General features: G+C 47.3%; 468 protein-coding genes, 12 tRNA genes, 7 pseudogenes and 3 CRISPR repeat arrays (2 of these 490 cut by a window edge). Of the genes and pseudogenes, 255 read left to right on the top strand and 232 right to left on the bottom strand.

What is annotated here, in order from left to right; genetic code table 11:
- The 3 genes and pseudogenes from K0C01_RS06210 to ahaH all read right to left on the bottom strand — a co-directional run.
- Nucleotides 1-387 carry the 5' portion of a V-type ATP synthase subunit I gene (locus K0C01_RS06210; protein ID WP_255568419.1) on the bottom strand. It extends 1,098 nt beyond the left edge of the window, so 387 of the gene's 1,485 nt are visible here — the first part of the coding sequence; its start codon is at nt 385-387; its stop codon lies beyond the left edge, outside the window.
- 32 nt (nt 388-419) lie between these two features.
- Nucleotides 420-770: a hypothetical protein gene (locus tag K0C01_RS12760; RefSeq protein ID WP_255568420.1), complete on the bottom strand. Its 351-nt coding sequence runs from the start codon at nt 768-770 to the stop codon at nt 420-422.
- A 4-nt stretch (nt 771-774) separates the two neighbouring features.
- Nucleotides 775-1,107: pseudogene (gene ahaH, locus K0C01_RS12925) on the bottom strand (ATP synthase archaeal subunit H).
- Between the two features lie 199 nt (nt 1,108-1,306).
- Here ahaH and K0C01_RS06220 point away from each other — a divergent pair.
- The 5 genes from K0C01_RS06220 to cruF all read left to right on the top strand — a co-directional run bounded on the left by K0C01_RS06220 (nt 1,307) and on the right by cruF (nt 6,500).
- Nucleotides 1,307-1,939, top strand: coding sequence for a methyltransferase domain-containing protein (locus tag K0C01_RS06220; RefSeq protein ID WP_221171147.1), 633 nt, complete (start codon nt 1,307-1,309; stop codon nt 1,937-1,939).
- A 109-nt stretch (nt 1,940-2,048) separates the two neighbouring features.
- Nucleotides 2,049-2,891, top strand: coding sequence for a polyprenyl synthetase family protein (locus K0C01_RS06225; protein ID WP_221168868.1), 843 nt, complete (start codon nt 2,049-2,051; stop codon nt 2,889-2,891).
- A 109-nt stretch (nt 2,892-3,000) separates the two neighbouring features.
- A complete protein-coding gene (locus K0C01_RS06230; RefSeq protein WP_221168869.1) occupies nt 3,001-4,596 on the top strand; it encodes a phytoene desaturase family protein in 1,596 nt (531 codons plus the stop codon).
- Nucleotides 4,597-4,600: 4 nt separating this feature from the next.
- A complete protein-coding gene (locus tag K0C01_RS06235) occupies nt 4,601-5,446 on the top strand; it encodes a prenyltransferase (RefSeq protein ID WP_221168870.1) in 846 nt (281 codons plus the stop codon).
- A gap of 166 nt (nt 5,447-5,612) precedes the next feature.
- Nucleotides 5,613-6,500 carry a bisanhydrobacterioruberin hydratase gene (gene cruF / locus K0C01_RS06240; protein WP_221168871.1) on the top strand — a complete coding sequence of 296 codons (888 nt, stop codon included), beginning with the start codon at nt 5,613-5,615 and terminating at the stop codon, nt 6,498-6,500.
- Nucleotides 6,501-7,091: 591 nt separating this feature from the next.
- On the opposite strand, the gene K0C01_RS06245 is transcribed toward cruF, so the two are convergent.
- From K0C01_RS06245 to K0C01_RS06260, 4 genes are all read right to left on the bottom strand, one after another.
- A complete protein-coding gene (locus K0C01_RS06245; protein WP_221168872.1) occupies nt 7,092-8,057 on the bottom strand; it encodes a phytoene/squalene synthase family protein in 966 nt (321 codons plus the stop codon).
- Nucleotides 8,058-8,161: 104 nt separating this feature from the next.
- Nucleotides 8,162-9,214: a Brp/Blh family beta-carotene 15,15'-dioxygenase gene (locus tag K0C01_RS06250; RefSeq protein WP_221168873.1), complete on the bottom strand. Its 1,053-nt coding sequence runs from the start codon at nt 9,212-9,214 to the stop codon at nt 8,162-8,164.
- A gap of 96 nt (nt 9,215-9,310) precedes the next feature.
- Nucleotides 9,311-10,396 carry a DUF373 family protein gene (locus tag K0C01_RS06255; protein ID WP_221168874.1) on the bottom strand — a complete coding sequence of 362 codons (1,086 nt, stop codon included), beginning with the start codon at nt 10,394-10,396 and terminating at the stop codon, nt 9,311-9,313.
- 42 nt (nt 10,397-10,438) lie between these two features.
- Nucleotides 10,439-11,209 carry a DUF6517 family protein gene (locus K0C01_RS06260; RefSeq protein WP_221168875.1) on the bottom strand — a complete coding sequence of 257 codons (771 nt, stop codon included), beginning with the start codon at nt 11,207-11,209 and terminating at the stop codon, nt 10,439-10,441.
- Nucleotides 11,210-12,047: 838 nt separating this feature from the next.
- On the opposite strand from K0C01_RS06260, the gene K0C01_RS06265 reads away from it, so the two are divergent.
- The 6 genes from K0C01_RS06265 (at nt 12,048) to K0C01_RS06290 (ending at nt 20,540) form a co-directional block, all read left to right on the top strand.
- Nucleotides 12,048-13,046 (top strand): radical SAM protein, encoded by a 999-nt coding sequence (locus tag K0C01_RS06265; RefSeq protein ID WP_221168876.1) that lies wholly within the window; start codon nt 12,048-12,050, stop codon nt 13,044-13,046.
- A gap of 199 nt (nt 13,047-13,245) precedes the next feature.
- A complete protein-coding gene (trpD, locus tag K0C01_RS06270; protein WP_221168877.1) occupies nt 13,246-14,244 on the top strand; it encodes an anthranilate phosphoribosyltransferase in 999 nt (332 codons plus the stop codon).
- Nucleotides 14,241-14,900 (top strand): phosphoribosylanthranilate isomerase, encoded by a 660-nt coding sequence (locus K0C01_RS06275; protein WP_221168878.1) that lies wholly within the window; start codon nt 14,241-14,243, stop codon nt 14,898-14,900. Before trpD ends, K0C01_RS06275 begins: the two co-directional genes overlap by 4 nt.
- Nucleotides 14,897-16,489: an anthranilate synthase component I gene (gene trpE, locus K0C01_RS06280; protein WP_221168879.1), complete on the top strand. Its 1,593-nt coding sequence runs from the start codon at nt 14,897-14,899 to the stop codon at nt 16,487-16,489. Before K0C01_RS06275 ends, trpE begins: the two co-directional genes overlap by 4 nt.
- Nucleotides 16,486-17,109: an anthranilate synthase component II gene (gene trpG / locus K0C01_RS06285; protein ID WP_221168880.1), complete on the top strand. Its 624-nt coding sequence runs from the start codon at nt 16,486-16,488 to the stop codon at nt 17,107-17,109. The genes trpE and trpG overlap by 4 nt, the downstream gene beginning before the upstream one ends.
- Nucleotides 17,110-17,372: 263 nt before the next feature.
- The gene (locus K0C01_RS06290; RefSeq protein ID WP_221168881.1) at nt 17,373-20,540 is read left to right on the top strand and encodes an adenosylcobalamin-dependent ribonucleoside-diphosphate reductase; all 3,168 of its coding nucleotides are present in this window, start codon (nt 17,373-17,375) and stop codon (nt 20,538-20,540) included.
- 198 nt (nt 20,541-20,738) lie between these two features.
- Here the strand turns inward: K0C01_RS06290 and bioD are convergent, their stop codons facing one another.
- The 3 genes from bioD to K0C01_RS06305 are packed head-to-tail and all read right to left on the bottom strand — an operon-like array spanning nt 20,739 to nt 23,782.
- A complete protein-coding gene (gene bioD / locus K0C01_RS06295; protein WP_221168882.1) occupies nt 20,739-21,440 on the bottom strand; it encodes a dethiobiotin synthase in 702 nt (233 codons plus the stop codon).
- Nucleotides 21,437-22,645, bottom strand: coding sequence for an aminotransferase class I/II-fold pyridoxal phosphate-dependent enzyme (locus K0C01_RS06300; protein ID WP_221168883.1), 1,209 nt, complete (start codon nt 22,643-22,645; stop codon nt 21,437-21,439). The genes bioD and K0C01_RS06300 overlap by 4 nt, the downstream gene beginning before the upstream one ends.
- A gap of 51 nt (nt 22,646-22,696) precedes the next feature.
- Nucleotides 22,697-23,782, bottom strand: a complete 1,086-nt coding sequence (locus K0C01_RS06305) for a (S)-8-amino-7-oxononanoate synthase BioU (protein ID WP_221168884.1) — start codon at nt 23,780-23,782, stop codon at nt 22,697-22,699.
- A gap of 238 nt (nt 23,783-24,020) precedes the next feature.
- Here K0C01_RS06305 and K0C01_RS06310 point away from each other — a divergent pair, with 238 nt between their 5' ends.
- On the top strand, nt 24,021-24,452 hold the full coding sequence (locus K0C01_RS06310; protein ID WP_221168885.1) for a DUF7112 family protein: 432 nt from the start codon (nt 24,021-24,023) through the stop codon (nt 24,450-24,452).
- A gap of 63 nt (nt 24,453-24,515) precedes the next feature.
- Nucleotides 24,516-24,932: a DUF5807 family protein gene (locus K0C01_RS06315; RefSeq protein ID WP_221168886.1), complete on the top strand. Its 417-nt coding sequence runs from the start codon at nt 24,516-24,518 to the stop codon at nt 24,930-24,932.
- An 11-nt stretch (nt 24,933-24,943) separates the two neighbouring features.
- On the opposite strand, the gene K0C01_RS06320 is transcribed toward K0C01_RS06315, so the two are convergent.
- The gene (locus tag K0C01_RS06320; RefSeq protein WP_221168887.1) at nt 24,944-26,023 is read right to left on the bottom strand and encodes a DHH family phosphoesterase; all 1,080 of its coding nucleotides are present in this window, start codon (nt 26,021-26,023) and stop codon (nt 24,944-24,946) included.
- Nucleotides 26,024-26,690: 667 nt separating this feature from the next.
- Nucleotides 26,691-27,479, bottom strand: a complete 789-nt coding sequence (locus K0C01_RS06325) for a PspA/IM30 family protein (protein ID WP_221168888.1) — start codon at nt 27,477-27,479, stop codon at nt 26,691-26,693.
- A 53-nt stretch (nt 27,480-27,532) separates the two neighbouring features.
- Between K0C01_RS06325 and K0C01_RS06330 the strand changes: the two genes are divergently transcribed.
- Entirely contained in the window at nt 27,533-28,120 is a 588-nt protein-coding gene (locus K0C01_RS06330) for an alpha/beta hydrolase (RefSeq protein ID WP_221168889.1), read from the top strand.
- 14 nt (nt 28,121-28,134) lie between these two features.
- Here K0C01_RS06330 and K0C01_RS06335 read toward each other — a convergent pair whose 3' ends face one another.
- Complete coding sequence (locus K0C01_RS06335) at nt 28,135-29,574, bottom strand: MATE family efflux transporter (RefSeq protein WP_255568437.1); 1,440 nt, start codon at nt 29,572-29,574, stop codon at nt 28,135-28,137.
- Nucleotides 29,575-29,822: 248 nt separating this feature from the next.
- Here K0C01_RS06335 and pyrG point away from each other — a divergent pair, with 248 nt between their 5' ends.
- The 3 genes from pyrG to K0C01_RS06350 all read left to right on the top strand — a co-directional run bounded on the left by pyrG (nt 29,823) and on the right by K0C01_RS06350 (nt 33,240).
- Complete coding sequence (gene pyrG, locus K0C01_RS06340; RefSeq protein WP_221168890.1) at nt 29,823-31,469, top strand: glutamine hydrolyzing CTP synthase; 1,647 nt, start codon at nt 29,823-29,825, stop codon at nt 31,467-31,469.
- 524 nt (nt 31,470-31,993) lie between these two features.
- Nucleotides 31,994-32,911: a glutamine-hydrolyzing GMP synthase gene (gene guaA, locus K0C01_RS06345; protein ID WP_221168891.1), complete on the top strand. Its 918-nt coding sequence runs from the start codon at nt 31,994-31,996 to the stop codon at nt 32,909-32,911.
- Nucleotides 32,911-33,240, top strand: coding sequence for a DUF7126 family protein (locus tag K0C01_RS06350; RefSeq protein WP_221168892.1), 330 nt, complete (start codon nt 32,911-32,913; stop codon nt 33,238-33,240). The genes guaA and K0C01_RS06350 overlap by 1 nt, the downstream gene beginning before the upstream one ends.
- Nucleotides 33,241-33,306: 66 nt before the next feature.
- Here the strand turns inward: K0C01_RS06350 and K0C01_RS06355 are convergent, their stop codons facing one another.
- From K0C01_RS06355 to K0C01_RS06360, 3 genes are all read right to left on the bottom strand, one after another.
- Nucleotides 33,307-34,776 carry a sodium/proline symporter gene (locus tag K0C01_RS06355; protein ID WP_221168893.1) on the bottom strand — a complete coding sequence of 490 codons (1,470 nt, stop codon included), beginning with the start codon at nt 34,774-34,776 and terminating at the stop codon, nt 33,307-33,309.
- A gap of 2 nt (nt 34,777-34,778) precedes the next feature.
- Nucleotides 34,779-34,910: a hypothetical protein gene (locus K0C01_RS12770; protein ID WP_255568221.1), complete on the bottom strand. Its 132-nt coding sequence runs from the start codon at nt 34,908-34,910 to the stop codon at nt 34,779-34,781.
- 279 nt (nt 34,911-35,189) lie between these two features.
- Nucleotides 35,190-35,585, bottom strand: a complete 396-nt coding sequence (locus K0C01_RS06360) for a 30S ribosomal protein S6e (RefSeq protein ID WP_221168894.1) — start codon at nt 35,583-35,585, stop codon at nt 35,190-35,192.
- A 90-nt stretch (nt 35,586-35,675) separates the two neighbouring features.
- Between K0C01_RS06360 and K0C01_RS06365 the strand changes: the two genes are divergently transcribed.
- A complete protein-coding gene (locus tag K0C01_RS06365; RefSeq protein ID WP_255568222.1) occupies nt 35,676-35,966 on the top strand; it encodes a WNWW family protein in 291 nt (96 codons plus the stop codon).
- Entirely contained in the window at nt 35,963-37,198 is a 1,236-nt protein-coding gene (locus K0C01_RS06370; protein ID WP_221168895.1) for an MBL fold metallo-hydrolase, read from the top strand. Before K0C01_RS06365 ends, K0C01_RS06370 begins: the two co-directional genes overlap by 4 nt.
- Nucleotides 37,199-37,201: 3 nt before the next feature.
- Here K0C01_RS06370 and K0C01_RS06375 read toward each other — a convergent pair whose 3' ends face one another.
- A complete protein-coding gene (locus tag K0C01_RS06375; protein ID WP_221168896.1) occupies nt 37,202-38,305 on the bottom strand; it encodes a glutamate-cysteine ligase family protein in 1,104 nt (367 codons plus the stop codon).
- 287 nt (nt 38,306-38,592) lie between these two features.
- On the opposite strand from K0C01_RS06375, the gene K0C01_RS06380 reads away from it, so the two are divergent.
- The gene (locus tag K0C01_RS06380) at nt 38,593-39,396 is read left to right on the top strand and encodes a class I SAM-dependent methyltransferase (protein ID WP_221168897.1); all 804 of its coding nucleotides are present in this window, start codon (nt 38,593-38,595) and stop codon (nt 39,394-39,396) included.
- 116 nt (nt 39,397-39,512) lie between these two features.
- Here the strand turns inward: K0C01_RS06380 and flaJ are convergent, their stop codons facing one another.
- From flaJ to K0C01_RS06460, 16 genes are all read right to left on the bottom strand, one after another.
- On the bottom strand, nt 39,513-41,255 hold the full coding sequence (gene flaJ, locus K0C01_RS06385; RefSeq protein WP_221168898.1) for an archaellar assembly protein ArlJ/FlaJ: 1,743 nt from the start codon (nt 41,253-41,255) through the stop codon (nt 39,513-39,515).
- Nucleotides 41,255-42,928, bottom strand: a complete 1,674-nt coding sequence (locus K0C01_RS06390) for an archaellum flagellar ATPase motor FlaI (RefSeq protein ID WP_221168899.1) — start codon at nt 42,926-42,928, stop codon at nt 41,255-41,257. The genes flaJ and K0C01_RS06390 overlap by 1 nt, the downstream gene beginning before the upstream one ends.
- An 11-nt stretch (nt 42,929-42,939) precedes the next feature.
- Entirely contained in the window at nt 42,940-43,704 is a 765-nt protein-coding gene (locus K0C01_RS06395) for an archaellum protein ArlH (RefSeq protein WP_221168900.1), read from the bottom strand.
- A complete protein-coding gene (locus tag K0C01_RS06400; RefSeq protein WP_221168901.1) occupies nt 43,704-44,192 on the bottom strand; it encodes an archaellum stator protein ArlG in 489 nt (162 codons plus the stop codon). The genes K0C01_RS06395 and K0C01_RS06400 overlap by 1 nt, the downstream gene beginning before the upstream one ends.
- Complete coding sequence (locus K0C01_RS06405) at nt 44,193-44,606, bottom strand: archaellum stator protein ArlF (protein ID WP_221168902.1); 414 nt, start codon at nt 44,604-44,606, stop codon at nt 44,193-44,195.
- A complete protein-coding gene (gene grpE, locus K0C01_RS06410; RefSeq protein WP_221168903.1) occupies nt 44,596-45,666 on the bottom strand; it encodes a nucleotide exchange factor GrpE in 1,071 nt (356 codons plus the stop codon). The genes K0C01_RS06405 and grpE overlap by 11 nt, the downstream gene beginning before the upstream one ends.
- A 123-nt stretch (nt 45,667-45,789) precedes the next feature.
- Complete coding sequence (locus tag K0C01_RS06415; protein ID WP_221168904.1) at nt 45,790-46,377, bottom strand: DUF7500 family protein; 588 nt, start codon at nt 46,375-46,377, stop codon at nt 45,790-45,792.
- Nucleotides 46,378-46,471: 94 nt separating this feature from the next.
- A complete protein-coding gene (locus K0C01_RS06420) occupies nt 46,472-46,831 on the bottom strand; it encodes a winged helix-turn-helix domain-containing protein (protein ID WP_221168905.1) in 360 nt (119 codons plus the stop codon).
- Nucleotides 46,832-46,924: 93 nt separating this feature from the next.
- Entirely contained in the window at nt 46,925-47,491 is a 567-nt protein-coding gene (locus K0C01_RS06425; RefSeq protein WP_221168906.1) for a DUF8054 family protein, read from the bottom strand.
- Nucleotides 47,488-48,261, bottom strand: a complete 774-nt coding sequence (locus K0C01_RS06430) for a nucleotide-binding protein (protein WP_221168907.1) — start codon at nt 48,259-48,261, stop codon at nt 47,488-47,490. The genes K0C01_RS06425 and K0C01_RS06430 overlap by 4 nt, the downstream gene beginning before the upstream one ends.
- A gap of 168 nt (nt 48,262-48,429) precedes the next feature.
- Complete coding sequence (locus K0C01_RS06435; protein ID WP_221168908.1) at nt 48,430-49,035, bottom strand: NTP transferase domain-containing protein; 606 nt, start codon at nt 49,033-49,035, stop codon at nt 48,430-48,432.
- Between the two features lie 87 nt (nt 49,036-49,122).
- Nucleotides 49,123-49,884 (bottom strand): adenosylcobinamide-GDP ribazoletransferase, encoded by a 762-nt coding sequence (gene cobS / locus K0C01_RS06440; RefSeq protein ID WP_221168909.1) that lies wholly within the window; start codon nt 49,882-49,884, stop codon nt 49,123-49,125.
- Nucleotides 49,875-50,792: an adenosylcobinamide-phosphate synthase CbiB gene (gene cbiB, locus K0C01_RS06445; protein WP_221168910.1), complete on the bottom strand. Its 918-nt coding sequence runs from the start codon at nt 50,790-50,792 to the stop codon at nt 49,875-49,877. Before cbiB ends, cobS begins: the two co-directional genes overlap by 10 nt.
- A complete protein-coding gene (locus tag K0C01_RS06450) occupies nt 50,785-51,402 on the bottom strand; it encodes an HAD family hydrolase (protein WP_221168911.1) in 618 nt (205 codons plus the stop codon). The genes cbiB and K0C01_RS06450 overlap by 8 nt, the downstream gene beginning before the upstream one ends.
- 77 nt (nt 51,403-51,479) lie before the next feature.
- Nucleotides 51,480-52,055 (bottom strand): diadenylate cyclase, encoded by a 576-nt coding sequence (locus K0C01_RS06455; RefSeq protein WP_221168912.1) that lies wholly within the window; start codon nt 52,053-52,055, stop codon nt 51,480-51,482.
- Between the two features lie 79 nt (nt 52,056-52,134).
- Nucleotides 52,135-53,745, bottom strand: a complete 1,611-nt coding sequence (locus K0C01_RS06460; RefSeq protein WP_221168913.1) for a long-chain-fatty-acid--CoA ligase — start codon at nt 53,743-53,745, stop codon at nt 52,135-52,137.
- Between the two features lie 218 nt (nt 53,746-53,963).
- Between K0C01_RS06460 and K0C01_RS06465 the strand changes: the two genes are divergently transcribed.
- Nucleotides 53,964-55,823: a cation:proton antiporter domain-containing protein gene (locus K0C01_RS06465; protein WP_221171214.1), complete on the top strand. Its 1,860-nt coding sequence runs from the start codon at nt 53,964-53,966 to the stop codon at nt 55,821-55,823.
- A gap of 168 nt (nt 55,824-55,991) precedes the next feature.
- Here the strand turns inward: K0C01_RS06465 and K0C01_RS06470 are convergent.
- A tRNA-Tyr gene (locus K0C01_RS06470) sits at nt 55,992-56,065 on the bottom strand.
- Nucleotides 56,066-56,214: 149 nt separating this feature from the next.
- Between K0C01_RS06470 and K0C01_RS06475 the strand changes: the two genes are divergently transcribed.
- The 3 genes from K0C01_RS06475 (at nt 56,215) to ftsZ (K0C01_RS06485) (ending at nt 58,270) form a co-directional block, all read left to right on the top strand.
- On the top strand, nt 56,215-56,754 hold the full coding sequence (locus tag K0C01_RS06475) for a double zinc ribbon domain-containing protein (RefSeq protein ID WP_221168914.1): 540 nt from the start codon (nt 56,215-56,217) through the stop codon (nt 56,752-56,754).
- Between the two features lie 169 nt (nt 56,755-56,923).
- Nucleotides 56,924-57,103: a transcriptional regulator CdrS gene (locus tag K0C01_RS06480; RefSeq protein ID WP_221168915.1), complete on the top strand. Its 180-nt coding sequence runs from the start codon at nt 56,924-56,926 to the stop codon at nt 57,101-57,103.
- A gap of 3 nt (nt 57,104-57,106) precedes the next feature.
- Entirely contained in the window at nt 57,107-58,270 is a 1,164-nt protein-coding gene (ftsZ, locus tag K0C01_RS06485) for a cell division protein FtsZ (protein ID WP_221168916.1), read from the top strand.
- Nucleotides 58,271-58,273: 3 nt separating this feature from the next.
- On the opposite strand, the gene K0C01_RS06490 is transcribed toward ftsZ (K0C01_RS06485), so the two are convergent.
- From K0C01_RS06490 to K0C01_RS06540, 11 genes are all read right to left on the bottom strand, one after another.
- Nucleotides 58,274-59,269 (bottom strand): tRNA 2-thiolation protein NcsA, encoded by a 996-nt coding sequence (locus K0C01_RS06490; protein ID WP_221168917.1) that lies wholly within the window; start codon nt 59,267-59,269, stop codon nt 58,274-58,276.
- 77 nt (nt 59,270-59,346) lie between these two features.
- Nucleotides 59,347-59,886, bottom strand: a complete 540-nt coding sequence (locus K0C01_RS06495; protein ID WP_255568224.1) for a hypothetical protein — start codon at nt 59,884-59,886, stop codon at nt 59,347-59,349.
- Nucleotides 59,883-60,344, bottom strand: a complete 462-nt coding sequence (locus tag K0C01_RS06500) for a hypothetical protein (RefSeq protein ID WP_221168918.1) — start codon at nt 60,342-60,344, stop codon at nt 59,883-59,885. The genes K0C01_RS06495 and K0C01_RS06500 overlap by 4 nt, the downstream gene beginning before the upstream one ends.
- A 214-nt stretch (nt 60,345-60,558) precedes the next feature.
- A complete protein-coding gene (locus K0C01_RS06505; protein ID WP_221168919.1) occupies nt 60,559-60,702 on the bottom strand; it encodes a hypothetical protein in 144 nt (47 codons plus the stop codon).
- 361 nt (nt 60,703-61,063) lie between these two features.
- A complete protein-coding gene (locus K0C01_RS06510) occupies nt 61,064-61,564 on the bottom strand; it encodes a DUF7261 family protein (protein WP_221168920.1) in 501 nt (166 codons plus the stop codon).
- Nucleotides 61,557-61,955 (bottom strand): DUF7262 family protein, encoded by a 399-nt coding sequence (locus K0C01_RS06515; protein ID WP_221168921.1) that lies wholly within the window; start codon nt 61,953-61,955, stop codon nt 61,557-61,559. The genes K0C01_RS06510 and K0C01_RS06515 overlap by 8 nt, the downstream gene beginning before the upstream one ends.
- The gene (locus tag K0C01_RS06520; RefSeq protein WP_221168922.1) at nt 61,952-62,560 is read right to left on the bottom strand and encodes a DUF7263 family protein; all 609 of its coding nucleotides are present in this window, start codon (nt 62,558-62,560) and stop codon (nt 61,952-61,954) included. Before K0C01_RS06520 ends, K0C01_RS06515 begins: the two co-directional genes overlap by 4 nt.
- A complete protein-coding gene (locus K0C01_RS06525; RefSeq protein WP_221168923.1) occupies nt 62,550-63,011 on the bottom strand; it encodes a DUF7266 family protein in 462 nt (153 codons plus the stop codon). Before K0C01_RS06525 ends, K0C01_RS06520 begins: the two co-directional genes overlap by 11 nt.
- Complete coding sequence (locus K0C01_RS06530; protein ID WP_221168924.1) at nt 63,008-63,739, bottom strand: DUF7289 family protein; 732 nt, start codon at nt 63,737-63,739, stop codon at nt 63,008-63,010. Before K0C01_RS06530 ends, K0C01_RS06525 begins: the two co-directional genes overlap by 4 nt.
- A complete protein-coding gene (locus tag K0C01_RS06535; RefSeq protein ID WP_221168925.1) occupies nt 63,736-65,529 on the bottom strand; it encodes a type II secretion system F family protein in 1,794 nt (597 codons plus the stop codon). Before K0C01_RS06535 ends, K0C01_RS06530 begins: the two co-directional genes overlap by 4 nt.
- Nucleotides 65,526-67,787, bottom strand: coding sequence for a type II/IV secretion system ATPase subunit (locus K0C01_RS06540; protein ID WP_221168926.1), 2,262 nt, complete (start codon nt 67,785-67,787; stop codon nt 65,526-65,528). Before K0C01_RS06540 ends, K0C01_RS06535 begins: the two co-directional genes overlap by 4 nt.
- Nucleotides 67,788-68,328: 541 nt before the next feature.
- Here K0C01_RS06540 and K0C01_RS06545 point away from each other — a divergent pair.
- The 3 genes from K0C01_RS06545 (at nt 68,329) to ppcA (ending at nt 70,570) form a co-directional block, all read left to right on the top strand.
- Nucleotides 68,329-68,413, top strand: a tRNA-Ser gene (locus K0C01_RS06545).
- Between the two features lie 319 nt (nt 68,414-68,732).
- On the top strand, nt 68,733-69,002 hold the full coding sequence (locus tag K0C01_RS06550) for a DUF7521 family protein (RefSeq protein WP_221168927.1): 270 nt from the start codon (nt 68,733-68,735) through the stop codon (nt 69,000-69,002).
- Between the two features lie 89 nt (nt 69,003-69,091).
- On the top strand, nt 69,092-70,570 hold the full coding sequence (ppcA, locus tag K0C01_RS06555; RefSeq protein ID WP_310736324.1) for a phosphoenolpyruvate carboxylase: 1,479 nt from the start codon (nt 69,092-69,094) through the stop codon (nt 70,568-70,570).
- A gap of 54 nt (nt 70,571-70,624) precedes the next feature.
- Here the strand turns inward: ppcA and K0C01_RS06560 are convergent, their stop codons facing one another.
- The 3 genes from K0C01_RS06560 to K0C01_RS13070 form a co-directional block, all read right to left on the bottom strand.
- Nucleotides 70,625-72,187, bottom strand: a complete 1,563-nt coding sequence (locus K0C01_RS06560; protein WP_221168929.1) for a 2-isopropylmalate synthase — start codon at nt 72,185-72,187, stop codon at nt 70,625-70,627.
- Between the two features lie 196 nt (nt 72,188-72,383).
- Nucleotides 72,384-72,734, bottom strand: a complete 351-nt coding sequence (locus tag K0C01_RS06565) for a DUF192 domain-containing protein (RefSeq protein ID WP_221168930.1) — start codon at nt 72,732-72,734, stop codon at nt 72,384-72,386.
- Nucleotides 72,735-73,095: 361 nt separating this feature from the next.
- On the bottom strand, nt 73,096-73,272 hold the full coding sequence (locus K0C01_RS13070; RefSeq protein ID WP_221168931.1) for a zinc ribbon domain-containing protein: 177 nt from the start codon (nt 73,270-73,272) through the stop codon (nt 73,096-73,098).
- 62 nt (nt 73,273-73,334) lie between these two features.
- On the opposite strand from K0C01_RS13070, the gene K0C01_RS06575 reads away from it, so the two are divergent.
- Nucleotides 73,335-73,838: a DUF7097 family protein gene (locus tag K0C01_RS06575; RefSeq protein ID WP_221168932.1), complete on the top strand. Its 504-nt coding sequence runs from the start codon at nt 73,335-73,337 to the stop codon at nt 73,836-73,838.
- 65 nt (nt 73,839-73,903) lie between these two features.
- Here the strand turns inward: K0C01_RS06575 and K0C01_RS06580 are convergent, their stop codons facing one another.
- Nucleotides 73,904-74,104 (bottom strand): DUF5800 family protein, encoded by a 201-nt coding sequence (locus tag K0C01_RS06580; RefSeq protein WP_221168933.1) that lies wholly within the window; start codon nt 74,102-74,104, stop codon nt 73,904-73,906.
- Nucleotides 74,105-74,194: 90 nt separating this feature from the next.
- Here K0C01_RS06580 and K0C01_RS06585 point away from each other — a divergent pair, with 90 nt between their 5' ends.
- A complete protein-coding gene (locus K0C01_RS06585; RefSeq protein WP_221168934.1) occupies nt 74,195-75,373 on the top strand; it encodes a redox-regulated ATPase YchF in 1,179 nt (392 codons plus the stop codon).
- Here the strand turns inward: K0C01_RS06585 and K0C01_RS06590 are convergent, their stop codons facing one another.
- On the bottom strand, nt 75,374-75,553 hold the full coding sequence (locus K0C01_RS06590) for a hypothetical protein (protein ID WP_221168935.1): 180 nt from the start codon (nt 75,551-75,553) through the stop codon (nt 75,374-75,376).
- A 337-nt stretch (nt 75,554-75,890) separates the two neighbouring features.
- Entirely contained in the window at nt 75,891-77,012 is a 1,122-nt protein-coding gene (locus tag K0C01_RS06595) for a pyridoxal phosphate-dependent aminotransferase (RefSeq protein ID WP_221168936.1), read from the bottom strand.
- A 162-nt stretch (nt 77,013-77,174) separates the two neighbouring features.
- Between K0C01_RS06595 and K0C01_RS06600 the strand changes: the two genes are divergently transcribed.
- From K0C01_RS06600 to secY, 25 genes are read left to right on the top strand one after another with little or no spacing between them, the layout of a single operon-like run.
- Complete coding sequence (locus tag K0C01_RS06600; RefSeq protein ID WP_221168937.1) at nt 77,175-78,008, top strand: putative RNA uridine N3 methyltransferase; 834 nt, start codon at nt 77,175-77,177, stop codon at nt 78,006-78,008.
- A 4-nt stretch (nt 78,009-78,012) separates the two neighbouring features.
- Nucleotides 78,013-79,032, top strand: a complete 1,020-nt coding sequence (locus K0C01_RS06605) for a 50S ribosomal protein L3 (protein WP_221168938.1) — start codon at nt 78,013-78,015, stop codon at nt 79,030-79,032.
- Between the two features lie 3 nt (nt 79,033-79,035).
- Nucleotides 79,036-79,788, top strand: a complete 753-nt coding sequence (gene rpl4p / locus K0C01_RS06610; RefSeq protein ID WP_221168939.1) for a 50S ribosomal protein L4 — start codon at nt 79,036-79,038, stop codon at nt 79,786-79,788.
- Entirely contained in the window at nt 79,785-80,042 is a 258-nt protein-coding gene (locus tag K0C01_RS06615; RefSeq protein WP_221168940.1) for a 50S ribosomal protein L23, read from the top strand. Before rpl4p ends, K0C01_RS06615 begins: the two co-directional genes overlap by 4 nt.
- 2 nt (nt 80,043-80,044) lie before the next feature.
- A complete protein-coding gene (locus K0C01_RS06620; protein ID WP_221168941.1) occupies nt 80,045-80,767 on the top strand; it encodes a 50S ribosomal protein L2 in 723 nt (240 codons plus the stop codon).
- Nucleotides 80,764-81,189, top strand: coding sequence for a 30S ribosomal protein S19 (locus tag K0C01_RS06625; RefSeq protein WP_221168942.1), 426 nt, complete (start codon nt 80,764-80,766; stop codon nt 81,187-81,189). The genes K0C01_RS06620 and K0C01_RS06625 overlap by 4 nt, the downstream gene beginning before the upstream one ends.
- Before the next feature lie 11 nt (nt 81,190-81,200).
- Nucleotides 81,201-81,686, top strand: a complete 486-nt coding sequence (locus K0C01_RS06630) for a 50S ribosomal protein L22 (RefSeq protein ID WP_221168943.1) — start codon at nt 81,201-81,203, stop codon at nt 81,684-81,686.
- Nucleotides 81,686-82,591, top strand: a complete 906-nt coding sequence (locus K0C01_RS06635; RefSeq protein ID WP_221168944.1) for a 30S ribosomal protein S3 — start codon at nt 81,686-81,688, stop codon at nt 82,589-82,591. The genes K0C01_RS06630 and K0C01_RS06635 overlap by 1 nt, the downstream gene beginning before the upstream one ends.
- The gene (gene rpmC, locus K0C01_RS06640) at nt 82,588-82,794 is read left to right on the top strand and encodes a 50S ribosomal protein L29 (RefSeq protein ID WP_221168945.1); all 207 of its coding nucleotides are present in this window, start codon (nt 82,588-82,590) and stop codon (nt 82,792-82,794) included. Before K0C01_RS06635 ends, rpmC begins: the two co-directional genes overlap by 4 nt.
- Entirely contained in the window at nt 82,794-83,144 is a 351-nt protein-coding gene (locus K0C01_RS06645; protein WP_221168946.1) for a ribonuclease P protein component 1, read from the top strand. Before rpmC ends, K0C01_RS06645 begins: the two co-directional genes overlap by 1 nt.
- On the top strand, nt 83,129-83,491 hold the full coding sequence (locus K0C01_RS06650; RefSeq protein WP_221168947.1) for a 30S ribosomal protein S17: 363 nt from the start codon (nt 83,129-83,131) through the stop codon (nt 83,489-83,491). Before K0C01_RS06645 ends, K0C01_RS06650 begins: the two co-directional genes overlap by 16 nt.
- On the top strand, nt 83,491-83,889 hold the full coding sequence (locus K0C01_RS06655; protein ID WP_221168948.1) for a 50S ribosomal protein L14: 399 nt from the start codon (nt 83,491-83,493) through the stop codon (nt 83,887-83,889). The genes K0C01_RS06650 and K0C01_RS06655 overlap by 1 nt, the downstream gene beginning before the upstream one ends.
- On the top strand, nt 83,886-84,254 hold the full coding sequence (gene rplX / locus K0C01_RS06660) for a 50S ribosomal protein L24 (protein ID WP_221168949.1): 369 nt from the start codon (nt 83,886-83,888) through the stop codon (nt 84,252-84,254). The genes K0C01_RS06655 and rplX overlap by 4 nt, the downstream gene beginning before the upstream one ends.
- Complete coding sequence (locus K0C01_RS06665; RefSeq protein ID WP_221168950.1) at nt 84,251-84,958, top strand: 30S ribosomal protein S4e; 708 nt, start codon at nt 84,251-84,253, stop codon at nt 84,956-84,958. The genes rplX and K0C01_RS06665 overlap by 4 nt, the downstream gene beginning before the upstream one ends.
- Nucleotides 84,955-85,476 (top strand): 50S ribosomal protein L5, encoded by a 522-nt coding sequence (locus K0C01_RS06670; RefSeq protein ID WP_221168951.1) that lies wholly within the window; start codon nt 84,955-84,957, stop codon nt 85,474-85,476. Before K0C01_RS06665 ends, K0C01_RS06670 begins: the two co-directional genes overlap by 4 nt.
- A complete protein-coding gene (locus tag K0C01_RS06675; protein WP_221168952.1) occupies nt 85,469-85,639 on the top strand; it encodes a 30S ribosomal protein S14 in 171 nt (56 codons plus the stop codon). Before K0C01_RS06670 ends, K0C01_RS06675 begins: the two co-directional genes overlap by 8 nt.
- Before the next feature lie 2 nt (nt 85,640-85,641).
- Nucleotides 85,642-86,034 (top strand): 30S ribosomal protein S8, encoded by a 393-nt coding sequence (locus tag K0C01_RS06680; protein WP_221168953.1) that lies wholly within the window; start codon nt 85,642-85,644, stop codon nt 86,032-86,034.
- Nucleotides 86,035-86,038: 4 nt separating this feature from the next.
- Nucleotides 86,039-86,578 carry a 50S ribosomal protein L6 gene (locus tag K0C01_RS06685; protein ID WP_259372352.1) on the top strand — a complete coding sequence of 180 codons (540 nt, stop codon included), beginning with the start codon at nt 86,039-86,041 and terminating at the stop codon, nt 86,576-86,578.
- Nucleotides 86,579-87,286 carry a 50S ribosomal protein L32e gene (locus tag K0C01_RS06690; RefSeq protein WP_221168954.1) on the top strand — a complete coding sequence of 236 codons (708 nt, stop codon included), beginning with the start codon at nt 86,579-86,581 and terminating at the stop codon, nt 87,284-87,286.
- Nucleotides 87,283-87,762, top strand: a complete 480-nt coding sequence (locus K0C01_RS06695) for a 50S ribosomal protein L19e (RefSeq protein WP_221168955.1) — start codon at nt 87,283-87,285, stop codon at nt 87,760-87,762. The genes K0C01_RS06690 and K0C01_RS06695 overlap by 4 nt, the downstream gene beginning before the upstream one ends.
- On the top strand, nt 87,762-88,313 hold the full coding sequence (locus K0C01_RS06700) for a 50S ribosomal protein L18 (RefSeq protein ID WP_221168956.1): 552 nt from the start codon (nt 87,762-87,764) through the stop codon (nt 88,311-88,313). Before K0C01_RS06695 ends, K0C01_RS06700 begins: the two co-directional genes overlap by 1 nt.
- On the top strand, nt 88,310-88,951 hold the full coding sequence (locus tag K0C01_RS06705) for a 30S ribosomal protein S5 (protein ID WP_221168957.1): 642 nt from the start codon (nt 88,310-88,312) through the stop codon (nt 88,949-88,951). Before K0C01_RS06700 ends, K0C01_RS06705 begins: the two co-directional genes overlap by 4 nt.
- Complete coding sequence (gene rpmD / locus K0C01_RS06710) at nt 88,951-89,415, top strand: 50S ribosomal protein L30 (protein ID WP_221168958.1); 465 nt, start codon at nt 88,951-88,953, stop codon at nt 89,413-89,415. The genes K0C01_RS06705 and rpmD overlap by 1 nt, the downstream gene beginning before the upstream one ends.
- 2 nt (nt 89,416-89,417) lie before the next feature.
- A complete protein-coding gene (locus K0C01_RS06715) occupies nt 89,418-89,903 on the top strand; it encodes an uL15m family ribosomal protein (RefSeq protein WP_221168959.1) in 486 nt (161 codons plus the stop codon).
- A 3-nt stretch (nt 89,904-89,906) separates the two neighbouring features.
- Complete coding sequence (secY, locus tag K0C01_RS06720) at nt 89,907-91,349, top strand: preprotein translocase subunit SecY (protein WP_221168960.1); 1,443 nt, start codon at nt 89,907-89,909, stop codon at nt 91,347-91,349.
- Nucleotides 91,350-91,406: 57 nt separating this feature from the next.
- On the opposite strand, the gene K0C01_RS06725 is transcribed toward secY, so the two are convergent.
- On the bottom strand, nt 91,407-91,796 hold the full coding sequence (locus tag K0C01_RS06725; protein ID WP_221168961.1) for a DUF7975 family protein: 390 nt from the start codon (nt 91,794-91,796) through the stop codon (nt 91,407-91,409).
- A 78-nt stretch (nt 91,797-91,874) separates the two neighbouring features.
- On the opposite strand from K0C01_RS06725, the gene K0C01_RS06730 reads away from it, so the two are divergent.
- The 5 genes from K0C01_RS06730 (at nt 91,875) to K0C01_RS06750 (ending at nt 95,264) form a co-directional block, all read left to right on the top strand.
- Nucleotides 91,875-92,507, top strand: a complete 633-nt coding sequence (locus K0C01_RS06730) for an adenylate kinase (RefSeq protein ID WP_221168962.1) — start codon at nt 91,875-91,877, stop codon at nt 92,505-92,507.
- A 120-nt stretch (nt 92,508-92,627) separates the two neighbouring features.
- A complete protein-coding gene (locus tag K0C01_RS06735; RefSeq protein WP_221168963.1) occupies nt 92,628-93,533 on the top strand; it encodes a DUF106 domain-containing protein in 906 nt (301 codons plus the stop codon).
- Between the two features lie 94 nt (nt 93,534-93,627).
- Nucleotides 93,628-94,104 (top strand): PUA domain-containing protein, encoded by a 477-nt coding sequence (locus K0C01_RS06740; protein WP_221168964.1) that lies wholly within the window; start codon nt 93,628-93,630, stop codon nt 94,102-94,104.
- A 67-nt stretch (nt 94,105-94,171) separates the two neighbouring features.
- A complete protein-coding gene (locus tag K0C01_RS06745; protein ID WP_221168965.1) occupies nt 94,172-94,540 on the top strand; it encodes a nascent polypeptide-associated complex protein in 369 nt (122 codons plus the stop codon).
- Nucleotide 94,541: 1 nt separating this feature from the next.
- Complete coding sequence (locus K0C01_RS06750; protein WP_259372353.1) at nt 94,542-95,264, top strand: tRNA (adenine-N1)-methyltransferase; 723 nt, start codon at nt 94,542-94,544, stop codon at nt 95,262-95,264.
- A 31-nt stretch (nt 95,265-95,295) separates the two neighbouring features.
- On the opposite strand, the gene K0C01_RS06755 is transcribed toward K0C01_RS06750, so the two are convergent.
- Genes K0C01_RS06755 through K0C01_RS06770 form a run of 4 tightly spaced genes read right to left on the bottom strand, consistent with a single transcriptional unit; the run spans nt 95,296 to nt 97,764 of the window.
- Nucleotides 95,296-95,850: a DUF6517 family protein gene (locus tag K0C01_RS06755; RefSeq protein WP_221168966.1), complete on the bottom strand. Its 555-nt coding sequence runs from the start codon at nt 95,848-95,850 to the stop codon at nt 95,296-95,298.
- A gap of 43 nt (nt 95,851-95,893) precedes the next feature.
- The gene (locus K0C01_RS06760) at nt 95,894-96,205 is read right to left on the bottom strand and encodes a transcription factor S (RefSeq protein WP_221168967.1); all 312 of its coding nucleotides are present in this window, start codon (nt 96,203-96,205) and stop codon (nt 95,894-95,896) included.
- 51 nt (nt 96,206-96,256) lie between these two features.
- On the bottom strand, nt 96,257-97,339 hold the full coding sequence (locus K0C01_RS06765; protein ID WP_221168968.1) for a DUF5787 family protein: 1,083 nt from the start codon (nt 97,337-97,339) through the stop codon (nt 96,257-96,259).
- Nucleotides 97,339-97,764, bottom strand: a complete 426-nt coding sequence (locus K0C01_RS06770; protein ID WP_221168969.1) for a bis(5'-nucleosyl)-tetraphosphatase — start codon at nt 97,762-97,764, stop codon at nt 97,339-97,341. Before K0C01_RS06770 ends, K0C01_RS06765 begins: the two co-directional genes overlap by 1 nt.
- A gap of 306 nt (nt 97,765-98,070) precedes the next feature.
- Between K0C01_RS06770 and K0C01_RS06775 the strand changes: the two genes are divergently transcribed.
- The 3 genes from K0C01_RS06775 to thiD all read left to right on the top strand — a co-directional run bounded on the left by K0C01_RS06775 (nt 98,071) and on the right by thiD (nt 101,497).
- Nucleotides 98,071-98,994, top strand: coding sequence for a serine/threonine-protein kinase RIO2 (locus tag K0C01_RS06775; RefSeq protein ID WP_221168970.1), 924 nt, complete (start codon nt 98,071-98,073; stop codon nt 98,992-98,994).
- 530 nt (nt 98,995-99,524) lie between these two features.
- A complete protein-coding gene (locus tag K0C01_RS06780; protein WP_221168971.1) occupies nt 99,525-100,094 on the top strand; it encodes a 50S ribosomal protein L15e in 570 nt (189 codons plus the stop codon).
- 62 nt (nt 100,095-100,156) lie between these two features.
- Nucleotides 100,157-101,497, top strand: coding sequence for a bifunctional hydroxymethylpyrimidine kinase/phosphomethylpyrimidine kinase (gene thiD / locus K0C01_RS06785; RefSeq protein ID WP_221168972.1), 1,341 nt, complete (start codon nt 100,157-100,159; stop codon nt 101,495-101,497).
- Between the two features lie 550 nt (nt 101,498-102,047).
- Here thiD and K0C01_RS06790 read toward each other — a convergent pair.
- Nucleotides 102,048-102,626, bottom strand: coding sequence for a uracil-DNA glycosylase (locus tag K0C01_RS06790; RefSeq protein WP_221168973.1), 579 nt, complete (start codon nt 102,624-102,626; stop codon nt 102,048-102,050).
- A 223-nt stretch (nt 102,627-102,849) separates the two neighbouring features.
- Between K0C01_RS06790 and K0C01_RS06795 the strand changes: the two genes are divergently transcribed.
- Nucleotides 102,850-104,100 carry an RNA-guided endonuclease InsQ/TnpB family protein gene (locus tag K0C01_RS06795; protein ID WP_221171218.1) on the top strand — a complete coding sequence of 417 codons (1,251 nt, stop codon included), beginning with the start codon at nt 102,850-102,852 and terminating at the stop codon, nt 104,098-104,100.
- A 72-nt stretch (nt 104,101-104,172) separates the two neighbouring features.
- Here the strand turns inward: K0C01_RS06795 and K0C01_RS06800 are convergent, their stop codons facing one another.
- Both K0C01_RS06800 and K0C01_RS06805 read right to left on the bottom strand, forming a co-directional pair.
- Nucleotides 104,173-104,730 (bottom strand): endonuclease dU, encoded by a 558-nt coding sequence (locus K0C01_RS06800; protein ID WP_221168974.1) that lies wholly within the window; start codon nt 104,728-104,730, stop codon nt 104,173-104,175.
- Nucleotides 104,731-104,736: 6 nt separating this feature from the next.
- Nucleotides 104,737-104,916: a DUF5786 family protein gene (locus K0C01_RS06805; protein ID WP_221168975.1), complete on the bottom strand. Its 180-nt coding sequence runs from the start codon at nt 104,914-104,916 to the stop codon at nt 104,737-104,739.
- 95 nt (nt 104,917-105,011) lie between these two features.
- Between K0C01_RS06805 and K0C01_RS06810 the strand changes: the two genes are divergently transcribed.
- Nucleotides 105,012-105,623: an MBL fold metallo-hydrolase gene (locus K0C01_RS06810; protein ID WP_221168976.1), complete on the top strand. Its 612-nt coding sequence runs from the start codon at nt 105,012-105,014 to the stop codon at nt 105,621-105,623.
- Here K0C01_RS06810 and K0C01_RS06815 read toward each other — a convergent pair.
- Both K0C01_RS06815 and K0C01_RS06820 read right to left on the bottom strand, forming a co-directional pair.
- Nucleotides 105,620-105,769: a 50S ribosomal protein L40e gene (locus tag K0C01_RS06815; protein WP_221168977.1), complete on the bottom strand. Its 150-nt coding sequence runs from the start codon at nt 105,767-105,769 to the stop codon at nt 105,620-105,622. The two genes, K0C01_RS06810 and K0C01_RS06815, sit on opposite strands and share 4 nt — an antisense overlap.
- Before the next feature lie 123 nt (nt 105,770-105,892).
- Entirely contained in the window at nt 105,893-106,717 is an 825-nt protein-coding gene (locus tag K0C01_RS06820; RefSeq protein WP_221168978.1) for a lipoate--protein ligase family protein, read from the bottom strand.
- Nucleotides 106,718-107,042: 325 nt separating this feature from the next.
- On the opposite strand from K0C01_RS06820, the gene K0C01_RS06825 reads away from it, so the two are divergent.
- The 4 genes from K0C01_RS06825 (at nt 107,043) to K0C01_RS06840 (ending at nt 110,899) form a co-directional block, all read left to right on the top strand.
- Nucleotides 107,043-108,170, top strand: a complete 1,128-nt coding sequence (locus K0C01_RS06825; RefSeq protein WP_255568225.1) for a radical SAM protein — start codon at nt 107,043-107,045, stop codon at nt 108,168-108,170.
- Nucleotides 108,171-108,320: 150 nt separating this feature from the next.
- Entirely contained in the window at nt 108,321-108,491 is a 171-nt protein-coding gene (locus tag K0C01_RS06830) for a hypothetical protein (protein WP_221168979.1), read from the top strand.
- 2 nt (nt 108,492-108,493) lie between these two features.
- Complete coding sequence (locus tag K0C01_RS06835; protein ID WP_255568226.1) at nt 108,494-110,224, top strand: RNA-guided endonuclease InsQ/TnpB family protein; 1,731 nt, start codon at nt 108,494-108,496, stop codon at nt 110,222-110,224.
- 165 nt (nt 110,225-110,389) lie between these two features.
- On the top strand, nt 110,390-110,899 hold the full coding sequence (locus K0C01_RS06840; RefSeq protein ID WP_221168981.1) for a hypothetical protein: 510 nt from the start codon (nt 110,390-110,392) through the stop codon (nt 110,897-110,899).
- A gap of 94 nt (nt 110,900-110,993) precedes the next feature.
- On the opposite strand, the gene cysK is transcribed toward K0C01_RS06840, so the two are convergent.
- Nucleotides 110,994-111,902: a cysteine synthase A gene (cysK, locus tag K0C01_RS06845; RefSeq protein ID WP_221168982.1), complete on the bottom strand. Its 909-nt coding sequence runs from the start codon at nt 111,900-111,902 to the stop codon at nt 110,994-110,996.
- Between the two features lie 51 nt (nt 111,903-111,953).
- Between cysK and K0C01_RS12775 the strand changes: the two genes are divergently transcribed.
- The 5 genes from K0C01_RS12775 (at nt 111,954) to K0C01_RS06860 (ending at nt 115,132) form a co-directional block, all read left to right on the top strand.
- Nucleotides 111,954-112,148 (top strand): hypothetical protein, encoded by a 195-nt coding sequence (locus tag K0C01_RS12775; RefSeq protein WP_255568227.1) that lies wholly within the window; start codon nt 111,954-111,956, stop codon nt 112,146-112,148.
- Between the two features lie 273 nt (nt 112,149-112,421).
- Entirely contained in the window at nt 112,422-113,045 is a 624-nt protein-coding gene (locus K0C01_RS12780) for an IS200/IS605 family accessory protein TnpB-related protein (protein WP_255568228.1), read from the top strand.
- Between the two features lie 13 nt (nt 113,046-113,058).
- The gene (locus tag K0C01_RS12785; RefSeq protein ID WP_255568229.1) at nt 113,059-113,523 is read left to right on the top strand and encodes a zinc ribbon domain-containing protein; all 465 of its coding nucleotides are present in this window, start codon (nt 113,059-113,061) and stop codon (nt 113,521-113,523) included.
- A gap of 296 nt (nt 113,524-113,819) precedes the next feature.
- Entirely contained in the window at nt 113,820-114,017 is a 198-nt protein-coding gene (locus K0C01_RS06855; protein ID WP_221171220.1) for a SymE family type I addiction module toxin, read from the top strand.
- Between the two features lie 56 nt (nt 114,018-114,073).
- A complete protein-coding gene (locus tag K0C01_RS06860) occupies nt 114,074-115,132 on the top strand; it encodes a quinone-dependent dihydroorotate dehydrogenase (protein ID WP_221168983.1) in 1,059 nt (352 codons plus the stop codon).
- Between the two features lie 149 nt (nt 115,133-115,281).
- Here K0C01_RS06860 and pheT read toward each other — a convergent pair whose 3' ends face one another.
- A complete protein-coding gene (pheT, locus tag K0C01_RS06865) occupies nt 115,282-117,108 on the bottom strand; it encodes a phenylalanine--tRNA ligase subunit beta (protein WP_221168984.1) in 1,827 nt (608 codons plus the stop codon).
- Nucleotides 117,108-118,610 (bottom strand): phenylalanine--tRNA ligase subunit alpha, encoded by a 1,503-nt coding sequence (locus K0C01_RS06870; protein ID WP_221168985.1) that lies wholly within the window; start codon nt 118,608-118,610, stop codon nt 117,108-117,110. The genes pheT and K0C01_RS06870 overlap by 1 nt, the downstream gene beginning before the upstream one ends.
- Nucleotides 118,611-118,994: 384 nt before the next feature.
- Between K0C01_RS06870 and thyA the strand changes: the two genes are divergently transcribed.
- Both thyA and K0C01_RS06880 read left to right on the top strand, forming a co-directional pair.
- Complete coding sequence (thyA, locus tag K0C01_RS06875) at nt 118,995-120,011, top strand: thymidylate synthase (protein WP_221168986.1); 1,017 nt, start codon at nt 118,995-118,997, stop codon at nt 120,009-120,011.
- A 2-nt stretch (nt 120,012-120,013) separates the two neighbouring features.
- The gene (locus tag K0C01_RS06880; protein WP_221168987.1) at nt 120,014-120,511 is read left to right on the top strand and encodes a dihydrofolate reductase; all 498 of its coding nucleotides are present in this window, start codon (nt 120,014-120,016) and stop codon (nt 120,509-120,511) included.
- 32 nt (nt 120,512-120,543) lie between these two features.
- Here the strand turns inward: K0C01_RS06880 and K0C01_RS06885 are convergent, their stop codons facing one another.
- A complete protein-coding gene (locus K0C01_RS06885; protein ID WP_221168988.1) occupies nt 120,544-121,572 on the bottom strand; it encodes an AAA family ATPase in 1,029 nt (342 codons plus the stop codon).
- Nucleotides 121,573-121,825: 253 nt separating this feature from the next.
- Here K0C01_RS06885 and K0C01_RS06890 point away from each other — a divergent pair, with 253 nt between their 5' ends.
- Nucleotides 121,826-122,413 (top strand): DUF7474 family protein, encoded by a 588-nt coding sequence (locus K0C01_RS06890; protein ID WP_221168989.1) that lies wholly within the window; start codon nt 121,826-121,828, stop codon nt 122,411-122,413.
- A 28-nt stretch (nt 122,414-122,441) separates the two neighbouring features.
- On the opposite strand, the gene K0C01_RS06895 is transcribed toward K0C01_RS06890, so the two are convergent.
- From K0C01_RS06895 to larB, 4 genes are all read right to left on the bottom strand, one after another.
- Nucleotides 122,442-123,185: a DNA polymerase sliding clamp gene (locus K0C01_RS06895; RefSeq protein WP_221168990.1), complete on the bottom strand. Its 744-nt coding sequence runs from the start codon at nt 123,183-123,185 to the stop codon at nt 122,442-122,444.
- Between the two features lie 734 nt (nt 123,186-123,919).
- Entirely contained in the window at nt 123,920-125,260 is a 1,341-nt protein-coding gene (locus K0C01_RS06900) for a glutamate-1-semialdehyde 2,1-aminomutase (protein WP_221168991.1), read from the bottom strand.
- A gap of 106 nt (nt 125,261-125,366) precedes the next feature.
- On the bottom strand, nt 125,367-125,519 hold the full coding sequence (locus K0C01_RS06905) for a DUF7563 family protein (protein ID WP_221168992.1): 153 nt from the start codon (nt 125,517-125,519) through the stop codon (nt 125,367-125,369).
- Nucleotides 125,520-125,632: 113 nt separating this feature from the next.
- Nucleotides 125,633-126,388 (bottom strand): nickel pincer cofactor biosynthesis protein LarB, encoded by a 756-nt coding sequence (gene larB, locus K0C01_RS06910; RefSeq protein WP_221168993.1) that lies wholly within the window; start codon nt 126,386-126,388, stop codon nt 125,633-125,635.
- A 213-nt stretch (nt 126,389-126,601) separates the two neighbouring features.
- Here larB and K0C01_RS06915 point away from each other — a divergent pair, with 213 nt between their 5' ends.
- Nucleotides 126,602-126,769 carry a DUF1931 domain-containing protein gene (locus K0C01_RS06915; protein ID WP_221168994.1) on the top strand — a complete coding sequence of 56 codons (168 nt, stop codon included), beginning with the start codon at nt 126,602-126,604 and terminating at the stop codon, nt 126,767-126,769.
- A gap of 157 nt (nt 126,770-126,926) precedes the next feature.
- On the opposite strand, the gene K0C01_RS06920 is transcribed toward K0C01_RS06915, so the two are convergent.
- Nucleotides 126,927-127,145, bottom strand: coding sequence for a hypothetical protein (locus tag K0C01_RS06920; protein WP_221168995.1), 219 nt, complete (start codon nt 127,143-127,145; stop codon nt 126,927-126,929).
- Between the two features lie 105 nt (nt 127,146-127,250).
- Here K0C01_RS06920 and K0C01_RS06925 point away from each other — a divergent pair, with 105 nt between their 5' ends.
- A complete protein-coding gene (locus K0C01_RS06925) occupies nt 127,251-127,670 on the top strand; it encodes an iron-sulfur cluster assembly scaffold protein (protein WP_221168996.1) in 420 nt (139 codons plus the stop codon).
- Between the two features lie 74 nt (nt 127,671-127,744).
- Here the strand turns inward: K0C01_RS06925 and K0C01_RS06930 are convergent, their stop codons facing one another.
- Complete coding sequence (locus K0C01_RS06930) at nt 127,745-128,107, bottom strand: hypothetical protein (RefSeq protein ID WP_255568230.1); 363 nt, start codon at nt 128,105-128,107, stop codon at nt 127,745-127,747.
- An 80-nt stretch (nt 128,108-128,187) separates the two neighbouring features.
- Between K0C01_RS06930 and K0C01_RS06935 the strand changes: the two genes are divergently transcribed.
- The 5 genes from K0C01_RS06935 to K0C01_RS06955 all read left to right on the top strand — a co-directional run bounded on the left by K0C01_RS06935 (nt 128,188) and on the right by K0C01_RS06955 (nt 132,907).
- A complete protein-coding gene (locus K0C01_RS06935; RefSeq protein WP_221168997.1) occupies nt 128,188-129,297 on the top strand; it encodes a tRNA (guanine(26)-N(2))-dimethyltransferase in 1,110 nt (369 codons plus the stop codon).
- A gap of 30 nt (nt 129,298-129,327) precedes the next feature.
- On the top strand, nt 129,328-130,611 hold the full coding sequence (locus tag K0C01_RS06940) for an amidohydrolase (RefSeq protein WP_221168998.1): 1,284 nt from the start codon (nt 129,328-129,330) through the stop codon (nt 130,609-130,611).
- A gap of 50 nt (nt 130,612-130,661) precedes the next feature.
- Nucleotides 130,662-131,945, top strand: coding sequence for an adenosylhomocysteinase (locus K0C01_RS06945; protein ID WP_221168999.1), 1,284 nt, complete (start codon nt 130,662-130,664; stop codon nt 131,943-131,945).
- Nucleotides 131,946-132,072: 127 nt separating this feature from the next.
- The gene (gene hjc, locus K0C01_RS06950; protein ID WP_221169000.1) at nt 132,073-132,582 is read left to right on the top strand and encodes a Holliday junction resolvase Hjc; all 510 of its coding nucleotides are present in this window, start codon (nt 132,073-132,075) and stop codon (nt 132,580-132,582) included.
- Nucleotides 132,583-132,655: 73 nt separating this feature from the next.
- Entirely contained in the window at nt 132,656-132,907 is a 252-nt protein-coding gene (locus tag K0C01_RS06955; protein ID WP_221169001.1) for a DUF7472 family protein, read from the top strand.
- A 150-nt stretch (nt 132,908-133,057) separates the two neighbouring features.
- Here K0C01_RS06955 and K0C01_RS06960 read toward each other — a convergent pair whose 3' ends face one another.
- The gene (locus K0C01_RS06960) at nt 133,058-134,065 is read right to left on the bottom strand and encodes a DNA primase regulatory subunit PriL (protein WP_221169002.1); all 1,008 of its coding nucleotides are present in this window, start codon (nt 134,063-134,065) and stop codon (nt 133,058-133,060) included.
- A 218-nt stretch (nt 134,066-134,283) separates the two neighbouring features.
- Here K0C01_RS06960 and K0C01_RS06965 point away from each other — a divergent pair, with 218 nt between their 5' ends.
- On the top strand, nt 134,284-135,177 hold the full coding sequence (locus K0C01_RS06965) for a PLP-dependent cysteine synthase family protein (RefSeq protein WP_221169003.1): 894 nt from the start codon (nt 134,284-134,286) through the stop codon (nt 135,175-135,177).
- A 127-nt stretch (nt 135,178-135,304) separates the two neighbouring features.
- A complete protein-coding gene (locus K0C01_RS06970) occupies nt 135,305-136,624 on the top strand; it encodes an RNA-guided endonuclease InsQ/TnpB family protein (protein WP_255568231.1) in 1,320 nt (439 codons plus the stop codon).
- Between the two features lie 6 nt (nt 136,625-136,630).
- Here K0C01_RS06970 and K0C01_RS06975 read toward each other — a convergent pair whose 3' ends face one another.
- Nucleotides 136,631-137,101 (bottom strand): DUF5804 family protein, encoded by a 471-nt coding sequence (locus K0C01_RS06975; protein ID WP_221169004.1) that lies wholly within the window; start codon nt 137,099-137,101, stop codon nt 136,631-136,633.
- A gap of 103 nt (nt 137,102-137,204) precedes the next feature.
- Between K0C01_RS06975 and ftsZ (K0C01_RS06980) the strand changes: the two genes are divergently transcribed.
- From ftsZ (K0C01_RS06980) to K0C01_RS06990, 3 genes are read left to right on the top strand one after another with little or no spacing between them, the layout of a single operon-like run.
- Nucleotides 137,205-138,386: a cell division protein FtsZ gene (ftsZ, locus tag K0C01_RS06980; RefSeq protein ID WP_221169005.1), complete on the top strand. Its 1,182-nt coding sequence runs from the start codon at nt 137,205-137,207 to the stop codon at nt 138,384-138,386.
- Nucleotides 138,387-138,440: 54 nt separating this feature from the next.
- Nucleotides 138,441-138,608: a protein translocase SEC61 complex subunit gamma gene (locus tag K0C01_RS06985; protein WP_221169006.1), complete on the top strand. Its 168-nt coding sequence runs from the start codon at nt 138,441-138,443 to the stop codon at nt 138,606-138,608.
- A 4-nt stretch (nt 138,609-138,612) separates the two neighbouring features.
- A complete protein-coding gene (locus K0C01_RS06990) occupies nt 138,613-139,050 on the top strand; it encodes a transcription elongation factor Spt5 (protein ID WP_221169007.1) in 438 nt (145 codons plus the stop codon).
- A 56-nt stretch (nt 139,051-139,106) separates the two neighbouring features.
- Here the strand turns inward: K0C01_RS06990 and K0C01_RS06995 are convergent, their stop codons facing one another.
- On the bottom strand, nt 139,107-139,913 hold the full coding sequence (locus K0C01_RS06995) for a DUF7839 domain-containing protein (protein WP_221169008.1): 807 nt from the start codon (nt 139,911-139,913) through the stop codon (nt 139,107-139,109).
- Between the two features lie 379 nt (nt 139,914-140,292).
- Here K0C01_RS06995 and artA point away from each other — a divergent pair, with 379 nt between their 5' ends.
- The gene (artA, locus tag K0C01_RS07000) at nt 140,293-141,225 is read left to right on the top strand and encodes an archaeosortase A (RefSeq protein ID WP_221169009.1); all 933 of its coding nucleotides are present in this window, start codon (nt 140,293-140,295) and stop codon (nt 141,223-141,225) included.
- Nucleotides 141,185-141,904 carry a metallophosphoesterase gene (locus K0C01_RS07005; RefSeq protein ID WP_221169010.1) on the top strand — a complete coding sequence of 240 codons (720 nt, stop codon included), beginning with the start codon at nt 141,185-141,187 and terminating at the stop codon, nt 141,902-141,904. Before artA ends, K0C01_RS07005 begins: the two co-directional genes overlap by 41 nt.
- Nucleotides 141,905-141,952: 48 nt before the next feature.
- Here the strand turns inward: K0C01_RS07005 and K0C01_RS07010 are convergent, their stop codons facing one another.
- Entirely contained in the window at nt 141,953-143,236 is a 1,284-nt protein-coding gene (locus K0C01_RS07010; protein ID WP_221169011.1) for an NAD(P)/FAD-dependent oxidoreductase, read from the bottom strand.
- Nucleotides 143,237-143,325: 89 nt separating this feature from the next.
- Here K0C01_RS07010 and K0C01_RS07015 point away from each other — a divergent pair, with 89 nt between their 5' ends.
- Together K0C01_RS07015 and K0C01_RS07020 are read left to right on the top strand one after the other, a co-directional pair.
- Nucleotides 143,326-144,537 carry a pyridoxal-phosphate dependent enzyme gene (locus K0C01_RS07015; protein ID WP_221169012.1) on the top strand — a complete coding sequence of 404 codons (1,212 nt, stop codon included), beginning with the start codon at nt 143,326-143,328 and terminating at the stop codon, nt 144,535-144,537.
- Complete coding sequence (locus K0C01_RS07020) at nt 144,534-145,208, top strand: LysE family translocator (RefSeq protein WP_221169013.1); 675 nt, start codon at nt 144,534-144,536, stop codon at nt 145,206-145,208. Before K0C01_RS07015 ends, K0C01_RS07020 begins: the two co-directional genes overlap by 4 nt.
- A gap of 17 nt (nt 145,209-145,225) precedes the next feature.
- On the opposite strand, the gene K0C01_RS07025 is transcribed toward K0C01_RS07020, so the two are convergent.
- From K0C01_RS07025 to K0C01_RS07070, 10 genes are all read right to left on the bottom strand, one after another.
- Nucleotides 145,226-145,927: an HD domain-containing protein gene (locus tag K0C01_RS07025; RefSeq protein ID WP_221169014.1), complete on the bottom strand. Its 702-nt coding sequence runs from the start codon at nt 145,925-145,927 to the stop codon at nt 145,226-145,228.
- A 142-nt stretch (nt 145,928-146,069) separates the two neighbouring features.
- Nucleotides 146,070-146,142: transfer RNA gene (locus K0C01_RS07030), tRNA-Gln, on the bottom strand.
- Nucleotides 146,143-146,185: 43 nt separating this feature from the next.
- The gene (locus K0C01_RS07035; protein WP_221169015.1) at nt 146,186-146,602 is read right to left on the bottom strand and encodes a metal-dependent transcriptional regulator; all 417 of its coding nucleotides are present in this window, start codon (nt 146,600-146,602) and stop codon (nt 146,186-146,188) included.
- Entirely contained in the window at nt 146,599-147,081 is a 483-nt protein-coding gene (locus tag K0C01_RS07040) for a ferritin-like domain-containing protein (protein ID WP_221169016.1), read from the bottom strand. Before K0C01_RS07040 ends, K0C01_RS07035 begins: the two co-directional genes overlap by 4 nt.
- A gap of 57 nt (nt 147,082-147,138) precedes the next feature.
- Entirely contained in the window at nt 147,139-148,347 is a 1,209-nt protein-coding gene (gene sufD / locus K0C01_RS07045; RefSeq protein ID WP_221169017.1) for a Fe-S cluster assembly protein SufD, read from the bottom strand.
- Complete coding sequence (gene sufB, locus K0C01_RS07050) at nt 148,347-149,774, bottom strand: Fe-S cluster assembly protein SufB (RefSeq protein ID WP_221169018.1); 1,428 nt, start codon at nt 149,772-149,774, stop codon at nt 148,347-148,349. The genes sufD and sufB overlap by 1 nt, the downstream gene beginning before the upstream one ends.
- 15 nt (nt 149,775-149,789) lie before the next feature.
- The gene (locus tag K0C01_RS07055) at nt 149,790-150,707 is read right to left on the bottom strand and encodes an ABC transporter ATP-binding protein (RefSeq protein WP_221169019.1); all 918 of its coding nucleotides are present in this window, start codon (nt 150,705-150,707) and stop codon (nt 149,790-149,792) included.
- 327 nt (nt 150,708-151,034) lie between these two features.
- Nucleotides 151,035-155,927, bottom strand: a complete 4,893-nt coding sequence (locus K0C01_RS07060) for a DNA polymerase domain-containing protein (protein ID WP_221169020.1) — start codon at nt 155,925-155,927, stop codon at nt 151,035-151,037.
- Nucleotides 155,928-155,985: 58 nt separating this feature from the next.
- Nucleotides 155,986-156,615, bottom strand: coding sequence for a fibrillarin-like rRNA/tRNA 2'-O-methyltransferase (locus K0C01_RS07065; RefSeq protein WP_221169021.1), 630 nt, complete (start codon nt 156,613-156,615; stop codon nt 155,986-155,988).
- Nucleotides 156,615-157,451, bottom strand: a complete 837-nt coding sequence (locus tag K0C01_RS07070) for an NOP5/NOP56 family protein (protein WP_221169022.1) — start codon at nt 157,449-157,451, stop codon at nt 156,615-156,617. The genes K0C01_RS07065 and K0C01_RS07070 overlap by 1 nt, the downstream gene beginning before the upstream one ends.
- A gap of 82 nt (nt 157,452-157,533) precedes the next feature.
- On the opposite strand from K0C01_RS07070, the gene K0C01_RS07075 reads away from it, so the two are divergent.
- Entirely contained in the window at nt 157,534-157,887 is a 354-nt protein-coding gene (locus K0C01_RS07075) for a DUF7113 family protein (protein ID WP_221169023.1), read from the top strand.
- On the opposite strand, the gene K0C01_RS07080 is transcribed toward K0C01_RS07075, so the two are convergent.
- The 5 genes from K0C01_RS07080 to K0C01_RS07100 all read right to left on the bottom strand — a co-directional run bounded on the left by K0C01_RS07080 (nt 157,884) and on the right by K0C01_RS07100 (nt 162,342).
- Complete coding sequence (locus K0C01_RS07080; protein WP_221169024.1) at nt 157,884-159,188, bottom strand: DNA double-strand break repair nuclease NurA; 1,305 nt, start codon at nt 159,186-159,188, stop codon at nt 157,884-157,886. The two genes, K0C01_RS07075 and K0C01_RS07080, sit on opposite strands and share 4 nt — an antisense overlap.
- A gap of 167 nt (nt 159,189-159,355) precedes the next feature.
- A complete protein-coding gene (locus tag K0C01_RS07085; protein WP_221169025.1) occupies nt 159,356-160,267 on the bottom strand; it encodes a hypothetical protein in 912 nt (303 codons plus the stop codon).
- Nucleotides 160,264-161,004 (bottom strand): DUF8168 family protein, encoded by a 741-nt coding sequence (locus tag K0C01_RS07090; protein WP_221169026.1) that lies wholly within the window; start codon nt 161,002-161,004, stop codon nt 160,264-160,266. Before K0C01_RS07090 ends, K0C01_RS07085 begins: the two co-directional genes overlap by 4 nt.
- Nucleotides 161,001-161,861, bottom strand: a complete 861-nt coding sequence (locus K0C01_RS07095) for a hypothetical protein (protein WP_259372355.1) — start codon at nt 161,859-161,861, stop codon at nt 161,001-161,003. Before K0C01_RS07095 ends, K0C01_RS07090 begins: the two co-directional genes overlap by 4 nt.
- A gap of 10 nt (nt 161,862-161,871) precedes the next feature.
- A complete protein-coding gene (locus tag K0C01_RS07100) occupies nt 161,872-162,342 on the bottom strand; it encodes a hypothetical protein (protein ID WP_221169028.1) in 471 nt (156 codons plus the stop codon).
- A 181-nt stretch (nt 162,343-162,523) separates the two neighbouring features.
- On the opposite strand from K0C01_RS07100, the gene K0C01_RS07105 reads away from it, so the two are divergent.
- Nucleotides 162,524-162,778: an HTH domain-containing protein gene (locus K0C01_RS07105; protein WP_255568233.1), complete on the top strand. Its 255-nt coding sequence runs from the start codon at nt 162,524-162,526 to the stop codon at nt 162,776-162,778.
- Nucleotides 162,779-162,802: 24 nt separating this feature from the next.
- On the opposite strand, the gene cca is transcribed toward K0C01_RS07105, so the two are convergent.
- A complete protein-coding gene (gene cca / locus K0C01_RS07110) occupies nt 162,803-164,161 on the bottom strand; it encodes a CCA tRNA nucleotidyltransferase (protein WP_221169029.1) in 1,359 nt (452 codons plus the stop codon).
- A 122-nt stretch (nt 164,162-164,283) separates the two neighbouring features.
- On the opposite strand from cca, the gene K0C01_RS07115 reads away from it, so the two are divergent.
- Nucleotides 164,284-164,356: transfer RNA gene (locus K0C01_RS07115), tRNA-Asn, on the top strand.
- Between the two features lies 1 nt (nt 164,357).
- Here K0C01_RS07115 and K0C01_RS07120 read toward each other — a convergent pair.
- Nucleotides 164,358-165,008 (bottom strand): helix-turn-helix domain-containing protein, encoded by a 651-nt coding sequence (locus K0C01_RS07120; RefSeq protein ID WP_221169030.1) that lies wholly within the window; start codon nt 165,006-165,008, stop codon nt 164,358-164,360.
- A 232-nt stretch (nt 165,009-165,240) separates the two neighbouring features.
- On the opposite strand from K0C01_RS07120, the gene K0C01_RS07125 reads away from it, so the two are divergent.
- From K0C01_RS07125 to K0C01_RS07135, 3 genes are read left to right on the top strand one after another with little or no spacing between them, the layout of a single operon-like run.
- The gene (locus K0C01_RS07125; protein WP_221169031.1) at nt 165,241-166,347 is read left to right on the top strand and encodes a Brp/Blh family beta-carotene 15,15'-dioxygenase; all 1,107 of its coding nucleotides are present in this window, start codon (nt 165,241-165,243) and stop codon (nt 166,345-166,347) included.
- 55 nt (nt 166,348-166,402) lie between these two features.
- Nucleotides 166,403-167,572 carry an MFS transporter gene (locus K0C01_RS07130; protein WP_221169032.1) on the top strand — a complete coding sequence of 390 codons (1,170 nt, stop codon included), beginning with the start codon at nt 166,403-166,405 and terminating at the stop codon, nt 167,570-167,572.
- A 60-nt stretch (nt 167,573-167,632) separates the two neighbouring features.
- The gene (locus K0C01_RS07135) at nt 167,633-168,034 is read left to right on the top strand and encodes a molybdopterin-dependent oxidoreductase (RefSeq protein ID WP_221169033.1); all 402 of its coding nucleotides are present in this window, start codon (nt 167,633-167,635) and stop codon (nt 168,032-168,034) included.
- 29 nt (nt 168,035-168,063) lie between these two features.
- Here K0C01_RS07135 and K0C01_RS07140 read toward each other — a convergent pair whose 3' ends face one another.
- Nucleotides 168,064-169,083, bottom strand: coding sequence for a glutathione S-transferase family protein (locus K0C01_RS07140; protein WP_221169034.1), 1,020 nt, complete (start codon nt 169,081-169,083; stop codon nt 168,064-168,066).
- Nucleotides 169,084-169,199: 116 nt separating this feature from the next.
- On the opposite strand from K0C01_RS07140, the gene K0C01_RS07145 reads away from it, so the two are divergent.
- Nucleotides 169,200-169,694 (top strand): hypothetical protein, encoded by a 495-nt coding sequence (locus K0C01_RS07145; protein ID WP_221169035.1) that lies wholly within the window; start codon nt 169,200-169,202, stop codon nt 169,692-169,694.
- A gap of 41 nt (nt 169,695-169,735) precedes the next feature.
- Entirely contained in the window at nt 169,736-170,461 is a 726-nt protein-coding gene (nucS, locus tag K0C01_RS07150; RefSeq protein ID WP_397541124.1) for an endonuclease NucS, read from the top strand.
- Here the strand turns inward: nucS and mutS are convergent.
- Nucleotides 170,445-173,102: a DNA mismatch repair protein MutS gene (gene mutS / locus K0C01_RS07155; protein WP_255568234.1), complete on the bottom strand. Its 2,658-nt coding sequence runs from the start codon at nt 173,100-173,102 to the stop codon at nt 170,445-170,447. The genes nucS and mutS overlap by 17 nt on opposite strands.
- Nucleotides 173,103-173,212: 110 nt before the next feature.
- Between mutS and K0C01_RS07160 the strand changes: the two genes are divergently transcribed.
- On the top strand, nt 173,213-173,710 hold the full coding sequence (locus K0C01_RS07160) for a DUF367 family protein (protein ID WP_221169036.1): 498 nt from the start codon (nt 173,213-173,215) through the stop codon (nt 173,708-173,710).
- A gap of 21 nt (nt 173,711-173,731) precedes the next feature.
- On the opposite strand, the gene K0C01_RS07165 is transcribed toward K0C01_RS07160, so the two are convergent.
- From K0C01_RS07165 to K0C01_RS07175, 3 genes are all read right to left on the bottom strand, one after another.
- A complete protein-coding gene (locus K0C01_RS07165) occupies nt 173,732-174,739 on the bottom strand; it encodes a histone deacetylase family protein (protein ID WP_221169037.1) in 1,008 nt (335 codons plus the stop codon).
- Between the two features lies 1 nt (nt 174,740).
- The gene (locus tag K0C01_RS12970; RefSeq protein WP_221169038.1) at nt 174,741-175,178 is read right to left on the bottom strand and encodes a histone family protein; all 438 of its coding nucleotides are present in this window, start codon (nt 175,176-175,178) and stop codon (nt 174,741-174,743) included.
- 69 nt (nt 175,179-175,247) lie between these two features.
- Nucleotides 175,248-176,693 carry a single-stranded DNA binding protein gene (locus K0C01_RS07175; protein WP_221169039.1) on the bottom strand — a complete coding sequence of 482 codons (1,446 nt, stop codon included), beginning with the start codon at nt 176,691-176,693 and terminating at the stop codon, nt 175,248-175,250.
- Between the two features lie 145 nt (nt 176,694-176,838).
- Here K0C01_RS07175 and K0C01_RS07180 point away from each other — a divergent pair.
- Nucleotides 176,839-176,911 (top strand) — tRNA-Arg (locus K0C01_RS07180).
- Between the two features lie 26 nt (nt 176,912-176,937).
- Here the strand turns inward: K0C01_RS07180 and K0C01_RS07185 are convergent.
- Nucleotides 176,938-177,306 (bottom strand): hypothetical protein, encoded by a 369-nt coding sequence (locus K0C01_RS07185; protein ID WP_221169040.1) that lies wholly within the window; start codon nt 177,304-177,306, stop codon nt 176,938-176,940.
- A gap of 85 nt (nt 177,307-177,391) precedes the next feature.
- Nucleotides 177,392-178,258: a DUF8155 domain-containing protein gene (locus K0C01_RS07190; RefSeq protein ID WP_255568235.1), complete on the bottom strand. Its 867-nt coding sequence runs from the start codon at nt 178,256-178,258 to the stop codon at nt 177,392-177,394.
- Nucleotides 178,259-178,489: 231 nt separating this feature from the next.
- On the opposite strand from K0C01_RS07190, the gene K0C01_RS07195 reads away from it, so the two are divergent.
- The 3 genes from K0C01_RS07195 (at nt 178,490) to K0C01_RS07205 (ending at nt 182,505) form a co-directional block, all read left to right on the top strand.
- Nucleotides 178,490-179,821, top strand: a complete 1,332-nt coding sequence (locus K0C01_RS07195; RefSeq protein ID WP_221169042.1) for a dihydroorotase — start codon at nt 178,490-178,492, stop codon at nt 179,819-179,821.
- A 124-nt stretch (nt 179,822-179,945) separates the two neighbouring features.
- On the top strand, nt 179,946-180,425 hold the full coding sequence (locus K0C01_RS07200) for a DUF8526 domain-containing protein (protein ID WP_221169043.1): 480 nt from the start codon (nt 179,946-179,948) through the stop codon (nt 180,423-180,425).
- Nucleotides 180,426-180,576: 151 nt separating this feature from the next.
- Nucleotides 180,577-182,505, top strand: coding sequence for an aldehyde ferredoxin oxidoreductase family protein (locus K0C01_RS07205; protein WP_221169044.1), 1,929 nt, complete (start codon nt 180,577-180,579; stop codon nt 182,503-182,505).
- Between the two features lie 340 nt (nt 182,506-182,845).
- Here K0C01_RS07205 and K0C01_RS13075 read toward each other — a convergent pair.
- From K0C01_RS13075 to gpmI, 3 genes and pseudogenes are all read right to left on the bottom strand, one after another.
- A pseudogene (locus K0C01_RS13075) lies at nt 182,846-183,133 on the bottom strand (ubiquitin-like small modifier protein 1); the annotation flags it as partial.
- A gap of 61 nt (nt 183,134-183,194) precedes the next feature.
- Nucleotides 183,195-183,584, bottom strand: coding sequence for a DUF7971 family protein (locus K0C01_RS07220; protein ID WP_221169045.1), 390 nt, complete (start codon nt 183,582-183,584; stop codon nt 183,195-183,197).
- Between the two features lie 63 nt (nt 183,585-183,647).
- Entirely contained in the window at nt 183,648-185,168 is a 1,521-nt protein-coding gene (gene gpmI / locus K0C01_RS07225; RefSeq protein ID WP_221169046.1) for a 2,3-bisphosphoglycerate-independent phosphoglycerate mutase, read from the bottom strand.
- A gap of 247 nt (nt 185,169-185,415) precedes the next feature.
- On the opposite strand from gpmI, the gene K0C01_RS07230 reads away from it, so the two are divergent.
- The 3 genes from K0C01_RS07230 (at nt 185,416) to K0C01_RS07240 (ending at nt 188,083) form a co-directional block, all read left to right on the top strand.
- The gene (locus K0C01_RS07230) at nt 185,416-185,760 is read left to right on the top strand and encodes a hypothetical protein (RefSeq protein ID WP_221169047.1); all 345 of its coding nucleotides are present in this window, start codon (nt 185,416-185,418) and stop codon (nt 185,758-185,760) included.
- 911 nt (nt 185,761-186,671) lie between these two features.
- Nucleotides 186,672-187,283: a stage II sporulation protein M gene (locus tag K0C01_RS07235; RefSeq protein ID WP_221169048.1), complete on the top strand. Its 612-nt coding sequence runs from the start codon at nt 186,672-186,674 to the stop codon at nt 187,281-187,283.
- Nucleotides 187,283-188,083, top strand: coding sequence for an alpha/beta fold hydrolase (locus K0C01_RS07240; protein ID WP_221169049.1), 801 nt, complete (start codon nt 187,283-187,285; stop codon nt 188,081-188,083). The genes K0C01_RS07235 and K0C01_RS07240 overlap by 1 nt, the downstream gene beginning before the upstream one ends.
- A gap of 128 nt (nt 188,084-188,211) precedes the next feature.
- Here the strand turns inward: K0C01_RS07240 and K0C01_RS07245 are convergent, their stop codons facing one another.
- The 3 genes and pseudogenes from K0C01_RS07245 to K0C01_RS07250 form a co-directional block, all read right to left on the bottom strand.
- Nucleotides 188,212-188,376 (bottom strand): DUF6757 family protein, encoded by a 165-nt coding sequence (locus K0C01_RS07245; protein WP_221169050.1) that lies wholly within the window; start codon nt 188,374-188,376, stop codon nt 188,212-188,214.
- A gap of 106 nt (nt 188,377-188,482) precedes the next feature.
- Nucleotides 188,483-188,680: pseudogene (locus K0C01_RS12800) on the bottom strand (RNA-guided endonuclease TnpB family protein); the annotation flags it as partial.
- A 302-nt stretch (nt 188,681-188,982) separates the two neighbouring features.
- The gene (locus K0C01_RS07250; RefSeq protein ID WP_221169051.1) at nt 188,983-189,774 is read right to left on the bottom strand and encodes a PHP domain-containing protein; all 792 of its coding nucleotides are present in this window, start codon (nt 189,772-189,774) and stop codon (nt 188,983-188,985) included.
- Nucleotides 189,775-189,905: 131 nt separating this feature from the next.
- Between K0C01_RS07250 and K0C01_RS07255 the strand changes: the two genes are divergently transcribed.
- The 8 genes from K0C01_RS07255 to K0C01_RS07290 all read left to right on the top strand — a co-directional run bounded on the left by K0C01_RS07255 (nt 189,906) and on the right by K0C01_RS07290 (nt 193,976).
- The gene (locus tag K0C01_RS07255) at nt 189,906-190,193 is read left to right on the top strand and encodes a DUF5789 family protein (RefSeq protein ID WP_221169052.1); all 288 of its coding nucleotides are present in this window, start codon (nt 189,906-189,908) and stop codon (nt 190,191-190,193) included.
- Between the two features lie 102 nt (nt 190,194-190,295).
- The gene (locus tag K0C01_RS07260) at nt 190,296-190,469 is read left to right on the top strand and encodes a DUF5786 family protein (RefSeq protein ID WP_221169053.1); all 174 of its coding nucleotides are present in this window, start codon (nt 190,296-190,298) and stop codon (nt 190,467-190,469) included.
- Nucleotides 190,470-190,541: 72 nt separating this feature from the next.
- Entirely contained in the window at nt 190,542-190,946 is a 405-nt protein-coding gene (locus K0C01_RS12975; protein ID WP_221169054.1) for a DUF7561 family protein, read from the top strand.
- Nucleotides 190,947-191,065: 119 nt separating this feature from the next.
- Nucleotides 191,066-191,725, top strand: a complete 660-nt coding sequence (locus K0C01_RS07270) for an ArsR/SmtB family transcription factor (RefSeq protein WP_221169055.1) — start codon at nt 191,066-191,068, stop codon at nt 191,723-191,725.
- A gap of 136 nt (nt 191,726-191,861) precedes the next feature.
- Nucleotides 191,862-192,641, top strand: coding sequence for an NAD+ synthase (locus K0C01_RS07275; protein WP_221169056.1), 780 nt, complete (start codon nt 191,862-191,864; stop codon nt 192,639-192,641).
- 94 nt (nt 192,642-192,735) lie between these two features.
- The gene (locus tag K0C01_RS07280) at nt 192,736-193,371 is read left to right on the top strand and encodes a DUF7114 family protein (RefSeq protein ID WP_221169057.1); all 636 of its coding nucleotides are present in this window, start codon (nt 192,736-192,738) and stop codon (nt 193,369-193,371) included.
- A 60-nt stretch (nt 193,372-193,431) separates the two neighbouring features.
- Nucleotides 193,432-193,503: transfer RNA gene (locus K0C01_RS07285), tRNA-Thr, on the top strand.
- Nucleotides 193,504-193,622: 119 nt separating this feature from the next.
- Nucleotides 193,623-193,976: a hypothetical protein gene (locus K0C01_RS07290; protein ID WP_221169058.1), complete on the top strand. Its 354-nt coding sequence runs from the start codon at nt 193,623-193,625 to the stop codon at nt 193,974-193,976.
- Nucleotides 193,977-194,016: 40 nt separating this feature from the next.
- On the opposite strand, the gene K0C01_RS07295 is transcribed toward K0C01_RS07290, so the two are convergent.
- Entirely contained in the window at nt 194,017-196,101 is a 2,085-nt protein-coding gene (locus tag K0C01_RS07295; protein WP_221169059.1) for a DUF262 domain-containing protein, read from the bottom strand.
- 33 nt (nt 196,102-196,134) lie between these two features.
- Between K0C01_RS07295 and K0C01_RS07300 the strand changes: the two genes are divergently transcribed.
- Nucleotides 196,135-197,088, top strand: a complete 954-nt coding sequence (locus tag K0C01_RS07300) for a DUF8148 domain-containing protein (RefSeq protein WP_221169060.1) — start codon at nt 196,135-196,137, stop codon at nt 197,086-197,088.
- Nucleotides 197,089-197,097: 9 nt separating this feature from the next.
- On the opposite strand, the gene K0C01_RS07305 is transcribed toward K0C01_RS07300, so the two are convergent.
- From K0C01_RS07305 to K0C01_RS07310, 3 genes are all read right to left on the bottom strand, one after another.
- Nucleotides 197,098-197,310, bottom strand: coding sequence for a hypothetical protein (locus tag K0C01_RS07305; RefSeq protein WP_221169061.1), 213 nt, complete (start codon nt 197,308-197,310; stop codon nt 197,098-197,100).
- 280 nt (nt 197,311-197,590) lie between these two features.
- A complete protein-coding gene (locus K0C01_RS12805) occupies nt 197,591-197,713 on the bottom strand; it encodes a hypothetical protein (RefSeq protein WP_255568236.1) in 123 nt (40 codons plus the stop codon).
- 37 nt (nt 197,714-197,750) lie between these two features.
- Nucleotides 197,751-197,900 carry a hypothetical protein gene (locus K0C01_RS07310; protein WP_221169062.1) on the bottom strand — a complete coding sequence of 50 codons (150 nt, stop codon included), beginning with the start codon at nt 197,898-197,900 and terminating at the stop codon, nt 197,751-197,753.
- 137 nt (nt 197,901-198,037) lie between these two features.
- Here K0C01_RS07310 and K0C01_RS07315 point away from each other — a divergent pair, with 137 nt between their 5' ends.
- Nucleotides 198,038-198,502: a TspO/MBR family protein gene (locus K0C01_RS07315; RefSeq protein ID WP_221169063.1), complete on the top strand. Its 465-nt coding sequence runs from the start codon at nt 198,038-198,040 to the stop codon at nt 198,500-198,502.
- A 247-nt stretch (nt 198,503-198,749) separates the two neighbouring features.
- Here K0C01_RS07315 and K0C01_RS07320 read toward each other — a convergent pair whose 3' ends face one another.
- Complete coding sequence (locus K0C01_RS07320; protein ID WP_221169064.1) at nt 198,750-199,907, bottom strand: cobalamin-independent methionine synthase II family protein; 1,158 nt, start codon at nt 199,905-199,907, stop codon at nt 198,750-198,752.
- Between the two features lie 737 nt (nt 199,908-200,644).
- On the opposite strand from K0C01_RS07320, the gene K0C01_RS07325 reads away from it, so the two are divergent.
- Nucleotides 200,645-201,532: a coiled-coil domain-containing protein gene (locus tag K0C01_RS07325; RefSeq protein ID WP_221169065.1), complete on the top strand. Its 888-nt coding sequence runs from the start codon at nt 200,645-200,647 to the stop codon at nt 201,530-201,532.
- A 280-nt stretch (nt 201,533-201,812) separates the two neighbouring features.
- A complete protein-coding gene (locus K0C01_RS07330) occupies nt 201,813-203,234 on the top strand; it encodes an amidohydrolase family protein (RefSeq protein ID WP_221169066.1) in 1,422 nt (473 codons plus the stop codon).
- A 33-nt stretch (nt 203,235-203,267) separates the two neighbouring features.
- On the opposite strand, the gene K0C01_RS07335 is transcribed toward K0C01_RS07330, so the two are convergent.
- The 7 genes from K0C01_RS07335 to K0C01_RS07365 form a co-directional block, all read right to left on the bottom strand.
- Nucleotides 203,268-205,457, bottom strand: a complete 2,190-nt coding sequence (locus tag K0C01_RS07335) for a heavy metal translocating P-type ATPase (RefSeq protein WP_221169067.1) — start codon at nt 205,455-205,457, stop codon at nt 203,268-203,270.
- Nucleotides 205,458-205,845: 388 nt separating this feature from the next.
- Nucleotides 205,846-206,025, bottom strand: a complete 180-nt coding sequence (locus tag K0C01_RS07340) for a hypothetical protein (RefSeq protein ID WP_221169068.1) — start codon at nt 206,023-206,025, stop codon at nt 205,846-205,848.
- 372 nt (nt 206,026-206,397) lie between these two features.
- On the bottom strand, nt 206,398-206,985 hold the full coding sequence (rdgB, locus tag K0C01_RS07345; RefSeq protein ID WP_221169069.1) for an RdgB/HAM1 family non-canonical purine NTP pyrophosphatase: 588 nt from the start codon (nt 206,983-206,985) through the stop codon (nt 206,398-206,400).
- Entirely contained in the window at nt 206,982-207,269 is a 288-nt protein-coding gene (locus K0C01_RS07350; RefSeq protein WP_221169070.1) for a DUF5808 domain-containing protein, read from the bottom strand. The genes rdgB and K0C01_RS07350 overlap by 4 nt, the downstream gene beginning before the upstream one ends.
- 117 nt (nt 207,270-207,386) lie before the next feature.
- A complete protein-coding gene (locus K0C01_RS07355; RefSeq protein ID WP_221169071.1) occupies nt 207,387-208,082 on the bottom strand; it encodes a hypothetical protein in 696 nt (231 codons plus the stop codon).
- A gap of 127 nt (nt 208,083-208,209) precedes the next feature.
- Complete coding sequence (locus K0C01_RS07360) at nt 208,210-209,583, bottom strand: methyl-accepting chemotaxis protein (RefSeq protein ID WP_221169072.1); 1,374 nt, start codon at nt 209,581-209,583, stop codon at nt 208,210-208,212.
- Nucleotides 209,584-209,840: 257 nt separating this feature from the next.
- Nucleotides 209,841-210,161, bottom strand: coding sequence for a hypothetical protein (locus tag K0C01_RS07365; RefSeq protein ID WP_221169073.1), 321 nt, complete (start codon nt 210,159-210,161; stop codon nt 209,841-209,843).
- 394 nt (nt 210,162-210,555) lie between these two features.
- On the opposite strand from K0C01_RS07365, the gene K0C01_RS07370 reads away from it, so the two are divergent.
- Both K0C01_RS07370 and K0C01_RS07375 read left to right on the top strand, forming a co-directional pair.
- Nucleotides 210,556-210,825, top strand: coding sequence for a thioredoxin family protein (locus K0C01_RS07370; RefSeq protein ID WP_221169074.1), 270 nt, complete (start codon nt 210,556-210,558; stop codon nt 210,823-210,825).
- Between the two features lie 69 nt (nt 210,826-210,894).
- Entirely contained in the window at nt 210,895-211,584 is a 690-nt protein-coding gene (locus tag K0C01_RS07375) for an adenosylcobinamide amidohydrolase (protein WP_221169075.1), read from the top strand.
- Between the two features lie 84 nt (nt 211,585-211,668).
- On the opposite strand, the gene K0C01_RS07380 is transcribed toward K0C01_RS07375, so the two are convergent.
- From K0C01_RS07380 to K0C01_RS07390, 3 genes are all read right to left on the bottom strand, one after another.
- On the bottom strand, nt 211,669-211,821 hold the full coding sequence (locus tag K0C01_RS07380) for a hypothetical protein (protein ID WP_221169076.1): 153 nt from the start codon (nt 211,819-211,821) through the stop codon (nt 211,669-211,671).
- Nucleotides 211,822-212,059: 238 nt separating this feature from the next.
- On the bottom strand, nt 212,060-213,589 hold the full coding sequence (locus K0C01_RS07385) for a sensor histidine kinase (protein WP_221169077.1): 1,530 nt from the start codon (nt 213,587-213,589) through the stop codon (nt 212,060-212,062).
- Between the two features lie 54 nt (nt 213,590-213,643).
- The gene (locus tag K0C01_RS07390) at nt 213,644-215,134 is read right to left on the bottom strand and encodes a DUF7125 family protein (protein WP_221169078.1); all 1,491 of its coding nucleotides are present in this window, start codon (nt 215,132-215,134) and stop codon (nt 213,644-213,646) included.
- A gap of 128 nt (nt 215,135-215,262) precedes the next feature.
- Here K0C01_RS07390 and K0C01_RS07395 point away from each other — a divergent pair, with 128 nt between their 5' ends.
- On the top strand, nt 215,263-215,472 hold the full coding sequence (locus K0C01_RS07395; RefSeq protein ID WP_221169079.1) for a hypothetical protein: 210 nt from the start codon (nt 215,263-215,265) through the stop codon (nt 215,470-215,472).
- A gap of 4 nt (nt 215,473-215,476) precedes the next feature.
- On the opposite strand, the gene K0C01_RS07400 is transcribed toward K0C01_RS07395, so the two are convergent.
- Together K0C01_RS07400 and K0C01_RS07405 are read right to left on the bottom strand one after the other, a co-directional pair.
- Nucleotides 215,477-215,550, bottom strand: a tRNA-Lys gene (locus tag K0C01_RS07400).
- A gap of 70 nt (nt 215,551-215,620) precedes the next feature.
- Nucleotides 215,621-216,334 (bottom strand): DUF7119 family protein, encoded by a 714-nt coding sequence (locus K0C01_RS07405; protein ID WP_221169080.1) that lies wholly within the window; start codon nt 216,332-216,334, stop codon nt 215,621-215,623.
- 232 nt (nt 216,335-216,566) lie between these two features.
- On the opposite strand from K0C01_RS07405, the gene hmgB reads away from it, so the two are divergent.
- From hmgB to K0C01_RS07425, 4 genes are all read left to right on the top strand, one after another.
- The gene (hmgB, locus tag K0C01_RS07410) at nt 216,567-217,904 is read left to right on the top strand and encodes a hydroxymethylglutaryl-CoA synthase (protein ID WP_221169081.1); all 1,338 of its coding nucleotides are present in this window, start codon (nt 216,567-216,569) and stop codon (nt 217,902-217,904) included.
- A gap of 170 nt (nt 217,905-218,074) precedes the next feature.
- Nucleotides 218,075-218,845, top strand: a complete 771-nt coding sequence (locus tag K0C01_RS07415; RefSeq protein WP_221169082.1) for a GTP cyclohydrolase IIa — start codon at nt 218,075-218,077, stop codon at nt 218,843-218,845.
- 53 nt (nt 218,846-218,898) lie between these two features.
- The gene (locus tag K0C01_RS07420; protein ID WP_221169083.1) at nt 218,899-219,429 is read left to right on the top strand and encodes a 50S ribosomal protein L16; all 531 of its coding nucleotides are present in this window, start codon (nt 218,899-218,901) and stop codon (nt 219,427-219,429) included.
- Nucleotides 219,430-220,287: an ATP-grasp domain-containing protein gene (locus K0C01_RS07425; protein WP_221169084.1), complete on the top strand. Its 858-nt coding sequence runs from the start codon at nt 219,430-219,432 to the stop codon at nt 220,285-220,287.
- 28 nt (nt 220,288-220,315) lie between these two features.
- Here the strand turns inward: K0C01_RS07425 and K0C01_RS07430 are convergent, their stop codons facing one another.
- Nucleotides 220,316-220,690 (bottom strand): Hsp20/alpha crystallin family protein, encoded by a 375-nt coding sequence (locus K0C01_RS07430; RefSeq protein WP_259372357.1) that lies wholly within the window; start codon nt 220,688-220,690, stop codon nt 220,316-220,318.
- A gap of 106 nt (nt 220,691-220,796) precedes the next feature.
- On the opposite strand from K0C01_RS07430, the gene K0C01_RS07435 reads away from it, so the two are divergent.
- From K0C01_RS07435 to purQ, 9 genes and pseudogenes are all read left to right on the top strand, one after another.
- Entirely contained in the window at nt 220,797-222,098 is a 1,302-nt protein-coding gene (locus tag K0C01_RS07435) for an RNB domain-containing ribonuclease (RefSeq protein WP_221169085.1), read from the top strand.
- A 12-nt stretch (nt 222,099-222,110) separates the two neighbouring features.
- Nucleotides 222,111-222,554: a hypothetical protein gene (locus K0C01_RS07440; RefSeq protein ID WP_221169086.1), complete on the top strand. Its 444-nt coding sequence runs from the start codon at nt 222,111-222,113 to the stop codon at nt 222,552-222,554.
- 45 nt (nt 222,555-222,599) lie between these two features.
- A complete protein-coding gene (locus K0C01_RS07445) occupies nt 222,600-222,755 on the top strand; it encodes a DUF2080 family transposase-associated protein (RefSeq protein ID WP_221169087.1) in 156 nt (51 codons plus the stop codon).
- Nucleotides 222,752-224,028 (top strand): annotated as a pseudogene (locus K0C01_RS07450) (RNA-guided endonuclease TnpB family protein). Before K0C01_RS07445 ends, K0C01_RS07450 begins: the two are co-directional and overlap by 4 nt.
- Nucleotides 224,003-224,407, top strand: coding sequence for a hypothetical protein (locus K0C01_RS07455; RefSeq protein ID WP_221169088.1), 405 nt, complete (start codon nt 224,003-224,005; stop codon nt 224,405-224,407). Before K0C01_RS07450 ends, K0C01_RS07455 begins: the two are co-directional and overlap by 26 nt.
- A gap of 42 nt (nt 224,408-224,449) precedes the next feature.
- Nucleotides 224,450-225,265 (top strand): SAMP-activating enzyme E1, encoded by an 816-nt coding sequence (locus tag K0C01_RS07460; RefSeq protein ID WP_221169089.1) that lies wholly within the window; start codon nt 224,450-224,452, stop codon nt 225,263-225,265.
- A gap of 436 nt (nt 225,266-225,701) precedes the next feature.
- Entirely contained in the window at nt 225,702-226,685 is a 984-nt protein-coding gene (locus tag K0C01_RS07465; protein WP_221169090.1) for a succinylglutamate desuccinylase/aspartoacylase family protein, read from the top strand.
- Between the two features lie 95 nt (nt 226,686-226,780).
- Nucleotides 226,781-227,032 carry a phosphoribosylformylglycinamidine synthase subunit PurS gene (gene purS, locus K0C01_RS07470; protein WP_221169091.1) on the top strand — a complete coding sequence of 84 codons (252 nt, stop codon included), beginning with the start codon at nt 226,781-226,783 and terminating at the stop codon, nt 227,030-227,032.
- Entirely contained in the window at nt 227,029-227,706 is a 678-nt protein-coding gene (purQ, locus tag K0C01_RS07475; protein ID WP_221169092.1) for a phosphoribosylformylglycinamidine synthase I, read from the top strand. The genes purS and purQ overlap by 4 nt, the downstream gene beginning before the upstream one ends.
- On the opposite strand, the gene K0C01_RS07480 is transcribed toward purQ, so the two are convergent.
- The 6 genes from K0C01_RS07480 to K0C01_RS07505 form a co-directional block, all read right to left on the bottom strand.
- A complete protein-coding gene (locus tag K0C01_RS07480; protein WP_221169093.1) occupies nt 227,707-228,771 on the bottom strand; it encodes an archaeosine biosynthesis radical SAM protein RaSEA in 1,065 nt (354 codons plus the stop codon). It abuts the gene before it with no gap.
- An 82-nt stretch (nt 228,772-228,853) separates the two neighbouring features.
- Entirely contained in the window at nt 228,854-230,602 is a 1,749-nt protein-coding gene (gene arcS, locus K0C01_RS07485; RefSeq protein WP_221169094.1) for an archaeosine synthase subunit alpha, read from the bottom strand.
- 270 nt (nt 230,603-230,872) lie between these two features.
- Nucleotides 230,873-232,360 (bottom strand): tRNA guanosine(15) transglycosylase TgtA, encoded by a 1,488-nt coding sequence (tgtA, locus tag K0C01_RS07490; RefSeq protein ID WP_221169095.1) that lies wholly within the window; start codon nt 232,358-232,360, stop codon nt 230,873-230,875.
- A 64-nt stretch (nt 232,361-232,424) separates the two neighbouring features.
- On the bottom strand, nt 232,425-232,976 hold the full coding sequence (locus K0C01_RS07495) for an NUDIX hydrolase (RefSeq protein ID WP_221169096.1): 552 nt from the start codon (nt 232,974-232,976) through the stop codon (nt 232,425-232,427).
- 643 nt (nt 232,977-233,619) lie between these two features.
- Nucleotides 233,620-234,180, bottom strand: coding sequence for a response regulator (locus tag K0C01_RS07500; protein WP_221169097.1), 561 nt, complete (start codon nt 234,178-234,180; stop codon nt 233,620-233,622).
- The gene (locus tag K0C01_RS07505) at nt 234,177-234,539 is read right to left on the bottom strand and encodes a thioredoxin family protein (RefSeq protein WP_221169098.1); all 363 of its coding nucleotides are present in this window, start codon (nt 234,537-234,539) and stop codon (nt 234,177-234,179) included. Before K0C01_RS07505 ends, K0C01_RS07500 begins: the two co-directional genes overlap by 4 nt.
- A 134-nt stretch (nt 234,540-234,673) precedes the next feature.
- Here K0C01_RS07505 and K0C01_RS07510 point away from each other — a divergent pair, with 134 nt between their 5' ends.
- Nucleotides 234,674-234,856, top strand: coding sequence for a hypothetical protein (locus K0C01_RS07510; protein ID WP_221169099.1), 183 nt, complete (start codon nt 234,674-234,676; stop codon nt 234,854-234,856).
- On the opposite strand, the gene K0C01_RS07515 is transcribed toward K0C01_RS07510, so the two are convergent.
- Nucleotides 234,841-235,071, bottom strand: coding sequence for a hypothetical protein (locus K0C01_RS07515; protein ID WP_221169100.1), 231 nt, complete (start codon nt 235,069-235,071; stop codon nt 234,841-234,843). The genes K0C01_RS07510 and K0C01_RS07515 overlap by 16 nt on opposite strands.
- A gap of 126 nt (nt 235,072-235,197) precedes the next feature.
- Between K0C01_RS07515 and K0C01_RS07520 the strand changes: the two genes are divergently transcribed.
- Nucleotides 235,198-235,809 carry a metal-dependent hydrolase gene (locus K0C01_RS07520; protein ID WP_221169101.1) on the top strand — a complete coding sequence of 204 codons (612 nt, stop codon included), beginning with the start codon at nt 235,198-235,200 and terminating at the stop codon, nt 235,807-235,809.
- A 29-nt stretch (nt 235,810-235,838) separates the two neighbouring features.
- On the opposite strand, the gene K0C01_RS07525 is transcribed toward K0C01_RS07520, so the two are convergent.
- The 7 genes from K0C01_RS07525 to K0C01_RS07555 all read right to left on the bottom strand — a co-directional run bounded on the left by K0C01_RS07525 (nt 235,839) and on the right by K0C01_RS07555 (nt 243,047).
- Nucleotides 235,839-236,504 (bottom strand): DUF2238 domain-containing protein, encoded by a 666-nt coding sequence (locus K0C01_RS07525; protein ID WP_255568238.1) that lies wholly within the window; start codon nt 236,502-236,504, stop codon nt 235,839-235,841.
- On the bottom strand, nt 236,501-237,103 hold the full coding sequence (locus K0C01_RS07530) for a hypothetical protein (RefSeq protein WP_221169102.1): 603 nt from the start codon (nt 237,101-237,103) through the stop codon (nt 236,501-236,503). The genes K0C01_RS07525 and K0C01_RS07530 overlap by 4 nt, the downstream gene beginning before the upstream one ends.
- A gap of 176 nt (nt 237,104-237,279) precedes the next feature.
- Nucleotides 237,280-237,879 carry a TorD/DmsD family molecular chaperone gene (locus K0C01_RS07535; RefSeq protein ID WP_221169103.1) on the bottom strand — a complete coding sequence of 200 codons (600 nt, stop codon included), beginning with the start codon at nt 237,877-237,879 and terminating at the stop codon, nt 237,280-237,282.
- Nucleotides 237,880-237,890: 11 nt separating this feature from the next.
- The gene (locus K0C01_RS07540) at nt 237,891-238,085 is read right to left on the bottom strand and encodes a hypothetical protein (RefSeq protein ID WP_221169104.1); all 195 of its coding nucleotides are present in this window, start codon (nt 238,083-238,085) and stop codon (nt 237,891-237,893) included.
- Nucleotides 238,082-239,413 carry an NrfD/PsrC family molybdoenzyme membrane anchor subunit gene (gene nrfD / locus K0C01_RS07545; protein WP_221169105.1) on the bottom strand — a complete coding sequence of 444 codons (1,332 nt, stop codon included), beginning with the start codon at nt 239,411-239,413 and terminating at the stop codon, nt 238,082-238,084. The genes K0C01_RS07540 and nrfD overlap by 4 nt, the downstream gene beginning before the upstream one ends.
- On the bottom strand, nt 239,410-240,216 hold the full coding sequence (locus tag K0C01_RS07550; protein WP_221169106.1) for a 4Fe-4S dicluster domain-containing protein: 807 nt from the start codon (nt 240,214-240,216) through the stop codon (nt 239,410-239,412). Before K0C01_RS07550 ends, nrfD begins: the two co-directional genes overlap by 4 nt.
- Nucleotides 240,213-243,047, bottom strand: a complete 2,835-nt coding sequence (locus K0C01_RS07555; RefSeq protein ID WP_221169107.1) for a molybdopterin-containing oxidoreductase family protein — start codon at nt 243,045-243,047, stop codon at nt 240,213-240,215. Before K0C01_RS07555 ends, K0C01_RS07550 begins: the two co-directional genes overlap by 4 nt.
- A 264-nt stretch (nt 243,048-243,311) precedes the next feature.
- Between K0C01_RS07555 and arsA the strand changes: the two genes are divergently transcribed.
- Nucleotides 243,312-245,198: an arsenical pump-driving ATPase gene (gene arsA, locus K0C01_RS07560; RefSeq protein WP_221169108.1), complete on the top strand. Its 1,887-nt coding sequence runs from the start codon at nt 243,312-243,314 to the stop codon at nt 245,196-245,198.
- A gap of 231 nt (nt 245,199-245,429) precedes the next feature.
- Here arsA and K0C01_RS07565 read toward each other — a convergent pair whose 3' ends face one another.
- The gene (locus K0C01_RS07565) at nt 245,430-246,365 is read right to left on the bottom strand and encodes a GDP-mannose 4,6-dehydratase (RefSeq protein WP_221169109.1); all 936 of its coding nucleotides are present in this window, start codon (nt 246,363-246,365) and stop codon (nt 245,430-245,432) included.
- A 126-nt stretch (nt 246,366-246,491) separates the two neighbouring features.
- Between K0C01_RS07565 and K0C01_RS07570 the strand changes: the two genes are divergently transcribed.
- A complete protein-coding gene (locus K0C01_RS07570) occupies nt 246,492-248,363 on the top strand; it encodes a heme-binding protein (RefSeq protein WP_221169110.1) in 1,872 nt (623 codons plus the stop codon).
- A gap of 610 nt (nt 248,364-248,973) precedes the next feature.
- On the opposite strand, the gene K0C01_RS13080 is transcribed toward K0C01_RS07570, so the two are convergent.
- From K0C01_RS13080 to ggt, 3 genes are read right to left on the bottom strand one after another with little or no spacing between them, the layout of a single operon-like run.
- Nucleotides 248,974-249,351: a CHY zinc finger protein gene (locus K0C01_RS13080; protein WP_221169111.1), complete on the bottom strand. Its 378-nt coding sequence runs from the start codon at nt 249,349-249,351 to the stop codon at nt 248,974-248,976.
- On the bottom strand, nt 249,348-249,947 hold the full coding sequence (trmY, locus tag K0C01_RS07580; RefSeq protein ID WP_221169112.1) for a tRNA (pseudouridine(54)-N(1))-methyltransferase TrmY: 600 nt from the start codon (nt 249,945-249,947) through the stop codon (nt 249,348-249,350). Before trmY ends, K0C01_RS13080 begins: the two co-directional genes overlap by 4 nt.
- A 40-nt stretch (nt 249,948-249,987) precedes the next feature.
- Nucleotides 249,988-251,592 carry a gamma-glutamyltransferase gene (gene ggt, locus K0C01_RS07585; protein ID WP_221169113.1) on the bottom strand — a complete coding sequence of 535 codons (1,605 nt, stop codon included), beginning with the start codon at nt 251,590-251,592 and terminating at the stop codon, nt 249,988-249,990.
- 80 nt (nt 251,593-251,672) lie between these two features.
- Between ggt and K0C01_RS07590 the strand changes: the two genes are divergently transcribed.
- From K0C01_RS07590 to K0C01_RS07600, 3 genes are read left to right on the top strand one after another with little or no spacing between them, the layout of a single operon-like run.
- Complete coding sequence (locus K0C01_RS07590) at nt 251,673-252,737, top strand: THUMP domain-containing protein (RefSeq protein WP_221169114.1); 1,065 nt, start codon at nt 251,673-251,675, stop codon at nt 252,735-252,737.
- Nucleotides 252,738-252,779: 42 nt separating this feature from the next.
- Nucleotides 252,780-252,980, top strand: a complete 201-nt coding sequence (locus K0C01_RS07595; protein ID WP_221169115.1) for a ubiquitin-like small modifier protein SAMP2 — start codon at nt 252,780-252,782, stop codon at nt 252,978-252,980.
- Nucleotides 252,977-253,348 (top strand): GNAT family N-acetyltransferase, encoded by a 372-nt coding sequence (locus K0C01_RS07600; RefSeq protein WP_221169116.1) that lies wholly within the window; start codon nt 252,977-252,979, stop codon nt 253,346-253,348. Before K0C01_RS07595 ends, K0C01_RS07600 begins: the two co-directional genes overlap by 4 nt.
- On the opposite strand, the gene K0C01_RS07605 is transcribed toward K0C01_RS07600, so the two are convergent.
- The 3 genes from K0C01_RS07605 to K0C01_RS07615 form a co-directional block, all read right to left on the bottom strand.
- Nucleotides 253,333-254,721, bottom strand: a complete 1,389-nt coding sequence (locus tag K0C01_RS07605; protein ID WP_221169117.1) for a phosphohexomutase domain-containing protein — start codon at nt 254,719-254,721, stop codon at nt 253,333-253,335. The genes K0C01_RS07600 and K0C01_RS07605 overlap by 16 nt on opposite strands.
- A gap of 38 nt (nt 254,722-254,759) precedes the next feature.
- Nucleotides 254,760-255,023, bottom strand: a complete 264-nt coding sequence (locus K0C01_RS07610) for a GIY-YIG nuclease family protein (RefSeq protein WP_221169118.1) — start codon at nt 255,021-255,023, stop codon at nt 254,760-254,762.
- A 129-nt stretch (nt 255,024-255,152) separates the two neighbouring features.
- Complete coding sequence (locus K0C01_RS07615; protein WP_221169119.1) at nt 255,153-255,347, bottom strand: 30S ribosomal protein S17e; 195 nt, start codon at nt 255,345-255,347, stop codon at nt 255,153-255,155.
- A gap of 240 nt (nt 255,348-255,587) precedes the next feature.
- On the opposite strand from K0C01_RS07615, the gene panB reads away from it, so the two are divergent.
- On the top strand, nt 255,588-256,373 hold the full coding sequence (gene panB / locus K0C01_RS07620) for a 3-methyl-2-oxobutanoate hydroxymethyltransferase (RefSeq protein WP_221169120.1): 786 nt from the start codon (nt 255,588-255,590) through the stop codon (nt 256,371-256,373).
- 10 nt (nt 256,374-256,383) lie between these two features.
- Here panB and K0C01_RS07625 read toward each other — a convergent pair whose 3' ends face one another.
- Nucleotides 256,384-257,163: an alpha/beta fold hydrolase gene (locus K0C01_RS07625; protein ID WP_221169121.1), complete on the bottom strand. Its 780-nt coding sequence runs from the start codon at nt 257,161-257,163 to the stop codon at nt 256,384-256,386.
- Between the two features lie 606 nt (nt 257,164-257,769).
- Here K0C01_RS07625 and K0C01_RS07630 point away from each other — a divergent pair.
- On the top strand, nt 257,770-258,003 hold the full coding sequence (locus tag K0C01_RS07630; RefSeq protein WP_221169122.1) for a DUF7127 family protein: 234 nt from the start codon (nt 257,770-257,772) through the stop codon (nt 258,001-258,003).
- Between the two features lie 3 nt (nt 258,004-258,006).
- Entirely contained in the window at nt 258,007-260,262 is a 2,256-nt protein-coding gene (locus K0C01_RS07635; RefSeq protein ID WP_221169123.1) for a CDC48 family AAA ATPase, read from the top strand.
- Between the two features lie 35 nt (nt 260,263-260,297).
- Here the strand turns inward: K0C01_RS07635 and K0C01_RS07640 are convergent, their stop codons facing one another.
- Genes K0C01_RS07640 through K0C01_RS07650 form a run of 3 tightly spaced genes read right to left on the bottom strand, consistent with a single transcriptional unit; the run spans nt 260,298 to nt 262,871 of the window.
- Nucleotides 260,298-261,152, bottom strand: coding sequence for a hypothetical protein (locus K0C01_RS07640; protein ID WP_221169124.1), 855 nt, complete (start codon nt 261,150-261,152; stop codon nt 260,298-260,300).
- Nucleotides 261,149-262,357: a DNA primase small subunit PriS gene (gene priS / locus K0C01_RS07645; RefSeq protein ID WP_221169125.1), complete on the bottom strand. Its 1,209-nt coding sequence runs from the start codon at nt 262,355-262,357 to the stop codon at nt 261,149-261,151. Before priS ends, K0C01_RS07640 begins: the two co-directional genes overlap by 4 nt.
- 40 nt (nt 262,358-262,397) lie before the next feature.
- Entirely contained in the window at nt 262,398-262,871 is a 474-nt protein-coding gene (locus K0C01_RS07650) for a GNAT family N-acetyltransferase (protein WP_221169126.1), read from the bottom strand.
- Between the two features lie 365 nt (nt 262,872-263,236).
- On the opposite strand from K0C01_RS07650, the gene K0C01_RS07655 reads away from it, so the two are divergent.
- The 3 genes from K0C01_RS07655 to K0C01_RS07665 all read left to right on the top strand — a co-directional run bounded on the left by K0C01_RS07655 (nt 263,237) and on the right by K0C01_RS07665 (nt 265,774).
- Nucleotides 263,237-263,647, top strand: a complete 411-nt coding sequence (locus K0C01_RS07655) for an archease (protein ID WP_221169127.1) — start codon at nt 263,237-263,239, stop codon at nt 263,645-263,647.
- Nucleotides 263,648-263,702: 55 nt separating this feature from the next.
- Nucleotides 263,703-264,170 carry a PH domain-containing protein gene (locus K0C01_RS07660; protein WP_221169128.1) on the top strand — a complete coding sequence of 156 codons (468 nt, stop codon included), beginning with the start codon at nt 263,703-263,705 and terminating at the stop codon, nt 264,168-264,170.
- A gap of 143 nt (nt 264,171-264,313) precedes the next feature.
- The gene (locus K0C01_RS07665; protein WP_221169129.1) at nt 264,314-265,774 is read left to right on the top strand and encodes an RtcB family protein; all 1,461 of its coding nucleotides are present in this window, start codon (nt 264,314-264,316) and stop codon (nt 265,772-265,774) included.
- Nucleotides 265,775-265,845: 71 nt separating this feature from the next.
- On the opposite strand, the gene K0C01_RS07670 is transcribed toward K0C01_RS07665, so the two are convergent.
- On the bottom strand, nt 265,846-266,226 hold the full coding sequence (locus K0C01_RS07670) for a DUF7969 family protein (protein WP_221169130.1): 381 nt from the start codon (nt 266,224-266,226) through the stop codon (nt 265,846-265,848).
- A 68-nt stretch (nt 266,227-266,294) separates the two neighbouring features.
- Here K0C01_RS07670 and K0C01_RS07675 point away from each other — a divergent pair, with 68 nt between their 5' ends.
- A complete protein-coding gene (locus K0C01_RS07675; protein WP_221169131.1) occupies nt 266,295-267,146 on the top strand; it encodes an eIF2B alpha/beta/delta subunit family protein in 852 nt (283 codons plus the stop codon).
- A 16-nt stretch (nt 267,147-267,162) separates the two neighbouring features.
- The gene (locus K0C01_RS07680) at nt 267,163-267,363 is read left to right on the top strand and encodes a DUF8149 family protein (protein WP_221169132.1); all 201 of its coding nucleotides are present in this window, start codon (nt 267,163-267,165) and stop codon (nt 267,361-267,363) included.
- Between the two features lie 81 nt (nt 267,364-267,444).
- Here K0C01_RS07680 and K0C01_RS07685 read toward each other — a convergent pair whose 3' ends face one another.
- The gene (locus K0C01_RS07685) at nt 267,445-268,194 is read right to left on the bottom strand and encodes an MBL fold metallo-hydrolase (protein ID WP_221169133.1); all 750 of its coding nucleotides are present in this window, start codon (nt 268,192-268,194) and stop codon (nt 267,445-267,447) included.
- Between the two features lie 216 nt (nt 268,195-268,410).
- Here K0C01_RS07685 and K0C01_RS07690 point away from each other — a divergent pair, with 216 nt between their 5' ends.
- A complete protein-coding gene (locus tag K0C01_RS07690; RefSeq protein WP_221169134.1) occupies nt 268,411-271,152 on the top strand; it encodes an ATP-dependent helicase in 2,742 nt (913 codons plus the stop codon).
- A 9-nt stretch (nt 271,153-271,161) separates the two neighbouring features.
- On the opposite strand, the gene K0C01_RS07695 is transcribed toward K0C01_RS07690, so the two are convergent.
- The 4 genes from K0C01_RS07695 to K0C01_RS07710 form a co-directional block, all read right to left on the bottom strand.
- Complete coding sequence (locus K0C01_RS07695) at nt 271,162-272,385, bottom strand: lactate racemase domain-containing protein (RefSeq protein WP_221169135.1); 1,224 nt, start codon at nt 272,383-272,385, stop codon at nt 271,162-271,164.
- Nucleotides 272,386-272,460: 75 nt separating this feature from the next.
- Nucleotides 272,461-272,838: a hypothetical protein gene (locus K0C01_RS07700; RefSeq protein ID WP_221169136.1), complete on the bottom strand. Its 378-nt coding sequence runs from the start codon at nt 272,836-272,838 to the stop codon at nt 272,461-272,463.
- 35 nt (nt 272,839-272,873) lie between these two features.
- Nucleotides 272,874-273,692: an Nmad3 family putative nucleotide modification protein gene (locus K0C01_RS07705; RefSeq protein ID WP_221169137.1), complete on the bottom strand. Its 819-nt coding sequence runs from the start codon at nt 273,690-273,692 to the stop codon at nt 272,874-272,876.
- Between the two features lie 11 nt (nt 273,693-273,703).
- Nucleotides 273,704-274,423 carry a fumarylacetoacetate hydrolase family protein gene (locus tag K0C01_RS07710; protein WP_221169138.1) on the bottom strand — a complete coding sequence of 240 codons (720 nt, stop codon included), beginning with the start codon at nt 274,421-274,423 and terminating at the stop codon, nt 273,704-273,706.
- A gap of 95 nt (nt 274,424-274,518) precedes the next feature.
- Between K0C01_RS07710 and K0C01_RS07715 the strand changes: the two genes are divergently transcribed.
- Entirely contained in the window at nt 274,519-275,445 is a 927-nt protein-coding gene (locus tag K0C01_RS07715) for an SDR family NAD(P)-dependent oxidoreductase (RefSeq protein ID WP_255568239.1), read from the top strand.
- 15 nt (nt 275,446-275,460) lie between these two features.
- Here the strand turns inward: K0C01_RS07715 and K0C01_RS07720 are convergent, their stop codons facing one another.
- Entirely contained in the window at nt 275,461-276,372 is a 912-nt protein-coding gene (locus tag K0C01_RS07720; RefSeq protein WP_221169140.1) for a cation diffusion facilitator family transporter, read from the bottom strand.
- 461 nt (nt 276,373-276,833) lie between these two features.
- Here K0C01_RS07720 and K0C01_RS07725 point away from each other — a divergent pair, with 461 nt between their 5' ends.
- A complete protein-coding gene (locus K0C01_RS07725; protein WP_221169141.1) occupies nt 276,834-277,067 on the top strand; it encodes an Lrp/AsnC ligand binding domain-containing protein in 234 nt (77 codons plus the stop codon).
- Nucleotides 277,068-277,151: 84 nt separating this feature from the next.
- On the opposite strand, the gene K0C01_RS07730 is transcribed toward K0C01_RS07725, so the two are convergent.
- From K0C01_RS07730 to K0C01_RS07750, 5 genes are all read right to left on the bottom strand, one after another.
- Nucleotides 277,152-278,165 carry a deoxyhypusine synthase gene (locus K0C01_RS07730; RefSeq protein ID WP_221169142.1) on the bottom strand — a complete coding sequence of 338 codons (1,014 nt, stop codon included), beginning with the start codon at nt 278,163-278,165 and terminating at the stop codon, nt 277,152-277,154.
- 152 nt (nt 278,166-278,317) lie between these two features.
- Nucleotides 278,318-279,082 carry a Nif3-like dinuclear metal center hexameric protein gene (locus tag K0C01_RS07735; protein ID WP_221169143.1) on the bottom strand — a complete coding sequence of 255 codons (765 nt, stop codon included), beginning with the start codon at nt 279,080-279,082 and terminating at the stop codon, nt 278,318-278,320.
- A gap of 42 nt (nt 279,083-279,124) precedes the next feature.
- Complete coding sequence (gene speB, locus K0C01_RS07740) at nt 279,125-279,937, bottom strand: agmatinase (protein WP_221169144.1); 813 nt, start codon at nt 279,935-279,937, stop codon at nt 279,125-279,127.
- Nucleotides 279,934-280,317, bottom strand: coding sequence for a translation initiation factor IF-5A (locus K0C01_RS07745; RefSeq protein WP_221169145.1), 384 nt, complete (start codon nt 280,315-280,317; stop codon nt 279,934-279,936). Before K0C01_RS07745 ends, speB begins: the two co-directional genes overlap by 4 nt.
- 139 nt (nt 280,318-280,456) lie before the next feature.
- Nucleotides 280,457-282,202 (bottom strand): ABC1 kinase family protein, encoded by a 1,746-nt coding sequence (locus K0C01_RS07750; RefSeq protein WP_255568240.1) that lies wholly within the window; start codon nt 282,200-282,202, stop codon nt 280,457-280,459.
- Between the two features lie 443 nt (nt 282,203-282,645).
- Here K0C01_RS07750 and glp point away from each other — a divergent pair, with 443 nt between their 5' ends.
- Nucleotides 282,646-283,869, top strand: a complete 1,224-nt coding sequence (glp, locus tag K0C01_RS07755) for a molybdopterin molybdotransferase MoeA (protein ID WP_221169146.1) — start codon at nt 282,646-282,648, stop codon at nt 283,867-283,869.
- A complete protein-coding gene (locus tag K0C01_RS07760) occupies nt 283,866-285,716 on the top strand; it encodes a molybdopterin biosynthesis protein (RefSeq protein ID WP_221169147.1) in 1,851 nt (616 codons plus the stop codon). The genes glp and K0C01_RS07760 overlap by 4 nt, the downstream gene beginning before the upstream one ends.
- On the opposite strand, the gene K0C01_RS07765 is transcribed toward K0C01_RS07760, so the two are convergent.
- From K0C01_RS07765 to proS, 3 genes are all read right to left on the bottom strand, one after another.
- Nucleotides 285,713-286,366, bottom strand: coding sequence for an HAD family hydrolase (locus tag K0C01_RS07765; RefSeq protein WP_221169148.1), 654 nt, complete (start codon nt 286,364-286,366; stop codon nt 285,713-285,715). The genes K0C01_RS07760 and K0C01_RS07765 overlap by 4 nt on opposite strands.
- Before the next feature lie 155 nt (nt 286,367-286,521).
- Nucleotides 286,522-287,583 carry an NAD(P)-dependent glycerol-1-phosphate dehydrogenase gene (locus K0C01_RS07770; protein ID WP_221169149.1) on the bottom strand — a complete coding sequence of 354 codons (1,062 nt, stop codon included), beginning with the start codon at nt 287,581-287,583 and terminating at the stop codon, nt 286,522-286,524.
- A 156-nt stretch (nt 287,584-287,739) separates the two neighbouring features.
- On the bottom strand, nt 287,740-289,194 hold the full coding sequence (gene proS, locus K0C01_RS07775; RefSeq protein ID WP_221169150.1) for a proline--tRNA ligase: 1,455 nt from the start codon (nt 289,192-289,194) through the stop codon (nt 287,740-287,742).
- 228 nt (nt 289,195-289,422) lie between these two features.
- On the opposite strand from proS, the gene K0C01_RS07780 reads away from it, so the two are divergent.
- A complete protein-coding gene (locus K0C01_RS07780) occupies nt 289,423-291,351 on the top strand; it encodes a beta-CASP ribonuclease aCPSF1 (RefSeq protein WP_221169151.1) in 1,929 nt (642 codons plus the stop codon).
- Between the two features lie 219 nt (nt 291,352-291,570).
- Here K0C01_RS07780 and K0C01_RS07785 read toward each other — a convergent pair whose 3' ends face one another.
- Entirely contained in the window at nt 291,571-291,984 is a 414-nt protein-coding gene (locus K0C01_RS07785; RefSeq protein WP_221169152.1) for a DUF371 domain-containing protein, read from the bottom strand.
- 515 nt (nt 291,985-292,499) lie between these two features.
- Between K0C01_RS07785 and K0C01_RS07790 the strand changes: the two genes are divergently transcribed.
- From K0C01_RS07790 to K0C01_RS07805, 4 genes are all read left to right on the top strand, one after another.
- Nucleotides 292,500-293,399, top strand: coding sequence for a coiled-coil protein (locus tag K0C01_RS07790; RefSeq protein ID WP_221169153.1), 900 nt, complete (start codon nt 292,500-292,502; stop codon nt 293,397-293,399).
- Nucleotides 293,400-293,514: 115 nt separating this feature from the next.
- Nucleotides 293,515-294,504, top strand: a complete 990-nt coding sequence (gene sppA, locus K0C01_RS07795; RefSeq protein ID WP_221169154.1) for a signal peptide peptidase SppA — start codon at nt 293,515-293,517, stop codon at nt 294,502-294,504.
- A 56-nt stretch (nt 294,505-294,560) separates the two neighbouring features.
- Nucleotides 294,561-295,715, top strand: a complete 1,155-nt coding sequence (locus K0C01_RS07800; protein WP_221169155.1) for a DUF373 family protein — start codon at nt 294,561-294,563, stop codon at nt 295,713-295,715.
- A gap of 42 nt (nt 295,716-295,757) precedes the next feature.
- Nucleotides 295,758-296,486 (top strand): diphthine--ammonia ligase, encoded by a 729-nt coding sequence (locus tag K0C01_RS07805; protein WP_221169156.1) that lies wholly within the window; start codon nt 295,758-295,760, stop codon nt 296,484-296,486.
- Here the strand turns inward: K0C01_RS07805 and K0C01_RS07810 are convergent.
- Both K0C01_RS07810 and upp read right to left on the bottom strand, forming a co-directional pair.
- Nucleotides 296,483-297,451 (bottom strand): nucleotidyltransferase family protein, encoded by a 969-nt coding sequence (locus K0C01_RS07810; RefSeq protein ID WP_221169157.1) that lies wholly within the window; start codon nt 297,449-297,451, stop codon nt 296,483-296,485. The genes K0C01_RS07805 and K0C01_RS07810 overlap by 4 nt on opposite strands.
- 53 nt (nt 297,452-297,504) lie before the next feature.
- Nucleotides 297,505-298,189: pseudogene (gene upp, locus K0C01_RS07815) on the bottom strand (uracil phosphoribosyltransferase).
- 291 nt (nt 298,190-298,480) lie between these two features.
- Here upp and K0C01_RS07820 point away from each other — a divergent pair.
- The 25 genes from K0C01_RS07820 (at nt 298,481) to K0C01_RS07940 (ending at nt 320,860) form a co-directional block, all read left to right on the top strand.
- Nucleotides 298,481-298,885, top strand: coding sequence for a helix-turn-helix domain-containing protein (locus tag K0C01_RS07820; protein WP_221169159.1), 405 nt, complete (start codon nt 298,481-298,483; stop codon nt 298,883-298,885).
- Between the two features lie 209 nt (nt 298,886-299,094).
- Nucleotides 299,095-299,520 carry a thioredoxin gene (trxA, locus tag K0C01_RS07825; protein WP_221169160.1) on the top strand — a complete coding sequence of 142 codons (426 nt, stop codon included), beginning with the start codon at nt 299,095-299,097 and terminating at the stop codon, nt 299,518-299,520.
- A 23-nt stretch (nt 299,521-299,543) separates the two neighbouring features.
- The gene (locus K0C01_RS07830) at nt 299,544-300,515 is read left to right on the top strand and encodes an NAD(P)/FAD-dependent oxidoreductase (RefSeq protein ID WP_221169161.1); all 972 of its coding nucleotides are present in this window, start codon (nt 299,544-299,546) and stop codon (nt 300,513-300,515) included.
- Nucleotides 300,516-300,578: 63 nt separating this feature from the next.
- Nucleotides 300,579-300,779 carry a DUF7835 family putative zinc beta-ribbon protein gene (locus tag K0C01_RS07835; protein ID WP_221169162.1) on the top strand — a complete coding sequence of 67 codons (201 nt, stop codon included), beginning with the start codon at nt 300,579-300,581 and terminating at the stop codon, nt 300,777-300,779.
- A 158-nt stretch (nt 300,780-300,937) separates the two neighbouring features.
- On the top strand, nt 300,938-301,870 hold the full coding sequence (mch, locus tag K0C01_RS07840) for a methenyltetrahydromethanopterin cyclohydrolase (protein WP_221169163.1): 933 nt from the start codon (nt 300,938-300,940) through the stop codon (nt 301,868-301,870).
- Nucleotides 301,871-302,116: 246 nt separating this feature from the next.
- The gene (locus K0C01_RS07845) at nt 302,117-302,575 is read left to right on the top strand and encodes a type IV pilin N-terminal domain-containing protein (RefSeq protein WP_221169164.1); all 459 of its coding nucleotides are present in this window, start codon (nt 302,117-302,119) and stop codon (nt 302,573-302,575) included.
- 113 nt (nt 302,576-302,688) lie between these two features.
- On the top strand, nt 302,689-303,852 hold the full coding sequence (gene purK, locus K0C01_RS07850; RefSeq protein WP_221169165.1) for a 5-(carboxyamino)imidazole ribonucleotide synthase: 1,164 nt from the start codon (nt 302,689-302,691) through the stop codon (nt 303,850-303,852).
- Between the two features lie 46 nt (nt 303,853-303,898).
- The gene (purE, locus tag K0C01_RS07855) at nt 303,899-304,537 is read left to right on the top strand and encodes a 5-(carboxyamino)imidazole ribonucleotide mutase (protein ID WP_221169166.1); all 639 of its coding nucleotides are present in this window, start codon (nt 303,899-303,901) and stop codon (nt 304,535-304,537) included.
- A 220-nt stretch (nt 304,538-304,757) separates the two neighbouring features.
- Nucleotides 304,758-305,168, top strand: a complete 411-nt coding sequence (locus tag K0C01_RS07860) for an NADH-quinone oxidoreductase subunit A (protein ID WP_221169167.1) — start codon at nt 304,758-304,760, stop codon at nt 305,166-305,168.
- The gene (locus K0C01_RS07865; RefSeq protein ID WP_221169168.1) at nt 305,165-305,869 is read left to right on the top strand and encodes an NADH-quinone oxidoreductase subunit B; all 705 of its coding nucleotides are present in this window, start codon (nt 305,165-305,167) and stop codon (nt 305,867-305,869) included. The genes K0C01_RS07860 and K0C01_RS07865 overlap by 4 nt, the downstream gene beginning before the upstream one ends.
- The gene (locus tag K0C01_RS07870) at nt 305,866-307,521 is read left to right on the top strand and encodes an NADH-quinone oxidoreductase subunit D (protein WP_221169169.1); all 1,656 of its coding nucleotides are present in this window, start codon (nt 305,866-305,868) and stop codon (nt 307,519-307,521) included. The genes K0C01_RS07865 and K0C01_RS07870 overlap by 4 nt, the downstream gene beginning before the upstream one ends.
- Nucleotides 307,521-308,606: a complex I subunit 1/NuoH family protein gene (locus tag K0C01_RS07875; RefSeq protein WP_221169170.1), complete on the top strand. Its 1,086-nt coding sequence runs from the start codon at nt 307,521-307,523 to the stop codon at nt 308,604-308,606. Before K0C01_RS07870 ends, K0C01_RS07875 begins: the two co-directional genes overlap by 1 nt.
- On the top strand, nt 308,603-309,064 hold the full coding sequence (locus K0C01_RS07880) for a NuoI/complex I 23 kDa subunit family protein (RefSeq protein WP_221169171.1): 462 nt from the start codon (nt 308,603-308,605) through the stop codon (nt 309,062-309,064). The genes K0C01_RS07875 and K0C01_RS07880 overlap by 4 nt, the downstream gene beginning before the upstream one ends.
- A 203-nt stretch (nt 309,065-309,267) precedes the next feature.
- Nucleotides 309,268-309,531 (top strand): NADH-quinone oxidoreductase subunit J, encoded by a 264-nt coding sequence (locus K0C01_RS07885; protein ID WP_221169172.1) that lies wholly within the window; start codon nt 309,268-309,270, stop codon nt 309,529-309,531.
- Nucleotides 309,531-309,812, top strand: a complete 282-nt coding sequence (locus tag K0C01_RS07890) for a hypothetical protein (RefSeq protein WP_221169173.1) — start codon at nt 309,531-309,533, stop codon at nt 309,810-309,812. The genes K0C01_RS07885 and K0C01_RS07890 overlap by 1 nt, the downstream gene beginning before the upstream one ends.
- A complete protein-coding gene (nuoK, locus tag K0C01_RS07895; protein WP_221169174.1) occupies nt 309,809-310,114 on the top strand; it encodes an NADH-quinone oxidoreductase subunit NuoK in 306 nt (101 codons plus the stop codon). Before K0C01_RS07890 ends, nuoK begins: the two co-directional genes overlap by 4 nt.
- A 2-nt stretch (nt 310,115-310,116) precedes the next feature.
- Nucleotides 310,117-312,141, top strand: coding sequence for an NADH-quinone oxidoreductase subunit L (gene nuoL / locus K0C01_RS07900; protein WP_221169175.1), 2,025 nt, complete (start codon nt 310,117-310,119; stop codon nt 312,139-312,141).
- Nucleotides 312,142-312,149: 8 nt separating this feature from the next.
- Complete coding sequence (locus K0C01_RS07905; RefSeq protein ID WP_221171229.1) at nt 312,150-313,703, top strand: complex I subunit 4 family protein; 1,554 nt, start codon at nt 312,150-312,152, stop codon at nt 313,701-313,703.
- On the top strand, nt 313,703-315,259 hold the full coding sequence (locus tag K0C01_RS07910) for an NADH-quinone oxidoreductase subunit N (protein ID WP_221169176.1): 1,557 nt from the start codon (nt 313,703-313,705) through the stop codon (nt 315,257-315,259). Before K0C01_RS07905 ends, K0C01_RS07910 begins: the two co-directional genes overlap by 1 nt.
- 81 nt (nt 315,260-315,340) lie before the next feature.
- Entirely contained in the window at nt 315,341-316,837 is a 1,497-nt protein-coding gene (locus K0C01_RS07915) for a DHH family phosphoesterase (RefSeq protein WP_221169177.1), read from the top strand.
- A gap of 532 nt (nt 316,838-317,369) precedes the next feature.
- Nucleotides 317,370-318,167 carry a CBS domain-containing protein gene (locus tag K0C01_RS07920; protein WP_221169178.1) on the top strand — a complete coding sequence of 266 codons (798 nt, stop codon included), beginning with the start codon at nt 317,370-317,372 and terminating at the stop codon, nt 318,165-318,167.
- Between the two features lie 273 nt (nt 318,168-318,440).
- A complete protein-coding gene (locus tag K0C01_RS07925) occupies nt 318,441-319,022 on the top strand; it encodes a DUF2589 domain-containing protein (RefSeq protein ID WP_221169179.1) in 582 nt (193 codons plus the stop codon).
- Nucleotides 319,023-319,048: 26 nt separating this feature from the next.
- Nucleotides 319,049-319,672 carry a DUF2589 domain-containing protein gene (locus tag K0C01_RS07930; RefSeq protein WP_221169180.1) on the top strand — a complete coding sequence of 208 codons (624 nt, stop codon included), beginning with the start codon at nt 319,049-319,051 and terminating at the stop codon, nt 319,670-319,672.
- Entirely contained in the window at nt 319,665-320,546 is an 882-nt protein-coding gene (locus K0C01_RS07935) for a hypothetical protein (RefSeq protein WP_221169181.1), read from the top strand. Before K0C01_RS07930 ends, K0C01_RS07935 begins: the two co-directional genes overlap by 8 nt.
- 2 nt (nt 320,547-320,548) lie before the next feature.
- Nucleotides 320,549-320,860, top strand: a complete 312-nt coding sequence (locus K0C01_RS07940; RefSeq protein ID WP_221169182.1) for a hypothetical protein — start codon at nt 320,549-320,551, stop codon at nt 320,858-320,860.
- A 27-nt stretch (nt 320,861-320,887) separates the two neighbouring features.
- Here the strand turns inward: K0C01_RS07940 and K0C01_RS07945 are convergent, their stop codons facing one another.
- On the bottom strand, nt 320,888-322,414 hold the full coding sequence (locus K0C01_RS07945; protein ID WP_259372358.1) for an ABC transporter permease: 1,527 nt from the start codon (nt 322,412-322,414) through the stop codon (nt 320,888-320,890).
- A gap of 128 nt (nt 322,415-322,542) precedes the next feature.
- Nucleotides 322,543-323,697 carry an extracellular solute-binding protein gene (locus K0C01_RS07950; protein WP_221169183.1) on the bottom strand — a complete coding sequence of 385 codons (1,155 nt, stop codon included), beginning with the start codon at nt 323,695-323,697 and terminating at the stop codon, nt 322,543-322,545.
- A 192-nt stretch (nt 323,698-323,889) separates the two neighbouring features.
- Here K0C01_RS07950 and K0C01_RS07955 point away from each other — a divergent pair, with 192 nt between their 5' ends.
- On the top strand, nt 323,890-325,038 hold the full coding sequence (locus K0C01_RS07955) for an ABC transporter ATP-binding protein (RefSeq protein ID WP_221169184.1): 1,149 nt from the start codon (nt 323,890-323,892) through the stop codon (nt 325,036-325,038).
- A gap of 113 nt (nt 325,039-325,151) precedes the next feature.
- On the opposite strand, the gene K0C01_RS07960 is transcribed toward K0C01_RS07955, so the two are convergent.
- A tRNA-Leu gene (locus K0C01_RS07960) sits at nt 325,152-325,236 on the bottom strand.
- A gap of 200 nt (nt 325,237-325,436) precedes the next feature.
- Between K0C01_RS07960 and K0C01_RS07965 the strand changes: the two genes are divergently transcribed.
- Together K0C01_RS07965 and K0C01_RS07970 are read left to right on the top strand one after the other, a co-directional pair.
- Nucleotides 325,437-326,462, top strand: coding sequence for a lysylphosphatidylglycerol synthase transmembrane domain-containing protein (locus K0C01_RS07965; RefSeq protein ID WP_221169185.1), 1,026 nt, complete (start codon nt 325,437-325,439; stop codon nt 326,460-326,462).
- 204 nt (nt 326,463-326,666) lie between these two features.
- Nucleotides 326,667-327,173: a helix-turn-helix domain-containing protein gene (locus K0C01_RS07970; RefSeq protein WP_221169186.1), complete on the top strand. Its 507-nt coding sequence runs from the start codon at nt 326,667-326,669 to the stop codon at nt 327,171-327,173.
- Nucleotides 327,174-327,372: 199 nt separating this feature from the next.
- Here K0C01_RS07970 and K0C01_RS07975 read toward each other — a convergent pair whose 3' ends face one another.
- The gene (locus K0C01_RS07975; RefSeq protein WP_221169187.1) at nt 327,373-327,654 is read right to left on the bottom strand and encodes a PadR family transcriptional regulator; all 282 of its coding nucleotides are present in this window, start codon (nt 327,652-327,654) and stop codon (nt 327,373-327,375) included.
- Between the two features lie 247 nt (nt 327,655-327,901).
- Between K0C01_RS07975 and K0C01_RS07980 the strand changes: the two genes are divergently transcribed.
- The 3 genes from K0C01_RS07980 to K0C01_RS07990 all read left to right on the top strand — a co-directional run bounded on the left by K0C01_RS07980 (nt 327,902) and on the right by K0C01_RS07990 (nt 330,249).
- A complete protein-coding gene (locus tag K0C01_RS07980; protein ID WP_221169188.1) occupies nt 327,902-328,261 on the top strand; it encodes a hypothetical protein in 360 nt (119 codons plus the stop codon).
- Nucleotides 328,262-328,475: 214 nt separating this feature from the next.
- Nucleotides 328,476-329,516: an NAD(P)/FAD-dependent oxidoreductase gene (locus tag K0C01_RS07985; protein ID WP_221169189.1), complete on the top strand. Its 1,041-nt coding sequence runs from the start codon at nt 328,476-328,478 to the stop codon at nt 329,514-329,516.
- A 136-nt stretch (nt 329,517-329,652) separates the two neighbouring features.
- Nucleotides 329,653-330,249, top strand: coding sequence for a flavin reductase family protein (locus tag K0C01_RS07990; RefSeq protein WP_221169190.1), 597 nt, complete (start codon nt 329,653-329,655; stop codon nt 330,247-330,249).
- A 151-nt stretch (nt 330,250-330,400) separates the two neighbouring features.
- On the opposite strand, the gene K0C01_RS07995 is transcribed toward K0C01_RS07990, so the two are convergent.
- The 4 genes from K0C01_RS07995 to K0C01_RS08010 form a co-directional block, all read right to left on the bottom strand.
- A complete protein-coding gene (locus tag K0C01_RS07995) occupies nt 330,401-332,140 on the bottom strand; it encodes a ferrous iron transporter B (RefSeq protein ID WP_221169191.1) in 1,740 nt (579 codons plus the stop codon).
- Complete coding sequence (locus K0C01_RS08000) at nt 332,137-333,117, bottom strand: nicotianamine synthase family protein (RefSeq protein WP_221169192.1); 981 nt, start codon at nt 333,115-333,117, stop codon at nt 332,137-332,139. The genes K0C01_RS07995 and K0C01_RS08000 overlap by 4 nt, the downstream gene beginning before the upstream one ends.
- A gap of 127 nt (nt 333,118-333,244) precedes the next feature.
- Nucleotides 333,245-334,243 carry a lysylphosphatidylglycerol synthase transmembrane domain-containing protein gene (locus K0C01_RS08005; protein WP_221169193.1) on the bottom strand — a complete coding sequence of 333 codons (999 nt, stop codon included), beginning with the start codon at nt 334,241-334,243 and terminating at the stop codon, nt 333,245-333,247.
- Entirely contained in the window at nt 334,240-334,806 is a 567-nt protein-coding gene (locus K0C01_RS08010; protein WP_221169194.1) for a class I SAM-dependent methyltransferase, read from the bottom strand. Before K0C01_RS08010 ends, K0C01_RS08005 begins: the two co-directional genes overlap by 4 nt.
- A gap of 157 nt (nt 334,807-334,963) precedes the next feature.
- Here K0C01_RS08010 and K0C01_RS08015 point away from each other — a divergent pair, with 157 nt between their 5' ends.
- The 5 genes from K0C01_RS08015 to K0C01_RS08035 all read left to right on the top strand — a co-directional run bounded on the left by K0C01_RS08015 (nt 334,964) and on the right by K0C01_RS08035 (nt 340,010).
- Nucleotides 334,964-336,010, top strand: a complete 1,047-nt coding sequence (locus K0C01_RS08015) for a DNA-methyltransferase (RefSeq protein ID WP_221169195.1) — start codon at nt 334,964-334,966, stop codon at nt 336,008-336,010.
- Nucleotides 336,011-336,179: 169 nt separating this feature from the next.
- Entirely contained in the window at nt 336,180-337,391 is a 1,212-nt protein-coding gene (locus K0C01_RS08020) for an MFS transporter (RefSeq protein ID WP_221171231.1), read from the top strand.
- A gap of 146 nt (nt 337,392-337,537) precedes the next feature.
- Nucleotides 337,538-338,638, top strand: coding sequence for a putative sulfate/molybdate transporter (locus K0C01_RS08025; protein WP_221169196.1), 1,101 nt, complete (start codon nt 337,538-337,540; stop codon nt 338,636-338,638).
- Nucleotides 338,639-338,772: 134 nt separating this feature from the next.
- Nucleotides 338,773-339,234, top strand: a complete 462-nt coding sequence (locus K0C01_RS08030) for a 6-pyruvoyl trahydropterin synthase family protein (RefSeq protein ID WP_221169197.1) — start codon at nt 338,773-338,775, stop codon at nt 339,232-339,234.
- The gene (locus tag K0C01_RS08035; protein ID WP_221169198.1) at nt 339,234-340,010 is read left to right on the top strand and encodes a 7-carboxy-7-deazaguanine synthase QueE; all 777 of its coding nucleotides are present in this window, start codon (nt 339,234-339,236) and stop codon (nt 340,008-340,010) included. Before K0C01_RS08030 ends, K0C01_RS08035 begins: the two co-directional genes overlap by 1 nt.
- 63 nt (nt 340,011-340,073) lie before the next feature.
- Here K0C01_RS08035 and K0C01_RS08040 read toward each other — a convergent pair whose 3' ends face one another.
- The 5 genes from K0C01_RS08040 to K0C01_RS08060 all read right to left on the bottom strand — a co-directional run bounded on the left by K0C01_RS08040 (nt 340,074) and on the right by K0C01_RS08060 (nt 344,447).
- On the bottom strand, nt 340,074-340,757 hold the full coding sequence (locus K0C01_RS08040) for a 7-cyano-7-deazaguanine synthase (RefSeq protein WP_221169199.1): 684 nt from the start codon (nt 340,755-340,757) through the stop codon (nt 340,074-340,076).
- 114 nt (nt 340,758-340,871) lie between these two features.
- On the bottom strand, nt 340,872-341,651 hold the full coding sequence (locus tag K0C01_RS08045; RefSeq protein WP_221169200.1) for a phosphate ABC transporter ATP-binding protein: 780 nt from the start codon (nt 341,649-341,651) through the stop codon (nt 340,872-340,874).
- On the bottom strand, nt 341,648-342,508 hold the full coding sequence (locus tag K0C01_RS08050) for a PstA family ABC transporter permease (protein ID WP_221169201.1): 861 nt from the start codon (nt 342,506-342,508) through the stop codon (nt 341,648-341,650). The genes K0C01_RS08045 and K0C01_RS08050 overlap by 4 nt, the downstream gene beginning before the upstream one ends.
- Entirely contained in the window at nt 342,508-343,434 is a 927-nt protein-coding gene (pstC, locus tag K0C01_RS08055) for a phosphate ABC transporter permease subunit PstC (RefSeq protein WP_221169202.1), read from the bottom strand. Before pstC ends, K0C01_RS08050 begins: the two co-directional genes overlap by 1 nt.
- Complete coding sequence (locus K0C01_RS08060) at nt 343,431-344,447, bottom strand: PstS family phosphate ABC transporter substrate-binding protein (protein ID WP_255568242.1); 1,017 nt, start codon at nt 344,445-344,447, stop codon at nt 343,431-343,433. Before K0C01_RS08060 ends, pstC begins: the two co-directional genes overlap by 4 nt.
- A gap of 733 nt (nt 344,448-345,180) precedes the next feature.
- Here K0C01_RS08060 and K0C01_RS08065 point away from each other — a divergent pair.
- Entirely contained in the window at nt 345,181-345,987 is an 807-nt protein-coding gene (locus K0C01_RS08065) for a hypothetical protein (protein ID WP_221169203.1), read from the top strand.
- A 46-nt stretch (nt 345,988-346,033) separates the two neighbouring features.
- Nucleotides 346,034-346,330, top strand: coding sequence for a transcriptional regulator (locus K0C01_RS08070; RefSeq protein WP_221169204.1), 297 nt, complete (start codon nt 346,034-346,036; stop codon nt 346,328-346,330).
- 83 nt (nt 346,331-346,413) lie between these two features.
- Here the strand turns inward: K0C01_RS08070 and K0C01_RS08075 are convergent, their stop codons facing one another.
- From K0C01_RS08075 to K0C01_RS08085, 3 genes are read right to left on the bottom strand one after another with little or no spacing between them, the layout of a single operon-like run.
- Nucleotides 346,414-347,277: an aminotransferase class IV gene (locus K0C01_RS08075; protein ID WP_221169205.1), complete on the bottom strand. Its 864-nt coding sequence runs from the start codon at nt 347,275-347,277 to the stop codon at nt 346,414-346,416.
- Entirely contained in the window at nt 347,270-347,911 is a 642-nt protein-coding gene (locus K0C01_RS08080) for an anthranilate synthase component II (protein WP_221169206.1), read from the bottom strand. The genes K0C01_RS08075 and K0C01_RS08080 overlap by 8 nt, the downstream gene beginning before the upstream one ends.
- Nucleotides 347,904-349,457 (bottom strand): anthranilate synthase component I family protein, encoded by a 1,554-nt coding sequence (locus K0C01_RS08085; protein ID WP_221169207.1) that lies wholly within the window; start codon nt 349,455-349,457, stop codon nt 347,904-347,906. Before K0C01_RS08085 ends, K0C01_RS08080 begins: the two co-directional genes overlap by 8 nt.
- Nucleotides 349,458-349,639: 182 nt before the next feature.
- Between K0C01_RS08085 and K0C01_RS08090 the strand changes: the two genes are divergently transcribed.
- The gene (locus K0C01_RS08090; RefSeq protein ID WP_221169208.1) at nt 349,640-349,954 is read left to right on the top strand and encodes a helix-hairpin-helix domain-containing protein; all 315 of its coding nucleotides are present in this window, start codon (nt 349,640-349,642) and stop codon (nt 349,952-349,954) included.
- A 501-nt stretch (nt 349,955-350,455) separates the two neighbouring features.
- On the opposite strand, the gene K0C01_RS08095 is transcribed toward K0C01_RS08090, so the two are convergent.
- Complete coding sequence (locus K0C01_RS08095; RefSeq protein WP_221169209.1) at nt 350,456-351,259, bottom strand: shikimate dehydrogenase; 804 nt, start codon at nt 351,257-351,259, stop codon at nt 350,456-350,458.
- 94 nt (nt 351,260-351,353) lie between these two features.
- On the opposite strand from K0C01_RS08095, the gene K0C01_RS08100 reads away from it, so the two are divergent.
- The 5 genes from K0C01_RS08100 to K0C01_RS08120 all read left to right on the top strand — a co-directional run bounded on the left by K0C01_RS08100 (nt 351,354) and on the right by K0C01_RS08120 (nt 356,018).
- Complete coding sequence (locus K0C01_RS08100; RefSeq protein WP_221169210.1) at nt 351,354-352,706, top strand: D-aminoacyl-tRNA deacylase; 1,353 nt, start codon at nt 351,354-351,356, stop codon at nt 352,704-352,706.
- A 234-nt stretch (nt 352,707-352,940) separates the two neighbouring features.
- On the top strand, nt 352,941-353,681 hold the full coding sequence (psmB, locus tag K0C01_RS08105; protein ID WP_221169211.1) for an archaeal proteasome endopeptidase complex subunit beta: 741 nt from the start codon (nt 352,941-352,943) through the stop codon (nt 353,679-353,681).
- 222 nt (nt 353,682-353,903) lie between these two features.
- Nucleotides 353,904-354,173 (top strand): hypothetical protein, encoded by a 270-nt coding sequence (locus tag K0C01_RS08110; RefSeq protein WP_221169212.1) that lies wholly within the window; start codon nt 353,904-353,906, stop codon nt 354,171-354,173.
- Nucleotides 354,174-354,355: 182 nt separating this feature from the next.
- Nucleotides 354,356-354,565: a hypothetical protein gene (locus tag K0C01_RS08115; RefSeq protein WP_221169213.1), complete on the top strand. Its 210-nt coding sequence runs from the start codon at nt 354,356-354,358 to the stop codon at nt 354,563-354,565.
- Nucleotides 354,566-354,797: 232 nt separating this feature from the next.
- Nucleotides 354,798-356,018, top strand: coding sequence for an HD domain-containing protein (locus K0C01_RS08120; protein WP_221169214.1), 1,221 nt, complete (start codon nt 354,798-354,800; stop codon nt 356,016-356,018).
- Here the strand turns inward: K0C01_RS08120 and K0C01_RS08125 are convergent, their stop codons facing one another.
- Complete coding sequence (locus tag K0C01_RS08125; protein WP_221169215.1) at nt 356,019-356,945, bottom strand: biotin--[acetyl-CoA-carboxylase] ligase; 927 nt, start codon at nt 356,943-356,945, stop codon at nt 356,019-356,021. It lies immediately after the preceding gene.
- 88 nt (nt 356,946-357,033) lie between these two features.
- On the opposite strand from K0C01_RS08125, the gene K0C01_RS08130 reads away from it, so the two are divergent.
- From K0C01_RS08130 to K0C01_RS12810, 3 genes are all read left to right on the top strand, one after another.
- Nucleotides 357,034-358,032, top strand: coding sequence for a tyrosine--tRNA ligase (locus tag K0C01_RS08130; RefSeq protein ID WP_221169216.1), 999 nt, complete (start codon nt 357,034-357,036; stop codon nt 358,030-358,032).
- A 695-nt stretch (nt 358,033-358,727) separates the two neighbouring features.
- Nucleotides 358,728-360,281 (top strand): cryptochrome/photolyase family protein, encoded by a 1,554-nt coding sequence (locus K0C01_RS08135; protein WP_221169217.1) that lies wholly within the window; start codon nt 358,728-358,730, stop codon nt 360,279-360,281.
- A gap of 484 nt (nt 360,282-360,765) precedes the next feature.
- The gene (locus K0C01_RS12810; RefSeq protein ID WP_255568243.1) at nt 360,766-360,891 is read left to right on the top strand and encodes a hypothetical protein; all 126 of its coding nucleotides are present in this window, start codon (nt 360,766-360,768) and stop codon (nt 360,889-360,891) included.
- Here the strand turns inward: K0C01_RS12810 and K0C01_RS08140 are convergent.
- Both K0C01_RS08140 and K0C01_RS08145 read right to left on the bottom strand, forming a co-directional pair.
- Nucleotides 360,888-361,286 carry a PIN domain-containing protein gene (locus tag K0C01_RS08140; protein WP_221169218.1) on the bottom strand — a complete coding sequence of 133 codons (399 nt, stop codon included), beginning with the start codon at nt 361,284-361,286 and terminating at the stop codon, nt 360,888-360,890. The two genes, K0C01_RS12810 and K0C01_RS08140, sit on opposite strands and share 4 nt — an antisense overlap.
- Nucleotides 361,283-361,528: an antitoxin VapB family protein gene (locus K0C01_RS08145; RefSeq protein ID WP_221169219.1), complete on the bottom strand. Its 246-nt coding sequence runs from the start codon at nt 361,526-361,528 to the stop codon at nt 361,283-361,285. The genes K0C01_RS08140 and K0C01_RS08145 overlap by 4 nt, the downstream gene beginning before the upstream one ends.
- A 918-nt stretch (nt 361,529-362,446) precedes the next feature.
- On the opposite strand from K0C01_RS08145, the gene K0C01_RS08150 reads away from it, so the two are divergent.
- The 3 genes and pseudogenes from K0C01_RS08150 (at nt 362,447) to K0C01_RS08160 (ending at nt 364,425) form a co-directional block, all read left to right on the top strand.
- Nucleotides 362,447-363,340 (top strand): hypothetical protein, encoded by an 894-nt coding sequence (locus K0C01_RS08150; protein ID WP_221169220.1) that lies wholly within the window; start codon nt 362,447-362,449, stop codon nt 363,338-363,340.
- Between the two features lie 397 nt (nt 363,341-363,737).
- Nucleotides 363,738-363,989: an AbrB/MazE/SpoVT family DNA-binding domain-containing protein gene (locus K0C01_RS08155; protein ID WP_221169221.1), complete on the top strand. Its 252-nt coding sequence runs from the start codon at nt 363,738-363,740 to the stop codon at nt 363,987-363,989.
- A pseudogene (locus K0C01_RS08160) lies at nt 363,990-364,425 on the top strand (type II toxin-antitoxin system VapC family toxin).
- A gap of 684 nt (nt 364,426-365,109) precedes the next feature.
- Here the strand turns inward: K0C01_RS08160 and K0C01_RS08170 are convergent.
- Both K0C01_RS08170 and K0C01_RS08175 read right to left on the bottom strand, forming a co-directional pair.
- On the bottom strand, nt 365,110-365,862 hold the full coding sequence (locus tag K0C01_RS08170; protein ID WP_221169222.1) for a hypothetical protein: 753 nt from the start codon (nt 365,860-365,862) through the stop codon (nt 365,110-365,112).
- Nucleotides 365,863-366,278: 416 nt separating this feature from the next.
- The gene (locus tag K0C01_RS08175) at nt 366,279-369,680 is read right to left on the bottom strand and encodes a hypothetical protein (protein ID WP_221169223.1); all 3,402 of its coding nucleotides are present in this window, start codon (nt 369,678-369,680) and stop codon (nt 366,279-366,281) included.
- A gap of 461 nt (nt 369,681-370,141) precedes the next feature.
- Between K0C01_RS08175 and K0C01_RS08180 the strand changes: the two genes are divergently transcribed.
- On the top strand, nt 370,142-370,378 hold the full coding sequence (locus K0C01_RS08180; protein ID WP_221169224.1) for a winged helix-turn-helix domain-containing protein: 237 nt from the start codon (nt 370,142-370,144) through the stop codon (nt 370,376-370,378).
- An 87-nt stretch (nt 370,379-370,465) separates the two neighbouring features.
- On the opposite strand, the gene K0C01_RS08185 is transcribed toward K0C01_RS08180, so the two are convergent.
- A complete protein-coding gene (locus K0C01_RS08185) occupies nt 370,466-371,152 on the bottom strand; it encodes a hypothetical protein (RefSeq protein WP_221169225.1) in 687 nt (228 codons plus the stop codon).
- A 223-nt stretch (nt 371,153-371,375) separates the two neighbouring features.
- On the opposite strand from K0C01_RS08185, the gene K0C01_RS08190 reads away from it, so the two are divergent.
- Both K0C01_RS08190 and K0C01_RS08195 read left to right on the top strand, forming a co-directional pair.
- The gene (locus tag K0C01_RS08190; RefSeq protein ID WP_221169226.1) at nt 371,376-371,987 is read left to right on the top strand and encodes a class I SAM-dependent methyltransferase; all 612 of its coding nucleotides are present in this window, start codon (nt 371,376-371,378) and stop codon (nt 371,985-371,987) included.
- 232 nt (nt 371,988-372,219) lie between these two features.
- A complete protein-coding gene (locus tag K0C01_RS08195; protein ID WP_221169227.1) occupies nt 372,220-372,651 on the top strand; it encodes an EamA family transporter in 432 nt (143 codons plus the stop codon).
- Between the two features lie 95 nt (nt 372,652-372,746).
- Nucleotides 372,747-376,598: direct repeats of the CRISPR family, unit length 37 nt; unit sequence GTTTCAATTCCTTCTCGGATTTTCTACCTACTGTAAC.
- 24 nt (nt 376,599-376,622) lie between these two features.
- Nucleotides 376,623-381,291: direct repeats of the CRISPR family, unit length 37 nt; unit sequence GTTGCAACAAGTAGAAAATCCAGTAAGGAATTGAAAC.
- A 998-nt stretch (nt 381,292-382,289) separates the two neighbouring features.
- Here the strand turns inward: K0C01_RS08195 and K0C01_RS08200 are convergent.
- The 9 genes from K0C01_RS08200 to K0C01_RS08240 form a co-directional block, all read right to left on the bottom strand.
- Nucleotides 382,290-382,502: a hypothetical protein gene (locus K0C01_RS08200; protein WP_221169228.1), complete on the bottom strand. Its 213-nt coding sequence runs from the start codon at nt 382,500-382,502 to the stop codon at nt 382,290-382,292.
- A gap of 555 nt (nt 382,503-383,057) precedes the next feature.
- A CRISPR array of direct repeats spans nt 383,058-383,357; the repeat unit is 30 nt; unit sequence GTTTCAGATGGACCCTTGTGGGGTTGAAGT.
- 209 nt (nt 383,358-383,566) lie between these two features.
- The gene (locus K0C01_RS08205) at nt 383,567-384,046 is read right to left on the bottom strand and encodes a type IV pilin domain-containing protein (protein WP_221169229.1); all 480 of its coding nucleotides are present in this window, start codon (nt 384,044-384,046) and stop codon (nt 383,567-383,569) included.
- 809 nt (nt 384,047-384,855) lie between these two features.
- Nucleotides 384,856-384,929: transfer RNA gene (locus K0C01_RS08210), tRNA-Thr, on the bottom strand.
- A 160-nt stretch (nt 384,930-385,089) separates the two neighbouring features.
- The gene (locus K0C01_RS08215) at nt 385,090-385,668 is read right to left on the bottom strand and encodes a CBS domain-containing protein (RefSeq protein WP_221169230.1); all 579 of its coding nucleotides are present in this window, start codon (nt 385,666-385,668) and stop codon (nt 385,090-385,092) included.
- A 127-nt stretch (nt 385,669-385,795) separates the two neighbouring features.
- Nucleotides 385,796-386,224: a universal stress protein gene (locus K0C01_RS08220; RefSeq protein WP_221169231.1), complete on the bottom strand. Its 429-nt coding sequence runs from the start codon at nt 386,222-386,224 to the stop codon at nt 385,796-385,798.
- A 38-nt stretch (nt 386,225-386,262) separates the two neighbouring features.
- Nucleotides 386,263-387,441, bottom strand: coding sequence for an inorganic phosphate transporter (locus tag K0C01_RS08225; RefSeq protein ID WP_221169232.1), 1,179 nt, complete (start codon nt 387,439-387,441; stop codon nt 386,263-386,265).
- Between the two features lie 345 nt (nt 387,442-387,786).
- A complete protein-coding gene (locus tag K0C01_RS08230; RefSeq protein ID WP_221169233.1) occupies nt 387,787-388,107 on the bottom strand; it encodes a DUF5785 family protein in 321 nt (106 codons plus the stop codon).
- A 96-nt stretch (nt 388,108-388,203) separates the two neighbouring features.
- Nucleotides 388,204-388,287: transfer RNA gene (locus tag K0C01_RS08235), tRNA-Ser, on the bottom strand.
- A 115-nt stretch (nt 388,288-388,402) separates the two neighbouring features.
- Entirely contained in the window at nt 388,403-389,446 is a 1,044-nt protein-coding gene (locus K0C01_RS08240) for an Mrp/NBP35 family ATP-binding protein (RefSeq protein ID WP_221169234.1), read from the bottom strand.
- A 187-nt stretch (nt 389,447-389,633) separates the two neighbouring features.
- Between K0C01_RS08240 and moaA the strand changes: the two genes are divergently transcribed.
- Nucleotides 389,634-390,614: a GTP 3',8-cyclase MoaA gene (gene moaA, locus K0C01_RS08245; RefSeq protein WP_221169235.1), complete on the top strand. Its 981-nt coding sequence runs from the start codon at nt 389,634-389,636 to the stop codon at nt 390,612-390,614.
- Nucleotides 390,615-390,680: 66 nt separating this feature from the next.
- Here moaA and K0C01_RS08250 read toward each other — a convergent pair whose 3' ends face one another.
- From K0C01_RS08250 to K0C01_RS08260, 3 genes are all read right to left on the bottom strand, one after another.
- The gene (locus tag K0C01_RS08250; protein WP_221169236.1) at nt 390,681-390,908 is read right to left on the bottom strand and encodes a hypothetical protein; all 228 of its coding nucleotides are present in this window, start codon (nt 390,906-390,908) and stop codon (nt 390,681-390,683) included.
- 390 nt (nt 390,909-391,298) lie between these two features.
- Entirely contained in the window at nt 391,299-391,769 is a 471-nt protein-coding gene (locus K0C01_RS08255) for a PIN domain-containing protein (protein ID WP_221171234.1), read from the bottom strand.
- The gene (locus K0C01_RS08260; RefSeq protein ID WP_221169237.1) at nt 391,766-392,017 is read right to left on the bottom strand and encodes a hypothetical protein; all 252 of its coding nucleotides are present in this window, start codon (nt 392,015-392,017) and stop codon (nt 391,766-391,768) included. The genes K0C01_RS08255 and K0C01_RS08260 overlap by 4 nt, the downstream gene beginning before the upstream one ends.
- Nucleotides 392,018-392,541: 524 nt before the next feature.
- Here K0C01_RS08260 and K0C01_RS08265 point away from each other — a divergent pair.
- Both K0C01_RS08265 and K0C01_RS08270 read left to right on the top strand, forming a co-directional pair.
- Nucleotides 392,542-392,688: a hypothetical protein gene (locus K0C01_RS08265; protein ID WP_221169238.1), complete on the top strand. Its 147-nt coding sequence runs from the start codon at nt 392,542-392,544 to the stop codon at nt 392,686-392,688.
- Nucleotides 392,689-392,880: 192 nt separating this feature from the next.
- Nucleotides 392,881-393,675: a sister chromatid cohesion protein PDS5 gene (locus tag K0C01_RS08270; protein WP_221169239.1), complete on the top strand. Its 795-nt coding sequence runs from the start codon at nt 392,881-392,883 to the stop codon at nt 393,673-393,675.
- A gap of 874 nt (nt 393,676-394,549) precedes the next feature.
- Here K0C01_RS08270 and K0C01_RS08275 read toward each other — a convergent pair.
- Nucleotides 394,550-395,038 carry a PIN domain-containing protein gene (locus tag K0C01_RS08275; protein WP_221169240.1) on the bottom strand — a complete coding sequence of 163 codons (489 nt, stop codon included), beginning with the start codon at nt 395,036-395,038 and terminating at the stop codon, nt 394,550-394,552.
- A 24-nt stretch (nt 395,039-395,062) separates the two neighbouring features.
- A complete protein-coding gene (locus K0C01_RS08280; RefSeq protein WP_221169241.1) occupies nt 395,063-395,365 on the bottom strand; it encodes a ribbon-helix-helix domain-containing protein in 303 nt (100 codons plus the stop codon).
- A 76-nt stretch (nt 395,366-395,441) separates the two neighbouring features.
- On the opposite strand from K0C01_RS08280, the pseudogene K0C01_RS08285 reads away from it, so the two are divergent.
- The 19 genes and pseudogenes from K0C01_RS08285 to K0C01_RS08375 all read left to right on the top strand — a co-directional run.
- A pseudogene (locus tag K0C01_RS08285) lies at nt 395,442-395,631 on the top strand (IS5/IS1182 family transposase); the annotation flags it as partial.
- A 227-nt stretch (nt 395,632-395,858) separates the two neighbouring features.
- Nucleotides 395,859-395,941 (top strand) — tRNA-Ser (locus tag K0C01_RS08290).
- A gap of 73 nt (nt 395,942-396,014) precedes the next feature.
- Entirely contained in the window at nt 396,015-396,503 is a 489-nt protein-coding gene (locus tag K0C01_RS08295; RefSeq protein ID WP_221169242.1) for a 30S ribosomal protein S13, read from the top strand.
- A gap of 2 nt (nt 396,504-396,505) precedes the next feature.
- Nucleotides 396,506-397,027 (top strand): 30S ribosomal protein S4, encoded by a 522-nt coding sequence (locus K0C01_RS08300; RefSeq protein WP_221169243.1) that lies wholly within the window; start codon nt 396,506-396,508, stop codon nt 397,025-397,027.
- A 2-nt stretch (nt 397,028-397,029) separates the two neighbouring features.
- A complete protein-coding gene (locus tag K0C01_RS08305; protein WP_259372359.1) occupies nt 397,030-397,413 on the top strand; it encodes a 30S ribosomal protein S11 in 384 nt (127 codons plus the stop codon).
- Nucleotide 397,414: 1 nt separating this feature from the next.
- Complete coding sequence (locus K0C01_RS08310) at nt 397,415-398,191, top strand: DNA-directed RNA polymerase subunit D (protein ID WP_221169244.1); 777 nt, start codon at nt 397,415-397,417, stop codon at nt 398,189-398,191.
- 110 nt (nt 398,192-398,301) lie between these two features.
- A tRNA-Leu gene (locus tag K0C01_RS08315) sits at nt 398,302-398,386 on the top strand.
- A gap of 30 nt (nt 398,387-398,416) precedes the next feature.
- On the top strand, nt 398,417-398,767 hold the full coding sequence (locus K0C01_RS08320; protein ID WP_221169245.1) for a 50S ribosomal protein L18e: 351 nt from the start codon (nt 398,417-398,419) through the stop codon (nt 398,765-398,767).
- Nucleotides 398,764-399,204, top strand: a complete 441-nt coding sequence (locus K0C01_RS08325) for a 50S ribosomal protein L13 (protein WP_221169246.1) — start codon at nt 398,764-398,766, stop codon at nt 399,202-399,204. The genes K0C01_RS08320 and K0C01_RS08325 overlap by 4 nt, the downstream gene beginning before the upstream one ends.
- Complete coding sequence (locus K0C01_RS08330) at nt 399,198-399,593, top strand: 30S ribosomal protein S9 (RefSeq protein WP_221169247.1); 396 nt, start codon at nt 399,198-399,200, stop codon at nt 399,591-399,593. Before K0C01_RS08325 ends, K0C01_RS08330 begins: the two co-directional genes overlap by 7 nt.
- Nucleotides 399,594-399,595: 2 nt before the next feature.
- The gene (locus K0C01_RS08335) at nt 399,596-399,790 is read left to right on the top strand and encodes a DNA-directed RNA polymerase subunit N (RefSeq protein ID WP_221169248.1); all 195 of its coding nucleotides are present in this window, start codon (nt 399,596-399,598) and stop codon (nt 399,788-399,790) included.
- Nucleotides 399,787-399,966, top strand: a complete 180-nt coding sequence (locus tag K0C01_RS08340) for a DNA-directed RNA polymerase subunit K (RefSeq protein WP_221169249.1) — start codon at nt 399,787-399,789, stop codon at nt 399,964-399,966. The genes K0C01_RS08335 and K0C01_RS08340 overlap by 4 nt, the downstream gene beginning before the upstream one ends.
- A complete protein-coding gene (gene eno, locus K0C01_RS08345) occupies nt 399,966-401,171 on the top strand; it encodes a phosphopyruvate hydratase (RefSeq protein ID WP_221169250.1) in 1,206 nt (401 codons plus the stop codon). Before K0C01_RS08340 ends, eno begins: the two co-directional genes overlap by 1 nt.
- Complete coding sequence (rpsB, locus tag K0C01_RS08350; protein WP_221169251.1) at nt 401,168-401,926, top strand: 30S ribosomal protein S2; 759 nt, start codon at nt 401,168-401,170, stop codon at nt 401,924-401,926. Before eno ends, rpsB begins: the two co-directional genes overlap by 4 nt.
- 63 nt (nt 401,927-401,989) lie before the next feature.
- Nucleotides 401,990-402,976 (top strand): mevalonate kinase, encoded by a 987-nt coding sequence (mvk, locus tag K0C01_RS08355; RefSeq protein ID WP_221169252.1) that lies wholly within the window; start codon nt 401,990-401,992, stop codon nt 402,974-402,976.
- Nucleotides 402,973-403,734 carry an isopentenyl phosphate kinase gene (locus K0C01_RS08360; RefSeq protein WP_221169253.1) on the top strand — a complete coding sequence of 254 codons (762 nt, stop codon included), beginning with the start codon at nt 402,973-402,975 and terminating at the stop codon, nt 403,732-403,734. The genes mvk and K0C01_RS08360 overlap by 4 nt, the downstream gene beginning before the upstream one ends.
- A 237-nt stretch (nt 403,735-403,971) precedes the next feature.
- On the top strand, nt 403,972-405,312 hold the full coding sequence (locus tag K0C01_RS08365; RefSeq protein ID WP_221169254.1) for a ribonuclease J: 1,341 nt from the start codon (nt 403,972-403,974) through the stop codon (nt 405,310-405,312).
- 1 nt (nt 405,313) lies between these two features.
- Entirely contained in the window at nt 405,314-406,441 is a 1,128-nt protein-coding gene (locus K0C01_RS08370; protein WP_221169255.1) for a polyprenyl synthetase family protein, read from the top strand.
- A gap of 40 nt (nt 406,442-406,481) precedes the next feature.
- Complete coding sequence (locus K0C01_RS08375) at nt 406,482-408,662, top strand: ATP-dependent DNA helicase (RefSeq protein WP_221169256.1); 2,181 nt, start codon at nt 406,482-406,484, stop codon at nt 408,660-408,662.
- 14 nt (nt 408,663-408,676) lie between these two features.
- Here the strand turns inward: K0C01_RS08375 and K0C01_RS08380 are convergent, their stop codons facing one another.
- The 4 genes from K0C01_RS08380 to K0C01_RS08395 all read right to left on the bottom strand — a co-directional run bounded on the left by K0C01_RS08380 (nt 408,677) and on the right by K0C01_RS08395 (nt 413,788).
- Nucleotides 408,677-409,180 carry a 2'-5' RNA ligase family protein gene (locus K0C01_RS08380; RefSeq protein ID WP_221169257.1) on the bottom strand — a complete coding sequence of 168 codons (504 nt, stop codon included), beginning with the start codon at nt 409,178-409,180 and terminating at the stop codon, nt 408,677-408,679.
- Between the two features lie 55 nt (nt 409,181-409,235).
- Nucleotides 409,236-409,865 (bottom strand): class I SAM-dependent methyltransferase, encoded by a 630-nt coding sequence (locus K0C01_RS08385; protein WP_221169258.1) that lies wholly within the window; start codon nt 409,863-409,865, stop codon nt 409,236-409,238.
- A 36-nt stretch (nt 409,866-409,901) separates the two neighbouring features.
- Entirely contained in the window at nt 409,902-411,908 is a 2,007-nt protein-coding gene (locus K0C01_RS08390) for a type II secretion system F family protein (protein ID WP_221169259.1), read from the bottom strand.
- Between the two features lie 149 nt (nt 411,909-412,057).
- Entirely contained in the window at nt 412,058-413,788 is a 1,731-nt protein-coding gene (locus K0C01_RS08395) for a type II/IV secretion system ATPase subunit (RefSeq protein WP_259372360.1), read from the bottom strand.
- A 449-nt stretch (nt 413,789-414,237) separates the two neighbouring features.
- Between K0C01_RS08395 and K0C01_RS08400 the strand changes: the two genes are divergently transcribed.
- The gene (locus K0C01_RS08400; RefSeq protein WP_221169260.1) at nt 414,238-414,711 is read left to right on the top strand and encodes a DUF5793 family protein; all 474 of its coding nucleotides are present in this window, start codon (nt 414,238-414,240) and stop codon (nt 414,709-414,711) included.
- 66 nt (nt 414,712-414,777) lie between these two features.
- Complete coding sequence (locus K0C01_RS08405) at nt 414,778-415,050, top strand: DUF5827 family protein (protein WP_221169261.1); 273 nt, start codon at nt 414,778-414,780, stop codon at nt 415,048-415,050.
- A 17-nt stretch (nt 415,051-415,067) separates the two neighbouring features.
- Here the strand turns inward: K0C01_RS08405 and K0C01_RS08410 are convergent, their stop codons facing one another.
- Nucleotides 415,068-415,643, bottom strand: coding sequence for an MBL fold metallo-hydrolase (locus K0C01_RS08410; RefSeq protein WP_221169262.1), 576 nt, complete (start codon nt 415,641-415,643; stop codon nt 415,068-415,070).
- A gap of 303 nt (nt 415,644-415,946) precedes the next feature.
- Between K0C01_RS08410 and K0C01_RS08415 the strand changes: the two genes are divergently transcribed.
- Nucleotides 415,947-416,240, top strand: coding sequence for an Htur_1727 family rSAM-partnered candidate RiPP (locus K0C01_RS08415; protein WP_221169263.1), 294 nt, complete (start codon nt 415,947-415,949; stop codon nt 416,238-416,240).
- Between the two features lie 3 nt (nt 416,241-416,243).
- Here the strand turns inward: K0C01_RS08415 and engB are convergent, their stop codons facing one another.
- From engB to K0C01_RS08430, 3 genes are all read right to left on the bottom strand, one after another.
- Nucleotides 416,244-416,861, bottom strand: a complete 618-nt coding sequence (gene engB / locus K0C01_RS08420) for a GTP-binding protein EngB (protein WP_221169264.1) — start codon at nt 416,859-416,861, stop codon at nt 416,244-416,246.
- 45 nt (nt 416,862-416,906) lie between these two features.
- Nucleotides 416,907-417,863, bottom strand: a complete 957-nt coding sequence (locus K0C01_RS08425) for an NOG1 family protein (RefSeq protein WP_221169265.1) — start codon at nt 417,861-417,863, stop codon at nt 416,907-416,909.
- 109 nt (nt 417,864-417,972) lie between these two features.
- Nucleotides 417,973-418,941, bottom strand: a complete 969-nt coding sequence (locus tag K0C01_RS08430) for a ZIP family metal transporter (protein WP_221169266.1) — start codon at nt 418,939-418,941, stop codon at nt 417,973-417,975.
- 291 nt (nt 418,942-419,232) lie between these two features.
- Here K0C01_RS08430 and K0C01_RS08435 point away from each other — a divergent pair, with 291 nt between their 5' ends.
- The gene (locus K0C01_RS08435; protein ID WP_221169267.1) at nt 419,233-420,249 is read left to right on the top strand and encodes an N-acetyltransferase DgcN family protein; all 1,017 of its coding nucleotides are present in this window, start codon (nt 419,233-419,235) and stop codon (nt 420,247-420,249) included.
- Between the two features lie 137 nt (nt 420,250-420,386).
- Complete coding sequence (locus K0C01_RS08440) at nt 420,387-421,424, top strand: dipeptide epimerase (protein ID WP_221169268.1); 1,038 nt, start codon at nt 420,387-420,389, stop codon at nt 421,422-421,424.
- Nucleotides 421,425-421,616: 192 nt separating this feature from the next.
- Here K0C01_RS08440 and K0C01_RS08445 read toward each other — a convergent pair whose 3' ends face one another.
- Entirely contained in the window at nt 421,617-422,009 is a 393-nt protein-coding gene (locus tag K0C01_RS08445) for a universal stress protein (protein WP_221169269.1), read from the bottom strand.
- Nucleotides 422,010-422,694: 685 nt separating this feature from the next.
- On the opposite strand from K0C01_RS08445, the gene K0C01_RS08450 reads away from it, so the two are divergent.
- Complete coding sequence (locus K0C01_RS08450; RefSeq protein WP_221169270.1) at nt 422,695-423,135, top strand: universal stress protein; 441 nt, start codon at nt 422,695-422,697, stop codon at nt 423,133-423,135.
- On the opposite strand, the gene K0C01_RS08455 is transcribed toward K0C01_RS08450, so the two are convergent.
- From K0C01_RS08455 to K0C01_RS08475, 5 genes are all read right to left on the bottom strand, one after another.
- Nucleotides 423,124-423,648 (bottom strand): GNAT family N-acetyltransferase, encoded by a 525-nt coding sequence (locus tag K0C01_RS08455; RefSeq protein ID WP_221169271.1) that lies wholly within the window; start codon nt 423,646-423,648, stop codon nt 423,124-423,126. The two genes, K0C01_RS08450 and K0C01_RS08455, sit on opposite strands and share 12 nt — an antisense overlap.
- Complete coding sequence (locus K0C01_RS08460) at nt 423,645-424,007, bottom strand: universal stress protein (RefSeq protein ID WP_221169272.1); 363 nt, start codon at nt 424,005-424,007, stop codon at nt 423,645-423,647. The genes K0C01_RS08455 and K0C01_RS08460 overlap by 4 nt, the downstream gene beginning before the upstream one ends.
- 56 nt (nt 424,008-424,063) lie before the next feature.
- On the bottom strand, nt 424,064-424,651 hold the full coding sequence (locus K0C01_RS08465; RefSeq protein ID WP_221169273.1) for a DUF7524 family protein: 588 nt from the start codon (nt 424,649-424,651) through the stop codon (nt 424,064-424,066).
- 224 nt (nt 424,652-424,875) lie between these two features.
- Nucleotides 424,876-425,070 carry a methytransferase partner Trm112 gene (locus tag K0C01_RS08470; protein ID WP_221169274.1) on the bottom strand — a complete coding sequence of 65 codons (195 nt, stop codon included), beginning with the start codon at nt 425,068-425,070 and terminating at the stop codon, nt 424,876-424,878.
- Between the two features lie 236 nt (nt 425,071-425,306).
- Nucleotides 425,307-426,677 (bottom strand): adenylosuccinate synthase, encoded by a 1,371-nt coding sequence (locus K0C01_RS08475; protein ID WP_221169275.1) that lies wholly within the window; start codon nt 426,675-426,677, stop codon nt 425,307-425,309.
- A gap of 174 nt (nt 426,678-426,851) precedes the next feature.
- On the opposite strand from K0C01_RS08475, the gene K0C01_RS08480 reads away from it, so the two are divergent.
- On the top strand, nt 426,852-427,157 hold the full coding sequence (locus tag K0C01_RS08480) for a hypothetical protein (RefSeq protein WP_221169276.1): 306 nt from the start codon (nt 426,852-426,854) through the stop codon (nt 427,155-427,157).
- A gap of 221 nt (nt 427,158-427,378) precedes the next feature.
- Here the strand turns inward: K0C01_RS08480 and K0C01_RS08485 are convergent, their stop codons facing one another.
- The 4 genes from K0C01_RS08485 to rqcH form a co-directional block, all read right to left on the bottom strand.
- On the bottom strand, nt 427,379-427,657 hold the full coding sequence (locus K0C01_RS08485; RefSeq protein WP_221169277.1) for a UPF0058 family protein: 279 nt from the start codon (nt 427,655-427,657) through the stop codon (nt 427,379-427,381).
- Nucleotides 427,658-427,859: 202 nt separating this feature from the next.
- A complete protein-coding gene (locus K0C01_RS08490) occupies nt 427,860-428,927 on the bottom strand; it encodes an mRNA surveillance protein pelota (protein WP_221169278.1) in 1,068 nt (355 codons plus the stop codon).
- Between the two features lie 238 nt (nt 428,928-429,165).
- Nucleotides 429,166-429,519, bottom strand: coding sequence for a hypothetical protein (locus K0C01_RS08495; RefSeq protein WP_221169279.1), 354 nt, complete (start codon nt 429,517-429,519; stop codon nt 429,166-429,168).
- 265 nt (nt 429,520-429,784) lie between these two features.
- Complete coding sequence (gene rqcH, locus K0C01_RS08500; RefSeq protein WP_221169280.1) at nt 429,785-431,878, bottom strand: ribosome rescue protein RqcH; 2,094 nt, start codon at nt 431,876-431,878, stop codon at nt 429,785-429,787.
- Between the two features lie 155 nt (nt 431,879-432,033).
- Here rqcH and K0C01_RS08505 point away from each other — a divergent pair, with 155 nt between their 5' ends.
- The gene (locus tag K0C01_RS08505) at nt 432,034-432,771 is read left to right on the top strand and encodes a creatininase family protein (protein ID WP_221169281.1); all 738 of its coding nucleotides are present in this window, start codon (nt 432,034-432,036) and stop codon (nt 432,769-432,771) included.
- Nucleotides 432,772-432,775: 4 nt separating this feature from the next.
- Here K0C01_RS08505 and K0C01_RS08510 read toward each other — a convergent pair whose 3' ends face one another.
- Complete coding sequence (locus K0C01_RS08510; protein ID WP_221169282.1) at nt 432,776-434,065, bottom strand: O-acetylhomoserine aminocarboxypropyltransferase/cysteine synthase family protein; 1,290 nt, start codon at nt 434,063-434,065, stop codon at nt 432,776-432,778.
- A gap of 133 nt (nt 434,066-434,198) precedes the next feature.
- On the opposite strand from K0C01_RS08510, the gene K0C01_RS08515 reads away from it, so the two are divergent.
- The 5 genes from K0C01_RS08515 (at nt 434,199) to K0C01_RS08535 (ending at nt 439,120) form a co-directional block, all read left to right on the top strand.
- A complete protein-coding gene (locus K0C01_RS08515; RefSeq protein WP_221169283.1) occupies nt 434,199-434,747 on the top strand; it encodes a metal-dependent hydrolase in 549 nt (182 codons plus the stop codon).
- 46 nt (nt 434,748-434,793) lie between these two features.
- The gene (gnd, locus tag K0C01_RS08520; protein ID WP_221169284.1) at nt 434,794-435,693 is read left to right on the top strand and encodes a phosphogluconate dehydrogenase (NAD(+)-dependent, decarboxylating); all 900 of its coding nucleotides are present in this window, start codon (nt 434,794-434,796) and stop codon (nt 435,691-435,693) included.
- 513 nt (nt 435,694-436,206) lie between these two features.
- The gene (cobT, locus tag K0C01_RS08525) at nt 436,207-437,235 is read left to right on the top strand and encodes a nicotinate-nucleotide--dimethylbenzimidazole phosphoribosyltransferase (protein WP_221169285.1); all 1,029 of its coding nucleotides are present in this window, start codon (nt 436,207-436,209) and stop codon (nt 437,233-437,235) included.
- A gap of 68 nt (nt 437,236-437,303) precedes the next feature.
- Entirely contained in the window at nt 437,304-438,332 is a 1,029-nt protein-coding gene (locus K0C01_RS08530; RefSeq protein ID WP_221169286.1) for a hypothetical protein, read from the top strand.
- Between the two features lie 74 nt (nt 438,333-438,406).
- The gene (locus tag K0C01_RS08535) at nt 438,407-439,120 is read left to right on the top strand and encodes a class I SAM-dependent methyltransferase (protein WP_221169287.1); all 714 of its coding nucleotides are present in this window, start codon (nt 438,407-438,409) and stop codon (nt 439,118-439,120) included.
- A gap of 70 nt (nt 439,121-439,190) precedes the next feature.
- On the opposite strand, the gene K0C01_RS08540 is transcribed toward K0C01_RS08535, so the two are convergent.
- Nucleotides 439,191-439,541: a hypothetical protein gene (locus K0C01_RS08540; protein ID WP_221169288.1), complete on the bottom strand. Its 351-nt coding sequence runs from the start codon at nt 439,539-439,541 to the stop codon at nt 439,191-439,193.
- Nucleotides 439,542-439,670: 129 nt separating this feature from the next.
- Here K0C01_RS08540 and K0C01_RS08545 point away from each other — a divergent pair, with 129 nt between their 5' ends.
- On the top strand, nt 439,671-439,853 hold the full coding sequence (locus K0C01_RS08545) for a DUF7836 family putative zinc-binding protein (protein WP_221169289.1): 183 nt from the start codon (nt 439,671-439,673) through the stop codon (nt 439,851-439,853).
- A gap of 191 nt (nt 439,854-440,044) precedes the next feature.
- On the opposite strand, the gene K0C01_RS08550 is transcribed toward K0C01_RS08545, so the two are convergent.
- Complete coding sequence (locus tag K0C01_RS08550; protein WP_221169290.1) at nt 440,045-441,511, bottom strand: hypothetical protein; 1,467 nt, start codon at nt 441,509-441,511, stop codon at nt 440,045-440,047.
- 226 nt (nt 441,512-441,737) lie between these two features.
- Here K0C01_RS08550 and K0C01_RS08555 point away from each other — a divergent pair, with 226 nt between their 5' ends.
- The 4 genes from K0C01_RS08555 to K0C01_RS08570 all read left to right on the top strand — a co-directional run bounded on the left by K0C01_RS08555 (nt 441,738) and on the right by K0C01_RS08570 (nt 445,799).
- Nucleotides 441,738-442,445, top strand: coding sequence for an ABC transporter ATP-binding protein (locus K0C01_RS08555; RefSeq protein ID WP_221169291.1), 708 nt, complete (start codon nt 441,738-441,740; stop codon nt 442,443-442,445).
- A gap of 2 nt (nt 442,446-442,447) precedes the next feature.
- On the top strand, nt 442,448-443,707 hold the full coding sequence (locus K0C01_RS08560) for an ABC transporter permease (protein ID WP_221169292.1): 1,260 nt from the start codon (nt 442,448-442,450) through the stop codon (nt 443,705-443,707).
- A gap of 194 nt (nt 443,708-443,901) precedes the next feature.
- The gene (locus K0C01_RS08565) at nt 443,902-445,221 is read left to right on the top strand and encodes a 3-isopropylmalate dehydratase large subunit (protein ID WP_221169293.1); all 1,320 of its coding nucleotides are present in this window, start codon (nt 443,902-443,904) and stop codon (nt 445,219-445,221) included.
- Nucleotides 445,218-445,799, top strand: a complete 582-nt coding sequence (locus tag K0C01_RS08570; protein ID WP_221169294.1) for a LeuD/DmdB family oxidoreductase small subunit — start codon at nt 445,218-445,220, stop codon at nt 445,797-445,799. Before K0C01_RS08565 ends, K0C01_RS08570 begins: the two co-directional genes overlap by 4 nt.
- A 157-nt stretch (nt 445,800-445,956) precedes the next feature.
- Here the strand turns inward: K0C01_RS08570 and K0C01_RS08575 are convergent, their stop codons facing one another.
- The 4 genes from K0C01_RS08575 to K0C01_RS08590 all read right to left on the bottom strand — a co-directional run bounded on the left by K0C01_RS08575 (nt 445,957) and on the right by K0C01_RS08590 (nt 451,543).
- Nucleotides 445,957-446,880 carry a phosphatase PAP2 family protein gene (locus tag K0C01_RS08575; protein ID WP_221169295.1) on the bottom strand — a complete coding sequence of 308 codons (924 nt, stop codon included), beginning with the start codon at nt 446,878-446,880 and terminating at the stop codon, nt 445,957-445,959.
- Nucleotides 446,880-448,721: an ABC transporter substrate-binding protein gene (locus tag K0C01_RS08580; RefSeq protein WP_255568441.1), complete on the bottom strand. Its 1,842-nt coding sequence runs from the start codon at nt 448,719-448,721 to the stop codon at nt 446,880-446,882. The genes K0C01_RS08575 and K0C01_RS08580 overlap by 1 nt, the downstream gene beginning before the upstream one ends.
- Nucleotides 448,722-449,309: 588 nt before the next feature.
- Nucleotides 449,310-450,491 carry an HflX-like GTP-binding protein gene (locus K0C01_RS08585; protein ID WP_221169297.1) on the bottom strand — a complete coding sequence of 394 codons (1,182 nt, stop codon included), beginning with the start codon at nt 450,489-450,491 and terminating at the stop codon, nt 449,310-449,312.
- Nucleotides 450,488-451,543: an AI-2E family transporter gene (locus tag K0C01_RS08590; RefSeq protein ID WP_221169298.1), complete on the bottom strand. Its 1,056-nt coding sequence runs from the start codon at nt 451,541-451,543 to the stop codon at nt 450,488-450,490. Before K0C01_RS08590 ends, K0C01_RS08585 begins: the two co-directional genes overlap by 4 nt.
- A 120-nt stretch (nt 451,544-451,663) precedes the next feature.
- Between K0C01_RS08590 and K0C01_RS08595 the strand changes: the two genes are divergently transcribed.
- A complete protein-coding gene (locus tag K0C01_RS08595) occupies nt 451,664-453,472 on the top strand; it encodes an aldehyde ferredoxin oxidoreductase family protein (protein ID WP_255568252.1) in 1,809 nt (602 codons plus the stop codon).
- 75 nt (nt 453,473-453,547) lie between these two features.
- On the opposite strand, the gene asd is transcribed toward K0C01_RS08595, so the two are convergent.
- The 4 genes from asd to K0C01_RS08615 form a co-directional block, all read right to left on the bottom strand.
- Nucleotides 453,548-454,582, bottom strand: coding sequence for an aspartate-semialdehyde dehydrogenase (gene asd, locus K0C01_RS08600; protein WP_221169299.1), 1,035 nt, complete (start codon nt 454,580-454,582; stop codon nt 453,548-453,550).
- 176 nt (nt 454,583-454,758) lie between these two features.
- The gene (locus tag K0C01_RS08605) at nt 454,759-455,574 is read right to left on the bottom strand and encodes a DUF5794 domain-containing protein (RefSeq protein WP_221169300.1); all 816 of its coding nucleotides are present in this window, start codon (nt 455,572-455,574) and stop codon (nt 454,759-454,761) included.
- A 3-nt stretch (nt 455,575-455,577) separates the two neighbouring features.
- The gene (locus tag K0C01_RS08610; protein WP_221169301.1) at nt 455,578-455,805 is read right to left on the bottom strand and encodes a hypothetical protein; all 228 of its coding nucleotides are present in this window, start codon (nt 455,803-455,805) and stop codon (nt 455,578-455,580) included.
- A gap of 1,079 nt (nt 455,806-456,884) precedes the next feature.
- Nucleotides 456,885-457,291: the 3' portion of an NUDIX hydrolase gene (locus K0C01_RS08615; protein ID WP_221169302.1), read on the bottom strand. It continues 37 nt past the right edge of the window; 407 of the gene's 444 nt are visible here — the last part of the coding sequence; the start codon falls outside the window, past its right edge; its stop codon occupies nt 456,885-456,887.

Consider the following 457,291-nt stretch of genomic DNA (forward strand, 5'->3'; position numbering starts at 1 on the left):
TGGAATGTCCTTTTGATGCACTCGGGCTGATAGGTACTGCTCAGCAGCAAGAACGAATTCTTCAACTTCTTCACGAATCCCTTCAAGTTCTTCATCAATCTGCTTTATTTCGTTCTCTAAAGATGCCCGCTCATTTTGCAACTCATCCAGTCGCTTCGAAGGTTCTCCTTCTTCATCAGGGACTTCAATCCGTGCGAACTGCGTTCCAACCAATGCGTCACTGATCAGTTCTTCGGCGTTTTCACCAGCTGCAGCAATCGCGACGATATCCCCACCAGTAAACACTTCGTATGCGTCAATTTCATCTACATCTGCTATGACTGGCTCAATTGCTTGTTGGCTACCTTCACCGACAACAACATCAATTGAGTCATAGCCGTGTAGCAAATCCAGATCAATTCCCAGCTCTGCAAATGGCTTTAGTGCTTCAATTCTCTCTGAAATCTCTCGTCGCCGATCCGTAATTCATTTCGTCGATCATCTAACTCGTTAACTTCTGCTTTCACCTCTTCAAGCTGAGCATTGATCTCGTCCTGATCCAGCTCGGGTAAATCATCTATTACCGCATCCTCAATCCCGAGAATACTTTCAAGTGATCTGACAGTCACCAACTTCTCTGAGGTTTCTTCCGATCCTTCAAGCGGCTTACCATTCTCAAATCCTTCCCACGATCCGTCGTAGTCACTTATATGCACCAGACTAAGGCCATACATTGCCTCGATCACCGGTGGCATTACTGATTTTGCCCCGGTAATCGAGACCTTACTCATTCGCTTAGGTCTGAGCATGTACCTCCTCCTCGATCAATTCGATTACGTGGTTGACGACATCATCCATTCGCTGTGAGGCAGCAGATTCGATTGCCTCACGTTCTTCAGCACCCTCTTCAACGATTTGTTTGCGTTCCTGTTCAATTTTCTCGCGAGCTATCTTCTAACCGCTTTTGCTTATGCCCACGAGCCTCCGCCTCGGCCTCCTGGCGGATTTTCTTAGCACGATCACGGGCTTCTGTGAGGCGTTCTTTCTTATCTCTTTCGCCTGCGCAATTATTTCATCAGCTTCCTGCTCGGCCTCTTTGACCCGCTGCAAAACCTCTGGCCTCGGCATACTCGATATCGTGGAAAACTCATCATACCACATATATGGGCGTTGCGGATTTATCCGAGTAACATACCAACTTATTTCGAGTAATCCCTGCCATACTAACTCCTCAGTATAGACCAACACTAGAACAATCGGTATTTGTCCGGATACAGGAATTCCGTGATACATATCGTTATGAGGATCGGACTCGTATGTGTCTATAATGGGAGTCCTTGAGAACAAACGTCGTGCTCGATTCTTCTATAAATATCTCTCTCAGGTGTATGACGAGATTAACCCATACATCTGGAATGAAGAAATGCGCGATACGGCAATGTCGATGATAGATATTCAGCAAGATGATATGGTGCTTGATGTTGGTTGCGGGACTGGATTTGCAACTGAAGCACTCATTGAGCGCTCGGATAACGTATATGGTCTCGACCAGAGCGCACACCAGCTTGAAAATGCATGGAAGAAATTAGGTAAACACGACCCAGTAACCTTCACCTTCGGTGATGCAGAACGACTTCCTTTTGCCTCAGATACATTTGATGTTGTCTGGTCATCTGGTTCAATTGAATATTGGCCTAACCCAGTGCTTGCACTCCGTGAGTTTAACCGCGTTCTCAAACCCGGAGGAGAGGTTCTTGTTGTTGGACCAAATAACCCCGAAACAACAGTAATGGAAAAACTTGCAGATGCAATTATGCTCTTCTACGGGAAGGCTGAGGCTGATCGAATGTTTACTGAAGCTGGCTTTACCCATATTGATCATACGCTGATGGGTCCAGAGTACAAACCAGAAGTCGCAATCGTTACCACTGCTCAGGCCCCGGACTTTGAAACGTCGTAACGCCACTCAGTTTAGACCCTTTGATCTCAGATCACAACCAAATATGATCGAATTTCATTCTTGTCAGTTTTCTACTTGCGTCTCGCAGGCAATGTACATTACATAAATTATGGAGTTGCTTGATTACCGCCGGAATCTTGTTGAATCTCGTCTTGAGGAAGTTATCGACGAGATCGAACACGAAGAGCTCGCGACGGAGATGCGCCATGTTACCCTTTCCGGTGGTAAGCGTGTTCGACCGATGCTTACACTCTTTTGTTGTGAGGCTGCTGGTGGTGATCCCGAGAAAGCAATTGACTTTGCAGTAGGTATTGAACTTGTTCATACTGCTTCCCTTGTCATCGACGACATTATTGATGAATCTGAAATTCGCCGCGGCGTAGACAGCGCTTGGATAGAATTCGGGTATGGTCCAGCCATCATCGCAAGCGACGGTCTACTTGGCGAAGCATTTGCTTTGTTCCAATCGGATCCACGAGCTACTCGAATAGTTGCTGAAGCAATGGTTGATTTGGGTGAGGGAGAAGCTATGGAGCTGGCAGACCGCCCCGTAAACAAATCTGAATACCGTGATCTAGCTCGTCGGAAAACTGGAGCCTTGTTCCGTGCTGCTGCTGAACTTGGCGGTGTCGCAGCGGATGCTAGCCCCAAGACAATTGATGCGCTCGGGGAATATGCTGAACGTGTTGGAATTGCATTTCAGATCCGCGATGATGTGCTTGACTCAATAGCTGAGACGGAAAAGCTTGGGAAGCCAACCGGAATTGATGCTGATATGGATCGGCCTTCTATCGTACATGTTACTGAACTCAGTGCCAACGAAGCAGATGCCTATGCTCAGCAAGAATCGCGCAAAGCTGTTGAAGCACTAACCCGAGCAAATTTACAGAACGAACAAGCAGAACAGTATCTTCGTGACTTGGCGGAGTTTGTGGTCCAGCGAGAACGCTAATATTGTTGTTATATTTCTTGGGTTATTGTATAATTTGTGAGTCTTGTATGCTGGATTGAAATTATCCTAAACCTGAGTATTTAACAAGCATGGGTGCATATAGTTACACATGAACAAACTAGATGGAACCTCCATTACGATCGTTGGGAGCGGGATTGGTGGGCTGGCAAATGCTTGTTACTTAGCAAAAGCTGGTGCTGATGTAACAGTACTTGAGAAAAATGAGCAACCTGGTGGTCGAGTTAGCCGGCTTTATCGCGATGGATTTACGTTTGATATGGGGCCATCTTGGTATCTGATGCCCGATGCCTTTGACCGATTTTTCGACCATTTTAATCATACGACAGATGACTTCTATGACCTTACTCACTTAGACCCTCACTACAGTATTCACTTTACGGATGGTGACTATGTTGAAATTTCAGGTGATATTGACAAACTAGCTGGCCTTTTTGAGTACTACGAAGACGGGGCTGGAGAGCAATTTCATGATTATCTGACTGAATCTAAGCACACTTACGAGATTGGAATGGAACATTTCGTTTACACCGATCGATCTCGACTCCGGGATTGGCTTGATCCTTCGATCCTCTGGAAAGCACGTGGGCTTGATGTTCGAAACAATATGCAACACCACGTCGATCAGTACTTTGATCATCCTAAACTCCAGCAAATTATACAGTATTCTCTCCTGTTCCTTGGTGGTTCTCCGAAAACCACGCCGGCCCTCTATAGCTTGATGAGCCATCTTGACTTCAATCTCGGGGTCTGGTATCCAGATGGCGGCCTTGGATCTGTTGTTGATGCACTGGTTGAAATAGGTGATAATCTCGGAGTTGATTATTATGTCAACGCTGAGGTGAAAAATATTCGTGGCCGCCGCGGAGCATTCATCGTTGATGTTGAACAGACAAATCAAAATGGAGAATCACCACTTTCTGAGGTTTCTGATAATCCCCCAACTGCAATCGCCGTTCCAAACGATGGCCCACCGGAATCTACTAGTAATCATGAGAGTGGTTCTGCTGAGGTAATGTCTGACCTTGTTGTTCTCAACACAGACCTTACACACGCTGAACAAGAACTTTTACCACCAGAAAAAAGCGCGTATGGTGAAGATTATTGGGATTCACGAACATATTCTCCGGCTGCATTTGTCATGTACCTCGGTGTCGAGGGCGATTTGCCTGAACTTAGTCATCACTCCCTGATTATGCCAGTTGACTGGTCTGAGCACTTCGAGTCAATCTTTGATGATCCGTCGTGGCCGGACAACCCTTCCTACTACATATGTGTTCCATCCAAAACCGATGACTCAGTCGCTCCTGATGGACATCATAATATCGTTGCTCTGGTCCCAATCGCACCCGGAATTGAAGATAATTCAACTATTCGTGAAGGGTTCCGTGATCAACTGATCGATGCCTTGGCAGAGCATGCTAATACAGATATCCAGGATCGAATTGTCGTAGAAGAATCATTTTGTATCTCCGATTTTGTCGGTCGATATAACAGTAATCAAGGGTCTGCGCTAGGTATTGCCCACACAAAAATGCAAACAGCAATGTTCCGACCAAATCATCGATATCCTGGTGTTAGCGGATTGTATGCAACCGGGGGCAACACTAATCCTGGCGCCGGTGTACCGATGTGTCTTATTAGCGGAGAAATCACTGCTGATAAAATCATAAGCGACATAGCGTAAACCAATGGAACGTGCATCGTATCTTATCAAACTCTCACGTCCACGATTCTGGTTCTATCTTGCTGGTCCGATTATTGTCGCAGTAGCGTATGCAGCATCTGATCCAAGCGAGTTAATCACGTTCACGACTGTCGGGATGTTCTTGTACTTCCTTGCCCCAGCAAACATCTACCTGTACGGTATTAACGATTTATTTGATGCTGATATCGATCAAGAGAACCCAAAAAAAGAAGAGAAAGAGGTGAGATATCGAGGTCAAGGCTATGTCCCGTACATTGTTCTGGGAAGCGGGGCTGCAATGTTTCTCCTGTTCCCATTTATTGACACTGCAGCATGGCCATGGTTGGTACTGTATATAATCTTAGCTACAGAGTACAGTGCCCCTCCTTTCCGATTCAAAACGTCGCCGTATCTTGATTCTATATCAAACGGATTGTACGTTCTTCCGGGTGTAGCAGCATATGTCGCTGTCTCTGGTACGCATCCTCCGGCTGAAGTTGTTGTCGGTGCTTGGCTTTGGGCAATGGCAATGCATACCTTCTCTGCAATCCCCGATATCGAGCCAGATCGACGGGCAGGAATTGATACAACTGCCACTGCACTTGGTAAGCAAAATACGTATGTTTATTGTATCGGTGTCTGGCTCATCTCAGCACTTGCATTCAGTTTTTACAGCCTGTACTCTGGAGTTGTAATTGGAGTTTATGCTGCGCTTGCAGCCGGTATTATGATCTCTTCGGTGCCGATTGATCGAGCATACTGGTGGTACCCGTACATTAATACCGTTGTTGGAGCCGTTCTCACGCTTTGGGCTCTACTCAATCTTATCCCACCATCGACATTGATCTGATTTCGCTGGCAATCGACCGAAACCTCCTACATTACTAAATTGGCTCGGGGTTGAAGTTTTATCGCGCTAATTCGACAATATTCTGCTACAAATATACTCGACCTGTTTAGACTCCACTCATCTGTAATCGGATATTTGATGTACCTGTCTGTTTCAGACTATATTGATGGATCGTCGTCAGATCACAGCACGGCTTGAAAAGTTGGTACGAAACAACCGATTTACAATTGCAATTTCGTTCCCGCTTATTGGTGTCTTTTTGCTGGTTAGTGGTCGTGAGGGATTGATACCCGAATGGCTTGCATTTAATCCATACTTGCTGGTTTTTGCTGTTACGGTCATGGCACTCCCATTGATCGCGGGAATTGCCCCAATTATTGATCGAAAGGCTGCTTTTGGGCTGTTTCTACTGGTACTGTTTACATGGGCAATTGAATTGACTGGCGTTACATACCACATTCCATATGGAGAGTTCTCCTATCAGCGAGACCTTGGTCCAATGTTACCCGGAGATCTCGCACCTTTCTTCTCAGGTGAAATCCCATGGGCACTTCCTATATTTTACTTCCCGATTCTGTTGAATGGCTATTTACTGGCAGTTTTAATGCTTGGTGACCGTTCGGACTCACTATATATCCGCTATCCTGTTGTCGTGGCACTTGTCATAATGCTTGATCTTATCCTTGACCCAGGTGCTGTCTCACTTAATTTCTGGGAGTGGAATCATCCAACTGAATTACTGGGCTGGGATGATCCTGGAATCTACTATGGTGTTCCAGTCATGAACTATCTAGGCTGGGTTGTTTCTGGATCAATTGCCGTTGGATTGATTCACTTTTCATTTGATCACGAAAAAATCAAAACAAGACTATCTGAATGTGAGTTCTTCTTAGATGATCTTATTAACTTCGCAATTTTCTGGGGTCTTGTTAATCTCTACTTCGGTAACTGGGCGGCATTTGCCCTTACTCTTGTTATTCTAACCGTATTGTACCGAGCTGACTGGTTTGATTTCGCAGGTATTGGGACTTCCAATCAATCCGTAAGCCGATAGTATTGTCTTATTATATATCTATCAAGAAGAACAATAAATACTGTTTGTGTCAATCGCCTCGGGGTCAAACCCCATAGTATCCGCCTTGATTCTGCTGGGAAGGAAATAGCTGCAGCCAAGCTAGATCATTGCTGACACTTTTTCCCATCGCGAGCTTTTAGCCAAGAATTCAGAATATAGATTCTGCTTTACAGTGGTACCACGGGAACGTCCATCTAAGGTGTGGATGAAGCCGACAACTGAGAGTCAATCAACATGAGAGTGTCACCCTGAAGTTGTTATCCTTATCGGAGAGGTAGCTATAACTGTCCTGAGGCGGTTCCGTCGCCTGAGCAAACGGATGATATCGGGATGCGGCCCACGCTATGTCTGAAGAATCTCCGTCAGATGGCTGCTGTGGATTCCGGCAAACACAGTACTGCTGAATTCTTCTGTCTAGATTAGAGATGGCAGCTTGGCCCCGATAGAAGTCTGGTCATGTCGACCGGACTGTAACCCTGAATCTCCCACAAGCGGTGAGGTACCGTGAGAATCCAACGGCTGAAGCCGTTGGAGAACGTTAATCATAACCTAGCTAATATCTGTAGAGTATCAATCGTTATATGTTAAAACTCTATCAGTGACGTCTTGAGGGTCGGATGGGCTTTCTGGTAAAACAAGTGGGCTTACCTTCCTAAACACACGATCTGGATCTTTTGACAGTTGCCATCGCACGCGCGTCCGAGCGAAAAGTGATAGCTTTCTCGGCATCGAGAGGCTTGGCTCGTTATTCAATACATCATAGTCATACTCTCGAATCTGGGTGTGATAATCAGAGTACATGACCGATGCAAGTAAAACAGCAAACTGACAGTCTTTGGGTAGTAGTCGAATCCCGGCGACACCTTCATGATATAGTTGCTCTGTTCTCAGTAGCTCGTCACGAATTGCCTCACCAAACCCGGGACTATATTCCAGATCCTCGATTTGGTCTTCAGTTACTCCATGCCGGTCTAATGTCTCCAGTGGCAGATAGATCCGATTTCGCTGAATAATGTCTTCTCGCACGTCACGGAGAAAATTTGACATTTGGTATGCTTCCCCAAGTGCTTTCGCGTGAGGTAGTGCTTTATCCCGGTTTTCCGGCTCCATGATTGCAGTCATCATCACTCCAACAGCTGAGGCTGATCCCCTCATATAGTCTCGAAGTTCCCCAAATGTCTCGTACCGACTTTTATCAATATCTGTCTTCATCGCGTCGATAAAAACATTGATCTCTTCATCGGGGATATCATACTCTTCTTTTACCTCAAGAAACGCCTTCAGCTCTGGGCGTGTTGGCTCTTTTTCCCCGAGTGCCTGTTCTCGCAACACTTCCAGACGACGACGCTGCTCATCACCTGGTATTGTCTCTGCTTTTTCACTATCGACTACCTCGTCTGCAATTCTGAAAAATGCGTACAAGACATAGGTTGGTCGTCGTACTCGCTCTGGTAGCAACTGTGTCGCAAAATAGAACGTGCGGCCCGTTTCCCGGTGAATCTGCTTACATTGCCGGACGTATTCATCACTTGGCATAGTCCTATTGTGTTTTTATTAGACCCTGACGGAACGTCAGTCCCTTCTTGTGGCTAAATAGGATAGCAATAAAACCATTCGGGTTTTCGACCCGTTATTGATCCTCAGATTCTAGTGAATATTTGCTGTCTGTAGTCCATCCAGCTGACAACAACAACATGTGGAAGAGTTAACACAGCAATTAACACTAAGTACAGTGCGATATACTCTGCAACCGTGCTTGGAGTTCCAGGCGAAATCACGTATAGTATGCCCAGTAGCAAGATTGATACAAATGTTAGTGGTGCAGCATCACGGATAAATCGCCATACTGTTTCTCTCCAGTTTCCCGTGTCAAGTGCAACACTTGCCCGCTGATCAACTGCAATTAATCGGGCAATATGCCGAAGTGCATGCCAGAAGCAAAAGTATATCCCAATCGCTAATATTGGAGGAACTGAAAGAAAAAATACAACCAGTAGTCCTGTCTCGCCAGCATCAAGTGCCCACCCTTTCAGGCTGCCCTGTTGTATAGCAGTGAATCCACCAGCAGCCAGCGTAATCATAATCAATATTCCGACGAATATAGCAACCCCTACCTGAAGTTCAGTCGTAAATACGCTTTCTATCGTTGCAGCCGCTGAGACACTGTAAAGCCCAACCAGTTCCTCAGCAACTAGCTGGTACTGATCAGGAAATGCTATTAGTGGCACAAGCATCGGTAAAGCCCCTCGAACAAGTGTTGTTAACCCTCGCATTACTGGTCCAGAAAGATGTTCAACGTGTGCTATCCGGAGCAATGGGTACAATTCACCTTGTCCCCAATGTAACCATGTTATTCCAATGAACACTGCAAATGCGACAACCGGCATAACAAACCACAACAGCAGGTATAACCCTCCAAAAAGCGCATACAGTCCAACAACAATAAATATCCATCGTAGGTTCAGCGTTGAGTTATAAATCCGTGGCAAGGCTAAATGGTCAACCGCTCCATGCGGTAATCCAAGAAGAACAATGCTTGCAGCAAGCGGTATCCACTGATACTCAAGAGGTATTTCTGCTCCAAGAATAAACGCTATTGAAATTAGCCCAAACCCAACCCATGCTGGCCTAAAGATCACTGTCGATAGGTATTGTTCAACTGTCGAAGTTCGATAGTCTGCAGATTGCGTCATCGGTATACCGTGTTATTTGGGACTTTTATATTACTCCTATTAGTGGTTCCGCTCTTCGGTCAGTATATTTTGTTACTACACATAGAGATTTAATTTTCAAGATGCGGAGGCCGGATCTTTTGGAACTCGAGATTCAATAACGGCAATAACCAATGTGCTTGCAACTCCAAGGATAAATCCGCCTGTCAGTGCCGCAGCGAGGTGTGAAAGTGATACTGCTCCAATAAAGAATCCACTAACAGCATACAAAACGATTGCAATTGCGATGACATACACTGGTGCATTTAGATACCGCCATTTGAGGCTCTGATGCAGATATGCGTCCGTTATTTGTCCGAGACTAGTTGTAATTCCTGCCGCTGCGAACCAGACTACTGCCCCATGTACTAATGCGGCGATCGTTTCAGCAATCCCCAGCGATCCTTCTGCCGCCTGCATTGCCTCTAACTCTTCGATTCCGCTTACCCCCCCGATAATCAGCAGTGCAATTGCAACTAAATACGTGATCAGCGTGACGCGGCCGGTGTACAGTGCTGACCGTACTTGATCCACAGATTGATCGACTGTGTCTTCTAATCCCAATCCTCGTCCAATTAGGTACAGCCCAAGTAGTCCAGAAGTTACTCCAAATACCACTCCTGGGAGATCAAAGTAACTAGCTAATGTCGCAAGTGGATAAACAAGTAATAGAATTCCAAGGGGAATTAGAATCGTTCCTCGTGTTTCCGGATCGTTTAGAACCTGCTTAATTGTATAATACATCGATTCAAGATTTTGCACCTGTCGAACGACAACTCGCCGAACCCCATCAACTTGAACCCGAGATCGGATTACTGGTAACACGCTTTCATCCTGCGCTCCATCTGTAACAACCAATGCTCGAACCTCTTCTGCCGTATCGAGGCTGGCAAGAATCTTATCAACCTCTTCGCCAACCTGCCGATTTGCTGCCACATCTGATGAGTCTTCACCGGCGACTGCCGCAACAACCACCGATTCATCCTCTATTGAGTCAGCAACATTAAGTCCTTTAAATAGCACATTCACATCCGAATCTTCTGGATCTGCTGTAGCAAGCGCTACGGCTGCTGATTCGACAGCTTCTCTCCCAATGACTGGTGTTTCAATCCCGGTTTTTCGCCCGAGATCATCGTCCAGATCGACGCACAGGACCAGCAGCATTATATATACTTATGATTTCCTCATTTACAATCTTTCTGAACTTTATCCTTCAATTTCATTCTCAATTTCCTCTTGATTCACAGGATGCTCAACTTTTTCAAACATACTCTCTATTTCACTTTCTAAGTTTGCAACGTTCAATTCTTCGTAAATCTCTCTGTGTTCTTCCTCATCAACCGACGGATACGCCCCAGCACCCAAGACATGATCTCCTTCGTTGTTCACCGTCTCACTTAGTAGGAGAACTACATCAGGGTCTTCAACACCAAAGACATCTTCTGGATCTTCATCAATGACATCGTCCCAATCCGGATCAAGACGAAATCTTCCGACAGTAACCGTTTGGCCCAAGACTTCTTTTTTATCTTCATCCACCTTTTCATAGTCGTATCCGTACTTGCTTGCATCTTCGTATCGTTCTTCTAGCTCGTTGAGAATTTCCTCCGGAGATGAGTCTGCGATAGGCAATGCATCATCCACTCCAATATCCGCTTCTGGTAATGAAAGTGACAGAAACTGAACTAAGTCGCCCTCGAATGATTCTTCTCCAATCTCTACTTCTACTTTTTTTGCGTGTTCTGTCATCCATGCATTGATCCTGATATCTCGATCAAGGACATCCTCCTCGATTTCGTATTTCTCAAGATTGACAATCCTGAACTCATTTGGAAGCGAGTTCTTCGGCACATAGGCAGGATGGGCATCAAATTCTGCTTCGCCATCCATAATGAAGTCACTTAGCTCTGAACATCCGGCGAGTCCACCAGTAATTCCTACACCAGCTGCGCCAAGGACCGTTCGTCTCTGCACCATACAAATTCTAATCTCTCTGTATGCCTAAAATTAACCATATAGTCGTAATTTAGCAAGTTACGAGCAAAGTAACAGTATACTGAAAAGGACAAGTTGGCTGCGCTGAGAATATATTTGTATAATACTTTTATCCAACAGTCTTTGTAGTTTGTCTACAGAGAAAGCAGGCCGAGTGCTTGGAGTCGTCTGAAAAAATCGAAGATTTCTCTTCCGACTTGCCGCCGAAGATGAATGTTGACATGATATTACATAGATCTATGTATTTGATCCATAATACAAAGACAACAGCCAAGAGAAAATGTCCAAAGTTTGGAATGAAGACCCTATTTCGTTCGCTGGTCGTTAGTTTGGAACCGCGACTCTTCTCAACACCGTCCATTAGGCGTGGGGTGGGAGTTATCGTGTCGTGGTGGGGCGTCAGTCTCTCATGGATCCTTCGTTCGGGTGTGAATTCCAGTTAACTCCTCATGGAGAGTGAAATACCCCACTACTCACTCGCGGCTCCCGCCGCTCGTTCCTCGCGGGTGGGGCTTCCTGTGTCAAAGACGGTACTTGCAGGAATCACATCTTTAGAGACCTAGAGAGTGTCCTCGCAGCGGTGCCAGTCTCAGCAGGCGTTGATTCGGCTATGTCCTACTCGCTCCTTGAGGACGGGTACGTAGCCTGTAGAAGTTAAGTCCACCTGCGGACGCGGTGCAGCCCTAAGACGGTGAAGCCTTGTGGTTGACTCCTGAGTACTTCACAAAGACGAATTGCTCCGAAACTTAATCCTAGAGTAGTCCGCGGAGAAGACTAAAACCTGTAATTTTTGCTGTGTGAGTTTTTATTGCTTTTGTAGATGATTTCTGAGGGCTGCCGGCAGTGTGCAAAAGGTGGAAAACTGGTTCTGTTTGTTTCAGGGACCTGTGAGCGACGGGACTGTTTTTACTGTCCGCTTAGTGAAACCCGGAAAGATACTGATACTGTATATGCAAACGAGCGGCCTGTTTCACACGATGCTGATGTCATCGAAGAGGCAGAAAAAATGGATGCTCTTGGTAGCTCGATTACTGGTGGTGAACCACTTGAGGTCCTCGACCGTACCTGTCATTATATTGACCTACTAAAAACAGAGTTTGGTGGGGACCATCATATCCATCTATATACTGCGGTTCCAGGCGATAAAGACACTTTCAAGCGACTTTCTAGTGCAGGTCTCGATGAGATTCGCTTTCATCCACCGTATGCCATGTGGGGGAATCTACATGGAACAGAGTGGGAGCAGCGGCTATATGATGCTCGTGATGCTGGCCTTGATCCCGCATTTGAAATCCCTGGTATCAGACCCGAACAAGAGTTTATTGAGTTTATTGAGGAGGGGGCGGCCGATTTCTGTAATATCAATGAGTTCGAGATGACTGAAGGAAATCATGAGCGAATGCGCTCAGCTGGATTTGAACGTGATCTTGATCACATTAGTGCTGTCAACAGTCCAACAGAAAAAATCCTTGAAGAGATGGGATCACACGAGAAGGTTTACTTTTGCACAGCTCAGTTCAAAGACGCCGCACAACATCGTGAGCGCCTCAAGCGCACAGCTGAAAATGTCCGCCGTCCGTTCGATGAAATTACCGATGATGGAACTCTAGTGTATGGAGTGACCTCCGTTGATCCGGACCAATTTGATGATCTTGGCGTTCCTGATGAATACTATTCTATTAAATCTGACCACATTGAGCTGGCATGGTGGTTGCTTGAAGAAATGATAGAGAATGGCGATATTGCATCTGGAGAAGTAATCGAACAATACCCGACCATAGATCAAACAATTGTTGAGCGAACTCCTCTTGCTCAATAGTATTCCTGTAGCCTTGTATCATAAGCCCCGTAGTGCTGCGTATGTGTTCCTGTGAGTTCCCTTTGTCAGAAGCAGAATCTTAGTGCCTCTTCTGCAGAAATCTTCTTGTCTGGTTCACTTCACTGTGTTTCTCCGATATGTTTATTACTATGTGCAGATTTGTACATTATAACACGAGATAGTACACTGGTGTCCTAACATGCAGGATTATATTAAACACGTAACTGAAGGTAACGACTTATCACAGGAACAAGCCAGGCAAGTGGTTGCAAATATTTTTGAAGAGGCCACTGATGCACAGATTGGTGCTCTGCTGTCTGCTCTCCGCGCTAAAGGTGAAACTGAAGCTGAAATTGCAGGATTTGCAGAGGGTATGCGCGAAGCGGCCCGCACAATCGCTCCTAATCAAAATATCCTCGTTGATACATGCGGAACAGGTGGGGACGATTATGATACAATTAACGTATCAACAACAAGTGCGATTGTTGCATCGGCGGCTGGTGTGCCAGTTGCTAAACACGGAAATTACTCTGTTTCCTCCTCCTCTGGGAGCGCAGACGTACTTGAGGAGGTAGGAGTTACCGTTGATGCTGAACCACCAGCGGTTCAAAAATCAATTGAGTCTAATGGAATCGGATTCATGCTTGCCCCGGTATTTCATCCGGCAATGAAAGCTGTCATTGGTCCCCGCAAAGAGCTTGGAATGCGTACTATATTTAATATCCTAGGTCCTCTTACCAATCCTGCTGGGGCTGATGCACAAATTGTTGGGGTATACGATGCAGAACTGGTCCCATTGATCGCCCGAGCACTCGCCCGAATGGATGTTGAACGGGCATTAGTTGTCCATGGATCTGGCCTTGATGAAATTGCTGTTCATGATCATACAACTGTCGCTGAAGTCTCTGGTGAAGATATTTCAGAGTATACAATTACACCGGCTGACTTAGGTCTTGCACAGCACTCCATTGAGGATATTGCTGGCGGGTCTCCAGAAGAAAATGCGGCAGATTTAGAAGGAATTGTTACCGGCGATATCCGCGGTGCAAAGCGTGATATTATCTTAGCGAACGCCGGAGCTGCTCTCTATGTTGCTGATGCCGTTGAAAGCCTTGAAGATGGTGTTAAAGAAGCGGCAACCGCAATCGACTCAGGAGCAGCTGAAATGAAACTCAATGCACTCCGGGAGGCAGTATGACCGACTCACAAGTCCCTCGTGTGAAAATATGTGGCCACACCCGTTCTCAGGATATCTATACCAGCGCCCATGCCGGTGCTGATGCAATCGGTATCATTACTGATGTTCCTGTCGACACTCCTCGCGAAGTCTCAATAGATCAAGCGACACAGTTGATTGAGTGTGTCCCACCAATGGTAACGAGCGTTTGTGTTACAATGCCTGAGTCAGTCGAACAAGCACAAAACATCGCAGATCAAACTGATCCAGATATCCTCCAGATCCATACGAGCCTGTCCCCTTCCGATATTGCTAAACTGTCTGACAGTGTTGATTCATCGATTATGGTTGCTGTTGATGCTGAGGATGTGGATATGATCAAGTCTGTCGCTCCTGTTTCTGATCTGGTACTGGTTGATTCGACTAGTGACTCTGGTGGTGGTGGCACCGGACGAACCCATGACTGGTCTCAAACCCGGGAGATCATCCAGGATATTTTGACCCCTGTTATCCTTGCTGGGGGATTAACTCCAGAAAATGTAGCAGACGCTATTCAAACAGCGCAGCCATACGGTGTTGATGTTGCAAGTGGTGTCGAGTCTCGTGGAGGTATTAAAGACAAGCAGAACGTTACAGATTTCATCTCAGCTGCCTATCAACGGAGGGTTCCCGTATGACTATCCTGTCAATGAATCGATCAGAATTTTGTGAGCGTGTTGCTGATGACTCAGCCACGGTCATTCGTGTTACTACTCAGATCGATCCTGACGTTACGCCGATTGCCGCATACGCGGCTTTGACCGGCCGGACTGTTGATGCGGATCAATGCGATCACGCATATATCCTTGAAAGTGCTGAGAAAACTGCATCCAGTGATCCTGATGGAGCATTTCGTCCCTCATCCGAAGCTACGGATCGACACGCTAGATATTCCTTTGTGGGATATGATCCGGTGGCTACCATCTCTGTTACTGAGGATGCGGCCGATGTCCAAATCACGGGCGATGATCGGTACCAATCGCTTGTATCAACCAATGGAGGAGATGTGGTTGATACACTTCGCTCAGCGTTGCCGGATGCTGAATTGGTCGGATTTAACGGTGCTGATCGACAGCGACTCGACGGTGGACTCGTCGGGTTTCTGGCATACGACGCTGTGTATAATCTTCATTTAGATGAAGTCGGTATCGATCGGCCTGAATCACCAGTTCCTGATGCCCAATATCTTCTGATGACAAAGACATTGGCTTTCGACGAGCTCAACGATACCGTTGAACTGGTCTTTACCCCCGTACTTCGACCTGAAGACGACCCGGCCGAGATTTATGACCAACTCCTTAACGAGGCCCAACGAGTTAATCAGCTATTGTCTGACGCAGCTTCTCCTGATCCTAACGGATTTTATCGCACGGGGGAGTCAGCAGGATCAAAAGACCAGTACGAACAGGCGGTTGAAGAAACAAAGGAACACATTCTTAGTGGTGATATATATCAGGGCGTTATTTCCAGAACCAGAGAATTATATGGCGAGATAGATCCACTTGGTCTGTATCTCGCACTCCGCGATATTAACCCTTCTCCGTATATGTACCTTCTAAATTACGAGGATCGCCAAATCGTTGGAGCAAGCCCTGAAACCTTGGTCTCGGTCCGAAATGAGGAGGTGATGGTGAACCCAATTGCCGGCACATGTCCACGAGGATCGAGTCCAGTTGAAGATCGCCGCCTTGCCGGTGAAATGCTCGCAGATGGGAAGGAACGAGCAGAACACACAATGCTCGTTGACCTAGCACGAAACGATGTTCGACGAGTTGCCGAACCTGGGTCTGTTCGTGTAGAGGAGTTCATGAGTGTGTTAAAATATAGCCACGTGCAGCATATTGAGTCAACAGTTACAGGCACCCTCCGCTCTGACTGCGATGCTTTTGATGCAATGCGTGCTACGTTCCCAGCTGGGACTCTTTCTGGTGCCCCAAAAATCCGCGCAATGGAGATAATCAGTGACTTAGAAGAGACTCCACGTGGCGTATATGGCGGTGGAGTCGGGTACTTCTCTTGGACTGGTGACGCTGACTCTGCTATTGTCATTCGGACGGCAGCAATTGATGATCTCGGTGATAAACAGCGAGTCGCTGTCCGTGCTGGGGCCGGTATAGTTGCCGATAGTGATCCAGAAGCTGAATACGATGAGACAGAAAAGAAAATGGATGGTGTCCTTGCTGCTATTGAAAAGATTGAACATTCTACTGAAGAGGTGATTCAATGACATCAGCGCATACTGTCGATTCTGCAAACCCAGAGAAACCTGAGCCTACAGTTCTATTTATCGATAACTTTGACTCATTTACGTACAATCTTGTTGAATACGTCAGCCAGCATGTTAATACAGCAGTACTACGAAACACTGCGTCAATTGCTGAGGTTCAGGCAGTTGATCCGGATGCGATCATCATTTCTCCTGGTCCAGGACACCCAAAAAACAAACGGGATGTCGGCGTAACTCTGGATGTTCTTACTAATATCAGCCACACGGTTCCCACATTAGGCGTCTGTCTTGGGTTAGAAGCGGCTGTGTATGCATATGGGGGTAACGTTGGTCGAGCCCCTGAGCCGGTCCATGGAAAAGCTTACACAGTCAACCACGACGGTAAAGGAATTTATCGTGACATCGAACAAGGGTTTCAGGCTGGCCGGTACCATTCGTTAATCGCAACTGATATTCCAGACTGCTTTGAGATAACGGCAACAACCGAACATGACGGAACTGAGTTAGTAATGGGCATCCGACATTGTGATTACCCAATCGAGTGCGTTCAGTTTCACCCCGAGAGTGTGCTTACTGGTGTTGGGCATGACCTCATTGAGAACTTTATTGAACTAATTTGAGAACATTCCACTTTCACTCTGGTTTAGTTGGTTTAATGTCTCCCACATCCATACTCAAGAAGTGGACACACCATCCCGATGGTCTCCGCTAACCTCTGGGGGGGTTGCGTTGTACCACGGGAATGGTCCCCAACTAAAACCCGTAACGCATCGTTTATGAGTATCCGAACTGTATCGGACATTCACTAAACTACCTATAATCATGACAGGATTAGTACAATATTTCGATGGAACGTATCAATCGTCTAAGGAGGGGATTCGTTATGAGTAAGAGCGATCTCTCTGCAGACGAACTAACACTGCCAATCAAGCGCACTGAAGGTGACACAATCGAAGAACGCTTGACTGCAAACGCTTATCATAATATCCTTCCGGCCCGTTACCTTCGAAAGGACGCCGATGGCAATCTCATTGAAGAGCAAGAAGACCTTTTTGAGCGTGTTGGAAAGAATATTGCTCTTGCAGAAGTTGTCTTCGAGTCCGAAAAGCAGGACACCGAGGTTACAGCAACGCCTGATCAATTAAAACCAGGTCATCCCCGACGTGGAGAACTTGCTGCTGAGGTCTTCGGATACGACAACCGAAAAGCTGACAGTATCGATCAGGTTCCAGATGATCTTGATGCAGCTCAAGAATATCTCCTTGATGATGAGGTTGTTCTCACTGAATCAAATATTAATAAGTTTGCCTATGATACCGTTGTCCCTGATCTTCCTGATGACCTCCGCACACATGTCGAGGAGACAGCCGAGGAGTTTCAGGAACTCATGGAGAACCTCTCTTTCATGCCTAACTCGCCGACGCTAATGAACGCCGGCGACGAGCTTCAACAACTCTCCGCTTGTTTCGTGAACTCTCCTGGCGACGACATTACTAACATCCACGAAACAGCAACTGAGGCCGCGAAAGTGTTCCAATCTGGCGGTGGAATGGGCTACTCTTTCTCGGATCTACGCCCATATGGTGATCCCGTCGGAAGTACAGGTGGAATTGCTTCTGGTCCAATCACTTTCATGCGCACATATGATCAGATGTGTGAAACAATCGCGCAGGGTGGTGCACGCCGTGGAGCTCAAATGGCTGTAATGAGCATTGCTCATCCTGATGTTATCCAGTTCATTCATGCCAAGAACAAGGATGTCTCGCTTGCTCGTACGCTTCGTCTCAATGATCCAGATGACTTTACACATAATAGCTTTGCTGATGCCCTTGAGGAAGCCCGTGAGCTAATTGACGAGGAGGGGCGTGTTCCAGAACATCTTCGGAATGCTGTTGAAGGACATCTCTCGAATTTCAATATCTCCGTTGGTGTCACCAGTGAGTTTATGGAGGCACTCCAGAATGATGCGGAATTCACCTTTGTAAACCCCCGAACTGACGAGCCACACATTGTAACTCCAGAAACAAAGGAAGTTTACGAAATGTTTGGCCTTGATGAGTACGTTGAAGTCGGTGAAGAGCTTTCTATCCCAGCCGAAGAAATTTGGGAGCACATCATCGAAGGTGCACATGAAAACGGCGAACCTGGCATTGTTTACCTTGACCGAGTCAACGAGCGACACTCGTTTGATGTTGAAGAACATCCAGAGCATGAAATATTAGCGACAAATCCATGCGGTGAACAACCGCTTGAGGAATATGAGGCCTGTAATCTTGGCCATATTAATTTCTCTACTCTTGCAGCAAAAGATGCGCCTGATTGGCGTGTTTGGGCAGATCAGAACGCTGCCGACTATGCAACTCAAGAGGATGCTCTCAGTGCATTCCTCAAAGAATCAATTGACTGGGATGAATTTAACCGCCGAATCGAGATGGGAACCCGATTCCTCGAAAATGTTGTGACTATGTCCGACTTCCCAATCGACAAAATCGAGGACACAGTCGGTCGCATGCGAAAAATTGGTCTTGGAATCATGGGTCTCGCTCAACTCTATGTGCAGTTGGGCATGAAATACGGCAGTGAGGCTTCAAATGAAGTTGCTCGCCAGTTAATGGCACATATCAATCACCAATCAAAGTGGGTCTCCCATGAGTTAGCTAAAGAACGTGGTGTCTTTGCCGAGTGGGATGATTCAAAGTATGCAAACCCAACTGAATACGCAGAGTGGTTTGAACACTTTACTGGTCTTGACGCAGATAACTGGGAAGACGGCTTCCCAATCAGAAACCACAATACGACGACAATTGCCCCGACCGGAACAACCAGTATGGTTGGTAACACGACCGGTGGATGTGAGCCGATTTTCAACGTTGCATACTATAAGAACGTCTCTGACGATGTCCAAGGCGACGAAATGCTAGTTGAATTCGATGACTACTTCCTGCGAACGCTTGAGGCAAACAACATCGATGTTGAGGCCGTCAAGGAAGAAGCCCAACAGCAGATGGCCAATAATGAATTTGATGGTGTTGAGGGCCTCTCAACGGTTCCAGATGCAATCGGTGAACTCTTCGTTACAACTAACGATCTCTCTCCAAAAGAACATGCTGCAATCCAGTGTGCCCTGCAGGATGGTGTTGATGCGGCAATCTCAAAAACGGTCAATGCACCAAACGATTCCACGGTCGAAGATGCCAAAGAAGTGTTTGAGTTCATCTACGAGCACGGTGGTAAAGGCGTCACATACTACCGTGATGGAACCCGATCAAAGCAGGTTCTGACAACTCGAGCCCAGAACACCGAATTTGCCGACGATGCAGAAGCCGCTGAGGCTATCGTTGAGCAAATTCAAGATATCTTCGGAGATATCGATACCTTCCTTGAACATGACGATGTCAAAGCTGAGATTGACCGCCAAGTTGAGAACTTACTTGCTGTTGCCGATGGTGAACAGCCTGACAGTGATGCTGATGTCTACGCAGAGAAACGTCCACGACCGGACGTCCTCCACGGTATTACACAGCGAATTGATACCGGGTACGGCAAGCTGTATGTGAACATCAACGAAGATGAAGACGGTCGTCCATTTGAACTATTCGCAAACATTGGTAACTCTGGTGGGTTTACTGCGTCTTTCACTGAGTCACTTGCAAAGACCATCTCAACCGCACTCCGATCCGGTGTAGATCCACAGGAAATTGCTGACGAACTTCAGGGTATTCGCTCACCAAAGGTTGCTTGGGATAAGGGTGAACAGATTCAGTCGATCCCAGATGCAATTGGTACTGCGATGCGCCGTTATCTTGACGGTGAAATCGACAAAGGATACCCACAGCAAAAAAATTTGACTGAAATCGAAGATAATGACAACCGGGACAGAAACAAAGAACTGTCGCAGGAAACAGATGGCGGCGCAGTTACTCAGGAAAACGCCTCTCAAGATCTAATTGATTCTGGCGAAAGCCCAGAATGTCCAGAATGTGGCTCTATGTCCCTGTACTACTCAGAGGGCTGTAAGACGTGTGAGAGTTGCGGATGGTCTGAGTGCTAAATACTGCTGGACGTAAATAAGATTCTGTATTCATACGTTTATATTCTGAACTAGTAGAAGAAAATATCGCAGCGGTCGTTTCGACTTCCCACGATTTACATTTTCAGTAATACGAACTTAACTACTACCTACCAGTTGTATTATATTTTATCTATGTTGCTATGTCAGATAACCTGCCTCTACGCTGTTTGAAAGCGATTAATTGATCCGCTCAATAATTGATCTAGGTAGCATTGATGTCGGCATATTCTCTCGAATATGCCTAACAACATCTTTCGGGCTTTTTGTTTCAAGTGGAGGTAAACATGCGACTTTATGCCCGGTCATCCGCTCTAGTTCATCAGGATTTGTTTGTTCGGCCGCAGTCTGCCCCTCGAATTCATTGAGAATAATCCCTTCAACAGACAAGTTCCGGTCTTCTAATGCTTCGACAGTTAGGCTAGTATGATTTAACGTTCCTAATCCTGACCGGGCAACGACTATTACTGGCAGTTTAAGATCCGCTATAAGATCAATGACTTCGTAATCCTCGGTAATTGGAACCCGAAGACCCCCGATTCCTTCGATAATAGCAAATTCATGTTCTGCTGCTATTGATCTGGTATCTTCTAACACTGCTTCATAGCAAATATCCCTGCCTTCTTTTGTAGCCGCAACACGGGGAGCAAGTGCTGGTTCGAATTGATGAAGGCAACTGGATGCTTTTATGCTCTCACAAACTTCAGCTACCCTCCCAGCATCATCATCTTGTGGGGCCCCTGTCTGGGCGGGCTTGATAGCGTGAGCATCAATATAGACTTCACGCAGCCAGCCCGTTAATCCTGCAGTAACAAACGTTTTACCGACGCTGGTACCCGTACCAGCGACAAATACACCACTAATTGTATCGGATTTTCTCATGCAGAAATAACCTCCGTATCTTCTCCCGCCTTTCGAAATGCTTTGATGCATGTTTCAATATCCGACTTATCATGTGTTGCCATTGGTGTAATACGAATCCTACTAGTCCCTTCAGGTACGGTTGGGGGACGAATTGGAGGAGCAACGATTCCTTGTTTTCTGACCTTCCTTCCTATCTCTAAGGCCTTCTTTCGATCACCGATCATTACTGGAAGTATATGTGAGTTCCCTAGCACTTCGTATCCTGCTGATGTAAGTCCACTTCGAAGGTGCTCAACATTCTCCCAAAGTTGCTCTGTACGATTACCGTTACGCGCAATTTTCAACGCCTTATACGCAGCACCCACAGCAGGTGGGGCAAGTCCAGTAGAGAACATAAATGATCTCGCGTTATTTATTAGATATTTGATCAAGGTTTTATTGCCAGCGACATATCCTCCCTGGCTCGCTAGTGCTTTTGAAAGAGTACCCACTTGAACGTCGATACGGTCTTCAAGCCCTTCGCGTTGGATGATCCCACCTCCATTGCCGAACAGTCCGGTAGCATGCGCCTCATCTGCCATAATCCACGCATTATATCTCTCCGCAACATCGCAGAGTTGTTTCAATGGGGCTATATCTCCATCCATGCTAAACACTGTATCCGTTATGACAAGCCAACGCTCATTTGGTTCTCGATTCGTGGTGGCGTCAGACATTTTTGTAGCTAAATCGCCGGTGTTACAGTGATCATAGACAACTGTTTCTGCGTCAGCGAGACGACATCCGTCGATGATACTGGCATGATTCAATTCATCTGAAAAAACTAAATCGGGTTCAAGTGCAGCAATAGTACCTACATTAGCGGCATACCCCGAGGAGAAAACCAATACTTTTTCAGTTTCTTTGCACTCAGCAATCTCCTGCTCTAAGGTGTGGTGAAGATCAGTGTCGCCCGTCAGCAACCTACTTGCCCCAGTTCCTGATCCTACATTACGGATTGCTTCCTCAGCAGCTTGCCGAACTCGCTTGTCACTGATCAATCCGAGATAGTTATTTGATGCAAATATTTTCTCTTCAGATCCAAACTTAGCACCTTCATCGGTACGTCTTGTTAGAAACCGAGACCTTGCCCCAATCGACTCTGCTGGCTCAAGATTTCGCATGAGGTTTGCTGATCTATGTTCGTTAAGCCTATGCTCTAAATCGAAGTTTCCTGTAGTCATATTCTTGACCTGATTAAAATCGCCTATTGTCCGAATCGTTGAATAACCGAACTAGAACCTAGGCATTAGATCTGCTGGTCCATAGACACCATAATCCCCGACACGATTGCGCATAACACCAGCTTTCATATATCCCAGTGCAGGCCCGTTTACGTTGGCTGCCATAGATGTATTATCATCGAGCTGGAACATGTTTGTAGCCTTCTTCCCATCGAAGGTAGTTCCTGTTACTCTGACTGTCGTCGTTGTTGGTTTTTCATCAGAGCGCACATCAAGTACTCCCCCAACGGAAACATTATCAGCATCGCAGATGCCTGACCGTTCTAACAAAATATCGTCGGCGTGTTCCATGTCATGAAACTCCAGAACACCATCGTGTTCATCAATAATCTCTTCAATCTCTTCCGTGGAAAGTCCACGGGCAGTCTTGATATCGTATCCATCGAGATGAGCAATATCCTCGCGAACAGTTCCTCGATTGTCTGTATAACCGGACTTGAGACCGACACCCCACCAAATCTCGACTTCTTCTACTTTGACAAATGATTGTGCAGCTATGGCAGCTGCTCCAGTCAGAAATCCAGGCGTTGCTCCAGCCCCACAAATAAACGTAATACCAGCTTTTTTGAAAGCATTTTCACGCTCATCGAGCATCTCAATAACACGAGAACGTTTGAGCACATCTACAAGGACTCCTGAATACTCCGCTTCAGCAAACCGATCAGAAATCCGCGGAATAAAATCATGTTCAAGATTAGGTAGAGCAATAAGAACAGCATCAAACATGTCTGAATTTACAATAATATCGTCGATCGGCGTTTCAGTTGACTTGCCCTGAGCTGATGCGACTATGCCAGCACTTTCACCCGTTTGTTTGACTCCAGTTTTCATCCCAATCTTGCTTCCACCATTATTTGCTGCTTTGCCCAATTCCTCGCTCTCTCCACTCCCGTCACCTGCTATGTTCCCCTCGGTTGCGTCAAGTAACTCCTTGACATCAAGTCCCTCGTAGTCAACAGCAATTCCGTTACGGTCACAGGCTGCAACGGGCGTAACTCCATCCTTATACTGACTGATCTCAAGAGCTCGACGTCCGATTCCTCCAGTTCCAAGCACAGCAAAGTTGATATCAGTCATTGTGCTAAGTTGTCAACGTTTGTATGTTGTTCGTATCTAACTCTGTGGTCTTTGCACCTCTTGACGTGTCGTTGCTGTACCGTTTCATTTCCTGGCTCAGCAATTATCCCGTCAACCATAGTAATAGAATTGGTTAACGAGGTCTTAGTATTTATGATTTATTGCAGATTTGATGATTAATACATACCTCCATTTTTCAGTGTGGAATATTCAAATTCTTGAGGATACTAGTGACTGTATGACCCGTATATCGTCCGACCACGATACGATTGATTCTGTTCGAGCGACTGTTGTCTCACATGGAACTCGACGGAAGATAGCTATTGAACTTCCGTCTGATGTATCGATTCCCGCTGGAGAAGTCTTCCAGATCTCAATGTCTGGCAATTTGTATCACGGACGATTCGATTCCTTTGCAGATGGTCTTCGTCTTCTTGGTGTATATCAGACTCCAGACGTCGCTCGTGACCCAGCGGAAGGAGATGATCATCTTTCATCGTGGCTTACCGATGAAGGACTAACCGCTGGACGATCAGTACACGTTGATATTATCGAACCTGAATACAAGTATGGCCTCAGACCACCTGGAGAACAAGTCGTCTACACCGATCCTGATCCTCCGGACAGTAGTCTCCAGTCTATTGCAGAACAATTTTCAGACAACATCTGATCACTTGAGCTTCATTGTCCCCGTATCCACGATGCTTTTTCCTTTGCTCGTATAATGCCACTTATGAGCACTAATAAACGCGAAGCATTTCTCACAGGCGATCGTCCTGGTGACATTGCAGTGTATATTGCAGACCAGTTAGTTGATGATCCTGATGCTCTATCTGACCACGGGCACGTTACCGATCAAGGAACTGTCCTTGTCCTCGACGGCGAAACTGGACGGAAGATATTCAAATCTGCAACAGGAATGGACGCCCTCGGGTTTGCGAAATCTGCTATGGATACTGAAGGCGAAATTGCCAATGATCTAACCGGCGGGGTGTGTCCCGAATGCGGGAAAAATACTATTCAACTCCTCCTTGCCTTTGCCGAAGAGCAAAACGAAGCTGTTGGCGGAATATACGCCGAAGGTGATGTCATCCATGCGTACGCCCAATGTGACTGCGGGGCTCGCTATTCCGACAAATGGACCCTGTAATCGGTCAAATACTACTCTGATCTTTCTTGTGCAGCAATCTCCCTAAATGCGGAAATTACTTGATGTTTTGCTGCTGCCCCCTGTGTAGTCCAGTGTTGAGCGTAATCAAGCATATCATCATAAATATCTGGCTTGCACCCGGCTGCCTTCGGGTGACCTCCTCCATTCAGTAGCCCAGCAACCTCGTGACAACGCTCAAACTCGTCTGTGCCACGCAGTGAGATTGCTCCTGATGGCTTGATAATTGTTGATGCGTCAGCACCCTCTGATCGCATCGCCTCAGCAACCTCATTCTGTGAGCATCGACCGTACGTAAATCCAACTGTCCAAGGCCCAATGTCATGGTACTCAGCCCGTCGGACTGCTCGTTCGATTAAATCCTCTTTTTCGACCCGCCGTTCGTTAAGCAGCACCTGTACCTCTTCTGGCAGGTCTGCCCCGTGCTCTTGAACTGTTTTAATGTACTCTTGCTCATCACCAACCCACCTTGCATAGTCAGCTAAATCGTCACTCCGCGGGTCCTCTTTTATCCACAAATCATGATCGCGCGTCACTTCTGCAAGTTCGACGAGATGGTCTGGAAATTCATATTCAAGCGATCGTAGCGCTACATCTGCTGTACACTCCCGATCTGATTCACCAACTACAAGTTCAACACCATACTCGCGTACTCCAGTTTCAACTTCTGATTCCCACTGATGATGGTCAAACCACATTACATTATCAATACTCCTGCCAATTTCTTCCAGCGGTGTTACATATGCAAGCTTATCCGGACATAGATCACAAATGAATAGTTCTTCTGCCTCTGATCCGTACTCGGCTACATATTCAAGGCCATCAGATATCTCATGTGGTCCTACCGGCACAAGTGCTGCCCCATCGGCTGCTGCACGGATTAGTGCGACTGATGCAAGCCCATCAGCATCCGGATCAGCAATAACAATTGTTTTCGCATCAGATATTGCTCTTTCAATTTCGGCCTCCTGTTGCTGCTGCCGAACTTCGTCCAAAATAAAAAATCCTTCACCCGGCAGCAATGACTTTCGCTCCGAAGATAACGATTGTGTGTCAATTAGATTCTTGTCCATACTAATATCTCCGGGTCATCAGCCAAGAACCCGCCGGTTTAGTGACTTAATGCATATTATAGGTGGAACAGGCGCAATACCACGTCGTTTACGGTGTGGATACGCGCCGTCACTCCATGAAACAGTCCACCGACTACACCATTACTGATTTCCCCAATGTAACGTTTAAATGACAGGTCAATCTGTCACCAGATAGGAATCAGTCAGAACGGAGCGGACTCCGTCCCGTCCTACAGGGGTCGTTCGAAAATCGGAGATTTTCGTGATCACGAGAGACTCGTCTATCAGACGACATCCTGTCCGCCCACAGCAATCAGACAATATCTGGAACGCGGTCATTAACACTGGATGCTTGAACCATCCACGCCGTGGTGACTGCGCTTGCAGTACTTCCGCTAACATGGACTCTGCTGACGCCTGCTGGCGTCTCTCCGGCGAAAACAACGCTCCAAACATGGCCGAGGATACACGTAACGGCAGCTTAGAACTGCCCGCAGTCCAATCCGCGTCAGAACATGAGCATCTCGCCGGATTCCTACCGGGGTGATGCTCGGTTGGACTGTAAATCTGAAACTCCCAACCTAGCGGTGCGGTGCCGTGGGATTCCTCCCGCCTTCAGGCGGAGGAGGATGTCAAAGGTAATACACAACCAGTTACTCTGGTTCAATTAATTAGAATCTTCGTTGTCAATTTCTGCTAACTCCTGTTCAATTTCATCGTCCATCTCAATGTCTGACTGTGGTTCCTCGGATGTCCCTCCTTCTTCTACATCTGACTTCAGTGTTTCAAGCTCTGAGTCGATACTATCTTCCGTAGCAACCTCCTCTAGTTCGCGTTCTAAATCACTTTTGTCCGAGATCTGATCTTCAAGTACACCTTCGTCCTGTAACTCATCAAGTGCCGCAGATCGGGCTTCCATCTCCTCAGTATTTTCTTCTGCTCGCTCAATCGCTCGGTTCACATCCTCAAACTCTTCGCCAGCTCCTGTTACTGCTTCTGAAACCTTTGTGCTCGCCTCTGCAGCTTCGTGACGTGCTTTGATTGTCTCTTTTTTGGTTCGAAACTCTTCGATTCGCTGCTGTAATGTTTCTTTTTGCTCAACCAATTGGTCCTGTGTGTTCTCAAGGTCAGCAATTTGAGTTTCAAGTTCTTCTATTTGATTCATCTTCGCCTTCTTCTTCTCTAAGGCCTTTCTTGCGAGGTCTTCACGATCCTGCTCAACCGCCCGTCGAGCCTGCTCGTTATGCTTTTCGACGTTTTCTTCGAGTCGCTGCTTTTGCATCTCTAATCGCTTTTTTTGCGTCGTTAGATCGGCGATTCCCTGCTTGACATCTTGTAGCTCGTCTCGCATTTGCTCGTATGAGTAGTCGAGTGTTTCCGTTGGATCTTCAGCTCTATCAAGCAATGAGCTGACTTTGGACCGTATGATATAGGAGGCCCGTGACAAAATTCCCATATTGTTATAATACGGTCCCAGCGTAAAAAGCATCACCAACGAATACGCAAAATATGACAGCTCCCGTCTCAATTCCTGGTGTCCGATCGGTTCGTGCAGCTCTGGATGGATCCGGTGGGCCTGCTGTCGTTATTGCTTGCCCTCCGCATCCACAACAAGGAGGAACGCGCTCTGATCCTCGACTACAATCTGTCGCAGATGCACTGAACAATCGTGGAATTGATTGTCTCCGAATCGATTACGGCTCTTGGGATCAAGGGATCGGCGAACAGACAGACACGAAAAACGCAGTAAAGTGGGCTAATAATAACTATCAGACAGTAGGATTATTTGGATACAGTTTTGGTGCGGCGCTTACTTTGCTTGTTGCTGCACAGAACAATTTGAACGGAGCAGCAGCACTTGCTCCTCCAACTTCGCTTGCTAGCGGTGATAATATCAATGCCGCACTACAGTCAATCACATGTCCGGTATTAATCTGCTATGGAGAATATGATACCACCGTTGACTGGCAACCGTTGGTAAATCAACAACTTAACTCTAATGTCCAGACTACTGGGTTCCCTGCGGATCATCTTTTCACCGGACATCATCACTCCGCTGCTGCCACAATCGCTGATTTCTTTCTCCGGGTTTTCTGATTTAGTTGTTTCTTTTAGTCATTTGGTGATGTTTCTGGTCTATAATCTCGGCTGACGCAAACCCATCGTTCTGTTTGCACGCGATAGTAGTTTACTGCCGCTGGTACAACCGTTTCTGCCAGTAGCGCTAAATATAGTCCAATTAATCCGAGTGGTGTCACAGCACCAAGTAATGCCAGAGGAATTGCAACGCCGTATCGCCCAAGCAACTGAGCATACAATGGCCATCGAGTATCTCCGCTGGCTTGCAGAGGACCAATCGATGCCCCACTGATACCCCAGAAAATCACGCTCACTGCAGCTACCTGCACAAACGGCACAGCGAGTGGAAGTGTAGCTGGGTCATCAACGAACATTCGAGCAATAGGTTCTGCAAATATAAACGCAAACGTTGCACCGATCATGTAAACCGACCCGGCGAATCGAATGATTTCCCGACTGTATGCTCTTGCTTGTTGCTCTGCTCCTGTCCCTAGCTCTTGTCCTACGAGACTACTTGATGCCAGACTAAATCCCCAGCCCGGCGTATTAAGAAGGTCTCGAACGCGGAGTGCTATCACAAATGCTGCGACAATTTCAGTTCCAAAGAGACCGACAATATATAACATCGGAAACTGTGCTCCGGTCCCAGCCATGTTCGAAAATGCAAGTGGAGTACTGATCTCAACAAGATCTCGTGCTAACTCTTTGTCAAGCAGTGGTCGGAATTGATCGATTGTGACCGGAAACTCACCAACAAATGGCAATCCTCCCCGAAGAAACCCAACTGTAAATCCAACCGTAATCAACACGTTACCAATAATAGTTCCCAGTGCTGCTCCAGTGACTCCGAGTCCAATGATAAATATCAGTACTACATTTAGCACAAGGTTTGTTATTGCGCCGCCAACTCGAAGTACCATCGGAATATAAGAATCATCTGCCCCGATCAGTACACGACTCCCAACGAGATTCAGTGCAGCAAATGGCACCCCTAATGCAATGACCTGTAGATATTCTGCTCCAAGTGCGTGCGCTTCCGGCTCTGCACTGAGTAGCCCAATTAGCTCTGGTGCGTAAAAGTGGTATATTACACTGAGAGGTATGGTTACTATCAGCACAATATACACACTCACTAGTACAACCCGTCGTAGCTCTTCTGACTGCCCCGCTCCATAACGTTGGGATACCATCCCAATTGTACCTCCAGCAACCCCTGCACCAATTGAAAAGACTAACGCCCAGAATGGTGTTGCAAACCCAACTCCTGCAATTGCTGCCGACCCGACTGCAACCCCTACCATGGCAACATCAGCTGCAGACTTCGACATTCTGGCAATACCAGTCACTATCCGTGGCCACGACAGCGTTACTGTCCGCTCCATGCGATTGCGGTCAGCAAGGCCACCAGCAGCCAGTAAATTCCCAATCCATAACAATAAAAGTCGCAACGGATTCGGGACCGACACTACGATTTATAGGTACTGACGCTTAAAATCCATTGCGAAATATTGGTGTATTAGACATTTACTCACAATCCGAAAAGTCAGGTCTGAACCTCTGCATAGTCTATATTTAGATATTAATTATGTTGTATTTTACTTTATTATATAATCTATTATGTTTTGGGCAGATATGAGAACAGGCATCACATGCTGTGATATCCAGTAACGAATGTGGTACGCTCCGAAATTGTTTTCATCTCTGCTATCGCATTGTCACTATGCCGACCGACCCCGATTACGATCCCACTCTGGGGAACAAGTTTATCTTCGTTACTGGTGGTGTAATGTCTGGCCTCGGTAAAGGTATTACTGCAGCGAGTGTCGGCCGACTATTAAAAAACGCTGGATTTGACGTCACCGCGGTCAAGATTGATCCTTATCTTAATGTTGATGCTGGAACGATGAACCCATTCCAGCATGGAGAGGTCTTTGTCCTCAAAGATGGTGGAGAAGTTGATCTTGACCTTGGTAACTACGAGCGGTTCTTGGACGAGGATATGACCTCAGACCACAACATCACTACAGGAAAAGTATACAAACAAGTTATTGAGGCAGAGCGAGCAGGTGATTATCTCGGTAAAACCGTTCAGATTATTCCGCACATAACCGACGACATCAAACGCCGAATCCGTGAAGCTGCTCACGGTACTGATGTTTGTATCGTCGAAGTCGGTGGAACGGTAGGTGATATTGAAGGCATGCAATATCTTGAGGCACTTCGCCAATTTGCTCATGAACAGGACGATGATGATATTCTATTTACCCATGTAACACTTGTCCCGTACTCGAAAAACGGCGAACAAAAAACCAAACCAACACAGCATAGTGTCAAAGAACTGCGATCAATTGGATTACAGCCCGACGTTATTGTTGGAAGGTGTGAAGACCGTCTTGATGCCAAAACGCGAGAAAAAATTGCACTTTTCTGTGATGTTCCAATAGATGCTGTATTCTCGAACCCAGATGTTGATGATATCTACCACGTGCCGCTGATGGTTGAAGAAGAAGGCCTTGACGAGTATGTGATGGAGTCGCTCAACATTGCCGACCGAGCACTTGATCCTGATGAGCGCCAAAATGAATGGCGACAGACTGTCACTCAAGAGCGAGCCAAAGAATGCGAAATAGCCCTCGTTGGAAAATATGAACTAGAGGATGCATATCTATCAATTTATGAAGCACTCAAACATGCTGGGCTTGAAACAGGAACTAGAGTCAATACAAAATGGATTCACAGTGAGACACTTGCTGATGGCCATGATGGTCAATTAGCCGATGTTGATGGTATTGTTGTCCCTGGCGGGTTCGGAACTCGTGGGACTGAGGGCAAAATTGAGGCCGTCCGATACGCTCGTGAAAATGGTGTGCCGTATCTCGGTCTCTGCCTTGGCTTCCAGATGGCTGTCATTGAATATGCTCGTAATGTACTTGGACTTCCTGAGGCCCATTCTACCGAAATTGAAGAAGAAACGCCTGACCCTGTGATTGATATTCTCCCAGAACAGTACGATGTGGAAGATCTCGGTGGTACTATGCGCCTCGGTGATCATTCCACAGAAATTAAGCCAGACACCTTGGCTCATGAACTGTACGAATCAGACGAGTGTATTGAACGCCATCGCCATCGGTATGAGGTGAACCCAGAATACATCGACCGACTTGAAGAAGCTGGTCTTGTATTTTCTGGTGTCTCAAATAATCGCATGGAAGTCGTTGAGCTCCCCGAACATCCATTCTTTATTGGAACACAGTTCCATCCTGAATTCCGCTCTCGACCTGGAAGTGCATCCCCACCTTTCGTTGGCCTTATTGAAGCGGTTCACACCACTTCATCAGATCCTGAGCCAGTTCACACTCCAGAGTAGGTACCAATTTTGCGGTTACACTCTTAGCTGATTGCAGGCGCTAAGCCCCTTCCTCAACGAGCACCGCAGTCCGCGCCAGCGGACAAGGAGCGCAGTAGGAAGGATACAGCGCCGTCTTCGGTTCAGTTTCATTCTGTGCCGGGGATTTACAACACTGCTAGGCGAAGGCTGGAAGTGTGATGGCAGTTACTCATCGTCTCGGCTTAGAGCCCGACAAGAAAGGCGGTCGAGATGAATCATGCCACCACCGCTGAGTAGGAGTGGGTCACTCCGAATCCACGCCTGCGGAGACTGCGCTTCCTGCGCGGATGGGCGGCCTCAGCCGAGCATCCGTGAAAAAGCGCGTCGCGGAACCAGGAAGCCCCATCCTCAGCGAGCGCGTCAGCGCGAGCAGGGTGGAGTAGTTCACAGCAACATCTCGGAGATAAATTCAATTATAGATTCATCTATTCATACCCAATCCAACTACTTTGTAGAAGGTGAAACCATCATGAATTTGGGTATCGTCCACTCAATTATACGTAATGGTAGATCCTGATTCGTTCATTGACGAAAAAATCGAAGAAATTTCTACGAAAATTGGCGACGACAATGCTATCATCGCCCTTTCTGGTGGTGTTGACTCCTCAACTGCTGCCGCCCTTGCATACGAAGCGGTCGGTGACCAGCTGACGCCGGTCTATGTTGACACTGGTTTAATGCGAAAGGGCGAAACAGAGCAGATTGAAGAGACGTTCTCGTATATGGACTCGTTACGGATTGTAGATGCCCGAGGCCGATTTTTATCCGAACTCGAAGGCGTCGTTGATCCAGAGAAAAAGCGTCATGTCATTGGTGAACAGTTTATCCGTGAGTTTGAGGCTGTAGCTGAGGAGGTTGATGCTTCACATCTGGTACAGGGGACGATCTATCCGGATCGTATTGAGTCTGAGGGCACCATTAAGTCACATCATAATGTAGGAGGACTTCCGGATGTCATCGACTTTGACGGAATCGTTGAACCAATGCGGGATTTATACAAAGATGAAGTCCGAGAAGTTGCCCGGAAACTTGAGCTTGAGGAGATTATATCTGAACGCATGCCCTTCCCGGGACCTGGTCTTGCAGTTCGAATCCTCGGTGAGGTAACTGAAGAAAAACTCGCCGTTGCTCGAGAGGCAAATTACGTTGTTGAAGAGGAGCTTGAAGAATACGACCCATGGCAGGCGCTGGCTGCTGTCATCGGCAAAGCAACCGGTGTAAAGGGAGATAACCGCGTTCATGGATGGGTCGTTGCCGTGCGGTCAGTTGAAAGCCGAGACGGTATGACAGCACGTGCACAGCAAATTGACTGGGAAACCCTTCAGCGTATTCAATCCCGTATTACTGGCGAGATGGAGTCTGTCTCTCGCGTCGTGTATGATGTCACTCATAAACCTCCCGCTACTATTGAATACGAGTAATGACTTCATCGAAGGTAATCATTGTTGGCCCCGATTCAGATAATCTGATGAGTGCTTTACAAGCTAAAGGAGCAGATGTAACCACCGTGAGTGACATGGCAACACGTCCAGACCTTGAAGAAGCTGGTATTGTCGATGCCGATATATACATCCTAACTGATCTCGAACAAGCAACCACTATTCCAATCGTTAAGGACCTCAATCCTGATATCCAGGTAGTCGCGTATGATCGCACATCACTACCTGAATTTGCAACCGCACAAACTGACCTTGCAATTGATCCTGATCTCCTTGCCCCCTCCGTGGTCGCAGATGAGCTTATAGCTTAATTTTTTCAGACAAAGCCTACTGAAACTGCACGAAATCTGTTGTCAGCTACCGAACCTCCAACCTGATTAGTCGTCTGCTTGTGCTCGGGATTGCGGTTCGGGGACAGTCGCAATTTGCGACCCTTGCTTGTCTGTTATCACTGCTACAACTACAATCACAAGGATACTTATCGGCCAAACCAAGATTGGGAAATATTCAGGTAGTAGGTATAAATTCCCAATTGAGGACATAAGTCCCGTAAAAACCCCGGCAAGGACTGCTTCGCCTGTCATTCGATTCCAAAAGAGCATGAATATCAACGGAAGACCAAATGTCGCTCCAAGCCCGACAAACGCGAACTCAATGATCTCAAAGATTGTCCCTGGACGCAAATAGGCGAGAACAATCCCAGTCGCAGCAAGTACAGCAACAATTCCTCGCCCGACAAGAACTAGTGTTTGCTGGCTCGCATTAGGATTTATAACTTCTTCATAGAGCCGTGTTAGATCAGATGATGCGACAATCAGCATCGAATCCGATGTTGAGAGAATCGCAGAGATGACTGCTGCAAGGAGAAGCCCGGCGATGATAGGTGGGAAAAAATCAGCGATTGCCATCATCGCAACGCTTTCTGGATCTGCAACTGATTCGTACAGGACCTTCCCAGCAGCCCCGATGAAGAGTGGAATCGTTAATCGTAACGCCTGCAGTGTAACAGCAATCACACCAGCACCACTGATTAACTGTTCTGAACGAATTGCCTGAAATCGCATCAGCGAGTGGGGTTGTCCGGCTGCCCCGAATGCAAAAGTCACCCATGCAAGAACCCCAATCAGTAGTGCCTGCCCGGCTAGTCCACCGTCTACGTCAAGCAATGCGGCATCTTCAACTGCCGCAGCCTCGCTGACAAACACTGACCATCCACCAATCTCCATAATCATCAACACCGGAAGAATCAGCAGCGCGGCAAAAATCAATGTCCCCTGCACAACATCTGTCCAGACAGACGCGTTAAATCCACCGAGAACAGTGTATGACCCAACGATCACGCCGCCAAGTAAGACTGCAACTACATATTCAATGCCAACTCCTGTGTCCATTGCTTCTCCTACAGCGATAATCTGTGCTCCAATGTATGCACCCATGAATACGAGAATTGCAACTGTTGTTGTTATCCGAATCCAGAAGCTAATCCGGTCATCACGCACGGCTAAGGATAGATGGTCGGCAATTGTGATACTGCCAAGTGATTCAGATTGCCGGCGAAACCTTGAGCCAACATAGCGATACATGAAAATTACTACAAACAGCATTGTGATCGAGAACCACAGTCCGTTTAGCCCTGTTGTGAATCCGACTCCGACCCACGCAAAGAACGTCCAACCACTTGCAACGGATGCTACATCCGAGATTGCCATCGGCCAAGTTCCAATATCTCTGTCCGCAAGCAGGTATTCTGATAACTGCTTCGTCTCACTCGTGAAAAAGAAGTACATACCGATGACAAGGAGAACGAGAAGATATGCCCCAAACGTAAGTTCGAGTCCTGAGACCATTCTTATCGAGCCCCAAATACTGAAATATATCCGTCGTTCGTCTGTTTGTCAATCCAGTACAGGAGGAACATTAACACTGGACCAACTACCATTAGTAATAGCCCGAGTATTGTCCCTATTGGTAGCTCAAACATGTTTATTACGTAACCACACCATAATTAAATAAATTTATCGCCTTTATATCGATTTTCGGGCTAAAAATGAACTTTCCTCTATCAAATAACTCTTATTTGAACTGACTTTGAGTAGTGTACTATTAGATGTGTAGTATCTTTCTAGCGACAAAGAGATAGATTTACCCCTTAATCGCAGAAAGACAGGCCATTGTCCATCCATGGAGTACTTCGGGAGCAGGCCCCGAGACTCTTGGCCTGTTTTCTCTGTAAAATTGTTCTAAGAACTGGCAGGAAGCGTTATTCTTCGCCTTCTTCGTCGCCGAAGAATGCATCCAGATCAGCGTTCTCTGCGTCAGTGACCTTGACGTTTATTTGTGCAACAGCATCGCTAATCTCTCGTCCTCGAACTGTTACACGTTTTCGCTCACCATCTCGTGTCGGATTATACCCTACGCCGCCTGTCAACAGAACTTCTTCGAGATTTGGACCAGCAACATCCTCACGAAGTGGCCGGCCAGCATCGTCTGATCCACCTGTCAGCTCGAGGGTAGCCCCGTCTAAACCGACAGCGCGTCCCTCGACTTCGTCGCCAAGTTCACGGCCAACGAATCGATTGGCATCTTGTCCATCAACTTCAAGCTGTGCTGTGCGTCCTGAGTTAGGGTCTGATACTACGACCTGAAAGGTTGCCATACCGAAAACCACTCGGTGACGCCTCAAAAGGACATCGAACCAGAATTTGAATCCGACACCCTGAGAAGGCTTCCTCTCTAACTGTCTAGCGTGAACCGCCGCCAGCTAGAATCTGTCTTACAGGATGAATTTGATGCTCCTATCTCAAAATCACGGCCTGTCGCTCGCGCGGCTGGTGATCTCGCTGATTCTGGGATGTATCGGGATGATGCTGAAACGGCATTGACCATCGACCATCTCATTGATGAACTTGCTGATGCTCCAGATGAATATGGTCTTGTTGAACGATGGAATTGGTGGATACAGTCACTTGACCTTGCTTACGGTACGTACCATCAGTTTTCAGTCGTTAATTGGGATGATGAGGGAGCCAAACAATGAAAATCACATTCCTTGGTGGGGCTCGAGAGGTCGGTAGAAGTGCAATCCTTGTTAATAACCGGTTATTACTTGACTATGGAATTAAAAACGATACTCCTCTTTCATATCCTGTTGATCAAGTTTCACCAGACGCTGTTGTCGTCTCACACGGCCACCTTGATCATGCAGGCGCTGTCCCAGCTCTCTGCTCAGGAGACAACCGTCCTTCGATACACCTTACACCACCTACAGGGAGGCTAACAACTGAACTAGCTCAGGATACATTGAAACTTCACGGTGGAACGTATAACTGTCCGTTTACTGAGGTTGATGTGAAGCGAGTAACACAGCTTCTAACCCGACATTCTTACGGTGAGACCTTCACTGCAGCGGACCATCAGATCACATTTTACGACGCTGGGCATATCCCTGGTAGTGCCCACATTCTTGTCGATGATGGAGATACACGCCTGTTCTATACCGGTGATTTTGCTGTTGAATCCCAGTGTTTAGTTGACGGATCCACAGCTCGTCCCGACGCTGATGTCGTTATCTCTGAGTCAACATACGCTGATACAACACGAAAATCACGCACAACAATTGAATCTGAATTTATTGAGTTTGTACAACAACGACTCTGGGCTGGTGGCACGGTTGTTGTTCCTGCTTTTGCTATCGGTCGAACTCAAGAAGTCATCTCATTGCTTGCTGATGCTAATATCGGTTGTTATCTTGATGGCATGGGACAGCGAATTTCGCGCCTTTTCTGCGATTATCCAGACTTTCTTGATACCTCGTCACTACGAGCAGCAACTCGTCATGCACGTTTTGTTAATGGACAAGATGGACAGCGAGCTCGAATTGCAAATCAGAACACGGTTATTGTCACAACTGCCGGAATGCTACAGGGCGGACCGGCAATGACGTATATCCCCGAGATCGCCTCTAACCCAGCTAATGCTATCGCGCTTACTGGTTATCAGGTTGAAGGCTCTCCCGGTCGAGAGTTGCTTGAATCCGGACGCCTTCCAATGGAAAGACAGACCATTCCTGTGTCTGCTCGTGTCCGTCAGTTTGACTTATCTGCTCATGCAGACCGCAATGATTTGCTTTCGTTTTTACAGCCTTACTCTGAGAAGAAAATCTTGCTCAACCACGGGGACAGGGCAACAGATTTTGCAAGTGGCTTGCAGTCTGATGGGTTTGATGCTGTTGCGCCAGAAACTGGTGAGACGGTATTTATTGAGCCTTGACCTTCATGCTATGTTTCTTGATTGGATACGCTGTACATCTTTTTTGAGTTTCTTGGCATACTTTTTTCTTATTTGCTCAGCTTGTGTCGAAGATATCCCCTGCTGGATCGATATGTCATGTGCAATTGGGTCGTACCTTCTTGGTTCGAATCCCATCTGATACAGATATGCTTGGAGCGGGTCTGATTCTAATCCCTGTTGTATCGCATCCCGCGTGTATTCCTGTACGACATCGAACGTCGGTAGCGAGATTGTCCCGTCTGATACTCCGCCACTATCCCCTCCAATCTCTACGTCTACAAGCGGAAGGCGCTCCATCAGATCACTGATTGTACTCGCTATCTGTAAGACATCACTCGGTAAAGCAGTATCTGGTGACCGCCATTCCACTGTTGGAAATTCTGACCGTAATTTTACAGGCACCCACACAGCAGTGTCTGGATTAAAGTGTTCTGATACTACTCCTCTTTCGACTCCGGCTTGCAGTGCTGCTGACCGAAAGTGTTCATACCCCTCTTCTAAACGCTGGTCCCACTCGGTGGTACTACTTATATATGGCCAGAGGCGCCCTTGCTGCTTGATCTCATCATACGCTAACCAGCGATACAGTTTAGATCTAGTACCAGGGACGCCCAGATCATGTCGGTATCCCGGTGATGAGTTGAGTAATGCAAGTGCTGGATCAAGTGCTGTCAGTAGGTTAATCTGATCTGCCTCGTGACCTGGAATTTGCTCTACATGGATATGCGTCCCAGCACAATGGCAAACATAATCAAATTTGTTTCCAACTGCCTGTTTTTGGATCTTTGTTCGTTCACTATCAAGTGCCTTGATTTCGGTATCAGTCAGCGGCGTGCCTAGTGGCACTAGGTGTTTGCCTTCCCTCTCTGCCTGTGTCAATACTGCTTCCAAACGAGTGAGCAATGCATCACGAAGTTCTCCCATTGTATCGCATGGCGGCGTTTTGATCTCAAGCAGGGGCTTTACAAACTCTCGCTCAACTGTATCTGCCGCATCAACAAGACTGCCTGGAGTGGTCAAATGTCCCGAATCGTCTATGACCCAATATTCGACTTCAATGCTTCGTGGAAGCGTTTCAATACTCATTGGCTTCTATCTGACACGTTCCCTGATTGCTTGCAATGCCCGATCCGACTGTTGTGGATTTGTTCTGATGTCATGGTGTATGGTACCAATTATACTCTAGAAGCGTGTTAGTTATTAATAATTTTTTGTATGCATGATTCTTATTTTTCTTATATTCTATTCATATGAATGAGGATGCAGAATATGGGTGTAAAATATACATAAATATCTATTTTAGGTTTATTTTATTAACTAAATTTTTAACTCAATTAACTACGTTTAACTGTATCAGTGATAATGGTGTTTGTGTGCAGGAGTTTTCGGCTTCCTACTTACAGGAGACACGCCGGGGTATGTGGGATGACTCCCGAGAAGCACTCGGGCCGCTAGGCCTCTCTTCGCGCTCGTGCATACTTGACGTCGGTTGTGGAACCGGTGAATTAACACAGGTTCTCGCTGAAGAATCAAAAGCGAAGATTGTCGGACTTGACGCTGACACAGAACTCCTTCAACACGCTCGAGCGTTCACAACAACTCTAATTGCTGGAGATGGTACCCAACTGCCATTTCCCGATAATACGTTTGATTTAGTCGTCTGTCAAGCGTTACTGATCAATTTACCCAATCCAAAAAAAGCTATTACTGAGTTTGCACGTGTGTCAAATGATACTGTCGCAGTTATCGAACCGAACAATCGCGCCGTCATGATTGACTCCACCGTAGACGAGGAGGTCAAACTTGCAAATCGAACCAGAACTGCATTTCTTTCTGGCCTTTCGGTCGATGGGACCGTTACCGTGAGTTCTCTTCAAAATCTTTTGGGTTCTGGTGGCCTTACTGATATTCAGGTCTCGCAGTATAAACATACTCGTAGCGTTTCGCCCCCATATTCAGAACATGATCTGACGACTGCCAAAACACAGGCAACCGGTCGTATCCTTACAGCAGATGAACAAACGTTACTTACTGGAAATCTGTCTCGTAATGAATATGATCTGTTGCGCGATGAATGGCGTCGCGTTGGTCGTAAAATTGTCAAGCAAATGCAGACAGGTAACTACAGACGGACGGAAACAGTCCCGTTTTACGTTGCTGTTGGCAACGTCGAGTAACTCTCTTTTGTCAAATCTGAGCCTCTACTCCTACAGACTATGTCTATACTCAAGAAGTGTCTATCGGGAGTGATTGGATGAAGGAGCTTAATTGGTACAAAACATCCGGATACGGACTATCCGACTGACAGGAATATCTCAACCATCTCGCTAGTAAACCATCCAACTGTCGCCCCAATCCAAAGGAGCAGCACAAAGTGCAGAAATGTATTTACTTTGTGTCCATCATCCACTGTCCGGATCATCAAAGATGAGAGTGTTGCATTGATCACAATGATTACCAGAATGATATACCGAATAAGCGGAATATCGTACACCCCAGGGTAGATGAATTGCCCCACTTCAAGATCTTGTAGCTCAAGATTTGCTGAGAATGTTGCAAGCACCTCAACAACTTCAACGCCAATGAAAAACGCAAATGCTGCTGCCGCACTTACCCCATATAATAACCCAATAAACGTGACCGTTGACTGTTTTCGTTCCTCTCGAAGTTGTAGCACCTCGCCCATATTCTGACTAATCAGCTCACCAAGCACCTTTGGATCACCACCTTTCTCTCGTCCTACGGCATACATCTCGCTGAATTTTTGTATTAGATATGAGCGTGACTCCAGAATGAAGTGCTTCCACGCTTTGCCGCTATCAATTCGCATCTTTAACCGTCGATACAGTGAATCAATGTTCTCATTAAGTGCTCCAAAGTCTCGCGTACGTAGTGTTTCAAGCACATTGTCTGTTGTTGACTGCTTGACACTCTCGGTTGATCCAAGCGCTCGAATAAATGTCGAGAACTCGTCATCTCGCTCTCGGATCCGTTTCTCTTCCCGGCGAACGATTAATGCTGGAATCAGCAGCGGCGTCGCTGGAATAGCAATGTAGAATGGAACCGGAATCTCGGTGTGTATCTGTGGAACTGCTTCGCCAATTGGCGTAACCTCAAGTGCAGATACAATTCCAAACGCAATCGTGAGTATGCTTCCGAGCACCCCAGCAATTACTGCGGCAACCAGTTTTCGCTCAAATGGTTTTTTACTGTCATTTGTGTACCAGAGCGGATCGTTTGGTGTTATTACTCGCACCGTATACAGAAACCCAACCTGTACTAGCAAGAAGAGAATCAAGACACTAAGAATGACAAAAACTGGGTCCGTGCCAGTCAAAATCGGCAAAACCGTCGCAAACACCAGTGCAAACGTCATCGAAAGAATCATCGACAGGTAGAGGTCTTTCATCACCTCCAGGTTTTCAAGACTGCTCTTGTAGTGAGTTACATAGTTACGGATTAGGGCATCCTGTTCAGACATTAAGAAGTCATTTAGCTCCTGTCCAGCATTTAACGAGTAAGCCATTCGCTCAAGAAATGCTGCCAGATCCTCATCTGGCACCTCTTTGGCACGGCGGCGGCAGGCGTCATCTAAACTCTGATTCCAGGCGTCGACCAACTGGACGATCTTCTTCATTTCGTCTGCAAGTGCCTTGTATTCTTTTTCTTGGCTCAATGCTCGAAAAACAGATACACGATCGATATTTGTCGTTGATAATATCGTCAGGTGAGTCACAAACAAATGCATTCGATCTCCCATCTCTGCTTTCCGCTTGTTCTCAAGCAATTTCGGATAGACTAAGACACTGAATACTGCCAGTAGTCCAAGTGCTGGAATTGGGATACGAGCTAGCAGTGGAAGTGGGGCAACAATGGCCGCACCAATCGTTCCGATAAAGAATACCAGTGATGGCAATACATACAAGAGGAAATACCGTCGAACTGGTATCTCCATGGTCCGATACGCATCAGCAACTGAAGCTACGCTTAGTGCGAGTGTTCCTTTTGAATCGTCTTGTGATGTCGTTGTTGCCATTAGTATTCACGAGCAATTCCGAATGGTAGCCCCTCGATTCCATCTCGCTGGAAGGTTTCAATTGCTTCGTTCACCTCATGGTATCCAAGAATATTCTCTTCGACCATCCGTTCGATGACTTCTGCTCTGAAGTCTAATTCATCGTATATTTCGCGCGTGTCTTCGTAACCTAATAACGTTGCAATCTGTTCTTCAAGAACATATGAATTGTTTCGTCCTTGGAAGATGATCTCATCACGAGCTGGGTCCCAGTAGAATGACTGACGAGTTACGACACCATCCATCTCTTCGGAATATCCTTCGATTTCCTGTACAGACGTGACCCGTCGTAGAACGTCGTCTCCCTGCTTCACTCGGTTCTGGAAGAGCGCGATATCCGCGTTATCCATGAATGTCTCTGGTACATTAATTGGATCACCAGTAAACCGCTGAATCATCGATACAATATCACTGGCGTGGAATGTCAACATTACTGGGTGTCCGGTTTGTGCAGCCTGGAACGCCATACGTCCTTCTTCTCCTCGCACTTCCCCAACAATAATGTATTCTGGCCGCGATCTAAGTGCTGCTTCAACCAGATCGAACATATCTACGTCAGCACTGTCATCGCCGCTTCCCTCACGAGTTTTGAGCTGCTGCCAATTATCATGAGGCGGTAACACTTCGAGTGTATCCTCAGCTGTGTATATCTTTGAGTCGCGAGGAATAAACGACATAATCGCATTCAGCGTTGTTGTCTTTCCTGACGCTGTTTCTCCCACAACGAAGATTGTCTGTTCGTTCTCTAATGCCAGCCACAGGTATGCTGCTAACTCTGGGGAGAGAGTTCCCCACTTTGTAATCTGCAAGACAGAAAGTGGAACTTCATCACCTTGTCGGATTGTCAGACTTGATCCCTGTACGGAGACATCATCACTGTAGATAATGTTGATACGTGAACCATCCGGCAATGTTGAGTCAACAATTGGATCTGAATCGCTCAATGGATCTCCAATCCGTTCACCCATATTTCGTAGCCAGTTATCATATCTCTCTTCGCTTTCCCACTCAACGGTCGTCTCAAGCAGCCCAAATGTATCATGGTCAACGTAGCACTGCTGTGGTCCAACAACATGAATATCTTCATTTGATGGGTCTCGCATAACGGGCTCAAGCGGACCATATCCAGCAATATCACGTGTTAACTGATACCGAAGATTCTCATACGTCTGCTCTTCAACGGTGGTTCGACCGATCCCAAGTGCATCTAACAGCCTATTCAGACTCCGCCCATCACCGTTGCTCTTGACCTGGACTGTTTCCTCTAATAGCTCTTTGATTCGCTCATCATACTCATCATTCGTCGATGGTGCTGGCTTATTCGCCGATAAATCAAGCAATCGATCTCTGATTTTATCATACAGCGTTTTACCTTCACTATTTAACGTTGGCTCAATCGCATAGTACTGTGTATCACGTCCAACGTCTCCGTGAATATGAGAGAATATCGGACCATCAACGGAATATAAGATATTTGGATGGTCTACTTCGTGATCTGATTCAGGCTCCTCAACATACTTCGGAAACTCACCAGTAATTCGTCGGAACTGCTTGAGATGTTGAGCGAGATGTGGTCGACGTGCCGCTTCTCGTTTAAGTTCCGGCGAAATACTTCGAGTTCCGTGTTCTGTCATGGTTTCACTTTTTATGCAACACTACGATTTTCAATAACAATCCCAACACCGGATCGAACTGAATAGCCAACGGTGTCTCCCACTTGCTCGCCCATTCCGGTAAATCGCTTGACGGAGATATTACGTCGAACCTCATTTCCAACTTCGATCATCTGCAACTGAAAATAAACATCAGCGATTGAACGAAACGGACCCATCACATCATCATCAACTGTCGTTGGGTCAACCGTCAAGATCACGATTTTACCCTTTGCAATGATATCGCGGAAGAAGTCAATAATTTCCAATGCTGCCTGCCGTTCTTCGCCCTCCCGAACGAGCTCTTCGAAGTTTGGGTCATTTCGAAGAACCGCATCGAATGTATCAATCATGACCACATCTGCTTCCCACATCGCTTCAGCTTCCATCAAGCGTTTAAACAACTGCATTCGCTCACTCTCGTCATCACTGCCCCGGAGTGTATCTGATGTGTCAATATCTCCATGGAGGAAAAGAATATTTTCATCCAGAAGATGTCCCTCCATGTTGTAATCGAGCGAGTGCATTTGGTCCACAAACCCACGCGTTGTCAACTCTGTTGAAAGCAATGTTACTGTATTTCCCTCTTCACACATTCCATACGAAAATCGCTGGGTAAGTGCACTTTTCCCAGCACCATATTCTCCTTCGATTAAAACAATACTTCCTCGTGGAATCCCTCCACCGAGCTCTGAATTAAGCCGATCTCTATTATCAAGCCCAAGCGAAATCAATTCTCTTCCTGTTGTTGAACTCATTATTCACTCACCCGAAATTGGATATTTTCTTCATGGCCGTTAATTGTCACATGTACTGAGACATCTTCCCCTGTCTCGAGATTAAGATCATCGTCAATTGTCTCATCAATTGTTATGATAGCAACTGATCCTGTCTCCCAAATTATCTCGTCACCTTCTGTTGGTTCGACATCGAAATTCTCTGCCAACCGTCCATCTACCAGTATAGATATCTCTTGTTCATCAGCAACCAATTCTGTCGATCCGATGTTTTTCAGTAATAGCTCTACCTCATCACCGTCATCGTTTAATTCATATAACTCCTCTTCAGCATTCGGATCACTGATTATCTCAAAGTCTGTCTCAATCTGCTCACTTGTATCTGCGCTCCGATCAGCAATTGAATCCCCTACTTGGCCAACGCCCGCAACGAGAACTCCTGCAACTCCCGCTGCAACAACCATACTTGCAATAAACATAATCGCATGCGAAACAGACACTCCCGACATTTAATCCACCTCCGTTCTGTCGAGAATTCCTGTCTCGGTTACAATAGTAACCCGGTCGCCATCCTGATCGACTGTAAACACGGCTGTTTCTCCCGGAAGCCAGAGATTTGTCTCTTCATTCCCGTTTACGCTTGTGCTTGTTGGATCAACGACCTCTTCATCAACAACGACAGTTGTCTCATCAAGCTTTAGCCCAATATCTCCATCATTTTTTACTTCTACCGTGTCTTCATCGAGTTCTACCTTTTCAATCTCAACCTCTGTGCTCTGCTGTTCAAGTAATCGATCTGCTCGCTCCTCTTCTGCATCAGAGATCATTCCGTAGCTGTTTGCAGCAACGGTAAATGCTGACCCAAATGCGATGAACAGTCCAAGAAATATAATCGCGGTTGCTCCACTAACACTAAATCCCACTAGAACTCACCTCCGAGGATTGCGTTTCTTTGATTGTTCGAATATATCGGAGACTGCGTACATGATCTGTAACCGATAATTGGTTTTGTAACTTGACTTCGGTTCCAGATACTGCCTCTGGTAGGCCATCAAGATACGCGTGTAATTGATCTCGAACAGCGGGAGAAATCCAACCGGTTTTCGCATATAGCGTTAATGTGGCAGCTGTTCCGGCTCTTCCCCAGTTACTTGTTAACCAACCAAGCCACTCAATAACGTACCGTTCCACAGCATACCCTCCGTCAATTTGCTGAAGATATGGCTCACTATCACCAGCGTACACAGGCAGCCCATGCTTGCTCTTGGGAAGAACTAGTTTTTTAAACTCAAACGCGCCGTGCGTCTCATCTTCAACTTCTACCGACTGGCTGTCTTTGTCCCTTTCTTTTGACTCAGTTGTTCCAATATACCCGTTTTCTTCATCCACTCTCTGTTCTACCGTGTCAAGTATATTGGTCGACTGCTGTGGTATTGACCCTTCTTTGCTTGGATCATCACTAATAACCACCCGAGCTGGCTGTCCAACAACGTCACCGATCTTGTATCCTGGTTGTTTTATTTCGAGAATCTCACCGTTAGGACGCTTGCTTGATTTGATTCCATGAACCATATGAGTTTTATCATCAACCATCTCTCCAACTTCTGGCTCAATCATTTCAACGCCTGCTCGTTTAAGCCCAAGATCCAACCGCTGTAAGCGTATGTCAAGCTCTTCAGCGGTCATTGAGCCATTGTTTTTTATCGCTGTCCAGAGTTCATTTCGAATACTAACCAACCGATCAACTGCCTCTTCAGGTGACAGATCAGCTGTCTCGTCGATATCCTGTAGTTTCCCCCGCTCTGTACTATCCTCCATCATCTCCTCATCTGACTCATCAATACTGTATTCACCAATAATCAGCCCCTCTTCTAAGCCATCATTGTCTTCTTCCTTGTCGCCCTGCTGGCGCAGCTGCGTGGCTAGCTCCGACAGTGACGCTTGCTCACGAACCTTATCAATTGAGGGGCTGAATGATAACATACTATATTTAATGTGCGAAATCTCCGATAGTCAACTCTCTGTGCTATATTAAGCGGTATATCGGCATAAGTCTGTACTTGATTATCGAATCTGAAAACTGGCCTCAACCAGAAATGCTTCTTTTTATTTCTGTGGTGGGAAATTGAATGCTCCATCTTCCCTCATCGTGATCAACAAATCAGCGATTGTATCATCCGTTGAAAGTCCATTATCAACAAGATACTGTTCAAAGCTTTTTACTGGATACTGGACTGAAACATCAGATTCTGAAAGCAAGATTCCAAGCACTTCTCCTGGGCTCATCTCTGAATCGAGATTCTTTGCGTACCACGCAAGGAGATTATTAAATGTCGTTGTAACGTCATCTGCGTATAGCCGGTGATGGTCGACTGAGTCTCCATACTTTACTGAAATTCGATAACCAAATTCTGTCGGTATGTCTCGTAATTCTGCTTCTACCTGTGATTCGATGTTAGCTTCCCCGATTTTGCTTGCTGTACTCGATTTACTGTCTCGGCTAATATGTGTACGTTGCTCTGATTTTTTATCTTTGTTTACAGCTTTTTCTGGCACATCTGGCTTGCTTCCATCGGTTGAGACAACATATCTTCCCTCTTCAATCTCTTCGACTTCCTCCTTTTCAGACAGCCGAAGCTCATCCGGTGAGAGCACACCTTCTTCATCGGGGTCTGGATTCCCCGGCGGACTCATAGTTTATATTGAGGGATACCAGCGTATAACAGTTATTCTAAAATTAATCATTACTCCTACATGAATCAGTATAATTGATGCTTGATATCCGTTATTACACTCTATCTTCCGTTGTCTCGGGACGTTTAAGATCGCTCCAAACATCGACTAGTTTATTTTTTGCTTCTGTCCGCTCTGTAACTTCAAGCACAACCTCGCCTTGCTTGAATTTCATTGAAAACCCATCAACACTTCGTCGATATACCGTTCGCTGCCGTCCCTCTTCAGAGAATTCTTTGCCTTCTTCTTCAAGCAAGCCCATCTCTACTAATTCCTCAACTCGCCGATAGCTAGTCGCAATAGGAATATCAAGTTCTTCACTTAATTCTTGAGCTGATTTGGGCTCATATGTCCGCTGGAGTATCTCTGGGTTGTATTTGTTCCCGAGTACTTCCAGCAGTTCGCCCGGCTCCATACCGCTCTATATAATATCCAACACAAAGACTCCATCGCTTTCCATTGTGCTTTTTCAGCGATGAAAATAGCAATAATCACAAATGAAAACGTATCAATCAGTGGATTCAATCATATTCTCAAGACCAAATTCCGAAGCCTGCTCTCGTGCTTGTTCCCGTGCGTCTGATTGAATCTTATCTATCCGACTTTCATCCTCAAAAAACGATGATAATCCGTCATTACCTGTTGTCGATGCTGTTAATCTATCATTATTTGCTGCCGATCTTGATTCAATATTGTTTCTTTCTCTAAGTTCTTCAGCCAGACTTTGGTCTCGAATGAATTGTTCTATGATCAGCGTTAGCGACAATTCCGCCTTTTCGGTGAGTCCCGTAATTTCTGTCTTATCTGCTTGATAGAGCATAATATGATATGGTCCAATATCTGGGATTCCCTCAAGTGCCTCTCTGCCGGTCTGCCCTGTTCCTGTCTGATACGCTGCTCGAGGTATACCTCGCTCTATCACAATGATATTTCGACCAGTTGTTTCTTCCAAAACTGCTCCACTAGCTTCAATCTCGATATACCCTGTTCTACTTTCCTCAATACAGTCTTGAAAGATTGATTCAAGTGAATTGACCGTCTGTGATCGGAGTAGTTGACCCTCCGGTAGTCTCATGGTGGCTCAGGAATGACTGCACTTCGAAACCGATCAGCAACCGCTGCGGCCTCTCGATCCTGAATCTCAATTTTCTCTGCAGCCTTTCGATACTGGTTCGATACCGGTGCATCAGGGGCGTATGCAAGTAATGGTTTTCCAGCCTCTCGTGCTGCTGCAATAGTTTCACTTTCTGGAATCATCCCAAGTATCGGTCCATCAAAATAGCGCTCCGTTTGCTCTTGAATTTCTGTTACGGACTCTTGATCTGTGACTCGGTTAAACAATACACCTGCGTTTCCGGTACCGTACGCAGACGCGTATTCTTGAACCTTCAATCCATCACTAAGCGACGGTACTGTTGGTTGCAGCACAGTTATTGTTCGATCGGCAAGCACAATCGGCAGTACAGCACTCTTTGAACCAAGCGTTGCTGGTGCATCCAGTAAGATCACATCTGTCTGCTCACTCAGCTCAACAATCACCGATTGTAGTAACTCCGGATTTGCTTCCTTAAACCCATCCAGATTAGTACCACACGGTAATACATGCATCCCGAACTTGTCATAGATTGCCTCCTCAAGTCCAACATCGGACTTCTCAATTAACAGGTCATGAAGTGTGACATCAACATCAGCCAGACCAGTATGAAATAGTAGATTAGCCATTCCGGTATCTGCATCAACTACTGTTACATCGTAATCTTCAGCAAGGGCCATCCCAAGTGCAAGTGTGCTTGTTGTTTTTCCAGTTCCACCCTTCCCACTTGCAACAGCAAACACCTCTACCATTATGCTGGTGTAATTACTTGCATGCTAAAACAGTACTGAAAAATTTGCATCTCATCCGCTATGTTTTCTTTGAGGATTATGATGTGAACTGCTCCGGGTCCGATCCCCGAGGCACTCTGCCTGCTTTCTCTGTAGATATAACACACTCGTTACCTATCCATGAGGTAGTTACTCTTGAATCTTCGGAACGGTGCCATTTGGATGTAACCGCTCAGCGAGCGTAATATCTGTTGGCCGATTGACATTGACCGCTAGTCTGACATCGTGGCTTGTGTATGTCCGACTTTCATACATTTTCTCATCGACTACGTTGATTCCGGCTGGAATGTAACCCTCACTAATAACCCGATCGTCAACGCTTGCACCAATTAGATCCTTGATTTCCACTGGAACAACTGTAGTTACTGTCTGACGGTTTCTGGCCCAGTCCCTCTGAAGACGATCAATGACATTACTTGTGACAAGCGGAATATCGGATACAACAGTCAGTACAGGCGGAGATATTTCCTCAAGTGCTTCCTGTACATCTGCAACGTATCCTCTTCCTGCTGTCTCAATCGTCTCGACGCTATGCCGGTGTTCGAGGTAGGACTTTGTTTCTGGTGTATGTGAAGTGACCACTCCGTATACAGAATTGACTGCACTATTTTCTAGTGCTGACAACACATGTGACACCATTGGCTTATCCGCAATTGTGACAAGTGGTTTTTCTCGATTAACCGCCAATCGGGTTCCTTTCCCTCCACACATCAGCAAAGCGGTCAAATCATTCATCGCTAATGTACTATACTACATTCTCCTCCCTTTATGTTATTTCGGCCGTTATACGGGAAACAGTGTCACCAGTTGCGGTCACTCATGCTATACTCCGGCACTAACAAGCAGTATCCCGACCTGCAACCCTGTTACTCTTGCAATTTCATTACTTGCCCCAAAGATGTCTCCGCTGATTCCTCCAAACGTCTGATTTGCCCACCGGTATATTACTGCTGTTGTTAGCACGATTACTCCGATAATTAGTAGACTGACGTACGGCACTGCAGATACCAGTATCACTGGAACTGTTCCAAGCAGCGGGTACAGACTTTCAACCGGTCGGGACATCGATGTCAGTGCAGACCCCAGTCCCTCATGTGCAGATGAGCCAATACAAGCCAGTATTGCCATCGACAGTTTTGCTCCAACTTCAGCTGTCAATACAATCCATATTGCCGTCTGTGTCTTTATCTCAGTCAGAGCAACCCCCGCTGTTCCTAGCCCGAGAATTACGAGCCCAACGGCTACTATCCCCCCAACTCCCGTAGCTGTATCCTTCAAAATATCGCGTTTCTTTTCTGTTTCCCCATGTGCTACTACTGCGTCACCACAATCAGCAACGCCATCTAGATGGCTAATTCCAATCAATACCACAATCGTAAGCGGAAAAACAAAGCCCATCATTGTTGCTGGAATCGGCAACGTGATGATTCCAGCAAGAATGAGACCAACTGCGTACCCAACGACAACAATTGAAACTGGCTCCCGTCGAAAGGCATCCCAAGCGGCCTCAGACCGCCCAACTGGCGCGTGTGTCAGATAACCAAATCCACCAGCAACTGCCAGTAACCTCTGTTTTACATCCATAGTATCACTCCATAAATAATTCCAATAGCGTATGCAAGTATGCCAGCTCGCTGTACTAACTGTATTCCTTTCTGTGCTTGCTCGGTTGTTGGGAGAGACGCAGTTGGATTTAACGTGTATGCATCTGGTTTTGACAGTTGCACATGAAGAGCTCCCGCTATTGTACCCATCGGCCAGCCTGCATTCGGTGAGTCTGGATGTTGTGCCCACCGCCGTGCAGTTAAAACTGGATCCGGCGTTCCAGCACTCACTGATAATAATCCTGCACTTAATCTAGCTGGTAGCCACATCGTAAGATCATCTAGCCGCGCTGCTGCTGTTCCAAGTTCTTTGTGCTGGTACCCAAGCATAGAATCCATAGTGTTGATCGTTTTTACCCATACCGCTGCAGCACCACCTAACGACAACGATACTGGAGCAATAATCATAAACGCCAGTAGGGGTGCAATAAATCCATCTGCATAATTCTCAGCTGCACTTTCAACCGCTGCACTTCGTATCTCAGCTGGAGAAAGACTTGATTTCTCTCTCCCAACTAACGTAATCAACTGTTCCCGTGCCTGTTCTGTATTAGTATCACTCTTGACAATAATTCTGTTTGCACTGTCAATTAATCGACGAAGACTAATCATCGTAAAAAGCAGCCCTCCGCACAGAACTATTGTGAGATTTCTACTTACCGTTGATAATCCTGTAAGTAATGCCCATACTACCCCGCTTGTCACTAGTGGCGTTATGATGGAAAGAATCCCACCAACAAGCAGTGGTCGCTGCCAATCTCGATCAAGATAAGCGATAACCGATCCAATCCATGCAATCGGATGGATTGCTTCTGGGGGCTCTGCCCATATCCAATCTAATGTCGCTGCAATAATGAGAACAAGAACAATTGGTGCAAGGTCAATCATTCAGCACTTCGGGAACCTCTTTGATGTTGTATTCGGTAAGCAGTATTGCTGTTCCACCGACATCTTCAATTCCACCATCTGCATCTGGGGTGTCTCCGACATGGATTAGTTCTGATGGCTCAACACTTAGTTCATCGGCGACTTTGTGGAATATCTTCGGATGGGGCTTCCTCCACCCAAATTCTGAACTGGAAATTACAACATCAAACACATCGATTGAGATATCTGATCGCCGTATACTTCGGTCAACTAGTCCTGGTATCGTGCAGTTCGAACAAACCGCGACTGGACCCTGTCGGTTAGCCCAGCGAACTATATCTCGTGCATTTGGACGTGTGTACACCTTGGGGTCGAATGCTTCCTGTAATGCCTGATCTACCTGAGATTCTTCGGCCTGTACTCCTCTGCTCTCTAGTGCAGCTTGAACGTGTTCTTTTAGGGATATTTCAGCACCTTCTGGTTTAGAAAGATGATGCTCCCAGTAGGCGTCTTTCCAATCACTCGGGACAGAAACACCAGAGCTTTTTAGCCCATCCTTTACAGCTGTAGACGGCTCTGTTGGACGGTCGGCTTCAATAAGAGTCCCAAATAGATCAAACGAAATTGCCACTATAGTTGGATTCACCTATAATTACTTGAACATCCCGATTATCCACTGGTTGACTGAAAAAGAAGAGCTATACTGTCTTATTCGCTGTACCGCCATTCACCGCCGATTGTATCCCTTGTGTAGGACTCATATTCTGTGTCCTGAAAAACAGTTACTCGACCGCTTTCCTCGCTCAGTGTGACCGTTGCAACAACCTCTTCACGAGCGGACGTATCGAGCGCGCTCATATGCCGTGCTCCCATCCAGTCGTCATATTCTATTGATTCTAAGTTAATATCTGAGCTGATATCATCGGAACCTAAGTCCTTGAGTCGAACCATCTGTTTTTGAATATATCCATCAACTGTAACTACAACCGCCCCATCTCTTTCCATTGCAGCGTCCTGAGCAGCCTCAAAAAAGGCATCTTCACTTTCTGTCACCAATTGACAAATCTCAATCGGCCACTGATTTTCCCCCATTGGATCAGCAAACGATTCTATTGATGTCCCGGCAACAATAACAAAATACAATCCTGGACCTTGCACGTAGGGTTCGTCCCAGCGTTTAAACTCAAAACTAATACTCTCTGTGCAGAATGTGATAACGTCAATCAACTCGGTCACTTTTGGATGATCCGTGTACTGTATTGATAGCGCGTCAGGTTCTGCCATAATCTCGCCTTGTATAGAACTACGCATCGGGGGAGTAAAACACCTGACGGGCGAGAAATGATAAATATATGGTATTTAGCTATCCTTGACCAACCATTGCATCTTCTTCATCCCACTCTTGTTCACGGAGCTCATATTTCTGAATTTTACCTGTTGCAGTCGTTGGAAGTTCTTCGACAAATTCGACCCGGCTAACTGCCTTAAAGCTCGCAAGACGATCTTTAGTGAAGTCTATCAGATCCTGTTTTTCTACATTCGGATCGTCTGGATCCCCTGACTGTGGAACAACAAATGCCTTCGGTGTTTCTCCCCATTCTTCACTTGGAGATGGGATCACCGCAACATCGGCAACTGCTTCGTGCTCAAAGAGCGTATCCTCAAGTTCGATCGAAGAGATGTTTTCACCCCCCGAAATAATAATATCCTTTTTTCGATCTTTGATAGCGATCATTCCATTTTCATCAACCGTTGCGAGGTCTCCCATATGGTAATATCCTTCAACACGGTCGTTAAACGCTTTTTCCGTCGCCTCTGGCTTGTTCCAGTATCCATCCATCACTTGGTTACCTCGAACAACAACTTCACCAATGGTCGCATCATCCCATGGAACATCATTGCCATCTTCATCAACAACACGCACGTCCGTTCCAAGGACGCCCATACCCTGTCGTTTCTTTAGCGAGAGTTTCTCTTCTTCGCTGCCGATACGTTTTGGGTCGGACAGCGTAATAAGTGGTCCCGTCTCTGTCGCACCGTACAGATGCTTTAGATCCCAACCAAAGTCTTGTTCGACTTTTCGAATTGTTGCTTCTGGTGGAGCAGAACCTGCGGTTGTAACGCGCACTTCATTTGAGCCTTGCATTTCGGGCTCGTTGTTATCCTGATAATGTTCAATTAACTGATTAAGCACTGTTGGTGCTGCACAGAGGAATGACACATTCTGCTCTTGAATTGTATCAACAATCCATTCAGCGTCAACACCTCGAGTACAGACGTGTTTGGCACCCATACCTGTAACTGCATAGATATGACCCCAACCGTTCACGTGGAACATCGGCAGTGTCCACAGATAGACATCGTCACTGGTGAGCTCATGGTGAATAGCGATTAAATACGCATGTAGTGTCTCGGTCCGATGCGTTCGCATCACACCTTTCGGATCTCCGGTAGTTCCTGAAGTATAATTGATTGTTATTACTTCATCTTCTGACATTTCTGGTCGGCTGTACTCCGGTTCAGTCTCTCTGACTATTGTCTCAAAACTTTCCCAATCTCCATCGACTGCTTCTTCGTCATTTGTGATGAATATCTCCGTTGGGACTTCATCTCGGATTGCTTCGATTTTTTCTGCATAATCATAATCCGCATAGACTGCATCAACTTCAGCATCAGAAAGAATGTATTCGTAATCTTCTGAAGTTAATCGATAATTGAGTGGTGTGTGAACTGCTCCAAGCTGCATTGAGGCATATGCTGTTTCAAGATGATAATGTGTATTTGGGTCAAGAACTGCAACCCGGTCCCCTTTCTCAATCCCACGTTGTTCCAATGCAGCTGATAACCGGTCAACTCGATCACCTAATTCGCTGTACGTGTACTCTTCACCAGTGGTTGCAACTGTTGCAACCTCATCTTCATAGTACTTCCGCGCCCGATCCAAAAAGTCAACAGTTAGTAATGGTTTTTCCATATATTTAATCCCACATGATTGTCCATATTGTTTATTTGAATATCTTTCGATGAGAAAAGAACCAGAATATGGTTAACTATATCATTATTAATCATGCCTTGGGGTAATAATTTTAATATTCTTCATGGAAATTGTATGTTAGCATCTATTTTATTGAACGCTCAGGTGTGATTGAATCGACACCATCAAATAACATAGTATATATTCCATATATGACGATGGATTTACTTGCTGCAGTTGCACTTATTCTTGCTCTTGGCGTCGCGTCTCGCATTTTAGCTGATCGGCTTCAAATCCCAAGTGTGCTTTTTCTTATTGTCGCTGGTGTTGTTATTGGCCCCGAAGTTCTCGGTCTAGTCTCGTTTGAGACCTTTGAAGGTGGACTCTCCGCGATGGTTGGTGTCGCAGTCGCAATTATTCTCTTCGAGGGAGGATATCATCTTGAACTCAGTAAACTCCGCGAAACTCCAACTGCGACTTTCAAATTAGTGACCGTTGGTGCGTTGATTACGTGGCTTGGAACCGCTCTGGCAGTTACTCTCTTTTTGGATGTTGGATATGAAACTGGGCTACTGATTGGTGCACTACTTATCGCGACGGGACCGACTGTTATTGGTCCGATTCTACAGGTTGTCCCTGTCCGAAACCATGTTGGATCAATTCTGGAAAGTGAAGGTATTATTAATGATATTACCGCCGCTATCTTAGCAGTTGTTATATATGAAGTGCTGGTTCACCCAGACGGCGCCGGAAGCTTGTGGCTTCTTGTTCCGGAGTTTCTTCTCCGGTTGATTGTTGGCCTTGGAATTGGCGTTGCTATCGCTGCCTCCGTTTGGTATCTGCTAAAGAATGTTTCACTCGTTCCTGATGCTGCTCCATTGCATGCACGGTTGATTGTGCTTGCCGCTATTATTGTTGCGTACGGTGGTGCAGAGACAATTCTAGCAGAGACTGGTATCGCTGCTGCCGCCGCTGCTGGTTTTGTTCTTGGGAACGTTGATCTACCTCACCACGAAGAAGTTATTGATTTCCTTGATGACCTGTCAGTAGTTGTACTCTCATTTATTTTTGTTGCCCTTGCTGCACTGATCAATGTTGATGACATCATTGAACTCGGTCTTCCTGCGCTTGGAATTGTTATTGCTGTTGTCTTTATTCTTCGACCGCTGGTCATTGCGATTTCAGCAACAGGAGAGCGCTTTACAAGTAATGAAAAGCTCTTCCTTAGTGCGGTTGGCCCTCGTGGTATCATTCCGGCCGCTGTTGCAACACTATTCGCGGTTGAGTTAGAAACTGTCGGACAATTTGATACTGCTGGTGCACTTGCTGGAACAGTCTTTTTAATTATCTCGGTCACCGTCGTTCTACAAGGCGGATTGGCCCGAAATATCGCTGAACGATTAAATGTGATACCTATGCATACAATTATTGTTGGCGCAGGGCGCGTTGGAACTGCCCTCGCCGAACGGCTTGAACGAGACGGAGAGAATGTAATTATGCTTGAGAAAGATCCAGAAGCAGCTGAGAAAGCCCGTGACCGCGGGTTGCGTGTCATTGAAGGAGACGGCACCGACGCGGACGATCTCCAAAAAGCTGAAATTGGCAATGCGAAGACCTTCGTTGCCGCTACCCCATCTGATGATGTAAACCTCCTTGCCTGCCAACTGGCAAAAACACGGTTCGATATGACAAAGGTTGCCTCTCGAGTTAACCAACCTGGGAATGTCGAAGCGTTTGAGTCAATGGGTGTGCGGACAATGGACGTCTCAATGGCAACAGCGTGGTCTCTTGAAAATGTGCTTGAGCGCCCAGCACTGTCTCAATGGATGAATGAACTTGGCCGCACTGGAGATGTTCAAGAGATTGCTGTCACATCAGAAGAACTCATCGGCAAACCGATTTCTGAGATCAACAAACGAGTTCCGGAAGGTTGTATCGTTGGGCTGGTAACTGACAAGGAAGGTAATTCACATGTTCCAACTGGCGATCAAACAATCGAACGCGGCGATCATATAACGTTCATTGGAGAGACTGAGGCGGTTGACAAAGCTGTCAAGCGCTTCCACCCTCACGAATAACTTCAGTACCTATTCGAATTTTCAGGCTAAGTTTTTACATCGAGTCCTTTGCCTACATCCGTTGCTTCTGGATGATCAAACTACTACACACACTGTCTCTGATTTGCAACTACCGTGTCACATGTAGTAATAAGAAGTGTCTGTCGAAACGACCTCAGGTAAAATGAGTCCGCCCTCCCCGATTTGAACGGGGGACAAGTCGATCTACAGTCGACTGCTCTACCAGTCTGAGCTAAGGGCGGTCGATTTGATGTAGATGCTTGCATGGATTAAACGTTACTTTTTCGCTCTGTCACACACACGTCAGACACAGCCGGGAATACTAAGTAGATGCTTCCACAATTAAACGACAAATAGATACTTATCATCCAATCCCTCACAGTGGTTATTCATGAGCAAAATTACGTTCCGAGCCGATCAAGAACTTATCGACGAGCTTGAACGGTTTGACGCGTCAAAGAGTGAGATTATGCGTCGAGCCTTACGAGCTTACTTGGACTCACATCCGCAATCAGATCCATCCACTTACGACGATTCTCAGATTAAAGATGATACTATTGATGGTATGATCGCAACCAGGGTTGACGAATTAATTAAAGAGCGCCTTGGACAGCCAACAACGTCACCACAGGATGTCAACATTAATATTTCGTTAGATGCCGAATCAGAACGTGTTACATCTGTAGACGCTTCGCGTAAGACAGAGCAAGTTTCTTCTCAAACTCCGTCTGACAAATCATCGACTTGTGACCAGTGCGGTGAATTGGTCGACGATGATCACGTATACTGCCCAAATTGTGGAGAAAAAGTCTCACAGCGTGTTTTCTGCGAGTGTGGGGATGAACTTCGTTCTGACTGGGGATTTTGCCCAAGTTGTGGACGACGTACGCCAGCTGCCGATGTTCTTGACCCATCTGACCAATTTGACTGACATTGTTTGCACTTTTGTCATACAATACCCGTAAGATTTAATAGCGGTGGCACACAGTATCAAACTGCGTAAGACGACCGTCTTACACGGTGCGGTGCCCTCCAAATGTCGCCGTGCCGTCATGCGGTCCCGTGTCTAACGCGGTGCGCAACAAAAGGGGAGATTAACTATGGAACGTGTGACACTTCGAATCCCGAAACAGCAAATTGAACAGGTTGAACAGATGGTTGAAACCGGCCAATATCCAAACAGAAGCGAAGCAATTCGAGCTGCCGTCCGTGATATGATTGAGGAAGAAGCAGACCGTGCGCAAGATGGTAACCGAGACCATTCATTTGTGAGGGCGTAAACAATGCAAGACATCGTCCAAAATGCACTCAAAAATGCTGAACAGGAAGACCGTGACGTTGACGTAGATAGTGATGAATTTGGAGATCCGCGCATTGTAATCGTCGGTTGTGGTGGTGCCGGTAACAACACGGTTAATCGTCTCTACAATATCGGTGTCGATGGTGCTGAGTCTGTTGCTATTAATACTGATAAGCAGCACCTTCAGATGATCGAGGCAGACACGAAGATCTTGATTGGCAAATCACTGACCGAAGGTCTCGGTGCCGGTGGTGATCCATCGATGGGCGAGCGTGCTGCGGAGATGGCGCAGGGGACAATTAAGGATGTCCTCGGTGAAGCAGATCTTGTGTTTGTCACTGCTGGTATGGGTGGCGGAACAGGAACTGGTGCTGCCCCTGTTGTCTCTAAGATTGCAAAAGAACAGGGCGCAATAGTTGTTGGAATGGTTTCTACCCCATTTAACGTTGAGCGTGCCCGAACCGTCAAAGCGGAAGAGGGGCTTGAACGTCTCCGAGACGAAGCTGACTCCATTATTGTTCTGGATAACAACAGACTGCTTGACTACGTGCCAAACCTTCCAATTGGAAAGGCGTTCTCCGTGATGGATCAGATTATTGCTGAAACTGTCAAAGGCATTTCTGAGACAATTACCCAGCCAAGCCTGATCAATCTTGACTATGCCGATATGACGACGATCATGAATCAGGGAGGTGTAGCTGTCATGCTTGTTGGTGAAACTCAAGACACCAACAAGACAGAGGAAGTTGTCAATGATGCAATGAACCATCCGCTCCTTGATGTTGATTATCGCGGTGCTTCCGGTGGTCTAGTCCATATTACTGGTGGACCTGACCTTACCCTCAAGGAAGCAGAGGGAATCGCTGATAACATTACTGAGCGACTGGATGCAAGTGCGAACGTTATTTGGGGAGCTCGTATTCAGGAAGAGTACAAAGGTAAAGTCCGTGTTATGGCAATTATGACTGGTGTTCAGTCTGCTCAGGTTCTTGGTCCCTCAACCCAGCGTCAGGCAGATCGATCTCGACGCGAACTTGAACAGACAAATAGCGGCGCTAATAACGGCTCCGGTCTTCGTGGCAAAGCACAAAGCGATGGTGGTCGTAGCGAAGTCGAGAAGCACAATGGCGTTGACGTTATCCGGTAGCGCTTATTGATCGCTTTCAACTACCGTTTTTCGATTCCCATTAATTGCATCGAGGAGCGAACACGTTCTACAAACCTCTCGCTCTGTTGGATTTCCACAACGCCTACATTCTGTTGTGGATTCCTCTGAGTTGTCTGACATTTCTTCCTTGGCCGCCAGCTGGGCAAGTTTCTCATATCCTGCCATAATTGAGTGTCTAGTGCCCGGATGATCTTCTTCGAGCTGATATAGAAGTTCTTGAACTTCTGCTCGAAATGATTCCTCTGCATGCGGGCACTCAGTAATGTGTGCAGGTAACCCCTGAAGATGAGCGTATAACGCAACTTCCTGTTCTGGAATATCCCGTAGTGGCTTTACCCGCGGAATAAACAAATCATCTCTAGGTCTTTCACCAACTGCACCCAGTGATGCAGAGAAATGTTTGGCAATTTGATTAACATCTCCTTCAAAAATATTCATCAGCGCCGTCTCTGCTTCATCGTCAAGATTGTGTCCTGTAAGTAGTAAGTCTGCATCGAGTTCATCAGCATATCGTGTCAGTACGTCACGACGTAAGACACCACAATATGCACAAGGCGCCATGTTTTCTGGATCATCCGCTGCGACTTCATCCATTTTCACCCCATACTCATCGTTGTATGACACAAGTACATGCTCGATATCAATATCTTCGGTCAACTCTTCACAGGCAGAGACGCTTTTGTCACGATAGCCCTCAATTCCTTCATGAATTGTTAGTGCAATTAGCTTAATCCGTGGATCCTCAGCGAACGTTTCATGAAGAATTTTGGTTAATACAACACTGTCCTTTCCTCCTGAGAGCCCAATAAGCCAGTGCTGTTGATTCTCTGGCGTTGCCCTTTGATCGACCATATTGTCTTCACGAATTCTACTTTTGACTCGACGTTCGACTGACTGAATAAAATGTTGCTCGCAGAGGTGAGCACCTGAATATGCGGTATGTATTACAGCCTCTGCTTCGCACCGATCACACTGCATCTATTTGTTATCGAGGTTTGGATTGGAATACGGAAAAACACCACGCTATTGAGGATGTATAAATTGCATGCTGAGTATCAATGTAATGTTCCTTCTCTTACGTGGTCATCATACGCAAACAATGCGTATCCTACCTCTGCGGTTGAGTATCCGGTATTAGTTGCTATATCCCGTATTGGCTTTATCATCGTAACATAATCTCCGGCGTCGAAATGTTCTTTTCGCCCGTCTAAGAAGTCTAATCGGTCCAGTGATGCCCAGACACGAGTGTCGACAACTGCATGCTTTTCTGGATTCAATGCCGTCAGAACACATGACGCTGTCGGCGCTTTGAACCCCTGTAGACCTGTTAGTAGATGAATCTTCGAAAAATCACCATTGACGTTTCGGACATTTTTGGTAACCTCGATACATCGATCTGCAGGATTCTTTTCAACGTGATACGCACTTCGCGTTGATGACTCATATGCGATGTCATACAACTGATTACGGCTTAGATATCCTTGCTTTCGATATTTGTCTCCAAAGTCTTGTAGCTGTTCTGGCAATACACCTTGTGTTTGTTCGTATCGATCAAGATTCTCTCGTACGAAGGCTTTCAGGTCATCTACTGTCATGCTTGAACAAAAAGCAACATACAGATTCCAACGGTAATAACATACACGCCAGCCGAAATCATCCAGCTTCGTTTGATATCGCCAACACGTTGTGCAGTGAGTCCCCCTACGTGAGACAGCGGTCCAAGAAAGAACACGCCAATCATCAGTCCGAACATGATCGTCCCTGCTCCGGCTAGTGCTAATAGACTCATCGTTGTACTGTCTGGAACAATCATACTCAGTAGTGCAAAGACTCCCAAATACACAACACCAGCTACCGTTCCAGAACCATAGTGAGCAAGTACAACAGGTCCTCGCTCAACGTCTTCTGGCTTGTTTCCACTCACTGCAGCAGCGGCAATTGCTGGCGGCATTCGACCCTCTGGCAGTCGATCCATCGCAAAGTCCATAATCGTAGTTGCAATCAGACCGAAAACTGCTGCAACAAAAACCACCAACGGGTGTAGTAGTTCCATTTACCGTCACTCGATAGCCTAATCAGTTGTATGTTCCTATTTCCTTTTTTAGCTGATTGCAGGCGCTAAGCCCCCTTCCTCAACGAGCACCGCAGTCCGCATCAGCGGACAAGGAGCGCAGGAGGGAGGGGATATAGCGCCGTCTTCGATTCACTTCCACTCTGTACCGGGTATGTATCATACTGCCAGTCGAAGACTGGAAGTGTGATGGTAGTTACTCATCGTCTCGGCTTAGAGCCCGACAAGAAAGGCGGTCGAGATGAATCTCGCCATCACCACCGAGTAGGAGTGGGACACTCCGAATCCACGCCTCTGGAGACTGCGCTCCCTGCGCGGACTGTCGGCGCAAACCGACCATCCGTGAAAAAGTGTGTCGCGGAACGAGGAAGCCACACCCTCAGCGAGGCCGTCAGGCTAAGCAGGGTGGGGTAGTTCACAAAGTAGCCTTGGTATGGTATTATAACACTTTGAGATGTCTAGTTTACCAAGCCCTGAGGTCAACTGCCTCGGGACCAAGTTCCGAGACTTGATACTGGACTTCCGTTATCTCCGAATAACTCGGCAGGCGTGAAGTCACCACTCACGTCCACTGTCTCTGACTTGAGGGCCAGACGACCGTTGGCCCATCTACCGCCAGACATTCGCCCGCGGTGATGCTCCCGCCATATCTGGAAGTGATTTTCTCTGCCGCATTGTAACCTGTACTTATCTCGTACTCACTAGCCTTTGGTTTCGATAATGGTGGTAGTCTTGCTTGTTGATGTCGATGTTGTAACGTGTATATCGACTCCGATGCCAATGATTTGATCTTGTTTTGCTTCCCGAGTGATAACCCCGTTAGATGTCGAGATATCAGGCGATTTTTCTGTATTATATTTCTCGACTGCAGTCGTTGCAGCCGTGTTATTTCTCGTTATTCGATATATCACTGAGCTATCTTGCTTACTTTGCTCAATTGTATCTACTTTCTGATCAAAATCTTTGATAAACTGTTCTGTAGTATTTTGCTGGTTGCTGTGTGTTACGTTCACTTTCGCTTGATGGGCTGCCATCTCCACTGCTTCCAGTGCGTCAGATCCTGGTTGCTTTTGGTTAACTTGCTGATCACCGGCATATCCGAGTTGGATGTATGCCATAAATATCAAGACCAATGCCACGGCAACAACGCCGGAGGTAAGTAGTACGAGCTGTCCTCGGGACCGATTGCTGTGACTATACATAGTAAATATTCACCTCTATTTCGCCATGAGGCGTGACTTGTGTTGCCGTCCCGACGTCCGCTCTTGGCGGGGGTATATCTCCAACCGTTCCGTATGGTGTCTTCACATAATATTTCACTTGCTCTGGGAGCATTGATGAGATCCGTTTATCAATGTCTTCTCGCTGCTGTTCGAACGTATCTTGAGAATCTATGTGACCAATCGCGGTTGTGTTTTCTCCTCCCGTCGCTGCTATCACTGTTGCAGTGTCATCTGCATATATCTCTAGCTGCGGACCTTCTGTCCCTGTTCCCAGGAAGTTTATTGTGATAAGTGTTAAAATACTAAAAATGAGCAATATTCCAATCCCGACTTCTAGCATTGGAATTGATAGCCGACCTCGGTTATTCATTTGTCTACCTCCACAGTCACACTTAGTATTCGCTCTGTCTTCGTCGTCTGATAGCTAACAGTTAGATTACCTTCTGTTGCCGTAACTGTTGATGCTGATGCTGCCGATAATGGAACTGTATAATTGCCGGTAAGTCCGGTCTTATTTTGTAACGCAGTCCTGTTATCCACCAATACTTTCTCTGCCCCGTTGACATTAATTATACATGTCTGTACCCCCTGTGGAATTGATAATTCTGATCCTGTTTTCGTCTTTTTCTCTTGATCGACAACTATTCGGTTTACTGTCGTTCCTTCTGTCACCGTCCCAAATGCGTACTGTTTCTTACCATCAACTTGAACTTCTACACCACTTACCTCGGAACGAAGAGGTTCGACTGCTTGCTCACTGTACACATCAATCTGGCTAGTGTTGAGATACGGAGTACTACCTTCAGGGGACGCCACTATTTGATCACTGTACGCTTCAGCAAGCTGCTGTTCAGATGCATCTCTGTCTGCTGTAGAGAAGGCAACATCCGCAACTGTAATCGTGCCGCCAAGCAGCAGTGTTAATACAATCAGTGCGGTTGTCAGTGTCAGAATATTTGTCCCCTCACCGATCACCGTCTTTCACCTCCGAGCAATTTAGAAGTTGTATGCGATACTCTTCTCCATGTGTTCTGATCTTAATGATTGTCTGTTCTGTACTATTCCAGGTCCCTGTAGCGTTGATCTGATGTTCTGGGCGTGTAAGCGGATGCGTTATACTCCCAACTTCAGAGTGTTGAATTAAGTGTACTTTTCCTTGATTGACCTGTATTTTGTATGGTTCATTCTGGATTGTTTTTGGAATGTCTACATGAATAATCGCTGTTGTGTTTTCGGCCGTTATAGACTCAATCTCTCCGGACACCTCTGCTGTTACCCGCTCAGCAGTTGCTGATCCTGCTTCATCTTGAAACTCCGGAACGACAGTTCCGAACAGTACAGGGATTACGACGGCAAGATATAATATAATAACAGCCATCTCCGTCATTCGTCCAACAACTGCTTTCGCCTGGATATCTCTCCTCATTGTTGTTCCTCCAGTGTTATCTCATGGATCAGAACCTCAGATGGTCTTTCTTGATCTAACTGTGCAACAACGCTTGGATATTCATCATCTCCAAACCGTAACTCTGTGACTGAGTCAAATCCTCGTGTAGCCAAGTATTCACTCCATAGATCTGGATATCGTGTCTCAATGGCTACTTTTCGATCTCTCGTACTGAGATTATAGCGCTCATAATCATTACTCACCTGAAGTTCTAACAGAGAATTCGTATTATCAGAGGTCTCTACAGCTGATAGATCCGTTAGCGTGATTAATTCGTGTGTACCAAAATCTGGCGTAATTTGTGGGGGTTGATACATTGAAGCCCCCGACCGTGTCTCAAGTATGACTGCTCCCGTGCTCGCTGTTACCCCGTGGTTGTCTAACTGATACTGTAGTGCTTCTCCATCGTGTCTGTAAAGTACATTTGCTGTTCGATCATCACTGTCATCTTTAGTCCCATCAAGTACCCGAATAGTTCGAGGTTCTGATTCAATCTCACCATCACCTATGTTTATCGTATGATGCTGCGGGCCTGTCTGGTCTGGGGACAGTACTTGACTTATCTCATCAGCGATGCGTTCTGAATCTGCTGTTGTCGCTCCCGTATGAATTATCACACTAATCCCGACAATTAACCCACTAAGACCAATTACCGTCAACACAAGTAATACCACGAGCCCAAACGACCGTAGTGGTACATCACTCATATTACACCAACCCCCGCAAAAACAGTATAGCACACAAGCACAAGCAACCCGGAGTGCAATAGAGCAACATATCGATCTTGACTTGCAACCCCAGCAAACCAACCACAAGTGATCATTGTCGCTTGAGTAAGAATATAGAATTGTTGTTTCATCCCATCCTGATCAATGCCTCTTTGACCGACAGCAATCGTTGGGTCAGCTTCCGCCACTGCTGTTACCTGCGTAAATCCTTCAATAATGTATTGATTCACTGCTACAACAACGACGATAATTAACAGAGCTGTGGCCCATCCAATAGCAATGTATACCTGCATCGATTCTTGGAGTGATCGCTTTTCTTGATAGAGGCGCCCAACCTCTGTTTCAAGTGCATCAAAAATCTCTTCGAAATTACTTCCAGCTGCTAATGCCCCAGATAGAAGGTCAACTGTCTGCCGTGCAAGCGCTGTTCCAATTTGATTTCCAAAACGATCCAATGCTCCGTGCTGGACGCTTCCTTTGTGCGTGGTTAACTGCGTGTTAAACGCTAGGTCTGAAATCTCCGTTTTGATTGGCGGTTGTCCAATTTCTCTTGCCTCATATTCAACCGCCTTTGGAAATGGCCTACCAAGATTAATGTGTCCAGCAACAGCGTGGATAAATTCTTTAAGTTCCCTATCTTTAGCGTCATCAATTCGCTTTCGTCGTATTGCTACTGCTCCAATTGGAAGTGCCCATATACTGTATACTAATGTAGCTGTTGTACCCGAAATCCCACCAACCATCCATAGACAGCTCCCAAGTATGACCGCTACTGGGGTCCAAACAACCAAGGCACTGGCTGGATTCTCTGAACTATCATTAATAATATCCCAGGTTCCTTCTGGTCGATCAAATGACCGTAACTGTTCCGGCGGTTTGAGTGTCTCAACTGTTAATATTATCACTACACCAATGAAAATGATACTAGCTGCCCCACCGTATATGAGGAATGTCTGTAATGGTATTTCTCCAACTGGTGTCATTACTAACTGGTTTAATCCGGCTGTGAGCACACTCAATACAGAGATAACAATCACAAATAATGCAGGTAGTACGAGTAGTATCACGAATAACTCAGCAACCAATTCAAGCAAGCCATGTCGTCGCTTCCGGTTTTGGGATCGCCGGTGACTGAGCATTTGTGCCTCCGTCTGCAGATATGACTGTAACTCCTCGTCGCCTTGCTTGGCATGGTCATGTAACTTAATCAGGAACGGTCCAAGAGCATCTGACGGTGTATCTCGCGCGACGGACCGAATTGCTTTATCCAAGTTTCCGGTCAACGAAGCTCTATTGAGAACCGTTTGAACCTCAGTTGCTGTCTCTCCGTACACTTGATCGTTTTTTGCAACGTTTTGAAGCATGTCTTCCAGCTCAAGATCTCCTGTTGCGAGTACGCTAAGATATCGTGCAGCACCTGGCAATGTACGGTCGATATCCACTCGCCGTGCTGTTTCACGCCACCGAAGGTATTGGTGACCTAATTTGACTGTCCCATATTTACCAATGATACCAAGCCCTACACCGACCACAAGTTGTGTTAACTGCAGACCACTGATCACCGCTGTTGATCCAGTGATTACCAAGAAAATTACCCATGAAACGGCATACACCCAAGAGATATATGCTTCAAAACTACAATCAAGCTTCGCCCTTCGAAATAAATCCTGATACCGAGTATGTCGTGGTTGTGCTGCGTGTCTTGCGAATAATTTACGAACCTTTTGTTCACTTCGGTTCTTAGCGTTCTGTCTAAATTCGTCGCTCACGCTTTCTCCCCCGAATTCATCCGCTGTAATCGCTCTACTGTTGCTGTTTCATCTGTCTGTAAATCCGCAAGAAATTCAAACAGTGTCTTGAAATCGCTAATATTACTTCTCGTGAGGTAGTTGGTGTAGCGGAGTTTCTTGTGAAACTCTGCTTCGACAGCCTGCACTGATCGATCAGTTTGGTCTGCAATCTGATGAAATATCCGCATGTCACAACTTGGCTCATCCGTGTTTGCTCCAGCGTGTTCCACTTTATCTGCTGGTTCAAATGCGGAATGGCGTAATCGAGGCTCAGGTTCTTTTGTTGAGGTTTGGACCGGCTTCTGATCACCTAGTTGAGGATGTGAATAGGCAAATCGGAATGCACCTTCTTCGTCACGAATACATATCCGATTCCAGCATACTCTGGTCTCTCCTTTGACAATCTCTCCTCCGGGTCCGTCAACAGCTTCGAACTCGTTCGGGTTCAAGAATTCAATTACCTCTCCTACATACCGTTCACCATCGATATGACGGGGGAATACCACAAGATCAATCTCTTGTAGTAAGTGTGGGGAAATCCCTTGTTCAACCATCCTATTCACCAGTGTTTCTGGATCATCCGCGTGAACTGTTCCAATCAATCCATGGCCAGTATTGATAGATTCAGCATATGTTCTGAAACTTTCTGGTGTATTAATTTCTGCAATTATCTCGACATCCGGATTTAGATAGTTACACTCCGTCATTAGTGACGCCATCGTAATATCTTCTTGATCCGGACCATACTCTTTGGTTGATAGTTCAACTCCTGTTTCATGTGGCAGCCGTACTTCTCGAGAACCTCCATCAATTGCTATTGCTCGATCGTCAAACCGAATAAACGGCATATGAGCGTTCATCAGGGTCGTCTTTCCGACTCCTGTCGATCCAGAGTATAATATTACTCCACGATGCTCATGTAGCATCCACAGAAGTGCGACAAGCTCCTGTGGCATGGTATCTTGCTGAATTAAGTCAATCGGTGTCAGGGATCTGAATGCCTGCTTTCGTATTGAAACGTGAGGCCCTCCTTCACTGATCACTGGAAGACCAACTGCACAACGAATTGTGACATCATCCTCTACTTCTGCAGGCTCTAGGTTGACCTTGGCACTGGGATTTGATGCGGTCAATTCTGCTCCGTCTGATGCAGCAATCTGAGTTACAATGTTTGTAAACTCCTGCTCATCATCAAACTGCAGGTTTGTTGGAATTCGCTTACCTTCAGCGACTGTCGTTCGGGGAACTACCTTGATACGTTCTCCAACTTTATTCGCTTCAATATCTTCCAATTGTGGATCTCGAATTGGAATTGTCAGCTTTCCCTCCCCAATAAAATCTCGGAGGATGTAATAGACCAATGCACTGATCCTTTGTTCTGACAATTCTGGATCCTCCGCGTCGGATTTAGGTCCAGAAGCAGCAATCAACGATTGAATCCGTCTTCGAATTCCGTCTGTTGTACTTTGGCTTTTATTTAACTGTCTGAAAATATCACGTGCTTTTGTTTTGATGTATTCTGTTCGATCCTCGATTATACCATCGACGCTTGTCTTCCAAATTCGGTCTTTGCATTCTTCGATCAACCTTTTTTCTCGCTCTTGTAACGTTGGCTCTCTGACTGCGTATTTGATCGTGAACGTGTCTCTTCCAATTATTTGCTCTTTATAAATGACAACCGGAATTTCGTAGTCACAAAAATCAACTGTGTAACTTGCTAGTTGCCTACTAAAACACCGGCTAATATATGTGTCCGTTGAGCTAAACTCAGTCTCAACTGGTGCATATCGTTCTGTCTGCACAAACAGTGTCTTATCATCGACATCCGCCATCTTGATGTTCTGATCGATTGCTAATGGAGTGACTTCACCTACTGCATATCTATCTCGAAGGGCAAAATATCGTAAGCGACGCTGGGCTGCTGGTTCATAGTTACGAATTCGTTGTTTGGTTGCTTCGTTTAGTTCCGTCTCTGTCATCCGCTGCTCAATTCCTTCTTTGGTTAGTGGCCGACCTCGAAGAGAATCCTCAGTACCTGATTCTAAACTGTTGACCCACTCTCTTTCTTCGTTGGTTAGTAACGGCTCACGAACATTGTACTGAATCCCTTCATTATCCTGTCTAATCGTAACAACGGTTCCTGAGACTAATTCGTACTGTTCCAAAATATTAGGTGCGTACCATGCCTTACGGCTTTCTGGGGGCTCCGGCGGGGGAACTGTCACCGGCAACTGCATAATTGAACGGTGATTATTTTCTGACTTAATTCAACTGAAATTAACTGAGAGTCTTTTTATTTCGGTGTAACCGTTTTCTTGATCTCCTGTTCTGTCGGCCCGTTGGTCTCGGCTAAATATTCGCTATTTGACGCTTATAACATGGTTAGAGTCCGTTGTTGATTGAGGAAGGGGACTCCGCCTCGTAATTAGTTGAACTCCCGGCGTGATTCAGATAAAAGAGTAACTCAACTACCTCTGCCTTTCAAACACATCCCTGTGACAACACTCTGGAGTATAAACGTTTCTTTTCACGAGCCAACGTATCACACATGATCAATTAAACTGGTTTCGAAGGAGGAAGAAACTAGGAATGCGATACAAACCACAAACAATCACGATGATGCTAGTACGATCTAACTGCGCGTCGAATGACCTCAATACCCATCTCCGTATCTATGGAATTGGGTCAGAGACATGTATTAATAATGGTAATTGGGTTAATAAAACAAGAGACCGAAAGTGAAAGCTATAAACTGTCCAGCACCCCAGTTACTATTAAGCCGAGGTAGCCTAGCCTGGCCAAGGCGCCTGCCTCGAGAGCAGGTGTCCGAGAGGACTCGGGAGTTCAAATCTCCCCCTCGGCGCTCACTTTACTGACAATTCTAAGTTTGTAGCACTGCTCCCCGTCCTAATTTCCAGTAGCTATGTAAACATAACATCATAAAAACCCAGAGTGCTGCAACACTTATCCTATACTTCTCGGAAGTTATTAGATGCTATTCTGTCCCCGAAATTCGGTAGTCTGCTGACACAAGAATAGTAATCGACAATCGGTATACAGGTGCCACGAGGGTTATCGCGGAGAAAATAACGATGCAACACGTAGGATCTCAATATTATCTGCTCTGATAATCGGTACCCCAATCTTATGTACTTGATTTTGCGAGTTTAGAATGTGAATAAATGATAGACGCTGGCTATCTGCTGCTTACTGGAATTCTTATCACGATTGGCATCTATGTTGCTGGAATCGCCTTACGAGCATACTTCCGTACTTCTCGACAAGAAATGCTCTATATATCTGCTGGATTTGGCCTCATCGTTTTCGGGGCGTTTGTCGCAACGGTAGGCACATTTCAGGGCCTTGACCGACCGCAAACGGCTCTTTCCGTGCAGTTTCTCCCAATGACAGCAGGTATGCTGTTTATTCTGTACAGTATTCATCCTGAGTGACTTTCCTAACTATCTTTTCTACTCTTTAGAAATTATAGCGAATAATATAAGGGAGTGGGATTTGTAACAGTGTTCGGTAGAGTGATAACATGGTACAAATACCACGGACTATGAGTACCCAACATCCTGACAACGCAACTCCGCCATTTTTTGCTGAGGGGCCTGTCACTGAAGGGGAAGATGAAATTCAGGAAGCTTACTATATCTACTCACATTTGGGATGTGACGAACAGATGTGGGATTTTGAAGGGAAAGAGGGAGACGCTTATGCGGTCAAAAAGCTCCTGTCCCGATATGATGACTATTTTGAGTCAAATATTCTCGGTAAAGATCACCGGTTGACGATCCGGGGACCAAATCCCGATGTTGAAATATCCGAGGCGAAGATTTTACTCGAGATTTTGGATAGTATCCCTCGTTCATACGATGCGGCTAAACTGTTCTATGAGGATGCTGGGATTGATCCGACGCCTCCAATCTTTGAGGTTATCATTCCAATGGTCACAAACGCTACGCAACTTGACTTGGTCCACGACTATTATCAGGAGCAAGTTGTTGGACAGGCAGACCACACATTGGCTGATGGCCGGACTGTCTCTGATTGGGTGGGCGAGTTTATGCCTGAGGAAATCTCTGTGATACCTCTGATTGAAGATCGAGAGAGTATGCTATCAGCTCATGAAATTGTTGAACAGTATATCGAAGGCCGTGATGTCGATCACCAACGTGTATTCCTTGCCCGTTCAGACCCAGCGATGAACTATGGCTCACTGGCAGCTGATCTTATCAATAAGGTCTCGCTTCAGCGCCTCTATCAGATGGCTATGACGACAGACACTGAAATTCACCCAATATTTGGTGCTGGCTCTGTCCCATTCCGCGGTAACCTCTCTCCACATACTGCACATGACATCGCGGCGGCGTATCCAGAGGTTGAGACGTTCACCATCCAGTCTGCATTTAAGTACGATTATCCTATCTCTGAAACACGAGAAGGGATTGAAGCTCTTCACTCTGCAGACCTTGGTCGACGCCCTCCTCGAATCGATGAGGACCGGGCACTTGATGTTATTGATGATACGGCCGAGCATTACTCACGACAAGTAAAATCCATTGAGCCGCTTGTCAATCGTCTTGCTGAAAATATTCCAAGCCGACGATCCCGAAAGCTTCACGTTGGTTTGTTTGGATACTCCCGAGAAGTTGGGGAAAGTTCACTTCCTCGCGCGATCACGTTCACTGCAACATTATATAGTGTTGGTTTTCCGCCATCTATCATGGGTCTTTCTGGACTCTCTGACGATGATCTTGATTTTGTCGAAGAAGTGTTCCCACAGTTCTTCCCGAACTTAGAACGTGCTCTGCAATATTACAATCCACGTTCGCTTGAAGTGGTCGACATCCCAGAGGAAGATGTCGAAGCTGCGCTTGATCTCGTTGATTATGATCCTGATCCTGAACATCAGAGTGCCACCGATGCTGTTATCGATGGACTAACCGCAAGCAGCGATCATAAAATTGAGAACGATATTGTTGAAGCGGCCCGTATTCGTCGGTTCCTCGGCTAGTTCCAGATCTCTGTACTTATAAAGGAACACAAATACTTGAATTGTCTTTTATATTCAGTCGTCAGCTACTGTCAATGTCGGATCATCGGCAGTGGCTAATAATCGATCAAGTGCCCGAACCATTGCTTCCACACTAGCGACTGTAATATCTGTATCGCTTTTTGCCACGGTCACTGACTGATCTCCACGTGACATCTCTACTTCTACAGTGACGACTGCATCTGTCCCTCCTGTAATAGCATCGACATGATATGACTCAAGCGTTGCAGTTCCTTCTCCAAGTGCTTGCCTGGCTGCTGAAACCGCTGCATCGACTGGACCAGTTCCTGTACCAGACGCAACAAGCTCTTCACCATTAACCGAAAGCCGAACACTTGCCGTTGGTGTACCGCCGCCACTGGCAGCCGTGATATCAAGCAACTCAACACGGCGTTCGTGTTTTTCGGCAGTGACCTCTTCTGCAATCTGAAGTAAGTCGACATCGGTTACGCGCTTACCTCGGTCACCTAACTCTTTGACTTGGCTTACAATCTCATCAAGTTCTTCATCGGTGACATTCCACCCATGTTCCTCCAGTGCCGCTCGAGCTCCAGCCCGTCCTGTGTGTTTACCAGCGACCATACGGCGTTCTCGTCCAACCTTTTCAGGTGGATAAGGTTCGTACATCGCTTCGTCTTTGAGTGTTCCATCAGTGTGGATGCCTGACTCATGTGTAAAGGCGTTCTCACCGAGGACAGCCTTGTTCGGAGCCAATCCGATGCCAGTCGCTTGACTGACTGTTCGTCCCAGTTCATACAACATCTCGGTTTCAACTACCTGCGTGTCATACACGTGATCAAGCGTTATTGCCATCTCTTCCAGTGCCACATTTCCTGCGCGTTCGCCAATTCCATTGACTGTTGCATGTACTGTGTCTGCCCCGGCGGCTAATGACGCCAAGGCGTTCGTCATCGCAAGGCCAAGGTCATCGTGTGTATGTGTGCTTGTTGGCCCAATCTCAGCCAGCCGTGACACTGCCCTGTATGTTTCTTCTGGGCCAGCATGCCCAACCGTGTCAGCGAAGCAAATTTGGTCAGCCCCAGCACTGTACGCGGCGCCCATCAACTCCTCTAAAAACGAGAAGTCTGATCTAGATCCATCTTCCCCTATGACTTCAACCCACAATCCATGATCTTTCGCATAGTCGACTAGCTCCTCAGTTTTGGCGACTGTTTCTTCGCGGCTTGACCTGATTTTTTTCTCTATATGTCGGTCACTTGCTGGGACAACAAGTTCTACACCATCAACTCCTGCGTCAAGTGCCAGATCAATATCTGATTTAATTCCCCGAGCAAAACTTGTTACTCGGGCATCTAAGTTCAACTCAGTCACGCGACGAATTGCTCGCCGTTCCCCTTCACCAGTACATGCAGACCCAGCTTCAATAATATCAACGCCTGTTTCATCCAGCTTTCGCGCAATCTCAGCCTTTTCATCTGGTGATAATGATACACCTGGGGCTTGTTCACCGTCCCGCAGCGTTGTATCAAGAACGTTGTATGTGACTTCGTCGCTCGATTCGACTAATGATTCGAAGGAAAAGTCGTGATGTTCTGGGCTTTTACCCGTGAATTTCACGGCCAGCCGCCTTGCGGCGACTTCCTCTATCCTCCGAGGAATTCGTTCCTCTCATAGGTATAATGATTGTTGATAAGGAACATGATAAATCTCACGGTTGTAACTCAAAATATCCCAATATCCATTAACTATTGGTGACACCCAGAGTACAAATGTGTGTAATCGTCTCGATTCAGGTCTGATACAGACTTGGAAATTATTCTTCTACAGTAATCTGATCCCCTGGCATAACAGCTGTGGCTGTCTGCGGAGGTAACTCAATGACCATGTCTGCAGCTTCTCTCCCAATCCCGGTCCATGGTGGCAGTGTCTTTACCGCATTTACTGTGCCATCTTCAACCCAAAGAACATCAAGTGCTGTCCGCACTCCGATCATGTGTATTGTTCGAGGCTTTGTCTTGTTAAACCGAAACATGAGCGCGTAGCCTTCTGGCAGATCTTTCTTTCCCATTAGTCCGATTGCTTTTTTCAAAAATGTATTTGCTATCTCCACATCAGTGGCAAGTGATATTTTCTCACCTTCTTTCGATTTGTGTTGTAATTTCACAACTTGTATGTTTTCGTGCAGGATTCTTAGCGTTTTGTTCACCTCAGTATTGCATTTTGACCTCCTCCCACGGCCTTCAGCCGTGGGATTCCTCGGTGGGTGACCCAGCCAGTCTCGAATCTGAGGCAAGGTTCCCACGCTCACGCGTGGTACTCCGGTTCGTGGGCTCCTCTTTGGTTGCATGATCACGCTATCGCCAGCAGTGGTCGTCCCACTCAAGGTGAGGCACCTTGCAGTGTCCCTTATCAGGGCCGTTCTGACCCGAGTCCACAGGCCGCACCATCGGCCGTGCTCCAGTCTCAACATTGCCATCCTCTCGCTTTGTAGGAGATTTTTACTTCAAACCACATCGCTATGATCTTCAACAGCTACACGAGTCGCACTGGAACACATCGCCGTTGCGCGAGACGTGTCTCTTTTCAGCGCACCGTGGGCACTGACTGGACGTGCCTGCTTCTGATGCTTCTTCAACGCTGATTCCACACCCATCTTCAAGCACGGGTTGTATCCTGCGACAGAAACGAGCGCGCGCCACCATGCGTCCCGACAGTTGACTACACCCGAAAAAGCCTAACAGGCTAACAGTGTATAGAGGACACAATGGCTGAACGGTCTGTGGGGACTGATTCACCGTATACGTACGTGGAGCGATGTGACCATGTCACCGACGATGGTAAGTGCCGTTTTGCGTTTGAGGAGTTTGAATCGGATCCAACGTTTGCTAAACGCCTCCGAGATGATGGGTATCGGTGTCCAGCTGTTGATCCTTCTTCCTCTTGGACATGGAAAGACTGCCCTAATCTTCAGTCGACTACCTCCTCACAGGAATGTGTTCGCTGTGGAATATCTGAACGAAGAGACGGCTATCATGGTGACCATCCAATTATCGAAGAACATCATCTGCTCTATCCACAAGAATCAGGTCACGAAGTAACTGTTGCTGTCTGTCGCTGGTGTCATGCTAAAATCCACCAGTCGGGCAAATCTCTCGCTGACGATGCTGATCCTGCTTCTGAGGCGCTTGCTCTTCGAGATGACCGGTTGGATCAAGAATCTGAGGAGTTGTCATTTGAGACTGCCGCAAAACGTCGGCAACAAGAATAGTGATCGGATAACTGATGCTCAAATTTTCCACTCTTGATGCTCTTTCTCTCTGTTCACAGAGATGACTATCTATTTAGTATGTCACCTACACGCCGTGGCTCGCCGGATAGATGAGGATTCTCTTCGATCATTTTTAGCACTTCGTGATCTGTAACTTCTGTGTATGATTTTTGTGTTGCCTCCTCGATAAGCTCTTTTTCTAGCCGAAAGTCAATTCCTTCGTAGACAACATCTACCCCTTCTTCATCGAATGATAATGATGTCATGCTTATTATTTGGATATCAGTAATCAAAAACAATCTGATTACCAACCAATACCGAAAGGCAGTTTGCCTCACTCTACAGATTCTTGAGCAATGATTACTGTTGCTCTTGCTGGTAAACCCAGTGCTGGGAAATCAACCTTCTTCGAGGCTGTCACTCGGGATGATGTTGATGTAGCCAATTACCCATTTACAACAATTGATGCCAATCGTGGAGTTGCTCACGTCCGGACTGAGTGTCCATGTACTGATCTTTCTGAACGCTGCAATAGCGACCAGTGTATTAATGGTAAACGCTATGTCCCAATTGAGTTGATTGACGTTGCCGGATTAGTCCCGGGGGCACATGAAGGGAAAGGGCTTGGCAATCAGTTTCTTGATGAACTAACGAATGCAGATGTGATCATCAATGTTATCGATGCTGCTGGCGCAACAAACGCATCTGGAGAACCAGATGAAATTGGCAGTTATGATCCAATTGATGAAATCGACTTCATCCAAACAGAACTTGTCGAATGGATGACTGACATCCTTGACCGGAACTGGGAAACTGTCGAACGACAATCTCGCTCTCCCGATTTCTCTATTGATGATGCAATCACTGAACTCCTTACCGGACTAGGCGCAACAGAAGCGGATGTTGCTCGTTGTTTACGTGCGATTGCGTATCCGGATGACCCTCGTGAATGGGATCGAGAAACGCTTCATGCACTCGGAGCAGAGGTTCAGAAACGAACTAAGCCTATTCTCATTGCTGCAAATAAAATCGATATTGCCCCACAAGACTATATTGAACGTCTACTTGATCTTGACCGTCAAGTTGTCCCAACAACTGCTGAAGGTGAGCTTGCCCTCAGGCGCGCGCGCGAGAACAACATCATTTCGTATGATCCCGGTGATTCAGCATTTACTATTTCCTCTGAAATTAACCAACAACAACAAAAAGCGCTAGACGATTTGTCTGAACTCATCGATAAGCATAACGGAACCGGTGTTCAGCGTGCGCTCAACGCGGCTGTGTACGATATTCTTGATCAAGTAACCGTATATCCTGTTGAAAACGCATCACGGTGGACTGACGGACAAGGAAATGTCTTACCTGACGCTCACTTGCTCCGGTCTGGGTCAACGCCCCGAGACTTGGCTTATGCTATTCACAGTGACATTGGAGATGGATACTTGCATGCGGTTGATGCTCGAGAAAATCGAGACATCAGTGATGAATACGAGCTATCAGAAGGCGATGTAATACAAATTGTTAGTACCGCGTGATTATTGCAATTCGTGCAACGACTTAGCTACATCCGCTTGAATCCAAGCCTCTTCGACTTCTCGGTCATATATAATTGTTTCCTCATGATCTACAGCGACCGATGCGTATCGGTCCTCATCAAGTGAAGTAGTCGGAGGCGTTTCTCCTGCATTAGTATCGTGATCAGCGTTTCCGGTCATATTCTTCAGACAGACTGTATTTGTTTGCAGTCATACTTCTATATGTGTTCCACTTTGTTAACTGTTGCCATTCCCCCTACCGTTGCATCTATCGACACTTTGTGAGTACTCATACTCAAAATAGAGGTAATTGTCGGTATCTTACTGTCTTTATGACAATTGTGTAGCTACAGTCAATTGCCCCGCGCACGGTGGGGCGGGAATCCGCCTCGCTATCTAGTTTGAAGTGAGACTTCATCAGAAAAGAACTCTCACGGTTAATGATATCCTACTCAGTGCGGGATGGAAAGTCAAGCTTGGATCAAACCTTGAGATTTAGTACTATATGGGCGGAGTTCTACTGAAAGTCGTTTGTTACTGACCGCATAGTTTCAATTGCTGATTTTAGATCCTCTATTCCAGTTGCATATGAAATTCGGGCCGAGCCAGTTCCATTTTCTCCGAATGCGTCACCTGGAACTACAATAACGCCGCTTTCCAGTACTGCATCAACCCATCCTTCTGGGACATTAGGCATTGCATAGAAAGCTCCTTTTGGTGTTGGCGTTTCAAGCCCCATATCTTCGAGTCCATCAAGCAAAACGTTTCTCCGTTGCTCGAACGCCTCAACCATTTCATCAACCGGGTCTTGCGGGCCTGATAGTGCTCCTTCAGCCGCATACTGCGCTGGGGCACTTGCACATGCCTGTGCGTATTGGTGTACTCGAAGCATACGCTCAATCCGACGTTCTGATCCAAGCACCCATCCAAGACGCCAACCTGTCATTGAGTATGTTTTTGAACACGCTGAAACTACTACGACATTGTCTGATTCCGAAAACTTCAGTGGTGAGCAGTGTTCTCCTTCGAAAACAATATATTCATATACTTCATCTGAAAGGCAGAGAACGTCATACTCGTCTGCGATTCGGGCGAATTCTTTCATGTCTTCCTTTGTCTGCACGGCCCCAGTTGGATTAGCCGGACTATTAACAATGAACGCAGCTGTGTCCTCCGTAATTCGCTCCTCAACCGTGGATGGATCAAGCGTGAGGTCATCCTGTAATTCTACCGGAACAGGATTACCGCCAGCAAGTTTCGTTAGTGCACTGTATGATACAAACCCTGGGTCAGGGATCAACACTTCTTCTCCAGCGCTCACGTGTGCTTCAAGAGCAAGATGTAGTGCTTCGCTGCCACCGGATGTAGCAATAATTTGCTCTGGATCAATCGTTAGATTCCGATCTTCTTGATACCGTCCGGCGATTGCTTTCCGAAGTGATTGTGTTCCTTTATTTGAGGTATATCCGTCTACTTTCTTCTCTTTTATTGCCTGTAAGGCTGCTTCTCTAGCGTGTTCTGGTGTAGGAAAATCCGGTTGTCCAAGTCCCAGATTAATTGCATCGTCGCTCGCTGCCTCGAATACTTCTCGGATTCCGCTGATTGAAACTTGCTCGACGCGATCTGAAAATCCTGCCATATATGATAACTGCTTGCCTGTCCAATCAATGTTTATCCTCTGTATCCGGTAAAATCATGTCTGTTAACCGCTCACACTCTACGATATTACCGCTATGTTTTTATGATCACGTCTGGAATCATATCGATACAGTCTAGTGGCGAGGCGTGAAAGTGCAACGGCGTGACAGTCAGTATACTCATTCCATCGTCCCTTGTCCGCGAAACCGAAGACAAGCGCGAGGCAACTCGCAAACTCGGTACAATCGCGCGGGCAGCAACAATATTTCGCGTTGATCAAGTAATCATCTTCCCAGATCGGGAAGGCGAGAAATATTGGGGCGGTGGGTTCGTTGAAACTGTCTTGCGGTATGCCGCGACGCCTCCAGACCTCCGAAAGGAGGTATGGGGTACGCGGGACGAACTGGAGTATGCGGGCGTTTTGCCGCCGCTTCACGCCTTGTCGCAGACCGGCTCTGGATCAAGTGATCCGGGGTCGTTAAGACAGGGAATCGTGACCGAGGTCGGACCTGATGGGCGCGTTCGGGTCAATTGCGGCCTGCAACACCCGATCTCGCTCCCCGTGCCGTCAAAAATGTCGGTACAGGAGGGAGAGCGCGTAACCGTCAGGGTCTCTTCGCGACGACCCGTCCGCGCGAAACTTGCTGACGAGCCCGTTTCGGGCTTTCAAGTTTATCGTGCGGACCTCCCGGAAGCTCTCAGCTGGTCCGATACGGGACTCTGCATTGCAGCGTCTCGGTATGGCCAGGATTTGACCGTTGATACTCTCGACGAGTTAACGTCGGAGATCAGCCAACGAGGTCTCACAATCGCGTTTGGCGCTCCACAGCGGGGACTTCCGGACATCTTCGGGATTGATATCGACGATGTGGCCGATGGCGACCCCGCCCAGGGGTTCGACCGATGGGTAAATACGATCCCAAATCAGGGAAGCAGAACGGTGCGAACAGAAGAAGCAATCTTCGCATCGCTTGCTTCTCTAACACTTACGGAGTGAAACAATGCCAGAACCAAACAGACCACGAAAAGGCTCGATGGGTTTCGGCCCACGAAAACGCGCGGAGTCACAAGTACCGCGGTTTAATTCGTGGCCGGAATCAGATGGACAGCCGACGCTACAGGGCTTCGCCGGATATAAGGCAGGCATGAGCCACGTGGTAATGATCAACGATCGGTCGAATTCCCCAAATGAGGGAATGGAAGAAACTGTGCCGGTTACCATCGTGGAAACGCCGCCGATGCATGCGGCCGCCCTGCGGGCGTACGAGGATACAGCTTACGGACTCCGACCACTGACAGAAGTGTGGAGTCCCGAAGTAAATGAGGAACTACGGGATGCAGTCAGCATCCCAGAGGACGCCGACTTTGACGCCGGTGTTGGCGAGATTCAATCAGCCGTTGATGCTGGAAATGTTGATGAAGTGCGAATGATTACGCACACGAAGCCGAAGGTAGTTGACGGTGTCCCACAGAAACGTCCACATATCATGGAGACTCGAGTTGGTGGTGGATCTATTTCCGACCGAGTCGACTACGGACTACAGTTGGTTGAAGACGGTGGTGAACACTCGATGAACGATGTGTTCCGTGCTGGTGAGTATATGGACGTTTCTGGTGTAACACAGGGTAAAGGTACCCAAGGTCCCGTCAAGCGATGGGGCGTTCAGAAACGAAAAGGCAAGCACAAACGCCAAGGATGGCGTCGTCGGATCGGTAACCTTGGTCCGTGGAACCCATCCCGTGTTCGGTCGACAGTCCCACAGCAGGGACAGACCGGATACCACCAGCGTACTGAGCTAAACAAGCGACTTCTCCAGATTGGAAACGGCGATGATGAGGTAACTCCTGATGGAGGGTTCGTGAACTACGGAGAAGTCGATGGATCTTATGCGCTGGTTAAAGGATCGCTGCCGGGACCGGAGAAGCGACTTGTTCGCTTCCGTCCGGCTATCCGGCCAAGTGACCAACCCCGCCTCGATCCAGAGGTGCGGTATGTCTCTACAGCATCAAATCAGGGATAAATTATGCAGGCAAAATTATATGATCTGGACGGCGAGGACGCGGGGACTGTTGAACTGCCGGAAGTATTTGAAACGACAGTACGGCCGGATTTGATCCAACGCGCTGTCCTTGCTGCCCAGGCAAACCGAAAACAAGACTACGGTGCTGACGAGTATGCAGGCCTTCGAACCCCGGCTGAATCACCGGGAAGTGGACGCGGCATGGCCCACGTTCCACGAATCAACGGCGAAGCTGCCCGTGTTCCACAGGCAGTTGGTGGACGAAAAGCACACCCACCAAAAGCTGAGAAAGATCGCTCACTGTCTGTAAATGACAAAGAGCGAAAACAGGCAGTCCGCTCAGCTATTGCAGCAACAGCGGACACCGAAGTTGTTCGAGAACGTGGCCATGAATTTGATGATGATGTCGAAACACCGATAGTTGTTGGAGATGAGTTTGAAGAACTACACAAGACCCGAGAAGTTGTTGAATTCCTCGAAGAAGTTGGAATTCACGCAGATGTTACTCGGGCTGACGAAGGTCGAACCGTTCGGTCCGGACGCGGTAAGACTCGCGGCCGAAAGCAGAAGACCCCAGCGTCAATCCTCTTCGTAACTTCAAACGATGCGGGACCATCACGAGCAGCACGAAACCTTGCTGGTGCAGATGTTGCGACCGCTGCTGAAGTTAACGCCGAAGATCTGGCGCCGGGAACGCATCCGGGTCGACTGACTGTCTATACTGAAAGTGCCATCGAAGAGGTGAACGAACGATGACTGATAGCGTCATCATCCATCCACTTGTAACAGAGAAAGCGATGAATGACATGGACTTTGAGAACAAGTTGCAATTTGCTGTTCACGAGAACGCGTCCAAACCTGAAATTGCAGACGCCGTATCTGAGCGGTTTGACGTTGAAGTAGTCGGTGTCAACGCGCATTTCACAATGGACGGCTATAAGAAAGCAATTGTTGAACTCTCCGAAGAAGATGACGCTGCTGAAGTAGCATCCAGAATTGGGGTGTTCTAATTATGGGACGACGTATCCGAGGACAACGACGTGGACGGGGCGGTTCAACATTCCGCGCTCCTTCCCATCGGTATCGCTCTGAAAAGAACCATAAAAACGCTGAAGATGCAGATCTCGTTGCCGGCGAGGTTGTTGACATTGAGCACGATCCAACGCGTGCTGCACCAGTTGCGGCCGTTGAGTTTGAAGACGGAGACCAGCGATTGGTCATCGCACCGGAGAGTGTTGGTGTTGGTGACACGCTTGAGGTTGGTATCTCTGCATCAATTGAGCCCGGTAACACGCTCCCACTTCGTGAGATTCCAGAAGGTGTTCCGGTCTGTAACGTAGAATCAAAACCAGGTGACGGTGGCAAGTTCGCCAGAGCAAGTGGTGTTAGTGCTCGGCTGGTCACTCATGATCGAGATGCAGCTGTTGTGCAGCTCCCAAGTGACGATGTCAAACGCCTGAACCCAGATTGTCGGGCAACAATCGGTGTTGTCGCTGGTGGTGGCCGAACTGATAAACCAGTTGTCAAAGCTGGTAAGAAACACCACAAGGTACAGTCTCGAGCGACTGTCTGGCCACGCGTTCGTGGTGTTGCGATGAATGCCGTTGACCACCCATTTGGTGGTGGTGGCCGTCAGCATCCTGGTCGTCCAAAAAGCGTTTCCCGCAACGCGCCTCCAGGGCGCAAAGTCGGGGATATTAGCTCTCGGCGAACTGGCCGAGGGGGTAACGAATGAGCACGGAGTACCGAACCGGCCGCGGTGATGAGGAATTCACTTACCGTGGTTACACGCTTGATGAGTTGCAGGATATGAATCTAGAAGAAGTCGCGGAACTGCTTCCCGCTCGACAGCGGCGAACTATCAAACGAGGCCTCGATGGTGAGCGACAAAAGCTCCTCGATGAGGCTCGGTCCACCACAGAAGAAGAATCGGCACAAGATCCGGTCCGGACTCATCTCCGGAACATGCCGATCCTGCCGGAGTTTGTTGGCTTGACATTCGCTGTCCATGATGGGCAGGAATTCAACCGCGTTAAGGTTGAGCCGGAAATGATTGGCCACTATCTCGGTGAGTTCCAGCTCACCCGACAGACAGTTGAACACGGTCAGGCAGGAATTGGTGCGACTCGATCGTCGAAGTTTGTACCACTGAAGTGAGGTGATCGGATATGGGAATTAATTACAGTGTTGAAACAGATCCGGAGGTCAACGCCAAAGCGATGCTCCGGGAACGGCATATCAGTCCAAAGCACAGCAAGGCAATTGCTCGTGCTATCAAGGGCATGACTGCCGGAGAGGCATACGAGTATCTTGAAGATGTCATTGCAGGCGAGCAGTCGGTACCATTCAAAGAGCACAACAGCGGTGTCGGTCATCGATCTGATATCGATGGCTGGGACGCTGGTCGATATCCTGAAAAAGCAAGTGAGGCTTTCCTTGATCTTCTCAAGAACGGCATTGCAAATGCTGACCATCGAGGATTTGACGGTGAATCGATGATCGTCTCTCACGTTGCTGCACATAAGGTAGGCGAAATCCAAGGCCGAAAGCCCCGAGCAATGGGTCGGGCATCGGATTGGAATACGCCAGAGGTCGACGTTGAGCTCGTCCTTGAAGAGCAAGAAGATGACTCCGAAGAAGGAGGTGAAGAATAATGGCGGATGAACAACAATTTATCCACGACGGACTGCAACGATCTCAGATTGACGAATTCTTCGATGAAGAACTTGGTCGAGCTGGATACGGCGGAATGGATGTTGCCAAGACGCCGATGGGAACTCAAATCGTCCTCAAGGCTGAAAAGCCAGGGATGGTCATCGGAAAGGGTGGCGAGAATATCCGAAAAATCACCACCGAGCTTGAAGAACAATTCGGACTTGAAGATCCACAAGTAGATGTTCAAGAGGTAGAAGAACCTGATCTCAATGCTCGAATTGTCGCTGACCGGCTTGCAAACGCACTAGAACGTGGTTGGTACTTCCGAAAGGCTGGCCACACGACACTTGAGCGAATTATGGACGCTGGCGCGCTTGGTGCCGAGATCGTCCTATCCGGAAAGGTAACTGGTGCTCGAGCTCGTGTCGAAAAGTTCTCTGCCGGATACATCAAACATAATGGTGAGCCAGCAGAGGAGATTGTCGACTTTGGACAGTCTGTTGCTGTCCTAAAGCTCGGAACCATCGGTGTTAATGTCAAGATTATTCCACCGAATGCTCAGTTGCCAGACGACTTCCAAGTCGCTGAAGACGCTGATACGAGTGACCTAGAGCCGGAAGACGCTGAAGCAGAAGGTGTTGAAGACCTACTTGTCGATGACGTCGATGAAGAAGAAGTTGAAGAACTCGAAACGGCTGCACAGGAAGCCGAACCAGAAGAAGAGCCTCCAGCTGAAGAGGTACTTGAAGAAGAAGTTGCGTCTGAAGAAGAGTTCTCTGATCCGGATCTTCCATCCGGAGAAGAGGATATCGAAGAAGAATTGGAAGAACTCGATGAAGATATCGAAGAAGAGGCAGAGGATCTTATGAGTGACATGGATGATGAGCCAGGTGATGCACAATGACAATCCTGCATCCATCTGAAATCCGGGACATGACGCCAGCAGAACGAGAAGCGGAACTTGAGGAACTTGAGACTGAGTTGCTCAACTCGAAGGCCGTTCAGGCCGCTGGTGGTGCTCCGGAGGATCCAGGTCGGATCAAAGAGATTCGACGAGCGATCGCACGGATTAAGACCATCCAACGAGAGGAGGGTGATCTAGAATAATGCCCCTGACTCCTGAGACGCTTCCGCGACATGAACTCATTGGCTTGCAGGTTGAGGTAGTCGATGCTGCCGATAAATCTTACATCGGAATTCAAGGAGAAGTGGTCAATGAGACAAAACAGACTCTATCCATTGAGGATGCGTCTCAGGTTTGTCAGGTGCCAAAACAATCCGTTACGTTCAAATTCACGCTCCCAGATGAATCCGTCGAGTTCCGAGAGGACTCGAGGACCACATCCAAACTGAACGGCGAGGATGTGGCCTACGTTACGGTGGATGGCGAGCGATTGCTCTCACGACCCGCACAACGAACGGAAACACAAGGTGATACATTATGGGAATCGGATTAGATGTAACAACCCCTCCGGAACCAGAAAACACGGAGGAATACGATTATGAGAAGTGTCCGTTTTATGGCGAGCTCTCTGTTCGGGGTCAAACCCTAGAAGGAGAAGTCGTCTCAACGGACATGGAGAAGACAGTCGTTGTAGAGCGAGAGTATGATGTCTATGTACCGAAATACGACCGGTACATGAAACGACGGTCTCGAATTCCGGCACACGTGCCGGGCGTACTTTCGGGACTGTCTGTTGGTGATGAAGTGAAGATAGCTGAATGTCGCCCGCTCTCAAAGACAAAATCGCATGTCGTTGTTGAGGTACAGTCCTCAGACGACGACAGTGGAGGTGAACAATAATGGAAGCAATTAACGCAGATGTAACACAGGGACTTGAGAAGGGTTCGTTGTTGAATTGCGCTGACAATACTGGAGCCCGTGAGCTTAAAGTCGTTAGTACACACGGTTACTCGGGGACACTTAACCGACACCCGAAAGCCGGGCTTGGCGACAAAATCACGGTCTCTGTAACGAAGGGTACGCCGGAAATGCGACGCCAAGTTCTTGAAGCCGTAATTATTCGTCAGCGTAAGCCGATTCGTCGGCCAGATGGACGCCGCGTCAAATTCGAAGACAATGCAGCTGTCATTATTGACGACAATGAAGAACCACGCGGTACCGAGATTAAAGGCCCAGTTGCCCGAGAAGTAGCGGAACGATTCGGAACTATCGCAAGCACAGCTACGATGATAGTATGAGCAAGCAACCACACAAACAGCGAAAAGAGGTAGAAAGCGCACCGCTTCACAAGCGGCATAAGCAGCTCCGCGCAACGCTTTCGCAGGAGCTTCGCGATGAGTATGACACACGAAGCGTCCGAGTCAATGTAGGCGACACGGTTGAAGTCATGCGTGGTGACCACGCTGGCCATGAGGGTGAAGTTGTTAATGTCGATCTGAAGGATGCCGTCGTTCATGTTGAAGAAGTAACTGTCGAGACAGCAGACGGAGAGCAGGTTCCTCGACCTGTTGACGCATCAAATCTCCGTGTCACTGATCTCGAACTTGACCGGGATCCAGAACGTGAAGCGCGCATTAGCAGTGAAGAAGGTGAGAATGAATGACTAACCATCAAAAACGACTTTCGGTTCCAAAAGCGTGGCCCGTCGACCGTAAGACGGATACTTTCACTGTCAAAGCAGATGCTGGTCCCCACGGCGAATCCGGCGTTCCGTTAGTCATTGTACTACGGGATGTGCTCGGATATGTCGACTCTACGAAGGAGGCCAGATACGCTATTAGTGAAGGCAATGTCAAGGTCAACGGCGATGAAATTCAGGATGAAGGCCGTCCAGTTGGAATGTTCGACATCCTCCAATTCGAGGAGCGCGACGAATATTACCGTATTTTCCCAGACGAGGGCGGACGACTTTCGCTTACACCAATTGACGCCGATGCTGCAGCAAGCAAACTCGGCCGGATTGTTGGTAAGCGACACGTTCCTGGTGGAAACACCCAGTTGACCCTTCATGACGGGCAAACGCTTCTCGTTGACTCCGAGGGGTACAGTCCGAAGGACTCTCTTGTCCTTCAGAATGATAATAACGAGATTGTAGCGCACTTCCCATACGAGGAAGGTGCACTCGTGACATCCGTTGAAGGAGCGCACGCCGGTCGAATTGGTGAGATAATCAATATTGAAGTAACTTCTGGTAGCGCTGACAACATTGTCGTGGTCGAGGATCTTGACGGTGAACGCTTTGAGACAATTGAAGAATACGTTGTTGTCATTGACGAAAACTTCATCGAAGGAGGTGACGACGCATGAGTGAGTCCGAATTCCACGAAATGCGTACACCAAACGTTGAGAAAGTAGTCGTTCACATGGGTGTTGGTGAAGGAGGTCGCGAGCTAAACAATGCTGAGGAAATCCTTGAAGATGTTACTGGACAAACGCCTGTCCGAACTCAGGCGAAGATATCTGAACCAGACTTTGACATCCGCCGGGGAGATCCGATCGGTGCAAAGGTAACCCTTCGTGGTGACCAAGCTCACGAATTCCTTGAGACGGCTCTTCCAATTGCTGATCTGTCATCTTCACAGTTCGATGAGACCGGAAACGTGAGCTTCGGAATTGAAGAACACACCGACTTCCCGGGTCAGGAATATGATCCAAACATCGGGATTTTTGGTCTCGATGTGACTGTCAACCTGGTCCGGCCGGGGTATCGTGTCTCACAACGAGATCAGAAAACGCGATCGATTCCGTCGGATCACCGTCTGAATTCCGAAGATGCAGTTGTTTTCCTCGAACAAGAGTTCGACGTGGAGGTAACCGATGACTGAAAGCACAGAAACAGGCGAAAAAGCCGCGAAGCGCACCGAGCAGCTACGGACCTGCAAACGATGTGGTCGTAAGCAGGGATTGGTTGGAAAATATGATATTTGGCTCTGTCGGCAGTGCTTCCGCGAAGTCGCCCGAGATATGGGATTCAAGAAGTACAGGTAATCATGACATCAGACACACCACTCAGCAACGCTCTCTCTGGGTTGGATAACGCTGAGAGCGTTGGTCACTTGACGTATACAGTATCGCCCGCCTCGAACGAGATCGGCAGCGTACTTGAGGTCCTCTACGACCGAGGGTACATTGCTGGATTCGAGTATATCGATGACGGTAAGTCCGGTCAGTTCGAGGTCGAACTAAAAGGCGCAATCAACGAGTGTGGGCCCGTTAAGCCCCGATACTCTGTTGGTTCCGATGAATTCGAAAAATGGGAGAAGCGCTATCTCCCTGCTCGAGACTATGGTGCGCTCATCATAACGACAAGCCATGGAATCATGAGTCACTACGAGGCTCGTGAACAAGGCATCGGAGGCCAAGTGATTGCATACGTATACTAAAACAATGATTCGAACAGAACTACAAATTCCGGATGAAGTCAGCGCAGAGGTCGATCACCTTGATCTGACTGTATCTGGGCCAAACGGCGAAGTCACTCGACGACTCTGGTACCCAGATGTTTCGGTGTCCGTCGATGACAGTGCAATTGTCATCGAGGCTGAGAGCGATGACGCCGAGTCACAGGCAACTGTAGGTACCTTCGAGAGTCACATCCGAAATATGTTTGAAGGTGTGACTAACGGATGGGAGTACGAGATGGAAGTGTACTATAACCACTTCCCAATGCAGGTTTCTGTTGAAGGCGACCAGGTAGTTATTGAGAATTTCCTTGGTGAAAAGTCGCCTCGGCACATCGACATTCACGGTGAACACACCGAAGTCGAGGTAGATGATGAGATGTTGCATGTACGCGGTCCAGATAAGGAAGCCGTTGGTCAGACAGCAGCTGACATTGAACAGATGACGAGAGTCAATGACAAAGACGTCCGTGTTTTCCAGGACGGAATTTACATTACGAAAAAACCAGGAAAAGGTGGTGCATAAATGCCCGACGAAGATCTCACACAGATTAGCGGTGTTGGCGACGCGAAAGCAGAGTCGCTTCGAGAGGCTGGCTACGAGACAATTGAAGATCTCAAAGCAGCGTCTCAGGATGAACTTGCTGAAGTTGATGGTGTCGGAACGGCACTTGCTGCTCGTATTAAGGCTGATATCGGAGATATCGAAGTCTCCGAAGAGACGGAAGCCGAAATTGAGGATACTGAAGAAGATGTAGAAGAAGAGGAAGAAGTTCCAGAAGATGTCGAAACGGAACTTCAGCCACGGGGACTTGTCGACAAAACTCCTGAATTGTCTGATGAAGAAGAGCGACTCCTAAATGAACGTGCTTCGACAAGTCAGCCAAAATTCAACCGTCAAGACCACCACAAGAAAAAGCGAGTTCCGACATCTTGGCGGCGTCCTCGTGGTGATCTTTCGAAGCAGCGACGATCCATCAAAGGCAAAGGTGACACCGTCAAGCCTGGGTTCCGAACCCCAAAGGCGGTGCGCGGCAAACATCCAAGCGGATTTGAAGAAGTGCTGATTCACACACCATCTGAGCTTGATGATATTAATCCAGACAAAGAAGCTGTCCGGATTGGATCATCTGTTGGTGGTCGAAAGCGAGAACGCATTGAAGAACGAGCAGAGGAGATGGAAATCCGCGTTCTCAATCCAACTTACGAAGAAGTCGAGGTGACTGAAACATGACTGATCTGAGCGCACAGAAACGTCTTGCGGCTGACGTCCTTGGCGTCGGTAAAAACCGTGTCTGGCTTGATCCAGATGCACAAGATGAGCTTGCTGATGCAATTACACGCGAAGACATCCAAGAGTTGGTCGATGATGGTACCATCAAAGCAAAATCAGCATCCGGGAACTCCCGAGGCCGAGCACGAGAGCGAGCTGATAAGCGCGCATACGGCCACAAGAAGGGGCCTGGATCCCGCAAAGGTAAAGCTGGTGCTCGTCAAGACTCCAAGGATCAGTGGCGACGAAAAGCTCGTGCGCAGCGACAGACACTCCGGAACCTCCGCGACGATGGGATAATTAATCCGTCTCAGTATCGCGAACTGTACCGAAAGTCCCGCGGTGGAGAGTTCCCAGATGTCCGTCGACTGCTGAATTACATTGAAGAAACGTATGACATTGAACTTGATCGACAATCTATTCGAGGTGACGCATAATGGCGACAGGACCACGATATAACGTTCCGATGCGACGGCGACGTGAGGTCCGGACCGACTACCATCAGAGGTTGCGCCTGTTGAAATCCGGTAAGCCACGTCTTGTGGCGCGTGTTTCTAACAAGCACGTCAGGGCGCAGCTGATCACTCTCGGTCAGGACAGCGACAACACCGTCGTGAGTGCATCGTCCGAAGATCTTGCAGAGCATGGTTGGGAAGCGCCGACAGGTAATCTTCCAAGTGCATATCTAACCGGCCTTCTTGCCGGCAAACGTGCACTTGAGGCTGGATACGAAGAAGCAGTCCTTGACATTGGACTGAACAGCGCTACACCAGGAAGTAAGGTGTTCGCTGTTCAAGAAGGTGCAATTGATGCAGGACTGGAGATTCCACATAATGATGACGTGTTGCCTGAGTGGCGACGAAACCGCGGTGAGCACATCGCTGAGTACGCCGAACAGCTTGATGAAGCGTTGTACGGTGGAGAGTTTGACGCGACCGAACTTCCAGAACATTTTGACGAAATCCGAGATAAGCTACTTGAACTATGAGCACGGCACAACAGAACGACGGATGGCAGCCAACAACTCGGCTCGGCCGGAAAGTCAAAGAAGGCGAAATTGAGACCATGGAAGAGGCCCTCAACTCAGGCCTTCCAATAAAGGAACCTGAGATTGCTGATCAGCTTCTTCCTGATCTTGAGGATGAAGTGCTTGATATCAACATGGTACAGCGGATGACTGACTCTGGCCGACGAGTCAAGTTCCGCTGTGTCGTTGTTATTGGCAATCGCGATGGCTACGTTGGCTATGCTGAAGGCCGCGACGATCAGGTCGGGGCTGCTATCCAGAAGGCGATAGGTATTGCAAAGCAGAATATCATTTCCGTTGAGCGGGGAAGTGGGTCCTGGGAAGATCGACCTGGTGGAACCCACTCGCTTGCACGCAAGGCGACTGGCACTGCCGGTAGTGTCACTGTCGAGCTATTCCCAGCTCCTCAAGGACTTGGCCTTGCAGCGGCGGAGACCGCACAGAAAGTTCTAGAACTTGCGGGCATTGAAGATGCTTGGACGAAGAGTCACGGCAGCACTAGAACAACTGTGAACTTCGCTAAAGCAACGTTCAACGCTCTTGAAAACGTTTCGCGGTCACGAACACCACCAGCACGACAAAGAGAGGTGAATGAATAATGCAAGCAGTTATTCAACTTCGTGGCGAGATTGATCTCAGTGAAGAGATGGTCGACACGCTCCGTATGCTCAACCTTCATAAGCAGAATCACTGCACACTGGTACCTGAAACCGAGAGCTACCGTGGTATGATTACGAAGGTACATAATCACATCGCATACGGAGAACCAAGTGTTGATGCAGTTGAAATGCTGCTTACCCGTCGTGGTGAGCCCGATCAGGGCGACGCAGATATTAACGATGAGTGGGTAGACGAGAATACAGACTATGACTCCGTAGCGGACCTTGCAGAGGCACTTCATGCTGAAGAAACCACACCACAGGAACAGGGGATCTCTCCTGTATTCCGGCTTCACCCGCCTCGTGGTGGACACGATGGCGTCAAGAACCCGGTCTCTGATGGTGGACAGATTGGAGAGCATAGCACTGAGGAAATTGACGAACTCTTGGAGGCAATGCGATAACAATGACTAGTAAGAAAAAACGTCAACGCGGATCTCGAACACACGGTGGTGGCTCACACAAGAATCGACGTGGCGCTGGCCACCGTGGTGGCCGTGGCAAAGCAGGTCGTGACAAACACGAAAAGCAGAATTACGAGCCTCTTGGTAAGCATGGCTTTACTCGTCCAGAAGCAGCACAAGATGAAGTTTTAACCGTTGATGTTCAGACACTGGACGAAGACGCTGCGCTTCTGGCTGCCGAAGATATTGCAGAGGAAACCGACAGCGGATACCGAGTTGATGCTCGAGATGTTGTGGACGATGGATATGAAGCTGACGCGGTAAAGGTTCTCGGTAATGGCCAAGTTCGATCAGAACTCACCGTTATTGCTGATGCCTTCTCTGCCAGTGCTCGTGAACTTATCGAGTCCGCCGGTGGAGAAGCAGTCCTTTCTGATCGGGCTGAAGAAAAATCGGAAGACGTATCTGAAAACGAAAAACAGGACTAACCAATGGGATGGAAAGAGGCAGCTGAACCGGCGCTTTCGCGAATGCCCGTCGTTCGCCAGCCTAAAAGCCACGTTCCATTCCGGCGAAAGCTGGGATGGACGGCTGGCGTACTACTCCTATACTTCTTCCTGACAAACGTCGGGCTATGGGGGCTGGCTGACCAAGTCGACTTATTCGGTGAATTCCGAACTGTCCTTGCCGGTGAACAAGGATCGCTGATGCAGGTTGGTATTGCCCCAATTGTCACTGCAAGCATCGTACTCCAGTTACTTAGTGGGGCAAATCTCTTGGGTCTTGACACTACAGACCCCCGTGACCAAGTCCTTTATCAGGGGCTCCAGAAGGTCTTAGTGCTAGTTGTAACGCTATTGACCGCTATTCCGATGGTCTATGCTGGATTCCTTCAGGCTGGCTCAGTCGCTGGATTCCCTGTCTGGATGGTTGAGCTCCTGCTAGTCCTCCAGATCTTTGTTGGGGGGGCCATGATCCTGTACATGGATGAAGTAATCTCAAAGTGGGGTGTCGGTAGCGGTGTCGGTCTGTTTATTGTCGCTGGTGTCAGCCAACGACTCATCGGTGGATTCCTCAGTCTTGAAGAAGGATTCTTTGCTGACTGGTTCAGCATCCTTACTGGACAGACTGAGGTCCAGCTTACAACAAGTGAAGGTATCTGGACACTACTCTTTACCACTGGACAGATTGTTCCGCTACTCACGACAGTTCTAGTCTTCGTGATTGTCGTCTACTCTGAATCTGTCCGGGTGGAGATCCCACTTAGCCATGCCCGTGTCAAGGGCGCGCGCGGTCGCTTCCCAGTGAAGCTCATCTACGCAAGCGTCCTGCCGGTCATTCTGGTCCGTGCTGTACAAGCAAACATTCAGTTCCTTGGCCAGATCATCGACCGAGTCTTTGATGGAGCGCAACCCGGGTGGATTGCTTCCTACACAGCGGAAGGCCAGATTGATGGTGGGTTGTTCTATTATTTGTCTCCAGTTTATCAGCCGGAAGACTGGATGTGGTGGACAGGACAACTTGCTGCGGATGTCCAGTGGTGGCAGGCACTTGTCCGCTTAGGGTTTGACTTCACCTTCATGATTGTTGGTGGTGCAATATTTGCCATCTTCTGGGTTGAAACGACGAACATGGGACCAGAATCAACTGCAAAACAAATCCAGCGCTCTGGTATGCAAATTCCTGGCTTCCGTCAGGACACCGGCGTCGTTGAGAAAGTCATGGAGCGATACATCCCACAAGTAACCGTTCTTGGTGGTGCTCTGGTTGGATTCCTTGCTGTCTTGGCAAACATGCTTGGCACCATTGGGAACGTCTCCGGTGAGGGACTACTCCTGACTGTCTCAATTACATACAAACTCTATGAGGAAATTGCCGAAGAGCAGATGATGGAGATGCATCCGATGATGCGCCAGATGTTCGGCAACGAATAACAACTTCCAACCCTATACTATTTCTTTCTAACCATTCTTTTTGTTTGATAGCTTTAGCTAGATTTCTGCTACCCAAAGACGATAGTCCTCATCCTGCTCGTACACACGTTGGAAAATTATATCGATAAACTCTGCAAGACGCTGGTCATCTGTGTATCCTTGAATTCGGATATTGATTCCCTCTGCATCTTCTGGTTGCGTTTGCTCTGTAATAGAGAGTTCAGGATACGTCTCTAGCACGTCTGTTAATTGCTCTCGCTCCTCTGGAGTACAATCAAGATTCAGCAACCCATCAACCGCTCGGTACTGTACCCATGCCAGTGTCTTTTCTTCTGTTTGTTCGGCTTCAAATGTGCAATACTGACTTTCACGAACTCGATGCGCATCGATAGCCTCAACAATCAAACTCTGTCGTTCTGATGATGAGCTTCCGGCAAACTGTGACATATTTTTTCGGTTGTTATTGTTGATACAAGTCTCCGCCGATTCGTACAAAACTATAAGGTAGTATCTATCACTCAGTATATGAGCAAACCGAAGCTCACATTGCTTGGTGCACCGGGTGCAGGTAAAGGAACACAGAGTTCAAATCTCGTTGAGGAGTACGATATTGATCACATTACAACGGGTGACGCACTCCGTAATAACAAAGACATGGAAACAGAGTACGGGACTCCGCGTGAGTATATGGAGGCTGGTGAACTTGTGCCTGATCCTGTTGTTGACGAAATCGTTGAAGCTGCGCTCGCTGATGCTGACGGATTCGTACTTGATGGATACCCTCGAAATCTTTCTCAGGCAGAGCACTTGGAATCGATCACTGACCTTGATGCGGTTGTCTACTTTGAGGTAAGTGAAGATGAACTCCTAACTCGACTTACTGGACGCCGTGTCTGTGATAACTGCGGTACAAATTATCATGTCGAATACAACCCGCCAGAAGAAGAGGGAATCTGTGATGAGTGTGGTAGCGATCTCATACAGCGTGATGATGACACAGAGGAGACAGCAAAGGAACGTCTTCGTGTCTTTGAAGAAAACACAATGCCTGTTGTTGAGTACTTTGAGGATACTGACTCGTTTGTAACTGTTGACGGTGAACAGGCTCCTGATGAAGTATGGGCCGACCTTTGTGATGCTGTAGAGGCACAGTTCTAATCGCTATCTGATCGCCAGAGGAGCACCTTTGCGGTCTTTGACCTGTCATGTAGACCGCAATCAGATTTTTTCGTAAGGAAAGCAAAAGGCTTCAATAGCGACGTTGTCTACCGTCAAATAATGCCACGAACAGCTGAGAAAGTACGCAACTTGCTTGAAGATGGCGAAGAGATGGAAGAGGCTCTTCGCACAGTGAAGCAGGCTGCGGATGAAAATGATGGAGAAGTTGCGTGGGAAGACGTTAATGAAGAGATTGATAGCGGTCAGTGGGGTCGTATCATTGAAGTTGGCATTCTCGAAAGCACGGAGAATGGTTTTCGATTTCGATACCCGGATGAAGTCGATGATATCCTTGGTGCCGATGACATTGAATCTGCAATCGACCTTGACCTGCCGGATCTCAAATTCGGTGATACTGGGTGGACCAAGTGGGACAAGGCAGCTGCGGCTACCGCTGGTGTGATGATTATTGGATACTACTTTGATCCTTTACAGAACCTTATCGGCGGTACTGTCGATATTTTCCTCGGACCGTTCGCTAATACGCTCCCATTTTTCATGGTGATCTTTATTGCAGCGCTGATCACGGCGCTGTTTTCAACGCTACTGTATTCACACCTTGTAGATGAAGAGATTATGGATGCATTCCGGACCCGTATGAATGCCATTCAGGACAAAAAACAAAAAGCACAGGAAGCGGGTGATGAGGAGGCAATCGATTACTTTGAAGATAAGCAGATGGATATGATGACCGACCAGATCGAAATGTTCAAAGCTCAGTTTCGACCAATGGCGTGGATTATGCTTCTCGTCATCCCAATTTTCCTTTGGATCTGGTGGATGGCCGGACAGGGAACCATCGGGCAAGAACAATTCGATGCTGTGTACCCAATTGCTGGTACTATCGAAGATTGGAATGACGGCATTATCGGTCCCCTACGGAGCTGGATTGTCTGGTACATCGTCTGCTCTATTAGCCTCTCTCAAATCCTTCGGAAGATGCTCAATATCCGAATGATGCAATAAGGCAACCCGTCTTTTTTGATTTCTCTTTCCCGAATCATACCGCTTTTACTCACTCCATGTCAAATTGATGTATAAATAATAGTGGACGCACTTTATGACTGATACATCCCTCACACAATCTGAGTTCCAGCATATACGAACAACTGCAGACTATCAATTTGGCAGCGGTGCTGGTCAATCCCTTTTTCCGGACCGGACGGAATTACGTGTCCGACGAACCCGATCTGATCGCATTTCACAAGTTCACACTGAAGAAACCCGACTTGTTACACAGCGAACCGATGGCCGGTTTACACTTTCTGTCGCTGCTGGTCGTCGTCTTCTTGCCGCTCAGGCCCCGCTAAACAACTGTGTTACCGTAGGCAATGAAAGCGTCCCCTATGTCAAAGATGGGAAAAATGCGTTTGCAAAGTTCGTAACGGATGTCAATGACGAGGTTCGAGATGGCGACGAGGTACTTGTCGTTAATGATGACGAACTTCTTGGAGTTGGCCGTGCAGAACTGTCTGCTGATGCAATGCGGGCATTCAAGACGGGGATGGCGGTTAAAATCCGAGAAGGATCCGGATAGCACTGCCTCTGCATTTTTGCTACTCTTTTGCGTTAGGTATATGCCCGAGGGCCTCCTCCAACTATATATGTTCGGAGGCGGCGGTGGCGGACTAGATCCGCGCAAGATGGAACAAATGATGAAACAGATGGGAATCGATGTTGATTCTGTTGATGCAACAGAAGTAATTATTCGTGTTGATGAGGATACGGAACTTGTTTTCGACTCCCCACAAGTTACGAAGATGGACGCTCGAGGACAAAATACATACCAGGTTGTTGGTTCTCCCGAAGAACGAGACCGTACCGACACAGATACCCAAACCGAAACAGTCGACATTCCTGATGAAGATGTTGAAATGGTTGCTATGCGAGCCGATGTTGATGAGGAAACAGCTCGCGAGGCGCTTAAACAAAATGACGGCGACTTAGCTGCTGCCGTCGCTGAATTGGAGTAGTGTGACCGTATTACTCGTTCGTGAGAACCGTGAATACCTCCTTAATCCTGGGGATACCCTAGAAACGGATCTAGGAATCCTTGAACTTCCTGAGGATATCTCCCCGGGAGATACTGTTGAGACACATCTGGGTAAAGAATTCATTGCTCAACAACTTCGGGGTCCTGATCTGTTTGAGCATTTCGAACGCACCGGTGCCCCAATGATCCCGCGAGATATTGGGCTTATCCTTGGAGAAACTGGAGTATCTACAGGCGACAGAGTCCTTGATGCTGGTACTGGGACTGGGGTGCTTGCTGCATATTGCGCGCGTTCTGGCGCATACGTGACCACTTACGAAATTGACCAAGAGTTTGCTGACGTTGCGCGCGAGAATATGGAGCTTGGTGGAGTCTCTGATCGCGTTGATGTTCGGACAGGTGATATTGTTGATGCAGTCTCTGCAATTACTGACCAGTATGATGTACTCACGCTTGATACTGCAGATGCCCCCGAGGTAATAAAGCATGCTCCAGACGTAGTTGCTGAAGGCGGAGCAATTGCTGTTTATACACCATTTGTTGAAGATGCTAGAAATGTCGCTGAAACTGCTAATGATGTCGGGCTACGAAATATTGAAACTGTAGAAACAATCCAACGCGAGATGGACTTTGACGATCGAGGCTCTCGTCCTTCGACCCGAGGCGTTGGTCATACAGGATATATTACCTTCGCCCGCCACTAGTTCTTTGTAACTACAATCAACTGGTCTCCCTTTAGGCTGTGTACCTAATCAACTCCAGTAATTCGTCTCTATACTGCTTTGTATTTTCGTCGAGTCCAACTAGCTCCAAGTCTGTTGGATATGCTCCTCCCGCAATAATAAACCGTTCATCTTTCCAAACGCCCGTGTATCCTTCTGCTGGTACTAACACCGTGTCACTGTTGTATCTCCCTGTATAAGGAATGAGAGTCGCTTTTGATCCGGTGTTAACACTCATTTTCTTGGACTTTCCTGTATCAATTTGCTCGAAGCCCTGTTGCTGAAATCGTTCAGCAACGGACTTCTTCACTTCTGATACAATCTTTGACTTGATAATTCTCCCCGCACCTGGTGGAAGTCTTGGAAAAAAGCTCAATTTTGTCGCAAAGAACACACGTGAGAGATTATCACCTGACTGTCTTTTGATTTGACTTCGTAGTCTTTCATCTTCATACACAAGTGTATATCCATCAACGTGGGCAATTTCAAGGTCGAATAGTCGTTCCTTTCCTTCGTCCGTTTTCTGCCATCCTTCAAGTTGCTCTGAAGGTACCCTCGGCTTATCCATTTGTTATCCAATAACACGTCTGGACGATATTGAAACTAGCCTGTTAGTGGTCGTCTTCCCGCCACTTGTGCTCGCACTCTGTACAGACGAAAAATCGGGTCTCAGATTCGTCAGCCGCACGAATCTGTTGCATATACCAGTGTGCTCGGTTATTCCCACACTCTGGACACTCAGTCTCTGTCGTAGGCAATCCACTATCTGTCTCTCCGGTCTCGATCACTTCACTCACTTCTTGATCATCTGTTATAACGTAATCAGCGTCAGGATCTTTTGGCTGCTTGTTGCCACAGCTACTACAGATCCACAACTCGTCTTCGGCTTTCATCATTGATCCACATTCGTCGCAGAATTCCATACTTACACGTAGAACTTATCGAATTTTAATTTGCTTATTTCGAAATAACTACTATTCATCGTTCGAATGATGCTCACGACTACGCTGTCGCCGCTGCTCCAATATTTCCTGGAACCTTATCCCTGGTCCTCCCGATATTGGCCAACCTTGTGTCCTCCACTGTGGAGGTTCCGGCTCAAATTCCTTACAGCTTTGTTTGCATTTCCGTGACCGCTGACAAGGTCCATAGTACTTACAATCTGGTAACATCCCGCCGGAGTATTCTTGTAACTCAAAATGTTTGCAGTCAGGTTGCATTATATCAATATATGACCGCCATCCTCGGGCATATACTCTTTCTGCAATTTCGGCTCTCTGTTGCTCTTTCCATTCGAAAGAAGCATACGAGAACTCACATGTGGGTTTATTTTGGTCGTCTGACAGATGCTTGATCCGCGTTCCTACTTGATCTACGGCTAATTGACGAGGGTACCAGTGTACTTCAGCTGTCATTTGTGATGGATTAAATGTCATTGCACCTGCTTCAACAGGGAGGTCTGCAAACAGTACTGGTTCAGTCTCATCCTCAGTTACTCGTGTTGCTACCCATGCTTCATCAGCTAGTCCTAATGCGATATCGTGTTTCAATTGGGCTGTTAGATTCTTAGCAGCACTTGCATCTAAATCCGGTTTATTTTCAATTGCAACAATCCGGTCGATCCACGACGGATACTCCCACTTTCTCCGAATCTCTATTTTGTTGCTTTGCTTTCGTGTCTCTATAGTACCCCAGTTTGCTAGCCGATGAATCTCTTCACGAATATATCGCCACGGATACTCTGGCTCCGGAAGTGCTTCTCGATACCATGCCCATGTTTGAGGTGCATTCTTTAGTATATGCAGCTGTTGTTGGTCAAACTCTTGTGATCCAAACTTGTTTCGTTGCTGTAACTGTTCGCTGGTTGTCTTGACAAGCACAGTGTCCCAGCGGCGTCTCTTTGTTCCAATCTGTCTTCCAACGAGAAATTTCTCAGAACCGTCACGGCTTGGTGGCCAGTTTTGTTCTGCCCAAAGACAAATAGCAAGTTCAAACGAGAACTCCTGGTTCCAATCAATACGGCTACTTCTCCGCTCTTTTGTTGGGTTGTCTCTCATCACCGATGTTCTTTGTCAATAAACCGATGGGCCTTCTTGAAAATCTCCTTGGGACCATCTTGTGTAATCGTGTTTACTGCTTGTTCGTAATCTCTCCACTGGTGATCTCGATGTTCTTTCGATAACTCCGCGGACGCCTCAAACGACTCAGCAATAAACAGATGTACCGTTTTGTGAATTGTCTTTCCACCTGCTTGAAACACATAGCTGTAGTCCTCTCTAAATCCATCCAAGAGCCGGAACTGTTCAATCCCAGTCTCTTCTTTTACTTCTCTGATAGCGGTTTGCTGTAGTTCCTCATCATTTTCAACGCCTCCTTTGGGAAATTCCCAGTCACCCGGCCGACTTTTCAAAAGTAAATACTCACGTTGTCCCCGGGTATCTCGAAAAAGAATTGCCCCAGCACTCGTTGCATCAACTGCCATTTATCATATATAATATACCGACGGACAAGAGGATACCGGACTATGTGCTGTAGTTCGTATTGAACAGACAGCCTGTAGCGGCGTCGCTTTTGCTGTCGTCATTCAACACTACTGTCTTCTGCTAAATCTCTGGAAATACACCCTATATTTGACACTATCGGGGGCAGTCTGGGGTCTTATCGTCCTTAGCCGAATCCAATCTTATGCCGCTGTCCATATATACAATGAGTGATTTAATATAGCGATATATGATTTACACGATGGCTATGGCGTCGTCTTTTTGCTGTTCTAACCCCAATCTACTGTATGGTTCAGAACGTCGCCGGGATTATTGCTGAGCTTGAGTCTGAAGATATCTATCTTCTTTCTGGGCTGGAACAGGGGATGCGCTTCTCGGAGTGGGTGCAAAAAAGTAAACTACCAGAGTTTGCCGGCCTTACTCCCGAAGAAGTGGACTACCGAATTGACCGGTGCTTAGACCGAGAACTGATAGAAAGAAAGACCATTCAATACGAGGGGTACCGACTCAAGTTTGAGGGCTATGACGCTTTAGCACTTCACACATTTGCAGAACGCGAAACAATCGACGGTGTCGGAACTTCTCTTGGTGTGGGGAAAGAAAGCGATGTCTACGAAGCCAGATCATACCGACCACTTGCACTGAAGTATCATCGTGAAGGGATAACGGAATTTCGGGAGGTCAATCGGGAGCGAAATTATACTGCTGATCATGAGCATGTCTCATGGATGTATACCGCTCGCAAAGCGGCAGAACAAGAGTATGCTGCCCTTCAAGATCTCTACCCAGAGGTATCTGTCCCACGGCCAATAGACCATAATCGACACGCCATTGTCATGGAGAAAATGACTGGTGTAGAACTCTCTCAGACACAACTAGATGATGATCAAGTGCTTCCTGTACTGAGTCTCATTATTGAAGAGCTGGCTGCAGCCTATCAACAAAACCGTGTACATGCTGATATTAGCGAGTACAATATCTTTATCTCTGAGGACGGGATTACTATCTTTGACTGGCCACAGTCAGTTAGTGCTGACCACGCAAATGCTCCTGAACTACTGGAAAGGGATCTTGAGAACATCATCGGATACTTCAGCCGTAAATACCCAAACAATGTCGAAAATATTGATGTCAAAGAAGTAAAGCAGGCAGTTATCGATGACGAGTTTACTACTGTTGAGGCGTGTCAAAGTGGATGTCAATCTGTATAGTTCCTTAGAGTCCGAGATCGCTCTTCCTGCTAACGGATAGCTTAAGACTATTTGATGCTTACAGAGCCGAACGTCCATCTAATGCCTCACTCTGGTTTGGATTATTGGAGTCTAGCAACACTAAGTGCTAGTCACTAACTCAAATTGTTTAATTATATAACTTCTTCAGGATCCACATAAAGTCTGTATAGAGCCTTTCGCTAGGGACCACTCACACAGACCAGCTGACACAATTCTGGCTATTTTGAGAACTGACAGTTAGTTTTAGAATCCACGCTCTTCTATTTGTCTGAGCACAGTTCCAGCAAGTCCGGTGTATCCGGAACTCACATATGTAATAAATCTTATTTCGCTATATAGAACTATGACAGATGACAATAGAGTATCCCTGTATCGAAGTGCTTAAGCGAATCTCATGGGTAAATTATAGTATCTCGCTGGAAGACGGGCACCAGCGGGCACCTGTCTCTGACAGGTCGGGATGTGACTTCACACGGAGTTGAACCACTTGACGCCCGTGGTGATAAACTATGGCGCGAAGCTTCTACTCACATATCAAGGACGCATGGCAAGATCCAGACGATGGAAAGCTTGCCGAGCTGCAGTGGCAACGAAAACAAACATGGCGTGATGAACCAGCAATCAAGCGAATTGATCGCCCAACACGACTTGACAAAGCTCGTGAACTGGGTTATAAAGCAAAGCAAGGCGTGATTGTCGTTCGAGCAAGTGTCCGGAAGGGTACTGCTCGAAAGAGTCGATTCCGTGCCGGTCGCCGATCCAAACGCCAGGGAGTTAATCGGATCACTCGTCGAAAAAATATTCAGCGGATAGCAGAAGAGCGATCTACTCGAAAGTTCCCAAATCTACGAGTCCTCAATAGCTACCCAGTCGGAGAAGACGGTTCGCAGAAATGGTTTGAGATCATTCTTGTAGATCCAAACCATCCAGCAATCGAGAATGATGATGATCTCAGTTGGATCTGTGATGACTCCCAGCAGGGTCGGGCTTTCCGAGGTAAGACAAATGCTGGCCGGTCAAACCGCGGACTTCGTACCCGGGGTAAAGGTGCTGAAAACGTTCGACCGAGCCGTAACTAGTTAGTCGTTTCGCAACCTCGCTTTTCATTACCGATTTGTACTATCAGCAAATAGTATTCCTTATGCGAAATTCTCTTCCACAGTCCCAACCAGTCACTCTAACCATCGCAGGCAGTGACTCAGGAGGTGGGGCTGGCATTCAGGCCGATTTACAGGCAATTGCAGCAACCGGGGCATTTGGAACCAGTGCTATTACTGCTGTAACTGCACAAAATACACAGGGCGTTGAAGACACGCACGTTCTGCCTCCTGAACAGGTGCAGGCGCAAATCACCGCTGTACTTGATGATTTTGATGTTGATGCAATCAAAACAGGAATGCTTGCGACTGCGGAAGTCATTGATGCCGTGGCTGATGTTGTCGCTGACTATGATATTCCAATGGTTGTTGATCCTGTTATGATCGCAGCAACTGGTGATCGACTGCTATCTGAAGATGCAGAAGATTCCTATTATACACTCTTTGAACATGCTGATATAATTACTCCTAATGCCGATGAAGCAGAAACGCTCGCTAAAACCCATATCAATGACAACGATTCAGCTATTGAGGCGGGACGTGAGCTTTTAGAGTCTGGAACTGGTGCCGTCTTGCTCAAAGGTGGACACATTGCTACTGATCCTGTTGAAGACATCCTGATCACTGATACCGATGTAACGGTCTTCACTCATCCTCGGGTTAATACATCTGCTTCGCATGGATCCGGATGCGCTCTTGCTGCTTCCATTGCTGGACGGCTCTCCCACGGACAAGACATACATAGTGCTGTAGATGAAGCAACTAGTTTTCTTGGCCGAGCTATTCGATATCACTATGACATTGGAGAAGGGTCTGGCGCAGTTAATCATTTAGTTGATCTCCGAAATCGTGCTACCAAGACCAAGACACAGTCTACAGTTAGTTCTCTGGTCAACGAAATTGCTGAAATATCTCCTCGAAAACTCATCCCTGAAGTCGGAATGACTGTCGTTGGGGCAACTCCATATGCTGAGTCTGTCGAAGATATCGCAGGTGTTGATGGTCGTATCAATCGCACAGTCAGCGGAATTTCTACCGATAGTGGTGTTCGATTTGGTGCTTCATCTCATGCTTCACGGTTTCTCCTTTCTGCCAGGGAGTACAATCCTAACCTCCGCTTTGCACTAAATGCCCGCTATGGCTCCGATGTTATGACCGCTCTCACTGATACTAGCTGGTCAATTGCCGAAGCCTCTCCTGTTGAGACAGACGATCATCAACAGCGGATACAACATCTGGTTGATGAAACATTTGATGACTCGACCTCTCCTAATGTCGTTGTTGACCGTGGGGGAATGTATTCCGAGCCACTTTGCTGGTTATTGACAGAGAATCCACAACCTCTCAAAGCAAACTTAGAAACTCTTCTGGCGCTGCTCAACTGATATCTTGCCTGCTGTTACGTATCAACTGTCAAGACGCCTGTAGGGTTTAACTCTTACAGGCTACGTTTCCGTCCTCAAAGAGCGACCAACGGGAGCGAGTAGGGCGGGGTGAGTTTACCTGACTTTGGCAAAATTGGGAAATGCCCTTTTTTATTTTACAAAATCAGATTAATATCTTATATCTGCTCTTTGGTGTCTGGTTCATGTTGACAGGTTATTTAGAATTGTCGTGGTGTGGTCGTCGGGGATAAGAGCGACCGTCCGGCCGAGACTGCGAAAAAGAGATCAGCTGGATCGACAACCACTTGAAATACAACTTCGGGGAACTTCGAATTAAGCCGGGTTCGAAGTAGGAGGGAAACCAGGAGTGTGACACAGATCATAAGAACATCAGAAAGATGGTAGCACGGCCTAAATGTGCCTTGGCTGCTTCGGTACCCACCCTGGTATCCACGGAGTTGAGTTTACAGAAAATTGAGCGAATGCCACGGAGCTTGCCTCCAAGATAGCTGAGGTGTCCGCCTGAATAACAACAGCCAAATTACTAAGGTTAGTATTCACCAAGCCGTGTTTGACCCTCACCACTGCTAACGAGTTCTGAGGCCTTCTTTATTGTTTGATTAAATGTTTCTTGCTGACTTGGATCGTACAATGTTGCTGCTGGATGAATATTAATCAATATCCGATACATCTCTCCGTTTAACCTCGTATCGCGTACTGTCCCAGCAGCTGAGGTAACAGAAATAGACCGATCTAATAGTTGCTCCGTTGGAACTTTTCCTAATGTCATGATAACATCTGGACTAACTACTTCGATTTCTGTAAGAAGATGGTGAAAGCAATTTTCAAGCTCAGATGTCTTCGGATTTCGGTTTCCTTCTGGCCGACAGCGAACACAGTTTGTGATGCGGATATCTTCCCGTTCGATTCCGTGTTGATTCAGACTTTGTGTTAGCACATCTCCACTTCTTCCGACAAACGGTTCGCCGTGTTTGTCCTCTTTTTCTCCCGGTGCTTCTCCAACTAATAGTAATTCTGCGTTTGGATCACCGGTTCCATTAACAATCTGGCTTCGCGATGCGACCAGATCTGAGCAGCGTCGACAGTCTGTAACGACATGGTCATCCATATAGGGTAATATTGCTCTGCTTCATAAATACCTCTTTGTCATCGGTGTCGAATGTGCTTCTGGCTTGTCTGTCAGATGCTATCTTGATACAGCGAGAGAATCTCGGCGTTCACGCCGGGCGTGAATCGCGTACACTCCGGGTAGACACCGGCACTGTTCCTGCTGACCGGATATTCAATAGTGAGCCGAAACCGTTTAATCATTATACTGTCATAGGCTATGTATAGTGAATCTGGTCACAACACGCACCTTCACTGCGTCACTCACCAATGACCGTGAGGGTGTTGTGCGTGACCTTGATTCACTGGCTCGTTCCGGTAGTAAAATCTGGAACGTCGCTCGGTGGACCATCAGCCGCATCTGGGACCACACCGGAACCATTCCGGATGAAGGACCGCTCAAGTCCTACATGAAAACCCAAGCGTGTTGGAAAGATTTGAACTCGCAGTCAAGTCAGGCAATCGTTGAAGAATTGGCTGGCGCTTTCCAGTCGTGGTTTGAACAGGACGACCCAGACGCCAACCCACCGGGGTATCGCAAAGATGGAGATGAGCGCCCACGTTCAACTGTTACGTTCAAAGAAGACGGCTTCAAACTCGACACGAAACACCAGCAAGTCCGGTTGTCGAAAGGGAAGAACCTGAAAGACGGATGGAGTGATTTCGTTCTCTGCGAATACGAACCCGGTCCAGACGTAGATCTGTCTGATGTAGAAACCGTACAGCAGGTCCGAATTGTCTGGAACGGTAACCGCTGGGAACTACACTTCGTCTGTAAGGTTAGCATTGATGCAGAGGACTCAGCAGGTGAGAAAACCGCAGGTGTTGACCTCGGCATCTGTAACACGGCGGCTGTCTCTGTCGGTGATGAAACGCTGTTGTATCCGGGCAACGCCCTGAAAGAAGACGCACATTACTTCCGGCAGGAAGAATACGACACAGAAGGCAAGAACGGCCCCAGCACCCATGCTGAGTGGGCAAGGCAGAAGAAATCCCGGCGACAAGAGCATTTCTTGCATGCGATCTCGACAGACATTGTTGAGCAGTGTGCTGCCCGTGGTGTTGGGACGATAGCAGTCGGTCACCCGGAAAACATTCGCGCTGATGAAGACTGGGGCCGACACGGGAACAAACGCCTGCACGACTGGGCGTTTGAAACACTGCTCAGTCACATTGAGTACAAAGCCGAAGAACGCGGGATTGGGGTTGAGCGGGTTGACGAGTACGAGTTGGCTACGTCGATCACGTGCTGTGAGTGTGGGATGAAAGCCGATTCAAACCGTGTTGAACGTGGTTTGTACGTCTGTGAGGTGTGTGGGTTGGTTGCGAATAGCGACTGTAATGCGGCTGAAAACATGCGAGCGACGGTAACTCCGAGTCCGTCACAGGATAGGAGTAACGGCTGTCTGGCCCAGCCATCGGTCCGCCTGTTCGACAAATCGACGGGGAGAGTCGCCCCACAAGAACAGGTATGACCGTAGACCGGCAAATATCCCAACGCTTGCGGTGCGGTTCGGGAAGCCCCGTCGTTCACGACGGGGAGGAGGTCACCTGCGAAAGCGTCGTACTGCGCTTGCTGCGAGCTTGGCAACTCGAACTGGCTCGGGCCGTCTATTCTCTCCTGTATATGCTTGTATTACTGCTGCTGTTTCATCTTGGCTGAGTCCAGCACTTCGATAAAAAATCACGTGTCCATCTGTTACTGTCTGCTTTCTTTCTGGCAGACCCTGATACCGTCTATAACGTTGCCTGAATTCACGACCAGAGAATGCCTTTCTAAGTGGTTGCTCCAGACCTTCACTTTCTTCGTATGATAACGCAATCACTGGTCGGTCGACTTCCTCAGCGATCTGGTCCATGTCGATTATATTGTACCACGCAGGAGCAATCCCATTGATAAATATATATCGGATGTCTTCACGGTCAAGGCTCTCGTACAATCCGATTATTGCCTCAGCACTGTCCATGCCTCCAATTGTGCAGTCACCAAACTCGAACCCATCTACTGCTCGATTTGCTTGAACAACGGCACCGGCCAATGTGCTCTTCTCATCAGAGTCAGTGAATGATTCTGCGACACCGAGTGCTCGTCTCCCGCTTTTCATCTAAAACTAGCTTGCGTTGTTTTTGATATCCTGTAGCCGGCTGATGAGTTCATCATTGCTGGCTCCAATTTCGTACTCCACGGATCCATTGTGCTCGGCTTCTTCTGTTTCCACATCATCTTCATTAAAATCAGCATCAATTTCCTGATTTTCCTGTTCGGACTCGTCGTAACTCCCAAACCCCATACACATTATTATAACGGCTTTGATCCACTAAAATATCTCGGTGGTCATTCTCATGATACCGCATAGCATTAGCTGTTCCGTGCCAACTATTTCATATGGAAGTCTATAACGTAACTGCAGAAGCAGAGACGTTCACCAGTAATGTATTCCTCGTACCAGGAGAGACAACCGCGCTTGTCGATACTGGAGCAATGGATGATGTTACATCTGTAATCTCTGATTATGTAGATGTGGTAGACGCTGTCTATATAACTCATCAGCATAGTGATCATATCGATCAACTTGATAACATTATTGAAAGATTCGCCCCGACTGTTGCTACATTTGAGGACCATGAACATCAGACAAAGACGCTAGATGATGGAGATCATGTCCAACTAGGTGACGATACATATGAGGTCGTTCACTCGCCTGGACACGCAGATGATCATGTTGCACTCATTGGGCCAAATAGAATTTTTTCTGGCGACGTCGTTGTTTATAATGACAGCGCGTTTGGCGACGGAAGCTTTGGTCGAACTGATCTTCCAGGCCAATCACGGGATCAACTCATTCATTCTTTGGAGACAATCCTTGATCGGCTTCCAGATACAGTTAGACACATGCATCCAGGACACGGAGATTCCTATGAGGGGGACGTAAGATCTGTTATTGAACGTGCCCTTCGACGAGCACGGAGAAAAGAACCGAAATATTCAGATAATTAAGCTGCTCGCGATTCCTTTGCTTTTGGTCGCAGATTCTTATGTCCACATTTTCGACATTGGTCCGCCCGCTGTGGATTCCGGGCGTTGCAGCGCATACAAATTTGTTTTTCGAGCATCCGTTCTTCTGCTTTATCGAATCCAGCCATACCACTAACTTAGATGGTAGAGTGAAAAGCGTTTTTGAATTGACACGGCCTTTCTTAACTCTCACCGTATTTCGAGATCAAATTCTTTCTGGTTTTAGCCGCTTGAGGAGGTCAATGACAAGATCAGCTTGTTTCAGTCGGATCTGAGCGATCTTTCACCCATGCATCAGAACGATACTTCGCCTCGGCTAATTCCTTTGCTTTTGCAATTTCTTCATTGCTCCATTCGCCCTGTGATGCGTCTGTCCATGCTGTAAGTGTTTCTTTGAGCGTTCTTACAGCATTTTTTCGGGTCAGTCCTACCTGCTCGTTAATCGAGGTAACCCGATCCCTGTATGTTTTTGCGTTTGTCTCTGGATTTGCAAAACAACCCAGTTGTGTTTCTGGTGTGAGCTTGTATGATATTGATCCGTGTTGGATTACTGTTTCCTGCTGCCTATTCTGTGCGTTCCCACTAATCTTCTGCCCGTCTACTACGATGTCATGCGCCGGGTTAACCCCCCGGAGATAACATGCTGGCTCGTGTATAGCAGGATACTCCCTCTCGGCAAAATCAGCAGCAATGTTCATCTTGTTAAATGCCTCTAACACTGGCTGACAAAGCAGGTGATAACTTTCCATTACATCCTGAGGTAGTTCTTTACTTGGGGCAATGATACTGTAGGAGATATCGCCAATTGTATCGTGATAAATTCCTCCTCCTCCGGTCGGTCGTCGAGTTACATCAATCGACTGTTGATCACAAAATTCCCAATCAACTGTCTCAGCTGCCTGCCGATACCCGAGTGATAGCGTGCTTGGCTTCCACCGGTACACACGAACCGTCCTTGGCCCTCCGTTACGCGCTGTTTCTGCAGCAACCTCTTCCAATGCCATTTGCATTGGGCCGGATCGCGTTTCCTCTTCTGGAATTACACGCCATTCCTTTTCCGCGAGAAGACTTGTCATAACCTTTTGCTGGACAGCCACCTGCTAAGTTGTTTCGCTCCCCGAATCAACTGCTGTTACAGAAAATTCGAGACGAAAGCCTTGCCCTTCAGGGTGGGGAGGATACCAAAGCACCAGCTACAGCCATCAACACACGTAAATGTCATCGTCGAAGTCAACAACCGGGTACTTGTCGAGATATGCTTCTATCCGTCGCATAACCGTTACGTGCTTGGTAGGCAAAATTGGGATGGTAGTATCGATAACGAATACACGTGATTGTTCATGTCAAAAAGAATCGATGGGTAATTTATTGCCATCGAGTCGTTAATGCATGTCATATAAAATGGATTCGTCGCCACACTCAGGAGGATCCAGCCAGTCTCCACACTCAGGAGGTCATCCAGGCAGCAGAGATTATTCTGAAGCTCCACTGATCGTTACTTGGGAAACAACACAGGCATGTGCACTGTCATGCGACCACTGCCGAGCAGAAGCGGAACCAAATCGGCATCCAAACGAACTCTCTACCGAAGAGGCAAAAGAACTCTTCCGATCAGTAAAAGAATTCTCGCCGGAGCCGATACTAGTATTATCAGGTGGAGATCCACTGGAGCGACCAGACCTATTTGAATTACTCGAAGCAGCTGTTGACATGGGTCTATCACCATCAATTACGCCAGCAACGACTGGTAAGCTCACAAAGTCAGCAATCAAGCGGTTCAAAGAGATTGGTATTGGACGAATGGCACTCAGCCTTGACGGTGCCACAGCTGAAACGCACGATTCGTTCAGGGGGGAGCCCGGTACATTCGAAACAACGATTCAGGCAGCCGAATACGCAAATGAGATTGGCGTGCCAATTCAGATTAATACAACAGTCACAGCGCAGACTGTTGATGAGTTACCAGAGATCATCAAACTTGTCGACTCATACAATGCTGCGATGTGGGAGGTGTTTTTCCTTGTTCCAATCGGGAGAGGAACAGAGCTAAATCAACTTTCACCACAGCAAGCATACGAAACGATGGAATGGCTCTACAGGGCGAGCAGAGATAAATCATTCCGAGTTATCACTGTCGAGGCGCCATTTTATCGTCGAGTTGCACAGAGAATACAACGAGAGGAAGGACACCCGCCAAAACCTGTTGGGTCGACCGGTGCAGGAAATGGATTTGTTTTTATAGATCACACAGGCGAAGTTTATCCATCTGGATTTCTCCCCAGAAGCGTTGGGTCTGTACGTGAGAAATCGCTTCCTGATCTGTATCAGTCAGCAGAGTTGATGGAGCAATTACGGGACAGACAGTCTTTCTCTGGACCGTGCGGTAATTGTCCAATAACAGAGCAGTGTGGTGGATCACGATCACGGGCATATGCAGCAACTGGAGACCCAACAGAAAGCGACCCGCTTTGTCCTTGGGCAGTCACTGGAGATACCGGATACGAGCCAGTCTTTAACTTTTCAGGCTGAGTCCCCGTTCTTAAGGAGCGACCAACGGGGGCGAGTAGGCAGGGGTTCGTAACTGCTTCCAAATTTAGTAGTATTTGGTAGTATTCGGATATATTCAGGAGTCTTATTTGAACGTAAAATACTTATATATAGCTGACTTATTACTAAGTGATGGCTGACAACGACTCGACTAACGTGAACATCGAACTTCCACAGGAGGACTTCGAGTTCCTGAGACAATATAAAGACGAGATGGGGTTGACATGGGAAGGTCTGTTAAAAGCCGGAACACCATTCAAAGACTGGAAAAATCAGCAATACACCACCCCCACCGACGAATGACGATGCAACTGACCGAACAGTTCCATATTCCGAGAGAATACCACAACGCTTGTGACCGACTCACCACGTTCGTCGAGCGTCACACTCAGCGGTTTCTCAGAGAGAAATACTGGACGGATTGCCATATCAAAGCTGTCGACAACCACGTCGGACAGTCCTATACCTACATCCGAGACGGCGATACAGACCCGTTTGAGGGCGTTGATGAATACCTCTACAGCCGGTTTAAGCGATGTGTCTACCACCGTGTCACCAGCACGCTTGAGGCTCACGCCGATGAACTACGAGCGTTTGAGTTCGTTGTTGAAACGGTCACTGAACGGAAAATAAAACAAATCGGGTGGCGGCGGCTACGCGACCGATTGTTCAGCGACGACTCGCCATACATCCAGTGGGCCGTGTTGGAATCAGTTGTCGAACAATTGAACAACTACTACGACCGTCATGGTCGGTTCCCCGACGACTATACTGATATGGTCGGGTGTCCTGAACCAAACGGAACACTCCCATATGCACCTGACACAGGCGACTACCACATTCACGAGGTGACTGTTCGGGATGGTCGACTCAGTATTACGTTGAACGCCCCTGATTCACTCTCGCCGGAGTCGTACCACGATTGGACCGACCACGAAATCAACTTCCCAGTCCATACGCAGTTCCAGCAGATGATTTCAGCTGGTGAGGTGGGCGCACCAACGCTCCACGAATCCGATCACGGATACACGCTGGATCTTCCGGTTTCGGTTCCTGAACAGGACACCAACACTGTTTCCGACCGCGTGCTGTCGGTCGATCTTGGTGTGAAAAAGCAAGCTACGGCGGTCGTGATCGAAGACGGTGAGGGACAAATCAGCCCACCGGAGATTGTCGACCACTCGGCAAAAGACAAACTGTTCCGACTGAACACTGAGGCGGAAAGCATCAATGACAGGTTAGCAGAACTCCGGCGACAGGGGAAAGCTCACACTGATCGGTTTGCCCATCTACAGAGTGAATACGAACAGGTCAGACGCAAAGAATGCCGACTCCGCGAGCAAATCCAGCACGACGTAGCCAATCAGCTGGTGTGGACCGCGCTACAATACCAGTGCGAAACAATCGTCTTTGAGTCGCTCGGACAGATGGAATCGCCGGATGTAACTGGTTCGCTGGCCCGTTCGATTTCGACGTGGGCGCGTGGCAATCTATTAGATCGAGCCGACTACAAAGCCGAGTTGGTTGGAATCGAGACAGCGACGGTGAATCCGTGGATGACAAGCCGATACTGTCCTCGGTGTGGTGAACGCGGTGAGACAGTCACCGCTCCGGACGATCACACCGAGTGTCGCCACGGCGGTCACTTCCACTGCCCGCACTGTGGCTACGAGTGCGACCGTGACGTAGTTGGTGCGATCAATGTTGGACGGAAATATCTCTCAGACAGCAGGATGGAAGCGGTGAAACCTGTCGCCTATATGGAGACAGGAAATGCTGTTCACGCCAGTTTTCCATCACCTGCTGACAACGGAGAGACAGGTGCCCGTTCAACTGGCGTTCAGTCCACAGCCACACAGGAACAGGATACGGCAAGCGGCTGTCAGCCCCGGCTGACTCAATACTGTCCCACTGTGCGGAGTGGTGAGTCAGACATGGGTGGACTGCATCAAAATCATGGTAGCAACACGGGCAGGCAGTTGCCCAGCGGTAGTGTCACAACGCACGTTCTTGCCAGTGCTATTGAATCCGACTGAACACTACCAAATGCTACTGATAATCTGAACGGTAGTTCACTCAGGCTCAACAGTAGCAATCCAATCACTGCTGACAGGAGATATATCTTCGTGTTACGACATACATAAGTCGGACACTCGTCAATAAATTATCACGATAAATTGAATGTATGGGGAGTGGTACTGATGACAACCGAAGAGGAATTTGAGAACAAGATAACTGATCAAACACATCACAATCGAACAGGCAATTCACCAGACCACAAGAACACGACCACATGTGAAATGTGTGATCAATCTATCTCGGAGTCAGAAATTGTTCATCTCGAAGTCGGAAATGAGTCTTCACATCCGATGTGTGCATATTGCGCAAGTACCTTTTTTGATAAAGCAGATGCATCAGACCTGATGGACTCGTCAGATCAAACAATTCAGCAACCAGTTGAGAAAAATAATTCATCAGCTCCTTCGGCAGTTGACTGGAAACCAAACGAACCAGCTTCAACCTCTGGGATTACAGGGCAGCTATTACAGATTCACTATCTATCTCTATCGCTCCTCTGGGCAATCCATCAAACGAATGTGCGGATTGTTGAGCAAGTTCTTGATGAAGTTGATGTTCAGCAAGTAATGATTATTGGGATGGTGTTAGCAACAACAATTGCTGTGGTGATGTTCAGCACGGCTCCCCCATGAAATTACTTCGATCTACTCCGCTCGAACTCTGTCCTCGATTCGTTGAGAACGGGGGATAGCCTGTAACAATTAAATCGTTTGAAGAAGTAGACCACTACTGAAATAGATCGGTTGAAAGATATCGCTCCCCTGGATCAGGAAGAATCACAACGGTGAGTTCACTCGGATGCTGACTACTATATTCTGCGGCTGCATGTAGTGCCGCTCCCCCAGAAATTCCGATTAGTAAACCCTCCTCACTGCCGATACGACGTGCTGCTGATTTTGCCTCTTCAGCAGAGACATCATAGACAGTATCAACGACATCATCATCATACGTGTCCGGTAGGAATCCAGGCCCGAGTCCCTGAATATCATGACCATCAGAACACTGCTCTGTGATTGTTGGTGATGCCATCGGCTCGACGGCGACAGAGGTCAGCGATTGTTTTTCTTGGGTACTTTTTATGTACTTACTAACTCCCGTGATTGTTCCCCCTGTTCCAACCCCAGCAACGATAGCATCAACTTCTCCTTCTGTCGCCTCCCAGATCTCCGGGCCAGTAGTTTGTTCGTGCGCAGCAGGATTGGCATGGTTCTCAAACTGTCGAGCCATAATGGCATTATCATGGTTTGAAACAATCTCTTCAGCCCGCTGATTGGCACCAGACATCCCATCGTCAGCCGGTGTCAGTTCCAGATCAGCCCCAAGTGCCCGAAGCATTGCCCGCCGTTCTTCAGACATAGATTCCGGCATGGTAAGGACACAATCATACCCACGAGCGGCACATACTGAAGCAAGGCCGATACCGGTGTTCCCACTTGTCGACTCAACGACAAGCCCATCTGAAGTGAGCTCACCAGACTCCTCAGCTGCATTAATCATCTCACGAGCAATTCGATCCTTTACTGAGTATGGATTTGCTGCTTCGACCTTGGCATACAGTCGATCACCAAACGAATCGAGATAAAGCAATGGTGTGCCACCAATGAGCTCATCAATGGAAGAAACTTTTTGCGTCATTTGAATACATGCACAAACGGGAATAACTAAGGCCCATCGATTGAGAAAAACGTGACCGAATACGTCTACGACCGCTTCAAACGATGTGTCTACCACCGCGTTACGCACGTTCTTGATGCTCACAGTGATGAGTTTCAGGCGTTTCAGTTCGTCACCGACACAGTTGCAGAACGCAAGATTCGACGCATCGGCTGGCAGAGACTCCGCCAACGGTTGGTCGATGCGGACTCACCATACATCAACTGACGCGTACTGGAATCCGTTGTCGAGCAACTCAACACCCACTACGATCAGCACGGACGCTTCCCCGAGACGTACACGGAACTGGTCAAAACGCCCGAACCCAACGGCACACTGCCGTATGCACCTGATAAAGGCGATTACCACATCCACGAACTCACGGTCGAAAACGGCGACCTTCGCTTCGTGTTGAACGCGCCAGACTCGCTCTCGCCCGACAGCTATCACGACTGGACGCGACACGAACTTCGCTTCCCGATCCATTCCCGATGTCACGAGATGCTCGACACGGGCGATCTGCAAGCACCGACACTCCATTTCTCCGAGCATGGCTACACGCTTGACGTGCCCGTATCGATACCAGAACAGGAAACGGAGACAGTGTCCGACCGTGTGTTAGCGGTTGACCTCGGTGTCAAAAAACAAGCCACGGCGGTCGGTCTCGACGGCGGTGACAAGACACACGAGCAGGTGACGCCGCCACAGTTTCTTGACCATCCAGCCAAGGACAAACTATTCCGAGTGAAAGCCGACGCCGAAGGCATCAACGACCGGCTGGCAGAACTCCGGCGACAGGGAAAATCCCACACGGAACGGTTCGACCACTTGCTCTGTGAGTACCGCCAGACGCGGCGGAAAGAACGCCGCCTGCGCGAGCAAATCCAACACGATATAGCCAACCAACTCGTCTGGATAGCTGCTGAACACGGTTGTGAAACCATCGTGTTCGAGTCTCTCGGGCAGATGGAGTCGCCAGCTGCAAGCGGCTCGGTCGCGTGGTCGATCAGTTCGTGGGCACGGGGTGAACTGCTTGCTTACGTCGAGTACAAGGCGGGGTTGCTCGGGATCGAGTTCACCACAGTGAAGCCGTGGGGAACGTCGCGGTTCTGTCCGGTGTGGTGAGCGTGGAGAGACGGTGAACGCGCCGAACGACCACACGAAGTGTCGTCACGGCGGGCATTTCCACTGTCCGACGTGTGGGTATGAATGTGACCGTGACGTGGTTGGAGCGGTGAACGTCGGGCGGAAACACCTCTCTGACAGCAAGATGGAGGAGGCGAACTCTGCTGCCTACATGGCGGCAGAGAATCACGCCAGTTTTCCATCACCTTCAGAGAGTGCCCGTTCTGCTGGCGTTCAGTCCGCGACCGACAAACAGGATCAGGCGAGCGGTCGTCAGACCCGCCTCGCTCAGCACCGTCCTCGGTCACTCACTGCGAAATCGGGGGAGGGAGATATGGGTGGACTGCAGCAACATCACGGTAGTAACACGGGGCAGCGGTGGCCCAGAGGTAGTGTGACACAATCCGTCCTCGCCAATGCTACTGATTGTGACCGACCACTACCGAATCCTACTGAAAATTGGAACGGTAGGCCATGACTAATCAACGCCTGCGGAGCCTGCACTTCCTATGCGGATGGGCAACATCAACTGAGAACTTGTAACAAAGTGCATCGCGGAACCAAGAGACCCCTGCCTCAAAAAGACTCTTGTCACCAATGAGTGGACAAGGGCTGAATGTTGAGATTATTGGTCTATTTCTCTACAGGGAAAGCAGGCAGAGTACATCAGGGATTGATCCCGGAGTAGTTCACAGAATTGACCTGGACATTTTTGTAGGAAAGCTAGAAAACACTTAAGTATGTACTCCGGTGAAAATCGGTGTAGAAAAGGCGATGGTTCGGAAAAAGAAGCTTAGCCCGAGTGGTGCGAAAGGCGAGGATGGTGAGTATAACAATGTTCATCTTAACCTCCACCGAGACGAACTTGAAGTTGCTGGCATGGATATTGGGGATGAAGTGTTTGTTCGGGTTCGTGAGGATAAGATCATTATTCAGAAAGCGGACACAGATGATGTAGAACACGATTTTTGATTTGATCAAACCGGTTCCGGGGGGCTTTTACATGACGGAGTCATCAGCATGGGTAGATGGGAGTATACGACATACTCAAGCCTATATTATTCCGCCTACCCCCAGAAACCGCTCACGAAACAGCACTTACTGGCCTCAAAACGATACAGGACACCCCGATCGAATCTGTGCTGCGGTCTCGGTTTTGCGTTGATGACTCCCGCCTTACTGTTTCTACACTTGATCAAACGTTTCCGAATCCTGTCGGGTTAGCTGCTGGGTTCGATAAAAATGCGACGGCTCCAGGCTCGCTTTCGGCTCTTGGATTTGGACATATCGAACTCGGTGCCGTTACAGCAGAATCTCAGCCTGGTAACCCCAAACCTCGACTCTTCCGCCTCCCAGAAGACGAAGCCCTGATCAACCGGATGGGATTTAATAATGCCGGTGCTGATGAAATCGGTGATCGACTTGATACGCTTTCACTCCCCGATATTCCATTAGGTGTAAACTTAGGTAAATCAAAGACGACCCCTCTTTCCGAGGCCCCGGACGATTATGCGTATTCATTCAATCGTGTGGCTGATGCCGGTGACTTTTTTGTTGTCAATGTTTCAAGTCCAAATACACCTGGACTTCGTTCTCTTCAAGATCGCGGACCGCTTGTTGACATTCTCTCTCGATTACAGGATGAGGGGGCTGATCCGCTGCTCGTAAAACTCTCACCTGATCTGACTAAAGAAGCAACTGATGACGCACTTGATGTTGTAAACGAGCTGGGCCTTGACGGGGTTGTTGCCGTAAATACAACTACTGAACGCCCTAATCGACTACAGCACCCTAACCAAGTCGAATCCGGTGGATTGTCTGGCGCACCACTCAATACACGAGCGACAGAACGTATTCAGTATGTTGCAGAACGCGTAGATGTTCCAGTTATCGGGGTGGGTGGAATTGCATCCGCTGAAGATGCATATCAAAAACTCCGTGCTGGTGCTGATATAGTGCAATTATACACCGGGTTTGTCTATGAGGGCCCAACTGTTGCCAGACAGATCAACCGCGGATTACTTGAATATCTTGATCGGGATGGATATGATTCTGTAGAAGATGTTATCGGTGTAGACTTAGAGTAAGTTGTCTTTCTACAGAGAACGCAAGCCAAGCATTTGTGAACTGATCTTTGACGCAGTTCGCAGCAAATCGAGACGGATACCGCAGAGCTTGCCTTCGAAGCTGCTGGCTTGATCTGCTCTAGTTATTGGACAACGAGAAGCATCAACTGCTATTTGAGTGCCTCCAACTCAAATTCAAACGCTGCAACGGGAACCTCTAAGTTATGTTCTGTTAGCACAGATGGATGGATCTCTCCGATTACGCCGACGGTGTTTCCATCCAATACGATATCTGCCACCCGTCCTTCGATAAACGTCGGGTGCGCTGTCGCTGGGGTTCTAAGCTCAAGATCATACAAGTTGGCAAGTGCCTGTAACCGCCCTCGGGCCTTTTCGTACGTTGCTTCATTACTTGCTAATACCCCGCCTACTCTCTTTTGCTCCGAAACACCTGTATTTTCTCTTGGATCGACACCTGCTGTAAAGCCTATCTCTGCGAGGTTTTGTGGATACTCTCGGTGTGTATTCCGTTCCAATACCATCAGTAGTGATGGCAGCACCCATGTTCGAAGGGTTGTATATTCTTCACTGTATGGCTCTTTGATTGTTGGCGGAACATCGATTCCGATCATATCAGCTGTGATACCCTCTACATTTTGGTCTTCGTTCTCTCGGTATTCTTCGATTGCTATCTCTCCTTCGGCAATCGAAACCGAATCTGGGATAGGGAGGCTCATGCGTCTAAAATTTTCTTCCTCATTTATCATATGGAAGTTTAGCATGTCTTCAAACCCTAACCCGACAAGCGACCGACGGACTGCTTCTTCATGTCGTGATCGCTCATGTCGCTCTCCAACGGTTGAGACATCCGGATATTTTGGATCTAATTTGTTGAATCCGTATGCCCGTCCAACGTCATCAATCAAATCAACTGGATGTAGTACATCAGTTCTATACGATGGAATCTCTACCGTGTATTCAACAGTCTCATCCGTCTCTTCGCGCACTGCAGATAGTCCCGATCTCTCGAATAGATCAATAACCTCCTCTGGATCAAAATCGACACCGACAATCGTTTCAATTCGGTCATGTGTTACTGTTTTTTCTCGTGTAGAAAGATCAGGCCTAGCTAATTCGGATCCAGCATATTCGCCAGTTGTCTCTGAGTCGTACTCAACGTTTACTTCTTCAATTGTTGCTCCTCGAGCAGCAAGAGCGTAGCAAACGATTGAAAGCATTCGATCTATCGTCCACTGATCTGTTCCCGTCATCTCAATGAATAAATCCCGAGATTTCGTCGTCACCTCCGTCCGTCGACCATTAATGACTGGTGGGAACGAAAATAGTCCAATATCGTCATAAATCGCTGGCATCCGATCATAGTTCTCTACGATGGAACCATATTCTTGACCAGTCGGATGCTCTCTGATGACCGTTTCTGGAGTCATTTCAGCGCTTGATTCCAACGGGACAAATTTGTCTTCATCTGGCGCAATACCGGTATACTTAATTCGTTTTGCTGGTTCCTCGCTTGTTGCTTCTGTGAGGCTTTCGCCTTTCAACATCGTCAGGTCGTGAATACCAATTGCACCTTTCTTTCGTTGCCGGCCCATCGTTGCATGAAGCTTCTCTTGCAACTGAATGAGTGAGGTCAGTGTATTTTCATCTAAATCAACATTTCTGGCAATTGCGCCTGTGACGTATGGACGTTGCTCAGGTACATTTTCGTCTACTTCAATTGTCCAGTCTGGTTCGTTTGTATTTGGGACATCTACACCTCGATCCATCCCATATTGATACCGCAGTGAACGTGCGATTCCTTCTACAGACAATCGATCAAGTCTGTCTGGCGCAAACTCAAGCTCAAGGGCTCCTTCCTCTGTTCGTCCTTCAAGCTCTAGTCCCAGTGCAAATAGATCATCAATTAGATCTTGGTCTGACTTATCAACACCCGTAAGATTTCGAAGTTCGTCCGGATCAACCTCAACTACAGGCATTAGTAAATCACCTCCGCATTTCGCAGGAACTCAATGTCTGTGAGTGTTCCGTGCAAATCGCGAATATCTTCTGCTCCTGTCAATAACATTGCCAACCGTTCTAACGCAAGACCCCATGCCATTACGTCTTCTTCAACACCAAGTGGTTCTAACATTTCTGGTCGGAAAATACCTGAGTTACCAATCTCGATCATTTCTCCTGTTTCCGGGTGCTCTCCGAACAACTCAAAGCTCGGCTCCGTGTATGGATTATAATGTGGTTTAAACTGGATGTCATGAATCCCGAACTGTGCATAAAATTCTTCGAATGTACCCATTAGATCTCTCGCAGATAAATCCTCAGCAAGAACCCATCCTTCAATCTGGAAGAACTCAAGTAGATGCGTTGCATCAAGCGTATCATTTCGATAAGCCTTTTCAACACTGAAGAAACGCGCTGGTGGCTCAATCTTGCCAATTTGCTCTCCAGCCAGATGCCGAGCAGAGAGAGACGTCGTATGCCCTCGAAGTGCGAGAGCACTTGCAAATTCCTTACTCCACGGAGAATGATATCCTTCTCCATCTTCTCCGACGCCGTTTCTGTGTGCACTTTCTACCCGGCCAACAAGATCATCTGGTAGCGAATTAATTTGTCGTGGTTTTTCCATTGCAAATCGGTCCCAGTGTGTCCTTGCTGGATGATCCTGCGGCATAAAGAGACAATCGTTAATCCAGAAGTCGGCATCAACATGTGGACCGTCCATCTCTTTGAATCCCATCCCAACTAAGACTTCCTTAACTCGGTCTGCAATCGCACGAAGAATGTGCTTTCTCCCCAGTGGTGCTTGGTCAGCAGCTGCCTCAACATTATATTCTGCAAACTCGACATCTTTCCATCTGTCACTAGCAAGCAACTCAGGTGTGATTTGTCCAACTGACTCTGCTGCTTCGATACCTTCCATCAACACGGTTACCCCTTCATCTGTGAGTGTTACCGCCCGGACTGTTTGTTCTATTCGAGTTATAAGCCCTCGTGAGTCTAATCGATCAACTACCTCTGACTGTAGACTATCCTCTCCTACATCAATCTTCTCTAAAGCCTCCACTTCAACATCTGCCTCTGGATCTGCTTCCGGGTTTGGCGTTACTTCCCCTCCGTCAACTGTTCCATACTCTTTTCGAGCAAAATTAGCAAGTGCGATTTCCACCTGCTGGTTGGATAATCCTGCTGCACTAATTGCATCCCCGATATTGATTCTCTCGCTGTCTGCTTTTCTTGCAGCCTCATACAGCCGAACTTCAGGCAGCCCTTCCTTGAGATAGGTTTCTCCTTCATCTGTAAGTTCAATTTCTTCTTCAGTTTTACTCGCAATATTGACGTACCCCTCCTCTTCTAGCGCAAAAGCAGCCCCAGCAACTGTTTCTTGCTTCTGTTCTGTTTTTGCTGCAATCTGTTCAATTGTCTGTTCTTCTGTCGCACTTGCTGTTTCAAGCACCGAAACTTGTGGTTTTGGTAACTTCATATTTTGATCCTATTATTTCAGTTGAATGGTTGATTCCCTGACAGAATCCAACGCTAGCCGTCCCCGACTCAAATGACCGTTTCATCATCAAACAAGAGACAAAAAACCGAACCCTAAGAATGAACCTGATTGATTTGTTGTGCGTCGGGAATAGGGCTCGGTTGCCATACTCGAATTCTCGAAACGACGGTTCAAAAACGTTACGCGTTCGTTAGCTGATTGTAGGAGCTAAGGCCCCCTTTCTCACCGAGCCGTCAACGACGGCGAGTAGACAGAGGTAGTTGACTACTTCTATAGTCCATGAATCTCTCTATAAAATGCCTTCTAAATCATCACAGAAGTTGGATTCCCACGACTAAAGGGGGTCTATCCCTTTCTACCTGCATGGAGCAATATCTTACTCTCGTCAAGGATGTTCTTGCTGAGGGATCATATAAACCAAACCGGACGGGTGTTGATACGATATCCTCATTCAGCCAGCACTACTCTATTGATGTTTCTGATGGGTATCCACTACTGACCACAAAGCGAATGGATAACTTCCGCTGGGACTCCATGATCCATGAACTTTTGTGGTATCTTTCTGGTGAAGAGCATATCCGAAATCTTCGCGAGAAAACTGGAATATGGGATGCGTGGGCAAATGAAGAAGGACACTTAGATACAGCATATGGGCGCTTCTGGAGACGATATCCTGTTCCCGAAAACGAGGGTCGCCTCTCAGGCGAACATTGGCCTGAAGATAAAGATCGATGGATCACTGTAGAAGAAAACAATCGGAGAGTGTTTGATCAACTTCAGTACGTAATCGACACATTACAGGAGCAACCACATTCCCGGCGGCTCGTTGTTTCAGCTTGGCATCCTGCCAATGCTGCTGACTCGACACTCCCTCCGTGTCATTATACCTTTGTTTTTAACGTCCAGGGTGATTCTCTCAACCTACACTTAACTCAGCGATCCGGTGATATTGCGTTGGGTATACCGTTCAATATCGCTTCATATTCATTACTACTGATTGCGATTGCACAGCAAACCGGGTTTGAGGTTGGACGATTTGCACACACGATTGTTGATGCACACATCTACTGCGGGACTGGCGACCGTGGCCAATGGTATGACGATAATCTCAGTCGTCTTCAGTCAAAGCTCGATTCAGTAGATTCAAACAACGGCTATCGTGATCTCAAAAACTGGATTGAAGAAAATGCACCCTCAGAACCCGAGGATAAGCAAAACTACGATCACGTGCCAGGATTACTAGAACAGGTTTCCAGAGAGCCATATAGCCGTCCTCAGATTGAAGTCGCAGATCGCCCAATTGACGATCTAACGTATGATGATATTGAGCTTTCTGACTACGAGTGTCATCCAGGAATTAAATTTGCTGTCGCTGAATAACAATGCCTGCTAATTTCACTATTGTTGTCGCTGTTGCACAGAACGGTATCATCGGTCGTGATGGTCAAATGCCGTGGCACTATCCAAAAGATCTTGAACACTTTAAGGAAACAACTATGGGCTGTCCGGTAATTGTTGGCCGCAAAACATTTGAAAGTATTTACGACCGCATTGGGTCTCCTCTACCAGGTCGAACTAATATCGTGCTTTCCCGGTCTGACCCTGAGTTACCAGAAGATGTTATCCTTGCTTCTTCAATCCAGGAAGCGAAACAAAAAGCTGCAGAACATGGAAGCGAAGCGTTTGTTATCGGTGGCGCAGCAATATATGAGGAATTCCTTCCAGACGTTGACCGTATGATCGTGACGATTATCCATAGCCGCTATGAAGGTGATACCCAGTTCCCGATGTGGCCACCTGATGAGAAAACATGGACTGTTGCTGACCGATCTGATCATGACGAACTTTCGTTTGTCACATACGAGCGCACTGAGCCTTAGCCGACGTCAATACTTGTAGCAAAAGCATTCGGCTAGTACTGTTCTTCGGTCTGTACCTGTCGCTTTCGGCCCATCTCAGCAAGTAACCGTCCTATCTGCACCCGCTCATTTGTCCCTTCTGCGAGATTCATATCAATTTCTCCAGCGAGTTGATATAATCTGGCGAGCTGGCTACTATCGTATCGTGATCGGCCTGTAGCAAGAATTTGCGATAGTATTTCGTTGCCAGATAATCCTTCTTTAATCAGCAGATCATCTAACTCAGAACGGGCATCTTTGAACTCTCCCGACTCAGCTGCGTCAAGCATTGCTTCAATTGCCTCGCTTGGTCCAATCTCATCAAGTGCCTGATATGCTGCATTCATATCGATTTTATCCTCAGCGTACGCAGTTGCCTGTGCACCTAGAATTGCCTTCCGTATGTTTCCATCCGCATAGTTAGCGATAAACTCAATTCCATCCTCTGTGTACTCTATCTTTTCCTCTTCCACAATGTTCTGAAGAATCTCTGCAATCGCTTCTGCTGACGGTGCCGCCATAGGCACAGGAACGCACCGAGACCGAAGTGCTGGAATTAGTTTTGTAGGCTGCCGGGTCGCAATGACAAACTGTGTGTTTTGGTGATACTGTTCCATCACCCGGCGAAGTGCTTGCTGAAAGTCTTCACGGATCCCTTCTGCGTTATCAAGCAGTAACGTTTTGTAACTTCCTGTCACTGGTGAATAACTGGCTGATTCCTTGAGAACATGGTTGATCATATCTCGCTTCGAGAGACCACTTTTGCCTGTCAGAAACGACGCAAATCGCGGATCGTTCTTGATATCTGTTTTATTGCGGTTAAAAAAATCTGCTACGTTAATCTCAATAAAGTCATTATCCGGGTCCTCATGGGCCTCCCTTACAAGTGCCCGTACACCGGCTGTCTTCCCAGCACCTGGTGGTCCATGAACAAGCAAGTTTACCGGATTGTCAACAGCGCCCCGAAGCTGTTTTTGTGCTATTTCTTGTGGAATATCCTCAATATTGGGCGCATATGCTGTTGTCCACAGTGGTGTTTCCATCGTATTTTCCTAATGTCTTATCTGGTAAGAAAGAGTCGGTATTATTCTCGCTTTCCTTAGTGACAATTGGGCTTCTCTGTTCACAGAAAATCAAAGCGGATGCCACATGATTTGCTCTCGAGGCTGTTGGCGCATAGGTCAGCTAATCATCGTGAAGTGGGCTGTCTATATGTTTGTTAGGTCAGCGTTTGAATACCGCTGGTGCGTAACGCTAACCGTTATTGCTATTAAAGTGAGCCAGCCAACATAATGTGTGTCCCATTTCAAGTATCCTTGTCCGGACTGTCGGTCTACGACCGACCTGCATGATCCAGATTGTGCATTTGGGGGGATGTCACGAACTGAAATCGAAAAAGCGTATACCGACATTTTAGCTGTTCTTTCAACAGGTCCAAGTGGAACTACAACGCTCCGTCGTCGCTCTGATGAGTGGTCTGAACTCCATGATGCGGCACTACAGAAACTCCGACAAGAACATCGTGTTGAGGAAAACGATGGGATGCTTGAGATGCTTACCCCTGAAGAACGAACCGATCGCGTAAGTGTTCCCACACAAGAGCCTCTCCGAACTATCTACGAACACGGTAGCGTCCCTGGATGTCATGATAACAGTGTATTTGCCCTAATTTCATACTACGAGATGGTTGGATTCTCTTGGGAAGAAACTCGTGACAAGGTTATTGATTGGCTTCGAGAAAGCGGTGCTTGGGACAGAGGTGGATTCGAAGAAGCATCTCCGGAGGAGTTAGTTGACAAAAAGCGACATGTCTACGAAACTGGCTACGGATGGAAAGAAAAAGCAACTGCGGCCAAACGTGTTATTGACCGTCGGTTAAAATAAACTACTCCGTCAAACGTTTTTTCTGCCCTTAGTCGCTCTGTATCCGTGGTGCAAGCATATAGGTTACTTGTCCCTTTCCTTCTGCAATATCAAAGTGCAGTTTCACTGGGAATTCTTCACCCAGCTCTGCTGTTACCTCTGCATCTTTTGGAATTGCCTTGTTCATGTCTGATAGATAATCAAGACTGAAAAGTGAGTGTGCTGGTCCTAATTCTAGATCGATCAAATCCTCTTCGTGTAACTCAAAGTGTACATCGTCTGTGTCTCCCTCTGCATCCACATAGAAGAATCCTTGTTGCTCATCGACACCAAGTGCGATATGGTCCGAGACCATGTCTGCAGCCGTTACGGCCCGGTCTACATCTTCTCCAGACAAAATGATTTCAGCCGCCAAATCTAGGTCTGGAATATCTGGTTCTTGGCGAATTGAATCTGGATCAATCAGTGCAAGTGTATACTCAAGCCCGTCAATACGAATCTCAAGTTTTCTTGTCTTTTCATCAAGCTCAAGCTCGATTAATTGTCCTCGATTAGCCATTCCAGCAATGTCCTCTAATCGAGACAGATTGACACCGATAATACCGCCGTCTGCTTCATATGATTCAAATGCATCTGCATTAAGGGTGAGATCGACCATCCCAACGTTTGCCGGATCAACTGCTCGAATCTCTAGACCTTCCTCTTCCAAGCGAATCTTACATTCCTCAACCAGCACGCTCACGGAGTCAAGAGTTTCTTGGAGCGTCTCCGCGCTCACAATCGCTTTGAACATATATTAAGAAATATTTGGCACCATGGGATAAAAACCATGGACATTTGTCTCTAATCCAGTCAACTGTTCCGGATTGACCTCCTCCCACTCGTGAACGGGGCGGGACTCCCACGGTACCGCACCGCTGGGTTGGGAGTTACAGGGTTGCAGTCCAATCGGCATGACCAGACTACTGGCAGGGTCATTTGAAACTCTTTGATTTTCGTGATGACGAGAATCTTCGATTCTCGAACCACCAAGCCGCAGTCTCCGATCCCGGCATGGGATTCAGCGTTACCGTGCTGATCGGAATTCACAACCAGCGGCCCGAAGGGGATTCATTCAGAGTGGTGTGGCCCCAATCCCGATATTATCCGTTTATTCGGTCGACAAGGCCGCCTCAGTGCGGTCATATCCATATCTTGATCACACATAAAACTCCGGAATAGCTCAATCTCGTGGAGAGATGCCCCGTTGTTGGCTTCATCCCACGGCTAAAGCCGATGGGCGTTCGCCTTGCTCCGCTGTAAAGTGGTTCGAGAGATTTCGTGTCTCGTCATCACGGAAGCGGTCTTCCGTACAACTTCGAGACATTAGACCTTCTTTTTCCGTAAATAGCGCTTTATTCGAAAGAATATACTCACTATCCTAATCGAATAACTGCCAACTGATCTGCACATCTCGGCGACCGGTTATAGATGTAAAGTATACCGTCGCAGTAAGAAATCTCGGAGCTTGCTCCTGAGGTGAACTCACTACAGTGCTTCTTTGTACGCCTCTAATGTTTCATTGACATCTTCTTCGGTGTGGGCGTACGTGATGAACTGTGCTTCAAATTGATTCTGGCTGAGCAGAATATCTTGCTCAAGCATTGCTGGTCTAAAGATGCGCTTCCACCGCTCGGTTTCACCCTGCTTGACATCCTTGCCTGACTTTGGGCAGTATTCATGTCGGGAGCAGCCTGATCGCTGTGTGCAACCTGTTTCACAATGGTTATTGAATGAGGCTGGACCTTCTCGGGTAAAGAGTACTTTGAACATGCCATCTGTCCCAGCCACGGTATACTCAGGCGCTTGACTCTCAATGATCTCTGCTAGACCGGAACGAAGTTGCTCTCCTAGTTTGTGGATATGATCGTGTACATCATTTTCTGCTGCGTATCGGAGCGATTCAAGCCCAGCAGCCATTGTTACTGGATGGCCAGAGAACGTTCCAGCCTGAAACACATCTCCTGACGGAGTGAACTCCTTGATAATCTCTGCTTTCCCACCAATTGCACCGACCGGGAATCCTCCTCCGATTAATTTCCCAAATGTTGTGATGTCTGGGTCAATCCCGTATTTCCCCTGTGCACAACTCAGGCCCCCAACTCTAAACCCTGTAATCACTTCATCCCAGATCAACAGTGAACTATGTTCCGTACAGAGGTCCCGAAGTGTTTCATGGAATCCATCGACTGGGGGAATGATTCCGACATTGGCAAGAATCGGTTCTGTAATAACTGCTGCAATTTCATCCCCATGCGCTTCAAATACTTGCTTTGCCTTCTCAATATCATTGAAGGGTATAGGAATCGTATGTTTTGCAAAATCAGACGGTATTCCGGGACTTGAAGGATGTGTATGCTCTGAATCTCCTTCTACAAGTGTTGATTCCTGTGCTCCGTGGTATCCACCCTTCATAACAACGACTTTCTCGCGATTTGTATATGCCCTAGCCAACCGAATTGCAGACACTGTTGCTTCGGTGCCTGAATTGACGAACCGTATCATCTCTACGCTGGGGACGTGTCGAACGACAAACTCTGCATGTTCGACTTCGATTTCTGTCGGCATACCATACATTGGTCCAGCACTTGCTTCCGATTGTATCCGAGCAGCTACCGGATCAGGCAACTGATGCCCATATAGCAATGGCCCAAGACCCATTACCCAGTCGACGTATCGGTTTCCATCTGCATCAATGACGTGTCCACCGTCACCTCTTCGGATGAAGCGTGGATACGGTTCTGGTGCCGCTCTGACTGCTGAGTTTACACCACCGGGAAGTACAGAAAGAGCTCGATCGTATAGTTCGCGCGACTGCTTGTCACCCATGCATGCTGCTTCTGCATCGGCACCTAAAACACAATCGCCATCGGCACAGTGTGTGTCTATTCTCAATCAACTGATTGCTTATCGGACACGTCAGGCGGTGGCCACTTCATGTTCGCTGTACTGTTCGTTGCCGTGCTGCCTCTGCAATGCCGGCATTAGCCGAGCATGATGGACACGCTCTAATTTGTCCGTTTTCATCCGCAAAGACGCGGACGAACTGTTCTGATACGTGGGATCCACAATGATCGCATGTTGCCATAGTATTCACCGGCCTTGATAACCGGTACCACTTGATATGTACCCACATATAATATCTTTTCACTTGCCTGCGACACTTGCCGGATATAAAACCCTAATATTTTGGGTTAGGCTTTATTTGGAAGCTGTCTTAGCGATCAATCCAGCCTGTGCACCAGCAACAAATCCAGCGTCGATATTTACCACTGAGAGTACGGTACAAGACTGTAACATTCCAAGTAGCGCTGCTTCACCAGCTCCTCCTTTCCCATACCCACTGGAAACCGGAACACCAACTACTGGAACATCAACCAATCCGGCAACAACCGTTGGCAAGGCACCTTCTCGTCCAGCAGCTACAACAACAACATCGGATTGACGGATAACATCTAATTGATCGATCAGCCTTGCAATTCCAGCAACCCCTACATCTGTAATCTCGTGGACTGTTGCTCCCATCTCGCGAGCGATTATAGCTGCTTCACGTGCAGCAGCTATGTCAACAGTTCCTCCAGTCACCACAGCGACCTCTCCACCCTCATTCGGTCTGTTATAGCTATTTGCTTTTGCAACGATTATTTTTGCTCGAGAATGGACTTCTACTGTATCGCTTGCTGATAACTGCTGTAGCCTCTCAGCAACTGATTCTTGTCTGTTTGATTCCAACCGTGTAACAATTGCTCGTCCTGTTGTCTCTATAGCTGTTTCTGCTAAATCGATAATTTCTGACGTTGTTTTACCTTCCCCAAATATTGCTTCGGGAATTCCGCTTCGCTGCTCTCGCGTTGCATCAAAACGACCAGCTTCTGATGTTGCGTATCCTGCCAACCGTGATTCCGCTTCTGCAGGGGAAATCTCTCCAGCGGCTACTGCTTCCAATAATTCGCGCATAGTCTGTTTTAGACATCATACATAATCAGCACTCGGAAACGCCTCTTTTCGTGATCTTAATTGTGGGTTCTTTTATGATATTGATTTCAGACAACAACTCTCATAGTCTAGTTAATGTGACACACATTCTATTGAGTATGCTGCCTGTATCGGAGTTTCTACCGGGCGAATACAGGAAACCTTATAAGGAATCCTCAGAAATCTTCTCATTGTATGGCAGATCTTATAGTCAAAGCAGCAGTTAAAGAAGCGCTTGAGGACAAAAACGTAGCATCTGATTTCTATGCAGCTCTTGACGAAGAAGTCGAGGAACTGCTTCAGGATGCTGCAGAACGAGCGGAAGCAAACGACCGCAAAACAGTCCAGCCTCGAGATCTGTAATCGGTCTACGATTTAGTAGATCTCACTTGTCGCGCTGAGTCGTAGTCTCTTGACGGGATGCCGCTTTTTTATTATCTCTGAACCTTACGAAGTCACGTTGCTATAGCGATAGTAAGACAAAAACGCTTGAGATACCCCCCCGCGTAATCTCAGATATTTAGTTGTCGTATTTCCATACAACGTATGCTAGCAGTAGAAGGAGCAGGCCCCAAATAACTCCGAGTCCGGTCTGGATTGGATTATAGCCTTCGTATAGTTGTATCCCTACAAGCGAGATGATCGTCACAACGCCGATTACCAGCAACATCTGATAAACTCGATCCATTCCCACAATTCCATCATATAGACGTTTTGCAAACCCCCTTTCTGAGGACATACTTTGTAAGTAGTAGGCTTTTCCCCGATAATAATTGCCTTCTGAGTCTGTTACGATTGTCGCGTGCGGAATACTTTTTCCCTTTGTGCACATACAAATATTCAAATGAGTCTTGGATCCGATATCTATCGTCAGCAGATTCTTGATCATTACAAGAATCCTCGCAACTACGGTGAACTTGAAGACCCAACATATTCTCATATTGGCGAAAACCCAATGTGTGGAGATGAAATTCAGGTTGATGTACAGATTGATGAAACTAATGGCACTATTGAAAATATCGCGTTTCAAGGAGATGGTTGTGCAATTAGCCTTGCAGCAGCTTCTTTGCTCTCCGAAGAGTTACAGGGAGAAAATATTGAAACGCTTCAAGAGATGGATCGAGATGACATAATCGACTTACTTGGTGTTGAAATATCACCAATGCGCGTCAAATGTGCAGTATTAGCAGAAAAAGTTCTGCAAGATGGCTATGACATTTATCTTGGAGAAAAAAATCAAACGAAAACCACGACCGAAGACTAACTCACCTGAGGATCCTAAAAACTGGAGTTGCCCTTCGATAACAGGTGCTTATTCAACACTCTCAGATAATCGCTTCACAGAAAGTCTCTGACCTCTGTATACCACATATCATGGTGGTCTAACTCGCCGACATATCGGGCTATTGTGGCGGCAATCACGTGCCAGCAGAGATCAGTTGGATCGTTTTGATCGAGGTTATACTTCGTATCATCACAGTTGCACGAGTTGTTCTCAATGACGTATTCTTCCGTTTCTCCCACGACGACCGTAAAATCCCTGTACTCTTTGACTCTTTTTTCACTGACTGCTTCAATTGCTCGACGTCCTCGGTCCCCATGCTCTTGAAGGATATCCTCTGTAATGTCTGAGTTTAGCTCTCCAGACTCCTCTAGCTTTCTCTTCCAATCTATTTCTTTGTCTGGGGACTCTGATGACACGTCTTATGTATTATTTGGGGAGGCATGACTAAACTGGTTCGGACCACTACTATTTTGACTGACGCAGACTGATTTGTATCATGCGCGTCACTGAGGGGTCTGTTGAAATTGATATTCCGGGGACATCACAGGAGGAAATTGAAGAAGATGTGTTTTACAATCCAAACCAAGTGCTCAATCGCGATCTAACGATCGCCGTCCTTCGCGCTTATCGCGATGTAAATTCTAATGCATCAACGTATCTTGATGCGATGGCTGCTTCTGGAATTCGAGGAATTCGCGCTGCTGCTGAAGGATGGGACGCTACACTTTGTGATACCAACCCTGAAGCAGTGTCACTGTGTAAGCAGAATTTAGCCCACAATGACCTTGAAGGGACAGTTGTGCATAAAGATGCCAATGCACACATTCACCAGCATTCCTACGATGTTATTGATATTGACCCATTTGGTTCTCCCATTCCGTTTGCCGACGCCGCCTTATCAAATGCACATGACCTTGTCTGTATTACTGCAACCGACACCGCACCGCTCTGTGGTGCACATTTCAACGCCGGAATTCGGCGCTATGATTCTGTTCCCAGAAATACTGAATTTCATCCAGAAGTAGGGTTACGGACTCTCATTTCGACTCTTGCCCGAACTGCAGCACGATATGACCGTGCTATTCAACCATTGCTATCACATTCGACTCGTCACTACCATCGCGTCTACCTTGCCTTTGAAGACGGAGCACAAGTAGCTGACTCCGCTCTTGAGAACCTTGGATATCTTCTGTACTGTCCAGAATGTCTTTACAGAGAGACCCAATATACACGCTTTCCATCATTCTCTGATGAGTGTCCTAACTGTGAAAGTGAGCAGACTGTCATCGGGGGTCCACTATGGCTTGCCGAGACCACTGATTCTGAATTTACAACACGTGTACAGCAACGGATTGATGAATCTCTCGAAGATCCTGACAATGTTTCTACCCTCATAGAATCGGTTGATGATGAGATTACGACACCGACACACTACGACCAACACAAACTTTGTCAACGATGGAGTCGTCCAGCCTCCGCAATGGATGACTTTCTTGATGCCATACGCGATGCTGGCTACCAGGCCTCTCGAGCACACTATTCGGGAACTGCGTTTAAGACTCCGGCAACTGTAACTGAAATCCGGAAAGCAACCAAATCCCTGTGAACTTATACTCTTGACTGTTCAATCACAGGTATGTCGCTACTTATCGAAGGAGGTCAGGTCCTCCGTCCTGATTTTTCAACGGAAAGAGCAGACGTTCTTGTTGAAGATGGAATAATTCAATCAATTGGCGATATTGAGGACGGCGACCGTATCCTCGATGCCACGGGGAGTATTGTTATACCGGGATTGATAAATGCACATACCCATGTCGCAATGACCTTGCTTCGGGGGTACTCTGACGATAAACAACTTGATGCTTGGCTACAGGAAGACATTTGGCCTGTTGAAGCAGAACTCACAGCGGCCGATGTTCGGGCAGGGGCTGAGCTTGGACTGATTGAGCTTATCAAATCTGGCACAACAGCAATTGCGGACATGTACTTCTCCATGGATGAGGTGGTAGACGCAGTACAGCAGGCCGGAATCCGTGCTCGTCTCGGATATGGTGCTATTACTGTTGGCAAGGATGATACCGACGCTCACGAAGAAATGAAGACCAGCCTTGAGTTTGCTGTTGAATACGATGGATCTGCCGATGGACGAATCCGCACTGCATTTATGCCACATAGCCTCACAACAGTTGGTGAAGAGTACTACCGTGAATACATACCAAAGGCCCGTGACCACGAAATCCCAATTCATATTCATGCGAACGAAACACAGGACGAAGTAACCCCGATTGTCGAGGAACATAACAAGCGGCCTCTCAGATACGCTGCAGATATGGGACTGCTTGAACCAAGTGACTTCCTCGCACATGGAGTACATCTTGATGATTCTGAAATATCACTACTTACTGACCGTGGGAGCAGTGTTATTCACTGTCCAGCTTCAAACATGAAACTAGCGAGTGGTGTTGCACCTGTACAGAAGCTGCTTGATGCGAATGTTTCAGTCGGACTTGGAACTGACGGTGCCGCCTCAAATAATACTCTGGATATGATTGATGAAATGAGGGATGCAGCACTACTCGGAAAAGTTGGTACGGGCGATGCTAGTGCAGTTCCAGCCGAGTCGGTTCTTCACATGGCGACAGCCGGTGGCGCGAATGCAATTGACATTGGAAGTGGGATTATTAAAGAAGGTGAGCCAGCTGACTTGGCAGTTATTGATCTTAACCGTCCGCATCTTAACCCTGTCCATGACCCAGTAAGCCATGTTGTTTATGCTGCCAACGGCGGTGACGTCAGGCACACAATCTGTGATGGCCAAATCCTAATGCGTGATCGCACTGTCCTAACTCTTGATGAGCAAGCAGTCCGTCGTCGAGCTAACAACCGTGCAGAACAACTAATCGTCCGAGCAACCACATAGTGGACAGATAGTTCGGTATTGTTTTGAGTTGCCCGCCCTTCAGTTATTGTATGTCAGAGTATCCTTCGATTAGTAATCAGGTTGAAGACATTGATGCACTTCGAGAAGAAGGTCAGCAGAAAATGTCTTGGGCCCGCCAGCACATGCCAATAATCGAGCACCTTCGTGAAGATTATCGCTCAAACCAGCCCTTTGAAGGGTACACGATAGGCATGGCGATGCATGTTGAGGCTAAAACGGCTGTTCTAGTTGAACTCCTTGCCGAAGGAGGTGCGGAGGTAGCAATCACCGGCTGTAACCCTCTCTCGACGCACGATGATGTTTCTGTAGCACTTGATTCACACCCTTCTATCACCAGTTATGCTCGACACGGCGCTGAAGATGAAGACTACTATGCAGCAATTGATGCTGTTCTCTCTCACAGCCCTGAAATCACTATTGATGATGGAATGGATATGGTCGCTGCCGTCCATGAAGATCATCCAGAACTTATTGATACCATCATCGGTGGTGCAGAGGAGACCACAACCGGCGTACATCGATTGCGAGCTATGGATGAAGATGGTGAACTAAACTACCCAGTATTTGCTGTCAATGATACGCCCATGAAAAGACTCTTCGATAATATTCATGGCACCGGTGAATCTTCATTAGCTAATATTGCGATGACTACAAACCTATCATTCGCAGGTAAAACCGTAGTTGTCGGCGGCTATGGATACTGTGGAAAAGGGGTCGCAAAGAAAGCAGCAGGGCAGAATGCACACGTCATTGTCACTGAGGTTGAGCCCCGACGCGCACTCGAAGCTCATATGGAAGGATATGAAGTCATGCCGATGAACGAAGCAGCAGCCAAAGGGGATATCTTTATCACAACAACTGGTAATCGGGATGTTATTACTGAAGATGACTTTGAGCAGCTGCGTGACGGTGCTGTTCTTGCTAATGCAGGTCACTTTGACGTAGAAATAGACCTTGACACTCTTTCTGACATGGCAGCTGACCAATACACTGCTCGTGAAGGAGTAGAGGCTTATGAAATGCCGGATGGACGTCGGATCAATGTTCTCGCTGAAGGTCGGCTTGTTAACTTAGCCAGCCCGGTTTCTCTTGGCCATCCAGCAGAAGTGATGGACCAGAGCTTTGCTATTCAAGCTGTCTGTGTTCGTGAACTTATCGAGCATGGTGACAAGTATGAACCCGGAGTCCATGATGTTCCAGACCGTTTAGACCAAGAAATCGCTGAAATCAAACTCGACGCAGAGGGCGTTGATATTGACACACTTACTGATACACAACAGGAGTATCTCGACTCTTGGGACCACGGAACATAACCCCCATAGACGGGATATACTGAGTACTTCGGGTATCGATCATGAAGCAGCTTCCCGATTGGCTAGCTATCTCACACTAGTTAATTTCAGAATGGAATAAATACCCCAGGTTCTGTTTTGTATTTATATGTCGAATTCGAAGGGCGATCGGCGTGAACGTGAACTAGTAAATCTCCTTGACGATGCTGGATTTGCTGTTATGCGCGCACCAGCCAGTGGGAGTGCCACAGAACGCGAACTTCCCGATGTTTTGGCCGGAAACACTGAACGGTTTTACGCAATTGAAGCCAAGTCGAGTGCGAGCGATTCCATCTATATCGGTGGTGAGGAAGTAGAAGCTTTGGTTTACTTTGCACAAAACTTTGGCGCAAAACCTCGTATTGGTGTTCGATTTGACCGTGAAGACTGGTATTTCTTCCATCCTTCTGAACTATATGTCACTGATGGTGGTAACTACCGCGTTAAACGATCAACTGCTATCGCTGAGGGGACCGATTTTAACGAGCTCGCTGGCCATTCCAAACAGACCCGACTTGTAGACGATGAGGATGAGGAATCTCCGGTCCGTGATATTCTTGAAGCTGTTGAGTCTGGATCAATCTCTATTGAAGAAGCCGAGGCAATTTTGGACGCGTAACTATCTAACAATTACTTTGCGTAACTAAGCTCGCTTCGAAGCGCTTTTTTTACCGGGTTTGGTTGTTATGAGTATGAGCGATGATGACAGTATCCCTCGGTGGGTTCTCGAAACGGCCGTTGCTGCTGGATCCGTTATTGCAGTGATTGGGGCGCTTTATTATATCGGCCTTTCATACGAGTTTGATCCGATATATGAGGCCGAGCAAGGAGGCGAAATCCTCGTTTATGCCCTCATTGGCTTCATCTTGTTTATGGCCGCTGTTGGTCTGCTGATTGCCATGAATATCATCCCGCTTCGTGAAGAAGACGGTAATGCAACATAAATAGGCTTTCTGTCTACTTCTTTGCTATACCTTATTACAATCCTTGCATCTCCATTTTGCCTGAAAAATCGGTTAACGTAACGGCTTCGCGACTGCTCTCGTACAGCTACCTTTGCTGTACTGAGAAAGAATCAGACTTGCACAAGTCGCTCATTGGTCGATCTTTCGCTCGTAATATTCAATAGGATGGTTGATCTCCTTGCATAGCTCATCCTTGTTCACACACAGATCATACTCAACCATTGTCGTACAACTTGGGGGTGCATACTCGCCACCCCTTTTATCTCGTAGATGCGCTAACTGGTATGCGATTTCTTCTTTACTTATCTCCTGATCTATGAACTCATATACCTCGTCTTTATCCATCTCCATCCCTGCCAAAAATGCAACTACTGCAAATTGCCCGGGTAATTCAACCGAATCTCCCGACCGAATTTGACGAAGTAGTGCAGTCATGCATGGAGGAAATGCAGGCTCGTCTATTGTTTCGTACGACAGCGAAAACTCATGTCCTGCGAGCAGCTCAGAGAGTTCTTCTTTCTCTTCGGCTAGTGTATCCGCAATCGAATCGGGCACTTGCAGTGGTAATCCCTCTGTGACTCGATTTACAACTGCCTCCTCAAGCAACATCAACAATTCTTCTTCGGTGACTGGAACTTCTCCAGCTGTGACAGCCCGCTCCACCAGTCGCCATTTCTGATCTTCAAGATTTCTTGAGAGTTGCAGATATGTGGATACGTCCATCTGAAACGATCCATCTCGATTCTGTGTAATCTGATGGCTGAGATTAAACTCATCAAGCAGACGGCTGATTGTCAACTGTGGCCTCTGTATGGAACGCCCTGTGTCTTTTGTTCCAATATCTGCCTCAAATCGCTGTCGAGCAGTCGCTGCTTCTGCTCTAGCGTATGTGTCAGTTGCCATTGGGTCATCAATCAGCGAAATAAGTACTCGAGCCACTGGATATGAGAGTAACTCAACGCGATTCCTGCGCGGATCGCCAATGTGTCCTTCTGACAGTCCCGATTTAATCCGCGCTTTGCTTCGACGAACAACTGCAGTCTCATTTTCAACCACATCCAACAGGTCGATTCCCGCATTCTCAACAGCAGTTCGTGCGCTTTCGAAGAACGGATACCGGGCGTGCAACCGGTCCATGTCGTGATGCCTCTGTTTAGTTTGATCTTTTCGGTGCTTAATAGTCGTTGGATTTCACTTTGACATATCTCTTGAACAGCTCAGATATCACCTGTGATTTCCACAGAAGAATCAAAACAAATCACCATGGAAATTTCCCCTGCGGTTGCTGACATAACCTCCACATATATTAGCGCTACAAGTAGCGATTAAGGCAATTGACACATATATGTACGACAATGCGCGATTCGATTGTTGAAACTCTGGGTACGCCTCTCGTGCGTATTGCTGACCTTGATGGACGAACAGTTGCTGCGAAAATTGAATCATTCAATCCCAGCGGATCTGCGAAGGCCCGACCTGCCATTGCTATGATTCGGCAAGCAGAACAGGATGGAAAAATCTCGCCTGGAGACCGAATTGTAGAGCCAACGAGCGGTAATACTGGTATTGGGCTTGCAATGGCATGTGCTGCACTTGATTATGAATTGACGGTTGTCATGCCGGCCTCAAAGTCTTCTGAACGAAGACAGCTCATGCGTGCGTATGGAGCCGACATCGAGCTAGTTGAAGGTGAAATTGATACAGCCCGTGAACGTGCAAAAGAGATTGCAGATAATGGCGCTGCATATCTTAACCAGTTCTCTAATCCGGCAAATCCTCAGTCTCACTACCGCGGCACTGGTAGAGAAATTCTCAATCAAGTAGGTGACCGATCCATTGATGCGTTTGTTGCCGGTGTTGGAACCGGTGGGACAATCTCTGGAACCGGGAAACGTCTTCGAGAAATATTTCCTGATATACAGATTGTGGCCGTTGAGCCGGAACGAAATGCAGTTTTATCTACAGGGGTTTCTGGAGATGATAACTTCCAAGGCATGGGTCCTGGATTTATAAGCGAAAATCTCGACCAATCCATTATTGACGAAATCAAAACTGTTGCTCTTGAAGATGCAGAACAAGAGTGCCGCCGCTTAGCGAAACAACAAGGAATCCTTGTTGGCCAGTCAAGTGGTGCCATGTCGATTACTGCCAAATCAGTTGCTCGCCAGCTTCCAGAAGGATCACTTGTTGTTACTGTATTTTGGGACTCAGGTGAACGATATCTCTCTACAGGATTATTTGACGAGTAATTTTTTAACGTTTACAGGCTACGTCCCCGTCCTCAAGGAGCGACCGAAGGGAGCGAGTAGGGCGGGGATACAGCCGTTCGCTCCTTTTCCCGAATGTTCAAGTGACAGGCAACCCAATAAGTCAGTAGTGGTTGAGGAGACGTTCAAGTACGCTGCAACGCCGGAAGACGCCGAGACAGCGACTGCTGCATGGGCCGATATTCAAACGTGTCGGGAAGTATACAATCACGCGCTCACACAAGAATATCGGCCACGTCCAGACTACAACAAACCATCGTACCGGGAGATGCAGAACAAACTCACCGGCCCAACCGGGTGGAAGAAACGCTGGCCGGAATGGAAGAACGTGTATTCCAAGTGCCTGCAAATGGCTATCCGGCGCATCAAACAAAGCGAAACAGTGCTTGAATCACTCCAAGACCGAGGGTACGACGTTGGACGGTTGAAATGGAAACCACCGCGAGAGTTCCGCAGCATCGTGTACAACCAATCCGGTTTCGACGTGGATCATAACACGGACCGGACTGACCACGCAATCGTGAACTTCTCCAAAATCGGTGACTTCCATCTCACCTACCACCGCCCACTCCCCGACGACGGCGAGATTACACAAATCATCCTGAAAAAAGAGAAAACCGGTGACTGGTCTGTCAGCATCGTCGTTGAGTACGACCCGGACTACCCGGAGAAACCGCCTGTCGAGGATATTGACCCGGTAGATACAGTCGGGATTGACCTCGGTATCACGAAGTTCATTCACGACTCAGACGGTCGGTCGTTCAAATCACTTGACGAACAGCGTGACCGCGATCGCATCGAACGCCGACACCGCAATCTCTCCCGAAAAACATACGACTCGAACAACTGGAAGACAGCTCGGCGGAAACTCGCTCAGGCATACGACCGGTTGCAGAACCGTCGTGAAGACTACCGGGAGAAACTCGCCAATGAATACACCACTCGGTACGACGCAGTGTTTCTCGAAGACATGGACGTGAAAGCGATGACAGAAAATGGTGGGAACAGTCGGAACATTGCATCGATGTCGTGGCGGGAAACGATTCAAGCGTTCAAACGTCACGGGAAGAAAAACGGGTGTCACGTGATTGAAGTGCCGCCAGAAGGCACGACGAAACGCTGTTCACAATGTGGGTGTGAGACAGACAAACCGTTATGGGTACGTGAGCATTCCTGCCCGGCGTGTGGGTTCGAAGCTGACAGGGACTACAATGCGGCCTTAGAAATCAAGCGTCTGGGGCTGGAGCAACTTGGAGTGGAAGCACAGACGATGACAGTAGGTCAGGGCATGGCCGAATCAACGCCTGTGGAGACTGTGCTCCCTGGGAAGACTGAGACGGAAGTCAGTAATGTCTCTCCAAAGCGCGTCGTTGAACCAGGAAGCCCCTGCCTCAAGGAGCCGCCGAAGGCGGCGAGTAGGCAGGGGTAGTTCACTTCAGCCGGTAAACTCGTCTTCTGTAATCCGTACAATCACCGTATCATCGACGTCTTGGAGGTCATATTCTGGTGTTTCTTCCTCTGACCGCCGCACGTACAATGGTTCTACCAGCCTTTTTTGATCTACTGGAGAGTCTTCCTTTACTCCGTATATCATCAGATATTCACCTGTCTCATCTGGATCTTGTTCTCCAGCACGAACTTTTTCGGCAAGTGACCGTGAGAGCCACTCATCTTTACCGATTGATGTGTCCCTTACAAGTGATTGCTTAACAAACCTAGTGATATGCCAGTTTATGTCATTAAGCAACGCTACTGCTGTCCCAATACTCAGTGTCTCAATATGGATTGAGTTTTCATATGGTTGTGTAATATCATACGCGGCTAATGCTTCTCTAGATGTTTCACGGGACAATAGTTCTGCTCGGATGCTAATATCATCTGCCCCGAGCAATACGACTTCCGTCACAATTTATACTTTCTTTGCCACGATTTTGTGAATTTCGATGCCGTATGACGCCTGTCATGCATAGGGGAAACATAATTACGCTCCAGATACAACAGATGGTCAAATGGATTCAATTATTGACGAAGCTATTGAAGAAGCGGAGGAACGCGACGGCTCCGCTGAGTTCACTGACGAAAATACCGGCACTGAATCTCAGTCCCGATCAGGTAGCATGACTGATGAAGAGTTGTACGATGTCCTTGAAGACCTCCAAACGGACATCACTGTTGTTGGCTGTGGTGGAGCAGGCAGCAACACAATTAACAGAATGCATGAAGAGGGAATCCATGGTGCTCGACTGATCGCTGCAAATACTGATGTCCAACATCTCGTCGAAATTGAAGCCGATGAGAAAATCCTCATTGGTGAACAAAAAACGGGCGGCCGTGGTGCTGGATCTCTTCCACAGGTTGGAGAAGAAGCTGCTCTGGAAAGCCAAGACGAGATTCTAAACGCAATTGACGGCTCTGACATGGTGTTTGTTACTGCCGGGCTTGGTGGAGGAACTGGCACTGGGGCGGCTCCTGTCGTTGCAAAGGCTGCTCGTGAATCTGGAGCCCTGACTATTTCTGTTGTCACGACGCCCTTTACTGCTGAGGGTGAAGTCCGTCGTACAAACGCTGAGGCCGGTCTCGAACGACTTCGAGATGTATCGGATACTGTTATCGTTGTCCCAAATGACCGACTTCTTGATTCAGTCGGTAAACTGCCTGTTCAACAGGCGTTTAAGGTCTCCGATGAGGTACTGATGCGGTCTGTCAAAGGGATCACTGAACTGATTACCAAATCAGGCCTTGTGAATCTCGACTTTGCTGACGTTCGGACTGTCATGGAACGAGGTGGCGTTGCAATGATTGGTCTTGGTGAGTCCGACTCAGAAGCCAAGGCTGAGGACTCAGTCAAGAGCGCTCTCCGGTCTCCCCTCCTTGATGTTGACATCTCCGGTGCTAATTCCGCACTTGTCAATGTTACCGGCGGCCAAGATATGGCAATTGAGGAAGCTGAAGGTGTTGTTGAAGAAATCTATGACCGAATTGATCCAGATGCTCGTATCATCTGGGGAACCTCCATTGACGAATCACTCGAAGGAACCATGCGTACGATGGTTGTTGTTACCGGTGTTGAATCCCCACAAATCTATGGCGGAGGCACGCAGCCCGAAATCGGTGGATCCTCCTCTTCCGAATCCAATTCAAGTTCAAGTCCAAGTGAGCCAAGCGACCAAGGGATTGACTTCATTGAATAACGACGCTGCACCAACAGATAGAAGGGTGTCGACTAGCCTATATCAAACCAAGAGATGAACGTTCCAACTGATCTTACCTCATATGTCAGGGTCTTGCGTATGGCAAGCACCCCGTCGTGGCAAGAGTTTTCGCAGGTTGCAAAAGTCGCTGCTATTGGAATCCTGCTTATCGGATTTATCGGCTTCACAATCTTTGTTTTAATGAGTTTCCTACCAGGGTGATATCATGCCGATGTATGCCGTAAAGACGACAGCTAGTCAAGAACAGACCGTCGCTGATATGATCATCAACCGTGAAGAGCCGTCAATCCATGCCGCACTAGCGCCAGATTCACTTACGTCGTATGTGATGGTCGAGGCAGATGATGCCTCTGTGTTTGAGCGTATCTTAGACGAAATCCCTCATGCCCGTGGTGTTGTCGAGGGCGAATCTGATATCTCTGAAGTAGAGCATTTCCTCTCACCAACACCAGATGTTGAGGGTATTGCGGAAGGAGATATTGTGGAATTGATCGCTGGTCCATTTAAGGGTGAAAAAGCGCAGGTTCAGCGCATTGACGAAGGCAAAGATCAGGTCACTGTTGAATTGTACGAGGCAACGGTTCCAATTCCGGTGACGGTCCGAGGAGACCAGATCCGCGTTCTTGACAGCGAAGAGCGGTAGAATAGTCTCTTTTCGGATATTGTTATTAGCTTCTAACAGCTTTTGATAGATTCCTCCTATTCTTTGCCAGCTTCATTCTCTACAGAGATATCTTCAACTTCGTAGGTAATCCCGGCGTTGCGGAGGGGATCAGTCACTCGTCCGATCGTATCAGCGGTTGCAATGATGACTCCGTTGATGCCCCGCCTTGCTGCATCAGCAACGACTTCACCAACTCCGAAGATCACATCGGCCTCAACATCTACCTTTCGTAGTGCAACGATTGGTTCAACGCCAGCAGCAGCGACAAGGTCTGCATCATTGCATCGTGCTTTTGTAGTCCGTTGATTGATATTTCGGCTTCCACCTGACTGAATTGTTGGCATTTGGAGGATTGTGACATTTCCTGGCTCTAAATCGATGATCCCATCAAAATCAGTCACGCCGACTTCTTCGCCTTTGGACGCATCCGTCGTTGCAATACCTGTTGCTGCTCCTTCTTTTCCTGGACTTGCATGAAGTAATCCATCTTCTACACTCAGCGTTACCGAATCTCCTTCTTCGATAGCTTCAATGGCAATAGCGGCGTCCTCTTTCATCCCACCTAATATGTCATCTGTGACGTGTTCGATGTACTCCTGCGCCTCTGTTGCTTCTGATAGTATCCAGTCGACGCCTTCCGTTGTTACCCGATATCGTGATCGGCCTTCTTTTCTGACCAACCCGTCTTCTACTAATGACCGCATATACTCGCTCACTGCTTGGCTGGTGATTCCAACAGCGTCTGCAACTTCCCCTTGGCTTACAGCGGGCTGGTTCTCTACAATCTCTACGAGAATTCGAAACCGTGTTGCAGCCCGCTTATCTTCCAGCACATCAGCCATACTGCAATGTAGTTCACCTGCATATAATAAACCGATGGTAAACTACTTTCGACATTTCCGATTTGGAACTGTTCGGTAATCTGTGTCATACTAAACTATTTTCTTACGTTTTTATTATCGGCTTAGATGGATTCGCTGTCAGATACAATGCTGCTCTATCACTTCGGTTGCGTGGCCGTAGAGTTGTTCCCCTTGTCTTGGACGTTCATATCGGTACCGTCCCCTTCGAGGGTCGGTGATGTTTCGGGCCCAGACAATCTCCCTGTTCTTCTTTGGAATACTTTACTTTGCCATCTATCTCACTCAAGCTATCTCCCTACAGATCACATTTGTCCCGTCAATTTCATGCTGATTGGGTACTCAGTATGTATCACTGATAATGGGTTCAACTGTCTTTTTCACTATTTCTGAATTTCTTCAGGGTGTTTCCGACTTGTATCTCTATTTAGCAATTCTCACTGTTGGCGCATTTCTTCTTGCTGCTATTCTAGAGCTTACTGATCGTGTCTCAATCGCTGTTCCTATTGCAGGGGTTGGTTGGGTGATCTTTGGTCTTTTCTGGCTCTCGATGTTTCCATACTACTATTATGATGTCCAAAGTCCATTACAGGCTGTCTTGAGTTTTGCTGGAGTTCCCATCGCTTGGTATACTGGATATGTGCTTGCTTCTGGGCGAACGACATTGCTAAGCGTATCTCGAGCTATCAGTATCATGGGTCTCATCTACCTTACTGCGACTGCTGTTGATCCACTTAGAATCCTTCTTATTGAGACAGTCGCAGTTAAAACACACTTTGGAATGGAGTTGCTTGGTTACAGCCCTGGCATAACTGAAGGTCCAAACGGATACATGAGCCGATTTGACTTTGATGGATATACGACTTATATAGTTCTTGCTTGTACTGGCATTGGAAGCATCTCTGTGTTTGCCGGACTGATTGCATCAGTTTCTGCCCCGCTTAAGCGGAAAGTTGTGGGAATCGCTGTTGTCACTACTGTTATTTGGGCACTGAACTTACTTCGCAACATCTTCATTGGTCTCGCGTCACCCCTTGGATGGTTCGATTATTCGATTTTTCACACAATTACTGGAATCTTTGCGGAGGGAGTACGAACATCGTATTTCATCTCGCACCATCTTATTTCTCAATCACTCTCCGTTGGTGTCCTTCTGCTAATCACGCTCTTTACTGTTCGACTGGTTCCAGAAACGCTAGAACCATTAGAAGAGGCTCTCTATGTTCTAACAGGCAACGAGTACGATCTTGAAGATGCATTTGGACAACCAATTCGAACCGACGGCGGAGATTGAGATTGCTGACCGGGGGGCCTATCTCTCCGAGCACGATATCTTGGTCTGTGCTGATCTTCATCTTGGTCGAGATATAACAGCCAATACAGAATTTCCACTTGGTGCCCCTGACCGTATTCTTTCTAGACTTACACAATTGCTAGACCGGTTTACCCCAGATGAAGTGGTACTTGCAGGTGACGTTTTACATGCGTTTGACCACATCCCTTCCGGTGTTGAGGAGACGTTTGTTTCTTTGATAGAAGCCATCGAATCCATAGATGCCAAACCTATTTTTATCGAAGGCAATCACGATAGTTTCCTTTCAACATTGCACGATGGTCCTGTTCGAGATGCATACCGCATTACGGATGACATTGTTATCTGTCACGGTCACAAGCATCCAGTCTCTGACGCCACTTGGTACATCTGCGGTCATGTACATCCAGCGATCAACATCGAAGGACAACGCCACCCTTGTTATCTACATACTCCAATACGAGATGCTGAACCCAGAGTGACCGTTCTACCCAGTTTTACTGATATTGCTCCCGGGATGAAAATTAACGGCGTTATCAAGGACGAGTTACCATCTCCACTCATACAGAACATTGATCGTTACCATCCTGGTATCTGGGATACACAGACTGAGCAGTCCTTCTGGTTTCCGCCGATGTCTGAACTTCGGAGAATGCTATGAGACTTCTGACTGTCTGATTCGACTTTGTCTGCGATCAGTTCTTTCTCTCTATTTTTCTTTTAGATGGTTGTCCTGAATTACGCTAGCCGCCTTCACACCGCTTCGCATTGCACCTTCGATAGATGACCACTCTGTGAACTCTCCTGCAAAATAGCAGTTTCCGTCAGGTGTATCAACGTCTGGCAGTGATTCGTGAATATTTGGTGGCTGCTGGAATTGAGCAAATGTGATTCGGTCTGTTGCAATTGTTTCCATGTCTGAGAAGTTTCTACTTGGATACCAATTGGCTAGGGCCTGTTTCGTTTGGTCTGCTAACTCTTCGTTGTTCAATTCAGTCTTTACTTTTTCTCCTAGATATACAGCGGCGATTAATTCCTTAGATCCCGAAGAGTACTCTGGTGCCACAGAGGAGATCGGCACAATGTGACTTGGAGAGGATCCTTCAATATTCAATAACAGTCGCTTTCCTTCCGGTGCAGCCGACGAATTAACTGCATAGTATTGCGTAATCACTCCTTTTCCAGCTGTTGGAACCGCCTCCACACCAGATAGACACTTCGCTATCTTTGCATCTGTGCTAATCACTGCAATGTCAGCCGATCTTGTATCATCCTCTATGTGGACTGTTACGTTCTCTTCTGTACTATCAATCCCTGTAATCCTTGTTTTTGTCTCAATGTTGACTCCTGCTGTTTTTGCATTCTTTTTGAGCTGTTTTGATATCTCTCCCATCCCATTTGCTGGCACTGCAATTTTTCCTTGTCCAAGGGTACGAAACGTGTATTCGAAAACTCGTTTTGATGTTTGCAGTGACCGGTCTAACGTGATGCCACCATAGAATGGAGCGATAAAGTTATTAATGAACTTCTTAGAGAATCCTTCTTTGGCTAGATAATTCTCGATTGTTGTGTCATCTCCTTTGAATATAGTCTCATGATCCTTATTTCGTAACTTCCACCGGAGTCGCATGACACGCAATTTATCAAAAAATGTTACCTCCCGATTGGTTGCTGATTCAAGAATCGCCATAGGATCTCGTAGTGGATCAGACAACACTGACCGTTTACCAGATCGTGCTAACACTGCTCCTGGCGTGAAGTACCGAAGATCAAGGGAGTTAAGATCAAGTTCCTGTTTTACTGTTGGATATTCGGTAAAAAGTACTTGGAATCCTCTGTCAAGTGTATAGCCGTCTATGTCCCGTGATCTAACCCGGCCACCAACTTCTGATTGCTCTTCGTATATTGTCACATCTGCCCCAGTGCTCGCAAGATGACGAGCTGCTGTTAATCCAGCAATGCCGGCTCCAATGATCGCAACTTCCAATGTCATCTTTCGATTAATCCCATACACGGGCCTGATATGTAGGTTTTTGTTTCTTGGATAGACAAGAATTAATGCCCTCAGATAAACCCTACAGTATGGAATCTTCCGACGCTGCTGCTGGTCTTTTGTGTACTAATTGTGGCACTTCACATTCTCTTTCCGCTACCGCAACACGATGTCCGTCATGCGATGGTGCTCTTATTGTCTCGTATAACTACGATGATATTAATGTTGAGGAGATAACCAATTTCTCTCCTGCAACAATGTGGGGATTTGATCAATTGCTTCCAGCCACTGCAGGCGCGGCAGTTAGTATGAGCGAAGGGAATACTCCGATGATTGAGTGCCCTGATGCAGCAACTGAACTTGGTGTTGAGGAATTATATATCAAAGACGAAGCTCAGTTACCTACCGGTACCTTCCAAGATCGAGGGTTTGCTGTTACAGTTAGCGCACTTGCGTCGACTGATATCACAGATGTTGCCCTTCCGTCAACTGGGGCCGCTGGACAATCAGCGGCAGCGTACGCTGCTCGTGCTGATCTCGATGCACACGTATTCCAACCCAGCCGTGCTGACTTCATTAGCCAAGCAATGACAAACGTGCATGATGCCGATCTTAATGTCGTTAAGGGCCGATATCAAGATGCAGTAAAAACATATTCAGACACAGCTACCACTGCTGGTTGGCATCCATTAGCCCCTTTTGCAACGCCATACAGAATTGCGGGTGTAAAGACGATTATCTTCGAAATCCTTGACGACCTAGACTGGTCAGCTCCTGATGTAGTTGTTCTTCCCGAAGGATCTGGTCTGCTTACATACGCAATATATCGAGGTATCGTTGATATGCAGCAGCTTGGGCTCATTGATGAACCTCCAGCTCTGCTCTTAGCCCAACCCACTGATTGTGCTCCTCTTGCTGAGGCTATTCAGTCTGATGAGCCAGTAACTCAGTGGACGCACCCAGACACCATCTGTGGTGAACTTGAAGTTTCAGATCCTGACGAGGGTGAAATCGTTACTGATGCTGTACATGCCACCAACGGCATTGGAGCAACGGCGGGAGACAAACCAAGTCTCGGAACAGCTTGCTGGCTGGCCGCAAATGATGGAGTTGAACTTCGCCTTGGTGGTGCTGTTGGCCTCCAGAGCCTTTTCAATGCTAGTTCAACTGCGCAGATCAACGACGCAGAGCAGGTGGTCGTATTAAATACCGGATCTGCAATTCGAGATGCCGATCTTATCCGCAGTCATCTGATGAGCACCGAATGGGACCGTATGCCTACACCTGTTAGCGAGTCATGACACTCACGTCTTTCCTTGCAGGTGCAGCCTTCGGGGTTGCTCTTACTGCTCCTCCAGGGCCAATGAACGCAGTTATTGCTGAGGAGAGCGCACTTCGGGGCTGGAAAGCAGGCTTTCATGCTGGCATCGGGGCTATGACAGCCGATCTTCTGTTCATGTTCTTGGCTTTAGTTGGGGCTGTTACAATTATTGAGCGGGTTCCAGCGATCCAGACTACCATGATCGCCATTGGTGGAATATTGATGTGTTATTTTGCCTATGATGCATTCAAAGGTGTTCGTAGTTCATTCATTGATGAGCCAGCGGAGCAGGAAAGTCGAGGATTTAGTAAAGCATTTGCACTTTCATTGACCAATCCGTATCAGATTATCTTCTGGTTAACTATTGGTGTCGGACTGCTACAGGAAGGCCAATTTAATATGTCTGAGTACGTTCCTGTCATCGATACCTACCTTCCAGAGCAGATGCTTATCGTTCAGACAGGATCTGTAGCTCTTCTCTTTGGTGTTTTCGCCGGAATATTCCTATGGGTGATTTCATTCCCTGCAATCGTTGCTTTAGCCGATGACCGCATTGATTCTGCGACCCCAGCCATTGCTGCACTGTCCGGTCTTGTACTTGCTGGTTTTGGTGTCACTTTCTTATTGGATGCACTCACTACAATTGTTTAATCAAGAAAACAGTAGTATCACTGATCTTCTGATTTCGCTGTCTCCATTGGATCGATTACTGCTACTTCATCCGTTAACCACTCTCTAATCCATCGAACTCGCTTCATTCGCTGGTGTGCGATACTCCTCGCTGTGTCGCTCTCGATCCGGTCGATCACGTCTACACCGCGATCGATTACGCGATCAACCATTTCAGCGGCATCTACATGGACTCGTGACTCATATCCCATTCGGAGCATCATGAGCGTGACCCCATTAGTACCAATTTTATCAAGCAGATCTGCTTCGACCAGTGATCGAGTCTCAAGTGATAGGTCCGACAAATCTCCCTGATACGAATGCCGTCGAACTGATCGACAGACAGAATCAATAAACGACTCTGGGTAGTCTCCCTGAGAATTTAAGTACTCTCGTGTCACTCTAGCACCTTCTTCTGGATGGGTTTCTTGGTCGGCTTCTAACTTTGCCACATCGTGGAATATTGCGGAAACTCGGGTAATATCGACATCGGCTCCTTCTTTTCTGGCAATCTCTTCGGAAAGCTCAACGACATTAAGAATATGATTATATCGATATTCTGCTGAGTGCCAAGGGTACCAACGCATTCGCCCGCCATCCATTTCACGCTCTACACTTGCAAGTAAATATTCATAGACGAAATCCTGCATCGCGTTAAATTCCTCTTCTGAGACCCGATCCTCCTTTATTTCGACGCCCACGGAACCACCTCGACAATGACTAAACTGTTGTTCATAGCTACTGTTAATAACGGCTGTTTGACTCTTTAGGCTTACGTACCATTCATCATTTGAGTTTCACGTTAGAAGCTATGTGGATTCGATAAAATCTAAAGAACCAACATAGCCCCGAGCGGATTCGAACCGCTGTCAGGGGCTCCAAAGGCCCCTATGATTGGCCACTACACCACGGGGCTGCACTACCATGTAGGTACGGGGTAATACAAGTGCTTTATCGTTTCAATTCACCTTGAGGCACTCACACGCATCGTATTGTGCATCGAAACAGTCTGGGCACTCATCAGGACGATTGATAATTGTGTCAAGTCGATCAGCAACCGTTTCATCTATAACGCTTTCCAGTGCCCTGGCCTCTCCTTTGTAGTCTTCAACTTCGAGTACGTTTCGTAGAAATCGTTGAATAATACAGTATGTTTCAAGAGCCGTTTGTGCCCGTTCTTCCCCTTCCTCCGTTAATTGTGCGCCCTTGTATTTTTCATGTCTAACTAACCCCTCTGATTCGAGTTTACCGATCATTTCTGTTGCGCTTGCTGGGCTAACCTCAAGTAGATCGGCCAATGTCCCGGTTGACGCGGCTCCGTCATCAAGTTCCTGTGCGAGATAGATTGCCTTTAGATACTGGTTAGTTGTATTCATGATTGTTGCTCCATCACTGAAAGAACATCTTCAACGCCCGCTTCTTCCTCCGCCCGGATATCTCTAAGCACCGACAAAACTCGATCTCGATCAATTGAAAATTCTGCCTCACTTTGCTCGATTGCCTCTATTAAATCGTCATAGAACTTGTATGCGGTTTCTTCGTTACAGAGTTGATCATATAATACGCCGTCAAAATCCTCTGGCTGCGTGTTTGCATACTGTTCATCAACTAACTTTTCGATTGACTCATATGGAACTGTTTCTGTATCAAGTTCGTCAATGAGCTCTTCTACACGTTGGCGGTGCTCTGTTGATTCTCCTGCACTCTCTTCAAGTAAGGTGTGAACCTCGTCAGTCACCTCCATTGTGTCTAGGTGTCGTCGTGTTCGTGCCTCGATTACCTCCTCAAGCACGGCCCCGATCTGCAATAGCCGCGCGAGTTGGTGATCCGACGAGACACGCTGCTGTAAACTCATACGTATACAGTAATAGGCCCAGAACTTAATATAGCCGGTCCAAAATAGTGAGAGAATTCAGGAGTGGAGACGTGCCATTATCTCTGATTCGATGTCGGCCCTAAATTCGTCAATATCAATCTCTTCGAGCACTGGCACAAAGAAGCCTTCAACTAGCATATCAATTGCTTGCTGTTTTTCGATTCCACGTGATGTTAGATATAGTAATTCTTCTTCGTCTACTTGCCCAACTGTGGCAGAGTGACTGGCCTCTGTATCGTGATTGTGAATGATGAGCTTAGGAGATGCATCTGCCTCTGCATCATCTGAAAGCATCAGCGTATTTTCACGCTGATATGAACTTGTGTCCCATGCGTCTCTTCCGACATCTTGGACACCTTCATACACTGATCTCGCTTTGTCATCTAACACTCCGCGTGTGACCAAATCGGCAGTTGTGTGTGCAGCTTCATGCCAGACACGAGCATTAACATCAAGATGCTGATCCTCGCGGCCGAAGAAGGTTCCAACGATCTTTGTCTCGCTTCCGTCTCCGACGAGCTTTGTTTCCACATCTGACCGCGTCAGACGGGAGCCAATATTAGCTTCAATCCAGTTGACCATTGCATCGCGCTGAACAGTTCCTCGTTTTAGTGTGTAATTATACGTGTCTTCTGGCAGTGTCTGCAATGATCCGTACTGAACATAGCTGTTCTGCTTTCCGACAACTTCAACGATATTACTAAAGTATTGACTGTCGGAATCGCCCGCAGCTGTGATACTCTCAAGAATCGTTGCTGATGCTGATTCTTCCGCAACAACCAGCGTCTGACTAAACAGCGAAGGAGACTCCATTTCTCCTCTGATCGTTATTTCATCTGCCGTCGTTCCTTCTGGAACGTATACGAATGTTCCCGTCGTGAACAATGCAGCTGACAGAGCAGTAAAGTAATTCTCAGCCGGATCAATAACACTCCCGAGGTGTTCCTTGAGAAGCTCTTCGTGTTCTTCTAGGGCATTTTGGAATGACTTGACTTCCACTCCTTCTGGTCCTTCCCGAACTGTTTCTTCTGACTGTGACTGGGCATCGATAAACTTCTCAAAGTCCAGCTCAGAAAGGTTTGTCCACCGACGTCCTGGAGTTTCAATAACATCCGGTAAGTCGGCCTCATCAAGGGCACTTAATCCATTAAGCCGCATTTCTAATAGCCAGTCTGGCTCATCGCGAGCCTCTGAAAGCTCCCGAACTGTCGTTTCCGACAGCGTCGATGGTCGCTGTACAGACATTATCCTAGTGATCCCTCCATTTCAAGCTCAACGAGACGGTTCAGTTCAACGGCATACTCAATTGGAAGCTCTTCAGTGATCGGCTCAATAAATCCTGAGACAATCATCTGCTTTGCATCGTCATCGTCTAACCCTCGTGACTGTAGGTAGAACACGTCTTCATCACCAATCTTTCCGACCGTTGCTTCGTGAGCTACATCAACTGATGACTCGTTAATTTCCATATACGGCATGGTGTCCGAGGTTGATTCGTTGTCAAACATCAGTGCATCACACTCTACTGCTGTTGAGGAGTTCTCTGCTCCTTCACTGATGTGTACAAGGCCTCGGTAATTGGTCCGTCCTCCGTCCTTACTGATTGATTTTGACTCGATCGTTGACTTTGTCTTTGGAGCATTATGATATACCTTTGCTCCGGTGTCGATGTCCTGGCCTTCTCCTGCAAATGCGATTGTAATGTGATTATCGCTTGCGCCTCGGCCCTGAAGTACCGAGGATGGGTATAGCATCGTTGCCTTTGATCCCATGGACCCAGAGATCCATTCCATCCGGCCGTTTTCTTCAACGAGTGCTCGCTTTGTGTTGAGATTGAAGGTGTTCTTAGACCAGTTCTGTACAGTTGAATACTGCACGTGGGCATTCTCTTTTACAAACACCTCGACTCCACCAGCGTGGAGATTATGTGCCCCATACTTTGGAGCAGAACAGCCTTCGATGTAGTGTACTTCTGCACCTTCTTCTGCGACAATCAGTGTGTGTTCGAATTGTCCCATCCCTTCCGAGTTCATCCGGAAGTATGCCTGAACTGGCATTTCCACCGTAACTCCTTCCGGAACATACACGAATGACCCACCAGACCACACTGCACCGTGAAGTGCAGCAAATTTGTTATCTGATGGAGGAACACACTTTGTCATGAAATACTCTTTGACAATCTCTTCATGCTCCTGTACCGCTTCGTCCATGTTACAAAAGATGACGCCTTTCTCTTCCCACTCCTCTTTCATATTTTGATAGACAATCTCCGACTCGTACTGTGCTCCTACCCCGGAGAGTGCCTTCTTTTCAGCTTCTGGAATACCCAGTTTATCAAACGTATCCTGAATATCATCTGGCAGTTCATCCCAGTCGTCTGCTCCTGCCCGCTCGTCGACATCAGGACGGATATACGGCACAATCTCTTCGACATCAAGCTCCGACAAATCGGGCATCGCCGGCCATCCCTGCGGCATTGGCATTGCCTCATATTGGCGGAACGCCTTAAGCCGTCGCTCAAGCATCCACTCTGGCTCATCCTTATCCTCGCTGATCATCCGCACGATATCCTCAGTCAGTCCCTTTTCTGATTTGACTGCTGAGCGCTCTTGTTTTTTGAACTCAAATCGTTTCTCCGTGTCTGTCTCTTGTAGATGTTCTTCTGAACTCATAGTTTTCCTCTAATATTATGCAGTGTTGTAAACTTGCTCGCGAACCCAGTCGTAACCCTTGTCCTCAAGTTCTTTTGCCAGACTGGAGTCACCACTCATTGCAACTTCTCCATCAAGGATCACATGCACGTGATCCGGCTCAACATAGTCAAGAATTCGCTGGTAGTGGGTAATCTGTAAGATTCCTGTGTTCTGTTCGTCTCGAAGTGCGTTAATTCCGTTAGCGACATCCTGGAGTCGATCAATGTCAAGTCCAGAGTCGATTTCATCTAGTACCGCAATTTCCGGATTGAGGATGGCCGCTTGGAGTACTTCATTTTGCTTCTTCTCACCACCAGAGAACCCGGCATTGAGATACCGTCGAGCAAACGACTCATCCATGTCTAGTTGCTCCATTTTTTCTTCGAGCAGCTGCTGGAATTCTGTAACGCTGACCTCACCTTCGTCTGCTGGCCCTTCCATTGGGGAGGTGTCATATCCTGCATCTTCCTCTTTTTCTTCCTCTGCTGATGCTTCTTCCTCAGCTTCTTCGTCCTCGAAGAGCTCTTCTCGCTCTTCTAATTTTGCATTCAACGCGGTTCGAAGGAAATTCATCATCGTAACTCCTTCAATTTCAACTGGATACTGAAATCCAAGGAAGATACCAAGGGCAGCTCGTTCGTTTGGCTCAAGTTCGAGTAGGTTCCAGTCACGCTTGTCTTCTGGAATCCCCTCAAACTCATCACCCTCAAGATGTAGTTCAATTGATCCTTCTGTCACTTCATAACCTGGATGGCCAGCAATTACCTTTGCTAGTGTGGATTTTCCACTTCCATTTGGCCCCATAAGCGCGTGAATCTCTCCTGAGCTGACTGTCAGGTCAACCCCTCGTAGGATCTTCTCGTTTTCTTCTGCAACGTTAGCGTGAAGATTTGATATCTCAAGTTGTGCCATGCTGTTGTTGGTAAATAGGACTTACCCCACATATGACTTTCGTATTATCTAAAAATCTATCTTCGTTGTTGAAAAATCGTTTTCGTGATCGATAAAAAATATATGCGATTTAGATGGGATATAATTATATATTCTTTATAAAATCTTTATACTAACAGACTATTGCCGTTTATAGCTTAGTGATCGGTCTGCCATTGTCTCGCATATGTTTATTTAATACCTTGATCTTCCGCACACTAAAATATCAGCACTGAGGAGATTTAGTTGCTTTATCGAACTCATGACTCACCGGTTGGGCGGTCAGAAATTTTATGCTAAGCCATCAACTCACATAAACTGTCCAAGCCCTGTCTGCTCTTGGCCACTCTTGACTTCCTGCCATGATATCTCAAGTGCTTCAAGAATACGTTCAATTGGCCCTTTTAAGGTTTTGTCCAGCATTTTTTCCCAGTCAATTTCGAACTCTTCGGGAAGTTGATCAGCATACTCAAAGCAGATTACATCTGGATTCTGCTTGAATTCTCTGTATATCTCATTTTCTTGTGGATCAAAACCATGTTCTTGTTCCATTCGCTGGAAGAACTCAGCGTGAACGCCCTCTAAGTATATTCGTTTTGGCTTGCTCCCTCGTCCAAAGTTCGTTCCGAGTAACTCGTTTGCGTACCGAGCTCCTCGCACTTGTGCCGTATCTGTATCGTAGCTATCTAACCGCTTTCCGATACCACCTGGAATTGCAATTTCTTCAGGATCGACCTTTCCTCCTTGGAAGTCATCGATTACCGAGTGTACGTATGACTTTACTTCGTCAATATCTTCGCCTTTAACAATCATATCAATGACTTCGAGCTGAACTTCTTTTGTGATTGATGCGATGTCTGACCGCTGGTACTCGAAGCCGGTGATATCGATATCATCAACATCCTTTCCTTCTTTCCAAATGATATGTCCGGCATACCGTTTCTTTTTGCCTGCTTGGAAGAAGCGCCGATATAGCTTTTCAAACTCTATTTGGAACCGATGTGCGTGTGCGTTAAGCTCCTCTTTTGCAAATATATCGTATGACTTGTTGATGTGCTTTTCAATATCAAACGATCTCTCAATTGCTTTTTCTTTCTCTACGTTCTCACCAAGCTCTAGCATCACACTATCTGTGTTGTGCAGTACAATCCCTCCGACACCATCGACGAAATTATTATTTTTCTTCACCTCCAGATCATACACTTCTGTTAGCTCTGTCGTTTCTCGCGTTTCTAGCGTCGGTGTTGCTTCCTTTATTCGTGACCTTCCGATGACAATCCGGTAACGGTCGGATTCAGTATCTTGATCGTACGTGTGATCAATATTGTTAGCAATGAGTAGGTATGATACTCCGGCTGCGCAGACTTGACTTGTAGTCTCAAACACTCGTCCCGTAAGTGACGACTTCGATTCTGTAGCCTTGTTTGCTGTATCTGTTACTAGCTTAAGAAATCGTTTTTGCTGTTTTACTGGTGCGTTAAGTATGAACGACGGTACTTGTTTTTCTGTCTCATCTTCAAATAGTTTCGCACATAGTATTTTGGCATCTCTGTCGTCGATAACAATATCGTTCTCGACCTTCTGCGTGTTCTGTTTTCCAAAGAGCAGCTCACAGTCTTGGTGTAGTTGTGACCGTACCTCTGTTGGCACGTCTTCAAACGTTACTGTCGTCGTATTAGCAACTGAACCACATCTGATATACAGTGCTGACACACGCGACAGCGCTGAACCTGCTTCTGTGTCCCAGTTGATCGTCTTTAGTATCTTCTTATCCTGTGGATTTCTGTCACCTATCTCGTTTCCAGAATTCCCTATTTGATCGTCTTTGTCTTTGAGTAATCTTTTCACATCAACCTCTGCTTGACTGTTGTCACCGCCTGGTGACGGAATTCGGACGGGAGCATCAACATCACTTGGAGCAGTCTGTGTGTATTTATCTCTGTCTTCAACGATATACGAGTGGTCAGGTGTCGTGACCGAACCTCCATATTCATCTCTTAACTCGACAATCGGCTTATCGGTCTCATGCTTGATGACCCGTTGAATCGGTTGCCACTCTGCAGCTCCATCAGTTGTTAGTGACAGTGCCTCCCAGCCGTCAAGTGTCGATCGTTCTTTTCCAGCATGCTTTGTCTTACCTCCATCTGCTGACAGGACTGCTTTTCTTTCTGAAGTCTGTGTTGCGATGTCGTACAGCTGACCGATCTGGATGATACGCACACGTTGATCTGGATCCCGAACGACAACTGGGCGGTCCTCGGTGACACTATCTCCATACACAACTTCATACCCTTCTTCATTGGCAACCGCTTCAGTATGGTTGATCACCTCTCGTCCAGTTGCCGTCACCGCAGCACCCATCTCTTTGTCATACAGGCGGAAACGGTCCCAACCCAGTACACCATACAGTGACTGCCCTATCGGTTGGAATTGACCGTTTCGACCTGCTAACAGTGTGTGGTTGTCCTCAACAGTAACACAATAAACCCCGTTATCTGCTGTACTCTCTGTTACATCAGAATCTGCATCAAATGTTGCTTCACAATCTGTATGTCGTCTGACTATCCAGTGATTGTCGGCTGAATCATATGAAACGACATCCCCAACATGTGCACATAGCCGTAGTATGTCATCTCGGAGTTGTTTGCTTTCGATGGTTACACGTTGCTCTGTTTGGTCTTTTTCCGTAGTGAATATTGTATCAATAAATTGTTGTTTTTGTGTCTCTGATCCGCTGTATACATACTCTGGGATTCGCCTTTCATTCTCTCTGTGACAGTGACTTCTGATATTCCGACTGACTCTGGGGTCCGTAATGTGTATCTCTCCTTCTTCGATTTTATACTCAGCAGTCACCGCTTGCACCGACCCAGTGAGAGATGCAGGCGACGACATCTCAATGACTATGTGATCCTTCTTATCTTCATTTGTCTTTGTTCTCCCATAAATGAGATATTGAGCCAATACATTCAACCAGTCATTTGTAGTAATTTGACCAGTTGCGGCTTCCTGTGGATATGATGTAGTAACGACTCCTCCGTCTGTAACCTCTTTTTTGATACCGTTATTCAACTGTGATAGATCTGTATCTTGAATCTGGTCAGGAAGCTGATCTTCATGTTCAATCTGCCAATCTGTTGGTATCTCGTATACCTGCTGGTCATCGAGATTCCCTGCTTTTGTAAATGTTATATCTGGATTTGCAGTCTCTGCGTTCGGCTCCTGTATAAGCATTCGGTGATTTGACGTCACCCGGAAATCAATTGTGTCCGTCTGGATATCAAGTAATTTTCCGCGATATTCTGGATATGCATGCGTCTTAATGACGGGCTTTGTTTCCAGTGTTTTTGTATCTGGATCAAGTGAGTATACCTCTTCTCCTACCTTAAGATCACGAATATTTTGTATACCATTTGGAGTTAGTACCTCCGTATCTGGCGTGAAGCAGTTCATAATCACCTTTACAGCTGCCTGCTGTCGGTCAAACCGCTCGTAGTCCTCTGTCTCAGGGTCGAATTCGTTTCGTTGTTCTTTTTTTGCCTCTCGTTCGTTCAACAGTTCGTCGACCATCTCTCGGATGATCCCGTCAGGTTCTTTTCTGAAATGAGTATCATTTGGTGCGATGTATGTATCCTCGCCATATTCCTCAGGATTCACCTTTGTTTCTGGCGATGCGTTAATTGTTACCATGCACATCGGGTACAGCGATTTTAAGTCCAGCACACTAACATTTTCTCTAACTCCAGTAATCGGATCAAATACTGCTCCCCCCTCGTAGTCTTCTCCGCTATGTTGTCCTTTTGACGGTAGTGCAAAATCCCCGTGTACCTTCTGTAGAACGTAAATATCAACGGCGTCACCCGGCGTTGTCGCGTCTTCCAACCGACAGCCAACGAAGGACTTGACTTCATTCCAGAATGGGATGATATCTTGGGTTCGATTTAATTCTACACAGAGCTCAACGTCACGAAGATTATATTCCAGCAGTCGCTCCGGATTTTCTTCCCAAAGGTCCCCAAGGTCTCCTTGGTACCGTTCTTTACCGACGCCCAGCTCACGTTCACCAACGTCATCTAGCCGGTAAGAATCGAGCTCAGTAAACTTCGTTCGCTGGTATGCATACAGAAGATCAAATACAACGCGTCCTTTGACATCTGGACCGCCCCAATCCGAACGCCAGACTTCATTTACCCGAGATAGTCGATCAATATCTAAATCATAGTTGGTTCTGTCGTTCAATTCTTCCAGTCTGTCAAGCAGATACGGTGCGTCAAAATCAGTAAAGTTCCAGCCACTCAGTATATCCACATCTTTTTGCTCAATATATTGAATAACTTCATCAAGCATCTCCTCTTCCGTCTCATACGACTTGATCTTGATTTCCGTGTCGTCCTGTAGTGGTTGATAGTCAGAGAGTGTGTTTCCAACTTCTTCTATTTCTGTGTCTGGCTTGTACAGCCACCCAATGTATTCATCATCGTATGAATCATGAGTTGTCAAACATATAATCGGTTCTTCACCGTCCTCAGGGAATCCGTGCCGATCATCTACCTCTATATCTAAAAAGCAAACCCGGGGATCAACGTTGACTGTCGTTGCTGCTACTTCACTGTGGTGAACTATGATTGTACTATCGTCGTCTCGCCGTTTAGGAACAGCAATTCCATCGTTGAGTCCCTTATCAATAAGAAAACGATCTGGAAATAGTATATCTGCTTCATAGTGTTCAAAGTCATCTCGAATTCTGCCGACATCACGTGGGGTTCGCGTATAAATACGCACGAGCTCGTTCTCACGAATGCTCTGATAAGGCTCCTCATCTTCATCAGTTTCTTCCCAGTCTACGATTGCATCGTAGTTCAACAGATCTGACTTGTCAACGCTATCCGCTGGAGCGTAAAAGTATGGCTGAAATCCGCGTATTTGAATGTGCTCGGCTGTCCCGTCACCCGTTCGTCCAAATACGTGAATGATTGGCCGTTCATTTTCTCCCGTTCCTTCGATTGTATAATCTACCTGCGTGATCGATATGGCAATTGTCCCATCTGCTGCTGGTAGTGAATAGCGCTCCGGATCAATTACCTGTTCAACATTATCCTCATCTGCGACCGCCTTTGCCTCGGCTTTGATTTGATCCGTGTCAGACGCTGAAGAACCATTAGTGTCAAAGTCCCCAAGTGACTGCTGTCCCGGGTCAGTCATGACTGCTCTGTAGGTGCTCCTGTAGTGAAAAACCTCCTCATTGTGCTTTTGCTCCACCTTATTTTGGCGTTGCAATGACCGCTAAATGATCGCTATGATACGGCTCAAGTCGCTGTGTTGACAAAATTTCGTATTCTTCTTCTAATTCTCGCTTAACAGATGCAAATACTGTCTCTGGATCACCGGTCACATCCTCACTTCGGGCCTTAACAGCAAGGATTAGTTGTCCGTTGTTTTTGAGGAATTTCCGATTTTCATTAGCAACCTGTGCCTGCCCGCGGGTTGCGACATCCTGTATGATTGTATCGAGGTTTGCCTCAACAATATGAGAGTATGTGTCCGGCTTTCGTGCATCTTTAAGCAATGGAAAGACGTTTGATCGCGTTTCTGCGACATCTACAAGATCCTTCGCTGGCCGTGGGGAAAACTCGATAGCGTACACCGGTCCAGCGAAATCAGCAACATGGCTTACCGTTGTTCCATTAGCTGCGCCCAGATATAGCACAGTATCATCGCCTGCTATCCCCGTATCAACTCCTTTCTCAAACATTGCTCCAAGCTTTGATCTATGTGGATTCCACTGTCTCCATCCATCGATAACTGGTTCACCATATACAGCCGATCCTTGTGTTGATAATGCCATTTCGCCTCCAAAATCACGGTACTGAACGCCTTCTGGTAGTGTCATCAGTGATCACCCCGATTCTGAATTGTCTGAATTCGATCCAGTAACTCAGCTTCTAATTCTGGTCGATATTCTCCGGAATAGTGGTCAACTCGCGCTGCAATCGATAACTTTCCGGCAAACGCGCGTGCTGCTGATCCTCGCTCCTGCTGTGGAGTCTCTCTCACATACTCATGTGTAAATATAACTCCATGCTTTGGAGATGGAGCGTTACCACGAAGATGCGCGAACAGAGCATCCTCTGCCCCGAGAACCTGCACAGTACTTGATGGCATCTTTGCCAAATCTTCAAGGCCCCCAGCCAGCGCAATCAGCCTTGCTGCAAGCACTGGGTCTGACAGTGCTGATAAATTCGGTGCAACTGTTGGTGCTTGCTGGTTGATATAATCCTGTAGTTGATCTGCTTGATCAAGTAAGTCAACTCCTCTGTTTGCTAAACTGATTACCTGTGTCTCTGTTTCATTTTCTGGTTCTCGTTTCGCTACTGTTCGTAAGTACTCCTCACTGGTTCCTGTTTCCTCATACAGACTTCCAGCCCATTCTGATACTCGCTCTATAATTTCATTTCCTTGTGACAAGCAGTCGTCCATCGCTCGAACTGCATGAATCAGTTGTTGATCACTCGATTGCTCTTGTTCTTTGATTGTTTTTCTTGCTGCTTCAATCGTAGCCTTCTGCAGCCATTCATAATATTCTGATTTGGATGTTACTTCTGTTTCCTCTATGGCTTTCTCCGGCCATTCTGCTGGCTCCGAGGCGGACCCTGCCAGAATTCCCTGTACTGCTATGGTAATCTTGTCTGGATTGGACCCTACGTACCAGCCCTCTTCACTACTCATGTTTATCTCTTGTACGTCGCTCATCAAAACTTGCTTGCACCGATGCCGACGTGTTCTTGTGTGGTGGGCTCCTATTATATGTATGATACTTGTTCAAGGTACTGTCGATGATACCACATTGACAGGTACCATCTTTGAACCAGGTGAATCTCCCCCACAATACCCTGGATCCCCAGATACTGGAAGCCCGTATGTATGGGTCTGTGACTCATTTTATCAGGTCAGTAGTGGCGGTCAGACACAACAAATCGCTGGTGAATCCATTCAAGTTGCATTTGACCCACCACAGCCAAAAGGATTTGAAACAGAGGAGGCAGCAATTACGGCTGCCGAAGAGCACCTCCGTACCCAATTTGCGCGTGTCGGGGTGGATCGTTCAGACGTTGACATCTCAACTCGCGATCCACAAGAAGCGGAGTCGACACCGAATATCTAGTACAGCTCGTTCCACCGGTGGCTGTCATAGTCCTTGTGCTGCTCTGTGTTGAACTTAATTTCAAACTCTGACTGCAAGGCAGCTGTCTCGTCTTTGCTGATTCTGGCGAGTTCATCAGCCTTAGCAACTGCCTCCGGCGGCCCTTGTTGTGTTGCGACTTCTTTAAGAATCCATTTGGTCAGTTGCTCTCGTCGCTCCGGGTCCTTTGTAATACCATATGGCGATTCAATCCGATATAGAAGGTCGCTTCTTGGCTCGTACAACACAAAGAACGTTACTTCATAGTCCTCTGGGTCAAGCGTCCGTTCAAGATCGAACAATGACGCGTCCGCGGACACATACCTGTCTGCACCGCCTCTGGATCGGAACCAGTTCGTATATGTAAGATGTTCCTCATCTCTGACTCGCTTTCTCTGCACATCGCCATTTTCATCTCTGTTGTACTCATAACCTACTTTCTCCAATATTTTCTTGAAAAATGCTGTATCGTTTACCCAGGGCGTTTGGGGCGTACTCTCTTGTCTCTCCAATGTCCTTGTCAATGCCTGCGTTGATGGATTTTTTACAAACCCCAGCAATGGAATCTCGTTGGACACAAAATGATTGACAAGCCCGATGTAGTTCTTGATTATATCACGTGGATTCCCTTTTACATCTCGTGTATCTCCTTCATCGTACAGTAGCTCACGGAGTTCCGGATGGTCTGCCCAGTTTAGAATACCTTTTGGATAGATCGGACCATCGAGAACAAGTAATCCATCTATCTGATTGATGTGTGACAATGCATGCTTGCTTTCAGAGAGATGCAGTGCGATATCGTGTACAACGCTTTCCTCAAACCGCTCTACTGAAGGTGCTGGTAACAAGATGTTTTGCGTGTTTCCCTCATCGAGCTTCTCTGTTTTCTCACTAATACCCACAGGAGTAGTTGAATGAACTGTCGTTGTTATCGTACGTTTTCGATGCAAATCAAGTTCTGTTGGAACGGCCGCCATTGCTGCTTGTGCAACATCAAGCACAATTCCGTTCTTAAATGATGTTGGATTGATTGTTCCTGAATCCAGTCCATAGCTACGCTCAAAGATCGTCTCTTGTAGCGCAGCCTCCTCAATTTTAACCTCCCGTAGGTACTGTCCTTCCAGCGGAGATAGAATTTTTTCTCCCTCTTGGTTATACAACGGATTTAGAAAGTCATTCCATACCGTACCGGCGATGTTTCGATGCTCGCTTTCATCTACCTCTGATTTGATCCGGCGAGCGTGCTTTGTAATCCCCTCCATATGAACCGGATCAAGTACCATACCTAACCTTTCTATCTGAACTCTGAAAAAGTCCTCGTAGCAAATCCCCAGCTCGTATTCTCATCCCGCTTTATCAGTTGTTGCAAATACGATTTCTTTATTCAGAATTCCCGCTGGAATAATCTCGGCAAATTCAGCGGTATTTGAGGATCTGTGCATTGGTCAATCTACCCGTTTCTATCCATTTCTTGACACTGGTTGTGAAGCGGTTTCACTCGCAATTCACCGAAGCCATATCGGGAGTGTGAGCCGACCCGAGTGAGGCCGTTCTTCGCAGTCTCGATTGGACGATCACCGAGGTACTTCACGACCTGTCTGTGGTCCACCGTCTCCAGTCGGAACACCTCACGCTGTTCGAGGATCTTCTCTTCGCGGAACCGGAGATCATCGCGGTTCTCGGCCCACCACCACGGAACGGGCTGATCGTTGGCTTCTGGATACTCCGATTTCAGCACGAATGGTGTTACGAGTTCGATCAGGTACGTGTCCGCACCGTCAAGCCGCGAGTACTCCAGTTCGTCGAGGTCCACCATCTGCGTGTCCTTCAGATGGACCTCGCCGTAGCCGTAGTTGCGCTTGCCGCCGAACTGGAGTCCATCAAGCACACCCTCGCCGAGCGGGAGAATCGCCGGGTCATCGGTGTGTAGGTAGGCGTGAACGTACCACTTCGTCGTCTGTTGTTGCTTCCGTTGATCCTCCCGGCGGCCCATGATCGTCTCGTGAGCGATCGTCGGGTGGCCGCCGTGGATACGGAGATCGTGCGTATTCAGTGCGTCACGAGCGCGGGTATCCAGCAGCCACGGATGCATTGCCTCCCGCTGGAGGAACAGATCATCGTAACTCTCCACATCAGGCAGCCCACTTCCGAGGTACGGTCGGATACCACTCTGCGAGTGTTCTTCGGGGAACGTCCCGAACTGTCCCGGCACGAACACACCGTGACTAGCGGACACTGCTGCGTGTGTCTCTGGCTCCAGATGCTGGCCGAGGGCGTGCAGGATAGCGTTCCCCGACACGTAGTACGGGTGGCCGATGTAGTCCATCCGCAGTTCCCACAGGACTTGCTGAATCTGCGTCATCTGTCTGGCCTCCACTCGGTAAAATCCTCGATGTACTGAAGGGCGTTACTCCAAGACTGAATCCGCCGCAGGTTCGCATCGAGGGTCATGTCGTACTTGTCGCTATCAGTGTCCAGTGGGTGTGCAGTGAGTCGGTTCCAGGCCGACGCCCACGACCGCCACGGGCGACTCCCGAGGCGTGCTGATGGACGATCGCCGGCCTCGATGTCGATCCGAAGCGTGAAGCGGTCGCCGTCGAAGACAGTCCGGAACGGGACAGCCTCACCCGCCGGATCGACGATCAACCGCAACTCCTCGAAGTCGTTGCCTCGGTTGTAGTTGTCCAGCAGCGCCGCCACGAGCAGTGTGTGGTACTTTAGACTCGTGTACGGATGATACACCGATTCGTTGAATGCGGCGGCCACGTCGCTCGTGAGCCACTGTTCGTGTGTCGCCTGTGCGTCCTCGATGCCGATCAAATCCGCCACCTCGCTCTCGATGGTCGCCCGTGAGAACTCGCCAGGATCGTAGGCTGTCTCGCCGGTCAGTAGCGAGAGTCGGTAGTGATCATCGTGCGTCGGGATCGTCTGCTCTTGCGTCTGTTGTGGTCGAGAGAGTGCAGCTGCATCGCCGTCTGCACCCTCGGGTACCGACTGGTTCACTAGAACGCCAGCGAACTCGTCGCGGGCGTCCTCGTGACTCTCGCCGGTGAACTTGTGGGCATCGTGCCGGAAGGCGGTGAGCATCACGTCACTCATACATCCTCCACACGCTCGGCGAGCGCAGTCTGGAACTCCGGTAGGTACTCCGCTTCCCACTGGTCGTCCTTCTCGTCCATCTTCTGTGTGTCGTCTTTGCCTCGGTCGAACACACGGCGGAGTTCGTGTTCCTCGTAGAGCGGATTCACGAGGTCGCAGTCCACGATACCACCACCGAAGTTCCGGGCACCACCGAGTTGGTGCATGAAGTCGGTCTTGTGGGCATCGAGGAAGTCGATAGCTTCGGCGAGCAGCGCGACGAACTCGGGCTTGGTCTCCCGAAAGGAGAGGTGCCAGCAGCCGTCGAGGTTGCCGACGGCGTCCAGTTCGGCGTTTCTGAGTGGTTCTCGGTTGTCTTCCTCATTCCGGGAGACGACGTTTCGGTTGATTCGCCGGTAGTGACCTTCCGCCTGTCCGCGCGTGTAGTCCACGCTGGAGCGGACAGGCGAGAACTGGATCGGGCGACGCATCACCTTCCCGGGCCGGTTCCCGAACCCACCGAAGAGGTCCAGAATCACGCAGCCGTTGTCGTCATCATCGTCGAGACACGCGCCCTTCTCGTGGTAGCCAGCGTCAAGGTCACGGTTGTAGACGCCGTCCTTGCGGAAGTTCGCGTTGGCCTCTCCAGGGTGACAGGCAGTCCCGCCGCGTTCCTGGACGACCTTTTCCATCCCGTGACGGAGCCACCCGGAGAGGCTGAAGGCCGGGATGATGCCGCCAATCTGATTCTGCGGGTCGTTGTCCTCGTAGTTTCCATTCGAGGCATGGTGTCTGTCCGTCATGATCGAATCGCCGATGACCAGCAGGTCCGTCTGGATTCGCACGAACACGTCGCAGTTGATATTTTCTACTGTCATCATTCACCCGCTATTGCTGTTCCTCCGTTTCACCAGCTGCCACGTCCGCTGCTGCGTTGAGCCGGCGCGCATTGTCTCGAGCATCTTCTGGTGAGAGAATCTGTTTCAGCGAGAGTCGTGGCTCGCTACTGCCGGTGTAGATGTCCATTTGGACGCTATGCTCGTCGGTATCTTCGGCTCTGTAGCCCTCGATCCGAACTCCACCCTCCTCGGGAATGGCGAACATCTCAGCAACAGGGCTAGGAGTGGTGACACTCCCACAATCCGCACGGACGCAATCCATCCCTCGTGAGATGTCTGGTTCGAGCTGGGTTGCTGCAGCACCGTTCGCTGCCCCAGTGAGTCCCGCAAGTGCCGCAGCAGCACCGAGGAACTTGCGCCGCGAAAATCCCCCATCAGTGAGTGCTTGCGTCGTGGTTGAGCCGTTCGATTCCTCTCTCGTGACGGAGCGTTCAAGTCCGTCGCGGTCTGATTTCTTCATGGGTTTCTGCTGCCCAGAAGCCCGGCCCGCCTGTTCCAGCAGGCGGGTGTTTCCTATATCAGGCCACACCCCGAGGGGGCGGACTTCCTCACCATCTCCTATACTTTGTAATGGTAAAAGCCTTTCCATCACCTATAAAGGAAATGGTTAAGTGGATAGAAACCCATCACTTACATAGGCGATGATCACCAAGGAAGATGATGTGCCGGGAAAAGAACGTGATGAGAAATCTGGCAAGTACACAGCTAGTTACACAGATTCCGATTTTCTGAACGCAATTAGATCTCTAGATGGAATGGCTGGTACGTCCGAGATCGCTGATGAGGTTGGTTGCACCCGGCGAACGGCATACACGCGCCTCAAATCCCTTGAAGAAAGGGGATGTGCTGAAAGCCGCCAAGTCGGGAACTCCTTGGTGTGGATCACTACTGAATAAAGAAAACCGTATTTGCAACAACTGTTATGGGGACGGCGAAAAATACTCCGCCAGTGCCGCCTCGAACTCTGGAAGCAGTGACTGTATCTCGTTATTTATTTTAATTTCATAGTTCTGCTCCAGTATGTCTTTGATTCTTGTTCCATGATGAACGTTGAGCAACTGCTGTGAATCGCACCACTCTTTTGCCGTCTGGATTGATCGCTGTCTTTCGATTACGTATCGTCCGTCTTCAATGAACGGTCCATAAACCGTGCCATCGTCCCGGTATTTATTATAGAAGTCCTCCGCATGTTCCTTGATATGGACCGGAGGGCCATCATGTCGCTGAATTGCGGCGCGCTTTTCGACATCGACTTCAACAAGAATCAGCGTCTGATCCTCACTAACTGCAATATCTGACCGAAGCACGTCAAATCCATTTCGGGTGAGGCCTTCAGTAATTCCCTGCTTGGATGTTCGTAACTGCGGGTACAGATCGTCCTCAATAAGGTCCGGCGTCTCAAATACAAGCGCGAGCAACGTTGTGTCTCGATTGGCAAGTTCCTCATTTAGCTCCGTCTTACTGATTGACTGTTTTGCTGATGATTCGAAGAATCCGATCTCCGGGCTTCGAAGGAATTCGCGCGCATAATGCTGGAATCGGGCAAAATTGTTCTCTGACAGGACGGCCGCAACATTTCGTTCTGGGTCTGTTGGATCTATAACAACAAGTGGATCATCAAATGTCTCTTGTGCATGCCCTACAGGATCAATATGAACCTGTGGTTTCCACTCTGCTGCAGCTGAAAGTAATTTTTCAGCTGTCCTATATTCTAAAATTAGCAGTTCTAATATGTATCCACTGAATCCTCTGGTACGAAGATTGCTCCCATATAGTTCCTGTCCAGCACAGAATCCTTTGAGTAACCGCACTTCGGATGCTAGCGTCGGGTTTATATTCTCCTTAACATACTCGTTGTGGAATGGAGTTCGGTCTACTGCAGACTGGATATCTTTAGCTGAGTCGACTGCATAACAGGGGACAATATCAACATCAAACCCACTCCACTGCCCTGTCACATATGGGTGTTCGGCATATTTCTCTTGTCCTGATGGGAGAACTTCATGGCCAACTTGTAATCCGTACTGTGCAAGCTCACTTCTATCCAGTTCCGGAGAAAACTTAATGAATAGATCAATATCCCGATCACCGGACAACCACGTACCTCGTGCAGTTGATCCGACTCGAATTACCTCCGCATCAACCTGAAGATTAGACACTGCAGCCTGTGCCCGCTGTATCAGTTCTTCAGCACCTTCCTCAAGAGCCTCCCACTCCTCTGGCTCTGGATCAACAATCTCTCGAGCCTGATCAAGAACAGCCGCAACATCCTCAGTCATTGCGTTATAGTTTTATCGGCGGTGGTGAAAGGATATCGGTTCTCATTGTGAAGAACCAGCAGACGTCTCACCGAAAAACGAAAGCCTAATCAAAGTAATCACCCTATGTTTTGATGCGAAAAGCCGCCATAGCTCAGCTGGTAGAGCACCACGCTGTTAACGTGGTTGTCCCAGGTTCGAGCCCTGGTGGTGGCGCTCATTCTGCTCTTATTTCAGATATCCCAAACAGATCGCCGTATATCTTCGATTGTGCTGCTGCCATATGTTCCGCTAATGTCGATGGACATATGTCCAGTTCTTCGGCAACCTCCGTAGCGTTTGCTTGTCGTGGATACTTGAAATATCCCATTTCATACGCCGTTTCAATCACTTCGCGTTGCCGCTGTGTTAATTCACCGCGGTTAATCGGGACAAACTCGCCTCCATGTTGGTCATCTGCGTCAGCTTGTGAAATTGTTTGAATGGAGACATCATCGTACTGCTGCTTTAGTCCCTTCAGTAGTGAACTCAACGCTGATCTATCTGCAAGGTGTAGCGTAACATAGAGATTTCCGTTCTCTGATCGTGCGTCAGAAATCGGGTATCCTTGTTCTTCAATTGTGCTACAGGGACATCCCTCTGTCTCCCGATTAAATTCATACACGCCGTCGTGGTTGTATTCAAACACTGGATCAACGATATCTGGGATCGTATTTTCTTTTGAACGAGTTGTAAACTGCTCTGTAACGTCATCTCCACTGTGTGTCCACGTGATTTCTGTTACCGATTCGCCTGCATTAGCCGTTGTTTCAGCGATTGGACATCCCTTTGGAGATCCAATCTCAAGTTCCACGCGTAATCCACTCATATAATTATCTAATAACCCCCTATATGAAGGTCCTCCGGTTACAACACTTTTATCATGCTGTTTACCTCTACATTATGATATCGTTAAACTTATTTGGACAATGCGTACACATCTGTTCATTTATTCACCTTTAAACCATACATGAACATTGATTCAACCAGTATCCTGTCCATATACTTACCGAATGTCCTATATAGGATGCGTTGTATCATTCTCATATAGGGACAAAATTATGAGTAGCAAGTTTGGTTACGCAGATAGTCAATCCCTATTTTCCGTCCCGCGGGAGTGGCAGTTGCTCTTGCCCGCTTGGATCTCTTTCGCAGTGGTAACTGTGCTCGTCGGGGGCCTTCGGCTTGCGGGCATTTCGATCCCGATGTCCATCCAGTTACTGGCGTATCTGATCGGGCTTGTTGCAATTAATCTCCCGCACGGAGGGTTTGAAAATCTGCAGAACCTTCGCACCAGGTCGGCTAGATTCCAAGCAATATACGCGGTTGTTTTTGTCGCGATGGTTGCTGGATTTATCGGGCTGTTGCTTTGGAATGCTGTTATTGGTGTCGCGTTAATGATCGCAGTTGCTTGTGTTAAGGGAGGCTTTGGTGGCCTCGCCGTCCTTGATGCAGTGACTGGTACTGATCATATTCAGTCACGCTTCCAGCGATGGCTTGGCGCAGGCGTCCGTGGCGGTGCTGTGATGCTTGTGCCATATGTCGCATTCACTGAAACGTTTGAACAGTACACCGCATACATGGTTGATGTCTTCGACCCAGGTGCCCTTGCAGCAGCGACATGGGCATTTCATCCGATCACGTACAATTACGCTGTCCCAGCTGCAATTCTTCTCGGCGTAATTGCACACATCGGCCTAGGGTATGCGCGTGATCCTGGAACCAGAACATGGTTAGCAGATGCAATCGAAACGATCCTTTTAGTCGTTTACTTCTCGGTTGTACCTGTTGTCTTAGCTGTCGGACTGTACTTCCCACTCTGGTACTCTGCCCGTCAAGTTGCTCGATCGGCCGCTGTTGATGATGAACGACCAGTTGAGGAGGGTGCATGGATGTCAGAAGAATATCGTAGTGAGCATGTAGCATCTCTTCTGAACTGGAGTATGTTTATCGTTGGCGGTGTGTTTACTGGGCTGCTTCTTGCTGCCCTCTGGTACTTCGCTCCGGAGCCTATCATGGAAGTCGCGGCAGCGGACTATGCCAGTGACACAACTGCGTTACTTGCCGGAGGTGTTGTGTTCTACACCATCTTTGTGAGCATTATTGCTCTCCCCCACGTCGTTGTTGGTGGATTCATTGATCGACAGGGCATTTGGTTTATTCCGTAGTTAATTACAGTCTCTTTTCGTAGCAATTTTCCTTTCTCGCGACCCGTCTTTTTTTGTGCAGTTGTGGTCGTACAAGCGAACAGTCCTCGTCGCATGTACTTTAGCATTCTTCGCGACGATGGTCGCCCGTCTTTCAATCAGCCCGGTCGTACCCGAAATTAGCAGTGAATTTGACATTTCCACCGGCGTTATTGGATTCGCACTCTCTGCTATGTGGTTTACCTACGCTGCTTCACAGTTCCCAAGTGGTCTTCTCGGGGACAAGGTCGGGGAACGGATAGTCATTCTTATCGCGGTTGTTGGGACAGCAGCGACGAGCTTTCTTATTGTAATTTCTCCATCATATTGGATGTTCTTTATTGCTGTTCTCCTCTTGGGTGCATTTGCCGGATTGCATTATAGTGTTGCGACAACCCTACTTGCAAAGACATTCCGACAGACTGGTGCAGCGATTGGCATTCACAGTGCTGGCGCACCAATTGCCGGTCTGATTGCACCAGTTGCTGCAGGAGCACTTGGAAGTATTTTTGGTTGGCGTTATGCTGTTGCGCTTGGATTACTTACTGCGGCCCCCGTTGCTATATTCTTCTGGCTAACCGTCCGTCCAACTGAACCATCCAATCCGAATGCATCTTTGTCTGATCAAGTTGATCTACAATTATATTCGCGAGTACTTACACATACTCCGATTACCATCACTCTCGGTTTGGCTGTTGGTGGCGCGTTTGTCTGGCAAGCAACAGCGTCATTCTTCCCGGCGTTTATTGTAAATTATCACGGATACTCTGAGATCGTCGCCAGTGTGGTCTTCTCTTGGTATTTTATTGTCCAAGGAATTGGTCAACCGGTGGTTGGATCGCTCTCAGACCGCTTTGGTCGAAATTTTGCCGCCGCTGGTAGCGTTTGCTGTGGTATCCTTGGGTATGGACTCTTAATCTCAGTTGACTCTATCATCGCACTTGCGAGCGCAACGGTGTTTGTTGGTATCGGTATGTGCTGGGGGGCTGCATTGCTACCAAAATTCCTTGATCACCTCCCTGACAACGAACAGGGCGTCGGATTTGGACTTCTCCGTAGCACCTACATGCTACTTGGGGCCAGCGGTAGTGTTGTTACTGGCATATTTGTCGATCTGTTTTCATGGGGTGTTGCGTTTGGGATTTTAACCAGTATCCTCGGAGTTATGCTCATCGGCTTGTTGTTTGCAATCTACTTCGATGCTTGATTTCGCATTGATTGCCGCTAGACGCCAATTCATTTGTATTTGGATGGTGTGTTGACCTATATGGTCACCGTCGTGGGGAACCAACCTGTCGAATATAGCCTTCAGAAGCTCATGGAGGCTTTTCCCGTTGACGAGCGAACGTTTACTATTCAGTGTGCTTCGTCCGGTACTTCTGTTGAAACGTGGCGGTCTATTTCTGTTGCAGACCTCATCATTGAGGCTGAAATCCCTGACACAGCTACTCATCTTCTTGTTGAGGGGGGAGATGATTATACAGCTCCTGTTTCAATTCATGATGCTATGAATGCCTACCTTGGGCTTATACCGGTCTCTGATGTCACTGGTGCTCCTCGACTGCTTGGTCGTAATCTTACCTCCGAACAGGCAGTACAACATGTTGTTCGCATTGACTGGTTGGAGCTCGCTGCTAATGAGGACCCATTAACTTATGCTTCTTGGTAGCTCTCGATATCAGCTTGTCAGGTGCTGAACTACTGTTCAGCAATTGCTAAATCCCAATCTGAAAGCTTGTCCCGCTGATGATCCGCTTCAAAATCAATATCCGGTCCATGCGCGATGATTCCGTGTGGAGTTACATCTGGATGCGTTGTATAGTAGTGTTCTTTTATATGATCCATTTGTACTGTTGATGCAACTCCAGGCAGCTGATAGACATCTCTTAGATACGGCCACAAGCTATCGTATTGATGTATATACTGTTTGTTACACATGAAATGCGTGTGATATACATGATCAAATCTAATCAGTGTCGTAAACATACAGATATCGGCCTCCGTTGGTGAATCTCCAACCAAAAACCGTTGGTCACCAAGATGTTCATCCCATCGGTCAAGTTCATCAAAGAGCTTTGTTACAGCCTTGTCATACGGCTTTTGTCGTCTAGCAAAACCTGCCTTATACACTCCATTATTGATTGGCTCATAGATCTCTGTGATAACTTCGTCAACGCGATCCTTCTGTTCATCTGGGAGCAAATCAATATCCCTCGTGTGGTATGGTTCAAATGCAGTTGTTAACATTCGCAGTATTTCTCTTGACTCGTTGTTGACAATGGTTTCCTCCTTTTTGTCCCAGAGTACTGGAACAGTTACTCGACAGGTTGCTTCTGGGTCTGCTTTAACATATATCTCTCGCAGATAATCGGCCCCATGGATGTGATCTTCTGTACAACCCTCTTTTTCTGGCGTAAATTGCCAACCATCTTCGCCACGATACGGATCAACCACTGACACCGAAATTGTGTCTTCAAGACCGAGTAACTTCCGTGCAACCAACGTTCGATGTGCCCATGGACAGGCATACGACACATAAAGATGATACCGACCTGATTCTGCTTCAAACCGGTTGTCTATTGTTGCATCAGATTTGTCTGCTGGGTCGGATCCGACAATCCAATTTCTGAATGTTGTTTGTTGTCGATTAAATGATCCCGTTTTGTCTGTAGTTTGATATGCATCTGTGCGCCATTCTCCGTTAACTAACATATTCATGCTTGTCTGTGCTAGGAACTTGAGGGATAAGCCTCTTCGCTTAAGTTTAAATCCGATTACATGACCAACTCACTGCGTATCGGAAGCGTAGCAGTATCATGTTTGATCACTCATCTATGTCACATCGAGTACTCATCGCTATCGAAGTAGCACCGGATACCTTTGATTTGTATCGTTGCTCGTGGGGCGGACAACAACTACTCTCAAAGCAGCAGTTGTACCAGTTCTTTGACCATCCATTTTTTGATCCGCAACTTGTTGTTGATCTTATCCCGTATGGTGAGCTTTGCGACCATATTGACTGGTTACTTGACGAGGTCCTATACATCATTACTCAGTCTGCACAAATTGACCGATTCTTCCCTGTTCCATTGACAATTGACTCAGCAATACCTGGAAAGAACACAGCAGATGGGCCGGGTATCCTCGTCCAGCCTCCATCGTCTGATCCTACGGGAGATCGTTTACGGGCCCGTATTGACTCACTTCGTGCTTTCTGTAGGTTGCTTACAGATCGTGAAGTAACTGATCCATCAACCCTTCAGAAGGCAACCGTTGAATTGCTGTCTTCTTGGAGCCAATCTACAGTTATCAGTAAACCAGATTCATGACCCGAATTCACAACGTTTAGCTCAAATAATTCCCGTGCATTTTGAATACTGTGTACGACGTTCTAACGCAACCAGCTCTTGATTCTGCAAAATCTAAGATTGAAACTGGTCTATCAAATGCCGCTCTGACTACCGTTCTTGGACGCTGTTCGGTTGACTATAACGGTCGAGCTTCAAGCACCCTTGACCTAGGCGAACGTCACGTCATGCTCAAACCGGATGGCACTACACTTGTACATACTGATGAAGGCCAAAAGCCTGTCAATTGGCAGCCTCCCGGAAGCGACCAGTCAGTTAGAGTTGATGACCAGGAGTTAATCATCGAGAGCGTACGCACCTCTCCAGACGAACGGCTTGAAGTCAGCTTTCAATCGATTCAGTTTGTCGCTGCTGTAACACTTCAGGATACACACGATCTTGATTTAGTAGGAACCGAGGCTGATCTCAAGCGCCAGATCCTTAAGCAACCTGAAATGATTGAGGTCGGGTTCACTCCCAAAGCTACCGAGCGGAAAACGTCTGCGGGAGCAGTTGACATCTTTGGCGAAGATGCTGATGGTAATATCGTTGTGCTAGAATTAAAACGACGACGTGTCGGCCCCGACGCCGTTGGACAACTCAAGCGATATATTGATGCTCTCAATCGAGACTTACATGACGACGCATATATCCGCGGAATCCTTGTTGCTCCTTCGGTCACTGGTAGGGCACGCCAGCTCCTTTCAGAACAAGGTCTTGAGTTTGTCGCTGCTACTCCTGATTGTTAATTGTTTCTTGTAGTGATGCTAGCCTGGTCAGTGCATCAACTGGCGTCATTGTTGCAATTTCAAGCTCTTCAATTTCAGTAATAATCTGCTGGGTGCAAGCATCTGCTGGCATGCCTTGATTGTCTGCTGTAGACTCTTGCTCGTTCTCTTTTCGTTCAAGCAGTTGTCTTGCATCCTCGACCACTGCCTCGGGAACGCCTGCTTTTTGTGCAACATCGATTCCGTACGATCCGGTGGCTGCCCCTGTGCGTAATTCATGTGAAAATTCAATTCCCGTGTCCGTATGCTCTGCTTCGAAGTGGACATTTTTGGCCGCTGATCGTTGGGAGGCCGTCTTGGTGAGTTCGTGATGATGCGTTGCAAATAGCGTCAAAGATTTTGTTTTATCATGCAGATGTGATACAATTGCTTTCGCTATTGCTAATCCATCAGCTGTACTTGTGCCTCGCCCCACCTCGTCGAGTAACACAAGTGAGTTTTCGTCTGCATGTCGAAGGATCTCAGCAACTTCCAGCATTTCAATCATAAACGTCGACCGACCTCCTGCGATGTCATCGCTTGCTCCAACTCTGGTGAAAACCCGATTAATCGGACGAATTTGGGCTTGATCCGCTGGAACAAAACTTCCGATTTGTGCCATTAATATGATTAGTGCAACTTGCCGCATGTACGTTGATTTCCCGCTCATATTTGGCCCCGTAATGATCATAAACCGTTCATCTGGGGTTAGTGTCGTATCATTTGGCACAAATGACTGCTGACGTTGCTCAACAATTGGATGCCTACCACCCTGTATCTCGATCTGACTCCCGTCATCGATTACAGGTCGGGTATAATCGTTCACCGCTGCGACTTCTGCTAGGTTAGCGAGAACATCGATTCTCGCCAATTCCTCGGCCAGTTGTTGTAGCTGCCGGGCCCTTTCTGCTACTTTTCGCCGAATCTTACAGAATAACTCATACTCGAGATCATCCGCTTTACCCTCTGCTTGTACGATCTCTGTTTCACGTTCCTTTAATTTTGGAGTGATATACCGCTCTGCGTTTTTCAGTGTTTGTCGTCGATCGTAGTGGTCTGGAACCGAATCAAGATTTGCATCTGTGACTTCGATGTAATATCCGTGAACGCTGTTGTACCCAACTTTGAGTGAATCAATTCCAGTCCTTTCTCGCTCTTTTTCTTCTAGCTCATCGATCCATTGTTTCCCGGCTTCTTTTGTTGCTCGCAGTTCATCGAGCGTCTCATCGTATCCTTCTGCAATAATTCCTCCTTCGGTTATCTCTGCCGGTGGATCTCCACGGATCGATTCATCAATCAACTCTGTTATTTCTTTCACAGGATCGATTCTTTCTGCAAATGCCGTTACAGCTTCAGAGTCCGTCTCTGCAAGCACAGACTGTATCTTTGGAACGACCTCAAGCGTGTCATGTAGTGATCGTAAGTCGCGAGCATTTGCTCTATTTCGTGCACTTCTAGAAACCAGCCGCTCAATATCATATACTTCTTGTAATAATCTTCGAAGTTCCTCTCTTGTTGTGACATCAGAGACTAATGCTGCAACTATACCTTGTCGGCTCAGAATCTCTTGTGTATCGACTAACGGTTGCCGGAGCCACTCTTCGAGCTTTCGGCTTCCCATTGCTGTCTGTGTTTCATCAAGCATCTCGATGAGTGTCGCATCATCCACTCCCCGAACGCTTCGGGACGAAAATATCTCAAGACTCTGCAAGGCGGCTGCATCCAGCAACATGTATTCCCGAGGATCATACCGCCTGATCTGATTGATATATTCAAGTCTCTGTGTAGATAAATTGGTGTTCTCCTCTGTCACCGTGGCTACCTCTGCTCCCCGGGTATACTCTGCATACGACAACAATGCTCCACATGCTTTAATCTCAGCGTCGGTTATAAGTCCCGGGCTGGTTGCCCCAAAGTACGCATCAAACCGACCTTTCGCTGTTTCGAAATCAAATGCTCTGTCCCTGTGTGGTGATATTAGTGTTTTTTCAGGTATCGGAGGCTGCTCTAAGTCTGTGATGACTTCTGCTGGGGCGAATCGGTCTATCTCGTCTTTGATACGTGATGCTCTCTCGCTTGTCGTTGCAAAGAAATCGCCTGTTGAAACATCCAGTAATGCCAGTCCATATGCCCCGTCTATTGCTGCTACACTTCCAACAAAGTTGTTTGACTCATCTGCTAGCAGTTCCTCTTCTGTTAACGTTCCAGGAGTAATAATTCGTGTAACCGCTCGATCGACAACACCTGTTGTTTCATCTGGATCTTGGACTTGGTCAGCTATTGCAACCCGATATCCTGCATCCAGCAATGAATCAATATAAGACTCTGCATTGTCGATTGGAATCCCTGCCATCGCGTATGTACCCGTACTATCCTCTCGCTGCGTGAGTGTAATCTCCAGCAACCGAGAGGCTGTCTCAGCAGCCTCACAGAATGCCTCGTAGAAATCTCCAACTTGGAACAACAACAGACAATCGCTATACTCAGAGGCTAACTCATAATACTGTGAGAGCATTGGTGTAAGCTCGTCTGATCGTTGTTCCATTTTCTCCGGGACCCCTGTGGCAGGGTCGTCTATCGTCTGCGCCCAGCGTCGTCGATTTGCTTGCCCTCCCGATGACATAATCTATTGTCGCTCCGTGTAGCTAGTTATATCCGTCTAGTTGGGTGTTGCGATGTTGTTCCTGCTTTATCAATCGGGACATATTTGCGCAGTTGCTACTTACTGTGCATGTGGAGCTACACATTCGTTATGAGGGTGATGATGACCCAGAAAAGTGTACTGCTCGAAAGCTTAGTCGTTTAGGATATGCAGAACTTCATTCTTCTGCTGGAGAGACTCCATATGGTATCATTTTAGATCCTCACGCTGATACTGCACTTTCTCCGAATGATAAAGATGGCTCTGACCGTCTTATTGCACTTGACTGCTCTTGGGAAACTGCTACAGAAGAACGATATGAGCTTAGCGGACAGCGTCGGGCCCTTCCCTTCCTTGTTGCTGTAAATCCTGTCAACTATGGCACTGCATTCCAACTCACGACAGTTGAAGCACTTGCTGGCGCCTTGGCTATTCTTGGGGAATGGGAACAGGCACGTGAAATCCTCTCACCGTTTTCGTGGGGAGAAACGTTTCTGGAATATAACAAAGAACCACTTCAACGCTACATGAATTGTTCTACCTCTACAGAAGTGGTTTCGGTACAGAACGACTACCTTGATGACTCATAGCTTTCTTCGGATCGGTCTATGCTATTCAATCATCGAATTCGCTTCTTGGACACGGTCGATACGGGAGATAAGTTTCTCTGATGGCTCTCCATCTGGGATGACTGGATCATACCCATCAAATACCTCATGGACCTTTCTAACCGATTCTGCAAGCACTTCTAATGCGTATCCCCCTTCAAGCACGAATGCCAGTCCGATATCTAGGTCTTCTGCAATATCTTGGAGCTGCTTGGCCAGCATTCCGTACCCCTCTGTTGTTAGTGTCATCCTTGAGATTGGATCATGCCTGTGTGCATCAAACCCAGAACTGACGAGCAAGACGTCGGGATCATACTGCTTCAGAGCCGGCTCGAGGATTTCGTTAAATACTGTCCGGTATGCCACATCTCCTGATCCGGATGGTAGAGGAACATTGAGTGTATTCCCTTCTCCATCTCCTTTACCTGTTTCAGAGATTTCTCCGCTACCAGGATAGATATTCTCTTCATGAACTGACGTAAAAAAGACATCATCACGATCATAGAATATATCTTGTGTCCCGTTTCCGTGATGTACATCAAAATCTACAATACTTACACGAGATGCACCTTCATTTAGTGCTGTCTGCGCTGCAAGTGCGATATTATTTGCAAAGCAAAACCCCATTGCATCATCCTCAACGGCGTGATGACCTGGCGGGCGACCAAGTGAAAATGCCGTTTCTCGCCCTGTTTTCCCCTCAAGTGCTTCTCTCGTAGCCCACTGTGCCATTCCAACTGATGCTAAGATTGCATCCCATGTCTCTTCAACTGCGGTTGTGTCTGGATCCCACTTTCCTCCGCCATCTGCACAGAACGTTTCTAGTTCTTCAATATACTCGTCGTCGTGTACTGCTTTTAAGCTTGATTTGTCCGCTGTATCAGGGGTTACGTAATTGACGCCGTGTTTCCGTTTGAGCCCTTCTTTGATTGCTCGAAGACGGTCGGGACTCTCTGGATGCCGCGAACCGGTTTCGTGGGCGAGACACGCCGAATTATACCCGTAGTTCATCTCAATTCGACTCGAATAATTCGAAATATGTTTCGATATCTGCAGCCTTTATCGTTTTTCGCCCCGCGTGATCTGCCAAGATAGCGGCTTTCCCTGCGACGTTGTCAGCGAACTCTTCTAGAATATCCGCAAGTGCGATGCGGGCATCCATTGACACACGATATGTATCGTTGATATTCATCCGTGCGATTCGATCAACAGGGGCGATTGGCAATGTTAGATCGTCCTTTTTAACGACTTGCTGAACATCAAAGTCCGATGCCATTAACGTTTTTCGTCCGTCTTCCGTTGCTTTGTCGGCAGCAGCTTCTGCGAGTCTTGCCCCGTAATCCTGAATTTGTAGTGCGAGGACCTCAGCTGCCTCTGCGCTCACTCGATAGTCCTCAGCATTTCGACGAATGATCTCATCGACGGGGGCGAACGGTAACTCAACGCTCATACCATTTTTCGTGCAAGTATATGCCTTAATCCTTTCCGTCTTTCTCTATCAGTCGCCAGTCTTTTCAAGTTATATGATCTCGGCTGCAACAATTCTCCCATTTTCCCGCTTTTCTCCTCGAACCGTGATCTCTTCTCCTAAATTCACCTGTTTATCTGTTTCGATTGAAATTGTCTCTTCACCATTATCCAAGATAACAGGATTTCGACTCTGTACAACAGTTCCAGTAAACTCAATGCTGTCTCCTGAACCTGACTGCTGTTGTTCAGTTGATTCTACTTCTGTTGATGATTCTATCTTCCCTACGTCCGTTGATTGCTCTGTGTCTTCAAACGAAGAGAGATTTACTCCACTATCCGCTGTAGATTCTTGCTGTGGCGCTGGATCAGTATCCAATACCGTGATAGAGGACTGCCAGTTTGCTGATCCTTCGAGATCATCTTGCCAGCCGTCCTCAATTTCAACATCTGTGACTGCGATTCGTTCACCGGGGCCAATCTCTTTATCGGCAAGATCTCCCCACAATGCAACCCGAATATCGTCTGTGTCATCTTGAATACGGATATTCCTTACCTGTCCTTCTGATCCGTCATCTCGATCAAATGTTCGCTTTGGATCTGATGATCGGATAACCCCAACTAAATCGACCGTATCTCCCATCTCAACTTCACCGATTGGTGTCCCGGTTGGTTCATATTCAATCTCTTCATCAAGTTTTTCGATTGCGCCTCTATTTCCGGCATGTAGCTCCAGTGAACCATCTCGCTCTCGTACATAGCCATCAATAACTTCAACTGATTGACCTTCTGCAAGCTCCTCTGTCTGTGGTGCTTTTTCATCCCAGAGCGTAACACGAATTCGGCCGGTTTCATCGCCCAGTACAAGGTTGGCGACTTTCCCTTCTGATCCATCATCACGGTCAAATGTTCTGACAGGCTCCGTGTCGAGCACTTTACCCTTCAGATTGACATCTGAAAGTCCCAGTGAGAGGTCTGAAATCTGATATGTATCGGCTACACTTACATTGATCTCCGTTTCCGTGTCAGGCTCAGCTTTTTCAGCATTCACCTCAACGCCTGAATAGCCCTCTTTTGGGCGGCCTTTGACTCGAAGTACTTGCCCTTCTTCTAGAGTCTCACTTGCATCAACTGCTAATCCATCCCAGAGTGCAACCCGAATCTGCCCGGACTCGTCAGCGAGTTCAAGATTTACGACGTGTCCTTTGGCTTCGTCGTCCTCCTCATCTGTTTCTTCATCCCTCTCGAATGCTCGGAGTTCACCGACTGATATTACCTTTCCGACAAATTTCACCTCATCCATCTTTGGCTTAATTTCGGCAATGTTCCCCACTTCTCCACCATCTTCTTCGAGTTCATGGGCAACAAGCATTGCAGCTGTTTCTTCATCTGCAAGTCCTCCCATCTGCTCGATCCGATCCTGTACGGCAGTTCGATACTCCTCTAATGAAATATCTGCATCAATCTCCTCCTCATATGTCTCTTCGATCGCGCCCATTCTTTGCTCTTCATTGTTAGTCCATTCTATAATCGTTGTCGTTGTCTGTTCTGACTGTCAAGCGACATATGATTCTCATATGGTATATATTCTGACGAGGCCACACCGTAATCCCTTTAGTCGGGTACACGAAAGATAGAGATGAGTCCTGATAGGGTAGTGGACTATCCTCCGGGCTTGCGGAGCCCGGGACCGGAGTTCAAATCTCCGTCAGGACGCTTTTACTGCATTTTACCCTTCGCTATTACCAAATTTTCCATTCTCCCTCCGACTTTTGTAGTTCGAATGTCTCCTGCTCTCGGTCTTCGAGACCCATCCCCGTAACAGTCATATCTGCCTTCACGACTGCCTCTTTTTCTTCTTGCTTCGTTGTTTCCAATTCGTGAAGTTCGATTTCAATTTCGTCCAGCATCATCATGCCAAACGGGTCATTCTGTCGCGGTGACTCAGGATGGATTAACTCATCTATACCGTCTTCATCATTCTCATTAACTGCCTTGGCATAATCTTCGACAGTTGCCTGTGGTCCGCTATTTCCGAGGAAACCACCACATCCGGCGAGACCTGCTGCGAAGGCTGTTCCAATTCCCGAAATAAGATGTCGGCGATGCATATTCAAGATGCGCCGCGTTTTCTTACTTGAATGTGAGTACACCTTCGCTCAGGACACATAACTGCTGGGCTTGCACAAGAGGCGATCACTCTTCACCAGCGGCCTGAATTTCAACCGATACCTCTGTCCCAACAGAAAACGAATGTTCTGGGCACACCAACCGTGCTCCAAAATCATTTGTTCGTGCTGCGAATAACGATAGCCCCATAATCGGTGTCGTATTTGCGTAGACCTGTACAGGACTCCATTCAACCATGCCGTCTTGTACTTCCCCGATCGTTGTTTCGAGTAGTTTGAGATTTCCAGTGTAATCCCCGAACACACCTCCACGATCAAAGTGTGGCAATCCCCCGTCGATTGCTACTTTTCCACTGTCATCTGCAATTCCAACGAAAGTATCTCCCGGACTTGGATGCTCCGGGAGATCAAGCATTGCATACGTTTTCCCAGCTTCTTTGATTGTCCCTGTACCATCCCATCGAAGCGGCTCTACGTCGATATCAGCAGACAGCGGTAATGACCCGGATGCACGTGTATAATTAGCCTCTGGTGCACGAAACCCCACGTGCAGATGATTTTTCACCCACGGAGCAAAGAATCCTGCTCGAACAAGGTTCCCTAATGATTCTCCCCCCTCGACTATGTCTCCGACTGAAACTGTCGGCTCGACGTGCATAACACGAGCAACTGCAGGTTCCCCACCGGCCGTATAGTATGTTCTTTGTCCTACGTCCGTATCAATAATTATCAAGTGATCCTGTTCAACAGCATAGGGTTGGGAGGGAGCCTGTACTGTCTTAATGTCGATTACTTCTCCACTGACCGGTGATGGTGCTGTCCCTTCAGGTGGATACAAGTCAATTGCCCGTCCTTCGTCGTGTGCTGTATATGGCGAATTAACTAATGTGAATAACTCGTACTGTTTAATCACGTCTGCTGGAATCGTAATCATATGCTTTCCATGGTTCATTTGACTATCATGACAGTGGTATGGTATGTGCCTCAATCTTGATTATCTCTTATCTAAGCGGTGCGCGTACGAACGTGTGTAGTCCATCCTCGATTATTCTTTTGATTCTCACTTTCTGCATACCTGTTGCGTATCTCTTCTTGGAGAACCACAGGAAAGACTTGATATGCTGTTTCTGAAACTATTAATGTCTCCCTGACTTATCACCGATACATGCTGCTCACGAATGCCGTCCTTCCGGACGGACAAACGGCTGACATTCGTATTTCCGGCTCAACAATTGACGCTGTTTCTCCTTCTCTTTCGCCAAACGATGACGAACGGGTTTTTGAGTTGTCTGGAACTCGTGTATTCCCCGGAGCAATTGATGCACATGTTCATTTTCGTGAACCTGGATTTACGCACAAAGAGACATGGGCAACAGGGAGCAAAGCAGCAGCCGCTGGCGGTGTGACAACCGTGATTGACCAACCAAATACAGAGCCACCAACCGTAACCGGACGTGCTGTTGAGGAAAAGCTCACGCTTGCACGTACATCACTCGTGAACTACGGCGTAAACGGAGGAGTGACCAAACAGTGGGATCCAGATTCACTTTTTACAAGTCCAATTACTGCGCTTGGAGAAGTGTTCTTGGCTGATTCAACTGGAGATATGGGCATTGATACTGAACTCTTTGAGACAGCACTTGGATATGCATCTGACGCCAATTTGCCGGTCACAGTACATGCTGAGGACGCATCGCTATTCTTGGATGATGTCCTCTCAGATTCCAAAGGGACCGGACGCGATGCAACTGCGGACCTATGGAGTCAGTATCGAGCTGCTGAGGCAGAAATTACGGCCGTTGAGGATGCCCTTGCATCAGGTGAGCGTTTTGATGCTGACATCCATGTTGCCCACACCTCAACGCCGGAGGCGATTGATCTTGTTGACAAGCACATTGCAACCTGTGAAGTCACTCCTCACCATGCACTGCTTTCTCGAGATGACCTTTCGGATCTTGGAACATACGGGCGGATGAATCCACCACTTCGTTCTCAAGACCGACAGCAGGCGGTTCTTGAGCGAATTATTGACGGGAAAGTTGATATCATTGCAACAGACCACGCACCACATACGCAGTCAGAAAAGAACACATCAATTGTTGATGCACCAAGTGGAGTCCCGGGCGTTGAAACGATGGTCCCACTGTTCTTGAAATTGGCTGAGGATGGGACACTGTCATACTCTCGTATCCGTGATCTTGTTGCCCGGAATCCAGCGGAGATCTTTGGCCTTGAGAGCAAAGGAAGCATTGAACCTGGCATGGATGCTGACTTGTTTGTCTTTGATCCAGACGACATTACATCGATTTCCAGCGATCATCTACATGGTCGATGTTCATGGACTCCTTTTGAAGATCATGAAGCTATTTTCCCAGTCTTGACACTCGTTAATGGACAGATTGCATACCTCGACGGAACTGCCTCCGTATTTAACGAATTATCTATTGATAATGACTTATTTGGCGACGAGCTTGGCACGAATATCGCATCTCAGTAGTTGCCAACCGTTGCTCTTCGACCTATTTTGAGAGACTCTTACGGTTTTATTCGTCTCAATTATCTTGCTACAACATCTGACACGCAGGAAAAGCCCTTACCTATCTGGAGCCATATTAGAATATATGGTTGAGCGTATGGAAGAGCAGTCACAGGACGAAGACCCGCTTGAGCGCGTTGACGAACTCACCGACTCAGACTTTAGTAACCTTGACACGTCTGAGGAATCTGGTGAGACTAGTTCGTCACTTCGATCCCGAATCAAAGGTGCGATATCCCCCCGACGGCTGGTAACCTCACTTGCTGCGTTAGGTATTCCAGCAGCAATTGGAAGTCAGCTCATCCCTCTCGTTGGTGGTCCGGTTGGACTCTTGGCCGGCGCATTTGCCCTCGGCCTTCTTGGTACCAAACGGTATACCGATGCTGCTGGCGTCGGTGCTGCTCTTGGTATTGCTGGCGCAGCTGCTGGCTATGTTCCACTAATTTTTGCATTGGACATTGCAATCATTGTCGTTGCAGTGGGAGCACTCGCTGGTGGTGCACTTGGGGCGCTCGGTATGTACTTCGGCCGTGACTTCCGCGACGGGCTGACCCGCGATATATAACGCTCGTCTTTCACTCTGAAAGTTACCTTCCTGATCCTCCTTGTATACGGATATTTTCGGTATCTGTACATCCTTGTGTAACTATCAGTGGTTACGTTTATCACGATAACTGTTAACAAAATGTAGGCCTTATGTAACTATTGGTGATTATATGACCGATCTCGGCGGTTATCATGACCGAATTGCGCGGGTAAATCTCACCGATGGGTCAGTTGAGTACGAAGGGATTGACACAGAAGACGCACAAAAGTATATCGGCGGACGCGGACTTGGTGTCAAATACGTTTTTGAACAGGGTCCAGGTGTTGAACCACTTAGCGAAGATAATCTCTTAGCCTTCATGACCGGCCCGTTGACCGGATCACAGGTTACAATGAGTGGTAGACTGGCGGTCTGCACAAAATCGCCATTGACTGAAACGGTCGTTGATTCACATCAAGGTGGTTGGTCTGGTGCCCGATTAAAATGGGCTGGACTCGACGGGCTCCTCTTCGACGGACAGGCAGATAGCCCAGTTTACGCCTATATTGAGGATGGGGAGGTTGAACTTCGGGATGCAGAAAACTTCTGGGGATTGGGTGTCCATGAGACCAAAGATAAGATTGAATCAGAACTTGATGGCAAGTATGGATCAAATCTGAGCTTCATGGGTATTGGTCCGGGTGGCGAAAACGAAGTTCGCTATGCAGCAATCATCAATGAAGATGATCGAGCCTCGGGTCGAGGTGGCACTGGCTGCGTTATGGGCAACAAGAATTTGAAAGCTGTTGTTGTCAAAGCCACCACTGATCTCCCAAAACCAGCAGACAAAGAAACATTCCAAGAGGGTGTTCAGCAGGCGATGGGGTTAATCCAAGATTCTGATGTTACGGCTCCAAATGAGGGTGGATTGTCGGTTTATGGAACCAACGTACTGATGAATCTAACAGAGGAAATGGATGGACTTCCGACAAAGAATAGCCAGTACGTTTCAACACGGACTGAACGGTCCGGGTCACCCTCAGAACCAAATATTGATGCAGAAAATGTTTCTGGAGAAAGTGTCCGAGAGAATATCCTTGTTAATGAGCCAACCTGTCATTCCTGCCCGGTTGCATGTAAGAAAGAAGTTGAAGTATCAACCGACCACCATGGTGAAGAAAAAGAGGTTCGCATGGAATCCTACGAGTATGAATCAGCATGGGCCCTTGGCCCACACGCGATGAACGATGACCGAGACAAAATCGCGGTCATGATCGATCGTTGTAACGACCTCGGGATTGACACAATTGAGGCAGGAAATGCTCTGTCAATGGCAATGGATGCATCAGAAGAAGGATTGATTGATGAAGGTATTGACTGGGGTGATGCTGATGAAATGATTGACATGATTGAACAGATTGGTCATCGTGAAGGGGAAATCGCTGATACCCTTGCTGAGGGGGCTCAACGAGCAGCCGATATTCTTGGCGACCGGCAACTGGCTATGTCGGTTAAGGGAATGGCAATCCCAGCATACGACCCTCGCTGTATGAAAGGTATGGGCATTGGATATGCAACGTCAAACCGTGGTGCCTGTCATCTCCGCGGCTACACGCCGGCTGCTGAAATCTTGGGCATCCCAGAAGAGGTCGACCCATATGAGTGGGAAGGTAAGGGTGAATTGTGTGCCACCTTCCAAGATCTCCACGCCATCTCTGATTCATTTGATATCTGTAAATTCAACGCATTCGCCGAAGGAATCGAAGAGTATGTACTCCAATTCAACGGTATGACTGGACTCGATTACAGTGAAGAGGAGATGATCGAATGTGGTAAGCGGATCTATACCCTTGAGCGATACTACAATAATCTCGTTGGATTTGATGGCGCAGATGATACACTTCCAGACCGGTTCTTGCCAGATACAGACCGGACAATCGAAGGCCAAGGTGCAAGCGAAGGTGAAATCTGTGAGCTTGAACAGATGAAAGAAGAATACTATGACGTCCGCAATTGGGAGGATGGTGTGGTGCCAGATACTCGGCTTGATGAATTAGGGATTGACATTGGCCCCGGAACCGATACCTCATCTGGTGCAACCGCCGTCGGTGACGACTGACTAACCTACAGTCTGTGAGAGCCAGACAGTCGCCGGGTTCTCTGACTCTGATAAGTAGCTTTCCCAATCAACGAATTAGTTAACCTCCCGCACGCATGGCTTTTTGTTTTAGTTTCGGTAGAATCTCTTCGAGCGCCTCTTTCTCTCCTCGAAGTTTTACTGTTACCTCAGTTAACGTCATTGAAGGACCGATCGAGACCGTTGTAGATTTCGTTGATGCTTGCCAACGTTCTGCATTTACGGTCGTTTTGTTGGTTTGCTTTCCACCAACCGACTCAAGATAGTCGATAATTTTCCACTCTGGAACACCACGAAATGTTTGTGTAATCTCTGTTTGTGTTCCACCAGCGACCGGTGGGAAAATACTTATTGTGTCACCATCGGACAAGCTTGTATCCGTCCCATCTCTGTGTGTAACATTGCGACCATTCTGAAGAACATTGATGTTTCCCCGCAACTCCCTGTTATCGAGTAACTCCCCTTCCAGACCTGGATATTCCTCTTCAAGAAATGACAATAAATCAAACACCGTTATCTCAGATGTAAACGAATATTCTTGGGTTTTCCCACCTACTGCTTTCCGAAAGGTGGCAAAAAACCGGCACGTAATATTAACATCTGTTCCCATTTGCATGGTATACGTACTCGTGATACAATAATCCCCAGTAAGGTTCTATCATCTGGATTTGTTACTCGATGTTTTCCCATCGAATTCCGTCCTCTACCAGCCGAGCGTTACGCTCTCGATCAATCAGATCTGCATACTGATCATTGTCAGCAATTTGCTGGATCAAATGAGCATACAAGTTCCGCCATGCAATTGCATGAATTGGTGATTGGCCCCATGCTCGAAGTTCTGGTACAAACGCGTCGTATCGCTCAAGTCTGGACTCCATTATATCGATTGAATCGACCAGCACTTCTCCTATCTCTTGTGTTGAATCAGCGGCTTCAATTCCCTGGTTGATTCGTTGTTCCCATCCAGCGACTGCCTGCTCCATATCAGCAACTGCACCATCATCTTCACTAGGAAGAGAGTCAAGAATTGATGACGGGACATCAAACTGGACTTCGCTCATACCACCATAATACTGGAGAGCTATCAAAAACGTTTGCCGTGACGTGGGTTGTACATTGATCAATTACTCCGGGTTCTCGATGAGTAATGACTCGCCAGTCATTGATGTCGGTTTTTGAATCCCAAGTAGTGACAACAGAGTTGGTACAACATCTGCAAGCCGACCGTCACTGCGGACTGTGATATCCACCGGCTTAGATCGGTTTTTAGGAACATAAATGAATGGAACTGGATTTGTTGTATGTGCCGTATGCGGGTTTTCAGGTGTTCCCATGTCATCAGCGTTTCCGTGGTCAGCAATGATAATTACCGGACAGTCGAGTGATCCCAAGAGTCGTCCTAACTCGTGATCAACTGTCTCGACAGCAGTAACCGCAGCCTCAAAATCACCCGTGTGTCCAACCATATCTGGATTTGCATAATTCAGGACCAGAACATTTGGATCCGATTCGTTAATAATACTAATTGCCTGATTTGTGACCTCCGCTGCACTCATCTCAGGCTGTTCATCATAGGTTGGAACGTCTGGACTCGAGACAATCTCTCGTATTTCGCCCTCGAACGCACCTTCACGTCCACCATTGATAAAGTACGTTACGTGTGGATACTTTTCTGATTCGGCGATTCGAAGCTGTGTTAGCCCCTGATCTGCGAGTACTGTCCCCAATGTTGCTTCTGGTTCATCCGGTGGATATGCGACCGGGAACTCATACTCTTCATCATACTCCGTCATCGTCACAAGCTTAATCTCTGGTGGCGTTGTGGTATATTCCCATTCTGGATCGGTGTCAGTCAGCGTCCTGACAAGCTGTCTTGCCCGATCCGGTCTAAAATTAAAGAACACGACAGTGTCTCCTTCAGAAAGTGCTATTCCATCAGAAATAGTTGTGGGGATAACAAACTCGTCTGTTTCCTCTCGCTCGTATGCGTCATTTAATGCTTCAATAGGTGTTTCCGCTTGATACTGTGCCTCTCTGTTGACAATTGCATCGTAGGCTTGCTTCGTCCGACTCCAATTTTCATCCCGATCCATCGCATAATATCGCCCCATTATTGTGCTGATGCTTCCTGTTTCATATTCCGCAACCGCCTGCTGAATCGTCTCAATATCTGACGTTGCTGACTTCGGTGGGGTGTCTCTCCCATCCAGAAATGCATGGGTGGTTGACTCTGCATTATATTTGGAAGCTAACTTTAGCAGTGCCTTGAGATGACGTTGATGTGAGTGCACTCCTCCCGGACTCATGAGCCCCATGAAATGAACGCAGTTGTTTGCTCTAGCGGCAGACTTGACTGCTTCGACAAGTACCTCGTTCTCAAAGAATGATCCGTCTTCAATAGCATCTTCAATTCGCGTAAATGGCTGAGTCACGACACGACCAGCTCCAATATTCAGGTGACCGACCTCACTGTTTCCCATTTGTCCATCTGGTAATCCGACATCTCGTCCAGAAGCAGATAGTTGCCCAGAAATACTGGTACTAACAATTCGGTCAAAGGTAGGTGTCGATGCAGTTGCAACCGCATTGCGCCGATCATGGTCACCAATTCCCCAACCGTCCAAAATCACCAGCGCAGCATCCATGATAGTTCACCATTGCAACCCGATAAGTAACTACTCTTCGATAAGACAACTGTCCGGCTATATACCAGAACTGACCGATCGAGACACTATCGAATGAAAATAGTATTCACCCTGATATGCAAGATGGAATGCGCGAACGTGGTGCTTCGATAGATTGGAGGTCAGATCAGTCGGCACAGGAGATCTTTGACACCCAATCTATTCGTAGTGGCTAGATCTCACTGAATATATGGCTCCATTTTCGGATATGAGCGTAAAGCAGAGGCTCGGAGCAGGCCTATTATTCCTCGTGATAGCGCTCGGAGTTCTGGTGACCCGGCCATGGGAGCCTATGATAATCGCAGTCATTGCAGGTCTCAGCCTCCTGATAAGTGCTGTATTCTTCCTCACCGTTGGAAGAGACACAGTAGAGGATACAAGATACGATATGGGATTCTGGCTTCTCGCCGTTGTAACCGCTACAGCCGCCTACATCGGTGCTGGATTCGGAATCAGAGGGGAAATCGACACAACAGAGTTTCTAGTATTCATAATCGGGTTTGGAATTCTCTTGGGACTCCTCGCAGAGATCAGAGATAGAATATCAGAATGATTCTTAGGAACCAGACCTTGCTCCAAATTGTAGGCTCAATCTCACAGGTGATTCATCGCATACCGGGCAGAACGAACAGAATCGGTCTGCTACACTCACTCTCTGCATGTCCCCCCGTTTGCTGATATCCCACTTATAGATGTCTACTCATTGCGGTCTGTGCACTCCTATACTGACTGCCAGAGAATTCTTGGAAACATTTCTTTGCTAGGCTCTATTTGATACTTGACCTTCTCCAACGACTGAAGTCGTGGGATTCCTCCGTGGGTAATTCAACCAGATTGATTACCCCGGCTGTGAACGTGCGGGTTCGCTGATTGCACCTTTGGCCCCCAACGAAGGTGTGGCGTGTTGGGTATCCACTCGGTGTTGCCCTCCCAAGAAGGGAGTGACACTCACGAGCGTCCAGCACCGTGAGCAGCGGGCCGGGCCATCGGCCTGACTCTCCGTTCCGGCCACAAGTGGAGAGTCGTTTCGTGACATGCCAACCGCTGCTGGTTGGGCTGCGAAGGTGTGTGAGTTGTGTAAGAGTTGAGACGCACTCGTGGCCATCTTGAGCATGAGCACGTTCTCCGCAGCAGCATGTCGCATGTCTATCTGCTTATAACGTCTCAAATAAAATAAACGATGAGATTACAACCAGTCTACGTTACGTGGTTTGTGACATGTCATGCCGGCTTCATCCAAGGGATAAAGCCGGTGGGCTTTCGCCTTGAAATTCTGTAATTGCATATGGAATGGGCCTGTTGTGCGTTCTGGGCTGAACAACATAACCGTACTACCAATGACTGATATCCAAAAACAGCAGAATGCTGCCCCCCGAGTTATTTCCATTGTCGCAGCACCCTCCCGTGATACTCACTTCGATATTCTGTGAAAACTGATAAAATGCAACCAGTCTTAATTCCAGTGTGAACCCAAACTACTTGGCCAATACGGTCCAGACACAGTGGCAGCATCTTCGTCCCTATGTTGCTGGTGTCATTGGGCTGTTTGTCGTTAGTATCGTTCTCGGAGCTGGACTAGTCGCTATCGGGTTTGATATCTTCTCTGCGCTCACTGGAGAAGGAATTGAAGATGCATTCCCAGACGAACTAACGTTACAGGCGATCTTGGTTAACAATACGATTGCCTTCTTAGCAATGATTGCCCTCGGTGCCATTACCCTGGGTGTGTTTGCTCTCCTTGCCATCTTGATTAATGGTATTGTTATTGGATTCGTAGCCGGACCTGCCGTTGCTGAACAGGGATTAGGCGAAACTCTCGTGTTACTTGTTCCACACGGAATTCTTGAATTGCCAGCAATCTTTATTGCTGCTGCTGTCGGGCTTCGTGCTGGTCATATCATTGTTAACCGGATTAGAGGAGTCCGTGAGCAACTCATAACACGCTCAGAACTTCATGGGTTGGCAGCAGTCATTGCTATTGCATGGATTGCTCTTGCAATTGCCGCCGCTATTGAAGTGTATGTCACGCCAGCCCTGTACGAATTTCTGTATGGGCCGTTAAACGATGAGATATAATGACTGATATCAACCGCCCTTCCGTTGATGGCTCTGAAGTTCAGTATCAGATTGCTGGCGAAGGACCTGTAGTACTGTTTGTACCGTCTCCTGGATTCGGTGGATGGCAATGGGCCTGGCAATTTCAGGAAATTGCTGGACCATATAGGGCTGTTACATACCTTCCTTCTGGAACCAGAGACTCGGATAGCGAACTGCGATCAATTCAACAAACAACATATCATATTGAACGCCTCCTCAAAGAAGAAAATGTTCGGCATGTCCAACTTCTCGGATTTGGACTTGGTAGCCTCGTTGCTCTTGAGTATGCTAAGCGATACAACCGAGCGCAGTCTCTTCTTTTGATCAGCACACCCAATTCGCCGCTTGAGGAATACTTTGATGCGATGCGCACATATGCCGTGACAGCTAACAATCGAGATCAAACTGCAGCGGTAACGACTGAGCTTACCTCTATATCTTTCAAGCAACAATCTCCGCAGTCTTTTGACCAACTTGTTGAATGGCGTATGCAGGAAGACCCAGAACCATCTGGATGGGCTGATATTAGTGCTGTCCTTGATGATTACAGCCGAGACTGGCCACTATATGAAATGACTCTCCCAACGCAAGTGCTACGAGGAACAAACGATCCAATTGTGGGCAGATCAGAAACAGTAGACTTGACTGACAATTTACCACGAGGCATGCGGACTGATATTAAATCGAGTGGTCACCTTCCAATGGTCGAGCGTGCTTCAACAGTTAATGACCTTATCGCCGGCCATCTTGAGGAACACACCACAAGAGAGCTCGAATAACAACACTAACTCAGCTTCTATCAGAAGATTAAATATTCGTTCTATTTGTGATACTCCGCATATGCGTTATATTGTCCGGATCCAGACTACACTCTCAACGAACATTGCTCCGAAAATGCCCATGCAGACTACTCGCGACGGTTTACGTCTACTTGGTCTTTAATCCGCTTGAATGCGTCTGATTCAGCTAGTTCTTCGAGCCGTTCCTGAAAATGTTGCTCACAGAGCCCAACCTTGATCCCATCGGACTCTGCAGCATATACGGCGTCATCATCACAGTAGTGACACTGCATATCTATTTATTCAACATGGGTCACATTCAACGCTACGGCTTGCATCGTATATGATACCTATTCTCATACAGGTCATGATTCTCTGCGACCTACAAAGGTACTTGAGCTACCCACCGCTAAAGCGGTTGGATTCAGCGTGGACTCCCGTTCTGGCCGATTCATCGGCAGGAGAATAGCCTCCGTTTACGTTCAACGTCCCGCTGTTCAAGCGTACGCCCAAGGATGCGTCTCCGTCGCCCCCAGTTTGGTTGCGACGGAGATATCGTAGTCCGATATTTTTCGCGGCATTGTAGTTCGCGTGGTTCCACGACGGCACTTGCAAGCCCTGTCCCGCGCTGGGACAGGCTCACAGCGGTGCCAGTCCCCACAGGCGTTGATTCGGATTGTCCCAACCCTACTTGCTGGTGACGGGGAGATGGAGTCTGACCGTGGGTATAACCCCACTCGAAGCCAGCCTCATGAGTAAAGTCCGTCACAATTTAGTGTCTGCTAGCAGTTGACTTGGCTGTTTTTGCTGTGGCTATGTGACGGATGTATCCCCGCCCTACTCGCTCTTTGAGGACGGGAACGTAGCTGCAAAAGTTAAATTTCAGCTACAGGTTGGAATCAGTTACTGTCTGGAAGACGTTCTGCAACGGTGGCGTACTGCTTTGCGGTCAGACCTGTTTTCCCGAGTCTCTTTCCGTGTGCATCGGATCCTCCAAGTGCCAGCAATTCATAATCATTGATTATCTTATCAACCTCAGATACATCCACTGAGCTATCGTATGGATACTCCCGCTCAACACCATCAAGTTCCACAGCAAGTTTCAGCGCGGCCTGTGGATCGCTGTACCGAAATGGATGTGCTAGTCCAACGATTGCACACGCATCTTTTAGCAGTGCTACTCCCTGTTCAAACGTGGGGACCGACCGGGATCGGTAGCATGGACAATCCCGTCCGATTAATTCGTCGAATACAGCCTGCTCTGTCTCATAGACAGTCTCTGCGTGCTCTACAACTGCACGTGCAATATGTGGACGACCAACCTTCTCGGATAACTCAATATTCAGTTTGACGTTCAGACGCTGTTCAATACACGCGATTATCGATTGCGCTCGCTGTATCCGGTCCGCTCCAAGCCGATCACATTCAGCCTGCAGCTCAGCTGTTGGGGAGACCCCGAGCCCAAGCAAATCGACTCGAAGATCATCTGCCTGCACCCGAAGCTCGATGCCGTGAATAATTGTTACCCCGTCGCGGACAATTACTGGTGCATCGATCTGTGGATGTATACGATCATGATCTGTAACTGCGATGACCTCCAGACCAGCCTCCTTTGCTGCTGCTGGTAGATCAGCAAATGAGAGTTGACCATCTGAGTTCGTTGTATGCACGTGCAGGTCAGCAATGACCATGTGACCAGTATTAGCTGCTCAGCAATGGATGTTCTGACGAAGGTTTAGCATCAATACTGACATGCGTTAACTTACCAATGTCTTTAATGGGAAATATTTATAATTATCTTCCACATAAGTTCTGAATAGAAATGCAACTGAACGGTACTGGGGAACAGCTCAAAAGCGAGCAGTATCCACTGACAACAGCAGAGGTAATTGAAAAATACGGTACAGTTGAAATTGAGCATCAAAATGGATCAGAGCGTCTCGGTGACGTACTTGGTCGATGCGACCCTGAAACATATGAGTCCTCAACAGATCTAATCTTCACCATCTATGCTGCAATGTCCGAAGATGCCGTTGGCCGAAAAGGATATTGTGACCGGGATCCGACCCCACCCGGCGTAACACCTCCAACTGAACCAGTTTCATTTTAGGATTTCTCCAGCGCTGCTCGTTTTTCCTTCTCTTCTTGTTGTTCTCTTTACTGGTACCAATAGATTAATAACATATACTGTTCTACCCAGTTGTTGTATACCATGCCAATGGGTGACTATGACGAAGACGAACACGAGCGTCGCGAACAGAAGGCAACTGCAGTTGATACATCGTTTGCAAGCGACCGGGAAGACTACCACGGGGAGGTAGAATATGATACAGGGAGTTCGACTGAGGATCTTCTGAACACATTCGAAGAGATCAAATCGCAGTGAGCGGTCTCATACTTCTGTCGTGGTAGTTAATTGAGAGCAAGAGTCTTCTTAGTCGCTAATGTATTATTATACATGGCATCAGAGACGTGTGACGGTTGTCAGCGAGATGTACGTATAGGTGGTGGTGGGGAGAACCTCTGGACGCTTGAGGGAAACAATACCGGCGGAATGACAATTGAACTTGAAGACGGGGAAGAGTATTTTCTTTGTTTTGAATGCCTTGAGGAACTCCCAGAAAACCCAACGTCCACCGATATTCAGGCGTTGCCGGATCGCAGTGACAACAAGCAACAAACAGCAGATGGCGGATTCCAGTTTCTTTTAGCAGGGATTATTTTTGGCGTCATTTTGGGTACTGCAGTTTGGATTCTATTCAACAATCCAGAGCAATGGGTTCCAATCGGGTTTGCGAGTGGATTTCTTATTGTACTACTCTTCGGTCGTGTCTTCGAATTTCTCCGCGTTGGTTCCTCATGACTTCAATCGTTATCGTTGTATGTTGGATCATTCCTGTCGATGTCTTTATTATCTGAATGCAAATAATGCTCACCGGCTACAGACATGCTTTTGAGTTCCGACACGCAAATTATCATTAGATGGACTCTGCCGCATTGTTGGATCTACTCGGAAATGAGAACCGACGACGGATTCTCCGACTACTTGCTCGTCGGCCATGCTATGTTACCGAGATTAGCGAATATCTAGGTGTGAGTCCAAAAGCTGTAATCGATCATCTGCGCAAACTTGAGGAAGCAGGGGTCGTAGAAAGTCGGGTTGACGATCGCCAACGAAAATACTTCCACATTGCACGGAATATCCGTCTGGAAATTAATGTCTCCCCGTATGGATTTGGAACCAAGAGTGCCTATCCAGCTAGCCGCAACCTCGATATTGCCTCGTTTAGCTATCTCAGTGTTGATCTAAATATCTCCGAACAGAACAATCCCCAGCGTCTCTCTCAAGAACTTCACCGACTTGAGGAGCTTGAGAACGAACTTTCGATGTTACAACGGTGGGTTCAAGGACGAATTGCTGAAGCACATGAGAAACTCGCTGACAAAGTTGGTGGACAAGATGAGGATGATCGCCGACTACGCGCTGAGCTGATGGTTGCACTGGCAGATGGTCCCAAATCAGTTCCTGAATTGGCAGAAGAGACTGATCTTCCCCCACCAATTGTTGAAGATATCTTAATGACGCTTGCAGATCAGGAACTCGTTACGCGTGATAACCAACGGTGGGCACTGACCGGATAAACAGCTTCTGACATACTTAGACTCAATAACGTACCTTTTCGCTAGCTTGCTACTCTGCTTTTGATGGATTTCGTTATGAGATGGTGGTAATTGTTCGGGGGATATCACTATTATATCTCCATGAGTAATTGTCTGTATGGTTGATCTTCGATTATCGGACTCAGAACTTGCTGACCGTCGTGAACGAATTGTAGCATTCATTGATGAGCAGGTTACTGCTGCTGGTGCCGATGGTGCCGTTATTGGTCTCTCCGGTGGTGTTGATAGCTCACTTGTTGCATACCTTGCTGTTGAAGCACTTGGAACGGATTCCGTTACTGGACTCATTCTCCCGGCAGCACCAAGCAGCGATGCAAGTGTGCGCGATGCAGAGATCGTTGCAGATCGGCTGAATATTGCTACACACACGATTGACATTGAGCCAGTTCTCGATGCTCTTGTTTCAAGCTACCCGGGATCACCGGATGACCGTGCCTTAGGTAATGCTCGTGCTCGAATTCGCGCAGCGTATAATTACCTGCTGGCAAACGATGAAAACAATGTTGTACTGGGTACTGGGAACAAGAGTGAGTCTTTGACTGGGTATTATACTAAATACGGCGATGGGGCAGTTGATTGCCATCCAATCGGTAATCTGTATAAGACACAGGTCTGGCAGCTTGCCTCAGACGTTGGTGTTCCCGAACAAATTGTTGAAAAACCTCCGAGTGCTGAGCTATGGGATAACCAAACCGATGAAGATGAGCTTGGACTTGATTATGAGACGCTTGATAGTATTCTTGCGCTCCATATTGACGGACCCCTTTCAGCTGCTGGCACTGCTCGGGAGCTCTCAGTCAGTCAGGAGACGGTTGATCACGTCCATTCGCTGTATCTATCAAGCCAGCACAAGCGGTTGATGCCACCGAAACCGTAATCTGCATTACTATATTGACACGTACATAGTAATTTTGAGGAAGTCCATGCCGTTTCCAAAGGTCTTTGCTACTACAGTCCTATATTAATTATTGATGAATGAAGCCGCTAAAACGCGGCACGCTGCCTTAGATGCCGTGGATGACGTTGAACCCTCACGTCTTCGTCAGCACATTATTGACCTACTTGAGAATGGGTTAATGGCTCCCGGGGCGCTTACGCTCTCTTGTGCACCATCTGAGGAGGATTACCAATTACAATCAACAAGTGAAACGCGTGCTGCGGGTGTTCAGCTAATTTATGAAGGCCTTCGACTGACTCGTGATCTTGCTCGACGGCAACCATGGGAAAATCCCGAATCTCGGAAAGAAGGCGACCTTGAAATTCTGGCAGCTGATGTCATGGTATCTCGTGGATTTGCATTGCTTTCACACACACCTGCTGCAGACAAGGCTGTTGAAACCATTCAACACTTTGGCCGTACTCAGCCCCGAGGGACACCACCAAAGCATCCGGATGGTGACCTCGAGGCAGACGTTCTTGAACTGGCAGTGATCGCTGGAACGGCGGATACGGATGGCGCCGACTCAAAGTTCCTTGATCGTGCTACAAGCCTTAGTAACCGCTTTGGCGCACAGTTTCCCCCTGCCGAGCAACTGATCACGGCCTTCCATGAACGGCCAATTGCTGGCAGCATGGGAACGCCAGCAGAAGACCTATCGGATGATTGATTCGCACCGATGAATCGAAACGAATAAAGACGGTTGCCTGTCTACTTGGAAATGGACGGTGCCTGGGTAGCTTAGCGGTAAAGCGCGTCCTTGGTAAGGACGAGACCGCGGGTTCAATTCCCGCCTCAGGCTTGTAACTTTTCCTTCATCTCCTACAAAGACATTCAGTTATAACCCCCCGTTTGCGGGTTTTCACGGGGACCGTCGTATTCGTCGGTTGGTAGGTTTGGAAATGGCCGACGTAAAAAGGAGTGGTCGGGGTGACGCCAGGCGCGTGTCAAATCGCTGGTCCGGGGGACACCGCAAGTCCCCTACCGTGGGAGGGCGACCCAGTTGACGCGCCCGATGATCTATGGAAAGTGGCTCTCTATTGGGCGCTAGAACGCCGGCTATTCACGGGGTCACCGTCCCTAACACACGATGATTCCGATAAGGAAGACGGCGACACGCTTCCACCCGTCCCGCGCTATCGGTTTGTAGGTGTCGCCCGGTTCGATCATATGCCGGGATATGTTCGCCGGAACGCTCAGATTATCGAACGAACTAGCACAGCGGGACCACCGCCGCCGGGATCTACATCAACACCGATCGGGATATTGAATTAACTAATAGCGGCACTATTCTTTTACACAGCGGCAAATCAGTCTACCACTGACCGTGAAATCGACAGACAACGTTACACTTTCTTGCTAACTCACGCATATATCTCTTCCTCTCTTCAGAATTAAGTTTAGTAAACAAGTGCAGTCCCTCCGTTATTTCTGTTTCTCCCCCCATCCCCGAACCGTCAATGTGTTCTGGTTCCCAGTTGAGTAACGCTCTATCTCCTTCACCGGTTCCTGGAATGTATGGTATTGAGATTCGATCTAATAAATCATATTCGTCAATCAGATATTCTACTGTGTTTTGCATTACCGTATTCTGAACCTTGCTTTCAAATTCCTGTACAGGGACTCCGTCATCAAGAATGGTAACTTGAACTAAATCTGTTGGTACGTCTTCCGTTGATATCACATCAGGTCTTGGCCATAGCTGAGCGCAACGCTGCGCAAGCTCTTCTCCCCGATCCCGGATTTCTATTTCTGTCCAGCGATTAACTTCGGTAAAGTGATCGTTTAGATCTATATGGCTATCTTCGAATAACTCCTGTTTTTTATCGAACTTTCTGTTAGAGAGTTCCGGATTATAGCCTGTGAGCGTCAGATTACCAGGAGTATGTTTCCATTCATCATGGATTTCTTCCCACTCCTCACCCAGCATTGATTTCCATGCCTCACCGTGTTTGCCATCCCCAATAGTTTGGGGCATCACATGTTCAATTTGTAAGTCATCAAGCTTGACCGGTTCTTTGTGATCATAGTCACGCTGAAAAGTCTCAAAAATGAGTCTACATTTGTCTGGTTCCCTTGAATACAGATCGAAGGTAACAAAAGACGATCTAAACTCTTCATCATCTGGCCAACCTCTGCCAGCCAAGTACTCAAATACAGAGTCTATCACGTTTTCATCGCTGATCGAATTTATTGAACTAGGGAATATTTGGTAATACCCCCGGGTGGATCTATCACAGATTGATCGACGGATTGCGAAGCTCTCTAGACCACCGAATGCCCGTCGGAAATCATCATCAGTTATCTCACCTGACTCCCATTTATCAAGCAAGTTCAAAACCAGCGGATCAGCCGTACCAATATCCAAATACTGCTTACGGTCAAGTGCATCTTGGAGCCAATCTACATCTTCAGTCTCCGGACGTCTGATAGACAGATACAGATCACTATAATAATCCAACCGTTCTGCTAAGGCATGGGGCTCTAAATCTGTCCGTTCTTTGAATGCATCGTAAACACCATTTTGTTTAACATAGTTTCCGTTTCGCATCAAATATATACGATAGAAACGGGTCAAACTTTCTTTGTCATGGTTCTCTGTTTCCTCAAATTTCTGTTCGAAGGGTAACCAGTAGTCTTGGTTGAATTCATCTTGCTTGTCTAGATCTAACTGCATAAATACAAAATTCCGAATAAGATCTGACTCCTGTAAATCTAGCCCACGTTCGTTTAAGGTTTCAAAAATAGTATAGGGATTTTCGTCTTCTTCGGCGGTGATCATAGCTAAAGGCAATTGTTCTATAATAATTTGTCTCAGTTTATGAAGATCAAAGATAGATCTATCTTCGATTAATTCTTGAATATTATCGGAAAAGAAAGAATAAGCTTGTCCAATAGATGTTTCCTGTAGCTCGGCATTCAGCTCTTTTCGATCAAACAGGGTGAAAAGCGCATCACGATCTTCTGTTCGTGAAATCACTCTATATTTATCTTGACCATCTTCATAAGGGTCAACCAAGTTCTCATCCTGTATTTTATTAGGTAGATCTTCTAAACTATCTGATTCTTTTTCGGAAAGCTCAGATAACATCTCTCCCGTTATTTCGTCCGCATTATCACGTATAGCGCACAAGATGAGACAAAACGTAATCAGCCGCTGTTGTCCGTCGATTACTAGATATTTGGGTCGGGAGCCTGGTCTATTTTCTCCTGACATCGTTACGAAAGCACCGATAAAATGCTCCTCTTCACCTAATGGGCTATCTAGTAGGAGAGTAATGTCATCCCACAACTGTTCCCAGTGTTTTTCTTTCCACGAATATCGTCGCTGGAATACGGGGACGATATACTGGTCTTTTCCTGTGAATAGATCTTGAATGTAAAGATCCTCAGCGTCCATAGTCTGGTAAACTAAACGGTGATTAAAATAAATATGGGCTTCGGAACCGGTGTGCTGTCTGAATTGGCCATTGAACGGGAATCGGTCGCCGACGTTTGGAACGTGTTCGAACGGGTACGCGGCGACGGCCCGGAATACCTATGCGTGCCGTTTCGGAATCGGTTCAATTCGCCCGGTCGGGTCGGGGACTTGCGGGCGTCTTGGCGGCGTGCGTGGCGGCGTGCAAGCCGTCGGTACGACGACGCGGTGTTAGTCACCCTGACGACCGACCCGGCTATGCACGACAGTATCGCCGACGCGACGGAAGCCCTGATTGAAAACAAGAATCGGCTGTCGTCGTGGTTGGAATACGACCCGGCATCGGGGCCGTCCCGCCCCGGGTTTCGTCCGACGAATCTGTACGTGTTGGAATTCACGGATTCGGGTTTACCGCACTTGCACGTCGTCTATTTCGGGGTGTCATGGGTGACGACGCAAGCGGCGTTAGCCGACTATTGGGAACGTCGGGAACAGGGGCGGGTGGTTGACGTCCGACGGCTGTTGAAGCGGGGCGGGGACTTCGTAATTCGCACCGACGACCTTCCTGACGATCCCGACGCTGACGGGAAGCGAACCGCCCGGTCGTACCTTGCGAAGTCCCTTCGCACCCTGTCGGCGGTCACCGATACGTCACCGGGTGACGTCGACGAAGCGTCGTCGACCCGGCGGTCAGGTGACGTCAACGATGACGCCGACCTATGGAAACCCGCCTTGTATTGGGCGACAGGAAAGGCGTTTTTCGATGGGTCGCCGGAACTAACGACCGACGATCCTGACGGCGACAAAGACGGCGACACGCTTCCGCGCGTCCCCTGCTATCGGTTCGTGGGTAGTTGCCCGATACAACGACCTTCCGGGGTATGTGCGAACGCGTGGGGCGTTTCTAACGGGTTATACAGGGGACGATCGACCGCCGCCATCATCGAACGATATTGTGGGCGTGAATAGTGAATGTGGTTAACCCATTCCCCGCAAGACGCCGATAATTAAAGCTGCAATCCCAACACCGCCGACAGCCAGCACTAATGCCGAAGCAGTGTTGACCCGTAGTTGTTCGGCGGTATCGGAAAGGGGGCCATCGACGGGTGGAATGGCACCTATGATTTGGATCCCCACTAATGCGATAATAGCCACAACCAGTATAGCAATCACAGCACCGACCACGCGCATATTAGAATTCCCCCGAATCATTCAGTAGCCATAAGCCCACGGCACCGACTCCAACGACCACACTTCCGATTACAAATGGGGCAATGTCGACAATCAAAGACCGGATTGCAAAAGGCCCGTCTTCAGGGATCAAAGGGAAAAGATACGATAGAATCACGACCAACAATAGGGCACCGATTAGGCTTCCAAATATCTTCCCCGCCATACCGATGATATCCATATTGGAAAATAGTCATTCGAATTAATAAATTCACTACCAATATGCCACCTATTAGGCGGTCTAAGTGTCCAGGTCGATCGCTACCAACCCGACACAAGTTCCGGCAAGTTCAGCAAAAGCTTCGCCGTAGGCATCACCCCCAGTCGGTTTAATCCCGTTAACGGTCACTGTGACGTTATTCATTACGGGATCATTCATTCCAACTCCCACAAACCGTTCTTTAGTCTTCATCTTGATCGAAGTCAACATCGATAGCACTTGTGTCAATCATACATGCTGAATTGGCACTTACAATTGGACCCGAAACAACTGTTCTAATGAAGAAATCAAACTCTTCTGGCTTGTCTTTTATTTGCCCAAAATAGGTCATTAGTAGATCGTCTGGCGAATGTGGAACAGAGCCCATCCCAACAGCAGGTATAAAACGATACCTGACGCAGGCCATCTTGCGAACCACGACAATCCAACAGCGTTCAATGAACCCCTCTACTCATATTTAGAGATACTATGAAAATATCAAGGCAAAAGTGGCTTCAGTTAGGTGGTTTTGTTCTTGGAATAAACATTCTCGGTGCATTACCAGCCGTATTCTTCGGAACGGATACAGGTTGGATTGATCAACCGTGGTTCTTCCCACCAGAATGGCTCTTTCCAGTCGCTTGGACAGTACTTTTTAGCTTAATGGGCGTTGCCTTATTTCTTGTTTGGGACACCTCGTCCAGTAGACAACGAACAACTGCTGTTACAATTTTTGCAGTCCAGTTTCTTCTTAATTTGCTTTGGACGCCTGCCTTCTTTGGTCTTCAACGGCCCGGACTGGGACTTGTTGTCATTGGTGTACTGTGGATTGCTATTGTTGGATCAATTGCTGCATTTGCACGCGTGCAACAAACAGCAAGTATTCTGCTAATTCCATATCTGCTCTGGGTATCGTTTGCGGCTATCCTTAATTATGCTATTTATGCAGCATGATTATCACTCTGACACAGTTTTCACTGCATAATCTTCCAATATGACGTACGTATCTGAGAGAGATGATTCGACAAGAACTTTGCCTGTGTAAGTGGTCGCGAGCGAGCCTTTCTTGCTGAAATTTCACAGAGTGACGTCATGCCTGAGAGAAACGCAATCATTTGTGTCCGATTAGCATCTGGATTAGCGACTGGTCTTTCATCTGGAAAGTCACGACCGGTGATTGGCCGTGCGGAAAAGCTAATGGTTAGTACAATCGTTCTGTGGCAAGAGTTGCGCCCTCTGCTAGTGCTCTGAGCTTTTCCCAAGCAATCTCTGGATGCACGGCCCCAAATCCAGCAAAGGTCCCGAGTCCACAGTCTGCTCCAGCATGAACTGGCCCGGGGTCACCAAGTGCATTGGCAATTCTCTCAACTCGATCCGCGATAACCGCTGGTGGCTCGATATGGTTGACATTGACATCGATCACACCAGGAACAAGCACCCAGCCATCTGGAAGTCCATGTTCCTCAAACAGAGTATAATCAGCTTGATGGCATGGGTTTGCCTGCTCGATTAGTAATCCGCCAATATCGGCTTCATAAAGCTCGGGAAGCACTTGCTCCAGTGCAATATCATGATGATGCGGACCTTCGTAATTCCCCCAACAGGTATGCATCCGAACCTGCTCAGATGGAACGTTTGTGAGCGCATCATTAAGCGCATCAATATGCAAACGAGCAATTTCAAGGAATTCAGCATCGGAATAGTTCTTGAATTTTAGATGGCGACCGCCGAGTAGGTCTGGGGAATCAATTTGTAGAATTGCTCCTGATTCAGCAATCAGTTCATATTCAATCTGCATTGCATCTGCAACAGCGGCGACATATTCTTTGTGACTATCATAATATTTATTACCAATGTAAGAGGCAATAGCTCCGGGAGATGCTGCGGTGACAAATCTGCCCTCAAATTCTGCGCTTGTCGTTTCAATTGCCTTTGTAAATCGTGTAAGCTCCTGCTGAGTCTTTTCTTCTCCCCGATACTCAATCGAATCAGTTGCTGCTGGAATCGTCGCATTCGGATCAGACCATTTGCTGAACGTTGGAACCTGTGTTGCATACTCAGGATAATCTTCGAGATCTGCCCATTGTACCGCAGGCACCTCTCCGTTAAAGCCACTGAGCCGATCAACAGCGTATGTCACAAACGATGTCCGCTGTTGCTCACCATGGCTTGCCACATCAATCCCCACCTCATGCTGCCGACGAACGACAGATTCTGTTGCACTTTGGACAGCCTCATCAAATGCCGCTTGGTCAATCTTTCTGCCAGCTTCGCGTGCTTCAAAGAATGGTAGAAGTTCTTCAGTGCGGGGAAGACTACCAACATGTGTCGAAAGGATCCGATCAGTATCGTGTTGCATGACCGCTGGTTGGACTGAGAAAACTTATCTCTTACTCTGAGTTATACAAATTTCTGGTATTAATACTGCTGGTTATAAACCACTAAGTGCTTTGAACAAGCTATGAATACAATAATGCACGTACTGTAAGATTCGACAGACTAAATTGATACTAGGCGAATCCTGTGGATTTACTGACTGCACTATTAATACCTGTCCGGGATGGTTCCGGTTGTCTATTCGACTGCAAACTCTCTATCACGTCTTGGAATTCCGGAGAAACCAATAGCAATTACGGCCAACAGAAATGTAATAGTTCCAGTTACACCAGCTGGATTAGCTAGTGAACTAGCCCTGTCTACTCACCGCCCTAGTCGCTCCTTGAGGACAGGAGACGTAGCCTGTAGAAGTTAATTTCGACGGCTTCTCTGTCTTAGCATCGGTATACACAATCTCAGACCTATTTGAATCAGAGAGAAAAACAAGACGCTTTCCTGTGGTTTTATAGTCTCGGCTAAGTGATATGGGATTATCGGGAGACACTTGTTTCTGACAGCGGGTCAGAATTAGTGAAAAGTTGCAGGCCGGTGTCGTCGCACCGACCTGCGACGGCTCCCGTAGACCTGGTACGGAAGCCATGCAAAGCAATTCGCTACGAGATTATCAATGTCTCGCACGAACAGGTGTATCGCTAGCATATACCATCGCCATCAACCCAGCACAGCAGCCAAATTTTTCGGGAATTCGAGGTGGTTGTGATGAGTGATCTCGTCTCACGAGTTGACTCCCTTGAGTCACAAGTGATCAAGCTATCTGATCAACTTCAGGCCAAAGACGCACAGATTGACTCGCTGAAAGACGAGATTGCTGAGCTGAAAGAAGCAAACGAGGAATTACGCGAAGAAAACGACGAGCTCCGCGATGAACTTGAAGAAACGAATGGAGAAGTTGATGAGCTCAATTCGACAATCATTGACCTTGAATCCAAGCAAGAAGGTTGGGTCACAGAGTGGATCGACCAATACCGAGACATGCTCTGTGAACTGCACAGCAAAGAACTGCAAAAGGGAAGCAAGCTCCGAAAAGACCATGTCATGCCGGATTTGCTGCCAGACGGGCCTGACCAATTAAAGACAGTCAAGCGAGACGGTGAAGTCTTCTACAAAGCCAAAGACCTCCCAGATGATATCGAAGCAAACGGCCCTGATGCCCTTCCATACGAGGATCTACTACCGATTCAGAAATTAAACCGGATGGATGAGGACACATTTAACCGAACGACAAATTCAGATGCTGAAGAATTGGCAGCGGAACTGTGGGCTTCTCGGGGTAATCGGCATAGTCCGTGGAAACAGGGGTGTAAAAACGTCCGTGAATATGTTTCCGCGTCGGATTTGAAGATGTGGATTATTCGAGAACGTTCAGACGTGAGTCAAGAATACGCGAAGAAACTGGTCTCGCGTATTATCGACGTGATGCATATGCTGACTCGGAATCGGATTCAGGTTAAGAAAAAGACGCGTCGAACAGACGGATTGACCTACAAAGAGCGACGCATCATTATCCCGGATGATGCAGAGATTCCCGGAGAATCATCCCCAACAGACAACCAATCCAGTCCGGGGACAAGTGTCGTCACCGGATGAACATGTCCCCGGGGCAAATTCCACCCCTGAGAAGGGTTAATCTCTCACGGAAGTAACTAGATCATGTTAGTGCGGTTATGTTAGTGTCGTACGGTTAGTTGTATGTATGTTCTAGCAAACGACGACAAACGACGAAAGAGGGGGACGGGGCTAGAGCCTTGTTCCGGTGACGACACCTGTCACCGGAAGCATATACTTCTCTTTCCGTGTTTTATATACCGTGGGTTGAGTAGGGGAGGAATTATATTCGTTGCCGTACTTTGTACCTGCGGAATAACTCATGACTGACATCCTCGTTCACAGTGGGACGGTAATTACCCAAAATGAAACTCGTGATATAATTCACGACGGAGCTGTCTCGATCAATAACGGGACCATTACGGGAGTTGGTTCAACCTCAACGTTAGTGAAAGAGACCGATCCAGAACGAACAATCAATGCCGACGGTCAGATCGTTTTACCTGGCCTGATCAATGCTCATGTTCACGTTTCAGATATCTTACTCAGAAACAGTGTGAACACTGACCGAAGTCTCTTAGATTGGTTATTTAATATCAAACAACCGGGCGTACTAGCGATGACGCCCGATGAACACGGGCTGGCGGCAGAATTGTATTGTGCTGAAGCAATCAGCGGAGGAATCACAACGTTTGTTGAAAACGATACCGCTCTGGATTGGGACCATCTTCAATGTACTAAAGAAAAACTCGATGTGTACGCTGACATGGGCATCCGGACAATATATGGTGCAGGAATCCGCGATGCTGCTGTTGACCGGGCAACATTTGATGAAATTCGTCAGCGGCCACCAGATTCTATCCATCCCGGTCCAGACGCACTACAGGTTGACACCAATTCCGTTCTTGAGAAAACTGAGCAACTCATCCAGGATCATCACGATCCCACACACCTACAATCAATCTGGCCAGCACCGGTTACCTTGGCGACAGTCACTCCAGATGCACTACGTGGTGCGTATGAGCTAGCCGAACAATACGATGTTATGACTACAGCCCATGTTGCGGAAGCAACCGCTCCACCACATCCAGATTCGACCTTATCAAGCATTGAGTATCTTCGGAATGTCGGATATCTTGGTCCTAGAGCGCTCTTAGGCCATTGTGTTCAAACCGATCAAAAGGATATCCGAATTCTTGCAGAAACCCAGACAGCAGTTGCGCACAACTACCAGGCAAACATGCGACTTGCGACAGGCTTTGCACCTACGGCTACAATGTTTCGCCAAGACGTTACGGTTAGCGTCGGCACGGATAATTCAATTCTCAACGATACAATTGATTTGCTCAAAGATATTGGTGCACTTGTTGCAGGACATCGAGGATACCACAGAGATCCCGGTGCACTATCTGCACAGGAAGCCTTAGATATGATCACATGCGATGCTGCCGCCGCCATTGACAGAAGCCATGACCTCGGATCCATTGTCGAGGGGAAACGAGCAGATATCATCCTTATAGATATAGATCAACTTGGCCTGACTCCGTCACCAGATCCAATCCACACCCTTGTCCATGCTGCGACGGGCCGAGATGTTACCACGGTGATCTGTGATGGACATCTTATTATGGACGATGGCAATTTACAGACACTCCGCACTGATCGTGATGCGCTACTTAAGATAGCATCAGAAACGGCAGCCGACATCAACGAGCGAGCAGGCATCTCTTCTACGGAAAAATAGAGCTTTATGTCTTTTTGGCTTCACAGGCTAGTGCTAAGTCGCGATTTCAGCCCGTCGCAACAACTGTGCGTTGATCGCGACGATAACAGTGCTCGCAGACATCAGAATTGCTCCGATTGCTGGTGAAAGTAAAAACCCGACCGGAGCGAGAACCCCCGCTGCAAGTGGGAGTGCAAATATATTATATCCAGCCGCCCATGCGAGGTTCTCCTGCATTTTTCGATAACTCCGCTTGCTCAATCGAAGGAGCTTCGCCACATCTTGGGGATTGTTTTCAACAAGTACTACATCAGCAGATTCAACCGCAACATCCGTCCCAGAACCAATAGCAATTCCAACATCAGACCGTGTCAGTGCTGGTGCGTCATTAACACCATCACCAACCATTGCAACGAGCTTCCCTTGCTCTTGTAACTCGATGATCTTTTTGTCTTTGTCATCAGGTAGTACCTCTGCGAAGTACTGATCTATTCCAAGCTCTTCCGCTACGGCCTGTGCAACATCTTTGCTGTCCCCGGTCAGCATCGCAACTTCGATTCCCATCTCTTGCAGTGCGCTGATCGCTTCATAACTTTCCTCACGAATAACATCTGCTAATGCCACTGCTCCTATCGGCTTTTCATCTTGAATCAGGTAGACAACGCTTTGTCCCCGCTCTCCGGCACTTTCGCTGAACGTTATCAGCTCTTCAGTCAGATCAATTTCGAGATGTCGGAGTAAGTTCGGCCCTCCGACATGCACTGTAGTTTGGCTCTGTCCACCGTTGACATCAGATTTAGATCCTAACTCCACGTTTGCACGAACACCACGTCCTTTTAGCGCTTCAAAATCATGAGCATCGGGGACAATCAAGTCTCTTTCTTCGGCAGCATTTTGAATCGCTTCTGCGATCATATGCTCCGAATCGCCTTCCACGGCTGCCATTAGTGAAATGATCTCATCTTTATCCCGATCTGCTGTTGGTTTTATTTCGACAACGCCTTGTTCGCCTTTTGTGAGTGTCCCCGTTTTATCAAACACAATTGTATCAAGGTGCCGAGCTTCTTCCATGGCAATCCGATCCCGAATAAGCATGCCATTGTTGGCAGCCAACGTTGTGTTGATCGCAACAACCAGCGGAACTGCAAGGCCAAGTGCATGTGGACACGCGATGACAAGAACCGTAACAACCCGTTCAACGACGGACAACCCAAATCCAACTGCAATTGTCCAAGCGATGGCAGTAATCACAGCAACTCCAATGGCCGCGTAAAATAACCACCCAGCAGCTCTATCAGCGAGTACCTGCGTACGGGATTTGCTCTGCTGTGCTTCATCCACCAACCGCATAATACTAGAAAGCGTTGTTTCATCACCAGTTGCAGTCACGCGAATCCGTAGACTCCCGTCCCCATTTGTGGTACCTCCAATAACCTCATCGCCCGGTTCTTTATCCACTGGACGAGACTCGCCCGTGATCATCGATTCGTTGACACTGGAGTCTCCTTCCTCGACAATCCCATCTGCAGGGATATTTGTCCCTGGTCGCACAAGTACAAGATCATCATTGGTCAAATCTGACACTGGTACTGTTTCTGTCTCACCACCTTCGATAATGCGTTCAGCAGTATCAGGCATTAACTCAGCTAATTCGTCCAGTGCACCCGATGCTCGTCGAACACTGCGCATTTCGATCCAGTGTCCTAAAAGAAAGATTACAATCAGTGTCACCAGTTCCCAGAAAAACGGCTCACCAATGTCGAATACGACCGCAGCCCCACTGTAAACAAATGCAACAGTAATTGCCAGTGATATCAACAGCATCATCCCAGGCTCACGGTTCCGCGCTTCAACCGCCCCCATCCGAAGGAATGGAACCCCTCCATACGCAAATACGATCACGCCAAGAATTGCACCAATAAACTCACTACCAGGAAACGCAATTGCAGTGTATCCAAACCAGCTCTGTAGCATTGGGCTATAGTACAGTACTGGAATTGAGAGGATGAGACAGACAAAGAATCGACGTCGAAACATCTCCTCATGTCCGGAGTGATCAACCATTGTCCCATGTTCATGCTCGTGCTTAGATCCTTCACCAGTGGATGTCTCTTCATCATCTTTCTTCTCGTCACGATAGCACTCACAGACACGGCAACAGGGACAATCTTCGTCGGTGCGTTTTTGTTGCTTCGCTGTGTCCGCTGATTGCACATCTTGCTTTTTGGATGACCTATCAACCATGTTTGTTTCTGATCAAATATACCATATCATCGACAACTGCAAGCAAATCAAACAACGCTGACTCTGTCAGCAATTTCTGTAGAACGGTACTTTGCATGGTTATTGAAAACTATTCACATTCTTATCTTTGGATTGGTATAAATTCCAGTGCTGATCACATTCTTGAGGTAGCTCAGTTGATTATAGAAAGTCCGAGGCGAAGCCCCACGGCTGAAGCCGTGGAGCTCAAAGAGTATACAATTACCATCACACGGTCCTTCCGTTTCTCAGATGATTCTTCTAGACTGCTGGTTTTTTATCTAATGGTCAACGGAAGTGATCCCTCAGCAAATAAGTCAATTCCTTGGAGCCTTTTAGATTCGATGCTCACAGTTCAGCCTGTCTATTACTATTCTGATGGGAGCTCCTCAGGTGCTTCCCGCTCTTCGATGACCCACTCCAACTCTGCCATTGCTCTAAGTAGTTCAATTTCCAGTTCATCGGCTACCGGAGATGACGGCGGGTCATTTTCATCGTAGCGTTTTTCAAGTTCGTTGATCCGTTGTTCGATTTCCTCGCGTGATCGCATATCTTGATTGTATTTGTCCTAGATAATAGGTTATTGGATTGCCAGTGGGACTTCCAGCATACACATAATCCTGTCTACAACAGGTCACAAAAACGGAAGGGGAGAGATTAAAATAAGGGGGGTTGCGGGAGATAGCGGTGCGAGGCGCGTGTTGTCATCCGGTACGCGCCCATTTGCCATATGTTGCTTTCGATGGTATAAAGCCCCGTCAGACACACGCAAGAAATCGCCATCCGGTTCCCGAATTGATGTGAATATCAATGACAGTTTATCTCAAATATTATCGCAGTCAGTCCTACATTCACAAATTTTTGATTCTGAGACAATATACATACTCACAACACTGGACCACACATCAATGTAGCCCGCCGACTATTGAGTCTCTTCAAGCCAGTCAGCGAGTTTTCCTAATGCACGGCCACGGTGTGAAATAGCGTTTTTCTCTTCTGCTGTCAACTCGGCGAATGTTTTCTCGCCATGTTCAAAAATTGGGTCGTAGCCAAAGCCACCATCACCTCGTGGTGGAACAATTCTTCCATCAACTCTACCAGTGAATGTAACTACTGTTGGATCGTCATCATCATGTACTGTACCGTCGTACCGTTTGACCGACCCTGCCGAATTATCTGTTGCGTACGCGATAACGCTTCTAAACGAAGCTTTAGCTGACGATTCGTCTTTGGTCAATTGATGTACTCGTTCGATACCGAGTTTATTCTCAACGTATGCTGAATACGGACCTGGGAACCCATCGAATGCGTTGATATACAAGCCGGAGTCATCGACCATCAATGGTGTTCCGATTTCCTGCGCAGCTTCACGAGCCCCGTGCACTGCGACACTCTCAATTGTATCTGCCTGTATCTCCGTGTAATCAAACGCGACCTGCTTGACTGGCTCATCAAGGTATGCTTCCGCCTCCTCAACTTTTCCTTCGTTTCCAGTTACGAATGTGATCATGCCGCCTGTTCGTCGTCTTCGCCAACTACAACTTCAACTGGCTCCTCGGAGTCTGCCTGTCCATCCCGTTTGGTCTGGTCGTGCCAGATTAGTGCTGCTGCGACTGCTAGCACAATCCAGGACCGCCAATTAGCAAGATTTAGTGTGTATCCAATTCCGAATGGCTTCTCTACCAGCATGCCCTCATCTGGCTGCCAGTATGAGGAAAGCATACGGCGAAGGCTCGGTCGTTCGAAGTTGTACGGAATGCCAAAAAGCTCACCTGATTGTGGCTGGTCCTCCATAGTTATATGACAGTTTGTGACTGAGATACGTCAATGTTTGTGATTGAACGAAGTGTTTCTCAACCACTTTATCGTGCACTTCTCTTGCGTTCTATCACAAACTTGGGTTTTTATTTGTCAATCCTGCTCTGATGGCTTCTCAACGTTGACTTTACCATCGCTCTCTTCGGCTTGGCTTTCTGCGTCGTTACCCTCGATAACAATTTGCTTTCCTGAGAGGTTTTCCTCACTCTGTGGCGGTTGTTTAGTAACTGATTGTGTCAGTACTTCTAATCCCAACTTACTTTCAATTTGATGTGCGTAGTCATCTGCGCGCTCAATACTCTGAAGTGCTGTTTCGATCTCAGCGTCTTCTTCGGTCTGTTGTAATGTTTGGTGTGTGTCCCCAATGGCTTGCCGTAACTCCTGTAGGTCAGACTGTAACTCTGCATTGGCGGCCGAGGTTGTAACTTCGAGGATCACGCCATGCGTCATGCTGTGGACATAGACTTCTTCCCGGTTGTTCAGTACCTTCAGAATCATCCCTTCTTTTGTATCTAACGTGTCCAACTCTGCCAGTAGGTATTCATCGCTTAGCTGGTCAATTGATGACACTGGAGAGGGCTTCTCGTCGGGAATTGTATCCCGCAATCGATCCAAGATTGTTTGTTCTAACTCTTGATCCATTACCTCTCGAAGCTCTGCTACTGAGATATCAAGAGCATCTGCCCATTCATCTCGATTCTCGTATTCTACAACCTGCTGGGTACCAAATGCATTGCTAACAAGTGTCATTTGAGTATATTGTATATGTGCTACAACTGCAAAAGTCATATTGTTGCGGTATTTCCATCATATCTTGTTGTAGCCCGCTAAATCGCCAAACAGAGGATGAATATCTTCGCAAGTTGATTGTAATACATTTTACAGCTATCTCTATCTCTCAACATTCGTCTCCCGTCTACTCGTTGGATTTGTTACTTGCTAATTCGTTGACCTCTTGTTCCAGTTTTTGCACAAGGTCAAACATTTCCTCCATTGCGTCGCTCGTTTCTTCTGCTGCTGATCGAACACTCGCTGAGTGTTCAACAAACTCGTCTGCCATTGCTCCAATCTCCTCAACCGCCATTGTCTGTTCATCGTTTGCCTCCGCAATTTCTGTAATCCCAGTTGCTGCTTCGTCAATTGTCTCTGCAATCTCTTTGAGTGCATCGAGTGCTTGTGTTACTTCGTCTTCAGTTACTTCCACTTCTGCCGTTGTCTGTTCAGCAGCGTTGACCGTTTCATCAATCTGCGTCTGCAATGCTGAGATATTCTCATCGATTTTTCCTGTGTATTCTTTAGTCTCATCGGCTAGTTCTTTGATTTCGTTGGCAACAACTTCGAATCCGCTTCCATCTGCCCCAGCTCTTGCTGCTTCGATGTTTGCGTTCAATGATAGAAGATTGGTTTGATCTGCAATATCTTCAATTACCTCGACGACCTCACTTATTGCCTGCATTTCCGTTTTTAGGTCCTTTGTCTGGGCACTGAGGTTTTCTGTCAAAGCGACTGTCTCTTCCATTGTCTCCTGGGCCGTTTTTCCTGACTCAACTCCTGCTGTAATTGTTGATTCTGCCTGTTGGGCTAATGTTGCTACTTCCTCTGCACTGGCTGCTACCTGTTCCATGTTTGCACTGAACTCTTGCAGTTCATCTTCAAGTTCCTTGGCTCGTGCTTCCTGTTCAGCAGCGGTTTCCCGAAGATCGTCCATTGTCTTGGTTACTGCCTGTGCTGTTGTTTCTTGCTGCGTTGCTAACTCGCCAATTCGGTTTGCGACTGCTTGTTGTGTTTGCTCAAGTTGCTGCTCTTTTTCCCGGAGTTCTGTCACATCTTGAAACGCGGCAACAGCCCCGCGCAACTTGTCATTTCTATCATATATGGGTGCATTTGAGACAATGACCTGCAAAAGCTCGTCTCTATGTGTTAGCAATTTTGTTTCTAAGCCTCGGATAGGCTCCTCTGTTTCCAAGACCTTCTCAAGTGCTGTTGTTTTCGAATCATGTGTCTCATCTGTTCGTACCATCTCCCATAATTCCATCTGCTTTGCCTCTTTTTCTGATATTCCAATAAGATCCTCCATTGCATCATTGAACAAAATTATCTCTGCGTTTTCATCGATTATGATAACTGGACTGATCATCTCTTCCAAGGCAGCCTGCCAGACACCTCCTGATATAGACTGATCATCTTCTGGTGACGCTGTCTCTGATACTGAGGTCTTCGTTTGATTTGTTCCTTGAACATTAGCGTCGGTGTCCCCCGGAATACTCCCGAAGATTGATAAATCGATCATATGTGTATCTCTGTGCTATCTATATTCATAGTGACGGGTGTTATCAATCGTGATAATTACAGTGGTAACATATTACTATCTCTTCACGAAACTGATCGTGTATCTGTTACTGTGAGAGATTTCTGTCGTGTCTGTAGCAGTGACAATGGTTGTGTTCTATTCACCTTGGTTTGACTTTCCATAAATAAACGCCCATCTCAGGGATTGTCAACCCGCGCCTTAGCTAGAAAGAAGTTGACCTGTTAGCTTGTACTCGTCTAATCGTTCAGGGAGTTGACTACCTGATCTCTTCGGGTAAATAGAACGTACAGAGCAGCACTGAACAATAACACTATGAAGACGGTAATAACAAAGAATGAATATTCGTCGTGGGGAAGATTTGTGGATGTTTCATACACACCGAACCCGAGCATCGAAAAGACAAATATCCCAGTCATCGTCCCAGCGAAGACGAGTGCTTTTCGTGTAATCGCATCTGCGTTCTCTTTGTCGTTACGACGAGCATGAGCAGCGACCCCAAGTGCAGCCAACATAGCAAATACCACCGCAGAGAGGGTTACTGCTAGAATGAGCATCATGCATCAATGTTCAATCTGACGCGCATATAGTTTGTGGGAATTCCGTCTGTTTCTTTGGTTCAGCTGTATCTTCGGTGTGATCTCCTGATAAATTTCTTTGTCCATGTTCTTCAATCGTAAAATTCGTGTACAGGCGGCCAAGGCGATTGCCCCGGGGATGAGTTCACTCAGTATCTGATTATCCAACCACAGTTCTCAACGCAGATCACTGCATAATTGAGAGTGCTGTCGATGTTCGCCAATAAGCCCTCAACAATGAAATCTGTGTTCTTACAGCGGCATAGCCTGATCAACTTCAATAATATCGTCAGCAGGAGCCATTCGGTTCACCCCGGCCTCTTCTTAGACCAACACTATAACCATCGCGCACATACCTATCTAATGTATTCTGCATATGGTCGAAATCATTAAATTCGGTGCTGAATGGTGTGATCCCTGCAAACAACAAGATCAGATCCTTGACGAATTGTCCACTAAGCGAGATGATGTCAACGTCCGAGATATTGATGTTGAGGAACCAGGCAATACTGATCTAAAGCGCCGATACCAAATTCAAGCGTTGCCAACTGTCGTTGTTCTTGACGATGAGACTCCCGTAGAGCAATTTAATGGACTCGTTCAATTAGATGATCTCGAAACAACAATTGAGAACGTTGAATCATAGCGACTCAACGCGATTATAATATCGAAATAGTACTGTTCTTGGCTCTTCCTATCGTACTCATCGGTAGTAATGTTTGAGTGGACTCGCCGTGGCTCAGTTTTTCAGGTTTCCAACTCCAATGCGAGATGGCTTTCAACGGGATGGAATGGAGGATTCTCTGATGCGGGCGCAGCGTACAATATCTCCGTTCCAGAAGGGTGGGATCGAACTGATCTTGATTCGTATATCTCCGAGCAACAGCATGCGCATAGCTTTTCAACCGCTGGCCCAGCACTGCTTACTGGAGTTAACCTTTCACATCTCCGGGGTGCACGCTCTGATCCAATTACGGTATTTGTTACCGCTGGCATGTCGAATCCAGCTGCGTTATCAATGACTACATCAGAAGGTACATCCGTTTCATCGCAGCCATCTCATCAAGGAACAGTAAACATTATTGTCTGTTCGGACCAGCCGCTAACGGATGCCGGAATGACAACATTATTGTCTGTCATTGCTGAAGCAAAAGCTACTACATTGCTACACTTAACCGGGTTTCCCGGTACAACAACTGACGCTATTATTGTTGGTACTGATCAACGTGGTAGCAAAGAACCATTTGCTGGAAGTAGCACGAGTGTCGGACAAGCGACACGTATCTGCGTTCGTGATGCAATTAAAGCATCCCTTGACTCCCGTTCAGCAGAAGCCCCTGATTCTGTTGCTGAAGCTGAGTACGGCGTTATTACCACTGGTAACGCTGATGTGTTCCAACTGTAGGATAGACTCTATCACAAATTTACATCTGACTCTTGTATTGTTCTAATGTTCTACCTAGAAAAGAATCAGACCGCTAAGCTGAGTTTATGAATAATCTGGTACGAGAGGTGCGTCCGAGAGCTTCGACGGAATTGTGCGTGCCTGTCCCCCATCTGAGCGTACCGCTATTTCAGTCGGAGTCGGTGTGCAGTCAGTTGTGATATCTGGAACAACCGGCTCGGGCCGTGTTTCTCGCATCGTACATTATAGATTACTTGGTTAATGTATAAAGTTAACGGATCATAATGAACGTTCATAGATGTTCATTATGGTGTAAGAGGTCATACCGTGGTACTGTTGCTTAGAATGTTAATTATATATCTTGTTGGCTACCGCACCTTCTTGCCCGATACAGCAATAGTCCGCTCCTTAGCGATGAGACTTATATACAAAAGTTATATAATGAAATCAGCAAATTTAGCGCTTTTGACGAGCATTAGTTTAGCTGTTCAGTTTCAATCACGAAACGTGCACCGCCGAGATTTGCCCCGTCTGTGACCTCAATAGTCCATCCGTGTGCTTCAATAACGGTCTTTACAATTGCTAATCCAAGTCCTGTTCCTCCTGCACCAGTATACCCTTCATCAAACACTGTCTCTTGTTTCTCTTCTGCGATCCCAGGTCCATTATCTTCAATAGCAAAGCCAGAATTGGTCTTTTCCACCTGAATTGTGACGTCTGCCCCTACATGCTCGATTGCGTTCCGATAGAGATTTTCAAAGACTTGCTGCAGTCGGGTGCGATCAGCTCTTACAGTTCCAATGTCTTCTGTCTCTAATACTGCTTGTTTTGTATCTACACTTTCCCAAGCGTCTGTAGCAACTTCTTCGATTTGTACTACTTCTGTATCTGTTATTTCCTCGCCCCCCCGAGCTAGCTCAAGCAATTCATTAAGCATTACCTCCATCCGATTGGTTGCCTCGTTAATATCCTTGATGTGATCGACATTCCTGGTTTCTTCTATTAGATCAGCGTAGCCCTCAATCACATTTAGTGGGTTACGCAAATCGTGTGCAATCACTGACGAAAACCGCTCAAGCCGGTTGTTTTTGGCTTCTAATTCTTTTCTTTGCTCTGCCTTTTGCTGTGCGTATCCAATTAACTCTCCAAACACTCGTAGTTGTCTCCGAACCTTAGCGGGCCAATGCCACGTATCAGAACGCCCAACAACGAGAACTCCCTCAAGTTTCCAATCAACAACAATTGGAACAGCTAACATTGAATTGAGGTTATACGTATCGAGGTATTCCTGTGTTTGCTGATCAGCAGTAATGGCTTCTGTCTCATTGCGCAGTAAACTAATTCCCATTGATTGATTAGTCACTGGTCCGTCAACCACGACAGCCTTGAACCGCTGTACTACCGTCTTAAATCCTGGTAAATTTTCCTCACTCACCGTTTCTACCGGTGCTTGGTTTGCTCGCTGCCAGTGATGTGTCGGTAATAAGTCTGTTCCAACATAATCATAGACTACACAGTGGTCTGCATCGATCCGTGTTCCAATTGACTGAAGGCTCCACTCTATTTTCCCACCAAGCTCTTCTGGTGTTGCCATAGTCAATGATCGAGAAGCATCAAGCACGGTGTCAGCAACATCGCTAATTGACTGGCGATATAGGCGATCAATCGATTTTCGAAGCGGGTCCTTATCTTCTCCTATTTGTTCGTTCTTGAATACAACATCCTGACAACCTCCGTGCAATGCTTCTTGTATCAACTGCTCTGTCACATGATCCGTGTATAATACAATCGGAAGCGTTGGCCACTCAGCTAAAATTTCATCGATAGTATCTTGATCATATGCTTTGTCACTCAGCACCAAGTTATCGATGTTATGATCAATCGCTGTTACTGCTTCTGAAAGCGTATCGACATTTGACACTCGATACGGTGGCGATAAGATTTGTGTTACCACCGATGAATCGGGACCAGCATAGAGAATATGATATGATATCTTTTCTGCCATAAGTAATCGATTACACTCCTACGACGTTCTTATCATCTCTTCGATTTTTACCTCTCATTCGCCTTCACTGGGACGGGGAGGACTTTGCACACGAAGATACGGAGACCTTTGTGTATACTCCATTAGTGATGTTGTTCCGACAAACCCACATGGTGACTTCTTTAATGTTACATACTGTAATCCGTCATCTTCAACCCACGTTTTCAGCACTTGCTCTGCCGCATCGTGGTAGAAGGCAGCTACTTCATCTGTTACCACACCAGGATTCTGGATGTGAACAAACAAGTCGTCATCTTCTGTCAGTGTTGTTTCTGTGGAATACCGAGCTTTCCGCGCATCAGCAGCCCCGTATGTGTGTACGATAGCATCGGCGTTGATAATTCCCAGTGCATCTCTGTCTGGATCCTTTGCCTGTTCCAGTAATCCTGTATATTCATCGATGTCTCTTGGCGATCCATATACGTTCTCTTGATTTTGATCCCAACTCCCGATAATATCAACAACCGCTAATCGATTTGAGTCAAGTAATGTATCCAGTTCCCAGTCAAGGTCTCGTTGGAATACTGTACGAAGATACTTTTCTCGCAACCCAATCGTTGGAACAAGCATAACCTGCCGACCATTCTCCATCGCATGTGACAGCAATTGCATTAACATCGCACTCAGGTTTTTCTGCCCGTCATGTTGAAGTAACACGCCTGCTCCAGTGACTAGTCCACCGCCTGTTAAACTGTCGAGCCCTTCAATTCCAATTGGTTGGTGTCTATGATTTTTGAGCTGTGGTGGTTGCGATCGCCGCTTTGGTGCTAACTGTATACCGTCTTTGCAAAATTCAAGCTCAACCCGACGTTGATCGTGACTCACACCCCGCATTTTTGTTATCTCAAGGAAGCGATGCCGATCTTTGTTCACTTGACCATATGATAGCTTAATTACGCCATGTGTCGTGAACTCAAGGACGTTTGACCCAGATTCCTCGCCTGATGTTCGTTCTGCTGTAAATACTGTTGTCGCTTCCAATTCATCTGAGAAAAATCGAATCAAATCAAGCAACACCCGACGATAATGATTACGATCATCAGCAATAATCTCTAACCCAGATGTACTGTCAAACACAACCCGATCAACTGGAGCAAACTCACGTAAGTGACGTTTGATATACTCGGGCGTAAATGGAATTCCATATTCGCCTAAAGGAGAATCTCCCTCTTCTTCGTCGAGTGTCTGTAGCGTTAGCGCCTCATCCGATTCGATTGTCTGACCTGGTGTCGCATGGATCGATGTAATATACAAATCCGAGTGCTCCAGATCAAACTCAAAGGAATCAAACGAATCTTGTAATTCTTCTATCGTTTGTTCTGTTGAAATATATAGTCCGGACTCACCATGCTCTACTCCTGTCTGCAGAAATTGCATCCCAAGTGTCGACTTGCCGGTTCCTGGAGCACCAGTGACAAGGGTGCTACGCTGCTCCGGCAAGCCCCCACGGAGAAGTTGATCCAACACCTCAACACCAGTCGGAACAAGGGACTCACGCTCAGTCATTTATACTAGATTCCAGTAGGCAAGTGATAAGCCTTAGCCTCTGGATATCAAAGTGTTAGCTCTTTTTGATACTCAATCCAAATACCAAACGACAATAAACAAATGCGGCTGCGTGTTATTGAATAGATATGAGTGATTCAGATTCACGTCCTGAATGGAGCGAGGGGTCCATTCTAAAGGTCTGTCAGCCTGAACTGGTTACAGATTGTGACTGGCCAACATGTTCTCATTCGGCAGTATATGAAATTGAACTCGAGTTCAACGGTAAGTGGGTTGCTAAACGTGTTTGTGATGCCCATCATGCGGAACTCGACATTCCAGAAGAACTTGATGTGTAAAAAGCGGGCCGGGAGGGATTTGAACCCCCGTCCATCTGGTTAAAAGCCAGACGCTCTGCCTAACTGAGCTACCGGCCCTGACTTCCTAAATTTTGGTAGGACTGGCCGCCACTAAACACTTTCCAAATACCATCAGCGTTCAAGAAGACTACCTCTGATTCGCCGTCGTTTCTCGCAGTTTTTTGATAACAATCTGATCAATAGATGTTTCTTTGTATACAGCTTCCCGTCGTATCTCCCGATACAGATCTCGAGGCAAATCAAGATTAATTTTCCCGAGATCAATTCCGTGTTCTTTGAATACGGTTTCTGTTTCCCCTGATTCATTTAATTTACTTGCAATCTTTCGAATCTCTCGAACAGAGAGGTTGTTTTCTAGTGCTGCCCAAGTCAGGTCATATCGAAGTTCACCATTTACACGTGCAATATGCTTTGCTGCTGTTGGTGCTAAGTTTCCTTTTGCCACTTGTATCCGAATTGCTCGGGGCAAGTCGTGTACTCGTGACCACTTCCGAATAAACGGGACTGTTACCTCCTTACCTGCTTTTTCCGCTGCTGCTTTGTATGACCCTGCACTCCGTACCAGCGTTGCACAGGCCGCTGCACACCGAAGCACATCCAATGGATTGTGTTGATCGTTTTCTCCACTAGTAAATCTCTGAATTGTTACGACTGCTTGTTCAACTGCTTCTGGGTCATCTGGATCAAATGCAATTGCGTCTTCAGCATCTTCGCCAACAATCTCTTTGTTTCCTCGAATAACTGGCTTCCCAACGGGAGATGATCGCCTCTCGGGTACTGAGTCGACGCTCAACGCATTTTCTACATCTTTTTGCTGATATTCTTGCTCAGGATCTGTCATTATTGTGGAATTATGTTGAGTAACTAATCTTTACACCTAGCTCGTCTGGTGAAATACCACCTGAAAGCCCCGGTATATTACTTGTATCTACATTTGAGCTAACAATAAATAATGGTAAGCATTAATTAGCATACGTGAATTACCGGTTATGAGATACTTTAGATACCGTTATCGACGAATGACGAATTAGGTATCGACAGACCCATATACGTAGTTGTTGTTGTTATTAGACATGACAGCTGTTGGAATCGACGCCGTTGAACTCTGGTCTGGGAATCTCAAACTTGACCTCCCAGAAACATTTGCTCCAGTCAAGGGTGATGACCCAGAAAAGTACACCAAGGGACTTGGCCTTACATCAAGTTCCCTGCCGGATACATACGAAGATATTGTTACGATGGGAGCCAATGCTGCCTACCGGCTTCTTGATCGGAAAAACATTGATCTTGAAGACATTGGCCGTATTGATGTTGCTACTGAGTCAGCATTTGATAACTCGAAGCCTGTCTCGACCTATGTTGCTGGCTGTTTAGAGGATGTGTTTGAAGGAGATCTTCACCATGCTGATAAAGGAGAACGAAAGTTTGCTTGTCTTGCTGGTACTCAAGCACTTAACGATGCATACAATTGGATTGCCGCTGATCGACACCGAGGACGCAGTGCGCTTGTGATCGCGACAGATACAGCACTGTACGCTCGTGGAGACGCTGGAGAGGCAACACAGGGAGCAGGAGCTGTAGCGATGCTCATTAGTGAAGAGCCAAACCTTGTTGAATTGTCTGCCGAATACGGCATTGGTAGTGCTGACGAAACTGACTTCTTGAAGCCAAACCAGCAGTTCCCAAGTGTTGACGGAAAGCGTTCTGTTCAGGTTTATCTTGCTCGTATGCGAGAAGCTCTTGAAGACTACAAAAAGGCTGCTGGTGACATCCATCCAGATGACTTTATATATGGTCCTTTCCATACTCCGTATCCCGGTATGGTTCGGAAAGCAGCAGTCCTTGCATACCGAAACACAATTCGTGGGACAGATATCGAAGAAGAAATCACAGACGAGATTGGCCCACAACCACATCCTGACAATTTTGATGATAATGATGAGTATCAAGAAGCAATCCGAGCATACACTGATGCACTTTCCGAGACAGAACAATACCAGAACTGGTATGATGACCAGATCAGCCCAACCCTTCGTATCTCTCGTCAGGTAGGTAACTGGTACACTGGATCAGTCCACATCGCCCGAACAAGTGCACTTCTCAACGCTGTAGACCGCGGTATCGACCCTGTCGGAGAAACAATGCTTGTTGGATCATACGGTAGTGGCGCTCAAGCTGAAATTCACTCAGAACGTATTCGTGAGGGGTGGAAAGACGAAATCTCACAGCTCAACATTGAGGAACAACTGGATGATCGATATGACCTTACTTTTGAAGAGTATGAACTGGTTCACGACGCCCACAATCACGATGTGGATGCCGAAGTAGATCCATTTACTGCGCCCAGTGGTGAGTTTGTATTCGATGGTTGGGGTCGTATGGGCGAACGAAAATATCGATTTGTCGAATAATCCTACAGAAAAAACAGACAGAGTGCATCGGGATTCCCTTCGAGGCAATTAATATTTGTTTATGTGTTATAACCTTGATGACTGATTTTCCGTTGGTTTTTCCCATCCGAGCTTTCTCAACACCGACATAGATAACAAAAATAATAATCTCCCATCTTCAACATTAATGCGTGACGTCGTTTCAGATTTCGCTGTTCCAGTTGGATAATTACGGTCCCTGGACAACAACGCCTCACCCACAACCGGAGCCTGTTCTTCAAGCACTTCAGTCTCGGCTTTATGCTGACCTTGTAGAGGCAATCGGTGAATACGATGGGTACACTTTCTTCGGTCGGTTTGACAACATTGTAGCACTGACCCACGGGATAGATCGTACTGCCCACCGTGCAATTCAACAGCGCATTGCTGATTCATATCCTGTTACCGTTAGTGCAGGTATTGGAACCGGACAGACACCAACTGCTGCGCTTACAGATGCAACACAACAACTACAATCCACTGGCAGTGCACAGGATCCGGACCGAACTGCTGAGTTAGTTGGAAATACACTCGACTCTCCTGACGAGATGCAGATTGCACACTTTGACATTGTTGACGTAACCTCTACGATGACCGACCAGATAGATGCACATGGCGCAATGCTTCAAGTTGGCACAGCCGCTTTATCGCTTTCTTCATTCCTCTACCAGCAAAAAGACGCACTTGCGTACTTCGTCGGTGGGGATAATGTCATTGCAATTTGTCCCCCTTCCTTATCACAGCAAGATTATCAAGATGCTCTTGACCACGTTTTAGAACAGCACGACATTCCTTTCCAAGTTGGAGTCGGAATGGGCACCCAGGCAACAGATGCAGGAATGGATGCAAAGCATGCTCTTGAGCAGTGTAGGGACAATGGGACTCAAATCGAAGGATTACAGGTTGCATCGGCCGATGATTGACCGTGCTTCGAAGGTGTTAAAGGAATACTCAACGTGATGTTACAGTACTAACTATGGTAGATAAACCCGCCTCAATGTACCGGGAAATTAGCAAGCCGCCATATACTCGGCGGGAGTACATTAGTGGCATCCCGGGCTCAAAAATCGCACAGCATCATATGGGTGACAATCAATCTGACGCGGAAGATTATCCGGTTCAGATTAGCCTTGTTACCGAGGAGGAAGTACAGCTTCGCCATGACTCTATGGAAGCATCCCGCTTGTCCGCCAACCGGTATCTAATCCAAGAGCTTGGCGAAGGCAACTACAAGATGATCCTGCGGAAGTTCCCACACCACGTTATCCGTGAGAACAAGCAGGCAACCGGTGCTGGAGCAGATCGTGTTTCTGACGGAATGCGTCAGGCATTTGGTAAAATTGTTGGAACTGCCGCTCGAATCGACGCTGGTGAACGAATCTTCACCGCATACTGTGATGTCGATCAAGCACCAGTTGTGAAGGAAGCCTTCCGTCGCGCCTATAACAAAATCTCTCCACCGTGTCGCGTTGTCGTTGAGCGCGGTGAGGAGAAGCTCATTTCGTGAATGCTCCGACTTGCGGTCACAACAAAGACGGAGACATTCCGCCGGATGTCCCAGCCTCTTGCTGACCGCGGGATTGAGGCCACATATATTGACACATCCCAGCGCGCGCTTCCACTAACTGATGATACTGTTTTTGATTCATTTGATGTGGGATTTGTCTTCCCTGGCCGATTAATGGAAGGTGGTGCTGTTGATGCCCACTTGTCTATTCCATGGCTTAATGACCGATCAGCGATTCTTCGGTCTCGGAATAAGGCAGAGGTACTTGTCCGACTTGACCGTGCTGGATTCTCGGTACCATCAACGATTATGTTGTCAAATCCTATCGATAAATCGACCGTTAAGTCAGCGTTCGAGCAACTCGGGTCTCCGGCACTTATCAAGCCAAATTCAACTACCCGGGGTGTCGGTATAACCCGGATAAATTCAGTTGATGAGTTGTACGGTGTGACTGATTATCTCGACCTGATTCATGAGTTTCCAGCTACAGATGATCGATCATACCTCATTCAGGAGTATATCCCTAACGCTCGAGATATTCGTGTCATGGTGCTCGATGGTGAATATGTCGGTGCTGTTGAACGAACTTTCTCTGATACAGATAATGAGCGGTTTGTTCGAAACGTCCATCGAGGAGCAACTGCTCAGACAATTGATCTTGAATCAGAACTACAGCGGATCGCCGAGAATGTAGCAACGGAACTATCGATACCATTTGTTGGTATTGATATGCTCGTCACTCAGAATGATACATACATAACAGAGACAAACGCCCGTCCAACTATTGATACAGCTGATAAATATGTTGATGGCTTCTATGATCAATTAGCCGAATCGATTAAACGTCAAGTAGATTGATATGTCGACAACGACGACCTTGATTTAGTCACTCGAAACTGATATTTGCCGAGTCATCAATTCGGTCAAAACTCACTTCCAAGATCCCGTTATTAAACGTTGCTGCTGCGGAGTGCTCATCGACTTTTCCTGGTAGGCTGATTCGTTCTTCTGTCTCCCGATCCGGTGTTTTTACCTCGATAGTCAGTACCTCTCCATCACACATTAAGCTTAGATCGTCTTGCTCAATTCCGGGTACATCTGCAACGACACGGATCTCTTCATCAGTCTCGTGAACATTAACGTGAATATCCATTCCAAATCCAGACTCCTCTGGCTCAATTTGACCGGTGTCGTTCATCATCTCGTCCATGAGGCGCTCAATCTCATCGAAGATATCATCAAATGGGTCATCGCGATTCATACTTAATATAACGCACGCACAAGAGAAAAACGTGTTGACCGTATTTTTTGGCTATTAGTTTTTGTATTACCGAGAACTGATTAAGGTGTCTCTCATATGTACGTATATGACCGATGCGCAGGCTGATGCTGGGACCGCAGAGTCCCAAGGGCCAGTTGAGATTGACGAAGAAATGGCTCGTCACATCGAGAATAAGCGTGATGAACTGCTCGACAAGTTTGATATTCCAGACCAATTCCCTCCTGAAGTAATTGAGGAAGCTAACGCTCGCACTGAAGATCTTGAAGAGGAAATCGCTTCTGAGGTCGACGAGCGCCGTGACTTGCGTGATTTGCTGACTTGGACAACTGATCCAATTGATGCCCAAGACTTCGATGATGCAATATCAATCGAAGAGCATGATGATGAGTATGTACTCTGGGTTCACATTGCTGATGTATCTCATTACGTGAATCCAGACACAGCAATGTGGGACAATGCTGTCGAACGTGCAAACACGGCCTATCTCCCAGGATACACTATACACATGCTTCCGCCAGTGTTGGCAGAGACCGTCTGCTCACTTGTGCCGAACGAAGATCGCTTGGCTCATACTGTTGAAATGCATCTTGACAAAGAAACGCTCTCGTATGAGACAATCGATATCTATAAATCTGTCATCCGCAGTGATGCGCGACTGACATACACTGACTGTGAGAACATACTGGATGACGCTTCTGCAGCAGACGAGTTTGTTGAGGACAGCTCACGTCTTGCCAAAAAGAACCACCTTGTCTGGGAGCTTGCTGATCAGATGCACGAGCAGCGTAAAGAGGACGGTTCACTTGTTCTCAATCCGCGACGTGATCGTGCACATACGATCATTGAAGAGTGCATGCTTAAAGCTAACAAAGCGGTGACTCACGAACTAATGTGGGACCGTGGTGTTGAGGCAATGTACAGAGTTCATCCCCAACCGTCTCCCGATGAATGGAGTGAAGCGTTGCGAGAGATTCAGGACTTGGATGGTGTTTCTGTCCCTGGTGACAAATGGGACGAGCCACGAAAAGCTGTTAATGCGACGCTTGAACAGGCACCAGATCGGCAACTCAATAAAATCCAATGGGCTGTGATGAAAGTGATGCCCCGTGCAAAATATATGAGTGATCCCTTCTCTGGACATCATGCACTGAACTTTGAAATCTATGGGCACTTTACCAGTCCAATCCGCCGGTTAAGTGACTTGATTAACCACTGGATTGTCTATACGAATGATGTTCCCGAAAACCTCACCGCTCTCTGTGATCGCGCCTCTGAGAAACAGCAATCGGCTGAGCAATGCGAACGAGAATACTCACAATTCTTGGAAGAAATTGGGCTCAACCCTGACGCAATCAAAAACCGCGGTATAGAAATTGTAGAAGAGTAGTTGCCTTCCCTCATGCTTGAACTGTACATTGGAATTACCGCTCTTGCTCACACTCTTCTCGCTGCTGGAGTCGGTGCTCACACTGAAGTAAGCAACCGTCGTACTATCAAATGTGTCCTCATTACCTTACTGTTTGGAGTCTTTGGTCTGACATGGTATGCTCTTAGTAGCCAACCAGATTCTACAGATCAATATCAAACCCAGAACTCTGTATATCCACAGAAAACTCCTGAAGAGTGGGATCGGCCCCGATCAAAACGTCTCGTAGCTCCAAACTCACTGCATATTGATCTCCCCAACGGTATGACTCTCACACCAAAAGAGCAAAAAGCGGTCTCACGGTCAACTGAATATCTTGAGAACAATCCTGATGCAACGACTAAAGATCTCTACAGGTGGAGCAGGCCGAGTGCCTCGGGGCTTGACCCCGAAGGTGAAGGCCGTACGCTCCAGTGACTCAACCCCGCTATTTTCAAGTATATCCAAAATATATACTTTTGCATGGGAAATCGATTTGAAATCGACGGCGAAGAAGTCCTTGATGCTGAAGTCAAGGAGTTCGGGAATAGTGCCCACGTTACCGTTCCAAAACGCTGGCGTGGGGCTGACGTGAAAGTTGTTCGTATCTCAGAACCCACCGAAAATAACGACGAATGACGCAGACACCGGCTCTCACAAAGACACTCGTGTTCCCGCTGGACGTGCAGAGTGGCAACGAGAGCCTACTCGATGACGCTCGCTTGGAGTGCCGCCGCGTGTTCAACGAAGTATTAGACTCAACTATGACGGGTGGGACTGGGACGAGATTGAAGATGTTGTTGAGCAGAACGCCGACCTCGTGCAAAACACCGCACAGCGAATCATCGACAAAGCCTTCGACGCACTCAACAACTACTACGATAACGACGACTGGGGACGACCGTGGTACAAACACGAGCCGTTCCCGTTGCGGATGAACTACGGCGAAGGCTACAACCTCTTTCTCGAAGATGAAATAGTACGGTTCCGTATTTCAGCGAAACCGTACAACCACGTCAAAGGCGAGCTTCGTGGTACGCAAGACCAGTTCGACCTGCTCACAAAGGCAATCGAAAATGATGACTGGCACGTTGGCACTGCTGAAGCACTCTGCCGAAACGGACGCGAAGAATTGCACGTTACCGTGACGAACGAAACCGCCGAAGTTGGTGCAAAAGAAGCGGCAGAAACGGTCATTGGCGTCGATATTAACGAAGACTGTGTTGCGCTAGCGGCACTGACTGAAAGCGGAATCGAGGATTCGGTCGTTATTGACTACCCAGAAATCAAGGAAGAACGTCACCGGTACTTCACGATGCGGAAACGGATGCAAGAAGCCGGACAGACCGCATTCAATGACGTGTTCCGTGACAAGGAACAACGGTTCGTTCACGACCAGTTACACACGGTGTCACGGCGGGTGGTCAAGTGGATTCACCGGTTCGACAGTCCTGTAATTGTCTTTGAAGACCTCAAAGACATGAGAGATGACATCGAGTACGGGACTCGTATGAACCGCCGTCTGCACTCGCTACCGTTCGCCAAACTTCGGGACTTTATCACGTACAAAGCCGCATGGCGTGGCATTCCTTCAGATGACGTTGACCCGGAGTACACCAGCCAGCAATGCCCGCTGTGTGGACACACAGAACGGGCGAACCGCCACAAGAAGCGGTTCAAGTGCTGTGAGTGCGATCATCAAGACCACGCCGACCGTGGCGCTGGCGTAAGTGTCGCACAGAAGTGGTTGAAAAAGCAAGAGGACAGAAATGTGCCTGCTCTCAACACACTCCCGCAGGTGCGGAAATGGGAGTTGCGACGGCAGGCATCGGGGCCTGTGGACGGCCCGACCGTGGCCTTTGATACCGTTCGAGGCGACCAGACCAATGGTATCCGAGGCGTGTCCGACTAATCCACGGGAAGAAGCCTCTGGGCTTGACCCCGAGGCGGTTCACGAGGAGGTATTCCCAAATACGCATGCTCAATATACTTATCCAGATGTATGGTGGACTGACCTTGTCTATCCTGCGCTTGAGACACTTCCCGAAGTTTCTCCACCATCAGATGGTTCAGACCATCTCCTTTCATTTTCTGTCCGTCCGGTTGACTTCTCCGGCCCAGAAACATTAGTTGAGGTGTCTGATGGTACCCATTCTGCAACATTTGAGAAACATGATGATGATTTTATTCCGGTATCTGGCGCGGAGTTTGCAGATACAAGCGCTCAATGGGTTCGCCTCGCTCAAAAAGAGGCACGCGATGCGTACAACATATCTTGCAGTTCCGAGTAACTCAGCAACAACTGTTTGTTACCGGAGCGCTATGCAAACAGCATGACCGAACTTAATCTTTCGACTGATCAACTAGATCGGTATTCACGTCACATTATTATGGACGAAGTCGGACCAGAAGGTCAACAGACCCTTTTACATAGTTCTGTTCTTGTCGTTGGAGCCGGTGGACTGGGATCCCCGATTTTACAGTATCTTGGAGCTGCAGGTGTCGGCGATATAACAATTGTTGACGATGACACTGTCGAACGATCCAATCTTCAACGACAGATCATTCATGGTGTTTCTGATATTGGTCGTGCAAAAGTTGAGAGTGCTGCCGAATATCTGGCAGAGTTAAATCCAGATGTCACGGTTACGACTCGACAAACCCGACTCAACCAAGAGAATGTAACTGATCTAACTCACGGTCACGATGTGGTCGTAGATGCCTCGGATAACTTCACAACACGGTACTTGATTAACGATGCATGCATGCTTGCTGGCATCCCGTATGTTCACGGGGCAGTGTACCAGTTTGAAGGACAGGCAGCAACGTTTACCAGTGACGGTCCTTGCTATCGATGTCTTTTCCCAGAGGCACCACCAGAGGGTGCTGTCCCCGACTGTGCAACTGCTGGTGTCCTTGGGATCGTCCCCGGAACTATTGGCTGCATCCAAGCGACTGAGGTAATTAAGCTCCTTCTTGATCATGGGAACTCTCTCAACGGTCGTATGATCTATTATGACGCCGAGGAGATGAGCTTCGACCCGATTGAAATCAAGCAGAATCCCGAATGTCCTGTCTGTTCAGATACCCCAACGATTACGTCCGTTGATGAGGCAACATATTCAGAACGATGCCGTCTTTCTGACTGATAGTCCCGTTGACTCCAGAAATTTCACAGAAGAATCAAGGCGGATGCCACGGGGTCGTCCGGAGATGTTTGATTTCCGTGATCACGAGAATCGGAGATTCTCGAACGACTTGCCCCCGTGTAGGAAGCCGACACATGATCAAATACAATCTATCTAAATGGTTTGAAAACGTAACTAACAATAGTGACTCACAGCCAGAAGCGTTGTGAGTTACGGGCTGTCTGTCGACCATCCCTCGAAGTTAGGGACGTTGAACGTGAATGGTCAGACCATACCTACCGAGTCATCTTTGGTTAGAACGGGAGTCCACTAACAAGCCTCGGGGCTTGACGCCGAGGCAGTTGACACACAGCGATGTGTGTTCTATTTATCAGTGAGTAGCATACTTTGACGCAAGCCGAAAGACAATATGTCTTGGTGTTGATTATATGAAACGATGACTAGCCATGAAGCCAAGCAGGTTACGTTGGCGACTCTTCCTTCAGGGGTTGATGTAACGACTACCATTCATACATATATAGGAGACACCACTGGCCCTACGGTGTATGTACAGGCTGGTCAGCATGGACGTGAGATTAATGGTGTGGATGTTCTTCGGCGTCTCCACCATCAGCTTACATCCAAGTCTCTTCGTGGAACTGTTGTCGCTGTACCACTTGCAAACCCACTCACTTTCGACCACCAGTCGTACATTGTCCCAGAACCGCTTGATCGGATTAACCCAAACATGAATCGTGTCTGGCCTGGTGACGAACGCGGTGGGATTCACCAGCGAATGGCGGCAGCGCTCTGGGATCATATTGAATCAGCTGATGCCGTCGTTGATTTACATACAGGTTCTCCGTCAACTGCTCCACATGTTGTCTATACAGCTGGCGATTCGCAAAGTAAAGAACTTGCCAAAGCATTTGGAACTGACTTATTACTTGCTGAACCAGTCCCAGATGATGGCGACGATGAATGGAAGTACCGAGGTTTTGATCGAAAACTCCGTATTGCTGCCCTCGATGCTGGTATCCCAGCAATCACGCCTGAACTAGGCGTGAGCCGTCAACTTGTGAATGCGACTGTTGAACTTGGTGTTTCTGGTGTGACCAACATTCTTCGACACCTAGATCTACTTTCAGATGATCCCGCTGTTCCAACCGAACAAACCATTCGCGCTAACGTTGATGGTCGAGTCTATGCTGATCATCCTGGACTCTTTGTTCTTACCGGTGATGTCCAAGTCGGTGAACACGTTGAAGCAAATATTGAACTTGGCAAAATTGTTGACCCAACAACCTATGAAGTGCTGGAAACTGTCTGTACTGACACAGACGGAATTCTCTATTCACTAACTCGAGAATCCATTGTGGCAGGAGGTAATCAATTGGCAGCAGTTGCCTCTTCATCTCCTGATCGCTATCTTAATAAGTAACTCGACGTTCTGCTGTGAGTTCCTACACTATTTCTGGTAGCTTCCTGATGGCGGATACACAAGAGTTTTGCATACTGCCAGATGACCTACGTATAATGAGTCAGTTTACCGCAACGGTGCATGTGCGGTTGAAAAACGGCGTCCTTGATCCGGAAGCAAAGACTACTCAACGAGCACTGGAACGGCTTGATTTCGAGTTGGATGATCTACGCTTTTCGGATCAGTACGAAATTGATCTTGAAGCCGAAACAGAAGAAGCTGCACATGAGCGCGTTACTGAGATGACAGAACGGCTACTAGCAAACCCGACAATTCACGACTACGATATTGAGATTACCGAGTTATGACCGTTGCAATTATCCGTTTTGGCGGATCGAACTGCGATCGAGATGCGCATCGTGCGTTCGAACACCTCGGTGTTAATGCAGAGATTGTTTGGCACGATGACGGGCTTCCAGAGAACACAACCGGAGTAATCCTTCCTGGAGGATTCTCATATGGTGACTATCTTAGAGCTGGCGCTATGGCCGCTCGGGCACCTGTTATGAATGAGGTTATTGAGGCTGCAGAAAATGGAATCCCTGTTCTTGGTGTTTGTAATGGCGCACAGATCGGAGCTGAAGCCGGTCTTGTCCCTGGAGCATTTACTGTGAATGATCACGCTCGGTTCCGATGTGACCGTATCAATGTCCGAGTTGAAACTACTGATACACCATTTACATCGGCATATGAAGAAGGCGACGTTCTGACGCTCCCAATTGCCCACGGTGAAGGACGATTTGAGGCCGACGATGAAACAATTGCTATGCTCAACGAAGAAGATCGAGTTTTGTTCCGGTACTGTGAACCTGATGGAACCATCTCTGATGCCGCTAATCCGAACGGATCTAAAGAGAACATCGCGGGTATTACTGGAGCAAATGCAACAACAGCCGTCCTGATGCCCCATCCTGAACGCGCATCTCTCCCTGAACTTGGAAATACAGACGGGCAGGGTATTCTCAAAGGATTGATTCAGTAATCACTGAACTAATGGCTGGTTATATCCAGTCTCTCGCTTATGGACCTCAGTCCACACTTGTTTACACCCACAATCCACCTGTTCAAACACTGACGGATCTTGACGAAGTGAAAAATCTTTGATTGATCGCTTCACCTTTGTGTCGCATTCACCACAGTTGTGTGGTCCCCTGTCCGACCCAGCACCAACTGGATCTGAAACGACGGTAATGTCTTCCTCAGCAGTCTTTTTTAGCACGCGTGCTACCGACCACAGCCACGGTGGTCGATATCCTCGTCGATAGTACAACTCATCGACAAGCGTGTATCGTTGAACGTTTGTTGGATTCATCGAGACGGTGTGACAACCATCAATCTCTGCACAATCTTGAATTGATTGGATCATATCTTCAATGGCTTCAGACTCCGTAAGGAACGGCGGCTTCATGAGCAGGTACGCCTTGACTCCTGCTCCTGCAGACCTTGCACTCTGACATGCTGCTTTGAAATGCTCAAAATCAAATGCCTTGTTGATAGTGTCACGGCGGATACGATCAGAGCTTGTCTCCAGTCCAATTGCAACATCAACTGCTAATCCTTGTTGAATGAATGGTTCAACTCGTGACTCTTTGATGTAGCTCGGCATCGATTCTACAACAATTCGCTCTCGATCAGCGAACGTCTCTGCGAGTTCCTCACGAATTGTCGGTGAAACCTCTTGATTATCAAGGACAGAGCCTGAACTGTAGACTTTCACCTGCTTTGCTTTCTCGTCTAACTGTTGGCTTTCATATTCTAATGCTGCTTCGATCTGGGAGCGGAGATTGTCGTCGCTGATTTCTTCTATTGTTTCAGCAACATATCCGCACATTGTGCAGCCCCCTTGAGCTGCCCACCGACAACCGCCTGTATTGAGCACAATTGTTAAACTTTCATATACACCATCAGGTGTAAGATCCTGATCCGTCCACACCCGTGTTGGCTCATCCGCGGTTATATCCGGATCTTTCTCTTCCCGCATCCGCGTCATCACTTCATTATGGGCTGCCATCCCATATCCTCTCGTATATGTCTCTAGGCTGCTCATTATACCGTGGTAATTGCTCAGCCCGTATATCCTTCGCGTTTATTCTCTAATCGGTTGTCAAACCGTCTCAACCAGAAAAAATCTATTGTTCTTCTATATGCCTTACTTTTGATGCAACTCCTCGGGTACTCTCCACCATTTCTTTCCCAGACATCTCTGCTCGTCCGACTCCGAAGGCGCTTTCTCCCTCAATAATAACTTCATCTCCTGGGCGAATAGTGTCCGTGGCATCGACCACACCCGGGGCAAGTACACTTCCATGTGGCACAAAGTCATCAATCTCTACGTACTTTGTTGGAACTGATGAGTTGGTCCACTGTTTAGCTCCTTCCAGTGTCAGTGATAGGATTCCATACTTAGCAACAATTGTAGCCAGTTGCGTTCCATCCTCATTTATCGCTCGCAACTCTGGATATCGACCCTGTACTTCAATCTGGTCAAACAAGACATCCCCCGCTCCCGGGCCAAACATATAGTCCGCAATCGCTTGGATTGTTGCCTTTCGTCGTCGTTCCCGTCGATAACTTTCTATCCCATCAAGGGCTGCCGACAGGTTTGCTAATGACTGTTCGTCTGTTGGGTGCCCGTCAACAGTGTATGTGACGTTATCTGTTGATACAGCTTGGTCAATAATCGGCTTGTATCCGTCTTCTGGTGCATGTGCGATAATCTCTGGATAATCTGTGTTCTCAAGATATGCTGTCAATAATTCTGTTACGAAGTTAATCTCTGTTTCACTCCAGTCACCAGTCACTACGGTGTCGTAATGTTGTGCAGGGTAAGTCAATTCTAACTCATTCGGAATAATTCCTAGTGGGCTGGTAAGCGTAACAATGTGGCCCCGATAACTGATTGCATCGTGGAACTGCCGATGGCTATTTGAGGTACTATATGGTTTCTTAGCCGAGCATGGCACTAATACTAGTGGATGGTCATCTAATCTAGCCTGATATCGATTAATTACGCGACTCGCGAAGCGCTGAATCTCGACCCGATTCAATGTATCATCAGTCGCAGCTGTTATTTCTGCATCTCGAATAACTGGCATCCTCTGTTCGAGGTAATCCCACTGTTGATCAAAGCGCCGAAGTGTTTCTGTGTGCCACTGTTCGTACCTTGTCTGTCCTTCCAAATAATCTCGTAGTTGTCCTCGTTTGATATATCGTCGAATTCGTTTTAGCTGGCTTGTAAGCAAATTCTTATTGTGTTCTGCACAATCCCTCCGTCCAAACTCCTCAACAGGCTGTTGACATGCAGAACACGCACAGGGCAGCTCTTCAAGCTCACTGAGTTCGATAGTCTCATCAACAGTTAGGTACTCCCCCTGTAGCCCTTGTAGCTCTACTCGGTCCGTGTCGAATAAGTCAACCCCAGCATAGCAAAGAATTCCAATATTCTTAGGCGTTGCAACGCTTGGAAAATATAATGCGGTGTCTGCCGGAATCTGATCTCGTAGTGAAATAACAGCATCCACAAACGATGGTGCATGCCCGACTAATGTCTGTGGTGCTGAAAGTATGTATACGTCTGTTACTTGCTCATCAGGAACTACCTCAGAGACAACAGCAGCACTTGGATTGTCAATATCTGGAACTTCAGGCTGAAACGCCTGCTGAATCTCTGTTGGCGTTCCAGATGGCATGCCTCTATGTGGTAACACCGTAATCTTCGACGGATCTCCTACTGGAACTTCACGATCACTGCTCCAGAGACTTCCTCCATCTTCGATCAGGTCGTCAATAAGTGCTGGAGTCATTCGGGACGATTCAAGTCGTAATTCGCCAATTCTGGCTGCCCCGTCCCGGCTGTGAACCTCAAAATAATCGGTCATACTTTGTTTGCAGGCACCAAGCGGAATGAGAATATCGATACACCATCCAATACCTTGGCATAAAGTGAACTGTTCCGGGGCTAAGCCCCGATCTGCCTGCTTTCTCTGTAGACTGTGGTGGGTTGATATATGGCCTTGAGACAGCCCTACTGCCTTCTGTCGTTAGGATCTCGTAAGAACAAGCCCAAAATGCACACTCTGTATTGTGCGCTGGACCGACGTTTCCGGAACATTAAGACAATGGATTCAGAAGTTGTGGAGAGAGGTCTATTATCTATCACTGCCTACACTTCCTGTCAGGTTATATGTATCAATACTGTCTGGTAGAATACCTAATGCGCTTTCTGGCCAGTTGTCGTGTGCAACAGTGAATGAGACATCTGAATGTTGTTCTGCTAATTCTCGCACTGCCTGTGCTGTCTGGTCATATCCTTGTTGATCGAGCTGGTCTGGAACCTCAGCTGTAAATGGATACATCTGTGCCAGCGTCTTCGGGACAGGCCCGAATGGTGGTTTTATCTGAAGACATTGGTCGTATCTCTCATGTTCCTCTCCCTCTGTTAGCAGTACATCTGTCCCAGTGATTGATATTCGATCCAGCCGCTCTTGGTGTCGATAGATCTCCGGCCGCTGAGCGCTGTCTGAAGAGAGGTAGAAAAACGTCTCTTTTGTTGCTGGATCTGACCGCTCAAGCCATCCAGCGTGGTCAAGCAACCTTCGATATCCATCAAGAATTGCAGGATGTGCTCGTGCTCGTTTTTCGACAAGCTCTAGAAGATTACCTTGATGGATTGCCTGCTTTACCCGATCTATCTCCTCAAAGCTCACATATAAATTATGTCGTGCTAACAACTCTTCTTGGCGTTTCTCAGTTGTTTCTTGAAGTTCCTTAGCACTGTACTCCGTGCATACTGGACACGAACATGGAAGCCATCGTAAATCTTCGAGATGTTTTGTACCGCGTACGGTCAAATACCGTCCGTCCCGGGCATATAGTGCATAGGCAGCTGAATCAAATAGATCGCATCCAGCAGCCGCAGTTAGTGCAAACATCATCGGATGGCCTGCCCCAAACAAGTGGACCGGTGCATCTGGCTGTAGGCCTTTCTTTGATGCCACTACAAGGTCGATAATATCGGCAAATCGATATTCCTCAAGTAGTGGAACAACTGCTCCAATCGGGTAGACATCTAAGTCGAATCTCTTAGCTCTTTTTCCCGCTTTTGTACGTAAATCTGGATATGTCGACCCTTGAACCGGTCCAGTAACGAGCATCTCTCCTGTATCGAACGACTCTGCTATCTCTAGACGATCGAGTGTTGTTTGTAGCTCCGATTCTGCCCGGGAGCGATCAACATCCGGTGGAGTTGGAATATCTATGGGCGTTGCAATATCTGTTCCAATATCATGCTGAAACTGTAGGATTTCCTCAGTTGTGACTGAAATAGACCCATACTCTGAGAGTTGAAATGACCCTGAGTCAGTCATAATTGCCCCTGTGAAATCAAGCCAGTCGTGTAGACCATGTTCCAGTGCCTCCTCTCGCAGTTCCTCGTTTGAATGAATAATATAAGAATTTGTAATGAGGATTTCAGCACCAAACTCAGACTCCATCTCACTTGGAGGAATTGTCTTAATTCCCGGATTAATTACTGGTAGCAGTGCTGGTGTCGTTACTTCCTGTCCATTACGTGGGACTGTCAGTGTTCCGATACGCCCGGCAGCATCCGTACTATTTATTTCAAAACATGGATCCATGGATATCAGTCATCTCGATGGTGTTTCTGCGACGTTTTGGATTCACAGAAACCTTTGATATGTACTAGTTCACTTTGTCTTTGAGTAGGTATCGATACATGGCTGTTACTGCTCGTCCATCCCTCAATTTCCCAGTCAATGCAGCAGTGGCAACTTTATCAACATTAACAATATCAACCTCAATCTGTTCATCTTCATCGAGTTTCTGCTGTGCTGTCGGAGCACAATTGTGAGCGATGAAATAGTGGTGTACAGTATCTGCAACCCCATTTACTGGCTCAAGTGTAATCATGTGCTCCATTGATTCTGCTTCATATCCTGTTTCTTCTTGTAGTTCCCGCTTTGCAGCAACATCCGGTGCTTCGTCTGGCTCCATTGTTCCAACTGGTATGCCCCAGTTAACACGCTGTACTGGTTCTCGCCACTCCTTAATCGTAATCACTTTTTCTTCATCGATAAACGGAAGAATAACAACCGCAGGTGGTTCGGAAAGATAATCAAAGTCTGTTTGTGTCCCGTTCGGGAGCTCGATGACTTTATTGATTATTTCAAACCCTGGACATTGGTATGCACTCTTTTCTTTAATTGTCTTCCATGCAGCTTCCTCTCTATTCATACCTCTATTTATCTCCCGCAGTTCCTAATTGGTTGGATTGCAGAATGACTCTCTTATTACAGCGGTAGCGAGGCGAAAGCCCACCCCTTCAGGGGTGTGGATGAAGCCGACATGATATGTCACAAACAACGTGACATAGACCGGTTGTAATCCCAACGTTTATTCTATGCGAAATATTATGAGTTGGTAGGCATGCGACATGCTGCTGCGGGGAACGTGCTCACGCTCAAGCTGGCCACGAGTGCGTCTCAACTCTTACATTCACACACCTTCGCAGCCCAACCAGCAGCGGTTGGCATGTCACCCAAGCGCTCCCCACGTGTGGCTGTAACGGGGAGTGGGGCCGATGGCCCGGCCCGCTGCTCACGGTGCTGGACGCCCGTGAGTGTCACTCCCTTCTTGGGAGGGCAACACCGAGTGGATACCCAACACGCCACACCCCCGTTTGGGGGCCAAAGGTGCATCAGCGAACCCGCACGTTCACAGCCGGGGTAATCAATCTGGGTGGATTACCCACGGAGGAATCCCACGACTTCAGTCGTGGGAGGAGGTCAAACTGTCCTATGTTGCTAATGAATGCCGGTATTGAGCGACGAACATCATTATTCCTCTTGAATCCAAATCTCTCGGAGGTGTGTAACTGTTATTGATGTGGTGTCACTGCTTCGCTATGATCTGCAAGCAATCGCTCAATCTCTTCTTTGATTGCATCTGCTTTCGCCTGTAATTGCTCAAATCGCTCATCCTCATCAAGGGCGATACTTGACTTTGATTCTTGTAATACGTTAATTTTAGACCGAACACGCGTGTACTGTTTGATTTTCTGATCATATGCCGCATACATAAGCTGCTCGTTAACTGTTGCCGTAAGTTCTTCTTGGCTTACTGGTTTGATAAGATATCCTTCGAATTCCATATCCACGATATCAAACTCTGGGTCAACTGCAGTTACCATAACTACTCGACAGTCATATCCTGCTTGCCGGGCCTTCCGCAACACCGTCTTTCCATTCATATTAGGCATCCGCCGATCTAGTAATACGAGATCCGTTGTGTGATCAATTTGCTCAAGGCCTTCTTCCCCGTTGTATGCGACTTTTACTGTATACTGATCTTCAAGTGTTTGTGCAAACAAATCTGCTAAACTTTGTTCGTCTTCGATTATCACTACTTCTGGCTCGGATATCGCGGTATGTTGAGTCATATCGTGTCTTCATTTGTGCTGGTAAATGATTCGTCGATCCATTCTCTCAGATTGTCTGCCTCGATATGTCCATCTGCGCGTTCATCAATTATTTTGCCTTCCTCAAACAATATGAACTTTGGAACGCTTTTGATAGTATAGTTATCGATTAGACTCGGATCGTCCCGCGGATTAACCGTTCCGACGGCAACTGACGTAGTTTGTGCAATTAACCCGATTACTGGTTCCATACTCGCGCAAATCCCACACCCCTCTGTATAGAACTCGACCATCACTCGATCGTGCTCTTCGATAAACTCATTTAGCTCATCTGCATCGCTCAATTGAACGGGGCCTGTTGGTGTTTCTGTTTTGTTCATGTTACATTTATGAGGCCAATGTGTATAACCATTGCACTGGTAGCACAGAGACTATCCCTCCGTCTGGATGCCTGCTAAACAGAACTCAATATTGAACACAAACCGTTATACCAGTCGATACGTGAGATTTACTTATGAGTGATAAACGTGCATTCTATGGTGGACTTGCGTTCATCGCTGGGGGAATCCCAATCCTTGTTTTCTATGGAATTAGCCTTGTGGGCTCAATTGGTCTTGGCCTTATCATCCTCGGTGCGCTCATTGCCTACGGTGCGACCGTTGTTGATCAATCGTCAAATAGTCAGTTGCTGCCGTGATAAAGCAAATGCAGGCCAGCAAGTACCATCCCTATTCCAACGGCCCGAACGCGCCGTGTTGATCGGCTATTTGGCGTAAAGTCAACGGCGAGTGCCATTTTATATCCTTTCTCAGCCATTTTAAGTAAAAGACGTGGCGCCAGTATATGTACGATTCCAGCAATGACCAGTAAGACTCCATTCGCCCTTGGATAAGGTAGTCGTTCTGTAATCATTACTTGCACATATTCTGTCTACCCTCTCTTATCAGTGGTGATTCTGACCTTCTATGGACAACGTATGAATGTTATTATATGTCATACCAATAAACTTATTCGCTCTCCAGCCCTATCTATAGTACTATGATGGCAATTACGCACGCGATTGCTGGAGCTGCCGCCGCAGTTCCATTACTCGTGCTCGCTCCAGAATTTGCCGTTGTTGGTGCCCTTGCCGGACTGATTGGGGGATTATTCCCTGATCTCGATCTATACACCGGGCACCGCAAGCTACTGCACTATCCTGTATATGGATCTGCAGTGGCTATTCTTGCTGCTGCTGTTGCTGCTGCTTGGACAACAACTGTAACTGTAGCAATTGCAATGTTTCTCATTGGAGCAGCACTGCATGCTGTCTCGGATGTCATTGGGGCTGGTCTTGAGTTAGAGCCTTGGGAGGGTAATTCTGATCGAGCTGTATATGATCACTACCATGACAAATGGCTCGAACCCAAACGTCTTATCCGGTATGATGGAGCTCCTGAAGACGCAGCTCTTGCCGGCGGGCTGGCAAGTGGACCACTTTTGCTGTTTGATGGTCCGATTAGTCTACTCGTCCTAGGGTTACTTGTTGTTGGGGTCATCTATGCAACACTCCGCAAGCCCCTTGCCAAGGCGGCTGGGTGGCTTTTCCCACAACTTCCAAAAGAGCTACATTCATATCTTCCGGATCGATACTTTGAGAATACAAACTAAGAGAAGATCTGGTTATACGAGTTCTTGTCTTATCGGACTCCATCTTCAGGATTTTCTGGTGTACCGAATAGCTGCGTTCTGACTTCTTTTGAAACACCTGATAGGTATGCTTGCCCAAGTGTAGCAACAATAATCGCTCCCAACGTATTATACATCATATCAACAACGGTATCTTCTAATCCGAGTTGTGCAAGTGGCATTGTCAAACCTGTTTGGTCAGCAAACACATCGAGCCCAAACTCGAATAATTCCCAGATAACGCCAAACGCCATTACAAAGATGATTATGTATGCAAATATGAACCGCCTTGGAAGATGGATCTCATCATGATGTAAATCAATAATTCGGACTGTTACATATCCAATTGCAGCGACAACCGAAGCTGAAAGTGTGTGAGTCAGGTGATCCCACCACTCAATTTGCGCGTATAATCCGGCTGATCCCAGCGAATGGAAAAACACTGCTGCGGTAATCCAGAGTGTTAGAAATGGACTTAGAACGAATCGGTAGTTTCGCCGAATAATTGCTGGGAGAAATGTAATCACCAATCCGATTCCTGCATTAGTGATTGTCTTTGGTGCTCCGGTGTATAGTCCATGGACAAGTAGCCCAAGTAAGATTGCCTGCATGATCCGTGTAGCAGTACGCTGTCTTCGCGGCGGAAGTGCCCGAGTTGGAATTGTTTTCCAACTCATCGTGGTAGCACCCCCCGAAGCTGACGCCGAAGCCGTTGTGCTCGTGGCCGGAAGTATAACTCAAAAAGGACCCCTGCAAACAACCCAGCGACTACTGCCCACCCAAACTCAACCATTAGTGCTGTGTTGTCTGTCAGGAATTCTGTTCCGGTGTACTGATCCAAATTCCAGCGGATTATTGCCCATGCTCCAGCCGCAGCTAAGGTTGCCAGCACGACTGTTAGAATTGCGAACCAGTGGGTCACCCGAACAGATGATAATACATGTAATTGTGAAATAATAATTAGTGCAACAGCACTGATCGACAAATATGTGGTAAACAGATTTGCTAACGCAGAAACCTCCAGCGCCCGAACCGTGACCGGTATCGAAGCTAGTAGCAACAGTTCCCACGGTAACATCACGTTTGCCGATCGAGCATGTACTGGTGGTATAATTACGATTGCAAACAGTGCTGTTGTAAATATAACCCAACGCAGATCATCGGTGATTGCGCTTTCAATTATTACCAAACCAAAAATCCCGACAAGGATCCAGCTGAGTATCGCATTTACGCGACTGTCAATGAATAATCGATTAAATTGATCCTCACCGTCCATCAGGAAGGTATAGTATGCTGATACGTAATAACTTAATCCTACTCTGGCTGTGACTCTTTTCAACGGATACACCAGTCATCCATTTAGGTCAGGATTCGATTTTATTGATAGGGCCGGAGCCGTCGTGCGCTGGACAGTTGAATAGCTTAGGTTTGGTGATCAGTTCTGTGGGTCACTTATCCCACTGAACCAGCGTCTAGATTCTCTTTATGTATCTTAACTGTCTCCTGTGTGAGATCAAATACACCTACGTAGAACTTTGGTGGATCATATGACTTTGCTTCTGTATAGTAGTCACTTATCCACTCAGTGAGATGATTTTCAAGGAACTGCTTTTGAGCATTCTTCTTTTCCAGTTCACAGAGTTGGCTCATAAATAGTAATTCCGTCCCGAGGTGATCAATCTGCTCTGGCGGCCCGTCATACGATAATCCAGCATCTGCATATAGTTGTTCTACTGCAACTGATGCAGGACCCTGTAACCGTCCATCACGATATACAGATTCGTGCGGGGGATGAGGTGAACAGCTCTGATGATATCCCTGAATCAAGCGAGTGTATTCTGAGGCAAGTTTGCTAGCATTCCCATTAGCAACGTTCTCAAGCGCCTCCCACAGAGCTGTCTGTTGCTTATTAACTTCATTGTACCACCGTCTAAATCCATTACACAGTTCTTCTGTCGGTGGCCGAATATACGCCTCACTGAGGAGCTTATACACGTTTGCAAGCTCTGACTGGCTAATCGGCATCTGCGCGCTAATATGATTTTTTGACATATTTGATCAGATCATGAGGGCAAGATAAATTCAGTGAGACTGACGACAAATGTTCCAGCGATCAATACTGCAACGATACTAATCATAAAGACGACTCCTAGTCCTGCTGTTCTGTAATCTCTTGGTTTTCCAAGTATCCATCCAGCAATCACGAGATACAGCGGTAGCAGTAAGATTCCAAACACAAGGATGATGCTAAAACTCATTCGTTTTTCACCCCCCACAGCCGTTCAACCTCAACAATTGGAATAATCTTTGAAATAATCATAAACCCAAGTGCCGCCATACCGATTGTTCCAGACGCCACTGCAAACTCAACAAGTGTTGGTGTATAGGATCCATCTGGGAACAAATCTGAAATCGGTGAACGGGATGGATGTACGAGCCCTTCAATAACAAACAAGAATTTCTTTGCGAGAATTGAAACTGACACAATCGCTGCGGCTGCAACTGTCCCACCAACACTAAACCACTGTGGGCGAAGTGTTACCGCTGTTGTGTAAATAAGCCCGATGCCTAATCCGCCAACAGATCCCCAGAATAAGGGTGACAACGATCCGGAAATCAGCGCCTCTGTTACTGCTGCCTCATCAACTGGTGCTGCAGGTCCCAGCCCTGTCACTAAATCCTGCAGAACAAACCACAATGTAACAACGATTAGACCAATCATCACCTTATTGAGGCCTCTGAAAATATCCTTTGTGATGATCTCTTCCCAATCATACGCATACCGAAACGTTGCGGATACAACGATTACCACTGCGATAGCAGATGTTAATGACTCTGCAAGCATTGCTGGTCCTTGTGCTGCTCCCCACCACCCAGGGTGCATTCCCATAGTCGCATAGAGCCACGGGACAACGCCACCGGATAGAAGTGGAACTAGCAACAAGATAGCTACCGCTAGCCACCAGTTCATTTGACGCGTCTTCTCTTCCTCACCTGGGCGATAGCCAATTAGAATGAGACTATACACAGGACTTAAGTATGATGGTAAAGCGCCTTCCTTGCGAAGTTCATACACATCCTCCCGGACCGTCAGCCATAGATACGTTGCACTTAATGTCAAATAAAGGAATACGGCAGTAACATCCCAGGCTAATGGTGAAGATTGTACTGCACTTGGATAGTTAAGAAAAATCTCATACATCATGCTTGGCCGTCCGAGGTCATAGATGATGTTCAGTGCAGCCATCGGTAATGCGATCAATGTCAGCACTTCGGCAATTCTGGCAATCGGCAGGTACTTCTCCAGACTGAAAAGTCGCACCGCAGCTGAGATTGCAATACCTCCGTGTGCAATCCCAACCCACCAAATAAAGGTTCCAATGTAGAGGCCCCACGGTGCACCTGCCATGGTGCCCCAGTCACCAAGTCCTGTAATATGCATGCCAGAATTTAATTGATATATCCAGGCTCCAATCCCGACAATCGACAGTACTGCGGCGGCACTGAATGCAACATAGAACTTTGTGCCACTTTCAGTCAAGGGCCGAATTAGCTGCTTTCGCAGAGGGCCTTCGATTGTGCTCATGCTGATTCACCCCCTGTGAGCAAATACTCGTCCCGATCAGCTTCGGCTTCAATTGCGTCTTCTGGATCTTTGTACTGGTCTTCGATTCCTCTGGCGTCGCTGTTAGGTTGAGGTCCTAGATATGTGATGTTAGATCCGGTGCCAGCACTTTCTAACATCGTCCATTGTTGCTTACTCGACTTTTCGTTTAGGTACTGTCGCGGTTTGCTTTCTGGGTCTTCCATATCTCCAAAGTGGATCACGTTCATTGGACAAGCTTCTTGACAGGCTGTTGTTCCCTCCAATTGCTCGTCGTCTGAGTCCTGTCGGTGGACACAGAATGTACATTTTCCTATTTTTCCGCTTGCTTGTGTTCCTCCTCCTTCCTCGTGGCTGCCTACATATGGTGTTTCTTCCCAGGGTGACCCATCTAACTCATCACTGTACTCTTCGAGGTGTGCCTCAAATCCATACTGTCCTTCTGAGGAGTCGCGCCACTGGAAGTAGTTTACACCATACGGGCAGGCAATCTCACAGTACCGACAGCCAATACATTGATCATAATCTGTCAGCACGATACCATCCTCATCACGCTTATATCGGGCAGTTGTAGGGCACACATCTGTACAGGGAGAATCAGTACAATGATGACATGGATTAGGTACGAAACCTTGATCCACGTCAGGAAACTCTCCCTGCTCGTATCGAAGCACGTTCATCCAAAATGCACCCCTTGGTGTATTGTTCTCTGTCTTACACGCAATTTGACATGATCTGCATCCTTGGCAACGCTCTAAGTCGATTACCATTCCCATTTGAGTCATGCGTCATCACCCGCTGGTTCGACAGCGACACGAATGTGGAATGATTGATCAGCGCCCCATGAGCAGTATCCCTCTGTTGAGTCAAACAAGACATTGACGTTTGCTCCTTCGTCGAGGGCTTGAGCATTTGGCTTCAGCGTGTCAGTGTGATGTGGAGGGATACATATTGTCTCCGGCTTGATCCCCTCAAGTGTCATCACCTCACCTTCAATCTCGTGCGTTTCGTCCTCGACTGCATTGTGACTTGTTACAGTGACACGGTCCCCCTCTTCGACACCAACCTCTTCTGCGGTGCTTGGATGCATTCGAACGTATGACTGAGGATCAAGCTCGTTTAACAGCGGATTCTGGTTACTTCGCGATTGCTTATGTTCGATCTTTTTGTGATCAAATAGAGTATACTGGTATTCATCGGGTGAGTCCCACATTGTTGGCTCTCGCCACGTAGGAAAACCATTGATATCATCGATATAAGGAAAGTCTACCGAATTATGTTCTTCATGCTCTTCAAATTCGTTACGTACAATCTCTCCAACACGCTCAAACGATTCGACATACAATTGCCACTTGAATCCAAACGGACTGTGCTCTACTTTTATATCTTGATTTGGCGTCGTTCCTTGGCTGTTGTACCGTTCTTCAAGTAGGTACCAATACCGCTCGTACAATGGTCTCTGTCTGCTTTGTGCTTGACTTTTCAAGTCTTCACTGAATGCTCGGTCTAAACATTCGGATACGGTCAACTCATCGACTGAATCAAATGCATCTGCGCCATCCAAGTCGAATGCCGTGTTGATATTCTCAAGATACTCTTCTGCTGCACCGAGCTCAGCTGCTAATTCCTTGTATATATCGCCTTCATCTCGGCAGTCAAACAACTGTGGAATTGGTGCCGTTCGAGTTGTTGTTGTATAGTGCGTGTTACTCATTCCGCCTTTTGAGTTCTCATTCTTGTCAACGGTCGTTGTTGGAAGAATATAATCCGCGACAAGAGCGGCTGTGTCACTCATGTGGGGATCGACAGCTACAACTGTATCGTATTGTGCATACCCGTTAATCGTTCGTCTACGATTTGGACCACTTCCGACAGGATTTGCAAACTGGACAATACATGCCATATCATCGGGTTCTCCTACTGTCTCATCAAGACCATACCGATCATAATTATTCATCACATGCGGAACTTTGGCGTATGCACCGTTCGCATCAGGATGATAATACGTTCCTTCAAGATCAGGTCCATCTGGTTCCCATGTGAGGGTATCATTGAATGCGGCTTCTCGCATCTGCCTCCGTGGCCCGCCATCCGGAACATTAGCATATCCTGTTCTGCTCGCTCCAATAACTTCGGCGGCTCCTACAAGCACCATCATTAGTATTCCTGCCTGCGCTGCCGGGGGACCCAGTTCCTGTTGACTAACGTGATATAGCGACATTGAGACGGGCCGATATGGCACTTCTCTCGTGTTACCATCCACCTCTACTGTCCGCGTTGCACCAATCTGCGCTGTTTCTCCCCAGTTTATTGCAACTGATCTGATTGTTTCGGCATCGATATCAGTGATCTCTGCAGCCCATTCGGGACTGTATTCGGTAATATGATCAGCGAAACGCTCAAAAGCCGTCTCAACAAGTACCTCTTCACCATCTACCTCAATCCGTAGCTCATCTTCTGTCTCTAGTACTGCTGTCGCGTGATCATTTGGAACAGTTGGATCGTCGGGTAGTGCACTCTCATGTGTCCGAAGCGATTCTCCGTCGTATACCACTTCACCTTCTGTCCACAGTGGGGATTCAATCGGAGATTCGACATCCTCTTGACTATTATATCCTTCAACGACATCTGTTGAAAGATCATCCGCTCTCACCACCTCTCCTTCACGTTCACCTTCAGCATAGACTAGACAAGGCGAATTTGACATATTCTTTAAAAACCATTGGTCGATGTATCCTTCTTCAATCAACACGTGATTAATTGCTAGGAAAAATGCCAAATCTGTTCCTGGTTCAATGGGGAGCCATTGATCACACCACTGTCCTGCTCCACGACGTTGTGGGTCGAGGACGACCATCTCTGTTCCATCTTCGTATGCTTCCGCTATTTCCCGGGAGTAAGTCGTGTTACAGAGGTGCGGTCCGCCAGCATTTGTCGCATTCCATCCCCAACTCAAGAATAACTCAGTATTATCAAAGTCGGGTTCGGGTGAAGTGAATGCAGCCCCGACCCGTGACCCTGCAAATTTATTTCCTGATGCACATACATTTCCGTGGCCTCTCACGTTTAGACCGGCATCATCACCATTTACACCGTATGCTTGCTCAACCGCATTTACCCAACCATCCATGTGCCATTCTGCGCCCTTTACCCGCCCAATTTGAAAATGCACTCTGCGTGGGTCTGATTCTAATTTTGGAGCGAGATCAGCAGCAATCTCTTCGATTGCCTCGTCCCATGAGATTGGTTCAAAATCACCTTCTGTACCTTTCTCTGAATCCCCTACGCGTTTGAGCGGCTGTTTAATCCGATATGGATCATACAAATCTGCAATTTGTGACACTCCCTTTGGACAAAGCCCGTCAACACATTCGTCTGCAGGGTCAGGTGCAAGATGCACAACTCGATCATTTACAACTCGAGCACGCATCCCACAGTCCTGCTTTCCAATCCAGCAAGCTGTTGCAACTTCATCATACTCAACCGGTTCTGTCTGTCCACTTGCAATCTGGCTAAAATATCCGTATCCGCCAAGGCTGCTAATTCCTCCGGCTGCTCCAAGAGCCTTCAATGCTGACCTCCGTGAAATCCCCGTCTCATCATCTGCCGAACTCATATTTTAGCATCCTCCTTTTTTCTCATTGTATTCCATTCAATTGTCATGTTATGCCACGCTCATTGGTTGAACAATCACACATATACTAAATTAGACCACAGCGACTGCAGAAATTGGAACCTTGCAAAAAATATTTATATAATTAAGAAATTTGAACGTAGCAATTATCTTGTTTTATGTCGTAAATGGCAGATAACAACTGCAACAGGCTTATTTTATTGTCTGCTCAAATGACTGTAAGAACAGTTGTTTATCACCGTATCTATGTCAATGAGACATTCCGTTGTCGACATCGTTACACCACAGCAAAGTACAGAGACACAGTTTGTCTTTTTCAGCGGGAAGGGCGGCGTTGGAAAAAGCACTGTTAGTTGTTCCACCGCTGCATGGCTTGCTCAACGCGGCTTTGAGACACTAATTGTTACTACTGACCCTGCTCCAAATGTTGGTGATATCTTTGGACAAAATGTAGGTCACGAAGTCACTCCTGTCTCCGGATATGAGAACCTTTCTGCAATTGAGATTGATCCTGATACAGCTGCTGAGGAATACCGTACGCAGGTTTTGGAGCCGATCGCTGATTCGGTTGATGACGAGGAACTTCAAACGATCAGGGATCAACTTGATAGCCCGTGTGTTGATGAAGTAGCTGCATTTGACAAATTTACTGAATTTATGAGCTCGGATACATATGATGTCGTGGTCTTTGATACGGCTCCAACGGGGCATACAATTCGTCTGATGGAGCTACCAAGTGACTGGAGTGAGGAACTTGATCACGGGGGTAACACATGTATTGGTCCTGCTGCTGCACTTGAAGATACAAAGGAACGATATGAAGATGCTGTCGATACACTGCAGTCCGACCAGCATTCGTCATTTGTATTTGTCAGTCGTCCTCGTGACACTGCTATTGAGGAAGTCCGTACATCCTCCAGCGAGTTATCTGATCTTGGAATTAAAACCGATTTGATTGTTCTCAATGGATACCTCCCAGAAGAGGTCTGTGACAACCAGTTTCTCAGACAGCAGTATACGACTGAGCAGTCTCTCATTACACAACTCAAAGACGACTTTCCTGATATTCCTGTGGAAACATATCCGTTACAACCTACGGAAATTACTGACAATACGCTGCTTGTCGATGTTGCAGAAACGCTGTACGAAGATAACTCCCCCTCAGTAAATGTAAAAACGGAACAACCAGACGATATCCCACCAGCATCAACACAAATTGATACAGGAGGTATCATTGAGGAGATCACCCCTGACACTGATACCCGATATCTCTTTTTTGCTGGCAAAGGCGGTGTCGGTAAAAGCACTGTTGCAGCAACAACAGCAACTGCCTTAGCCAATGCAGAATATGAGACACTTGTTGTCACAACTGATCCGGCGTCACACCTTAGCGAGATCTTCGGTGAAAGGGTTACAACGGAGCCAACATCCTTGAGCCAACCGAACTTATACGCAGCTCGCATTGACCAGCAGAAAGCTTACGAGGAGTACCGTATCCAAATACGTGAGCAGGTGCGTAAGCGAGTTCAGCGGGGTAACAACGATTCAATCGATCTTGATGAGGTACTCGCACAAGTCGAAGAAGAACTCAATTCACCATGTGCTAAAGAAATGGCTTCGCTTGAGAAGTTCATTGAGTACTTCAACAAAGATTTCGATATTGTCGTATTTGATACTGCTCCAACTGGACATACACTTCGATTGCTTGAACTCCCCTCTGATTGGAGCGGATTTCTGAACTTGGGATCATTAACCAAAACATCTGCTTCTGATGCGACAAAATATGATGATGTCGTCGATGCTATGCAAAATCCACAGAAGACATCGGTTATTTTTGTGATGTATCCTGAACATACCCCAATCATTGAAGCCCGACGAGCTGCAGATGACCTTCGCGAGCAAGTTGATATTGAACCGGCAGCTATTGCGGTGAATTATCTCTTGCCATATTCACATAGTGACAATGCCTTTTTCCAGCGACGTCGAAAACAACAGTATTCGTATCTCAACAATATTGCTGATCAATTTGATGTTCCAGCAATGCTCGTTCCACAGCGGATTGACTCTCCGCAGGGTATTGACGAACTTCAGTCATTCGGAGATCAAATCACTGGTCTCGACGGCTTGGGTTAGCGTCTGAGGAATTTATTTGATAGTGACAAACGTTTGGAGACTACAGATCCAACTGATCTCAAGTTGGTTTAGGATGATTTCTTGTATTCGCCTTCTATCCTTTGACCTCTTCCCCGGCTAAAGCGGGGTGGGCGTTCGCCTTGCTACCACTGTAAATTAGCTCTTTTAGCTTCTACAGGCTATGTCCCGCTCTCAAGGAACCGCCAACGACGGCGAGTAGGCAGGGCTAGCTCACTTGGCATCGATCAGCGTTTTTAGTCCTTCCTCTAACTCTATCGTTGGCTCATACCCAAGTTCTTCCTTCGCTCGAGAGATGTCTGCGCAACTCCGACGAATGTCACCCTCTCGCGGATCAATATGTGTGACCTCAGCACTACTATCTGTTAGGTATTTGATTATATCAGCGAGTTTGTTGATAGAGATTTCTGTGCCAGTTCCAATATTATATGCGCCTGTTTTTTCTGTTGCTGCAGCTAGCAGGTTTGCCTGCACAATATCATCCACGTGTACAAAATCACGGGTCTGCTCACCATCCCCTTCAATAGTGATTTCAGTTCCCTGTTCGGCCTGCTCACAGAAAACAGAAATCACTCCCGCATAGTCACCGGTTTGTCTTGGCCCATATACGTTGAAGTACCGTAGAGCAACCGCGTTTAGATCATACAACTCACCATATAACTGCGTCCGCTGATCAATTGTAAGCTTATCAAGCCCATACGGCGATGTCGGATGCTTTGAATGATTCTCGCTGATTGGTACTGTCTCTGGGTGCCCGTATATTGCTGCTGAGGATGCAACTACAACCCGTGTATCTGTCATTCGGGCCGCCTCAAGAACCGTCAGCGTCGCTTCGGCATTTCTCTGATGGCTTTCTACCGGGTTTTTCACTGACGCTTCGACACTGACCAGTGCTGCCTGATGGAAGATCACCTCAACTTGCTCCGCAAGCGAGTTCAGTAGCGGTTGACTGGCCGCATCTCCTTGAACAAACTCAATGTTTCCATGATCAAGCTGAATGTGCTCTGCTGATCCGTTCGAAAGATCATCAATAACGAACACATAGCAATTTAGATCAGTAGCAAGCCGCTCTACCAGATGGCTCCCGATAAATCCAGCACCACCGGTAACAAGAACTGAACTACCAGCCAGATCTGCTGTGTCTGTCATTGTTATACCGTTTGTGGCTATCTGCTTAACTTTTATAGACTTCTAATTTGAAAACTGCAGATTCTCAAACTAACCTCAGGACAATTGACCGGAAGGTTCCTATTTATCCATTCCTTATCGCGGTCCATGTCACAACATAACACTGCCCCTCCAACAGACGAAGGGTGGTTTGCACTGCATGATTTTCGGACAATAGATTGGGATGCTTGGCGGAAGGCTCCTGAACGTGAACGAAAGCGTGCACTTTCGGAGATAATTGATCATCTCGTATCTCAAACTGGTGTAGGTAAGAATGGAGATGGGGCTTCTGCGATATACTCAATTCTTGGACACAAAGCAGATCTGCTTATACTTCACCTCCGTCCCACAACTGCACGTATCGGAGCAATTGAGCGCCAATTTGAGCGTACCAAATTTGCGAAGTATACTAAACGAGCAACTTCTTTTGTCTCCGTAACAGAGGCCTCTGGCTATTCAGAGCGTGCTCGCAAGTATTTTGACGGCACAATCGATGAAAACTCGGGACTTGCAAACTACATGCAGACACGGTTGAAACCGGACATCCCAGACACAACACATGTCTGCTTTTATCCAATGAACAAGCGCCGCCAGCCCGGCCAGAATTGGTATGACCTTGACTTTGAGACACGCGCAGAACATATGGAAGCACACGGTGACATCGGCCGTGATTATGGCGGACGTGTTGTTCAAATGATCACAGGAGCAATAGCGCTCGACGACTGGGAGTGGGGAGTGACATTATGGGGTGATGATTTGGTTGATATGAAGGATTTACTTTATGAGATGCGTTTTGATCCTTCTACTTCGAAGTTTGCTGAGTTCGGCTCATTTTACATTGGCCGAAGGATTGCTCCTTCGGATTTACCTTCATTCATGGCAGGTGATCCTGTCCCAACTGATAAGAATGACCTAACGGCACAAGAGATGGAATCTCCAATCCATCCGGAGGATGCAACCGGCACTGAAGGTAGCTCTGATGCTATGAAAGACCATGCGAACAGCCCTGATAAATCAACAGTTAATCCTGATGAAGATGGTGTAATTGTAAATTCGGATCATCTTGTGTCACGTCTCAGCGACATTGGACTCAATGAGGAGACGAATTATGGAGATGATATTTATGGTCTTATCATATACTCCAAAGCTAATCTCCAAGACGTTCGGACAGATGTTGATGGTCTCCGTGGAAATTTCGATCACTACGATACCCATATTAAGACAGTTGTAACTGAAGAGAATGAACAGGTGGCTGTAGCCAGCCTCTGGGAAACTGAGCGTGCAGCCAATATTGCTAAGAGTTTTTTACTTGATATTGCGGGCGTTGAAGATAGCCACTCTCAACAGACGGATAATGACACCAATGTCAAGGAACCAGCTGCGACTGAAGACGATGTTGAGGACATCAGAAGTGAATTATCTGAACTCGACATCTATGCTGGTACACCTCATGGCGAAGATATGTATGCCCTTGTGCTGTATTCTGATGCGGAATTAGACAATCTTATTGATGCCGTTGAAGACTTAAATAGTGGATTTGACCGATATGACACACACAATGGAACAAATGTTTACAACGATACGGATGGAGACGTTGCAGCTGTAGTCAGCCACTGGAAAACAGCGGACGCCGCAAGCACTGCCAGTGAATACCTTTCTGATCTTCCCGGGATTGTCGGTTGGGCAAACGAAGGTGATGGCTTTGAAACTATGGGCATGTTTTACACTGTTAAGCCTGCCTACCGTGACGATTTCGTTAAAAAGTTTGGAGATGTTGAGGAACTACTCGTTGAGATGGAGGGGCATCGAAGAACCTCTTTGCTCGAAAATGTTGGTCAAAATAATGATATGTTTATCGCCAGCAGATGGGATTCAAAGCAAAATGCGATGGAATTCTTCCGTTCAGATGATTTCACTGACGCCGTTGAGTGGGGTCGTGAGGTACTTGTAGACAGGCCTCGACATGTTTTTCTTACCTAATTTTGGATTCGATATCACGTGACTTACGGAAGATTCGAGGCGAAAGCCTCGCCCTTCAGGGCGGAGAAGAGGTCAATTTGAGGTTCCTCTGTAGACCGCGTGAACCTCCCCTACCTACCCCCGCCGTTGGCGGTTCCTTGCGGATAGGAGCTTTCTGGTTCAGCGATGTGCCTTGCAGACACAACCGCAGTGTCTACAGCGGTCGCAGTCTCCGCAGGCGTTGATTTGGATTGTCTCAACCCCGCTTGCTGGTGACGGGCAAATGAGGCTGCCCGCGGGTATGATCCCGTTCGAAGTCAGCATCATGAGCAGAATCTATCACAGTCGATAATTTAATATCACGTAACGTAACTGTTTCAGAGTAGACTGAGCGATGGCTGTATTCCTACTCTACTGCACTCACTGTAATTGCAACTGATGTCCTTATCAGTAGTTGAAAACACAGTTTTATTATTCAACACGAGTCATGTGATAATGGTGTATCACGGTTTGTTACCGGATCACCACTGAATAAAGAAATCGTATTATCAACAACTGTTATCCACAGATGGAGAAGACCGAGTGCCCTGAGCCTCTCCCGAAGTACTTTACGCCAACTCACGTATGTTACTCACTTCTCGTCAACTACAAAATATCGTTCATAATGATGTTCACATTCTGCATTGAACTCTGAATGGCACTTGGGACATTGTGTACCTCCGTTTATGTACTCTGTAATAGTAAATACAGATCCGCAATTGCCACAGTATATAGCTTCTGTATCAAACTCGCTACACTCCCATTGTTCTGCTTTATGATCTGTGAGTGATCGATGACATTTGTAACATGGATAAAATGTATCACAGCATGGGAACCGGATCGAGACAATATCCACCTCGCTGTTATAATGCTCACAGCGAGTTTGTTCGTCCATCCTGATGCCAGCTAACGGAATTTCTTTTTGATTATTGGTTTCCTCTGGAGTTATTGCCGTTCTGTCTCGTGTCATTCGTATTGACGGTATCTTTCTGTATCAAGATAATTGTGGACAACTGTAATAGCGTGGTTTGCATGGATGGCTTTTGGTCCCACACTGATCTTTTCCTCAACAACCTCATCGAGAATTTCCTGCTCTTCTGTAGTGAATCGCTGATGATCAGAGAGCACAAATGCGGATGACTGTGGCATATCAACATCTGTAATTGGCGTGCCTGATTCATGTAACTGTATTACTGCGCTTTGTTCCGCAACTGCTTCTACCGTCGATCTCGTGTCCATTCGGTATAGTTTCACACCAGGCGATGGCTCTGCTGGCTGATGACCAATTGCCATATCAGCATTCTCTAATGCATTCTTGATCCGGGATGCAATTGTTCGCTCATCTGGATGTAGATACTGTAACTGCTTTCCATCAAACTCAACTCGGTATGTATCTGAAAGCACCAGTTGAATTTTTGTATCTTCTCGCATTCCATGTGAAAGAAACACTGCACTGTTTACGCAACGGCAAAGTACATCCAGCCGTCCGGCTCCACCAGCTAAGTCATCAAGCGAAAAGGACGGGTCTGTTGGCGTTTCGTGGCCGAAAATAATGAACTGACGCATGATAACTATATATCCCAACTGTGTTCAAATATCCCTTTGTTTAGTACGCTTGTGCATTCCCATCCTTTCGTGGTTCCGTTGCTGCTGATAGTGTGGCATCATTGTAACGACTGATTTGTGCTCCGCCAAATGCAGTCGTTGAGTCAACACGGACGTTGTGTCCTTTCCGTGAGAGCCCAATAGAGATTTCATCCGGGAATTCTGGCTCAACCGAGATAACTCCCTCTGAACGATACCGCCATCGAGGGGAATCTAGTGCCTGCTGTAGTGGTTGTCTTTGATCAATTAGGTTTGTTAGGACCTGCAGATGCCCTTGTGGCTGCATGTACCCACCCATCACTCCGAATGCTGCCCAGTCATTCTCATCGAATTGTACTAGTCCTGGAATTAGCGTATGGAATGGCCGCTTTCCAGGCTCTAAACAATTCGGATGGTTTGGATCAAGTGTGAATGAGGCTCCTCGATTTTGTAATGCAATCCCGGTATTTCCAGCAACCAGCCCAGATCCAAATCCCATGAATCGAGAGTTTATATACGAAACTACGTTGCCTTCGTCATCTGCAACAGTGAGTAACACTGTGTCCGCATCCTCCGCTGGTGAATCAATCATTTGAGGGGTCGGATCAGACGCTGTTGATTCAATTCGGTCAGCACGTTTCTGTGCCCATCTTTTTGATTCAAGTGCTGGAACCTCTTTGTACTCTGGATCAGTGATATAGTAATGACCGTCATGGAATGCGTGTTTCATTGCCTCAATTAGGTAGTGTATACGTTCTGTCTCATTTTCATAATCACCAACGTCCAGCTCCTCGGCGATATTCAGTGCCTCAAGAGCGATTGGTCCCTGATTGTTTGGTGGGAGCTCATATACTGTTGCACCGTTGTACGTTGTACTGATCGGGTCGATGAACTCTGGTTCAAATGATGCCATGTCGTTCATCGAAAGAACGCCTCCATGTTCTTGGACTTCATTAACAATTGCTTCTGCAATTTCACCCTCGTACACAACATCTGCTCCTTCGTCAGCAATCTTCGCAAGTGACTTGCCCAGTCGTGGTAATCGTATTTCTTCTCCAACCTGAGGAGACCGTCCGTCAATCAAGTATGCTTCTTTTGCATGGCTTGTCTGAAATAATTTCTCTGCTGGTTTCCACTGTTCAGAAATGACTTCACTCACGGGATATCCGTCAATTGCATACTGAATAGCTGGTTCAAGAACATCAGACATCGACAGAATGCCAAACTCTTCGATTGTCTGTTCCCACCCTCGTGCTGTGCCCGGCACTGTTACCGTGTGTGGTCCTGTTTCGGGCATTGACGGGTTATCGCCATCCATCCGATCCCGAATCGTTTCAATTGTTGCATCTTGTGGTGCCCCACCGCATGATCGCATAGCTCCAATTTCCCCATCAGCAGTCCGATACATTGCAAAGACATCTCCGCCAATCCCTGTTGATGTCGGCTCAACTACGTTCAATGCCGCAGCTGTTCCAACAGCTGCATCAAACGCATTTCCCCCATCCTGAAGAATAGAGATTCCAGCTTGTGCTGCTAATGGCTGACTGGTTGCGACGACGCCTTGTTGTCCGTATACTGTTGATCGCCGCGATTGAAATTGTTCAATATCTACTGGATGGTCGTCCATATGTCTTCTATTACTCCAATTGGCAAAAGCCCGCGGGAAAAACCGTCATGTTCTTTTTGTTATACTGGCTCTGTTTCGATGTGTATTGGCTTGAATTCGCCGGCGAAGATGATGTCCTTGCGGCACTTGAAGCGACATATGCTACTGATGATATCGCCATTGTGGGACCTGGGGTTGGAATCGCAACTGATCTCGATCCAGATCGACTTCAATCACTAGCACTCACACGAACCGCTGGTCCACTAGTTAGCCGTACTAATGCTTCTGTTGACGATGCCTGCCAATCTCTGAAATCTGCTTCGCTTAATCGGTCAGGAACTGTTGCGGTTCGTGCCCGCGATGTTCGGGCACAAGCTAACATCGACACCCAGCGTGCTGAGCGTAAGCTTGGATCTGTCCTTGTTGATCACGGTTTTAGTGTCGATCTCGACAACCCAGATCACGTTCTTCGCGTGTTATTTGCTGATGGGAACATTAGTCGCGATCCTGCTGCTGATCCAGTCCACTGTCACGATCCAATGCGAACTGGCTACTTGAGTGGTGTTGAATCTGATTCAATTTGTGTAATTGGATGGTCTGACCATCGGACTTCTCGGGATTTTCACACCCGTATGCCAACTGATCGACCTTTCTTTCAACCAGGAAGTATGGACCCACAGATTGCTCGTACGCTAGTCACACTTGCTGGTGTAACATCTGGTGATAGGTTCTTAGATCCAATGTGTGGAACCGGTGGAACTCTTATCGAATCTGGCTTAATCGGTGCGGAGTGCATTGGATGTGATATACAGTTAAAGATGGTCAACGGGACACGGGAAAATCTCACCCAATATCTTTCTAAACGACAGACTGATGTCTTCCGTGCTGATGCAACTAAGCTCCCGCTCTGTAATATGGCGGTTGATGCTGTTGCCTTTGATGTCCCATACGGACGTCAATCAGTAATTGAAGGGGAGACACTCTCTTCACTTGTCAATGATACTCTGGCAGAAGTATACCGTGTAACCAATCGAGCGGTTGTCGTCGCAGATCAATCATGGAAACCTGCGGCAGAATCGGTAGGATGGTCTGTACCTGCGGTCCTCCAGCGGTATGTTCACGGATCGCTTACTAGATATATCCATATTCTTGAGAAGCCAGAGTAACGGTGCGATATACTCTTTTTACTACACGTTCAAACTACTTCCATGCAAGTAACCGTTGACGTGAAAGGAGATGATACACATGTCGTTACTGTTGAGAACGGTGCAACATACGACGATATTCTTCTACAACTTGGTTTCTCACCGCAGGAGGCAACTGTTCTCTCCGATGGTCAACCTGTCCCAGGTGATGGCCACGTTACCGAAACCGAACTGACCGTTCTCCGACTTGTTGCTGGCGGATGATTGAAAAAGCAACTCCTGATGATCGTCTTGCGCTCCGCCGTTTAATCGATAGTGTTCACCTTATTGTCAATGACCTCCCCGCTCGGATCGCGGATAGCTCTGTATATGTCAAACGAAGCAACAACACAGTTCTCGGTGCAATCGTACTTCGTGAGACTACGTATGGTGCACATATCGAGGCTATTGTTGTTCGCAAGCGACGTCGTAATTCCGGGATTGGAACTGAGCTAGTAAAGACCGCTATTGACAGATACGGAGTTCTCACGATGAGCTGTCAGTCAGATACCTGGCCATTTTGGGCATCGCTTGGCTTTCGACCTCTATGGAGCACAGATCAACGTGTGTATGCTCACTATGAATCTTCCTGAACTGCTGTTTTTTGTGCGACGACAAACTCCTGCCCTGTTTCAAGCAACTCCTCAACACGGATTTCAGTATCCGCTTCTGCGTAGATGCGAAGCTTCGGTTCAGTCCCACTCGGCCGAACTAGTATCCAAGCTCCATCTGCGAGTAGCATTTTTACTCCGTCTGCTGTATTCACATTCGTAACTGACTCTCCAGCGATTGATTCCGGACGATTATCGCTGATTTTGCCCATTGTTTCTGCTTTCAGATGATCTGGGCAATCAATACTTATTCGATCTTGGTGAATCTCTCCGTGTTGTTCAAGTAATTCGTCGATCCATTCTTCAATCGGTTGTTCTACAGCAGCGGCACATGCGAGCAATCCAGCAAGAACCCCGTCTTTGTTTCGCACGTGATCTCTGATTGTAAAGCCGCCGCTTTCTTCTCCACCGATTAACGCATCATTCTCATCCATCGCTTTAGCAACCCATTTGAAACCAACTGGCGTTTCAACAACGTCTTCGGCGTGTGCCTGTGCAATGCGGTCAATTAAAAACGTCGTGGAAACTGTTCTCACTGCTGGTCCCGACTCTGATTGAAGTAAGTATGTATAGTAAATGCCAAAAAGTTTGTTTGCATCAACATACCCATTCGAAGTAACAACGGCGATTCGATCTGCGTCACCATCATTAGCAATCCCGATATCCGCTTCTCCCGAATTGACTGCATCTATTATTTGCTCTAGTCGATCAGCTGTCGGGTTAGGGGCTTCTCCTCCAAATTCCGGATCTCGGTCACACCGAAACTGCAGTACTTCGGCTCCAGCATTCTCGAGTACTTGATCCGTAACTCCTCGTCCGCTTCCGTATAACCCATCATACGCAACAGTTAGTCCATTTAGATCTGCATTTATTCTATCTTGTACTGCTCTTATATGTGGTGTCAGAAAGTCGACCTTACGGATGGTTGCTGGATCATCTAACGTATATTCTGGCTTATCAATATATGATTCAATTGTGTCAGTAACTGCCGGCAATGCTGGTGCCCCGTCTTCTGGTATGAACTTTACCCCACCGTATTCTGGAGGATTATGCGATGCAGTAACCATGATCCCCCCAGCGAGCCCTCGCTCGACAATTCCATGGGCTAACGATGGTGTCGGACAATCCCGATCTGCAAATAGAACTTCATGCCCTTCTGCTGCCAGTACTCGAGCAAGTTCCTGTGCATCCGATTCAGCATGCCTTCGAGCGTCGTACCCTACAGCCACCGGTTTTTCGTCTTTCCCTACTTCATGCAGGTACTTGCTGATTGCTTCAGCGATGGCATGTAACCGATTTGGTGTAATCTCTTGACGAGTAGCTCGCCAGCCATCGGTCCCAAATGCAACATCCATATTTCCGATTCAACATGCATTATTAAAAAATCCCAGTACTATCCACGATTATCTTTCTCGCCCTCAGCAAGTTTTTGCTTTGCCGATTTACTAAGTTGCTTTATCTCATACTCCCGTTGCATCGCTTTACTTTGCGTCTCAAATTCTTCTGTATGAACAAGTGAGACCGGATTTCTCCCTTGTGTGTATTTTGCTCCATCCCCATTATTATGCTCCTTAATCCGTCGTCTGACGTTGGTTGTATATCCAGTGTAAAATGTGCCATCTGTGCATTGAACAACATAGACATAGTGACCTCCCATGATACTACATCTGATAGTTAGTACTGTACTTGTGAATAAGCCAATGCATTATCAAAGTACGTCTATATAATAAAATCTAATCAGCACTTGCTGTTGGTGGATGCTCTTGCAGTGCGGTAACTTGACCAATTAGGATTGATACTGTTTAGCGCGTTCCTTTCGAGCAATGTAGCCTGCAATTCGGTTTCGAACGCCTTTTGATCGAATGTTTGTCAGTGTCTCTACTGCTTCTTTGTTATGTTCGAAGTTAGTCGATACTGCTTCAGGATATCGCTCCATAATGAGCTCGCCTGTCTTTTTGACGTATCCCGGTTTAATTGCCATATTTGTAGATTTCATTCGTCACCCCCTAAAGGCTATCGTATCTTGCCTATAATGGTAGTAAAGTGAACTACTCTTACATACTCGCTACCGTTGGTCGCTCCCTGAGAATGGTGATTTAGCCTACCAGAATTAAAGCCAATTTACAGAATTGCAAGACGAATGCCACGGGGCTTGACCCCAAGGCACTTCACAGTGGCCAAATTCTGTGCATTTATTCATGTTCTTATCTAACCATCATCTATGTCTTTCACAGTTCAGGATATACGAACATATTCTGATAGCCCACCGTTGACAATGCTCACTGCTTATGATGCTCCTACAGCCAGTCTTGTCGAAGAGGCAGGTATTGATATAATTCTTGTCGGCGACAGCATGGGCAATGCCGTTTTGGGATATGATACGACAATTCCGGTAACGATGGAAGAAATTCTTAGCCGTACCGCTGCTGTTGTTCGTGGCACTGATGATACTCTCATAGTCGCTGATATGCCATTCTTAAGTGTCGGCACCGATCGACAAACGAGCATCGAAAACTGTGGAACCGTTCTTAAAGAAACGGGAGCCGATGCGGTAAAAATTGAGTGTGGATCACATACCGTAGACCTTACCCAAGATTTGGTAGAGCTCGGGATCCCAGTTATGGCACATCTTGGGCTTACCCCACAACGCGTTAAGGAACTTGGAGGATATGCTCAGCAAGGTGATTCACCACAGGAGGCTCAACGAATCCTTGATCTTGCCCGACAACATGAATCGGCCGGTGCATTTGCCCTTGTGCTTGAGCATATCCCAGCAAAACTTGCAGCCGAGATAACTGAGGAACTTTCCATTCCAACGATTGGCATTGGTGCTGGCAACGACTGCAACGGTCAGGTACTGGTTTTCAACGATGTTGTGGGACTTAACGAATGGGCTCCTTCATTTGCTAAACAATTTGGTGATGTCCGAGGAGAAATCCTGTCTGCTGTTGAGGAGTATGCCGATTCGGTTCGATCAGGTTCATTTCCCAATTCTGAGGAGGAATAAGCTATGAATCTCATTCAGACGCAATCTTCTGTAAAAACGCACTGATACTACTATTCACTGCTTCTGGTTGCTCAAGCATCACTAGATGTCCAGCATCTGGTATTATGTCTAACTCTGCTTCTGGTAATAATTTCTGCAGCTTCTCATGCTCTGCTGGTGGCGTTAGCTTATCATTCTCTCCAGCGACTAGTTGGATTGGTATTTGGATTTGATCAACACGATCGCGAATATCGAACTGATGACATGTCTCAAAATCCCGCCATGTTACTTCCTGTCCAGTTTGCTTCATTAGTTGTTTTGCCTGTTCTGCCCGCTTTGTGCCTGCTTTGGAGAATAGCCCACCAGGCTGATCAAGAAATTCAATTGCTCGATCGAAGTCTGTCTCTAGCCATTCGCGCACGCTATTCAGTACTGGCATTCTTGGACCGGTTCCGGAGATAACTGCCGCCGTTATGTCTGTATCCCGTTCTGCAAGTAGATGTAGTATCACTGCACCTCCAAGCGAACATCCCACAAGCACATTTGCATTAACCTCTTTTGCTACTGCAGTTATGTCATCAGCATACGCTGAAAGTGTCTCAAACCCTGGATCTGCCGTTATATCTTCTGAACAACCGTGCCCACTTAGGTCAATAGCAGCAACTGACCAGTCTGCTCGTAACTGAAACTGTTGTTTCCACACTGTATGAGTTCCCCCGCTCCCATGGACAAAAAGAACCGTAAGGCCCGCACCATTTCCTTCGTGGAAACGGTATGCTATCTCTCGTTCATACTGAGTAATGGTTTCCATATATTATCTTGTATTGACAGAACCAAAAACAGTCCCCTCGATGTCGATATCTGTGTTGCTCTTCTGCTCCTGTATAGACGGTAAAAGCGACTATCTGGGTCTTGAACCCGGGTGAGTTCACGCGGTCTTGCGTCTAAGGTGTGATTTTATTCTATACTGTCGTACGAATCGCATATAATCTCATAATGTGGCGGCTCAGTTGAACCCGTCATCACAAGGGGCTCAGTGCGGGGGCAAAATACTCGTCATTGCCGCCACTTAGGATAGTACCTTTAGCCTAAAATTTATATTGTATTATTTCGCCTATCCAGATAATTAGCGGTACGGTGAGGACACACAGTTCCCGTCCCCAGGGAGGACCGACGAGAGACAGACCCGGGTGAACTGCAGCAAAATTACGGTCGTAACACCGGGCAGCAGTCGCCCAGCGGGAGTGTCACACAGTACATCCTCGCCACTACGACCGAATATGGCTAAATGCTCCCAAATACTACTGAAAATCAGAACGGTAGTTGGCTTCTTCCGTTTAGTAATTACCCCAATTTTGACTACTTTGTACGGATGCGCGTAACATTTATATAATATAAGCACTTACCTAATGTTACTATGAACCCTAATCAGCTACAAGACCGTTTAGATCACCGTGTTCGCACGGTATCTTGGTCTGATGAATTTGAAATTGTCGTTGATCTCGGTCCATCAACTGATGCATCTGTTGATGTTGTTGAGGAGACGGTTATCATTGTTACTGATGATGATCAACACGAGATTGATCTTGACACTACTCCGAAACAAGTGTTTATGAAAAATGGAGTCCTAACAATCAAACAGGAGGCATAAACTATGGAGCTTACTGTTAAACCACTCAAACAGAAAGACGCTGGACGCGGACTTGCTGCTATTGATCGTGCGTCGATGGAAGAACTCGAAGTCGAGAACGGAGACTACGTTTTACTCCAGGGTCCGGACGATGGCCGCGGCGTAGCTCGAGTCTGGCCAAGTTATCCTGAAGATCGTGGCAAGAGCATTGTTCGTATCGACGGACGACTCCGACAGGAAGTTGGTGTCAGCGTTGATGATCAAGTGACTGTCGAACCTGCTGATGTGCAACCTGCTACATCGGTGACTGTTGCTCTTCCGCAGAACCTGCGTATTCGCGGTAATATCAGTCCTCTTGTCCGAGATAAGCTTAGCGGACGTGCAGTGACAGAAGGTCAAACGGTTCCGTTCCCGCTTTCCTTCGGCCCACTATCAGGCTCTGGGAAATCGGTCCCACTCAAGATTGCCTCAAGTGAGCCATCTGGCACCGTCGTCATAACCGATTCCACTGAAATTGAAATCAGTGAGACACCTGCCGAGCAGATAACATCAGACAAATCTGCTCCAGAGGGTGTCCCAGATGTTACTTACGAAGACATTGGAGGTCTCGAAAACGAACTTGAACAGGTTCGGGAGATGATTGAATTGCCGATGCGGCACCCAGAGTTATTCCGCCAACTTGGTATTGAACCTCCAAAAGGAGTTCTCCTCCACGGCCCGCCTGGCACTGGTAAGACCCTCATGGCTAAAGCAGTTGCAAACGAGATTGACGCTCACTTCCAGACTATCTCTGGCCCAGAGATTATGTCCAAATATTACGGTGAGAGTGAAGAGCAACTACGGGAAGTTTTCGAAGAAGCTGAAGAAAACGAACCAGCTATTATCTTTATTGATGAAATTGATTCAATTGCATCCAAACGCGGTGAAACGCAGGGCGATGTTGAACGACGGGTTGTTGCACAGCTACTCTCGTTGATGGATGGACTCGAGGAACTTGGGCAGGTAACGGTTATTGCAGCAACCAACCGTATCGACGATATTGATCCGGCTCTTCGACGTGGCGGCCGATTTGATCGGGAAATTGAGGTTGGTGTCCCCGACAAGGAAGGTCGACATGAAATACTTCAAGTCCACACTCGTGGAATGCCGCTTTCCGATAAGATTAATCTTGAAGAATATGCGGAAAACACCCATGGTTTTGTTGGGGCAGATATTGAGAGTCTCACAAAAGAAGCCGCAATGAATGCTCTGCGACGAATTCGCCCAGAAATCGATCTTGAAAGTGATGAAATCGACGCAGAAACACTTGATGCACTACAAGTTACCGAATCCGACCTCCGGGAAGCACTCAAAGGTATTGAGCCGTCTGCTCTACGAGAGGTCTTTGTTGAGGTTCCAGATACGACATGGGAAAATGTTGGTGGCCTCGAAGATACCAAGGAGCGACTTAAGGAAACAATACAATGGCCGCTTGAGTACCCTGAAGTGTATGAACAAATGGACATGGAGTCGGCGAAGGGGGTATTGCTCTATGGTCCACCAGGAACCGGAAAAACATTGCTCGCTAGAGCAATTGCCAACGAGAGCCAATCGAATTTCATCTCCGTCAAAGGTCCTGAGTTGCTGAATAAATACGTAGGTGAATCTGAGAAGGGTGTTCGCGAAATCTTCTCGAAAGCCCGAGAAAATGCACCAACAGTTGTGTTCTTTGATGAGATTGATGCAATCGCCGGCGAACGTGGTAGCGGTAGCGACTCAAACGTAACCGAGCGAGTCGTTTCACAACTCCTCACAGAGTTAGATGGTCTTGAGGAAATGGAAGATGTTGTTGTGATTGCAACGACAAACCGTCCTGATCTGATCGATAATGCGCTTCTTCGACCGGGCCGTCTTGACCGACATATCCATGTACCTGTTCCAGATGAGGAAGCCCGACGAAAGATCCTTGAGGTGCATACCCGAAATAAACCGCTTGCAGACAATATTGATCTTGACTGGCTTGCTGAAGAAACAGAAGGCTTTGTTGGTGCAGATATAGAAGCCCTCTGTCGTGAAGCTTCCATGGCTGCCAGCCGTGAACTGATCAATACTGTTAGTCCAGATGAAATCGCTGAAAGCGTCGGAAACGTCCTTATTAGCAAAGAACACTTCGAAGCGGCACTCGATGAGGTCAGCCCAAGCGTGACCCCTGATGTCCGAGAACAGTACAAAGAAATTGAGCAAAAGTTCGAGCGAACGGAACCGGAAACAACTGGTCAGCTTGGCAGAACGTTCCAGTAGATAGACTCTGCTGACCTGTCCTGTATTCACCGTTCTTAATCGATCGGTTCTGCGACCTCACCATCAATCAGTGGCTCCGCATTTTTCTCCGGTAATGATACAACGTCGTTAACTGCAAGATCGTATTCGCATTCATCAATCCCGACAATTGATCCAATATCATCCAGAATTTGAACCGTTGTTCTACTTAGCTGATCTGCCTCTGCTGTCAAATGCTCTTTTCCTCCGTCTGTCGAAGCCTCAACAGTATCTTTTGTTGTTTTGTCTGTCTGGTCTTGATCGGACTGCATCATGTCAGCAGCACTGACAGACTCAGATTCTGTTCTATCAAGAGACTCTGATTTATCCTGTTCTTCCTGTGGGCTTGGAGGATCCGGAAACTCCGAAGGCTCAGAATATTCATCCGAGGTATAGTGTTCAGTGTCTGTTGTGTGCCGTGTCGTAGCGTTTGAATCGGATTGTGTATCTACATTCTCTTCATTGTTCTCTCTGTCTGATGGTGATTCTCCGCTAAGGATGTCCAGTACGTTCGATTTGTTTTGCTCGATGCGAGCAACAAGATCTTTGAGTAATTGTTCTTCTTCTGTTGTCAGGCCTTCTCGTTCTGTTTTGTATCCGGCAGCGTCCAAGGATGCGTTTTTAACGATTTTTCCCATCCGACGTTCGTATATTGACTTTGTGACGTCTTTCGCTGTTTCAATTTCATCTGTTAACCGCCGAATCTCTGTTGAACTAAATGGATCATCAACCTCTTCGGCGAGATCTTCACGCTCGGATTCGAGTTCACTGATGTATCTCCCAACTTTGGCATAGAAATTATCTTCTAACGCTTGGAGGTCGTCCATTTGCCGTTCTCGGGACTGAACCGAGCGCAGTTCATCTAGATTCATTCTTTTTCCTTTTCAGCGTGGCCTCTGGTCATTAGGAAGACACCCAAGTATTCTGGATACGAATCGAGGCCCTCTGTTAGTTCAAAACTATCCCCACCTAATTCAATCTTACCCCATGAGTCTTCATCATATGGGGGGTACTCAGATAAATCAGTTATCTCAATTGTAATGTCGTGTTTTGTGAATGCTTCTGGGACGGCATCGACTAATGGATCAAAGTCTGAGATTTCATCCCGGTCAATCCGCTGTACTTTTAGCCCACTTCCACCGTGTAGGCTTCCAGGTAACCGGATTAGACGATGAGTATCTGTCGTTACCGGCTCGTCAATCGGAGCTCGTTCGTTCTTGATTGTTTCTTCAGTTAACTTACGAACTATTTTTAAAAAGGCTGAGTGCAAGTCAATATTTCCTTGCTTGATTGCATCAGGATTTTCTTGTATTGCTCGTAAAATTGCTGTCGTACTCTCTGTGCCAATACCCTCAAACGACTGTAAACGCATTGTAGCTTGCTTTTCATCAATCGTCTGTAGTTCCGAAACTAACTCAACCAACTGCTCGTGGACTCGTCGTCCCCAGCCACCATTTGTTCGAAGCGTTCGTTTCTCTGCTGGACTTTTTCGACCAGCTGTTCCTTGAACAGCCTCTGTGTCAATAATCTGGTCGACTCCCACGTCAACACCTCGTATGTACTCAACAATCTCCCGTCGATCCTCTCGATCTAATTTCTTTACACTCTCATCCCGAACATGTACATGATACCCTCGACTTCCTGAAAAGACAACTGTAAGATCAGTAAAATTGAAATCTTCCTCAATAAAAGAGAGCAACCTCATTAACGCATCCTTACACGCTGTGAGCATCGCTTTGTACGTTGTTTCATCGGGGTTGATTCCTGGCAGGTGATCCGCATCTAGATCAAACACCAGATCTGAACCTTGCCAGTTCTTTTCTTCCATTGTTTGTGCTCCTGGCGTTTCGTAATATCCTGCAGAAAAATATACGTGCCGTGGACGTCGGTCAGCAAGAAACTCACTTACAGACCCGATGTCAACCAACGACTGATGCCGTACCATCGTTGTTCCGTCAGGCGAAAATGGAATATATCCCCATTCGCGTTGTCCAGCATCTGGAGGCGATAATACATTGGCTCGTCGGTAGTAGTCTCGAAAACGACCGCGTAGATACGCTCGGGTCCGGTCTTCCATCAATGAAGCATATGCATGATGGGGCTAAAATAATGCCGAACTAGCGGAGAATTTCAGAGATTCGATCCGTAATCCCACCCTCTCCTCCAAGACGAAGATAATATGCGTCTCCTCCATCCTCGTAATAGCCTTCGATATGACGCTCTGCTTCGAACCCGACTGATTGGTAGAATTTTAGTGCTTGCTCATTCGTTGCTCGTGCGTGACACGTAACTGTCTCGTGATTCTTTGCAACACGTTCAATCAACTGTCGGCCGAGTCCTTTTCCTCGATATCTGGCATCAATTGCGAGAAAAAGAATATACCCATCTGGCCGCACGGCAGTAAACCCCCCCAGTTCCCCGTCGATAATAATTGCATGAACTTTCGCCCGTCGGTATGAATCCGCAAAAAAGCCCTTCCGCTGTTTTAGAATACCCTCTGATCTCCGAATCCGCTCTTTGAGCTCCCACGCTTCTTCGAGGTAGTCGTCTTCCCCGGGTTCAATCACGACGGCTCGTAGATTGACGCTCACTGCAATACTCTAGCAGACTGGATTATATAACAGTTATTGACGGCTCAATTGATTTTTAGCCTTACAGTTTTTGAGGTAGCAAGGATTCAGCTTTAGCCGTGGGAATGGATCAATTGCCGTTTATATATTGAGAAAGCAGATTGTATATTCCAGAACTCGAATCCGAGGTAGTTGACTTTGCAAATATGGGGCACTCAATATGTCTTGATCATGCTTTTTCTGCTCTGGAGAGCAAAACCTTTGTCTCAAATGTCTCGTAACCTACTGATAATGCGGAAGTTTATTTGAACTACACACACACACAATTATTTCAGAATAAGAATAACTTTTGCAGTAGACTACAATTATATCATAAACATATAGATATGACCTACAAACTCGTCGATCATACCGCTGATATCGCTGTTGAGGCGACTGGCGAAACACTTGGTAATGCTTTTGCGGCAGCCGCGGATGGCATGGCTGCTGCAATCTGCGATGAGATTCCAGATACTGGAGACCGCATTAGCATCGAAGCTGAGGGCGAATCAAAGGAAGCAGCACTATTTGAGTATCTCGATGAGCTTATTCTACAGCGGGATGTCCAACATATCTTACCAGTTGATAATACCGCCAAGGTTACTGAAGTAAACGGCAATTGGATTGTAGAAGCGTCGACTCGGGGCGTACCACTTTCTGAGGTTACTGCCCGTGAGATTAAGGCTGTAACCTATTCTGAGATGAATGTCGCAAAGACCGATGATAGCTGGTCTCTCTATGTTGTATTCGATGTTTGAGTGTCTCAGTTGAAATAACGATACTTATCCAAGTGTATCGTATATATTTATACTAATGTCACCGGTTGACTGGAATTCAATTACTAACGAGGAAACTGTGCTCTGGACCGGCCGGTCACATTATGTACTTGCATTTGGACTCTTCCTTCTTGGAGTGACACTTGCAGCCACTGGGGGTATAATTCTTTGGTCCGGTCTTACCGGTGGTTCGCTGCTTCTCGGTCTTATTCTTGGCTTACCGCCGATCAATATCGGACTACTGGTTGCACTTCTTGCTGGTCTTCGTCGGATTTGGACACACTATGCTGTGACCAACCATGCTGTATATAAATATCGGCGAGGACCCCTTGGTGGAATTACTCGAATCCCGCTCAATAGCGGATCTGTCACTGTTCAACAGGATCTGCTAAGTCGGGTTGTCTCAGCAGGCGACCTTGTTGTTAAATCTGGGGATGAAACGCACATATTGCCTGCAGTTGGATCCCCTGAGCAGGCTGCTCAGAAGATACGTGACGTATTTTAACTTTTACAGGCTATGTCCCCGTTATCAAGGAACGACCAAGGGAGACAAGCAGGTATACGGATAGTTCATTCCTCAAATACTGCTCTGATATCTGTCTGATTTTCTCCGTAACCGTTACCGGCGTTCTATGCATAGAAAAATATATGACTACTTTCGAGGCCGATGATATCACAATAGAGAAAGTTCGTGAGCATGTATGGGAAATCCCTCGTGAAGGCGATATGCGCGTCAAAGCTAGAGTTTACGCAAGTGAACCGTTGCTTGAAGAGATTGCCCAAGACAAAACACTTCAGCAGTTGAAAAACACTACTCATCTCCCTGGCATTGTCGAACCAGCTATCTGTATGCCGGATGGCCACCAAGGATACGGATTTCCAGTCGGTGGGGTCGGCGCAATTGACGCTGAAAACGGATGTATCTCTCCAGGTGCAGTTGGATACGATATCAATTGTGGCGTCCGGATGATAAAAACTAATCTTACGTATGCTGATATTCGCGGTAAAGAACGGGAACTTGTCGATACTCTCTTTGAAAACATCCCGTCCGGACTTGGTGGAGGTGGGATTGTTGAGGTAGACCGATCAACGCTTGATGAGATTCTTGAACGCGGAGTTAAGTGGGCGGTTGACGCTGGCTACGGTGTTGAATCTGATCTTGCACATTGTGAGGATGAAGGGTATCGGCCAGAGGCAAACGCTGATAAAATCACTCAGGATGCCAAAGACAGAGGTAAAAATCAAGTCGGGAGCCTTGGAAGTGGTAACCATTTCCTTGAGGTACAGCGTGTCACTGATATCTATCGTGATGAGGTTGCTGAACAGTTTGGTCTCGAAGAAGACCAAATTGTCATCCTCATCCACTGCGGTTCCCGCGGGCTTGGCCACCAGACATGTAATGATTACCTACGAGAGATTGAGAAAGCGCACCAAGGCCTGCTTAACAAGCTTCCAGACAAAGAGCTGGCAGCCGCTCCTGCCGGTTCTCAGTTAGCTGAAGATTATTATCAGGCTATGTGTGCAGCGATCAACTTTGCATGGGTAAATCGTCAGCTTATCACTCATCGTACTCGACAAGTGTTCCAACAAGTGTTTGACCGACCATGGGAGCAGCTTGATATGGAGCTTCTCTACGATGTCGCACATAACATTGCAAAAAAAGAGACACACACTGTTGAGGGTAAAGAACGCGAACTCTATGTCCATCGAAAAGGCGCAACTCGAGCGTTCCCGCGTGGCCATCCAGAGCTTCCTTCAGTGTATAAAGATGTTGGGCAACCAATTATTATCCCTGGTAGTATGGGTGCTGGTAGCTATATTCTCCGCGGTGGCGACAAATCACTTGATATCTCATTTGGATCGACCGCGCATGGGGCAGGTCGGCTAATGAGCCGCACTCAAGCTAAAAAAGAATATTGGGGGGAAGATGTTCGTGATGCACTGGAAGACCAGCAGCAAATCTATGTTCGAGCACAGAGTGGTGCTACTGTTGCTGAGGAGGCTCCCGGTGTGTACAAAGACGTAGACGAAGTCGTTCGTGTGTCCGATGAACTCGGAATTGGCGACAAAGTTGCTCGTACATATCCGGTTTGTAACATCAAAGGATAACCGAGAAAGCACAACGAGTCTCCCGGTATCTGTTGTAACAGAATTTGATGAGTCCTCATCGTGTTTTTCAACTATCTTTGGAAATCAAACCGAGGCTCATCTTCAAGCCACGGTCCGCTTTTGACACGACTGCCGTCTTTATATGTGATAAAATTAAGGTAAAATTGCCGTCCACATCCGTCTGGGTGTTCCCGTTCTGTTCCTATTCGGTCATCTACACCACAGACCAGCGCAATACCATCCTTTTCTTCTCTATTCTCATCTGTTAATGAACTATACTCGTACTTTTCAATCGGCGTTGCGGTCACTGATTGATCATTAAGAATTGCTGGCCGTTTTAGAACATGGATAGTGTCACAATATGGGCACGTGTATGTCTGCTCGATCCTTGTTGTCATCTCTATATTGTTCAGGTATACTATGGTCTGCTGTGCAATATCGGTTCCCCTCATTCCCCGTTGCTTGTACAAGACTTTCCGATAAGGCCTTTTGCTCTGGGGTACGTCATTGTGACATAGCCATGATAGATGAGACTGCCGCTGAAATCGAGGCAATGCGTACCCATAGCTCCTCTGAGGTGGCCATCAAGGCTGCTGAGGCACTCCACACGTTGACCACTCGTGACCGATCCACGGTTTCTGAGTTCAAGCGCGACCTCGAACACAATATCGGAGTGTTACGAAGAGCCAATCCGTCACATGCTACCCTTGAAACTGCCCTCCGTGAAATTGAGGATGCAGTTCTTGATACCGATCACACGTCGGTTACAGGTGCAGTCGATGCACTTGCAGAAACAATTGATACCGTAACTGAGCGTATCCAGACAGCCAAACAGGATGCTGCATTGAATGCTGTATCATTATTCTCCGATGGGGATACCATTCTTACTCATGACTTTTCTACAACAGTCATGGCAGCTATCCGGGAGGCGGCAGAGCAGAATATCTCTCTTCAGATATATGTGACAGAAGCTCGTCCCCGAAATCTTGGTCGAAAGACAGCCAGAGAGCTTGGCAAGATTGACTCTGTTGACGCTACGCTTATAGTCGATTCTGCTGCAGGCTCATACGTTGATGAATGTGATTATGTTCTTACTGGAATGACATGTGTTGTCGATGATCAGTTGTATAATCGAGTTGGCACGTTCCCAATTGCTGCCGCTGCCGCACAAGTAGATACACCGTTTTATGTAACTGGCGCTAGCACGAAAGTGATTGAATCTGGTTTCGTATTTGAAAATGACTACCGTGATGCAAGTGAAGTGCTCCGGGAGCCCGCCGAAGGATTCTCTATTGAAAACCCATCATACGATGCGACCCCAATTGAACTCGTCAACCGGATTGTCACCGAAAAGAAGATTATATCTCCATGATTTTTCATAACTAACTATGGCCGATGAAGAACCTGATGTCCCCGTTATGTGTCCCGAATGCGACACCGAGACTACTGTCCCTCTTTCCGATGTTGAATCAACACTTGCTGACCACAATGAGGAGCATCACGGTGGTGATACTGTTGCCACTGTCACCCCGGAAATCAAAGAGTATATTGCCGATCTCGTAGCTGAAGACTTAGACCTTCTTGACTAACGACAACTAACTTGCTTTTCTGCAGGAAGCTCTCTCAATAACTTGTACCTGATGGTTGTGTGCCAGTATAGGCTCAACACTTTATGGATCCTTGTTAATCTGAATTGATAGTCCATCTTCAGCAATTCGTACATCTGTGTCGATATATCCCTGCAATGAATCTAGCATTTCTTCGTGTTTTCCTTCTGTGTGCGGGTATAGATGTGTTAAGTATAGTCTTCCAATCTCCGGGTTTGACTTTGACAGCATCTTTCCGAGCGTTTCAGGCGTTGGATGATTTGAAACTTCGACTTCATCAGGAAAAGAACAATCATGGGCAACAACGGCTACCTCGTCAAAAAATGTTCCCAGCTCTTCAAAGGGTTCGGAATCGCCACTGAACGCAAAAAAATCACCGATGCGATACGCAAAACAGGGAAGCGAATGCTTTGTCTCTCGGGCTTGGATATTGAACCCAGCAATTTCATGAGATCCCGCTTCAATTTCTCTTACTTCAATATCTAGCCGATCCTGCATATATTCGTGAGCTTCAAACAGGTTATCTACGAGTGTCTTTGTCCCCTCTCCACCGATAATTGTTAGATCTTCTTCCCCTGATAACCAGCGAGCTTTACATAGTGGCATCAAATCAGCAATATGATCGAGATGATGATGCGTTAATAACACTGTAGAGATTTCTTCATATCCTGGTCCATATTCCTCTAGTCGATGTAATACCCCTGACCCACAGTCAATTAATATCGACTGTTCGTCCTGTTGAACAGCAATCCCGGTCTGCATACGTTTACCAGCCGGCATTGCACTGCCCGTCCCAAGAAACGTAACTCGCATGACGTATAATTACGTTTTTGCTTTCATACGATTGTTGGTCTTTTGTGTCCTGTATGCAAATAGGACCTTACAAGCGATGTGAGGAAGTGATGCATAACCTGATTTCGAGAAGACTGACATCATTGCAGATGGAATTAACCGTTATGAGGTTTAAGAACAGGCAATAGCTACTGAAGATGAGAATACACTTACCGGCTCAGTGTTCAATATATCTCGATGACTTGGCGGCAGCACCTTCCTGCCGAACTTGATCCAGCGGATGTCGCTGATAGTGAAATCATTGAAGAGTTTACGCCCGTTCTCCAGAAATGGTGGGTCGAATCGTTTGGTGAATATGTTCCGGAGAATAACGGTCTTTTTACCCCACCACAGAAGGAAGCAATTCCTTTGATTGCAGATGATACAAACGTGCTCATCTGTGCGCCAACTGGGAGTGGCAAAACTCTTGCCAGCCACGCCGCCATTGTTGATGAACTTATTCGCCGTGAACGCCGAGACGAGCTTGAAAATTCTGTGTACTGTCTCTATATCTCTCCATTAAAATCTCTTGCTAATGACATTTATCGTAATCTAACTGAACCACTTTCTGATATTGATGAAATCGCAACACAACGTGGAGAAGAATCGATTAACATTCGGCATGCGATTCGGCATGGGGATACCGATCAACAGGCCCGGCAAGCTATGCTTGACCAGACGCCACACATCCTCAATACTACACCTGAGACGCTAGCGATTTTGCTTAACTCTCCAAAGTTCAAACAAAAGCTTGAGACTGTTGAATATATCATTGTTGATGAGATTCACTCGATCGCTGATAATAAAAGAGGAACACATCTTTCTGTTAGTCTTGAGCGATTAGAGGAACTTACTGATACATCACCAACGCGAATTGGATGCTCTGCCACAATTGAGCCACTTGATGAGGTTGGAAAATTTCTGGTTGGTAAATCAGAAGCCAATGGTTCATTTCGTGAGTTTGAAATTGTTGATGCTCGTTTTGCTCGTGACTTTGATTTAGAACTACTCACCCCAGTGGACGATTTGATCGGTACAGCTCCTGAAACAGTAACTGAGAAGTTCTATGAGCAACTGCACGATCTAATTGAGTCGCATACAAATACAATTGTCTTCGCAAATACTCGATCTGGTGCCGAACGAATCCTCCATAACCTTCGTGAGTACTTCAATTATGATGAGGCTAATTCCGGATGCCACCACGGAAGCTTATCGAAGAGCCAGCGAGAGCACATCGAGGAAGGGCTGAAAAATGGTAATTTCGATGTTGTAACATCCTCGACCAGTCTGGCGCTTGGAATTGACATGCCGCATGTCGATTTGGTTGTCCAAGTTGGATCTCCAAAGTCAGTTGCTGAACTTTTACAACGTGTTGGTCGGGCAGGCCACCGCGTCGGACAGACTGTTACAGGGAGAGTAATCGCTCTTGACCGAGATGAACTTGTTGAATGCGCTGTCATGGTGAAAAAAGCTGAAGAGGGTTTTGTTGATTCAGTTGATATTCCTGAACGGGCTCAGGACGTGGCCGCACAGCATGTCTATGGTATGGCAATCAACGCGATCCGACCGGAACACGAAATTAAGGGTATCCTCCAACGTGCTTATCCATACCAGGATTATACTGACGACGAATTTGATCAGCTTCTACGGTATTTGACAGCAGAATACAGTGGTATGGAGGACCGGAATATCTACGCTAAAGTTTGGCGTGATACCAACGATCCACCATCTGGAGAACATCACTACGATGAATACGAGGTCGGTGAACAACTGATTGGCAAGCGAGGTCGTCTTGCCCAGATGATATACATGACAAACATCGGTACGATCCCAGACAGCTTCTCCGTGGATGTATTTACGCGTGCCGGCAACGAATGGGTAGGACAACTCGATGAAGAGTACCTTGATACATTAGAAACAGGAGATGTGTTTGTTCTTGGTGGAGAACACTTTGAGTATCGATATCGACGTGGATCAAAGGTATATGTCGACCGGACATCGGCACGTCCAACTGTTCCTTCTTGGTATAGCGAACGACTGCCTCTCTCATTTGATCTTGGACGTGAAATTCTCCAGTTTCAGCGTGATTTACTCTCCATATTGAGGCATGACGGGAAAGATGCGGTTAGATCATGGCTTGCTGATCTTCCGCTGGACGAACATTCTGTTCGAGCACTCACCCAAATGTACGTCCACCAGGTTCAGTTTGCAGGAGAAGAAAGCATCAGTACTGATCGTCGGTTCGTCATTGAGGAAGAACTAGACCGAGACGAATATCGCCGACACTATCATATCCGTACTATTTACGGACGAAAATTTAATGACGGACTTTCTCGGCTACTCGCGTACCGATGTGCACAGGAGACAACAGCAAATATTTCTGTTGCTGTTGCCGATAACGGATTTACCGTTTCAATGCCGCTTAACCGTAAAGTAGACCTCGTCGAAATCATAGAAAACCTTGATCCAACTTCCGTACGACAACAATTACGAGCGAGTTTAGATGAAACAGATTTGCTTAAGCGTTATTTCCGAATCAATGCAACTCGATCACTTATGATCCTCAAGCGTTACAAGGGGACCGAGAAGTCAGCTAGCCAGCAACAAGTTTCAAGTGAAATGATGCTTTCTTACGCCCAAGATCTTGATGACTTTGCCGTCATTGAAGAAACTTATCGGGAAATCCTAGAAGACAAGCTTGATATAAATGCCATAGAATGGCTCTGCCAGCGCATTCAAGCTGGGGACCTTTCTGTCCACAGCATGACCGTTGATACTCCTACTCCTCGAGCCTTTGGATTAGCAACACTCGCAGCCAGCGATGTCGTACTCGCTGAAGATGAAAGTGCAGTTTTACAAGAGTTCCATCAGCGGGTGTTATCTGAAATTGGTGATGGCGATGAAAATGCTTCGGCAACAAGTAGTCAAGAATCATCGTAGGTCTCAACACTATTTCTTTGGTATTAGTAGGGTGTTGATTGCGTCTGGAACAATTAGTATATCTGCTGCTGTGTCAATTGCTGTGTTGATACTTTCTTCTACTTCCATGTGACATTCTGTGACTACTTGTGGGTGTTCGCTATTCGTAATCGTCACTGTATGCTGTTGCAAGACCTGGGATAAGACAAACGCTCGCTGCGCTCCCGGGTCGTATCCATCCTTCATTTTATTGTACAGCGCCTCAGGTGACTCCGATTTAATAAGCTCCCTGTAAAATCGCTGTTCTCCCGCACCATGTCCAGCCCCGTTTTCAAGTCTCGCCGGAACGATGATCGTTCCGTTCTCTTTGAGTGGGTTTACTGCTCCAAGCGCAATGTATGTTGCCGCTCGACTTGCTTGGTACAGGTTCTTATCTTTTGGGCCATCAATGCCGGCGATAACAGTATCGTATGTCTTCTTGATCGGAACAGCCAGCGCCTCCTGTGCTGTTGATGCTAACTCTTCTAAGACAGCTGTGTGATCTCCAGCACTTACACCAGTTATATTACCTGAACAACGCGTGATATTAACGCAAAAATCAATCCCAATCAGATCTCCGGCTTTGTTGATTGCCTCTCGAAATGGGTTCCCCATAATCCTCCCAAGCCGTATACCATCTCGGTCTAGCATCTTAGGACCGTGTGTATACCTGATAAGCTCCTCACCTCCAGCTCCAATAACCACCGTTTTTGCTCCGCCAGAGAATCCTGCATATTGATGCGGCTCAACGATTCCGGTTGTGATTACAGTGTCGGCTTCGTATATAACAGGATTGACCTCCACGGGTACACCGTCTACTTGTCCAACTGTAACAACATCACTAACATCGTGATTTACCGCTAACTCTGCGTGTGATCCTAATAGTTCATTTAATTCTTGGCTGCTTAATTCCGCGTGTAATCCGGTTCCAACTACAATTGTTATTTGACTTTTTGCAACTCCAGCTTGGTTTAGCCGCTCTATCAGTGCCGATACTAGTGTCTCTGTCGGCGTCGACCGAGTTCTATCTGTGGTAACAATGGCAATTGTATCGTCTTCTGAAACTTGTTTTTGTAACTTCTCTCCATGTGGATTTGATATGGCATCTACTAACGCCGCCTGTATTTCAACAGCCTCGTTTCCTGTTGGTTGTGCTATTTTGACGTTGGGCAAATTGACGGATATTGACTCTGTCCCAAGTGGAAGTTGTACCATTCACCGTAGCATCATTCGACTGTGGTGATTAAGTTTTCACTCCCCGCAATAAACCAAGTTTGCATCCCTCTAGGATCAAGACAATCTTCCATACAAAGCGGCGACTGAATTTGGCCATTCAACAGCGAGCACTGGTAAGATCGCCTTTACTTTTGCTTCGTTTTGCTCAATCCATCGCTCTCTTTTTTCCATCTCTTGATTCCACTCTGCTGTCGTGCTGATGTTGAGTGTTTCCTTTGTATATATCTCCCCGCCAACCTCGACAGTCCCATGAAGCGACCCACAATCTGCACAGCGAAGTGCTGCGACAATAAAATACTCTTCGACCTTTTCTCGAATCTTCTCATCATATCCTTCAACTTCATCCGCTGAGATTCCGGTGGATGCACAGGAGTAACATAGTGAACTACGTGATCCAAGTTGTTTCCCGCAGTATAGACAGTTCTGTGGCACAGGATTGCTTCCCTCGGAATCTATTATAAACCTAGTCAGGTTCGTAGCCAATAACCATCTGGAACAGTTGTTGTATGCGTTTCAATCCAACTTGCGAATGACTGTGATTCGATTTGTAATTTATGCGCTTTCTTTATACCACCAAGGTAGGCGTTTCGATCTTGGTTTCCCCCTGGGACTGGCTGTAACAGTTGCTGTGCCTTGTCTGTCATGTAATGATGCCCTCTTCCTTGATGCTTGCTGATTCGAATTGCTTTTTCAAGCCTGCCTCCCGGGGTCTTTCCATCAACAAGTACTGCTTCTTTGTCTATCTTCCCGCTTGCGTTGAACCGCTTGATGTGTGCATTTTCCCGAAATGTATCTTTTATGTCTGCGGCTCCCCCTTTTGTTCCGATCTGGTCACTTATTCCTTGAATATCACAAACTGAATTTACAGTCATATATCCAATCAGATACCGATGCGTGTATGAGTGACTTTGCTCGTTTTTCAAGCCCGTATAAAACGCGATTATATCTCCTTGCTCAAGCGACCGTAGTAACTTTGTGTATGCTGGTCTGCTTCCAGTTTCGCCGTAAGTCAAAGCATCAAAATTTGGGTCATGGTGAACTGGCCATTCTTCCATTTGATCTCCGCTCACCGTATGTTCCCCATTCCCAGACGGGTCAATCTTATCGAAAAATTCTGCAGCTGATCGTTCCTGATGCCGTAGCTCAATCGACCCATATGTTTTTGATTCAACTGTCGGGTCGGACTCCGGTATTGGAAGATACTCAAATGAATTATCGGGGTAGATTGGTGGAACTGGTGAAACATTTGTTGAGTCTGCCCCAATCCCGAGTAATGCGACGGTCATAGTCCTATACACTACTCATTGCTTGCTACTGTGTTCTCTAATGTTCCAACACCCTCATACCAGATTTTGACTTCGTCACCAGGTTCAATTAGACCAGGGTTTGCTGGACTTCCGAATGCAACTACATCCCCTGGCTGAAACGTGTATCGGTTCGAGAGGTGGGAAATAAGTTCAGCCGGTTTGAATAACATTTGCTTTGTATTGGCTGACTGTCTCATTTCGCCGTTGATGTGGGTTGTCATTTCTATTCCTACCGGATCAATGTCAGTTTCAATCCATGGTCCGAGCGGTGCTGATCCATCAAACGCTTTTCGTGCTGTTCTTCCTGGTTGATCAAGTGCGTCAACGTCGTTCATAATCGTATATCCTCGCACTACTTCGCTGACTTCGTCTGGCTGTATGTCTGTACATTTTGTATCAATCACTGCTGCTAACTCTCCTGCGTATGTTAGTTCCTCTGTCCACTCTGGGTATTGAATTGGGTCTTCTGTTGCAATAACGGCTCCGTGGTGTTTTAAAAACCAGTCTGGCTCTTCTGGTCGCTCGTATTCCATCTGCTCGAGCGTTTCAGCATAATTTCGTCCGACACAAAACAACGTTGACGGTTCGCAAGGGGCAAGTAGTTCTGCCTCTCTACCCAGTTCATATTTTTTATTATCGGTATATATGTGGCCATCTCGATGCTCGCCCGTGATAACTCCGTCCTCTGTTTTGACTCGTGCCAGTTGCATAACAGACGTTTCTGACTTGTTCCTATGCCCGTTTCGGTTTAGTATGCATGATAACAACCGACTTGTTCTTGTACTCCCTAATAGCTATCATGGCTGTGTCTCGTCCTGAAATCAAGGCTGGAGTTGCTGACTTAGACCTATCTGATCATACTGTTCTTGTTACTGGTTCGACCCGTGGTGTCGGAAAACAGACTGCACTAGCAATGGGAAGGCTTGGTGCAACTGTATTTGTACACGGTCGTGATCGTAAGGCTGGAAGAGATGTCGTCTCTAAGCTTGATCAAATTGGTGCATCTGATTCTGAATTTTTCGCTGCCGATTTCTCTGATCTTCACGCAGTTCGAACAATGGCTGCGGATATCGCTAACAGAACTAATTCACTTGACGTATTAATAAACAATGCTGGTGGATATTTCCCGAACGCTGGCACAACTTCCGATGGATTCAGTTATACTTTCTGTGTAAATCACTTGGCACCATTTGCGTTAACTGCAGAGCTTTGGTCGCTTGTCAATGCTGCTGACGGGCGTATTGTTGTTACATCATCGGCTGCACATCGTGGTGCTTCACTTGATCTTGATGCAATAACTTCCCCTGATGGACGGCTTGGATTTCAAGTATATGCTCAATCGAAGTTAGCCAACATCCTCTTTGCAAATGAACTCAATCGTCGGTCAGTTAATACCGGCAGTTCTGTTCGAGCAAATAGCATACACCCTGGAGCTATTCCGGGTAGCGGATTTGGAAGACACGCACCGTTTCCGTTTTCACTGATTCCTAAACTTGTGCAAGCACTTCCAGACCGTGTCGAAGATCGTATTGCAGATACGCCTGCTGACGGTGCAGCAACTGTAATGTATGCCGCTGTTTCTCCTGAAACTAGCGGGATTGGTGGAGCCTACTTTTCAGACTGTCAACGCCAGTCTCCTGCTTCAGCTGCAACGAATGAGCAAACTGCGGTTGCGCTCTGGGAACGTAGCGAAGAACTTCTTGACCAAACGTTTTCAATTCCAGAGGTGTAGTGACCTGCGTAGTGTCTAGTCGTCAATAGCTCTCTGCACCTCTTCGCTGTCGTCTTTCATATCAATCGGATCAAGGTGAATATGCGCATCAGATACATCATCCAAATCTATGGTCTGATTTCGCAGTTTTGTCTCAAGGTCGTGTGCCTGCTGGAAGGAAAGATTATGTGGAACTTCAACATGTGCTTCAACCTCTAAGCTTGGTCCTTCGTAAAATACAACAAGATCATGCACGTCGTAGACCTCTGGATTATTCTGTAATGTCTCTTTTATCATCTGTTGCTGTTCTGTTGAGGCCGCTTTCCCGGATAGATACTCGATATTTTCTTTTGCTATCTTAACACCTTGATAGATGACTAAGACACTTACAAGTGCTCCAGCAGCAGCATCAAAAATCGGATATCCTAATGCAACCCCGAGTACACCAAGCAGTGCTGCAACTGATGTGTATAGGTCGTTCAAACAATCAACAGCGAGTGCTTTCAGTGCCGGAGCACCTACCTCTTCATTCATTCGTGAAGTATACCAGTAGATGAAGTACATATCCAACATCGCGATGAGAATCCCAACTACCAGCAGTGGGTGGAATGTCACATCTACCCCATATGCCAGTCCTGTTACTGACTCATACAGGAAATTTACGCCAAGTAATACGATCACTGCCCCGACAAATAGAGCCGTAAGTGGCTCAATTCGGGCATGTCCATGTGGATGTGTTTCGTCTGGATCCTTGAAGCGACTCTCTCCCCAGATGTAGACTACAAAGCTCGCAACTAAGTCTGCGATTGAATGTGCTGCATCTGCCAGCAGCGCAATACTACCGAATAGCAGTCCGACTGCCCCTTCAACAATGATCTTAACTGCATTTCCGATTATGTTCGCGATCGAAGCTCGGTTAAAACGCTGCTGGTCTGAGAGACCTGACACATCCTTTTTAGACCCTGTCTAAATTTGAATATTGGCATTAGCTCCGTCAAATAATCGGATTTCACAAATCTATACTGACAGTGTTCTCTTTTCAAACGATAATCAAGGTAGGTCTTCTCTCCACCGGGGCAGACCAGTTGACCCAGACACATGTAGTTCTCTTCAAATGAGGATTTCAAGATAAAATCTGCTTCAGTGTGTGATCTTAATAAGAGTATTGAGTAGGAGAAAATCGGCCTCAGTACTCATAGGGATCGTCTTTCCTGGTTGCCGACGCCAGGTCTGACTGGTATATTCATCATCGGCCATCTGTATGTATGTGAGTCCCGCATATCTGTTTTTCTTCATGTCTCTCCTGAAGTACTTCGGTGTCAAGCCCCGAAGCACGCTGCCTTCTCTGTAGAAATATCAATGCAACCAATAATGGTATGTATTTTCATACCAAACTAAATATGAAGACTATGACCGATGCATATGTTCACGTTGTTGCTGAACCGTCTGCAATACAACAAGCAGCGAATGCCATTGCTGGACGCGATTCCGTCTCAGCAGTTCATCTTGTGACTGGTGAACATGACATTACCGTTCAGCTTGAGGTTGAAAGCAAGGAAGATATTGCATCAGTTGTAACCGAAGACATTCACTCAGTGATGGGTGTTATTGACACCGAAACCCATGTTGCATACGAGCCGTGAGTATCACCAGTATTACCGGCGGAACAAGTGACTGTTTCGGTGCTTGACGCTTAGGTGTAACACTTGTATTCAGCCATCGTTCTTTTACTGATTATTGAGCTTTTCTCGAGCAGCCGCGACAACAAGTGGAAATGTGATCGTTGCGTCTGCATACACTGTTGCATTTTTCGCATCCTTCTCAATCTTCCCCCATGAGCGGGCCTCCTCAAGACTCGCTCCTGAGAGTCCTCCTGTTTGCTTGGAGTCCATCGTTAGTTGTACACCATAATCGTAGGCTCCTGGAACAACCAACATTGTCTGTAATGTATAGTTCTTCGGTACACCTCCTCCTACAAGCAGTGCTCCGGCACGCTCTGCTTCGAATGCCATGTCGTTGAGATCAGACATATCGCCCAACGCATCCACTGTAAGATTAGAAATTTGCGAATGCATCCATGCTTGGAGTCCAAGAATTGAGTCTTGTACTGCCGGACAGTAAATTGGCACACCATTCTCGTATGCTGCAGCGGCAATCCCCGAGTCTTCGTCAATGTTTTTCTCCTTATTAACCCGAGCATTTTCTTCACCAAGTTTTGCAGTCAACTCTTGTATGCTAACTTTCTCTTTTTCAGCAAGTGGTGGTAACACATTATTTCGCATGTGCTCTTCAAACTCTGCGAAGTGCTCTTGTGGAAGATAGACATTGTAAATTCGATCAACACCTTCCTCTCGAAGTTGTTCGTCGTGGTCTCGTTGATCTTGATCAGGTGCAGACTCCCGTCCATGGTGATGTTTTCCTCCGATGGCTTCGATAGCGTCATGTGTAAGATTAGCGCCTGTTGTTACCAGTACGTCAACATGGCCATCCCGAATTAGGTCTGCAACAATTGATCGCATTCCTCCGGGAACCATTGCTCCAGCAAGTGAAAGAAACGACAGCGCTTCATCATCTGCTAACATCTCGGCGTATATATCAACAGCATCACTGAGCGACGAAGCTCCGATGCCAGCATTTCCATAGCCCTCAACAAGTTCCTGCACGGTCATCCCGGCTTGAACTTCTGCATGCTTAATTGGGTCCGGGTCAAACTCCTCACGTGGAGTCTCCTCATCAGACATGTATATAGTTCATTAATGGCTGACTTTCAACTATCCGGTTTTGTGTATGCGAACTTCGTCACCACCTATAATTATAGCAACAGGAGGTATCAAAGTGAATCTCCATATACCTGTCTAATTGATTTATGCCCTGACAGATCTTGATTACTCTGCTAGAAACCGGTCGGATGTGATACGTATGTTGTTTCTAACCCCTCATCGTCAAGCATTGATTGCAATGCTTGTACACCAAATGTCTCTGTTGCATAATGGCCAGCAAGGATGAGATTAATTCCACGCTCCTTTGCTTCGTGATATGCTGCTTGCTTGCCTTCACCAGTTATCAACACGTCTGCCTGTTCTGCAGCTGACTCTAGGAAATCTGTTCCACTGCCCGTAACGATAGCGACTGACTCAATTTCTTCTGGACCGAAATCGAGCGACTGTACTTCCTGTCCTGCATCATTGAGTGTTGCTTCAATATCACTAACCAATGTTTCCGGTGATCGTGGTGTTGTAAGTTCCCCTTTCCGTCCGACCGTTACAGGGCCCATCTCACCAAATGGCTCGTGATCTTCGATGCCAAGTCCTGCTGCTAATTGTGCTGCATTTCCAACTTCTGGGTTACCATCAAGTGGCAGATGACTTGCATAGAGTGCGATGTCGTTTTTAATCAATTTCTGGATATGATCATATGATCGCCCACTGATTCGATCGACTCCATTCCAGATTATCCCGTGGTGGACTACAAGCATGTCCGCATTCGCTGAAGCTGCTGCTTCAATAGTCGCTGTTGCTCCGTCGACAGCGAATGCAACGTGATTAATCTCCTGAGCCTGTGATTCAACCTGTATCCCGTTTGTGCTTGGATCAACATCGGCGTATGTTTCTGGCTCCAGCAGTGTGTTGAACTTCTCTGCTATCGACTGAATATCCATACTGAACATTTCCTTATCTGGAGGCAAGACTATTGTGTTCACTTACTCTTGTTCCTTTGTTGCGTGCCCGAATATACTCTCACGCGCCAGCTTTCCCGCTAGCGTTGCTGCTTCTCCATTGTCTCGATCATTTACTTCAACAATGTCCATTCCATCCGCGTGTGGAGCAATTGAACGAACAATTGTTTGCATCTGACGCGATGTTAGACCAAATGGCTCTTTTGTTCCTGTTCCCGGTGCAAATGCTGGATCTGCTCCATCGATATCAACTGTTAGATATACTGACTTATCGGTCATATCGAACTCCCAGTTTGGGACCTCTTCCACAGGAACAACTGTGATATCCTCGTTTTTAGTCTGTACCCACTCTGCCTCAGAACCTGCCCGAGCTCCGATGACTGTTATCTTATCAGCAACTTCTTTTCCTCTTGCCATGATACAGGCATGATTGTACTTGTTCCCATCAAACGTGTCCCGCAGATCTAAATGCGCGTCGATACTGATTATCACGTCGGGGTTGACAGCTCGAAATCCGGCCAGTGATATAGTGTGCTCACCCCCAAGTAGCACTGGAAACTTCCCTTCATTTACAAGATCGCTTGTTATTCCAGAAAGGTACTCAAGGTATTCTTCGACATCATCGCTAGGTCGAATATCACCATGATCGTAGACATCTAGCTCAGTAAATCGTAATCCAGTGTGGTGATCATAGTCTTCAAAAGAGTGAGAGAATGATCTAATTTGCTCTGGCCCAAATCGGGTTCCCGGCTGAAATGTTGTTGACTTATCGAGCGGTGCTCCGATAATAGCGTACTTAGCGGATTCTCGATTAGCGATTGCTCCTGGAAAATTCACGCCTGTACAATTTTTCGCTGCTCTTCCATTTCAAGGTATTCAATTTCGTCGTCCGGCTCAAGATCGTATTCCTCAGGTACACTCATAGTGATCGTTTCGTATGTTTCAAGATCCATTACCTGTGCAACGTCGGCACTTTCAAGACTAACTACCTGACCTTGCTTTCGATTGATGATCGGGACCCAGACCTTTTGATCGACCGGCTGGTTCATCGATCGTTTTCGCCCGTCAAAGACACCTTCTGCTTCAATCCGCGCTTTTGCACTTCCGTGCTTTCCTGGTGCAGCCGTACTATACGACCGAATCTTACATGCTGTGTCGTCAATGATTACGTAGTTCCCTTCCTGCAAATCTCGAACCTCTTTCTGTTCTTTTGCCATACCTGAATAGTATCTGGTGGATATTCATAAACGGTTTGGAACACCGTCGCGGTGGTTTTTCACTGTGATGACTGCTGTTATGGCCAATCTTATTCAGTACGCTCTTGCAGAAAAAGCGAATGGAGGGCTCTTGCAACTATCATTCTTCTTTATTTTTACCTTCATTATCCTCGTCTGGTTGTTCTTCATCTGGTATCTGGACATCTCCACCAATCCCGAGGTCGCTAGCGCCTTGTCGATACTCAAAACTTTGCTCTGCAAACTCAGTTTGCATGGCGATAGTATCATCTGATTTTAATGACCGTCGCAGAAGGAACAGCGTGATAACTGCACCCCCAAATGCAATCAAAGCAGCTTCTGTTGATTGAAAGGTATATAAAAACACTCCTGAAAGAATTCCTGTTACCGCAAGCATTCCGTATATGAGCCGCTTTGCCAGTGTGTCCAGTAGACTCTGTGGATCTTCTAGTTCAGCTTGGACTCTCAAATTTTCACGCTCTATCCTGTCTAACGTCCGCTCAAACTTTGGTAATGTCTGAAATGCCGACCTACCAACGTCTGTTATCTGTGATCTAAATTCTGTTGCCAACCGCCGCGCTGTCTGTTCTCGATATCCCTGATCGGAGAGATAATCGGTTGCCACATCGATAAAATCGAAGTTTCGGTCCAACCTGACACATACCCCTTCGACAACCGTTGCGACACGTAACACCAGTGCGAGGTCGCGAGGAATTCTAAAAGGAAACTCGTACAGCGTATCTTCCATTTGATCTACAATCTCTTGCACTCGATACTGCTCAATATCCCCCCCTCGAGCATTCTGTATAGCTATCTCGATGATGTCAGACATTAATTCTCGATCGGCATTTGGTGATAATGCTCCAAGCTCTATCCACGTGTCTAATATTTTGTCAATATCTTGATTTGCAACAGCAATATAGAAATCGATAATTTGCTCTCTTGTTCGCTGGTCTACCCGCCCGGACATCCCAAAGTCGTAAAACACGAGTGTTCCATCATCTTGGACGGCGAGATTGCCTGGATGCGGGTCGGCGTGAAATGTCCCATCAATTACAACCATCTGCATGTAAGCACGCTGTAAACGCTCTGCTAACTCCGACTGATTGATGCCCTTCCTTTCAAGCTCTTGGTAGTTATCAATTTTAATCCCATCAATATATTCCATCGTCAAGACCCGCTTCCCTGAATGCTGCTCGTATGACCTTGGAACAACAATCTCTGATGAATCTTCGAAGTTTGACCGTACTTCTTCCAGCACTTTTCGCTCCCGCTCATAGTCCATCTCTTCGCGGATTGTCTTATCAAACTCATCAGCGAGGTTCCGAATTGAATAGGCACGCGACTCATCTAAAAACCGAACAAGGATTGGTATGGACCATTTTATCACGCGTAGATCGGCTTCGACAAGTGACTGTACTCCTGGGCGACGGACCTTAACGGCGACTGGTTCTCCATCAACATGAGCCTTGTATACCTGTCCAAGGCTTGCACCGCTGATTGCTTCCGTATTAAAATCATCGAACTGTTCATTCAGTGGTCCCAGTTCTTCTTCAATTACTTTCTTTGTCTCTGGCCAAGGCTCTGGGGGTACATCGTCCTGAAGCTGTGAGAGGACGCTGACATACTCTGGTGGTAATACATCTGGTCTTGTCGATAGTAACTGTCCAAGCTTAATGAACGTCGGTCCGAGTGTTACAAGTGAATCTACCAGATGCTCTGCCCGTCTCTCCCTTGTCTCTGAATCTGGCGAGCGTGAACTCCCAAATATGATAAACCTGTTGCGGTCTCGAAGGTATGCGATCAGTAGCGGCAGAAAGTATCGAGCCACAACAACAAACCGCCGATAAGACCGAAGTATAGCCATTTAGTAATCCCTGTTGTGAAATCTAATAATTGATACTCCCGTATTTTGCTTTTGAAATGTATCCTTCCCTTCTTTCCAATATCCTTTTGCAGATCTCGGGGATTCCGTATGCTTACGTAACTGAGATATCTCTTTCATAGACTATAGAATGTACAGGCGGTACAAGGCGACTGCCCCGGGGCTTGACCCCCGGGGTGAGTTCACCATCACACAAGCAAGTTTGGCTTATATATGATTTTATTGTATTGTTGCCTCTAAAACCACATAGAATATTAAGACAGGTTGGTATTTTCTTCCACAGTGGCTTTCCGCGAGGCACCTTGGAGGCCAAATCCCGAGGTAATCGGTCTGCTTTCCTCTATGGGAAGCAGATTAATCAAATGGAGTAGTGTATATTAGCAATAACTGATACGTTTTTATTTATCGACGCCCAGCGTGCATGCATGCCTTCGGACCCCTCCTCGAGACACACCTCGGGGTTCAAAGAACAGACTTCCTTAGCAGATGCTCAGGAACGTCTCTTCGATAACATTAGGCCGATTGATCGAACCGAACATGTTTCGCTTGCGGCTGCTGATGGGCGTATACTAGCAGAGCCAATTGTCGCTAATCGGGATGTGCCACACTACAGACGTGCAGCAATGGACGGATATGCTGTTCAAGCATCTGACACCTTTGGTGCTACCTCGCGATCACCAGCTGTACTCTCTGAAGATGAAGAGATGGGGACTGGAACTGCTGTCCGCGTCCATACTGGAAGCCCTGTTCCCGATGAGGCAAATGCCGTCGTGAAAATTGAGGAAGTGAATGTCATAGGAAACACAATCGAGGTTAACACTCCCGTTGCAGAAAGTGAAAACGTTGCTCCGGTCGGCGAAGATGTGACTGCAGGCCAGCAACTATTCGACGCTGGTCACCAACTTCGACCGTCTGACCTTGGCTTATTGCAATCTATTGGTTTAACGCGTGTTTCTGTCTATGATACACCAACAGTTGGCGTTATCCCTACAGGTGATGAACTCGTACAACAGGATCCGCAGAAAGGAGAGATTATCGAGACAAATGGTCTTACTGTCTCACGACTTGTTGATCGATGGGGAGGAATTTCCACTTATCGTGATCCTGTTTCGGATGATAAAGACGCGCTTCGCGCAGCCATTCAGCGTGACCTGACTAAAGATTTGATTGTCACGACAGGTGGGTCTTCCGTCGGGGAGCGAGACCTCCTTCCAGAGGTAGTTGATGAGCTTGGTGAGATCCTCGTGCATGGCGTTTCAATCAAACCAGGACATCCGGTCGCTCTTGGAGTCGTTGAATCGACTCCTATCATTATCCTTCCTGGGTATCCCGTCTCCTGTATCGTTAATGCTGTCCAGTTTCTGCGTCCAGCACTGAAACGGTTAGTACGTGTTTCTCCTCCTGACCATCCTACTGTCACCGCAACCTTGGATCGTAAAATCTCTAGTGAGCCCGGAACCCGTACTTTTGCTCGTGTTGAACTTTCAGACAGTGGAGACAAACAAACGGCAATTCCTACACGGTCTAGCGGAGCTGGTGTCCTCTCTTCTGTAGCTCTTGCTGACGGCTGGGTCGAAGTCCCAGAGGCAAAGGAAGGTGTCACCGCTGGTGAGTCTGTAACAGTTGGTTTATGGGAGTGGTTACCATGACAGAACGGAAAGAATTTCGTGAATTAACAGATCCGGATAAGGCTACTCAGGTCATTGCTGAGTTACCACTTTCTGTAGGGACTGAGAAAGTCTCACTCACAGAAGCTCCCGGTCGAATAACTGCGGAACGCGTTGATGCTACTATCGATGTCCCAGGATTTGATCGAGCAACTCTTGATGGGTATGCTGTCCGTGCAAGAGATACATTTTCCGCTGACGAAGCAAATCCTGTCCATCTTTCTATTGCTGGTTCGGTACATGCTGGTGAGAAGCCAACAGTTGCACCAGATTCAGGTGAAGCAGTTGAAATTTCGACTGGAGCAGTTATGCCGGATAAAGCAGATGCTATGATTCCGATCGAACGAGTCGAAGAGCATGATAATGAAGTTGCAGTTTTCACCTCCGTAGCCCCCGGAGAGAACGTAATGTTTGCTGGAGCAGACATTGCCGCCGGCGAACGAGCAGTGGGTCCTAATCAACAACTTTCTGCCCGTGAAATCGGGGTTTTATCTGCAATTGGAAAATCACGAGTGACCGTTAAGTGCCAACCGACTGTTGGCCTGATCTCAACTGGTGATGAATTGACACGTCCTGAAGACCCTCTTGACCATAGTCGTGGTGAGATTCATGATGTCAATACATACTCCCTTGCTGCTGCTATTCGTGATGCCGGTGGATCGCCGCAGATCTATCCACACGCCAATGATGATGTCGAACAACTCCGGAGTTCACTTATCAATGCGGCGGAGGAATGTGATTTCGTACTCACATCTGGATCTACCAGTGCTAGCACTGTTGATGTGATCTATGATGTACTTGAACAGGAGGGGCAGCAACATCTACACGGTGTTGCTGTTAAGCCAGGTAAACCGCTGCTCGCCGGTGTTATCAATGGAACACCATATGTTGGACTCCCGGGCTATCCTGTCTCAGCACTCATGACGTTCAAAACATTTGTTTCACCTGTTCTCCGAGAAGCCAGCGGTCTGGACAATGAATCAACGACCGTTACCGGAACCATGTGTGTCGAAGAGCGGTTTCAAGAAGGAAGACGTCGCCTTCTTCCCGTTGGCATTGTTGAAGATGAAAATAATGACCTACTCGTCTATCCTGTTGATAAAGGATCAGGAGCAACGACAAGTCTGACTGAGGCAGATGGCATTGTTTCTGTTCCTGCTGACACTGCATATGTTTCAGAAGATGAGACAGTACGTGTCAGTCTGTTCTCTTCAGATCTTCACCCTCCGACCGTATTCGGTATTGGAGAGGATGACCCGATTCTCATGGATGCGCTTGACCAACTTAGATCCTCTCGGTACCTCTCTGCTGGTTCTCGTGTGGGTAATCGACAACTGCGTCGTGGGATCCCTGACTTTGCTATTCTTACTGGTCCACTTACAAATGATCCTTCTGGCGAGATTCAGATGTCATGGACCCACGAATGGGGACTTATTGCAAGCCCGAACGCTCAGGGCCGCATTGATAGCCTCTACTCGCTGACTAGAGAAGACACCACATTCGTCAACCGCACTTCAGACTCAGGACTCAGATCTGCCCTTGATACAGCTGTTTCTGACTTGGCCGCTGATCGTGATATGACTACAAGAGACATCACTACCCGGATTGATGGATGGAATCACACTGTTCAGGGTCATGAAAGTCCGGCACGAATTGTCCAGCGTGGTGATGCTGACGCTGGAATTGGAATTAAACAAACCGCTGAATCTCTGAACCTTCCGTTTATATCTCTAGGTGAACTTCCTGTTCGTTTTGTTTCTAACCCAACCCGCACTGAGAAGCCCGGTGTTCAGCAACTTCTTTCAGTACTCTCGAACTCTATTTTCTAGTCTGCTGTTATTCGACTTTGCTCTCGAAGCGTTGATAGCTGTCTCATTTGATAATCAGCAACGACTCTACCTCCGCGGAAATCAGAGTTTAGCCGCTCAATGTGTCCCGCTTCGATTCCAGCATTCCATGCAGCACCAATATCACATGCAGAATCTCCAATAAGTATTCCATTCTGACTGTTGACTCCTAACTGATCCATTGTATATTCAACTGGTGCTGGATCTGGTTTCCATCCAAGTGAGTCACTACAGCAAACTACAGCGTCAAACCAGTCCCTAATATCCAGATGCTCAAGTACTGGCTCGGTTAGGTATGGCTGACAGTGTGTAACAATTCCAACTGGCTCTTTAATTTCTGTGACAACTCTTGCATCGGGGTGTAGATACGTTGCCTCTGCCCGCTCTTGTGGATCCTCTGCTTGATGAAGTGCATCCCAGAATTGCTCAACATCAACTCCAAGTTCACTAATATACTGGTTTCTGGATCCAGTTAATCCACGCCATAATATTCGCGCTTGTTCATCACTGAATGTAGCATCTAGCGATTGTTCTAGTCGGTCAAACACAGAGCGGATGTATGACCATTCAACATCGACTAGCGTTCCATCTAAGTCAAACAGCCAGAAGTCATACTCTGTGCTTTTAGTCACAATTGTATATATGGTCGTCGGCAACTATCAAGGTTCCGCGCCGCTCCTTGCCATTGTGAGTAATGTAAACAAGTCCGGAATTGACAGGAGTATCTGACTTATAACGACATAGGCCTCAGAACTGGTTGGACATTTCCGTGGATTATCTTCTTCAGCTACTCAATGACACCTGTTGTGTGCGCAAGTTCCTCTGCGGCTGTTCTATCAATTCCGTCACCCAATATTGTGTATCTATCTCGTACTCTATGTGCTGTTGTCAATGCTTCAATAATCTCTTCTCTTGTGAAGCCCAGCTCTTCTGCAGTTGTTGGAGCATCAATACTCTCTAATGCACGTCGGATATCTCGCCACATCCCTCGATCACCGCCGTGTAGATATGCTGTCATAATTGCTCCTACGCCAACTTGGTGCCCGTGCAATGCTCGGTCGGGAGCTATTTGATCAAGTCGATGTGAAAATAGATGCTCAGCACCGCTTGCTGGCCTTGATGATCCGGCAATTGACATTGCAACCCCCGAGGAGACTAATGCTTTGACGACAATCCAAGCAGACTCTTCCAACCCAGGTCTAATTGATTCAGCGTTTCCAACCAGTATTTCGGCGGTCATCTCGGATAGTGCTGCTGCGTACTCTGAATATGGGACATTTTTTAGTCGACGGGCTAGCCGCCAGTCGGCGACCGCTGTGTAATTACTGATGATATCAGCACAGCCAGCAGTTGTTAACTCCCATGGTGCTTCAGCAAGGATCGTTGTATCAGCAATTACAGCATGAGGTGGCTCAGCAGCTACGCTGTGTCTGACATCTCCGTCTGGAACTGATGCTCGACCGCTAACAATTCCATCATGACTTGCTGCTGTCGGAATTGAAACAAACCCTCGGCCAAGCTCCTCTGCTGCCAACTTTGCAATATCGATGGGCTTTCCACCTCCGACACCAATCAGATAGCCTGGATCGACCTCTCTTGCTCGTTCTATAACTTGCTCAATTGCTTTTGCAGATGCATCGTTCACCTCAACGATAACTGGCGATATTGATTCTGTTTTAAAATCCTCAGCAATACGATCAGCCGCAACCTTCCTCGGCGTTGAACTTGTAACGATAAGTGGCTGTCCTCGAAGATGTAATTCCGCGATCGCACTTGCCGCCTGGCTGAGGACACCGTGACCTACGACAACATTCCTTGGAAGCCGGATCCACGTCGACTTGTCAAACATACCTATAACTACTATGCCCACTGGCAAAATGGTTCCTCCATTGTTTTGCTGATCAACAAACTAATCGAGATCTCGGCTGTTACCTCTCCTTGTAACATCCGACTAGCAGCGAAGGCCATCCGAAAGAATCTATCATAAGTCGATTAGGTACTTAGTTCAATACGTTTTTGCAAAGTATGCTGTTTCAACTGCTTCATCACCACAGATTGCGCACTCGTCTCCGATCGGTTCTTCTGACTCGTCCATTGGTACCATAACGATTTCTGCAGCAATTTCGTCTTTGATAACCGTCTCACATGCCTCATCTCCACACCACGGTGCTTTCACGTATCCCCCGTGCTTACCAATGGTTCCAAGTATCTCTTCGGGACTGTACGCTTCTCGGACATTCTCGTTTAGGTTCTCCTCGGCTGTTTCGTACAATTTTTCTTGAATTTCTTCGAGACCCTGCTCTACGCCTTCGACAACTTCCTGTTGTTTGACCTCTTGCTGTTCTCCATCAGGCCTGTGCACCAATGTTGCTGTTTCGTCATCTACCTCGTTTGGTCCCACTTCGATTCGAAGTGGAATCCCGTGCAGTTCATGCTCATTAAACTTGAACCCAGGGTTCCGGTCATCGCGGTCATCTAGGTTCACATCAAGCCCAGCTTCTATTAGTGCATCCTCGATTTCTTCTGCATAGCCAATAACTCGATCTTTTGTTTCATCCGTCCAGATTGGAACAATGACAACTTCGGTTGATGCCATCTTTGGTGGCAATACCAGACCCTGTTCATCACTGTGCGTCATAATAAGCGCTCCGAGTGATCTCCACGATACTCCCCACGATGTCGTGTGTGCGACTTGCTCTGATTCATCTTCATCAACGTAGGTAATGTCGAATGCTTCTGCAAAGTTTGTTCCAAGGTAGTGACTTGTCCCTCCTTGAACACTTTTTCCGTCAGGCATCAATGCTTCAACAGTTGTAGTCGTGTGAGCTCCTGGGAATTTATCGTGTTCTGGTTTTCGGCCCTTGAGGACTGGTATTGCAAAGATTTCTTCATATAAGCGCTCATATTGGTCCAGCCGAAGCATTGTTTCCTCGAATGCCTCTTCGCGCGTTTCATGTGCCGTGTGTCCTTCCTGCCACTGAAACTCTTTTGTCCGGAAAAATGGCTTTGTCTCTGTAGCCTCCCATCGAACAACGCTACACCACTGATTGAGTCGCATTGGGAGGTCTCGATGACTCCGCGTCCACTTGGCCATAAACGGAGCAATGATCGATTCGCTTGTTGGCCGAACTGCAAGCCGTTCCTCGAGTTCTTCATTTCCCCCATGAGTGACCCATGCGACCTCTGGATCAAACCCCTCAACAACGTTTTTCTCCCGCTCAAGATATGACTCTGGAATAAATACTGGGAAGTACGCGTTTGTTACCCCTGTATCTTTGAACCACTGATCAAGATGATTTTGTACAGCCTCCCAGAGTGCCCACCCACGAGGTCGCGTTACAATAAACCCTCCCATCGGGGCATAGTCAGCAAGCTTTGCTTTTTGAACGACCTCGGCGTACCACTCTCCGGTCGCATACTCCTTACTCTCTGTAATTCCCAGTTCCTGCTCGTTACTCATTGCCCGTTCATTGCGTTAGCCAGATAATAAACACCACGAACCAGTGTGTTTATTTTTGCTCTCTCTATGTTTTGCGAAGATTTTTATATGTCACAGATTGATTCACTGATACGTAAGTTTTCGCCGCAGTCCAATCGTACCTGAACATGGCGTACGGTATCCTTTATGGATGTCCTGTGGACTGTCATGTTCTGTGTACCGATTGACCGTGGTGACCATATCTAACCCATGAGTTCAGTTGATAAGCAACTTGAGGATATTAAAGCAGAGATTGAAAGTGAGTTGCCGCCGCGTATTTCCGTTTCGGAGGTCTCATTTGAGGGTCCTGAGCTGGTAGTTTATACCCATGATCCCAAAGAGTTCGCCGACCAGGGCGATTTAATTCGTCAACTTGCCTCGAAACTTCGCAAGCGAATTACTGTTCGTCCCGATCCGAGTGTGTTGTTGCCTCCAGCGGAAGCACGTAAGCGCGTCCAAGATGTCATCCCTGATGAAGCCGGAGTAACCGATCTTGATTTCCATGCAGATACCGGTGAAGTCGTTATTGAAGCAGAAAAACCTGGGATGGTTATTGGACGTCACGGCGCAACGCTTCGAGAAATAACAAAAGAGGTTGGTTGGACTCCAGAGGTGGTTCGAACGCCTCCAATCGAGTCATCAACCGTTAAAAACGTCCGAAGCTTCCTGAAGCAGGAGCGTGGAGACCGCCGTGATATTCTGGAGCGGGTTGGTCGACAAATTCATCGCGAAGAGCTTTCTGATGATGACTACGTTCGTGTCTCTACGCTTGGGTGTTGTCGAGAAGTCGGTCGTGCAGCGTTTATTCTGTCAACACCCGAAACGCGAATCCTTATTGATTGTGGCGATAAACCCGGCGCAGAAGATGAGGTTCCGTATCTACAGGTGCCAGAGGCCCTTGGTGCTGGTGCAAGTAATCTTGACGCGGTTGTCTTGACACACGCACATCTCGACCACTCGGCGTTCATCCCGCTTCTGTTTAAGTATGGATATGATGGCCCGATTTACTGTACTGAGCCCACCCGCGATCTAATGGGTCTTCTCACACTTGACTATCTCGATGTCGCCGCTAAGGAGGGGAGAGCACCCCCATACGAGTCAGAGATGGTTCGAGAAGCAATCAAACACACCATACCAATTGAATACGGTGATGTGACAGATATCGCCCCAGATGTCAAATTAACATTTCATAATGCGGGTCACATCCTTGGATCTGCGATTTCGCACTTCCATGTTGGTGATGGGTTGTACAATGTTGCATTCTCTGGTGACATTCACTATGAGGATACCCGATTATTCAATGGAGCCGTAAACGATTTCCCTCGTGTTGAAACGCTTATCCTCGAATCAACATATGGCGGTCGTGATGATTACCAAACCGATCAGGAAGATTCTGAAAAGCGACTGAAAAAGATTATTCGAGAAACTGCAGAGCGCGGAGGCAAAGTACTCATCCCTGCTTTCGCTGTTGGCCGATCCCAAGAGATCATGCTGGTTATTGAGGAAGCTATGCGGAATGATGAAATTCCTCGCATCCCGGTCCATCTTGATGGTATGATCTGGGAAGCTACAGCGATTCATACCACATATCCAGAATATCTTCGCGATGAGCTCCAGAATCGAATCTTCCATGAAGAAGAAAACCCATTCCTAGCAGAGGAATTCAACCACATCGATGGCGGAGAGGAAGAACGACAAGAAGTAGCTGACAGTGGACCATGCATCGTTCTATCGACCTCAGGTATGGTTGAAGGTGGACCAATTATGTCTTGGATTCGACATCTCGGGGGAGAAGAAGACTCCTCTCTTGTCTTTGTTGGCTATCAGGCACAAGGAACATTGGGCCGACGCATTCAGAGTGGCTGGGATGAAATCCCAATTCAAACCCAGCAGAATGGAGCGAACAAGACTCAAACACTTCAACTTAACATGGATGTTGAAACAGTTGACGGGTTCTCAGGACACGCTGATCGTCAAGGTCTCATTAACTTCGTCAAAACAATGAATCCGCGTCCGGAAAAAGTTCTATGCGTCCACGGTGACGAACAGTCAACTCAGGACCTTTCCTCTGCCCTCTATCATAAATTCGATATGCGAACCTTTGCACCTAAGAACCTTGAGACATTTAGGTTCCTATAATTCGCTATAATTGCCATACTATTTCAGACGGCCAATCAAATTCGTACTGTAATTTTGTCAATCCGGTTCAGATCCCTCAATATCTTCTCTCTGAATAACTCCCAATGTGACAGAACAAACGAACTGGATACTTACCAAACAAGAAGTATCTCTAGGTGGGGCAGGTCGAGTGATTCGAGGTCAAGTCTCAGCGGTTTACCGAAATATATGACAACAGGATTATTCAACTTCTATCTCAACGGATAACTCCCCACCTTCCGACAAGCGATCAATCATCTCCCGGGGTAAGTCGGCTGCCGCCTTATCTGCGTTGACCATTATCGTTCGATCATCAACATAATCGCTTGTTCTACATACCATACTTCGATCGTTCTCGAAGGACAAATCAGGATGTCCTTGTCCGTTGATTGTAGCTGTTTTCTCGTCAACAGTGAACGTAACTGTGATCTGGGCCGAGTGGTCTTTGCATGCTTCTATGAATCTGCTATCGAATTCTGCTGGTGTCTGATCAGCATTAATACCGACAATACAGTCGCCAGCTGGTGTTAAGTAGTCATCTGACGTGATCTCCGCCGTTGATGTGTGCTTTGCTCGTACATTCTCGTGGCCAGTAGCTGCAATCTTTTGTTTCATACCCGCTACTATTGTAACTGAACACGTGGCTTTTGCGCTTTCTACCGTCGGCTATCATTTCTGTGTCTGTGATACCGTGATTGTGATTGCCCCACACTCACATTCATATACATGCCGGAGACACCCATCCTGCTCCATGGTCAGCCTCCATTCTTCCCCCGTTAACTTACGGTCACACTGCTCGCATGAGCAGGCGTCAGTTTGTTTTATCACATCTATTGATCGTTTCTTTATCTCCCTTAAACTCATCCTACCTCGGTGAAACTGAAAGTAAATATCAACTGAATAATTCTGTCAGAATGTGGTAACTGGTAACGGGTTTCTTACGGCCTGTATGCCGGATTTTTGGCGTCTTCACCGGTACTTTTAAACATCAGCACACGGTACACTTAGATACCAGAACGACACTGGCATTTGGTGGTACCGCTTGCAAACTGTCAATATTTCCTTATGGCTGTTCGCACATCCACCAGTGGTATCACCAGCCAGTGCGGTAATGGAATAGAGGTTCAACCATGCAGCTAGACGTACAACCACTTGACGAATCGAATAACATTGAAATTAGTGAAGAGGAGCTCGAAACAAGTTCTAAAGGCGAACTGATCAAACGTGCTGGTCAACTTCGTGACCGTCGGAATGAGCTGAATCAGATGGCTTCTGAACGCGCGAGTGAGCGTGATGAACTTAATGCGAAGACTCGAGAGAAAGTTGACGCCGCTCAGGAACATCGGCATAAACGAGACACATTGAATGAGCTTGTTCAGTCGCACAAAGAAAAGCGAAACGAGCTAAACGAGAAGGCAAACGAACTGTTTGACCGGGTTGAAGATCGGAAATCTGATCTTGAAGTCGACGACGGAAAAGATCTGGAAAAACTCGAAGAAGAAATTGAAGATCTTGAATTCAAACAGCAGACAGAGGTTCTCTCGACTGAGGAGGAACGCGAACTGATCGAGAAAATCGAAGCCAAACGCGAAGAATATCGCGAGCTCAAAGAGAAACTTGAACAGACTGATGATCTTGAAGATCTCAAGGACAAAGCTGAAAAAGTCCGATCCGAGGCTTCAAAACACCATCAGAAAGTCACTGAGCTTGCTGATAAGGCTCAGGAACATCACAACGAAATGATTGAGGCTTATCGCGAAGCTGACGAAATACGTGATAAAGCTGACGAAATGCACGAAATGTTCGTGGAAGCACAGGAAGCGGCCGACCAACACCACGAGGACTTTGTTCGTGTTCAGAAGCGCCTTCGTGAACTGGACAAGCAGGAAGAAGAAGAGCGCAAGAGCGAACGAGAGCAAAAGAAGGAAGAAGCAAAAGAAGAAGCCGAAGAAATCTATCAGAAGTTCAAGGAAGGCGAGACCCTCGATACCGAGGATCTGATGAAACTTCAGAAAACGGGTATGCTGTAAGATCTGTTCTTGACTGTAGGGGAGGCATATTAGTATAATATATCTGATGTAACGATCCGGCGTTTGTTTTGAACCGGAACACAAAACAGTTTACAGAGCCCATACATTCTGGTATATGGCTCGAACACTGCTTCGAATCATTATTACTGTTCTTGGAGGTGCTGTTGCTGCTGTAATTGGGGCCGCTCTTTTTGTTGGCCTCCCAGCAGACATGACAGAGCTGGTTGGAATCCTTCTTACTGTACTGGTTGCTATTGCAGGAGTCCGAATGGCTTACTCTGTTTCTGACAGCCTCTTTCCATCGTACAATGTTGCTGAGGTTGCTGTGAATGGCCCTATTTCCCGTGACAGTAATTCTCGACCTCTTCCATCATCGCCGATGGACCCAGGAGCTGACGAAATCGTTGAGCAAATTGAGCGAGCGGATGCCGAAGAACATGTAGATGCTCTTCTTGTGAAGTTAAATACACCGGGTGGAGAAGTTGTTCCAAGCGACGACATCAGAAGAGCGATAGAAGACTTTGACGGCCCATCAATTGCTTATACAACGGATCTTTGTGCAAGTGGTGGATATTGGATCGCATCCGGATGTGATGAGCTGTGGGCCCGAAAGGGTAGTATCGTTGGTAGCATTGGAGTAATTGGATCTCGATATAATATTGCAGATTTGGCTGATCGACTTGGGGTGTCGTATGAACGATTTGTTGCTGGTGATTTCAAAGATGCTGGAAGCCCATTCCGAGAGATGTCTGACGAGGAACGCGACTATCTACAACAGCGTGTTGATGAATTCTATGACCAGTTCATCGAACGTGTAGCAGAGGGTCGCGACCTTGAGGAATCATTTGTCCGCGATACTGAAGCGAAGGTGTACCTTGGTGAAGAAGCCCACAAGCTTGATCTCGTTGACCACATTGGGACGACCGACGATATCCGCGAACAGTTGCAAACGCAACTTGACGCTGATGAGATTGTCATTGAACAATTTGAGCCAGAACGCGGGTTCGTCTTCCAGTTGCAACAGAGCACAGCAAAAGTGGCATACGCTTTTGGAGCCGGTGTTGCTAACGTTCTGTCTGACGGCACCCGCTTCCGATTCCGGTAATTAGCCTGAGCCGACCATGAGACTTTTATTTGATTTGTTACTCATACTAGAGTGTCGTGACTACATTGGTTGTGTGCCTTGACCGAACCGATGATATCGGCACCCAGACTGATATCAATACGCCGATCTCCGGCTGGGAGACTGTTCTCTCATTAGTTGCCGATGTTGGCCTATCTGACCCGGAAGATTCCAGTGTTAATACCATTCTTGAAGGTCTTCGTATTACACAAGAACTTCGGGACAATGGGGAATCCGCTGATATTGCTATTGTATCAGGTAGCTCCGATTCCGTGGTTACTGCAGATCGTGCTGTTGCACAGCAAATTGATGAGTTAGTTGCTAAATATGATCCTGAATCAGCTATTGTAGTTCTTGATAGTGCTGAGGATGAACGGCTTGTCCCAATCGTTGAAAGCCGAATCCCCGTTGACTCAGTTAATCGAGTTGTCGTTCGACAGGCACGCGACTTAGAATCGACGTATTACCTTCTCAAACAATTCCTTGCAGATGAGGAACTTCGCCAAACCACACTTGTCCCGCTCGGTGTCGTTCTCATTGTGTTCCCTGCTTTAGCCTACTTTGGGTCAATTGCATTCGCAAGTGCAACGATAACAGCCGTCATTGGCGCGTTTCTTGTATATAAAGGACTTGGCGCACAGGAGTATATCGATGGGTTTGTTGCCCAAGCACAAAATGCGCTATACTCCGGGCAGGTTTCTGTAGTCACATACGTTATAGGGATTGGGTTGGCACTTATTGGAGTCTTCTTTGGACTGCTTGATATCTCCGAATTTGACCTCTCAGAGGGTATCTTTCTTCCAGCAATGCAGTTTGCGTACGGAAGCGTTCCATGGCTGACCGCCGCAGCCTTAACTGCAACTATTGGTCGATTGCTTGATAAATACCTTGACAGAAGTAGCGACATCAAGCAGCCGTATCTCAATTTGCCTTTCCTTGTAGTTTCTGTCGGGCTTGTCGTGCGAGGCTTTTCTGCTTACTTCCTTGAACGGTCAGAAATTATTGATTCAGTTGTTGTTTCTTCGATGTCCATTGGCCCCGTTTCGGTAAGCCAACTTACCCTTGCCCCCGGAGAACGACTTGCAATCTTCGTTGCTGCTGGTATTCTTATTAGTCTGGTTGGCGTCCAAATAGCTACGCGCATTAGTCAATCTGGACTCTCTCGTGCTACTCTTGAAATTGATAATAACTGAGCCGACCGTAGCTTGTTTGTCACTTCCGTCCAAACTATTCATATGGATGAGTTCTCTTCTGGACACAACTGGGTTAGCCTCTTTTCTGGCGGTAAAGATTCATCGTATGCCCTTTATTTAGCGTTGCAACACGACCTCAATGTTGAACGAATTCTTACTATTCTTCCAACAGAGGAGTCATACATGTATCATGTTCCAGCAATTGATTTGGCAGAACTCGCTGCAGAAAGTATCGGCATTGAGTATCAACCTATTGACACTACTGATCTGTCTCTTAGTGGTGACTCAACTGTTCAGGGCGACACAGAGATTCAACCTCTTGAAACTGCGCTCAGAGAACTGACTACTGAATCACCAGATATCAAGGGTGTTATTGCTGGCGCTGTCGAAAGTGAGTTCCAGGCAAATCGAATTGAATCGATGTGTAACCGATTGAATTTTGAACTGTTTTCTCCACTGTGGCAACGAGATCCGTATGCTCTTGCAACTGACATGATTGATGCTGGATTCGATATTCGTATCGTTCAAGTTGCTGCTGCCGGACTTGACCAATCGTGGCTTGGCAGACAACTTGACCAAGATACACTACAAGACCTCAAAGCACTTAACGAAAAATATGGTGTTCATCCGCTTGGTGAAGGAGGTGAGTTTGAAACAATTGTGGTCGACGGTCCCCATATGTCCAAACGAATCGAGTTAGAATACGAAAAGAAATGGGAAAATATGCGAGGCGAACTGGTAATCACAGATGCGACTCTTACTGAGCGTTAGCCGTTATCCGGCAATCGTGTATCTGCACCGATTTGTGCTCCCGCCAGATTCAGATTTTCGACAACTGCGTATTCGTCTATGATCGAAGACCGAACTTCACTTGATTTTACTTTCACGTTTGGGAAGATAACAGAATTCTCTATGTGTGAATCGATAATTGTTGCTCCTTCCATAATGTGAACATTCTCTCCGATCGTTGAATTTTCAACTGTTGCGTCGTCGTGAACCAGTGATTTCCCATCTAAGTGCCAAGCAACTGCATCTAAATATGATTGTGGTGTTCCAATGTCAAACCATGCACCCTCAAATGCAAATGCGTGTACAGTTTCCCGATCAACTAGCCATTGAATGAACCATCCTGGCTCATCGGGGTTATTATCTCCTGACAAATACTCCTCAAGTAGCGTGAGCGTTCTACTTGGAAATCCATAGCACGCGATTGAAACAAGTGTACTTTCTGGACTGTCTGGTTTCTCTTGAAACTCCGTTACGACGTTTTCTTCTACACTTACAACTCCATATTCAGTTGCTCGTTCAGTTGCCCCAACATCATACGCTGCAAGCGTTGGCTCATCATTCCCTTGAAACGTATCAATGAAGTCTGTCAGCGAGAAGCTAATGAGGTTATCACCGGCAACGACGATTGTATCGGAACTCAACCCCTCTCGATCAACCAGTTGAGCAAGAGCTCCAATTACCCCGAACTTTTCATCTTCTTTAACGGTCTCTTCAATACTCAGTACCGGTTTCTCGTATGAACTGGATTCAAGATATTCTTCGAAGTCCTCAGCAAACCGCTTGTTTGTACTTACGTACACGGTCTCAACCCGCTCATCAGACTCAAGTTCCTCAAATATCCGATCAATGACCGTAGACTCTCCTATTGGAAGGAACATCTTCGGCCGATGACGTGTAATCGGCCATAGACGCGTCGCATACCCACCCGCTAACACAATCGCATCCATGTGTTACAATTGTTCGAACCTCTGATATGGGTCTTTCCTTCCTGCATTAGCTCTCAGTCTGTCTTGAATGCACGATCACCAGCGTCACCTAGCCCTGGAACGATGTATCCTTTCTCATTGAGATGATCATCAACTGCTACGGTCAGTATCTCCGCCTGTGGATGACTTTCGTTTACGCGAGTGATCCCTTCTGGCGCGCTTACTGCGGATAGAACAAATACAGCAGGGTCCTCTGATGTGGAATTATCAATATGTTCTAGTACCGCACACATTGTGCTTCCCGTTGCCAACATTGGATCCGCAACAATAACTGTATCTTCCGAACTTATCTCAGGAAGCTTAGCATAGTCCACGGAGATTGGAAATGATCCATCCTCATTCTGCTGTTCCTCGCCTCGAGAGGCGGATATCACGCCTTGTCTGGCCGTGGGAAATGCTTTTAATAAACCCTCAACGAAAGGTGTCGCTGCCCGTAGAATATTAATAATTACAATATCGTCAAGCCCCTCTAGCTGTTTGCAGGAGGTCTGCGTAATTGGCGTTTGCACCGTTGTTTCCTCCATCTCCATCCACTGATCGATAATTTCATACCCAGCTACCCGTCCAAGTTTAACGAGTCCCTTTCGGAACGCGACCTGTCCTGTTTCTCGATCGCGAAGATTTGTCAGTGTATGTTCTGCAAGCTTATGTTCAATCTGTGTTGCATCCATCGTTATCGTGAATAGGATACTGATACATTATAAATCGATAGACCGGCGTTCGTTCTCAAACGTTTAAATGGCTCTTCTGATTTCACATGTACTAAATCACTTTTGATCTTTTCTACAGAGAAAGCAGTCCGCCGGTTTGGGCTAATTCTCACGGTAGTTCATCGGATTGAATAACTTCTTTAGAGTTCTAATATTCGTATACGTTTGTTTAATTTTGATCTAATCGGGTCCACTCTGGTGCAGATTATCCGCATCTGCCTAATATTGTGGAAGATGTGCAAAAACATTATATCCCACGACCGGCAACATACATAGTACGATGTCTAGCTCAATGGCTGACCATCTTAATCAAGATATGCAGTGCGAAGGTCTGCTTCAGTGTCTACACGGCCTTCGTGAACTTGATAAAGAGGTGTATAAAACACTCGTCGACGCTAAGAATCCACTTACGGTTGACGAGATCGCATCCGAAGTCGAACGTGAACGTTCAACCGCCTATCGTGCTGTTCAACGGCTTCTGAATGCCGGATTTATCCAAAAAGAACAGGTTAACTACGAAGACGGTGGGTACTATCATGTATATCGCCCGGCCGATCCAGATCAGGTCGCTGAAGACATGCGACGTATTCTCAATGACTGGTATGCCAAAATGGGTCAACTTATTCAGGAATTCCAAAATAAATACTCTCAACAACAGACGTCGACCTCTTCGAACGAATACTGATTCCCCTTTGCTGATTAACCTATTATAGATTGGAAAGAGCAGAGCACAAAATATCCTCTCTGAGTATCATTTTACAAACACTCTGTTCCTGCCTGTCTCGCCACCATTCTACCCCTGTAATTATCGAAACAGTGCGACTGGTCACAGTATTGTGGAAAATAGGGATTACTATCCAAACAAATAAGACGGTCGACTGTCTATATATAGATATGACTGACGAACAATCCATTGAGGATATTCGCAAACAAAAACTGGAAGAACTTCAATCAAAGACCGGTGGCGAATCAGTTGATAGCTCTGCGTCCTCTACCCCGTCCGAACCAATCTATATTGACGGGTCAAGTCACCTCTCTGAGGTTGTCAATTCCCATAACTTGGTTTTAACTGATTTCTACGCTGACTGGTGTGGCCCATGCCAGATGATTGACCCAATCGTAACCGAGATCGCGGCTGAGACAGGGGTTACTGTTGCCAAAGTCGATATTGATGATCACCAACAGCTAGCCGCTCAATATGGGGTTCAGGGTGTTCCAACGCTGATTTTATTCAATAATGGAGATGCCACTGAACGTCTTGTTGGTATGCAACAAAAACCGCAGTTAATGCAGGTCATAAATAAGTACAAGTCTGCATAATTATACACTACCTACAAAATACCATGACTACAGAGAACAATTTTACACAGATTGATGTAGCGGTTATCGGTGCTGGTCCAGCGGGGACTAGCGCTGCGGTCTACACCGCTCGCGCTGATCAAGAGACGTATGTATTTGATGACGGTGGAGGGACAACAAGAGATGTCGGACTGATGGAAAATGTATTTGGATTTCCAGACGGTGTGACTGGCCCAGAGATAATGGAACTTGGTCGTGAACACGCAGAAAAGTTCGGTGCGACATTTGTCAACGAAGAGGTTGTTCGAATTGGTCGTAATGATGAAGAGAGTTATGAGATAGAAACAACCACAAACACGTATATTGCGAGAGGAATTATAATTGCAACTGGTGCTGCATACGAACCTCCCGCAATCAAAAACGTCGACGAGTTTGAGGGGAAGGGTGTCTCTTACTGTGTTGAATGTGACGCTTATTTCTATCGAGATAAACCGGTTGGTGTCATTGGGGCAGAAAACTACGCAGCAAAAGAGGCACTCATGTTACTTGATTACACTGATGAAGTCACTCTTCTAACTAACGGGAAAGAACTCGACGCAGATCCAGAACTTCAGGATCAACTTTCCGCTGCTGATATTTCAATCCGAACTGACAACCTAGATGAGCTAATTGGAGAGAGTACTCTTGAAGGTGTTGTCACAGACGATGGTGAAACGATTGAGATGGATGGATTATTCGTTGCTCTTGGAGCTGCAGGTGGAACTGACCTTGCAGAAATGATCGGTATCGCAACAGAGGGTCAATATATCAAAACAGACGAAGATGCGTCTACAAATGTCCCGCGAATCTACGCAGCGGGCGATGTCACTGGTGGCCAACAGCAAATCAATACATCAGTCGGAGAAGGGACGCGTGCTGGCATTGGACTTCTTGAAGAACTCCGGGGTACGTCTGGCTACAAAGATTATAAGAAACTTGAGTCCTCTAAGCAAGAGTCAACCGCTCCATCTCAATAACTCTTTGACGTCATACGCCTGTCGCACAGAAGTTTATATTTCCTCACATATAACGTAGAAGACGTGTCCCAACAAGAGTCAAACTTTGATTACCTCCAAGAGTACTGCCCCCACTGTGATGGTGAAACACCACACTCAGTAACGCTTGAAATCCGCACTGAAGCTGGTAGTAGCGATAATGTTGGCCATTCTCGAACTCCCTATCGTGTAACCGAGTGTCAACAGTGTGGCCATACATCATCCCGGCGGATGAATAATGTTTAGTCCTTTAATCTCACATCTGCCTTTTCCTGGATAAATAAAACAGTCAAACCTGAGCTGTAGCACGGATACTCAGTGGGGAAGCCTCTGCGACAGAGAGTATATTTGTCACACACTCTGTCAACGCTGCACTATTGTATGTGGATAGTGTGAATACATACATGGAAAGTCTCAACCGAATGTCAATCGAACTCGTCGATGAAGCTCTTGATTTTGCTGAGGAACTCGACATTGGTGCATACGAACTAGATAATGGTGCAACAGTACTCGATTTTGGCGTTGATTTTGACGGAGGGATCGAAGCAGGTTTACTATTGACCGAGATTCAAACTGCTGGCTTGGCAACAGTTCAATCACGTATTGACTCTGTTGCGGGCGTAACGCTTCCTCACATCGAACTGAGCACTGATCATCCTGCCCTTGCATTGCTTTGCTCACAGAAGGCTGGCTGGGAAATCTCTGTTGATGGATACGAAGCCTTAGGAAGCGGGCCTGCTCGTGCCCTTGTTGCCCAAGAGACTGAGTTTCAGGAACTCGACTACGTGGACATTTTTGATCTTACTGTTCTTGCGCTTGAGAGCGATACGCTTCCTTCGGATTCTGTTGCTGAGCATGTTGCAAACTTGGCTGATGTTGATACTTCAGGTGTTTTTCTCCCGACATTCCCAACAGCTAGTGTTGCTGGTGGCGTTTCACTTGCAGCACGTGCACCCGAACTTGCTTTATTCCGACTCTTTGAACTCGGATATGATCCTTCAGACGTAATAACCGCAAGCGGTACTGCTCCGTTGCCGCCTATACCTGCTGATGAGGATATTGCCATTGCACGTGCGAATGATGCTCTTGCATATGGCGGTAAAGCCCATCTTGTCGTCCGTGAGGATTTTGACCAGTTCTCCGAAGTTCCATCTTCTGCAACTAACGAATACGGCCGTCCATTTGAGCAAATCCTTGAGGAAGCCGACTGGGACTTCTATGCCATCGATGACGATGTTTTTGCGCCGGCTGATATTACAATCGATGTTGTTGGTGGGCCAACATACTCATTTGGCGAACCAAATGAGTCAATTCTCCAAGAGAGTTTTGAACTGTAAGTTGCCGTATAAATAATTCAAGACGATCATCAGGGGCTCGACTGTGGAATAAAGCGTGAGCATATAGGAATCAAGACAAATACCACAGATTTGCCACACAGTTATTGACCGTTGAATTGTGGGGAAGTACAGACCTCTTGAACCCCTGTGACTAACAATATCTTTGATAATATCAGTGCTGATAACTGACGAAACCCTCAAACCAGCTGCAAACGTATCCTTACTTGAAAAGCATTTGTGTAAGTAATGGCATTACGTAGTTTATATCATTCCCGTGGATCCGCTGACATTCTTGGGATTGTCGTCCTATTATTTATTTCATTAGCGATCATCGGAGCTACAGCAGTCTTTGGGGTCATTCTCTATGTTCCTGAGCCAACGACGACAAACCCGTCAGCTGAATTCACGTTCGAGCATGATGACTCGGCGACTGATACGATGATAATTGACCATACTTCTGGTGACCGGATACCCAGTGATGCCGTTCGCATTGATATTGAGGGTGCTGATCCTCGGCTCGATGATAAAACATTGTACTGGGCAAATTTCACGGATAATGAATACGTCTATGAAAACAGCATTGAAATCACAAGGGATAGTCTCGACATCAATGATCTCCTCGATCTTAGTGAAGCATCAATCGAACTGCATGTTGAGGATGAGGATGATGGGGAAGAGACACGCGTTGGCCGCTGGCCGATATAATTCTGTAACTGTTTGTTAATCCAAATTCTTTGGCCTCAGCAGTTGAAGAGGTTAACGACAGATAGCGACGAAAACGCCACTCGTATATGAAAGCTAGCAAAATCGATACGTATATGCAACATCTCACAACTCCTGGTCCGACAGTCGGGGTTGTTGGTGGTGGACAACTCGGTCGTATGCTCGCTGAAGCGGCATCTCCTCTTGGAGTAGAGTTGATAGTACTTGATCCAACCCCGAATTGTCCTGCATCGTCTGTCGCTGAAAATCAGATTGTTGCTGATTTTGATGACCCTGATGCTATCATGGAGCTTGGAAAGAAAGTCGATGTATTAACATTCGAAATCGAGTTGGCTTCCCCTGACTTGCTTGAAAAAGTTCACAACGAGATTGGTGTTCCGGTCCACCCTGATCCTGATACATTGCGCATGATACAGGATAAATACGTCCAAAAGCAGCGGCTCGCTGATGCTGATATTCCTGTCCCCACATTTACCGAAGTTACATCTCAGGGAGATCTAGAAACCGCACTGGATGAGCTGGGTTCTGTAATGGTCAAAGCAAAAGAGGGTGGCTATGACGGCCGAGGAAACGTCCCCGTCGAATCACTTGAAGAAATTGAATCGGCACTTTCAGTTGTTGATCAAGGGGCTATGGCTGAGGAGTTCCTAGATTTCAAACGCGAACTTTCGGTAATCGGTATTAAAGGAGCAGACGACTCCAGGGCCTTTCCGGTCGGTGAAAACATCCACCGTGACGAAATCCTTCGTGAAACCGTTGTCCCAGCACGTGCACCGGAGAATGTTCTGGAGGAAGCACGTTCTGTTGCGCTTGATGTTCTTGAGCTAATGGATGGACGCGGGGTGTTTGGTATCGAGTTATTCCAAACCACAGATGATGCAATTCTAGTTAATGAAATTGCTCCTCGTCCACATAACTCTGGTCACTGGACTATTGAGGGAGCTGTCTCATCTCAGTTTGAGCAGCATATTCGTGCTGTTCTTGGCTGGCCGCTTGCTTCGACGGCACAACGCTGTCCAACTGCTATGCTAAACCTGCTTGGAGATGTTGATAAGAATGTTCCTGCGAAGCTTGCTGGTGTTGAGACTCTTCTTGATAGCCCTGGTGTGTCTTTACATTGGTATGGTAAAAGAGAAGCGCGACCTCTTCGCAAGTTAGGTCACATAACGTTAACCGCTGATGGGTCGGACCTCGATGAAGTCAATCAATTACTATCTCGTGGAAAAGAACTACGAGACAAAACTACATTCATCGAGTAAGACTAAATCCGTCCCTTCTTTGTGAGATGATTACATATATTGGTGTATGGCAGATGAAGTTTCAGCGATAATTAATGCGCTTCATGAAGAAGCGAGTACGGAACGACCACTTGAATCAACCCCTGATATTGGTATTATTATGGGGTCAGATTCTGATCTTGATGTCATGATGGGCACTGATGATGACTCTGGTGCATACCATGCGCTTGTCGAGAAACTTGGGTTTGCAGAAGTAACTGATTATGACAACCCACCGGCAGAACGTTTTACGTTTGAAACGTATGTGGTTTCGGCTCATCGGACCCCGGACCTTATGACGGCATACGCGGAAACAGCAGCAGACCGAGGAATTGAAGTCATTATTGCCGGTGCAGGTGGAAAATCTGCCGATCTTCCTAACATGACTGCATCTATTGCGTACCCGCTTCCGGTAATTGGCGTGCCGGTTCAGGAGAAGTCAGTCGATTCTGTTATTGGGATGCCAACTGGAGCGCCAATTACTGCAGTTGACGCCGGGAAATCATTTAATGCTGCACTCTCTGCTGTGCAAGTCCTCTCTCGAAAGCATCCTGAACTTCGAGATAGACTAATCGCATATCATGACCAGCTTCGATCAGATGTCGGAGAAACTTCACAAGCGTTACATCAGCTTGGAACTCCGACGTTCCGGAATCAACGTCAGTGATTACACGACCACGTCTAACAGAGCAAGTATTACAGCGGTAGCGAGACGAGTCAAACAGAGGAGGCTGTCGAGGACACAAGCAGACAAAGGATCTGCCGTCGGCTATGACACAAATTAGCAGGATCGTCGAACTGTTAAACTAAATAAAATCCGGAGAATTCCTCTAAACTTCTGAACGCTTATATGGGTGGCTTCACTACAGGGGCACAACTGTGAGAACATGAGCCAATGGATCGCTATCGGTGCGCTGGCACTTGTCGCAATAGCTATTCCGTTAGTCATGATGTTTGCGTCATGGCTGTTGCGTCCCAGCGTTCCCGAAAAAGGCAAACGCACAACCTACGAAAGTGGGGAAGTGCCTACTGGGACGACGAGAAGTCGGTTCAACATCCAGTACTACATGGTTGCACTATTGTTCCTCGTCTTCGACGTGGAAACGGTGCTGATCTTCCCATGGGCAATGGCCTACCCAGAAGCAATTGACAAGGTTGGAACAGGACAGGCACTGATCCCAATGCTTGTATTTATTGGAATCTTACTGCTTGGCCTGGTCTGGGCATGGAGAACCGGTGCTATCCGATGGATACGTAGCGACTCCCAGAAATCAGTCTTACGGAGGGTAGAACAATGAGTAATGAACCGATTGAGAAACTCGAAGGTAGTGCAGATCCACAAACAGCAACACGAGAGGCAAGAACTGGAGAAGGGTTGGACAATCGTTTTAATTCTAAGCTTCGGTCTGCGTTCGGATCTGCCCCGTTCATTCTTACCAAGTTTGATAAGTTCATGAACTGGGCACGAGGATCATCGATGTTTATGTTGCAGTTTGGAATTGCCTGTTGTAGTATTGAGATGATGCACACCTATTCGGTCAAGCACGACCTTGACCGATTCGGGGCTGGTGTTCCTCGAGCTTCACCACGACAGGCGGATGTGATTATCATCCCTGGAACTATTGTTTCGAAGTTTGCTCCTCGAATGAAGCGCGTCTATGATCAAATGCCTGAGCCGAAGTTCGTCATTAATATGGGATCATGTGCAATTTCTGGAGGGCCGTTCCAGGAAGGATACAATGTCGTTAAAGGAGCCGAAGAGGTCATTCCGGTTGACATTCACGTCCCTGGATGTCCTCCTCGTCCAGAGGCACTGATTTACGGTGTTGCAAAGCTACAGGAACGAATTTCGGAAGGTGAATCGTCGCCTGTTGTAGTTAAGCCGTATGAACTTGAGCAGTTCTCTGATCTAGAACGCGATGAGGTGGTCGATAAACTCGCTGCACAGATTGATGAGGAAGATCTAATCATGCGATATAACTGGGCTGATTCACCATGAGCACGCCAGAAGAAGTCATCTCGGAGGAAGAACAATCCTCCATCGCTGATATTCAGTCGCTTGTTGGTGAATATATCATTGAAACAGAGACGCACATCAATGCACCAGCAATTGTTATTCGACCAGATGACACGCAGACAGTTCTGCAAACGCTTCGTCAGGACGCTGGATTTGATCATCTCTCCTGTGTTACTGCACAGGAATACCAGGATCGTTTCGAGTCCATTTACCACCTCAAGAAATTTGATGATCCCACTGACGAGCTGAGTGTTGTCGTACCTGTTCCACGGGATGCTCCAATAAGCCAAAGTGCTGAACCAGTATTCCGCACTGCTGACTGGCATGAACGAGAAGCCTACGATCTGCTTGGCATCCAGTATGATGAACATCCAGATCACCGTCGAATTCTCCTTCCTGAAACGTGGCAGGGACATCCTCTTCGAGAAGACTATGACCAAGATCGTCCACAGATTGTCCCATTCCGTGCGCACGAAAACCCAATTGAGAAAAATGTAGATGGAGACGGGGATACGATGTTTATTAACATCGGTCCTCATCACCCAGCAACACACGGCGTGCTTCATCTAAAAACCGTTCTTGACGGTGAGCAGGTCGTTGATGTTGAATCTGACATTGGGTACCTTCACCGCTGTGAAGAGCAAATCTGTCAGCAAAGCACCTACCGGCATCAGATTATGCCATATCCTGATCGGTGGGACTACATTTCCTCAGGTCTCCTCAATGAGTGGGCATATGCTCGGGTGGCAGAGGATCTCGCTGACATTGATGTTCCAGAATATGCCCAAGTTATTCGTACAATGGGAGCAGAGATGTGTCGAATTGCATCTCACATGCTGGCCCTAGCAACGTTCGCCCTCGACGTTAACGGTGACTTTACAGCTGGGTTCATGTATGCGATCCGCGAACGTGAAAAAGTCGAGGACTTACTTGAAGAACTCACCGGCCAGCGGTTGATGTTTAATTACTTCCGGCTTGGTGGTCTCGCGTGGGATATCCCAGAGCCTCGAGAGCAATTCTTTGAAAATACACGTAGCTTCCTGAATGATCTTCCAGAGGCTGTACAGGAGTTCCATAATCTACTGACGAACAACGAAATCTATCAGGCTCGGACAATTGGCACTGGTATTCTTGAGCCTGATGTTGCCAGGGACTACGGTTGCACTGGTCCGGTACTTCGAGGGTCCGGAGTTGACTATGACTTGCGAAGAGATGACCCATACGGATACTATGATGAACTTGACTGGGACGTTGTCACTGAAGACGGGAAAGACAACTACTCCCGTGTGCTTGTCCGTATGCGCGAGGTCGAACAGTCTGCTCGGATCATCGATCAGTGTATTGATCTACTCGAAGACTGGCCAGAAGATGAACGAGATGTTCAATCGAATGTACCACGAAAAGTGGCTCCTGACGCTGGCCAAGAAATCTACCGCGCCGTTGAGGGTGCTAAAGGTGAACTTGGAATTTACGTACGCACAGATGGGACTGATAAGCCTGCCCGGTTTAAGATCCGAAGTCCGTGCTTCTCAAACCTGCAGGCATTACCAGAGATGGCCGAAGGTGAATACGTTCCAGACCTTGTTGCTGCCCTTGGAAGTCTTGATATTGTTCTTGGGGAGGTGGATCGATAATGACGACATTATCAACTACACCACTGCCGGAATGGATTGCTGATCTAGCTGGCCTCGATGGCAGCATGGGATCGTTTGTTGGTGGAATTGTTGGAGCTCTTGTTATCGTGAGCTTGCTCCTTGCGATGTCAGCTGTCGCTGGACCGTGGGCTAAACGAAAGATTACGGCTGCATTCACTGATCGAATTGCTGTTAGTCGACTTGGACCGTTCGGCTTATTCTTCATCGTTGCCGACTCGATTCGATTACTCTCCAAGGAACTTATTATACCTGAGAACGCCGACCGGCCTGCATACGACATTGCCCCGATTATAATTGTTCTGTCAGCACTACTCGGATTTGCTATTATCCCAATGGGGTCGATTGCAGGCGTTGAGTTCCAACTGGCTGACCCTGACTCAGGACTTGTCTTGCTCTTTGCATTCTCATCGCTAGCTACGATTGGCCTTGTTGTCGGCGGCTATGCATCAGCAAATAAGTATTCGACACTCGGCTCACTGCGATCAGTTGCACAGAGTGTTGCATATGAGATTCCACTGGTAGTCATTGCAATCTCTGTTGTTCTGCTTGTTGGAGGGCTCGGAGAAAGTAATGCGTTAGCACTCTCTACAATTGTTGAAGCTCAACAGCAGGAACTGGTGTCCGTAGCAGGCCTCTCAATCCCTGCTTGGTTCATTTTCCTTAATCCATTTGCATTTATCCTTTTCCTAGTTGCCAGCCTTGCCGAGGTTGGGCGTAATCCGTTTGATATCCCAGAAGCGCCTACTGAAATTGTCGCTGGGTACCAAACAGAATACTCTTCAGTATACTTCGTCCTCTTCTACCTTGGTGAGTTCCTCCATATCTTCCTCAGTGCAGGTATTATTACCGTTCTTTTCCTTGGAGGTGGATCAGGGCCAGTTCTTCCGGGCTTAGTCTGGTTTATCATCAAACTCTGGATCATCTTCTTGCTCACTCAGTGGGCTCGTGCTGCATTACCACGCTTCCGCATTGACCAACTCATTGCTATTGGCTGGAAAGGACTGTTAGTTTTAAGTTTCGCCAATCTAATACTCACAGCAGTTATCGTTGGGGTGATAGTATGATTGGTGTGCTCAAGTCCATGGCGACAACGATGAAACATGCGTTAGGTGGTGAAACGTTTACTGTCCGTTACCCGGAGGAAACCCCGGACGTTAGTGCTCGATTCCGCGGTATTCATAAATACAGCCAAGAACGCTGTATCTGGTGTCGACAGTGTGAGAACGTCTGTCCAAATGACACGATTCAGATTGTGATGGACGATAAACGTAATGGGGAACGGTATAATCTCCACGTCGGGCAGTGTATTTACTGCCGACTTTGTGAGGAAGTCTGCCCGACTGATGCGATCCTGTTAACACAAAACTTTGAGTTTACTGGTGATACTAAAGATGATCTTGTGTATAACAAGGATCAACTTCGCGCTGTCCCTTGGTATAAAGACTCTGATCCGCTTGCTGCCAGAGAACCGGATCGAAGCGCGTGGGTCGGTGAAGGGGATGACGAACTCGACTACCAGTAGTTAGTTTTGCCCACATTTTTAAATCGAATTGCTTTGTTATTGTATTTCCTTCTCATTCTTCATGATTCATAATACTAATACATCTTCGAAGTATCAATATATGTTCATTTGCTGGTGCTGTTCCGTCGTATTTTGCCGCAAGTTTTAGCCAATACGATTCTATTTAGTAATCTTGAAAAAGCCCCCCACACATCTAATTCTCAATGTCACAATTCGGCACAGTCGCATTTGCGCTGTTTTCCATTCTTCTGGTTGGGAGTAGTCTCGGTGCCGTTCTCATGCGAGAAGTCTGGCACAGCGCCCTTCTCCTCGGTGTCGCCTTGGTGTCGGTGGCAGCATTGTATGTCACGCTCAGTGCCGAGCTCCTTGCTGCCATACAGATCCTTGTTTATGTCGGAGGGGTGCTGGTCTTGATTGCATTCGCTGTCATGTTAACTGAATCAGATGAACCGGAGGTGAGTAGCTAATGGCCCGTCCTCGATTACACCTTGGACGCCATCTACTTCCTGGTATCGTCGCTATTGGGATTTTTATCCTAATAGCTGCTACCACACTTAGCATTGAGTTTACTGATTCTGTCGGCACATTTGAACCGAATATCATCGAAGAGATCGGACTATCCCTTGTCAACGCTGCATCTGAAGCTGACGGATACCTTGTTCCGTTGATTTTAATTGCACTTCTGCTTGATGCAGCCCTTGACGGAGCCGTGTACCTTGCCAGAAGAGATGGAGGTGAGCAAGAATGAACATTGGAGTTGAATATTATTTACTCATCTCAGCAGCAGTGTTTAGCATCGGATTGTTCGGTGTTCTTACCCGGAGGAATGCACTGATGTTTCTAATCTCTGTTGAGCTCATGCTTAACGCTGCGAACCTCAATCTTGTTGCGTTTGCACTCCACTATGGTGACCTTTCTGGGCAGATATTCGCGCTGTTTGTTGTTGGACTTGCTGCTGCTGAGGTGGCGATTGGTATCGGAATCATATTAGTACTGTATCGTAAGTTTGACTCACTCGACGTTACACTCGCTACAACGAGGAGGTGGTAATCATGTCGGAACTAATCGAATCTGCTTGGATCATTGCGGTCCTTCCATTCCTATCGTTCGTCATTGCACTGGTTACTGGTAAATATCTTCCAAAGAAAGGGGCTATCCCTGGTATCTTGGCAACAGCGGCCTCATTAGCCATTTCCATCTGGGCGTTCTTCCAAGTGTACAATGGCAATGAGGTCTATGAAAATGAGCTGTATACGTGGGTCGGTGCTGACGCGATCGAATTGACGTTTGGAATTCTAATTGATCCACTATCAGCCTTGATGCTCATTATTGTCTCTTTGATTGCCACGCTCGTTCATATCTTCTCGCTTGGATACATGAACCATGACCCAGGCCATCGTGAACGAGGGGGGCTTCCACGATACTATGCCAGCCTTGGACTCTTCACGGCCAGTATGCTCGCATTTGTCTTTTCATCAAATCTACTGATGGCGTTTATTTTCTTCGAGCTTGTTGGCCTGTGTTCGTATCTCCTGATTGGATTCTGGCAAAGTGATCGAGCACCACCGAGTGCCGCAAAGAAGGCATTCCTAGTTACTCGGTTTGGTGATTACTTCTTCCTGATTGGCGTCGTCGGAGTGTTAGCTACCTTCGGTACTGGAGCATTCTATGATGGGTTCCCTGAGATGACACAAAGCATCATCGATGGCGGGGATAATGCTGCCGATGTTGTCAACTGGATCCCAGGCGATCTTGACGCAGAAACGTGGTTCACTATCTTAGGTCTACTAGTCCTCGGGGGTGTAATTGGTAAGTCCGCACAGTTCCCGCTTCATACATGGTTGCCTGACGCAATGGAAGGCCCAACACCTGTTTCAGCCCTCATTCACGCGGCGACAATGGTCGCTGCTGGCGTTTATCTTGTGGCTCGGATGTTCGGCTTCTATGCGGTCCTTGAGGTTGCTCTGATCGTAATTGCATTCATTGGAGGATTCACAGCACTCTTCGCAGCAACCATGGGCGTTGTCAAAGATGATCTCAAGCAGGTGCTTGCATACTCGACAATTTCCCAGTATGGCTACATGATGCTCGGACTTGGCGTCGGGGGATATGTTGCGGCGACATTCCACCTTATGAATCACGCGTACTTCAAGGCGCTTCTGTTCCTTGGTGCTGGCGCCATCATCGTTGCAACGCACCATCACCAAGACATGTGGAAACTTGGTGGGCTCAAAGACAAAATGCCAATTGTACATTACACGTTCTTAGCTGGGGCACTCGCACTTGCTGGTGTTATCCCACTATCTGGATTCTGGTCAAAAGATGAGATCCTTTATGACGCTCTCCTTGTTGGACTTGAAGAACCTCTGTTCTTGGCCGCATACGGAATGGCGCTCCTTTCAGTCTTCCTCACCGGGTTCTATACGTTCCGGATGTATTTCCTCACCTTCCATGGAGAGCCCCGGTCTGAATATGCAAAAGATCCTGAACCGCTTGGCTGGGATATCAAATTCCCACTCGGTATCCTCGGTATTCTCGCCGTTGTTGCTGGTCTTGTTAATATGAAACCAGTTGACGAGTTAGTCAGTCCTGACATTCTATATCTTGAAAGCTGGCTGGATGACTTTGGATTTGAAACGCTGGCCTATACCGAATACACCGATGTCTACCAGTTTGGTGCCGCTGAGTTGGCACCATTTATTCCGGCTGGAATCGCTCTTGCGCTCGCTCTTGCTGGCATTTACTTTGCACATCTGTTCTACAACGTGCCGTCGCCAGCACAGCGGTTCGAAGACCCAGGTCCTGTTGCTCAAGTTGTAAAACACAACTACTACCAAGATGAGATTCAGGTTTGGATCGCACAGAATCTTGGTCTTGGCGTTGCTCGTAGTGCTAACACGTTCGACCAAGGCGTAATCGATGGAATTGTTAACGGAGCCGGTGGTATCAGCCTTGCTGGTGGTGATCGTGTCCGTCGGATCCAGAGTGGATTCCTTAATAACTACATCTTACTGATACTCCTTTCATTGTTCGTGTTAACAGCTGTACTCGGAGTTAACTGGGGGTGGTGGCTATGACACCTGACATGATCATTGAGATTCTAATTGTTATCTGTCTGGTTGGCGCAGTTGCAACGTTCCTTTCGCCTGACCGCTTTGCCGGGCGAATAGCATTCCTTCTTAGCCTACTACCGCTTGCTGGATCTCTCCTGATGTTTTGGGAGTTCTATGGAGATGCCAGCGAGTACGGAAATGTGTTGTTCGAAAGCACTAATCGGGCATTTGAGTCTGACCTCTCTGGGACAACAATCCTCAACCTCGGAACATATGATATCCAGTGGATAGCCGCTCTCGATGGTATTAGTCTCCCACTATTAGTCCTATCAACAATCCTTACCACGCTTGCAATCCTCAGTGCTTGGACTCCGATTGACGAACGTCAGTCACAATTCTATGGTTTAGTGTTATTCTTGGAGGCTGCGCTGATTGGCGTATTTGCCACACTTGACTTCTTTGTGTGGTTCATTTTCTGGGAAGCAGTTCTTATTCCGATGTACTTCCTGATTGGCGTCTGGGGCGGCCCACGTCGCAAGTATGCAGCTATCAAGTTCTTCATTTACACAAATGTCGCCTCATTGGTGATGTTCATTGGATTCCTCGCAATGGTTTTCGGATTAACCGTTGAATCCTTTGATCTATTTGAGATCACCACGGCACTGAACAACGACGCGTTCTTAGATGATACATACTTAGGACTTAGCAGCACCACCCTCACGACCATCGCGTTCTTCGCGATGTTCTTTGGATTTGCAGTGAAGGTCCCCGTTGTTCCATTCCATACGTGGTTGCCTGATGCACACGTTGAAGCACCGTCTCCTGTCTCAGTTATCTTAGCGGGAGTGCTACTCAAGATGGGTACTTACGCTCTGCTTCGATACAACTTCACGATGCTGCCAGATGTTGCAACCGAAACTTGGGTTGCACTGCTCCTTGGAGCAATTGCTGTTATCAGTGTTATTTATGGCGCGCTACTGGCATTAGCACAGCAAGACCTCAAGCGGATTGTTGCATATTCATCCGTTGCTTCAATGGGATATGTTATCCTTGGCTTGGTTGCCTACACGGTTTATGGAATCGGTGGAGCCACCTTCCATATGGTCTCTCACGGCCTGATCTCCGGGCTTCTGTTCATGACTGTCGGCGTTATTTACAGTGCTACTCATACGCGAATGGTTGAAGATATGTCCGGGTTGGCAGACCGCATGCCAGTAGCTGTCGGAATCTTCGTTGCTGGTGCATTCGCTTACATGGGACTCCCAGGCATGTCTGGATTCGCGGCTGAGTTCTTTGTCTTCTTCGGGTCTTTCGACTCAGCACTCCCATATTCACCTGTATTCACTGGCGTTGCAATGTTTGGAATTGTAATTGTGGCAGGATATCTGCTTTATGCGATGCAGCGGACACTGTTCGGTCCATTCGATCTTGCCACTGACTATGAACTTAGCCGGGCGTCTGCCCAAGATGTCCTTCCACTGTTTATCCTACTCGGCCTGATTATCGCTCTTGGTGTTAATCCTGACCTGATCTTCGATATGATTGAACCAGCAATTGAACCTATCGAAAATGGAGGTGATAGCTAATGTCTGAACTTGTTGATTCAACGATTGCATTGCTTCCAGTTGTTTTACTGGCAGTGACAGCACTAGCAGTTTTTGCTGTTGATGCGATTTTGCCAGACAGGAATACTAGCGGGCTTCTAGCTGGTATCTCTGCTATTGGCGCAATTGGTGCCTTAGCAACCTCTCTTTGGTATCTGTATGATGGAATTCCTTCAGTCGATGGAAGCGATCCGAGTGATGGAATCCTTGCCAATCAGCTCGTTGTCGACGATATCAGTCTTATCTTTGCTGCTATCGTCTCTGTTGTGACTCTGTTGGTTGTTCTCGGTGGATATGATTATCTGAAGCAGGTTCCCAGAAAAAGCGAGTTCTACTCACTCGTCCTGCTAGCAGCAACCGGAATGGCTACTCTCGCCTATGCAAACAGCCTTCCAACCGCATTCATTGCTTTTGAACTGGCAAGCCTTCCATCATATGTCCTTGTTGCCTACCACAAGGATCGACAAGGCAGCGCTGAAGCAGGATTTAAGTACTTTGTTATCGGTGCTATCTCGTCTGCAGTTCTCCTGTATGGTATCAGCCTTGTCTATGCCTCTACCGGGGCCCTTGTATTCTCAGATATCTTGAGTGCGCTTCCTTCAGAAGGAGCAGATAAGATGGGTCTTTTCGGGATTGGCGTTTTGATGATGATCGTAGGGCTCGGATTCAAAGTTGCCGCTGTCCCGTTCCATTTCTGGGCTCCTGAAGCCTACGATGCTGCACCCGCTCCAGTGGGAGCGTTCCTTTCGTCTGCATCAAAAGCTGCTGGGTTTGTTATCACGTTCCGTATCTTCTTTGAAGCATTCCCAATGAGCGAACTTCCTGCAGCCGAGATTGACTGGATCCTCATTTTTGGCGCACTTGCTGTGCTTACGATGCTTCTTGGGAATTATGCCGCTCTTGTTCAGTCAAATGTCAAACGCATGCTTGCGTACTCCTCAATCGGCCATGCAGGATATGTACTGATTGTCCTTGGAGCCTTAGCGACAGGCGACTTCTCCGGAGCAGAGAATCAGTTCCTAATCGCCGCGGGTATCTTACATCTTACTGTATATGCATTTATGAACACTGGTGCGTTCCTCTTTGCCAGTGTCGGTGAATATTGGAACCTCGGGGAGAAATTCAGCGACTTTGCTGGTCTGGCCAAAGAAGCACCGATACTCTGTGTGGCAATGACTATCTTACTTTTCAATCTGGCAGGGCTCCCAATCGGCGGCGGCTTCTGGAGCAAGTACCTACTTTTCACTGGTGCTATTCAGACTGAATTCTGGTGGCTCGCCGCTGTTGGTGCCTTGACGAGTGCAGTCTCGCTGTATTACTACACCCGTCTTGTCAAGGTCATGTGGATTGATGAGCCAGATCAACCGCATGGAATCAGTGGTCGGCCAACTGGCATCTATGTTAGCGTCCTCACTGCTGCAACCGTCTCGATTGCGCTTCTAGTTGTCTGGATCATTTCCGGCGTTGACGCAGTTGAATTTGATCTCTTCCACGATCTATTCGTTGACGCCGCTAACGATCTCCTCCCCGAAGAATAGTCGTACTTGACCATATCTGCACAAATCTGAGCTTGATTCTCCGTAGCGTTTTAACCGATACATGCCTGAATATAAAATAGAATGACCCGGTTGATCTTGGGTTGGGGGTCTGTAGCTCGCAACATTGTGGAGCGCGAAAGTTCAGATGTCTTCATTATCGCTCCAAATATCTCTCAAGAAGAGCTTCCTGCTGCCCCTGTTCACCAGGCTGATCCAGCTGATTCTTCTGTTCTTAACAGTCTTGATATTAATCCTTCTGGAATTTTTATTGCTGATCCTGCTTTTGATCGAACGATAGCATACGCTGAAACGGCAAGTGCAATGTATCCTGCAACTCCAACTGTTGCGTATATTAATTCCGATACATCACCCCAACGACAAGAACAACTCTCATCGATGGTTGATGATGTTATTGAGTGTAATACCGTCTTAGCTGACCAGATCTTGGGAAAAATATTCACAGAGAGTGCCGCCCGAGCTTTAGAACTCCGCCGCGCAGTTACCGGTATTGATGGTAAACTGGCTGTCGTTGCACACGACAATCCGGACCCAGATGCAATCGCCAGTGCTACTACTCTTACATATATCGCTAATAAGCTTGGAGTAGATGCTACAGCTTGCTATGCCGGAGAGATCAACCATCAACAAAACAGAGCACTTGTCAATGCACTTGATCTTGATTTATCACAGTCCTCAGCTTCAGAAATAATAGACTCATATGACGGTATTGCGCTGGTAGATCACTCTCGAGCGGGCGTTAACAATCAGCTACCAGAGGAGGCTTCGATTGACATCGTTATTGATCATCACCCCCAGAAAGGTCCAGTTCAAGGAACCTTCGTTGATATCCGGGAAAATGTCGGATCAACAAGCACTCTTCTAGTGGACTATATCTCTCAGTTTGGATTTCAGTTTACCTCTCCAGTAGCGACCGCATTATTCTTTGGCATCACGACAGATACCGACGTATTCACTCGTCAAACATCGCAAGCCGACTTTGAGGCGTCTGCAATCTTGGCACCCCACGTTGACTTTTCACGACTTGACAGCATCTCCTCACCAGCTGTTAGTTCTAGCACATACGGCGCGATTGCAGCAGCGATTCGAGGTCGAGAACGACATGAATCGACCGTTATTTCGTTCATGGGTGAACTTAGTGACCGCGATACAATTGCCCAAGCTGCTGACTTCTTGCTTCAGTTGGAGGATATTGACGTGACCCTTGTCTATGGCTATCAGGATGATACTGTCTACTGTTCTGGTCGTTCACAAAATGACAATATTGACATCGGTGAACTATTCCGCCGATCTCTTGACTACATCGGTAGTGCTGGCGGTCATGAGGAGATGGCCGGTGGTCAAATTCCGATTGATATGATTGTAGACGAAGACGATAGTAATCCAGATGATATTATTCGTTCGTTTGTAAAGACACGATTTTTAGAAACAATTGATGTTATCGCTTCTACTGTCCCTGTTCGATACCAATCGTCAGAAGACATCACATCGCTACGCACTTTCTCAGCTAGATCGTATCTGGATTCTAACAACTCGTCTTCTGACCACTCAGATAACTAACTACGATTAGTGTATTCTACAGAAGAACAGGCAGAGTGCCTCGGGGTCGTTTGGAAATCGAAGATTTCCATGATGACGAGACGCTTTGCGTCTCGAACCACTTGCCCCCGAGGGTGAATGCCGTCAAAATATTATACAAATGTAAGATGTTCGAGCGACAATACACCGGTAACGACCAGAAACAAACCACTCAACGTATGGAAATGAAGCCCTCATTTCCTTTGCTGGTCGTTGGATAGTTTGGAAATGCGACTCCTCTCAACACCGTCCATTGGGCGTGAGACGGGAGTTGTCGGGCGGTGGTGGAGCTGCCGACTCCCACGGACACATCGGCGTGTTCGGGTGTGAATTCCAGCCGACTCCTCACAGAGAAGGTCGGGAGGAATTAAATTCCGTTGCCGGTGCAGTGCGGTGCGGTCCCAAGACGGCGAAGCCTCGGGGCTTGACACCGAGGTACTTCACCTATTGAGTAATCATCGGGTGGAACGATAGTCTGGGAAGCCTTTTCGTTACTGCTCTGTATTGTCCTTATATGGCGGTTAAAGAATCGGACCGAGATATTCAGGTCCAGGACTACATGACTGAAGATGTCAGCACGGTTTCTCCGGAGGCAACCGTTCGTGATGTCGCGGAACGAATTGTCAGCAGTGACGGTCACTCCGGATATCCAGTAGTTGAACGCCGACGCGTTGAAGGTTTTGTTAGTGCTGATGATCTTTTACTCGCTGATCCAGATAGTCCAATTTTCACTGTGATGGAAACGGATATACTGGTTGCTCACCCTGAGATGAAACTCACCGATGCGGCTCGTGTGATCCTTCGATCAGGCTTTCGTCGATTGCCTGTTGTTGATGACACCGGCAACCTTGTTGGTATTATCTCGAATACTGACGTTATACGTAGCCAAATTGAACGAGCAACTCCTGAAAAGGCAGAGAAGCTTCAACAAACACTTGAAAATATCCATGGTGTTACTCTTCGACGTGAGCGACGCGTTGTTCAACTCGATGAAATTACACCTACTCAAAACCGGGTTTATGCTGACGAGCTTGAGGGCCGTAAATATGAATTGGAGCGAGGACTTGCTGAGCCGTTGATGGTAGTTGATAATGCTGGTGACTTGTACCTTGCTGATGGCCATCACCGCATTATGGCAGCAAACGACCTTGGAATCACTGAGATGGAGGCTTTCGTTATTGTTGTAGATACGCCAATCGATCTTGGGATGAAACAAACTGCGGCAGAGGATGATCTTAGCTCACTTGAGGATGTTGAAGTAGTAGATTATGCGCGGCATCCATTAGTCGAGAAAACTGAGCGGTTGCGATAAGTACGATCTTAGACCAATCTTCAGTGAGTACAATTTCTTCAGGCGGATCCCCTGTCCTCAATTAGCATCGCAGTTTAGGTAAGTAGACAAGAAGCACAGTAGTGTAAGGGGAACTGGCGTTAGGTCATGGGGATTCTCGCAGGTACTATTCCCGCTCATCCAATACTATTTCTTGTCACCATAATAATTGTACCCCGTATTAATCGGCAGTTAAGGCGAATATAATCGGTGTATACCTAACTTACCTCTTAGTCTAATCAAGAATGGATCGACATGGCAAATCCGGACTTTCCCTCTGAACTAGGTAACATTCCGTATGACGAAATACTTGGAGCTCCACTCAACGCTGCTGTTGAGGCAAACGCAGCTGCCTCAGAAACTGCAGCAAATTTTATTCTTGATGTTGCATTTGAAGAGCCCGATGATTTCGCATTTGATGCGACACGTAAACCGGTATATGTTGAGTTTTCATACCGGAAAGGAACCGTTAACGAACAAGGTGAATCAACAGAAGAAGAATTTGAACTACAAGTGCCGCTCTTATTGTTGCTACACGTACCATACTTCGAAGTTGACACTGTTGAGATTGACTTCAATGTTAAGTTGAATTCTGTAGAGAAAAAAGCCGAATCACAAGAGCGCAAATTTGGCGGAAGAGCTGGGTATTTACCCTATTTTACGGTCAGTGGCAGTTCAAAGAAACAAGAAAAGAGACAACAGGAGATTGAACGAAAATATCACCAGAAAGTGCACATCGAGGCCGGATCCATTGAACCCCCAGAAGGGACGAGCAGAGTGATGGACGTGCTAGAGCAGACAATTACTGAAAAGCCTCTTGATGAGGCTGAAGAATGATTCAATTGATCTCATAATGAGTATATATGCCAGCAATTAGTTCTCTTGAGAATCTTGATTTATCGAATTTGTTCTCTGGTCCTCTTATTGCAGCCGTTGATGCCAGTATTCAAGCGCAAACTGAAGTTGTTGATCTACTGCTGGAGACAGCATACGATGAACGTGGTAACCTTGTTACCGTTTCATTTCAGTATCAGGCCCCAACTATTCAAAATGAGGAGAACCAGCGCGTAACAAAGCGCATAGATATCCCACTTGTGCTGTTCTTGTCGCTACCTAACTTACAGGTAGATCGAATTGAACAAAGCTTTTCCGCGGAGATTACCCAGGTTGACGATGTCGAACACTCTCCTGCACCGGAACGAATTGCTACGCCCCGCCGGCTACAAGTCAAGCCAGCAAGTAAATCAACAGCGTACAACCGTCGTGTAGAGTCTGCCTTTGACTTAGAAGTCAATATGGTCGCAGAAGTGAGAAACGAAACCATCGGTGAAGAAGTGATTGAACGTGTCGCCAATACTGCTATTGAAGAGCAGACTGAAGACACTCAAGAATCGAGAGATCAGAAGCAGCGACCAGAACGGATTAGTGTCGAGGATATTCTTCGTCAGCGAACCGAACAACTAGACAATCGAGACAACAATGAGTAAGCGTCAACCAGAAACTCGTGATCTCCGGACGTTCCTTGTTACACTGTATGAATCACTATCCCGAGCAGAGGTCGAGGCAATGCTGTATGGAAAACAACGAATGCGACAGCTCGTCAGATCTGGACACTCTGATGTCGCAGTACCTGTATATCATGCTGCTGACTTAGAAATGGAACTCGATACTGGGATAACACTCCAGCAAACAAAACAGGGCTATCAAGTTCATCTTGAGCAATCATCATCCGACGGTTCTTCAATATCTTTTTCGTTTGATGTTCTCGACATCTTGACTGATGGGGATATTGAGGTCGATGGTAAAGGAGATGATTTTCCCCGTCGTAAGGCGGCGATTGAGTCAACTCATCAGCAGATTGATTCACTGATACAAAGAAGGGCCGGGATGTCTGATTCGAGCAAGGGGGGCAACTCAATACTTGATCAGCCTATTGACACCATTGATGACCTAGAGGCAGAAACTATCGAGAACTTAAAAGGTACAGGTGTCACGACACTTGGTGATTTGCTCTGGGCAGATACTAATCGGCTGAACAGAGCTATTGACGACGAAGAAAAGTTACCTGAGATTAACGAACTCAAGGATTCAATCAGAGAGATGCGTACGTTGGGACGTGCTGATTCTGATTCGCCTGCTGCACCTCCGATTGAGACTATTAATGGCCTTTCTCGACAGCAAGCAAATCTACTACGAGACAACGGTTTCCAGACGGTTGTCGATCTGGCATCAGTTAACGAGGAAACAATTGCTGATATTTTTGCATCAGAAGGCCACACTGTGGCTAGAAGACAAATAATGCGGTGGATCGAGACTGCGAACAGACGACTATCTCATCACAAACAACAAGAAGGTGAATAGATATGACTGATAACACACATCTTGGTAAGTACTTCAACCAACTGAGCTACACAGATCGTAAAGAACTCGAGCAACGAATGGAACAATACCGCGAACGACTTGAAGCAGAAGGATATGAGCTCGCAATCGCAGAAAGTGATGGTGGGCTATTTGGTGGTGTGCTGGTAATCGACGAAGAGTCTGATCAATATGGATTTCTTGAGGACGATGGAAGTGTAACTTGGCTATCCAGTAATGCTAGCGGAATTGGAGCCCTCGGATCTGCGATCATGCAGAATCCGACAACAGAATTTGAAAATCAGCTTGAAAAATAAGATTCTCTGTTCCGACGGTTCCTTTCTTCAGATTAGTCCTGTATTTTCTCCCCGAAGCATGACAACCATCGATATACCTGATATAATGATCAATGCGAGTGCAGGAATGGCTGCATACTGATAATGCAGTGTCTGTTCTGCAGCCCAGATAATCGTCACAAGCGTTTCCATTCCAAATGGCTGAAGCATTAACGTTGCTGGTAGTTCTTTCATTGTGGTCAAAAATACCAACGCTGCTCCCGCCACTACTCCGGGCATAATTAACGGAAGAGTTACCTCTCGGAATGTCCTCCATCTTCCAGCATTCAGCGTTTGAGCTGCTTCTGTTAGCTGTTGGTCAACCTGTAATGAAGCTGATCGAGTGGTGCCCACTGCCTGTGGCAAGAACCGAACAACGTATGCGAAAACTAAGACAGGTACAGTTCGATACAACCACGAAACATAGTTCGCACTAAAGAAAACAAGTGCCAGTCCGATAATCACTCCTGGAACAGCAAAACCAACATACGTTATTCGTTCGAATAACTGGTCTAGCGACCTGTCTGATCGTGCCGAAAGATATCCGACTGGAATCGAGAGTATTGCAGCGAGAAGTGCTGTGATCCCTGCTAGATATACCGAATTAAACGCAAACTCTAACTGGAACTCAAGCGATGGTACTTCCTGTGCTGGGTCCTGGAGCAACCAACTTCCAAAGATAATGACCGGCAATGCAATTGCTACGATGCCTATCAGACCAAACAACCCTACAGCTATATACCTCCATCGTCCAAGCTGGATTTTTGATCCTTTTGTTTGACTCTGTCCGGTTTTTTCATCCCCGCCAATCTTGCTCTCAAGCAGCAGCACAACTGCTACAACACCAATTAACTGTAACGAGAGTAACGCGGCATACTCAATACTTCCAACATCCCATTGTCGATAGATTGCACTTGTAAATACCTCAATACCCATGAATGCTGGTGTACCAAAGTCTGAGATTGCATATAACGCAACGAGCAGTGATCCAGCTGCGACGGCCGGCTTGATTTGTGGAAGTGTAACTCGTCGAAAAGCCCCCAATCGTGTTGCATTGAGCGTCCGTGCAGCATCAATCATTGATTCATCCATTGACAGTAGTGCGGCTCGCGCTGTTAAGAACACATACGGATATGTATATAGTGTGATAATTAGAATTGCTCCAGCATAACCACTAATTTCTGGAATCGGTATCCCGGCAATAGAACTAATCTCTCCATGGGGTCCAAACGTTGAGACAAATGCAAATGCCCCAATGTAACTTGGAATCACTAGTGGAAGTGCCGCGATAATCGTCAGCGGTCGTTTAAACGGAAGATCAGTACGTGTTACTAACACCGCAAGCGGTATGCCAAGCAGCATCGAAAACGCTGTCACAGCGGCCATCAATCCGATGCTGTTAAGCAGAATATCGATATTTCGCTGTGCGGTAACCATCTCAACTGCTTCGGCTGGATTAACCTCCAATACCCGTAACGATAACCAGAACAATGGAGATGCAACTAAGACCGCAATTGTCCCACTAAGTATTGTCAACAACAACGAGCGATCTTTGTCCGCACGTATGCTTTGGGGCAACCGTAATCGATTCACAAGTATACTTGCTTGAATAAGTGCGTTTGCAAATCTTTACTCTGGCTCGGTAACTGTCACTCTGCGACGCGTTATACCGTCATGTCTTCGTCTTCCAACACGTCAATTGCTCTTTGCAGATCAGATAGCTTATTCAAGTCAAATTCTGGCGGATCAAGTTCCTCTGGTGCTGGTAAACCTTCTGGATAGTCGTCAAATTCAGTAACAACAGGATACTCGCCGTTAGCTTCCACAAACTTCTCTTGGCCGTCAACTGCCAAGAGATGTCGAATAAATTCTGCGGCCAAGTTCGGGGTCTCAGCTCCTTCAAGGATAACAACACCGGAGACCATAAACAATGAACCTGCATCACCAGACGTAAATGTGACATCAATATCTGAATCATCTCCGTACTGCTGTATCCGACGCTGTGCGTAGTACTGGTTTCCTAGTGCGAGGGTATTCTCATTGTCATTATCAACACTCTCTGCTTGTTGTGACCCGCTAGAGTGTAAATGGACATTTTGATCTTCCATCATCTTATTTATCCAATCTTTAGTCTCCTCCTCGCCCTTTCGTTCTAACATTGCAATAATAAATGACCGGAACGTCCCTGAATTCGGTCGGGTCGATATTTCCTCTGCAAATCGATCGTCTTCAGCATACTCCCAAATATCGTCGGGCAGTTCCTCTTCGTCCCACTCTGTTGTGTTATATTGTATCGCTCGCACGCGACCTGAAACACCACACCACTCACCGTCATCGTCCCGATATTGCTCTTCGACAGCCTGCTCTACATCTTCTGGTAACTCTTGTGCTAATCCTTCTTCCTTGATCATTGAAAGTGATCCAGACGACTGTGTGTAGAAAACGTCCGCCTCAGCCTCTTCGCCTGCTTCTATTATTTGATTTCGCGCACCTGCATCCTCGTCACTGTAGTCTCTTTCAACCGTGAAATCCGGATATTCTTCTTCAAGTGCCTCGAACACTGGATCAATTTGGTCTTGCGTCCTTCCAGTCGTAACCTTCAGCGTTCCAGTTAACTCCCCTAAGTCGTCCCATGTTACCTGTTCTTCGTTAATCCCTGTTTCCTGTGGACCATACGTTTCGTATGGATCATCCCTAGATCCAAATCCAAGAAAGTCAGTACATCCTGCAATTCCGGCTACACCAGCAGCACTTGTAGCGGCAAGAAAACGCCGTCTATCTGTCGATTTCGCGCAACTTAGATGGTTGCTGTCTTCCATGAAAGGTTTTTAGGCTAACCTAAACATATAATACATTCGATTTTCTGTCACATATTCTTATATCATAATGTTTTTAGGGAGTCCTAAACGTTAGTGAGATAATACACTGAATATGAAATGCCGCCGCTATCAACCTTCTATTCGCTCAAACTACACCTACAAATCCGCTCAGCATTTGAGAAGGTGGTATCGATGACGGCATCCCATTCATCAAAGTATACACACCAGCATCCGGTATCTGAACAGATTCATAAATCCATAGATCAGGATAAAGCGGATGCAGATTCCATCTTACAGCTTGACAACCTCTCAAAGAAGTTCGCGTCTGAACAAGCTGTGTCAGAGTTCGATCTCACTATCGATGAAGGAGAGATCATGACACTGCTTGGCCCCTCTGGCTGTGGAAAAACAACAACACTTCGTACGATTGCTGGCCTTGAGCGCCCGACCACTGGTCGTATTCGATTGGACGGAAGCACTGTTTCTGGTCCGGATACATTCGTTCCTCCTGAGAAACGCGATATTGGAATTGTGTTTCAGGACTACGCGCTTTTCCCGCACATGACCGCTGCAGAGAACATTGCTTTTGGAATCGACCACTGGGAGTCGTCCCGACGCCAGCAGCGAATTGATATGTTACTTGAGCTCGTCGGCCTCCCGGAGCAAAAAGAAAGCTATCCAGAAGAACTATCTGGTGGCCAGAAACAGCGGATTGCCCTAGCCCGTGCTTTAGCTCCTGAACCCGAGGTGTTACTTCTCGATGAGCCTTTCTCGAATCTTGACCGCGATCTCCGGGTGACGATGCGTGAGGAGGTCCGACAAATACTCAAGCAGACTGGTGTGACTGCCATCTTTGTCACACATGATCAAGAAGAAGCACTCTCAATCTCTGACCGGATAGCAGTTGTACATAATGGAACCATCGAACAGGTCGGTTGTCCCGAAGAAGTCTTCCAACATCCTAACTCACGGTTTGTTGCTGAATTCCTTGGCGATGCTGGCTTCCTCAGTGGCACTGTTGAGAAAGGTACTGTTGAGACTCCAATTGCGGATATTCCTGTTTCACAGATTCGAGGTCTTTCAGACGCATATAGTCAGACGGATGTTGATGTTCTTGTTCGACCAGACGACGTTATTGCGTTACCAGCAACAGAAGCCTCAATGGATGGCCGTGTCACCTATCGTAAATACTTGGGATCCATGATTCAGTATCGGGTTGAGCTATTAGATGGAACTACCATTGAGTGCATGCACAACCACTCTAACTCTGTCTCTCTCGGTGATCCGGTTACAATTGAATTAACCGCAGATCATCCTCTTTCTTGGTTCCCTTGTGACTGATTTCTGGTGAAGCTGTGTTTGATTCTCTTAGATTGGCCGCTTAACCGTATTGCCAACACTTTCTTTGCAAAGCATACGCATCTCTGAACAGTGAAGTTCACCGCAAAAAATAATGCGTGGGACCGGATTTGAACCGGCGGACCCCTACGGGACAGCGCCCTCAACGCTGCGCCGTTGGCCTGGCTTGGCTACCCACGCACTGTGTGCAATATAGAGTAGCCCGCTGGTGGTTAAAAGACCTTTCTTTTCTCTACCTTCTTCGTTAACTATTCTCTAACTCCAGATTGTCTTTGAGTATTTCACAGAAATTCAAGCCGGATGCCCCGAGGTTGTTGACACGAATATCAGAGAAGTATAAATCCATAGATGTTTTAGGAATCTCTAGTAATTGTATAACAGTGAAGCGTCGCCTTGCATTAGGACTCGCGGTTGCTGCTGTTGCACTTACAATACTCGTTGTGAGTGTCGGCTGGCAAGATGTACTTGATGCTATGCGAGATGCTGATCGGACGATCTTTTCACTCGCTTTCTTAGCCGTTATTGGGACATTGGCATTCAGAACGCTCTCATGGCATCAAGTCCTCCAGTCCGTTGAAAGGGCTGTCCCTCGTCGACAACTGTTCGGTATCTTCACCTCTGCAACCTTCATGAAATACGCAACACCGTATGGACAAGTTGCTGCAACCCCCGCAATTGCGTACGTTTTGTCACAAAACACAGGTGGAGAATTTGAAGGTGACTTTGCGGCTGTCGTCAGTGGCGACTTTATCAACTACGTTCCATACTATACGCTGGGAACTTTTGGACTTTTGTACCTGATTTTTGGTACGGCCTGGACATTTGATGTTACAGCTAGATTCTATCTTGTTCCGCTGATCTTCCTTGCAATTCTCGCAGGCTTTCTGTTTATCTGGTACCGTCGCGAGACCGTAGAGCGAGCTTTGCTATCGGTTGCTGACTGGAGCCGACGTGTTGTCGCTCGAGTCTCCCCTCGTGTTGCAGAGGCACTCAGCAAGGAGAATCTTCAGGATCGACTTCAGGGATTCTACAGCACACTTGATTTACTGGCAACAGATCGAAGATCAATCTTGCTGGCCCTCTTTTTTGGACACCTTGGATGGATTATGTTGGCTGTTGCGCTATACGTTACTTTATATGCAATCGGCTCACCTATCGCGTTTCCTCTTGCAATGCTCGCTGTTGCATTGAGTAAACTCGGATTCCTTGTGCCTGCTCCTGGCGGGCTCGGTGGGGTCGAAGCTACCCTGGCAGCTGTTTTGGTCTTAACAGCTGGTATCGGTGTCGCAGCGGCGACAGCCGGGGCTCTTCTGTTTCGTTTGGCTGCGTACTGGTTCCCATTTGCACTTGGCGGAATCTGGACAGCAGTACTGTCTCTACGGGGCTTTCAATCCAATCGTAACTAAATAACTGACCTATTCGAAGCAGCTACAATACCTAGACGCGAAACGCGCTATCGGTCTCCAACGATTTCACCCCGTGATCCTGAATCTGTGTTAGAATCTTCCTGTAAATAAAATGGGTGTCCGCTATACTCGTTTCGAGCGGATACACTCAAATCAGTAATCGTCTGTGTCAAAGTTAATACCGGTGACGACCTAATATAATGTATGGCAAAATATTCAACGGGTGACTCCGGGTCTGAGTCTGATGGATCTGCATGTGAACTCTGTGGAAAGCAAAGCGATTCACTGCGTGAAGCAGAGGTTGCTGGGGCAACGCTTCTTGTCTGTCAGCAGTGTGCACCACACGATGACTCTTCAAAGAAATCATCTTCATCTGACGAGCAGCAGCAAGAATCAACTCCAACGTCTCATAGTTCCGATGCCCCACAAACCAGTGAGTTGTGGGATGGTGATTCTAGCCATTGGGAGAAAGAAGGCACTGACTACGACGACGATCCACTTCCATACCTTATATCTGGATATGCCGATGTTGTTACACGTGCACGACAGGAAAATGGACTTACCCAGACAGAATTAGCAGAAAAAATTGGTGCGACAGAAGATGATATTCTTGCTGTTGAACAGGGCCGTGCCGCTCGTGCTGGTGTTGGCGGGTCGGTGATTGAAGATATTGAAAAAACGCTCTCTATCGAATTAACCGAAGAAACATAGAAGGGCTCCCTTCCTTTATTCAGTCTCCTTAACGGTGGGATAAGAACGCTAAGCTTCGTTCGCAAAGAATCAATGGTGCCAAGTAGCGAAGCGGTTGACTCACAACCAACGTTCTGAAATTGTATTCCACATAAAATCCACAGTATTGTTTAAGTATAAGTCAGTTATAAATTAACTAAAAAATAAATGACAGTTCTGATTAAGCCGAAACGTTAACGAACTCTCCTTCCCAACTGCGTCGGGCCTCGATTTCTCGCTCTCCTCGCTGTGTCAGTGCGTAGCTATTTGTCCGATCGTCAACTTTCCCTTTTTCAACAAGGCCCTTCTCTACGAGTGTGTCAAGGTTTGGATATAGACGTCCGTGGTTGATCTCACTCCCGTAATATTCCTCTAGTTCTTTTTTCAGTGCTAGACCATGAGGTTCGTCATTTCCAGCAATTGCGTACAGCAGGTCGCGTTGAAAGCCTGTTAAATCGTGCATATATAATATGACTCTACTTGGATAATAAGCATTTTGATATATACTCATATAACTTAGTTATATTTTACGGGAGTATGTGATAGATATTTCAGATAAGCGTCAATGCACAGGAAGTATAATGCGACTGTCTTGGAGTTTGATATTAATGTCTATTCGCATACTTTGTGTTCATCCAGCCTGCTGCCATGTTACAGTGAGATTGAAGTGAGGTCTTCTGGAGATAATATGACTTCTACCGTTACCTTGTATGGTACAATCAGCATTTGATCGACCGAAATCGCTTTACTATATGATAACGTATTATATTATGATGCTGGCAACATTGACAATCGCTGGTGCGACCGCCGTTGCGGCAGTCGGTGGTTACGCAGTTTATCGTGGTATGTCTGCCACCGGTGCTTCACGGCCGGTAAGCCGAGGAGCGCTTACAGCTGCGGCGTTGTTCCTCTGGACAGCGATCACGCTGCCTTTTGCGCTTCTCGCACTCTCTGGTGGTATTGTACTTGCACTAACACTCATCCCGGTGGCCGCTGTTCTCCTTGGCGGCTACATGCTCCATCGCCGATGGAAGCAATGGCGTAACCCGGATGTTATCACGGTTAGTTAAATCTGGTCGCACAGCCCCTGATAATTGCTAACTTTTCTATTTTGGCCGTATAACTGAACATTGCAGCCACTGTATAGGCGGTATAAGGCGACCGTCCGGGGTAAGTCCACTGTCCTATGCTGTCTAGTAAGGATGACAACTATGAGCTTGCCCGCATGTCGAAATATTCCCCTCCTCCGCCAGTTTTAGGCCGCATTGATGTGTATCTAATAATATGACTCATGTCGGCGTTGTTGGGGCCGGAGCTGGTTCAGCGGCCCTCTGCTATCTTCTTGATAGTACTGTTCCTGATGTTGAGATTACTGTTCTTGAAAAGTCTGGCGGCGTTTGTGGACGAGCAGCCACACGGCGTCGTAGCGCAATAACGTATGACTATGGAGCAAATTACATCAAATCTGATGACAAGCGTGTGAATGAACTGTTGACAGAGACACTGGATGCTGGTGGCTTAGTCAACATTGAGGAGCCAATTTACGTTTTTGAACAAGACGAAGAGGTTTCTGAGGGGCGATCAAATGACGCATCCCGATGGTCGTATGAGACTGGACTTACACGCTGTGCAAAACAGTTGTTTGGACAGACCGATGTTCAAGTACATCAAAATACCCGCGTCGCATATCCACGTTATCGTGATGACACATGGACGCTTGTTGACACTCAATCAAATGAGTGGGGCCCGTTCGACTATGTGGTGTTTAATCCGCCTGCTCCACAGACATCTGAGCTACTCTCTGAAGCAGACTGGGACTCTCCTCTTCGAGATGAACTTGTTGATGCCATCGATGCTGTTCCGTACCGGTCGCTCTGGTCGGCCGTCTTGCACTACCCATACCGGATTGAAAAACCGTACTATGCACTAGTTAATACTGACAAGGAGCACGATATTGGGTGGATTTCTCGAGAAGAGTGTAAATCCGGACATGTCCCCGCAGATGAATCTGTTCTCATCGTTCAGGCTAGTCCAGGGTGGTCAGAGCGAAATGAAAATCGATCGCCTGAAAAGAACAACACCCGACTAGCGGCGATGACTGCAGAAATTATGAACGATGAGAGACTTTCCGATCCTGATTGGACAGATCATCAATTTTGGCGATATGCTCTTCCAGACCGCGGGGTTAACACTGGTCCTGTTCAGAGTGCCCAGGATGTTGGATTATATTGTGTCGGTGACTGGGTTGCTGGCGAAGCCCGGGTACATGCTGCTCTTCGAAACGGGCTTGATGTTGGCGAACGGATCGCTTACTCACTATCTTAATTGAATTTTCTCGGTGGTTATTTTGCCGGTCTGTCTACCGCGGTAGCAAGCCGAGTGATTAAGCTTATCCCCGGAGCAGTCTCCCCAGTTTTCGTGATTCCACACAGTGATAACTCTCTAACAATGGTGTTTCAATATGGAATATACGCCAGATGATTTTAATGGCTATGAGCAGTTTCTCACACTTGGACGACTTGTTACACCACGCCCAGTTGGGTGGATTAGCACAGTCGACTCCTCTGGGGAACCCAATATCGCTCCATATAGCTTTGTTTCCCCGCTCAGTGTGGATCCACCAGTAATTGGACTATCAGTTGCGCCTCATCCTGACGGAAGTATGAAAGACACTGCACAAAATGTTCTTGATACTGATGAATTTGTGTATCACCTACTCACAGACGAATTTTTGCACCAGATGAATGAAACAGCCCGAGATGTTGACCATTCTGAGTTCGACCTCATAGACGTTGAAACGACATCGTGTACCTCTGTCGAAGTTCCACGTATTGATACAGCCCCGGCATGGCTTGAGTGCACAACATACGATACGCATGAGATTGCAGAGACACAGGTTATCTATGGAGAAGTTGAGCGCATTGGTATTGCTGATGCGTTTGTAGATGAAACTGACCTTCCGGATGTTGATGCAATAGAGGAATCTGTTCTCGGCCATCTCATTGATGAACATTACACGACGCTTGATCTCCTTGAGAAACACCAACCTGATGATTGACCTCCTCCACACGGCTAAAGCCGGTGGGTGTTCGCCTCGATACCGCTGTAAGCCACATTGTCACCCAACCCGGTAAAATTATCAAATAAATATCCGTGTTATCGTATTCGAGTTTGCTGTCCCTCTCGCTCTTTACGAAGTATATTTGAATTCACGCTAATGCAAGTGCTTGAGCAAATATCCCTCCAATCAGGAATGAAGTCAATACAGTCAAAAAGAGAATAAAGATTGCCATTTTGGAGCTATACTCCTGCACGACAGTTGCAAACACAGCAACACAGGGAACGTAAAACAGTGCAACAACTGAGCTGACAAACAATTGACTTGTCGTAAGATCCATCTCAATTAGCGGTAGTACAGTTAACTCTCGACGAACGATACCTAAAATAAGTGGTATCGCGGCCTCCTCAGGCAAATGCAACCACTCAACGACAATCGGTCGCATGTATTTTCCAACCTGCTGCAATGCTCCAAGTTCATATAACACTGACGCGGCTCCGATTGCGTATATCATATGTACTGCGCCGCCCAGCACAAAGTGTTTGATACGCATCCATACCCGGGTTGCTGTCACTTTCATATTTGGGACAAGCAGCGGTGGAACATCCGTAATTGTTGGGGGAGATGGTCCATCAAGCACCCGGTCCAGAATCAGTCCTGAAACAACCATTCCCAGTAAAGACATGAAAAAAATTGTCGGAACAAGCAGCAAAGAGGCTTCACCCAGAAGTGCGATAAATGCGCCTGTTTGTGCAACACATGGAACCGCAAGCACGATCATCAGTGTCATCATAATCCGTCGTTTCTGTGTCTCTGCAGATCGAGTTGCAGTTATACCAGGTATTGCACAACCATACCCGAGCATCAATGGAATCGTACTAGTTCCTGTGAGCCCAATTCGATCCATCACACCATCAAGCAGGACTGCAAGGCGAGGAAGATATCCACTGTCTTCAAGTAAGCTTAATGCGATATAAAACGACAGCACGTACGGTAACACGAGTCCAAAGGGCCATTCAATACTCTTGATGAGGAAACCATATTCGCCGATGAGAATATTCTGAATCGTTTCTGATGAAGTAGCTGATTGAACTGTCTGCTCTATCACCGGAAAGAGAATTGCTTCAAACACCGGTAATAAAACGTACTGTCGAATTCCCATACCGACGCCTACGACGATAGCAAATGTTCCGACGAGTACAAGGAACGCAACAGGTATTCCTGGCCATGGCTGGACAAGTTGCTGACTGAGACGATCTAGCTTAGATGACCCAGTATTACTCGTCTTTGGTTCTCGAATCGCGTCTGTAGCAAGCTTTTCTGCTCGCTCCCACTTTTTCGATGGAGGATCATCATGCACAAACGGATCCGTGAGTTGTGCAGTAACCAGTTCTGACAATTTATCAATTCCCTGCTGCTCTGTTGCAATAGTTTCAACAACTGGACTCGATAGCTCACGCCGCAAATATCCTGTTTCAAGTGTCTGACCATTGTTTGCAAGCAAATCAACTCGATTTACTGCCGCAACAACTGGGATATCATACTCCTGAACCTCGAACAATAGGTGCAAACTTGACTCAAGATTAACCGCATCTAACACACAAATGGCAACATCACAACCTTCTTCTAATGCATCAATAGCAAGTTGCTCGGCCTCATTGCTTGCTGAGAGCGAATATGTTCCGGGAATGTCAACGACCGTAACTTCATGATTGTCGAACGTTGCCCGGCCGCGCTTATACTCGACTGTTGTCCCTGAGTAGTTGGCGATCTCTACATCCATGCCAGTGAGCGCACTGAACAGTGAGCTCTTGCCGACGTTTGGAGGCCCAATCAGGGCAACCGTTGGACGGTTCTCACATGAGAGTTCTGTCTTCTCTCCGTTACTCATACTTCGCCCGCCCGACGAACGGTCGCTAACTGCTGAACATGAATCTCCTGCGCAATATCACGGTCAATTGCAACTGTGCGACCTCCAGTACTGACAACGACTGGTCCATCAAACGGCTGGTGATTCTGTATTTCGACCTCTTTACCAGAGCGAATTCCTAACGCTGGCAACTGGTCATTATCAGGGGCCGATCTAATTACGACCTGTTCTCCTTCCGCAAATGATGCAAGAGTTCTCGTATCTTGATGGATACTGTTTCTTTCGGTGACATCTGCTCCCCGTGCGGGGCAGTCCGGAACATCCACACATGATTCACATGCCTGTGGCTCGGAACACACAATGACACTTTCCTTACCGAAACGATGCGAAACCGAGTCCTGATGAATATGGTCTGGAACAGACTCTGTCGGGTATAGATGTTCACTCCATCCACGTGGTCGACGGTAAACCAGGGATTGGTGTGCCTGCAGATCAGTTACGAGTTGCTGGACAATCTTTGCTTTTGGGTACACATGGAACGAAAGCCAAACCACATCAAAATCACTCGGTTCAACACCTTCTCCGTTTGCATGGCAGATCTCAATCTTCTTATCCAAGTTACGACTGTCAACTGCCGCTTGGGCTGCTTCAACGGCAGCTGGATCGTGATCAATAGCTGTAACTGAATAACCTTCCTTGGCTAAGACCATCGCCGTCATCGGCAGTGGTCCACATCCCACGTGTAGAATTTGTGCGTCTGTATTGGGGTCAAGCAGTTCTAATTCACGCTGTACAAGCCGCTTGTATGCTACTCGCTGATACACGTCTCCGAAAACAGTTGAGTATTGATCTAGTGATTCAATTATCTGTAAAATCCGGTTACTTGCTGTAACAGTCTTACGTGGAGACTCTGATGCCGAGACTGCGTTTTTCCCACTGGGTGAGAACGCATCCGTCTTGTGATCTTCCTCAACTGAATAGTCGGATTTACTTGACACAGTGTATTCAAGCGTTTGTCTTTTTGGTAAGCCTAAAAGTGTTATGATAACTCGATGACATAGATTAACAGATGCTCAAGTATACAGAAGGCATATCTGATTTGGATTTATCTGCTCGGCGGCAGAATTACTGAAACCAACTGTCAACCCGAGTCTCTTCAGGTGATATTTGTTCGTCTGAAACGAATAGCCAAACTGTTGCTCCGGCCGAAAGAGCAAGCGGAAACCAAAACGTTGCAACCCGAGTAACTAGCGCAACTGCCATCCCTTCGCTAAACGTTAATCCTCCAATTACACAAACCGAAGCTAACGTTGCCTCAAACGTTCCAAGTCCTCCTGGTGAAACGGGAAGTAAACTGACTCCGTATGCAAGAAACGTTCCAACAACTGCGATAAATAAACTTAGCTCAAGGGATAAAAACTGTGCAGCAAGATACACTTTGAACGGATACAATGCCCAGACACCAGTTGAGACGGATAGCATCCATGCCTGTTCAGAATATGTTAGCAACGACCTCGCATTCCGTATGGAACTTTGCAGAAATCTCTGTGCCTCATCTATATGCGGGATGGAATATTCTTTGTCAACTAACAGTCGATCTCGAAATCGAATCAGCAAGTAGCCAATCAAGAGTACAATTATCGTCGCTAATATAGGTCCAAGGACCACATTGGTTTCTAACTGGACCGTCACATCGGCATAGTTGACGAAGAACAGCGTTGAAACGACACAGATGACAAAAAGCGGCCCCAGAGAGACAAACTTCTGCACCAGTAATAACGCTGAAAGACGATGATATGCTGTATTTGTTATTTGATGGAATAGATATACTTTCGCCGCCTCCCCGCCCAGTTTTGAGGATGGTGTAACGCTTTCAACGAACCCACTGGCGAGATTTACAATCGCTATGTCTCTGTATCGAATACTTTTCCCCGATCGCTTGAACAAATACCCCCACTGGTAAGCAAGCCCGGCGATAGTTATAATCTGTAGTCCTAACAGAATAAGTAGCTCATACCAGGCTAACATTTGCGCAGTTTCCACGATCTCTGCCCATCCAGCAATGAGTATTCCTCCAACCAAAATCGCCGCACCAACAACCCACAGAACTGCTTTTTGCCTCATACTTGCAGCATCAGGGATTGATCAAACGTCGGCATCAGGTGTGTAACAGAATCGACTGTCGCCTCAGTCGTAGAAATGGAATCATATGTTTCCTCAAATATTGATCGGGGTTGCCTCACAATGACTTTACTTGGAGCGTCTGATGTTGATTGGTACGCTGAAACAATTTGATCCTTTGGTCGGGCTTGGAGCGCTAGTACGGCAACATCACAAACCTCAGAAACAATTGATCCGTCTCCTACGACTTTTGTACCGTCCCCTTCGTATAGTTTAACGTTATCGCCAACTCCGACCCGATTTAAATTCTGCTGCGCCTCTGTAAGGACTGCTGAATCCTTATCAATTGCATGAATAGTTGCATCAGTGTATTTTGCAAGCAATCCAGCAGTAAACGGCATTGCCCCACACCCCACGTTCAGAATATTATCTGCTTCATCGAGCGCTCCAAGCGATACCTCTTGTGAAACAACCGGCCGATACGAATGCATGTAGACTGAAAATACCGCTGGAAGTTCGGTGCATGATTTCTCCAACTTCGCAACTGTCTTTTGAACTGCGCTCACTTTAGGTATGCCTAAAAACAGTAGCTTATATAATACTTTGGAAAAGCCTATACCGATTATACGTGTATTAAGAGCCGGCTGCTACAGCTCTTTCTCAGAGACTAAGTGTGCAATAAATACGAAGCGTCTATGAGAGAAAAGCCGAGAACAGCTAACAATGGAAACATATCATCATGTCTTTGCCGCCGATTCGAGAAGCTTAGATCAACTTGAGGATGACTCTGTTGAACTCGTTGTTACCTCTCCTCCGTACCCAATGATCGAGATGTGGGACGATCTCTTTGGCAGCCTCAACTCCGATATTGAATCACATTTAGAGAACTCTCAAGGACAGGCTGCATTTGAAGCAATGCATACCGAATTGGACAAGGTCTGGGAAGAATTAAGCCGCGTACTGGTTGACGGAGGAATTGCATGTATCAACATCGGCGATGCCACACGAAAGGTCGATAACAGCTTTCGGGTCTACCAAAATCACTCCCGAATAATTGATGCGTTCGAAGCGTATGGATTCGAGCCACTTCCCGAAATTTTGTGGCGAAAACCCGTCAACTCCGGAGCAAAGTTCATGGGCAGTGGAATGATCCCGCCAAATGCCTATGTTACACTCGAGCATGAGTATATCTTGATCTTTAGAAACGGCAAGCAACGACGAACGTTTCAATCTGAATCAGAGCGCCGATACAATTCTGCATATTTCTGGGAGGAGCGTAATAACTGGTTTTCAGATGTATGGACGGATATCAAAGGAGAAATACAACAGTTAGAGCATGATGAGCTACGAAACCGATCTGCAGCGTATCCATTTGAGATTCCATATCGCCTAATAAATATGTACAGCGTCTATGGTGATACAGTGCTGGATCCGTTCTGGGGAACTGGAACGACTTCGCTTGCTGCGATCATTGCTGGAAGAAACTCGGTCGGCTTTGAGATTGAGAACGAATTTATCCAAGTATTTGCAGACCGAATAGAAAAAATTCCAGCCTTTTCAAAAAACGTCGTTGAAACCCGCCTTGAGAACCACCGAGAATTTGTTCAGGAAAAACATCGTTCTGGTGACGACCTCAAGTATGAAGCAGAACACTACAACTTTCCAGTTACCACAAAGCAAGAACAACCTATTCAGTTTTATACCGTTGCAGATATCGATGACACCGATGATAGATACCAAGTTAGCTATCAGCCAGTAAGAGAGTCCTAATACGCCAGATATTTTATTCTAATAACAGATTTATCATAGACTTTTTTGCTCTCGCTATTGCTATTCATTTATACAACTTTTGAGACACAAATTGCAATCAATGAGCGTAAGTTACTGCCAATCGATACTAAAAATTGTCTACTATGTCTGCTAATGTAGCGCTCCGGTGGTGGAAGTGAAGACGTGGAAAATTGTCACACTTGTTACGGGATGGCAGGTTGCGGCAAGCCTTATTTACTATGCCGTTTTTGCTGCTACGCCATTCTTCCGTGCTGAGTTAGAAGTCTCTCGATTTCTCGTTGGTGTTGTCATTACTGCAGTTACACTTGGATATGCAATCTCACTTCTACCAATTGGTGCATTGACCGATAAATTTGGAGAACGGCGTATCCTTACCTGGGGTTTACTCGGTATTTCAGTCGCAGCCGTCGGCGTTGCTGTTTCGTGGTCTTATATCACACTTCTTGTTGCAGTGTTCTTTGTCGGAGCACTGTATGGAACGGCGATGCCAGGAACAAATAAAGCGATCTTCAATAAAGTTCCAAGCAATCGGCTTAACTTCGCGATGGGAGTGAAGCAAGTTGGCGTTACCGCTGGAAGTGGTATCAGCGCAGTGCTCGTGACGTGGATTGCTGGTATCTTGTTCTGGGAGGCTGGATTTTACCTTGCTGCTGGATTTGCAGTTGCGATAGCTATCCTCTTTTTCGTCCTGTATCCTCCCGTTGAAGGCACATCAGAGGCAACTTATCCGGACTTTCGTAGACTCTCTCAGAATCGTCCATACCGATCGCTTGTTATTGCTGGGTTCTTTCTTGGCGCAGCGATCTTCACGACGACAGCATATACCGTCTTGTATATGGAAGAGTCAATAGGCACTTCCGTTGCAATTGGTGGCGCTGTGCTTGCCCTTGTCCAAGTGACTGGTAGCCTTGGACGTGTTATCTCTGGGTGGATCTGTGACCGGCTCCCTGGATCTCAGCGCCGACGGACAGCTGGTGTACTACTTGCACAAACCACGGCTGGTACTGTGACATTTATCGCTGTCATGCTTGCTGGATCTGAACTACTTGCAGCAATTAGCTTTGCTGTGTTGGGCTTCTTTGTTCTTGGTAATACAGGCGTCTACTATTCCTGCCTCGGCTCGCTAGTCTCCTCTGATGAGGTAGGAGGCGCGACTGGAGGTGGGCAATTGGCAATTACATCTGGTGGACTGTTTGTTCCGCCGCTGTTTGGCCTTGCTGCTGATACTGTTGGATACTGGGCAAGTTGGACTCTACTAGCTCTCCTCGTAGGTCTTGCAGGTATCTTCATTATCCGTGTCTTTCGCACTCCGGCACCCAATGAGAAATCTGATAAAATGCGCTCAATCGACAGCAATTAGAGCCCGTTGCTCTGCCCGTCGCTTGCACTGTTATACCAGTGTTCTCTGATTTTAACTGTTAGTCAAAAGTGCCTACATTTTGTATTGATGAAACTATTATCAGTTACAAAAAACACACTTATGTGTGGGAACAAAATCGGAGCTTGATGGGTAAGATGCCGCTTATTGATGGTAATATTGATCTTCGTTTTACACAAAACGAAATTACCGGAGCGATAGGAGATTCGGTTACGGTTCTCCCACTTGTCGTTGCAGTTGCTATATTGACTGACTTATCGCTCACGATGATGCTTCTATGGTTTGGTATCTTCCAAATCGTCTGGGGACTCTACTATGGCGTCCCAATCTCTGTCGAACCCATGAAGGCGTTAGCAGCACTTATTCTGGCAGGAACGATCACAACTGAAGAGTTTCTTCTTGCCGGGTTGCTCCTTGGTGGGATACTCATAGTCATGGGTAAAACTGGAACGCTTGCTCGTGTTGGAGAGTATATCGGAAATCCGGTCGTGCGCGGAATTCAACTCGGTGTTGGGCTTGTGCTTTTAGAAACCGGGCTACAACTTAGTGCTGGTGACGTTCAGTTAGCAGTTATTGCAGCAGGAGTTGCTGTAGGAATTATCGCTCTTGGCTATTGGAACTTGACGGCTATTATTGTGTTACTCTTTGGAGGAATTGTTGCAGGCTATCAGGTAGGATTCTCGATGCCAACAAGTCCTGATTTCAGCGGACTCTTTCTTGTTAGTGGAGCCAGTCTTAACTTCTCAACACTTGAGGCGACGGCTATTCAATTAGCAATGACTGTGGGTAATGCAGCACTTGCTGCATCAGTGCTCTTGTATGATTATTTTGATCGAAATATCTCTGCTGACGATTTATCACATAGCATGGGTGTGATGAATTTGACTGCAATTCCATTTGGTGCACTTCCTATGTGTCACGGAAGCGGCGGCATCGCTGGAAAATATGCATTCGGTGCCCGGACTGCCGGTGCAAATATCTTTCTGGGGATCGGATATGTGCTCGTTGCATTGCTTGGTGCTGGCCTTGTCGCGGCGTATCCACTTGCGATGCTTGGCGTTATTTTGGTGCTAATTGCAGCACAGCTGGGCAAGACGAGCATCCAGAAAGCACAAAATTATCCGTTGGTCATTGGGATTGGAGCTATCGGAGTCCTCATTAATCTCGGTGCTGCATTCGTTCTCGGCACGCTTGCGTATCTAATTTTCCAACGGTATAAGCGTGTATAAGGATTGCAACTTGAGTACCATCTCAGCACTTTTGATCTATGTCTATCTGTGCATAATCGGCTGACGTTGTACCGATCCTGTGAAACTCGTTTGGGACGGTAGTCTTTTATTCATGGTTACGATACTATCCAGATATGCCTGAAAGAATATCTGAAGATGTTGATAACTCTGCCGCACTCTCCGAACAGGAACGGACATTGTATATTGGTGAAGAAAACCCAATCCGGATCAGCTCTGGCCACCGCTTGCTCCACCATGAGGGAAAATGCTCTAGACCACATGGACATAACTACCGAATCAGCGTTGAGATCTCGGGTACACTGACTGCAGCAGAAGGTTGGGTCGTCGATAAGGGAGATGTAGAAGATATCATTGACGAATGGGATCATAAATTTCTCGTAGAACAGGGTGACCCATTGATCGAAGCATTCGAACGATCCGATGATCGAAATGCGCTTGTCGTGCTCGACTGTCCTCCCACGGCGGAAGCAATGGCAGTGAAACTTGAGGAAAAACTCAAAGATCGGCTGCCGGATAATATCACCACTGTCTCTGTTGCCGTACGAGAAACTGCAGAACTCAATGCAGCATTCTAATGCCAGTCACAACAGATCTCTCACAGCTGGGGTCAGAGTCGCCGCCAGAAGCAGCGAGTCTCCCAATTAACGAATTGTTCTACTCTTTACAGGGCGAAGGGAAACTCGCTGGCATCCCTTCGGTCTTTATCCGAACATCGGGATGTAATCTGCGGTGCTGGTACTGTGATTCCTATCATACCTCTTGGGAACCAACAGGTTCGTGGATGCGTATCGAAGACATTGTTGACGCAGTAAACGAGTTTGATTCTGCAGACCACGTCGTGCTAACAGGCGGCGAGCCACTAATGCATGAAGAGTCAACGATATTGTTGGAACGACTATCTGACTGCGGGTATCATACAACGGTCGAGACAAATGGTACAATTTACCGAGACGCACCCATCGATCTAGCCAGTATTAGCCCAAAGCTATCTAATTCGACGCCAACAACAGACAAAGACCCGACAGGCAATGGAGAATGGATGGAACAGCATGAGAAGCGACGAATTAATGTTGATCGTTTTGCTGATTTCATCGATAGCTATCCATACCAACTGAAATTTGTCGTTACAGACAGTGATGATGTACAGGAAATCAAGACGCTCGTTGACGATATTCAGCAACACAGTGAAACAGCTATCAACGGTACGGACGTGCTACTGATGCCAGAAGGAACAACCAGTGAAGAACTAGATCAACAACGCAATCAGGTAGCTGCTTTGGCTCAGGAACACGGGTATCGATACACTCCACGACTCCACGTTAATCTCTGGGACGACAAACCGGGTACTTGAGTCTTTTATAGAAATTGCGAGGCGAAAACTCACCCCTTCAGGGGTGGGAGGAGGTCAATTCGGTCACTGTGCGACAACTGGGTCTTCGATATCCGCTTTTTCGAACGCTTCCTTTCGCTCGACGCAGGCGGGGCACTCCCCACATGGAGTTCCAGACTGGTCATTATAACAACTGAATGTAAGCGACCAATCAACACCCAACTTCTCTCCCAATGTTAGCACCTCTGGCTTATCGAGATCAATTAATGGTGTCTCAATTGTAACTGTATGTTGATCAGTTGATCTATTGATTGCTTTTTGTGCTGCTTCAATGAACGCGGGGCGACAGTCCGGGTAATCTGTGCTATCATTGTACTGTGCACCATGGAATAGAACAAGTTCAACACCAGGATCAGTGTGGTGCTCAGCAACGGCAGCTGCGGATGTCAGAAAGTGGAGATTTCGCTGTGGAACATATCCAACACTGTGACCTTCTTCAGCCATGTGATTGCTATCATACTCTTTGTCTTCTATTGTTCCTTCTGCAAATTCTGCAAATACTGTTCGATAATCTACCGTATGCAGATCAATATTATGTGCTGTTGCTTGTGCTTCTGCATTGCTTCGCTCAATCGATTCTGTCTGTTGTCCATAGTCAATATGAATAGCCTCGACTTTCTCGTATTCGTCGAGTGCTTGCTGCAGACAAACAGCTGAGTCAATACCCCCGGAGAGCAAGACGACTGCTTTTGGCGTATGTTCAGTCATATATGTTCTTTAAGTTACTGACCGAAGTGTTATCTCCGAAAAGTACTCACACAGTAATCAACTTGGTGATGAGCGCAATTCAATATATCAACGCTAATCGCACGAACCCGCTTTTTATGATTTATCGGGTGCTACTACCTCTCCTTCGACAAATCGCTGTGTCCGCTCCTCTTTAGGGTTATTGAAGAACGTCTCTGCACTGGAATGTTCGACAACTTCACCGAGATACAAGAAAATAACTTCATCAGCTAGCCTTTGTGCCTGCTTCATACTGTGTGTCACCATAACTATTGTATATTCCTTCTTTAGCCGCTCTAGAGTTTCTTCGACATTTTGAGCAGAAACAGGATCAAGTGCGGAGGTGACTTCATCACACAGCAGAACTTTCGGCTCAACAGCCAGTGAACGGGCCAGACATAACCGCTGAATCTGTCCTCTTGATAATTCAGCAGCAGGCGTATCTAACCGGTCTTTAACTTCGTCCCAGAGGTCCACCTCTTTAAGTCGCTGTCTCACAATGTTATCAAGCTCTTCGCTTGAAGGTGAGCTATGAAGACGAGGGCCGTATGCAACGTTATCGTAGATTGACAACGGCAGTGGAGTTGGTTCCTGTGGGACATATCCAACGTCACGGCGAATTTCCGGCACAGGACGGTCCGTATTGTAAATTGGCTCGTCTTCCAAATACGCATCGCCTGAAATCTCAACATTGCCTTGTATATCATGAAGCCGATCTAATGATTTGAGCAACGTTGATTTTCCACAGCCCGATGGACCGACAATGGCTGTCGTCTGGTTCTTTGGGAACTGAACAGAAACTCCTTTGAGCGCCTCTACTTCTTGATTACCGGTATACGTTACTCGAAGATCTTCAGTGTAAAGTACCGAACTCATGGTGGATTACCTCCAATCGTAAAGCGTGACATTCGTCTTGTCAGTAGCTTTGAAATTAGTATCAACAGCAAGACTGCAGTAATTAATAAGAACGATGCTGCATATGCGTGTGCTCGTAACTCAGCGTTAAATGACGCTGCCTGCTCAAAGATCAGAATTGGTAGTGTCGTTGCTGGTTCAAATGGGCCAGCAGGCATTCTTGTACTTCCCCCTGCGGTAAACAGTACGGTAGCAGCATCCCCAATTCCTCTGGCGAATCCCATGATAACGCCTGCAACAATGCCAGGCAGTGCCGACTTGATCATCATTTTTGACGCTTCAATACGCGTTGCTCCAAGCCCATACGTTGCTTCACGAACTTGCTCTGGTGCAGATTGCAAGGCTTCGTCTACGTATCTGGTAATAATTGGATACTGGAAAATCCCAATGGCAATAATACCAGCCACAAGACTAGCTCGTGCTCCGGCTGCAATCATCAGTGTGAGCACGAATACACCATAGATAATTGGAGGTGTTCCCCACAGTGAGTTTAATAGCGTATTTGTGTAGTCTGTAAACCGTTCGCTTGAATAGTCACTCTGTAGATACACTGCTGTAGAAATCGCAATCACTGTCGAGATTATCGTCGCTGGAACAACAATTAGGATACTTCCCATCACAGCATGGAGAAATCCGCCCTCTGCGTCAAGCATGTAGGATCCTCCAGGAGGCGTAATCATGATTGTTGGATCAGAAATAAGAACACTGCCTCCTCGATATACCGTCACACCAATTACGAGTATTAGGACACTCAATACCACTGCTGCACTGCCCTTGATAACCGCTTCGAAGAACCGCTGCTCTCGATACCTATCCATCAGTATTGCCACCTCCGTTCTAACCGCCGTCGGATGACCGTAGCAATTAGATTAAACACTAATACCACGGTAAGAAGAATTACACCAACAAAGATCAGTGCGGACTGTGTGAGTGGAAGAGTCATAAGTTCGCCAAAGTCATTGACGATTGTTGAAGTCAGTGTCTGACCGGTGCTAAATGGACTTTCTGGAATTTGTGTCTGGCCGCCGATGAGCATTGTCGGAACTATCGTGGCCCCAAATACGCGGCCAAATCCGAGAAGTGTTGCTGAGATTAGTGCTGGACCGGCTCCGCGGTATAGGATATGCTTGATCATCTCCCATCGTGTTGCTCCCAGCGCTAGTGCTGATTCTCGCAGTTCGTCTGGCAGCGACTCCAATGCTTCAACTGCCATTGATATCATATATGGCGTAATAACAATCGACATGACAAGCCCGGCAGTAAGAATGCTCAATCCAGTACTCTGTGCCCCAAATATTGGTGCAATATAATCTCCCACTAATGGCACAACCACAATGATTCCAACCAGTCCAAACACAACCCCAGGGACAGCCGCAAGGACATCAATAAAAGATGAAACAACTGCTTTTGACCTCCCTTCTGCAAACTCAGCGATATATGTTGCAGCAAAAATCGCAATCGGCGTTCCAATTATCATCGCAATCGCTGTTACGTACAATGTCCCGACAAGAGCTGGAAGGAAGCCAAACTCTTCCTGCGCTGGATCCCAGTTAGCTGAGGTCATCAACTGAACAAGCGAATATTCAGCAAGCAGATCTAATGACTCCCAGATTAGTAATGCAAAAATCCCCAACAGCAGGGCCGTTGCAAAATACCCCGCTATGTGAAGCCACCCGCTACTGATCCGTTCGACTATCAACCGCCGCCGTAACCGTGTTTGCTTTACATTACTCTCTTCTGTCATTGATCAACCGATTCGTCCAAGCGTTGCCGTTGTGCTTCTAATTTCTCTTCGCTAATCGGTACATATCCATTCTCTCGAACCATATCCTGTTGCTCATCGCTTAGTACCCACTCAACAAAATCATAGACCTCTCCTTCAAATTCGTTTATTGTAGCCAAAAACATATCACGCGCCGGCGGTGATGGATAAGTTCCTTCATCAACTGCATCTAAAAATGTACTTCGATCATCATAGAAGTCTTCATCTTCACCTAACGTTCCGTCTCCGTCGAGATCTATTGGCACAGGACGAACATCGCTGTCGAGCTCTCCCGTCTCAAAGTCCCAAATATAATTGACATTATTCATCGCAATGGCATTCTCTTCACCATCAACAGCTTCTGCAACCTGCTGATCGCCATCAAAATTCCCATCTGATGCGTCATTTAATTCGCTTTGGGTATATTCTTCATCGCCTTCTCCAAGAAACGCACCCCACTTCTTATAGGCGGCTGATGCATCTGATCGTCCGTAGACAATAATTTCTTCTCCCTCAACATCTGTGTCAACTACCTCGTCCCAAGTGTCTACTTCATCGGTAAAGATATCTTCCAGGTCTGACCGGGAGAGACCTTGCTCTTCAATTTCATCCCTGACCGGGTTATCCTTGTTTATTGTCCCAACAACTGTATCACGTAGGATTGCAACTTCATACACGCCTTGATCCACCTCATCGTCAAATGGCTCTCTGCCCATCATTGCTACATCAACTTGGTCGCCTGTCAAATCTGAAATTCCAACACCTGTCCCACCACCAGCAATATCGATCACAGTTCCTGTCTCTTCCTCATACTTTTCTGCCCAGACTTGGACCATTGGAAGCGGTCCTACGCCCCCAGAAATCCGAATATCAGCATCTTCTCCAAAGAGACTACTACAACCAGCGATACCTGCAATTCCCGCTGCTCCTACACCGCCAAGAAATGTACGTCGAGATGATTCATTCGATATAAACTCAGTGTTGCTTTCGTTCACATACGGATATAACACTATATAAATAAATCAATGTCATTCCCCGTAATATAGAGGGATACTACCAGACATCAGTAATAATTGCCGTTAATTTTTGAGTATATATGATGGCTTTGGATGGCCAAACGTGATTTTGTCTGTAAACGGCTATAGCACCCAGTATACTGCAACAGATCATTGAACCCGACCTATTACTTCCCGCAAGAATTTCCTCTATACACGACGCTCCCAGTAACATGGATTCAAATTATAGAAAGTGCGAGGCAACAGCCCACTCCTTTAGCGGTGTGGACGAAGCCAACAACTGGAAACTAATCAACATGAGAGCTTGAATTTGGAGTGTTGCCCTTGAGACGCAGGCATGACTGTCCTGAGGCGGTTTAGCCGCTCAAGGAATCTGAACCTCCAACCCAAGCGGTACGGTACCACGGGAATCCAACGACTGTCCCCGTGGGGAATGTCAATCCGAACACGGAAACAAATCTGGCTAAGCTCGGCACAAGTTCTGGATTTCGTTGCGCAATCGCCGTTTGTGTCTAATTCCCGTTGTGTTTCAGGTTTATACTAGAACTATGCTTCTGCGTGTCGACTAGAATTCAAGCCTTCAGTTCTCTGATTTCCCTAATAGTGCTGTAGTCTTGTGGTGTTAGACTGATTGTTAATCTCTCAGAAACAGTAACATGGTAGACACTTCACCCAGTAACTTAAACAATGATAACTACGTTGTTCTAGATGTATGACAGAGCGACTTCTCGTCCCTTATCTCGCTGATCTGCTTAGTCCATCCACCGGGCGCTTCTCGCAAGAGGAAGCCAGCCAGCTTATGGGGAAGGTTAATATCGCAGCTGCCAAAACGGCTCAGAACTACGAAGCAATCACCGATGGATTGCTTCTTACGATTCTGAAATCGGAGGATGTTCAGACATATCTCTCCGAGGCAGTTCCCACTCCAGATGAAGAAGCAGAGCTGAACGAGCCGATCTCGCAGGATGAAACTCCCGGGGATGATCTACCAAAAGTTACTCACAGAGACGCCTTTATTAGTGACCGAATTGACCGACGAGAGATTGACAGATTCGATGAGGTGCTAACAGACGCCCTTAAGGATGTGTTTGACACTAGTCGTGAGACTGATGCCGAGGAGATTGTTGATGCGTTTATCCGTCAACTCCGTGTTGAGCTGATCGAAGACCCAGGTGCTTGGAGGATGTTCAAAGAACGCCACCAAGAATACGATCTGATCGATGTTGAAACTGCACAGAACAGTGTTCAGGAATCGATGCACCAAGAGCTAACAGAATACCGTCAGAAAGGTGATCAGATCGATCGCTATATTGAACGACAGCGCGCGTTCATTATACAGCTTCTACGAACAGTTTACGAAGAGTTCCAGGATCTTCGAGAAGACTATGAGGAAACCAAAACAAAGAATGAACGACTAAATAGCCAAGTCGGACGACAGCGAACCTATCTCATCGGGGCACTCATTCTCGTTGTCGTGATCGCGATTGCTGCAGTTGTTGGCACGATTGCTTTCGGATAACGCTATCGTTTACAATTCTGTACAGTGAACTGTACACAAGTCGATTATGAGTGATGATACACAGACCACACGACAGCAGCTCAAACAACTGCTCCTACAGGAAAGTCAAACTCCACAACAGTTAGCTGAGCAGTGTGACACAACATCATCGAATGTGTTGCGACATCTCGAACACATTGCAAAGAGCATCGATACAACAGACCAGCAAATGCTTGTTAAACCGCCACAATGCGTAGACTGTGGATTTGATCGGTTTGATGATCGTATTAATATCCCATCTCGATGTCCACAGTGCAAAAGTGAGACCATTGAAGACCCTGTGTTTAAAATCGAGTCGGTGTGAAGCACCCGGGGTCAAGCTCCGAGACACGCTGCCTGCTTTCCCTGTAGATCTCTGTTACTGTACTTGATTATCTTACTTGATAGTTAGTAATATGCTGACTGAATCATCTCGCTGTATGCTGTCTGCAATGCTTCTGTGATCGGGCCAATGGAAAATTCTGTGTCATCAATTTGGGTTACAGGGCGAACTTCCCATGTTGAGTTTGTTAAAAAGACTTCATCGGCCGTTTTCAGTGCGTCTGTACCGTATGATCCAGTTTTTACTGGAATCTCATGTTTGTTGGCCAGTTCTATCACCACTTTCCGGGTAATGCCAGGAAGCAAGCTTAATGAATCAGTCGGAGTGTGGAGTGTCTTATCCTGTACGAAAAAACAATTGCTCGTTGCTCCTTCCAGTAACCTCTCGGATTGATCTAATAATAATGCCTCATCTGCCGTTTCGGATAGCTCAATTCGAGCTAAAATCTGATTGAGATAATTATGGGTTTTGGCGCCTGACGGAACTGCATTGTCTGGAACTCCTCGAGTCGTGACAATCTCTGTGGTTGCCGGTGTATCCCAGACTGGCTCTCCGTCGATCCCACCACAAGGAAGCTCAGCGATAACGATTGCAACAGTGGGGTCTACCGTTTCTTTTGGCGTCAGCTTCCCAGGTTGTTCTCCCCGTGAGATGGAGAGTTTTACGTAGGCGTCAGTAAACGGATTTGCCTCGATAGTTTCGTTAACTCGTGAGATTAGTTCTGATCGATCAATTCCATGATTTAGTGATAACATCGAACAGGATCGTTCTAGCCGATCCAGATGCGCATCCAATTTGAAAACCTCACCTCCGTACCCCCGCATTGTCTCGAAGACCGCATCACCATACATGAACCCTCGATCACGGACAGGGATGACTGCATCGTCTGGAGAAACAAGCTTCCCATTGAGGTGGTATTGCTTACTCATGGTCAATCGCGTATTGACACAGACGCTTCACAAAATGGTGGCCAATTGATAATGATGTCTCATCGGTCCCATTTGTCTTGCCCGTCAGAATGCTCTCCGGGTGAAACTGTACTCCAAAGTGTGGGTGTTCTCGATGACGCACGCCCATCTGGATTTCTTGGGAACGATCAACCGTCCGTGCAGTTTCAATCAACTCATCTGGAAGTTCGTCTCGATCAACAGCAAGTGAGTGGTATCGGCCAACTTGGATTCGTTCTGGGAGCCCTTTAAAGAGTCCAGCACCATCGTGCTCGATAACTGATGGCTTTCCATGAACAACTTCCGGAGCATGTCGAACTGGAACGCCATGTGTTGCACAAAGCCCCTGATGTCCAAGACAGACACCAAGAATTGGACGAGAAAGCGCATCAAAAACGTCCATTGTAACTCCTGCATCTGATGGCGTTCCCGGTCCGGGAGAGACAATAATTCCGTCAGGATCTAACTTCTTGATCTCAGGGATTGTGATTGCGTCATTGCGGCGGACGATTACCTCATCAGCAAAGGTGCCAACATACTGGACAAGATTATACACAAACGAGTCATAGTTGTCAATTACGAGAATTCGGATGTCATACGTTTGATGCTCAGACATGGTCAGATTCCTCCTCGACAGTCATTTGCAGCTGATCTCCAAGCGCCTCATCAACAGCGTTAATCAATGCGCGAGCCTTGTCGAGCGTCTCATCGAATTCTTGATCTGGCACTGAATCATGAACAATACCAGCTCCGACCCGAAGATGATACGCATCTGCACGTCGAACCAGTGTCCGGATTATGATGTTGAGTATCGCTCGATTGTCGAATCCAAAGATTCCTACTGATCCGGTGTAGGGCCCACGCCGTGTAGTCTCTAGTTCATCAATTACTTCCATTGTCCTCGGCTTCGGTGCTCCAGTAATCGTCCCACCCGGGAACATCGCTGCGATTGCATCAGCAAGAGTTGCATCTGATTGTAATTCGCCTTCCACAAGCGATACGAGATGCATTACCTCTGAATACCGATCAATCCGACCGTACTCGGTTACGTTCACACTCCCATACTTAGATACCTTTCCAAGGTCATTACGCTCAAGATCAACAAGCATTGCGTGCTCTGCTCGCTCTTTTTCATCTGTCAGGAGGTCTTCTTCCAAGTGCTCATCCTCTGTTTGTGTATCGCCACGTGGGCGCGTCCCTGCAATTGGTTCGGTTCTGATCTGTGGCTGATCATATTCAAGTAGTAACTCGGGCGATGCACTGACCAAGTCGGCAGCTGGGAATTCAAGTAATGCAGAATACGGTGCTGGATTCACTTGTCGAAGGGCATCGTACACAGAAACCGGGGGTACAGCTGCTGGCGCTTGTAATCGTTGCGAGATATTTGCTTGGAAGGTATCTCCGTCACGAATGTATTGCTGAGCATCATGCACCCGCTCAGCGAAGGCCGTTTTGCCACAATTACTCTGGAATGTGATCTGGCTTGTGTTTTCAACGGCTGGTTGTCCCACAGGTACATTCATCGTCTCGGAATGCATCTGCTCGATTAGATGTGCTCCCCGATCGACTGCTTGTGAATATATTTGTTCTAGTGATCCTGTGTCCGTAATTTCTGGACATACAGTAACATGCAACGTAACTGGACCTGACTGTGGTTCCTCCCACGCGACCAACGTATCATAGAATGCAAGCTGTGCATGTGGGAGCTGCCTGTCATCAGTTGTTTTGTCAGGCAAATCCTCTATCTCCCGGATTACATCATACGAAAGCCAACCGATCGCACCACATGGATACGGAACAGTGCATGATCCCCGTGCAAGCTGTTCCTCTTCTAGCGATGATTGCAGTGCAGTAAGTGTATGTGAATCCGTTGCTCCGTCGAAGCCAGCGATACCTCCACTGCTTGTTTCGTCATCAACGACCGTTCCATCTGGATAGACCGTCAGCCAGTACATCGGATCGACCCCGAAGTACCCCCAGCCAGACTGGCCACCTGTTGTTTCTAAGAACGCGCCGCCTTCTCGATATCGCAGACGCTGATATGCACTAAACGGATCAGCAACAGTAGTCCGAAGCTCGACTGGGACCCGAGTCTTTTCTTCCACTGACGCCGCTGTCTGAATAAATTCCTCTTTTCCCGTCACAACCGTCGGGTCAACCATGTACTGCCTAGTTATTGGCCAGTAATAATCATTTTGTGGTCTCGGAGAATCTGGCAACTCCAGTGGACTACTGGAACGGCTTCATACTATAGTTGTGACATCAGAGGTTCCATATCACTGAGTAATCAGTATGTACACAGCCAGCCGAAATACCTGTATGGGATGCCAACAATATATCATATATGCAAGGATATATCCGGCGGCTACGTTTTGCACTTGGCCTCCGTTCACCACCAGCACAGAAAGAGAGTGTGCAGATAACCGTAGAACACGAGCCTGAGCAGGACTCATCTGATGCAACTACCGATACGAACGAACTGACCGAGATAAACGGAATTGGCCCATCGCGAAGGGATACGCTTAATGACGCTGGCATTACCTCCGTTGCTGACCTGGTTGAAGCCGACTCAGCAGCAATTGCAGAGCAAACTGGCATTTCAGCAAGTCGAATTGACAACTGGATCAATCAGGCCGAAGAACTGCTCAGTAACGATTGACCTCCTCCACACGGCTAAAGCCGTGGAATTCCTCCGTGGGTAATCCAACCAGATCGATTACCCCGGCTGTGAACTTGCGGGTTCGCTGATGCACCTTCGGCCCACACGGTGTGGGTGTGGCGTCTTGAGTATCCGCTCAGTGTTGCCCTCCAACGACGGAGTGACACTCACGGGCGTCCAGCACCGTGAGCAGCAGGCCGGGCCATCGGCCTGACTCTCCGTTCCAGCCACGGATCGGGAGTCCTGTGATGACATGCCAACTGCTGCTGGTTGGGCTGCGAAGGTGTGTGAGTGCAAGAGTTAAGACGCACTCGTGGCCAGCTTGAGCATGAGCACGTTCCCCGCAGCAGCATGTCACATGTCCGCAGAATGATAACCCCTCTGATAAAATAAACGTTGGGATTACAACTGGTCTGTGTCGCGTAGCTTGTGGCATATCATGTCGGCTTCATCCCACGGCTAAAGCCGATGGGCTTTCGCCTTGCTACCGCTGTAACGTGGCTACTCCAAACGGTTACGAAGCGCCTGGTTCATCGCTGAGACAGGAGCCTCTTTGTCTGTCCATATCTCAAACGCAGCAACCCCTTGATATAGAAGCATCCACGCACCGTCAATGGTTTTTGCCCCAACAGCCTGTGCATCACGAAGCAACTTCGTTTGCAATGGGCGATACACCGCATCAAAGACTGTTAGGTCAGCATGTAGTAACTCTGCTGAGACTGGTGACTGGTCTTCTTCCATTCCTACGCTGGTTGCATTAATTAGAATATCAGCATCTGGTAGGACCGAAGGAAGTTCGCTAAGCCCACCTGCAGTTGCGCCTTCTAATTCAGCTGCAAGTGATTCTGCCTTTGATTCAGTTCGGTTTACAATATGGAACTCTGCACCTGCATCAGCGAGTGCAAATGCAACTGCTCTAGCAGCTCCACCTGCTCCAATAATGACGGCTGTCCTGTCTTCAAGCGTGATATCGTGGTGCTTGAATGTTCGAATTACTCCTGTAATATCTGTATTATATCCTGTCGGGGGGTCAGTGCTGAAGTCAATCGTATTTACAGCCCCTATCCGTTCTGCTGTTGGATCACACGTGACCTGTTCAAGTACATCTTGCTTGAACGGAATGGTCACGTTCAGGCCTTGGATACCAAGTGCCTGTGCTCCAGTAATCACAGATTCAATCGCCTCCGGTTCTGGCTCAAATGTTACATACCGTGCATTCATCCCTAACTCCTCGTACGCAGCTTCGTGCATCGGTGGAGACAATGAGTGCCCAACTGGATTCCCAATCAGACCATATACGTCCATATACGGGGATTTGTTACCGAGCAAAAAGCACTGGCGGTCGACAATCAAAGCTGTGAAGGTGTAAACTCACGTATAGCAATATCAGTGATACCTTGTGATTGGGATTGTCGTCAGCCAGGCCGACACTGCATCAGCTCACATCGGCGAACAACTTCGCGAGATATGTGACTGGGACACTCGGCGTGATCAGACACAGCCGGAGGCAGAGGGCGGGGGGACGGTTTACTATACTGATTCATTCGAGATGCGGATGTTTGATGAGTGGCACCTTGAGCTTGAGAATGTCGCAGAACGATTTGATGATCCAGATCTCATTGTCTTTCCGTCCCGGCATTCTGGAGAAACAGGAAAGCTACTTACAGCACATCACACCGGAAACTTTGGACCAGCAGAGTACGGTGGCATGCCACAGTCCTTTGCCAAAGCTGCACCACATGCAACCAAACAAATACTGCACGAACTGGAGTCGGTGGCTCCAGAAGGCTACGATGTTGGCATGGAGTGTACACACCATGGACCGACAACGGTTGGAGCACCATCTCTGTTTGTTGAAGTTGGCAGTGACACATCGCAATGGGAAGATCCGGCAGCGGCAAAAGCAGTAGCGAAGGCAATTCTGCAACTGGAGGGTGTTTCACCACAGTCAGAACGACAAGTGGTCGGTATCGGCGGCGGTCACTATGCGCCCCGATTCACACGGATCGTCAAGGAAACTGACTGGGCTGTGGGGCATATTGCTGCAAACTGGTCGCTAGACGATCTCAAAGGCGGTACTGACACGCTCAGCAAAATCTTCGACCAGAGTGACACTGAGTATGTTGTGTTTGATGGTGAGCACCCAAATCTCCGTTCCCGACTTGAGGATCGTGGGTATACTCCGCTCAGTGAAACGTGGATCAGAGAAACAACTGACGTGCCATTGTCAGTAGTGGCGGAGGTCGAATCAACATTAGGTAGCACTGATTCTGGCACTCGATTTGGAACACAAGCTGCGAAGGTCCGCCCCGACGATATTGAGTATCTATCCTTGCCAACCGATCTTATCGACACAATACAAGGCATTGATCGTGAGAGGACTCTTGGGCTACTCGACACACACTGTGTTGGATATACAACAGCCGAGAATGGGAACCGCGCCCGCTCCGATATTGCAATTAACACAACTGAACCTCGACATGGTGACACTGTGGTGCCGGCCGCATTAATCTCTGACATTGAAGACGTACTCGTCGAGAAATACGACACGGTTACTGTAGAACAAACACGCATTCAGGTAGAATCGTCAGAATTTGACCCACAGAAAGCCCAAACATTCGGCGTTCCTGAAGGCCCAGCGTTTGGCAAATTAGCGAGCGGACAATCTGTTGAAGTTGATGGCCGGACAATCCCTCCCGAAGAAGTTTCGACCAAGACAACAACAACGTTCGAACTTCCAGCCAACAGCTAGATCATTCCAGACTTGCACCCCTTGCCGGTAACAGACTTATTGTAATACTTATTGTTTGTTGACAGTATGACTGATATACACCGTATATTAGTGCTGCTTGCGTTTATTTACCTGTTACACACCTCAAGGAGCGATATTTAGCTCAATATTCACCTTCAGGAAGCGTTGTTCTGAAAGGAGCAGTACATCACTGAACGGGGGCCTTTTTATGTTCGGGAATACTAACCATGGGTAATGCGACAACCACGATTTGACTCACAAATCTCTCAGCGCATGGGCGGACAACAGCCGGACGATTCCATGACTGATCCTTTTTCTCCGGAAATTGGATCCCGGCCAAAGAATGACTACACGATGGAAGATCTCCAGAATGTGAACAAAACGGGAACTACTACAATTGGTATTACGACTGAAGACGGCGTTATCATTGCAACGGACCAGCGAGCCAGTCTTGCTGGACGATTTGTCTCGAACAAAAACGTTCAGAAGGTTGAACAAATTCATCCAACTGCTGCCCTCACACTTGTTGGTTCTGTCGGTGGAGCACAATCCTTTATTTCGACACTCCGCGCTGAAGCGAATCTGTATGAAACGCGACGTGGCGAGCACATGAGCATGGAAGCGCTCTCAACACTTGCAGGTAACTTCGCACGCGGCGGGCCATTCTTCATGATCAACCCAATCCTTGGTGGTGTCGATGATGAGGGTGCTCACGTTTACAGTATTGACCCAGCTGGCGGTGTAATGGAAGATGACTACACCGTAACTGGATCAGGCATGCAGCTTGCACACGGAACACTTGAGCAGCAATACGAAGAAGGCATGTCAAACGAAGAAGCAAAAACTGTTGCTGCTCGCGGTATTCAAAGCGCAGCAGAACGAGACACTGGATCTGGAAACGGTGTCTACCTTGCTGAGATCACCGAAGAAGGCGTCGAGATTCACGGACACGAAGAATACAGCGACGTCGTATAACGTTACGGCTCAGCAGAAACGTCTGCTGTAGGTTGACCTCTTTTCCTTTTGGCGAGTAATCACCACTGAGCTACAGGTGGCCGTTCTGACAAACTTCTTTGGAATCTGCCTCTTGGACATAAAAAGCGAATATTGCACAAAAGCTGACTTGGTCTGTGAATGACTGTCCGGTTTTAGCAAAAAATCAAAATTATTAGAAATACCAGCGACATATTTCTAAGTATGTCTGACAACATCAACGTCGATGTCGAGGTTGAAGTTGAGGTTGAGCCAGACGAACTGGAGATTGAAGTCGGCAAGAAAAAAGAAGCAACAGCTGAGCTCGAAACCAACGGCCTCGAAATTGAGGTAGAGGTTGAAACAGAAATTGAAGAAGATTCAGACGACGGTGCTGCCGAAGATATCGAGAATGAAACTGAGGATGCAGTCGAAGATGCTGAAAATGAAACCGACGACGAAACTGAAAATGTCGAGAGTTCTGACGAGGATTAATTGACTCTTTAGATCGTACTCAGCGTGTCAGAGAATCAATCTCAGTCGGTCTGTAGAATCATGAACTGATCAACAGAAGCACAACGTGACGAGAGTGGTATTCGTACTGGTATGCAGGATAGAAGGCGCGTATGAGTGGTGCACAACAATACTAATCTTCCGACAGATAGAATCTGTAGTCGATGAATGAAAGCACTCCTTGTTGTCCGGATTGCGGTGTTAAAATGGAGGAAATGAAACTCCATGCAGGAGGGCATCAACTACGATTCGTCTCAGATGAGGGAAAAGATGGAATTCTTGGTTCGCTGGGAATGAAACAGCAATTTGATGCAAACGCATTCGTCTGCTCTGAGTGTGGGTTAAGCCGGTTGTACGCTGATCTTGATGAGTAGATAACTTGGGCTGACGACCGGAAACACTGACCCGCTCTGGCCATAGTTTCGTGCTGACTACAAGTGCTAAGTCTTGCAGGTAGCTAGTAATAAGATTCGGATAGACAGACCGTGCGAACTTTTCTATGACACGCTCTTGTGATCGTAGGCAGTGGCGACACTCCTCTGTCTGTGATGCCTTTTTGCCCAAAGACACTTGCTGATGTCTATCTAACTTTTACATGTTAATACCGTGAAAACGATCAAGGATAGCGTACATGGGCACATTGATGTTCAGGGTGTTGCACGGGACCTGCTGGATTCGTCAGCAGTACAGCGACTGCGGCGTATTCGACAGCTTGGGACTGTTTCACTGGTATATCCATCCGCAAATCATACACGCTTTGAGCATAGTATCGGCGTGTATCATCTTGTTGACCGATCGCTGTCACATCTGCCAATCCATGACCAACGTGCCGAAACATTACGCGCTGCTGGGCTACTGCATGATATCGGTCATGCACCATTTAGTCATAATATCGAAGATGTTCTTGAACGACATATCGGCAAATCCCACGATGAAGTGGCAGACATCATCAACGGAACGGACATCGAACGGATACTCAAAGAACACGATATCTCACCGACTGAAGTCATTAACCTAATCGTTGGAGATGGCCAATTCAGCGATCTGATCTCTGGAGAACTGGATGTTGATCGGATGGACTATTTGGTCCGTGACGCCCATCACACCGGTGTTCCATATGGCACAATTGACCATGAGCGGCTGGTCCGAGCCTTGACTTTTGAAAATGGGTCACTGGTTCTCTCAGAAGGCAACGTACAGACCGCAGAAAGCCTACTTATTGCCCGGGCGTTGATGAACCCGACTGTGTACAATCATCACGTTGCCAGGATCAGTAAATCGATCCTCCGTCAAGCTACTGACCAACTAATAGAGACAACTGATATTACTGCTGACGAAGTTCGCCGGATGGACGACCCTGCTCTGCGAACAGCCCTTCGTAATCATGCACCGACGGAAGCGTATGCCAACCGGCTTGATACACGAACCCTCTTCAAGCGTGCACTGTGGGCAGAACTCTCTGATGTCCCAACTGATGTGCGCGAGGCTGACCACGCACAGCAGCAACAGTGGGAACAACAAATTGCTGATCGAGCGGGCGTCGCGGAAACGGATGTGATTATTGATATCCCTGACCGACCAAGCATCAAAGAAAGTGGCTCACAGGTGATTGTCAACGGTGAAATACGGCCACTTGAACGAGAATCACCGCTGGTCGAAGCACTACGAGAAGTCCAGACATCTCAGTGGCGTCTTGGGGTGTACGCACCGGCTGATGTACGTGAACGCATCGGCCGGAAAGCAGCAGACGTACTCGGTATCGATATCGAGACGCTCATCAATGACATTCGTGGCTATCCTGCAACATTAGATGATTTCCGACAGTAACTACTGCTGTCGTAAGTGTTCACAGTCTCCGGCGCTCACCGATATTGTCTCATCTTCTGTTTCGATCAGCAGTGCTCCATTTTCTTCGATATCGACTGCCCGCCCCGTAACTTCTGTTCCTGGCTGCTGTATGCGAACTGGCCGATCAAGCGTCACTGCATACTCGCGCCACCGTGCGGTGATCTGGTCAGGATGTTGATACAGTTCATAGAATCGATCAAGCACATCCCGGGTAAACGCGGCTCTATCAACTGTCCCAATCTGCTCTTGCAGGCTTGTTGCCCCCTCAGGAAGATCCTCAGCTCCGATGTTTGCATTGATACCGATACCAATTGCAACCCATGACACTCGATCAGCCTCTCCTTCCATCTCGGTAAGGATACCACTCAATTTTTCTTCACTGTCTCCGACCAACACATCATTCGGCCACTTAATCCCCGCATCAACCCCGCGTTCACGTGCTGCCTCTGTAACTGCAACTGCAGCAGCCAGTGTCAGTCGAGGCGTATGTACTGGCGGAAGATCTGGCCGAAGTAATATTGACATCCAGATTCCTCCAGATGGAGATGACCACCCTCTATCAAGCCGTCCCTTTCCAGTTGTCTGCTCATCAGCAAGTACAACCATCTGCTCTTTTCCCTCAGCTGCCAACTCCCGAGCTCGGTTGTTAGTGCTGGTTACCGAATCTTCATATACAACAGTAAATGGTGCGTCAAGTTGATACTCGACAACCAGTCCGCCAAACTCTGGGGTACCCGCAAGTGTGTATCCAGAAGGCGCTGAATCAATCGTAAATCCTTGTTCCCGCAGTGCTTCGATATGCTTCCAAACGGCGGCTCGAGAGATATCCAGTTGCTCAGCTAATGCCGGTCCCGTTTGGGCCTCTGTTGCCAGTGCAAGAAGAATTTCCTTCCGGGTATCAGTCATGTCGAGATATTGTACTGGAATTGCCTTGAGTATTTGCCGTTGAACGTACGACAAAACCACTAAATCATTGCCTGTCTTCCATCAGAACATGGGCACGTATGAGCTGATTACTCGGAATGCCGTTGAAGCGATCACGGAGGAGGAGGTTCAGGAAATAGCTGAGGATCCAGATGGGAAAAAGGCGTATGTCGGGTACGAGCCCTCAGGAGTTCTGCATATTGGCCACCTGCTGACTGCAAACAAGCTGATCGAATTGCAAGAGGCCGGAATGGACATTGTCGTTTTACTTGCTGATGTTCATGCATACCTGAATGGCAAAGGAACGCTTGAGGAAATTGATGCTATTGCCAAGCAAATGCGCGAACAGTTTTTGGCATACGGACTGGATGAAGACAACGTCGAATTTGTCTATGGATCATCATTCCAACTCTCTGAAGGGTACATGCTTGATCTCCATGAGATGGCAGTTTCAACATCGCTTAATCGCGCACAGCGAGCGATGGCCGAGCTTCAGAGCGATGAAACTGCAAAGGTCTCTCACGTAATGTACCCGCTTATGCAGGCACTGGATATCGAGTATCTGGATGTCGATCTAGCCGTTGGCGGCCTTGACCAGCGAAAGGTCCATATGCTCGCCAGAGAAGAACTGCCGTCAGTCGGCTATGAATCACCACCATGTCTGCATACTCCAATTCTTGCTGACTTGGAGACGGGCGTTGGCAAGATGTCCTCCTCGGATGGCGTTACAATCTCGATGGAAGAAACAACCGAAGATATTGAAGAGATCGTCAACAGTGCATATTGTCCACCAACGCGGGACCCAGAACCAGATGATGATGGGAACGAACGGGAGAATCCTGTACTCCAACTCTTCCAGTATCATATCTTCCCACGGTTTGATTCGGTTACCGTTGAGCGACCGGACCAGTATGGTGGCAATGTGACCTACGAATCCTATGAGGCACTGGCAGAGGCACTTGAGTCTGGAGAACTGCATCCAGCAGATGCCAAATCAACGCTTGCAACATATCTCGATGAACTAATTGAACCCGGCCGTCAACGTCTCAACGAAATCCGAGACGAATAAGAATTAGAGACTAAACGCGTTATCCCTATTTTGACATCATAACTACATAGCTTAGCCTCTGAAAATGACTTGTTTCACCGTGTCTCTGCGCATGATATCCAGTGGCATGGAAATGATAGCTCGGGCTCGATAGTATAATAAATATTATATTTATAGTATGCTTTTTAGTGGAGTCTTTGTTGGACTAATATGGCGACTTTCAGAAGCCATATTTGCATACTATTTGAAAATAATATGTGAATAAATTTGGATTATTTTAAAATACTATCAAAATACTATCCGACAAATTTGGCGAGTAAACTGGGATAGGATTTATATTCTGTAAATCAATATATACTTATGTGGAGGTGAATAGTAGGATGTCCAACAGTGAGAAACACGTTCCTCGTACCGACCACAAACCAACCCTTTTGAACCGGCTCAGTCGCTACGATCTTCTGCTTTGGTCATTCCCCATCCTCTTTGGGGTCGCGATTGGCACAGCTGCCCTGAGTCAGGTTCCAGGCGAGATTGCACTCCTCGCTGCTTCCGTTGCCGGTGCGTTGCTGATGATTGAGGGCTTGTTCCGCAACCCGCCGGTACCTACCGACGAATAACAGTACTTCGTCGATGCGTGCACGCCCAATCCTATAGTGAGATCTGTGCACTTCTCCTGGAGCGAGTCATTTACCCTCCTACATACCCGATATTATGGTATGACTCAAGCAGGTGATGCTGATGGAGTCTTGGTTCTTGGAAATCAGCTAACAACGCAAGTAGGACCACTTGCTGATCGTGATGCTGATGTTCCAGTTGTAATGGTTGAATCAAAAGCGGCTGGTCGGCGCGTTCCATATCATCCGCATCGACTGGCGCTTGTCTACAGTGCGATGCGACACTTCAGAGAGCGGTTAGTGTCGCGTGGCTATGATGTCCACTATATCAAAGCCGATACCATGAAAGCGGGTCTATCGAAGGTATTCACGACAACGGATGTCGATTCACTTGTGACGATGTCCCCTCCGAAGCACGGTGATAAAGCAGAACTTGCTGATGCTGCCGACGCTGCTGGTGGTGAACTTTCTTTTGTTACCAACGAGCAGTTTATCATCTCTCCCTCGCTGTTTGACGAGTGGATGGACGACCCTCCGTACCGTCACGAAACGTTTTATCGGAAGGTACGAGAGCATACCGGCTATCTGATGGACGATGGCAATCCGGTTGGTGGTGAGTGGAATTATGATGATGAAAATCAGAAGACGCCACCAAAGGGATATCAGCCGTCGAAACCACCCACATACGAACCAGACGAAATTACCAATGACGTTCTGGAAATGATTGATGCAGAGTTTGATGGCAGTTACGAAGCGCCACCGTACGGTGGTAACTGGGCAGATCCAGAGCCGTTCCATTGGCCGGTTACCCGCGAACAAGCCCTTGATGCGCTTGATACCTTCATTGAAACCCGTCTTTCGGACTTTGGTCCATATCAGGATGCCATGGTTCAAGACGAGCCATTAATGAATCACTCGCTGTTATCACCGTTGCTCCACCTTGGGTTATTGCAACCTGAGGAAGTAACAGAGCGGGCAATTAATGCTTATCATAACGACGACGATGTCCCACTAAACAGCGTTGAGGGCTTTATTCGGCAAATCATTGGCTGGCGAGAGTTTGTCCGACATATCTATCGACGGACAATGCCTGAGCTTGTCACCGAGAACCAGCTTCAGGCAACCCGACCGCTACCCGATAGCTTCTGGACTGGTGAAACGGATATGGAATGTCTTGCTGATGTCGTTGAGGGCGTTCGAAAACGTGGCTATGCCCATCACATTGAGCGGCTGATGATCGTTGCGAATTTTGCGACGCTGGCAGGCATCAATCCAGCTGCATTGAATCGCTGGTTTGAAGCCGGCTTTGTTGATGGGTTTCACTGGGCGTCGACGCCAAATGTTGTGGGTATGGGAACGTACGGATCTGGTGTCATGTCTACGAAGCCGTACGTATCCAGTGCCAATTACGTTAACAAGATGAGCGATTACTGCTCTGATTGTAAGTACGACAAAGACGCGACAACTGGCATCAATGCCTGTCCGTTTAACACGCTGTACTGGAATTTCTTAGCTGAACACGAAGACCGACTGCGTTCAAATCACCGCATGGGGCTTGTCTATAGCCACCTTGATCGGAAGTCGGATGAGGAAATTACAGAGATTCAGTCACAAGCAAATGAGTATTTAGAGCAACTTGATAACTCGGCGCTGTAGCTCAATTTCAGGTTAATCCCTGTATGCCTCGTTTGACATTCGTAATGGCTTCTATTGATTGGGAATTCTCTCTAACTGGTTAATCCCAAATCTCTGAGGTTAACCTCTTCTATTCATTCTGTGCGACGAACCTGTCCTCACAGCGAATATCGAGCACTTCGGTCGGCTCGGGGCTCAGGTCGAGTCGTACTGAACTGTGGATAGATTGTGAGTCGTGAATGCCGAGGCCCTCCATTTGGCGATACCAGTGTCGTAGCCCGCTGAACGCACAGTTCGACGAGCGAAGACAGATTTTAATGGCTAACCAGTCGATCACTCGAACTTGACTTCCTCCACACGGCTGTAGTACTCCGTAGAAGTTTTTGAGGAACTGAGAAATGAACGGTCAAAATTCACCGGACGTGACGGCACTTATCCCTTCGATTGCTGAATTTCCTCAATAGCTTTCCTGAGTTACTACAGCCGTGTGGAGGAAGTCAACGATATGACTCGACGAGACTTTGATAGCCTTGATGACTATGCTCGTGACCGTATTGCAACCAAACTTGACGAAATTGTCACCGATGAATGGCGGGACCCCTACTATCATGGGAGAAGTCAGTTCGGTTAACGATATTCTTCGACTTCGATACACTGTTTAGTTTTCTCATGCGTGAGATCGCTGTCTGCCGATACAACTGGTGCGTTGAATTTTCGGCCGACTGCAGCAACGAGTGCGTCAACGCCATCAAGATACGGTCCTTGGGGTCCGATCTCGTCAGCAATCCGCCCGGCTTCTACTGACAGATCTCGATTGACTTCGTAAACCTCACCCCATGATAGCGCGTCAATTGCCTCTTCAACATCGCTGGATGGGAGATTTCCTATACCAACGATAACTTCTGCGTAGGCAGGTGCCGGCATTATCCACAGATTCGTGTCACCCTGATTCGATTCGTAGTACGTTTCTGCGGCAGGGTGACCGTTCAAGTAGTCGATGAGAAAATTCGCATCAAGTATCCTCATATGTCCTTGTCCAACTGTCGCATTCGCTCCTTTCGCCCCTTTTTGGATTCTTTTTGCTGTTCTCTGATCCGAGCAGCATCCTCATCAGAGAGTATCCCGAAGCCGTCGTAGAAATCGCTCTCAGTATCCTCTTCAAGTACTCGTTCGAGCACATCGTTGTACGATTCGTCCTCACGCTGCCGCTGTTCAAGCTGTCGCTTCACTCGGGTGCTTACCCGGATTTGCTCATCTGCAGTTCCCATGGATATGTCAACATTAGCGTTGACATCCGTTAATCCTTATGAAATGGACAACAGTAGAATATAATTCCGCTGTAGTTTCCTGATTCGGTCAACGGGCAAGACTACTGACCAATTGATCCATCTAACTTAGTGTGAACCCGATGAGGGCCGGCTGTTGCATAGATCCTCTGTATCTTGACGCCGTTCTTGACAGATTTCGGTCAGATCGTCGCCCTCGCTGGTATGTGAGGTCTCTGTATTGACCGATTGGCTGGGTATGCTAACCGTTTTATGACACCCTGTACTACCCAGGTGTCAATGTATACGAGATGGTCAGATCCTATCGTCTGGTGTTAAATATGACCGAGCAAAGCGGAAAACGGCCGAAGTTGCATCGGCCGGGGGAGTTAGATCTTGACCAACAACATGCGGTTGTGACGGACATGCAGGGTATTGAGATACCGATAATACCCCAAGTAAATGAATGCATATTATCTAAGTTAGATTGTCTGGTGGATATGTACATCTGTATAAGTAAAAATCAGATAGTGCTAAGCTTCATGGATATTCCGCTCAGTTATTAAAAGAATCGCTCATCTGTAGAAGCGAATACCCGGCGAATCCAACTGCGATTTTGTGAGCGAGAGGTTCTTATCATTCCAAACAGAACCGGTTATTGACGCAAGTACCGAGTTCTACAGAAATAGCAGGCAGAGTGCCTCGGGGTTGTTTGGAAATCTCCGATTCTTGTGATCACGAAAACCAAACGGTTTCGAACGACCTCAAGACACTCTGCCTGCTTTCTCCGCAGAGAAGATTGAACCCCCACGAAGACGGTTATGCGCAGAGCTTGGTACAACTGTCAACCAATGAGACAGGCTAGAAAAATGCCTACACCAATATCAATAAACCATCCACTATTATATATGTCTTCGTGGAATGAACCGGCGAACGGTGCTAACGTTATCGGCGACCGCAACATTCGCTGCCCTTGCTGGATGCACGAGCCCCGGGCGGTATCGACTTGGTTTGCAGGAACAAGATCCCGATGAATTGCCGAATATCATTGTTACCGCCCTTCCTGAGCATACACGGGTGGATATCTCATCCGACACTCAATCTGACGAAGTCCCGATTACTCTGGTCGATATCACAAAACCCGTCGACGGAGGTGTTGTTTACGGTGATGAGACATATTATGACCTGAGCTATAACCAGCGTGAGCAGGCCTCAGATTATGTTAGTCTTTCTGTGGACGCCACGAAAGTCGAGAATCCTGATGAAGATATTGACTTTGCACAGTTACCCACCCAAGACCAGACAGTTGTTGAGTATGTCATTCAGTCGGGAGGATCAAGCCAGCCCGCGGTGTATACAGAAGATGAACTTGATAGTAGCGTGATCGCCGAAGGACTAGCAAATAGCGGCAGCGAACAGGAGACAGTCATCACCTATGAAGGTCAACACTGGACTGTCATGAGCACAACTTCTGAGCGACAACTGCATGTATATGAATACACAGGTGAGGTGATTGGCAGTTCAGAAGAGGAACTGGTTGACTGGATCCAATCTGAATTGATATTCACACTATCTGATTTAACTGATGACCAACAAGAGGTTATTGAACAGGCGATAAACGGGAAGTACGAAAGCTCCGACGAGGAAGAAGCATACGTAGACATCGCAACAGTGTTCCACAATCATCGTCCGATTGAGACAGCCACAGACACTGGTGGAGACTGGCTTGTTGAGTATAATTCTCAACTCTATGAAGCATCGTTATCCCATCCTGCCGGAACTATCGACCGCTCAGAAGGTACTGAAGAGGCCTGAACCGGATTTGCCTATTCACAATCTTGCTGTACAGGCCTAACCTAACAACTGTTGGCAATGTGATTTACTTTATTCAAGTTGGAACGTGTAATTTGTCGTTCCATCCCCGATTTGTGCAAATTCGAATATAAACCTTGGTCATATTGCCAACTACTGCTAAAGAAGTAATTCATCACTGCTGTTATCGTTCCTTTTGGTTCCAACCCCGACGCAACCGATTACCAGAATTTTATATGCTGTTGGAATGAGCTATGTGTCATTCTTTCCAAGCTCCTACGCTCGCTGTGCTTGAATGTGGTTATAATTTGTGTCGATCTAGAGGTTCTATTCAGCACTCGGACGCGTTTAGTGTGGGCACACACTATAGCTTATCAACGATGAAATCGTAGTTTCATGCATGAGTAGTGGGAGCGTTGACTCCGAGAGCAAGGTGTCAGGGAACCAGGCGAACATTCCCGCCTATATCCGCCGGGAGCTCGATATCGACGACGGCGACAAACTGCGCTGGCACATTGAGGACGACGACACGCTCTGGGTCCATGTCGTTCAGCAACGGACCGGTACATTCAGTGACTTCGACGGCTACGACGGTGACGAAGAGACAGTGGTTACAGAGGACCACGACGCGTGGGGCGTTGGCGACAACTAGATGCAACGCGCACTCATCGACACGACTGTTCTCTTCGCCGCGACGTACCGGCAGGACAGTGCACACGACGAAGCTCTTCCCATCCTTTCTGGTATCGATACTGCCGCTCTGCCAGAAGTAGTGATTCTCGACCATGTGCTCGCGGAGGCATTAAACGGCCTAACCACACATGCCGGTCATGACGCCGCTGTTGACTTTCTTTCCCGTGTCGAAGAGAACGCGCGATTCCACATTGAAGCGCTGACTGCGGACGCTTTCGCCACAGCAAAAGCACTCTTCCGCCAGTATGAGCGGTTCTCGTTCGTTGATGCCTGCATCGTCGCCTATATTGCAAAGCGAAGGGTTCGAATACCTCTATGCGTTCGACGATGACTTCGATGCCGCATCAGATGTGTATCGCCTCAACACTGCAACAAATCCCTATCATCCGGAATAAACTCTTCGCGTGAGCAACCGGCTCGCGCGTTATATCCCAGTACGAATATCACTCTATCCGGTAGTTTTCTGTAGATCTGTTCATGATTCTACAACCGGGTGAGATTGATTCTATGAAGCGATGTAACGGCTATACTGAAAACCAGACAAAACATTGCGGCCGTGCAAAGATAGAACGCGCGTATCCTGTACAGACACTTTGCCGATCCATCCATAGTGAACTGAATTGACCGAGAACTGGTAGCCAAGGTGTGGCTCCGCTGCTCGCCGATCGGTGTCATCAATGCCAAGGTATTAGCCAAAAATTGCATAATCACATGTTCTATACTGATTGCATTGTCGCAACTGTAGAGAGAACTTGCCACCAACCACTCAATCAAGCCACCAGTACTGCGCTCTGAAATGAAAAATGGTCTTTCCAAGAACGTCTGTTGATACGAATCGTCATAGTGTAGTCAACATAGTCACCATGGGAACCACGTCAGGTACGACACCACTACGACAGGGACGATCACAAACGGAAACGAAACGAACAACCACCAAAGTCGCCGATATCGCCGTCGGAGCTCGTCCGGTGTGAGCGTCGAGATCAAAAGGCGCTTGCCTTCCGGATTCGTTAACACAGGGGCCGAATTACCACTTCGAGTCTCCACATTTCCGACAATCGTGATCTCATCGCCTTCTTCTATCGTAAGTTCGCCAAAGCGGCGTGTGCCAATCCCTCCAATGGGACCCGGAATCCTAATACCAGGAATAAAAGGCTTCTCTGCCGGGGCAGGTCAAAATGTTGCTCCATTTTCGTTGCTGCCGTTGGCATTGTGTCGCGATCTCGATGTCGAACGGTGATCACCTCATCAAATCCATCAGTATCAAATCGCCACGGGACTTCCGGTAGTTGTGACCGTATCGTGTCCAGCTGGAGCCCACTCCCCACGGACAATCCACGTCTGATGTGATACCAGATTCCAGCAAATCCGACCGATCCAGCAGACGAGCGTTGCTCTCTCACCGACGGAAACAAGAACTTACTGGTCTCTGTCTGGATCCCAAAACGAGCACTTCTGATCCGGTACGCGATGGTATGCCATCCAATAAAATTAACAGATGCTGGGAACGGGTGAAACCCGTACGCATTTGAGATCGTGCAGAGTGCATCATCAGAACCGAGCAGTGGTGTAACCGTATGTTCTTCTTTTGTCGCAGTCCCATTGACAAGGACGGCCCCATCGCGAGTCTCACTTGACTGTGAGTCTGGGTCAGCAGCATCACGGACACGGATGTACCGAGACCGGTACCGCGTCCATCCATAATACATAATAACTGGACTCACGACAACTGCAGCGAGGCCAAACGTAAACAGAAACGTCGCAGCAACAACCCAGATCAATTCAAAGACAGGATACATTATACTCAATAGAAAAAACAGCTGTTGAGGCATTACTAAATGATGCCATTGAAATTTGTTAGTACTTTCGCCCCTACTGTTCGTAGATTACCAGTGCGAGAGCAACATCGCCAGACAGGCCGTGAATCCGGATACATAAACGACACTACCTAATTGTGATTGGCCCCGTCTGTGCTGTACGCACTCTCCAGTTACGTGACCTCACCAGAGTGTATGATCAGTTACTCGGATCTAAGACGTATGACTCGAGAGCAGAGCGTATCGTAGCAGCGATAGGCTTTGAAAACGTCAACCAGCGTCTACTACAATTACCTAATCTTACCGACATTCAGCGTACACGTGAGCCTACGAACCTGCTGGGAGATACGTTGCTCAACCCGATTTTCGGATGATGCATCTCCCATCCTACTGACGTCTGCTGTGTATACTACTTGTCTATGGACAATTCCCTACCCGTCAGGTGGTGGATCCCCGCCTACTACTCCACGGATTGTGCGTGATTGTGCAGTATCTTCTGTGCTTGAGTACTGCCTCTTGGATTTGATTTCTGCACTCACGAAATTCCACGTATGTATGCTATTACGGAAGATTTCGTCAACTTCCTCACTGGTGAGCGATGCAACATTGATCGGCTCAAGCTCTACATCTCCATGCTCATTGATTCGATGGAGCCCATCATCCTGCCACGTGTATCCTCTCCCAACCACTTCAACCGTAAGGTATCCTGTACTCTTCAGCTTCTGTAGTATATTCAATACCTGACGATTTCCAACGTCGACAGCAGGATGGTCAGCAATTTCTGCTGTCCTGAACGTTTCTGCTCTCCCTGCGACTTCAATCACTTGCTGCATCCCATCACTCCATGTTTGTATGACCCGAGCTTCACCTGCTACCGGGACCCAGTCCGGAAGGGTATCCGTTAGGATATATACTACAGCTCCGTTTCCATCTCGTCCAAATCGCATGGCTGCCTGTAGCGTCTCATGCTCTCGCATATGCGTGAGGATGTCATTTCCAACACCAGTATACGCTAAGTGCGATCCCTTGGCTGGAGCATCCCGGTTGTCTGGATTCATGTCGGCATGTGATATATCGGTATCCTCAGCCGCAGCAACATCTGCCCAACTCTTTCGCGTCACTGCTTCGCCAAGATATGCTCCCCATCGCTTGATATATTGATCTCCATAGTGGTTGCTTCCGATCACCACTCCAAGTCGCTTTTCTTTGAATGCATTACTACCAAGCACGTCTCCGTACCACTGTACACGGTCTGCTGGACCGTCGGTCACGACACCCGTTTCAAGATCAGCGGAGAGGATTCCACGATCAACATACTCCCGAAGCGCTGTCTTCGTCGTCACAACCCCCGGCTTTTTGCCATACTCCTCAGCAATCTCCTCAAGTAGTGCTCCGTCATTTGCCGTATGAACGTACTCTCGTGAATTATATGATTTTACGTGCTCGCTTGCTCGAACAACATTGAGATTTAGCGTATTCTGAACATACTCGATCCGCTCGTCGGATGTGAGAACACTTCGATGGTCAAGCCGCGTACCGACAGCTGCTGTCCACATCTCTTTTGTTGGCGTCCCATCGAGGCAAACAATCCCGTTCGCATAGTCCATCGAAGGCGGCCGGAGGGTATGGATCTGCTCGGTTGCCTGACTATACACGGACCTTCCAATATCGGGGATGTCAGCGACCTCAAGCCCGTTGCCAAGATCGTTGCCAGCCAGCAGGCTGAAGACAACAAGTGGTGCGTCAGCATGTGCTTGCGGGCTTTCAAAAACATGTGATTCGTCAGGTGTAACGCCATGTTCTTCAAACCAGAGAATCGCATCAGATCGCCGCTGTTCATCATCCCGGTTTGCAATGAGGTCTGTCCAGCTATCGAATGGCACACCGTCTGTGATGTCTAACCAGTGAGAGACTGGCCCCTGAACCTGCGGGAGTTCACTCTCGTACGCACTCGGGAACTCATCGATCACAACCGTTCGTCCGGCAGTGACGGTCTGCTGATACGCATGGCTGTAGTGGCCGATTAGTACGTCATACTCGTCAGGGTCAAACTTCCATTTGCTTGTGTATGCGCAATTACATCCATCGTGTCGTTGACAGGGAAGTGGCTCTCCGAGATGATGTTCTGCTTTGGCATGAATCTCTTTTGGTGTTACTCCTCGTCGATACAGATCTCGGACACGCTCGGCCCATGCCTCTCCATGCTCTCCGTTTGCAGTATCACAATCATACTTGAAACTCGGCAATTGGTAGTACTCGAGTCCATGCTCTTGACACCAGTCTTTGATCTGGTCGTATTGCTCCTTGTGCCCTCGACGCGTGAGAAACGTAATTGGCTGGCCGGTTCGCTTGGCAGCAAGAATCGCGCCGTACGATTTGCCCATTGACATGAGGGCCTCAATCAACACTTGTTCGCCGGATTCGTATGCCTCGACGATCGCTTCAACAGTTCGCTCTCTGGCTTCGTCGATCGTGAGTGATCCACGATTGGAAGTCTGTGTCCAATCCCAGCCGGTCGTTGCTCTCGATAAATCCCGAACAGCAGGCGGTAACACCGCGGTATGCTGGGGCTTGTTTTGATCCCCACCACTGTACTCAGGAATTGCCACACCAGCTTCACGGGCAGTTTCTACTGTCTCCCACCAGTCTGCCCCAACAAGCCGATCCCACGGATTTGATATGATTCCTTGTTCTGCTGCAAAGAGTGCAAGCAGTCCAAATTCTTCGTCATGTTTGTGGTCATAAAAAACGCCCTTCCCGTTGTGATGGAGACTTTCTCCACTCTCACTTGGCCGGTATGCTGGATCGTACGTTTCCCACCCTGTCGCGTCGACGCCGGTCTGTTGTGACTGAAGCGGGATACCCTGTGGATCAAGTCGAGCAATTGCCGCGAATATGGCTCTGATATCATCTACCGTCTCGGTTGGATCCGTTGTGGACGGTTGGTAGTTACTCAAATCCACGTGAGATTGGTTTGTATCATGACTGACGGATTCTGTGTGTTTTCGTGCATCGTATTCATCAAGAACCGCTTCGATTGCTCCCGTGTCCCACTTGCTAACATCATCTGCTGTTCCGCTGATTTTCTCTCCAGAGGCGACACAGACATGCTTATTTGAATAAATCTCAACCGTTGGTGCAGTGTCGTTTTCTCCCCACGGCTCTGTGTCGATCGTAAAGACGGCCTGCCCTTGATCCTCCGGTAGGTCTCCGATATACTGGGCATGAATTCCTCGTCCCGATGTTGAGATATCAGCATAAGTCATCCCCAGCTGATCGAGGATGTCAAGAAACGCTGGATGAACCTTCCCGGTCTCTGGACAGCGAACGTTATCGCCATCAACGAATGCAAAGGGATCATCTGCCTGCTGAATGAATGTCCGACCGCTAAGACGAGGATCCACTTCCGCCATGCTGATGTCATCTCCATCCAGATAATTTGCTGCTAATCCCCACTTGTATCGAGCATCCTCATCGGCATCGGCATCCGGGTGGTCCTTATCGCCCCATGGAGCAAACGGTAACTTTTCGTCTTTGCGTTGTCCCATCCACTGTTCTCGTTCGAGTAATGTTGGTGGATACGTATCTTCCTGCGTCGCTGAGAAGGTTAGTTCATGCCACGAGTCAACTGTGTGATCGGTCTGGTCTGTGCAATGATCCCCGTTGGTGTTGCCAGTTCCGCTATTAGTGGATTTTGTGGGACGGTCTGACTCTGGTTGAGCATTTGTCGTCTCCAGACGCGCAAGATGTTTCTCACAGAGTGCTACGTTTATCTCGTATTCGACAGCTTCCCGCTCACACAATGCGCACTGGTTGGCTGCCGAAGGCGTCATCCTTGACCCTCCGTCTGCGTCGCATGGACGTGATCGGTTCTTAACCAACTGCTCGCTTTCGTCAGCAGGAATTGGTAATCATCGTTGACATCGGTAACTCGTGGATGTCGACCTACAGCGATAGACCAGCAAGCAAAATAGAGTACTCGATAGTCAAGCGATGCAACTGTCGTGTCGGGACTTTTTTGTCCCGAGACATCGTGTCTTAACATGGTGGTCCTGCTCTATTAGATCACCAGTCCGGACCTGCTGCGCCACCAGCAAGGTTCCGGAATTTTACTGACTCACTCGAATGTGAGCCTTGCGTAGGTGATCATACGTATTCATTTTACACTCTGGCGTATAAATTTAATCATAGTACTATTATCTGGGATGAATTGAATATGACCTGTCCCTGAGAGTAATAATACTCTGTGCTGTAGTCTGTACCAAGCGTGTCAATTAGACAGCGACCCAGTTGGATGACAAGAAGTGCATATCATATTTTGGAAGCGCTAGCAGAAGTCGACACTTTGGAGGTTCAATCACCTTCTGTGATAGCGTATAATCTTGATTACCGACAGGCAACTGTTTCGCGTAAACTAAAAGAGCTTAGCGAACATGGCCTTGTCGAGAAAATTGAAGATGGACGATACCGGATCACCGATACTGGAAAGGACTTTATGCAGGGCAACATCAGTCCGGAAACACTCGAATAAGATTTCTTGGCTCTGTTGAAATCCAAAAGACCTGATAGGGTCGGCGTGTTGAATATAAAATTGAGTTCAGCGCTTTAATCTCCAGTTTTACTCAGATTCTTGTATCTCGCTGATGTTGACCATCGCGTATCCAGACTCGTCGTACATATTGGTGACTGATTTCTCTTGAGCCTCTAATATCTCATCGATTCTTTGAATGGGTGTTGGAGCATCCTTAGGGGGCAGATCCATGATGAACCCTCCGAACATGAATAGCGCTCGTTCGAAGTCACGGGCCTCTCCGTCCGGACAGGTCTCACTAAATTTGCGACAGAATGCTCCGTATTGAGATACACTCTGACTTGCTTGTCTGTACAACTGTTCTCCATCTCCTCGAATTCTCCAGAGGTAAACATATGCATTCCAGACTCGTCGATCGTAGATTGGAAACCTCACAGAGTACCGATCTGCATCACTTGCCATCAGATGCAAAAGGAATGCGGACGTGACGAGGCTTTTTGAGTCAACAACTCCTTCATCTCTCAAATTATCAGATAGCGATTCAATTGCTTCTTCGGGGTCTTGATCGATATAGGCTCCTTGATCAAGGTCTTTGAGTACTGAAGAAACTTTCTCAAACTTGATAGTTCGGTTTAGGCCCTTCCAGTCCCAGAGACGTTCCGCTCTATCAACTAAACGGGATTGTTCCATTGCTTCGTCGTACTCCTCGGCGTAGTCCGTATAGACAGAGTACAAGGAGGCCCAATAACTGATATTCAGTGGTGGATCCGACATATACGAAACACTGTCTAGACAAGGTTAAATAGGTATAGGTGTTCGGTTGCTCTACTAATTCAGTCACGTGCAAGATATGCGCCCTATATCCAGCCCGTCTCCAAGAATATATCACTAACTGAGGATTTCAGCAGAGCCGATTATTTATAACCGACTTTTTCTCTCGTTACATCATATTATCCTAATCCACGCTGTATAAATGCCCAAGTCACGATGTATCGGTATGGAGTCCGACGAGGTCCGACAACACTGGGCTACCCGTGAGGGAAAGTATTCCCCGGAATATTACGCTGATATTGGCCCGAATGAGGTGAGCCGGACACTCGCAGATATTTTGGACCACTATGTCGACCAGAATGCGGCGATCCTCGAGATCGGCTGTGGATCAGGTCGCCACCTCGAACACCTTCGCCGACAAGGGTTTCGTAACCTTGCTGGAATCGATATCAACGAGGAGGCCTTTGACGTTATGGCCCAGTACTATCCAAACCTCTTTGATTCAGGAGAGTTTGAGTCCGGAGCTGTCGAGCAATTGTTGCCAACGATTGAAGACGATGCGTTTGATGTGGTCTATTCTGTTGAAACGCTTCAGCATATCCCACCAGAAGAAACTGACTGCTTTGAAGAACTCCCCCGGATTACCCGTGATTTGCTGATTACAGCAGAGAACGAAGGCAATGGTCCCAACCGTGGTCGGACTGACTACACCTTTGTCCAAGATGAGTTCCCGCTGTTTTACCGCGACTGGAAAGGTATTTTTAGCGACCTTGGAATGGCACAACTGCTTCGTGAGCCGACAAACCGAGATACCATCCGTGTTTTCCGGACCCTGTAGCACGATCTGTTAACCGCAGAAGCAACATCTGGCGACCTTTTTCGATGTGGTACCCTCTGTAGTCAACTAGTGGTTGCCACAGCACTGCTACGCTGCATTTTACCTATGACATGTACTCCATGAGACTACTGTAGAAAGGGCGTACATCACTGAAGGTATGTAGGTTCTTTCCGATCGCAATCGGTGACTCCCAAGTCAACACTCACTTGTTCACCTCTCGTCATTTGTCTGTATGGATTCTGCTTACCTCTTTTATGCGCTTCTTGCGATGGGAGCATACGCACTTGTTCCACCACTCATGCGCATTGCTACGACTGGATCAAATGCGATCCCAAGTGACGTTGCTGTTGTCATTTCAAATGGCCTGCTCATCGTGATGGCACTTGGCGTGGTGTGGTATACAAATCAGCAATTTTCCGAACATCTAATGTCGCCAAATATGGTATATGTACTCGCAGCAGGCTTCTTCTTGGGTGTTGGAATTCTTGCCTTGTATCATTCGCTGGCACTTGGACCTGTCAGTGTTGTCACTCCTATCTTCGCAATGTTCCTTGTGTTTTCCTCAGTTATTGGGTTTTTCGTACTTGGAGAGGATTTCACTGCACGGAAGGGACTTGGTATTCTTTTTGCTGTTCTTGCTATTTATCTCGTGTCTGGTGTTTGACTCATTTGAAGAGCAGCCCGACCGACCGAATTGCTACAGGTTATCTAAATATTATAGCTACTGGCCCTCGGATTGATTACACCTTTGACCAAGAGGTTTCAATTCCTTCTCGGATTTTCTACCTACTGTAACAACCTGTACGTCATCCAGGACATCTAATCGGGGTGTGTTTCAATTCCTTCTCGGATTTTCTACCTACTGTAACACCCTTTCGCTCAGAGCTGTCAACAGAATCCGTTTTGTTTCAATTCCTTCTCGGATTTTCTACCTACTGTAACCCTAAGCGAACTCGAACCCGGCACCGAACTCGAACTGTTTCAATTCCTTCTCGGATTTTCTACCTACTGTAACCGCCGCCCTGCTCTATCAGGTCGAGCGTGTCGAGAAGTTTCAATTCCTTCTCGGATTTTCTACCTACTGTAACCGCATGAACGGCGGAATTTTGTTTCCGATTCCTGATAGTTTCAATTCCTTCTCGGATTTTCTACCTACTGTAACAGTTGTGTTGCCGTCGTCGACCTCAGTCCAATAAACGTTTCAATTCCTTCTCGGATTTTCTACCTACTGTAACTTCAGATTCAATCGGGGCAATATTCGAGATGTAGAGTTTCAATTCCTTCTCGGATTTTCTACCTACTGTAACCTTGTGATACGGCTTTCGCAGTCGTAATCGGTGCGCCGTTTCAATTCCTTCTCGGATTTTCTACCTACTGTAACCTTGTGATACGGCTTTCGCAGTCGTAATCGGTGCGCCGTTTCAATTCCTTCTCGGATTTTCTACCTACTGTAACCTTGTGATACGGCTTTCGCAGTCGTAATCGGTGCGCCGTTTCAATTCCTTCTCGGATTTTCTACCTACTGTAACCCGACTCCGTTTCTGGTATGCTCGCATGGGTCAGAGAGTTTCAATTCCTTCTCGGATTTTCTACCTACTGTAACCTGACAGTTCGACGCTGCCAGCATATCCTATTTCAGCAGTTTCAATTCCTTCTCGGATTTTCTACCTACTGTAACGGCCGCAGACCTGACAACCACGGTCTTCTCCGCTCAAGTTTCAATTCCTTCTCGGATTTTCTACCTACTGTAACCCCTCCGTCGCGACAATGACGGCGACGATCCATGCCGGGTTTCAATTCCTTCTCGGATTTTCTACCTACTGTAACCATTACCCGAACCTCACAGTTCCCACAGCTCCGGCAAGTTTCAATTCCTTCTCGGATTTTCTACCTACTGTAACGACCTGACAACCACGGCTTTCGCCGTTCATCGCCCGGTTTCAATTCCTTCTCGGATTTTCTACCTACTGTAACCCGCCGTCGGGATTTTGCTCAGTACCGTTCATCGATTAACGTTTCAATTCCTTCTCGGATTTTCTACCTACTGTAACATTGTCCGTTTGGTCTGTTCTATCAGTCATTATTATGTTTCAATTCCTTCTCGGATTTTCTACCTACTGTAACTGCCGGTTGTGCCGACTTACTGATCTCGATGTGTTTCAATTCCTTCTCGGATTTTCTACCTACTGTAACGTCTTTATCGTGATTGTCTTGTCGGTCGTTCTTGCGGTTTCAATTCCTTCTCGGATTTTCTACCTACTGTAACGTCAATGGTTGTTTCGTCGCTATCGTCTTTTGAATAGTTTCAATTCCTTCTCGGATTTTCTACCTACTGTAACTTGTTGATACATCTCGTTGTTTAGGTAGTCCAAATCGTTTCAATTCCTTCTCGGATTTTCTACCTACTGTAACAACAGTGACGTGAAGAGATATGGTGTGAGATCGTGGAGTTTCAATTCCTTCTCGGATTTTCTACCTACTGTAACCGGTCGGTGATGGATCATGCCACGTTCAATTGACTGTTTCAATTCCTTCTCGGATTTTCTACCTACTGTAACGCCAGCTCGTCGGCCCCGAGGAGTGGAGCATTCGAGTTTCAATTCCTTCTCGGATTTTCTACCTACTGTAACATCGGTAGGTCTGCTTCCGACAATTTATCCAGAATAAGTTTCAATTCCTTCTCGGATTTTCTACCTACTGTAACGTTTAGATCAAAATCAACAGGCGACCACAGAGACAGTGTTTCAATTCCTTCTCGGATTTTCTACCTACTGTAACAGCCGTTCGTGGCCTCAACAGCTCCGATGGTATCGTTTCAATTCCTTCTCGGATTTTCTACCTACTGTAACCTTGTAAGACAAGTTCCAGAATGGCAAACAACTGTTAACGTTTCAATTCCTTCTCGGATTTTCTACCTACTGTAACACCATGCGAGGAAACGGCCGCTGACCTACGTCGGCCGTTTCAATTCCTTCTCGGATTTTCTACCTACTGTAACGATCGCTCTTGAGGATGCCAACGAAGATAGACATCCTCGTTTCAATTCCTTCTCGGATTTTCTACCTACTGTAACCGTGTGTCTCGATAGTATCCTGGTCGATCTCAATGAGTTTCAATTCCTTCTCGGATTTTCTACCTACTGTAACGTATTCTCCAGCCTCATCAACTGAAAATGTTATCTGTTTCAATTCCTTCTCGGATTTTCTACCTACTGTAACCCGGCCGGTTTTTGCCGCGTATGCAGCATCTTGCTTGTTTCAATTCCTTCTCGGATTTTCTACCTACTGTAACTTGTCGTCGGGCGGTCTGGTGAATCTATTGTTAACTGTTTCAATTCCTTCTCGGATTTTCTACCTACTGTAACATGTATCAAGCCGCAGAAGGCGCTGACGAGCGGCTCAGTTTCAATTCCTTCTCGGATTTTCTACCTACTGTAACACCATGCAACACGAAGGAAATCACAAACGGCGTGAAGTTTCAATTCCTTCTCGGATTTTCTACCTACTGTAACGAGGAACTATGACATATGCATATAAACCGGACGGAGTTTCAATTCCTTCTCGGATTTTCTACCTACTGTAACTTCAACATGACAAGTTTCTACCAGAAACAGGGAGTTTCAATTCCTTCTCGGATTTTCTACCTACTGTAACTTCAACATGACAAGTTTCTACCAGAAACAGGGAGTTTCAATTCCTTCTCGGATTTTCTACCTACTGTAACGTCAACCCCACCAGTAGCATGGCACAAACCGCAATCCCGTTTCAATTCCTTCTCGGATTTTCTACCTACTGTAACCCCATATCTTCGCGGTCCCCGACGGGTTTCACGGTGTGTTTCAATTCCTTCTCGGATTTTCTACCTACTGTAACGTCATACACGCTGATCCCGGCAACGCTCCCCTCCTCGAGTTTCAATTCCTTCTCGGATTTTCTACCTACTGTAACCCCATATCTTCGCGGTCCCCGACGGGTTTCACGGTGTGTTTCAATTCCTTCTCGGATTTTCTACCTACTGTAACGTCATACACGCTGATCCCGGCAACGCTCCCCTCCTCGAGTTTCAATTCCTTCTCGGATTTTCTACCTACTGTAACATCTGCTATCTGTGCGGTCGTGTCCTTCATACAAGATGTTTCAATTCCTTCTCGGATTTTCTACCTACTGTAACGTGTAGTGTCCGTCTATTGCAACCGGACTGAACAATCGTTTCAATTCCTTCTCGGATTTTCTACCTACTGTAACAGTGCCAATGTGGGGGTTCTGGTGGTTTTTCTAATTGTTTCAATTCCTTCTCGGATTTTCTACCTACTGTAACGGGCTCACGCCTAACGGGTTCTGGTGGCTCACGTTGTTTCAATTCCTTCTCGGATTTTCTACCTACTGTAACAATAATCAACGCGACGATGACAATCCCGGCAACAGGTTTCAATTCCTTCTCGGATTTTCTACCTACTGTAACCGTCTTGATATTTGGGGGGTACTTTCAGACTCATGCTTTGTTTCAATTCCTTCTCGGATTTTCTACCTACTGTAACATTCGACGAGTGTCTGGAGTTCCTCAACACTCAGCCAGTTTCAATTCCTTCTCGGATTTTCTACCTACTGTAACAGTGGACTTGGGACGATGATAACGGTTGCAACAAGTAGAAAATCCAGTAAGGAATTGAAACTCTCAGTCGGGGACCTGTCGCCAGTGAATGCGCGCTGTTGCAACAAGTAGAAAATCCAGTAAGGAATTGAAACTGGTCGGGGTGTTCGTCGGCGAAGTCCTCCAGCCCCAGTTGCAACAAGTAGAAAATCCAGTAAGGAATTGAAACCTGGCTGTTCTCGACGAGGGTTTCCATCTGCTGGATGGTTGCAACAAGTAGAAAATCCAGTAAGGAATTGAAACCGCACTGAAGGCGTGTATCTCTGTTGGGACCATTTTGTTGCAACAAGTAGAAAATCCAGTAAGGAATTGAAACTCTGATGAGATCGAGTTCGTCGGCAAAAAGACACTCCGTTGCAACAAGTAGAAAATCCAGTAAGGAATTGAAACATCCACAAGATGGGCTGTCAGTTGCAAGTAGCCCGAGAGTTGCAACAAGTAGAAAATCCAGTAAGGAATTGAAACGTGGAGGACGCGGCCTCATTGAGCTCGCCATGGACATGTTGCAACAAGTAGAAAATCCAGTAAGGAATTGAAACGTGGCTGATAAAGTTATACACGCCAGCCAGCGCAATCGTTGCAACAAGTAGAAAATCCAGTAAGGAATTGAAACCTGTTGAGTTCAACGCGACATCAAACACGATGTGGTTGCAACAAGTAGAAAATCCAGTAAGGAATTGAAACAAAATTGAGTTACGAGATACACTGGCGTCAGACCCGTTGCAACAAGTAGAAAATCCAGTAAGGAATTGAAACTGGTCTGTTAGTTCACATGTTTTTGCTACAACTTTCGTTGCAACAAGTAGAAAATCCAGTAAGGAATTGAAACATATTGACCGACTTCCCAATACTTCCCGGACACTCAGTTGCAACAAGTAGAAAATCCAGTAAGGAATTGAAACGGATGACGACACGGAGGACCCAACAACGATCCCGACTGTTGCAACAAGTAGAAAATCCAGTAAGGAATTGAAACGGGGTATGCCCCCGAACAATCCCGCGCTGACGTTGAGAGTTGCAACAAGTAGAAAATCCAGTAAGGAATTGAAACGGTCCCGCCCTTCGCCGCCACCTCCATACCGAAGTGTTGCAACAAGTAGAAAATCCAGTAAGGAATTGAAACCGGTTTGACGTGCGGGAATACGACTCAGATGGAAATGTTGCAACAAGTAGAAAATCCAGTAAGGAATTGAAACAAATTCGGTCGTTGAGGAGAAGGACCCCGAGAAAGAGTTGCAACAAGTAGAAAATCCAGTAAGGAATTGAAACATGACCGTGAGTAAAGTATCGCTGGGCCTCTGGTTTTGTTGCAACAAGTAGAAAATCCAGTAAGGAATTGAAACAACCCCCGTAGGACGGTCCGACGCAAGCCATATCTCGTTGCAACAAGTAGAAAATCCAGTAAGGAATTGAAACTATCGGCCGTGTAGCCGTGTATGCATGGTACGAGACCGTTGCAACAAGTAGAAAATCCAGTAAGGAATTGAAACAACGTTGTCGACTCGGACGAAACCCGGTCGTCTGTGATGTTGCAACAAGTAGAAAATCCAGTAAGGAATTGAAACGTGGCTCGATAACACTATCTGGAAGTGGTGGACCGTTGCAACAAGTAGAAAATCCAGTAAGGAATTGAAACACGATACAGTAAACGCGGAACGGAAGTTTGACGATCCGTTGCAACAAGTAGAAAATCCAGTAAGGAATTGAAACGCTCACGTTCACCCGCGCCGGGCGCGACGGCGTGAAGTTGCAACAAGTAGAAAATCCAGTAAGGAATTGAAACGACTTCGCGTATCACGCGGGCGTCACGCCCGATGTCGTTGCAACAAGTAGAAAATCCAGTAAGGAATTGAAACGCGAGCATGTGGATTCGGATGTGACCGTGACCGAGTGGGTTGCAACAAGTAGAAAATCCAGTAAGGAATTGAAACACATCGAATGACCAAATCAGACGTAGGGACAATGGTGGTTGCAACAAGTAGAAAATCCAGTAAGGAATTGAAACTATTGACAGAGAAAGAAGCAGAGCGATTGATTAACTGTTGCAACAAGTAGAAAATCCAGTAAGGAATTGAAACTGGGGTAATTCACTTCATCAGCCCGGAGGCCACACCTTGTTGCAACAAGTAGAAAATCCAGTAAGGAATTGAAACAACTGGTAAAGTCAAGCGGGAAGGTAACACCAATATTTGAGTTGCAACAAGTAGAAAATCCAGTAAGGAATTGAAACACAAAGGCCCATACTTCACCGCCACGCTATCAGACGGTTGCAACAAGTAGAAAATCCAGTAAGGAATTGAAACGATGACGGACTAACGCCTGAATCAGAACAGCAACAACGTTGCAACAAGTAGAAAATCCAGTAAGGAATTGAAACGATTGTTGGTGGGGATTTGATAGCGATTCAGGAGTGGAGTTGCAACAAGTAGAAAATCCAGTAAGGAATTGAAACTATGCCGCGATTGTTGGTTGGAGCGGGTTTGTGTACTTGTTGCAACAAGTAGAAAATCCAGTAAGGAATTGAAACATGATTAATTATGCTTGGATTATGGGATGCATTCAGGTTGCAACAAGTAGAAAATCCAGTAAGGAATTGAAACCAGTGGACTACGCCGACTCCGTTTCTGGCATGCTGTTGCAACAAGTAGAAAATCCAGTAAGGAATTGAAACCGGTCGACACGGAAGAGGTTGAGCTGGACGCTGGTGAGTTGCAACAAGTAGAAAATCCAGTAAGGAATTGAAACCCCCTCCCTTTCTTACCGCTTATCTGACAGAAACTGTTGCAACAAGTAGAAAATCCAGTAAGGAATTGAAACAATCCTATGGCAGTTGCTGAGGCAATGCGAACAGAAGAGTTGCAACAAGTAGAAAATCCAGTAAGGAATTGAAACTTGTCGGTTTCCCCGGAATGGAAGCCCATTGGGGGTAGTTGCAACAAGTAGAAAATCCAGTAAGGAATTGAAACCGATTTTCGCAAACAAATGATCCATGATAAGCGAACGGTTGCAACAAGTAGAAAATCCAGTAAGGAATTGAAACAAGGAACACAATACATCCTGAGGGTAGAGTTACTCAAGTTGCAACAAGTAGAAAATCCAGTAAGGAATTGAAACCCCCTTTCTTTCTCCCCGCTTATCTGGCAGAAACTGTTGCAACAAGTAGAAAATCCAGTAAGGAATTGAAACATTGACTTCTATGCAGGGGAGAGGGAAGGTGTTGATGGGTTGCAACAAGTAGAAAATCCAGTAAGGAATTGAAACATTAACAAATTTCAATAAACCTACCTGAAAAAGTGTGGTTGCAACAAGTAGAAAATCCAGTAAGGAATTGAAACTTTTTCATCATGGCGATGCGCGACTAACCAACTAATGTTGCAACAAGTAGAAAATCCAGTAAGGAATTGAAACTTCAGCGATTGTCGTCCGACCTTTGAGCTGTTCACAAGTTGCAACAAGTAGAAAATCCAGTAAGGAATTGAAACTGAAAGTCGGCATATGCACATTGTCACAAAACAGTTGCAACAAGTAGAAAATCCAGTAAGGAATTGAAACATTTCATCCTCGTTATCTTCACCCTCAACGTACACAGTTGCAACAAGTAGAAAATCCAGTAAGGAATTGAAACTGGACGACGTTAATGACTACATCGTCGGAGAGTACCGTTGCAACAAGTAGAAAATCCAGTAAGGAATTGAAACCCGGGGCATCGAGAGACAATCACGCTGGCGTTCTGTCGTTGCAACAAGTAGAAAATCCAGTAAGGAATTGAAACAAACAACGACGATCGGGCTTGATATCCCTGCCGTGTTGCAACAAGTAGAAAATCCAGTAAGGAATTGAAACTTATGCTGGCGCACGCCAAGCCGAGGAAGATGATGCGTTGCAACAAGTAGAAAATCCAGTAAGGAATTGAAACAGCAGTGATCGCAATCACGTAATCGTTTGGCGGTCCGTTGCAACAAGTAGAAAATCCAGTAAGGAATTGAAACCGTGTCACTCCACCACTTTGGCGGTTGTCCGACGAGGTTGCAACAAGTAGAAAATCCAGTAAGGAATTGAAACTGATCCGGCACAAACTGCACTTCGAGTTTCGGATGTGAGTTGCAACAAGTAGAAAATCCAGTAAGGAATTGAAACTGGCTGTCCGCAATGACATATCGCATTCCGCGAGGATGTTGCAACAAGTAGAAAATCCAGTAAGGAATTGAAACGGCCACCAGAGTCTTTTCTGAGGCTCACAGACGACCGTTGCAACAAGTAGAAAATCCAGTAAGGAATTGAAACAGACTGTCGAAACCCCTCGCTCCTGTCGGCGTTGGTTATGTTGCAACAAGTAGAAAATCCAGTAAGGAATTGAAACGAACGGAGTCGAGATTCTTGAACCAGATGATCCGCAGTTGCAACAAGTAGAAAATCCAGTAAGGAATTGAAACAACGCAGATCTGTTTGACTTTGTTGACTCGTGGCTACTGTTGCAACAAGTAGAAAATCCAGTAAGGAATTGAAACTCCATAGCCGTTATCGTGAGGTTCCCATATCCGTAGTTGCAACAAGTAGAAAATCCAGTAAGGAATTGAAACTGACCGTTTCCGACACAGTGAAGCGCCAGATTAGAAAGTTGCAACAAGTAGAAAATCCAGTAAGGAATTGAAACTACCTACCTGACCGAATTGTCGGGGTCCACATCCCGGTATTTGTGATTGAGTATGACCTGACGTAACCAGTCTCGGTAGACAGTAGCAATAAGTTACAAAGGTTAGATTGTTTATCAAAATATCGAATATAACGAGCAAACTCAACAAACCAACTGTCTTTGTCTGCTTTGATTTTCAGGCATGATCTTGCTGTCTGTTGCACCAGTTGTCTCCGTATAGGTAGCAAAGGAAATCAGCGCTCTCAAAGAAAATAAGAAATTAGTTGTCGATATCAGGTTTGCTGAATAACCTGAGAAGACTGAGTCAGCAATAATCCTTGTTTCTGAAGACAAGACAGATCAGTAATCGAATGAGCCAGTGGTAGACACAGACCGGCAATCGGACAGCATCGTTACCCGAAGTGCTTCGGATGCGTCCACAGACGGCCGAGTTGACAATCCGACTATCCAAAGACATCACAATCGATCCTGACAGCGAATCGGCAACACTAACCAAGGAAAGTACACTGGAAATCCGGTTGCCAAAGCGATGATGGAACTGTCTCAATTGGAGTCTGTTGCTAATTAAGTTACAAAATTAATAACAATACAGAGGCAGATTCGGATATGGAGACAACCAAACGTCAGTTGTCGTCTGCGGTGTCCGTTCTATCCGCGAATTCTCTGAATTTATTAGTAATTTACATTATCATTTACTAATTTTATTATTTTAGAAATAAATATTAATAAGATAGGCTTGGAGAGTCTAGGCTACAGGTGCTGACGGGGACACGGAACACTGATCAACAATAACAAAATCAAGAAAGAATGAGCTGTTCGTCGTTTTCGCCGACTGTGAATTCGATCGTATTCGTGGCGTATGCCGTACTGACCTCGACCTGTCTTTTACCGTTCTCACCGTCAACCTCGAAGCTCAACGTGCTGGTGTCACTGTCACTCTCTGCAAGTTTAAAGTCCTGAATGGCGCGCTCACCACCAAGGAACGTTACATCGAAGGTCTACTCAGCGTCAGCGAAGCCGACGTTCTCAAGGTCGGTCGTGACCTCAACGTTGTCATTAGCGGTGGTATTCGTTGTGCTCTGTTCTTCATCAATCTCGGCATCGATGATCGGGTCAAGTTTGACATCGACCGTGCTTCCTTCCTGAACATCAGTTTCAGCGACGATGACATTCGCCGCTTCGCGCTCTTCGCCATCCTTGTCAGTTTGCATTTGTTAATAGAAACGGGGCGGTAGCAATTGCAGCAGGGTACAATCGTCGTGAATTCTGCGGTTGTTTAAAATCTATTTTCCAGCTTCTCATCGGATAGACCCTGTGTATTGATTTTTGTGCACAGGCATTTATTGTACGGCTCTTTCCCATAGCTAAGGAGACTATCTCCTACATGGTAGTACTGTTTCTTGGCTTGTTGCCATAGCGCAGATTTACATCTCAAATCATCGTTAATCTGCTCTATCGTGGCGGATCAAAAACAAATCGTTGACTAAATCGTACTGGACTGGCTTGCTGTAATTGAAGCGCTCACTCGGCAACTGATAGGAGAATGAAACGAATCCACCCACTCATGGCAGTCGATTGAGGGGATTGCAGTCGAACAGAGACTGCAACCAAGTGAATGTCTGCTACAATTGTCGACCCACCTGCCAATTAGCGGGGATGTAAGTTGATTCATCGACTCCTGAGGGTTTGGAGATCTATTGGGGGTCGACAAAAAGACTTTATTCCAACCGGGAGATAGAATGGCTATAGCCCGTGATTTGGGCATGGTTTCAGATGGACCCTTGTGGGGTTGAAGTCTGTCTGTGTGGCTCCGAGAATAAACACTCCTCCAGCGTGTTTCAGATGGACCCTTGTGGGGTTGAAGTGAGAAAACACCAGATGCCTTCGGAGATCGATGCGAGTTTCAGATGGACCCTTGTGGGGTTGAAGTGCAACGAGACCGATCTCATTGATAGACATATCATAGTTTCAGAAGGACCCTTGTGGGGTTGAAGTCGGCTTCGTAGCGTATTCATCTCTCGGGGTGTGTTGTTCTTGTTTCAGACGAATCCTTGTGGGGTTGAGGTTCTAGTTCTGCTACATCCATACCCTGTCCCATGATGCATCTCTTTTAGCTGTGTGGTCTACCATGTACTCTTTTGTCGATGACGACAATCGACTACGTATGTTTCTTTCCATTATTGATATCTGTAAGAAAATCACGAATGAACGGCTCTCAGGAGCTAACTACGCTGAAAGCAAAAAAGAATTAGTGTATTATTCGGTTATCTCGTCGTTAGTTAACCGTGTGTGTTGCCAGAACGGATGAGGAATCATCTCCCACCCAGACAACACGGACACGTTCACCGGCCTCAATATCTTCAATATCTTCTTCTTCTTCTAGTTCTTGACTAACCTCAATCGCATCACCAGCACTGTATTCATCATCTAGCCCTTCGACCCGATCAACATCTGAATCTGGGAACGCGAGATCTAAATTATTCCCGTCGATTGTTCGATCAGTTGTTTCTAGAGTGAAGGTAACCTCTTCTAGCGGAGTATTATCAGCAGCATCTACAGCAGCTGGCTCTTGATTTGAATCCCACGCGGTGTTTGGTGGGCTTTCAGTATCTGTACCAAATCCAAGCACGAACGCTCCAATCACGGCAGCAAGAATAATAGTAATTGCAACCATCAAAATAACGCCAATAACAGGCGACACAGCCCGTGAGCGCTCAGATGTTGAATCTTCAGAATCGTTTGTATTTCGTATCATTGTATATTAATCGTGTAATCTAGTTACACTATCCAAAGTCATCTTGTGGACACAATGCCGCAACAACAACCCAGCGGTCGCCAGTTGTGTCCACAAACAACAACTCACAGTAGTACTACAAGTGGAGTCTACATATATCTCTCGGCCTGTAACGACGATCGTGAGTCAAAGATGCCCTCTACAGAGAAAGCAGGCAGAGTGCCTCGGGGCTTGACCCCGGAGCAGTTCACGATACCTTTGCCTGTGCATATTTCCCGCCAAACGGGTTAGATCCAGTTGAAATCTGTGAGGAATACGAGCAGTTTGTCACCTATCGGGCGGCCAGTCCTAACACTGGGCGCTACAAAACAGCGAACTTGTGATTCCGAAAGACGGAGATCGATCGTGGATTGATGGCAGAAAGCCGGATGTAGTCCGCGGACCCGAGATCACCGAACACCATGGATGATTTCGCATAACTGGCAGCACACATTGTTTGTACACGAGTCTTATTTTTCACGGGGGGTCTTCAGGTGCGATTGATTGATGTTCTGCACTACGATTGATTTGTCTGTCAAGTATGAGCTTTTTCAGAGATCTGTATCGTTTTTGACGATTTATGTATTGTACCTGCCTCTTGTACCATCCCGCATGGCCCACGAATAAGCAGCCAGTTGACCTCTTCACTAGCAAAAACGCGAGTGTATTGCTCGGTGAGCTGTGCCCTGCAGCGTTGAGACTTCAAGGTCATTGGACATCACTTTCTGATCAGGAAGTATGAAGACCAAATCAAAGGTATACAAACGCTGAATGAAAATCTTAAGCCGGGAAGCCAGGGGTGGGATTTGAACCCACGTACTCCCGATTACAAGTCGGGTGCTTGGACCACCCAAGCTCCCCTGGCGCGCATAGTACATTTGTGGGTGGTCCTTTCTATTGCTTTCGACTTCGACTCGTCATTGTTGATCAATAACGAACTTTACTCTACCATCAGATTACCCCAGCTAGCATACGCTCCTCATACCTGCTCACGTCCGATTTGTCTTTGTACTCACATCGTGGGATCAAACAGTCCGGCAGTTTGGACATAGCATCTGGCCATCGACTTCAACAAGCTCTCCGGTCATTGTGCCGCAGGCTTCACAGACGCCCTGGTTCGACATTGGCTGTTCTTCCGGCTGTGCCGATGGCTGTTGCATTTCCTGTGTGCCGGTCGTCTGATTTGCAGTTGGTGCATCTGCATTTGTTGCATTTGATACCGAAATCTGTGATGCAGCAGCGGTCAGTGCATCTGACTCAGTAATTACACCAACCACATCTTGTCCGGGATTTGTGACCGGGATTAGCTCAATATCTTGTGCAGATAGCTCTCCAAGGACTGTCGATAACTGCTCGTCTGCAGCAACCGGATCAGGGGCAGATTGCATAATCTCTCCGACACTCATCTCTTCATCACCTGCTTTCATTGCAGCAAGGATATCTGTACTCGCGACTGCTCCGACCGGTGAGTCTCCTCGCAATACAAGCGCACTACATCGATCTTCTGCAATCATCAACTCGGCTACCTCTAACACAGTATCACCTTCCGTTACGCCGAGAAATTCCCGTGACATCACGTCTCGGAGAGTCGCTTCTTCTTGCATGTTATTGACTACCACTTGATGCCCCTAAAAGCTATGGCCTCCTACCGCTCGCCAGTTGCAATCACACTATCAAAATATGTCCCAGCAGCAGATGCTACGCTAAATCATAGTCGCTGACGAGTTGCGATCAGCGAACGATTACCACCGGAATCGGGGCACGTTTCGAGACAGTCCCGGCCACATTCCCGACAAGAAATCGGTGCATCGCGCGACTCCGATCTGCGCCATGCGCACCGAGCACAATCGTGTCGTAGTTCTCAGCACGGTCAATGATATTTCGGGCGGGGTGGCCGATGCCGACCATTGTGTTGATCTCTCGATCGCGATCCGTTGCTATCTCGCGGGCTCGTTCGAAGACAGGATCGGCTCGCTCGGCAGCGGCTTCCTCAAGATTGTCGGCGAGGGCAAGCCCCATCGCTTCACCCATCATCGGCGATGGAACGCCAACGACGTGTAAGACGGAAACGTCGGCGTCTGGAAAGTTGTCAAGCGCGTATTCGAGCGCCTGCCCAGCGTGTTCGGAATCATCCATCGGAACGAGAATTTGTGAGGCCATATTCCAAACGAGGTCATCTACCTACCTAAGTCCCTTCCTTAGGCGACCCCCGGGACGAGCAGAAAGAATCCGTAGGCCAAAACCGTCGAGATAGATGGACCGATAATCCACATCGAGATATATTTGATAATCGCTCGGGGATTGAAAAGATCCCCCGCATTAAGCACTTCTTCAGGTTCTGCCTCACCAATTGGTGCAGATAGCTTCCCTTCCATCTCCTCAGCAGTGATCGCACCGGGCATGATCTCCTTGTCTTCTACATCCCGCGTAACGGCCTCACGTACAGTGACCGGACGGGTTGCGCGGCCCCACCCAATTCCGACGATCGTCATGACGGTCGCCATCACGAGACTGATCGGAATGCCAAGCCACGAGAGGAATGTTGTAATCGTCGACGCGGTAACCATCACGAAGAGGGCTGCAAGCAGTGGAATATCACTCAATTCGCCGCCGACTGATTCCATCGTCCGACGGGCGATGGTGAATCCGCCGAGCCCAATCGCAAGCGTGGCGATGATGATTGCGGTATTGTCGGCGAGTCCGCCGGCGCCCCCGACCAGTGGGGCTGCAGCGTTCGGAACGTTACTCGCCCCGGCACTGAACGCCATATAACACCCGATAATGAGCACGACGGCCGTGCTAACAAGTTCTGACCGTGTCGTGTTCGGCCCCAACGTAGGCTTTGGAAAACCTTCGCCCTGATCAAGCGTCAACAGCGGACCGTCTGACTTTTTGATCTGCACTCGACGGTTGACCTCGGGGTAGATGTAGCGTCCGATAATGCCGCCGATCCAAAACCCGATAATCGGCGTAACTATCCACCACGAAATGATTTCTGCGACCACCGGGTAGTTGAGCGTGTCAGTCGCTAATCCGAGTCCGGCGATCGCGCCAACAGTTGTCATCGACGTTGGCACGGGAACCCCGAATATATTGGCGGCGAGGATACCTAGTCCGATGAAAAAGAGAATGGCGACGCCAGCCGAGAGTGTGAGCTCGATCGTGATGATCCCTCCGCTCAGTGTGTCCATGACGTTTCGGCCGACAGTCCATCCACCGAGGAAGACGAAAAACGTCATGAGTCCCGCCGCAGTTGTCTTTTTGATGACGCCCGCTCCGACGGGTGGCCCCCATGCGATTCCGGTTGACGAACCACCAATGTTAAACCCGACAAAGATAGACGCGATAATCCCAATTGCTAGAAGGGCTTCAATCATTAGCCGATAATACACGTATTGTTGCCAAATAAGTATCGTAATAGCTGAAGAAGTTATACGAAACGTGACACTCTATTTGACTTTGTATCCGGATTGGAATGTGTACTATTGTTGTCGACTGCCATGCCAAACACGACGTGCGAATGTTGCAAGAAATCGGATCGATCAGTCATAAACATGATTGATCACTATAGGAGCCTTCATGCTCATTCTAAATGAACCAAAACCGGCGGTGTTTGTTTCTCAGATAATATATGAATATGGCTATATGAATCGGTTTGACTGTGATAAACCGGCTGTGAATGTTTCTATGGCATAGTACTCATACAACAGTTTATTTGGCCACTACGCTTCTTCGGCACGATTCGGTGAGTTTTCTGGTGTGTACTCCCAGAAGTCGCTTCGTCGCATTGCATCGCCAACTGCTTCATGAAGATCTGTGATCTCTTCGAATTGCTCTTCTTCGACATACTCAAAAATATCGCCTACGCTCACGACCTCTTGGTGGTTCAGTCGAATTGGATCTTCGCCGTGTGCGTCAAGGAATTCGTCCTTGTTCAACGGAAAATCATCCTGCTCATCTACCTTCTTTGCAATAATGGCCATTCCATATTTTCGTTGTCCTTCGCTACCCTGCTCGCCATCTGGATCATGCGGCCAGCTCATATCTGCACGTTCGCGTAGAGTACAAAAGAACTGTCGAATTACAATGTTCTTTACTGATAGATTGGACTCGTCGACGAATGAAATAATAAGGAAACGCGGTGGGGCTGGGATTTGAACCCAGGAGGCCTCTCGGCCACCTGCTCTCAAGGCAGGCGCAATAGTCCGCTCTGCCACCCCACCGCGTTCTACAGTTCACGTTGGATGGTAAAAAGTCGTTTCGTTTGTGGATTACACCAAGTTGTACAATATAGATCACAACGTCGTGGCACTGCTAATCAAGATTATTCAACAAAGACTACTCTTCGAGTGAGCTCTGTTGCTTTCGTCGCAACACACCAACCGAATCTGCAACTTGTTCTGTTACCTGTCGGAATGCTCGTTGTACATTCTCCTGTTCATCATCAAGAATAACGGGGCCACCTGTGTCTCCGCCTTCTCTGATTGCTGGATCTAATGGAATCTGTCCGAGCATCGGTAGATCGTACTTCTTTGCGAGCGTTTCACCGCCTCCTGTCTCGAAGATATCGTGTTCACTTCCACAGTCAGGGCACACGAAGCCACTCATGTTCTCTACAATGCCCAGCACTGGCGTACCGTGGTTGCTGAACATTTCAAGTCCTTTCTTTGCATCATCAAGTGCGACCTCTTGCGGGGTCGTCACGATTACCGCCCCTGTTACTGGCATTGTCTGGAGGATTGTTAGTTGTGTATCGCCTGTTCCGGGCGGGAGATCAATTACCATGTAATCTAAATTGCCCCACTCGACGTCTTCCAGCAACTGTGTGATGAGGTTATGCACCATTGGTCCTCGCCAGATCACAGGGTCATCCGGACCGGTAAGGAAATCAATACTCATCAGTTCGATACCGTATGCTTTCGGTGGGATGAGTGTCTCATCTGCGGTCACCTCTGGTCGCTGTTCTGCTCCGAGCATCCGCGGCACGTTTGGTCCATACACATCAGCATCAAACAATCCGACTGTGGCACCCAACTGTGCCAGTCCAGCAGCAAGATTCGTTGCAACGGTACTTTTTCCAACGCCACCTTTACCGGATGCAACGGCAATAATATTCTTTACCTGTGGGAGCACATCTGATTCATCTTTATCTCCAACACTTGCAGCCAACTTTAGCTCTCGGTCAACATCCGAAAACACGTCTCGAATCTTATCACCGATCTCAGACTCGGTCGGCGAATATGGTGCCCCAAGTGCAAGTGAAATAAAGATTGTATCTTCGTCAATACTGATTTCATTTACCAGGCCAGCCGAAACTAGATCTGTTCTGAGATCCGGATCAGTCACCTCTCGTAGCCGATCACGTACATCCGCGATGTCCATAGTTCTCAGTTAACGTTGGGTCTGATAAGGCTTCGGCTATAGCGGTCGGATTTTCTGATACTGTTATCGGTGCCGTCCGTAGATATCAGAACTCACTACAGTATTACAGCTCCTGTAACTGAATCTCATTACATACGTCATCAAATGCCCATATTTTTATGTGGCTCCTTTCCATATCACAGTCAGGATGCTGACGGACGATTTTGGGCGTGAAGTGACCGATATTCGGATTTCCCTCACTGATCGATGCAATTTCGATTGTGTTTATTGCCACAATGAAGGGCTTGGAGACACACGTGGACCGATGGATCCAACAGACGACGAGATGTCCACTGATGAAGTCATCCGGATTCTTGATGTCTTATCTGAGTTTGACATTGAAGCGGTGAAGTTCACGGGAGGTGAACCACTGCTTCGACAGGATCTTGAGCAAATTGTTGCTGCAACTCCTGATTCAATGGAACCGTCTGTCACGACAAATGGATCGCTTCTCTCAGACCGTGCACAGGATCTGGCTGATGCAGGCCTCGAACGGGTCAATATTTCTCAGGACGCTATTGATCCAGAGACCTTCGCGGAAGTTACCAAATCTGGTGCGTTTTCCCGTGTCCTTGATGGTGTTGAAGCAGCACTTGCTGCAGATCTCACGCCAATCAAACTGGACATGGTCGTTTTCGATAAAACCGTCGAGCAGATTCCAGACCTGATCGACTACGTAGAACAGTACGATGGAATTCGTTTACAGCTCATTGAGTATATGCCTGAAATTGCAGGCAACCCTGACTGGGCGGTCGATATTGATGATGTTCATCAACAGCTTGCCTCAATAGCGGATACAACAGCAACCCGGGAAATGCACCATCGTCAACAGTATATTATCGGCGATAGCCTTGTTGAAATTGTTGACCCGGTTGAAAGCCCTGAGTTCTGTGCGAACTGCCATCGTGTTCGGATTACACCTGACGGCTCTATGAAGGGCTGTCTAAACCGAAGTGATGACATCCGCTCGCTTGACGACATGACCCGAGACGAGATCAAAGAGACGTTCAAGAAAACTGTCCAGAATCGTGTTCCATACTACGGCGAATACCTCATCGAAACGGAGGATGGAGAGTGGGTACAAAATCCTGAGTACAACAAAGAAGAAATCCCTCCTTCCCAACTGTAACCAGTAATGTGGTTCCCTTCTTTCTCAACGAATTATGATCTGTCTATTCGGCAGTATCCTTATAATTCACTTTACAACGGAATTTTGATCCTCACCATATGAACTAGCAAATCGCAGCCCGACCCAGGTGACGAGTATGCTGACAAGTATGAGGAACGCGACCCCAACCGCCCAGTTTATCTCGGACGCGAACTGGTATATGCCTCCCAGAACGCCGCGTGAGATGATCAGCACAACAACAAGTAGCCCGCCGATCAGAAGAAATTGGAGTCCGTTCAGGCTACGAATACCCATATTACAGCATTCTGCCTGTATCACAATAACAGTTTTCTGGAGTTATCAGCCATACTTGGAAAACTAATCAATTTGTCTCCATATCAGTCCTCAAATGCTAGAACAAGCCTAATAGATATCATATACAGCGGTATCGATACGAAACCCCACCCCGTTCATGGGTGGGAGGAGGTCAATTACGTGAGTCTTCATATGGCCTGTGTGACGCCTCAGAGTGGACACCCGACCACACATGACGAATGTCCACTCTCTGGGGGTAAAATATACAATTCTAATAATATTTCACCCCTCATCGCACGTCTGTGGGTAGAAATCCGGCTTTAGCACTCACGACCCATAATCTATCCATGGTGAATGTGCTTGGCGCATCTATACGCCTTTCTCGTCTCGTTATTGCTCGTCTAACATCCGGATGCCGCGCTCCACGACCGCCTCGGTCACGAAGAGACTCGTCTCACGCTGGAGCTCCCACATGAGTGACGCTGCTTCGCCTCTATCGAGTAATCCGCGGCTGTAACCGAGAGCAATGACGCCGATAGAACCGCGTACTTCGACGCCTGCGCCGGATGTTGCCTCCCGGGCGGCAAGGTCGTCGGTTAGGAGAACAACTCCCCGCTCTTCAGCGACTGCAATCGCGGCGCGTTCTCCGGCGTCCAGTTCTTCAGTTCCGACTCGGCTTTCGTCGGCCTCGACAAGTTCGTACGAGAGGTCGACCAATCTGTCCGGAACACCACCGGCCTCGACTTCGTTATAAACTGCCTCTGGAACGAGTAATGTGTCGAACGTCGATAACAGTTCGAGCGAGTCGATTTCTGCGAGGTGAATGAGTGGTCCAGCGTCCGAGACAGCCGCGAGCGTCACGTGTTCAAACCCCAATCGACATCTTTCTCGACGACCTCGCGCTCTCGGTCCGCTCGCTCGACCTTCGTCCGACCGACGCGCTCGATAGCCTCCTCGCGGTCGAGTTCGCCGTCGAGATACTGTGCGAGTACGAGGTCCTCCCACAGGTCTTCGAGACCGCGTTCGAGTGCCCGTTCGAACACTTCGGACTCTTGAAGACCGCGAGCCTCAGCGATTTTGCGTACTCGATTAGAAATTTTGGCTGCCATACAGTATCGTTACTCTGCAACGTTCATAAATCCGTGTCTGCTCGTCCGATGCGAATCTGATCGGGGCCTATGTCCACCGTGGCCACAACCAGATGCTCCCAGAGACGTTGTTTACCGTCAAAAATAGCTTCCCTTGGACTCGAACTCTGACGGTGTATAAGTACCACATCTTGAAAGCAATGAAAACTGGTCCCGTCTAATAGTTTCCTTGACACGAATGCCGTGCTGAATATAGAGGATGAAGTCAGCACGGGGTTTCGTTTCTTTCGCCGCTAATCAGGTACAGTTTCTCGGAGCGTTCTGACTTCAACCGAATTTATATATAAAACCGAGCTAAGACGCTCTCAAACACGATATTCAAGTGACGCTCTGAAACCACCAATATAATACGCAGGAGGGAACTAACAGTGAGTTTAGATACCTGCCCGCAAAATTTTTATTAAACCAGAAGAGAAACAGCCGCCATGGTTGATAAGCTGAAGAATGTCAGAGATATTGAAGAAAAGTGAGACAGTGTGGATATCATGGCGGGGGAAGAACTCTCCGAGGAACACATTGACAAACTTGTGGAACTTGCTGGAAGCGATAATGATGAGACCGCAAAGGCAGCCATTGATCTTCTCCACGACATCTCCCAAGTCACTACGAAGAGTGTGGAGGGATACGTGTAAGCGCTTGAGAAAATAGCGAGAGACTTAGACCCTGAGGATGACTGGGACAAGATTGATGATCTGATTAAATCCATCTGGAACGTTGTCCAAAACAATCCCGAATCTGCCAGTATCTCGTATGATTTCCTATTCGAATATCATACCCACAACGAGCCGTATAAATCCTCTGCCGCCAACGCTCTGCCCTATTTGGTGACAGAGCGGATCGAATTAGTAGAGTCGCTGATTGAACGGTTAGAGGACCCATCTGCCACGAATAGGGAAGAAAGTGCATTCGTTTTGAAGAAGATCGCAGAAGAACATCCCGGGAAAGTTAGTACGGAATTGACCACCCTATTCCACATCTCCCAGAATCAGGAAGAAAACTCTAAGGTACGCCGCTACTCCTTGGAGGCTATCGCTGAATATACTGAACAACATCCTGACGATGTCCGTCCGCACATTCAAGAAATAAAAAATCTTGTCCTGACGTCTGATGAGCATAAAAGGGTAAGAGAGGCAGGGACAAGGGTGTTAGCGTCATATGCTGACCAGTATCCAGAAACGTTCCATGACCAGATTAGTAGTTTTGCTGAACTACTTGACCACCATCACCACTCTCTTCGTTGGCATATCGCTACAATGTTTAGAGAGATAGCTGCAGCCAATCCGGAAGCTCTGGAAGACGTGAGTTCTGAGATACAACTATCTTGTAGGGATGAATTTGATAATGCTCGTGATGCTTCCCTCCAGGCTTTTGTCTATCTTGTCGAGGAGAACGTAATTACTGCTGACGAAATTAACATTGATCAGGCTTATCTCCGTGAATTAGTGGCAGATAATTCAGCGGGAACCGGAGCCGCGACGCTTCCATCAATCAAGCTGTTGGGCTACATTGGTGATTCAGAGGCAGTTCCATCACTTGAAGAGATCTTAGAGAAGGAAACAGGAGTCTCCGATCAGGAGAAGAAAGCAGCAAGAGAGGCGATTAATCGGATTCAAACCTGAGATAGGTTAATCGTGATGAGCAAACGGTTTCAGTTATAACAGCGCCGAGACGGATTCTAGATGATCGCTTCCCCGTCGTTTGTCTGTCAATAATGAGTGCGCCCGATCTCAGTAAAGTCTTTTTATAACGGGAGAGATGGTACATTCGAATTTATCGCAAATCGGTATGCTGCACACTTCTCTAAGGCTACCGTGAACTCATCGGCATCAATACAAATCGGTCAGGTCGGCGCTCTAATCATGCTGCATACGCACCCTGTATTCAGCACGGCCGCTGAAACATATCAACTACTGAATGTTTCAATCTTACAGCGGTAGCGAGGCGAAAGCCCACCCCTTCAGGGGTGTGGATGAAGCCGACATGATATGTCACAAACAACGTGACATAGACCGGTTGTAATCCCAACGTTTATTCTATGCGAAATACTATGAGTTGGTAGGCATGCGACATGCTGCTGCGGGGAACGTGCTCACGCTCAAGCTGGCCACGAGTGCGTCTCAACTCTTACACTCACACACCTTCGCAGCCCAACCAGCAGCGGTTGGCATGTCACCCAAGCGCTCCCCACGTGTGGCTGTAACGGGGAGTGGGGCCGATGGCCCGGCCCGCTGCTCACGGTGCTGGACGCCCGTGAGTGTCACTCCCTTCTTGGGAGGGCAACACCGAGTGGATACCCAACACGCCACACCCCCGTTTGGGGGCCAAAGGTGCATCAGCGAACCCGCACGTTCACAGCCGGGGTAATCAATCTGGGTGGATTACCCACGGAGGAATCCCACGACTTCAGTCGTGGGAGGAGGTCAACCGAGATCATCCACCTACAAATTGGGCAATACGACTTGATATAGTCCCGGCAAAGAAGCAGAGAGTAGTCTATTCGAAGAGGTTCTTGGCTTTTCTGTAGATCGGTGATTCAAGGCAGTCTCGGTTTTTTGCGGCCTCTTCCAATTTTGCCACGGCTTCTTCTTCTTCGAGGATTTCTCGCTTGACCAGTGCTTTGAGCAAGATCGGGGAAATCACAACTTTGGAGTCAGTAACCGTTTGTAGTTCGGGAAGCGCCCTTAGATCGTCTGTAATCAGAAAATCGGCCTGTTTTTCGCTCGCAAGTGTGACTGTTGATCCTTCGCCGTCGTCTATTCTTGATGACTGGAAACGTGGTTCAGTGGTTTTGTCGACCTCGATTCGGTCTAATTGGTCTAATACGGTTTGTGCGGCTTGTCCGTGAACATCGTTGTATTCCGCTGTCTCCTTGAGTTCCTCGATTACTGTTTCTGTTGTGTAGATATCGTATTCGGTTAGAACGTGGTCGAGGAGGTTGATTGAGGATATTGTGATGAGGGCGCTGGTATCAACTACAATCATTCCCAAATCTTGTACACCGGATTTTTAGAGATCTGCAAGCTCGTCTACGAGTTCATCGCCTTGGTCGAGAAGGGTTTTGGAGGCTTTGACTGCTTCTGCGTCTTGTCGTCCGATGAATTTTTTGAGGACGTAGAATTCGATTTGGTCGTTGAGGTAGAGTTCGACGACTGCTTCTTTGAATTTCTCGTCGTCTTCGACGTCATCCAGGTATTCTTGGAGTGCTTCTATGAGTATTTCTGTCCGGTTTTTGTGCGTGATTTCAGCTGCTACGTCGGTTTTCTGGATGAGATCTTCTGGCAGTCTGAAGTTGACTCGTGTGGTTCCCATTGGATACAACCCTCTTGTACATACATTGTACCCACAGAGTTAAATAGCTAACACCCACAACACCCAGAATCACCTACCTTATGACCACGCACACAACGTTCGGATTGACGACGATCTCTACAATCAAATCAATGACAGAGACAGCTAACTCCTTAGTCAAGCGCTCGTACGGTTCCGACGTACGAGCGCGTGCATGGTACCGTGAATTCCGTGAAGTTGTCCTGATGTGTCTTGTCTATAACATCAAGCGCTACATCAAACCATGAAATCCGGCATATTATGGCGATTCAATAGATCCACTTAATCCGAACCATCATCTCCCACTGACACATTGAACTCAATTCGTATGCTTGCTTGCTATTCATCTTTTGTGATGTGTTCTATCATACCTAGCATTGCATTCGGTGTGCTTAAGTAAGGTCATGAAGAATTTACGTGTACGATACGTGTAGGGAGGTGACTCCCGAGTCCACAAGGGCGAAATGTTATGTGCGTCGTGGTAGCCTAGCCTGGTCAAGGCGCAGGGTTGCTAACTCTGTGGCGCAAGCCTCCGGGGTTCAAATCCCCGCCACGACGCTTTGTGAATCCCCCAACGATGATTGGGTGGTTCCATCCGTTTCACGTATCAATCAAACAACAATAACGACACATGAGTCAAGAAGAACAAGATCAATCCGATGATGATCTTCGATACTTCGTTCGGATCGGTACAACCGATCTTGACGGAACGAAGTCAATCGAACGGTCATTGATCGAGATGAAAGGTATTGGTCGGCGGACGGCCCGTCTTATTGCCGATAAAGCCGGTGTTGATCGACGAAAAACACTCGGTGCACTCGACGATGATACCATCGATGCCATCATCGATGCAGTCGAGAACTATGCAGATCAAGTGCCGGAGTGGCTGGCAAACCGCCGAAACGACTTCTATACCGGTGAGACAACACACGAGACCGGTAATGAGCTTGAGATGACACGACAGCAGGATATCAACCGGATGAAGATGATCGATTCGTACAAAGGTGTTCGGCACAAGCGTGGACAGAAGGTACGCGGACAGCGTACGAAGTCCACTGGCCGAACAGAAGGTACGATCGGTGTGAATGTTGAAGAGATCAAAGAGGAGAGTGGTGAATAACTATGCCGCTTGGATCATCGACAAAGCGATACGAAACACCAAACCACCCATTCCAGGGTGAACGGATCGCTTCTGAACACGATCTTATCAATCGGTACGGTCTGAAAAACAAAGAAGAACTTTGGCGTGCACAGTCGGAACTCCGTCGAATGCGTCGTGAGGCTCGGGAAATCCTTGGTCAAGTAAGCACTGAGGATGACGTTGAGTCTGAAGGTGACGAGTTCCTCACGCGACTCAAACGCTATGGGTACCTTGACCCAGAAGATTCGCTTGAGGCTGTCTTGGCACTTGAAGTAAACGACGTCCTCGAACGTCGACTTCAGACTATCGTCTACCGCCAAGGCCTGGCTAACACACCAGATCAAGCACGTCAGTTTGTTTCTCACGGTCATATCACGATTAACGACCAGCGAGTTCGTCGCCCTTCATACACTGTTGAAGTTGATGAGGAAGACTTCATTGAGTTTGAAGAGACGAGCCCACTGGCTGATGACCTACATCCAGAACGAGCGGAGGGACAATAACTATGGCAGAAGATCGCTGGGGCATTGCCCACGTGCACGCATCGTTTAACAACACCATCCTTACGATTACTGACTTGTCGGGCGCTGAGACGATTGCGAAGTCTTCGGGTGGTGCTGTAGTCAAACAGAACCGAGATGAAGCGTCGCCATACGCAGCAATGCAGATGGCAGAGAAGGTTGCTGAAGAAGTTATGGAAGAAGGAATTGAAGGCGTTCACGTCCGCGTTCGTGGACCAGGTGGCAATCTCCAGAAAAGCCCCGGTCCAGGCGCACAGGCGACGATTCGAGCACTGGCTCGCGCTGGACTCGAAATCGGCCGCATTGAAGACGTGACGCCAATTCCACACGACGGTTCACGTCCGCCAAAAGGCAAGAGTGGATACTAATATGGAAGATTACGAAGTCGAGTTCATTGAATACGGTGATCGGTCCGCTCGTTTCGTTATTCGAAACGTGACACCGGCATTTGCAAATGGTCTTCGGCGTGCGATGATTACTGACGTTCCGACACTGTCGATTGACACTGTCCGCATGGTCGAGAATTCCTCGGTCATGTTTGATGAGCAACTCGCACTTCGACTTGGCCTTGTTCCACTAACAACGCCGGTCGACGAGTTTGAAGAGGGTGACACCGTTACACTTTCACTCGATGTTGAAGGACCTAACACGGCATACTCAGGTGACCTTATTTCATCGGATTCGATGGTCGAGCCAGCTGATGATAACATCCCAATTATTGACCTGAAAGACGGCCAGCGACTTGAGCTGGAAGCTGACGCGGTGCTTGACAGTGGCACTGAACACGCCAAGCACCAAGGCGGAGTCTCAGTTGGTTACCGCCATCTCCAGTATGTTGAGGTCACTGGTGAGCGCGGTGAATTCGAAGAGGATGAAACGAACATCCTCCGCGGTGTCATCGAAGAGCGTGAACCAGAGTATGCTGATGCTGACACTAAGATGGGTGAGTTGGTCCTTACCGAAGAATTCGACAATGATCTTTCAAACCGGTATCCCGGTTACAATGTCGAAGTACACGACGTAGAGAATGCATTTGTCTTCCACGTTGAAACGGATGGATCATTCTCGGTAGAGACGCTTGTCAAGGAAGCAGCAAAGACGCTTGACGAACGCGCAGCAGAACTAGAACAGGCAGTACAACTATAATATGTCTCTGAAACCCCTTTCAACTGACGGCCGATCTTGCCCGCGAACTCGACGGCTACCCGTTAGTATCGAAAGGGGTTTGAAGGAGTACACGTTACATGCGGGTGCACGCAGGGATAGCCAAGTCTGGCCAACGGCGCAGCGTTCAGGGCGCTGTCCCGTAGGGGTCCGCAGGTTCAAATCCTGCTCCCTGCATCCCGCTTTTTCATCTCTTGGAGGGAATTTATGAGTAAAACAAATCCACGACTTACCAGTCTCATTGCCGAACTGAAGTCGGTTGCTCGTGAAAGCGACGCTGATGTCTGGAGTACTATCGCCTCCCAGCTTGAGAAGCCTCGTCGATCCCATGCTGAGGTCAACCTCGGTCGGATCGAACGCTACGCTCGGGAGGATGAGACCGTTGTTGTCCCAGGAAAGGTCCTAGGAAGCGGCTCACTCCAGAAGTCAGTCACAGTCGCAGCAGTTGATTTTTCCTCGACTGCTGAAACGAAGATCAACCAGGTCGGCGAGACGCTAACATTAGAACAGGCAATCAAACAGAACCCAGAAGGAACCAGCGTTAGGGTGATTCAATGAACCAAGCAAAATTTGACGCTGATGTAGTCATTGATGCTCGAGATTGTATTCTCGGGCGTGTTGCTAGCCAGGTCGCACAGCGAGCTCTTGACGGCGAGCGAGTTGCCGTTGTTAATGCAGAGCGCGCTGTAATCACTGGTCGCGAAGAGCAGGTCATGGAGAAGTTCCGAAAGCGACGTGACCTTGGTTCTGATCGAGGACCGTACTATCCAAAGCGACCGGATCGAATCTTCAAACGATCTATTCGTGGAATGCTTCCGCATAAAAAGCAGCGTGGACGAGACGCGTTTGAACGTGTCCGTGTCTACGTTGGAGATCCGTTTGATGATGCTGACCCAGTCGTTCTTGATGGTACATCATTGGATCGCTTGTCAAACATCAAATTCGTCCAATTGGGCGATATCAGCGAACAACTCGGTGCTAACGTAACATGGTAACGAACACCAGCGGAAAAAAGAAAACAGCGATTGCGCGAGCGACGGTACGAGACGGTTCTGGTCGTGTGCGAATCAATTCGCAACCAGTTGAACTTGTCGAGCCTGAGTCGGCCCAACTGAAGATGCTTGAGCCGTTCCGAATTGTTGAGGACCTTCGTGATGACATCGATATTGAAGTCGATGTTGAAGGTGGCGGTGTGATGGGTCAGGCAGACGCCGTCCGAACAGCTATTGCCCGTGGCATCGTCCAGCATACTGGCGATGCTGAACTCCGTGATGCATACATGGAGTTCGATCGTTCCCTGTTGGTTAACGACGTCCGGCAGTCTGAAGCAAAGAAATGGGGCGGACCGGGCGCACGAGCACGCTATCAAAAATCATATCGATAACCATGATGGTACCAGTCCGGTGTTTCACCTGCGGGAACGTTGTTGGTGAACACTGGGAAGAATTTAAGCAACGGACAGAAGAGGGCGGCGAGGATCCAGAGAAGGTGCTTGATGACCTTGGTGTTGAACGGCACTGCTGCCGACGGATGCTCGTCTCACATAAAGACCTCGTCGATATCGTTTCCCCATATCAATGATGAACGAACGACACACTCGGTACGAACGGTCACGCATTCTGGGCGCACGGTCACTGCAGGTGTCCCATGGAGCGCCGGTACTGATTGATACTGATCAGACTGAACCGATCCTTATTGCTGCCGAGGAATACGATGCTGGTGTCCTTCCGTTTACTGTTGATCGAGGTGGAGATTAATGGTCGTAATCGGGGATATTCGACTTCGACGTGTGCTTGACTCTCGCGGTAATCCAACCGTTGAGGCTGATGTCCTGACTGAATCTGGTGGCTTTGGTCGAGCTGCCGCACCATCAGGTGCCTCAGTGGGTGAGCATGAAGCAGTTGAACTTCCTCCCCGTGAAGCGATTGCCGCTGCTCGTGAGCAGGTCATCCCTCGCTTACTTGGAGAGGTACACGTCGGAGATCAGCGCTCGGTCGATCAGATGCTACACGCTGCCGACGGGACAAATAACTTCTCAGACATTGGCGCTAACGCCGCTGTTGCGATTTCAATGGCAACGGCTAAGGCAGCAGCCGATACAATTGGAATTCCACTGTATCAACACCTTGGTGGAGCTTTCCGCGGTGACAACTTCCCGATTCCACTTGGGAATGTACTTGGCGGTGGTGAGCACGCTGCTGATGCAACTGACATTCAGGAATTCCTTTCTGCTCCTGTTGGTGCGCCAAGTGTCTCGGATGCTGTCTTCGCTAATGCTGCGGTCCACGCCAGAGTCGCTGAACTGCTCGAGGAACGCGGCGTAGCCTGTGGCAAAGGCGATGAAGGCGCTTGGGCTCCATCCATTGATGATGCTGAAGCGCTTGAAATCTCAGCTCAGGCGATTGATGATGTTGCTTCTGAGGTTGGCTTCGATATTCAGCTTGGACTCGATGTTGCCGGATCTGAGCTCTATGACGCCGACACAGAGTCATATCAATATAGCGATGAGGACCGCAGTCGATCCGAGCAGATCGACTACATCTCAACGTTAGTTGAAGAATACGATCTCGTGTACGTAGAGGATCCGCTTGATGAGAATGACTTTGATGGGTTTGCTGAACTTACTGATCGAGTTGGCGACCGGACACTTATTTGCGGTGACGATCTCTTCGTCACGAACACTGACCGATTGCAGCAGGGAATTGACATGGGGGCGGCCAACAGTATCCTAATCAAGCCAAACCAGATTGGCACACTTACGGATGCAGTTGATGCTGTTGAACAAGCCCACCGAAATGAATACACGTCGGTTATCTCTCATCGATCTGGAGAAACGGAGGATACGACGATTGCACACCTCGCTGTTGCAACAGATGCTGAGTTCATCAAAACTGGCGCTGTTGCTGGCGAGCGAACTGCCAAGCTAAATGAGCTAATCCGTATCGAGGACGATGCAATATGAGTGAAAACGAATCCGAACAAGAGGGTCTTGACGCTGCTGAAGCAGACGCCGATGTCGAAGCCGTTGAAGAAACTGAAGCCGAAGCAGCAGCAGAAGCCGAAGCACAGGACGCGTCGGAGCAAGAAGCATCCGACGACGAACCACAATTAGACGACGATGTCCTTGGCGATGAGGAAGCCGATCTTCTCATTCCAGTCGAGGAATATCTTGGTGCTGGTGTCCATATTGGTACCCAGCAGAAGACAAACGACATGGAGCGGTACATCCATCGGGTACGAACTGACGGTCTGTACGTACTCGATATCTCCCAGACAGACAAGCGCATTCGTACTGCCGCTGATCTGCTGTCAAACTACGATCCAGGACAGATCTTGGTCACTTCTTCCCGACAGTACGGGCGTTTCCCAGCTGAGAAGTTCGCTGAAGCAGTTGGTGCCCGTGCCCGGACAGGCCGGTTTATTCCTGGGACACTAACGAACCCACAGTATGAGGAATACATTGAGCCGGATATCCTTGTAGTTACTGACCCAATTGGTGACTCACAGGCAGTCAAGGAGGCTGTCACCGTTGGTATTCCGGTTATTGCAATGTGTGACTCCAATAATACGACCAGCAACGTCGATCTTGTTGTTCCAACAAACAACAAGGGTCGAAAAGCACTGGCGGTTGTTTACTGGCTACTTGCAAACGAAACCCTCGACCGACGCGGTGCCGATCCGAACCGATCTCTCGAGGAGTTCGAAGGCGGTATATAAACGAAACGCAATTTCTTGTTCCGTGTCGTAACGGATTAACCATATCTCCCCGTAGCCGTTGGCATGACCACTTCTAGTGCACCCGGGAAAATATACCTCTTTGGAGAACACGCTGTAGTATATGGCGAACCAGCTGTGCCCTGTGCAATTGAGCAACGAGCTAGGGTAACTGTTGAACAACGTTCAGATACCGCTCTCCGTGTCTCTGCTGATGATCTCACGCTTGACGGGTTCACCGTCGAGTATGATGGTGCCGCAACTGGTGTTCCAGATGTTGATGTTCCGCAAGCACTGGTCGAAGCTGCAATGAGTTATGTGCAGGATGCAATTAATCAGGCGCTTGACGCAGCAGATGTTGAAGATGCTGGATTCGAAATCTCAATTGAAAGCGATATTCCACTTGGCGCTGGCCTTGGCTCCTCTGCCGCCGTTGTCGTTGCTACGATTGATGCTGCCACCCGTGAATTAGGAACTGTTCTTTCTGCAGAAGAGATTGCGGATCGTGCATATCACGTCGAGAATACCGTGCAAAATGGTGAAGCTTCTCGGGCTGATACGTTCTGTTCTGCTATGGGAGGTGCCGTTCGTGTCGAAGGTGACTCCTGTGGCTGCATTAACGCTCCATCAGACCTCCCAATCGTGATCGGCTACGATGGCGGTAGTGGCGATACCGGGAAACTCGTTGCCGGAGTCCGTGATCTTCGCAATGAATACACCTTCGCGTCAGACACAATCTCTACAATTGGCGATCTTGTGCGCCGCGGTGAAACTGCACTGGCCGAGGGCGATACTGAACGAATTGGCGAACTGATGAATATTAACCACGGGTTACTCTCTGCTCTGGGTGTTTCCTCACGCTCGCTGGCTAACATGGTTTGGGCGGCCCGTGATGCTGGTGCGCACGGTGCGAAACTTACTGGTGCTGGTGGCGGTGGCTGTATCGTTGCCTTGGATCCAACCGACGAAACAGAAACTGCACTGCAATATACGCCAGGATGTGAACGCGCATTTCGCGCTGAGCTCACAGAAACCGGGGTGACCCAAGTATGAGCGATCAAATACTGCTTAAGCTCGGTGGAAGCGTCATCACGGAGAAAGATCGCACGGAAACACTTGACGGCCCAACGCTTCGATCAGTTACCGAAGCAATAGGGACACATTATTCTTCTTCAGACGATCTCATCATTGTCCACGGTGGAGGTAGCTTCGGCCACCATCACGCTGATAACCATGGTGTTACAACAACGAGCGGGTCGTCGGACTATCGTGCCGCTATGGATATACACGGCGCTATGAAGACGCTCAACACATTTGTTCTAGACCGACTTCATGACCAGTCGATTCCCGCTGTCCCTGTCCATCCGTTCTCTGTTGCTTCTCGATCTGCAGACGGATCACTTGACTATCCGGTGACACACATCCAGAGATTACTCGATGAGGGCTTTGTCCCAGTGACTCATGGCGATGTGGTCGCACATGAAAATCAAGGAGTTACCATACTCAGCGGCGATGAAATCATCGCTCATTTTGGACGTGCGCTTGAACCAGATCGAATCGGACTCTGCTCAACTGTCCCCGGTGTGCTTGATGAGGAGGATGTCGTAATCGATCAAATCACAGCGTATGAATCAGTAAGCTCTGTCCTCGGTGACAGCAGTGCCACTGATGTAAGCGGCGGCATGGCAGCGAAGGTCAAAGAGTTGCTCTCTCTTGGCCATGAATCATATATCTTCGACCCTTCATCAATTGACCAGTTTTTTTCTGCTGGACATCCCGGTACAAGAATTGTTTCAGAAAACTTCAAATAGTCTCTGATCTTCGTATCCATTCCCTTTTTAGGTATGCATGAACTACATCTTACATAACCGAGTACACGGTCGTCCAATTGGGCAGATGACCGGCGCATTGCCGATCGACGTGCAATCGGCCAACGCTGGCCGCTTACACTGACGGCAATCGTCACATGGCTATCCGTTAGTGGACTATCAGCCCTATGTACAGACCGGCTCTCTGCCCTCTGTGGACGCCGTCTCGGATGAGGAACTATGGAAATCGAAATTGCTACAATTGGCGGTTATGAAGAAGTTGGTCGGCAGATGACGGCGGTGCGGGCTGGTGACGATGTTGTCATCTTTGACATGGGACTGAACTTGTCCCAGGTCCTGATCCACGACAACGTCGAAACCGAGCGGATGCATAGTCTTGACTTAATTGACATGGGAGCAATCCCTGATGACCGAGTTATGTCGGATATTGAAGGCGATGTCAAGGCAATCGTTCCGACACACGGACACCTTGACCACATCGGTGCGATCTCAAAACTTGCACACCGATATGACGCACCAATCATTGCAACGCCGTTCACTATCGAGCTTGTAAAACAGCAAATCGAAGGTGAACAGAAGTTCGGCGTTGAGAATGATCTGGTGAAAATGGATGCGGGCGACTCGATGGTTATTGGTGATGAAGGCGTCGAACTTGAATTTGTCAACGTTACTCACTCAATCATCGACGCGATCAACCCAGTGCTTCATACACCTGAAGGGGCAATCGTCTATGGGCTTGACAAACGACTTGACCACACGCCAGTGATCGGCGATCCAATCGATATGAAGCGATTCCGCGAGATTGGACGTGAAGGCGTTCTCTGTTACATTGAAGATTGTACCAACGCTGGCAAAAAGGGCCGTACTCCAAGTGAGTCAGTTGCTCGACGCCATCTCAAAGACGTGATGTACAGCATTGAGGATTATGACGGTGGTGTTGTCGCGACGACATTCTCAAGCCATATTGCCCGTGTCACTTCACTTGTCGAGTTTGCTAAGGATATTGGTCGTCAGCCAGTTCTCCTCGGCCGATCCATGGAAAAGTACTCTGGAACTGCGGAGCGACTAGACTTCGTTGACTTCCCAGACGATCTTGGCATGTTTGGACATCGGAAGTCTGTGGACCGTACATTCAAGCGGATCATGAATGAGGGCAAAGAAGACTTCCTCCCAATTGTGACCGGCCATCAGGGTGAGCCTCGAGCGATGCTCACGCGTATGGCCCGAGGAGAAACACCATATCAGCTTGATAATGGTGACAAGGTCATCTTCTCTGCCCGTGTGATTCCTGAGCCAACAAATGAGGGACAGCGATATCAGGCTGAAAAGCTCCTTGGTATGCAGGGTGCTCGTATCTATGACGATATTCACGTCTCCGGACACCTTAACCAAGAGGGCCACTATCAGATGATCGACGCCCTTCAGCCACAGAATATTATCCCAGCACACCAAGACATGGGAGGTATGGCTCCATATGTTGATCTGGCAGAGGATGAGGGGTACCGAGCCGGTCGCGACCTTCATGTGACCCGAAACGGAAATACTATTCAACTAGTTTGAGATGACCGATATCGAGGCTCAGGAACCGGACGTCATTGCTGAGATTAAGCATCGACGGGAGCTCGTCAACGAGGCTATCCCGGAGTACCTGCCGATCAAACCTCCGGAAAATCTGTATGAGGCTTCCCGTTACTTGCTTGAAGCTGGGGGCAAGCGACTTCGCCCAACGATGTTGTTGCTTGTAGCTGAGGCATTAGCTGAGCAGCCAGATACACTTGATTACCAATCTGTTGATCCTCTTCAACAGACTGACGTAGCATCAACTGTCGGTACCACTCAATCTGATTCCATCGTTGATGCAGCTATCAGTCGGTCTACTGATAGTCCTCCAAACATCGATGTTATGGCGGCTGCTGTCTCTGTAGAAATCATTCAATCGTTTACACTCATCCACGATGATATTATGGATGACGATGACCTTCGAAGAGGCGTCCCAGCGGTTCACCGAGAATACGACCTTGAAACTGCAATTCTAGCAGGAGACACGCTCTACGCAAAAGCCTTTGAGCTCATGCTTGAGACTGGTGCTACTTCAGAGCGCATGGCACGGGCATTAGATGTCCTTGCTCGAACCTGTACTGAGATTTGTGAGGGTCAAGCTCTTGATGTCGCCTTCGAACGTAGCTCAGATGTCTCTGTTGAGGACTACATGAAAATGGTTCGGCAAAAGACAGCTGTGCTATATGGTGCATCTGCCTGTATCCCAGCTGTTCTTCTTGGTGCCGATGATGACACCGTTGAGTCGCTCTATCATTATGGACTTAAAGTTGGGCAAGGGTTCCAGATTCAGGACGACCTTCTTGACCTAACCGTCCCAAGTGATGTTCTTGGTAAACAACGTGGCTCTGATCTCATCGAAAATAAACGCACCATTGTCACGCTTCATGCTGAACAACAAGGTGTCGATGTCGACGATCTTGTTGAATCGAACTCTGTTGCAGCTGTTACAGAGGAAGAAATCGATGACGCACTCGAAACACTGCGAAGCACTGGTAGCATCTCCTTTGCCAGAGAGCAGGCGCAGGAGCTGATTGCTGAAGGACAGCGACACCTCGAGGTGCTGCCAGAGAATGAATCCAGGGCGGCATTGAACGACATTGCAGACTATCTAATTAACCGCGGATACTGAGCCCGGTACTTTTTACTCTGCTATCGAATATATACACATAGTGGCTGATATCGACGACTTTACCCGGTTTTTTCCATATGAAGACCCCTTCGAGAATCAAGCAGAGGCGATGGACCGGATTTACAATGCACTGGTCCGGGGCCAAGATGTGTTATTTGAAGGCGCATGTGGAACTGGAAAGACGTTGGCTTCACTTGCTCCATCACTTAGCTTTGCACGCGAGAATGACAAAACAGTAATCATTACTACAAACGTCAACCAGCAAGCACGGCAGTTCCGAAGAGAGGCAGCGGCTATCTCGCAGCAGGAACCAATACAGGCTGTTGTGTTCCGAGGTAAAGGATCGATGTGTCATATCGATGTTGATTACGAAGAGTGCCAGGTTCTTCGGGATAATACATACGAGCTCGTTGATGCTGAACAGTCTAAACATGAGTTACAGCAGCAACATGAACATCTACAGTCTCAGACGCAACAGACCAATAGTCAGGCAGACAAAGCACAGTCTGCTGTTCTTGAAGAGCTAAACGAACTTAACGAGCAAATTGAGGAACTCGAAAACAGAGCGACATGTGACTACTACTATCAGAATCTCCGAGAGCATAATGATGAATTTTACCAGTGGCTATTCGATGGCGTTCGCTCCCCAGAAGAAATCTATCAATACGCCGAAGAGGCTGATATCTGTGGCTATGAACTGCTTAAAGACGGGCTTGAGAATGTTGATCTAGTTGTCTGTAATTATCATCATCTGCTTGACTCCACAATTCGAGAGCAGTTTTTCCGCTGGCTTGATGTCGATCCGAATGATGTCATTGTAATTTTTGATGAGGCACACAACATTGCTGACACTGCTCGTGATCACGCCCGGGTCACACTCTCAGAACGCACTCTTGAACGTGCAATTGATGAACTCGATACTGTTGATGACTCGCGGGTGGAGTCAGCAAGAAATATCTTCTCAGCTTTTCTTGAGGCTCTTCGATCCACGTATGATCAGCGTCTTGGATTTGGCGAGCGGGGAACAATTGGAGACGCATGGAAGGATATCACGATTACCAACGAAGACAAACGTGATGACTTGACCCTTGCATTCTTTAACGAGTACACTGGCTCTGGTATTCAATCCGATCTCAGTGAGGCTTTAGAACTCGGAGAACAGTTAGACCAGACATATGAAACCGCTTACCGAGAAGGTGATGCAAACACTCGACAGGAGTGTCCAACGTTAAACGGCGCACAATTTGTCCAGCAATGGATGAACACGACAACGGATACTGGGAAATATCCAGTGTTATCACTTCGTCGAGATGCAGGGAGTGAAGAAATTTATGGTCGCGCTGAGATCTATACGTGCATCCCAAGTGATGTTACTGGGGATCTCTTCTCCGAAACGTATTCAACGGTGCTTATGAGTGCAACACTCCAGCCGTTTGATGTCACGGAAGATGTTCTGGGGCTTGATTCTCCAGTTGCGATGGTATATGAGCTACCGTTTCCAAGAGATAATCGTGAAACCTTTGCCGTCAGTACTCCGCCGTTGTTTTCGAACCAACGCGACGATGACTCTGTTCAAAATGCAATTTACAGTGCGCTTTCAGATGCAATAACATTCATTCCTGGGAATATCTTGGTCTTTTTCCCTAACTATACCGAGGCTAATCGATACTATGAGATGCTATCTGGGGACACAGATGCATCGCTGTATCTTGATGAACCCGGAATGAATGCAACGACGATTCGTGATGAGTTTACAGATGCCTCTAACGGTGTGCTGTTCACATCCTTGTGGGGTACACTAACAGAAGGCGTTAGCTTTGATGGTGACGACGCTGTTGCTGTCATCGTTGTTGGTGTTCCATATCCTCACCTCGATGACCGGGCACAGGCAGTACAGGATGCGTATGATAGCACATTTGCTGACCGGGCTGTAGATAACCCCGGATGGCGATATGCTGTTGAGATTCCAACAATTCGAAAAACACGACAGGCACTTGGTCGCGTTATTCGCTCACCATCTGATATTGGAACACGCATTCTCTTAGATAATCGCTATACATCAGACGGTGTGTACGAACTCGGAGATTACAGCGTCCATGAGACGCTGCCGAAACACCTCTGTGACGAACTGATCGATGTTGATCCTGACAAACTCAGATACGCCTTGCTGAACTTCTATCAGGGACACAACGCCTACGATGGGAATCCACCTCGCCCATAGCTCGGCCATTATCGCTATCCTACTGGCAGTGATATTCGTTCAGCAGCTTTTGCTTCCTTTGCATTCCAGAGAAGTAACTCATTAACCGTCCATGTGATCTCCTCTACTTGCTTTTCAGCCAGACGTTGGGCATCTTCAATGCTCCCATCTCTTGCCAGTGTGATATGCATCGTATAGTTCTGTCCTTCCAGCTCTGGCATCGCGCCCATCTCCTCAACTAAATCTCTATGCAAATTATCAAGCCCGGGGCTGTCAAGTGTAAGATACACGACCGGGCCTGGACCACGAGGAGGGTCAGCAAAATAATCGATCCCAGTTACCGTCACAGTTATTGGAGTTGTTCCAGCCAGTGCTTCTCTTGTTTGCTGTGCTAAATGTGGGTAGACATCTGGCTCACCAAGTCGCTTAACAAGAACTGAATGATCACTCCGAATTGACGCGAATGACGTTAGTTCTGGATATAATTTGTTTGCCAACTGTCGAACTTGTCCCGGAACAGCAACATTAATACTATACACTATATCTCCGCCCTGTCTTACCTACAATACGGGGGGATTCATCATAATGGTTTTGTCATTCCGTCGTTCCCACTGTGGCATAGCAATTACCGCTTGAGACTTCCATTTCTTTTAGCTCCAGTGCACTCTCTTCTATTGTGCGTTTGAAATCAGCGGGAGAGTAAATGTGGAAGAATCGGGTCTTTATTTCACCATCAGGTAAGGTCCACTCAAGCGTCGTATCGAAACTCTCCGTTTTATCAAACCGACTATGCTCCGTGCTCCATGCACTAACGAGCGCAGTCCCATCTGACTGGAGTATCCGCGCAATTTCGTTGAGACTTTGAAGTCGATCCGCTGCTGTCGGTAGATGATGGATTGTTGCTACGTATATTGCGGCATCAACGGACCCAGCAGCCAGTGGTAGCCTTGTGGCGTCACCAACCAGAAGCGTTGCTTCGTCTACTCGCTTCTGTGCAATTTTAAGCAGTTGCTCACTTACATCAATCCCAATCGGGACTTGGACTTTATTTGCCAGTGGATTCAAATGTCGACCGTTTCCACATCCAATATCAATCCCTGTTTGTACCGCATCTATCCCATCGATAAAGTCCATCACCTCAGGCCATGGATTCGCACGCGTCTCTGAGAAATGGTCAGCAATTGTGTTGTAGACATCTCGTGTCTCATCTTTTGATCGATTCATACTGTTGTCTGTTGATCTACCCATGTGTTTTTGTTCCTATCCTATTATTCCCTGCATTACTCCCAGATTATCAACTGCCCATAGAGTAATATATGCTAATGCAAGCAGGATCGTCGCGTGCAACGCCCCAGACCGAAGGTCTCCTCGACTCATCTGTCCGGCGATAAATCCATTTGCAATCGCCTGAATCAATGCTGCGTGTACGAATACCAGTGAAAATGCATCTATGTCCGCTGCCCCGACTTGTCCAACGATTCCGGTTGCCGGAATAGGAGCTTGTCCATCCTCCGTATCTGGAACTAGCCCTTCTTCCGGCAGGCTTGGTAGAAGCACCTGTTCGAACGCGAGGATGATCATCAGAAACACTCCAAATGCAATGTAGATAACGACCAGATACGTGAGCATCTCTTGTTTCCGTTCCCGTTTGAGAAGTCGGTCTTCCCGCGCTTGCTTTGCTGCAATCGAGAGCACCCGCGAGATGTTGCCACTTGCGTTCATTGCGTTTGTGATCAATGCTACAACTCTTGAGACGGTTTGCGTGTGTACTCGATATTCCAATCGTTGTAGGCCAGTCTCAATAGTTGATCCCCATTTGATATCTGCCCAAAGTCTGTCAATCTCTGGATTCAATGCCCCAAGATCACTTCGTCGGGTTCGGTCAATACTATCGATTATTGACATTCCAGCTTGGTTCACATTTGCTAGCCGTGCGAGGAAGTCTGGGATTACCGCTTCAATAGCTTCAATCCGCCTCCGGTGGATTTCGTATACTACAGCAAACGTACCGATCACAAACAGCGCTGCCTGTACAAGATAATCGTCAATAACTGCAGGATTAAGCGTACCTGCTGTGTAAATCCTCACTCCTGTGACTAACACAGCCAGCGGTACTGTTGCATAGAGAATTTTTTCAGGTGACTCGATCAGTACCTCTTTAGGATTGCCGAGTATTTCCTTGACCCGCTGCAGGCGCTTGTATAGCATAAGACGCTTCGCATTTTCCTGTGGATCACTTGACTCAGTTGTTACGCCTCCGTCAGGGATTCGGGAGTCAGCGGCGGTTCGTTCAACATCTCGCAGTCCAGACACAACTTCCTCTGGTTTCTTTACTTCTCGTGCCTGTCCGAATCCTTGCATAATTGAATCTAAGTAAAGCAGGAATGCAAGGTTTCCAAGTGGTATACCAAGATATACAAGCACCTGCGTTGGAATAAGCGTCTCTGCCCCTGCGATACCAATAATGATCAGAATTGTAATAGTAAACAGCACACCAGCCACAAACACCGTCACGTACACTTCTGCAAGCGTAGCCAATTGTGTCAGTAACTGATCCTGTTGATTTTCAGCTTCTTCTTGAAATTCTTCATACTGGCGCTCGAGAAACTCCTCAAGATTTCGTCCGCTTTGCAGTACGCTAGCAAGGTTTTCAGCAAATTCATTGAACATCTCACTTGAGGTCCGGCCACTCATTGTCCTGACAGCGGAGATCGTGTCCTGTCCAAACACATCCATGTGGCGTACTGCTACCTGCACCTCCTCTGCTGCTGCCCCGTAGACTCGTTGGTGCTCTGAAAGGATCCGCATTACCTGTGGAAACTCCATTCCACTTCGAGATAGGGCGTACATGAACGCAATAACCTGTGGCAATGTGGCTTCGATTTGTCGCTCTCTGGCACTCGCATACGACTTCACATACCACCACCGAAGCGTGTAAACGACAAGTCCAGCGATTGCTCCAAGGGTCAACGAGCTGACTATGAAAAGAACGGCTAGCTGTGATGGGGGTAATGTCTCAATTCCAGCGAAGTCGACAAGAAATTCGAAAGCTTCTGGAAGTGACTCACGGAGTTCCGATGGCTGTAATGCAAATACCCTGAGCACTCCCCAGACGATATACATCCCAACAATCCCACCAATAAGCGCTGAAAGAACAGCATATAAAATCGTCTTTGATGCGTACATCCGGTATGTCGTTGGAAAGTGTGCAGCACGCAGCAGTCGCTCTCGTCTTTCTTTTTTCCGTCCAGCTTTAGCTACATACATTCCAAACACAGCAACCGCAATTCGGGTAAATCCTCGGTTAAAACGCTTTATGAGCGGCGTTAATACTAATAGCACCCCTAAGAACAGTGCTATCCCTAGTAAGGCATAAGTGGTCATATCCGCGGCCAGCGATACTGCTCCTGACCCCGTCATCCTGGATCTATGAGCATTTCACCTTCTGTTTCTGGTTCGATATCCGAGTCGATTCGATCAAGTACGGCTTCTTTGTCTGCGTAATATTCGTTGATAATCGCCGTAAACCGCCGGTAGTCTGTCACGTCCTTGTTGGTTAGGTACTGTAAGACCTTCTGCCGATTACGGATCTCCGTTAATAATTCACGCTGGGACCAACCTTCATTTTCTGCTATATCGCTCAGGACGGAGCTCCCCCGACTCTGAAATGTATCATCTTCACTCTTCCAAGAGAACGACGGTGAATAGTCTAGTTCTCCTGTCCGTTGACTGATCCCCCGAATCTCTGCGATCGTCTTATTTCGTCGAACTCGCTCTCCATCAAATCGCGTCAATGTTTGGACACAGAGAATATCCAGTGACGCGACCATTGGACGCGGGACATTAATCGGATCATTTTCCAACCGGTTGATCACGGTTTGTACAGAATCGGCGTGCATCGTTGAATATGTCGTATGACCCGTATTCATCGCCTGAAATAGCGTCATTGCTTCTTGTCCCCGGACCTCTCCGACAATAATATATTCTGGTCGGTGTCGAAGAGCAGACCGGAGCAAATCGTACATCGTGATATCTGTGTCCTCATGAAGACGTTCTCTGGTGACATTTGAAAGCCAGTTGTCGTGATGAAGTGCCAGCTCGGGGGTGTCCTCAATTGAGATCACCTTTGAGCGTGGTGGGATGAACATCGAAATTGCATTCATTGATGTCGTTTTCCCTGATGCCGTTCCACCTGCAAAAATCAGCGACCGATTGTTTTCGATTGCAAGCCATAGATACGCCATCTGCCCGACACTAAACGTGTTGTATTTTATCAAGTCAACTGGCGTGAACGGCTCGGTAGAGTACTTTCGAAGTGTAAATGCCGAACCTCGAGGGGTTACTTCTTTGCCCAGAGTCAACTCGGCTCGTGACCCGTCTGGCAGGGTTGTTCCAACTATCGGGTCACCGACAGATATGTGCTTTCCTGACCGCTGTGCTAGCCGGACAACAAACTTGTCCAGTTCGTCCTGCTTGAAGCTAATATTTGTCTCAAGATCTGTGTATCCATCGTGATACACGAACAGCGGTAACTCGTATCCATCACAGGAGATATCCTCAACGTGTGGATCATGCATTACGGCATCAATTTTCCCATAACCACGGAATGCACGATACACATAGTAGAATAGCTTGTAGAAAGCAGGGACATCGAGGGCCGCTCCATATCGCTGTAATTGCTCTCGAAGTTCTGTTCGCAATATCTCAACTGGATCACTTTCGTCGAGATCTGTACGGTACACCAGTGGATCACGAATATCCTCGAAGACTGCCTCTAATAGTTGAAACTGGTCATCCGTCAGTGACGGCTCGACTACTTCATATCTGTGTTCGTTGCTTTCCGGATCGTACAAGATTACAACAAAGGCGAACGGAGCGTTAACCCAGTACCGTTCTACCTCTTCTAATCCCTCAATCCCATCAAATGAAACAATCGGCCGATGTTCTTTTGGACTGTAGTTGTCAGCTGAAATCGACGAACCACGCAGAATTTTAGATGCACGTTGAACCTGTTCTCGTAGGACCGCAAATCGAGCTGCAAAGCCATTCTGATCGCTCTTCTCAACAATCTCATCTCGTTCAATCCCTGGATCAATCGCGTCAATATCCTCGGAACGATCACTGGCCATGAATAATGCTACGTACATGAAATATAGACTCCGTGGCTTCTTAACTCTTGCAGGCTGATACAGAACGGCTTTGACCTCCTCCCACCCATTCAGGGCTGTCTTTTACCCATAAGTTCACGAGACTCAAACGGACGTTTCAGACGCTGTCAACCCCGATCCGTGCTTGAGAGATTGAGATGAGAAGCGATTGAGGGCAGTAATATCGGCGGTAGGGGATGACTGAATGCGGATAAACAAGATCGGCAAAATCGTTCTATGAGGGTGTTACATCCATAGATATCGGTATTTTCAACCGAGTGCATCGATCTCGACAGCGACGTGAGTTGTGGGTAAGAGACAGCCCTGAAGGGGTGGGCTTTCGCCTCGCTACCGCTGTAGTACTGTGTTCTGAGAAAACAGAGTCAATCGGATGCAATTGAGAGGGGCGTTACGTTCATGGTATTCTAACTCATACATACAAGTGAGTGATGAGGCGAGATTATTTCAGTCTCCAAGTGAGAAACGTTGCGTGGGCAGACAATGAGGGTGATCCAAAGCGTCCGACTCTCATCATTGACTTCGAAGGCCCAACTGATCCGCTTTACGACAGATTGACCGATTCCGAAGATGAGCTACTTGATGCCGATGAGGTTGATGTTGCATATCGACTGCAGGATCCAGTCGATTTCAGCGATGCACGGGGAGTTGTTGGTGTAACTCATCGGCTTACTGGTGACTTCATCTTTGAACTAAATGAGAGCGTAGAGAACGTGTTTAAATTCATCCGCGCCGCTCGCAAGTATGAAGAACTCTCTACGGACAACGAATGTCAGTACGCAATTGAACTTCAGACCGACGGGGAGCACGTAGCAACATTCCAAAAACAGACTCTGCTTGTATATAATGAGGAAGGTGAACTTCTTCGCGAACACAGTCTTATCCCGAGTGGTGTTGAACTCTAATATTCGGGGGATTTTCTCTTCCACTATCCGATAACTCTTAATATATTCTCGTTTACAGTCTACAATATGCCTACTCCCAAAGATGAGTTTGACTCGATTTATCCCTGCAACTTCTACACGCCAGAAGAACTTCTCGAGCCAGATCAGATGTACACCGTTTACGAGATTGCTCGGCTCCTGCAAGGATTAGGTCCTGATGAAGCGCTTGAACCAGATACTGAGGACGTCCTACTGGATTGGGCGATTCCGTGGATCGTATTTCACTCTGAAAAGTTGGTAATTGCTGAGCCACGTGGTGACGAAGAGCCAGGATACTACGGACTCAAAACTGACGATTAACTCAGTGCCTTGCTTTTTTATCGCTGTTGTGCCATCTGTCCGGCTAGCGTGATGTGATCATATGGTTCGTTTGAGATACTTGGCCCGTGACCGGGATGTAATTCCGATAAACTCCCCTCTACAAGCTTTGCTATTCTGTTGATTGACTCAATAAGCAGACTTCGGTCTCCCTCCTCTAAATCTGTACGCCCGAAACTTCCATTCTGGAACACTAAGTCGCCGCCGAATAGGATTCCTGGCTGTGACGCATACAAACATACGTGGTCATTCTTGTGCCCTGGTGTATGGGCTACTTCGTATGTGTGGTCACCAAGCGTAATCGTCTGTCCATCTTTAATTTCGTGGTTAATCCCGTTATACGACCCGTCGAAACCGTACGTGTCGATATCAAACTCAGACTGAACATCAGACAGGTTTCTGACGTGATCCGGATGTGTATGTGTTATGACAATCTTTTCCGGGACGGATCGCTCCTGAAGTTGCTTTACTATATCAAAATTTGCTCCAACGTCAACAAGAGCTGGCTCTTCTCCTGGCACGAAAAAGACATTGCTGGTAAATGAAGTAACCCCCTGCGCAAGATTGTCGACCATTGTATTACTAATTAATAACAAGTATATCGGTATAAATTCCTCTATCGAAAATAGCAGGCAGAGTACCTTGGGTCGTTCAGAAGACGCCATCTCCCGTGATGACGAGAGACGAAGTCTCTCAACTCACAGCGGATACAGCGCGGAAGCTCACCGGCTTCAGCCGTTGGTAGCTGACTTGCTCTCCAGTTGTTGGTGATACGATCTTGTTATTCAGTTCGAAACATGTGACAAGCCCGCTCCAAAGCTGATTACGTATTGAACATTGAGTAAATTTTTGTATTTTCAACAACTGCTATACTGAATATGGTCAAGAAAGCTCGTCGTGGTCGTATCTCTGACGACCCAGGATCTGGTGATGTCCCAAGTTGGGAAGTATTTATTCGTGACACTGAGGATGATCCTGTCGAACACGTCGGACAGGTTACTGCACAGACAGCGGATGAAGCTCACGAAGAAGTTTCTCGACTCTTTGCGTGGTTCGCTGACGATGTGTGGATTTGCCCTGCTAATGAGATAGTCCATTACTCTACTGCGGCTGCCGATGAAACTGAATCAACGCCAGAAGATGGATCTGAACACCGTACCCACGAGCTATAGCCGCTAAAAGTGTTTGAGCAAATCGTCACGCTTCTGTTGTTTGAGATGCTGCCGGATTGCTTCGTTCAATGGTTCAATTGACCCGCGTTTGGCCGTGATCGGAGCGATAACGTCTTGCCATTGTTTCCACGGTGGATGTAATCCCAGTCGTTCAGCAATTGCATTTAGCTCCGCATCTTTGTCATCGACCTTATCCATTTTGTTCACCGCTACAACCGTTGGCACTCCTACATCTCTGAAAAACCCAAATAACTCAACATCATGTGGAATATCCCCTCTTTCAGTATGTCGATCAATAATCTCCACGGCACTGTTTCCATCTAGTACAATTACTCCAACAAGAATTTGATCAGCGTATTCCTCAATGTATTGGACAATATTTGTCTTGATTTTCTCTTGTCGCTCCTCCGGAACGCCTTCCATAAAGCCAAACCCAGGTAAATCTGTAATCATAAAATCATCTCCTGCCCAATCATAGTGCGATGGAGATTGAGTTACTCCTGGTCGGCGTCCCGTCGTTACATCGTGTCCCGTAATCTCTCGCATCAATGTTGATTTGCCAACGTTCGATCGGCCTGCAAGAACAACTTCATGGGATCGGTTTGGACGTGATTCAAACATGTATAATCAGTCTACTCGTATTTCGGTCCTTTACACACCTGATAGCTACGACTCGTATGGCAGCGTTGGCTGATAATTAATTACCTCGATCGCTGCATTCAGCACGTCATCGACACCATCACCTTCTGTCACACTCATCTCGTAATCCGATTCATCATTAGTGGCAACGTCTTTCTTATTCCCAATCGTTAACACAGGCACATCGAATTGGCCTTTGATTTCGTCTCGAAGTGATAGTTGTTTTTCTAATGGATATCCACATTGTTCGCTTGGATCGATCAGTACTAACACACAATCTGCAACGTGCTCAAGTGCGCTCATCGCCTGTGACTCAATTTCATTGCGATCTTCTGGAGGGCGATCAAGCACACCTGGTGTGTCAACCAGCTGGTATCGAATCCGATCTTGTGTAAAGTGTCCAATATTAATCCGTGTTGTTGTAAATGGATATGTTGCTGTTTCGTTCTGTGCACGCGTAACTGAATTCACAAACGAGGATTTCCCAACATTTGGATATCCAGCAACAACGATAGTCGGGTCATCGGGATCGATTTCTGGGAGGTCTTTTAGCGTTGTGGCAGCACTTTGTACTGCTTGTAACGCATCATCGACTGATTCAACAACATCTGCAAGTCGGGCAAACGCCTGTTTTCGATGTTTTTTAGCAATCTCTAATTCTCCGTGGACTTTGCTTTGATATGAATCACGAATTTCCGCTGCTTTCCTCGACGCCCAAGATAAATCACTCAAATTCTGTCGCAACTCATCAACGTCAACAAGCGCGTCTGCTAACTCATAGTAAAAGGGATCCATACGGTTGAAATCAGGCCATCCATCAACCACATTCCCCAGGTTATCTGAGATTATGTTCGCTGCCGTCTGCAACATCGATAGTTGCGCCTCTGCTCCCGATTTTGCCCTCCCTGCCCGTGCTGCGCGTGAAAACGCCTTGTCGATAAGCTCGTCGCCAGTTGGTGTTGGCGGGAGGTCCTCAAAAATCATAGCATTAGTTATGACATCGATAGTTAAAAACGTGCGTTTTGTCGTTTCTGCACTGTATATATATCACCTAACGCTGTGGCCAGCAGGGCTTCTAGCTGGAATCGGGGATTCAAAGCAAGAACATATCGATGATAATTTCATCAATAACGACCATTATGAGAAATCCTACAACAAATGCAATAATGTTCATCTGTGTGATGGCTGCTCGGACTGATGACCCTTTCTGCACGCCAATAAATTTGAGCACCTCGTAGATTACTTGTATGATTGCTCCGAGCCCAAGCCCAAAGAACAGTGCGGCCAGCAGAGCGGATTCAGCAAAACCACCAATCCAACCGCCAATAATTACTGGTCCGCCAGCTATTGCGCCCATAAGCAGAAATTTTGACAGCGGGGGCTGTTCTGTATCACTTGCTACTGCTGCTACGATCGTCGGTCCTTCAGTAATGTTGTCAAGTAGAAATGCAATCACTAATAGCATTACCAGTCGTTCCTCTCCTTGGATGAATGCAGTGCCGATTGCTAATCCTTCCCCGATGCTATGAAGCCCAAGCCCAATCGCCACCAAGTACGCGACGTGTATTCCACTTATATTTCCGTCTGCGCTGATCTTGTTGTACCTCCACCGACTTACATACATTAGTACTCCAAATGCTACTCCTGTGCCGAGTATTCCAACTATCAGACCCGTAATCGGAACTCCTGCAATACCAAGTGCTTCTCCAAATGGATTTGCTGCTTCTGCTGCGTTATCTAGTATTCCCTCTGTCATCTCAACCCCAGCAAATGTAAGTACTCCTACTGATAGTGCCAGAACTGCGTGGATCCAAACATCACCCAACCGACGGAGATACGGATACCAGAGCATCCCGATTAGTACAGGCACTATCCCCGCAATGGCCCCGATGTATGTCAGCATCCAAAGAATTGTCAACATACCCGCATCTGCCATTTCTTCGATGTCTCCGAATGGGGAAGTAAGGTACACACCAGCTAACAGCGCACCTAACACTAGAAATGGGCCAAGAAGTAACAACCAGTCTGGAAGTCGATCGTGCAGGACACTTTCTTCATTCATATCTTATACAAGGGAAAAATATTCGGCATTTCTGTATCCTTCTGTAGAAATTATAGGCTCTTCCAACTTGATTTTCCTCTCGTTGCACCAGCTTCTGTACTGTGCCATTGTCTAATACTGCCATTTAGACGCGTCTAACTAATATATTTAGTGAATATGTCCTTTGATTTATAAAAATCAGATGTAGCTCAGGTAGCTCAACGTTATGTTCAGTCGTGTTGTTATTTCTGCCGAAGTGATGCAGCAGTTGATATCTTCATGCTTATTTGTGTTTGTGTCAATTGTAGAGTCATGCGTGTCGCGATCTTAGCTCATGAACAGTTCCCGGATCGCGCCAAGACTGCACTTGGTGTTCTTCGTTACAGCTCATACGATGTTCGAGCTGTTCTTGACCGAGAGCAGGCTGGTAACCGTGTTCATGACTTTGTGCCAGATGTGCAGGATGCACCAATTGTTGAAAATATGGCTGAAGCCCCTGATGTCGATGCCTTGATCATTGGCATTGCTCCGATTGGTGGTGGATTTGATCCAAGCTGGCGATCAGATGTTACCACTGCGCTTCGAAATGGGTGCGATATTGTCTCCGGTTTACACTACTTTTTGTCTGAAGATGATCAGTTCTCGGACCTGGCTTCAGAGTACGGCTGCGAACTCCGTGACGTTCGACAGCCTCCAGAAGATCTGACCGTTGCTGAGGGCATTGCCGGTGATTTTGATGTTCACACGATTCTTACTGTAGGTACCGATTGCTCCGTGGGGAAGATGACATCAACCATGGAAATCGCTGAGGCTCTTGATTCAAACGGCCACGATGTTGGTGTTATTCCGACCGGACAAACCGGTATCATGATCGAAGGGTGGGGTATCTCGGTCGACCGAGTTATTAGCGACTTCACCAACGGTGCCGTTGAACGGATGATCAAGCAGAAAGCTGATGAACATGATGTGTTGGTTGTTGAAGGCCAAGGTACCATTGTACACCCTGCATACTCGGCAGTAACATGTGGAATCTTGCATGGAGCAATGCCAGACTCGCTTGTTCTCTGTCACGATGCTGATCGTGAAACTATCCACGGATATGATCAGTTTTCGCTCCCTGAGCTGGAAACCTATGTTGACCTATATGAGTCACTTGCTGAGCAAGTCAACTCAGCAGATGTCGTTGCAGGCATGTTAAACACTCATGGGATGGAATCTGATGACCAAGCACGACAGGCCGTTGACGCATACAGTGATACGATTGGTGTCCCAGCAACGGACCCTGTTCGGTTTAGCGCTGAAGAGATCGTTGAGGCGCTAATCCATTGACCTCCTCCCCCGGCTGAAGCCGTTGGCCTTCGTCTCAAACTGGTGTAGGTCTCATATCAACCATATTGTAGTCTGGTTGCTTTGTTTTTTGTAACAGTTAACTTCCACTCCTGATAACTACCTGTAAGGCTATAGCAATGGTTCTTAACACCGACTTTACACAGCACGAATTACAACTTGATCGTCCATTTCAAATTTCTCGAGGAACGCTAGAATCAACATCTGTTACTACCGTGCGCATCTCCGATGGAACACACACGGGAATTGGCGGAGCGGCTCCTGATTCATACTATGGGGAGACATCTGAAACTGTTCAAAGCTTACTTCCAAAACTTCTAGATTGTGTCGATGAGATTGACGACATTCATCGTCTTGAAGAAGTTGAACAAACGCTCAACGCAGCCGTCCGGAATAACCCAGCAGCCAAAGCTGCAATTAGCATCGCTGCACATGACCTTGTCTGCAAACAACTTGATGTGCCTCTTTACAGATACTGGGGATTAAGCCCCGAACAGGCTGTCCCAACTTCATACACAATCGGCATTGACAGTCCATCTGCAATGGCTGAACAGGCCGCAGAGGCTGTAAAGAAGGGTTTTCCCATTCTAAAGGTTAAGCTGGGGACCGACCAAGATAAAGAAATTATCCGAGCAATTAGAGACGTTGCCCCAGATGTACGGATTCGTGTAGATGCCAACGAGGGATGGACGCCTACGGAAGCTATCAATATGAGCAGATTCCTCACTCAGCATGACATTGAATTTCTTGAGCAGCCTGTTCCATCAGACCACCCCCAAGCGCTTCAAACAGTTTATGAGCATGTTTCGATCCCGATTGCAGCTGATGAATCGTGTCGTACACTCTCTGATATCCCTCAGATAGCCGATGCCTGTGATATTGCTAATCTTAAGCTCATGAAGTGTGGTGGTCTGAGAGAAGCTATTCGCATGATCCATACTGCTCGAGCACATGGATTGGAGGTCATGCTCGGATGTATGATCGAGTCAAATGCTTCAATTGCTGCTGCTTGTCATCTTACTCCATTACTTGATTACGCTGATCTTGATGGCTCATTACTTTTGGAAGATGATTTGTATGATGGAATTCCAATCGACCGCGGTCATATTCAACTAGCTGAGCATGAATATCCAGGCACTGGGGCGATAAAGAATTGAGATACCTTAGGATCAATCCCTGAAGCACTCTGCCTACTATCTCTGTAGACGCGTTATTTGATATCTGATTGAATCTGCAGAGAGTGTTATATTGTAAGCAAAAACGACCTGTATAACTGTTACAGATCAGGACTCCATCCCAGGGGGCATAGTGGCGAAGCGAGAAGCGCAGTAGGTCGGGTAAGTTCGCTACTACCCCTCGTCTTCAACGTATGAGCGCAACTGCCGGACTGTCAGTACAGGTACCGGACATGTTCGGACAACTTGTTCTGCCACGCTTCCCAACAAGAAACGATGTTCTCCGTGTCTACCCCTTGTTCCCATTGCGACGATATCGGCATCTATCTCTGTCGCAAAGGTGGTAATCTCATCTGCTGGTTCTCCATACCGAATCTCAGTCTCTATGGACTGCTGAGACTGATCATAGACCTCCGAAAACACTGTGTCTGTGTCTTCTGACTCGTCTCCGGTAACGTATACAGCATGCAAGTCAGCATCAAAACGATCTGCAAGGTCTAATGACATGTCAACACAGCGGCGAACACTCTCTGATCCATCAGTCGCGACAACAACAGTATCAATCATTGTCTGAAATGATGTGTGCTATCCCAAAATATCTACGGAAAATCTTGAGAGTATCCATATTACAGCGGTAGCAAGGCGAAAGCCCTTGTATTCAAGCCGTGGAATGAAGCCGACATGATATGCACAACCCACTCGACACAGACTGTCTGTAATCCAAATGTTTATTTTTTCCAGATGTACGACAAATCGATAGACCTGCGACATGCTGCTGCGGGGAACGTGCTCATGCTCAAGATGACCACGAGTGCGTCTTACACACACACACCTTCGGAGTCCAACCAGCAGCGGTTGGCATGTCACAGGACGACTCTCCCACGGTGGCTGGAACGGAGAGTCAGGCCGATGGCCCGGCCTGCTGCTCACTGCGCTGGACGCCTGTGAGTGTCACTCCGTCATTGGAGGGCAACATCGAGCGGATACCCAACACGCCACACCCACCTTGTGTGGGCCGAAGATGCATCAGCGAACCCGCACGTTCACAGCCGGGGTAATCAATCTGGTTGGATTACCCACGGAGGAATCCCACGACTTCAGTCGTGGGAGGAGGTCAAACGCGTGAACTTACCCCGCCCTACTCCGCTCGGGCTGTGCCATTACTTCGTTGAGGACGGGGACTTGGCCTGCAAAAGTTAATCGCGAAACAATGACGTGAGACTTTATACGATGGTAGTATTGAGTATATATTATGGATGATCGTGTTGCGGTCAATCGTGTACTCACACCCGTAGACGGCACCGATAGATCAATTGAGGCCGTCGAATATGCTATTGCTATCGCCGAAAAATACGATGCAACACTGTCTGTGATGTATGTATTTGACGAGGAAACCCAGCAAACCATCCAAAATGATGAGGAAAACAGCGACGATGTTGCAGAAGATACCCACGCATTTTTCCAGCGTGTCTTTGACCGCACGGAAGATACTGATATTACCGTGAGTACCATGACTGTCTATGGATTTTCAACACAACGGAAAATGCATCATCCAGGTAGTATCATCCTCGATGGTGCGGACCAAATCGGGAGCGACTTTATTATTGTTCCTCGTGAACCCGAACATGGCGTTCTATCGGAAGTGGCTGAGTATGTTTTATCGTATGCAAGTCAACCTGTGCTATCCGTCTAACTCAAGTTCCATCTTCAACTCGAGGCTGTCTCCCTCAATTCGCTCAAACCCTGCTTTTTCGTAGATTGCAATTGCTGGGGAGTTCCAACGCTCAACACTCAGCCATACTTTGGCGATGTCATTTTCGTTACCAGTACCCAACAGTGTCTCCAGCAGTTTTGTCCCGATCCCTGCTCCTTGATACTCTGACAGAACAAAGATAGCTAATTCGTGTGCCTCTGACTCAGGGTCCGGCACCAGCGTTGCATGGCCGATGATTTGACCATCGTGTAATGCAACTACATCCGGCCCCGATTCGGTAATCGAATCAAGCCATCGTCGAATCTGCCGTTCTTGCGCTGGCGGTATTCCTTGAGCTCGATCTGCCGAGTCAAATGCTTCGTACATCGCAACGAGTTCTTCATAATCTTCGTTATACTCTCGAATTGAAATCGCTCTGTCGGACCTGTCTGTATACGACACTGGCGGGGCGGAAAACGACGCTGAATTGGTAGATGAGTGGTTATTCGTCATCGCTCAAGTCGAACAGTCACCTGTGCGTTTAGCAGAACGAACTCTGTAATTGATCCTAGAGATATTTTTCCCATCGGACTCCGTTGCCCTCCACCAATCACCAACTGATCAAATCTCTCTTTTTCTGCCATTTCAACAAGCTGACTTGCAGGCTGGTCAGCTATTTCTCGGATCTCTGCTTCTATCTCTGCTTTCGTTAACTCTTCTTCGACTTCTTGGCGTATCGCACTGATCGATCTGTCGTTTGACTCAAAGATTGCAATTGTCAAATTATCACTTGCCTCTTTTGTCCGCTGTAACGTCTGCTGTAGTGCGATCTCCGAGTCTTCTCCTCCGCCTATGCCTAGCAGAATGTCCATGGTTATCTGTATCGGTGCATCGCCTTTACCATTTTTCTTCAACAAATTGTTTCTGATTACTGAAATAGATAGAATATTCCGCCTCCGACAGTTCCGAAGACAACGAGTGTTCCAAGCAACACAACCGGGCTAATTCCTGATTGAACCAGTCCAAGTACAGCTATCCCAAGGGCAATCATTCCTGCTCCAAGTACGGCTATTATCTGCTTTCCACTCTGGCTTCCGCCACTGCTCGCTGGTTGTGCTTTCTTCTTCTCACGCTGTCCTGTTCCACTGTCTGTTGATCCCGTTGACTGTGATGTTGCAACTGTCGTTTTCTGGGCATACTCGGGATCGACTTCCACCGGAATTGTTGTTTGCTCTGCCCCGTAAGCAAGTGAAATCTCTAATTCACCGGTTGCCGGTATCTTAGCGGGAATCGCTTTTGCGGCTACAGAAATCTCATCACCTGGCTTTAGGAAATGATTTGTTTCAGGTAATGATATTGCCTCAGATAACTCGTCGTTGAGCGAAAGATGAATATGACTTGGCTCTCCGTGATTTTTGACTATGATTGCAAACTCATTTGCAGTCTCAAATCTCTCTGTTTCTGCATGGATCTCATGAAGTTCGGCTTGGTTAATGTTGACGACGAGCCTATCCACATCGTGTAATATGTCTCCACTCCTCGAAAAAGCTTTGGCTAAACTGACAGATATCTATTAAGTATCAACATTTCCATTTTCTGATGGACATCAAAATAGTCGCACAGCTCGTCGCTACATTGGCACAGCTATATGAGCGTTACATCAAAAAGACTGAATGCTCGAAGTGTCAACCAGCTCGGGGGCAAGCCCGGCGGCATCCGCTTTGATATACACTGTGAATATTATGCCGGTGCCTCTTCCCGCATATCTGGGGGAAGCAAGTTAGCAATCCCGTCTTCAATTGGATACCTTTCTCCACATTCTTTGCACACAAGCGTTCCTTCAAGAATTTCGTCGCCATCTTTCTTGTCGATCTCCAATTCAAGTTCTCCCTTGTCCAGCGGACATCGGAGAATATCAAGTGTGGATTCTTTCATCTCTATCGAGTATAGTAACTGTGGGGGCTTAACTTATATGTTATACAAAAACTCAAAGTGAGATTTTCTTCATTCGCTTGAGAATATCAGCCCGACGTGATGACCTATCGACACCAAACAACTGCTCCAAGATGAACATTGCTTGGAGTCTTCTTCGTGGATTGTCCTTGCGGTCGGGTCGGACGTTTGTCTTTCCCTTCTCGCAGCAAATTCAGTCTCTCAGCTATCTGTTTCTTCTAGAAGGGGTGTTTACGGATGATCGTTTCATCTCTCTCTGCACCGACTCCAACTGCATAGACCGGAACTGATAGTTCTGAAGAGATGTAGTCTAAATATTCCTGTGCATTTTCTGGAAGAGCTTCGTATCCTTGCTCTGAGACCTGTTTCCAGTCAACATCATCCCAACCATCAAACTCACGATAATTAGGCTCACACTGACCCCACTCTTCCGTTGTTGTTGGCATTGTTAGTTGCTCTTCTCCATCAAGTGTGTATGAGTGTCCGACCTTGACGGTCTCTAACCCGGCGAGTACGTCTATATGATTAACGGCAATTCCTGTGAACCCGTTTGTTCGCGTTGCATGACGGAGCATCGGCATATCGATCCATCCTACACGCCGTGGGCGACCTGTCACTGTTCCATATTCGCCACCTCGATCACGAATATATGATGCAATCTCGTCTTCGGCTGTGGTGCCTGATCCAGCTGTTTGTTCATCAATGTCTCCTAATTCAGTCGGCAATGGCCCTGTCCCGACTCTGGACAAGTACGCTTTAATGACACCGATAACCTCGCCTTGCCCAACTGTTGTCACACCAAGACCAGTTCCGACTGATGCCGCACCTGCCGATGGATTTGAGGATGTAACATACGGATACACTCCATGATCAATATCTAAGGAGGTTCCCTGTGCACCCTCCAGCATTACCTTATTTCCATCCTCAATTGCTTGTGTGAGAAATGCACCTGAGTTGACAGTCATACCCTCTTCTTTCAGGCGCTCACCGTATGACTTGTACTCTTCGTAGAGTGCGTCAATATCGAAGGCATTCTCTGGATCTTCAATCTCATCTGGGTCAACGCCATACACTGAGGATAGCAACTCCCGTTTCTGGGGCACCACGTACTCCAAGCGCGCACGCAGAACTTCTGGATCAAGAAGATCTCCAATCCGAATCCCACGCCGTCCTGCTTTATCTTCGTAGGTCGGTCCGATCCCTCGACCAGTTGTTCCAGCAGCTAAGTCATCATCCTCTTTGGTATCTTCTTCAATCCCGTCAATAACGCGGTGATATGGTAGAATTACATGTGCCCGTCTGGCAACGCGCACGTCAGGGCTAAGTCCTCGATCTTGGAGCTTATCGATCTCCGTAAACAGTGTCCGAGGGTTAACGACACATCCGTTTCCGAGTACCCCGATTTTTCCTCGAATTGCTCCACTTGGAACTAAAGATAGTTTGTATTCCTCATCGTCCTCTACAACAGTGTGTCCAGCGTTGTCGCCGCCTTGATATCGAACAATAATGTCCGCAGCATCACTAAACACATCTACAACGCCGCCTTTTCCTTCATCTCCGAGTTGCGCGCCGACGATCGTGACAGTCATTAGTTTGAGCACTTCACCCAGCGGAAAAAGGGATTTCGATCCACGTTATTGACTGGCTGATCAAAACAGTTAATTTACCCGTCAATGTACCATGCAATAATACGCTATTTTCTCGTTCGCCCGTCGCCGCGACGACAACCTTTAAAACCCCGGAAGGACGAGTTAACAAATGCCATGATAGACAGACTTGAGAAGGAAGTCGATATGCTCGAACGGCACCTCAAGGTTCTCCGAATGGTCATTGAGAGTGAGCCGATTGGTATCGTTAAAATGTCGAACGAAACCGGATATCCACACCATAAGGTTCGGTACTCACTTCGTGTTCTAGAAGAAGAGAACCTGATCGAACCATCAAGCCAAGGTGCCATCACAACCGAGCGAACTGAAGAGTTTATTAGTGAACTCGACGAGAAAATCGAGGAAACCATCGACACTCTTCAGTCAATGAAACTAGATGAAGCGTCTGAAGTAGAAGGATAATATAATACCACCATCTATCCTATATTTCTCTCCAACAGCTACAGGTGTAATCTTAGAATAATAGATGCAATACAACAGTTCGAGGCGAAAGCCTCCAGCTTTAGCCGCGAAAGGAGGTCAAATCACAATTGTGATGCTCTTTTTTGTGTTTCCTTTCTCAGCAATGTCTCTCGGTCTGTGACAACGTCACAACGGGAATCCCTCTTGTCTTGACTTCCAGTTTAGACTTTCCGCTCAGCGTCTTCAGCAAGCTCTTTCATTCGTTTTCCGATCCGTCCTGCTGAGGAGAACTCGTCTTCACTCATTGCCTTTGCGAGCGCATTCCCAAGAACAAACACTGCATGTTTGTGCTCGTTTTTCGACTTATGAACGTGTGATGGATCAACTCCGAGTTCTTTGTATGATTCAAATATCTCAGGATCAATATTCTCCCGTTGCTCGAAGTGCTCCATGATCATTACCATCTGTTCGTGAAGGGTTAGAAGCTCATCTTTGTGCATTGTACTATGTACTACTTGATTAAGTCCTATAGTTCTTTCACTGAATGCGTGTCTTCGACACTCACTTGTTAGTCCGTATCAGGCCTGTCAATTGCTGTTTTGTTGCAATTTATCTCTTAAGCTGGTGTACTCACGAAGCTATACCGTCCGATAACGTGCTGCTATGACCGGACCTCACTACGTTCCTTTAGATCAAATCAGATCATTCCAGTCGATACCGAAGCAACGCAGCAACCCCTCCAAGGTTTGATAACTGCTGTCCCGGATTAAACTCTCCCGAAAAGACAACTACTTCTCCTCCCTGTTGCTCCACCGCTGTTACGACTGAGTTCACGTCGATGTTCCAGTCACCCTCTGCTTCTCGTTCCTTTCGAAGCCGGTCGTCAACTACCAACAGCGTCTCTACAGCCCCGTATTCAGCTGCCTTTTCGACTTCCATTGGCCCATACGCAACTTTTGTCCCTTCAGCAATACGTTCTCTTAACTTATCCAACAGCTCTGCTTCCCGTGCAATTCGAGTCTCTTCTTGTATTTCTTCGATCACACCTCGTTTGAGTGCTTCGTGGACACCTCGATCGCCACCAGCACTAGTGTCTACTGTTGTGACTCGTGATGCCAAGTCCGCAGTGTTTTCTTCGATGTAATCCATCGCATCTTGTTTTGTAAACCCAGGCCCGGCAAGTACAATAGCATCTGGATCCATTCGACGGAGTGCATCCGTCAATTCTGCAAATAACTCTGCTCGACTTCGCGCATATTCACCCTTTCCGGTCGTTCCTGTAAATCGCCCTCGTTCTTCTGTTCCATATTGTTCAACCGTGTACACGTACGCCTCTCCTTCTTCAACGGTTGCAATTACCACGTCTGGTGTGTCTGCTGCTTCTTCAGCGTCTTCCAATCGCTCACGCTGATCAGGCTTGAATACTTTCTCTATTGTTACCTCATCGTGGACCTCAACATTGAGCGTATGGTGGTGTCCAATCTGATCTTCTCGTGAACAGTCGCTAATTACTCCACTTATTCGAAGTCGATTGGCAAATCGGTGAAATTCAACTTCTTCAACTTCAATTGCAACCCATAGGTGCTCTCGTTCTCCGCCGGTATCACGAAGGTCTTCGTCGTCGCGACGTATGCGTCGTGTTGTATCCCCTGAGACAATATCCTCTGGCTCAACAACATACTGAAGATGCCATAAATCGTCTACGTTGTCGGGAACAACCGTGACTCGCTCCTCCTCTCCATCCAGCTGCTCCCGTTCTTTAATTCGCATATATGTAACTCAGGGACGCATAGTAACAGAAGTTATGTATTGCTTGCTACCGCTTTATGTTCAAAAGAAATATTCCATAATTAGATTACTGCTTTTGATCCAAAATATAGGCTAGGTATCCCAGATTGCCCTTGAGGGATTTATACCGCTGACGGCTCTTGATTTATATCATACAACTGTAGATATCCAATATTCAGACAAACAATAGGGAAAAAGACACAGACAAAGTATTTCCAATCTATATAAATGGTACCCCGATTGCAGAGTCAATCACTGCTACACTGGCAAGCAGTGTTAATACGATTGCACCGACCAGCCAGGCACTCACTGCAATCATAGCAGCTTCTTTCCATCCTCCGGGATACCGTGCGTTGATGACCCAGAGGTAGGCACCCAAAACAATTAGGGGCCCGAACAATGGAATACCGCCTAAGAAGAAGGCGGTAATTCCCCACACAATTGCACCAATCAGTGCGGTGAATATCGCATGCTCGTAATCCTTTGTGTCAACGATTATTGCTGCACCTACATAGATTGCTAACGCGCCGACAAGGAGACTCACCACGAACGATATGATGGTTGATAGGACCATATTTAGCGTTATTGGGGAAATCTCATAAGTCCAATGGCTAGCCTTTCCTTACTCTCATCAACTGGCTGTGTTTATACTACGAACTCTCATCTTTCCATTGGGACTCTAACTGTCGATTCTGATCTTAGCACACAGTGTGGATTGCAGCAGTTTTGTGGCGAGAATCTCCAGATAAAGCCGCTGGAGGGGATCAATTTGCACATAGGTATACAACTAGTTGAGTAACATCCGTTCGAGATGATAGAGTTTGAACTTCTGAAAGCCGTTATTGATCTTTTATTCGACTCGTTCCAGGAGGTAGGAAGTGCTGAATAAGATCTGGGCTAGCAATTGATCGTACGAAGGAGGTGTCTTTAAATCTCTCTTGGAACTCTCGGTAGATACGCTTAGCAACGTCTCCCTGAGCATATCGGCCCGGCTCAACCTCAATGTGGGTGACTGTTTCCTCTTTGATTCCATCGGAAGGTCCGCCAATGACTCGCGTTTCCGGCTCACATGTGATGCCAACAGCAACATCAACATTGGTATCTCGATAATATGTTCGATCTCCTCGAATTGCAAATCCTCCCTTTTCAAGATATTCTCCACTTTCAGGCGTTTTGGAGACTTGATCATGATCAACAGCGTATACATCTCCTTCAAACCGACCTTCTTTCCAGATTGTTGAATATGAGGCAGCAAACTTCGCTGCCTCTTGTTCTGCTTGCTCTGGGATCGTTACATTTTTTCCTGATTCGCTTGGGTCAGCGGCTTTGATAATTGTTACTGGTCCCCCCCGAACCTGCGTGTGTAAGAACCGGTCTCCTGGTTCTAGATACTTCTTTACGAGCTCCTCGTTCTGGTCAGCATTTCGACCTCCAATGACTAAGAACCCATCTCGAGTTCGGTACCATCGGAACCGCTCATACCACTGATCTTGTTTCCGTACCGGAATCGAAGGATCTGATAACCAGTCTTTATCTTCTTTCTTTGCTTTTTCTGCTGTGTCTTTCTCTTGGTCATTTTGTTTCCACTGTTGTTTCCGCTGCTTGACTTCTTCAAGCTCTTTTCTTGTATTCTCGATTGCTTTCTTTGCGCCCTCTTTTTTCTCTTCAATCCGTTTTGCCTCTTGATAATGCTGATCAGCATTGTGCTCGACACCAGTCGTGATGTCTACCCAGACCTCTACTGAATCAAGTGAGATTTGCACTCGGTTATCTTCGGGATCGAGATTTGTTATCGAATCCGCCGCTTCGATCCCTTTGTCTGCTCCTTCGTCCAGTAATGCTTCTATTTCGTCCCAGCTCATCTCCTGCTCTCTGGCGTTTTGAATTGTTGAAATAATCTCATCAACTAGGCCATAGTCTGCGTATAACGCTTCAGCTCGTTCCCGTTCTGTTTCTGCCTGTTGTTCAAAATCCTCAATTGCCTGCTCTTGCTGCTGTATGATCCGCTTTTGTTTCTCGATTTCACTTTCAAAGTCAGGGCGCTGTCGTGTTTCCGGCTCTTCGTCTGCGGTTTCTAATCCGGTGAAGTACTCATCCAAGGCCGCATTGAACGTAGGATGCTGTTCTTTCCGTACTGATGCGTACTCTTCCATTGGGACTGGTGTTACATTCACTGGTTTTTCATCTTCATAATACACCTGTGGATCCAGTGTTAGATCTGATAGCCGATTCCCAAGTGCATCCAGTTCCCAGTATAGAGCCTCATATTCTTGCTCAGTCGCTTCTTCGATTGGCTTCGTTTTTGTTACTCCTGCCCGAGTACAGATTTCTTCAGCCCACTCCCCGCCGAGATCAAGTTGGGTAGCAAGCGTTCTGACAATATCTGCACTTGATTCGTCCATGTAGTGACAGAAGGTATTAAAATCGATTTCAAGCGGGTTCACTCGCTCTTCGGGAAATTCATACTGTGATCCTGAAGCGACGGTTCGTGACTTCAATCGCACTGTCTCCAAGCAATCAATAACTTTGTTCGAGGGATCAAGAACAGCTATGTTACCGTCTCCGAAGAATTCTGCAACGATTTTCGTTGATTCATCATCTCTATCAAATTCAAGTGTCAGAATACGATCGAATCCATACTGTTTTGCTCCGACAAAATCTGCCCCAGAAAGTCGGCTTCGAAGCATCTTGGCAAAATTAGGTGGCCGTTCTGGTGCATCAGGGACTCGATCCGGATCGGCAGTATGTATTCGCTTTGATTCACCAACCTCAATCATCAGTTCTACGCGCCCCTGATCAAAATCACGCATCTTCAACCTCAGAAGATCATCTCCATACAGGTACGCTTTATCGACCTTCGCGCCGGAATATGTACTAAGTTCTCCAGCCAACGCTCGAAGGTCAACGCTTGTTAACTCCCGCTTTTGTTCCATATCGTATACTCACGTCTCCGTGAAAAAGTGTTGTCGTCTCCACTCCAAAAAGCTGGTAAGTCTGAGGCGACCAGCGCATTCAGCCGAACTACCTTGAGATAACTCTAAAATATTAGACCTCCTCAATTTATGCCCTCCACTATGTAACTTCACGTATGCGATTATCAGAAGCCACGTGGACAGAAGTTGCGGACCTTGATACAGAACTGGCAGTTCTTCCTGTTGGTAGCACAGAACAACACGGGCCGCATGCCCCACTTGGTACGGATGTAATTACAGGAACTCAGATTGCTGAGCTGGGTGTCGAACAGTATGATGGTGAAGCAGTCATTGCACCACCGCTTAACGTCGGGATTGCGGAAGAGCACCGACATTTTCCTGGTACAATGTGGGTCACTGAAGATACATTTCGGGATTATCTCTATGAATCGACAATGAGCCTTGCAAAACAAGGCTTCAACCGAGTCATCTTTGTCAATGGGCACGGGGGTAATATCGATGCATTACGAGAGCTTGCAGGTTCCATTAGCCGACGTGAACCAGCGTATGCTGTTCCTTTCACGTGGTTTGAGTCTGTTGACGTAAATATGGGACATGGAGGTCCAGCAGAAACCGCTCTTATCCGGCACTTTGATCCTGATTTAGTACGGGAAGAGCAGGTTTCCAATGCCCGAGAACAGGGAAGTGACCACTGGGGCGAGTGGATTCATGGTGTTAACCTTGCATATGATAGTGCGGAGTTTACTGAAAATGGTGTTGTAGGTGACCCAAGCACGACAACAGCCGAAGATGGCAAGGACATCGCCAACCGGGCTGCTGACGCCCTTGCAGACATTTTGGAAGCTGTTGCAAATCGAGACCTCTCGATGCCAAATCAAAAACAATCCAACTGATGACCTAATTAACTGTTTTTTCTATTGCCTGATCGATATCAGCGATAATATCCTCTACGTCCTCCAGTCCAACTGATAGACGGATCAGGTCAGGAGTCGTACCGCTTTTCAGTAGCTCCTCTTCGGTTAACTGCTGATGAGTCGTCGAGGCTGGATGGATTACAAGCGTCTTTGCGTCTCCAACATTAGCTAATAGACTTGCTAGCTCAGTTGACTCTACAAATGTCTGTCCAGCCTCTTTCCCGCCAGATAGCCCAAATGTAATCATGCCACCGTAACCACCATCCAAGTACTCAGATGCTGTGTCGTGTGTCTCATGATCTGAAAGACCAGGATAGGTCACCCATTCCACTTCTGGATGGTCATTCAGATATTCAGCGACCTTCATTGCATTCTCACAGTGTCGTTCCATTCGCAATGGAAGCGTCTCGAGTTTCTGTAGTGTTACCCATGAGTCAAATGGTGACTGTTGATTCCCAAGGTCACGAAGCCCCCGAGCTCGAGCGGTATACGCTAATGCTTGATCACCAAACGTTTCCTTGAAGTTCATTCCGTGATACGCAGGATTATCGTCAGCTATCTCTGGATAATCCTCTGGCGACCAGTCAAACGACCCTCCATCGATTAGGACACCACCGACCGTTGAACCGGATCCATGAATCCACTTCGTGGTTGACTCCCAGACGAGGTCTGCCCCATGATCAATTGGATTGCATAGGTATGGTGTCGCAAATGTGTTATCTACGAACAACGGCACGTCGTGCCTATGAGCAATATCAGCAATTCGTTCAATATCTGGCGTTACAAGTGCTGGGTTTCCAATTGTCTCAATATGCACATATGCCGTATTCTCATTAATTGCTTCTTCATAGCCTTCATAATCTAGTGTATCAACGAATTTCGTCTCGATACCACGTCGTTCGACGGTGTGTGTCAGATATGTGTATGTTCCTCCATATAATGCTGCAGACGTTACGATATTGTCTCCTGGCTCAGCAAGTGCAAATGTCGCTAAATCGAGTGCGGCCATGCCACTTGAGGTTACAACTGCCCCCGTTCCATTTTCAAGCGCAGCTAACCGTTCCTCTAAGATTGCACTCGTTGGGTTCATCAACCGGCTATATATATTTCCAGGTTCTTCTAAACCGAACAGCGAAGCTGCGTGGTCAGCGTCATCAAATACATATGAAGTAGTCTGATAGATCGGCGGTGCACGTGAGTTTGTTGTTGGATCAGGTTCCTGCCCTGCATGAAGACTCTTCGTATAGAATCCGTAGTCCTCGTTGTCTGTCATAACACCTCCATCTATAATTGGTATATGAATCAACCTTGCGCCCGGTTCGCTACTTGCCCCTATTCCTGACACAGCACGTCCACTGCTGCGTTGAGAAAAAGACGTTTGATCACTGATACCCTATAGTAAAACGATGATGGCGACAACGCATGGGTTCGCTGGTGTATTCCTTGCAGCTATTGTCGCCACTGTAGCCCCTGAGTTTGCAGTCCCCGCATTTATAGGTGGACTGATTGGTGGGTTGTTTCCTGACGTTGATATCATTGCACGTCACCGTCGAACTCTTCACTATCCATTTTATTACACTGTTATTGCGCTTATTACGGGTGCCATAGCAGTCTGGTATCCACATCCGATGACAGTGACGATAGGTATCGGGACACTCGCGGCAGCCCTTCATTCTGTATCTGATATTTTCGGAGGTGGGGCAAGCATGCGTCCATGGGCTACACGATCTCGACGAGCTGTATACTCTCATATCCATGGAACATGGCTTCCACCTCGGGGAAGAATCCGATATGATGGAGCCCCCGAAGATTTTATTTTAGGGATTTTACTGGCTATTCCAAGCTTTCTGGTCTTTGATACGGCCATCGCGAGAGGACTTATACTAACTGGCGTGATTGCATCGCTTTTCTATACGATATTTCGAAAACCACTGGGTAGATATTTTTCAGCATAGGAGTGGAACCGGAATTCATACCTGTCTCACTGTAGGACCATAGAATATGCAAATTGGCGTAATTGGCCTCGGCCGTATGGGGCAGATTGTTGTTGATCGACTGTTAGAGGGCGGCCACTCTGTTGTTGCATACGATATTGATCCGGATGCAGTCTCTGAAACAGCAGAAACCGGCGCAACGCCTGCTGAATCAATGACTGATTTTCTTGATCATCTTGGTTCAGAGAAGCGTATTTGGATGATGGTTCCTGCTGGTGAAGCGGTGGACTTAACGCTTGATGAACTACGCCCGCAACTGAGTGAAGATGATATCGTCATTGATGGCGGCAATTCTCACTTTGAGGCATCACAACGTCGAGCAAAGTCTGTCGATGCAGCATATCTAGACTGTGGCACATCCGGGGGACCTGCCGGTGCCGAACTTGGATTTTCGTTGATGGTTGGCGGCCCAGAATGGGCATACGATACAATGACGGAGGCATTTGATTCCGTTGCCACCGGAGCAGAAGGCCATGATCATATGGGTCCATCCGGCGCAGGCCATTATGTAAAAATGGTGCACAACGGAGTGGAATACGCGTTGATGCAGGCGTACGGAGAAGGATTTGAGTTACTACATCGTGGACAATTTGACTTAGATCTCGAAGCCGTCGCACGAACGTGGAATAATGGATCAGTTATTCGGTCTTGGTTGCTGGAGTTGTGTGAAGAAGCGTTCCGAGAGGAAGGATCTGATCTTGGAACTGTCGATGACTATGTTGCCGGCGGCTCGACTGGAACTTGGACCGTTCAGGAAGCACTCGAACAAGAAGTCCCAGTACCACTTATTTATCAAGCACTTGCTGAACGGTTTAATAGCCGAGAAGAACGGTTCGGACGCCGCCTTGCTAATCGATTACGATACGGATTTGGCCGTCACGAAGTTGCTCGAAAGTCAGACGAGTAAGTACTGATTACTCTATTTCTTAGTCACATGCTTTCTTGCTGTCTAAACGAAAAGCAGCGCGAGTTCCCCGCCCCACCGTGGGCGGGGGTGAAGCGCGTTCGCTCAGCTGCGTCCCGATTTTTAAGTATCAGGACGCCCTACAACAGTTTGGAACGCCCACGGACACACCCGCCACGGCAGCAACAGACGACCTCTATTGCGGTGGCACTCTCGGTGTGTTCGGGTGTTACTGGTTCCATGTGAGTTTCCCCAGAGACGAGCGCGGGCGGAATTAAATTCGTCACCGGGCGTTACACTGGCTTCGCGCCAGAGACCACGGCGAAGCCACGGGCCACCGCGCCTGGGGTACTTCACTTACCATCCGGTGAATCCCTTATCGGTTCATCTAATACTTGACTATGGCAGTGAAATATAGTGAACTCTCTCGATTTGTATTTCTGAGAGTCCTCAATATTCTTTCTCTCAAAATGTATCATAGCAGCTAAATAACTATTTGCTTGACTAGGGGATGAAATGGACGTGGATATCCCTGAAATGGATGTCAAGGCAGCAGACTCTGCTAGTAAACGACAAAAGAATCTTATCAAGCCACCCGGAAGCTTAGGGAGACTTGAGGATCTTTCAGTTCGTATTGCTGGAATGAAAGGAACCGCACAACCTGAGCTATCTGATGCACATATTCTCACATTTGCTGGCGACCACGGCATCGCAAATGAAGGCGTAAGTGCATTTCCACAGGAGGTAACTCAACAGATGGTACAAAACCTTGCGAATGACAATGCGGCTGTAAACGCTCTTGCAGCTGTGAACGGAGTTGAAACTACCGTCATCGACGCTGGTATTATCGGAGATACACATCAGAATCAAGACATCATCTCAAAAAAAGTGTCACATGGAACCAACAATTTTCGCACGCAGCCGGCGATGACTCAGCCAGAGGCAACGAGTGCCATTGAAGTAGGTCGCTCAACTGTCATTGAACACGCTGATTCTGCAGATATCATTGGTCTTGGTGACATGGGCATTGGCAATACGACTGCCAGTGCTGCTGTTACGGCAGCGATCACAAATACATCACCAGAGCTGGTTACCGGTCCTGGAACTGGCATTGACGAACAGACTCTTCAGTCCAAAGTCGACGTGATTGATGATGCTTTGAACCACCACTGTCCAGACGCTAATGAGGGCATAGATGTTCTTCGAAGTGTGGGTGGGTTTGAACTTGGAGCAATCGCCGGAGCCGCGCTTGAAGCAGCAGAACAGCGAATCCCGGTTGTCATTGATGGATTCAATGTGGCTGCCGGAGTACTTATCGCAATGGCAATTGATAACTCTGTTACCAATTACTTGCTTCCATCTCACCAGTCAACTGAGCCTGGGCAGAAAGTACAACTTGACGCATTAGACTTAACACCATTATTCGATCTCGAAATGCGTCTTGGCGAAGGAACAGGTGCTGCAATTGCAATTGGAATGTATCGAAGTGCCTGTCGCGTTCTCTGTGACATGCCAACTTTTGATGAGGCTGGTGTTTCTCGTTAGAATTAAGGTGTGAATGGAAAAATAAGGAGATATCTAAACAGATCATTTATACTGATCAAAGAGAGAGAATGACAACAGCAAAAATCATCGGTGGCGGCATGGCCGGGCTTGCAGCCGCTCAGAAAGCGGCGCAAACTTTTGATGATGTAGAACTCTATGATGAGGGCACATATGCGGATTCTCGAGAGGGTGCTTGGGGAGAACTTGTCCCTAATTACCAACAATTTCCATTTTCAAAGCAGGTCGACGGTGTCGTTCGAAACATCGATCAAATTGAACTTCGGACTGTAGAACATTCTACAAGCCGGCAAATAACAGAATTTAAACTCAATCTTCAGGACGGCGTAATTATCGATCGAGACGTATATGAAACGATGTGGGCAACTGAGCTGAACAATCAAATAACAGTTTATGAAGACCATCCTGTAACTCCAGAGCAACTTCAAGACTGGTGTGGAACAGCCGATCTCATTATTGATGCTTCGGGTCCACAACCAGTTTCTCAGAATGCGTTTGAGCATATCTCTTCACATTCCAAGACGATTGAGACAGTTAGCACACAGCAGTCGGGGAAATTCCGTCAGTACTACCCTATCCCAGTAGCGGTTATCTTCGGCGCTGCAAAAATGTACGTAACGACGAAATCCCAGATCCGGGCAACCTACGGAGTGGGCTGGGATCGAACAAAAGCACCAGATAACAAACTCCAGCGTTTCAAATCGCTATGTGAGGAGGCTGGTCTCCCTGTTCCAAGTGAACGTGAAGTCGTGTACGGTACCGAGCCAGTAATGGGAAGCCGTCCGTATCGTCAGTGTGCATTCCATCAAGATGGGACAGAGGTTCGGTTAGTTGGCGATGCTGCTGGCGTTGTAAACTGGGCCAGTCGATTCGGGCTTGGACGAGCCATCGCATCAGCATACGCTGCTGTCGAGTATCATAACCATCCAAAGAAGTATATCGATTGGCTACAGGACTCAACGCGAGGTGATCGTATTAAACACCAGATTCTTCGATTACTTGAGCAGGGCGTTGGTGAACAACGGCTCATGTCTGTTTTCGGCCAAACTCGCTCTGAGTATCCCCTACACTGGTTCTGAGTTCTATCGTGACCCCGGAGCAGTTGACAAGTTGAAACAATGGGATTCTTGCAGCCGAACATCAACATGTTCACATGGATGATCCATTTGGACAAGCACTGCTAGATCACTATCGTGAATGCCGGGAGAGCCCTCTGTTGCAGTGCGATGGACCAAACCAACACAAGCATCGAGTTGATGAATTTTATTTTAATTCTTATTTCTCGTTGCCAGAATCAGGCTGGATCGAAAACCAACTTCGTGGCCCGTTACTGGATATAGGGGCGGGAGCAGGACGTGATACTCTATACTTTCAGACACATTTTGAAACAATTGCAATTGAAATCAGCGAGCAACTTGTTACGTTACTAAATGAGCGTGGAGCTCAAGACGCCCGCTTCGGAGATATGTTTGAAGTTCGTGACCAGTTCCCTGAAGATCGGTTTCAGTCAATCCTGATATCTGGGACACAACTTGGACAGGCAACATCAATGCTAGGACTCCGACAGTTATTAAATGATTTTGCATACATCACGACTGACACAGGTACCGCAGTGATTGATGCCTATGATCCGGACTACGAAGGAGCGACAGAGATGCTTGGATACCGAGATGATCCCACACCAGGAATTGGGTATCGGACTGTATACTATCAGTACGAAAATGTACAGTCAGAAATTGTGCTAACATTGCTATTTAGTCCAGAACGACTACGAGAAGCGACAATCGGCACTGATTGGACAGTCAGAGAAATCCGCCGACCCCGTGACTCGTATTATTACAGAGCAGCGTTAGAAAAAGAGGTATGAATTGGACTCAATGGTTGAGACTGTACTTAGGATTTTGTCCTGAAATTACCGATCTGCTTCTCACGACCAGCTACTTCCGCTCTGCTATTGATAGATAGAGCGCGTAGTTGTCAGTTAATTCTTCACTCTCTCGGTCTTCTGTTTGTTGCAGATTAACCTCAACTCGCGTCTCGTCATTCTCAAATTTCTCGAATGTGCTAAAAAACCGTGCGGCAGCCTCTACAAACTCTGCTTCTCCTGTAATTCGAACGCTAGACACTTCAGTCGCATACTTACTGCCCGTAAATTCTGGCGGCTTTGGGACAACAGACTCGGCAAGCTCTTTTGCTGATGGTTCATCAAGTGAGGACAGCCATCGCATTGCATCATTCTTCCGAATGTGTCCTGTTTCCGTTTGCGGTAGGTTTGACAATACTGCCATGCATGCACAGTTGGTTCTGAATTCGTATTTCAACCTGTGGATGTGTTGGTTGTCGTTCCCCCGATGTTCAATTGTGCTGGTGTTAAATTGACACAATCATTATAACGCTACCGTGTTCATGCACTATACATGCAGGAATCATGGATCCCTATCCAGTGTCCTGATTGCAACGAGCGATGGCAGGAGTCTCCCAGTGATTTACCACATCCTGATGGGACGTTCGTTTGTACACACTGTGATGTAGAACGCCCAGTTGCAGAATTTATTCAAACACAACAGGGCCTCGAAATCCTTCGCAACTTTCATGCCTGACCACTAATTGTAATCTGATCTATTCTGCTCACTTTGTTACCGTGTCAGCCTTGTGATTAAGTCCTGAAGCACTCCCTTGATTCGCCTGTAAACATTTCATATACTTTTGAGGCAACTCTTTGATAGTCATTGGAATCAAGTTATTGTCACCAATAAAGGGCAGAAATCGAACTACTAGAAATGCTGACCGCTTACTCAATTAGATCCGCGGCAATCTCTTCTATCTCCTGCTCAGACTTATCTCCAACAACAACCGTCATTATCTCATCATCTGTCCAAATTGCCGCCGATCCATCCGTTATCTCTCCTAAACTGTCTATATCAGGGGCTATCTCAGTAAGCTCAGATGCATTAACCACTGTTACCGACTCATTGTTGATTGTCGTCTCTGTTCCTTCGACCCACTCATCTAGCATAATACTGCTTTGGATAACGGCCACCGACGCTGTTTCATTTTGGTATACAGCACTGGCGACCTGTCCACCAATCTCTGGAATAGTTACTACCGTCCCAGAATCAAATTCGTACTGCGCTGGTTCTGATTGTAGGTTGACTACCTCGGGTACAAATTCAAACTGTGTCTGGTCCTGTAGTTCGATGTAAGAGTTAATTACCTCCTGTTCCTGCTCTGGTGGCTCAAACGTACTGTCTGCAATGTCCCTGTCTATTTCAGTATCGAACTCAGCAGTAATGCTTCCGGTAGCTGTCGTTAACTCTTGTTTTACAATGTGGTACTCATCCGTCGTAACCCAGTATGTCAATTCCCCATCTATTGACTCGTCTTCGTGAGTGACCGATACAACATGAACATCTTCTCCATTATATTCAGTTGTTTCAGTCCGTTCTATGACAATGCCTTCTTCGAATGCTGTTGCTTCTTGCTCGGCTTCTTCAGAAATATTTTCTATGACCGATTCAAGATCCTTCTCTACCATTTCATGCTCCTGGATGGCTTCGACCTTCTCAGTTAGATTGTACATTGACGCATTTGCTGAGAACATCTCTAAAGCATCGCCACCGGTTATGTTACTCTCTTCTCCGTTGTTCCCAAATAGCGGATGTTTAGAGTCATTGAGCAAAAGATCGCCATCTATTTCTCCGAATGATTCGTTAAGATCAAACTCTTGGTCTATTTCGTCAAGTGCTTCTTCAATTGTCTCTTGGCTTACGTTCTCTTTAGTAATATTTTCCCAGTCTTTTTCTTCTGATAAGTTCCCAGTGAATTCGTCTGTTATATTCCCGTACTCAAAACTCGCCACTTCCGCTCCTGTGAGTGTGTACACAGCAGCCCTCTCTTGTTCTATCTGTAGGTAATACTCGCCGTCTTCTGGGTGGATCCAACTATACTCTGCTGTCGTCGCTCCAGTCACTGACTGATTATCATACGATGCAGTCACTATAGATTGATTATCATCTGTTACAACCGTCTGTACCTCATACGTGCCTATCTCTGTAGTTTCATTTGACACTGTGACGGTTGCGTCGATTGAAACTGTTTCTGCTTCGTCATACTGGTTATATGCCTCCTCAAGAACCTCTTCACCAGTTGGATCTTCTGATCCAATGGTCACCCCAATTGCTGCCGCACCTGACACGCCAAGAAGTGCAACAGCAACAATTAGAGTGACCCGTCCTATCCCGCGATTATCGACACCCATATATCTAATATTATTAGGTGATGACGCGTAAAATACTCTCCGCCTCCGGTAGCACACGGATGTTTTTCATACTTCTCGAGCAGATCAAGGTAGTTTCTCATTTATAGCGGTAGCGAGGCGAACGCTCACCGGCTTTAGCTGTGGGGGTCATCAATTGTCAGAGACAAGTCAACAGCCTCGCAGACGGCAGAACATTCAGCATGGTTGAGCCCGTATTGATATAGGTATGAATGCAGTCCAATCGTCACAACATGAGTCAGTTGTAAAACTTGACTCAGTCCGCAAAGAGTACGATCTTGGCGGAACTGTTGTTGCACTTGATGATATTTCACTAGAACTCTCAGAAGGGTCTTATACGGCGGTTATGGGTCCAAGCGGTTCAGGCAAGAGTACCCTCCTGAACCTAATCGGCGCATTAGATACTCCTACCAGCGGCAATGTCGTTGTCGATGACCAGAACGTTGCTACATTATCTGAGTCCGAGCGTGCTTCTCTTCGTGGAACCACGATTGGGTTTATTTTCCAGACGTTTAACCTGATGCCCAGATTAACAGCAGTGGAAAACGTTGCACTACCTCTTTCGTTTGCTGGCGTTTCCCGTGAGCAACGACTTGATCGGGCTGTCCATCTACTTGAACAGGTGGGGCTTGGCGACCGAACAGATCACTTGCCGCCTGAGTTAAGCGGAGGTCAACGTCAGCGTGTTGCCATAGCCCGGGCACTGATTTCTGATCCAGAACTCATTCTTGCTGATGAGCCAACCGGTAACGTAGATACAGAGACTGGTAAAGAAATTATGCAGCTTCTACAAGATGCCAATAATAATGGGAATACCATCCTGCTTGTTACACATTCCCGTCGTATCGCGGAGCACGCTGATCAAATTGTACATTTCAAGGACGGGGAGCTAATCGAGATTGAACAGCTTAACTAACAATGGACCTAAAAGATACACTTCAAATTGCTGGTCGGTCACTGTATGGACACCGACTACGATCTACGCTAACTGTCGTCGGAATTGTAATTGGAATTGGTGCTGTCGTCGCCTTCGCAAGCTTTGGGTTCAGCGTTCAGGGTAATGTGCTTGATGAGTTCGAAGAAACGTCAGCTAACGAAATTGTTGTCGCTGAACAGCCTGATTTTGACTTTGATAGTCCAGGCTCGCCGCCTGACCTCGATGATTTTGGATCAGGCCCGATTTTTACTGAAACCGATGCGACTGAACTTGAGGGAATTGAGGGCGTAACTGATGTTGTTAGACAGGGCTCTGTATCTGGTGGTATCTCAGCATATAATGACTCCAACCTTTCGTTAGATCCTACGATAACTGCTATCAGTAGTAACCAGTTTGCTGATGACGATTTCATCAGTGGAGAAGTATATGAAGACGACGGTAATGGAATAGTCATCACTGAATCTACTCGTGAGAGTCTTCAGCAAAACGTCCCTGAAGAGAATATCTCTGTTGGGGGTACCATTACCGTTGATCCGACAGCAGAGGATGAGCAAACCCTTGCCATTGTTGGCATTATCGAAGAAACTGATACAACACTACTTCCAGACTTCGGCGATGGATATTATATATCTACCAATAGTGACCTGTACGATGGTTCTCTTGAGACCGACGGACTAATAGAGGAAACCGCTTACGAGCAATTGACAGTGACAGCATCTCCTGATAACGTTCGTGAGGTACAGGATAATGTTGAGGCATACATATTTGATGATTCTGATGCAGCAACTCAAAGTGACAATATTTCTGTTACATCAAGTTTAGATATTATTGAAGGCGTAGAGTCAGTTCTTACCGACGTTACACAGTTTGTTATCGGCATCGGCATCCTCGCATTAATTGTTGGAGCCTTTGGGATTGCTAATATTATGCTTGTTAGCGTTACTGAGCGCACAAAAGAGATTGGTATCATGAAAGCAATCGGTGCTCGAAATCGTGATATTATGGGCCTGTTCCTTTCTGAATCAATTATGCTAGGAGTTCTTGGAGCTCTGGTTGGAATTCCAATTGGGCTTGGGACGGGCTATATTGCGTCATCTTACGCAGATGTCGGGTTCGTTATCCCATTCGATTGGATAGCGATTGCCGTTGGAATGGGAATTGCGACCGGAATCATTGCAGGATTGTACCCGGCGTGGCGTGCAACCCGAGTTGATCCTATCGAAGCTCTTCGGTATGAATAACGGACTGTGATATCTTAGTTTATATAACGCACAGCTCAACGTTTTGGGTCTTATCTTGTAGTTTGCGAGATTTACTGAGCTATACACGAAATCATCAACTTAACATAATCTGTTCTTTGTGTGGATAGACATGTCATACCATTATTAAGATAAAGAATAATAATTATAAAATAGGTCTGGTAATTAAAATTCACATGTCAGAAACACAGACAACAGCGTCGGACCAGACGGATCCAGGACCGGATGCTACTGGGACGATGGCTGAGCGGATTATCGGTGACGCAGCAGGTCAATCTGTTGACGCCGGTGATGTCGTGTTGGCTGAAGTAGATAAAGCACTTCTACAGGACGGAACAGGCCCTTTAACGGTTCGACAACTTCGTGATCTTGACTTAGTCCAATGTCAAATACCGGAAGGAACTGTTGTTTTCCTTGATCATCAGGCACCACCAATGAACGCTGAGATGGCTAATGAGCATGATCTGCTACGTGAATTTGCCACTGAGGTTGGCTGTCAGCTGAGTGAAGTAGGCGACGGAATTTGTCATCAGGTCATGACATACGATTATACGGCTCCTGGTGACATTCTCGTTGGTGCTGACTCACACTCTGTTAGTGGTGGAGCTCTTGGTGCGATGGCAACTGGTATGGGAAGTACTGATGTTGGTGTTGCGTTTGCACTTGGTGAGACGTGGTTCCGTGTCCCTGAAGCAGATAAGTTCTATCTTGAGGGCGACCTTCCTGAAGGCGTCTATGCAAAAGATCTGATATTGCAGATTATCGGCGATGTCGGTGCTGATGGTGAGACCTATCGAGCAATGGAGTTTGTTGGCCCAGCAGTTGACAAGATGCGTATTGACGAGCGAATAACCGTTTCAAACATGGTTGTTGAGGCTGGAGCTAAGTGCGGAATTTTCCCGTCTGATGAACGAACCAAATCGTTCTTAGAAGAACGTGGCCGAGGAGATGACTGGATGCCTGTGTTTCCAAGTCCCAACGCCGAGTATGATCGCGAATTTACGTACGATCTGTCCGGGCTGTCTCCTGTTGTTGCCCGTCCTCATCAGGTCGATAACGTTGTATCCATTGAAGATGAGAGTGTTCAAGACGTTGAAATTGATCAGGCCTTCCTTGGATCTTGTACAAATGGCCGGATTGAAGATCTCCGGATCGCTGCTGACATTCTGGAGGCCAACGATTGTGACACTGATTCCGGGGTCAGACTAATTGTTAACCCTGCTTCTCGTGAAGTATACGAACAAGCAATGGATGAGGGTATTCTCAAAACTCTCAATCGTGCCGGTGCGGCAGTTAATACGCCAGGCTGTGGTATCTGCTATGGAGGTCATCAGGGAGCGCTTGCTGACGATGAAGTTGCTATTGGATCGAATAACCGAAACTTCCGTGGCCGATTTGGTAACCCTGAATCTGAGGTTTATTTGGGTAGTCCAGCAACCGTCATTGCAAGTGCAATCACAGGCGAAATCACAGATCCACGCGAGGTGATGCCATGAGCGATCCAGCTAACATCGTTCAGGAAGGCAAAGAGCTTGAACGGGATGTATCGAATCTCAGCGGCCAGTCATGGTACGTTGGAGATGGCGTTTCTACCGATTTAATTGCCCCTGGCCGTTACTTCGACCTGCGATCTGACCTTGACCGACTTGCTGAGCACACTCTTGAAGATGCTCAGTTACAGACAACTGACGAAGAGTTCATGCAGGTTTTTGAGCCAGGTGACTTCGTTGTCGCTGGTGAAAACTTTGGACAGGGCTCCTCTAGAGAACACGCTGCTGCTATCATCGAACGAGTTGGTGTGTCTGCTGTGATTGCCGAATCCTTTGCCCGTATCTTCTACCGAAATGCTATCAACGTCGGTCTGCCGGTTATAACCTGTGACACTTCGCGCATTAGTGAAGGTGATGAATTGTCTGTTGACTTAGATGCTGGTGTCATTAATAATGAGACTACTGGCGAAACAATCGAATTTGATCCACTGCCGCCGCTAATGCGCCGACTTCTCAATGATGGTGGGCTAGTTAGACACATTGACCAGCACGGAAAGTTTGCTGATGATCTGATCGCGGATTGAATCTTCAACCGAGAACCAGCACAGCTTCTTCGTGAACTCACCCCGGGGTCAAGCCCCGGGGGCAGTCGCCTTGACTGCCTGTACAAAGATAGCAACTCAGCTGCACAGGGATCAGACTGAACGAATAGTAGTCTGATACTTGTCAGGTGTCTGCTTGCTACTCTTTTTGTGTTTCAACCTTGCTACGGACCTTCTGTGCTTTGCTGCGGAGGGTATCCCAGACTGAATATATCTTACCACGGAGATGACTACCAGTGCTACGAATTTTGTCAAAAATATTATATACTATCCTCGTCACTGAGAACCTATCAACCGTCATATCCGCTACTAATACACTTACCCACGCAAGTATCAGCCCAGCAATTACATCAACAACCCAGTGAATCGCTAGATATACTGTTGAAATGGCTACACTTGCCGCAAGTATTAGTGCGACCACATTCCAGACTGGGTAGGCATCCCGAGTTCGATATGCGAAAATAGCTATTGTTGCTGAAAGTGAGGTATGTAATGATGGAAATACGTTTGTGTTGTCATTTACTTCTCGGGTTATATACTGCATTTCTGGTTGGAACTCATAGAGTGTCACTAAATCGGTGAACGTATTTCGTGGTCCATATAGCAGTACTAACGTATAAAACACGATTCCAACCATATAATTGACTGAATATGCGGTCAGTAACTTTCTCAGGTGTATCGTATCTGTTAACACAAGATATGCGATAACTGGGAAAATCAGCATAAACGCGTATCCGTACACATATATGAACGAAAAATACACTGTCAGCTCATGGATGACGACATCCTGAATAGCCAATATTATTGTTTCCTCATAGTCACTGATCGGTCCTATTGGTCGCCAACCGATGCGTCGAGATACTGCAAAAACCCTGTCTCTCGCAAAGCTATTAAATAACAAAATTCCAACCAATAATATTGCAATTGGTGCTGTCTGCTTGACTCGTCGTTTCCAATCCTTTCTCAGAGATAGAATCTGTCCCTTACTGACTGAGATTGCAGTCATTATGATAAGCATGACTGCAACGACAGCTGAGACATTAACTAGAAGTGCCCTAAGCATTATCCAAGCACAACTAAGTTTCCATCATCATCGTATCGGTAGCCAATATCCATAAACGCTTGTCTAGCTTGCTCCTCGAACGTATCCGATCCCTGGTCCCCGTAATACTCGACAATTGGATACTTGTCGCTGGACTCATCTGGATAATCAATATTGTTCGGCCACCACATTGCGTCCTCTGGGCTTTCCGGCAATGGAGTATATGCAGCGGAAGCCTTCCCATCAAACTCTTCCTCAACTAACTGGTCAACATCAAATAATCCTGCAAATACCCTTCTAAAGTTCATATCGCTCATTGGCTTTTTACGGGCATTCAGTCCTAACTGATACAGCCGGTGATAATTCGAATCAAGAATATCTATATTTTCATCATCCTCTGCAACGCCTCCTGCATTATCCATTTCTTCAGTCACAAGCGGCTCTATAAGGACATCAATAGTTCCATCTTCGATCAGATCGATAACTGTAGCTTGGTTTGCATCTAATGTAATAACAATCTCTTCTGCAATTGGCGATACAGAAATATCACTCTCTGAACCAATACTGAAATGATCTTCGTGTAGTGATAACTCAACCTCGTCGTTACCTTCATCTTCAACTTTATATGGGCCACTCCCGATTAGCGGCACGTCATCATCCAATGTCTCTTCCCACGACGTTCCTGCATCAATCCCAATGAATGAGCCATCGTCTAATTCTTCTTCCCATAGATATTTTGGAACAATAGGGGGTAATAAACATCGCTTCCAAGCATCCTCGTCAAATAGGCTATTTGCATCCTGTGATAGTTCAATTGTTACTGATCTATCCTCTCCTGAAATCTCGTCTACAAGGGTAGATGTCCATTTATGTCGAGGGCTTGCAAATTCTGTTCCACCTTCTCCGCGCGTGAGATCGTTTATTAGCCGGTAGCTAAATTTAATATCCTCAGCAGTTACTGGTGTTTTTTCCTCTCCTTCTTCTTCAGCGTGGAAGTATGCGTCATCCCTGAGTGTGATTGATATCTTATTTCCTGAGCATGTAACATTCTCAGCGAGCCAAGGTTCGACTCCCTCACCTGTTTCAATCATTAGCGAATCGTATATCAAGTTGGTTGTCGGCCACTCATCTTGTCGCGATGTGAATGGGTTCAGGTTTGTTAATGGAGTGCTAACTGTTGTGCTCATCTCCAACTCATCGAGCATCTCTGAGGTCTCTGACATGTAACCCCATTTACGATCCATATAATCTCTATCCCACTCATCATATCGGTCTGTCCGAACTAATCTTTGCTCAGGCACACGACAAAGTGGGATCATTGGATACTCGTCATAAAACACAGAGAGGAATCGTTGAAGTGACTCTTCTGGATCTTCTGGACCTCCGTTTAAAAGAAACTGATTTTCCAGTCCAACAAACTGCTTGAGGTATGTGTCAACAGAAGAGTTCGTATATCCGTATGGATTTGCCCACCCTGCTTCTGTTAAATATTCTGAATGGAAAAGAAAGTAAAGCTGTTCTGGGTAGCGTAATTTCGGTAATGGGTATAGAAACGCATCAAAATCTTGATCGTAGAGAATCTTTGATACCAGCTCAGTATCTGTCCGCAAATCACGTTCTGTGTCTACACCCACTGTCTCAAGCTTTTCTATGAGGTCATTAGCTGTTTTAAGCCCTCCTTGATCACCTTCTTCTCCGATCTGTGCGGTTAACGTGAATTCCACCTGTTCTTCACTATCGTCAAAATACCGATCAATTATGTCTGTACAGCCGGAAAGTCCAGCACCTGCTCCAGCAATGACTGATCCAAGCAATGCGCGCCGAGAGACACTTTCTTTTTTTGGGTCAGTGGCAGGTGCCATTGTCACCTAGTAAATATGATTCACGCACAAATAACGCTAACCATCTCTATATTACTGATTATATATCTAAATACCAGCACGAATTATTAACAGCTACAGGCTACGTTTCTGTTCTCAAGGAGCGACCGGCGGGAGCGAGTAGGGCGAGGATACAGCCGTGCGCTCGGTCAACACAACATAGTTACTTTGTATACAGATTAATCGTTCACCGTGACGGATTCTCTTCGTGAGTCTGCCTTCGAGTGGGATCATACCTACGGCCAGACTGTATCCGCTCGTCACCACCGTATGGTCAGAGTATGACTAAATTAACGCCTGTGGAGACTGCGTTTCCTGCATGAACAGACGGTGTCAACCGATCATTCGCAACAATGTACATCGCGGAATCAGGAAACCTCTGTCTCAAGAAACGACCTGCGTCAGCGAGAAGTGAGCAGACAGTGGTAGTCCACAAGTTCACACTCTGTCGGAAATCCGTATGTCCTTGCTGAGAGCAAATGCTGATTTGTACCTTTGTCCCTGTTATCTATATTCCAGAAATATACATAATACTAATTACATTACATATGTCCCAAAGCCTAATTCTCATCAGTTTTCTTGCTCATCTTCGATTTTCCCTTCCTCTATGTCATTTATTTCTTCTTTTAGTTGCTCTATTTGAGATCTCATGCCGTTAATTTCAATTTTGATCTGATCTCCATATTCAATTGAATTGACAGATATCTTCCCATAGACAGTTGACACGAATGACATTGCGTCATCGTTTATCGGGAGCGTTATCTGTGCTGTCGTTGTTGGTATATTTTCAAATATCTGCTCCTGCAAGTGGGTGACTACTGGTTGCTGTTGCCTGCCGGTTGCTGGTAAATCACTGTACTCAACCTCAAGCAGGCTTCCTCCGATCATCTCTTTGACGGTACCCGTATCAAGCACAGACTCTATGCTCCGTACCAGCAGTACAATGTCAGCCTGATCCCACGCATATGCTGATCGAGGGACCGTCTCCTGATACCACTCCGGCATTTCTGGGATTATTGGTGCTGTCCTTATTATGTATACTTCATGGTCATTGACCGTTTCTGTGGATACTGTACCTTCACCGTGTTGGCCTATTTTACTGGTTTTCTGGCCTTGGCTTGCCTTGCACTTTTCTATTAGGCCAATAGTACTTGCTACAGCAATGCTTGGCTGTGGAACAGACAATGTTTCTTTTATTCGGTCACGACGTTGTTTCTGCTCTTTTTTGATTGCTTCATTTACTGATTGCAGTCTAGCGTCAATATCTTCTATCACCTTTTCTGATTTATCCTGTTTGGATATACCCACCACTTCACTGTGTTTTATCGCACAACGTTTTCTCCGCAATTCTCGTCGTTGTGCAGTATATTGGGCAATTGGGTTCGAGGTAGCTTTGAACCCTTCATAGATCGCGTCCTTGTAATCTATCACGGACAGCTCGGACAACTCTTCGGAAAGATCGGTGTACTGACCCGGATGTAGTATGTTTCCAAGCACTACCGTCTCAGCACCTGCTTCAGTACTCTTTTCTCTAATCTCACTTACTGTCCCGGGGCCAATATTGTATTTCTTATGCTCTTGTCGCTGTGATAGTAGTCGCTCTACTGGAGTTACTCCAATTGATTTTAGATATTCAGCAAACTGATCTAACCATCCCTTCGAATACACTGGGTCACGGGTTAGTTCTCTTGTTTTGACAGGTGACTCTCTGTATGCTAGCACTGCTCGGCCTCGTGTATTTGATTGACTCATGTCCCTGACTGCGCTTGAGGCCCATCTTGATCTCGAACGAATACAACAACAGTCGCTTTTAACACGGCCAGTATTACTGGACCTAAGAATAATCCAAGAATCCCTATCACGTATATCCCCCCAAGCACTCCGGTCAGTACAATCGCCGGATGAAGTCCTGATCCTCGGTCTACAAATATAGCTCGAAGATAGTTATCGACAACAGAAAGAACTGCTAATCCGTATGCCAGTAAGAAAATACCAGCAAAGATATCACCAACAAGTAGCAGGTATATCACTGCTGGTCCCCAAACAAGCCAAACGCCAATCACTGGCAATATGGAGACAATTATCATTACGACTGCCCAAAACGTTGCATTCGGGAACCCGACTATATATAGTCCAATTCCTCCGAGAATACCTTCGACAATGGCAACAAGTAGATGACTTCCAATAACTGCCCAGGTCACCTTTGAGACTTCGTCATACAACTCGTCAATTGTCTCATCTTCAACGGGTGCAGTAGCACGAAGCCAGTGTAATAGTGTCTTTCCATCAACTATGAAATAATATAACAGGAAAATTAGCAACAACAATCCAACAGAGGTACGGATCGTTGCTTGTAATAGCCCATATACTTCATCTAACAATCGGTCTACTATCGACGCGGCAACTTCCAGTAGTTCTTCTACGACCCTTGTTTCGATGGTCTCTAATACGCCAGGTTCTACACCTATCAAATCAACAGTTAGCTCTCGTAGCTGATCAATCCCTGCTTGAATGTCCTCCACCTGGAATGTCTCTAAATATGAAATAACGGTGTCGAATATAATTAGCGTGAAGATGAGTAGCGGTACAACAGCGACAACAATTGTCAGTGCTGTTAAGAACCCAGCTGACACCCGGGGACCAACGTACCTGATATCCTCAACCAGACGAACATGTACTGGATAGAGAATAAACGCAAGCAATGCTGCCCCCATGATGTATTGCAGGAATGGTGAGATAACCAAGAATCCAATAACTGCTAGAATCCCAACAAGACCAGCAAGAAATACACTACGTTTATCCATATCGGTATTTCATGGTTCCTGTATGATTAACTTTTGCAGAATCTTCTCTGCGATTTCTGGTCTATCACGTATAATCTGAGTCCCGAATCCTTTTGTTGATGTAACTCCCCGTGTTCGATAATGAATATCAGGGATCCTGACCAAATATTGTATGTTAATCTATCAGATGGGGAGGTAACCAGCGAACGGATCCCAGACACGTGGAAACAGAAGTATATCGGTGGAAAGGGACTGGGCGTCCGCTACCTCTATGAGGAACTATCAGCAGAAGTTGATCCTCTTGGTCCTGAGAACTGTCTTCTATTTATGCGAGGTCCGCTCTCGGGTATGTTGCCGGGAGAAACTCGATACGCTGCTATTACAAAGTCTCCACTGACTGGTGGATTCCTTGACTCGTATAGTGGTGGGACATTCGCATCACGACTTACAACCGCGCTTGGTGACTATATGGGGGTAATCATCACCGGACAAGCATCAGAACTGTCTGTACTCAGACTACAGGATGGAGAAGCTAATATTTATTCTGCACCTGAGCTGGAAGGCCTAAATACAGTTGAGCTGTCCAAACACTTTGAAGATACGTCAATTGCTGGTATTGGCCCTGCCGGAGAGCACCAAGTCTCATATGCAACGATTGCATCCGAATATGGAGAGCATCAAGCTGGTCGCGGTGGAGCTGGTGCCGTCATGGGTGCTAAACGACTCAAGGCTGTCATTGCCGATGGTCCCGAGCCTGATCCTCACCCAGAACTCACAGCATATTATCGCGAACAGTATCTCGAAAGTGACATAGGGAAATGGCAGTCAGCCAGTGGGACTGTTGAAACAATTGATTTTGCGGATGAGGTTGGTGTATTATCAACGCGGGGGTGGCAAGAAGGAACATTTGAAAATGCAGAGGAACTTGGCGTTCAGACAATACAAGAACTGGCCGACGAACGCGAGCATAATGATCCTGTTCCTGGAGGGTATCGACTTGAGACTGAGGATGGACCGTTTGTCCCACGAGGTGCAACCGCGATGTCTCTCGGTGCTGAACTCGGGCTTGATGAGTTTGATGCAGTAAAAGAACTCGGACAAGCGTGCGATCGACTTGGAATTGATGTCATCAGTGCTGGGAATGTGATTGCTTGGGCAGTCCTTGCTGCAAACGAAGGTCATATCGACCGTAATTTGGATTTTGGTGACCACGATGCGTTACAATCGCTGTTATCCACCATTGCTACAAGGGAAACTAATCTTGGAGATGTGCTTGCTGATGGGGTAAATCGAGCTGCGGCTGAGTATGGAGGCAAAACTCTAGTTCCTACCATCAAAGCAATGGACACTCCTCCATATGATCCTCGCGGTTCAATCTCAATGGCCTTAGCATACGCAACGAGTGATCGGGGGGCATGTCATCGACGCGCACTCCCCGTTGAAACCGAGGCGTTTGATCGAGATAACTGGACTGTGATGGATCGAGTTAAATCAGTTATTGAGGAGCAAACAATTAATGCAGTACTTTGGAGTTTAATTGCTGATTCATTTGTCGGGGAAGCAATTTCTACAGACCTTGGTGCAGCGTTACTCAATGAACTTGGATACCAATACGACCCAGTGGATCTGCTGAACGCAGGCCGTCGTACATGGACAACAACTCGGCTATTTAATATCCGCGAGGGCTTCGACCGAACGGATGATCAACTACCGCGCAAGTTCACTCAACCCCTGCAGGGAGGACCAGCAGACGGAAGTACGGTAAACAACGACGAATTCGAGATTCTACTACAGCTTTATTACCATCTGCGGGGGTGGAGCTCCGATGGTCGTCCCACAGATCAAATTCTACAAGATCTACAGATTACCAACTTGCCAGATGAACATACCCCGATAGATACAACCATTGCACAGTCTCCAATAGCATCGGACGAAAGCGATAACGCATAGCTTACGAAGGATTAGATCAATTTTTTGACCTTGGTCAATATAATCTATATCTAACAGATACTCGCTTGAAAGAATTCACAAGTATCCCGATTCGAGTAGTAATTCTCCATTAAGAACGCTTGCACCAGCAGCCCCTCGGATAGTATTGTGTGCAAGGCAGTCAAACTGAATACCCCATGGTGTTTCTTGCACAGGCCCGACAGCAATTGCCTGTCCATTTTCGATGTTACGGTCAAGCCGTGGTTGCGGTCTGTCTGGCTCCTCAAATACTCGAATTAGTTCATTAGGAGCGCTAGGGAGGTCGATTGTTTCCGCATCTTGGAATGCAGCCTCGACTGCCGACGGCGCTGGGTTGTCCTCAAGCTCTGTCCAGACATTTTCGAGATGTCCATCAAGAGTTGCAACACGGTTACATGAAGCGGATACTTCGACATCATGCCACTGAATCTCTGCTCCGTTAAACTCTCCAAGTAATTTCCGTGTCTCTGTTTCCATCTTTTCTTCCTCGCCTCCAATATGCGGCAATACATTATCGATTATTTCCATTGACGTAACCCCAGAGTACCCGGCGCCTGAGACCGCCTGAAGGGTTGCAACATGTACTGCTTCGAGACCGAATTGATCAAGCTCACTCAGTGGCGGGACCATCGTGATCGTTGAACAATTCGGATTTTTCAACATTGCCCCGTCCCAGTCTCGATTATCTTGTTGTACCTCCAATAAATCAAGGTGGTCTGCGTTTACCTCTGGAATGATGAGTGGAACATCGTCATCGCGGCGGGCATTTGATGAGTTCGATGAAATAAGATACCCTGCTTTAGCGAACTCAGGCTCCACCTTTTCTGCTACCCCTGATGGTAGCGAAGAAAAGATCAAATCTACTTCTGACGATACTTCATCAGGATCTGTTGGGACGACCGTAATATCGGCAACTGACTCAGGAATCGGGCCTTTTGCTTGCCACTTTGCAGCTTCTTTATATGGTCTTCCTGCACTGGATTCGCTTGCGGTCAATGCCTGAATCTCAAAGTCGGGGTGGTCTGTAAGCAGCTGGATTAATCGTTGTCCAACAGCACCAGTTGCCCCGATAATACCAACTGATACGCTCATAGCCAAGATATGTGCTATGAACGGTCAAAATGGTTCCGTTCGTAGCTTGGTGAACTACCCCTGCCTACTCGCCGCCGTTGGCGGCTCCTTGAGGAAGGTGGCTTACCGCCTGTAATCAACTAAAAACATACGAACCTCAATAGTTCTCTCTATGTTTCTAATCCATTTTGTGGAGATCACAACCACGGAGCCCGTTCAGCCTCATCCTCGTGTTCAAGCTGGGCATAGCCTTCTTCTATCTCCTTGGCAGGTGCCTCTACCGTATCTTCACTCGGATTATATGCGAACACAGCTGACATCACCAAGACCGCAAGTGGAGCGTACTCTCCGAATGGCGCTCCAAGGATGGAAAGTGGGAGCAGTCCCAGTGAAACAGCACTACCGAAACGGAATCGGTCAAGGTCGACATTTGAACGCAGTTGTGGACCTCCTAGTGCCAGTAGCAGGGAGAATACCACGCCGATCCCTGCTGCTGCTGCTCCTTTTATGATTAAGTCAACTTCTGGAGCAAGAGCAAACTCCGCACCAGATGGATTGATACTCGCTATTAGCCCTAACCCAATAATGACAGCTGGCTTTGGCAGGTATTGTCCGATCTTGGCGCTTGCAGTTTGAGCTGCAATAGCGAGGATGACCAATGCTGCAAACCGCTCGAAGATCGCCAAGTCGATCACGCTGGCGATCGTTGGAGCAAGCGCAGCTACTGCCGCTGACAGGATAATTAATGGAATACCGACAAGCAGGACAATCTTAGCACATTCAGTCGGTGAACCATCAAACTCAGCAACAATTACAGCAACAGTGGCACTGCCTGCGAAGATGAGTAAACCAACCATTACAACGCCCGCGATTGAATCCAACGCGCCAGCGAGGACTAGTGCTGCAAACACTCCATCAATTAGCGGTAGGAACATTACCGTTGCTAGCAGCGCGGCTTGTCCACCTACTGCTTGCTCTATACGTAATGCAATCGGATGTTGGGAGACACTCATACCCTAGTTTGGACGGCCATCACCCACGGCCGGCGGGAGATATCGTCTGCGGGAGGGCAGACGTGGACGATCCAACAATCGAAGACTAGATTGTTGATTGAATTGGAGCCCTCGTGTCCCCCATTTAAACCCTGTCGCCAGTTTGCACATCGAAAATGTTGTCATCGCACTAATGGAAGAAGAATGTGGTCGACGTGCGACGCCAAGGTGTGCTGGACTGACGACAGACATACCTATATTATGAATCCTCATAACTAAAAGCGTTCTGTGAGAATGTAATCCATACTGTCAAATCTTGCATCTTACCTTCGAAACAAGACGAAATTCGTGAGAAGAGACCAATCTTAGAACCACGTTCCAGAGTTCGCTCTCTATAGAAAGAACAAGCCGAGGCCCTCTGGGGTTGTGTGACTGTTACGAAATTCAGTAAGATGTCGTAGTAGTTGGTACTGACTCAACAACCACGTTCACTATGGGTGGCGAATATTTTCTTGGTGGCGGTTGTAGTATGTGCTGGCACGATGGCGGCGACCATCGGCCTCCATGGACGCTCTGGGCGGTCATCGTGGCAGCTAGCATCCCACACGCTTGCTCGCCGTTCCGCAGGTGTGCGTGCTTCGATGACCAACCATGCGCCCCGCTGGTGCCGGGAACGTCATCTGAAGGGCCAACGAGCCGCCCGGTGAGCCGACCGAGAGGCACGAAAATAGATGGTGGTCAAGTCGAGAGCGAGGCCCAGCCGCTCGCAGTACCAATTACATCTGATTGGTGCCAAAAACTACTGAAAATTGGAACGGTACTCCACAATCTCACCTTCTGATGATCTCTCTACTAGTGAAACGAGCTGAGATCATGTGGTTTAGTCTTTGAGAGCTCATGTCCCCAGTGAAGTACCTCGGTGTCAAGCCCCGAGGCTTCGCCGTCTTGGGACCGCACCGCACCCGCAGGCAAATGTAATTCCTCCCGACTTTCTCCGTGAGGAGTCGGCTGGAATTCACACCCGGACACTCGTTGTGTCCGTGGGAGTCGGCGGCTCCACCACCGCCCGACAACTCCTGTCTCATGCCCAATGGACGGTGTTAAGAGGAGTCGCAGTTCCAATCTAACGGCCAGCGAAGGAAATGAGGTCTTCATTTCCATACGTTGAACAGTTTGTTTCTGGCCGTTGTCAGTGTATTATATCTCGAACATATTAAATTTGTATAATATTTCGACGGCATTCACCCTCGGAGTCAAGTGGTTCGAGACGCAAAGCGTCTCGTCATCATGAAAATCTTCGATTTCCAAACGACCCCGAGGCACTCTGCCTGCTATTTCTGTAGACCCTGCTGATATGCTTGTATGTATTCTCGATCTCTGGTGTTCTCCGGGAGTGAATGGAACCACTTGGCAGCGGTAATCTCGTCATCTGGGTCATCTGCATGACAGTCAGTAGATGCTGCGACAGCACGAAATACTGGGAGTATTCCCTGCGTTTGATGTTGCCCGTGTGAAATATGTACTTGAAAGAGCAGCGCGAGACCTTCATACTCTCCAGTAATATCTGCTTCTTCCTGCAATTCACGCTTGGCTGTCTTTTTCAGTGATTCTTGACGCGAGGTGGGTTGTCCACCAGGGAGGACCCATTGATTTACCTCATCGTGATGGACAAGCAGGATTGCTCCATCAGACCGATATGCGAGTGTCTGCACTCCGTATGGAACTCGATATTCAAGAA

Source organism: Salinarchaeum sp. IM2453 (genome assembly GCF_019693215.1).
Taxonomy (GTDB): domain Archaea; phylum Halobacteriota; class Halobacteria; order Halobacteriales; family Salinarchaeaceae; genus IM2453.

What these genes read in the sequence shown, in the direction of transcription:
- K0C01_RS08325 (WP_221169246.1), top strand. Translation starts at nt 398,764, where the DNA reads ATGAACCAAGCAAAATTTGACGCTGATGTAGTCATTGATGCTCGAGAT.
- K0C01_RS08460 (WP_221169272.1), bottom strand. Translation starts at nt 424,007, where the DNA reads ATGGACATTCTGCTAGGCATAGGCGGAGGAGAAGACTCGGAGATCGCA.
- K0C01_RS06935 (WP_221168997.1), top strand. Translation starts at nt 128,188, where the DNA reads ATGCGCGTCACTGAGGGGTCTGTTGAAATTGATATTCCGGGGACATCA.
- K0C01_RS06895 (WP_221168990.1), bottom strand. Translation starts at nt 123,185, where the DNA reads ATGTTCAAAGCGATTGTGAGCGCGGAGACGCTCCAAGAAACTCTTGAC.
- K0C01_RS07120 (WP_221169030.1), bottom strand. Translation starts at nt 165,008, where the DNA reads ATGAGTGGATTACGCGTGGAACTTGAGATTGGATCTCCAAAGGGATGT.
- K0C01_RS07770 (WP_221169149.1), bottom strand. Translation starts at nt 287,583, where the DNA reads ATGTTTGACAAGTCGACGTGGATCCGGCTTCCAAGGAATGTTGTCGTA.
- K0C01_RS08155 (WP_221169221.1), top strand. Translation starts at nt 363,738, where the DNA reads ATGAGTAGTGGGAGCGTTGACTCCGAGAGCAAGGTGTCAGGGAACCAG.
- K0C01_RS08515 (WP_221169283.1), top strand. Translation starts at nt 434,199, where the DNA reads ATGATGGCGACAACGCATGGGTTCGCTGGTGTATTCCTTGCAGCTATT.
- K0C01_RS07845 (WP_221169164.1), top strand. Translation starts at nt 302,117, where the DNA reads ATGGCATTACGTAGTTTATATCATTCCCGTGGATCCGCTGACATTCTT.
- sufD (WP_221169017.1), bottom strand. Translation starts at nt 148,347, where the DNA reads ATGTCTGTACAGCGACCATCGACGCTGTCGGAAACGACAGTTCGGGAG.
- K0C01_RS08050 (WP_221169201.1), bottom strand. Translation starts at nt 342,508, where the DNA reads ATGGATAGGTATCGAGAGCAGCGGTTCTTCGAAGCGGTTATCAAGGGC.
- K0C01_RS06425 (WP_221168906.1), bottom strand. Translation starts at nt 47,491, where the DNA reads ATGAGACTACCGGAGGGTCAACTACTCCGATCACAGACGGTCAATTCA.
- K0C01_RS07015 (WP_221169012.1), top strand. Translation starts at nt 143,326, where the DNA reads ATGGAATCTTCCGACGCTGCTGCTGGTCTTTTGTGTACTAATTGTGGC.
- K0C01_RS06245 (WP_221168872.1), bottom strand. Translation starts at nt 8,057, where the DNA reads ATGCCAAGTGATGAATACGTCCGGCAATGTAAGCAGATTCACCGGGAA.
- K0C01_RS12805 (WP_255568236.1), bottom strand. Translation starts at nt 197,713, where the DNA reads ATGAATAACGTCACAGTGACCGTTAACGGGATTAAACCGACTGGGGGT.
- ppcA (WP_310736324.1), top strand. Translation starts at nt 69,092, where the DNA reads ATGGTACAAATACCACGGACTATGAGTACCCAACATCCTGACAACGCA.
- K0C01_RS07340 (WP_221169068.1), bottom strand. Translation starts at nt 206,025, where the DNA reads ATGCGATCACGCGAGGAAATCGAACAACGGATCAACGAACTTGAAAAA.
- K0C01_RS06290 (WP_221168881.1), top strand. Translation starts at nt 17,373, where the DNA reads ATGAGTAAGAGCGATCTCTCTGCAGACGAACTAACACTGCCAATCAAG.
- K0C01_RS07935 (WP_221169181.1), top strand. Translation starts at nt 319,665, where the DNA reads ATGAGTAAGCGTCAACCAGAAACTCGTGATCTCCGGACGTTCCTTGTT.
- K0C01_RS06230 (WP_221168869.1), top strand. Translation starts at nt 3,001, where the DNA reads ATGAACAAACTAGATGGAACCTCCATTACGATCGTTGGGAGCGGGATT.
- K0C01_RS07515 (WP_221169100.1), bottom strand. Translation starts at nt 235,071, where the DNA reads ATGATTACAGAACGACTACCTTATCCAAGGGCGAATGGAGTCTTACTG.
- K0C01_RS07690 (WP_221169134.1), top strand. Translation starts at nt 268,411, where the DNA reads ATGACTTGGCGGCAGCACCTTCCTGCCGAACTTGATCCAGCGGATGTC.
- K0C01_RS08480 (WP_221169276.1), top strand. Translation starts at nt 426,852, where the DNA reads ATGATAGACAGACTTGAGAAGGAAGTCGATATGCTCGAACGGCACCTC.
- K0C01_RS07915 (WP_221169177.1), top strand. Translation starts at nt 315,341, where the DNA reads ATGACCCGGTTGATCTTGGGTTGGGGGTCTGTAGCTCGCAACATTGTG.
- K0C01_RS08390 (WP_221169259.1), bottom strand. Translation starts at nt 411,908, where the DNA reads ATGTATGTAGCTAAAGCTGGACGGAAAAAAGAAAGACGAGAGCGACTG.
- K0C01_RS08280 (WP_221169241.1), bottom strand. Translation starts at nt 395,365, where the DNA reads ATGGGAACCACACGAGTCAACTTCAGACTGCCAGAAGATCTCATCCAG.
- thyA (WP_221168986.1), top strand. Translation starts at nt 118,995, where the DNA reads ATGGAGCAATATCTTACTCTCGTCAAGGATGTTCTTGCTGAGGGATCA.
- tgtA (WP_221169095.1), bottom strand. Translation starts at nt 232,360, where the DNA reads ATGGATCCATGTTTTGAAATAAATAGTACGGATGCTGCCGGGCGTATC.
- K0C01_RS07275 (WP_221169056.1), top strand. Translation starts at nt 191,862, where the DNA reads ATGGTTGATCTTCGATTATCGGACTCAGAACTTGCTGACCGTCGTGAA.
- K0C01_RS06225 (WP_221168868.1), top strand. Translation starts at nt 2,049, where the DNA reads ATGGAGTTGCTTGATTACCGCCGGAATCTTGTTGAATCTCGTCTTGAG.
- K0C01_RS06880 (WP_221168987.1), top strand. Translation starts at nt 120,014, where the DNA reads ATGCCTGCTAATTTCACTATTGTTGTCGCTGTTGCACAGAACGGTATC.
- K0C01_RS06945 (WP_221168999.1), top strand. Translation starts at nt 130,662, where the DNA reads ATGTCAGAGTATCCTTCGATTAGTAATCAGGTTGAAGACATTGATGCA.
- K0C01_RS08215 (WP_221169230.1), bottom strand. Translation starts at nt 385,668, where the DNA reads ATGCAAGAAGAAGCGACTCTCCGAGACGTGATGTCACGGGAATTTCTC.
- K0C01_RS06515 (WP_221168921.1), bottom strand. Translation starts at nt 61,955, where the DNA reads ATGAATAACCGAGGTCGGCTATCAATTCCAATGCTAGAAGTCGGGATT.
- K0C01_RS07320 (WP_221169064.1), bottom strand. Translation starts at nt 199,907, where the DNA reads ATGCAACACGATACTGATCGGATCCTTTCGACACATGTTGGTAGTCTT.
- K0C01_RS06595 (WP_221168936.1), bottom strand. Translation starts at nt 77,012, where the DNA reads ATGGCAGGATTTTCAGATCGCGTCGAGCAAGTTTCAATCAGCGGAATC.
- trpD (WP_221168877.1), top strand. Translation starts at nt 13,246, where the DNA reads ATGCAGGATTATATTAAACACGTAACTGAAGGTAACGACTTATCACAG.
- K0C01_RS07090 (WP_221169026.1), bottom strand. Translation starts at nt 161,004, where the DNA reads ATGAGTGACGTGATGCTCACCGCCTTCCGGCACGATGCCCACAAGTTC.
- K0C01_RS06985 (WP_221169006.1), top strand. Translation starts at nt 138,441, where the DNA reads ATGAACGTTCCAACTGATCTTACCTCATATGTCAGGGTCTTGCGTATG.
- K0C01_RS07655 (WP_221169127.1), top strand. Translation starts at nt 263,237, where the DNA reads ATGACCTACAAACTCGTCGATCATACCGCTGATATCGCTGTTGAGGCG.
- sufB (WP_221169018.1), bottom strand. Translation starts at nt 149,774, where the DNA reads ATGAGTTCAGAAGAACATCTACAAGAGACAGACACGGAGAAACGATTT.
- K0C01_RS08005 (WP_221169193.1), bottom strand. Translation starts at nt 334,243, where the DNA reads ATGAGGCAAAAAGCAGTTCTGTGGGTTGTTGGTGCGGCGATTTTGGTT.
- K0C01_RS08405 (WP_221169261.1), top strand. Translation starts at nt 414,778, where the DNA reads ATGCCTACTCCCAAAGATGAGTTTGACTCGATTTATCCCTGCAACTTC.
- K0C01_RS07315 (WP_221169063.1), top strand. Translation starts at nt 198,038, where the DNA reads ATGAAAATATCAAGGCAAAAGTGGCTTCAGTTAGGTGGTTTTGTTCTT.
- rpmC (WP_221168945.1), top strand. Translation starts at nt 82,588, where the DNA reads ATGACAATCCTGCATCCATCTGAAATCCGGGACATGACGCCAGCAGAA.
- K0C01_RS06915 (WP_221168994.1), top strand. Translation starts at nt 126,602, where the DNA reads ATGGCAGATCTTATAGTCAAAGCAGCAGTTAAAGAAGCGCTTGAGGAC.
- K0C01_RS06680 (WP_221168953.1), top strand. Translation starts at nt 85,642, where the DNA reads ATGACATCAGACACACCACTCAGCAACGCTCTCTCTGGGTTGGATAAC.
- K0C01_RS07820 (WP_221169159.1), top strand. Translation starts at nt 298,481, where the DNA reads ATGTCTAGCTCAATGGCTGACCATCTTAATCAAGATATGCAGTGCGAA.
- K0C01_RS07930 (WP_221169180.1), top strand. Translation starts at nt 319,049, where the DNA reads ATGCCAGCAATTAGTTCTCTTGAGAATCTTGATTTATCGAATTTGTTC.
- K0C01_RS08540 (WP_221169288.1), bottom strand. Translation starts at nt 439,541, where the DNA reads ATGGCAGTATTGTCAAACCTACCGCAAACGGAAACAGGACACATTCGG.
- K0C01_RS06860 (WP_221168983.1), top strand. Translation starts at nt 114,074, where the DNA reads ATGGGAGTATACGACATACTCAAGCCTATATTATTCCGCCTACCCCCA.
- K0C01_RS07270 (WP_221169055.1), top strand. Translation starts at nt 191,066, where the DNA reads ATGGACTCTGCCGCATTGTTGGATCTACTCGGAAATGAGAACCGACGA.
- cca (WP_221169029.1), bottom strand. Translation starts at nt 164,161, where the DNA reads ATGACTGAGGATGTTGCGGCTGTTCTTGATCAGGCTCGAGAGATTGTT.
- K0C01_RS06510 (WP_221168920.1), bottom strand. Translation starts at nt 61,564, where the DNA reads ATGTATAGTCACAGCAATCGGTCCCGAGGACAGCTCGTACTACTTACC.
- K0C01_RS07435 (WP_221169085.1), top strand. Translation starts at nt 220,797, where the DNA reads ATGACCGATGCGCAGGCTGATGCTGGGACCGCAGAGTCCCAAGGGCCA.
- K0C01_RS07405 (WP_221169080.1), bottom strand. Translation starts at nt 216,334, where the DNA reads ATGACAGATCCTGAGCAAGAATATCAGCAAAAAGATGTAGAAAATGCG.
- K0C01_RS07990 (WP_221169190.1), top strand. Translation starts at nt 329,653, where the DNA reads ATGGAATATACGCCAGATGATTTTAATGGCTATGAGCAGTTTCTCACA.
- K0C01_RS07355 (WP_221169071.1), bottom strand. Translation starts at nt 208,082, where the DNA reads ATGACTTTTGCAGTTGTAGCACATATACAATATACTCAAATGACACTT.
- K0C01_RS06430 (WP_221168907.1), bottom strand. Translation starts at nt 48,261, where the DNA reads ATGGTAGAGGTGTTTGCTGTTGCAAGTGGGAAGGGTGGAACTGGAAAA.
- K0C01_RS07430 (WP_259372357.1), bottom strand. Translation starts at nt 220,690, where the DNA reads ATGAATCGCGATGACCCATTTGATGATATCTTCGATGAGATTGAGCGC.
- K0C01_RS07080 (WP_221169024.1), bottom strand. Translation starts at nt 159,188, where the DNA reads ATGGTACTTGATCCGGTTCATATGGAGGGGATTACAAAGCACGCTCGC.
- K0C01_RS07600 (WP_221169116.1), top strand. Translation starts at nt 252,977, where the DNA reads ATGATTGAAAAAGCAACTCCTGATGATCGTCTTGCGCTCCGCCGTTTA.
- K0C01_RS06690 (WP_221168954.1), top strand. Translation starts at nt 86,579, where the DNA reads ATGCCCGACGAAGATCTCACACAGATTAGCGGTGTTGGCGACGCGAAA.
- K0C01_RS07500 (WP_221169097.1), bottom strand. Translation starts at nt 234,180, where the DNA reads ATGACTCAACATACCGCGATATCCGAGCCAGAAGTAGTGATAATCGAA.
- K0C01_RS07890 (WP_221169173.1), top strand. Translation starts at nt 309,531, where the DNA reads ATGGCCCGTCCTCGATTACACCTTGGACGCCATCTACTTCCTGGTATC.
- K0C01_RS06420 (WP_221168905.1), bottom strand. Translation starts at nt 46,831, where the DNA reads ATGGAGCCGGGCGAACTGCTGGAAGTACTCGGGAACAAATACAACCCA.
- K0C01_RS12770 (WP_255568221.1), bottom strand. Translation starts at nt 34,910, where the DNA reads ATGTTTGAGCTACCAATAGGGACAATACTCGGGCTATTACTAATGGTA.
- K0C01_RS07970 (WP_221169186.1), top strand. Translation starts at nt 326,667, where the DNA reads ATGGCAAAATATTCAACGGGTGACTCCGGGTCTGAGTCTGATGGATCT.
- K0C01_RS08090 (WP_221169208.1), top strand. Translation starts at nt 349,640, where the DNA reads ATGCAAGGATATATCCGGCGGCTACGTTTTGCACTTGGCCTCCGTTCA.
- K0C01_RS07510 (WP_221169099.1), top strand. Translation starts at nt 234,674, where the DNA reads ATGAGTGATAAACGTGCATTCTATGGTGGACTTGCGTTCATCGCTGGG.
- K0C01_RS07200 (WP_221169043.1), top strand. Translation starts at nt 179,946, where the DNA reads ATGGTTGAGCGTATGGAAGAGCAGTCACAGGACGAAGACCCGCTTGAG.
- K0C01_RS06725 (WP_221168961.1), bottom strand. Translation starts at nt 91,796, where the DNA reads ATGTCACAGTTTGCCGGAAGCTCATCATCAGAACGACAGAGTTTGATT.
- K0C01_RS08410 (WP_221169262.1), bottom strand. Translation starts at nt 415,643, where the DNA reads ATGGTCGACAATCTTGCGCAGGGGGTTACTTCATTTACCAGCAATGTC.
- K0C01_RS06810 (WP_221168976.1), top strand. Translation starts at nt 105,012, where the DNA reads ATGGAAGTCTATAACGTAACTGCAGAAGCAGAGACGTTCACCAGTAAT.
- K0C01_RS07255 (WP_221169052.1), top strand. Translation starts at nt 189,906, where the DNA reads ATGCAACTGAACGGTACTGGGGAACAGCTCAAAAGCGAGCAGTATCCA.
- nrfD (WP_221169105.1), bottom strand. Translation starts at nt 239,413, where the DNA reads ATGAGCACAATCGAAGGCCCTCTGCGAAAGCAGCTAATTCGGCCCTTG.
- rdgB (WP_221169069.1), bottom strand. Translation starts at nt 206,985, where the DNA reads ATGATCACATTCGTAACTGGAAACGAAGGAAAAGTTGAGGAGGCGGAA.
- gpmI (WP_221169046.1), bottom strand. Translation starts at nt 185,168, where the DNA reads ATGGATGCTGCGCTGGTGATTTTGGACGGTTGGGGAATTGGTGACCAT.
- K0C01_RS12780 (WP_255568228.1), top strand. Translation starts at nt 112,422, where the DNA reads ATGCTCGACACGGGCGATCTGCAAGCACCGACACTCCATTTCTCCGAG.
- K0C01_RS06925 (WP_221168996.1), top strand. Translation starts at nt 127,251, where the DNA reads ATGAGTCTTGGATCCGATATCTATCGTCAGCAGATTCTTGATCATTAC.
- K0C01_RS07885 (WP_221169172.1), top strand. Translation starts at nt 309,268, where the DNA reads ATGTCACAATTCGGCACAGTCGCATTTGCGCTGTTTTCCATTCTTCTG.
- K0C01_RS06315 (WP_221168886.1), top strand. Translation starts at nt 24,516, where the DNA reads ATGAGCACTAATAAACGCGAAGCATTTCTCACAGGCGATCGTCCTGGT.
- K0C01_RS07125 (WP_221169031.1), top strand. Translation starts at nt 165,241, where the DNA reads ATGAGTAGCAAGTTTGGTTACGCAGATAGTCAATCCCTATTTTCCGTC.
- K0C01_RS06760 (WP_221168967.1), bottom strand. Translation starts at nt 96,205, where the DNA reads ATGGAATTCTGCGACGAATGTGGATCAATGATGAAAGCCGAAGACGAG.
- mutS (WP_255568234.1), bottom strand. Translation starts at nt 173,102, where the DNA reads ATGTCATCGGGAGGGCAAGCAAATCGACGACGCTGGGCGCAGACGATA.
- artA (WP_221169009.1), top strand. Translation starts at nt 140,293, where the DNA reads ATGGGTTCAACTGTCTTTTTCACTATTTCTGAATTTCTTCAGGGTGTT.
- K0C01_RS13070 (WP_221168931.1), bottom strand. Translation starts at nt 73,272, where the DNA reads ATGGTGGCGCGCGCTCGTTTCTGTCGCAGGATACAACCCGTGCTTGAA.
- K0C01_RS08555 (WP_221169291.1), top strand. Translation starts at nt 441,738, where the DNA reads ATGAATGCAGTCCAATCGTCACAACATGAGTCAGTTGTAAAACTTGAC.
- K0C01_RS08220 (WP_221169231.1), bottom strand. Translation starts at nt 386,224, where the DNA reads ATGGCCTCACAAATTCTCGTTCCGATGGATGATTCCGAACACGCTGGG.
- K0C01_RS07785 (WP_221169152.1), bottom strand. Translation starts at nt 291,984, where the DNA reads ATGAAACAAAAGATTGCAGCTACTGGCCACGAGAATGTACGAGCAAAG.
- K0C01_RS07805 (WP_221169156.1), top strand. Translation starts at nt 295,758, where the DNA reads ATGGATGAGTTCTCTTCTGGACACAACTGGGTTAGCCTCTTTTCTGGC.
- K0C01_RS06235 (WP_221168870.1), top strand. Translation starts at nt 4,601, where the DNA reads ATGGAACGTGCATCGTATCTTATCAAACTCTCACGTCCACGATTCTGG.
- K0C01_RS08505 (WP_221169281.1), top strand. Translation starts at nt 432,034, where the DNA reads ATGCGATTATCAGAAGCCACGTGGACAGAAGTTGCGGACCTTGATACA.
- K0C01_RS06840 (WP_221168981.1), top strand. Translation starts at nt 110,390, where the DNA reads ATGACAACCGAAGAGGAATTTGAGAACAAGATAACTGATCAAACACAT.
- rpl4p (WP_221168939.1), top strand. Translation starts at nt 79,036, where the DNA reads ATGCAGGCAAAATTATATGATCTGGACGGCGAGGACGCGGGGACTGTT.
- K0C01_RS06605 (WP_221168938.1), top strand. Translation starts at nt 78,013, where the DNA reads ATGCCAGAACCAAACAGACCACGAAAAGGCTCGATGGGTTTCGGCCCA.
- K0C01_RS07335 (WP_221169067.1), bottom strand. Translation starts at nt 205,457, where the DNA reads ATGGTTGATAGGTCATCCAAAAAGCAAGATGTGCAATCAGCGGACACA.
- K0C01_RS07195 (WP_221169042.1), top strand. Translation starts at nt 178,490, where the DNA reads ATGCTGCTCACGAATGCCGTCCTTCCGGACGGACAAACGGCTGACATT.
- cruF (WP_221168871.1), top strand. Translation starts at nt 5,613, where the DNA reads ATGGATCGTCGTCAGATCACAGCACGGCTTGAAAAGTTGGTACGAAAC.
- K0C01_RS07745 (WP_221169145.1), bottom strand. Translation starts at nt 280,317, where the DNA reads ATGGCAAAAGAACAGAAAGAGGTTCGAGATTTGCAGGAAGGGAACTAC.
- K0C01_RS07360 (WP_221169072.1), bottom strand. Translation starts at nt 209,583, where the DNA reads ATGATCGATTTATCAATCTTCGGGAGTATTCCGGGGGACACCGACGCT.
- K0C01_RS06460 (WP_221168913.1), bottom strand. Translation starts at nt 53,745, where the DNA reads ATGGAAAAACCATTACTAACTGTTGACTTTTTGGATCGGGCGCGGAAG.
- K0C01_RS07995 (WP_221169191.1), bottom strand. Translation starts at nt 332,140, where the DNA reads ATGAGTAACGGAGAGAAGACAGAACTCTCATGTGAGAACCGTCCAACG.
- K0C01_RS06320 (WP_221168887.1), bottom strand. Translation starts at nt 26,023, where the DNA reads ATGGACAAGAATCTAATTGACACACAATCGTTATCTTCGGAGCGAAAG.
- K0C01_RS12970 (WP_221169038.1), bottom strand. Translation starts at nt 175,178, where the DNA reads ATGAGCGTTGAGTTACCGTTCGCCCCCGTCGATGAGATCATTCGTCGA.
- K0C01_RS06960 (WP_221169002.1), bottom strand. Translation starts at nt 134,065, where the DNA reads ATGGACCGGTTGCACGCCCGGTATCCGTTCTTCGAAAGCGCACGAACT.
- K0C01_RS06715 (WP_221168959.1), top strand. Translation starts at nt 89,418, where the DNA reads ATGACTAGTAAGAAAAAACGTCAACGCGGATCTCGAACACACGGTGGT.
- K0C01_RS06350 (WP_221168892.1), top strand. Translation starts at nt 32,911, where the DNA reads ATGACTTCATCGAAGGTAATCATTGTTGGCCCCGATTCAGATAATCTG.
- K0C01_RS08470 (WP_221169274.1), bottom strand. Translation starts at nt 425,070, where the DNA reads ATGAAAGAATCCACACTTGATATTCTCCGATGTCCGCTGGACAAGGGA.
- K0C01_RS07495 (WP_221169096.1), bottom strand. Translation starts at nt 232,976, where the DNA reads ATGAATAGAGAGGAAGCTGCATGGAAGACAATTAAAGAAAAGAGTGCA.
- K0C01_RS07370 (WP_221169074.1), top strand. Translation starts at nt 210,556, where the DNA reads ATGGTCGAAATCATTAAATTCGGTGCTGAATGGTGTGATCCCTGCAAA.
- K0C01_RS06820 (WP_221168978.1), bottom strand. Translation starts at nt 106,717, where the DNA reads ATGACAAGTCTTCTCGCGGAAAAGGAATGGCGTGTAATTCCAGAAGAG.
- K0C01_RS07950 (WP_221169183.1), bottom strand. Translation starts at nt 323,697, where the DNA reads ATGGAAGACAGCAACCATCTAAGTTGCGCGAAATCGACAGATAGACGG.
- cysK (WP_221168982.1), bottom strand. Translation starts at nt 111,902, where the DNA reads ATGACGCAAAAAGTTTCTTCCATTGATGAGCTCATTGGTGGCACACCA.
- K0C01_RS08415 (WP_221169263.1), top strand. Translation starts at nt 415,947, where the DNA reads ATGGTCAAGAAAGCTCGTCGTGGTCGTATCTCTGACGACCCAGGATCT.
- K0C01_RS08200 (WP_221169228.1), bottom strand. Translation starts at nt 382,502, where the DNA reads ATGCAAACTGACAAGGATGGCGAAGAGCGCGAAGCGGCGAATGTCATC.
- K0C01_RS07610 (WP_221169118.1), bottom strand. Translation starts at nt 255,023, where the DNA reads ATGGGAGGTCACTATGTCTATGTTGTTCAATGCACAGATGGCACATTT.
- rpsB (WP_221169251.1), top strand. Translation starts at nt 401,168, where the DNA reads ATGAGTGAAAACGAATCCGAACAAGAGGGTCTTGACGCTGCTGAAGCA.
- K0C01_RS08140 (WP_221169218.1), bottom strand. Translation starts at nt 361,286, where the DNA reads ATGAGGATACTTGATGCGAATTTTCTCATCGACTACTTGAACGGTCAC.
- K0C01_RS07135 (WP_221169033.1), top strand. Translation starts at nt 167,633, where the DNA reads ATGGTCACCGTCGTGGGGAACCAACCTGTCGAATATAGCCTTCAGAAG.
- K0C01_RS08035 (WP_221169198.1), top strand. Translation starts at nt 339,234, where the DNA reads ATGCCAGTCACAACAGATCTCTCACAGCTGGGGTCAGAGTCGCCGCCA.
- sppA (WP_221169154.1), top strand. Translation starts at nt 293,515, where the DNA reads ATGGCTCGAACACTGCTTCGAATCATTATTACTGTTCTTGGAGGTGCT.
- K0C01_RS06390 (WP_221168899.1), bottom strand. Translation starts at nt 42,928, where the DNA reads ATGACAGAACACGGAACTCGAAGTATTTCGCCGGAACTTAAACGAGAA.
- K0C01_RS08395 (WP_259372360.1), bottom strand. Translation starts at nt 413,788, where the DNA reads ATGTACGTAGCATTATTCATGGCCAGTGATCGTTCCGAGGATATTGAC.
- K0C01_RS06775 (WP_221168970.1), top strand. Translation starts at nt 98,071, where the DNA reads ATGGTTCAGAACGTCGCCGGGATTATTGCTGAGCTTGAGTCTGAAGAT.
- K0C01_RS07565 (WP_221169109.1), bottom strand. Translation starts at nt 246,365, where the DNA reads ATGACAGACACAGCAGATCTGGCTGGTAGTTCAGTTCTTGTTACCGGT.
- K0C01_RS08180 (WP_221169224.1), top strand. Translation starts at nt 370,142, where the DNA reads ATGACAAGAAGTGCATATCATATTTTGGAAGCGCTAGCAGAAGTCGAC.
- K0C01_RS07790 (WP_221169153.1), top strand. Translation starts at nt 292,500, where the DNA reads ATGCAGCTAGACGTACAACCACTTGACGAATCGAATAACATTGAAATT.
- K0C01_RS07385 (WP_221169077.1), bottom strand. Translation starts at nt 213,589, where the DNA reads ATGGCAGAAAAGATATCATATCATATTCTCTATGCTGGTCCCGATTCA.
- K0C01_RS08450 (WP_221169270.1), top strand. Translation starts at nt 422,695, where the DNA reads ATGGATGATCGTGTTGCGGTCAATCGTGTACTCACACCCGTAGACGGC.
- K0C01_RS06955 (WP_221169001.1), top strand. Translation starts at nt 132,656, where the DNA reads ATGAGCGATGATGACAGTATCCCTCGGTGGGTTCTCGAAACGGCCGTT.
- K0C01_RS07940 (WP_221169182.1), top strand. Translation starts at nt 320,549, where the DNA reads ATGACTGATAACACACATCTTGGTAAGTACTTCAACCAACTGAGCTAC.
- nuoL (WP_221169175.1), top strand. Translation starts at nt 310,117, where the DNA reads ATGTCGGAACTAATCGAATCTGCTTGGATCATTGCGGTCCTTCCATTC.
- K0C01_RS06740 (WP_221168964.1), top strand. Translation starts at nt 93,628, where the DNA reads ATGACTGATACATCCCTCACACAATCTGAGTTCCAGCATATACGAACA.
- K0C01_RS07865 (WP_221169168.1), top strand. Translation starts at nt 305,165, where the DNA reads ATGAGTAATGAACCGATTGAGAAACTCGAAGGTAGTGCAGATCCACAA.
- K0C01_RS07480 (WP_221169093.1), bottom strand. Translation starts at nt 228,771, where the DNA reads ATGAGCAGCCTAGAGACATATACGAGAGGATATGGGATGGCAGCCCAT.
- K0C01_RS06655 (WP_221168948.1), top strand. Translation starts at nt 83,491, where the DNA reads ATGGAAGCAATTAACGCAGATGTAACACAGGGACTTGAGAAGGGTTCG.
- K0C01_RS07860 (WP_221169167.1), top strand. Translation starts at nt 304,758, where the DNA reads ATGAGCCAATGGATCGCTATCGGTGCGCTGGCACTTGTCGCAATAGCT.
- K0C01_RS07460 (WP_221169089.1), top strand. Translation starts at nt 224,450, where the DNA reads ATGACCGAACTTAATCTTTCGACTGATCAACTAGATCGGTATTCACGT.
- K0C01_RS06830 (WP_221168979.1), top strand. Translation starts at nt 108,321, where the DNA reads ATGGCTGACAACGACTCGACTAACGTGAACATCGAACTTCCACAGGAG.
- K0C01_RS07105 (WP_255568233.1), top strand. Translation starts at nt 162,524, where the DNA reads ATGATCACCAAGGAAGATGATGTGCCGGGAAAAGAACGTGATGAGAAA.
- K0C01_RS08340 (WP_221169249.1), top strand. Translation starts at nt 399,787, where the DNA reads ATGATGAACGAACGACACACTCGGTACGAACGGTCACGCATTCTGGGC.
- K0C01_RS07175 (WP_221169039.1), bottom strand. Translation starts at nt 176,693, where the DNA reads ATGGGCGCGATCGAAGAGACATATGAGGAGGAGATTGATGCAGATATT.
- rpmD (WP_221168958.1), top strand. Translation starts at nt 88,951, where the DNA reads ATGCAAGCAGTTATTCAACTTCGTGGCGAGATTGATCTCAGTGAAGAG.
- K0C01_RS08015 (WP_221169195.1), top strand. Translation starts at nt 334,964, where the DNA reads ATGGAAACATATCATCATGTCTTTGCCGCCGATTCGAGAAGCTTAGAT.
- K0C01_RS08475 (WP_221169275.1), bottom strand. Translation starts at nt 426,677, where the DNA reads ATGACTGTCACGATCGTCGGCGCGCAACTCGGAGATGAAGGAAAAGGC.
- K0C01_RS08175 (WP_221169223.1), bottom strand. Translation starts at nt 369,680, where the DNA reads ATGACGCCTTCGGCAGCCAACCAGTGCGCATTGTGTGAGCGGGAAGCT.
- K0C01_RS07395 (WP_221169079.1), top strand. Translation starts at nt 215,263, where the DNA reads ATGAGTGATTCAGATTCACGTCCTGAATGGAGCGAGGGGTCCATTCTA.
- K0C01_RS06250 (WP_221168873.1), bottom strand. Translation starts at nt 9,214, where the DNA reads ATGACGCAATCTGCAGACTATCGAACTTCGACAGTTGAACAATACCTA.
- K0C01_RS07640 (WP_221169124.1), bottom strand. Translation starts at nt 261,152, where the DNA reads ATGAATCTAGATGAACTGCGCTCGGTTCAGTCCCGAGAACGGCAAATG.
- K0C01_RS08365 (WP_221169254.1), top strand. Translation starts at nt 403,972, where the DNA reads ATGGAAATCGAAATTGCTACAATTGGCGGTTATGAAGAAGTTGGTCGG.
- K0C01_RS06670 (WP_221168951.1), top strand. Translation starts at nt 84,955, where the DNA reads ATGAGTGAGTCCGAATTCCACGAAATGCGTACACCAAACGTTGAGAAA.
- grpE (WP_221168903.1), bottom strand. Translation starts at nt 45,666, where the DNA reads ATGTTATCATTCAGCCCCTCAATTGATAAGGTTCGTGAGCAAGCGTCA.
- K0C01_RS08370 (WP_221169255.1), top strand. Translation starts at nt 405,314, where the DNA reads ATGACCGATATCGAGGCTCAGGAACCGGACGTCATTGCTGAGATTAAG.
- K0C01_RS06870 (WP_221168985.1), bottom strand. Translation starts at nt 118,610, where the DNA reads ATGAAGTTACCAAAACCACAAGTTTCGGTGCTTGAAACAGCAAGTGCG.
- K0C01_RS07250 (WP_221169051.1), bottom strand. Translation starts at nt 189,774, where the DNA reads ATGGTCATTGCTGACCTGCACGTGCATACAACGAACTCAGATGGTCAA.
- K0C01_RS06835 (WP_255568226.1), top strand. Translation starts at nt 108,494, where the DNA reads ATGCAACTGACCGAACAGTTCCATATTCCGAGAGAATACCACAACGCT.
- cbiB (WP_221168910.1), bottom strand. Translation starts at nt 50,792, where the DNA reads ATGATTGACCTTGCACCAATTGTTCTTGTTCTCATTATTGCAGCGACA.
- pstC (WP_221169202.1), bottom strand. Translation starts at nt 343,434, where the DNA reads ATGACAGAAGAGAGTAATGTAAAGCAAACACGGTTACGGCGGCGGTTG.
- K0C01_RS07465 (WP_221169090.1), top strand. Translation starts at nt 225,702, where the DNA reads ATGACTAGCCATGAAGCCAAGCAGGTTACGTTGGCGACTCTTCCTTCA.
- K0C01_RS06630 (WP_221168943.1), top strand. Translation starts at nt 81,201, where the DNA reads ATGGGAATTAATTACAGTGTTGAAACAGATCCGGAGGTCAACGCCAAA.
- K0C01_RS08275 (WP_221169240.1), bottom strand. Translation starts at nt 395,038, where the DNA reads ATGATTGTAGTTGATACCAGCGCCCTCATCACAATATCCTCAATCAAC.
- K0C01_RS08400 (WP_221169260.1), top strand. Translation starts at nt 414,238, where the DNA reads ATGAGGCGAGATTATTTCAGTCTCCAAGTGAGAAACGTTGCGTGGGCA.
- panB (WP_221169120.1), top strand. Translation starts at nt 255,588, where the DNA reads ATGTCTTTCACAGTTCAGGATATACGAACATATTCTGATAGCCCACCG.
- nuoK (WP_221169174.1), top strand. Translation starts at nt 309,809, where the DNA reads ATGAACATTGGAGTTGAATATTATTTACTCATCTCAGCAGCAGTGTTT.
- hmgB (WP_221169081.1), top strand. Translation starts at nt 216,567, where the DNA reads ATGACAGCTGTTGGAATCGACGCCGTTGAACTCTGGTCTGGGAATCTC.
- K0C01_RS06265 (WP_221168876.1), top strand. Translation starts at nt 12,048, where the DNA reads ATGATTTCTGAGGGCTGCCGGCAGTGTGCAAAAGGTGGAAAACTGGTT.
- K0C01_RS08330 (WP_221169247.1), top strand. Translation starts at nt 399,198, where the DNA reads ATGGTAACGAACACCAGCGGAAAAAAGAAAACAGCGATTGCGCGAGCG.
- K0C01_RS07440 (WP_221169086.1), top strand. Translation starts at nt 222,111, where the DNA reads ATGCTTGAACTGTACATTGGAATTACCGCTCTTGCTCACACTCTTCTC.
- gnd (WP_221169284.1), top strand. Translation starts at nt 434,794, where the DNA reads ATGCAAATTGGCGTAATTGGCCTCGGCCGTATGGGGCAGATTGTTGTT.
- K0C01_RS06815 (WP_221168977.1), bottom strand. Translation starts at nt 105,769, where the DNA reads ATGGCTGGATTCGATAAAGCAGAAGAACGGATGCTCGAAAAACAAATT.
- K0C01_RS07140 (WP_221169034.1), bottom strand. Translation starts at nt 169,083, where the DNA reads ATGAATATGTTAGTTAACGGAGAATGGCGCACAGATGCATATCAAACT.
- K0C01_RS06590 (WP_221168935.1), bottom strand. Translation starts at nt 75,553, where the DNA reads ATGACCGGAAACGCTGATCACGATACTAATGCAGGAGAAACGCCTCCG.
- K0C01_RS07165 (WP_221169037.1), bottom strand. Translation starts at nt 174,739, where the DNA reads ATGAACTACGGGTATAATTCGGCGTGTCTCGCCCACGAAACCGGTTCG.
- K0C01_RS07870 (WP_221169169.1), top strand. Translation starts at nt 305,866, where the DNA reads ATGAGCACGCCAGAAGAAGTCATCTCGGAGGAAGAACAATCCTCCATC.
- K0C01_RS06940 (WP_221168998.1), top strand. Translation starts at nt 129,328, where the DNA reads ATGTCGCTACTTATCGAAGGAGGTCAGGTCCTCCGTCCTGATTTTTCA.
- K0C01_RS07810 (WP_221169157.1), bottom strand. Translation starts at nt 297,451, where the DNA reads ATGGATGCGATTGTGTTAGCGGGTGGGTATGCGACGCGTCTATGGCCG.
- K0C01_RS08095 (WP_221169209.1), bottom strand. Translation starts at nt 351,259, where the DNA reads ATGGACGTATATGGTCTGATTGGGAATCCAGTTGGGCACTCATTGTCT.
- K0C01_RS07555 (WP_221169107.1), bottom strand. Translation starts at nt 243,047, where the DNA reads ATGAGTTCGGCAGATGATGAGACGGGGATTTCACGGAGGTCAGCATTG.
- K0C01_RS08605 (WP_221169300.1), bottom strand. Translation starts at nt 455,574, where the DNA reads ATGAGTGTCTCCCAACATCCGATTGCATTACGTATAGAGCAAGCAGTA.
- K0C01_RS06625 (WP_221168942.1), top strand. Translation starts at nt 80,764, where the DNA reads ATGAGCACGGAGTACCGAACCGGCCGCGGTGATGAGGAATTCACTTAC.
- K0C01_RS07665 (WP_221169129.1), top strand. Translation starts at nt 264,314, where the DNA reads ATGACTACTTTCGAGGCCGATGATATCACAATAGAGAAAGTTCGTGAG.
- K0C01_RS08125 (WP_221169215.1), bottom strand. Translation starts at nt 356,945, where the DNA reads ATGACTGATACCCGGAAGGAAATTCTTCTTGCACTGGCAACAGAGGCC.
- moaA (WP_221169235.1), top strand. Translation starts at nt 389,634, where the DNA reads ATGCTGACGGACGATTTTGGGCGTGAAGTGACCGATATTCGGATTTCC.
- K0C01_RS07595 (WP_221169115.1), top strand. Translation starts at nt 252,780, where the DNA reads ATGCAAGTAACCGTTGACGTGAAAGGAGATGATACACATGTCGTTACT.
- K0C01_RS08360 (WP_221169253.1), top strand. Translation starts at nt 402,973, where the DNA reads ATGAGCGATCAAATACTGCTTAAGCTCGGTGGAAGCGTCATCACGGAG.
- trmY (WP_221169112.1), bottom strand. Translation starts at nt 249,947, where the DNA reads ATGCGTCAGTTCATTATTTTCGGCCACGAAACGCCAACAGACCCGTCC.
- K0C01_RS12810 (WP_255568243.1), top strand. Translation starts at nt 360,766, where the DNA reads ATGACTCGACGAGACTTTGATAGCCTTGATGACTATGCTCGTGACCGT.
- eno (WP_221169250.1), top strand. Translation starts at nt 399,966, where the DNA reads ATGGTCGTAATCGGGGATATTCGACTTCGACGTGTGCTTGACTCTCGC.
- K0C01_RS06685 (WP_259372352.1), top strand. Translation starts at nt 86,039, where the DNA reads ATGATTCGAACAGAACTACAAATTCCGGATGAAGTCAGCGCAGAGGTC.
- K0C01_RS07630 (WP_221169122.1), top strand. Translation starts at nt 257,770, where the DNA reads ATGAACCCTAATCAGCTACAAGACCGTTTAGATCACCGTGTTCGCACG.
- K0C01_RS08230 (WP_221169233.1), bottom strand. Translation starts at nt 388,107, where the DNA reads ATGAGCTGGCCGCATGATCCAGATGGCGAGCAGGGTAGCGAAGGACAA.
- K0C01_RS07230 (WP_221169047.1), top strand. Translation starts at nt 185,416, where the DNA reads ATGAGCGTAAAGCAGAGGCTCGGAGCAGGCCTATTATTCCTCGTGATA.
- K0C01_RS08495 (WP_221169279.1), bottom strand. Translation starts at nt 429,519, where the DNA reads ATGGTCCTATCAACCATCATATCGTTCGTGGTGAGTCTCCTTGTCGGC.
- K0C01_RS06500 (WP_221168918.1), bottom strand. Translation starts at nt 60,344, where the DNA reads ATGGAACTACTACACCCGTTGGTGGTTTTTGTTGCAGCAGTTTTCGGT.
- K0C01_RS08130 (WP_221169216.1), top strand. Translation starts at nt 357,034, where the DNA reads ATGGGCACGTATGAGCTGATTACTCGGAATGCCGTTGAAGCGATCACG.
- K0C01_RS08065 (WP_221169203.1), top strand. Translation starts at nt 345,181, where the DNA reads ATGACAGAGCGACTTCTCGTCCCTTATCTCGCTGATCTGCTTAGTCCA.
- K0C01_RS06395 (WP_221168900.1), bottom strand. Translation starts at nt 43,704, where the DNA reads ATGAGTTCAACAACAGGAAGAGAATTGATTTCGCTTGGGCTTGATAAT.
- K0C01_RS06360 (WP_221168894.1), bottom strand. Translation starts at nt 35,585, where the DNA reads ATGGCAACCTTTCAGGTCGTAGTATCAGACCCTAACTCAGGACGCACA.
- K0C01_RS07065 (WP_221169021.1), bottom strand. Translation starts at nt 156,615, where the DNA reads ATGACACTACCAGAAGGCGTTCAGTACCGTGATTTTGGAGGCGAAATG.
- K0C01_RS06355 (WP_221168893.1), bottom strand. Translation starts at nt 34,776, where the DNA reads ATGGTCTCAGGACTCGAACTTACGTTTGGGGCATATCTTCTCGTTCTC.
- K0C01_RS07525 (WP_255568238.1), bottom strand. Translation starts at nt 236,504, where the DNA reads ATGAGTTGGAAAACAATTCCAACTCGGGCACTTCCGCCGCGAAGACAG.
- proS (WP_221169150.1), bottom strand. Translation starts at nt 289,194, where the DNA reads ATGAGTAACGAGCAGGAACTGGGAATTACAGAGAGTAAGGAGTATGCG.
- K0C01_RS08115 (WP_221169213.1), top strand. Translation starts at nt 354,356, where the DNA reads ATGAATGAAAGCACTCCTTGTTGTCCGGATTGCGGTGTTAAAATGGAG.
- K0C01_RS08070 (WP_221169204.1), top strand. Translation starts at nt 346,034, where the DNA reads ATGAGTGATGATACACAGACCACACGACAGCAGCTCAAACAACTGCTC.
- purQ (WP_221169092.1), top strand. Translation starts at nt 227,029, where the DNA reads ATGACCGTTGCAATTATCCGTTTTGGCGGATCGAACTGCGATCGAGAT.
- K0C01_RS08455 (WP_221169271.1), bottom strand. Translation starts at nt 423,648, where the DNA reads ATGACGAATAACCACTCATCTACCAATTCAGCGTCGTTTTCCGCCCCG.
- K0C01_RS06550 (WP_221168927.1), top strand. Translation starts at nt 68,733, where the DNA reads ATGATAGACGCTGGCTATCTGCTGCTTACTGGAATTCTTATCACGATT.
- K0C01_RS08560 (WP_221169292.1), top strand. Translation starts at nt 442,448, where the DNA reads ATGGACCTAAAAGATACACTTCAAATTGCTGGTCGGTCACTGTATGGA.
- K0C01_RS06695 (WP_221168955.1), top strand. Translation starts at nt 87,283, where the DNA reads ATGACTGATCTGAGCGCACAGAAACGTCTTGCGGCTGACGTCCTTGGC.
- mvk (WP_221169252.1), top strand. Translation starts at nt 401,990, where the DNA reads ATGACCACTTCTAGTGCACCCGGGAAAATATACCTCTTTGGAGAACAC.
- ftsZ (WP_221169005.1), top strand. Translation starts at nt 137,205, where the DNA reads ATGGATTCAATTATTGACGAAGCTATTGAAGAAGCGGAGGAACGCGAC.
- K0C01_RS08080 (WP_221169206.1), bottom strand. Translation starts at nt 347,911, where the DNA reads ATGTCTGAGCATCAAACGTATGACATCCGAATTCTCGTAATTGACAAC.
- K0C01_RS08185 (WP_221169225.1), bottom strand. Translation starts at nt 371,152, where the DNA reads ATGTCGGATCCACCACTGAATATCAGTTATTGGGCCTCCTTGTACTCT.
- K0C01_RS07095 (WP_259372355.1), bottom strand. Translation starts at nt 161,861, where the DNA reads ATGACAGTAGAAAATATCAACTGCGACGTGTTCGTGCGAATCCAGACG.
- K0C01_RS08435 (WP_221169267.1), top strand. Translation starts at nt 419,233, where the DNA reads ATGCGTGTCGCGATCTTAGCTCATGAACAGTTCCCGGATCGCGCCAAG.
- K0C01_RS08295 (WP_221169242.1), top strand. Translation starts at nt 396,015, where the DNA reads ATGAGTCAAGAAGAACAAGATCAATCCGATGATGATCTTCGATACTTC.
- K0C01_RS07695 (WP_221169135.1), bottom strand. Translation starts at nt 272,385, where the DNA reads ATGGTACAACTTCCACTTGGGACAGAGTCAATATCCGTCAATTTGCCC.
- K0C01_RS06490 (WP_221168917.1), bottom strand. Translation starts at nt 59,269, where the DNA reads ATGCAGTGTGATCGGTGCGAAGCAGAGGCTGTAATACATACCGCATAT.
- K0C01_RS12760 (WP_255568420.1), bottom strand. Translation starts at nt 770, where the DNA reads ATGAGTAAGGTCTCGATTACCGGGGCAAAATCAGTAATGCCACCGGTG.
- K0C01_RS07955 (WP_221169184.1), top strand. Translation starts at nt 323,890, where the DNA reads ATGACGGCATCCCATTCATCAAAGTATACACACCAGCATCCGGTATCT.
- rqcH (WP_221169280.1), bottom strand. Translation starts at nt 431,878, where the DNA reads ATGGAACAAAAGCGGGAGTTAACAAGCGTTGACCTTCGAGCGTTGGCT.
- K0C01_RS07710 (WP_221169138.1), bottom strand. Translation starts at nt 274,423, where the DNA reads ATGCAACTGGCACGAGTCAAAACAGAGGACGGAGTTATCACGGGCGAG.
- K0C01_RS08150 (WP_221169220.1), top strand. Translation starts at nt 362,447, where the DNA reads ATGAACCGGCGAACGGTGCTAACGTTATCGGCGACCGCAACATTCGCT.
- mch (WP_221169163.1), top strand. Translation starts at nt 300,938, where the DNA reads ATGGAAAGTCTCAACCGAATGTCAATCGAACTCGTCGATGAAGCTCTT.
- K0C01_RS08225 (WP_221169232.1), bottom strand. Translation starts at nt 387,441, where the DNA reads ATGATTGAAGCCCTTCTAGCAATTGGGATTATCGCGTCTATCTTTGTC.
- K0C01_RS08135 (WP_221169217.1), top strand. Translation starts at nt 358,728, where the DNA reads ATGACTCAAGCAGGTGATGCTGATGGAGTCTTGGTTCTTGGAAATCAG.
- K0C01_RS07570 (WP_221169110.1), top strand. Translation starts at nt 246,492, where the DNA reads ATGTCACAACATAACACTGCCCCTCCAACAGACGAAGGGTGGTTTGCA.
- asd (WP_221169299.1), bottom strand. Translation starts at nt 454,582, where the DNA reads ATGAGCGTATCAGTTGGTATTATCGGGGCAACTGGTGCTGTTGGACAA.
- K0C01_RS06400 (WP_221168901.1), bottom strand. Translation starts at nt 44,192, where the DNA reads ATGTCGGGAGTGTCTGTTTCGCATGCGATTATGTTTATTGCAAGTATG.
- K0C01_RS07675 (WP_221169131.1), top strand. Translation starts at nt 266,295, where the DNA reads ATGATAGATGAGACTGCCGCTGAAATCGAGGCAATGCGTACCCATAGC.
- K0C01_RS08110 (WP_221169212.1), top strand. Translation starts at nt 353,904, where the DNA reads ATGTCTGACAACATCAACGTCGATGTCGAGGTTGAAGTTGAGGTTGAG.
- K0C01_RS06770 (WP_221168969.1), bottom strand. Translation starts at nt 97,764, where the DNA reads ATGGCAGTTGATGCAACGAGTGCTGGGGCAATTCTTTTTCGAGATACC.
- K0C01_RS07615 (WP_221169119.1), bottom strand. Translation starts at nt 255,347, where the DNA reads ATGGCAATTAAACCGGGATACGTCAAAAAGACAGGCGAGCTCATTATG.
- K0C01_RS08570 (WP_221169294.1), top strand. Translation starts at nt 445,218, where the DNA reads ATGAGCGATCCAGCTAACATCGTTCAGGAAGGCAAAGAGCTTGAACGG.
- K0C01_RS06325 (WP_221168888.1), bottom strand. Translation starts at nt 27,479, where the DNA reads ATGGGAATTTTGTCACGGGCCTCCTATATCATACGGTCCAAAGTCAGC.
- K0C01_RS08530 (WP_221169286.1), top strand. Translation starts at nt 437,304, where the DNA reads ATGACAACAGCAAAAATCATCGGTGGCGGCATGGCCGGGCTTGCAGCC.
- rplX (WP_221168949.1), top strand. Translation starts at nt 83,886, where the DNA reads ATGAGCAAGCAACCACACAAACAGCGAAAAGAGGTAGAAAGCGCACCG.
- K0C01_RS07550 (WP_221169106.1), bottom strand. Translation starts at nt 240,216, where the DNA reads ATGACTCAAATGGGAATGGTAATCGACTTAGAGCGTTGCCAAGGATGC.
- K0C01_RS06855 (WP_221171220.1), top strand. Translation starts at nt 113,820, where the DNA reads ATGGTTCGGAAAAAGAAGCTTAGCCCGAGTGGTGCGAAAGGCGAGGAT.
- K0C01_RS13080 (WP_221169111.1), bottom strand. Translation starts at nt 249,351, where the DNA reads ATGACACGAGACAGAACGGCAATAACTCCAGAGGAAACCAATAATCAA.
- secY (WP_221168960.1), top strand. Translation starts at nt 89,907, where the DNA reads ATGGGATGGAAAGAGGCAGCTGAACCGGCGCTTTCGCGAATGCCCGTC.
- guaA (WP_221168891.1), top strand. Translation starts at nt 31,994, where the DNA reads ATGGTAGATCCTGATTCGTTCATTGACGAAAAAATCGAAGAAATTTCT.
- trpG (WP_221168880.1), top strand. Translation starts at nt 16,486, where the DNA reads ATGACATCAGCGCATACTGTCGATTCTGCAAACCCAGAGAAACCTGAG.
- K0C01_RS08550 (WP_221169290.1), bottom strand. Translation starts at nt 441,511, where the DNA reads ATGGGTGTCGATAATCGCGGGATAGGACGGGTCACTCTAATTGTTGCT.
- K0C01_RS06805 (WP_221168975.1), bottom strand. Translation starts at nt 104,916, where the DNA reads ATGGGGTTTGGGAGTTACGACGAGTCCGAACAGGAAAATCAGGAAATT.
- K0C01_RS08310 (WP_221169244.1), top strand. Translation starts at nt 397,415, where the DNA reads ATGGAAGATTACGAAGTCGAGTTCATTGAATACGGTGATCGGTCCGCT.
- K0C01_RS06995 (WP_221169008.1), bottom strand. Translation starts at nt 139,913, where the DNA reads ATGGCTGATGTGCTGGAAGATAAGCGGGCTGCAACACGGTTTCGAATT.
- K0C01_RS07310 (WP_221169062.1), bottom strand. Translation starts at nt 197,900, where the DNA reads ATGACCTATTTTGGGCAAATAAAAGACAAGCCAGAAGAGTTTGATTTC.
- K0C01_RS06300 (WP_221168883.1), bottom strand. Translation starts at nt 22,645, where the DNA reads ATGACTACAGGAAACTTCGATTTAGAGCATAGGCTTAACGAACATAGA.
- cobS (WP_221168909.1), bottom strand. Translation starts at nt 49,884, where the DNA reads ATGGATGTAAAACAGAGGTTACTGGCAGTTGCTGGTGGATTTGGTTAT.
- K0C01_RS08025 (WP_221169196.1), top strand. Translation starts at nt 337,538, where the DNA reads ATGGGTAAGATGCCGCTTATTGATGGTAATATTGATCTTCGTTTTACA.
- K0C01_RS06615 (WP_221168940.1), top strand. Translation starts at nt 79,785, where the DNA reads ATGACTGATAGCGTCATCATCCATCCACTTGTAACAGAGAAAGCGATG.
- K0C01_RS07325 (WP_221169065.1), top strand. Translation starts at nt 200,645, where the DNA reads ATGAGTGATCTCGTCTCACGAGTTGACTCCCTTGAGTCACAAGTGATC.
- K0C01_RS07685 (WP_221169133.1), bottom strand. Translation starts at nt 268,194, where the DNA reads ATGCGAGTTACGTTTCTTGGGACGGGCAGTGCAATGCCGGCTGGTAAA.
- K0C01_RS06645 (WP_221168946.1), top strand. Translation starts at nt 82,794, where the DNA reads ATGCCCCTGACTCCTGAGACGCTTCCGCGACATGAACTCATTGGCTTG.
- K0C01_RS08250 (WP_221169236.1), bottom strand. Translation starts at nt 390,908, where the DNA reads ATGGGTATTCGTAGCCTGAACGGACTCCAATTTCTTCTGATCGGCGGG.
- K0C01_RS06305 (WP_221168884.1), bottom strand. Translation starts at nt 23,782, where the DNA reads ATGACTGATATCAACTTTGCTGTGCTTGGAACTGGAGGAATCGGACGT.
- K0C01_RS08545 (WP_221169289.1), top strand. Translation starts at nt 439,671, where the DNA reads ATGCAGGAATCATGGATCCCTATCCAGTGTCCTGATTGCAACGAGCGA.
- K0C01_RS06260 (WP_221168875.1), bottom strand. Translation starts at nt 11,209, where the DNA reads ATGGTGCAGAGACGAACGGTCCTTGGCGCAGCTGGTGTAGGAATTACT.
- K0C01_RS08260 (WP_221169237.1), bottom strand. Translation starts at nt 392,017, where the DNA reads ATGGCAGCCAAAATTTCTAATCGAGTACGCAAAATCGCTGAGGCTCGC.
- K0C01_RS08305 (WP_259372359.1), top strand. Translation starts at nt 397,030, where the DNA reads ATGGCAGAAGATCGCTGGGGCATTGCCCACGTGCACGCATCGTTTAAC.
- flaJ (WP_221168898.1), bottom strand. Translation starts at nt 41,255, where the DNA reads ATGGCAACAACGACATCACAAGACGATTCAAAAGGAACACTCGCACTA.
- K0C01_RS06530 (WP_221168924.1), bottom strand. Translation starts at nt 63,739, where the DNA reads ATGAGTGATGTACCACTACGGTCGTTTGGGCTCGTGGTATTACTTGTG.
- arsA (WP_221169108.1), top strand. Translation starts at nt 243,312, where the DNA reads ATGTCAATGAGACATTCCGTTGTCGACATCGTTACACCACAGCAAAGT.
- K0C01_RS07245 (WP_221169050.1), bottom strand. Translation starts at nt 188,376, where the DNA reads ATGCAGTGTCACTACTGTGATGATGACGCCGTATATGCTGCAGAGTCC.
- K0C01_RS07750 (WP_255568240.1), bottom strand. Translation starts at nt 282,202, where the DNA reads ATGGCTATACTTCGGTCTTATCGGCGGTTTGTTGTTGTGGCTCGATAC.
- psmB (WP_221169211.1), top strand. Translation starts at nt 352,941, where the DNA reads ATGCGACAACCACGATTTGACTCACAAATCTCTCAGCGCATGGGCGGA.
- K0C01_RS08440 (WP_221169268.1), top strand. Translation starts at nt 420,387, where the DNA reads ATGGTTCTTAACACCGACTTTACACAGCACGAATTACAACTTGATCGT.
- K0C01_RS06665 (WP_221168950.1), top strand. Translation starts at nt 84,251, where the DNA reads ATGACTAACCATCAAAAACGACTTTCGGTTCCAAAAGCGTGGCCCGTC.
- K0C01_RS06650 (WP_221168947.1), top strand. Translation starts at nt 83,129, where the DNA reads ATGGGAATCGGATTAGATGTAACAACCCCTCCGGAACCAGAAAACACG.
- K0C01_RS07705 (WP_221169137.1), bottom strand. Translation starts at nt 273,692, where the DNA reads ATGACCGTCGCATTACTCGGGATTGGGGCAGACTCAACAAATGTTTCA.
- K0C01_RS07185 (WP_221169040.1), bottom strand. Translation starts at nt 177,306, where the DNA reads ATGCATCGCCGACATCTTATTTCGGGAATTGGAACAGCCTTCGCAGCA.
- K0C01_RS07975 (WP_221169187.1), bottom strand. Translation starts at nt 327,654, where the DNA reads ATGCACGATTTAACAGGCTTTCAACGCGACCTGCTGTACGCAATTGCT.
- K0C01_RS08425 (WP_221169265.1), bottom strand. Translation starts at nt 417,863, where the DNA reads ATGATTTTTGAGGACCTCCCGCCAACACCAACTGGCGACGAGCTTATC.
- K0C01_RS08195 (WP_221169227.1), top strand. Translation starts at nt 372,220, where the DNA reads ATGGATTCTGCTTACCTCTTTTATGCGCTTCTTGCGATGGGAGCATAC.
- K0C01_RS06505 (WP_221168919.1), bottom strand. Translation starts at nt 60,702, where the DNA reads ATGGTCGGTTTGCGCCGACAGTCCGCGCAGGGAGCGCAGTCTCCAGAG.
- K0C01_RS07260 (WP_221169053.1), top strand. Translation starts at nt 190,296, where the DNA reads ATGCCAATGGGTGACTATGACGAAGACGAACACGAGCGTCGCGAACAG.
- K0C01_RS08490 (WP_221169278.1), bottom strand. Translation starts at nt 428,927, where the DNA reads ATGCGAATTAAAGAACGGGAGCAGCTGGATGGAGAGGAGGAGCGAGTC.
- K0C01_RS08265 (WP_221169238.1), top strand. Translation starts at nt 392,542, where the DNA reads ATGGCGGGGGAAGAACTCTCCGAGGAACACATTGACAAACTTGTGGAA.
- K0C01_RS08610 (WP_221169301.1), bottom strand. Translation starts at nt 455,805, where the DNA reads ATGTCTGTCGTCAGTCCAGCACACCTTGGCGTCGCACGTCGACCACAT.
- K0C01_RS07635 (WP_221169123.1), top strand. Translation starts at nt 258,007, where the DNA reads ATGGAGCTTACTGTTAAACCACTCAAACAGAAAGACGCTGGACGCGGA.
- K0C01_RS07985 (WP_221169189.1), top strand. Translation starts at nt 328,476, where the DNA reads ATGACTCATGTCGGCGTTGTTGGGGCCGGAGCTGGTTCAGCGGCCCTC.
- K0C01_RS06790 (WP_221168973.1), bottom strand. Translation starts at nt 102,626, where the DNA reads ATGGATGACCATGTCGTTACAGACTGTCGACGCTGCTCAGATCTGGTC.
- pyrG (WP_221168890.1), top strand. Translation starts at nt 29,823, where the DNA reads ATGCCGACCGACCCCGATTACGATCCCACTCTGGGGAACAAGTTTATC.
- K0C01_RS06255 (WP_221168874.1), bottom strand. Translation starts at nt 10,396, where the DNA reads ATGCTGCTGGTCCTGTGCGTCGATCTGGACGATGATCTCGGGCGAAAA.
- K0C01_RS07425 (WP_221169084.1), top strand. Translation starts at nt 219,430, where the DNA reads ATGCTCCGACTTGCGGTCACAACAAAGACGGAGACATTCCGCCGGATG.
- K0C01_RS07455 (WP_221169088.1), top strand. Translation starts at nt 224,003, where the DNA reads ATGGTATCCGAGGCGTGTCCGACTAATCCACGGGAAGAAGCCTCTGGG.
- K0C01_RS07660 (WP_221169128.1), top strand. Translation starts at nt 263,703, where the DNA reads ATGTCACCGGTTGACTGGAATTCAATTACTAACGAGGAAACTGTGCTC.
- K0C01_RS07445 (WP_221169087.1), top strand. Translation starts at nt 222,600, where the DNA reads ATGGGAAATCGATTTGAAATCGACGGCGAAGAAGTCCTTGATGCTGAA.
- K0C01_RS06745 (WP_221168965.1), top strand. Translation starts at nt 94,172, where the DNA reads ATGTTCGGAGGCGGCGGTGGCGGACTAGATCCGCGCAAGATGGAACAA.
- cobT (WP_221169285.1), top strand. Translation starts at nt 436,207, where the DNA reads ATGGACGTGGATATCCCTGAAATGGATGTCAAGGCAGCAGACTCTGCT.
- K0C01_RS07680 (WP_221169132.1), top strand. Translation starts at nt 267,163, where the DNA reads ATGGCCGATGAAGAACCTGATGTCCCCGTTATGTGTCCCGAATGCGAC.
- K0C01_RS06580 (WP_221168933.1), bottom strand. Translation starts at nt 74,104, where the DNA reads ATGACATCATTATCATTCGATGAAGAAGGGGTAGATGTTGTCTACGAA.
- K0C01_RS06755 (WP_221168966.1), bottom strand. Translation starts at nt 95,850, where the DNA reads ATGGATAAGCCGAGGGTACCTTCAGAGCAACTTGAAGGATGGCAGAAA.
- K0C01_RS07530 (WP_221169102.1), bottom strand. Translation starts at nt 237,103, where the DNA reads ATGGACGGTGAGGATCAATTTAATCGATTATTCATTGACAGTCGCGTA.
- K0C01_RS07300 (WP_221169060.1), top strand. Translation starts at nt 196,135, where the DNA reads ATGGGCTTCGGAACCGGTGTGCTGTCTGAATTGGCCATTGAACGGGAA.
- K0C01_RS06700 (WP_221168956.1), top strand. Translation starts at nt 87,762, where the DNA reads ATGGCGACAGGACCACGATATAACGTTCCGATGCGACGGCGACGTGAG.
- K0C01_RS06370 (WP_221168895.1), top strand. Translation starts at nt 35,963, where the DNA reads ATGAAAATCACATTCCTTGGTGGGGCTCGAGAGGTCGGTAGAAGTGCA.
- K0C01_RS08580 (WP_255568441.1), bottom strand. Translation starts at nt 448,721, where the DNA reads ATGGCACCTGCCACTGACCCAAAAAAAGAAAGTGTCTCTCGGCGCGCA.
- K0C01_RS06310 (WP_221168885.1), top strand. Translation starts at nt 24,021, where the DNA reads ATGACCCGTATATCGTCCGACCACGATACGATTGATTCTGTTCGAGCG.
- K0C01_RS06480 (WP_221168915.1), top strand. Translation starts at nt 56,924, where the DNA reads ATGGAACGTGTGACACTTCGAATCCCGAAACAGCAAATTGAACAGGTT.
- bioD (WP_221168882.1), bottom strand. Translation starts at nt 21,440, where the DNA reads ATGAGAAAATCCGATACAATTAGTGGTGTATTTGTCGCTGGTACGGGT.
- ggt (WP_221169113.1), bottom strand. Translation starts at nt 251,592, where the DNA reads ATGGACGACCATCCAGTAGATATTGAACAATTTCAATCGCGGCGATCA.
- K0C01_RS06885 (WP_221168988.1), bottom strand. Translation starts at nt 121,572, where the DNA reads ATGGAAACACCACTGTGGACAACAGCATATGCGCCCAATATTGAGGAT.
- K0C01_RS07520 (WP_221169101.1), top strand. Translation starts at nt 235,198, where the DNA reads ATGATGGCAATTACGCACGCGATTGCTGGAGCTGCCGCCGCAGTTCCA.
- K0C01_RS06475 (WP_221168914.1), top strand. Translation starts at nt 56,215, where the DNA reads ATGAGCAAAATTACGTTCCGAGCCGATCAAGAACTTATCGACGAGCTT.
- priS (WP_221169125.1), bottom strand. Translation starts at nt 262,357, where the DNA reads ATGGAAGACCGGACCCGAGCGTATCTACGCGGTCGTTTTCGAGACTAC.
- K0C01_RS07070 (WP_221169022.1), bottom strand. Translation starts at nt 157,451, where the DNA reads ATGAGTAGTGAAGAGGGCTGGTACGTAGGGTCCAATCCAGACAAGATT.
- K0C01_RS07005 (WP_221169010.1), top strand. Translation starts at nt 141,185, where the DNA reads ATGCATTTGGACAACCAATTCGAACCGACGGCGGAGATTGAGATTGCT.
- K0C01_RS08300 (WP_221169243.1), top strand. Translation starts at nt 396,506, where the DNA reads ATGCCGCTTGGATCATCGACAAAGCGATACGAAACACCAAACCACCCA.
- K0C01_RS06455 (WP_221168912.1), bottom strand. Translation starts at nt 52,055, where the DNA reads ATGGCAGAACCTGACGCGCTATCAATACAGTACACGGATCATCCAAAA.
- K0C01_RS06495 (WP_255568224.1), bottom strand. Translation starts at nt 59,886, where the DNA reads ATGACAGTAGATGACCTGAAAGCCTTCGTACGAGAGAATCTTGATCGA.
- K0C01_RS07190 (WP_255568235.1), bottom strand. Translation starts at nt 178,258, where the DNA reads ATGATTACGATTCCAGCAGACGTGATTAAACAGTACGAGTTATTCACA.
- K0C01_RS06730 (WP_221168962.1), top strand. Translation starts at nt 91,875, where the DNA reads ATGAGCAAACCGAAGCTCACATTGCTTGGTGCACCGGGTGCAGGTAAA.
- K0C01_RS08170 (WP_221169222.1), bottom strand. Translation starts at nt 365,862, where the DNA reads ATGCCTCAACAGCTGTTTTTTCTATTGAGTATAATGTATCCTGTCTTT.
- K0C01_RS06620 (WP_221168941.1), top strand. Translation starts at nt 80,045, where the DNA reads ATGGGACGACGTATCCGAGGACAACGACGTGGACGGGGCGGTTCAACA.
- K0C01_RS07420 (WP_221169083.1), top strand. Translation starts at nt 218,899, where the DNA reads ATGGTAGATAAACCCGCCTCAATGTACCGGGAAATTAGCAAGCCGCCA.
- K0C01_RS07295 (WP_221169059.1), bottom strand. Translation starts at nt 196,101, where the DNA reads ATGGACGCTGAGGATCTTTACATTCAAGATCTATTCACAGGAAAAGAC.
- K0C01_RS07365 (WP_221169073.1), bottom strand. Translation starts at nt 210,161, where the DNA reads ATGATGCTCATTCTAGCAGTAACCCTCTCTGCGGTGGTATTTGCTATG.
- K0C01_RS07875 (WP_221169170.1), top strand. Translation starts at nt 307,521, where the DNA reads ATGACGACATTATCAACTACACCACTGCCGGAATGGATTGCTGATCTA.
- K0C01_RS07205 (WP_221169044.1), top strand. Translation starts at nt 180,577, where the DNA reads ATGACCGATCTCGGCGGTTATCATGACCGAATTGCGCGGGTAAATCTC.
- K0C01_RS07040 (WP_221169016.1), bottom strand. Translation starts at nt 147,081, where the DNA reads ATGAGTTTACAGCAGCGTGTCTCGTCGGATCACCAACTCGCGCGGCTA.
- K0C01_RS06275 (WP_221168878.1), top strand. Translation starts at nt 14,241, where the DNA reads ATGACCGACTCACAAGTCCCTCGTGTGAAAATATGTGGCCACACCCGT.
- K0C01_RS07760 (WP_221169147.1), top strand. Translation starts at nt 283,866, where the DNA reads ATGACAGAACGGAAAGAATTTCGTGAATTAACAGATCCGGATAAGGCT.
- K0C01_RS08030 (WP_221169197.1), top strand. Translation starts at nt 338,773, where the DNA reads ATGCCTGAAAGAATATCTGAAGATGTTGATAACTCTGCCGCACTCTCC.
- K0C01_RS07085 (WP_221169025.1), bottom strand. Translation starts at nt 160,267, where the DNA reads ATGACGCAGATTCAGCAAGTCCTGTGGGAACTGCGGATGGACTACATC.
- purS (WP_221169091.1), top strand. Translation starts at nt 226,781, where the DNA reads ATGAGTCAGTTTACCGCAACGGTGCATGTGCGGTTGAAAAACGGCGTC.
- K0C01_RS08040 (WP_221169199.1), bottom strand. Translation starts at nt 340,757, where the DNA reads ATGACTGAACATACGCCAAAAGCAGTCGTCTTGCTCTCCGGGGGTATT.
- K0C01_RS06465 (WP_221171214.1), top strand. Translation starts at nt 53,964, where the DNA reads ATGGATTTACTTGCTGCAGTTGCACTTATTCTTGCTCTTGGCGTCGCG.
- K0C01_RS06765 (WP_221168968.1), bottom strand. Translation starts at nt 97,339, where the DNA reads ATGAGAGACAACCCAACAAAAGAGCGGAGAAGTAGCCGTATTGATTGG.
- K0C01_RS08385 (WP_221169258.1), bottom strand. Translation starts at nt 409,865, where the DNA reads ATGAATCGATCAAAAGATGAGACACGAGATGTCTACAACACAATTGCT.
- K0C01_RS06905 (WP_221168992.1), bottom strand. Translation starts at nt 125,519, where the DNA reads ATGGCAACATGCGATCATTGTGGATCCCACGTATCAGAACAGTTCGTC.
- K0C01_RS07725 (WP_221169141.1), top strand. Translation starts at nt 276,834, where the DNA reads ATGACCGATGCATATGTTCACGTTGTTGCTGAACCGTCTGCAATACAA.
- K0C01_RS06575 (WP_221168932.1), top strand. Translation starts at nt 73,335, where the DNA reads ATGGCTGAACGGTCTGTGGGGACTGATTCACCGTATACGTACGTGGAG.
- K0C01_RS06585 (WP_221168934.1), top strand. Translation starts at nt 74,195, where the DNA reads ATGATTACTGTTGCTCTTGCTGGTAAACCCAGTGCTGGGAAATCAACC.
- K0C01_RS07350 (WP_221169070.1), bottom strand. Translation starts at nt 207,269, where the DNA reads ATGGAGGACCAGCCACAATCAGGTGAGCTTTTTGGCATTCCGTACAAC.
- K0C01_RS08575 (WP_221169295.1), bottom strand. Translation starts at nt 446,880, where the DNA reads ATGCTTAGGGCACTTCTAGTTAATGTCTCAGCTGTCGTTGCAGTCATG.
- engB (WP_221169264.1), bottom strand. Translation starts at nt 416,861, where the DNA reads ATGTTTGAATCACGTCCAAACCGATCCCATGAAGTTGTTCTTGCAGGC.
- K0C01_RS08075 (WP_221169205.1), bottom strand. Translation starts at nt 347,277, where the DNA reads ATGAGTAAGCAATACCACCTCAATGGGAAGCTTGTTTCTCCAGACGAT.
- K0C01_RS06990 (WP_221169007.1), top strand. Translation starts at nt 138,613, where the DNA reads ATGCCGATGTATGCCGTAAAGACGACAGCTAGTCAAGAACAGACCGTC.
- trxA (WP_221169160.1), top strand. Translation starts at nt 299,095, where the DNA reads ATGACTGACGAACAATCCATTGAGGATATTCGCAAACAAAAACTGGAA.
- K0C01_RS07730 (WP_221169142.1), bottom strand. Translation starts at nt 278,165, where the DNA reads ATGTCTGATGAGGAGACTCCACGTGAGGAGTTTGACCCGGACCCAATT.
- K0C01_RS06375 (WP_221168896.1), bottom strand. Translation starts at nt 38,305, where the DNA reads ATGAGTATTGAAACGCTTCCACGAAGCATTGAAGTCGAATATTGGGTC.
- K0C01_RS07625 (WP_221169121.1), bottom strand. Translation starts at nt 257,163, where the DNA reads ATGGAAACCATTACTCAGTATGAACGAGAGATAGCATACCGTTTCCAC.
- K0C01_RS07920 (WP_221169178.1), top strand. Translation starts at nt 317,370, where the DNA reads ATGGCGGTTAAAGAATCGGACCGAGATATTCAGGTCCAGGACTACATG.
- K0C01_RS07505 (WP_221169098.1), bottom strand. Translation starts at nt 234,539, where the DNA reads ATGAACAAAACAGAAACACCAACAGGCCCCGTTCAATTGAGCGATGCA.
- K0C01_RS07535 (WP_221169103.1), bottom strand. Translation starts at nt 237,879, where the DNA reads ATGTCAAAAAATCATATTAGCGCGCAGATGCCGATTAGCCAGTCAGAG.
- K0C01_RS06920 (WP_221168995.1), bottom strand. Translation starts at nt 127,145, where the DNA reads ATGTCCTCAGAAAGGGGGTTTGCAAAACGTCTATATGATGGAATTGTG.
- K0C01_RS07240 (WP_221169049.1), top strand. Translation starts at nt 187,283, where the DNA reads ATGACTGATATCAACCGCCCTTCCGTTGATGGCTCTGAAGTTCAGTAT.
- K0C01_RS08595 (WP_255568252.1), top strand. Translation starts at nt 451,664, where the DNA reads ATGAATATCAGGGATCCTGACCAAATATTGTATGTTAATCTATCAGAT.
- K0C01_RS07540 (WP_221169104.1), bottom strand. Translation starts at nt 238,085, where the DNA reads ATGAGTTTTAGCATCATCCTTGTGTTTGGAATCTTACTGCTACCGCTG.
- K0C01_RS06705 (WP_221168957.1), top strand. Translation starts at nt 88,310, where the DNA reads ATGAGCACGGCACAACAGAACGACGGATGGCAGCCAACAACTCGGCTC.
- arcS (WP_221169094.1), bottom strand. Translation starts at nt 230,602, where the DNA reads ATGACCGATTATTTTGAGGTTCACAGCCGGGACGGGGCAGCCAGAATT.
- K0C01_RS07905 (WP_221171229.1), top strand. Translation starts at nt 312,150, where the DNA reads ATGATCATTGAGATTCTAATTGTTATCTGTCTGGTTGGCGCAGTTGCA.
- K0C01_RS08320 (WP_221169245.1), top strand. Translation starts at nt 398,417, where the DNA reads ATGAGTAAAACAAATCCACGACTTACCAGTCTCATTGCCGAACTGAAG.
- K0C01_RS07035 (WP_221169015.1), bottom strand. Translation starts at nt 146,602, where the DNA reads ATGAATACAACTAACCAGTATCTAAAGGCAATCTATCTCGCACAGGAA.
- K0C01_RS07925 (WP_221169179.1), top strand. Translation starts at nt 318,441, where the DNA reads ATGGCAAATCCGGACTTTCCCTCTGAACTAGGTAACATTCCGTATGAC.
- K0C01_RS08240 (WP_221169234.1), bottom strand. Translation starts at nt 389,446, where the DNA reads ATGGACATCGCGGATGTACGTGATCGGCTACGAGAGGTGACTGATCCG.
- K0C01_RS07020 (WP_221169013.1), top strand. Translation starts at nt 144,534, where the DNA reads ATGACACTCACGTCTTTCCTTGCAGGTGCAGCCTTCGGGGTTGCTCTT.
- K0C01_RS08585 (WP_221169297.1), bottom strand. Translation starts at nt 450,491, where the DNA reads ATGAGTCAATCAAATACACGAGGCCGAGCAGTGCTAGCATACAGAGAG.
- K0C01_RS07305 (WP_221169061.1), bottom strand. Translation starts at nt 197,310, where the DNA reads ATGCGCGTGGTCGGTGCTGTGATTGCTATACTGGTTGTGGCTATTATC.
- K0C01_RS06435 (WP_221168908.1), bottom strand. Translation starts at nt 49,035, where the DNA reads ATGAATGATTTGACCGCTTTGCTGATGTGTGGAGGGAAAGGAACCCGA.
- K0C01_RS07375 (WP_221169075.1), top strand. Translation starts at nt 210,895, where the DNA reads ATGTTTGAGTGGACTCGCCGTGGCTCAGTTTTTCAGGTTTCCAACTCC.
- K0C01_RS06415 (WP_221168904.1), bottom strand. Translation starts at nt 46,377, where the DNA reads ATGAGTCCGCCGGGGAATCCAGACCCCGATGAAGAAGGTGTGCTCTCA.
- K0C01_RS07390 (WP_221169078.1), bottom strand. Translation starts at nt 215,134, where the DNA reads ATGACTGAGCGTGAGTCCCTTGTTCCGACTGGTGTTGAGGTGTTGGAT.
- purE (WP_221169166.1), top strand. Translation starts at nt 303,899, where the DNA reads ATGGCAGATGAAGTTTCAGCGATAATTAATGCGCTTCATGAAGAAGCG.
- K0C01_RS08045 (WP_221169200.1), bottom strand. Translation starts at nt 341,651, where the DNA reads ATGAGTTCGGTACTTTACACTGAAGATCTTCGAGTAACGTATACCGGT.
- K0C01_RS06330 (WP_221168889.1), top strand. Translation starts at nt 27,533, where the DNA reads ATGACAGCTCCCGTCTCAATTCCTGGTGTCCGATCGGTTCGTGCAGCT.
- K0C01_RS06635 (WP_221168944.1), top strand. Translation starts at nt 81,686, where the DNA reads ATGGCGGATGAACAACAATTTATCCACGACGGACTGCAACGATCTCAG.
- K0C01_RS06965 (WP_221169003.1), top strand. Translation starts at nt 134,284, where the DNA reads ATGCGCGATTCGATTGTTGAAACTCTGGGTACGCCTCTCGTGCGTATT.
- K0C01_RS08205 (WP_221169229.1), bottom strand. Translation starts at nt 384,046, where the DNA reads ATGATACGAAATACAAACGATTCTGAAGATTCAACATCTGAGCGCTCA.
- K0C01_RS08335 (WP_221169248.1), top strand. Translation starts at nt 399,596, where the DNA reads ATGATGGTACCAGTCCGGTGTTTCACCTGCGGGAACGTTGTTGGTGAA.
- K0C01_RS07060 (WP_221169020.1), bottom strand. Translation starts at nt 155,927, where the DNA reads ATGACTGACCCGGGACAGCAGTCACTTGGGGACTTTGACACTAATGGT.
- K0C01_RS06900 (WP_221168991.1), bottom strand. Translation starts at nt 125,260, where the DNA reads ATGGGTGACAAGCAGTCGCGCGAACTATACGATCGAGCTCTTTCTGTA.
- thiD (WP_221168972.1), top strand. Translation starts at nt 100,157, where the DNA reads ATGCGAAATTCTCTTCCACAGTCCCAACCAGTCACTCTAACCATCGCA.
- K0C01_RS07330 (WP_221169066.1), top strand. Translation starts at nt 201,813, where the DNA reads ATGACTGACATCCTCGTTCACAGTGGGACGGTAATTACCCAAAATGAA.
- pheT (WP_221168984.1), bottom strand. Translation starts at nt 117,108, where the DNA reads ATGCCTGTAGTTGAGGTTGATCCGGACGAACTTCGAAATCTTACGGGT.
- K0C01_RS06525 (WP_221168923.1), bottom strand. Translation starts at nt 63,011, where the DNA reads ATGAGGAGAGATATCCAGGCGAAAGCAGTTGTTGGACGAATGACGGAG.
- K0C01_RS07280 (WP_221169057.1), top strand. Translation starts at nt 192,736, where the DNA reads ATGAATGAAGCCGCTAAAACGCGGCACGCTGCCTTAGATGCCGTGGAT.
- K0C01_RS07100 (WP_221169028.1), bottom strand. Translation starts at nt 162,342, where the DNA reads ATGAAGAAATCAGACCGCGACGGACTTGAACGCTCCGTCACGAGAGAG.
- K0C01_RS08145 (WP_221169219.1), bottom strand. Translation starts at nt 361,528, where the DNA reads ATGGGAACTGCAGATGAGCAAATCCGGGTAAGCACCCGAGTGAAGCGA.
- K0C01_RS08510 (WP_221169282.1), bottom strand. Translation starts at nt 434,065, where the DNA reads ATGACAGACAACGAGGACTACGGATTCTATACGAAGAGTCTTCATGCA.
- hjc (WP_221169000.1), top strand. Translation starts at nt 132,073, where the DNA reads ATGTCGAATTCGAAGGGCGATCGGCGTGAACGTGAACTAGTAAATCTC.
- K0C01_RS07670 (WP_221169130.1), bottom strand. Translation starts at nt 266,226, where the DNA reads ATGAGGGGAACCGATATTGCACAGCAGACCATAGTATACCTGAACAAT.
- K0C01_RS07780 (WP_221169151.1), top strand. Translation starts at nt 289,423, where the DNA reads ATGAGTTCAGTTGATAAGCAACTTGAGGATATTAAAGCAGAGATTGAA.
- K0C01_RS07220 (WP_221169045.1), bottom strand. Translation starts at nt 183,584, where the DNA reads ATGAGCGAAGTCCAGTTTGATGTCCCGTCATCAATTCTTGACTCTCTT.
- K0C01_RS07145 (WP_221169035.1), top strand. Translation starts at nt 169,200, where the DNA reads ATGTCACATCGAGTACTCATCGCTATCGAAGTAGCACCGGATACCTTT.
- K0C01_RS06780 (WP_221168971.1), top strand. Translation starts at nt 99,525, where the DNA reads ATGGCGCGAAGCTTCTACTCACATATCAAGGACGCATGGCAAGATCCA.
- K0C01_RS08485 (WP_221169277.1), bottom strand. Translation starts at nt 427,657, where the DNA reads ATGCACAAAGATGAGCTTCTAACCCTTCACGAACAGATGGTAATGATC.
- K0C01_RS06800 (WP_221168974.1), bottom strand. Translation starts at nt 104,730, where the DNA reads ATGAAAAGCGGGAGACGAGCACTCGGTGTCGCAGAATCATTCACTGAC.
- K0C01_RS07980 (WP_221169188.1), top strand. Translation starts at nt 327,902, where the DNA reads ATGGTACAATCAGCATTTGATCGACCGAAATCGCTTTACTATATGATA.
- K0C01_RS08565 (WP_221169293.1), top strand. Translation starts at nt 443,902, where the DNA reads ATGTCAGAAACACAGACAACAGCGTCGGACCAGACGGATCCAGGACCG.
- K0C01_RS07380 (WP_221169076.1), bottom strand. Translation starts at nt 211,821, where the DNA reads ATGCGAGAAACACGGCCCGAGCCGGTTGTTCCAGATATCACAACTGAC.
- K0C01_RS08535 (WP_221169287.1), top strand. Translation starts at nt 438,407, where the DNA reads ATGGATGATCCATTTGGACAAGCACTGCTAGATCACTATCGTGAATGC.
- K0C01_RS08190 (WP_221169226.1), top strand. Translation starts at nt 371,376, where the DNA reads ATGGAGTCCGACGAGGTCCGACAACACTGGGCTACCCGTGAGGGAAAG.
- K0C01_RS06220 (WP_221171147.1), top strand. Translation starts at nt 1,307, where the DNA reads ATGGGAGTCCTTGAGAACAAACGTCGTGCTCGATTCTTCTATAAATAT.
- K0C01_RS06825 (WP_255568225.1), top strand. Translation starts at nt 107,043, where the DNA reads ATGGATTCGTCGCCACACTCAGGAGGATCCAGCCAGTCTCCACACTCA.
- K0C01_RS07010 (WP_221169011.1), bottom strand. Translation starts at nt 143,236, where the DNA reads ATGACATTGGAAGTTGCGATCATTGGAGCCGGCATTGCTGGATTAACA.
- glp (WP_221169146.1), top strand. Translation starts at nt 282,646, where the DNA reads ATGCCTTCGGACCCCTCCTCGAGACACACCTCGGGGTTCAAAGAACAG.
- K0C01_RS07605 (WP_221169117.1), bottom strand. Translation starts at nt 254,721, where the DNA reads ATGGATGTTGCATTTGGGACCGATGGCTGGCGAGCTACTCGTCAAGAG.
- K0C01_RS07075 (WP_221169023.1), top strand. Translation starts at nt 157,534, where the DNA reads ATGATACTTGTTCAAGGTACTGTCGATGATACCACATTGACAGGTACC.
- K0C01_RS08590 (WP_221169298.1), bottom strand. Translation starts at nt 451,543, where the DNA reads ATGGATAAACGTAGTGTATTTCTTGCTGGTCTTGTTGGGATTCTAGCA.
- trpE (WP_221168879.1), top strand. Translation starts at nt 14,897, where the DNA reads ATGACTATCCTGTCAATGAATCGATCAGAATTTTGTGAGCGTGTTGCT.
- K0C01_RS08430 (WP_221169266.1), bottom strand. Translation starts at nt 418,941, where the DNA reads ATGAATGAAGAAAGTGTCCTGCACGATCGACTTCCAGACTGGTTGTTA.
- K0C01_RS06735 (WP_221168963.1), top strand. Translation starts at nt 92,628, where the DNA reads ATGCCACGAACAGCTGAGAAAGTACGCAACTTGCTTGAAGATGGCGAA.
- ftsZ (WP_221168916.1), top strand. Translation starts at nt 57,107, where the DNA reads ATGCAAGACATCGTCCAAAATGCACTCAAAAATGCTGAACAGGAAGAC.
- K0C01_RS08445 (WP_221169269.1), bottom strand. Translation starts at nt 422,009, where the DNA reads ATGATTGATACTGTTGTTGTCGCGACTGATGGATCAGAGAGTGTTCGC.
- larB (WP_221168993.1), bottom strand. Translation starts at nt 126,388, where the DNA reads ATGCGCGAATTATTGGAAGCAGTAGCCGCTGGAGAGATTTCCCCTGCA.
- K0C01_RS07910 (WP_221169176.1), top strand. Translation starts at nt 313,703, where the DNA reads ATGTCTGAACTTGTTGATTCAACGATTGCATTGCTTCCAGTTGTTTTA.
- K0C01_RS07735 (WP_221169143.1), bottom strand. Translation starts at nt 279,082, where the DNA reads ATGGATATTCAGTCGATAGCAGAGAAGTTCAACACACTGCTGGAGCCA.
- K0C01_RS08085 (WP_221169207.1), bottom strand. Translation starts at nt 349,457, where the DNA reads ATGGTTGACCCGACGGTTGTGACGGGAAAAGAGGAATTTATTCAGACA.
- K0C01_RS07830 (WP_221169161.1), top strand. Translation starts at nt 299,544, where the DNA reads ATGACTACAGAGAACAATTTTACACAGATTGATGTAGCGGTTATCGGT.
- purK (WP_221169165.1), top strand. Translation starts at nt 302,689, where the DNA reads ATGCAACATCTCACAACTCCTGGTCCGACAGTCGGGGTTGTTGGTGGT.
- K0C01_RS07055 (WP_221169019.1), bottom strand. Translation starts at nt 150,707, where the DNA reads ATGGCACAACTTGAGATATCAAATCTTCACGCTAACGTTGCAGAAGAA.
- K0C01_RS06540 (WP_221168926.1), bottom strand. Translation starts at nt 67,787, where the DNA reads ATGCAGTTGCCGGTGACAGTTCCCCCGCCGGAGCCCCCAGAAAGCCGT.
- K0C01_RS07880 (WP_221169171.1), top strand. Translation starts at nt 308,603, where the DNA reads ATGATTGGTGTGCTCAAGTCCATGGCGACAACGATGAAACATGCGTTA.
- K0C01_RS12975 (WP_221169054.1), top strand. Translation starts at nt 190,542, where the DNA reads ATGGCATCAGAGACGTGTGACGGTTGTCAGCGAGATGTACGTATAGGT.
- K0C01_RS06675 (WP_221168952.1), top strand. Translation starts at nt 85,469, where the DNA reads ATGACTGAAAGCACAGAAACAGGCGAAAAAGCCGCGAAGCGCACCGAG.